This is a genomic window from Niallia sp. CD-39, from assembly GCF_059874745.1.
The window spans coordinates 728,611-1,189,983 of the sequence record NZ_JCBCPS010000001.1 but is presented as its reverse complement, the minus strand read 5'-3'; the positions used below and the strand labels follow the sequence as shown (position 1 = coordinate 1,189,983).

Sequence of the window (461,373 nt, the reverse complement as noted above, 5' to 3'; positions counted from 1 at the left end):
GACGAACACAAGGAAGTTCTTTTATTTGCCGCACCAGAAGAACATGTCCTCTTATATTCCGATGTATTCACAAAGGCAAAATTAATTCCAAAAGTTGCAGATATCTCACCACTCGCAGCGTATCGTTTATATGATCAACTCGATATGCGTCATAAAGATGACCGCTTAATGATTGTTCAATTTGATTTACGGTCAGTTAGCTTGTCTATTTTTGAACAACAAATGCCATTATTCATGCATCATTTACAAATCGATCAAGAAAAGGATTCGCTGCTGCAGAGGTTAAGCGATTATAGACAAACTGATTCATCTTTTGAAGAAATGCAAAACCAATATGAGGATATTTATAAAGAAATTAGCCGCTTGATGGATTTTTATAAATACTCGCTTCACTCAGGGGAAAAGCAAATAAACAAAATAGTGATTACGGGTGACCATCCAATGCTTCGAACGATTGCGCGTGAAATGACGAATCGGCTTGACGTAACGATCCAACTATTAAGCTTGCAATCTGAGGAATTATCACGGAAACAAAAAGACAAGTTGCCGAGCACACATTATGTAGCATTAGGTCTTGCATTAAAAGAGGTGAGATAATGCTCGTAGATATCAATCTTTTACCAGAAAAAGAACAAAAAGATTATCGCAAGGTGCTGATCCTTGTAGTAGTCCTGTTGCTATCTTGCGCTCTTATCTTTCTCTACTATTTGTCTCAAAAGGATCTTTTAGAACAGGAAGCTAATTTATATTTAGAGCTGGATCAAGTACGTGAGGAAATCGCTGTTTTACAAAAGGCACAGGCTCCGATAGAAGATGAAGATGAAGGAATCCAATTGCAGAAGACAATTGAATGGATGGAACAATATCCGATTCAAACAAGTTTGCTATTAAAGGAATTAACAGCGCAATTGCCTGAGCGAGGCTATGTTAAAACGTTGAATTATCATGACAATGGATACCTATCACTATCGATACAATTTGATACGAGTCGTGAAGCAGCCTATTATTTAAATCGAATACAGAACAAAAATTTTGTTAAAACAGTGTATATTCAATCCGTAAATACGTCCATTTCGACAAATGAAGAGGAATTAGAAGGATATCAACAAATGCCACGTTATGTCGCGGATTATACAATAGAGTTTAATCGTGAGTACCTACAGCAATTCATACGTGCTAGAGGAGGAGAGGAATAATGGGAATTAGAAACAGGCAATTCATTCTAAGCTTTCTCCTTATTCTACTAATCTTTTCCCTCGGTATGGGCTTGTATTACTTTTCATATCTGCCTAAAGTAAATGCAAATCAGCAGTTGGAAGCCGATTTGCAGACTGAGAAACAAGTATTAGAATTATTGCAACAGGTCGAAGAAGTTGAAGAACCGGTAAACGTAAGCCTGATTACGAGTTATTCTCTTCAGAAACAGCTACCAGTACAACCGTTAGCAGATCAACTCATACTACAAATTGAAAAAGCTGAGCAATTAGCGAATAGCTTTGTCCGATCGATGAGCTTTTCCCAAGGTGAATTGGGCAACTTTCATGAAGGTGGACAATTAGAAGATGAGCCAGATGCTGAATCGTCCTTCGATGTACCTGTTGAGAAAGTTTCAATTGCATTACAGGTTGAATCTCCTACCTATTTTGAATTTGAAATCTTTTTAAAAACAATTGAAGAGCTAGAAAGGATTATTGTCATCGATCAGATTCAATTTAATGGACTAGAAGAACAAACGGCCATTGATGAAGAACGAAAATCACTTTCATATACATTAAATATTTCTGCTTTTTATATGCCACAATTAGAGGAATTACAAGAAGATATACCAAAAATTGAAGTGCCTGATCCAGCAGGAAAGAGGCAGCCTTTAGCTGAATTTCCTAATTTAATTAAAGAATAGAAATAAAGGAACGGATCGTAGAGTAAAAAACATCATATATTCTGAAAGAATTTGACGAAATCCTTACGGAGCAAGACGACAAAAGTCTTGTTCTTTTTTTTGTCTTCTATGATAGGATGTGAAGAACGTAAAGCAATGGGCGAAAGGAGGACAAGTATGAAGAACGATGATCAGAACAAAACCATTACGATAAAAATCAATGGAGAGAACAAGGCGTTCCAAGAAAATGTTGGTGAAGAAACACCCCATATGCAAGTGAAGGAAGAAACAGCTGCAAGTAAAGAAGTCAATGAAGAGGACCCTTTTCCTTGGATTCTACCTGAAGAAAAGCCTGCACCCTCCCCAAAGGAATTTAAAATAAAGTCAGATCACAACGAAAACAAGAAAAAGGGATTCAAATTTTTAAATCCGAAAAATAAGAAAGCAACTTTTAGCGGTAAGACGCCTAGCTTTCTAATTCCGATTGTAGTGGCAATCATAGTGGGGACAAGCTTTGGTGTATTTATCTTATCTCAATATATTTTAAAAGATGTTGGGACGATACCAGCATCCGCTGGCCAAGGGGCTGCTCAAGGTGGGGGACAACCAATTGTAGGTGACGGAGAAATGGAGCTTCTGCCTGTTTCGCTATTTGTTGTACAGGGTGGTGTTTTCTCAACTGCGGAAAATGCAAAAGCTGCCAAAGTAGCTGCTGAAGCAAAAGGAAGCAGTGGAATTGTGATGAGTACTGACGATAAGTATGCGTTGTATTTGGCATCAGCACCCTCAGCAGATCAGGCGAAGCAAGTGAGTGAGACATTAAAGTCAAGTGGATTTGAGGTTCATGTAAAGGAAGTCACTTTTTCAGGAGGAAACCTGAATGAACTGACAAAGGATGAACTTGCTTTTTTAGAGGCGGTACCGAATATTATTACTTCTCTATCTAACACCCAAGTCTCTATGGAAAGTGGCCAGACTGGGGATATAGAGCAATCTAAGGCGATTGCGGCACTCGTGAGTGATGAAAAGTCAATTCAACACGAGAAGGTTACAAAGCTACAGGCAGAAGTTGTAGCTGCCCTTCTAATGATTGAACAGGCAAATGATGAACCTACTAAAGAACAAGCTAAACAAGTACAAACACATCTTTTTGCCTTTCTAGAAATATACCAGTCCTAAAAAGACACTATTTCTCGGGAAATGTTGAAATTTGCATAAAAATAAAAGAAACCTTTTTTTAGTGGAGCACGTCTTGTTTAGAGGCGTGCTTTTTATAATAGCTACTAGATTTATTCTTAGTGCATGTCGAATTATTGAAAACAGGTTAAATCAATTTGTTTAAAATTGTTTGTATGTATTTAACATGATACGATAAGGGTGTATCTCTCATTTTGATAAAAGGATCGGTGATTTCATTGCAAACCCTCATATTAGCCTCTTCTTCCCCACGAAGAAAAGAACTTCTTGAAAATCTTCAAATTCCATTAACGGTCATGAGTAGTGATGTTGATGAAAGCTTTGATGAGCAATGGCAACCTCAAGAAATCGTCATGAATCTTGCTTTGCGAAAAGCAAGGGTGGTTGCAAAAGAACAAGCGCAATCCTATGTTCTAGGTGCCGATACAGTCGTTGTATTAGCAGGAAAGGTTTTAGGAAAGCCACGTGATGAGAATGAAGCTTATGAAATGCTAAAAAGTTTATCAGGAAAGAAGCACCAAGTTTATTCTGGAGTTGGGATTGTTTCTCCAACAAAAGAAACTTCGTTTCATGTGCAAACAGATGTAGAGTTTTGGGAGCTGACAGATGAAGAAATCAAATCATACATCAAAACAGGAGAGCCATTTGACAAAGCCGGAGCATATGGTATCCAAGGATTTGGTGGTGTGTTGGTTAAAGAAATTAAGGGAGACTATTTTAATGTAGTAGGCCTTCCGGTTTCAAGGACAATACGAGAATTAAAAAAACTGGAATTTACTCTTCCTTTTCAGCAATAAGGTATACATCGCTTCATAGTTGGCTCCTCTTAAAAGAGGAGGAATAGCGAGTGGAACCAATTTTGATTAAAGATTTTCCTATAGGCGATCGTCCCAGAGAGCGCTTTATTCAAAGTGGGCCGGAAAGCTTATCAAATCAAGAGTTAGTCGCCATCCTGCTACGAACGGGAACAAAGGATGAATCTGTCGTCCAATTATCTAATCGATTATTAATGCAATTCGATGGGTTAAGGATGTTAAGGGATGCTACTCTTACCGAAATGACTGAACTCAAGGGAATCGGTGAAGCAAAGGCCATCCAGCTTTTAGCCGCGATTGAAATAGGAAGACGAGTAGCAAATCTACAGTACGACGACAAGTATGTCATTCGTTCTCCACAGGATGGGGCAAATTACTTAATGAATGATATGCGGTTTTTAACACAAGAGCATTTTGTATGCTTATATTTAAACACGAAGAATCAAATATTAAGTAAACAAACTGTTTTTATTGGGAGTTTAAATGCTTCGATCGTTCACCCACGTGAAGTTTTTAAAGATGCATTGCGCCGATCTGCTGCGTCGATCATCTGCGCACATAATCATCCTTCAGGTGATCCCTCTCCTAGTAAAGAGGATATTGAAGTGACAAAAAGGCTTTCAGAATGCGGTAGAATTATTGGAATAGAGCTACTAGATCATCTTATTATCGGGGAGAATAAATTTGTCAGTCTAAAGGAAAAAGGGTATTTATAACACTATGTTTTTCCAGAACGTTGCGTTATAATATTATTTATGATTTTTAGGCAGGACATATTTTTATCCTGTATAATTGAGTAGAATGAATCAAAAATAGAATGTTAATGAAATCTGGTAGGTTTTATCAGAAAGGGAGATACAGAAATATGTTTGGACTTGGTACGAAAGACCTTGGAATAGATTTAGGAACAGCAAATACACTGGTGTATGTTAAAGGAAAAGGCATTGTTGTACGTGAACCATCAGTTGTTGCCTTACAAACGGATACGAAAAGCATTGTAGCGGTTGGGAATGATGCGAAAAACATGATTGGCCGTACTCCAGGAAATATTGTAGCGACTCGCCCAATGAAAGATGGAGTTATTGCTGATTATGAAACAACGGCTGTTATGATGAAATACTATATTAAACAAGCGAACAAATCAAAAGGATGGTTCGGTGGTAAGCCATATGTAATGGTTTGTGTACCATCCGGTATTACTGCTGTTGAAGAGCGTGCAGTCATTGATGCTACAAGACAAGCAGGAGCAAGAGACGCATATACAATCGAAGAGCCTTTTGCAGCGGCAATTGGAGCAAATCTACCTGTCTGGGAGCCGACTGGAAGTATGGTTGTAGATATCGGTGGTGGAACAACTGAAGTTGCAATCATTTCCCTTGGTGGAATTGTAACAAGTCAATCAATTCGTATTGCCGGTGACGAGATGGATGATGCGATCATCAATTATATTCGGAAAACATACAACTTGATGATTGGAGATCGTACAGCTGAAACGATTAAAGTAGAAATAGGGTCTGCTGGGGAACCAGAAGGTGTGGACAACCTTGAAATCCGCGGTAGAGACTTACTTACTGGTCTTCCTAAGACAATTGAAATTACAGCGGAAGAGATTTCTAAAGCGTTGAATGATACAGTTTACTCAATTGTAGATGCAGTAAAAGTTACGCTTGAAAAAACTCCTCCAGAGCTTGCTGCTGATATTATGGATCGTGGAATTGTGTTAACAGGTGGCGGTGCTCTGCTAAGAAACTTAGATAAAGTCATTAGCAAAGAAACAAAAATGCCTGTACTCATAGCAGAAAATCCACTTGATTGTGTGGCGATTGGAACAGGAAAGGCATTGGATCACATCGATCTATTCAAAACAAAAGCGAAAGAATCTAGATAATCAAGTATATGTTGCAATGGGGTGCTAATATAAGGCTCCTCATTGAAACATGTCAGGATTGTCATCTATACGAATATTAAAAATCGAGGTGTTCAAAATGCCACAGTTTTTTTTGAATAAACGCCTGATTATTTTGCTCGTTGGTATCATTATTCTAGTGGCATTAATTGGTTTTTCTTTACAGGAACGTGGAAAGGTCTCTTGGCCTGAACAATTCCTCAAAGATGTTACTGGTTGGGTGCAAAATGCAGTATCGGGTCCGACATATTATATTTCGGGGTTCATTGAAAATATTCAAGACTTGCAAAATACATACACAGAAAACCAAGAGTTAAAGGCTCGCCTAGATGATTTGGCACGGCTTGAAGCGGAAGTGCAAATGCTTAAAAAAGATAATCATGAATTAAGAGATGTCTTAGATAAGGAACCAGCTCTTAGTTCGTATAATCCAGTCCAAGCAACTGTAATTGGAAGAAATCCAGACCGTTATCATGAATTATTAATTATTAATAAAGGTGAACGTGATGGAATCCAACAAGATATGGCTGTTATTACAGCTAACGGATTGATCGGAAAAGTAAAGAATGCTCAAACCTTTACTTCTACAGTACAATTGTTATCTTCCATGGATCCAACGAACCGTATTTCCGCGATTATTCAGGCAACAGGTGAGGATGACCAACCGGAAGAAATCTTTGGTTTAATCGAAGGTTTTGACAAAGAACGAAATTGGTTGAAGATGACAAAAATCCCCCATGACTCAACTGTTGAAGAAGGACAAAATGTTGTCACATCTGGATTAGGCGGAGTTTTCCCTGGGGGGTTGCCAATAGGTAAAATTGTAGAGGTCACCCCTGCTGAGCACGGATTAACTCAAACAGCTTTTATCGAACCTGGGGCAAACTTGTATGATATTAAACATGTGATGGTAGCAAAAATTTCAAGTATGCCTAAAGAAGTACAAGAAGAATTGCAAAAACTTTTAAACGATGAGGAGGAAGAATGATGAGAAAGTATCTTCTTCCCCTTCTCTTTTTGTTTATTTTTGTTACAGAAAGTATTTTTGTTCAGCTGCTACCTGGCAGCACATATGAAAATGAGTGGATCTTAGTTCCGCGCTTTCTTGTGATTGCAATTCTTTTTTTAACAGTTTATACATCACCGAAAGTGGGTATTTTATATGCTGTTATCTTTGGTTTGTTGTTTGATATCGTATACACAGAAGTAATAGGGGTTTATTTGTTCTTGTTTCCACTTTTAGCGGTCATAATGAACAGAATGATGCGTGTGCTTCAAACAAATATCGTGATGGTGAGCTTAGCTTCTCTAGTAAGCATTGCAATTCTTGAGCTTGGAGCTTACCAAATAAATTTACTTATCAATCGTACGGAGTTAGTGTTTGTCGATTTTTTAACTTTACGTTTAGCCCCTACACTTATTTTAAATACCGTTTTTGTCATATTGGCATCGTATTTTATGAAAAAGCAATTTGAAAAATACGGGCATGATCTGACTGAATAAGTAATTATGAGAATTGACTCATGATTTCTTGTTTGTTTTAAAGGAAAATTAAATAGGTTTGTCGAATTAGTTTTCTTTAGGCGGATTGTTAAAGTAACTGCTTTCATTGAGAATGGAACGATTCTTTGTTTGATAGTTGCGATTATACTCTATTTTTTAACCTGCAATCGAGATTTTATTTCTTTTCATTTAAAAGTAGAATGTTTATACGATATAAATGACAGATGAAAAAGGTAGAAATAGAGTTTTCCCGAGGTGAACAACTTGTGATGAAAAAGATACAAAACGTGATGATAAAAGGGACAAAAGACGGCATAACCCTTCATTTAGATGATCAATGTACATTCGATGAACTAAAGAAAGAATTAGATACAAAGCTTGCAGATAACAGCAATACACGTGACGATAAACTATTATCCGTGCGTGTTCAAGTTGGAAATCGTTATTTAAGTGAAGAGCAACAACAAGAAATAAAAGCAGTAATCATGAAAAAGAAGAATTTAGTTGTTGATTCAATCCATTCGAATGTAATGACGATTGAGGAAGCAAAAGATTTAGGGAAGGGAAAAGAATTCACTTCGGTCGCGAAAATTGTTCGATCTGGTCAAGTGTTAGAAGTTCCTGGAGATTTACTATTAATAGGAGATGTCAATCCCGGTGGAACTGTAAAAGCTGGCGGGAATATATACATACTAGGAGCATTAAAAGGAATCGCTCATGCAGGATGTTATGGAGATCAAGAGGCGATTGTTGCTGCATCTGTAATGAAGCCAACTCAGCTTAGAATTGATCAATGCATTAATCGAGCACCAGATGCGTATCCAGAAGATGAAAAACGTGACATGGAATGCGCGTATATAGATGAAAATAGTCAAATTATAATCGATAGATTACAAGTTTTAATGTATTTAAGACCAAATTTAGCGAAGCTGCAAGGGGGATTCTAGTGTGGGAGAAGCAATTGTGATTACCTCTGGAAAAGGTGGAGTAGGAAAGACGACAACGTCTGCCAATATCGGAACAGCGTTAGCCTTGCAAGGGAAAAAAGTCTGTCTAGTCGATACGGATATTGGATTGCGTAACCTTGATGTAGTAATGGGGTTAGAAAACCGAATCATTTATGATTTAGTAGATGTTGTAGAAGAAAGATGTAGAGTTCATCAAGCACTTGTAAAGGACAAGCGTTTTGATGATTTGCTTTACCTTCTTCCTGCTGCACAAACGAGTGATAAAAATGCAGTTTCACCTGAACAAATGAAAAAACTCGTTGATGAGTTAAAACAAGATTATGATTATATCATTATCGATTGTCCGGCAGGTATCGAACAAGGATACCGCAATGCTGTTGCAGGTGCAGATCAAGCAGTTGTTGTTACAACACCTGAAGTATCTGCTGTACGTGATGCAGACCGCATTATCGGTCTGTTAGAAAAGGAAGAGCATATCGAACGACCAAGACTTGTCATAAACCGGATTCGCAGTCATATGATGAAAAACGGTGACATGCTTGATGTAGACGAAATCACAACGCATTTATCAATTGATTTACTTGGTATTGTTGCTGATGACGACGAAGTAATCAAAGCATCAAATCATGGTGAACCAATTGCTTTAAATCCAAATAGCAAAGCATCAGTTGCTTACCGAAATATTGCGAGAAGAATTTTGGGAGAATCGATTCCTTTACAACCTCTAGAAGATGAACAAAGAGGAATGCTCTCAAAACTGAAACGCTTTATTGGAATGAAATAGATTACAAAAAGGGTGCATCATTTATAAAAATGGCACCCTTTTTTGTTTGTTGACAAATTCTTATTTACTTCGGCTTCTGTCTATTCTAATCTATAGCCAGTAAGTATTAGTCTTTATAAGCTTGAACGACCTCCCACTGAATATCTTGTGTCTCAGAAATAGTGAACTCTAGCAAAATATGCCCGACATAATGACCATCACTAAAATTAGCAAGGGCAAGGTTCTCTGAAATAATTGAAATTCCACCTACGCTAAATATTGGTGTCCCTCCTAATATTCCTTCATACGGTATGAGCTCGTTTTTTGAAGCAAGGTTTTCTTTTAAATCTTGCAGTGTAACTGTAAATCCTTTTTCCTCAATCTCATTTATTACGCGTTCCTCAATTCCGATTAGGTCCGAATTTCTCAAGCTAAGCTCACCGATCGTTTCTCTTAACTGCTCGTTTTCCTCTACGCTTCTCTCAAATCTAGCTTCATTCAGCATTAGCTTTGTTTCTAAAATTTCAATCTCTTTTGAGATAGACACATTGCTTGTCTGTGCCTCGTTTGCTGTAGAGATTTCCCCTTTCAATTGTTCATTTTCGATCGTTAGTTGTTTTACCTCCTGATTGGATGCAAGAAAGAAGATGCCTCCAATTATACAAACGAAAAGAATTGTGAACGAATGAACAAGCATACGAAATTTATTTTCTCCGTAAGGCTTCTTGATTTTTTTCTCATTTAAACGATGGGCTTTTAATACTTCTTGTCTAGATTGATGGGTAAAAATTGGTCTTTGACCAATTTTTTGATCAATTGCATGTTTAATTTTATTTTTCATATAAATCACCATCTTCTAAAGTGTATAAATGGCTAATCTTTTTTCTTGCTCTCACAAGTCTTGTTTTAACAGTATGAATAGAACAATCAAGAAGGTGTGAGATTTCTTCAGTCGATAATTCTTTATAATAATATAAGATCAGCACTTCCCTATACTTGATAGGTAATTGAAGGATGACATCAGCAAGCTGTGAAGCAGATTCTTTTCTTATTAATTCTTCATCTGTTCCAGTTGTTTGAAGGTTTCTCCCCTTAAAAGTGTTTGTAATTACAGCGTGCTTGTAACTCCAGCTTCGAAAATAATCGTAACAGCGATTGATTGTTAAACGATAAAGATAAGTTTTATAACTAGATTCGAATCGATAATTCTCTCTTTTTTCAAATGCTTTTAAAAATACGTCTTGGACAATATCTTCAGATAAAGAATAATCTCTTACGTATGTATAAGCTAATCTAGCCAAGTCTTCCCCATATTCAAGCATTGCTCGTTCAATCTCATCGGTGTTTAAAGTGTTTATTTGGACATTCATACATGTAATTGCCTCCTTTTTTAAATGGACGGAACATTCATACTTTATGTTTCAAATGTAATTGTTGTTTGCATTTATAATCGCTAGTCATACTTCCCTTGGACAGCTCATAAACTTGTACAAATATATGTGGATGATTGGTGGGAGTTAGGATGAGTAATCGTGCAGATGAAATTCGGCGTCGCATGAAGAAGAAAAAGAGAGAGATGCAAAGACAAAGTAAATCGAACGGAAAATCGTGGGCACATACCGAGGACGAGGAGCGTTATGGATTTCCTAGTCTTCCTAAATATGAGGAACATCGTTCTAGTGAAGGCTTTCATCCTTTATTTCGTAAAAATGTCTTTCTGTTTAAAGTTTTGGCTGCTATTTGTTTGTTTCTAGTGGTTGGTATTTTATTTCGTAATGATGCTCAAGGTTTAAGTGGAGTAAAGGAGTTTGTTCAATCAACAATGGAGAAAGACTTTCAATTTGCTCAAGTCGCGATGTGGTACGAAGACACTTTTGGGAAGCCGCTTGCTTTATTGCCAGAGCAATTAAAAAAGGAGGAGGCGCCATTAGAAGTTGTATTTGCGCTCCCAGCAACTGCGAAGATCCTTGAGGAGTTTGACGAATCTGGTAAGAGGATCATGATAGAGACTGCAAAGGATGAAAATGTTGTAGCAATGAGCGATGGCTATGTGAAGTTTGCTGGATATCGTGAAGGATTTGGTGAAACCGTGATTATATTGCATGAGGACAATTCAGAATCATGGTATGGCAATTTAGAAGGGTTCGAAGTGAAATATTCTCAGCATATCGAAAAAGGAGTCAAAATTGGTATGGCACAACAGACAGCTGATGAAATGAATCGAGCATTTTATTTTGCAATTAAGCAAGGGGATGCCTTTGTTGACCCACTTAAGGTGATAGGGGTTGATTAAATTCGCGCAAATGCTCCAGCTTGTTCGTATCCATCCAATCTTGTGGTGTGTGATTGGATTGTCAATTTTAGCAGGTCAATTCATTGAATTATGTATCATTTTATTGATTCTTTTTGTTCATGAAATGGGTCATGCCCTTGCTGCACATCATTTTAAATGGCGCATCAAAAAGATAAACTTCCTTCCGTTTGGAGGGGTCGTTGAAATGGACGAGCATGGAAATCGATCGTTAAAGGAGGAGCTCATTGTCATACTTTCAGGACCGTTACAGCATGTGTGGATGATGGCTACTGCTTTTTTCTTTTTTCAACAATCGTGGATGGATCCGTATTTATATGGTCTGTTTATGAAATACAATCTAATGGTTCTTTTGTTCAATCTTCTTCCTATATGGCCATTAGACGGCGGGAAATTGATGTATTTGCTGCTATCAACTCGTTATACGTTCATTGCTGCACATCGAAAAATGATTATTTTATCAATGGGAAGTACGATGGTCTTTACTGTTTACTTCATCATAATTAGTCCATTGAGTTTGAATTTATGGATGATTATTGCGTTTATTCTTTTTTCACTTTATTATGAATGGAAGCAAAGCAGTTATGTCTTTATGCGTTTCCTTCTTGAAAGATATTATGGACAAAAAAGCGGAGTGGCTCGCTTGAAGCCTATTCATGCCTCTGATGAGACATTGCTCGTGGATGTGCTTAAGCAGTTTCAACGAGGCTATAAACATCCAATCATTGTCGAAGGCAAGGAAAAAAGGACGTTGGACGAAAATGAACTTCTTCATGCGTACTTTTCAGAAAAATATATAACTGCACGGTTGAAGGATTTACAATACATTTATTAAAGTGAAGAAGTGGGGCTTATACGTTTTGAAATCTATAGTAGTGAATGTTCAATCAAGGGAAAAGCGCTATGCTGTGTTGAATGAAAAGGAAGTAATCAAATTATATATTGGTCATAATGAGCGGAAGAGCCTTGTGGGAAATGTTTATATGGGGGTTGTCGAAAAAGTGCTCCCAGGTATGAATGCAGCATTTGTTGATTTTGGGGAAGAAAAAAGGGCGTTCATCTCAAAGGAAAAGCTTGTTTCTTATGTGCAGAATAAAGATCCACATAAGAAAGAGCATTTGATTTCTCAATATATTCATCAAGGGGAGAGAATCCTCATTCAAGTTGAAAAGGATGCGACGGGAACAAAGGGACCTCGAGTTACGGGAATTATCGAGGTATCCGGTCAGCACCTTGTTTATATGCCATATGGGAAATACATAGCTGTTTCAAAAAAAGTAACAGATTTAAGTATTCAAGAGCGTCTTCGTACAATCACTGATAGAGTAAAGACAGCTGAAGAAGGCATCATCGTGCGCACATCAGCAGCTAACCAATCTGAAAAGACACTACTAATCGAACTAGAAGACCTACGAATGCAATATACACAAGCTGAATTAATAGGAAAAAAGATAAAAAAAGGGCTTGTGTACAGTGTGGATTCGTTTACGAAAGAACTTTTAAAAGAAATCGATTCTCATAAAGATGCAGTTGTAATAATAGATGATGCTTCTCTTAAAAAGAAGTTAGAGACCGATTTGGAAAGAACGTTTTATTTACATACGGATCAAGAAGCGATTTTTTCTAAGTATGGTGTGGACGCTACTATAGAGCGTGCGCTAAAAAAAATTGTTTGGTTGGATCAAGGGAGCTTTCTCATTATCGAAGAAGGGGAAGCGATGAACGTTATAGATGTGAACTCTGGAAAGTTCAAAGGGAAAAGCAATAGAGAAGAGACTGTTCTTCATGTAAATGAGCTCGCTGCTAAAGAAGCAGCTAAACAGATTAAACTAAGAGATTTAGCTGGCATCATCATCATTGATTTTATTGATATGAAAACTTCACATGAGCGAAAACAAATACTTTCAATTATTGAGGAAGAGTTTAAAGCGGATGACCGATTTACGAGGATTATTGGTTTTACTGAGCTTAACCTCTTGCAAATCGTGCGTAAAAAAATACGAAATTCCCTTTTAGAAACCGTTTCAATGAAATGTCCAACCTGTGATGGTAAGGGGCATGTCTTAAGTGCAGAGACAATGGCTTATCGCCTAGAAAGAGCTCTTTGGGAATATCGCCATTCTGAATATTCATCTGTTGTTGTTGCTATGACAAAAGATGTAAAGGAAGCCTTTTGCGGACGAGACGATGAGCATTTCCACAGAATTTGTGAGCAATCAAATTTGGAGATAATTATTGAAGAAACACACCATTCCCATCCAATATATGAAATTAAACGAATGACTTTGTAAGATTTAATTGACAGTTATTGTCGCAGTATGATAACATTTTGATGTTATGTTTGTAGCGCACCATGCTACAACCGCACATAACAGGTATTAAGTGGTTAGTGAATACATAACCCACCTGCAAATGGCGAGTCTTAGTCTAAGAGGAGGTGCATGTCATGTACGCAATTATTGAAACTGGTGGTAAGCAAGTACGTGTAGAAGAAGGTCAAGCAATCTACATCGAAAAGCTTAACGGAGAAGCAGGCGAAACAATTACTTTTGAAAAAGTTCTATTCGTTGGTGGAGACAGTGTAAAAGTAGGTAGCCCAGTTGTTGAGGGTGCTACTGTAACGGCTAAAGTTGAAAAGCAAGGTCGTGCGAAAAAAATCACTGTATTCAAGTACAAAGCGAAGAAAAACTATCGTAAAAAGCAAGGTCATCGTCAACCATACACTAAAGTTGTGATTGAAAAGATCAACGCTTAAGGAAATGATATAGATGATCGGTGTTACGATTTATCGTAATGATGTCGGAAATATTCAATCTTTTGCCATAAGTGGTCATGCTTTTTTTGCAGAACGCGGCAAGGATATAGTCTGTGCAGGTGTCTCAGCTGTATCTGTTGGAACGATTAATGCGATTCATGAATTAACAGGGATTACTCCGAACATTCAACAGGACGAGGATGGTTTTCTCAAATGCGAGTTGCCAAAATCAATAAATGATGAATTGTTAAAAAAAATTCAAGTTTTGCTTGAAGGAATGGTTGTTTCCTTGAAGACGATTGAAGAGCAATATGGTCAAAATATAAAGATTACCTTCAAAAACTAGGAGGTGGAATACATGTTATTAAAATTGGATCTTCAATTATTCGCATCTAAAAAGGGAGTAGGTTCAACAAAGAACGGACGTGACTCTATTTCTAAGCGCCTTGGCGCTAAGCGTGCGGATGGTCAATTCGTAACTGGAGGCTCAATTCTTTACCGTCAGCGTGGAACTAAGATTTATCCTGGTACAAACGTAGGCAAAGGTGGAGATGACACGCTATACGCGAAAGTCGATGGTGTTGTTAAATTTGAGCGTCTTGGACGTGACCGTAAACAAGTAAGTGTTTACCCACAAGCTCAAGAAGCATAAAATGAATCGAAACTCTAACCGAATATGGTTAGAGTTTTCGTTTTTTTTACAAGTTAAAAAACAAGCGTATTGTTTGAATACAACAATTTAGTTGTGAACTGATGAGATTTGAGGCGTTATCAACAAAATTACAGAATAACCCACAACTCATTCACGATATCAACAGCTATTGGGAATAAATCAACAATTATAAGGCGATATCAACAACTTTACGATATAAATCAACAACTCTAAGGCGATATCAACAACTTTACGATATAAATCAACAACTCCAAGGTGATATCAATAACTTTTTATTGAATCCAAGAAATTTATAGAAATTCACTCGCGTCTTTCCCCTTTTTTGTTATACTTACACCATGTAGAGAGCAGCGACTATATAGATGAAGGTGTATACAATGGATAAAGAGTGGAATATGATAGAAATACTGCGTCATGTGAGACATGACTGGTTAAACAAGTTACAATTAATTAAAGGGAATATTGCATTAGACAAGGTAGATCGAGCGAAAGAAATAATTGATGAAATCATCGTAGAATCACAGCTAGAAGCGAAATTGTCGAATTTAAAGCTTCCAATGTTCGCAGGCCTTCTCCTTAGTTATAATTGGGGAAGCCATCGCTTTCAATTAGATTATGATGTGTTGGATATAGATGAAGGTGTTTCTTTACACGGGATTGATGATCTGGCTTTAACAAACTGGACAGGCTCTTTTTTTTCTTGTTTAGATGCAGCTGTAAGACCTTTTAGTGAAAATCATCTTTCCGTTTCAATTGAACCATCTGATTGTGATGGTCGTTTCTTTTTCGATTTTAGCGGAATAATAGAAAAAAAAGAACAACTGCAAGCATTTTTAAATGAAGAGGTAAAGGAAGGAACTGTAGAGTTACAACAATTCTCAGAAACTGAATTCCTCCTTGTTCTTCAAATGCAACAAAAGTAAAGGGGAACCCTTTGTTTTATTGCGGTTAGGAGGTAGTTTCATGTTTGTCGATCAAGTGAAAGTTTATGTTAAAGGTGGAGATGGAGGCAACGGGATGGTTGCTTTCCGTCGTGAAAAATATGTGCCAAAAGGTGGACCTGCTGGAGGCGATGGTGGCCAAGGAGCAGATGTTATTTTTCAAGTTGAAGAAGGTTTAAGAACGCTAATGGATTTCCGATTTAAGCGTCATTTCAAAGCTGACCGTGGAGAGCATGGAATGTCTAAAAACCAACACGGGCGTGGAGCGAAGGATATGATCGTTAAGGTTCCACCTGGTACGGTTGTGACAGATGCTGAAACAAAAGAAGTCATTGCGGATTTAATAGAGCATGGACAGCGTGCTGTTATTGCGAAAGGCGGACGTGGTGGACGTGGAAATTCACGCTTTGCTACACCTGCAAACCCAGCGCCGGAGCTTTCAGAACATGGTGAACCTGGTCAAGAAAGAGACGTCGTTTTAGAATTAAAATTATTGGCGGATGTTGGCCTTGTTGGCTTTCCAAGTGTAGGAAAATCAACACTGCTTTCAGTTGTATCTGCAGCGAAGCCAAAGATTGCCGAATATCATTTTACAACGATTGTTCCTAATTTAGGAATGGTTGCTACAGATGATCAAAGAAGCTTTGTCATGGCTGATTTACCTGGACTTATCGAGGGAGCACATGAAGGTGTCGGGCTTGGACATCAATTTTTACGTCATATAGAACGAACAAGAGTTATCGTTCACGTAATTGATATGGCTGCGATGGAAGGTCGAGATCCATACGAAGATTATTTGACCATAAATAAAGAACTAAAAGAATATAACTTACGTTTGACGGAGCGGCCTCAAATTATTGTAGCCAATAAAATGGATATGCCTGATGCAGAAGAGAACCTTAAAAAGTTTAAAGAGCAACTAGAGGATGAATCTCCTGTATTCCCTATTTCTGCGTTTACGCAAGCTGGTTTAAGGGAGCTGTTATTTGCCGTTGCAGATAAACTCGAAGAAACACCAGAATTTCCACTCGATGAAGAGAAGGATGAAGATGCAGGTGTTCATCGTGTTCTTTATAAGCATGAAGCAACTGAGAAAGAGTTTACAATTACTCGTGACTCAGCAGGCATCTTTATTGTTGAGGGTGCTGCGATTGAGAAGCTATTTAAGATGACAGACTTTTCAAGAGATGAATCGGTTAGACGATTTGCTCGTCAGTTAAGAGGTATGGGCGTAGATGACGCTCTTCGTGAAAAAGGAGCGACAGACGGAGATATTGTTAAATTAATGGAATATGAATTTGAATTTATCGAATAAGCCATGTAGAGGGTGGCGAGGTGAAGAAATGAAACAAGAAAAGTTAGATAAAAAGTTTTATTTGGTTCGAGAAGATGTTTTACCTGAGGCGATGAAAAAAACATTAGAAGCTAAAGAAATGATTGAACGTGGGAAGGCTGTTTCCGTTTGGGATGCGGTGCAGAAAGTAGATATAAGCCGAAGTGCTTTTTATAAATATCGTGACTCAGTCTTTCCATTTCATACAGTAGTTAAAGAAAGAATCATCACCTTGTTTTTTCACCTGGAAGACCGTTCAGGTACGCTATCACACTTATTAAATGTAGTAGCTACTTCTGGATGCAATGTATTAACGATTCACCAGACAATTCCTCTTTTAGGGAGAGCCAATGTAACGCTTTCTTTAAATATAGCAGATATGGGAATAGAAATTGATGAGCTTTTGTCTCAGTTAAGAAGGCTTGAATTTGTTGATAAAGTTGAGGTATTAAGCTCCGGTGCATAATGGGCATTAGGAGCTTTATCTCTTCTCTTTTTAAAGAGAGGAGAAGAGATAAAGTCCTCCAGGAATCAGGATTTCTTGCGGTCTTCGTCTTATTGTTATCGCCGATAGGCGGGTGCCTTGCACTTTTCTTAGTTTTTATTATCTAAAAATTAAAATTAATAGAAAATGATTAGGGAGTTGGCATGATGAGGATTGGTTTTCTAGGACCAAAAGCAACATTTACAGATATAGCAGTTAGAGGCTTGTTTCCAAATGTCCAAGCAAATCCGATGCAAACAATTCCTGATTGTTTTGATGCATTGGAAAATGAAGAGATAGATATTGCTGTTGTCCCGCTAGAAAATGCACTTGAAGGATCAGTTAACATCACACTCGATTATTTAATCCATGAAGCTAGTTTTCCGATTATTGGAGAAGTGACTTCCCCTATTAGGCAACATTTAATGGTACACCCAACGAATATAGATGAAAAGCAAACAATTAACCAAGTGTATAGTCATTCGCATGCTATTGCGCAGTGTCATAAGTTCCTTCATGCAAATCTTAAAGGGATTTCGACGGTCAATACAACGTCAACTGCAGCTGCTGCTCAATATGTGAAAGAACATCCATCGTTGAAGATTGCAGCGATTGCCAATGAACTAGCAGCTAAAGAATATGGGCTAAAAATAATCTATCCTGATATTCATGATTTTGATTACAATCATACACGGTTTATTATTATTTCTAAAAAAATGAAAGAAGTTCGTATCCCTCATAAACAAAAGATAGGGGACAAAACGACGGTAATGGTGACATTGCCACTTGACCGTTCAGGGGCGCTACATCAGGTGTTGTCAGCCTTTGCGTGGAGAAATATGAACTTATCAAAAATAGAATCGCGCCCAACTAAGACGGGCTTAGGCAATTACTTTTTTATTATCGATATTGATATGAAGCAGGATGAGGTTCTTATGCCAGGTGTAGTAGCTGAGTTAGAGGCACTTGGTTGTACCGTAAAGATTCTAGGAAGCTACCCGCATTTTCAACTAGAAAAACAATCTCAAATATCTTTATAAAGCAATCTTTTATTAAACCAAGAGCGTTCACTTCTCTTGGTTTTTTTCTATTCTAAAAATAGAATGTATCGCGTTAAATCATAATTCATTAAAAAAAAGCATAAGTTTTTTTGAAGATGATTAGCAATTTGCCCACACTTTCATACACTATATGGACTATCGCGATACGGGCGTATATCCTATTATGTCAAAATGGAGGATGCCCCGTAAGTATGCCTTGAATATTCAGCAGCTATCAGCAGAACAAATGGAGTGTTGTGTTGATCGTAGTTATAACATCTCATAGGAGGGAAATCAGAGTGAAAATCCATATCGTACAAAAAGGGGATACCTTATGGAAGATTGCGAAAAAGTACGGCGCGAATTTTGAACAGCTGAAAAAGTTGAACACTCAGCTAAGCAATCCTGACATGATTATGCCCGGAATGAAAATTAAAATTCCAGATGGTGGCGGTTCAGTTAAGAAGGAAGCACCGATTGGCAAAAACGAAACAAAAATCAATATGGGTTCTAAAAAAGAAATGCAAAAAGAGCAGCCTATCATGCAGGCTCCTAAGGAACAACCTAAAGCGGAAGCACCAATGCAACAAGCGCCGAAGCAACAATATGTACCAAAGATGCCGAAAATGCCAAATATCGATATCAACAATTACTATATGATGAATGTTGGTGCACAAAAGCCTGCAAAACCGATTCAGCAAGCAAAGCCTGTAAAGCCAATAGAGCAATTCAAACCTGTAAAACCAATAGAGGAATTTAAACCTGTAAAGCCAATAGAGCAATTCAAACCTGTAAAACCAATAGAGCAAATAAAACCAATAGAGCACATGAAACCGACTCCTAAGCAAGTGCCAAAGAAAGTGGACGAAGCTCAGAAGCCTGCTAAACCAATTCAACAGGCTAAGCCAGTTCCCCAATTGCCACCGAAGCCAACTAATTTATTTCCGCAGGCTAAACCGTTGCCAAAGGAAGAACAAATTGAAGGTAATGTTCAATCACTACAAGGAGGTTTTGAAGAGCCTATGAATATGTATCAGCCGAATTATTTTTACCCACAAGTACAGGGACAGCACCAACACCAGCATCAATTACCGCATCAAGGACAATATCCAATGTATGGATTAGCGGGTGTCGAAAGTCCGAGTTATGAGGAATCGTCGTCGCACCACCAATGGCCACATCAAGTACAATCAGAAGCACAAACACCAGCTCCAGTAATGGGTGCATATGATCAGCAATTGCCACTGCAACCTACTCAAGTCGCACCAGCGTTTCACCAACCGTATCCGTGTCCGCCACAGTATTTACAACCAATTTCACCTGTGATGCCTGGACCTGGTCCGATTCCTTGCTATCCACAACAAGCTATGCCCTACCAACAAGTTCAAGGTGCCCAATTCCCTGGTCAGCATCAGATGCCATATTATCCAAGTCAAACGCAGGCACCGTTAATGCCATCGGAAGGGCAATATCCAATCCAACCTAGTCAAATGCAAGCGCCATTAATGCCGTCAGAAGGGCAGTATCCGTTTTATCCATCACAAACACAAGCGCCATTAATGCCAAGTGAGAGTCAAATGCCTTTATCTCCTCAAGTACAAGGAGTCGATGATTGTGGTTGTGGTGGTCAACCGTACCCTCAATTTGGAGGTCAACACCAGTTCAACCCTGGTCATTTTGGAGGAGCTCCATTCTATCCAAATCCTTATGGCCAACCATTTCATCAACAACAGCAATTTGGTGGTCAACCATTTGACTTCCCTAGACAGAATGATGAGAGCAGTGACTATTAAAAAAATTAACGGAGGAGGCGATGATAAACATATTCGTCTCCTTTCCTTTTTAGCGGAGCATATAGGAGAGGGCGAGGTTTCCGTTTATCAAGTTGGTAAAAACGTCTCCAAAATTCAAACGAAAAAGAACAAATACATGATGAAGAGGTTTGCAACTGTAAATGATGCGTTAGTCCAAAAAGACGTAACGGATGACTTTAGAGCTCATGACTTTTATAATACGTATGTATTTTTGGATAGAGAAACACCTGTCTTTCAGATGGATAAGAGCTCCTTTTGTATTTTGGAATATATAGACCATGGTTATCCTGAATTTAGTTATGAAGACGCTAGTGATCGAGATCAGGGGGCAGAATTATTAGCGAACTTTCACCGAACTGGGGAAAAGCTAGTACAGCAATATACTAAACGATTACCGGCATTTGATCTATATAAGAAATGGAATGAACGATTAATACGATTTCGGAATAATAGTAGCCTTATCCGCCTTTTTGTTGATCAAAAAATGATTCATTATTATGAGCAAATTGGTCAATGGGTTTTACTGGAACTAATAAGTAGTTTAGACAAATTAAATGGTGAGCCCATGGTAATCTTACACGGTGATGTTGCACATCATAATTTTTTACGTTCTAAAAATGGACAATTGTATTTAATTGATTTTGACTTAATTAGCTATGGTTCAAGTGCGTATGATTATTTGCAATACGCCAATCGAATACTACCGATGTTAGATTGGAAGCTTGAAGCCTTATTGCAAATAGATTCTTTTGCAAAATATAAACAGAATGATGCTTTTTTGCTTGCTCTATGTTACCCAACAGATCTTTATCGGGAATGGAATCGATTAATTCAGTATCGATTATTTTCAAGTCCAGAAAAAATGAGGCAGATGTTAAAAGCAACGGTAGATCAATTTGAACAAAGAAAGAATTTTGTACATTCGATTCAGAAGCTACTTTTATAAAAAGGAATTATGTGCTTGTATGAAGATAGCCTGATCTAGTCAAGCTAATCTTGAGTGTATACTCAACTAATTGACAGATTCAGGAGGATTAAAATGAAGGGTAAAATGTATGGCATCGTTTTATTTAGCTCAATGTCCTTACTTGTCGCTTGTAGTAGTCAAGATCCTCAATCTTCGCAATCAAGGGATGACGCCCCCCAATCCATTGGATATTATTCAAATGAACATCATGAACGCAATGTAAATAAAAAAATGATGAACAGTGGCGACAATGATGGGGTACTAATCGAAATTGCGGATCACTCTCTAGGGAATGAAACGAGAGAAGATGATTCGGGTTTTAGTCGAAATGATAAAAATTATAACCACCATTTAGGATTAGACGATGGTAGGAAGACAAGGCCTGCTTATTATAGAGCTTATCAAGGCAAGCGTGTTGAGGAAATCCAAAAGCTAGCTAATGAAGTCGATGGTGTTCGAGACGCGAGTGTTGTTATTAAAGGAAACGATGTTGCAATCGCAGTTTTATTAGATGAAGAGGCGAATGAGGAAGCTTTAGAAAAGAAGCTAATTCAACGAGTAAAGCCATATACTGATGGTGGTCAAGTAAAAGTATTATTCAATGATGGAGATTATTATCGATTGAGAGTGATTGATAATACCCTCAGATCAGACGGAGCAAGAAATCAAATAGATTTAGATTTAGAAAACTTATTTAGCAACGAATAATGTATGAAGGGAGCTGCTTAGTGAAGCTCTCTTTTTCTTTGTTAAATAAAGGATATTGTTTACATATTGGGTCAAACTAAATATGGAAGTTTATAATGCCCACCATATAAGAGGTGATCCTGATGAGATCAAAAGTCAATAAGTATATGTTGTTTACAGTTCTAGCTTTTTTGCTTCCTTTCCAACAAATCGATGTCAGCAGTCAGCAATTACAATCGATTCAGCCTGAGAGAATCAAGGTAATTTTGGAGCGGGAATATGTAGATGGTGAAGTCAGTCAAGAGACGCATGTGGAAACCATTATCTCAGTAGAAGATTTTTGGGCAAAGTATGAGGAGTGGCAACTTATTGATATGAGGGAGCACCTAGTTACTTTCCGGAAGCGAGTTGATGATATCTCTCCATTGTTAAAGGCAAATGGTTACTTTGGTGTGTCAGATGAGGGAGTGTTGACGATCTATAATGGTAAACCAGAGCAGTCGCAAATCATTCAATCTTTTTTTCAAATCGATCTTGGCAAATTGGAAAGCAGGAAATGTGAGCAATTGAAAAAAGGAATTCCAATCATGACGAAGGACAGGTATGTTGAAGTTTTAGAAGCCTTTAAACCATACTTGTTAAATGAATAATTATAAGGTCGAGACCAGAGTGTATTCTCTGGTTCTTTTTTTGGTTGCAATCATACGGAACGTTACAAGTGAAACTGGCTGTACCTAGAATCAGTTAACTAAAAAAGAATAAACGTAGCCTTGTTGAAAAATGTATTTTTAATGAATTATGAATTTTTTTATTATTAAAAGTTTATTATTGTAGGTTTTCTAAGTTGTCATGTTACATAGTTTTTGTTAACATATAATTATGTTACATTAGATTCAAGGAGGAAATCCGGTGGAGTATGTCGACCCGATTAAGAACGTAGAAAGTATTAATGCGATTAAGAAGGAATTGAGGCAACAGTCTCAACGAGATCTACTGTTATTTGTGTTCGGTATTAATACAGGTATTAGGGTAAGCGACTTACTGTTTATAAAAGTTGGTGACGTTTGGAAAGAAGGAACGATTAGAGAGTTCTTGTATTTAAAGGATGAAAAAAGTGATGAAGTACAGAAGATTTATATTAATAAATCTGTGCGAATAGAAATAAAAAATTTCTTAGATCAATTCAATTGCAGTGAGCAAGATTACTTGTTTAAGTCGAAAAAGAATGATCAACCCATCACAAGACAACAAGCATATAGGATCATCAATACAGCTGCTAAAAAAGTTGGCATCACTGGGAAGATAGGAACACATACGTTGAGGAAAACATTTGGCTACCACGCCTATAGAAAAGGAATAGCCATTTCGCTTATACGATCGATTTATCATCACCATTCTTCTGCTGAAACTTTGAGGTACATTGGTATAAATAAGCACGAAGCGAAGGAGATTAAGGTGGATGTAAACTTATAGAAGGTAACGATTGAACGAGAAAGAAAAAACCCCTTGCTAATTTAGCAAAGGGTGAGCAAATCGAATTAAGTTCAGTCCTCGTCGTCCTCAAGTGTTGTATCCATTTCAACATTTTTTAACTCGGTCACATAATCTTCAATACAAGTAACTTGCAAAGTTTTATGGTCCTTCATGAATTTGAAGACTCCATTGTTAAAATCGGTACCAACATCCTTGAAGAAAATCCCCTCATATGCAACATCTTTTGTATGAGTGAATGTGACGCGATACTTAGTACCTTCTTGTACAAGATATGCGCGAACACCTTTTTCATAAAGGCCATCTTCGTCTTTAAGGAAACGTGATACAGAGATGATATGAAGGTCAACAAAAGGAATTTCTTTTAAAAGAGAATTGATTATTGAACCTTTAGCAATCTGTTCCCAGCGACTTTGTGCTGTTTGCCCTAAAATGATTTGCGTAATATGCTTATCTCTTGCTACATCGGCAATTACTTTAGAAACTGGTCGCTTTTCATTATCTTTTAAAATGAAAGCATCGGCACTATGCATCTCTGCAAGCTCTTGCCATCTTGAAATATAATGCGACTTTTCAGCGTCCATTTCATCGAAAGGCTTTTGATCGATCGTTAAAATGTAAAGTGGGCAATCAAGCATACTTGCGATTTTACACCCACGCTGAATCAGTCTTTCACCATTAGGGCCGTAATATACACAGACTAGGATACTCTCATCCATGCGCCCTTTTACTTTTTTCATTACAAACTCACCTCGAAATAGATGTGAAGTATTTTTCATAAATACCAATTGACTATGTATGACTATAGCTCATGCACACAAAAAAAGTCAATGCTATTTATCGAAAATCTCAAAAGTCATAATTTGTGAAACATGGTTTATTTCTTCCATGATGTTTTTTTCTTGCCACTTTTGTAATGCGATGAACAAAGAAAACACAAACTATTACATAGTTTACAAAACATCTTTTTTATTCTTATTAAGGAGGGAACTGGTTTGTCCTTCGTATATTTTATGATTCTACTGCCATTTTTATCGGCTATATTTGTGCCTTTGCTGTACAAGGCTTTCAACAAGAAAATTCATACAGGCTGGTTTGTCTTTTTTGTGCCTTTATTCATTTTCATCTATTTATTAAGGTATTTACCATCGATTGCGAATAATGAAGTCTTTTCTCATACGATATCATGGATTCCGACATACGGAATTAACTTTACTACCCATGTAGATGGGTTAGGACTAATATTTGGTTTATTAATCTCTGGAATCGGTGCGCTCGTTGTTCTTTATTCAATTTTCTATTTATCAAAAGAGAGAGAGGCTTTGCATAATTTCTATGTTTATCTCTTGCTCTTTATGGGGGCAATGCTAGGACTTGTATTTTCTGATAATGTTCTAGTCCTTTATGTGTTCTGGGAATTAACGAGTATTTCTTCCTTCTTATTAATTGCCTATTGGTATCAACGTCAAAGATCGCGTTATGGTGCGCAAAAATCAATGCTTATTACAATCTTCGGTGGGCTAGCAATGCTCTCTGGGCTTATTATGCTGTCGATGATGACAGATACGCTAAGCATTCGTGAAATGATCTCACAAGTGGATGTTATATCGAGTCATAGTTTGTTCCTACCAGCGATGATTCTTCTATTATTAGGAGCATTTACAAAGTCTGCACAATTTCCATTTAGCATTTGGCTGCCTGATGCGATGGAAGCACCAACCCCAATTAGTGCATATTTGCACTCTGCAACAATGGTGAAGGCTGGGATATATTTAGTTGCTCGTTTCACACCAATATTTGCAGGATCAATGGAGTGGTTCTGGATTGTATCAAGTGTTGGTTTAATCACATTGCTCTACGGCTCAATCAATGCTGTTCGTCAACCTGACTTAAAAGCGCTTTTAGCTTATTCAACAATCAGCCAGCTAGGTCTTATTATGAGTTTACTTGGACTAGGGTCTGCAGCATTTTATTACGGCTTTGGTAGTGAAGAGAATATTTATGTTGTCGCTTTGTTAGCAGCGCTCTTCCATTTAGTCAACCATTCAACATTTAAAGGGAGCTTGTTTATGGTTGTCGGAATTATTGACCATGAAACAGGTACTCGTGATATACGTCGATTAGGTGGTCTGCTTCATTTAATGCCTATTTCCTTTACAATCGCCTTAATTGGAAGCTTTGCAATGGCGGGATTACCTCCTTTTAATGGTTTCTTGAGTAAAGAAATGTTCTTTAAGGCAGTTGTAGTCGCGTCTGAAATGGATTTCTTTAATATGCATTCTGTTGGAATCCTATTCCCTGTTATTGCCTGGGTGGCAAGTGTGTTTACATTCATATATAGTATGATACTTGTCTTCAAGACGTTCAAAGGAAAATACAAGCCTGAAAAGCTAGAAAAAGAGGCACATGAACCTGGAATTGGGATGTTAATCCCACCAATTATTCTTGCTTCATTAGTGGTCGTCATATTCTTCTTCCCAAATGTATTATCAAAGTACTTGCTAAACCCAGCTTTAGTTGCGATTTTACCTGCTGGTGTTGAAGTGGAACGAAGTGAAATTACAGCTTGGCATGGGATCAATACTGAACTATTAATGACAATAGGGGTCGTTGCATTAGGTACTTTCATGTATATTGGATTGAAAAAATGGATTGGAATTTACCGACTCTATCCACAAAATATGACACTAAACAGCTTATACAATAAGGCATTAGAATCAGTCGATTCTACTTCTAGGTCGATCACAGATAAATATATGACCGGATCTATTCGAGATTATTTAGTGTACATCTTTGGCTTTATTGCAATTGCTTTAGGTGGATCATTGATTGTATTTGGCGGATTTGTATTCAATCTGGAAAACGATGCTCCTGTAAGCATATACGAAGCTGGTTTAGTCATCGGAATGATTTTCTTAGCGATAACGATTTTGTTTGCTAAGTCTCGCCTGACAGCAATTATTGCATTAGGTGGTCTTGGTTATATGGTAGCGATGTTCTTTGTTATCTTCCGAGCGCCAGACTTAGCTCTTACACAGCTGGTGATTGAAACAGTAACAACAGCTTTATTCTTACTCTGTTTTTACCACCTACCGAAATTTAAAAAAGAACATACACGTGTTCCTTTTAAAGTGACTAACGCGATTATTTCTGCCGCTGTTGGGATTGTCGTTACAATTATTGCACTTTCAGCGAATGGAACTAGACTGTTTGAACCAATTTCAAGCTATTTCGAACGATCGTATGAATTGGCAGGAGCGAATAATATTGTAAATGCCATTTTAGTCGATTTTAGAGGAATTGACACAATGCTTGAAGTGTTTGTATTAACGATGGTTTGTATTGGAGTATACATTTTAATCAAATTGACAGCAAAAGGAGGAGATCAGAATGAGAGAACCAAATGATGTCATACTGCGTGGTGTGACGAAGGTTGCTGTTGTTATCATTCTAACCTTTGCCATCAATCTCTTCTTTTCAGGTCACCATAATCCTGGTGGGGGGTTCATCGGGGGATTAACATTTGCAGCAGGTTTAACACTTCTCTTCCTTTCATATGACATTGAAACGGTACGAGACAATATCTCAATAGATTTTAAAAACCTCGCTGCGTTAGGGGTAATCATCGCTACCTTATCAGGCTTAGGAGCTGTTTTGTTTGATGCACCATTTTTAACACAAACATTTGATTATTTTGATTTACCAATCTTCGGTAAAACTGAACTTGCTACAGCAGTTATTTTTGATGTAGGGGTTGCATTTGCCGTGATCGGAACTGCTGTTACAGTAATTATGACGATAAGTGAGGATCGCTAAATGGAAACATTAATGTCGATTCTAGTTGGAATCTTTTTTGCCATTGGAACATATTTAATTCTTTCAAAAAGTTTATTACGAATTATTCTAGGAACATCGATACTAGGACATGGTGTCCACTTGCTTCTTCTTACAATGGGAGGCTTAAAATCAGGTGGCCCTCCGTTGTTAGGACTGGATGGACTATCCTATACAGATGCATTGCCACAAGCGTTGATATTAACAGCTATTGTTATTAACTTTGCTACAACAGCACTCTTCTTAGTGTTGAGTTATCGTGCATACAAGGTACTGGGCACCGACAATACGGATCAAATGAGAGGTAATGAGGATGAATAACTTAATTATTTTTCCAGTGATTATTCCGTTATTAATTGGAATGATGATGGTACTATTTAAAAACAAGATCCGGATTCAAAGGTTTCTCAGTATCGCTGCATTAGTCGCTTCAGGAGCTATTTCTGTCTTATTGGCTTATCAGGTGAAAGAAAATGGTATTCAGACTTTGCAGTTAGGTGGTTGGGAAGCCCCATTCGGGGTCAGTATGGTTGTTGATATGTTCTCGGCAATCTTGTTAATTACTACGACAATTGTGGCATTATGCTGTGTTATTTATGCCTTTAAAACAATTGGTGAAGATCGAGAAAAACATTATTTTTATCCTTTCTTCCTTTTCCTTATTACGGGAGTGTATGGATCATTTGTAACAGGAGATATTTTCAACTTATTTGTTTGCTTTGAAGTTATGCTCATCGCTTCTTATGTGTTGATTTCTCATGGGGGCACAAGAGTGCAATTACGTGAATCACTTAAATATGTATTGATCAATATTTTGTCATCATTCTTGTTCTTAGTTGCAGTTGCTTATTTATATGCGGTAGTAGGAACTTTAAATATGGCGCAGCTTTCTGTCAGAGTTGCAGAGGTTGGGCAAGATGGAATCATTACAACGATTGCGATTCTTTTCTTAATTGTATTTAGCCTTAAAGCTGGGTTGCTCTTATTCTTCTGGTTACCAGGTTCGTATAGTGCACCACCTACAGCAATTGCAGCTGTATTTGCTGGACTATTAACAAAAGTAGGAATGTATGCGATTTTTAGAGTGTTTACATTGATCTTCTATCATGAACCACAAGTAACTCACTTGTTAATTGGTATATTAGGTGCAGCGACGATGATTTTAGGTGCAATTGGTGCAGCTTCTTATTTAGATGTTAAAAGAATCCTCACCTATAATGTGATCATTGGTGTTGGGTTTATTATGGCAGGCTTGGCTTCCTATTCTGTTGTTGGGATAACTGGGTCAGTTTATTATTTAATTCATGACATGGTTCTGAAGGCTTTAGTTTTCCTCATTGGAGGGACGATTATCATGCTTACTGGCACAAGCAGGCTTAAAGATATGAGTGGCTTGATAAAAACTCATCCATATTTAGGGTGGATGTTTTTCATCGCTGCGTTAGCATTGGCAGGTATTCCTCCGTTAAGTGGATTTTTAGGCAAGGTGTTTATCACTCAAGGTACATTTGAGACGGGTTATTATTGGTTAGGTGCAATTGGATTGTTTACGAGCTTGTTTGTTCTTTATTCCTTAATGAAAATCTTTATGAATGTTTTCTGGGGAGAAACAATCTTAAGTGAAGAGATGGAAAAAGGAACGACAAGAGGTGTGATGCTCCCAATTACAATCTTAACAGCCTTAGCTATTATGCTTGGATTAGGAGCGGAAGGCATTAGCTTATATGTGAATTTAGCTGTTGAAAGCCTAATGAACCCGAACCTCTATATTGAAGCTGTCTTTAATGGAGTCATTATCCCATAGCCTGAGAAATTTGTTTGAAAGGAGTGAGGACGTATGCCAATGCAAGTATTGATTAATCTCTTCATAGCCGTACTATGGATGTTCATGCAAAATCAATGGAACGCACTTACGTTTATATATGGTTATATTGTCGGAATTGTTGTTCTGTTGTTTTTACGAAAATATTTAAAGGGACAATTTTATCTATTTACATTTGGAGCAATTGTTAAGCTATTCTTTGTTTTCATTTGGGAGTTGATGACGTCTGCGATTCTCGTTATACGTCAAGTCATTAAGCCGAAGATTGATATTACTCCTGGGATTTTCAAGCTTGAAACAGACCTGGAAGGAGAACTAGAGATTACATTGCTGGCACTCTTACTTTCCTTAACCCCAGGGTCAGTTGTTCTAGAAGTTTCACAAGACAATAAAGTATTTTACATGCACGCATTAGATATCCCAGAATCGAGTAATTCAGTAACAAAATCTAAAAAGAAATTTGAAGCAGCAATAAAGAAGGTGACACGTCATGGTTAAAGGAATTCTATTTGTCAGCTTGGTGTTTCTCGTCCTTTCCATTTTGTTTTGTACGTACCGCTTAATTAAGGGACCATCGATTCCTGATCGAGTACAGGCATTGGATTCGATTGGGATTAATTTGATCGGTGGTGTCGCGATCGTATCCGTTCTATTAAGGACAACTGCTTTTTTTGAAGTGATTCTATTAATTGGAATCTTATCTTTCATTGGAACGATCGCATTCTCAAGGTATTTAGAAAGGGGTGTAGTCATTGAGTCTAAGCGAACTAATTGAGCTCGTATCTGTTTTATTTATTTTAGTTGGGACGTTTATTTGTTTTTTAAGTTCACTAGGACTTGTGAGATTGCCAGATGTCTACACTCGATCACATGCTGCTTCAAAAAGCTCAACGCTCGGTATAATGTCAATCTTGATCGGAACCTTGTTGTATTTCATTGTTATGGAATCGTACTTTAGTATCAAATTGCTTTTAGGGATCTTTTTCGTCTTTCTGACTGCACCTGTATCTGCACATTTAATTACTAGATCGGCTTATCGTTCAGATGTTAAGCTTGCAGAACAGAGCATACAAGATGATGTGAAGGAATATTTACACAGTCAAGAGAAGAAGAGAGAGTCCTAAGGCAGACACTAATTAATTTCGGTTTATATATAAAAAATTTTGAGGATAACCTGACCATCTAACAATCAAATTTGCTTAGATGGTTAGTGTATTTTTACATCGTTTTCTCTTATTTAGTATGGTACAATGGGTTACAGCAAATTAGGGGAGCGAATGGAAGTGTACGATTATATAAAAGGGCAAATTACATATCTATGTCCAGAATATGTTGTTATTGATCATCATGGGATTGGTTATCAAATTTTTGCACCGAACCCATTTATTTTTTCACTAGAAGAAAATAAAGAAACCCTTGTGTTTACGTATCATTATGTGAGAGAAGATGCAATTGCTTTATATGGCTTCCAAACAAGGGAAGAAAAGATACTTTTCACAAAATTATTAAATGTTACTGGCATCGGACCTAAGGGTGCATTAGCTATTCTTGCAACAGGTCAGCCAGAACAAGTTGTTCAGGCAATTGAAAATGAGGATGAGGCATTCCTCGTGAAATTCCCTGGTGTTGGAAAGAAAACAGCAAGGCAGATTATTCTAGACCTTAAAGGGAAATTGCAAAATGTCGTACCTGATTACTTTCCGAATCTTTTTGCACCAGCACAAGAAGTGGAACAAATTCACTCAAGTGATCAAGAGTTTGAAGAGGCAGTTCTTGCATTGCTTGCACTTGGATATTCAGAACGAGAAATTAAGAAGATTACCCCTGGATTGAAGTCAGAGCAGTTATCGACTGATCAATACATTAAAAAAGCTTTGCAGAAGCTTTTAAAATAGAGAAGGTGATGCGTGATGGATGAAAGAATCATTTCTAGTGAAGCAGACCATTCTGAAGCGGGCTTTGAATATAGTCTTCGTCCACAAACGTTGCAACAATATATTGGTCAAGATCAAGTAAAGGGCAATCTAAAAATCTTTATCGAAGCCGCAAAGCTCCGTGAGGAAACACTCGATCACGTTCTTTTGTATGGACCACCAGGGTTAGGGAAAACAACATTAGCCACGATTATTGCTAATGAAATGAATGTAAACATAAGAACAACTGCTGGACCAGCTATTGAGAGAGCAGGAGATTTAGCTGCTATTTTAACGGCTTTGGAACCGGGTGACTTACTATTCATCGATGAGATTCACCGCTTACCAAGAACAATTGAAGAAGTGTTGTATCCAGCAATGGAAGATTTCTGTCTTGATATTGTCATTGGTAAAGGGCCGAGTGCGCGCTCAGTACGTCTAGATTTACCGCCGTTTACACTTGTTGGGGCGACTACAAGGGCAGGAGCACTAACCGCACCTTTAAGAGATAGGTTTGGAGTAGTATCCCGTTTGGAATACTATAACGAGAAGCAACTTAAAGAGATTGTGATTCGTACAGCAGATGTTTTACAAACACCGATCGATGATCAAGCGGCAATAGAAGTAGCAAAGCGTTCTCGTGGTACGCCTAGAATAGCAAACCGCCTATTACGCAGAGTAAGAGATTATGCTCAGGTTAAAGGAAATGGAACGATTGACCAGAACATTGCATATGAAGCGTTGGAGCGTCTGCAAGTAGATCGGTTAGGGTTAGATCATGTTGATCATAAGTTGTTAAAGGGCATGATTGAAAAGTTTCGTGGTGGTCCAGTTGGAATTGATACTGTTGCAGCTACGATTGGTGAGGAAGCGAATACAATTGAGGATGTTTATGAGCCTTATTTATTGCAAATAGGCTTATTGCAGCGTACACCAAGAGGAAGAATTGTAACGGCTTCTGCTTATAAACATTTTCAAATGGAGGTGCCTGCTCATTGGCAAAATGGCTAATGATCATCGGTGCAATTATTTTTGGAATTGGGTTATTAGCTCATTTCCTCCCAATTGGAAGGTTACCTGGAGATCTGGTGATTAGAAAAGGCAATACAACCTTTTATTTTCCAATTGTAACATCAATCATTGTGAGTATCTTTTTGTCGGTCATATTTTATTTTATTGGCCGAATGCGTTAACGAGATAGAATAGAAGTCGGTGACAATATGAGAGTAGATTTATTTGATTTTGAATTACCTGAAGAACTTATTGCACAAACGCCATTGTTAGATAGGACAAGCAGTCGGCTGATGCATCTTAATCGTAGGACAGGTGTGGTAGAGCATAACACATTTTCACATATCGTCGATTATTTACAAGCAGGAGACGTTCTTGTATTAAATGATACTAAGGTGCTACCTGCACGTTTATTCGGTCAAAAGGAAGAGACAGGTGCGAAAATCGAGGTGCTTCTTTTAAAGCAAGAGGAAGAAGATGCTTGGGAAACGTTGATTAAGCCTGCTAAGCGAGTAAAGGAAGGAACCGTGATTGAGTTTGGTGACGGCCTATTACGAGCAGAATGTATATCCACTACAGATCAAGGTGGTCGTAAGCTAAAATTCACCTATGAAGGAATTTTTTACGAGGTGCTTGACCAACTTGGTGAAATGCCGCTCCCTCCATATATTAAAGAACAATTAGATGACCGAGATCGCTATCAAACTGTTTATGCAAAAGAAAGTGGAAGTGCTGCAGCACCGACAGCTGGTTTGCATTTTACGGATGAATTGTTAGAGAGAATTAGAGCAAAGGGTGTTAAAATTACCTTTATTACGCTTCATGTTGGTTTAGGTACTTTTAGACCTGTAAGCGTTGATGATATTATGGAGCATGACATGCATGCTGAGTATTATACAATGTCACAGGAAACAGCAAACGTATTAAATGATACCAAAAAAAACGGTGGCAGAATTATTAGTGTAGGAACAACATCTACACGTACATTAGAAACCATTACTGCCAAGTATGATGGACTATTTAAGGAATCAAGTGGCTGGACATCTATTTTTATTTTTCCAGGGTTCCAATTTAAAGCAATTGATGGGATGATTACAAATTTCCACTTACCTAAGTCAACTCTTATCATGTTAATTAGTGCATTGGCAGGTAGGGAGCATGTATTAAATGCATATCGTTTAGCTGTGGAGGAGCGATATCGATTTTTTAGCTTCGGGGACGCAATGCTAATTCTGTAACACTCATTGGAAGGAGTTCAAACATTGACTGCAATACGTTATGAATTAATTAAAACATGTAAGCAAACAGGTGCAAGACTAGGTCGTGTGCACACACCACATGGCTCATTTGAAACGCCTGTTTTTATGCCGGTTGGCACGCTTGCTACTGTCAAAACAATGTCACCTGAAGATCTTAAGGAGATGGGTGCAGGTATCATTTTAAGCAATACGTATCACTTATGGCTTCGTCCAGGACATGAAATCGTGGAACAAGCAGGAGGACTTCATAAATTTATGAATTGGGACCGTGCAATTTTAACTGATTCCGGCGGTTTCCAAGTTTTCAGTTTGAGTGAATTTCGTAAAATTGAAGAAGAAGGAGTTCATTTCCGAAATCACCTGAATGGCGATAAGCTATTTCTATCTCCAGAAAAAGCGATGCAAATTCAAAACTCTTTAGGGTCAGATATCATGATGGCATTTGATGAATGTCCACCATATCCAGCTTCTTTTGAGTATATGAAGAAGTCTGTTGAGCGTACATCACGTTGGGCAGAGCGCTGTTTAACTGCTCATAAACGTCCAGAGGATCAAGGATTATTCGGAATTGTCCAAGGTGGCGAATATGAGGAGCTAAGAACACAGAGTGCGAAGGACTTAGTTTCATTAGATTTTCCTGGGTATGCAATTGGTGGACTCTCAGTTGGAGAACCGAAAGATGTAATGAACCGAGTTTTAGATTTTACTACACCATTGCTTCCAACGAATAAGCCAAGATACTTAATGGGTGTAGGGTCACCAGATTCCTTGATCGATGGTGCGATTCGAGGAGTCGATATGTTTGATTGTGTTCTGCCAACTCGTATTGCAAGAAACGGCACTTTAATGACTAGTGAAGGAAGACTCGTTGTTAAAAATGCAAAATATGCGAAGGATTTTGGTCCATTAGACGAGAATTGTGATTGCTATACTTGTCGTAATTATTCACGCGCCTATATTCGTCACCTGATTCGTTGTGAGGAAACGTTTGGTATTAGACTTACAACTTATCATAACCTATATTTTCTGTTAAAATTAATGGAGCAGGTCAGACAAGCAATTAGAGAAGACCGGCTAGGTGATTTTAGGGAAGAATTCTTTGAAAAATATGGATTCAATAAACCTGATGCGAAGAACTTTTAATGCTTGATTTTAATACTTGAAAGGAGGGGAAATGAGAATGGAAATGTTAGGTACATTAGCACCGTTAATCCTTATGTTTGTTTTGTTTTACTTCTTGTTAATTCGTCCGCAACAAAAGCGACAAAAAGCAGTACAGCAAATGCAAAATGACTTACGTAAGGGAGATAAAGTCATCACAATCGGTGGTCTACATGGTTTTGTAGATGCGATTGATGAAGATAAAATTGTCATCAAATGTGGTGACGGAAGTCGTCTTACATATGACCGTGCAGCAATTCGTGAAGTAACTGAATCAGCAGCTGGTGATATTAACTAATCAAAGAAAGAGCGAGTCAATTTAATTGATTCGCTCTTTTCCTATTTAAAAGAATGGGGATTTCTTTAGAAAACGCTTGGTTTATTAGCTCTACGGTCGAACTAAGAACTGAATAGAAGACTAGGGCCATTATGCGACAAACGAGATCAAAAGCGACGACGTATGCAAGCTTTTGTCAATAACAGTCTAGAATATATATCTACTGTTCGATAAATTGATGATGCGTGATTTTCTAGTCTGGATATTTGTCTGATCGATTGCGATCCTACAGACTGTTTCTATTCGAATCCCACAACATATAGTCTTTTTGTGGTCATCATCTTATAATTGGCGAGTTATTCTTATTTAGATGCTCTTGTATTACTCATATTAACTCCTAGAATTCCACCCATCATACATATCAATATATAGCAAATTGTATAAACGATTTGTTCTAAATCAAACAAGCGGTCAAATCCTAGAAATTGAAAGAGGAAGATGATCACTGCATAAATTAGCCCAGTGAGTCCTCCTAATAACCATCCTCTTTCCTTTCCTTTTCCACCTGCAATAAATCCACCGATAAAAATGGCAATAAATGAAATGGCTGTTATGACGTAATGAAGTGAAGCCTCTTGAACTGACGTGAAGCGAAGCAATAATGAGATAATGAGACTGCTAATAATGGCGATCGCAAAGATCGTAATATTCCCATGCAAAACTGCCCTACCAAATTGCTTTGATTCTTCGATTTGGACCAACTCCCTTCTTCAATTAAAACAGTACATAGACGACAGGTTCGTACATGCCTTCCTAGTACATGCATATTCGTTAAACATTAAATTTAGAATCGTTTATTTTCAAGAAAAAGCTCATATCTTTCTTCTGGATAGTTGAGACTAAGGGGAGTGTGCATTGAAGGAGAGAGCTTACAATGGAAGAATATATAACGGTTGTGTTTAGGACTTTAATATTGTATGGTATTATTTCAGTTATTTATCGCATCATGGGTAAAAGAGAGATTGGTGAGCTAGGTGTGTTAGATATTGTTGTCTCAATTATGATCGCGGAGTTGGCTGTAGTAGCGATTGAAAAACCGGATGAGCATATCTTTAAAAATGTTCTACCTATGATTGTTTTAATGGTGGCACAAATCTTCTTTGCTTATATATCATTGAAGAGTAAAAAGTTTAGAGATTTTGTTGATGGTGTACCATCAATTATTATAAACAAAGGAAAAATTGATGAAAATGCGATGAGAAAACAACGATACAATTTTGATGATTTACTTTTGCAGTTACGAGAAAAGGATGTTGCTAAAATATCTGATGTTGATTTTGCAATTTTAGAATCGTCAGGAAATCTTTCTGTATTTTTAAAAGACGATGCAAAAGGTGAATTTACGATCCCATTAATTGTCGATGGAAAGCTACAGAAGGATGGTCTAGAAGAGATTCAAAAATCAGAACTATGGTTAAAGAAAGAATTAAAAAAAATTGGCCATTCAAGTTATGAACATATTTCATTTTGTTCTTATGAAAGTGGCCAATTTTATATAGATCTAAAAGATTTAACTTAAAAGACAAGCTTTGAAAGTGGTTTTCCTATCCAAGGAATATGGATGACATCTTCTTTTTTGATTAAACGAAGAATGAACATTAGAGCAATATAAGTGAGAGAGATCGCAATGATTGTTAGTAGAACTGCTAGTGTTTGTCCTAAATCTTGTAATAGAAATGGATAGAGCATATGACCAAGATAACCTGAAATACCAATTGCTATAAAGGTTTTTACATAATCACGTATATAGATCGTTAACGCGATTTTTTTCATTAAGGTAGCTAAATGGAGCACGGTAACGAGGACGAAGCCTGTTAGGATTCCTAGAGCAACTCCATTGATTCCAAATGAGGCCTGGCTCGCTAATAAAAAGATGACTACGGTTTTTACAATGGCACCAATTAAACTATTGATCATCGCTGCTCTTGCTAAGTCAAGTCCCTGTAATGCGGCTTGAAGTGGACCCTGGAAATAGTAAAGTAAGAAAAAGGGGGCCATTAGCTTTACAAAGCCACTTCCTGTTTTTGAACCATAAATGACCTCCATCAAAGGTTCTGCTAATACAAATAAAATAATGACGGATAAACCGCCTGTTAAAAAGACGACCTTCAACGCCTGCTGTAAACGATACTCAATTAATTTCATGTTTTTTAATGAATGGGCTTCACTTATTGCAGGTACAAGTGACGTTGACAATGCAAGTGTAATAAATGATGGGAGCATAAGTAGCGGCATTGCAAATCCTGTTAATGCCCCGTAACTTTGCGTTGCAACGACTGTTGTTACACCAGCGATTGCAAGACTATGTGCAACGACGATCGGCTCAAAAAACCAAGCAACAGAACCAATCATTCGACTCCCTGTTGTAGGTACCGCTACATTCATTAATTCTTTGAAGGTTGACTTTCCTGTATGAATGTATTGAAAAAATTGTTTTCGAAGGCGGAAATGTTTCTTCAATTTAAAGGCAGTTAATAAGTAAATAAGGGAAATAATTTCTCCTGCGACAGCTGCAAGCATCGCGCCAGCTGCTGCATATTCAATTCCATAAGGTAAAAATGCCTTTGTCATTGTGGCGATTAAAGTGATTCGTACAACTTGTTCAAGTAGCTGAGAGAGAGCGGCTGGCTTCATGTTTTGCTTACCTTGGAAGTATCCACGTAAAACGGAGGATACAGCGATAACAGGAACAACTGGTGCGATCGCAAGCAACGGTAAATACGTTCTTTGATCAGTAAATAATGTTTCTGAAAGCACAGGCGCTAATAGTAAAAGGGCTGGTGTGAAAATAGCGGATAACGCTAATGTTGTTGTCAGAGACACAACAAGGATCTTTTTTGTTTTTCTTGTGTCCCCTCGAGCCTCTGCCTCTGCAACACTTTTAGAGATTGCCACTGGCAATCCGAATTGAGTGATCGTCACAACAAGTATAAATGTAGGAAATGCCATCATATAAAGGCCAACGCCCTCGGCCCCAATTGATTTAGCAATAAAGATGCGATTGATAAACCCAAGGACTCTCGTTACTAGTCCGGCTGCTAGTAGTATCAAAGTTCCCTTAATAAATTTCGACATTTCATTCCCTACCTTCTCAAAAAACATGGAATCATATACAATTAATCTATATGCATGAAAGTGGACAAAGCATGACAAGCATCTAGTAATTTTTGTATAGATTTGGATTTGATTGAATTGGAGATGGAGGCTAAATAGATGGACAATGAACATCGCTATGATCTTTACCGCCCTCAAGTGATACCAGCGCTGCAAAGCAAGCTAGAAGAGTTTTCTTTTTATGGCTATGATAACGTGACAGAAGATGCATTGTGGGATTACTTAACAAAGAAAAAGTGGAAGAAGCCAGCAGATGAGATTAGGCTTTACCGTATTGTTGAAGAAATTATGGAAGTGAAGGTTGGCGATTTTATTAACTATACAACGGTTGAAGCATTTAAAAGTACAGAATTTTCAATGGATGATGATCTAAAAGATTTATTCAAGTGAACTAAACACAGCAAGAATACAAATAGAACAAATTGACACGTCTTTCAATCTGTTTCATAATGGTAATATTGGTATTTAGGGTAAAGAAAGCATAGGGAATTTGTCATTCTTTTGATGAATTCACACGCTTTCTCTTTTTAAGGAGGAACTATACATAATGGTAAAACGTAGTAGAATCGTTTCATTCTTCCTCATCCTTGTGTTATTTGGGAGTTTAATGGGGTTTACGTCGAACGGAATCTTAAAGGATGTTAAGCTCGGTCTTGACTTGCAAGGAGGATTCGAGGTTCTTTACGAAGTTGAAACAAGAGATGGCTCAGCTGTCACACAAGATGTATTGAACAGTACTGTCCAGTCACTAGACCGTCGGATTAACGTCCTTGGAGTTAGTGAACCAAACATTCAAATCGAAGGCGACAACCGCGTTCGTGTTCAATTAGCGGGTGTCACAGACCAAAACCAAGCCCGTGAAATGCTCTCAACAGAAGCGCACTTAACGTTTAGGGACGTTAATGACGTTGTGAAGCTTGATGGTAGTGATCTACAAGAAGGCGGTGCCTCTCAATCCTTTGATGATATGGGAAGACCGAATGTTGTGGTTAAACTTAAAGATGCAAATCAATTTGGACAAGTAACACGAGAGATTTTAGCAATGGCACCAAGAGATAATATCCTAGCAATGTGGTTGGATTTTGAAGAAGGAGACTCTTTCCAAGAAGCACGTTTAACGGATAATCCAAGGTTAATTTCATCACCGAGTGTTGACGAGGTTATTAATAGTACTGACGTTACAATTAGAGGTAGTTTCACAGTGCAAGAAGCACAAACACTTGCTGATCTTTTAAACGCTGGTTCTTTGCCAGTTGAATTAGAAGAAGTATATTCAACCTCTGTTGGTGCACAGTTCGGTGAAACAGCGCTTGATAAAACAATTATTGGTGGTATTATTGGGGTTATTGCAATTTTTGTATTTATGATTGCATATTACCGTTTCCCTGGTTTCATTGCTGCTGTTACATTAACGATTTATCTATTTATAACGCTTGTTGTATTTAACTGGATGAATGCAGTTTTAACTCTTCCAGGGATTGCCGCATTAATTCTTGGGGTAGGGATGGCGGTTGATGCAAACATCATCGCTTTCGAAAGAATTCGTGAGGAAATTAAAGTAGGCCGTTCGTTAAAATCGGCATTCCAAGTGGGATCGAAAAACTCACTGTCTACGATTATTGATGCGAACTTAACGACTTTATTAGCTGCGGGTGTGTTATTTATTTACGGGACAAGCTCTGTAAAAGGGTTTGCTACTACGCTAATTTTAAGTATTCTCGTCAGCTTTATCACTTCGGTGTATGGTACAAGATTATTGCTTGGCCTATGGGTAAATAGCAATACATTGAACAAGCGTTTAGGCTGGTTCGGTGTGAAAAAACATGAGATTCACAACATCGCAGATAATGTGGACACAATTGATTTGCCTACGAAGTTTGATAAAATCGACTTCGTAAAACATCGCAAAAAATTCTTTACGTTGTCTGGAACATTAATTGCTCTCGGAATTGTTGTCCTCGGCTTCTTTGGGTTAAATTTGAGCATTGATTTCTCACAAGGAACTCGTATCGAACAAATTTCTGAAAACACAATATCTGTTGAGGAATATCAAGCAAACTTAGCAGAAATGGGCATTGAAACAAGTGACATCGTACTTTCAGGTACAAATAGTGAAATCGGTGTTGCTCGTACGAAAGATGTTCTAACAATGGATGAAATCGCTGAATTAAAAAATCACTTTGCCGAGATGTATGGGGCTGAACCAAATATTAGTACAGTGTCACCAGCTGTAGGGAAAGAGATTGCGAGAAATGCTTTAATTGCATTGGCAATCGCATCGATTGGAATCATTATTTATGTGTCGATTCGCTTTGAAATGCGAATGGCATTTGCTGCGATTGTTTCATTGTTGCATGATGCATTCTTTATCATCGTTATTTTTAGTTTGACAAGACTAGAAGCTGATTTAACCTTTATCGCAGCTGTTCTTACGATTATTGGTTACTCGATCAACGACACGATTGTAACGTTTGACCGTATTCGTGAGAATATGAATAGAAAGAGAAAAATCAAAGAGTTCTCTGAACTTGTTGAAATTGCAAACAAGAGTTTACGCCAAACACTTGGCCGTTCTTTGAATACAATTATTACCGTGTTGCTTGCTGTACTTGCATTGCTTATCTTTGGAAGTGAAGCAATCCGCAACTTTAATATTGCCCTATTAATCGGATTGATTGCTGGTACGTACTCTTCCATCTTCTTGGCTGCACAGCTATGGTTAGTTTGGAAAGGTCAAGAGCTTAAGAAAAAAGGCGTCTTAATCACGTATAAAGAGAAAAAGAAAACAACGGATGAACCACAAGTATAAAGAGAAAGAGCTGATGCGAAAGCATCAGCTCTTTTTGTGCTATATAATAGAGTATTATATATGGTATTTTATTCACTATACAAGATTTAGGGAGATTCTACTTTTTTCATTTTTTTACAATAAACACAATAAAAACAGGAATAACATAATGAATGATTAAATTGGTGTAGTATAATTGGAAAATGTCTCGATTTTGAATTAATAACAATCGTTGGCATCATTGTAGTGTTAGTATTTATTGGAGTTATTTGAGATAAAGGAGGAAGTGAATTAAAGGAAATAATTTACTGTTGCTGTGTGGAAATGGCTGTTATGATCATTTCACTAAGTGCTACGTTGAAGGAAACAATAGTTGATCCTAATACTCCTTCTACCAATACTTTATTAGTTAATCATTATGATGCCGAAATAGAAGAGTATTTAAATTCTAAATAAAAAATTTAAAAGAACTGGAAATGTTTGTGTACAAATGAATTTATAGTGATGTTGCATTACCACATTTAGGGCTTCAATAGGTAAGGGTGGAGCATTGCGTCTCCACCCTTACCTATTGTCAAATCATCTTATTCTTAGGCTTCCTTCTTTTTAGGAGTTGCTCGCTTTTTTCGAGTTGTTCTTTTTTTTGTAGGCTTTGTTCGGTCAATTGAAGCTTGAAGTGCAGCCATTAGGTCCGTTACATTAGAATCAGGTGCTGGCTTAACACTCTCCGTTACATATTCATTGCCGTTTTGTTTTGCATCGATTAACTCCATTAAAGCAGTCCGATAATCATCTGTATATTTTGTTGGATCAAATGTCGTTGTTAATTGGTCAATTAATAGTTTCGCCGTGTCCAATTCTTTCTTTGTAAGTTTTTCTTCATTAGGGACATTTGGAACATTTTCTGTGCTTCTTACTTCATCAGGATAGTGAATCGTTTCAATCACAAGCGTATTGTTATAAATACGGACAACGGCAAGCTGTTCTTTCGAACGGATCATAATCTTTGCGAGTCCAACCTTTTTCGAGTCTACAAGCGCTTCTCTTAACAGCGCATACGCCTTCGTTCCACCATCCCCAGGAGATAAATAATAAGAACGGTCAAAATAAATCGGATCAATTTCCTCTATTTTTACAAAATCAATTATTTCGACAGATTTGCTCGTCGTTTCCTTCTTCAGCTTTTCTAACTCCTCTTCTTCTATCAGTACAAACTTCCCTTTTGTGTATTCATAGCCTTTGACAATATCCTTTTGTTCAATCTCAACCTCGCAAACGGGACAAACCTTTTCATATTTTATTGGCGAATGACATTTTTTGTGTAAACTTCTTAACTTTACATCTTTATCTTCTGTCGCCGAATGTAGTTTTATCGGAATATTGACTAACCCGAAACTAATGTTTCCTTTCCAAATAGTATGCATGCTTCTTCCCTCCGTATTTTACTATTTGTACTTATCGTTTTCATAAACTTGATTCATTACGCTATTGAAATGTTGCCAATTGCAAATACTTAAAGCTAAGGAGTTGAAGATCGTGAAACCGATGCTACTTAGTCTTGCGTTTGAAGTTCCACAAGGTAAAGAATGGCACTACGAAGTGAAGTACGATGGTTACCGGGCAATCCTCGATTGGGATAAAGAAATCCGTCTTCTTAGCCGTAATGGTAAAGACTTACTCCCACAATTTCCAGAGATCAAATCGTTTATTGATCAGAATAAGGAAAGATTACAGCGTTATATACCTTTTCAAGTTGATTGTGAACTTGTACAGCTTCTTCATCCTTATGCCGCAGACTATGAGGGCATTCAAAGAAGAGGTAAATTGCGTTCAGAAAAACGAATTCTTGTAGAAGCGGAGCGCTTTCCATGTCGACTGCTCGTTTTTGATGTATGTGTATTAAAAGGAGAAGACCAAACGAAAAAGACATATAAAAAAAGAAAGTCAATATTAAAACAGGTCATAGAGAGCTGTGGTTTTATAACCACACCTAATCCATATTCAGACTGTTTGCTGCAATTGATTCCGTTTTATAGTGATGCAGAATCATTAATGGAAAGAGTGAAGCTGGAGAATGGTGAAGGGATTGTCGCAAAAAGAGTAAGTAGCTTGTATGAGGAAGGAAAGCGTACGACTAAGTGGCTGAAAATAAAAAATTGGAAAGTAGCGACATGCTTCATTACAGCTTATTACAAAGAGAATGGGTATTTTACATGCTCTGTTTATGAAGGAGAAAACATCAAGCAGATCGGACAATTTTTAGCTGGAATCACGAAGGAACAAAAAGAGAATTTACTTCAAATTATGAGGGGAAATAAGGTAGACGAAAACCAACAATTCATTAAGATTGCACCAGCAATTTGTGCGAATATATATTATTTAAATGTGCTTAAAGGACAAATGAGGGAAACACAATTTTCTCAGTTTCGCTTTGATTTAAAGCCTCAAGACTGTTCGTATGAGAAATTTGTTCATAATAGTAGAAGTTTTCCTGGAGATCTTCAGATTACAAGCCCGGATAAACCAATCTGGTCAGTGAAACCAATTGATAAAATGGCTTATATTCATTATTTGCAGGATATAGCCCCTAAAATGTTGCCGTTTCTAAAAGATCGTCTTTTAACCGTGATTCGTTATCCACACGGCTTGTTAGGAGAATCCTTTTTTCAAAAGAACTGCCCAGAGTACGCTCCTCGTTTTATAGAAACGCACCAGAATGACGGGATTGACTATATTCTTTGTAATGACTTGAAAGCACTCCTCTGGCTAGGCAATCAGATAGCGCTTGAATTTCATATTCCGTATCAAACGTACAATCAACATCATCCGAGTGAAATTGTCTTTGATCTTGATCCACCTTCGAAAGATTACTTTTCCTATGCCATAAAAGCGGCCCGATCCATTAAAGTCATACTTGATGAGTTACAGCTAATTTCATTTGTGAAAACATCTGGAAGCAAAGGGCTACAAATACATATCCCCTTAAACAGCGACCGGTTTACATACGATGATACTCGACTGTTCACTGCTTTTATCGCAAACTATATTGTGTCTGTCTCTCCAAGCTTATTCACTTTGGAAAGGCTGAAGAAAAACCGTGGCAATCGGTTATATATCGATTATTTGCAGCATGGGGAAGGAAAAACTATAATCGCGCCTTATTCACCTAGGGGGAATAACGAGGGCAATGTCGCAACCCCTTTATTCTGGGATGAAATTACAGAAACATTATCAATTGATGATTTCAATATCTGTAATGTGAAAAAGAAAATTGAGGAACGTGGTGATCCTTTTCAAGATTATTTTAAAATTAATCAAGAAGACGAATTTATAAAAGTGATCACATTCTTGAAAGATTCTAGTAAGACATAAATGAGATGCATTCTATTGAAAGGAAAGCACAGATTTTATATACTAGATGGGTTGAGGGGTGAATGTATGATCCATTCAAAATCACGTTGGATTGTTCAAGAACAAGACCAAGAGAAAGCAAATTTAATAGCAACAGAATTAGCGATTACACCAATCGTTGCTTCATTGTTAGTTAAACGCGGAATGGATACCGTTGAGTCAGCACGGTATTTTTTATATGAAGAAGAACAATCGTTTCATGACCCATTTTTAATGAATGGAATGGAGCGGGCGGTTGAAAGAATTAAAGAAGCAATCGCACAACAGGAACCAATCATGATCTTTGGTGATTATGATGCAGATGGAGTAACAAGCACTACTATTATGATGCGGACCTTGCAAGATTTAGGTGCAGATGTGCAATTTTATATCCCGAATCGATTCACAGAAGGCTATGGACCGAATGTAGGGGCGTTTGAATATGCGATGGATATAGGAATCCGGTTATTGATTACCGTTGATACAGGTATTTCTGCCGTTAATGAGGCTAAGGTAGCTGCTGAATTAGGATTAGATTTGATCATTACCGATCATCACGAGCCCGGACCAGAATTGCCAGAAGCACTTGCGATTATTCATCCAAAGCTTGAAGGAAGCACTTACCCTTTTCGTGAGTTGGCAGGAGTTGGGGTTGCATTTAAACTAGCACATGCGTTATATGGCAAGGTACCTGAACATTTATTAGAATTTGCTGCGATTGGTACTATTGCAGATCTAGTCTCTTTAACAGGAGAAAACCGATTAATTGCCAAAAAAGGGATTCAAGCACTGCAAAGAACAAGAAATGTCGGTTTAAAAACACTGCTTAACCTATCTGGGACAGATCCAGCTAAAATTAATGAAGAGACAATCGGTTTCTTCATCGGGCCAAGAATAAATGCGGTTGGGCGATTAGCTAGTGCTGATCCAGCTGTCGACTTATTGCTAATCGAGGATGTAGACGAGGCAGCAATGATTGCAGAGGAAATCGAACAAATGAATAAAGAACGCCAATCCATTGTTAGCATGATTACAAAAGAAGCGATGGACATGATTGAATCACAGTATCCTACGGATGAATACCCAGTCATTGTCATTGGTAAAGAAGGATGGAATGCCGGTGTCATTGGAATCGTTGCTTCTAAACTTGTGGAGAAGTACTACCGCCCTGCAATTGTACTTAGCTTCGATCCTGAAAAAGGCGTTGCAAAGGGGTCAGCACGAAGCATCGCAGGCTTTGATCTTTTTGAAAATTTATCCACTTGTCGAGATATTCTTCCTCATTTTGGTGGACATCCTATGGCTGCGGGAATGACCTTGTCATTGAATGATGTGGACGAACTTCGAGGTAGGATGATCGAATTAATACAAAGCCAGTTAACTGAAGAGGATTTTACTCCTATTACCTTTATTGATGAGCAGATACTATTAGAGGATATCCGTTTATCGACGATTGAGGAACTTCAATTACTAGCACCATATGGAATGGACAATCCAAAGCCAAAAGTATTAATCAAGGATGTTCAGTTGGCGCAGTTTAAAAAAATTGGGGCAAACAAAGACCATTTAAAACTATTATTAGACAATAAGGGTGTGCAGCTTGACGGGGTCGGGTTTTCAATCGGCCATTTAGCAGATGAAATTGCACCAAATTCAGAGGTTTCGGTGATTGGGGAATTATCGATCAATGAATGGAATAATATTCGTAAACCGCAAATTTTTGTCCAAGATTTATCAATTAAATCATGGCAACTGTATGATGTGCGTGGATTAAAGAGCTTTGATAAATTGAAAAGCTCTGTCCCAAAGGAAAAAGGTTTATGGGTTTTCTTCCAAGAAAAGCATATAGAACGGTTTGAGCTCGAAGTCGAGCAGGTAACCTTGATTCAAACTGAACAAGATGCAATGGATTTGGATATTGACGGACAAAATGTCATATTGGTTGATTTGCCTCCTACAAAACAAGTATTTGCAGCTCTTTTCAATGAAAAATCTCCAGAACGGGTATATGCACATTTCTATCATGAGGGAGATGCGTTCTTCAGTACGATGCCTACAAGAGAACACTTTAAATGGTACTATGCCTTTTTAGCGAAGAAGAGCCCGTTTAATGTTAGCGAGCTAGGAGACAAATTAGCAAAATACAAAGGTTGGAGCAAAGATTCAATTGATTTTATGTCGACAGTGTTTTTTGAGTTAGATTTTGTTACAATAGAGAGTGGAGTTATTTTTATAAATAAATCTGCAAACAAACGTGATTTGACAGATTCACAAACATATAGGAATAGACAACGATTATATGAGCTTGAGAATGACTTAATCTATTCACCATATCACCATTTGAAAAAGCAAATGGATGAATGGTTTGTGAACACTGAGAAGTCCGAGGAGGCAATTGGATAAATGGATTTAAAGAAATTTATAACAATCGTTGAGGATTGGCCGAAACCAGGCATTAAATTCAAGGATATTACTACATTAATGGATAATGGCGATGCATATAAATATGCAACGGATCAAATTGTTTCTTACGCTCGTGAGAAGAAGATTGACTTAGTTGTTGGCCCAGAAGCACGCGGTTTCATTATCGGCTGTCCTGTCGCTTATTCTTTAGGAGTTGGTTTTGCACCGGTTCGTAAAGAAGGGAAGCTACCGAGAGAGACTGTTAAAGTTGATTACGGTTTAGAGTATGGGAAAGATGTACTAACCATTCATAAAGATGCAATTAAACCTGGTCAACGCGTTTTGATTACAGATGATTTACTTGCAACAGGTGGTACGATTGAAGCGACAATCAAATTAGTAGAAGAACTTGGTGGAGTTGTTGCAGGAATTGCCTTCTTAATTGAGTTAACATACTTAGATGGTCGTGAAAAGCTTGAAAAATATGATGTATTAACATTAATGAAATATTAATCAATAAACAGTAGTAGAGTCCTTAACTAGCACTCTGAGAATGTAGACAAAGTCGATTTTGACTTTGTCTACATGTTTTTAGGGAGATTTTAGAGACAGGGAAAACCCTTAGAGCTTTTTAGATAACGCTTGTCAGAGACTAGTTTTTTAAAGGAATTTTTGTGCCAAACAAGGACGTATCTGAGCGTTTATCAATAATGTAAGTGCTGAATAGCACTTTTTTTGTGGATTCTGAAGGATCTACATGTCCATATGAGTGGTGGCTATGTTACTTATTTTTTAGAATCTATACTAGTCTTTCGATTTCTAATCGCTATAAGATATACATTTTTTACAAAAATAGATAAGATATAGTAGTGAAATCGATTAGTTTCGACAACTTTCGAGTTTTTTTCCATAAAAATAACAGGCTTTCTCTTTACAAGCACGCATTTTTTTTCGATAATAGTAACAATTACAATAAAATAATCGATACTATATTTCATAGTTCGTTGCAAGGATAGATAAATTGTTTTGTTAAACGGAAAAGTTAATGGGAATGAAATTTTTTGGGATAAGGTGATTCCATGGCGCACGATCAAGTCCTGACAGCTGAGCAAGTAATTGAGCGAATCAGGCAGTATTTAAATGAGGATCAGTCACAATTTGTCAAAGAGGCATATGAATATGCAAAACATGCTCACAGTGAACAATATCGCAAATCAGGTGAGCCATATATTATCCATCCAATTCAAGTTGCTGGCATCCTAGCTGATTTGGAGATGGATCCGTCAACTGTCGCAGCAGGCTTTTTACATGATGTTGTTGAGGATACGGAAGTGACATTAGCGGATATTAAGGAAAGTTTTAACGAAGAAGTGGCCATGCTTGTAGATGGTGTAACTAAACTTGGGAAGATTAAATACAAGTCACAAGAAGAGCAACAAGCAGAAAACCACCGCAAGATGTTTGTCGCAATGGCACAAGACATTCGTGTAATTCTTATTAAGCTTGCAGATCGTCTTCATAATATGAGGACTTTAAAGCATTTACCTGCTGAGAAGCAACGAAGAATTTCTAATGAAACATTAGAAATATTTGCACCGCTTGCTCATCGATTAGGGATTTCAAAAATTAAATGGGAGCTTGAAGATACAGCACTAAGGTATCTGAACCCACAACAGTATTATCGCATTGTTAACTTGATGAAGAAGAAGCGTGCTGAACGAGAGCAGTATTTAGATGAAGTGATAAATGTCATGAGCGATCGTTTAACAGATGTGAATATCAAAGCTGAAATTTCTGGTCGACCGAAACATATTTATAGCATTTATCGGAAGATGGCACTCCAAAACAAACAGTTCAATGAAATATATGATCTATTGGCTGTTCGTATTGTTGTAAACAATATAAAAGATTGTTATGCGGTTTTAGGGATTATCCATACTCATTGGAAGCCGATGCCAGGTCGCTTCAAAGACTATATCGCAATGCCGAAACAAAATATGTATCAATCCCTGCATACTACCGTTATTGGGCCAAAAGGTGATCCATTAGAGGTACAGATTCGAACAATCGAAATGCATCGAATTGCTGAATTTGGGGTTGCTGCACATTGGGCGTATAAAGAAGGAAAGCAAGTGAACGAATCGGCTTCTTTTGATGAGAAGCTTCATTGGTTTAGAGAAATACTAGAATTCCAAGATGCAACTGTGAATGCTGAAGAATTCATGGAGTCTCTAAAAATGGACTTGTTCTCAGATATGGTGTTTGTCTTTACACCAAAAGGCGATGTGATTGAGCTGCCTGCTGGTTCAGTTCCCATTGACTTTGCATATCGGATTCACTCAGAAATCGGGAATAAGACGATTGGCGCGAAAGTTAATGGAAAAATGGTCACTTTAGATTATAAGTTAAATACAGGAGATATCATTGAAATATTAACCTCCAAGCATTCATATGGGCCAAGCAAAGATTGGATTAAACTAGCACAATCAAATCAAGCTAAAAATAAGATTCGCCAGTTCTTTAAGAAACAACGAAAAGACGAGAATTTCGAAAAAGGAAAAGAATTGGTTGAAAAAGAAATCCGTCAAATGGAATTTGATTTGAAGGAAATCTTAACACATGAAAATGTAAGGCGAGTTAGTGACAAGTTTAACTTTGCTAGTGAAGAAGATATGTATGCGGCTGTTGGTTACAATGGCATTACTGCACTTCAAGTTGCGAATCGCTTAACAGAGAAATGGCGGAAGAAACGTGACTTAGAACAGAATAAGGACATTGCAGATGCAGTCTCTGAATTAAAATCTTTTACGCCATCCAGAAAACGTGAGTCAGGTGTAAGAGTTTCAGGAATTGATAATTTGCTTATCCGCTTATCAAGATGCTGCAATCCGGTTCCAGGTGATGAAATTGTCGGTTTTATCACAAAGGGAAGAGGAGTCTCTGTTCATAGAGCGGATTGTACGAATATAGGTACAGAGGATGCCAAAGCAAGGTTGATCCAAGTAGAGTGGGAAACAGACCTTAATGATCGCAAGGAATATAATGTTGAAATTGAAATCACTGGCTATGATCGCAGAGGATTATTAAATGAAGTGCTTCAGGCAGTGAATGAAACAAAAACAAATATCTCTACTGTAACAGGACGCTCAGATCGTAACAAGGCTGCAACGATTCATATGTCGATCGCAATTCATAATGTGAGTCATCTCCAGAAGGTTGTTGAACGGATTAAGCAAATTCCAGAGATTTATGCTGTAAGAAGGATTATGAATTAGCATTAGGAGAGAATTGCACAATGAAGATTGTTTTACAAAGAAGTAAGGAAGCCTCTGTCACTGTTGAAGGGGAAGTATCAGGTTCAATCTCGAAAGGCTATGTATTATTAGTCGGTGTTACTCATGACGATGATGAGGCTGATGCAAAATATTTAGCAGAAAAGATAGCGAATCTCCGAATTTTTGAAGATGAAGCAGGAAAAATGAACTTGTCTATTAAAGACATTGGTGGAGAAATTTTATCTGTTTCTCAATTCACATTGTATGGAGATACTCGAAAAGGACGTAGACCGAACTTTACAAAAGCAGCTAAGCCAGATGAAGCAAATGAATTGTACTTACGCTTCAACGAGTTATTGCGAAGTGAAGGCTTAAAAGTTGAAACGGGTATTTTTGGTGCAATGATGAATGTAGAGCTTCAAAATGACGGACCAGTGACTTTTATATTAGATAGCAAGGATCGATCGTAACGTAAAAAGGTCTCGGATTATTCCGAGACCTTTCCGACTGTTGACAAACGCTCGCACACGTCGTTGTTTGTCTCTTTCATCCCCTCATGAACAACCGTATGTTCTATTCCGGTCTTCACTTAGACCGCACTCCGAGTCTGACAAGCGTTCACGAGACAATCTGAGGGTTTCTCTTATATTTTTAAAGTTTAACGTATGTACAAAGTAGGAAATCTACTTTGTCTACAAATGTAAAAGATCTCGGATAATACCGAGATCTTTTACATTTCATTTAGTTGGAGAAATAGCGGATGATGCCTTGGTACAGACCTTCAGCAGCTGTTTCTTGGTACTGTCTGGACGAAACAACCATTTCTTCAGCAGGGTTGCTTAAATACCCTAATTCAACCAATACAGCTTTACGGTTGTTTTCTCTTAAGACGAAGTAATCACCAAAGCGGTGTCCACGATTTTTAAGCCCTGTATGCAATGCGGTTACTTGATGAATTTGCTTTGCTAGCTGTTCTTGATAGGAATGATAATAGTAGGTTGTCATTCCTCTTACAGAACGGTCATCAATGCTATCATAGTGAATGCTAATAAATGCATCTGCGTTATGTGTATGTGACGCTCGAATGCGTGCATCAAGTGATGTATAAACATCGGTAGAGCGTGTTTTAATGACGTTTGCCCCAGCAGCCTCTAGCTTAGCAGCAAGTATATTTACAGTTTGCATATTCAATGTCTTTTCAAGAGTTCCACGTGCACCAGTTGTACCACTATCCCGTCCGCCATGCCCGGGATCTAATACGATCGTCTTATTCTTAATTGAGGATACGCTTGAATGCCTCTCTACTTGGGATTGAGATTGGTTGTTGACAACAATCCAACCTGCAACATAACCAAGCTCACCATTGCTTAACTCAACTTGATACCAATCATTTGAAAGACCTTTTACCTTAAACTCTTCTCCCTTAGTAGCTCGAGAAATGATGCTCGAATATGTCGTTGGTTCTTTTCGTATATTGGTTTCATCATAAAGGATAGTAACCGAATGACCTTCAATTCCTTTAGTCGTAGGTGTTGTTTCACTTTGCTCGTTTATAGATGACGTTTGTAAATACCAGCCTGCTACCCAACCAGTGTTTTTCTTATCATATTGGATTTTTACCCAGTCGTTTTGCTCTTCAATGACAGTAAATACTTCCCCTTGTTTGACGGAACCAATCTGTTTGCCATGAAGGGACCCTTCATTACGTACAACAAGGGATGTAGCTGTTACTTTTACTGTATGACCTGATGGATTTGCTGGTTGAACATCAACATTTGATGAAGATGAATCTGGTGCTTGTCCACTAATAGCAATGAAATCCTGATGAATCCAGCCAGTTTCACCGTTATAAGACACCCTTACCCAGTCACCATCTTCGGAAGAAATATTGAATGTTTCCCCTTTATGTACACTTCCTAGCACACGATATTCTGTTCCTGGACCACTACGAACCCGCAACCCATCTGTAGAAACAGTAGCGGTACGCCCGATTTGTGAACTTTGCTCTGGTGATGAGGAGGTTCCTTCAGTTACTAGCCAATCAGCAATCCAGCCTTTATCACCGCTTCTAAGCTGAACTTGAATCCATTCATTTTCTCGCTTCAGCAAGTTGAATTGTTCTCCTCTTGTCGCTTTTCCAAGGAGTGGATAACTTAGTCCTGGGCCGGTGCGAATATTTACCACATCAGTAGCTACCTTTATCTTTTGTCCTGATGCTTCGATACTTGTTGTAGGCAGCAATAGACTAACAAACAGAAGCAAGCAAATGGTTGAAATCAATGATCTTCTAACATTCACTAAACAAATTCCTCCTTTTTTAACAAAATGCATAAAAAAAAGATACTCTATTTCTTTCTATTTGCAAAGAGAATTATCCTTTCTTTTATATCGTCATTAAAGTGTTTTTGTAAATAAAAATTCTGATGGTTGGCAATAATAGGAGGAAAGACTTGCTAATGAGAGGGATGGCAACATGAGGTTTAATGAAAAAGGAATGACTATTCAATCGGGAGACAATAAACTATTAGGTGTAGATTTTCATGATTTTATTCAGTCAGAACAAAATGCTACGCTCGTTGAATTAGCTACTGAATTTGGCTTATCATTAAAAGATGTGCAAACATTGAAGAAAAAATTAAACCGTTCTTAAGAGAAGTTCTTGACAATTAAGAAAACGCTCCTTATTATTATATAAATAAAATGACTAACAATTAATAAAAACCAATGATGAAGAAGAGTAATTAAAAGACATATGGCAAGAGAGGGAGCGCCTTAGGCTGAAAGCGTTTCTCCATAATGATTTAATGAAAGAACACTTCGTAGGCTTCTCTCTGAAAAAGTGTGCTTTAGTAGGAGTTGAACGTAGAACAGGCGTTAACTGTCAAAGTGGAAAACTTTTTGTTTTCAACTAGGGTGGCACCACGGGAACTTATACTCTCGTCCCTTGTATGTATTCATGCAAGGGACGGGAGTTTTTTGCGTGTAAAAGACGTTATACATTTATTTACATATAGTTTCAAATAAAGAGGAGGGCATCTCAATGTCAATTCAAATCCCAAGAGGAACACAAGATTTATTGCCAGGAAAAATTGAAGCTTGGCAATTAATTGAAGAGAAGGCACGAGAAATTTGTGCAAAGTTTCAGTATAAAGAGATTCGGACACCAATTTTTGAACACACTGATTTATTTTTACGAAGTGTTGGTGACACAACAGATATCGTTCAAAAAGAGATGTATACATTTACCGATCGAGGCGATCGAAGTTTAACATTAAGGCCTGAAGGAACTGCATCCATTGTTCGTTCATATGTCGAAAATAAAATGTTTGGCTTAGCAAATCAGCCAGTAAAGCTTTATTATATGGGACCGATGTTTCGGTATGAAAGACCTCAGGCAGGTCGTTTTCGTCAATTTGTTCAATTTGGCGTTGAGGCGATCGGTAGCAATGATCCAGCAATCGATGCAGAAGTGATTGCTCTAGCGATGACTCTCTACAAAGAACTAGGCTTGAAAAAGCTAAAACTTGTCGTTAATAGCTTAGGAGATAAGGAAAGCAGGGTCGCACACCGAGAAGCATTAATACAGCATTTCTCACCGAGAATCAATGAGTTTTGTAGTGATTGCCAATCAAGATTAGAGAAAAACCCAATGCGTATTCTTGATTGTAAAAAAGACCATGATCATGAGTTAATGGCAACAGCACCAGCGATTACAGAATATTTAAATGAAGATTCAAAAAAATATTTTGAAAAGCTACAGGCATATTTAACAGGCTTAGAAATTGACTATGTTGTAGATCCAAATCTTGTTCGTGGATTGGATTATTATACACATACTGCCTTTGAAATCATGAGTGAAGCAGATGGATTTGGTTCCATTACGACACTTTGTGGTGGTGGCCGATACAATGGGCTATCAGAAGAAATTGGTGGACCAGAAAGCCCGGGAGTTGGTTTTGCACTAAGTATCGAACGGTTTATCGCAGCATTAGAGGCAGAAAAGGTCGAGCTACCAAGCCAAGATAGTGTCGATTGCTACATCGTTGCATTAGGGGAAGAAGCAAAAGATTACTCTGTTACTTTATTGCATAAATTGCGAAACGCTGGAATTTCTGCTGATCGGGACTATATGGATCGAAAAGTAAAGGCCCAGTTTAAAGCGGCAGATCGGGTTAAGGCAAGCTATGTCGCTGTCCTTGGAGAGAATGAACTGAAAGAAAACAAAGTCCAGGTCAAAGTTATGGAATCTGGTGAACAAATAGAGGTTGGATTAGATCATTTCGTTGAAAAAATAGTTGAGCTGGCTAGTAAATAGGAGGAGACAACATGTTTGGTAGAACGTTTTATTGTGGAGAAGTAACAGAATCAGCGATTGGACAAAAAATTGTATTAAAAGGTTGGGTGCAAAAGCGCAGAGATTTAGGTGGATTAATTTTCATTGATTTGCGTGACCGTACTGGGATTGTCCAAGTTGTATTCAATCCAGAAACATCAAATGATGCATTAGAAATTGCAGAAAAAATCCGTAATGAGTACGTTTTGGATATTGAAGGAACAGTGATTGCACGTTCAGATACAACGATTAACGACAATTTAAAGACTGGCCGTATTGAAGTGCAGGCTGAAAGTGTAACAATTATTAACGAAGCAAAAACCCCACCGTTTGTCATTGATAATAAAACAGACGTCTCTGAGGATGTTCGTTTAAAATACCGTTACTTAGATGTTCGACGTCCAGTAATGTATGAAACATTTAAAATGCGCCATGACATTACGAAAACAATGAGAAGTTTCCTAGATGATGAAGGGTTCCTTGAATTAGAAACACCAATTCTAACAAAGAGTACTCCTGAAGGAGCTCGTGACTATTTAGTGCCTAGCCGCGTGCATCCAGGCGAGTTCTATGCATTGCCACAATCTCCACAAATCTTTAAGCAATTAATGATGGTTGGTGGATTCGAACGATATTATCAAATTGCTCGTTGTTTCCGTGACGAAGATCTACGTGCAGACCGTCAGCCTGAATTTACTCAAGTCGATATGGAAATGAGCTTTATGAGTAAAGAGGATATTATCGCTTTAATGGAAAACATGATGAAAAAAGTGATGAAGAATGTTAAAGATATTGAATTAGAAACACCATTTCCACAAATGACGTACGATGATGCAATGTCTCGCTATGGTTCAGATAAGCCTGATACACGTTTTGCGATGGATTTAGTCGACCTTTCAGAGATTCTACAAGGTTCTGGTTTCAAAGTGTTTAGCGGAGCGATTTCATCAGGTGGTCAAGTAAAGGCAATCAATGTTAAAGAGGCTGCCGCAAAATATTCACGTAAGGATATTGATGCCTTAACAGAATTTGTTGCTCCTTATGGTGCCAAAGGTCTTGCTTGGCTAAAAGTAGAAGAAGAGGGCTTGAAGGGCCCTATCGCAAAATTTGTTTCTGAAGAAGAACAAAAAGCGATATCTGTGGCAGTAGAAGCTGAAGTTGGAGATTTATTACTATTCGTAGCTGATAAGAAATCGGTTGTAGCCGATGCGTTAGGTGCCCTTCGATTAAAGCTTGGGAAAGAATTAGATTTAATCGACCAAAGCAAGTTTAACTTCTTATGGGTAACGGATTGGCCATTATTAGAGTATGATGAGGCGGAAGGTCGATACTTTGCAGCGCACCATCCATTCACGATGCCTGCACGAGATGACCTAGAGAAGTTTGAAAAGAACCCAGCTGATGTTCGTGCGGAAGCGTATGACCTCGTGTTAAATGGTTATGAACTGGGTGGAGGCTCATTGCGTATATTCGAAAGAGACATTCAAGAAAAAATGTTCTCTGTATTAGGATTTACAAAAGAGGAAGCAAATGAACAGTTTGGATTCTTGTTAGAGGCATTTGAATACGGTACGCCGCCACATGGAGGAATTGCGTTAGGCCTCGACCGCTTAGTCATGCTGTTAGCAGGAAAGACCAACTTGCGCGATACAATTGTGTTCCCTAAAACAGCAAGTGCGAGCTGTGTGCTAACAAATGCTCCAGGTGAGGTAAGTGAAAAGCAGCTTGATGAATTGCATCTGGCCCTAAAATTGGAAAAAAGTGAATAATGTCCTAGTTTCCTCTCCTTGAAGGAGGGGAATACATTATGGTAAGATAAGAGTAATAAAAAGATAAAGTCCTGATGTGTTCGTTGTATTTCCTACATTTTGACCGAACATATTACCTTCGGGAGTCCGGGTTTTTCTGTAGCGTAAATGCCTCAATTTTGAGGACTTACATAAGCGGAGGACAGGGCACCCACCTGCTGTAGTGCGGGTTCAAAGTGAAGGCACATTAGGCGACGGCACGATTGGGACTTTATCTTACATACCATTGAAGTTATTAGCCATTCTAAATAGAGGAATGGTTTTTTATTTTGCACAAAAAAATATTCATCATTCCTATCGAACTACTTGTATTAATATGATATAGTCATTATCGTGAATCAATTAAATGAAAAATTATTGAGTTGGAGTGAAATAAAGTTGCTACATCAATTTTCTAGAAATGAGTTAGCCATCGGTCAAGAGGGTTTAGAAAAAATGAAAAACACGACAGTTGCTGTACTAGGAATTGGAGGAGTAGGGACATTTGCTTGTGAAGCATTAGCTCGTTCAGGCGTTGGTCGTCTAATTCTAGTCGACAAGGACGATGTCGATATTACAAATGTAAACCGTCAAATCATCGCTCTGCTTTCCACTGTCGGTCAGCCAAAAGCTGATTTAATGAAAGAAAGAATTAAAGACATTAACCCAGAGTGTGAAGTAATCGCAATAAAAATGTTCTATACAGAAGAAACGTATGAGCAATTCTTTGAGCATGGTATCGACTTTGTTGTTGATGCGTCAGATACGATCTCGTACAAGCTTCACTTAATGAAGGAATGCTTAAAAAGAAACATTCCAATAATCTCAAGCATGGGTGCAGCAAATAAAATGGATCCTACAAGATTCCAAATTGCTGATATTTCAAAAACTCATACAGATCCAATTGCAAAGGTCATCCGTACTCGTTTAAGAAAAGAAGGCATACGTAAAGGAATACCTGTTGTGTTCTCTGATGAAAGTCCAATCGTTATTCGTGAGGATGTTCGTAAAGTAGTTGGAAAAGACGGTGCGAAAATTCGTAAAGCTAAAATGCCACCTTCCTCAAACGCATTTGTACCGTCCGTTGCAGGATTGATCATGGCGAGCTATGTTGTACGTGAGCTATTAGCTGACATAAAAATTTACCGAGTAAATGATGAAAATTAATCGATTAGCCGGGGCTTTGATGAGCTTCGGTTTTTTGTTTGTTAAGAAAAATTTGGTGGTTCGCAATTAAAATGAATTCTTTGCTCGATAAAATTTAGATTCCGCAAATAAATCGCAGTTTTTGCTAGAAAAAATAAATACATTAATATCAAGTTTCTGAAAATTCAACTGCTATTTAGAATAAAATGGTTGCATTGTTTTTTGTATTAGTGTACTATTCAACTAGTACACTAATACAAAGGAGGGGCACTATGTTTACGGGATTGCTAATAAAGGAATGGAAGCTCGTACGGGGTTGGAGCATTTTAAGCATTTTAGGAGTCATCGTGTTTTTATCTACAAGTCTAATTTACTCTTCTTATATAGGTGAAAATACAATCCCAGCAATGGTTTCTCTTATGGCTGTATTTGCTCATTTATTTTATCTACCGGCTTTCTTATATTATTCACTTTCTAAAGAAGTTGTAGGGAAGGGATGGCTCCATAACCCGAATAGTGGGTTTATGTTGCTGATCACAAAGCTACTACTTGGTATTATTTTGTTCGTCATTTCTTTAGCAATTACAAGTGGGTTTTCAGTTTGGGCGTTAGGTAATGTTGTTCCACATGAAGGTGAACTGATGATGCCAATTTCTATACTAGGTTGGCTTTTGCTGTTCCTAATTTCCATATCAGTGTTTTTTAGCATTTGGTTTCTATTCTACTGGCTACTTAACTTAATTATGAAATCATTGAATGTTCCATTTATCTTGAGGATGATCTCTTTGTTCGTCTTCACATATGTGTTATTGACGATTGAAAAGTTTATTACTAGTTTGGCTTTTTTTGAATCGTTCAAGCAACTAGGGAGTGTTTCAATTCCTTCCTTTTACTCATTTGAATTGGAAAGTGGAGGGGGAAGCTTTTCGATGCAGATGATGGATGGATCTTCGACGATTTCTTTAACAATCATTCTTGTGTATGTTCTGTGTGCCGTGGTTGTGTTCGGATTGTCCGCTTGGTTATTAGAAAGAAAGGTTGAGTTGTAAAATGGGAGAGTTTCAGGCTTCTAAACCAATTTATATGCAAATTGTCGATAAAATTAAACGTCAACTCATTCGCGGTGAATTGGCACCGGGAGAAAAATTGCCGTCTGTAAGAGACATGGCGATCCAGTCTGGAGTCAATCCAAACACGATTCAACGCACTTATGGTGAGCTTGAAAGTCAAGAGATCGTAGAAACGAAGAGAGGCCAAGGGACATTTGTTAGGGAGGATACTGAGATGGTGGAATTGTTAAAGAAAGAGCTGCAAATCGAAATTGTTAAAAGCTTTGTTGATCAAATGAATGAGTTAGGTTTATCAAAGGGAGAAATCATTAAACGCGTGGAGGATTTTCTTAAGAAGGAGGGACCAATTCAATGATTGAGCTTACAGAGGTAACGAAAAAATACGGCTTCAAAAAAGCAGTACAAAACGTGAGTCTGTCTTTGGAAAAGGGGAAAATCTATGGATTAGTCGGTCCAAATGGAAGTGGAAAATCGACAACCTTAAAATTAATGGCTGGTCTTGCATACCCAACGAACGGAATAGTAACCTTTCAAGGAAATAAAGTGACTCGAAGAGTAGCGAAAGACGTTACGTACTTAACCGATCAAGATATGTTCTATCCTAACTTTACATTGAAGTCCTTAATTTCTTTTTATAGCAGCCAATTTTCAGACTTTGATGAGCAGGTTGCAAAAGAACTCCTCTCCTTTTTGCAACTTGATGATCAGATGAAAATGAAACAATACTCTAAAGGGAATCGCGCAAGAGCAAAGCTGCTTTTATCATTAGCAAGACGTGTGCCAGTCGTTTTATTGGATGAACCGTTTTCAGGGCTAGATCCAATGGTACGAGAAAGTATTGTTAAAGGGCTATTATCTTATATTGACTTAGAGGAACAAACCATTGTGATTGCAACTCATGAAATATTTGAAATAGAAGGGTTACTTGATGAAGTGATTGCGATGAAGAATGGAGAAGTTACAGAAAGAGTGAACGTGGAACAGATAAGAGAAGAAAACGGGCAATCTGTTCTTTCATGGATGAAAAAATTGTATGAATAGAAGGTGATGTAAGTGAAAAATCTTATTGAAATACAAAATGTCTCAAAGGTCATTAAGAAGAAAAAGATCATTGATTCCCTATCATTTAATGTGAATGGTGGAGAAGTGTTTGGTTTTTTAGGGCCGAATGGCGCTGGTAAAACGACGACGATTCGAATGATGGTTGGTCTAATTGGGATGACTTCAGGTGATATCAAAATTGCTGGAAAAAGCATTAAAACAGACTTTGAAGATGCAATTCGCCATGTCGGTGCAATTGTCGAAAATCCAGAAATGTATAAATTTATGACAGGGTATCAAAACCTCCTTCATTATGCACGAATGAGTGGCGGGATTTCTAAGGGAAAAATCATGGAAACGGTCCGCTTTGTTGGATTGGAAAAGCGTATCCATGACAAAGTACGTACTTACTCTTTAGGAATGCGCCAACGTCTTGGCCTAGCACAATGCTTATTGCATGACCCCAAGGTGCTTATCTTAGATGAGCCAACTAATGGACTAGATCCAGCTGGAATTCGAGAGATTCGCGATCATGTTCGTAAGCTTGCTCAGGAAAAAGGAATGGCCGTTGTTGTATCGAGCCATCTATTATCAGAGATGGAAATGATGTGTGACCGGATAGCAATTATTCAAAACGGACAATTAACAGATGTTCAACCCATTCATGAGATGATGCTGGACAATGAGCTGGCCTTTGAAATTGAAGTTGATGATGTGAAGAAAGCAAGCAATGTATATGAAGAGCAATTTCCTAATAGTGAGTGCTCGATTGTTGATGGAAAACTTATATTCACCGGAACGAGGGAAAACATAGCCGTTGTTGTCGAGAAACTAGTCTTGAATGGCATTAAAATTTATAGAGTTGCTTCTACTTCTAAGTCACTTGAAGATCGGTTCTTAGAAATGACGAATGAGAAAGGAGGCATTAATTAATGGGGCTTATTCAAAATGAATGGATGAAGATTTTCAAACGTAAATCAACCTATGTGATGATTGGCATCATTGTTTTCTTTCTTCTTGTGATGGGTGGATTTTTAAAATATCAGGACAGTAAAGGTGCTGTACCAGATAACCAAAACTGGGAGCGAGGTATTCAGCTGCAAGTAAAGGATAACCAAGAATCTTTAAATGAGTTTGGAGAAACACTTCCACCAGAGGTTGTTCAATCTTACGAACGGACTATTGCAATAGGTGAATACCGTTTAGAAAATGATCTGCCAGTGACAGGCGGCTATCATATGTGGGATTTCGTTATGGATAGTAGCTTTCTCATTAGTTTCATCGCATTATTTACGATTATCATCGCTGGTGGAATTGTTGCAAGTGAATTCAGTTGGGGAACAATAAAGTTCTTATTGGTACGACCGCTTTCTCGGACGAAAATCTTGTTATCTAAGTATGTCACCGTCCTATTATTTGGAAGCGGGATGCTGCTCGTCACCTTCTTCTTTGCTATGTTGATAGGGTTTGTATTATTTGGGACAACAGACTTTCCAAATCCATATTTAAGCTATCAAAATGGTGAGGTGGTTGAGAAGACAATGTTTGCGCATACCATTTCTTATTATTTCTTAAATTCGATTGACCTACTGATGGTCGCAACGATGGCATTTATGATCTCAGCTGTGTTTAGAAACTCATCCTTAGCAATCGGTTTGTCCATATTCCTACTTTTTGTAGGAGGGCAAGTTACCTCCATTCTTGCAATGATGGGGTACGACTGGGCAAAATACATCCTGTTCGCTAACACAAACTTAATGCAATACATCGACGGAGCTCCATTGGTTCAAGGAATGACACTCGGCTTCTCGGTCATCGTGATCCTAGTGTATTTCATTCTATTCCATGCCCTCGCATTTACCGTCTTTAACAAGCGAGATGTGTCTGCGTAGGAGGAATGAGTTTGCTTGATATAATTAGGTCTTGCTAGATAAAACCGGAGTTATGCTAGATAAATTTATTTTTTTGCTAGATAAAACCGGAGTTCTACTAGATAAATTTATTTTTTTGCTAGATAAAACCGGATTTGTGGTAGATAAACTTATTTTTGCTAGATAAACTTATTTTTACTAGATAAAATCGGAGTTATGCTAGATAAACTTATTTTTACTAGATAAAATCGGAGATATGCTAGATAAATTTGTATTTTTGCTAGATAAAATTAGATTTGTGCAAGATAAATTCGTTTTGCAAGATAAACTCGTTTTTCTACTAGAAAAGATTAGATTTTTGCTAGATAAAATTAGATTTGTGCAAGATAAATTCGTTTTGCAAGATAAACTCGTTTTTCTACTAGAAAAGATTAGATTTTTGCTAGATAAAATTAGATTTGTGCAAGATAAATTCGTTTTGCAAGATAAACTCGTTTTTCTACTAGAAAAGATTAGATTTCTGCTAGATAAACCCGGGTTTGTGCTAGATAAACTTATCTCGATCGATAATATCAGATTTGTGTTAGATAAAATCAGAACCCAGCAAATATATAGACCCAATCAAAAAAGAAAAAGTGCTCATTTCTTCACTCGAGCACTTTTTCTTTTTATCCTTTTTGAATTTTTGAGTAGACATTCGATAATGCTTGTTCAAATTTCCCAGTTTGTTTTGGTTCATAGTATTTTTTGTTTTTAATTGTGTTTGGCAAGTACTGCTGTTTAACCCAACCTGAATCATAATCATGAGGATATTTGTATTCAATGCCACGGCCGAGTTCTTTTGCCCCTTGATAATGTGCATCTTTTAAGTGATCCGGCACTTCTCCGCTTTTTCCTGCTCGAATGTCAGAAAGCGCGAAATCAATTGCCATAATCGCTGAGTTGGATTTTGGTGATAAGCAGAGCTCTATGACTGCATTTGCTAAAGGAATACGTGCTTCTGGAAAGCCGATCTTTTCGGCTGTTTCAATTGCTGCTAATGTTCTTGCACCAGCTTGAGGAGAGGCAAGCCCAATGTCTTCATAGGCAATGACGAGTAAGCGTCTGCTTATGCTAGGCAAGTCACCTGCTTCGACTAAACGCCCTAAGTAGTGGAGTGCTGCATTTACATCGCTTCCACGAATTGATTTTTGAAAAGCAGAGATCACATCGTAATGGGCATCGCCGTCTTTATCGTGAGAAAAGCTTTTCATCTGCATGCATTCCTCTGCAACGACAACATCAATCACAATTTTGCCATCTTTGTTTTCTTCAGTGGATTTGGCAGCGAGCTCTAATGCGTTTAACGCACTGCGCACATCGCCGTTAGATGCAGACGCAAAGTGGTTTAGTGCCTCCTCTGTAACTTCAATTGGAAATTCACCTAGCCCACGTTTTTCATCATTTAATGCGCGTAAAAGAGCTTCTTTCATATGTTCCTTAGTAAGCGGCTTTAACTCGAAGATTTGACATCTGCTTCGAATTGCAGGGTTTATTGCATGATACGGGTTACTCGTTGTTGCACCGATCAATGTGATCATGCCATTTTCTAAATAAGGAAGAAGAAAATCCTGTTTTCCTTTGTCCAAACGATGGACTTCATCTAAAAGAAGGATAACCTTTCCACTCATTTTTGCTTCTTGCGCTACAATTTCCATATCCTTTTTATTGTTTGTCACTGCATTTAATGAGCGAAATGCATATTTAGTGCTTCCTGCAATGGCACTTGCAATGGATGTTTTTCCGATCCCAGGTGGACCATATAAGATCATCGAGGAAAGCTGACTAGCTTGTACCATTCTTCGAATGATTTTTCCTTCACCAACAAGATGCTCCTGCCCAATTATTTCTTCTATTGTCGTTGGCCTCATTTTAAAAGCTAACGGTTTAATTGACACTGGTCAACACTCCAAACATGTAAACAAGTTTTGTGCTATTAACATATCATAATTTTCGTTTAGCGTCATAATTCTGAGCATACCAATCGGATTCCCCTATATGAATCCATTCACTACCTATGCTATAATGATAAGGTTTAGATAATCATATAGATGAAAATTTTTCAGTTCTGCTAAGGGGATAGTAGGAGATGAGGGGTAAAAGAAGAGGTCAGATTGGACCAAGATTTTCTGTCTATTTGACAGGGTTATTGGTGATGAGTTTAGGAATTGTTTTTCTCATTTTAGCGGATTTAGGAGCAACACCGTGGGATGTACTCCATGTTGGGTTGTATTATCAGCTTGGATTGACAATTGGAAGCTGGTCAATTTTAGTCGGTGTCGTTGTTTTACTTGTGGCGGCATTGATATCAAAGGAATGGCCCAAGGCTGGAGCATACATGAATATGGTCTTAATTGGATTATTCATTGACATGTATATGTCGCTTCCATTTATGGAAACTCCTGATACATTGATTGGCCAAATGATCATGTTCATTTTAGGTGTTCTTTTAAACTGTTATGGAATGGGACTATATATATCTGCTCAGCTGGGAGCAGGTCCAAGGGATAGTTTAATGATTGCTCTGACATCAAGAACAGGTTGGAAAGTTGGAAGAGTAAGGGGTTGCATGGAAGTTCTCGTGTTGATTGTTGGTTGGCAATTAGGTGGTCCGGTATTCTGGGGAACGATTTTCTTAAGTTTAGCAACTGGACCAATTGTAGGGAAGGCTTTGCCGCAATGCCAAGCATTAACGGATTATTTCCTTATGAAATTAGCAGATAAGAAAAGAGTAGAAGAAAATAGAGGTGTCAGTTCATGAAAATTTCTACGAAAGGCCGTTATGGACTTACAATAATGATCGAATTAGCGAAGAAGCATGGAGAAGGTCCAACATCGCTAAAATCAATTGCACAAACAAATGATTTATCAGAGCATTATTTGGAGCAGCTAATTGCTCCACTTCGTAATGCCGGCTTAGTTCGAAGCATTCGGGGTGCATATGGTGGCTATGTATTAGGAGATGAGCCTGGTAACATAACGGCAGGCGATATTATCCGTGTTTTAGAAGGTCCGATTAGTCCAGTAGAAGGATTAGAGGATGAGGAGCCCGCAAAAAGGGAATTATGGATGAGAATCCGTGATGCGGTGAAGGATGTACTTGATCAAACGACGATTGAAGATTTAGCGAACCATTCAGAGGATGATCATTCAGAAGGATATATGTTCTATATATAAATAGATAAGAAAGAAAACTATCTCGTCATGAAATGATGAAGTGTGCTGCTCTAAGAACTTAGTCAGTATCTTGCTCGAGAATTTAGAGACTAGAACCGTAGTCGTGTTAGGGACGTAGCTACATATTCTGGTGCACCCCGACCGTTCAGGCATACAAAGACGCACAGAAATTTTGAAGTTAATCGTCTTATGCATAGAAGCTATAGGTTACTAGTCACACGAACAATGTCACAGGGTGTGGCGTTGTTGGTGGTGAGCGATAGATCGGCGCCTTGAGCTTATCTTAAAGAAGGTGATTTTATGGAAAGAATTTATGCAGATCATGCAGCAACAACACCGATGCATCCGAAGGTCATTGCATCAATGATGGAAGTAATGGAACAGCAATTTGGCAACCCGTCGAGCATCCACTCATTTGGTAGAAATTCACGTTTACTTGTAGATGAAGCACGAGCTGAATTAGCAAGAAGCATTGGTGCGAAGCCAAATGAGCTTATTTTTACTAGTGGGGGAACAGAGGCAGACAATCATGCGATTTTTGGTGTAGCTGAAGCTTATAAACACAAGGGGAAGCATATTATTACAACAATGATTGAGCATCATGCTGTTCTTCATGCATGTGAAAAACTTGAAAAAGACGGTTTTGACGTAACGTATTTGCCAGTAGATGTAAACGGCAAAGTAAACGAATCTGATGTAAAGCAGGCATTACGAGAGGATACAATTCTCGTTACAATTATGTACGCTAATAACGAAATTGGTACAGTCCAAAATATAGAGGAAATTGCGGCTGTAGTAAAAGAGCATGGAGCTCTTTTTCATACAGATGCTGTCCAAGCATACGGACTAACAGAAATAGATGTTAAGAAGAATGGTATAGATCTATTGTCAGTAACGGCACATAAATTAAATGGGCCAAAAGGGATTGGATTTCTCTATGCAAATGAGCGAGTTCAACTATCTTCTCGTTTGTTCGGCGGTGAGCAAGAACGTAAACGACGAGCGGGAACAGAAAATGTCCCTGCTATTGTTGGGTTTCAAACGGCTGTACAAATTGCTCAAAAAGAGAGAATTGATCGGACAAGTAAGTATGAACAAATGAGACAAACGTTGATGGATGGTTTACGAAAAAAACAGGTAGAATTTACGCAGAACGGATTAGTTGATGAAACACTTCCTCATGTATTAAACTTAAGCTTTCCTGGTACGAATGTTGAAGCGATGCTTGTGAATTTGGACTTGGCTGGGATTAGTGTGTCAAGTGGCTCAGCTTGTACAGCAGGTTCAATTGAGCCATCTCATGTGTTGGTTGCGATGTTTGGGAAGCAGGATGAGCGAATCGTAAATTCAATTCGTTTTAGTTTTGGAATAAATAATACAGTGGATCAAATGGAGCAAATTGCAGAAGAAGTCGCCTCCATTGTTCAGCGATTACGTAATAAATAGTATGATTGGTGGTGAAGTAGATGAAGAAGGAGCCGAAAGATACTCGAGTTGTTGTTGGGATGTCAGGTGGGGTGGACTCATCGGTCGCAGCACTTCTCCTTAAGCAACAAGGCTTTGATGTCATCGGAATTTTTATGAAAAATTGGGATGATACAGACGAATTTGGCGTATGTACAGCAACCGAAGATTATAATGATGTCATTCGTGTTTGTAACCAAATTGGAATCCCTTATTATGCAGTAAACTTCGAAAAACAATATTGGGACAAAGTGTTCTCTTATTTCCTCGAAGAGTACAAAGCAGGGAGAACTCCGAATCCAGATGTAATGTGTAATAAAGAGATTAAATTTAAGGCGTTTTTAGAGCACGCTGTTAACTTAGGGGCAGATTACTTAGCGACAGGTCATTATGCACAAGTTGACTTCCGAGACGGAGAATACAAAATGCTTCGTGGAATTGACGAAAATAAGGACCAAACGTACTTCTTAAATCAACTCACGCAAGAGCAGTTGTCTAAAGTGATGTTCCCATTAGGTAGCATTGATAAGCCGAAAGTGCGCGAAATTGCAAAGGAGGCAGGTCTTGCTACAGCTTCTAAAAAAGACAGCACTGGCATCTGTTTTATTGGTGAAAGAAACTTTAAAGAGTTTTTAAGCCAATACTTGCCTGCACAGCCTGGCAATATGGAAACCTTCGATGGGAAAGTCGTCGGAAAGCATGATGGTTTAATGTATTATACTATCGGACAACGACATGGTCTTGGCATCGGTGGAGCAGGAGAACCATGGTTTGCAATCGGCAAAGATTTAAAAAGAAATGTTCTGTATGTCGGACAAGGTTTTCATCATGAGAAGCTTTATTCCGATTCATTAACAGCAGTCAATATGAGTTGGGTGTCGGATAAACCTGTACCTAAAAACTTTACGTGCACAGCGAAATTCCGTTATCGTCAAGCTGATCAAGAAGTGACCGTTGTACAGGCTGAAGACGGAACAGTAAATGTCATATTTAAAGAACCAGTTCGTGCGATTACGCCTGGACAAGCAGTTGTCTTCTACAAAGGAGATGAATGTCTAGGTGGAGGCACAATTGATGGTGTATATAAAAACGAACAACAATTAACCTATGTAGGTTAACAAGAAAAAGGTCTAAAATGGATGCATTTTAGACCTTTTTGATCTTGAAAGAGATTATGTTGAAAACTCTATAGTGATTTGGTAAAGTAATTTCTCATAATCCATAGCTTCATTTAAGTAAGATTGAGTAATTCTTCGATTAAGTGTAAAGCACGACTCCCGCAGGAATTAACTTTCCTCCGTCTAGATTCACCGTCTACACCTAGAGAATATAAGTTAAATCCCTACAGAAAACTGGATTTCCTATCGTCTTCGATTTAAGCTCATCAAGGGTTTAATAATTCTCTACTGAATTTAATGTGTTGGCTTCAGAAAGTGCTCGCTAATATGAAACCCGAAGATGACTTTCTAATCTAGTTTGCTTTACTCCGGTCGTACGGAAAAGCTATTATTTGTCGGCGTTAAGGATTCTTTGGAGAATAATTTCGCTAATTCGTCTCCGTTTTCAATCTCGACGAATGTGAAGGACTCTGGTGAAGCTAAATTTGTTTTCAAAAGCCTCATCTTTGTGCCATCGCGATCAAATGAGTTGCCCCATGTTGTATCATTAACAAGCAAATAAATTTGATCATTTGCAAAACGGGCAGAGAAAAAAAGTTCATCTTGTACGTCTACATCAAATGACTGAACGAATTCAGTATGATGTGTTTCAATATTTGTTTTCATTAATTCAGCACGTTCATTAAACCAATACATCTCATTTCCATCAAGCGCTTCCTGACTTGTGTAATATGAATAAACACTGAGTTCATCTCCATAATGATCTGTAGGTACAGCGATTCTATCCACTTCAAATGTGCCGTCATGAATATTCCATTTCATTAAATTCGTTTGAAAAGCATCACCAATTGCTTCAGCTTCCCCTACGACATGAACTGTATCTTCTTTTAGCACAACTTGTTGTGAAACATCAATTGGCTCTACATCAGAATCAGGGAGTGGATAAGAAGAAAGTACATTAGGGGTTAAGCCTGCTGCTTCAAACTTTACCAAACTCAAATGACCACCTTTATTAATTCCATTTGGCAAATCGAAGCTTGAACTCACACCATATAGATCTGTACCTGCTGTAAAGAAATAACTGTATACACCTTCGACGATGGTCTCGGTACGCTTATCTTTATGTTGATACGTAACGCGTGTATCATAGCCTTCATCACTAAAACCTATATCAAACCAAGACCATACGCCACCATCACTATCGACAGAGGATCCATATTGTGCTGTACCTTCTAATATATCAGTTGTTTTTTCTGCTTTGTGAACAGTACCATCATTGTCAATATAGTATTCGTATTTATAATCAGATAAGTATAAGCCGTCCTTTGTCCAATTGACATTAGCTCTCTCTAGATTATAAGTCTTGTATGCATTCCAGTTTCCATCATCATCGAATAAGAGAAGTACATTCCTACCATGATCCAAGTCTGCTTCATTCCATAATCCAGCAGAGAAAATCATTGCATAAGATTTTTCAGTCAGATCAATTGTATCAACTTCGAACAAATTAGGAGTTGATGTGTTTTTAGTGTTCATACAACCTGACAAAGATAATGTAATAAGGATAAGGATATAGAGTATCAACAATTTTGGTTGTAGCACTGAAAGCAATCTTTCACTTTGTTGCATAGGTGACTGTTCTAGATGAGTCTCTAATATTGGAAGGATAAACTCCTGGACCACCATTGCTATCTAAATCAATGCCTGATGTTCTTTCATATGCATTCCAAACTAACCCAGAACAGTTTAATTTCGATATTGTTGTTTTATTGCTAATAAAATTTGTATCATACGGTTTATTACGTAAACTATTGTAGGAATAATTAGCGGCTTTATCTCGGTTTGATTGAGTTGTGGATACATATTGAATCTGTATTCCATTTTTTAATCCAATCTTATTGTTTGCGCTTTCAGATTTACTTTTCTGTCCAACTCCAGGTGCGTGAACAACAGTGTTTTTCGTATAATAAATCGCACTATGGCCATGATTTATTGCTGTCCAAGCTTTTGAATACATGACATCCCCCTTATTTCGAGAAGGACCAGGTGCTTGGTTAGGTGAGCTACTATTATTAATTGTATTCTTGCTTTCTTTTTGTTCAGCCTGTTGAATTAACGCTTCATCATAAAAAAGGTCAAGTGCTTCACTTTCGGAAATTTCTTCGGCTACAGCGTATTCTTTAATGGTTGCATAAATTTCATCTTCATTTAATTCAGGGTTTACGCTTTCAATGGTTCGAAACTTTTCTTGGCTTTTAAAATCCACATGATCACTTGCAAGTGTAGTGCTTGGTAAAATTCCACCTGCTAAAAACAGAACTGCAAATAAGCATGAAGCACCTTTTTTAACCATCTTGTTTTTTCCCACCAACATCTTTCCCTTCATAATATAATGTTTTTTGATTAGCTTTTTAATTACCTTTAATTGGAATTAAAAAGCTAAAATAATTATATGAATGTATCCTTTATTTGTAAATACAAAAATAGTAAATTTACATCTTTCGTTCCTTTTTCCTATAATGATATTCGTTTAGTATCATTCTTTTAGGAGGTGATACATTTTTGATACATGTTAAAAGTCATATTTTTAAAACATTTCATTTCACCTTTATAAATGAAGTGTAGGAGGGAAATACGGTTCAATTTATGATATACTTTGTTCGTATTCATGTTCGAACATGCTGTTAAAGGCTGATATAGACTGGAGTGGAATGGTTTTGACGAAAGATTTAAATCAAGTTGGAATTGATTATATGCAAGAAGGAAAATGGGAAGAGGCTGCAAAGGCATTTATGCAGGTGATAGAAGAAAATCCTAATGATGCTGTCGCTTATATTAATTTCGGTAATGTATTGTCAGCAGTCGGAGAGAATGAAAAAGCATTAGAGTTTTATAAAAAGGCAATTGAAAAGGATGAGGATGCTGGAGCTGCTTATTATAGTGCTGGTAATCTTTACTTTGAAAATGAGCAATATGATGAAGCAAAAAATATGTTTGAAACAGCAATGAGAAAAGGGCTTGAAACAAGTGATAATTTTTTCATGCTTGGATTATCTTTAATGACACTCGAGCAAGGAAAGTTAGCAATGCCTTATTTTCAACGAAGTGTTGAATTAAATCCAGAGGATGTGGAGGCGCTTTTTCAATACGGACTGTGTCTTGCTCAAGCTGAATTGATAGATGAGGCAATTCTACAGTTAGAAAAATGCGTGAAATTAGATGAAATTCATGCGGATGCTTATTACAACCTAGGGGTTGCATATGCATTTAAGGAAGATATTGAGCAAGCTAAACACTATTTCGATGAAGCTTTAAGGGTACAGCCTGATCATATGCTAGCAGGCTATGGAAAAAAAATGCTCGAGAAAAGTGAGTAAGAGGGACTGCTTTGTTCGAAAGGAGGGATTTTCAATATGAATCAACAAGGTTCTCTTGATTTGTTTCAGGATGGTGAGAAGACGTTTGTTAAGGGAAGAGTAATTGTGACAATCTTTCATAATGAACAAAATCTTTATACAGTTTTGCGCATTCGTGTTGATGAAACGAATCTTTCTTATGAGGACAAAGAGGCGGTTGTAACGGGATATTTTCCGAAGCTTCATGACCAAGAATCGTATAAGTTTTTTGGGCAGTTCAAGGAACACCCAAAATTTGGTATGCAATTGATTGCAACTCATTATCAGAAAGAAATCCCAAGTTCAAAGCAGGGCGTAGTTAATTACTTGTCGAGTGATTTGTTTAAGGGTATTGGGAAGAAAACAGCAGAGTCAATCGTTGAGACGCTTGGTGAAAATGCCATTTCTAAAATCATGAACGAACCTTCACTACTCAATCAAATTCCGAAATTTTCTTCAGAAAAAGCGAAAGCTCTTTATGATACCCTCATAGAGCATCAAGGACTAGAACAAGCAATGGTCGCATTGAATCAATTCGGTTTTGGTCCTCAACTGTCGATGAAAATCTATCAAGCCTATAAAGAACAAACGATGGAAGTGATTCAATCGAATCCATATAAGCTTGTTGAAGATGTCGAAGGAATTGGTTTTGGGCGAGCGGATGAATTAGGATATCAACTCGGAATACTTGGGGCTCATCCCGACCGGATTCGAGCGGCATGCTTGTACAAGCTTGAAACTTCAAGCTTACAATCTGGCCATGTGTACTTAAAGACAGAGTTGCTATTGCAAGAGGTACAATCTCTACTTGAGGATCAAAAGCAGGAAGAAATTCCATTTGATGATATTTCTAAAGAGATCATCAAGCTCGGGGAAGAAGGGAAGATAATGGTCGAAGAAGACCGTATTTACCTGCCCTCTCTATTTTACTCTGAGCGGGGAATTGCAAGTAATGTAAAGCGGATTCTTGACCAAAGGCAGTTCGATGAACAGTTCCCTGAATCAGAATTTCTACTTGCGCTTGGTGAATTAGAAGAAAGAATTCAAGTGCAGTACGCGCCATCCCAGAAGGAAGCAATTCAAAAGGCATTAATGAATCCTATGTTGATTTTAACTGGTGGGCCAGGAACTGGGAAAACAACTGTCATTAAAGGAATTGTCGAGCTATACGGTGAACTTCACGGCTGTTCATTGGATCCAAAAGATTACAAAAAGGATGAACCTTTCCCATTTTTATTAGCAGCACCTACTGGAAGAGCAGCGAAAAGAATGTCTGAATCTACTGGAATGCCAGCTGTTACAATTCATCGACTGCTAGGTTGGAATGGAACAGACGGCTTTGATCGCAACGAGGATCAGCCTTTAGAGGGGAAAATCTTAATTGTTGATGAAACATCAATGGTCGATATATGGCTTGCTAATCAATTATTTAAGGCGATTCCAAATGATATGCAAGTCATCTTTGTTGGAGATGAGGACCAGCTTCCATCAGTAGGCCCTGGCCAAGTTTTAAAGGACTTGCTAGAAGCTAACACGATTCCTACAGTAAAGTTAATTGATATATATCGCCAAGCCGAAGGGTCGTCAATTATTGAACTCGCTCATAGCATTAAGAAAGGGCGTTTGCCAGACTTATTTACAGCTCAACAAGCAGATCGTTCTTTTATCCGCTGTTCGAGCAGTCAAATTGGTGAAGTTATCAAAAAAGTTGTTGCGAATGCGAAAGGAAAAGGCTATACAGCAAAGGACATTCAAGTGCTTGCTCCGATGTATCGCGGACCAGCTGGGATTGATCAATTAAATGTTATCATTCAAGATATTTTCAATCCCAATGACGGCTCTAGAAAAGAAATTCAATTCGGAGAAGTATTTTATCGCATTGGGGATAAAATTTTACAGCTTGTAAATCAACCAGAAAGCAATGTTTTTAATGGCGATATTGGTGAAATTGTATCAATATTCTATGCGAAAGAAAACACAGAAAAGCAAGATATGATTGTCGCTTCCTTTGACGGGATTGAAAATACATATACGAGGCAGGAATTAAACCAGATCACGCATGCCTATTGCTGCTCAATTCACAAATCACAAGGAAGCGAATTTCCAATTGTGGTTTTACCAGTTGTAAAAAGCTACTACCGTATGCTAAGAAGAAATATCCTTTATACTGCAATTACAAGAAGCAAGCAGTTTTTAATATTATGCGGTGAAGAAGACGCTTTTCGAATGGGCATCGAACGAACCGATGAACTGCTTAGACAAACGATGCTAACAGAGAAAATCATCGACTCAGTCGGTGAAACTCCACTTATACTATCTGAAGAAAATGAAGGGTCTTATGAAGTAATGCTAATGAACACAGATCCTATGATTGGTATGGAGAATGTAACGCCATATGATTTTATGACGAATTAAACTTGTGCTAATGCGCAAGTTTTTTTGTATGCAAAAATCAATCACAGTAATACGGTGATACACCTTTGCTGAGGCTTTACAAGCCAATGTTTTAATGTGGACTCTTCAGGAAAAACATGAGCAGGGTACCTTGCATGAGCTGTGAGGAGACTGAAGCCAATCTCGGGGAAAGTGTCGAGTAAAGATTATTTATCTTAAGGAAAGAAATTGGCAGCCGATTATTGAATGGATTTTTTGCTTGTGCAGAAACTAAGTATGTTCGGGAAGGTGGGGTAACTTTGCGGACATTTTCACTCTTGAAAGGACTTCCTGTTATTCAACTTCTTACAGCTCAAAAGCTAGGTGTTGTGACAGATTTATGTTTATCAGAGCAAGGTATGGTCAAAGGGGTGCTCGTCAAGCGAGGATCATTGATTAAGAAAACATACCTGCTAAATCTTGAATCCGTTTCTTCATTTGGCTGGGACGGCATTATGGTGGAAGATGAACACAGCTTTATTCCTTATCAAGTCAAAGGAGCTCTTTCTCTTGTCTCACACCATGATCACTTATTAGGAAAAATGATCATGACTGAAGAAGGCGAGCGATTGGGAATTCTAGAGGACGTATATTTTTCCGAGGAAGTGGGCACAATCATAGGGTATGAACTGACAGATGGTTTCTTTGCGGACATGTTGGAAGGAAAAAGAGTCATTAAAACGACTTGTCCACCAACGATAGGAAAGGATGCCATCATTGTAAATGTAAAATCGTGAGGTGTCCTTACTATGTTAAAATGCCCGAACTGTCAGAGCAAAGATATCGGAAAAATTGGCATTAATCAATATTATTGCTGGAACTGCTTTATAGAATTATCACTTAATAAAGGGGTTATTAATACCCATCAAGTAGAAGAGGATGGTTCTTTAAGTTCTCTAGATGACTTATTCGCTGAAGAAGAGCGCCGCTATTTGTCATAACGCAGGAGAGGTGAGTTTAATGAATAAAATGCTAACATCTGCTGTCTTAATTGGTGCGGGAGTCGCAGCTTATAGCGTTGCACAAAACCGAAATATGATTAATGCCCGTAAAATGAAAAAGCTACAAAAGAAGATGACGAGGGCATTCATGTAATAAGTAAATGAGGCTGGTCTAATGACCAGCCTCTTAAAAATTACACCTTTAAAATGGGGGAGACAAATGTGAATCAACGCCTTAAATGGTTATATCGAATTGGATTCCTTCTGCTCTTATTTGCTGTAATTTATATTTTTTATAAACTAGAGCCGATTTGGATGCCAATCTTAAACGTGCTCTTAACCGTACTTATTCCATTTTTAATTGCTGCATTCATTACGTATTTGCTCCACCCTGTAGTGGAGAAATTACATGATGCAGGATTACATAGAGGTTTATCAATTTTATTGATTTACTTGCTGTTTTTTGGAGGGGTATTCCTAGCTTTTTACAAAGGGCTTCCTGCTATAATAAAACAACTGAAAGATTTAGTCACACATGCTCCTCTATTCATGGAACAGTACAAAGGGGTCATTGCTACGATTGAACAGAGAACGAATTCGCTTCCATTTGCATTTCAGGAGAGAATTGATACGTCCATCCACGCTATTGAAATGAGAATAGAAGATTATATTGGAAAAATTGGAAACGGAATTATGAAATTAGCAAATTCTATGTTTGTACTGCTTCTAATTCCATTTATTTCTTTTTACTTATTAAAAGATTATTCAATTATGAAAAAAGCGGTATGGTACGTCACACCTAGACGATTCAGAAAAAATGGATTGTTATTTTTAAGAGATGTCGATCGTTCACTTGGCAGCTACATTCGCGGCCAACTCCTTGTATGTGTTGTCATTGGAAGCATTTCAGCACTATTGTTTTGGATGATTGGTTTGAACTATCCGCTCTTGTTAGGGTTAATTATTGGGATAACAAATATTATCCCTTATTTTGGCCCCATTTTTGGTGCGGTTCCAGCTGTAATCATTGCAGCAACGGTCTCAGTGAAAATGGTCATCATGGTCGTTGTCATCATATTAATCCTTCAGTTTTTAGAAGGAAATATATTAGCACCATTAATTGTTGGTCATAGTTTACATATGCATCCACTAGTCATTATGCTATCACTTTTAGCTGGGGGCGAAATTGCTGGTATCCTTGGAATGATTCTTTCTGTACCTATTGTTGCCGTAATAAAAGTGAGCTTATTGCATGCTAGAAAGCATTTTTCTCCGAAAATAAAAGAAACATAAGTGAACCGAATATTGACAAAGCTTTATTTATATCGCTATAATGCCACTATAAACGAAATAAAATGATAAAATGGTGAAGGAAAAAAGTATGTTATAGACCATCAAATAGAGAGGGGATTTCTTGGCTGAAAAAATCCCTAGATGAAGAATAACAGAAAGCTATTCCGGAGTGCAGCTAATCCCTGCCGTCTATCCACGTTACGGAGTCTTGAGATGTGAGGAAGAATGTTTTTCTCATAATCAGGGTGGTACCACGAGAGCAACCTCTTGTCCCTGCGTTTTTGGGGCGAGAGGTTTTTTGTTGTTTTAAAGTGCTAAGCTAATCAACTATTCATTTAGGAGGAAGATTGATGAAACATTTAACAGGTGCAGAAATTCGCCAACTTTTTTTAGATTTTTTCCAGGAGAAAGGACATGCAGTGGAGCCAAGTGCATCCTTAGTTCCTCATGAGGACCCGTCATTGCTATGGATTAATAGTGGAGTTGCGACTTTAAAAAAATACTTTGATGGTCGTGTTGTTCCTGTAAATCCGCGAATCACGAATGCGCAAAAATCAATTCGTACGAATGATATTGAGAACGTAGGAAAAACTGCTCGTCATCATACATTCTTTGAAATGCTTGGAAATTTCTCTATCGGGGATTACTTTAAAGTAGAAGCGATTGAGTTTGCATGGGAATTCTTAACGAGTGAGAAGTGGATTGGGTTTGATCCAGAAAAATTATCCGTTACGATCCACCCAGAAGATGATGAGGCATTCACGATTTGGAGAGAAAAAATTGGTGTACCTGAAGACAGAATCATTCGCTTAGAAGGAAACTTCTGGGATATCGGTGAAGGTCCAAGTGGTCCAAACACGGAAATTTTCTATGATCGTGGAACAGAGTATGGAAATGATCCACAAGATCCGGAGCTATATCCAGGTGGAGAAAATGATCGTTATTTAGAAGTGTGGAACTTAGTATTCTCGGAGTTTAATCATAATCCAGATGGAACATATACGCCACTTCCGAAGAAAAACATTGATACTGGTATGGGATTAGAGCGGATGGCATCTGTTGTACAAAATGTCCCAACAAACTTTGACACCGATCTATTCATGCCAATCATCCGAGCTACAGAAGAAATCTCAGGGGTAAAATACGGCGTTAGCACTGAAACAGATGTATCGTTTAAAGTGATTGCAGATCATATCCGAACAGTTGCTTTTGCTGTAGGAGATGGGGCATTGCCATCAAATGAAGGAAGAGGCTATGTATTACGACGCTTGTTACGAAGAGCGGTTCGTTATGCGAAACAAATAAACATTGATCGACCATTTATGTATGAATTAGTACCTGTTGTCGGAGAAGTTATGGTTGATTTCTACCCACAAGTAAAAGAGGCTACTGAATTTATTGAAAAAGTAATTAGAAACGAAGAAGTTCGTTTCCATGAAACATTAAACGAAGGGTTAGCAATCCTTTCATCTGTGATCAAAAAAGAAAAGGCAAGCGGCAATACCGTAGTTAAGGGAGAAGATGTATTCCGACTTTATGACACTTACGGATTCCCTATCGAATTAACAGAAGAGTATGCGGAAGAAGAAGGAATGACCGTTGACCATGATGGCTTCAATAAAGAAATGGAACAGCAAAGAGATCGCGCACGTAAAGCGAGACAAGATGTTGACTCGATGCAAGTTCAAGATGGGGAGCTTGGCGAATATAAAGGTGACAGCAAATTTATTGGCTACGATGAACTTATTCATGAAACGAAGGTTTCAGCAATCGTTTTTGAAGGAAAATTAGTAGAGGAAGCTAAAGCGGGTCAGGAGATTCAATTTATTCTTGATGAAACACCGTTTTACGCTGAGAGCGGTGGGCAAATTGCAGACAAGGGACTGCTTGAGTCTACAGGATTATCTGTTGATATATTAGATGTTCAAAAAGCTCCAAATGGACAAAACCTTCACCGTGGAACTATTGTGGAAGGTACACTTAAAGTTGGTGAAACTGTAACAGCGGTTGTTCAAGCAGATAATCGTGCAAAAATCATTAAAAACCATTCAGCAACTCATCTTTTACATCAAGCTTTAAAAGACGTACTAGGAAAGCATGTAAACCAAGCAGGTTCATTGGTTCAAGCAGATCGTTTACGATTCGATTTTTCACACTTCGGTCAAATTACAGCAGAGGAAATTGAGAAGATCGAAACGATTGTGAACGAAAAGATTTGGAATGGAATTCAACTTCAAATCGACTATAAAAACATCGATGAAGCAAAGGCAATGGGAGCGATGGCGTTATTTGGTGAAAAATATGGCAAAGTTGTTCGTGTTGTTCAAATTGGTGACTATAGCTTAGAGCTTTGTGGTGGATGCCATGTAGACAATACAGCTTCTATTGGTTTATTCAAGATTCAATCTGAAGGTGGAATTGGTGCTGGTACTCGCCGTATAGAGGCGGTTACTGGTGAGGGTGCTTATCAATTAATGGCTTCGCAAATTGCCATTTTAACAGAAGCTGCAAGCAAGTTAAAAACAAATGAGAAAGATGTTCCGGGCCGAGTTGAGGCATTGTTAGGTGAATTAAAGCAATTACAGCGTGAAAATGAATCTCTTTCTACAAAGCTTGGCAATATTGAAGCAGGTAGCCTTGTAGATAAGGCGAAAGATATTGATGGTATAACAGTCCTTTCAGTAAAGGTTCAAGCTCAAGACATGAATAATCTGCGAAATATGGCAGATGATCTTAAGCAAAAACTAGGATCTGGAGTCATTGTATTAGGGTCTGCGAATGAAGGGAAGGTTAATATTATTGCTGCGGTTACTGAGGATCTTATTCCAAAAGGTTTACACGCAGGAAAGCTTGTAAAAGAAGTAGCAACTCGCTGTGGCGGAGGCGGAGGCGGTCGTCCTGATATGGCCCAAGCTGGTGGTAAAGATGCAAGTAAGCTAGAAGGTGCTCTACAATTTGTCGAGGAATGGGTTAAATCAATTTGATATCATAACAAAGTAGTGTAAAATGAAGGTAACTATTTTGGCGTATTTCTGAATGGGTGTTTGCTCATGATGGCAAACACCTTTTTCAAAAGTTAAGAAAATACATCGATGATAGAAGATTAGTTTTTCTTAACAAATGTCTTACGTATATGATTAGAGAGGCGAGGTGTATAAAATTTGAGTTCATTTGATAAGACAATGAGGTTCAATTTTCCTGAAGAACCAATTGAACAAGATGTAAATGAAGTTCTTAACCAAGTGTACGATGCGCTTCAGGAAAAAGGGTATAACCCGATTAATCAAATTGTAGGTTACTTACTATCTGGAGATCCAGCGTATATACCACGTCATAAAGATGCTAGAAACATTATACGTCGGTTAGAGCGAGATGAAATTATCGAGGAATTAGTTAAATCGTATTTAAAAAACAAGCGCGAGGGATAAAATGCGAATAATGGGACTTGATGTCGGCTCAAAAACGGTCGGTGTCGCAATAAGTGATGCGCTTGGATGGACTGCTCAAGGATTGGAAACAATCAAAATAAACGAAGATCAAAAACAGTTCGGATTCAAACGAATTGGTGATATTATTTCTGAACATGAAGTCAGTAAAATTATTGTCGGAATGCCAAAAAACATGAATGGTACAATTGGACCTAGGGGCGAAGCGAGTCAATTTTATGCAGATCAGCTTGCAAAAAGGTTTCAACTACCTGTACAATTGTGGGACGAGCGCTTAACGACAATGGCAGCTGAACGTGTTTTGCTTGAAGCAGATGTAAGTCGAAAAAAGCGTAAGAAAGTCATTGATAAGATGGCTGCAAGCATGATTTTACAAGGCTACTTAGATAGCCAGAATAAATGAGGTGAAAAAAATGGATCACGGTGATAACAATATTACAGTAGTTGATGAGGAAGGCAACGAGCAACTTTGCGAAGTCCTTTTTACGTTTGATTCAGAGCAATTTGGAAAGTCTTATGTACTTTACTATCCAATCGGTGCAGATGAAGATGATGATGAAGAAATTGAAATTCATGCATCTGCATTTACTCCAAGTGATGATAATACGGATGGTGAGCTTCAACCAATCGAATCAGATGAAGAATGGGATTTAATTGAAGAAATGCTTAACACATTCTTAGCTGAACAAGACGAAGAATAAAAATGTAAAAAAGCTGCGGGCTAACTGTTCCGCAGTTTTTTTATTGTGGCAAATTCCACATGTTTAGATATATTGCGACATGCTGGGGGATTTATAGTATAATAATGCGAGTGAATACATATAAAGGGCGCTTTAGCAAGATCCGATCATGAAATGGATGCTAAAGAGAATAATACAAGTGACACAAGAACACCTTGCCCAATAGGGATAGGAGGGAAAATTCCAAATGACAGACAATAATCAGAACCAAACAGATAAAAAAGAAATTATGAGAAAAAAACTATTAGATAGGCAAAGCGAAGCGAAAGTTGTACGTAAAATCGTCTTTATTTCTGCAATTATTTTATTCTTATTAATTGGTGGAGTTGGTCTAGGTGGCTACCTATACGTTAGTTCTGCCTTAAAGCCAGCGGATCCTGACAATACGGAAGAAAAAGATGTAGAAATCCCAATTGGTTCTTCTGTTACACGAATTGGTAATGTCTTGGAGGAGAACGGCATTATTAAAGATGCACGTATTTTTAGATATTACACGAAATTTAAGAATGAGTCAGGATTTATGGCAGGAACATATAGCCTGTCACCATCAATGACCTTACCGGAAATCATTACAGAAATTAAAACAGGGGCAATTATGGAAGAGGTTGTGTTCCAAATGACCATTCCAGAAGGAAGAAAGCTCGAAGAAATTGCTGGAATTATCTCTGGGAAAATTGATGTGCCTGCAGAGGAAATTTTTGAACAATTAAACGATGAACAATTTATCCAATCGATGATGGACCGTTACCCAGATGTTTTAACAGATGAGATTTTAGCTGAGGACATTATGTTTCCATTAGAAGGATATTTATTCCCAGCGACATATCCATATTATAAAGAAGATCCTACATTAGAAGAAATCATTGTCCCAATGCTAAATAAGACAAGAGAAGTGCTGCAAGCATACGTTGCCGAAATGGATATTCAAGAGTATACGCCGCACACATTGTTAACGTTCGCATCATTAGTTGAAGAAGAAGCAACGGCACAGACAGATCGAGATATGATTGCAAGTGTATTCTACAATCGTTTAGAGATTGGGATGCCACTACAAACAGATCCAACTGTACTGTATGCCCATGGAGAGCATAAAGACCGCGTATTGTATGTTGACTTGGAAATAGAATCCCCATATAACACGTATAAAGTAAATGGGTTAACGCCAGGTCCGATTGCAAATGCAGGAACATCATCCATTGAGGCAGTCTTATTCCCTGAAGAGTCTGGATACTTATATTTCCTCGCTACTCCAAGTGGAGAAGTCCTATTCTCAGAAACATTTGATGAGCACGTAAACCTTAAAAATAAACATATTACAAATAACTAAAATTCACTTAAAGGAAAGCCTTGAAATCGACATGGCTTTCCTTATTGTTTCGTGTTAAAATAGTTCAGGTATGTATAATGACGATCATAGCGTCACTCATAAGTTGGTTTCCAAGGAATGATTAATTTGGAATGACTGACACGTGAGCGCTATTTTTTCATGTTCAAATTGGAAGATAACCGAGGTGATTGCAGTTTGCATAATGAAAAACTGCTCCAGTATATAGAAAAATTAATAGAAGAACGAAATCCGTTATTTGTAGAAATGGAAGCATTCGCTAGAGAACATGGAGTGCCCATTATGGAGATTATAGGAATTGAAACATTACTACAGCTGCTTCGCCTAAAACAACCGAAGAGAATCCTTGAAGTTGGTGCTGCGATAGGCTATTCTGCATTAAGAATGGCAGATGCATTGCCAGAAACTGATATTGTGACTGTTGAACGTGATCAAGAACGATACGATCAAGCAATTGGTTTTATTAATAGAGCAAGTAAGAGCGACCAAGTGAAGGTTTTATTCGGTGATGCTTTGGAATTAGAAGAAGATGTTTCTGCAAATGGACCGTATGATGTTATTTTCATCGATGCGGCGAAAGGGCAATATAAACGCTTTTTTGAACTATTTGAGCCAATGTTAACAGGAAATGGATCAATCATTACAGACAATGTCCTTTTTAAAGGACTTGTGTATGAAGAAGAGATTGAAAGCAAGCGTATACGAAATTTAGTAAAGAAGATCCATACTTATAATGAGTGGCTAACGGCAAATGAGGATTATCATACCGTTATTTTACCTGTAGGTGATGGAATCGCGATAAGTCAAAAGAGGTGAATGAAATGCAAAAACCAGAATTATTAGTTACCCCAAGTTCGGTTTCACATCTAAAAGAACTAGCTGAAGCTGGCGCGGATGCCTTTGTCATCGGAGAAGAACAATTTGCACTAAGACTACCTGCAAGCTTCTCAATAGAAGATGTTGAGGAGGCTGTAAAAATTGCACATGCTTCTGGGAAAAAAGTATATGTGTCAATGAATGCTATTTTTCATAATGACAGGATACCTGCTATATATGATTACTTAAATCAATTAAAAGATTTAGCTATTGATGCAGTCATTTTTGGTGATCCAGCTGTTCTTATGGCTCAGAAAGAAGTTGCACCAGAACTTCCTCTACATTGGAATACAGAGACAACCGCGACAAACTGGTATACTTGCAATTATTGGGGCAGAAAAGGTGCAAAGCGTGCCGTACTAGCCCGTGAACTTAGCTTAGATGCCATTTTAGAAATGAAGGAACATGCAGAAGTAGAGATTGAAGTGCAAATCCATGGCATGACGGCAATGTTCCAATCCAAAAGATCATTGCTTGGCCATTATTTTGAATATCAAGGCAAAGATTTAAAAATAGAAAATAATGGTCAGCAAGAAAAGATGTTTCTACATGATCATGAGAGAAGCAATAAATACCCGATTTTTGAAGATAAAAATGGGACACATATTATGAGCCCGAATGATATGTGTATGATCGATGAGCTGCCAGAATTGCTTGAAGCAAATATTGATTCTTTGAAAATTGATGGCATTTTACAAACAGAAGAGTACACGACAACAGTAACAGCATTGTATCGAAAAGCGATCGACCTTTGTATCGAAGACCCAGATGCGTATGAAGATGTAAAAGATGAATACTTAATGGAAATCGAAAAAATCCAACCAAAAAACCGTCCACTTGACACAGGATTCTTCTTTAAAGAAACGGTTTATTAATAGAGGTAAGTCTAAATAGGAGGGAATATGATGACAGTAGTAGCGGATCGCATTTCAAAAATCATCAATGGCAAACGTGTCATTGTCAAGAAGCCTGAGCTACTGGCACCTGCTGGGAACTTGGAAAAGCTAAAAATTGCTGTTCACTATGGCGCAGATGCGGTCTTTATTGGAGGACAGGAATATGGACTGCGTTCAAATGCGGGGAACTTTACCTTTGAAGAAATGAAAGAAGGGGTCGAGTTTGCTAAAAAGTATGACGCAAAAATTTATGTAACAACGAATATCTTTGCACATAATGAAAACATAGACGGATTAGAAGACTATATGATTGGTCTTAAGGAAGCAGGAATAGCAGGTATTATTGTAGCAGATCCATTAATTATTGAGACATGCAGACGGATTGCACCTGAGATTGAAGTGCATTTAAGTACACAGCAATCATTGTCAAATTGGAAAGCCGTCGAGTTTTGGAAGGAAGAAGGGCTAGAGCGTGTAGTATTAGCCCGTGAGACAAGCGCTGAAGAAATTAAAGAAATGAAAGAAAAGGTTGATATTGAGATTGAAACGTTTATTCATGGTGCAATGTGTATAGCGTACTCAGGGCGTTGTACGTTAAGTAACCATATGACAGCACGTGATTCAAACCGTGGTGGATGCTGCCAATCATGTCGATGGGATTATGACTTGTATCAATTAAAAGATGACGAGGAAATCTCATTATTCGATAAAGAAGACTCGCCGTTTGCAATGAGTCCTAAGGATTTAAAGCTAGTGGAATCGATACCTCGTATGATTGAACTAGGAATCGATAGCTTAAAAATTGAGGGGCGTATGAAATCGATTCATTATGTTGCAACAGTTGTAAGTGTGTATCGTAAAGTGATTGATGCGTATTGTGCAGATCCAGAAAATTTCACAATTGATCCTGAATGGTTAAAAGAACTTGATAAATGTGCGAATCGTGAAACGGCAACGGCATTTTTTGAAGGTGTCCCTGGGCATAAGGAGCAAATGTTTGGTCAACATAGCAAAAAGACAAACTTTGACTTCGTAGGACTCGTTTTAGATTATAACGAAGAAACAAAGATGGTAACTTTGCAACAACGGAACCATTTTAAGCCTGGCCAGGAAGTTGAATTCTTTGGGCCAGAAATTGAAAACTTTACACATGTGATCGATAGAATATGGGATCAAGATGGGAATCTGTTAGATGCAGCAAGACATCCACTGCAAATTGTTCAATTTAAAATGGACAAGCAGGTTTATCCTCATAACATGATGCGAAAGGAGCTTTAATTCAATGAAGCGCAAACCTGTTGTTATTGGGGTAGCTGGTGGGTCCGGTTCAGGAAAAACGAGCGTAACTAAGGCAATCTATGAACATTTTAAAGGCCACTCAATCTTAATGCTTGAACAAGACTTTTATTATAAAGATCAAGCACATCTTCCTTTCGAGGAACGATTAAAAACGAACTATGACCATCCTTTAGCATTCGACAATGATCTTCTAATTGATCATATTCAATCGTTGTTAAACTATAAATCGATTGAAAAACCAGTGTATGATTATGCTATTCATACACGTTCAAGCGAGGTTATCCATGTAGAACCAAAAGAAGTAATCATTTTAGAAGGCATCCTTGTATTAGAAGACGAACGTCTTCGAAATTTGATGGATATTAAACTATTTGTTGATACAGATGCAGATATACGTATTATTCGTAGGCTTTCTAGGGATATTAGAGAACGTGGACGTTCAATGGAATCAGTCATTGATCAATACTTAAGTGTTGTTAGACCTATGCACAATCAATTCATTGAGCCAACGAAACGTTATGCTGATGTCATTATTCCTGAAGGTGGACAAAACCATGTTGCAATTGATTTAATGGTAACAAAAGTCCAAACAATTCTTGAACTAAAGTCTTTTTTGTGACACAATAGCATAGAAAATAATGTATGTGGAATACATGTAGAGTATTGACAGGTAGTAAAATTACATTATAATGATATGAAACAAATGCGCGCCCTCAAATAAAAGAGGCGCGCTCATCTGCATTGTATGTAATGAAAGCAAGAATACATATATGGACGTATTGCATTAGCAATATGAAAATGGTTAAGGAGTGAATGTTTTGGCGACAGAGAAAGTCTTTCCAATGACACTAGCAGGTAAGGAAAAATTAGAGCAGGAATTAGAGTACTTAAAATCAGTAAAAAGAAAAGAAGTTGTAGAGAGAATTAAGATAGCCCGTAGCTTCGGGGATTTATCAGAAAACTCAGAGTATGATTCTGCAAAAGAAGAGCAAGCGTTTGTAGAAGGTCGTGTCACGACACTTGAAAATATGATTCGCAATGCAAAAATCATTGAAGAAGAAGATTTACAAGGCAATGATGTATCATTAGGACGCTCTGTTACATTTGTTGAATTACCAGATGGTGATGAGGAAACATATACAATTGTAGGAAGCGCAGAGGCTGATCCATTTGAAGGAAAAATCTCGAATGATTCTCCTATCGCAAAAAGCTTAATCGGAAAAACTGTTGGCGATGAAGTGGTTGTTCAAACTCCAGGTGGAGAAATGAGCGTAAAGATCGTTTCAATTAACTAATTCCAGCTTTTAAGGAGGCGCGCTGATTAATTACTAAAGGGAGCGTTTTTCTCACAATATATTTGGAATTATGATGTATTACCTTATAAATTACTGAAACCTCGTCAACACTTTTGACGAGGTGTTTTTTATGTGGAAAAAAAGAGCAATCATCATTGTATCGACTTTTATAATAATTTTTATCGTATTGATAGGAAGATTGATCCAAATTCAACTACTCGAAACAGAGCATTTTTCTAACCGTCAAATTAATCTACTTGAGGCAAGTGTAAAACAACGTTCACAGGAAATGGTCTTAGACACAGGAAGGGGGAATTTTCTTGATCGATCAGGTGAGCCAATTGCTTATCGGTATGTACCCGTTCTTGTGCTCTTCCCTTTCCTAGCAAAGATGGATTGGCCAGTACAGGAGGTTGCCACAATTCTTGGTGTTCAAGAGAAAGCCTTGTTTGAAGCGTTAAATGAAGCTAAGACACCATTTGCTTTTGGAAAAGACGAGCCGTACGCATTAACAGAAACTCAAATAGAGAAAATAAATGCCTTAAAAATACCAGGTGTTTTTGCAGTAGAAAAGAAATATCACCTTGAAAATGTCCCTGCAGAGCATTTGATTGGCATAACGGGTATGAATGGAGAGCTATTAATGAGTCGGTATCCAGATAAGGACATATCTGAAAGCACAATGCTCGGCTTATCAGGGCTAGAAATGAGCTTTGATGAATTCTTATTACCAGAAGGTAATTCGAAGCTCATCTATCATGTTGATGGAACAGGAGGGCCACTTTTTGGCATTGATGTTAAATACTTAGAGCCAGCAAACCCCTTTTATCCTATTTATGTGAAGACTACACTGGATCATGAGATCCAACAGATGGCAGAGGAGCTCATCAACAAACATCACATCAAAAAAGGAGGAATCGTACTTCTAGATATCGAAACTAATTCGGTTCTTGCTATGGTGTCGAGACCATCAATCAACAAGGATGCTCCGTTTACTGATCCCGATAGTAGCGTGAATAATGAAATGGTAAAGCAACAAATTGTTGGATCCGTTTTTAAAACAGTCGTAGCTGCTGCAGCTATTGATCACAACTTAACAACAAACGATGCAATTTATAATTGTAGTGAAACAATCCATGGAGATGTGGATGAGAACTATGATCACGGAATGTTAAACTTCAAAGATAGCTTCGCAGTAAGCTGCAATCAAGCGTTTAGTACGCTTGCAAAGGAATTACAAAAAATTGATCCGACGATTCTTGAGCAATATGCTAGCATGCTAGCACTGACTGATTTAGCTGGATGGCAAGGGAATGTTTATCATCTTGAAGGATTTAAGCAATTTGAGGGAGAAGAAAAGGGACGCGTGTTTACAAGTGATGAAGCGCGGATAGATCCTAATTTTGCAGCGCTTACAGGCATAGGGCAACATGAAGTAAGGGTTACTCCGTTAGCTATTGCAAATATGATGGCAACGATTGCCCGTGGCGGAAAAAAAGAAATGGTTAGAGTCTCTTCAGAGATCGAATATAAAAATCATACGACCTTGCTTCAATTTGGAAAAAAGCCGTTAAAAGGGGAAGGAATGAGTCCTTATACGGCGATGAATTTACAGAAGCTTTTACGAGAAGTTGTAACGAATCAAAAGGGGACGGGGCGTTGGTTTGACGAACTTCCCTATGAGGTGGCTGGGAAATCTGGGACAGCCCAAACAGGAATCACTGTTCAAGATCAAGAATTACATAATAAATGGTTTGCGGGCTATTTCCCATATAAGAACCCGAAATATGCACTTGTTGTTGTTAATCTTGGCGTGGAGGCAAGTGAAGGGGGGATCAACCCCTTGTTCGCAGACTTTGTTACAGCTTTATATAATTATGACAATAGAACTGAAACATCTGACATGGATGAGACACAATAGATATTAAGCTTTAAATTGCTTTTCCTTCATGTTCTTTTAAAAACATGATAGAATGTTCTCAGTTATTGTTCGTTGCCTAAGGAGGAGAACAAGTTTGGATAAGCAAGATTCATTTAATGGCCCATCTCGATATGGGAAAAGAGTAAAGCGTAAGAAAACAAATATCATCTTAAATAGTCTAATTGCGATCGTGCTCGTATTAATCATGATTGTTGTATATGTGATTTTCTTCGGTGGAAGTAATAATAATGCTGTTATGGAGGAAGAGCCTAATACGTCAGATGAACAAGAAGAAATAGCTGATGAAGGCGAAGAAAGCGCAACTAACCCTGGAACCGATATTGAAACAGAACCGGAAGACTCTGGACAAAATGAAGAGGAAACAACATCTCCTGATACAATGAGTCGAGAAGACATTGCTTCATCGGAAGTGGTGGTAGAAGGCGGTGAAAATGGCAATGTGATTCGTACGATTACCAATCAAAACTGGGAGCCGATAGGTACAATTCAAACGGATGGACCTTCTGCTGATTATCAACAAGGGAATGTTGATTGGCAAGAGCTAGAAAAAGCATTGCGTTATGCAACTGGTATTTCGTCGTCTGACATGACGATTTGGTTTTTAGGGAATAATGGGGAAAAAAGAGCCGTAGGCAAGGTGTCGAATAAAAGCAAAACGGAGAATTACCATGTTTACTTGAAATGGGTAAACGATGAAGGATGGGTACCTGAAAAAGTCGAAGAAGTGCAAGATGTTAACGCTAGTTAAATGTTGAGCTGATCTATTTCAGCTCAACATTTTTTGAAAAAAGTAATCATATTTCGTTATTCGTTTTATTGCTCTATGATCATTTATTCTTCAGTTTAAAATGAACGACGGCTGTAAAATACGGTCTTCCTTGTTCGTTGATGATGCACTGGTGGGCAACATGATGAACATGGAGAAGCAACGCTTTATTTTCTTCAATCTTTTCATTCACCTTTTGTTCGAGTGATTGAATATTATACGCCTCAAAGAATTCAATTTTATCTTCGAATAATTCTAATTGTAACTTCATGTCAAACCAACCTTTTTCATCTTATTATAATATGGGAAAATAGAATAAGGAAGGCTTATACGAACAGTAGGCTTTAAAGATTGAAAGAATGAGAAACCTATGGTAAATTGAGAACAAGATTTGTTTTAATTCATACTATACTCATAGGAATTATGAGACATGAACTTAATACGGAGAGTGAACATAATGGGGAAAGAATTTATTGAGTTGTTTGAAGAGTGGGCAGATACGTACGATGAGACTGTAACAGGTCATGATCTTGAATATAAAGATGTATTTTTACATTATGAGCAATTATTAGATCAAGTAGCTAGTCGTGCTACTGGAAATGTTTTAGAATTTGGTCCAGGAACAGGAAACTTAACAATAAAATTACTAGAGAAGGGTCATCAAGTGACTGGTGTTGAGCCTTCAACTTCAATGCGGAATAAAGCGAATGAAAAATTACAAGGAAAAGCGATAATCATTGACGGAGATTTTCTCCAGTTTGACGATGTAGGAAAAATCGATACGATAGTTAGTACGTACGCATTTCACCATTTAACGGATGAAGAGAAAGAAAAAGCAATTGGCGTCTATGGAAACCTCCTTGCATCAAGTGGTAAAATAGTATTCGCGGATACAATGTATGAATCTAAAGAGGCTTATGACCTAGCGATTCAAGACGCAAAAGCAAAAGAATTTCATAATCTTGCAGAAGATCTACAAAGAGAATATTATACGACGATTCCTGTACTAAGAGAAATGATGGAAGCACATCATTTTACAGTAACGTTTCAGCAAGTAAATGATTTTGTATGGATTATGGAAGGGGTAAAAAAATAGAGAAGAGGTTTTAAGAATGAAAGTAGCAATCATCGGAGCAATGGAAGAAGAAGTGACGATCTTACGAGATAAAATTACAGATGCTAAACAAACGACTATCGCAAACAGTGAATTTACGACAGGTATAATGGACGGAGTAGAGGTAGTTCTACTACGTTCGGGAATCGGAAAAGTAAATGCTGCAATGACGACATCCATTCTTTTGGATCGTTTTAAACCGGATTATGTCATTAATACAGGGAGTGCTGGAGGGATGAATCCTGAATTAAATGTTGGGGATGTTGTCATTTCAAGTGAAGTTCGTCATCATGATGTTGATGTAACGATTTTCGGCTATGAATACGGTCAAGTGCCACAACTTCCTCCAGCATTTATTGCAAATGAAAAACTGATTCAGGTAGCTGAAAAGAGTGCGCGAGAAATTGAAGGTACAAACATTGTTCATGGCCTGATTGTAACGGGTGATTCATTTATGAATGATGCCGATCGTGTGGATTTTATCCGTGGAAAATTCAATGAGTTACAATGTGTGGAAATGGAAGCTGCCGCTATTGCGCAAGTATGTCACCAATATGAAACACCATTTGTCGTGATTCGATCGTTATCAGATATTGCTGGAAAAGAATCGAATATCTCATTCGATCAATTTTTAGAAACCGCTGCGATTCATTCAGCACAACTTGTTATGAAAATTGTTTCATCATTGAAAGTAAGCTAAAAGGTGGAGAAGTTTTTGCGTATTTATAGAAATGTACATGAGCTAATTGGTCATACGCCAGTTGTCGAATTATCGACCTTTTCTCTGCCAAAAGGAGTTCGACTTTTAGCCAAACTTGAATATATGAACCCCGGTGGAAGTGTAAAAGATCGACTAGGGCAAGAGTTAATTCAAGCCGCAATTGCTTCAGGGCAATTGAAACCTGGTGGAACAGTAATTGAACCTACAGCAGGCAACACTGGGATTGGCCTTGCATTAGCTGCGTTAAAATATAATGTCAATGTTGTTGTGTGTATGCCAGAAAAATTCAGTATTGAGAAGCAAGAAATTATGAAGGCCCTTGGTGCGAAAATCGTCCACACCCCAACTAGTGAAGGCATGATTGGTGCAATTGCAAAAGCAAAATCGCTGCTTAATGAAATTCCAAACTCTTACTGCCCGCAGCAATTTGGCAATCCCTCCAATCCAGAGACGTACTACAAAACATTAGGCCCAGAACTATGGGAGCAACTTGAAGGGAATATCGATGTTTTTGTTTCAGGTGCAGGTACAGGTGGTACTTTCATGGGGACAGCACGTTTCTTAAAAGAGCAAAAGGAATCGGTCAAGACAGTCATTGTTGAACCAGAAGGATCGATCTTGAATGGTGGAGAACCTGGACCTCATAAAACAGAAGGCATTGGAATGGAATTCTTGCCTGATTACATGGACAGTACTTATTTTGATAGCATTCATACGATTGATGATGTGGATGCATTTACTCGTGTACAACAATTGGCGAAACAGGAAGGCTTGCTCGTTGGTAGCTCATCGGGAGCGGCATTACATGCAGCGCTTAAAGAGGCGGAAATAGCGGAAGACGGAATGAATATCGTTGTCGTATTTCCTGATGGAAGCGAGCGTTATTTAAGTAAAAAAATCTTTGAAGGAGGGATTTAATTGCGTAGAAAAACTAAATTGATTCATGGTGGAATTTTTGGAGATGAAAGCACAGGTGCAGTGTCTACTCCGATTTATCAAGTAAGCACATATAAGCAAGACGGTGTTGGCAACTTTAAAGGGTTTGAATATTCTCGTACGGGTAACCCAACACGTCATGCCCTCGAAGTTTTGATCGCAGATTTAGAGGGAGGAAAGGCAGGCTTTGCCTTTGGCTCTGGAATGGCTGCTATTACAGCCGTTATGATGCTCTTAGATAGTGGGGATCATGTCGTTTTAACGGACGATGTGTACGGTGGTACATATCGAGTCATGTCAAAAGTATTAAATCGATTTGGAATTGAATCGACATTTGTGGATACGAGTGATATAAGCAAGATTGAAGAAAATATCCAGCCTAACACGAAAGCAATCTTTATTGAAACACCGACGAATCCATTGTTAAAGATAACGGATGTAGCAGGTGTAGCGACCATTGCAAAGAAGCATAAGCTCTTAACTGTAGTCGATAATACATTCTCAACTCCATATTGGCAAAATCCAATCGAGCTTGGTGCTGATATAGTGCTTCATAGTGCAACAAAATACCTTGGGGGACATAGCGACGTTGTTGCAGGGCTAGTTGTTGTAAACTCTACAGAACTTGCCGAACAACTCCACTTTGTTCAAAACTCTACAGGGGGCGTACTAGGACCGCAGGATTCATGGTTATTAATGCGTGGAATTAAGACACTTGGAGTTCGTATGGAGGAAACGGAAAGTAATACGAAAGCGATTGTTGAATTTTTACAATCTCATCCAGCAATTGAAAAGATCTATTATCCAGGATTGGAAACACACCCAAATCATGCACTTGCGAAAAAGCAAGCTGGGGGATTTGGCGGAATGGTTTCCTTTGATGTAGGAAGTCAAGCCAAAGCAGATGAGCTGCTAAGTAAAGTGAAGTATTTTACATTGGCAGAAAGTTTAGGAGCGGTTGAAAGCTTAATCTCAGTTCCAGCACGTATGACACATGCTTCCATTCCAGCTGAAAGACGTGCAGAATTAGGGATTACAGATGGCCTGGTTCGAATCTCAGTAGGATTAGAAGATGCAGAAGACTTAATAGACGATTTAAAATTCGCGTTAGGACAATAATGTAATCAACAGCCTGTAGGGCAATGTGCTCTACAGGCTTTCCTTTGTAATAATAATAAAGGAACTAGAATATAAAAGAGCATTATTAAAATTAGATCGATTGAAATTAGAAGAGTTTCATACTTATTTTGTGAGAAAAATTATTTATTTAGTCCTTAATACCTACTTTAAAAGTACTTATGTATATTAATTAAATATAGATAATTTAGAATTATATAAATTTATACTTGTTTTATCGATCTAATTTATTATATACTCTTTTTAAAGATTATTAATTCATTACTCTATTAAGAAATTAGATCGATTCAATTCATGTGTAAGGAGGATAACAAGTCCATTTATTTTTCTTATTTAATTGTAAGCGCTGTCTACAAATATCACTCGTCATTTATGGTATATCATAATTGTATTCTACTTTTTGAGAACTATTTTGAAGTACTGAAATGTAAGCGTTATCTTTTTAGGTTATTGAAACAATTAAAATAAGGGGTGTATGTAATGAAAAAGGTATTATTTGCAGTATTGTGTTTATTATTTTTAAGTGCCTGTAGTGGAGATACAGCAAGCAACGACAGTGGAAGTATAGAAGGAGAAAGCCAAGGCTCAGAAAAAGTGATGAAATTAGCAGTTGTAACAGCTGATGATCGTTCATTGACGAAAGGCTTAGTGAAATTTGGTGAGCTAGTTGAAGAGAAAACAAATGGTTCAATTAAAGCTGAAGTTTATCCTAATGGTCAATTAGGTGGTGATCGTGAGGTTTTTGAATCCTTACAATTTGATTCTATTCAGGGAACAACAATGTCGACGGGCCCGATCGCACAGTTTGTGCCGTCATTTAATATATTTGACCTTCCTTTTTTATTTCCAACCTCAGATATTGCCTATGAAATTTTAGATGGTGATTTTGGAACGAAGATATTAGATGAGTTGGAAAGCCAAAATGTAATAGGGTTAAATTATTGGGAAAATGGATTTAGGCATTTAACGAATGATGTAAGAGAAGTAAGAACACCTGAAGATGTAGCTGGATTAAAAATTCGTACTTTAGAAAATGATTTACACATGAGCATATGGTCAACACTAGGTGGAAACCCAACTCCAATGGCATTTACTGAGCTTTTCTCAGGGTTACAACAAGGGGTAGTTGATGCTCAGGAAAATCCTGTTGGAAATGTGACAGGGAATAAATTTTATGAAGTACAACAATACTTAACGAAGACGGGACATGTATACAACTCGAGCCCATTTTTACTTAGTAAAGCATTTTGGGATGGACTATCTGATGAAGAAAAACAAGCAGTAAGAGAAGCAGCAGATGAAGCAAAAGACTATCAACGACAATTAAATCAACAAGAAGACGAAGATGGTTATAAAATTTTAACAGATCACGGCATGATAGTTACGGAATTAACGGATGCAGAGAATGCAGCCTTCTTTGAAAAGGTCGGTACTGTATATGATAAATTTTCAGAAAGTTTGGGCAAAGAGTTAGTTGATGAGTTATTAAGTGAGATTGATAAATTACGTTAAAAGTAAGGGAGATTTTCTCCCTTACTATATCTCTACATAGTTATTGAAAGAATGTAAGGATAAGAGTTTTAGTAATTTCTTAACGAAAGTAATAGAGGTGGTGAAGGTTTTGGGAGGTTTAAAGTGGCTAGATGAACATTTTGAAGAAGTATTAATCGCTTTTTTTTCAGCCATCATGGTTGTGGTTACCTCGACTCAAGTGTTTATGAGGTATGTCATGGATAGTTCATTGTCATGGTCTGAAGAGTTAGCAAGATATTGCTTTATTTGGTTAATCTTTTTAGGGATTAGCTATGCTGTAAAAAAGCAAAGACATATGAGAGTAGAGGTTATTTTCTTAGCGCTAAAGGAAAAGGGACAAGTGATCGTTGGAATTATTGGAAATCTTCTATTCTTAGCTTTTTCCTTATTTGCAGTTATATATGGTTTTGAAATTACAATGAAGCTTTTAACATGGGGACAGCAAACACCTGCACTTAATATTCCAATAGGATTTGTATATTTAGCTGGTCCGGTCGGGATGGGACTGACTTCTATTCGACTCAGTCAACAAATCTTTATGCAATGCAAAAAACTAGGAGGAGGAAAGGGTGCTACTCAATAATAAAAATTAATTTTAGTTAGTTAAGAGGAGATGTGGATATGTAATGACTTCATTCGTGTTATTTGGTAGTTTAGCATTGTTTTTATTCCTTAGTGTACCAATTGGAATCTCAATTGGACTAGCTACATTAATAACAATTATATATACAGGTTCAGTACCATTAGAGTTTTTAGCACAAGGCCTGATTACTTCTGTAGACTCTTTCCCTCTATTGGCGGTCCCTTTCTTTATCCTTGCTGGTGAGATTATGGGAAAGGGCGGACTTTCTGATCGTCTTTTCAAAGTGGCGAATACGATAGTCGGGGATCGAACAGGTGGGATCGCGATGGCTGCGATTATTACCTGCATGTTCTTTGCGGCAATTTCAGGGTCTGGTCCTGCAACAGTAGCAGCTGTCGGGGGGATTATGATTCCTGCGATGGTGAAGGTTGGATACGATAAAAAATTTGCGACAGCAGTTGTCTGTGCTGCTGGGTCCATAGGAGTAATCATTCCACCAAGTATTCCTATGGTTATGTATGGGGTAGTTGGAAGTCAATCAATTGGAAAGTTATTTATCTCCGGGATAATTCCAGGGATATTGGTAGGTATCGCCCTAATGATTTGGGCGTACATTTATTCTAAAAAGCAAGGCTATAAAGGACTTGGAAAAAGCACATTTCGTGAATTTTTGAAAGCGGCATGGGATGCAAAATGGGCATTATTAGTTCCGATTATTATTCTCGGTGGTATTTATGGAGGGGCGTTTACGCCAACTGAAGCAGCCGCAATTGCAGTAGTCTATGGATTAGTGGCAGGGTTATTTTTATACCGCGAGTTGAAAATAAAAGATCTTCCTAGATTACTAATTGATTCAGGGATCACGACGGCAACGATTATGTTAATAGTCGGAACGGCAACGGCTTTTGGAAGAGTTTTAACTGTAGAACAAATTCCGAGACAAATAACGGAAGGGCTACTATCGATTTCTGATAATAAAATCGTTATCTTGCTTTTAATTACAGTACTATTACTAATAGTTGGTTGCTTTATGGATACAGTGGCTGCAATCATTATTTTAACTCCATTGCTATTGCCAATTGCAATTGGTATTGAAGTCGATCCAATTCATTTTGGCTTAATTATGGTTGTCAACTTAGCAATTGGGTTCATTACCCCACCACTAGGTGTGAACTTATTCGTCGGCTCTGGAATTTCGGGGTTATCTGTCGGAGCAATTGCTAAAGCAACTATACCATTTTTTATTGCAATGATAATAACGTTATTATTCCTTACCTTTATACCGCAGCTTTCATTATTCCTGGTCGATTTGATGGGCGGTTGACATAACATGCAATCACTACATATAATTGGGATTATATAAGAATTTGTAGATGAATTTTAGAAAGTTTAGTACATATAATCCAATTATTGTTAGCTGGTGATAGACAAATGATACATCAAAAAAAACGTGTTACCTTACAGGATGTTGCAGACCATGCTGGAGTTTCACGGGCAACAGCTTCATTGATTGTCAGAGGAAGCCCGAAAATTGCTGAGAAAACGAGAAATAAGGTCCTTCATTCTATGAAGGAGCTAGGCTATGTTTATGATCGAATTGCTGCAAATATGCGATCTCAGTCATCTTCCACTGTGGGGCTCATTATAACAGACATAGCCAACCCTTTTTATGCGGAGTTTTTAAGAGGTGTCCATCAAACCTTAGAGGATTCAGGTTATACAGTTTTCTTAGGCACCACTTATGACTCGGATCATAAACAGCAGGAGTTAATCTCTAGGATGCTAGAGCATCGAGTAGGTGGTATTATTCTATGCCCTGTTTCAAAAACAAGTGTTGAGAGTATTCAGCGAATCAAAAATATTGATATACCACTTGTTTTAGCGGTTAGGGAGCTTGAGGGGATTACATCTGATTATGCTGGAGTAGACTATGCAGTTGGAGCACAGATGGCTGTGAACCATTTAATTCAGCGTGGTCATCGTAGAATTGCGTTTCTTGGTGGAACTGCTGAATCTTCAGCTTGGAAGGAAAGGTGTAATGGGTATAAAAATGCCTTAAAGCATTCAGGTATAGCAAGTGATAACAATCTAATTGTAGAAAGTCCAGTAACTAGAGATGGGGGCATGGAAGCTTTACGAAAAGTATTGTTTCAAGAAGACCGTCCGACTGCTGCGTTTTGTTTTAATGATCTTGTTGCTAATGGTGTTTTGCTAGGATTAAATAGTGCAAGTATTGAGCCTGGAAGGGAGTTTGCTGTTGTCGGTTTTGATAATAACAATGAAGCACCTCTTTATAATCCTCCATTAACGACAATTTCATCTCATGCCCGCTTAATAGGATCTCAAGCAGCAAGTCTATTAAATCAAAGAATTGTCAATTATGACCGAACAAATCAACGAATCATATTACAGCCAGAACTAGTTGTTCGAAGTTCATCATAAACAACGTAAAGGATCGTGGACATCACGATCTTTTTTTTACTTTTTAAGAATTTATAAGTTTATAAGCATTAAAGCTTGTCAGATAAAAAATAAAAAGAAAAAAACGCTAGATAAAAACAGATTTTCGGGAATATGACAGGTTTTTCGCAAGATAAAGTCTAGAAATTGCAAATAAGCAGATTTAAGATGTCGAAATAGTCTGCCCCCATAAAAAAAGCTGAAAACTTTCCATTTATTCACATAAAAGGTTTGTTATCTGGTTGAATAAGTGGAATTTTTCCATCTAAAGATCGGCTGCTCTACGAAATGATCAATGAGTATTGGTAGACCTTCCTAAAACGAACTTGGTTCGTTACTCCTTGTCCAACGAGAAAACCGTGTCAGGTGAAGCCAGCAGTGGCGACATCGACGATGCTGCTCACTTCATGCTCGTGGAAACTTACTCCAAAAGGGATAATCAAAGATGTTCTTAATAAATCACCAAGCTTAAAGTATAGGAAATGAAGATACAAATGATCATTAAAGATGCAGCAAATAGTAGATTCCACTTACTGATCTTCATCGGGTTAATCCCTAATTGTTCTGCTAATATTGATACAGACAAGTTAAATGGGCTATACATGACAGAAGCTAAGCTACATGTAATCATGACGGCCGATAAAGTAATGGGTGTGCTAGTAGGTAAAATTGGATCTAATAGTGCGCCTAGTAAAGTCAAAGAAACAAGAGGATGGAATCCACTGAATGAAGCAATTAAGAAATATAGACCAATTAATAAATAGAAGGATAACGTTTGGTCAGAAAAGTGTAAGAACCATTGTTGTAAGAATAAAAGAAGGTTAGCCTCCATGATCATTTCGACAAAAAAACCGGCACATAAAAATAAAAAGAAAAAATTTGCAAGTCCTTTCGTTTTCTCGAACCATTGTGGCATAGCTATACTTAAATATCGCTTATGTCTTCCTTTGTATAATGCCCATACAAATGAAAATGGAAATGCTACAATGACAAAAGATAGGAGGAAACCAATATTAACTAAATGTTGTAACAGCGAAATGGATAAGACTAGTAGTAAAAGTAGAATAAACATCTCAGTAATTTTCTTGTAGATGTTGATTAATGAGATGTATTCTTCATGCTTTATATCCAATTTATTAGTAGCATATCTATATTTTGATAGAACCAAATCTAATGAAGTGAATAATAAAACGATTAAAAAAATGATTGGAAACAATGTGAAGTAATTTGAATTCGTTAATGCTAATGATGTAATGACCATGATTTCTAGTGGATTCCACATTAGACAAAGTGTGTAAGCCCTTAGCAGATTATGTGAAAAAAACCGATTAGTTAACTCTATTGGTATTTGCTTAAACATACCCATCATCGTGTTTTTCATAATCGGAATTGTTGCGATGTTTAAGAACAATCCTAGAATATGAGTAACAAAAAAACTCTTTCTATACAATTGATTGATATTGTTTACCCGATATTGTAATAGGGACCTTAATTGAATATCATACTTCCCTATTCGAATAAGAGAATGAATAAAAGGGAGTACGACGAAAAATGAGAGAATGCCTAGCATTGAATCAAAATAGATAAAGAGATCAAAAAAGGCTAAGTTCTCATTAATCACGTTAAAAATAAATAAAGCGAAACCTGTTGTTAAAAAGATGATTCCAGAATAAAGGTATAATCCTTTTGCATGAAAGAGCGATAGAAGAATTGCACATAGAGCAAGAATTCCAATTAAATAAGAAATGAATGAGAAAGGTATAAAATTTGAAACTAAAAACAAGGCAATTAAAGCGAAATATATATAAAAACGAACCATGAAGTAACTCCTCCTATTAAAAAGGTGATAAACCCCGCTTGAAAAGCTTGATCCATTCACCTTAAAACCTTTAGAAATGTATATGTGTGAAAAAACGCAAACTTTAGAACGATCCACCTTTATAATACTAACTCTTCGAGTAATCGTCTATAAATTAAGAAAAATCAGTAAAGTAATTGCAAATTTCTAAACATTCATGTATGCTAATGATAGCGCTTACTTTACTTATGAATGATTAGTTGGCTTTATTTTTTTATTTAAAATTAGATCGATATAATTTTTCTGAAGGGTGATTTATGAGAATAATAATCTATCATACGATTTGGTTCGTAAAATGATCTTAATGATATGGCATGAACCAAATCTTTTTGAAGGGGTGTTTTAATGGAAAATTTATTGCATTTGCCTGCAAAAGCGGAAATTTGTGAAGTTGCTCCTAGGGATGGTTTTCAAGCAATCTATGATAAATGGATCCCGACTGAAGATAAAATCGCTTATATTAAAGCGATTATAAAAACGGGTGTGAAGAGCATAGAGTTAACATCCTTTGTTCATCCGCAAGCAATCCCTCAATTAAAAGATGCTGCAGAGGTTGTAAAAGGATGCAAAGATATTGATGGGGTAAAGTTTAGAGCATTGGTCCCGAATGTAAGAGGAGCTGAGAGAGCGATTGATGCTGGAATAAGAAAGTTCAAATTAATGTTATCAGCTACAGATTCTCACAGTTTATCTAATGCGAATTGCACAACAAAGGAAGCACAAGGCGGATTTCAAGCGATTATTGAACTAGCTCAACAAGAAAAGGTGGAAGTTGGAGGCTCGATTTCAGTTGCGTTCGGCTGTCCATTTGAAGGAAAAGTTCCTTATGCTAGGCTTTCTGAGATTATATTGAGATATCGTGAGATGGGGATTAATGAAATCTCACTTGCAGACTCAACAGGTAGTGCCAATCCGCTTCAAACGTATACATTAATTGGGAAATTAAAAAGAGATTTTCCATCTATTCTTTTTACTTTACACCTTCACAATACTCGTGGGCTTGCAATTGCGAATGCAATCGCGGCTTTGCAACAGGGAGTCATTCATTTTGATAGCTCGATTGGTGGATTAGGTGGATGTCCTTATTTACCAGGTGCTACAGGGAATGTTGCAACAGAGGATTTGGTGCATGCTTTTCACGAGGTCGGCGTTAATACTGGAATTGACTTAGAAAGCCTAATCACTACCTCCAGAGAAATGATGAATTCGCTTGACGAAAAAGGTGGCAGCTACTTACTTAAAGCTGGTACGGCAAAAAAATTACATGCAAAAGTTTCTAGTCAGAAAAAAATAGAAAGCACTTGATCAAGATTGAGTTCTTTCATATATACTGAGGAGGTTAGGCGATGCAAAGAGAATTTTCTATTGCTCATTTAACGGCACTTGATTGTAGCCCACCGGAATTTATCTATATCGCAGATAAAGCGGGCTATGATTATGTTGGTCTAAGGCCTATATATATGGGACTTCCAGGTGAACCAAATTACGATCTAGCAAAGAATAAACCCATGATGAAAGAAACAAAACATGCACTTCGAGACACAGGGATTAAACTCTTGGATATTGAATTAGCAAAAATCTTTGCTGGTATGAATCCTAAGAGTTACTTGCCTGCATTTGAAGTAGCTGCTGAGCTAGGTGGTAAACATGTTTTAAGTAGCATATGGGTCGATGACCGTAATTATGCCATTGAAATGTTTGCAGAAATATGTGATTTAGCAAAACCATATGAACTAACCGTTGAGCTTGAGTTTGTGCCAATAGCAAGTGTAAAGGATCTATCATCGACAATGGAGATTCTGAACGCTGCCAATAGAAGCAATTCAGGGCTGATGATTGATACACATCACTTTCATCGATCAGGTGACCGCATAGAAGATTTGCAGAAAATACCAAATGAGTACTTTCGGTATTTTCACTTATGTGATGCACCAGCAGAACACCCTTTAACTGAAGAAGAAATGATACGGACGTTAAGGGAGGAAAGGCTGTATGTTGGTGAAGGCGGAATCAATATAGATGCAATCATTAATAGCATTCCAACAGAAATCCCCTGTTCATTAGAAATCCCAAATTTAAAGAGAGTAAAAGAATTAGGATATGAACAGTTTGCAAGAAAATGTTTAGAAACTGCCAAAGAGTATCTAGAGTACAATGATAGTAGTAAGTACAACACAAAATTAGATCGATACAATTAAAATTCAATAGAATAAGAGCAAAATCAAAATAAAGCATAGCTTAATGATAGAATTTGCATGAATAATGATGGTATAAATGAGATCGTTCTAACTTAGACTATGGGGTGTTTTATCATGTTAGGGTTATATTTGAATAAACCAGGAGAACTAGAGCTGAAACAATTGCGCTTAGAATCCCCATTAAAAGCTGATGAGGTTAGAGTTAAGCTTATATTTGGTGGAATATGTGGTTCAGACGTTGGAGTGTATAAAGGGAAAATCGCTCACGCAAAATATCCAATTTGTCCTGGTCACGAATTGGTAGGCAGAGTGACAGGAGTTGGTGAGCATGTTTCTCTTAAGATTGGTTCAAAAGTTGTAATTACGCCAAATACTTTTTGTGGAGATTGTGAAAATTGTTTAGAAGGGAATCGAAACATCTGCCTTTACAAAGAATCTTTAGGTGTAAATGTTGATGGAATTTTTGCAGAAGAAATTCAGATTTCTTCGAAGTATGTATTGAGAGTTCCAGAAGAGTTGCCAGATGAAAAAGCGGTATTAATTGAACCGTTGGCTGTCATAACTCATGCGTTTGAAAAGGCTGTAATTACAAAGGATACAAATGTTGCAATCATTGGATGTGGAACCGAAGGGATGCTGGCGATCTCGCTTGCTACCTTCTTAGGGGCAAAAGTTACCGCAATTGATATTAATCAGTCGAAGTTAGAAAAAGTAAAGGGGACTTTTGGTTCCACAATCATGCTCCCTAGTGAAGTAGAGGATAAAAAATTTGATGTGGTTGTCGAAGCTGCAGGAGTCAAGCAGGCTGTGGAACAATCGGTACGAATTGTAAAACAAGGTGGATCAGTGATCTTAATTGGATTAACTCCTGAAGCAACTTTACCTATTGTTCAAATTGTAAGGAATGAGATCACAATACAAGGTTCAATTATTTATAATTTTCCAGAAGATTTCTCGAAATGCTTAGAATATTTAATGGATGAAAGCTTTAATGTCACATCTATTATCTCAAAGGTTTTTCCATTAAATGATTATGAAACTGCATATGTTTATGCAACTTCGGGTCAATATGGCAAAATACTTATCGATTTTAAGGGGGAATAAAGGGTGAAAAAGTTAATTTCAAATCAACTGGTACAATATCTTGAAGAAAGAGGAGTAGAGCATATTTTTGGTTTATGTGGTCACACCAATATTGCTGTACTCTCTGAACTTGAAAAAAGTTCAATTCGATTTATTAATGTTAGGCATGAACAGATTGCAGCTCACATCGCCGATGGGTATGCAAGAGTAAAAAAGAAGACATCAGTCGTTTTGAGTCATCTAGGACCTGGATTAACAAATGCAGCAACAGGTGTTGCAAACGCAGCTTTAGACTCGATTCCAATGGTAGTAATTGCTGGTGATGTCCCGACTCATTACTATGGGAAGCACCCACATCAAGAGGTAAATTTACATGGTGATGCGACTCAGTATGAAATTTTCCGTCCATTTGTTAAAAGAGCGTGGCGTGTAGATAGCGCACATTTATTTCCAGAAATTCTTGAAAAAGCATTTAATCTAGCTGAAAGCGGTAATCCTGGCCCTGTATTGGTTTCAGTACCGATGGATATTTTCTCTATGGAGATTGATACATCATTTTTTGATAAGCAAAGGCGCAACGCAAAAACGCTTCATAAACCAACAATCGATCGTGAGACAGCTAAAAAGATCATTTTAGAACTAGCAGATGCTAAAAGACCGCTATTTTATGTTGGCGGTGGGATTATGCTAGCTAATGCTGCAGACGAATTAAGAGAGTTGGTAGATATACTAAATATGCCAGTTGCCTATTCATTAATGGGCAAAGGAGCTGTATCAGATGTTCACCCTCTAACTTTAGGTATGACTGGTTTTTGGGGTACAAAGTTTATCAATGATCAAACGAGAGAAGCGGATTATATTTTGGGACTCGGTACACGCTTTGCGGAAGCAGACAGTAGTTCATGGGAACCAGAATATACGTTTAATTATGAAGACACGAAATTGATTCAAGTCGATATTGACCCAAATGAAATCGGAAGAAATTTTCCTGTAGAAATTGGAGTCGTAGCTGATCTAAAACAAGCTTTGAAAACTTTAAATACTGTTGCAAATGAACTTTTTCCAAATGGTGTGAAGCGGGAAAAGATCGAGACATTGAAGGATGAGATTAAGAAAAACAGAATTCAGTTTAAAGAAGCAAACCGTAAGTTTGTAGAAGATAATTGCTTCCCGATGATGCCACAACGAATCGTTGAAGAGGTACGAGAAGTATTACCTAAGGATGCTATTATCACGACAGATGTTGGCTGGAATAAAAATGGAGTTGGGCAACAGTTCCCAATCTATGAAGCGGGTACAATACTAACTCCTGGCGGCTATGCAACGATGGGCTTTGGTGCACCTGCAGCACTAGGGGCAAAGATTGCTGAGCCAGAGAAGGTTGTAGTGTCCTTAGTTGGAGATGGCGGATTTGGACAAAACCCGTCGGTGCTTGCTACTGCAGCAGAAGAAAATATTCCAGTTGTATGGGTGATTATGAATAACTTTGCTTTTGGGACGATTGCCGGATTGCAAAAAGCGCATTTTGGAACTACTTTTGGAACACTGTTTCATAAAGAGGGTGAACCTTATTCTCCGGATTATGCACAAATTGCAAAAGCATATGGGATAGAAGGAGTGAAAATTAACAGCGCTGAAGAATTTAAACCAGCATTAGAAAAAGCAATCAATAGCAATAAACCTGTGGTTATTGATGTAGCGATGTTAAATAATCCAGTTCCAACGGATGGTCATTGGAATATAATGGATATTTATTCACCGGGTAAAAAAGTCACTCATGTAACGGCTTAAGGCTATGAACCCAAAAGAGATCTATTTGAAGTGAAGAGATGGATTCGATCCAATAAAAAAAGAACTGGAACGAGGAGGATTCACATTGTCTACAAAACCCATTAGCAAAGAGAAGGAACTGACTGAAGAGCAACAACAGGAACTAGATTTGGCATTTGAACGAGCAAGAAAAGCAATGGTAGAAATCGAGAATTATAGTCAAGAGCAATTAGATCGCTTATGTCAGGCGGTTGCATGGGCAGTTGCGAACAAGGAAACGTTCACCAAATTAGTGAACATGGGAATTGAAGAGAGTGGCTTAGGAGATTATGTTAGCCGAATGGGGAAAAGAATAAAAATTAGAGGAATTTTAAGAGATGCCCTTCGCCAAAAAAGTGTAGGAGCTATTGAGGAGATTCCAGAGAAAGGTATTGTCAAATACGCAAAGCCTGTTGGGATTATCGGGTCAATTGTTCCGACAACGAATCCTGATTTAACACCAGCTGGAACGGCTATTTATGCAATTAAAGCAAGGGATGCAGTTATTTTTTCACCTCATCCACGCTCCAAAAACACAAGTTTTGAAACAGTACGTTTAATGCGAGAAGCACTAGAAAAAGCAGGGGCACCTGCCGATCTCCTGCAATGTTTAACTAAAGTGAATATTCCAATGACGAAAGCGCTAATGGCAAGGGCAGATATGGTGCTTGCAACTGGTGGGAAAGATATGGTCAAGAGTGCATACAGTTCTGGTACTCCCGCGTATGGAGTGGGTGCTGGTAATTCAACGATGATTATTGATGAGACAGCAGACGTAAAAGAAGCCGCAATGAATACAATGTTAAGTAAAACATCGGATTATGGATCTGGCTGTTCAGCGGATGGAAACTTAATTATTAGTGACAAGGTTTATGATGAAACGGTAGAAGAACTAGTGAACATAGGTGGATACTTGGCAAATGAAGAAGAAAAGTTAAAATTAAAGGCCGTTATGTGGGATGAGGAGGGGCACCGCTTGCCGACTACAGTCGCAATAGCACCACAAATACTCGCTCAGCAGGCTGGGTTTACAATTCAGGAAGATCGAAAGTTTATTATTGTCATAGGCGATGGGATCGGAAAAGAACATTTCTTCTCTGGAGAGAAATTGACGACATTACTAGCAGTCTACAAATATGAAGGTGAATTTGAGAATGCTCTTGATATGATGAAACAAATTTATGAAGTTGGTGGAAAAGGCCACTCTTGCGGGATTTACTCACACAATGATGACCATATCCATAGATTAGGGTTAGCCGCTCCCGTTAGTAGAATTATGGTTCGTCAACCACAATCAAAAGCAAATGCAGGATCATTTACGAACGGAATGCCGATGACATCAAGCCTCGGCTGTGGAACATGGGGTGGAAACATTATTTCAGAGAATGTGAATCTTAAGCATTATATGAATTACACGTGGGTGTCTAAACCGATTCCAGAAGATAAACCATCAGATGAAGAGTTGTTTGGTGAGTTTTTCGAAGCTGCATTAGAAATGTAGATTGCAAGATTTCATTTATAGAGCATTAGATAAGTACAAGAATTGAAGCTTATTATATTACTATGAAGCTTTTTGTCTAATTTTCAAAAAGTTATGTTTACAAATAAGTTTTCATTGTTTATATTGGGTCATTTTGCTCTATAGGCTAGATTTTGCCTATTTTCAAATAAATGCAATAAAAGTGTTTACAACTGTATTGATTTTGGTTATACTTACCAATGTAATAAGAATCTAAACGAAAAGGAGGTCGAAAAACATGATCAAGAGCATTTCAATTACTTTTAAAAATGAATATTTTTACAAAACGAATTCGACCGACTTTGGAATGGGTTTCTTTACTTAATTGCACCTATTAAATCCATGCCGTAGGGAGAATCGTGCCCTGCGGCATTTTTGTGTCCAATTTTACCGCAGCGGGTTTTCCCTGCGGTTTTTTGTTTGAGAGAATTCTTAAACTATTGGATATCATTATTGGTGCATGAAGGCTCTTAATTAGATTAGCTGTTAGGCGCGATTTCGAAAGGAAAAATAACGGCTGAAATTCCTGGAGGAAGTGTTTTATTCCAATGGAGTTGAAGCGTTGCCTGTAAAAAGTGTCCGCCAGCAAGGATAATCTAAAATGAACATTAGTCGTATTTTTTTAAAGGGAGGTGAGATTATGACACTCAATATTTTATTTTTAACGATTACGATTCAAAAGCGTACACGTACAAGTGAAGAATGGCATCGTGAAGAAATCGTAACCAAACTGATGGAGGAAAACAAGAATCGTCAGTTTACAATGTATAAAATGTTTTAATTGTAAAAAATTCGTTGATGAAAGGTGGAGTTAACATGTTGATTATTGTGCAAAGAAGAAGGTTTATCTTCTGGGTGGAGAAAGATTCTACCTAACAAGTACAGACGTTAGGAGTGAAGTTATGTTTTTACATCATCTTCTACTGTATGATATTTGTCATAAAGTTTGGAAAATGATTAACAAAATGTTCATAAATCACAAAAGAGGATAAGGGTGAAACATGGTACATTTAAAGCAACAATAGATGATTAAGGAGTGTATGCCATGTTCTCCATCGTAATCGGATTAGTCATTTGTGGAACAATTGGATTGATCATTGGTTCTGAAGTAACAACAGTAGAAAATTAGAAGCAAAGAGCAAACAAGTTGGGAATCATTTCCTTAATGTTTGCTCTTTTTTTATAGTTAAGAATATTCTAGAACTCACTCCAAATATAATTCATAGTACTCTGGTTTCTTTTTGTAGTGAAGAACGTTTTCTAATCAAAGTTCTACAGAAGTCACAATTTCTTAAGGTTTGTATGAGAGTCTTGCCAACATTGCTAACCGATCTGGTAATATAGGATTGTCGGTAAGGCAATTTTGCTTTTTATAGAAAAATGATTGATCATAATAGATAATTATAAGTGGAGAGGGAGGTAATAATCTATGACTTTTCAATTGAACGAGGCTATCGAAATTTTGGAGCGTACTCCTAAAACAGTAGAATCATTATTGATGGGATTGTCCTCTGGATGGCTATTGAGCAATGAAGGAGAAGGAACATGGAACTCGGTAGAAGTAGTTCAGCATATGATTGAAGCAGAAAGAACGAACTGGATGCCGAGACTAGAGTTCATTTTAGCTGAAGGTGAAGAAAAACCATTTCCCGCTTTTGACCGATTTGCCCATTTACAGAAAGGCAATACAGAAATGAATGATGAGATTAACTTATTTAAAGAGTTGCGGACTCAAAATTTACGGAAGCTCATACAATTGCTTGATGTGGATGAAAAGCTTGAATATAAGGGATACCATCCTGCGTTTGGTACAGTGAAAGTAAAAGAACTTGTATCTACATGGGCAGTTCATGATTTAACTCACCTTTCTCAGATTGTTCGCGTTTTGTCTGAGAGATACCGGCACAATGTCGGACCGTGGGCTGAGTATTTAAGCGTGCTCAAGAAATCGAATGATACTTGAGTATTGAAAGATACTTAAGTAAAGCTTATTTTGCTTAAAGAAGCAGGAATACGTAGAATAACAGAGAATAAGTACTGGTAGTTGCTTTGTACAGAGGAGGCATACCATTGTCAACTGAGAAAGAAGCATGGATTATTGACGACATTCTCCAAATGATTATGAATCAGCAACTTTTACCTGGAGAAAAGCTTCCTTCGGAAAACAAGTTAGCGGATCATTATAATGTTCCACGCATGACTGTCCGGAAAGCACTGACTCAACTTGAGCGAAGGGGTTTTATATATGCTGAAAAAGGAAAAGGTCGTTATCTAAAGGAGACAACGACTCCCATAAAGCTACACTTAACTGGAAAGGAAAGCTTTACAGATAAGATGAGGGAAGCAGGACATCTTTTATATACTCAGAATATAATATGTGAACAAATTCCTTTTCAAAAAAATATATATGAGGCATTGCAAGCACATAGAAGTGAATCGATCTACCAAATAGCAAGGGTTCGACACTTAAATGGGGAGCCGATCGCGATTCACCGTTCGTTTGTCAGGGAGCAAACCTTCCCTAATATAAAATCCGACGGTCCGAATATTGAATCAATGTTTGCATATTACCGAAAACATTTTTATGAAGATTTTACGAGTAGTACAGCGTTGCTAAGTGTTACATTCCCTACCATGGATGAACAAGAAATGTTTGCAATTGACACGAATATTCCACTTTTAATGGTTGAAAGCAATTGCATTGATACAAATACTGAGAAGGTTTTAGAATATACGAAAATTTTATATCGAAGTGATAAGTTTAAATATGATTTAACGGTTAACTAACCTCTACCCTTTCATAAACGGGTAGAGGTTTTTTTGTTGTTTAGATTTTGTAAAAAGGAAGTAAATGGATTTACACAATGTTAGTAAACCCTTAACATTCATTGACTTGGCGCCAAGTTATGATGAAAGAGCAAAGGGGAGTGAAGAGGATGAATAGGCGAAGAAGGACGAGAATTCTTATCGATGGAGATCAAAAACTTGCCAAGAGGTTAGCGGAAGAGATCATGGCAAAGTATGAATGGAAAGAATTCATTTCTCCACGATACGGGCTAACAATGATCAAAATGAGAGAAACTGCTCAAAACTCGCTTTTTTACATTGGAGAAGTACTTATAACTGAAGCAAAAGTAATCATCAATGGTCATATCGGGATCGGAATCGTAGCAGGTATGGAAGATGAGCTTTCTCTACACCTAGCGATCATTGATGCATCATTCGGATCAAATCTTCCTGAAACACTAGTATGGTTGCCCTTACTTGAAGATTCCGAAAGGGAGCTTAACACTAGGAAGATTCAACAACAAGCAATGAACTTACATACAAAAGTTGATTTTGAAACGATGGATGTCAATTGAAAAGGAGTTGTCAAAATGAAGATTGATTATGTACATGATACCCAACAGGTTTTTAGGCAGATATTGTCCTCTATGTCTAGGCCAGGCACAATTATTGATTTAGATGTTCAATCCAAAGGGATTGGTCATTCTCCATTATCAGAATCAATGTGGATAACGCTAATCACTTTGCTTGATTCTGAAGTAACCTTCCATGTGTTAGGGTCTGATCATTTAAATAGATCGAAACAAATTACAGCTTATACTCTGGCTCAGCCAGCTTCAATCGAAGAAGCAGACTTTATTATTGCATTGCATCAAAGTGAGATGACTGACCTTATCGATAGAGTTAAACGGTGCAAAAAAGGAACATTGCTCGATCCACAGGCATCTGCGACTCTGCTAATTGAAGTAGAGCAATTAACAACAGGTAAAGAAATCCGTCTAACAGGTCCAGGAATCGAATCGGAAGTTAATATTATAACAAATATTCCAATTGAATTATGGGAAGCACGTCAAGAACGAATAGATGAATATCCACTCGGGATTGACCTTATTCTTACAGATTCTCATGGAAAGCTTACAGCAATTCCTCGTACAACGGCAATCACAGCACTGGGGGGTAGACAATGGGTTATGTAGCTGTAAAAGGAGGCACAAAAGCAATAGAAGCTTCCATTGAGAAGCTTCAATATGAAAGGTTGAAGCACCTAGAAATAATTGAGGTAAATACAATATTAGCAACAATGCGCCCATTAATTGATCAAGTCATGTCTGAAAGCAGTTTGTATGCTCCATTTTTAGCAGCGTTAGCTGTTAAGCAAGCTGGAGGAAATATGGAGGAGGCTGTGTTTCTTCTTAGAGCCCATCGTTCTACACTACCTAGGCTTTACTATAGTGAGGTCGTTGAGACGAGCGAGATGTTCGTTGAAAGGAGAATTTCAGCAAGCTTCAAAGATATACCTGGTGGGCAATTGCTTGGTATGACAACAGATTATACACATAGACTTTTAGATTTTCATTTACTTACAGAATCACTATCCAAGAATCTGGAATGGTTGCAAAAATATGAAAGCCATTTTTCCTCCTTAAAAAGTAAGGAGCAGCTTGAGCATTACCCAAAAGTGGTGGATTATTTGCGGCAAGAAGGGTTATTTCCTACCTACAACAGAAATAATGAAGAGCCGTTTGATTTGACAAAGCGCAGCATTGTTTTCCCTGCACCAAGAAGTGCGCGATTGCAAACACTGACTAGGGGACAAACGGGTGCGGTTATTTCACTAGGATATGCATCTCTTAGAGGGTATGGTCAAGTGCATCCAACTGTTGGTGAGCTACGAGTTGGAAACATTCCAATCCACTTACCCCATCCGACTGAAAAACTTTCAAGCAATGAGGAAGATTACTACATCGGTGAAGTGAAAATGACTGAAGTTGAGTCGTTTGTTCCAATTCATAAGAACGATGAGACTGGTGAACAGACACTTCAATTTGAAGTTGGATATGGCATTTGTTATGGACAAAATGAAACAAAAGCAATCGCAATGAGCATTCTCGATCAGTGTTTAGAGCACCCTGAAGTTGACTTCCCTACACATGATGAAGAGTTTGTATTATTGCATGTCGATTCAGTTGAATCAAATGGATTTATATCTCACTTGAAACTGCCGCATTATGTAACATTTCAATCGAAGCTTGATCGTGCTCGAAAGGTGAAAGGAGAGGGAGACCGTGAAGTTTGAACATCATTTTGCATTTTTTGATGAAGGATCAAAAAAAGAAATCAGACGTGCGATATTGAAGGCTATTGCTATCCCTGGGTATCAAGTTCCCTTTGCATCAAGGGAGATGCCAATAGGACGTGGTTGGGGGACAGGTGGATTACAAATAACGTTATCCTTGATTGGAAAAGAAGACACATTGAAAGTAATTGATCAAGGTGCCGATGAATCTGTCAATGCGGTTAGTATAAAAAAGCTTGTACAGATGACAACGGGTGTTGAACTAACAGACCGAGTGGAAGAGGCTACAATTATCCAATCTCGACATCGTATTCCAGAAGTACCACTTTCAAAAGATCAAATTCTAGTCCTTCAAGTTCCAACACCAGAGCCGTTGCGTGCTGTAGAGGCTCGGGAAGCAAAGACGAAACTCTTACATGCAGAGGAGGAGTATAGTGGTGCATGGCTCCTGTTATTTGAACAAATCATGAAATATGGGATGACAGCAACCGGTGCTGACCATCCTGTATATGTAAACGAACGCTATGTAATGGCTCCTAGCCCAATCCCGCGTTTTGATAATCCGAAAATGAATCACTCAGAAGCTTTAATCTTGCTAGGAGCTGGTAGAGAGAAAAAGATTTATGCGGTTCCTCCTTATACGACTGTTCAATCTTTAGCATTTGATGACTATCCGTTTTCAGTTGAATCATTTGAAAATAAACAATGTCGACTTTGTGGGGCTAATAATGTTTTTCTAGATGAATTATTAGATGATCAAACAGCAGAGACGGTTTATCAATGCAATGATACGAGCAATTGTTTAGATAGACTAAACCATCCAGAAGGAGTGGAGGTGAAGAAAAGCTATGCATGAACTTCCGTTATTATCTGCACGTAACCTACATAAGCAATACGGCACTGGCTGTGTAAGCTGCAGTGATGCATCGAGCAGGTATCTTGAAAAAAATTACTGTCCTAAGTGTAAAACAGTATATGCAATACAGGATGTATCCTTTGATTTATATGCTGGTGAAATAGTAGGGATCGTAGGAGAGAGTGGCAGTGGGAAATCGACCTTAATGCAGGCGCTATACTATGACACAGATGTGACAGCAGGAGAGGTATATTTGGATACTGACCGTTGGAAGGGGATCAATATCATGGATATTTCCTCACAGCAGAAACGAGCAATTCGTAACCATCAATATGGAATGGTGTACCAAAATCCAGTTCGAGGATTAAAGATGGATTTAGCATCAATCAGCAATATTGCAGAAAAAGCAATTGCTGCAGGTGAACGTCATGTTGGCAAAATAGTAGGAACAGGGTCAGATTTACTAGAGCATGTAAAAATCCCTCTTGATCGCATGAAGGATGCTCCCCGTAACTTTTCTGGTGGAATGCAACAGCGTGTGCAAATAGCAAAGGCATTAGCGAATAATCCACCGATTCTTTTTTTAGACGAGATCACCACAGGACTTGATTTATCTGTGCAGGCAAACGTGCTTGATCTAATTAAACAGATTCAAAGGGAGCTAGGTATTAGCATGCTTGTTGTATCCCATGATTTAGCTGTTATCAAAATGTTATGTGATCGCTCAGTCGTTATGTTAAATGGATCGATCATTGAAGAAGGGTTAACGGATCAATTATTTGAAGATCCTCAGCACGAATACACACAACAGCTTGTTTACTCATTGTTATAAGGAGGCGGTAATATGTTTATTATTCACAATGGAAAAGTTGTTACAGAAACAGAAATTTTACCTGCATCAGCAGTAGTTGTTGAAGAAGATAGAATTAATAGGATCATAGATGAAGAAGAAATATTTTTATATCCCCAGGCAGAGTTAATTGATGCGAATGGCGGTTATATTGCTCCAGGATTTATAGACATTCACTCAGATTTTATTGAGGGAATTGTATCACCAAGACCAACTGCACTTATTGATGTTGATGTTAGTTTAAGAGAAGCAGAAAAAATGTTAATAGGCAATGGAATTACGACAATATTTCATTCTCTATCCTTCTATCGTGAAGATGTATTTAGCCATAAACCAATGAGAATTCCTGAGAACGTTCAAAAAATAGTGGACGCGATTTATAAAATTCATAACAAGCCCCACTTAATTCGTCACCGACTTCATGCTCGGTTTGAAATCGATAATCTTAATGAAATTAACCGCTTGCTGAATAATATTGCGGATGGCAAGGTGCACCTATTATCCTTTATGGATCATACTCCTGGTCAGGGACAATATCGCAGCTTAGAAGTCTATCGAGACACATTGCGTGGATATCGTGATGTATCAAATGAAGAGCTAGACTCAATCATTTCTGATCGCCAAAATAGCATCGTCATGTCAGAAAAGCAAATGAAGGAAATTGCAGATTTTGCAAGAGAACGAGGAATTGCAGTTGCCTCCCATGATGATGATCATCTACAAAAACTTGACTTTGTTAAGGCGATTGGAACAAGTATTAGTGAGTTTCCAATCACACTTGACGTAGCAAAAGCCGCAAGAGATAAAGGGCTAAAAACGATTGTCGGTGCTCCAAACATCATTCTTGGAGGCTCTCATTCTGGGAATCTTTCGGCAATCGAGGCAATTACGAATGATTGTGCAGATATAATTTGCAGTGATTATTATCCTTCTGCTTTATTACATGCAGTGTTTACATTACATGAGAAACATGGACAAGATTTAGTAAAAACGTTCAAAATGGTCACACTTCACCCGGCACAAGCAGTTAATATGGATCGGGATATTGGTTCGATTATGTCTGGGAAAAAAGCGGACATCATTGTCATTGAAAGGCTTGAAGATGGTTATCCAATGATTACGAAGACAATGGTAAATGGAAAATTAATGACTCAAACGAACTATCGAACAAATGTATTTGCAGAGGAAGTGAGATAGAAGGTGAAGGTTCTAACAATTGAAAATTTCGGGAAATCATTTGCTATCTCCTATTTAGGGAAAAAAATAGATGCAATCAGCAAGCTATCATTTTCTGTTGAAGAAGGAGAATTTGTTGGAATCATTGGGAAGAGTGGCAGCGGAAAATCCACCATTTTAAAAAGCATTTATCGTACATATTTACCAGATCGCGGCAGCATGATCTATCATTCTGAGAAGTTCGGATTGATTGATTTAATGAAAGCAACCGAACGCGAGATGATCTATTTGCGAAAGCATGAAATGGGGTATGTGTCTCAATTTTTACACGTTGTACCACGAACGACTTGCCTACAACTTGTTGTTCAATCTTTGCTAGAAATGGGCAAGGATGAAGTGGAAGCAAATGAGGAAGCTGTGAAGGTGCTGCAACATTTTGAGCTTGATCGTACACTATGGGATGCCTATCCAAACACGTTTTCTGGGGGAGAAAAGCTGCGGCTCAACATTGCGATGGCTGCTGTGAAGAAGCCAAGGTTGCTTCTATTAGATGAACCGACCGCAAGCCTTGATGATTCTTCAAAAATTAAAGTGAGAGAAATGATCGAAAAGCTTAAAAGCGATGGGACAACCTTGATCGGTATCTTTCATGACTTAGAGTTTATGGAAGGGCTTTGCGACAAAGTGTATGACATGCAAGAAAGGAAAATTGAAAAGAGGTGAATCCCTTAAATGAGGGCTGATTTGCACGTCCATAGTCATTATTCCGATGGATCTGATTCCATTCAAGCTTTAATGAGGCAAGCAAAAGAAAAAGATGTGACTCATATTAGCATTGTTGACCATGATACTGTCAGTGGTCAACATGAAGCAATAAAGTGTGGGAAGGAATATGGAATAGTAGTCATACCTGGAATTGAAATCTCCGCATTTGATTTTAAGAGGAATCGAAAAGTCCATATTCTAGGCTATCATTACAGACTAGAAGCACCCAATATTAAAAAGCTTTGCAATGATCTTCTAGATAGGCGGCATCGTCATTCTTTAGGTCAGCTTGAAGAGATTGCAAGAGTTGGCTACAAGATTAATAGAGACGCAGTTTTACAAACAGCCTCACGAAGTGGGGTTGTGTATAAGCAACATATAATGGCTCATTTAACCGAGGCACACTATATGTCACCACTTTATCACAATCTCTATAAATCTCTATTTAAAGGAATGGGACCAGCTTCAGGAGATATTGTCTATGTAGACGCTTTCGAAGCTGTGAAGGCGATCAATGCTGATGGTGGAATAGCGGTTGTGGCACATCCAGGTCAGCTAGATTCCTATGAAATGATTCCGGAGTTAATTGAAGTTGGATTAAGAGGGATTGAGCGTAATCATCCTGATCATACCGATGAAGATCATTATAAAATTGAATATTTGTGTGAGAAATATGAGCTATTCATGACCGGTGGATCTGATTATCATGGCAAGTATGGAAGAAGCAATGGGATAGGTGAAGTGTTAAGTCCTAATCAAAGTGTAAATGTGATTTATTAGTTTTGTTAAGAGATGGTAAATTTTACTAGGTTAAGTGCCTGTTTATGGTTTAATGAAGATGAAATGAAAAGGAGGTGCTCTCTGTTAAAGTAGTGATTCTGCATTTTAGTTGTTCAAGTAGTGGAAGTTTCAATGAATAAATAAAAAGGAGCTAACGAACGATGAAAACAAAGTGGTTAATCCTAGCTTTACTAGTTTGTATAACGATATTGGCAGGATGTTCAGGCAGTAGTGCTGGTGGAGCAGGAAAAGGAGATGACATCATTGATATTGTCTGGTATCCGAATGAATCAGGCTCTGATATGAAATCATCGCGTGATGAGATTGGAAATGTAATCTCGGAGACGTTAGGAAAAGAAGTAAAACACCATTTAACTACAGATTATGCAATTGCAATTGAGACGCTTGTTAATGAAAATGCAGAACTTGCTTTTATGGGAGCACAAGGCTATATTGAGGCAAAAAATCGAAATGAAGCATTGCAACCTATTGTTGTCCCATCTGGAGTATCAGGAAGTTTAGATGATGCTGTTTACTATAGTTGGATCGCAGTGGAATTGGATAATGAAAACGAGTATAAGGAGAACGGAGAGTTTTCATTAAATACAGTTGAAAATAAGACAATGTCATTCGTTTCTAACAGTTCCACTTCAGGTTTTAAAGTACCTTCATCTGACTTAATCAACCATTTTAGCAAACAAGAAAAATATGCTGATTTGGAAGAAGTTGATTTAATGGAAGGCGGTTCGTTATTCACTCAAGTCTTATTTGGGAATTCACACCAAGGCTCAGCTGTTAATCTATTATCTGGTCGTGCTGATGTTGCTGCATTCTGTGACACTTGTGTAGAAAACTATGTTGAATTAGTAGAAGGTGAAGAGAATCGTCCAGGTTCTATTTATCAAGTGAAAAACGATGCTGCAGAGCCATTTAATACAGTAACAGGTAAAAAATTCATTCTTATAAGTGTAACACCGGTTTTGAATGCTCCTTTCGTAGCGAATCCTGAACTTCTAGGAGAAGAAGCGTTTAATAAATTACAAGAAGCTTTAACTTCAGATGATGTTGCTAATAATGAAGGCATATTTGTGCCGAAGGATAGCGGCAATCCTGGATTATTCTTTAAAAGTGGAGAAGAAAGGTTTGTACCTGCCGAAGATGATTGGTTCAACCCAATTCGTGAACTTTCAAAATAAGGTCTATACAAAAAATGAAAAGGTGTGTTGAATTATGACGTTGCTAGAGGTGAAGGAAGTAAGTAAAGCGTATCAAGAAAATGTAAGTGTACTGAAACATGTTACGTTTACGGCGAATGAAGGAGAGTTTATTTCTGTCATTGGTCCTTCTGGTGCGGGCAAATCTACATTGCTACGTTGTATAAACCGCCTTGTTGAAGTAAGTGATGGAGAGGTCATCTTTGATGGCCAATCTGTCACTCATTTAAAAAGAAAAGAATTGCGTAAAGTGAGAACGAATATCGGGATGGTTTTTCAGCATTATAATCTTGTGCCAAGATTAACGGTTATTGAAAATGTCTTGCATGGAAGATTGGGTTATAAATCAACGATAGCTGGAGTGCTTGGGCGCTTTTCCGAAGAAGAGAAAGAGCACGCGTTTGAGTTATTAAAAAAGCTTGGGATAGAAGATCATGCCTATAAGAGGTGCGATCAGCTATCAGGAGGTCAGCAGCAGCGTGTAGGAATTTGTCGTGCACTTATACAGAAGCCTAAATTGATTTTATGTGACGAGCCAATTGCGTCACTCGATCCAAACGCTTCAAAAATAATCATGGACTATTTGAAATCAATTACGAGTGAAATGGGCATTACATGTATTGTTAATTTGCATCAAGTGGACGTCGCTAAAGAATATTCTAGTAGAATCATCGGTTTAAATAATGGAGAAATGGTTTTTGATGGACCTTCACTTCTCTTGGATCGACATATGATTGAAGGGATATACGGAATGGAAACAAGAGAGCTAATAACGGTGTAAGGGGCATATAAGACTATGAATGAAAGCAATCATAAAAAACGAAAATGGCAAACTGCTATTCTCTTCTTTGTTATCATCGCTGTTACTTATTTTTCTGCCGCAATAACCAATTTTCGTCTCAGTGATAGTATTGCCACGATCCCTGCAGCTTTTCAATGGATATTCGCAAATCTATTGATCACAAGTGAAACACTACAGAAGTTGCCAGGAATTCTAGAGAAACTATTGGAAACAATCTTAATGTCGATCGCAGCAACAACGATTGCAGCAGCAGTTTCATTGTTTTTAGCATGTATGGGATCAAAAACTACGAGTATCAATGGATACTTCAGTTCTCTTGCTAGACTTATCGCATCTATCTCTCGTAATATCCCAGTAGTTGCTTGGGCGCTTATCCTATTAATCTCTTTCGGACAAAACTCTATTACAGGCTTTTTGGCTTTATTTGTAGGGACTGTCGGTTTTTTAACCCGTTCTTTTATTGAATCTATTGATGAAGCAGACCAAGGTGCATGTGAAGCATTAAAGGCTTCAGGAGCTACATACTTTCAGGTTTTTGGGAAAGCGGTTATTCCGCAATCTTTGCCACAACTAATCAGTTGGGTGCTATTCATGATTGAGACAAATATAAGAAGTGCGACACTCGTCGGTATACTGACTGGAACGGGGATTGGTTATGCATTCGACATGTATTACAAGATGCTAGATTATGAAGTGGTCACGCTTATTACATTGACGATCGTAATCGCTGTAATTGCAATTGAATTGGCATCCAATCATATCCGGAAGGTGATTCTGTAATGGAAGCTGTCTACATAAAACGTAATCGTACAGGGAAAATCAGTATAAAAGAAGGCAACAAAGTAAATACAATTATGAACAGTACAATTATTACCCTTTCAATTTTAACGGTTTCTGCGTTCTTCTTCTTTGACTACAGCGGCTTAAAAATAGGAAGTGCGCTGATCGATGCTTTGTATAACTTAAAAGCAATGTTCTTTGAACCACAGCTTAATCATTTTTCGTTGGGCGAGGCTTTTTATCAAGTGGGATTAACATTAGGGCTTGCTGTATTAGCGACTTTACTTGGTGGTGTGATTGCCTTTTTCTTAGCACTCATGTCTGCTGTTAATCTTTCAAAGCCATGGGTTTCAAAAATAATACGAATAGTCGTAGCGTTTATAAGAGCGGTTCCGACGGTTTTATGGGTACTAATTTTCGCCATTGCAGCTGGTTTGGGTAGTGAGGCAGCCATTCTGGGGATGCTTTTTCATTCGATTGCTTATCTAGTGAAAGCTTTCTCTGAAGCGATTGAAGAAGTGGATAAAGGCATATTAGAAGCATTGCGAGCTACAGGTGCAGGGTGGTGGCATATTGTTGTTCATTCAGTTCTTCCAAGCACGTTCACATACATATTATCGTGGACATTCTTGCGGTTTGAAATTAATTTCTCCGTAGCAGTGGCAATGGGAGCAGCAGCAGGTGCAGGTGGAATTGGTTTTGAGCTATTTATGGCATCAGGATTTTACTTTGATTTAAGAGAAGTTGGCTTTATCACATATATGATTTTAGTGACGGCGATTATTCTAGAGTTCGCATCGACACAGCTCAAAAAACGTTATTTCCCCACTACAGGGCAAGGATAATGAGTGACGGACAAGGTGACCTTGTCCGTCTTTTGTATGTCGGTACACATTTCGCAGTGAACCTATGTGAAAGTTTATTTTCCAACAGGATAAAACTGCTTTGTTTCTGTTTCAGCATCGAATTTTCGAAGGAGATCAGCGCCTTGAATCTCCATTAACAGCAAATCAACGGTTAGCACGAGGTTCTCTCCTTTTACTAAATGTCCTCCAAATACTCTCCCGGTTTTATCACACATTGTACCGTGCATATGGGTTTCATACCCTTCATCTGATTGACAGACGATCCCTGTTCCATTTAAAAACTCGATAGGTCCATCAACTTGAACCAATTCACTATAGCCCGCACCGATTTTTGCTTCTGGCTTTGGAAGCAAATAAAAGTACCCTGCTTTTTGGAAGCTCCCAAAGCAGTTGAGAATTGAGGCATACTGGATTTTTTGCTCTTTACAAATTTTCTCAATTTCTGTTTGGAGATCAGCTCCAGCTTTTATTCTTGCTGCAATGACTCTCCCACTCTTTGCTTCTGCGAATTGGGCATGTATGCTATTTATCATCTTTTTCCTCCGTTCCATGTTTTCAACAGTATACAACACTCTTAATATTTTTATAATATTTAATTTGTTGATTATATTGACAATAACCCTTTAATGCTGTAAATTATGAATCAATTACAAAAAATTAAATAACCGCATCTCTTATCAAGAGTAGCTGAGGGACTGGCCCGATGAAGCTCGGCAACCGTTCATGTTTAATGAATAGGTGCTAAATCCTGCAAAACATGCATGTTTTGGAAGATAAGAGAGGAATGACATATGTGGAATTGTATGGAAACCTCTCTTATTTATAAGAGAGGTTTTTTATTTAAAAAACAGGGGGAACTGACATGAAGAAGAAAGTATTAGGGGCAATTTTTTCATTAGGATTATTAGTTGGCTGTGGAAGTGATGATGCAAGTGGCGGTCAATTGAACGAGGAAAAGTTAATTATCGGTGTGACGGCTGGACCACATGAGCAAATTGTAGAAAAAGTAAAGGAAGTAGCAGCTAAAGACGGATTAGAGATTGAGCTAAAAGTCTTTTCTGATTATGTTTTGCCAAATACAGCCCTTTCTGAAAGGGAATTAGACGTTAATAGTTATCAGCATAAACCGTTTTTAGATCAATTCAATGAGGACCATAGTACAGACCTAGTTCCAGTAGGGAAAACGATTTTAAACCCAATGGGTGTGTATTCAGATACCTACACTGATATTAATGATCTTCCAGATGGCGCGAAATTCGGGATTCCAAACGATCCAACAAATGGCTCACGAGCACTATTCATTTTAGAAGAAGCAGGTTTGATTAAACTGAAGGAAGACAAGAAAGAAACAGCTTCCATTTATGATTTAGAAGAAAACGTAAAAAATCTAGAATTTATTGAACTAGACGCTGCGCAAATCCCGAAGCAATTATCTGAGTTAGACGCAGCTGCCATTAATACAAACTTTGCTTTATCTGCAGGGATGAATCCGAAAGAGGATTCGATTCTACTTGAATCAAGTAATTCACCATATGTAAACTTCTTAGTCGTACGTGCTGAAAATGAAAATGATCCAGTTCTCGAAAAACTAAGAAAAGCTTACCAATCTGAAGAAGTGAAGGCATTCATTGAAGAAGAGTTTGGTGGCTCAGTCATTCCAAGCTGGGATGAATAACAACAACTAACCATATGGAGAAATCCATATGGTTCACCTTTTTATGAGGAGTGGAAACATGATTGTTTTAGAAAATGTGTCGAAACGGTTTGTAACAAAAAAAGGAACAGTGGAAGCTGTAAAAGCGGTTAATCTAAACGTAAGTAAGGGAGAAATTCACGGTGTAATCGGGTATAGTGGTGCCGGAAAAAGTACACTTATCCGATGTGTGAATTTACTTGAAGAACCGTCTGAAGGCTCCGTTAAGATTAACGGTGAGGACTTAACGAAATTATCTTCGGATAAACTTCGTGAACGAAGAAAGAAAATCGGGATGATCTTTCAAGGGTTTAATCTTTTAAAAACGGCAACTGTTTATGATAATATCGCGATTCCGTTAAAACTAACAGGCGTTTCAAAGCAAGAAGTTCAAACCCGTGTGGAGAAGTACTTAGATATCGTTGGTCTAACTGATAAAAAAACTGCGTACCCAGCACAGTTATCAGGTGGTCAAAAACAAAGAGTAGCGATCGCAAGAGCACTGTCACAAGAGCCTGAAATCCTGCTTAGTGATGAGGCAACTAGCGCCCTTGATCCAGAAACGACGGAGTCCATCCTTGATTTGCTCTTGAAAATTAACAAGGAATTAGGCATTACGATTTTATTAATTACCCATGAAATGAACGTCATACAAAAAATATGTGACCATGTATACGTAATGGAGGATGGCTCCATTATAGAACAAGGAACAACGATTGAACTGTTCTCAACGCCAAAAGAGGAAACAACGAAAAAGTTTTTAAATACGATTTCACAACGAAAATTAACGCCTTCTGTTATCTCACAATTAAATCTTTCTGGGAAAGTCTCAAGGTTAACCTTCCTTGGTCATTCAACAGGGAAGCCATTGCTTGCGCAAATTGCTCAAAAGTTCACCGTTGAACCCAATATTTTAACGGCAAATATCATTGAGTTAAAAAACGGAATAGTAGGGAATTTGACGGTCCATATTGTTGGGAATTCACATGAAGTTGAAAGCACCTTTCAATTTTTAAAAGAGCAAGGTGTCATCGTAGAGGAATTGGAGGGATAATACATGGAATGGATTATAGAGTTTTTAGATGGAAAATGGCCAATTATTGCAAAAGCCATTGTTGAAACGTTTCAAATGTTGGGAGTTGCTCTCTTCTTCTCAATCCTTATTGGGATTCCGCTAGGTGTATTAATTGTTTTAACTAGACCAAATCAGGCGTTTGCGAATAAATTCGTGTATCAATTATTGAATATATTAATCAACATCATTCGTTCTATTCCATTTATTATCTTATTATTTTTTATGCTTCCTTTCACAAAGTTTATTATAGGAACGACGATTGGCGTAAAAGGTGTAATCGTTCCATTAGTCGTTTATACAGCTCCATATTTAGCTAGATTAATAGAGTCCGCACTATTAGAGGTAGATAGAGGAGTTGTTGAAGCATATAAAGCCATGGGCATAAAAACGAGCCAAATTATATGGAATGTACTGCTTCGTGAAGCAAGACCTTCGATGATTCTTGGATTAACGATTGCAACGATTGGCTTAATTGGAGCAACAGCTATGGCAGGTCTTGTCGGTGCAGGAGGATTAGGTGATCTTGCCTATCGCTACGGCCATCTGCGTTATGAAGAGGACATCATGTATGTCACAGTATTCATCTTAATTGTCATCGTTCAAAGCATACAATCTATCGGAAATCGCTTAGCAGCGTACTTGAAAAAAGATTAGAAGGAGAATGGATATGTCACTTCTAAAATTAACGAAGGAAGGTAGAGTCGCAACACTCATTATCGACCGCCCAGAAAAGAAAAATGCTTTTAATTTGAGCATGTTTCAAAAGCTTTCGAACCTATTAACTGAGTTAGAGAAAGATGAAGAAGTAAAGGTCGTCATTGTTCGTGGTGTTGACAAAAATGCCTTTAGCTCTGGTGCCGATATCAGTGAGTTTTTAGAAAATCGCCATTCAGCAGAAAAGGCCAAGGTTTACAATGATACAGCTTTACACGCTGTCAATAAATTACACACATTTCCAAAACCTACAATCGCTCACATTGAAGGGCTAGCAATCGGTGGTGGACTTGAGCTCGCACTTGCTTGCGATTTTCGCTTTGCAACACCAAATAGTTTAGTAGGGATTACCGCTGCGAAGCTTGGGATCATTTACAATCTATCAAGTACAAAGAGACTATTGGATGTTGTAGGTCCTTCAAATACGAAGGAGATGCTTTATACAGGGAAGGTGATGAAGTCGACAGAAGGCAAGGAGATCGGACTAATTGATTTTCTTGTTGAAGCCGAGCTTATTGAAGCAGAAGTAACAGCGTTTGCACAGCAATTAGCATCTAGATCACTTGTCGCACTAGCTGGTACTAAAGAGGTTATTCATGCGGTAGTAGACGGAGCAACTGCGGAAGATGAACATATAGAGCAGCTCATCTTACAATCATTTGCCTCTGATGATTACGAAGAGGGCATACAAGCATTTTTACAAAAAAGATCGCCACAGTTTAAATAGGAAGAGGGTTACAGCATGAGTACGATTGTGAAAAGTGAGGATGAATTAATTAAGCATATCGCTTCAACGGATGATTTTCCGATATCGCATGAAGAGGTAGAGCAATTGGCAGCAAGTAAAATGACGAAAGAGGGCTATGGATATATTCGTTCAGGTGCTGGTGCTGAAGAGACATTAAAGAGAAATGTTACTGATTTTGGTCAATACAGAATTACCCCTCGTTTTTTAAGAGATGTATCAAAGCTTGATACGAGTATTAGGCTGTTTGGTAAAACATATCCTTTCCCATTTTTGCTTGCACCAGTTGGCATGCTGAAGCTTGCACATGAAGAGGCAGATCATGCTGTTGTAAAAGCTGCTAGTAAACATGGTGTTCCATATATCCAAAGTACGGTATCTAGCTATTGTATCGAAGAGGTAAATGCCTCTGCGCCAAGTTTGCCTAAATGGTTCCAACTTTACTGGTCAAACAATGAAGAAGTGTCGTTCAATATGGTGAAAAGAGCTGAGAATGAAGGCTATGATGCCATCGTCCTGACAATTGATACCGTGATGCTTGGTTGGCGCGAAGAGGATTTACGAAATCGTTTTTCACCACTAAGACAGGGAGTTGGAAAAGCGAATTATGAAACGGATCCAGTGTTTTTACAGTCGCTTGCAGTTCAAAGTGAAGAATCAATCATCCAAGGAATTTTAGCTAATATCCATCACCCTTCCCTAGATTGGAACAAAGTAAAAAGCTTAAAAGAACGGACGAAGTTGCCAATTTTATTAAAAGGAATTTTACACTCTGAAGACGCACTGCTCGCAATCGAAAATGGAGTTGATGGCATTATTGTATCGAATCATGGTGGGAGACAGCTGGACGGTGTCATTTCGGCAATCGATGCGTTGCCAGGTATTGCAGCAGCAGTGTCGAACCAAATTCCTGTTCTCTTTGATAGTGGCATACGTAGAGGCTCAGATGTTGTTAAAGCATTAGCTCTAGGTGCAGACGCAGTTCTAATAGGAAGACCGTATGTTTACGGGCTAGCTGCTGGAGGGCAGATAGGTGTTGAGAAAGTATTAGAGCGATTTATCCAAGAAACGAAAGTATCTCTTGCACTTACTGGATTGAAAAATTGTGAAGAGGCAAAGAATTTACAACTTGTAAGTAGAAGAGAAGTGTGAGGTGAAACCAATTGTCTCAGGCATTAACTGGTATGAGAGTCATTGATTTATCGCAAATATTAGCTGGTCCTTATTGTACGATGGTGCTTGGAGATATGGGTGCAGATGTAATTAAGGTTGAGAAGGCACCAAATGGGGATGACACACGAAGAATGGGCCCATATATTGATGAGGAAAGCTATATGTATATGATGGTAAACAGGAATAAGCGTGGGGTTTGCTTAAATCTTAAAGAGGAAGAGGACTTGCATAAACTGTATGAGCTTGTTAGAACTGCTGATGTTTTTGTAGAAAACTTCCGTCCTGGTGTAACGGGCAAATTGAGAATTGATTATGAGGCATTAAAGGCAATCAATCCAAAGATTATCTACTGCTCCATTTCGGGCTATGGACAAACGGGTCCTTATCGAAACAAAGGCGGCTTTGATATTATGGCGCAAGGGCTATCCGGAATAATGGATATGACAGGTGAGAAAAATGGAAAGCCTGTCAAGGTTGGCATTGCGATTCATGATATTGCTGCAGCTCAAACAGCGATTCAATCCATCTTGATGGCCTATATACATCAATTAAAGTCTGGAAAAGGTCAGTACATCGATATCGCCCTTGTTGATTCTGGACTTGCATGGACTGTCTGGGAAGCAGCAGCTTATTTTGGTAAAGGCGAGATACCAGCTAGAAACGGAACGGCACATCGAGTTTCTGCACCATATCAAGGGTTCAAAACAAAGGATGGCTATATTCTCATAGGAGCAGCAAACCAGAAGCTTTGGGAAATCTTCTGCCACCATGTCATCCATCAACCAGAATGGATTGAAGATCCTCGCTACGCAACGAATACATTGCGGAATGAACATATTGATGAACTAGAGAGAGAATTAGAAGAAGTTCTTAAAAAGAAAAATTCAAACGAGTGGTTAGAGCTTCTAGAAGTGCATGGCATACCATCTGGCCCAATTCTTAATTATGAACAGGCCATACATGATCCACATATACAATCTAGAGAAATGATTCTGTCATATGAACACCCGACAGCTGGTGAAATTCAAACATTAGGCTTTCCAGCTAAAATGTCAGCAACACCGGGAAAGCTAACAAGACCAGCACCGCGATTAGGAGAGCATAATGAGGAAGTATTTAATGAAACCATTAGATGGAGTAAATGAGAATGAAGACAAGGTCTAGAGTCGACTTTGTCTTCATATTTTTTAGAGGATTTTTTAATAATAAGGATACACCATCAGACTGTCTCGAAATCACATGTTAACAATCTGTAGCAACCATTTATAAAGTGGTTGCTTATTTTTTTGAGATAAAGGAACGAATTTATTCGTATTTTCGTCTTTATTAAGTAGGAGTACACATGAATAAATAGATCGGAGAAACTCTATTTCTCTTTTAACTCTTCATAGGATAATGGTAGAAAGGTTTGTTGGGGTTTTATAAAATTGTATAGTTATAAAACTGGAATATCAATCATTTGGAGGCGAGGAAATGTATTGGGAAACTCTCCCTGTTTGGTTTTGGGTTATCTACTACTTATTTTTACTAACAACAGTAGGTACTTCAATATTTTGTGTTTTAAAAATGAAGGATAAGGAACTGTCCATCTTAGCAATTGTATTCAGTGTAACAATTCCAATCGTTTCCCTGGTCAATAGTATTGGAAGAGCAGAAGGAATGAATGAAATTGAACATTTAGTAAGTCAATTGCAACATGGGGCTATTTGGTCTATCTTTACGATAATCGGTTATTTATTTTTACTAGTATGGTGGATCTTAATCATGATCAAAAGCAAGAGGATAACCCTCAAAAAATGATAACCAATGACTTTGCGGAGCTATTTTGTTATGCAAAGAAGGTGGAAAAATAAAAAAATGCTTGGGTTTCCAAGCATTGAGTTCGTTAAGAGCGGCCATTTCTATTTGGGAAGAACCAAAGGAATAAGACGATGCTAGCGGTTGCTAGTAGTAGTAATAGTGACTTCCATGAGAATCCTTCAAAGATAAACTCGGCAATGATCGTAAGTGATACGATGATAAGCACGAGTGCAAGGATGATTTTCTGTGCTGCCAATTGATTTCCCTCTTTCATTATGATCTTTCCTTATAGTAGCGAAAAAAGGAGACAATTGTCCAATCATCCTATTCACTATTTTTCTTTTTTTCCTTCTCTGCGCGGTAAAATTCATGAAACATTTTCATCAAAGCTCTTTTTTCAATTCGAGATACATAACTTCTAGAGATGCCAAGTTCCTTGGCAATTTCACGCTGTGTTTTTTCCTTTTTAAGGTCGAGACCAAATCGACCGACAATGACTTCTTTTTCTCTTTCGTCTAATACATCAATATATTCACGAACTTTTTCAAGCTCCATATTGAGTTGGATCGTATTGATGACATCTTCGGATTCCGATTTTAGGACATCGATTAAGGAAATTTCATTGCCCTCTTTATCTTGACCGATTGGATCATGAAGAGAAACATCTTTCTTCGTTTTCTTCAATGCACGTAGATGCATGAGAATTTCGTTTTCTATACAACGAGCTGCGTATGTGGCAAGCTTCGTCCCTTTTCCCTCAGAATAACTTTCAATTGCTTTAATTAAACCAATTGTGCCAATTGAGATCAAATCCTCGGCATCTTCTCCCGTGTTTTCGAACTTTTTAACGATATGCGCGACCAACCGGAGGTTGTGCTCAATGAGCATATTACGGGCATGTGGATCCCCTTGTGCCATGAGTCGTAAGTACTTTTTTTCATCAGCTGCTGAAAGTGGTTGTGGAAAGGCGTTGTTCTTTACATATGAAACAAGGAAGACAATTTCTTTTATCATATACCCAATTGCTGTCATAATTCCCGTCATTTTGCCACCTCATTTCTTTTACTTATCCTTATAACTCATACGTATGAAAGTGATGGGCGCAATTTGTCTGTCCACCTCGATATTTTCGAAACAACCGATGAATGAAGAAGAATGAATAGATTGACAATGAAAATCATTTTCAATTATAATGAGACTAGTGAATAGTTCTAGGAGGAGTTTTCTAATGTTTATACAAACGAAACGAATTGTTGTAACAGAAGGTAATTCTGATAAGATAGTCAGCCGATTCGGTGGAGAAGGAATTATTGAAAAACAACCAGGATTTATTGATTGTTCGGTAATGGTAAAGAAAGTTCGTCGTGGAGATGAAGAAGTTTTGGTTATGATTCGTTGGGAATCTGAGCAAGACTGGAAGAACTGGGAAAAGAGCGAAGCTCATATTGCTGGGCATCGTGCAAGTAGAGGAGTTCCAAAGCCTGAATACTTCGTTAGTTCTGAAGGTGGGCTATATGATATGAAAGCAGTAAAGCAAGCTGTGGTTGAAGCCAAATAATTCAAAAAGGCCGTTGAGTATGTACGATTACTCAACGGCCTTTTAGATTATCGGTCTGGTCGACCTTTATCTAGAATGAACGACCAATTCTCCCCATCATCCTTAGATTCATAAAGATCTCGCATATACGTTGTAAAAGCAAGTTGTTCTTCGTTTTGATAGTTAACAGTTACGTAGGTAATTGGGTTATCATAATTCAAGTAAGGAATTGACAGTTCATCTGACTCGAGTGTTTCTAAATTTATTCTTTTTAGAAAAACTTGATCGTTTTCGACTGAAGAGTAAATGATCTCTTCACTATTAAAAGCAAGTGCTGTAACCATAACCTCGTCGGTAATTAACTTTACTGTATCACCAAAATCCTCGGAGTAGTAAATGCCATCTTTTGTCGCCATCGCCATTTTTTCAGGCTCATATGGATGTGTTGCAATCATGCCAAACGAGTTCGTTTCAAAGCCATTTAATGAAAGTTCTTCGTGATCACCGTTAGCGTTGATACGATAAATACCCGGTGTTTGCTGTTCTAATTGCTCCATTAGAATGTAGTAAACTTGATTTGTATCATATCCAGCTGCAAAGAAGCGATAAAAGCTTTGCTCAGCGATTTTTGAATCAGAAAATGACTTCCCAAAGTCTTCGCTTTTTATAACTCCTAACGAATTTTGCTCATCCTTTAAGCCGCTAACTAAAAATCCATCGGTTAAAGCCTGAATACTAACAAAATCATAACGGTTTTTGTTTTGCTTTAACCATCCATCGTTAAAAACAAGAAGTCCGTCGTCAGTTGCTAAATACAGCCTGTCATCATTTCCAGGATATGCGATACCTTGTAATTGTGCAATATCTTCTGTAGCTGCCTCAAATTCATAAGGTGCGTTTGATTCTACTTCTTTTGCTGTTTCTTCACTTTTAACATCGTCGGTCGAAGCATTTGAATTTGGTTCATCATTTTGACAGCCTGTTAATAGTAGAAAGAATACAATAGATGCTATGACTAGTTTCGTTCGTTTCATTTGATTTCACTCCGGTATGTAGGTTTACATTCATTGTTAATAGTAGCATAATTTATATTTGGATTGAAAGAAATCACATTTCACAAAAAGTGTAAGGTGATGTAACGGGTTGGAGTGTATTGATAGAACTTTCGGAAAAATTCTATTATAATGAAAGTAATGTGTGTAAAGGAGGAAGAATCATGACAGTAAAAACATATTCAGAAGTTTGGGATCTCGACGTCTTTTTTGAAGGGGGAAGTGATTCACAAGCTTTTAAAAGCCATTTGCAACAAGTGGAAGAGAAGATCTTAGCATTTCAATCAGAGATACATAATTGGGAAGTAAATAATTCAAATACAGACATTGAGAAGCTTATATCTTTACTGGATGGTTTTCAAGCAGCAGCATTGAAAATACGTCAAGCTGGTGCGTTTGTTTCTTGCCTAGAAGCACAAAACATGGACGATAAGCTTGCAAATGTTCATCGTGCAACGGTTACAAAATTAAGTGCAGCCTTTCAAAATGCTTTAACTTCAATGGATGTAAAATTGAGTGATATGAATGATTCAGCTTGGGAAGAGTTATTAACAAATGAAGCATTAAAGCCTGTTTCGTTTATTTTAAACGAACGCCGTGATGGAGCGAAGGAAAAGCTTTCAGAAGCAGAGGAAAGCTTAATCAATGCTCTTGGTATTGATGGTTACCATGGTTGGAGCCAAATGTATGATGTTATTGTGAGTACGGTTAAAGTACCTCATACTGAAAATGGGGAAGAACAGCTTCTTTCTGTAGGCCAAGCAGCTAATAAGTTTTCTGATCCAGATCGTGCAGTGCGAAAGTCGATTTTTGAGAACTGGGAAAATGCTTGGGAGGAAAAGGGCGATTATTTAGCGAAAACATTGAATCATCTAGCTGGCTTCCGCTTAAACGTATATAAACAGCGTGGGTGGGACGACCATTTAAAAGAGCCATTGGCGATCAATCGCATGGAAAAAGAAACATTGGATACGATGTGGAAGGTAATTGCGGATAACAAAAAACCATTCGTTGATTTCCTAAACCGCAAAGCAGAGTTATTAGGAATAGAAAAATTAAGCTGGTTTGACTTGGATGCGCCGCTTGGTGCTGCACAATCAAAGATGAACTATCAAGAGGGTGCAGACTTTATCCTTACTCATTTTGCAGAGTTTGGTGAAGAAATGACTAATTTCTCCAAAATGGCATTTGAGGAAAAATGGATTGAAGCTGAGGATCGCCCAGGGAAACGTCCGGGTGGTTTCCATACGTACTTCCCTGAAAGTCAACAGTCACGTATTTTTATGACTTATTCAGGTTCACCTTCAAATGTATCGACATTAGCGCATGAGCTTGGTCACGGCTTCCATACATATGCGATGAAAGAGGAACATTTCCTAAATCGTAGCTATGCGATGAACGTGGCTGAAACTGCTTCTACCTTTGCAGAGATGATCGTTTCTGATGCATCCGTGAAGCATGCGAAATCAGAAGATGAAAAACTTGCATTACTTGAAGATAAAGTGCAGCGTTCAGTTGCTCTATTAATGAATATTCATGCTAGATTCTTATTTGAGAATCGTTTCTATGAAGAAAGAAAACAAGGTATGGTCAGTACTAGGCGCTTGAATGAGCTGATGGAAGAAGCACAAAAAGAAGCCTATGGGGATGCACTAGAACAATACCATCCAAGTTTTTGGTCTTCAAAACTGCATTTTTATATTACAGGCGTTCCATTCTATAACTTCCCTTATACGTTTGGTTACCTTTTCTCACTTGGCATTTATGCACAAGCGATTGAAGAAGGCGCAGGATATGAAAAGAAATACATTGAGCTGTTAAAAGATTCAGCTTCTATGAAAGTAGAAGACTTGGCGAAAAAGCATTTGAATGTAGACTTAACTCAACCTGAATTCTGGGAGAAGGCAGTGAATCTTTGCATTGCTGATGTAGAAGAATTTATGGCGTTAACAGAAGCTAAGTAAAGGAAAAGTTCGGATCATTCTCGATCCGAACTTTTTTATATTTTATACTAGCTATGGATAACTTTTATATTGGAAATAGAATGCTTCTATAAAAGTGTAGGGATGACACATGGCGCTTTTCTAATTGCCCATAGTAAATAGAATGCTGCTAATGATATAATAGCACCCATGGAAATGAATTTATTCAATAGCCGACTATTTCTATTAGGAAGGTGTACATAGTGAAACAGTTTATTTATCGATTTTTAATTGAGCTGACAAATGGAAGAGTGACTTCAACTTTAATAAAAAAGTTTGCACAATCTACATCTAGTAAAAGAATTGTTCGATCTTTTTCCAAGACGTATAAAATAAACGAATCAGAGATGGAAAAAGAAATGGGGCAATACACAAGCTTACATGATTTCTTTACAAGAAAATTAAAGTCTGATGCTCGCATCATTGATCAAAGTGAAGATGCCATCGTTAGTCCTGTCGATGCAGTCATTGAAGACATTGGTGAAATTCGCTCAGATCGAATCATCGAGGTAAAAGGGAAAACGTATTCAATCGAAGAGATGCTAGGAAGTAAGGAGAAGGCTGATCAGTATTCAGGGGGCACCTATATGATTTTTTACTTAAGTCCTACTCACTACCATCGCATTCATAGCCCATTTAGTGGCAAGGTCTTGAGCCAGTGGGTGCTTGGCAATAAATCATATCCGGTGAATCGACCTGGATTAAAGTATGGCAAGGACACATTAGCAAAAAATTATCGTTCAATTACAGAATTGCAATATGATCAGAATCACTCAATGGCGATTGTGAAGGTTGGAGCGATGTTTGTTAATAGTATTGAATTGATCCATTCGAATGAAAATTTGAAAAAGGGAGAAGAAATGGCCTACTTTTCTTTTGGGTCAACAGTTGTTCTCTTATTTCAAAAAAATTCAATTCAGGTTGACTCAGACATACGAGTGCCACATCATATAAAAATGGGAGAAAAAGTCGCTGCAAAACAGGTGACAGTTTAATCAAAAAAGTAAAAGTGTAGATAGCCTTCAGGTTATCTACACAATTAAATACATTTAAGATGTGAATTTGATTTGATTGGATAAGGATCGTCGATGAATCTCTTTTTCTATTAGTCGAATAAATTCAGGAGAAAGTCGTAACTCTTTTGCTTTATAGTAAGATTCTATTAGTAATTCATCTGATAGACCTCGCAAAATAACCCCACCTCCTAAAATGGCTGTTCAGTTCGTTCACTAGATTTGTTATAAATAGTAAAAAAGTTCCTACTACTACTCTAGCAGAATAAATGAATCAGAACAATCGTTCTCTTATCCACAGGAGTGAGTGGATAACCTGTGGTTATTTTGTTTATAATTGGGTAAATGGTAGTCGTTGTACGGTGGATAATGTGTATAAAGTTATCCACAGAAAAGGGACTGTTGGGAATTGTCGAAAAGTTTTTCGGGATTTGCATTGCTTCATTTCTGTATCAAATACTTTCCTTTCTAGGCAGTTGAATCCAACGACTTGAAAAGGTAGTATAGATAGTGGTATTGCTAGAGTTTTTATGGCAGCAATGAACTAGGAAGAGTCTCTAAATAGGAGAAAAACATTGACCTGTGAATGCTCCTATGCCATATTAGTTCAGAATAAGAATGAAACGAAGCAATAAATGAAATTGTTTTTTATATAATAGAAGATGAATTATGTAAAAAAATTGAGGTGTTTATATTTTGTTGAAGCAGTTTTTACCAGATCAACATGTTAAAAATGTGTTTGAAATTACAGCGGAAAATTTACATGCTAAAGGAATCAAAGCAATTATTACAGATTTGGATAATACGTTAGTAGAATGGGACCGTCCAAATGCTACACCACAATTGATTCAGTGGTTAGAGGATATGAAGCATAGTAATATTAAGATTACGATTGTTTCAAATAATAATGAAAACCGTGTGAAAGCTTTTTCTGAGCCGTTAAACATTCCTTTTATCTTTATGGCAAGAAAACCGCTTGGCAGAGCTTTTAGACAGGCTGTTCAATTGATGGATGTCAAAAAAGAGGAAACGGTTGTAATTGGCGATCAATTGCTTACAGATGTGCTTGGAGGAAATCGTAGTGGATTCCATACGATTTTAGTCGTTCCAGTTGCACAGACCGATGGCTTTTTTACGCGTATTAATCGTAAAATTGAGCGAAGAATTTTAAATTGGTTTAGAAAAAAGGGCATGATTCAATGGGAGGATCAATGATTTGAGTGAGCAATATATTTGTATTGGTTGTGGAGTGAAGATTCAAACGGAAGACAAAAATGAGCTAGGGTATGCCCCAGCATCGGCGCTAGAAAAAGAGGAAATTATTTGCCAGCGATGCTTTCGTTTAAAACATTATAATGAAATTCAAGATGTAAGTCTCACAGATGATGATTTCTTGAAAATTTTAAATGGTATTTCGAATCGAGATGCATTGATTGTGAAAATTGTCGATATATTCGACTTTAATGGAAGCTGGCTGCCGGGTTTGCATCGTTTTACAGGAGGAAATCCAATCTTACTAATTGGGAATAAGGTGGACTTATTACCTAAATCCGTTAAGCATAATAAAGTAATCAATTGGATGAAACACGAAGCGAAGGAATTAGGCTTAAAGCCTCAAGATGTTTTTCTTGTAAGTGCAAGCAAAGGAAACAACATTTCAGAAGTTGCACATGCAATTGACCAATATCGTAATGGCAAAGATGTATACGTTGTTGGTTGCACAAATGTAGGCAAGTCAACATTTATCAATCGCATACTAAAGGAAGTTACGGGAGAAGGTGACGTAATTACAACGTCTCACTTCCCAGGAACAACTTTAGATACAATTGAAATTCCGCTTAGTGATGGAAAAGCGTTGATTGATACTCCTGGTATTATTAATCACCATCAAATGGCGCATTATGTTGACAAACGAGACTTGAAAATCATTACACCTAAAAGAGAAATTAAGCCGAAGGTATTCCAATTAAACAATGGGCAAACGCTCTACTTTGGTGGCCTAGCACGTTTTGATTTTTTGGCTGGTGATCGAAACTCATTTGTTTGTCACTTTTCGAATGAACTTATGATTCACCGTACAAAAACAGAGAATGCGGTTGATCTTTATGAAAAACATGCAGGAGAAATGCTAACACCACCTCGTCCAGAGCAGATGGAAAACTTCCCAGAACTCGTCCGTCACGAGTTTACAATTAAAGAACCAAAGACAGATATCGTTTTTTCTGGACTTGGTTGGATTACAGTAAATGAACCAGGAGTTAGGGTAGCGGCGTATGTACCAAAAGGTGTTCATGCAATCGTAAGAAAATCTTTGATTTAACATGATCGGGGGAGAATTATGCAATCATTATATGCAGTAATCGGTCAGCCTATTGCTCATTCCATGTCACCAATGATGCATAATGAGTTGTTTACGAAGTATAAGATCTCTGCTCACTATCATCCCTTATTAGTTGCGCCCGACAATTTAGAAGCTGCGGTTAAAGGGTTAAAAGCAATTGGAATATCTGGCTTTAATGTGACAATTCCACATAAAGAGACGATTCTCCCTTTCCTAGATGAGATTGACCCTTTAGCAAGAGCCATTGGAGCAGTAAATACTGTTCATTTACAGAATGGGAAACTAATTGGGTACAATACCGATGGAGTAGGTTTTGTACAAGGGTTATCAGAAATTGATGAAAGAATAACTGATAAAAAAACATTGATCATAGGAGCTGGTGGTGCAGCGCGCGGCATATACTTTGCACTTGCAAAAGCAAGGGTTGCTCATATTGATCTATGTAACCGAACTGTAGAGAAGGCCCAAGCTCTTATGAGTGAATGTCCCTTTGAAGTAGCTGGGGAATCTTTATCATTGACTGAAGCAGAGAATCACTTAGCGACTTATGACTTGATTATCAATACAACTTCAGTAGGAATGGTACGTAAAGACGAGTCACCGTTAACCATCAAGAGATTAAAAAATGGCGTACTCGTATCGGATATTATATATAACCCATTGGAAACAATGTTCTTAAAGGAAGCACGTGCACATGGTGCACGTGTCCAAAACGGAGTAGATATGTTTGTTCACCAAGGAATTGTAGCTTTTCATATATGGACAGGCATCTTACCACAAGCGGATGAGGTTAGACCGCTTATTTTGAACCAACTAGGAGGAGCAACATGCTAACAGGAAAACAAAAACGCTTTTTAAGAGCGAAGGCACATCATTTAAACCCAATTTTCCAAGTAGGAAAAGGTGGGGTTAATGAAAATATGATCAATCAAATTAAAGAGGCGCTTGAAGCAAGAGAGTTAATGAAAATCACAGTGCTGCAAAACTGTGAAGAAGATAAAGAAGTAGTTGCAAAGCAACTTGCAAAAGGTGCGAGAGCAGAAATCGTTCAATTAATCGGGAATATTATTGTTTTATATAAAGAGTCAAAGGAAAACAAACAAATTAGCTTGCCTAGATAATCAGATTGGGGGGGCAAACACTGAAAAAGATTGGATTATTTGGAGGGACGTTTGATCCCCCGCATATGGGACATCTTATTACGGCGAATGAAGTACTGCATAAATGTGAATTAGATGAAGTTTGGTTTTTACCAAACCAAGTGCCACCACATAAAATAAAGAAGTCGACAACAACAAATGAGAATCGCTTGCGAATGCTTCAGTTAGCAACGGAGGATCATGATTTTTTTCGTATAGAGACAATCGAATTTGATCGTGAAGGGCCTTCGTACACCTATGATACGATCGTGCAATTGCTAGAAAAGTATAAAGATGATCATTTTTATTTTATCATTGGGGCAGATCAAGTTGAAAGTTTAGCTTCATGGTATGAAATTGACCGTTTAGTAGAACTAATTCAATTCATTGGTGTGAAGAGACCTGGTTATAAGAGAGAATCTACCTATCCTGTACGTTATTGCAATGTTCTTGAAATCGACCTGTCCTCAAGTCTGATTAGAGAGAGAGTAAAGAATGATCAATCGATTCGTTATTTAGTAACGGATCAAGTTTATCATTATATAAAGGGGAACAGGCTCTATGGACCGTAAGGAAGCATTGGAGATCGTGCAGCCTAATCTAACAGAAATAAGATATACGCATACAATCGGGGTTATGGAAACAGCAATTAAGCTAGCAGGCAAGTATGGGGCGGATGAAAAAAAAGCTGAAACAGCAGCGATCTTTCATGACATTGCAAAATTTTGGCGGGATGAAAAGTTGAAACAAATCATCATAGAGCAGAACATGCCTAGCAATTTATTAAATTTTGATAAAGAGCTTTGGCATGCCCCGGTTGGTGCTTACTATGTAGAACATGTGATAGGCATACAAGATCAAGAGATAATTACTGCGATAAAATCTCACACTTCAGGTAGAGCAAATATGACATTATTGGAGAAAGTGATTTATGTTGCAGATTATATTGAACCGAATCGAAGCTTTCCAGGAGTAGATGAGGTAAGAGAATTAGCAAATGAGGATTTAGATCAAGCTTTACTGAAAGCAATGAAAAATACCATTGCTTTTCTATTATCGAAGAATCAATCTATCTATCCAGATACTTTTCACGCGTATAATGATATTACGACCAGGAGGTTACAAGTGAATGATAGAAAATAAAACGTTAAAAGCAGTAATTAAAGCAGCTGATGACAAAAGAGCAGAAGATATTGTCGTATTAGATATGAAAGGAATTTCGTTAATAACGGATTATTTGCTTGTTTGTCACGGGAATTCTGATAAACAAATTCAAGCTATTGCTCGGGAAATAAAAGACCAGGCTAATGAATTAGGAATCGACATTAAGAGAATGGAAGGCTACGATGAAGCACGTTGGGTTCTCGTTGATTTAGGAGATGTCATTGCTCATATTTTCCATAGAGAAGATCGTGCTTATTATAAGCTAGAGCGTTTATGGGGAGATGCTCCCCAAGTTGATATTCAAGGCGAGTTAGAGGGATGAGCTACAGTTCGTTCGCTTATTTGTATGATGAATTAATGAAAGAGGCCCCATATGAACAGTGGGTCTCTTTTCTAAAGCAGCGTTTACAGAAATATCAGGTAGACGGCAAAGAAATTCTTGATATCGCATGTGGGACGGGTGAGCTATCAATCCGTTTGCTTAATGAAGGTTATGTAGTAACAGGAGTCGATCTTTCCGAGGATATGCTTGCTGTTGCCTATGAAAAGGCGATAGAAGAGGGACATCAACTGCCATTGTTTCAGCAGAATATGGCACACCTAGAAAGCATAGGCTCTTTTGATGCGGCTGTTATTTTTTGTGATTCCTTAAACTATTTAAAGACTGAGGATGAAGTGAAACAAACATTTCAATCTGTTTTTGAGCAACTGAAGCAGGATGGTTTGTTTCTTTTTGATGTTCACTCCATTCATAAAATGCTCCATGGGTTCGTAAACCAGACGTTTGCATTGAATGATATGGAAATTAGTTACATATGGAATAGCTTTCAAGGCGAGCACCCAAACAGTGTAGAACACGAATTGACCTTTTTTGTACAGGATGCTGATACCGGAATGTACGAAAGATATGATGAATTACATGAACAAAGGACTTATTCAATTGCAACCTACGAGAAGTGGCTTCAAGAAGCTGGATTTGACGTGCTTGAAATTTGTGGAGAATTCTCTGATCGTAAACTAGATGATGATGATGAACGAATCTTTTTCGTTTGTCGGAAGTTATAGCACAATGAGATCAATTAATAAAAGCTGGAAAAGAGAGTAGAAATTCCTCTTTTTCCAGCTTTTTCTTTTTTGACTTGAAAATTGTCTATTATGTGAAATGATGAAAGGGTAAAAGGAGTTTAGAGCCTAGGATCGAATTATTTTATTAACGAGAATTGTTTTTCAATCTCCTCAATATCCTCTGCAAATTTTCTATGCGTCGCACGAAACACGTTCTCAAACACAGCTCCTAATTGTTCTTCTAAAACAAGAATCCCTTCTCCCGTAACTCCACCCTTTACACACACCTTCTCTTGTAAGGTAGGCAATGTGTAAAATTCTTTCTTTAATAAATCACCCATTCCGATCAACATTTGCTGTGCTAAAATCGTTGCTGTTTCTTGATCGATCTCTGTTTCCTTTACTGCAGCTTGAATAAATTGCTGAGTTAAATAACTGAAAAATGCAGGACCACAGCTGACGATGTCAGATGCAACTCGAGTAATGTTTTCATTTATTAAGACAGGCAGAGATATTTTTGAGAATAGTCGATTTAAGTATTTTTGCCAAGCGGTCGAACAATTCCTTCCGTAGGTGATTAACGAAACACCTGATTGAGCTCTATTTGTAATACTTGGGATTACCCTTGCAACAGAGCAATTTACAACCGATTCGATTTGTTCGGTCATCACTGGGCTTGTAATTGACACTACGCAATGATCTTGGGTTAATATTGGTTGGATATTCCTTAAGACTCCCAAGACATCCTTCGGTTTTACGCATATAAAAAGAAGGTTGGCTTCTTTAGCTACATGCAATGCATTCTCACACACGTGGACCTGCGGGTAATCGTTTTTTACTGCCAATGCTTTTTCACTAGTACGATTGGTTAGATAAAACGTAGAAGGGGGTTCTGCCTTGCTACTTATGATGGCTTCAATGAGAATTCTTCCCATATTTCCTGTCCCAATCATTCCTATCTTCATGCTCATCCCTCCTCTTCTTGCGAGCATTTTCCTAGAAATATATGTTGTATACACTAAATATATTCCAGCCCTAGATGAAGCTAATAACTGGTTGTCAAGGAGGCGCTATAATGATTGAATGGCTAAAAATCAATAAGCTTTATGTAAGTTTTGGAGCTGTGATTGTTCTATTAGGATCAGGTTATTTTGTTTATGAAAACAATAGAGCGAAGGAAGAGTGGGAACAGTTACTACCAACGACAGTGGAGAGCGAGGTAGAGGAGAGTGAGCCAGAGGGGGAGGTTCTGATGGTAGATATTAAAGGAGCAATCAAAACCCCTGGTGTATATGAAATGGTAACAGGTGATCGGGTAATTGATGTAATTAAAAGGGCTGGTGGATTGTTAGCAGATGCTGATGACCGCCAAGTGAACTTATCAATGAAGTTGACAGATGAGTTGGTTATTATTGTTCCGTTTAATGGGGAAGTAGAGAGTGACGGCTATACAGGATTTGAAACGGAGGGTCAAGATGACGGCAAAATTAATCTAAATACAGCAAGCGATACAGAATTGCAAGCTTTACCAGGGATTGGTCCGCAAAAAGCAGCTACGATTATTCAATTTAGAGAACAAAATGGCCCGTTTAAGGATCCTGCAGAATTGAAAAAAATATCGGGAATCGGTGATAAAACATTTGAGAAACTTGAAGCGATGATCAAGGTTAAGTAGTGATTCGATAGAGATTTCCATTTGACCGACCTGTTCGTCCACCGTAAACTAGTAATGATGGACAGGTTAGTAAGGGAGAGAATAGAACGATGAATCGAATATCTTGGGATCAATATTTTATGGCACAATCAAAGCTTCTTGCATTAAGAAGTACGTGTACTCGTCTAGCAGTTGGTGCAACGATCGTTAGAGACAAACGCATCATTGCAGGTGGATATAACGGTTCGATTGCAGGTGGTGATCATTGTATTGATGAGGGGTGCTATGTAGTCGATAATCATTGTATTAGAACAATTCATGCTGAAATGAATGCAATCTTACAATGTGCCAAATTCGGCGTTCCTACAACTAATGCAGAAATTTACGTTACTCATTTTCCATGTTTGCAATGTTGTAAAGCGATTATCCAAGCTGGGATTAAAACCGTATATTACGCGGAGGATTATAAGAATCATGCATATGGAATTGAATTGTTTGAAAAGGCAGACGTGAAAACGATTAAAGTAGATGTGGATTATCGATATGAGGATATCCATTTTGACGAGAAATCTAAGTTCGTCAACCGTTTAATTGCAAAGTTAGAAGAAAGTCAGCTAGACAGTAAAGACTTAATGAACTATAAAGAAGAAGCTAAAAAATGGTTCTAAAAAGAGGTGAGGTGGCTTTTGTCACCTTTTCTCATCATTTTTTATGCCTTCTAATGAAATGGGGTTGATAAATGTCTACCTTTTGGATTTATGCTGCTATTACGAGCTTGCTCGGGTTGTTGTTTGCTTTTCACCAGTCTATCCTGTATATACTCCTTTTTCTCCTCTTAGTTGGTTTTTCTCACTTTATACGTCATTGTACTCCACGTTTACTCCTTATCCTTCTTTTTGTGTTCATCTTATTTTCAATCAGAGCAGAATTTGCAATGACACAACAAGCGACCAAACTGAATTCAAACGAAATCGAATTTCTAGTGCAGCTTGCTGCAAATAAGAAGATAGATGGAGCTGCTTATTCGGCTTATGTGAGCGTTTTACCACAGCAAGAAAATGTTGTTCTAAGTTATCGTCTAAAGTCCTCTAAAGAAAAGCAATACGCACTTGAACAATTGGCATATGGTTCCTTATGCAAAGTAACAGGGGTGCTTGAAGAGCCTCAAAAGGCAACGAATCCTAACGCATTTGATTATCATGACTATTTAAAGCGTAAAGGGATTTATTGGGTGCTACGTGCTGATCAAATTGATTTCACTTCCTGTGTAAATCAGCGGCAAAGCTTCATCACATGGTTAATGAATATTCGTTATCAAGGGATACAATACATAGAGGAATACTTTCCTGAAAATATGGCCCCATTAACAGCCGCGCTAATATTTGGTGAAAGAGAGCTTCTAGCAGAAGAAACATTAGATGCCTACACAAGACTAGGCGTCATCCATTTGCTTGCGATCTCTGGATTGCACGTAAGCTTGTTAGCTGCAATGGTTTACTATATAGGTATACGCCTCGGAATATCTAGAGAAAGAATGCAAACAGCCATAATGGTTGGCTTGCCATGCTTTGCTATTTTAACAGGGGCTGCACCTTCAGTCATTCGAGCAGTAGCGATGATGTGGATCGTATTATTCGTGAAGAAATGCAATAAAGCAATTCCGAGTGTCCATGTTATTACGATTGTTTTTTTAATTTATAGCTTCATCTCTCCGTATGTCATCTACGAAGTAGGCTTTCAATTATCATTCTTTATTGCATTTTGCTTATTATTATCTGCTCCAGTTCTCTTAAAAAGAGCAGCGAACCCTCTATCTGTACTTGCCAAAACATCAGTTATTTGCCAAATGGCGTCCTTGCCGATTTTATTTAATTACTTTTATGAAGTCTCTCTTTTCTCCGTCATTGCCAATGTAGTTTATGTCCCTCTGTTTTCTACTATATTATTGCCTCTTTTAGTTGCGCTTTTCTTTTTGCATTTAGTCTTAGGTGAGCGTATTCAAATTTATCTAACTTTCCTTGATGTGTTTTTTTCCATTTTGGATAGACTCAGCTTGCTTTTTTCTAGCTTTCCAACAGCAGTACTGACTCTAGGAAAGCCGCCAATATTTATATTAATTTTATACATAGCGATAATTCCATTAGTGCTCACTTATTGGGAGAAGCGTCAAACTGGAAAAGCTCGTATGCTTCTTGTCTTATTTCCAATTATCATTTGTATCGTTCATTACTCAATAATTCAATGGTCTTCTGAAGGAGAGGTAACGATGATAGATGTCGGTCAAGGCGACTCCATTTTTATTCGACTTCCACATGGAAAAGGAAATTACTTGATAGATACAGGTGGGACAATTCAATTTGAGCAAGAGGAATGGCAAATGAGAAAGAATATATTTGATGTTGGTAAGTCAATTGTTTTGCCATTCTTAAAATCAAAAGGAGTATCAACACTAGACAAGCTGATTTTAACACATGGGGATGCAGACCATATGGAGGGAGCTGCGGCAATCATTAATGCCGTAAAAGTGAAAGAAGTTGTGATGCCATATACTGAGAACCCTTCTTTTTTAGAGGAGGAATTGATACACATCGCTAATGAGAAAAGAATTCCAATTAGAATTGTTCAGGCTGGTGATTCCTGGTCAAGGGGAGACTACACGTTTAGTGTGTTATCCCCTGTAGATAGTACCTTGAGCAAACGCAATAATCAATCGATTGTGTTACATAGTCAAATTGGTGGGGTATTTTGGTTATTTACTGGTGACTTAGAAGCGGAAGGAGAGATGAAGTTAGTTGAATCGTACCCAAACCTCAAAGTTGATGTGTTAAAGGTGGGGCATCATGGGAGCAGGACGTCGACAACAGATCAATTGATGGGCACTTATTCACCGAGGATTGCTCTTATACCAGCAGGAAGAAAGAATCGATTCGGTCATCCTCATTTGGAAGTCATTGAACGGTTAGAAGAATACGGTACTCTTATTTATCGAACAGATGTAAATGGGGCAATTACATTTAAATTTAAAGAAGGCCAAGGTACATTTGACGTCATTATACCATAGGATACAGAAAAATAAGAAAAGGACTACATTTTACAGTAGTCCATCGTTAAAAAGCTGTCAGTGGGGTTCTGTTTTAGGAAGATCCCCACTGCATGAGGTTAAGCACCAAAAAACTTAATAACTGTTGCGATGACAAACAATGTAGCAAAGAAACCAAATGATACTACAAATCCGATTCCAGAATCAATGACATCGTTGCGTTTCGTTTGCACGTCTTTTTCAAAATCGTTCACCATTAACCCCTCCTATATCATTTTTAGTATAAGTGATTATAGTAAAAAAATCCATAGTTCCTAAAAAACCTTTCCCTCTCTTTACAGGACTTGTCACAAATAAGAAACGCTTTTCAATTAAATACTAGATGTAAGTGATATACCGCTATGATTGAGAGTATCCTAGGCCTCTTGGAATAGCGTTCTATATAGATGGGGGAACTAGCTACTAGTTAGTTCCCTTTAAAATACTTGTCAAATGATGAAAGCTTCATTACGATTATAGAATAGAATGAACAAAAGATCGGGGAGAGACTATTGGTATTTCAAGCTTGGAAGCAGATTAAGGCGAAGCAATTTGCTCCAATATATTTAGTATATGGAACAGAATCCTATTTAATCAATCAAACGAAGCAGTTGATCGTTCAGCATGCACTAGGAGATGAAGAATTAGATTTTAACTTATCAACATATGACCTTGAGGAAACACCCATTGATGTAGCGATTGAAGATGCAGAAACGCTTCCGTTTCTTGGAGATAAAAGGGTAGTTATTGTGCAAAAACCGAACTTTTTGACAGGAGAAAAGCAAAAAGGGAAGATTGAGCATACGTTATCTAAATTAGAAGCATACATAGGACAACCATCTCCAACAGCAATTGTCGTCCTCATTGGAAATTATGAGAAATTTGATGAACGAAAAAAGCTAACGAAGCTATTAAAACAAAAAGCTCAAGTCATTGAAGCGAAGCCGTTATCAGAAGCAGAACTTAACGCTTGGGTAAAGGATCGTCTCTACTTTAATGGGGTGGAGATGGATAACTTGGCCATTGAAACACTTTTTTCGATTTCTGGGACAAACTTATTCATGCTTGAGAATGAAATCGAAAAACTAAGCTTGTATGCAGGTGAAGCCAGGAAAATAGATGCTAACATGGTGGAAAAGTTAGTTGCGCGCTCATTGGAACAAAATATATTTACATTAGTGGAGAAAATCATTCAAAGAAAAACAGAAGACGCTCTTAGAATTTTTTATGATTTACTCAAACAAAATGAAGAACCACTTAAAATCTTAGCTATTATTACAGGACAATTTCGCCTTGTCTATCAAGTGAAGGAGCTTGGGAGAAAAGGCTATGGACAAAACCAAATCGCTGGTACGTTAAAAGTGCACCCTTTTCGAGTGAAACTCGCACAAGGACAGGCCAATATGTTTAATGATTCCGAACTCCAATCTATCATGTCGATGCTTGCACAAATTGATTATGATATGAAGACAGGAGGAATGGATAAAGTCATTGCAATAGAGTTGTTCCTGTTAAAATTAAATCATATGGCAGAGCAATCATAAAGGCTTGGAGTGTTCAAACTCTAAAGGCGACCCATATGAAAAAAAGCCAACCATGTCAGAAGACAAAAGGGTTGGCTTTTTTGCGCAGTAGCGCAATTTTATTAAACTTAAGCGTTAGCAGAGTTTAATTTTTTCATTAAACGAGATTTTTTACGAGCAGCAGCGTTTTTATGGATAAGACCTTTTGCAGCAGCTTTATCTAATTTGCTTGCAGCAGCAGCAAATAGTTCTGTAGCATTCGCATCGTTTTCAACAGCAGCAGCTTCAAATTTCTTAACAGCAGTACGCATATTAGACTTAACTTGAGCGTTTTGTGCGTTACGCGCATTGCTAGTTTTTACACGCTTAATAGCAGATTTAATGTTTGGCATTCCATTCACCTCCTAAAAAAGCATCAAACACGGGTATTCGTTATAACGACTTCTCCCGCGAAGTCCCTTACATTAACTCGAAATAAAACTTCGGTAACATTATTTAAGAACAAGTGATATTTTATCAAATGAACCCGTAGATTGCAATACTCTCCTGTTATTTTGCTTTTATTTACAAGTGAAAGAATGAATGTTTCTTGTATGGAATGGAAAGGATAGGAAAAAGATTTGCTAAAAATGAATGAAAAGGGGAGTTTGCATGAAAGAACAACTTGATTTAAGTGCGTACAGTGTTCGTACCGATTTAGCCATTGAGGCGAGAGAAATGCTGACTCAGAAGAAAACAGGCATTCAATCTGAACAAAATCAATCACAGATTGAAGGAGTCATTATTAAGGAGAAAGAAGAGAAAGGCGTAAAAGTAACCTATGTTGATGTCACTGAACAAGGTGCAGCAGTGCTAGGTAAAAAGAAGGGGAAATATCTAACAATTGAAGCACAGGGGATTAGGCAGCATGATACACCTTTACAAGAACGTGTCATCGATGTTTTTGCAACGGAATTCTCACATTTTCTCGAGCAGCAAAATATACCTAAAACAGCATCATGCCTTATCGTTGGGCTAGGAAACTGGAATGTTACACCGGATGCCCTTGGTCCTGAGGTTTGTGAAAATGTATTAGTAACACGTCACTTGTATGAGCTGCAACCAGAAAGTGTTGAGGACGGCTATCGCCCAGTAAGTGCAATTGCTCCTGGTGTAATGGGGCTTACAGGTATTGAAACGAGTGATATCATCTTTGGAATTGTGGAGCACACGAAGCCTGATTTTGTGTTAGCAATTGATGCTCTAGCAGCAAGATCGATTGAAAGAGTAAACTCGACGATCCAAATCTCAGATACTGGCATTCACCCTGGGTCTGGAGTTGGCAATAAAAGAAAAGAAATTAGCAAGGAAACACTAGGTATTCCTGTTATTGCGATCGGTGTTCCTACAGTTGTAGATGCCGTATCTATCACTAGTGATACGATCGATTTTATTTTGAAGCATTTTGGCAAAGAGTTAAAAAGTGGCAATCAACCATCACGTTCGCTAACACCAGCAGGTATGACTTTTGGAGAGAAAAGAAAATTAACCGAGGAGGATTTGCCTGAAGAAGAAGAAAGAAAAACTTTTATGGGCATTGTCGGTGCACTTCCAGAAGAAGAGAAGAGAAAGCTAATCTATGAAGTTTTGTCTCCTATTGGTCATAATCTAATGGTTACACCAAAAGAAGTTGATGTGTTTATCGAAGATATGGCAAATGTCATAGCAAGTGGATTAAATGCCGCCTTGCATGAAAAAATCGATGATAAAGAATCTGGTTATTATACTAGATAGAAATAAATTCGGTTCTATCTTCTCTAGTAAATTCATATGAATTAGTAGACTGACTAGAGAGGTGGAAGGAATGAAAATATCAAAAGAAATGAAATCTACTCGAATAATTTACACCGTTCATTGGAAGAGCTTACGTACTTGGATATTGGTCATTCTAGCTTCTGTTATCTTTGCATTTAGCTTAAGTGGAGCGATTACTATCTTTCAATCGCATCAACATTTACCAAAATCCTCTGCCCAAGAGGTGACATCTCGTTTATCAGGAGAATTTCTATATCGATTGTTCGGTTTAGAAAATCATCTATTTATAAGTGAAATGGTATCGCCTACGACGATGCCAAAGGTAACAGATGCTTTACTAAATTTTGCGTCAAATATTTATTTGCATGATCCCAGAAGTTTGTTAGGAAGAGAGCTTCCAGCCTTTTCAATTTTTGATGGAGAAATTCTTGTTGCAGGAGAAAATGCAAGCTATACAAATTTACCGATTGAATCAACTCCACCTTCCTCTTTTTTAGCCTCTGGAGAAGAGCATCCCTTAGTCGTATCACAGGAAGAGGAAAACGATGAGAAAGAGATTCCGCAGCAACTCGATCATAGTAGCAACTCTGCTGTATATATTTATTTTACTCATAACACGGAGTCCTTTCTTCCTTACCTAGAAGGTGTTGAAGATCCAAACCTCGCTTATCATTCAGAAGTGAATGTGACGAAGATTGGTGACCATCTACAAGAGCAACTACATACAAGAGGAATTGGCACGATTGTAGATAAAACAGATGTACAAGCGAAATTACGTGCACAAGGGCTACCCTACAGTCAGTCGTATGAAGAATCTAGAAAAGTAGTGGAAGCAGCCGTTCAAGAAAAGGAGCACCTTACTTACCTAATCGATATTCATCGAGATGCAAGGAGGAAAGATGCTACGACAAAAACGATTCATGGCAAGCAATATGCAGAACTTTCCTTCGTCGTTGGCAAAAAGCATCCTAACTATGAAAAAAATTATCAATTGGCGAAGCAATTGCATGATCTTCTCGAAGAAAAATACAAAGGGTTAAGCTGGGGGATCCATACAAAGGATGGCAATGGGACAGATGGTAAATACAATCAAGACTTGTCTGAAAATGCTCTATTAGTTGAATTTGGCGGTGTCGATAATACGTTTGAAGAGTTATATCTATCAGCAGAAGCGTTTGCAGAGGTCTTTAGTGAACTTTATTGGCAAGATGCAGAAGAGGTTCATCAACCTGTTAATGATGAAAAGGGGAAAGAATAATGAAGAAGGTGTGGCGTTCAATGAGAATGTTTCTATTAAAAGTACTTTTCCTTGCTTCTTTAATGTTCCTATCCGTTTTATTAGGTATGCAGCAGGCGAATGATGGAATCAATAAAATGCGCGGTTATGATGACCCTAACTTCAAAGGAGCGCTAACGCTTCAAGAGAGTGAGTCAGGTGAATTGCAAGCATCTGTTTTAGGAAATGATGTAACAAGTCATGATCTTGAACAAAAAAAGGAAAAGCTAGAGAGCATGGAAACGTATAATTTCTTCTCTTCCTTAGGACAGGGGTTAGCAAATGCAATCCAATCCTTGTGTGAAAAAGCATTTCATTTTGTACAAGAAAAAATAGGATAAACCAGTTCTGTAGGAGGCCATCCACATAGGCATCCTACAGAATTTTTTTCTTACCTGTCTTTTTGATGAATTACTATATTTGTTTTTAAATTAGTCTTTAACCATCGATTTGAGCATATTGAGGTGACTAGGATCAGAAAACTTCGCAGCTGTTTGCGACGAGGAGGCGATTTTAGTATCCAGTTTCAGCGCTAGTCAATCGAGATCATAAACCAAAGCCCTTTAGAAATAATCAGGATTTCTTACGAACTTCGTTTATGCTTGTCGTAGCTATTTTGGGGCACACTACTACTTTTCTTAAGTGATTCCCGCAAAAAGAGTCCGCCAAAAACGATAATTGTAGATTTCTTACTTTTTCTTCGGTATTCCTAATCGCTTACTCATGAAACAATCATCGTATATGGACATGACGATCTTTACATTGAATCTTATCGGTCGTACTGCTATAATCGAATCTAGTATGTGTGAATTTAAGACAATTTTTAACTCCCATAAATCTTATACGATTAAAGATGAATGTTGGAATCCGTTAGCGCATGAAAAAATGCGCTTTTAATAGGAGTGGAAGATACGTAATGAATAGAGAAGAAAGACTTGATCGTCAATCAAAGATAAGAAACTTTTCCATCATCGCCCATATCGATCATGGAAAATCTACACTTGCTGACCGAATTTTAGAAAAGACCAATGCTTTAACATCAAGAGAAATGAAAAATCAATTGTTAGATTCCATGGATTTAGAAAGAGAACGTGGGATTACAATTAAATTAAACTCTGTCCAATTAAAGTACAAAGCAAAAGACGGGGAAATCTATACATTCCATTTAATTGATACACCTGGACATGTCGATTTTACATACGAGGTTTCAAGAAGCTTAGCTGCGTGTGAAGGAGCGATCCTTGTTGTTGATGCAGCACAAGGAATTGAGGCGCAAACGTTAGCGAATGTATATTTGGCATTAGATAACGACTTGGAAATATTACCAGTTATCAATAAAATTGACTTACCTAGTGCAGATCCAGAGCGTGTCCGAAATGAGGTAGAAGAAGTAATTGGTCTAGACGCATCGGAGGCAGTACTCGCTTCAGCTAAAGCTGGGATCGGAATCGAAGATATACTAGAACAAGTTGTTGAGAAGGTTCCTGCACCAACAGGTGATCCTGAAGCGCCATTAAAAGCGTTAATATTTGACTCGTTATATGATGCATATCGCGGTGTTGTTGCTTATATTCGTGTCGTTGATGGAACGGTTAAAGTAGGCGACAAAATCAAAATGATGGCGACGGGAAAAGAATTTGAAGTCACAGAGGTAGGTGTATTTACACCGAAGTCAACGCCTTTAGATGAACTAACGGTTGGAGATGTTGGCTTCTTAACAGCTGCGATTAAGAATGTCGGAGACACACGTGTTGGTGATACGATAACAAACGCGAAAAATGGCGCAACTGAGCCGCTACCTGGATATCGCAAACTTAATCCAATGGTGTATTGCGGCTTATATCCGATTGATAGTGCGAAGTTTAATGATTTACGTGAAGCGCTAGAGAAGCTTGAGCTGAACGACTCTGCTCTCCAATTTGAGCCAGAAACATCACAAGCTTTAGGATTTGGATTCCGTTGTGGCTTCTTGGGACTGCTTCATATGGAAATCATCCAAGAGCGTATTGAACGTGAATTTAAGATTGATCTTATCACTACTGCACCAAGCGTAATTTATGACGTTATTTTGACAGATGGCACAGAGCTAAAAGTCGATAATCCATCAAACTTGCCTGAGGCTCAGAAGATTGAACGTGTAGAAGAGCCTTATGTTAAAGCAACGATGATGGCACCTAACGACTTTGTTGGTGCAATTATGGAGCTTTGCCAAGAAAAGCGTGGAAACTTTATCGATATGCAATACCTTGATGAGACAAGGGTTAGCATTGTGTATGAGATTCCATTATCAGAAATCGTATATGATTTCTTCGACCAATTAAAGTCGAATACGAAAGGATATGCATCCTTTGATTATGAATTAATTGGTTATAAACCGTCTAATCTTGTAAAGATGGATATTTTACTAAATGCTGAAAAAGTCGATGCGCTAAGCTTCATTGTTCACCGTGATTTTGCATATGAGAGAGGTAAAATCATTGTTGAGAAGTTGAAGGAATTGATTCCACGACAACAATTTGAAGTGCCTATACAAGCTGCAATTGGACAAAAAATTGTTGCTCGTTCTACAATTAAAGCGATCCGTAAAAACGTATTAGCGAAATGTTACGGTGGAGATATTTCTCGTAAGCGTAAGCTACTTGAAAAGCAAAAAGAAGGTAAAAAGCGAATGAAACAAGTAGGTTCAGTTGAAGTGCCGCAAGAAGCCTTCATGGCGGTCTTGAAGATGGACGACCAAACACCGAAGAAGTAATTCAGTATTTAAAGAGCGTAGGTTAGTGATGCTGAAAGTTTTAGCATACCTAACCTACGCTTTGTTTTACTCGTATCCGTCGTTATCTCCGAACTCTCATAAACAATGTGTTATTCGGTTTTTATTTGAACGTACAATTAGTATGACAAGTGTGGGATCGTTAAATATCCGTAAAATACGTGTAGAAAATGTCATAAATTGAATTTGTCTACATGCTCGAATAATCGTAGATTATCATTATAAGAAGAAAGAGGTGGGGACAGATGATAACAGCAGCATATATTCATATCCCATTTTGTACACATATATGTCATTATTGTGACTTTAATAAAGTGTTTTTAAAAGGGCAACCAGTAGACGAATATTTGGAAGCGTTGGAGAAAGAAATGCAGACATATGTTACGAACAGACCAGACGTGCCATTCGAAACGATTTTTGTCGGTGGGGGAACACCAACAGCATTAAATGAAAAGCAATTAGAAAAGCTTTGTAATAGTATCCGCAATTTTTTACCAATGGATGGGAGAACGGAATATACATTTGAAGCGAATCCGGGTGATTTAAATGAAGAAAAACTGAAGGTATTGAAAGATGCAGGTGTAAACCGCATTAGTCTTGGTGTTCAGACATTCCAAGATCATCTCTTGAAGAAAATTGGAAGAACTCATAAGAAAGAAGATGTTTTTCAGTCGATTCATAATGCAAAAAAAATTGGGTTTGATAACATAAGCATTGATCTAATCTATAGCCTCCCTACACAAACACTTGAAGAGTTTCAGGAAGATTTAAGAATCGCCTTTTCTCTCGATGTTCAACATTATTCAGCATATTCGCTAATCATTGAACCAAAGACAGTGTTTTATAATTTGATGAGGAAAGGAAAGCTTTCTTCGCCTGGGGAGGATGTTGAAGCGGCAATGTATGAAATGTTAATGGATGAGATGGAAAAGCATGGTTATCATCAATACGAAATTAGCAACTTTGCAAACCATGGATGTGAGAGTAAACATAATTTAACGTATTGGAACAATGATGCCTATTATGGATTTGGAGCTGGAGCGCACGGGTATATAGATGATGTCCGCTATTCGAACTATGGACCGTTAAAGAAATATATCGAACCAATTGAGTTGGGGAACCTTCCAATTATGGAAGAAAACAAGCTAACGTTGAAAGAAAAAATGGAAGAAGAAATGTTTTTAGGATTAAGAAAAGTGTCTGGTGTTTCGGTAATTGATTTTCAGAAACGATTTGAAGTAAATCCTACGGATGTTTTTAAAACAGTCATTAGAGATTTTATTTCATCCGAGCTAATCGAAAACGAAAATTCACATATCCGTCTTACGAAAAAGGGACGGATGCTGGGTAATGAAGTTTTCCAAGCATTTTTACTATAGAAGTGAATCTTATTGAATGGATAGAACGTATTTTATATAGCACTCTTTAGTCATAATCGAATTTCTTTTATTTGATAAAGTCAAATGATTGACACGTATGAAGACATTTGATAATTTATTAAGTAGAATTAGCACTCATCAATTAAGAGTGCTAACAGGGGTGATAACTGTGTTAACTGATCGACAATTATTAATATTTCAAGTGATTGTTGATGATTTCATACAATCAGCACAGCCAGTTGGTTCAAGGAGCCTTACAAAGAAGGAATCAATTACATTTAGCTCTGCTACGATTCGAAATGAAATGGCAGACTTAGAAGAGCTAGGTTTTATTGAAAAGACACATACCTCTTCCGGAAGAATTCCTTCTGAAAAAGGGTATCGTTATTATGTTGATCATTTATTGTCGCCCCATCGCTTGGGTAAAAGTGATGCATTGAGAATGAAGTCGATTTTTGCTGAACGAATTTATGAAATGGAAAAAATCGTCCAAAAATCAGCAAGCATACTTTCTGAGCTTACGAATTACACATCCATTGTTCTTGGTCCAGCCGTGAGGGAAAATAAATTAAAGCGAATTCAGATCATCCCACTGAATGATCAAACCGCTATTGCGATCATCGTTACGGATACAGGCCATGTTGAAAACAGGATGTTTCAACTGCCAGACTCCATTGACCCATCTGAAATAGAAAAGTTGGTAAACATCTTAAACGATCGCTTATCAGGTGCACCGATGGATCAATTAAACGATAAGATCTTTAAAGAGATTGCTGTTCTCTTAAGGCAGCATATAAAACGTTATGACATTATGTTAAATTCGATTGCAGATACATTTAAACTTCCATCTCATGAGAAGCTATTCTTTAGTGGGAAAACAAATATCTTAAGTCAGCCTGAGTTTCACGATATAAACAAAGTACGTGAATTGATGTATATGATTGAGCAGGAAGATGACTTCTATGAGTTGATAAAATCACATCAAGCAGGGATTGATGTAAAGATTGGCAAAGAGAACAAAAATATTCTCATGGAGAATTGCAGCCTCATTACTGCCAATTATTCGATTGGGAATGAACAACTTGGAACGATTGCGATTCTCGGACCAACAAGGATGGAGTATTCTAGAGTCATTAGCTTGCTTCAATTCATGAGCAAGGACTTATCACTTGTGTTATCAAGTTTGTATCAAAACAAGTAGTGGTGGAAATATTGGTAAAATGAATTGAACGTTCACACTTTAAGGGAGGTGAAAGAGTTGGCAAGCGAGAAAGACGTTTTACAAGAAGAAGTAAAAGAAGAACAAGTTGTTGAAAACACTGATGAAACGACATCTCAAAAAGGAGATGAAGCGATTCTAGAAACAGAGGCGCAAGAATCAGCGGAACCGAATGATAACGCATTGCAAGAAGCTGAAGCGAAAATTGAAGAGCTTCAAGCGAAAGTGGAAGAGCAAGAAAGCCGTTATCTTCGATTACATGCAGATTTTGATAATGTTCGTAGAAGAGCGAATCTTGAGAAGGAATCATCGGAAAAATATAGATCTCAAAGCATCATAACCGACCTGTTGCCAGCCATTGATAATTTCGAAAGAGCATTGCAAATGGAAGCAACGGAAGACCAAGCAAAATCATTGTTACAAGGCATGGAAATGGTTTATCGTTCACTAATTGAAGCGTTGAAAAAAGAAGGCGCAGAACAGATCGAGGCAGTGGGACAAGAGTTTGACCCACATTTCCATCAAGCGGTGATGCAGGTTGAAGATGAGAACTTTGGTTCAAATATCGTCGTTGAAGAGTTACAAAAAGGCTACAAACTGAAAGATCGTGTCATTCGACCAGCAATGGTAAAAGTGAACATGTAAGATACATATATATTAGGAGGTAATGGTCTTGAGCAAAATTATTGGAATCGACTTAGGAACAACAAACTCATGTGTTGCCGTATTAGAAGGTGGAGAAGCGAAAGTAATCCCTAACCCAGAGGGCAATCGTACAACACCATCAGTTGTTGCGTTTAAAAACGGAGAAAGACAAGTTGGGGAAGTAGCAAAACGCCAATCAATTACAAATCCAAACACGATTATGTCTGTGAAACGTTTTATGGGTACAGATCATAAGGTTGAAGCAGAAGGCAAAGAATATTCGCCACAAGAAATGTCTGCGATTATCCTTCAATACTTAAAAGGATATGCTGAAGAGTATTTAGGAGAAAAAGTAGAAAAAGCGGTTATTACAGTTCCTGCCTACTTCAACGATGCAGAGCGTCAAGCGACAAAGGATGCTGGAAAGATTGCTGGTCTTGAAGTTGAACGTATCATTAACGAACCGACAGCTGCAGCGTTAGCATATGGTATGGACAAAGTAGATGAAGACCAAACGATTCTCGTTTACGATTTAGGTGGCGGTACGTTTGACGTTTCGATTCTTGAACTAGGAGACGGTGTTTTCGAAGTAAAAGCAACTGCTGGTGACAATCGTCTTGGTGGAGATGACTTTGACCAAGTAATCATCGATTATTTAGTAGAGCAGTTCAAGAAAGAAAATGGCATCGATCTTTCTAAAGATAAGATGGCACTTCAACGTTTGAAAGATGCAGCTGAAAAAGCGAAGAAAGACTTATCAGGCGTTACGTCTACTCAAATCTCTTTACCGTTTATTACAGCTGGAGAAGCAGGTCCACTTCACTTAGAACTTTCTTTATCAAGAGCGAAGTTTGATGAATTATCTTCTGATCTTGTTGAAAGAACAATGGCGCCTACTCGTCAAGCATTAAAGGATGCAGGTTTATCAGCTTCAGAGCTTGATAAAGTTATCTTAGTTGGTGGTTCAACTCGTATTCCTGCAGTTCAAGAAGCAATTAAGAAAGAAACAGGAAAAGAACCACATAAAGGCGTTAATCCAGATGAAGTTGTAGCAATGGGTGCAGCTATCCAAGGTGGAGTAATCACTGGTGACGTTAAAGATGTTGTCTTACTTGATGTTACACCACTTTCACTTGGAATCGAAACAATGGGTGCCGTATTCACAAAGTTAATTGACCGAAATACGACAATTCCAACGTCTAAATCACAAGTGTTTTCAACTGCTGCCGATAACCAGTCAGCTGTAGATATTCATGTCCTTCAAGGGGAAAGACCAATGGCTGCGGACAATAAAACATTAGGTCGCTTCCAACTTGGAGATATTCCACCAGCACCTCGTGGAGTACCACAAATTGAAGTATCATTTGATATCGATAAAAACGGTATTGTAAATGTACGAGCGAAAGACTTAGGTACAAACAAAGAGCAAGCAATCACAATTAAATCTTCTACAGGTTTATCAGATGAAGAAATCGATCGCATGGTAAAAGAAGCGGAAGAAAACGCTGATGCAGATAAAAAGCGTAAGGAAGAAGTTGAATTACGCAATGAAGCGGATCAATTAGTATTCACAACTGAAAAAACACTGAAGGATTTAGAAGGAAAAGTGGACGAAGCTGAAGTTGCGAAAGCAAACGAAGCAAAAGATGCATTAAAAGCAGCGATCGAAAGCAATGACCTTGAAGAAATCGCTGCGAAAAAAGATGCTCTTAATACAATCGTTCAAGAATTAACGATGAAGATGTATGAAGCGGCACAACAAGCGCAGCAAGCTCAAGGAGCTGAAGGTGCGGAAAATCCTAAAACAGAAGACGATGGAGTAGTAGACGCAGAGTTTGAAGAAGTAAAGGAAGATAAGAAGTAATTTCTTTAAATAGTATCCATCAAAAGTTACTGTCTAAAAGTCAAAGTCAGGTCTTTCTTGGCTTTGGCTTTTGTTTTTGATAAAATAAAGGTTATGTGAAAAGAATCGGGGAGTGGTAATCATGAGTAAAAGGGATTACTATGAGGTGCTTGGTGTTTCTAAAGGAGCCTCTAAAGACGAGATAAAAAAAGCATATCGTAAGCTTTCAAAGAAATATCATCCAGACATCAATAAAGAAGCTGGAGCAGATGAAAAGTTTAAAGAAGTAAAAGAAGCATATGAAGTTTTAAGTGATGATCAGAAAAAAGCGCATTATGATCAATTTGGACACACTGATCCGAATCAAGGCTTTGGTGGCGGAGCTGGTGGATTCGAAGGCTTCGGTGGCTTTGAAGACATTTTCAATACGTTCTTTGGTGGCGGTGGAAGACGTCAAGATCCAAATGCTCCTAGACAGGGTGCAGATTTACAATACACAATGACGATTTCCTTCGAAGACGCAGCATTCGGGAAAGACACGACGATTGAAATACCGCGTGAAGAAACATGCGACACATGTAATGGATCAGGTGCAAAACCAGGTACGAAAGTAGATACGTGTAAGCATTGTCATGGAGCTGGTCAATTAAATGTAGAGCAAAACACACCGTTTGGTAAAATCGTAAACCGCCGAGTTTGTCATTATTGCAACGGAACTGGAAAAGAGTTTCAGCAAAAATGTTCAACATGTTCTGGTGAAGGAAAAGTAAAAAAACGTCGCAAAATCAACGTGAAAATTCCTGCTGGTATTGATGATGGCCAACAATTACGTGTGTCAGGTCAAGGGGAGCCAGGGAAAAATGGTGGCCCTGCCGGTGATCTATACGTTGTCTTTCATGTGCGTCAACATGAATTCTTTGAACGAGATGGTGACGATATATATTGTGAAATGCCGATCACATTCGTCCAGGCAGCACTTGGGGATGAGGTTGAAGTACCAACTTTATCAGGCAAAGTGAAGCTAAAAGTGCCTGCTGGAACACAAACAGGAACGAAATTCCGTTTAAAAGGAAAAGGAATCCCTAATGTCCGTGGGTACGGTCAAGGCGATCAGCATGTTATTGTGAAAATTGTAACACCAACAAAATTAACTGAAAAACAAAAGGAACTTCTTACAGATTTTGCAGAAGTAAGTGGTCAAGTTCCTCAAGGCGAGCAAGAGGAAAGTTTCTTTGCAAAAGTAAAACGTGCTTTTAAAGGTGAATAGAGGATATAGGAGTTGGTAGAAATGAAATGGTCAGAACTGAGTATTCATACGACAAATGAAGCCATCGAAGCGATTTCGAATATTTTACATGAAGCAGGTGCAAGCGGGGTTGTCATCGAGGACCCATTGGAGCTTGTAAAAGAGCGAAGGGATCAATTTGGCGAGATCTACCAACTTAACCCTCTAGATTACCCTGAAGAAGGCGTTATTGTTAAGGCGTACCTTCCTGTTAACAGTTTTCTTGGTGAAACAGTTGATGGCATTAAGGAATCGATCTTAAACTTAATTCAATTTAATATCGATATTGGGAAAAATACTGTTAGCATTAGCGAAGTAAATGAAGAAGAATGGGCGACAGCTTGGAAAAAATACTATCATCCTGTTAAAATATCCGAGCGCTTTACAATTGTCCCTACATGGGAAGAATATTCACCAGTAAGCAGTGATGAGTTAATTATTGAATTAGATCCAGGAATGGCATTTGGAACGGGTACTCATCCAACGACGGTTATGTGTATTCAAGCTCTAGAGCGATCGGTAAAAGCGGATGATTATGTAGTAGATGTCGGAACAGGTTCTGGTGTATTGAGTATTGCTGCTGCACAATTGGGGGCAAAAGCTGTTCATGCTCTCGACTTAGATGAAGTTGCTGTACAATCTGCAAGAATAAATGTGAAATTAAACAAAGTTCAAGATTGTGTCAATGTGTCACAAGGGAACTTATTAGATGGTGTAGACAAAGAAACAGCGGATGTTGTCGTAGCAAATATATTAGCTGAAGTAATTATTCGCTTCGCAAAAGAAGCAGCTACAGTCGTCAAGCCAAACGGTCTTTTTATTACTTCTGGTATTATTTTACAAAAGAAAGAAGAAGTAAGGGATGCATTAAAGGACGCTGGGTTTGAAATTGTTGAAACAATTCAAATGGAAGATTGGGTTGCTTTTATTGCGAAGAAACATGAGTAGGAATAGAGTGGCGTAACTGCCTCTCTTTCTTCATGTTAAAAATCTCTTTAAAATGAGTGGTGTAGGATGCAAAGATATTTTGTAGAGAATAATGGCGAACGCCCCCAGGACGTTCAGTTAATAGGTGAAGATTATCATCATATTGTAAAGGTCATGCGAATGAAGTCTGGTGATGAAGTGATCCTCGCCTTTGATGATCGGTCGAGCGGTCAGTTTAAAATAGAAGATATTACTAGTGAGGCAGTTATTTTAAAAGTAGTAAAATGGTTAGATGAAAACACAGAGCTTCCTATAAATGTGACCATTGTGAGCGGATTGCCTAAAGGGGATAAGCTTGAGTATGTTTTGCAAAAAGGGACTGAACTAGGTGCGCATCAATTTGTCCCTTTTACTTCAATTCGTTCGATTGTGAAATGGGATCAAAAGAAGTCTGATAAAAAACTGGAACGCTGGAATAAAATCTGTAAAGAGGCTGCGGAACAATCACATAGAGTTCATGTTCCAACAGTCCATAAACCGTTTTCGTTAAAAGAAATCATCGAATTAAGCAAGTCATTTGATGCAATGCTTATCGCTTATGAAGAAACGGCTCGTGAAGGCGTATCAAGTGTGCTTACTTCTACATTACGTGGATTAAAGAGTGGGCAATCTTTGCTCGTTGTATTTGGCCCTGAGGGTGGGCTGGATCAAACAGAAGTAGTAAAATTAAAGGAACATGGCTTTATACCATGTGGTCTTGGACCTAGAATCCTTAGAACGGAAACAGCACCGCTATACTTACTCTCAGCTGTTTCTTACCATTATGAATTATTGGAGTGATTACAATGCCACAAGTTGCATTTCATACATTAGGTTGTAAGGTTAACCACTATGAAACAGAAGCGATTTGGCAACTGTTTAAAGAAAAGGGTTATGATCGGGTAGACTTCGAAGCAACATCGGATGTTTATGTCATCAATACGTGTACGGTTACGAATACAGGTGACAAAAAAAGTCGGCAAGTTATTCGACGAGCGATTCGAAAAAACCCTGATGCAGTCATCTGCGTAACAGGTTGCTATGCACAAACATCGCCTGCTGAAATTATGGACATTCCTGGGGTTGATATAGTTGTTGGGACACAGGATCGTGTGAAGATGCTTGATTATATTGAGCAATACAAGGTTGAACGCACACCGATTAATGGTGTAGGCAACATTATGAAAAATCGTGTTTATGAGGAATTAGACGTTCCGGCATTTACTGACCGCACGCGTGCGTCTTTAAAAATTCAAGAAGGCTGCAATAATTTTTGTACTTTTTGTATCATCCCGTGGGCACGCGGGTTAATGCGATCTCGAGATCCAGAGGAGGTTGTGCGTCAAGCACAGCAGCTAGTTGACGCAGGGTATAAGGAAATCGTCTTAACTGGAATTCATACAGGTGGCTATGGGGAAGACATGAAAGATTATAATCTAGCAATGCTGTTAAAAGACTTAGAAGAGAAGGTTCCTGGAATTAAGCGATTGAGAATTTCTTCAATTGAAGCCAGCCAGATTACCGATGAAGTCATTGAAGTGATTAAGCATTCGAACATCATTGTTAGACATTTGCATATACCAATCCAATCAGGCTCTGATACTGTTTTAAAAAGAATGAGACGTAAATACAATATGGCCTTTTTTGCGGAAAGAATTACTCGTCTTAAGGAAATCTTACCAGGCTTAGCAATTACCTCAGATGTCATTGTTGGGTTCCCTGGTGAAACAGATGAAGAGTTCATGGAAACGTATAATTTTATAAAAGAACATCAATTCTCTGAACTTCATGTTTTCCCATATTCAAAGAGAACAGGTACACCTGCAGCAAGAATGGACAACCAAGTCGAAGAAGATGTGAAGAATGATCGAGTACACCGTTTAATCTCACTTTCAGATCAGCTTGCAAAAGAATACGCAAGCCAATTTGAGGATGAGGTATTAGAGATCATTCCAGAGGAACGTTTTAAAGATACAGAAGCAGAGAACCTCTACGTTGGTTATACAGATAATTACTTGAAAGTTGTCATTCCAGCTTCAGAAGAAATGGTTGGGAAGATTGTACGAGTAAAAATTACTAAAGCCGGCTATCCATATAATAAAGGTCAATTTGTAAGAGTTTTAGAAGAAACGAAACAAGCAATCTAACGATAAAAAAGCATTCGGAAGCATAATTCCGAATGCTTTTCTTACAAAGTGAAAGTTAGTACAGATTTATTTATTATAATTCACTATGGTAAAAGTCTTTAAACACAAACATAGCCATTCCGATATATGCTAAAAGATTTGTGTCTCCTCTATAGGAAAAGGGAAGAAGGATTGAATTCAACACATACACCTCATTTAATTTTTAATATGTGATTATACAGCCGATCGCATCGATAACCACTCATCTAGAAGCTTATGAACCTTTTTATTAAAAGCGAGAGTTGCATGTCCTCCAGGTAAAGACTCGAATGTTTTATCATGGCTTGAAACAAGGTCAATAACTGGATAAACTTGTTCTTTTGGCACTAGTTTGTCCATTTCAGTCCCTATTGCAAGCACATTTGCATGAATATTACGTAATGAAACTGACTGTCCATCTACTGTTAGGGTGCCATTCATTAATTTGTTTTCAATACCAAATGTATCAATCATTTCATTTAGTGCTCCTGATGTGAAAGGAATATGAGATTTAGTCCATAGATTCATTCGTTTCCACCTTTCTACATACCTTTGGTCATCAGCCTTTTTAAATAAGCTCAAGTAAGGAGATAGGTAAATAGGGGATACGAGCATACGAATACCTATATGAATGAATTCTGCAGGTAGGATTCCCCATGCGTCTAGTAAATCTTTAAAAGTGGAGCTATCCGTTTTTAATTGCTTGACCCACTCTTCAAAACTTGGGAAATGATTAAAATCAATAGGTGAAACTGCTAAAATTAGGTTTCTGATTGGCTCATTTGCAATTGCAGCATAAATAGCTGCAAAAGTTCCTCCCATACAAAAGCCCATGACCGTTATCTCACTGGCATTGCTATGAAGCAATGTTCTACGAACCCCTCTTGTAATGTACTTTGAAATATAATCCGTCATTTTAATGTCACGGTCTTCATAGCTAGGAATTCCAAAGTCCAGTAGGTAAACCTCATATCCTTTTTCTACCAGATATCCAATTAAGCTTTCTCCAGGAGCTAAGTCTAATATAAATGGGCGGTTAATGAGTGAGTAAATCATAAAAATAGGTGTTTTATACTTTTTTACTTTTGGTTGAAAATAAAGTAGCTCTACCTTGTGTAATTTCCATATAACCGTATGTGGAGTCGCTTGAAGTGGAGGATTAGAATCCTGTACAGCAGCTAAAAAATTTGCAAGTCTGTTTGGATTTATATGAAAGCTTTTTGTTGAAGCCATTACGCCTTCACTCCCTATCCTTTAGTAGCACCTTTAATTCGCTCGATTTGACGACCAAGCAAGATGATTTGTTCCGAAATATTATCTAATTTTTCCTCAGTTTGCATCATCTGTCTCGTATTGTTTGTTATATCTTTTTTAGTAGGTAAGTTTAGGGGAATCGATAGAATTTCAGAAGAGTTTTGTAACGTTTCCATCGTTTTAGTAGTAACATTTGCAATTTGTAACGATTGTTGCACAACTGCCTGCTGATTCAATAGCTGCTGAATCCTTTCATTCATTGTCTGCTCCCAAATGAAGCCTGCTTTTGCAATTTTATCAATAAATTTTTCAGTTGGGTTGCCCATGATGTTTTCTCCTTTTTTTTATTTTCTTTCAGTGCCCTTTTAATAATGGAAACTTTATAATGAAGCTGTAAGACCACCATCAATTGTAATGACTTGCCCAGTTACATAGTCTGATGCGCCGGATGCTAAGAAAATAGCAATACCTTTAAGATCTTGATCTGACCCGAAACGATGTGCAGGGATCTTACTTAATATATAAGGTGACACCTTCTCTAATGCTTTCGTAATTTTTGTTGGGAATAATCCAGGTGCAATCGCGTTTACTTGAATACTGTATTCTGCAAGCTTAACTGCAAGATCCTTTGTAAACGTTATAACTGCTCCTTTGCTTGTACTATATGGAACGGCATCAATAAATGCTTTAGGTGCTCCGTACATACCTGTTACGGAAGTAATATTGATGATTTTCCCACCGCCACTTTTCTTCATTTCTTCCACAGCAGCTTGGGTAAATAAAAACATTCCCTTCAAGTTAACATTCATGACCTTGTCCCAGTTTTCCTCAGAAATTGTTGCGAAATCCTCTAACCATGACTTTCCACTATTGTTGATTAATATGTCTATTGATCCAAATTCAGCTACAGTATCAGAAATAACTTGTTGGATTTCACTTTTCTTTGTTATGTCACATTGTCTAGCGATTGCATGAGCACCGATTGCTTCCAATTCCTTTTGAACAGCAATGCACGCATCTAAATTTCTTGAACAAACGACAATGTTTGCTCCCGCTTCGCCGAGTGCAAGCGCCATTTGCCTACCTAAACCACGCCCTCCGCCAGTAATGATGGCAGTTTTTCCTGTCAAATTAAATAGCTCTATCAAGTATTTAAACCTCCTTGCTTTTATCAATTTAGCTTCTATTTATTATAGACAAGAACCACTTTATTGGTGATAAAAATAATCAATCAGCCTTTAATGAAATAATCTAAGCAAACTGTGGGCATAAAAAGTATAGATTCTGCTCGATAAAAACAAAATTCAATGGTATGATGAAAGAGGTACGTACAACTTATTTTGGAAGGGGCATTTTTAACAATGAATGTTGCAAAAATGATTGATCATACATTATTAAAGCCTGAGTCAACAAAAGAACAAGTCGTTCAAATTTGTAAAGAAGCGAGTGAATATGGTTTTGCTTCTGTGTGTGTGAATCCTACTTGGGTGAGTCTTGTAGCAGAACAATTAAAAGGAACGGATGTTGATGTTTGTACTGTTATTGGATTCCCATTAGGTGCAAATACTCCTGAGGTAAAAGCCTTTGAAGTGAAAAATGCAATTGAAAATGGCGCAACTGAAGTAGATATGGTCATAAATATCGGTGCATTAAAAAGCGGCAATTTAACATTAGTAGAAGAAGATATACGTGCTGTAGTAGAAGCAGCTAAAGGGAAAGCCTTAACAAAGGTCATTATTGAAACAGCATTATTAACAGATGAAGAAAAAGTCATTGCTTGTGAATTATCAGTTAAAGCTGGTGCTGATTATGTTAAGACATCTACAGGATTTGCTAGCAGCGGTGCAACTGTCGAGGACATCGCATTAATGAGAAAAACTGTCGGCCCTGACTTAGGTGTTAAAGCATCAGGTGGAGTGCGAAGTGCTGAAGACGCAGATGCAATGATTAAAGCTGGAGCAACAAGGATTGGTGCAAGCTCTGGAGCAGCAATAGTTCAAGGGTTAACAAGTGATAGTGATTATTAAAAACAGGAAAAGTGGACTTAAGTCCACTTTTTTTATTTCGAAACCTCTATTACCGTCGATGAATCGTTTCAATGAAAGCAGCAAATGGTTTTGCAAATGGAAGCATGACTAACGATGTAGCAATGTTGAAAATGACACTTAAATGCGCAAGCTGTACGTCTGGTGTTGATGCAATTAATTGACCGAAATGCTCCAGAGCATGTATGAGTGGATAAAACAAAGCCACTCCTATAAAATTGACCCAAATATGTGCATAAGCTGATAATTTAGCCTCTCTCCCTGCCCCGACTGAGGCTAAATAGGCATCTGCACATGTGCCAATATTAGCACCGAGCATAATAGCTATCCCTGTATCTAAGTTCATTAATCCTCCAGTTAAAAACCCCATTATCATGCCTGTGGTGGCTGTGCTAGATTGGATGATAGCTGTTAAAACAATTCCTGCTAGAACAGCATAAAAGTGACTATTGTCTAGCTGCAAAAGTAGATCGAGCACCCATTGATTGCTTTTTAATGAAATAGCCAAAAACTCAAATCCACTCATTGCTGAAAACACTAATGAAATTCCTACTAAAGTAAAACCAGCGCTTCTCGTTTTCTTATATTTCCATACAGAAAGTAGGCAGCCAACGATTGCAATTGGAAGAATAAACGATTCAATATTAAAAGTAATAAGTTCTGTAGTAAAGGTTGTCCCAATATTTGTTCCTAAGATAATTCCGATAGATTGTGGAAATGTAAGCAAGCGAGTTGAAACTAATCCGATAGTAATGATCATAACAGCAGAGCTACTTTGTAGTAGAGCCGTTACTATGATCCCAATTAAAACACCTTTCCATGCGCTATCCGTAAAGGTAGCCAACCATTTGTTTAAATTTCCATCAGAAAGCTGGAAAAGTCCAGCGCGTAGTAATGTCATTCCAAAAATAAAAATGGCAATAAAGCCGATGAATAGCAAGATTTGGACCACTAGATCAACCCCTCTAAAATGAATATATTAATGACATGGAGGGGACATGCTTAAAATGAATGATTTTGAAAAGTTTTATAACTCGTTTTTCCTTTTCATTAGGGCTAATTTCAGTTGACCTGATTACCCACATATATTATAATTGCAAGGTACATGGTATAAATCATGTTGTTGATGTAAGTGTGTTGTGCTCGGAGGGAGGGAAAGAGAATGTCTAAAACCGTCGTTCGTAAAAACGAATCGCTTGAAGATGCTCTTCGTCGCTTCAAACGTTCAGTTTCAAAAACTGGTACTTTGCAAGAGGCTAGAAAGCGCGAATTCTACGAAAAACCTAGCATTAAGCGTAAGAAAAAGTCTGAAGCTGCTAGAAAACGCAAGTTTTAAGAGAGGGTGAATGAAATGAGTCTTCTCGAGCGTTTAAATGATGATATGAAACAAGCGATGAGGAACAAAGAAAAAGATAAGTTAACTGTTATTCGAATGATTAAAGCTTCACTTCAAAATGAAGCAATTAAAGCTGGTCAAGAGCTTAATTCGGATCAGGAACTTACGGTTCTTTCTCGTGAAGTAAAACAACGCAAGGATTCCCTCCATGAATTTGAAAAAGCAGGTCGTGAAGATCTTGTCGAAAAAATTCGTACTGAATTAATGTACGTAGAAATATATATGCCAAAGCAGCTAACTGAAGACGAAGTGGCAGTGATTGTTCAACAAGCGATTGCTGATACTGGTGCGACTTCAAAAGCTGATATGGGGAAAGTGATGGCTGCAGTAATGCCGAAGTTAAAAGGGAAAGCTGACGGCTCACTTATTAATAAACTTGTACAACAACACCTTTCATAAGAAACGTACGAAAAGGCCGCTAGCTTCTGCATAGCGGTCTTTTAATTGTTTTCTCATTAGCAGTCAAAAACCAGGTGCAACCCTTTCTTCATTTGTTTTCTTTATGATATGATAAATTTATACGGTTTTATTGAAACCTTTTTATGTTTTATTCGTACATAGTGTTAAGTCTTTGTATTTTATTGAAAGGAGGGGGTTGTTTATGAAGCTTAGAAAGTATGTAATCATCTTTTCTTTTCTCTTTGCTTTCATTCTTGCATTACTACCTGCAAGTAGTACAGCTAATAATGAAATCGTATACATTGTTCCAATAGAAGAGACGGTAGAAAAAGGGTTGTACGCGTTTTTAGAACGATCGGTGAATATTGCCGAGAAAGAAGCGGCTAGCGCGATTATTTTTGAAATGCATACACCTGGTGGAGCGGTAAATGCTGCTGTTGATATTGCGAAACTTATTTCAAATTCCACGGTTCGAACTGTGACCTTTGTGAATAAAGACGCGATTTCAGCTGGGTCGTACATTGCTCTTTACACGGATGAAATTTACATGGCTCCTGGTGCAACTATGGGAGCTTCAGCCATCATTGATGGAGAAGGAAATGCAGCCGATCAAAAATCACAATCTTATTGGTTAAGACATATGAAAAGCGCGGCTGAGCATGCAGGACGTGAGCCTATTTATGCAGAGGCAATGGCAGATGATTCCATTGTAATCCCGGAATTAGGCTTAAGTGAAGGTCAATTGTTAACATTAAATTCAACCGAAGCTTTAGAAGTTGGATATTCAGAAGGGACTGTAAACTCAATAGACGAATTGCTAAGTACAATTGGTTTGGAAAATGCTGAAGTTCGTCATATTGAAGAAAGCTTTGCAGAAAAGGTTGCCCGCTTTATCACACATCCTGTTGTAATTCCAATTCTTCTTTCGATTGGAAGTATCGGATTAGTGCTAGAGCTATACTCTCCAGGCTTTGGAATTCCTGGATTTATGGCAATTTCATCACTATTATTGTTCTTTTATGGACATTTAGTTGCTGGATTTGCAGGCTATGAAGTACTCATCTTGTTCTTGCTTGGTATAGGATTAATTGTGGCGGAGTTTTTCCTCCCCGGAGGGATTGCTGGTATTCTCGGAATCGTTGCAGTTATTGCGAGTTTATTCTTAGCAGGAGATAGTGTATTTGGAATTGCCGTTTCATTATTAATAGCTTTTAGTATTGCGATTTTAGCATCTATCTTAATGGCAAAGGTGTTTGGTAAAAGGATGAAATTCTTTAGAAAAATTATCTTATCTGATTCTACAACGACAGAAAAAGGCTATATTTCGAATAAAAGTCGTACTGAATTAATCGGATTAGAGGGTGTTACGTTGACGGCACTACGTCCTTCCGGTACGATTGAGATTGACAATGAAAGAATTGATGCCGTAAGTGAAGGTAGATTTATTCTTGCAAATGCGAAAGTAAAGGTTATCAAGGCTGAAGGCTCTCGCGTTGTTGTCCGTGAAGTATCAAATTAACATAAATAAATTATCAGGAGGCAATTGAATGTTTGAATTAGGATTAATTGGACCAGGTGGAATTTTTACAGTCGTACTAGTCATCTTGGCGATTATATTATTATCCGTTCTCTTTACATTTGTTCCAGTAATGCTCTGGATCTCTGCTTTAGCAGCAGGTGTAAAGGTAAGCATCTTCACATTAATTGGAATGAGATTACGTCGAGTAATCCCAAGCAGAGTGATTAACCCGTTAATTAAAGCGCATAAAGCGGGGTTAGAAGTTACAACAAATCAACTAGAGAGTCACTACTTAGCTGGTGGTAATGTTGACCGTGTTGTAAATGCATTAATTGCTGCACATCGTGCGAATATGGAATTAAGCTTTGAGCGGAGTGCTGCGATTGACTTAGCAGGACGTGACGTATTAGAAGCTGTTCAAATGAGTGTAAACCCAAAAGTAATTGAAACACCGTTTATTTCAGGTGTGGCAATCAACGGGATTGAAGTAAAAGCAAAAGCAAAAATCACTGTACGTGCCAACATTGACCGTTTAGTCGGGGGTGCTGGTGAAGAAACAATTATCGCCCGTGTTGGTGAAGGGATTGTATCGACAATCGGTTCTGCTACAAGACATACAGAGGTACTTGAAAACCCTGATATGATTTCACAAACGGTTCTTTCTAAAGGCTTAGATGCTGGAACTGCGTTTGAGATTCTATCGATTGATATCGCGGATGTTGATATCGGTAAAAACATTGGTGCTGAGCTTCAAACAGAACAAGCAGAAGCAGATAAAAATATCGCTCAAGCGAAAGCAGAAGAGCGTCGTGCAATGGCCGTTGCTCATGAGCAAGAAATGAAAGCGCGTGTTGAAGAAATGCGTGCGAAAGTTGTGGAAGCAGAATCACAAGTTCCGCTTGCAATGGCAGATGCATTAAAAAATGGAAATATCGGTGTGATGGATTACATGAACATTCAGAACATTACTGCTGATACAGACATGAGAGATTCAATCGGAAAGATTTCTGAAGATCAAAACGATCACAAGAAAAATGATTAATCTTACTAGCTTGTCGAGAAGGGAGGATTGATCCCTTGGAATTCTTATTTGAAAATCCAATTCTCTTGATCTTACTGATTGGTTTCCTCTCATCAATCTTTGGTGGAAAAGGAAAGAAGGAACAGCAAAAACAGCAGCAGCGGCAACAGCAACAGCAACAGCCAACTACTACGCATGCTGATGTTGAAGACTCTTATGGAGAGTATCCTCAAAAATCTTCGTCATCATATGAAGAAGCATTTGAACAGTATACTCGTTCAGAAGCGAAGGAAGAGTACAAAACTCAAGCTGAACCTATCGTGAATAATGCTCAGGAGCGGCTAGAGGAGCTGCGTAGGAAAAAGCTAGAGGCGCAAAAAAGGCTACAATCTATGCGCTCTAATACTAGAGACCACGAAATGAGTCTTCAAGCTTCTACTCCGATTAAGACGAATGATTTAACAAGAGTAGGTAAACAAAACCTCGTGGATGCGGTTGTTTGGTCTGAAATTCTTGGACCTCCGCGCTCGATGAAACCACATCGTTCTAGGTTAAAAGGAAATATTCATCGTCGAACGTATTAATGAACGATATTTACTTTCTTTACGGATAAAATATGTGCTAGAACCTCTTTTCATTTCATACATATGAGATGAAAGGGGGTTCTTTTTTATGGCAAAAAAATTGGGCCATTCCATTCGGAATTGGATGACGAAAAATATGGAACTTCCTCAAGATGTTGTGATGGACTTGCCACGAGTGACAATGATCGGTCATATTCATATTTATATCGAAAATCATCGCGGATTAATTGCTTTTTCAGACAAAGAAGTAAGGCTGCATTTAAAACAAGGGCAATTATTGATTAGAGGAAAGGCATTTGTCATTAAAACAATTCTTCCAGAGGAAATCATGTTGGAAGGAAAAATTGATGAAGTTGCATACATACATGATTCTTAATTTTTTTCATTTCAGAGGTGGTGGAGGTTGGTATGAAAAATAAATGGGTTGATTTTATAAAAGGAATTGTTGCTGTACGCGTCAATGGAACAGGCATTGAAAGACTAATCAATGCCTTAACGAATAATGGAATACATGTATGGAATGTCAAGAGCCATGGTACAAAGGCAATTACTTTTTATATGAGGCTGCCTGACGTATCAAAAATGCGTATTCTCGTAAGAAATTCTGGATGCAAAGTTGAATTTGTAAGAAGAAAAGGAATTCCTTTTTTACTCATACGGATGTTTAAAAACAGTGGTTTTATCGTTGGACTTGCACTGTTTTTATTGTCCATTGTCATTTTGTCCAATATGGTGTGGGGCATTGAAATCAAAGGAGCAGAGCCAGCAACAGAATATAAAATTGAAAAGGCTTTGAATGAAATGGGTGTGAAGAAAGGAAAACTGCAATTCTTTCTTGGCAATGTGGAACAAATCCAGCAGCAACTCTCCAATGAGATTGAAGAAATTACATGGGTTGGTGTTGAGTTGAAAGGGACAACCTACCATTTACAAGTAGTAGAAAAAAATCAGCCAGAGAAAGTCGCCGAAGACGTTCCTCGACATTTAGTCGCAAAGAAAAAAGCGATGATTACAAATATGTATGTTGAGGAAGGGAAAGCATTAGTTGGTATCAACGACTACGTACGTCCTGGCCAAGTCATTGTTTCAGGTGTATTGGGAACCGAAGACAAGCCTAAAATTGTTTCAGCTAAAGGAGAGGTCTGGGGAGAGACATGGTATAAATCAACAGTAACTGTGAGGTTAAAGGATTCGTTTCATGTTTTATCAGGAAATGAAAAGAGTAAACATTTTCTAAAGATAGGTAAGTTCACCATCCCCCTTTGGGGATTTGGTAAGGTCGACTATAAAGAGCATGTAATAGAAGAGGATGAAGGGAAAGCTAAGCTCTTAAATTGGACAATCCCAATCTCTTATCTAAAAAGAACTTATCGTGAAAAAGAAGTTGTTGAAAGAGAACAAACAGTGGAAGAAGCAATCGACTCAGCATTAGAAGATGCAAGAGCAGACTTGAAGTCTGCATACTTAGATGATGACGCAGAAATTAAAGGGGAAAATATTTTGCACCAATCCGTGGAGAATGGTAAAGTTACACTAACGGTACACTTCCAAATTATTGAGAATATTGCAGAAGAACAACCTATTATCCAAGGAGATTGAGAATGACAGAAGAATTAAGAACACTGAATGTTGAGCTTGAAAACACGAATGAAGCTGTTGCCTTGCTTGGCAATGGCGATCGCCATATTAAACTGATAGAAGAAACACTTTCTGTATCAATTGTGACAAGGGGACAAACAGTATTAGTCTCTGGTGAGCCAGATCATGTAAAACTCGTTGGTGACGTGGTACATGCACTCGTACAAATCATCAGAAAAGGGATTAATATTAGTGAACGAGATGTAATCTATGCGATGGAGATGGCAAGAAAGGGAACGCTCTCTCATTTTATAGACTTATACGAAATGGAAATAGCGAAAGATGTAAAGGGTAAAGCCATAAATGTGAAAACATTAGGGCAAAGACAATACATCTATGCGATGAAAAGAAATGACCTTGTATTTGGAATTGGGCCTGCGGGTACAGGAAAAACATTTCTTGCAGTTGTAATGGCTGTTACTGCTTTAAAGGCCGGGCAAGTAAAACGAATCATTTTAACAAGACCTGCAGTTGAAGCTGGAGAGAGTTTAGGATTCCTTCCTGGTGATTTAAAAGAGAAGGTAGATCCTTATTTAAGACCGTTATATGACTCATTAAACACGATATTAGGCGCTGAACATACTCAGAGACTAATTGAAAGAGGAACGATTGAAATTGCCCCACTAGCTTATATGAGGGGGCGTACATTAGATGATGCTTATGTCATTTTGGATGAAGCACAAAATACAACAACTGCCCAAATGAAAATGTTTTTAACACGATTAGGGTTTGGATCCAAAATGATCATCACTGGAGATCGAACTCAAGTGGATTTACCTAAAGGAAATCGATCAGGCTTAATTGCCGCTGAATCCATATTAAGCTCAGTTTCAGGCTTATCGTTTGTATATTTAGAACAAGCGGATGTTGTACGTCACCCACTTGTAGGCAAAATTATCTCAGCTTATGAAGCGAAAGACGAATAGAGGTTGAAAAGTGCTTTCTGTTTAGAATTAAACAGAAAGTTTTTTTCTATTATAGAAAATTTTAGATAATGGAATAATTTGCTATAAAATGGTGAAATAGGGTAATCTAGTAGTAGAAAAGATGTCATCAATTTTACATAATATAATGAAAGTTTGTGAAAAAGCTGTTATCATTTTACATAATTAAAGCAATCAGTTTGAGTGCGCAACAAGTAAGGAGGAAGTTCGTTGGAAAGGCTACAGAAAAACTTAGCTAAAGTCCGAAATTTATTAAATATAAATTTTTTCAAAGTATTATTATTTCTTCTACTTGGGTTTGTGATGTTTGCGCTAATGTTTACAAATGTAAAACAGGAAAAATTAAACATAAGCCAATTTACTGTTGCTGAGCAAACGATTCGGTCACCTATTACAATTGAGGATAAAGAAAACACGGAACGCAAAAAGCGCGAGGCAGAAAATGAAGTAAAGGACGTTTATGTTGTCAAAAAAGAAATTGCACAAAACCGAGTGGATCTCATTACATCGATTTTTGATGCTGCAATTGATGCTAAACGTGAATTAAACGAAGAGTGGGAAGAAAATAAAAAAGCTTTAGAAGGAATGTCTGATGGTGAAGAAAAGCCGACAATACCTGCTCCCACAAGTGAAGAGAAGCTTGCCCGTTTAAAACAAAACTTAACGGATGATGTATTAAAGGATGTACCTGAGAGTACGCTAATTGCTTTAGTACAAGCAAATGATAATGATTTAAGTTTCGCTAAAGATCAAACTGTTACAGTTATACATAGTGTAATGAGTTCAAGCATACCTGCTGATGAAGTTGAGAATGCAAAGAAGCGTTTAGAGGAAGAATTAAAATACCATAGCATGAATCAAAATTTAAAGGCAGCATCGATTGGACTAGGTCGCTATGCGGTTTATCAAAATGAATTTTATGATCCGCAGGCAACACAAGAACGACGACAACAAGCGATTGATCAAGTCGAGCCTGTGAAAATTTTGCAAGGGCAAATTATTGTAGAACAAAATCAATTTATCACTAGGGAATTGTATCGACAGCTCGGATTGGTCGGGCTATTGGATAATGATCAATCACGCTGGACGGATATCGTTCCGTTTATCGGGCTAGTCTTATTGATTATCCTTTCTCTATGTATGATTTATTCATATTTCCGTGATTTATCAACAAATAAAGTGACGAAACAAAACTATTTGCTCATCTTTAGCATCGTCTTTCTACTTTCGTTGCTGCTAATGAAGGGAATTAGTCTATTTCATGAAATGGATTATTCGCAAGTGGTTTACTTGTTCCCAGCAGCTGTAGGGGCAATGTTAATTAAGATTTTAATTGAGGAAAAACTTGCGATCTTTTTTACGATCGTTATGTCTTTATTATCGTCACTCATCTTTAATGACGCTGTAACAGGGATGTTTAATATAACAGCTCCTATCTATGTATTAATTAGTGGACTAGCAAGTATTTTGATTTTAAGCAAACAAAATCACCGCTCAAAAATTTTGCAAGCTGGTATGTTCGTTTCAATAGTCAATTTGTTCGTGATTTTTACCCTGCTTTTCTTACAAAACGGTCAATACAACATGGTTGAAACGATCTTTTATTGTGTTGCAGCCTTTGTATCTGGGATAACGTCTGCAGTTCTTACGATTGGGTTGCTTCCATTTTTCGAGAGTGGATTTGGCATACTATCTCCAATGAAGTTAATTGAACTATCGAATCCGAATCATCCGTTGCTTCGTAAAATCTTAACGGAAGCACCGGGAACCTATCATCATAGCGTAATGGTAGCAAACCTTTCTGACTCAGCATGTGAAGCGATTGGAGCTAATGGATTATTGGCTCGAGTGGGCTGTTATTATCATGATATTGGGAAAACGAAACGTCCGCAGTTTTTTATTGAAAACCAAATAAATATAGAAAATCCGCATGATCGCTTGCCTCCGCAAACTAGTAAAAATATTATTATTGCTCATGCAAGTGATGGTGCTGAGCTACTAAGGAAGCACAAAATGCCTAAAGAAATCGTTGACATAGCGGAACAGCATCATGGGACATCAATGCTTAAGTTTTTTTATCATAAAGCAGTTCAAAATGGGCTGGAAGTAAATGAGGAAGATTACCGCTACCCGGGACCAAAGCCCCAAACAAAAGAATCAGCAATTATTGGAATTGCTGATAGTGTGGAGGCGGCTGTGCGATCAATGACTCAACCGACGCCAGAACAAATTGAAGATCTTATTCGAAAAATTATTGCCGATAGACTTCAGGATGGACAGCTAATCGAATGTGATTTAACATTAAAAGAATTGGAGATTGTAGCTCAGTCCTTCAGTGAAACATTAAATGGCATTTTTCACTCTAGGATTGAATATCCTGAAATGAATAATCAGAAGGTGAAACAAGCATGAGTGTAAATATTGATTTTTTAGATGAAACAGGTGAAATGCAAGAAGAACTAATTCAACAGTTAGAAACTTTGCTTCACTTCGTTGCAGAAAGAGAAGGAATACCTTCTGACACAGAAGTTTCTATTACATTTGTTACAAATGATCAGATTCAACAAATAAACAAAGAGTATCGTGATAAAGATCGCCCAACAGATGTCATCTCGTTTGCAATGGAAGAAGAAGGTGAAGGTGAAATTGTGCCAATAGCAGAAGGCATGCCAAGAGTATTAGGAGATATTATCATTTCATTGCAAAAAGCACGAGAACAGGCTGAAGACTACGGTCACTCTTTTGAAAGAGAAATTGGTTTTTTGCTTATTCATGGTTTTCTACATTTATTAGGATATGACCATGAAACACAGGAAGAGGAAAAAGTGATGTTTTCAAAGCAAAAGGAACATTTAGATGCGTTCGGCTTACAAAGGTAAACGCAGTGCGCTGCTGCTATCGTTTAAGCACGCATTCATTGGGATTTTAGAAGCAACTAGAGAAGAAAGAAACATGAAAATCCATCTTGCTGTTACAGTTTTCATTGTAATTGCAAGCATGCTCCTGAACCTATCTTTAATCGAATGGATTTTTGTCATAATTGCCATCGGTGGTATGTTAGCGCTAGAGTTAGTGAACTCTGCAATTGAAAGGGTTGTCGATTTAACTACATCCGAAATCCACCCATTAGCTCGACAGGCGAAAGACATGGCAGCTGGAGCGGTATTTGTGTATGCTGTTACTGTTGCGATTATTGGATGTTTAGTGTTCATTCCAAAGATTATTGAATGGTTGAATTAACTGAAATCTAACAGAAAAAAGGATTAAGGATAATACTCAATCCGAGGTTGTAGACAAAGTCGGTTTCTGACTTTGTCTACATTTCTTTAAGAGGGATTTTTAATTATAAGAGAAACCCCCAGACTGTCCTGGAAACGCTTGTCAGCCTATTCATGCAGTCAAGTGAAGACTGGAATAGAACACACGGCTTATGAGGGGACCTTTGATGTCAAACAACAACATATGCATGCGTTTGTCGGGCAGTCTGAAGGATTGAGGAGAATACCTCAATCCTTTTTTATCGTCAGTTAAATTGAATGATCACTAATTATTTCTTATTTTATTTGAAACCGTTGCTATTATAGGATAAAATGACAAAACAAAGTTGAACATTCTGGGTTATTGACTGAAAATTCTAATATTTATATTACAATTTGACAACAACCCATGAAATTTACATGTAAATGATGTAAAATATAAGAAGGCAAATGCCTTTGTTGAAAGGAAGCGTTTGTTTTGAAAACAGAACAATTAATTCAAGAAGCAAAAGTAGCAAGAGAAAGAGCCTATGTTCCCTATTCTAAATTTAAAGTTGGAGCAGCGATTTTAACAAAAGACGGGCAAGTGATCCACGGATGTAATATTGAGAATGCAGCTTACAGTATGTGTAACTGTGCTGAAAGAACTGCGTTATTCAAAGCCTACGCAGATGGGATCACTGAGTTTGAAATGATGGCTGTAGTAGCAGATACTGCGCGACCATGCTCACCATGTGGTGCTTGCCGCCAAGTCATTAGTGAACTATGTCCAAAAGATATGAAAGTCATCTTAACAAATTTAAAAGGGGATATCCTGGAACAAACAGTTGAACAACTATTGCCAGGTGCATTTACACCGGAGGATTTAAATGAATAAAGAACAAGCATATAAATCTGGGTTTATCTCTATTATCGGCAGACCGAATGTAGGAAAGTCTACATTTTTAAACCGAGTAATCGGCCAAAAGATTGCGATTATGAGTGATAAGCCACAAACAACAAGAAATAAAGTTCAAGGTGTGTATACGATCGATGATGCACAAATGATATTTATTGATACGCCTGGTATCCATAAACCAAAGCATAAGCTTGGTGACTTTATGATGAAGGTTGCCCAAAACACGCTTAAAGAAGTAGATATCATCTTATTTATGGTTAATGCTGAAGAAGGATTCGGCAAAGGTGAGGAATTCATTATAGAGAAATTCCAAAACATTAATACGCCTATTTTTTTAGTTGTGAATAAGATTGACCAGATGCACCCAGATAAACTATTACCATTAATTGAATCTTACAAAGAGAAATATGCATTTAAAGAAATTATTCCAATCTCAGCTTTAGAAGGAAACAATGTAGACCAATTAATACAGCAAATAAAAGAATATATTCCAGAAGGGCCACAATATTATCCTGCAGATCAAGTAACAGATCATCCAGAAAGATTTATCGTTTCAGAGTTTATTCGAGAAAAAGCACTGCATTTAACTCGCGAGGAGATTCCACATTCATTAGCAGTTGTCATTGATAAAATGAGACGTGAAGAAGAGAAAGACATTATTCATGTGATGGCAACAATTATCGTTGAAAGAGACTCACAAAAAGGAATCGTGATTGGAAAACAAGGGAAGATGCTGAAAGAAATCGGGAAGAGAGCAAGGTTAGATATTGAAAATCTTCTTGGAACGAAAGTCTTTTTAGAGCTTTGGGTGAAAGTTCAAAAAGATTGGCGTAATAAAATGACACATATTCGTGACTTGGGATTTAGGGAAGATGAATATTAAGTAGTAAAACAATCTCCCTAATTAACGTATTATCGCTTTTCAATTTTATGCATGAATTAGATTAACAATATTTACGACTTATTATTTTTTGGAGACGGGCTATGATAATGTTATGAAAGAAATCAATTGCTAGGATAAACTGAAAGGTGGGTATCAATATGATTGAGTTTACCTGGAAGGTCTTTAAACAAACGGGTAATATTGACACATATCTTCTCTTGAAAGAATTGCAAAATGATAATCAAGATATACCCTTAAATCAAGATGAAGAACTAGCAGAAGTTGATTTTCCCATCTCATAGGAAGCCTCTATTTAGGGATGGTGGCTAAAAGTGCTGGATAAATGTGAAGGCATTGTCATTCGAACATCTAGTTATGGTGAAACCAATAAAATTGTAACGATCTATACACGTGAATGGGGAAAGGTTGGTGTTATGGCAAGAGGAGCGAAGAAGCCTAATAGTCGCTTCTCGGCTATAACTCAACCTTTTACATATGGGCATTTTTTAATACAACGTGGCAGTGGGCTAGGCTCACTGCAACAAGGTGAAATCATTCATTCATTACGATCTATTAAAGCAGATATTATGCTAACGGCATATGCAAGTTATATAGTGGAATTAGCTGATAAAAGCACAGATGAAAAAAAGCCGAACCCCTATTATTTTGAACTGCTTCATCAAGTGCTTCAATACATTGATGAAGGATATGACCCAGTAATCATGATGCATATTTTTGAAATGAAAACATTAAATTTACTTGGGTTAAATCCTGTGCTGGATCAATGTGTTTCATGTGGGCATACGGATGGACATTTTTCATTTTCGGTAAGAGAAGGTGGTTTTCTCTGTCATCGTTGTGTGCATCAAGACCCGTATCATATAAAGATTTCACCAAACACCGTTAAAATTTTGCGTATATTTTATTACTTTGACATTAATCGTTTAGGAACGATCTCAGTTAAAGAGACAACGAAAGCTGAGTTGAAAAAAGTAATCTCTACGTACTATGAAGAACATACTGGCTTACATTTGAAAGCAAAACGATTTCTCGATCAAATGGAGAATTTTAATCAGCTTCCATAAAGATTTGACTTTTTAACTCGTTTCCGCTATGATTTCAATAATTAAATAGCTGTGTTGAAGAAGAGGAGTACTTTATTTACCTTTTAATAGCGAACCTGGGGCGGTGGAAGCCAGGTAAAAGGCATGAAGGAAGGGCGCTTTCTGAGCAGAAACGTGAAAGAGGCTGTATGACTGTATACAGCAATTAGGGTGGAACCGCGGGTTACTCTCGTCCCTATGTCTTAACAAAGGCATAGGGACGAGAGTTTTTTGTTTCACTTCGTTTCAAAGTAAACATAGCAAATGGGTTTATTAAACCGGAGGTGTACAATGAATATTCAAAACATGATTTTAACATTACAAAAACATTGGTCCGATCAAGGGTGTATATTAATGCAAGCCTATGATGTGGAAAAAGGTGCAGGAACAATGAGTCCTTATACATTCTTACGTGCCATTGGACCAGAGCCTTGGAACGTAGCTTATGTTGAGCCATCAAGAAGACCGGCCGACGGACGTTATGGAGAGAACCCTAACCGACTTTATCAACATCATCAATTTCAAGTAATCATGAAACCAAGTCCTGACAATATTCAGGAGCTTTACTTAGAGTCATTAAAAGCACTAGGAATCAATCCGCTTGAACATGACATCCGCTTTGTAGAGGATAACTGGGAAAATCCTTCACTAGGCTGTGCGGGACTTGGTTGGGAAGTATGGTTAGATGGAATGGAAATTACTCAATTTACGTATTTTCAACAGGTTGGTGGCTTAGAATGTAAGCCTGTTTCAGTTGAAATTACTTATGGTATTGAACGCCTAGCTTCATACATTCAAGAGAAAGAAAATGTTTTTGATTTAGAGTGGACAGAAGGGTTTACGGTTCGGGATATTTTCATGCAACCTGAGTATGAGCATTCAAAATATACATTTGAAACTTCTGATCAAGAAATGTTATTCCAATTATTTGGAATTTATGAGAAAGAAGCGCATCGTCAAATGGAAGCGGGCCTTGTCCATCCCGCATACGACTACGTATTGAAGTGCTCACATGTTTTTAATTTATTAGATGCAAAAGGAGCTATTTCTGTAACAGAAAGAACTGGCTATATTGGTAGATGTAGAAATCTAGCACGAAAAGTTGCGAAAACATTCTACGAAGAAAGAGAAAAGTTAGGATTTCCGATCTTAAATATGAAGGAGGAATCAGAATAATGGCGACAAAAGATCTCCTTTTAGAAATTGGTTTAGAAGAATTACCAGCACGATTTGTGACAGACTCGATGAATCAATTAACGGATAAAGTAAAAGCTTGGTTACAGGAAAAGAATATTGCCTTTGGTGAAGTAAGTTCCTTTTCAACACCAAGAAGACTTGCAGTTTATGTGAAAGATGTAGAAGAGGCGCAGGCGGATCTCCATGATGAAGCAAAAGGTCCAGCGAAGAAAATCGCACTTGATGATAATGGTGAGTGGTCTAAAGCGGCACAGGGTTTTTGTAGAGGCCAAGGGGTATCTGTTGACGATATTTATTTTAAAGAAATCAATGGTATTGAATATGTTCATGTGAAGAAGTTTGTTAAAGGACAACAAACAATTTCCCAACTACCCGATCTTCAAGAAATCATCACATCACTGCATTTCCCTAAAAATATGCGTTGGGCTTCAAATGACTTGCGCTTTATTCGCCCAATTAAGTGGATCATTGCCATGTTTGGTGAGGAAATCATTCCAATTACGATTACAAATGTATCATCAAGAAATTGGACGATGGGTCATCGTTTCTTAGGAGGAAGAACGGAAATACAAGCACCTGCAGCTTATGAAAAAGCACTATTAGCAGGGCATGTTATTGCTGATCCAATCGAACGAAAAGCAGCGATTGTTACTCAAATAGAGCGCATCGCAGATGAAAATGATTGGGATATTCCAATTGATGAGGATTTATTAGAAGAAGTTACGCAATTAGTAGAGTATCCAACCGCTTTATTTGGTCGGTTTGAAGAGGAATTTTTGAGCATTCCTGAGCAAGTATTAATTACTTCAATGAAAGAGCACCAACGCTACTTCCCTGTAAAATCAAAAGACGGACAACTGCTTTCATATTTTGTAACAGTTCGAAACGGAAATCATCAACACCTTGAGAAGGTAGCTAAAGGTAATGAAAAAGTCTTGCGGGCAAGGCTTTCAGATGCAGCGTTCTTCTACCGTGAAGACCAAAAGACACCAATCGAAGCGTCGTTGAAGAAACTTGATTCGATTGTTTACCATGAAGAAATTGGAACGTTAGCTGAGAAAGTAAGTCGAGTAAGGCAAAGTGCTAATGAGCTTGCAAGAGAACTTGATTTCTCAAAAGCAGAGCAGGAGTTTATCGATCGCGCCGCGGAGATTAGCAAATTCGATCTTGTTACACATATGGTCTATGAATTCCCAGAATTGCAAGGTTTGATGGGAGAAAAATATGCACTTCAAAAAGGAGAAGCAAAGGATGTTGCGATAGCAATTAACGAGCATTACAAGCCTCGTAACGCCGAAGATACAACTGCGACAACAAAAATAGGTGCGGCGCTTTCAATTGCGGAGAAAATGGACACGATTGCTGCTTGCTTTGCGATTGGATTGATTCCTTCAGGTTCACAAGATCCTTATGCACTTAGAAGACAGGCGACAGGTATTGCACAAACATTACTTGATCACGGTTGGACGCTTTCTATTGAAAAACTTATCCAATCGTCATTAACAAAGCTAGAAGAAGGAAATGTTTTAAAAAGGGCATTTGCAGAAACTGAGCAAGAATTACAGACCTTTTTTAAACAAAGAATGAAATTTATATTACAAGAGAAAAACATTCGCTATGACATCATTGATGCAGTTCTTGCAAGTCCGTTCACATCAATTCCATCACTTGTCAGGAAAGCAAAAGTGTTAGATGGTAAAAAGAATGATGATGGTTTTAAAGAAAATATGGAAGCATTAAGTAGGGTACTAAATATTGCATCTAAAGCGGAAGATGAATTGCTTGTAGAAACATCTCTTTTTGAAAATGAATATGAACAACAATTATTTGAGGCATTTGAGGAAGTACAAAAAGGTATTGAAAATTCAAATGACGAATATGAGATGTACAGCCAGTTAATTTCGTTAAAAGATAGTATTGATCAATATTTCGACAATACGATGGTTATGGCTGAAGACGATAAAGTGAAAGCAAATCGCTTAAGGCAAATGGCCTCAATTGCAAAAGTAATTAAAAGCTTTGCTAATGTGAAGGAAATTCTAGTGAAGTAATTCATTGAATCCATGCAGCCAGAAGACTGTAAAGTAAAACCCCTTCTGGCTCTAATAAAAATGAGGGATTCTATTGGAGAAGGATTTATCCTGTGGGGATTTGACCATTCTATGAATAATGAATCAATGCTATGTCGATGTAAAGGTTAAAGTATATACTATTCAATAATGGTATGTCATAATTATCATATGGAAATGTAGCGGCAATGGATTACTAGCTAGAGATAAGAAATGAAGATACTTCACACGATTGTGAGTAAGGTGGTGAGGACGATCGAACTGAATAAACGGCAAGAAAAAATATTAGAAATAGTAAAAGAAAATGGTCCGATAACAGGTGAAAATATTGCCGAACAACTGAATTTAACAAGAGCGACACTAAGACCAGACCTAGCTATATTAACAATGGCAGGGTACTTAGATGCAAGGCCCCGAGTAGGTTATTTTTATAGCGGGAAAACAGGAGCGCAATTGTTAACGGAAAATATGAAAAAGCTGTATGTAAAAGACTATCAATCCATTCCTGTTGTAGTCAAAGAGAATGCCTCTGTTTATGACGCGATTGTAACGATGTTTTTAGAAGATGTAGGAACCTTATTTGTAGTGGATTCAAATTCAGTCCTAGTTGGAGTGCTTTCTCGAAAAGATTTACTACGTGCTAGTCTAGGAAAGCAAGAGTTGAGCGCTATCCCTGTTAATATTATTATGACGAGAATGCCCAATATTACAATGTGTAAAAAAGAGGATTTACTGATTGATGTTGCTCACAAGTTAATTGATAAGCAGATTGACGCTATTCCGATTGTTAAAGAAACTGATCACGGTTTCGAAGTAACTGGACGAATTACGAAAACGAACTTAACAAAAGCTTTTGTAGCACTTGCAGAAGATCATTAAAATATATGTATGTTAGAAGGGAATGATCTTATAAAATGGGAAAAATGCCGGTAATATATGTTGTCTCTGATTCTGTGGGAGAAACAGCTGAATTAGTAACGAAAGCTGCAACAAGTCAATTTAACGGTGGAGAGATCATCATTAAGCGATTCCCATATGTAGAGGAAAAGGTACATATCGATGAAGTCATATCGCTTGCTAAATTTGATCAAGGAATGATAGCTTATACATTGGTGAGGCCAGAAATTCGACAGTATATGAATGAATTAGCAGCAAAAGAAGGCATTTATGTGTACGACATCATAGGACCACTTGTGGATCAAATTCAAGCCATCGGTGGCAAAGAACCGTTGAATGAACCTGGACTAGTAAGAAGGCTCGATGATGACTATTTCAAAAAAGTTGAAGCGATTGAGTTTGCGGTGAAATATGATGACGGTCGAGATCCAAGAGGAATCTTAAAAGCGGATATCGTTCTGGTCGGAGTGTCTCGTACTTCAAAAACTCCACTCTCTCAATATTTAGCACATAAACGATTGAAGGTAGCTAACGTACCGCTTGTCCCAGAGGTTGACCCACCTGAAGAGCTATTCTTAGTGAATCAACAGAAATGCTTTGGTTTAAAAATCAGTCCTGAGAAACTGAATAATATTCGAAGAGAACGTCTGATTTCACTAGGCTTAAATGATAATGCAAGTTATGCAAACATCGAAAGAATTAAGCAAGAAATCGAATATTTCGATCGAATCGTTGGAAAAATGGACTGCAAAATTATCGATGTAACGAATAAAGCAGTTGAAGAAACGGCGAACTTAATTCTGAATGAATATAGAAGAAGCTTTCCACAGAGCTAGCACATGAAATTTGGTGCTAGCTTTGCATTTGATGCTGTAAATGTTCTGGATTTCTATAACAAAAAAGGATGGAAAAATAGCATATCTTATACTATAATAAAAAATTGTGAGAAAAAATCTTTCTGAATAGGTTTAGAGTGGAGTTTGAACGAATAAACTATTTATTGTTAGAAGTCAAGCGAAGCTCAAAAAAAAAATTCGACATATCGATCCTCGTGAAACTTATATGGGAAAGAAGGAATAAACGGAGTGATGTAGAATTATTAGAACATTAGACAAACCCGTTGTGTTTGTAGATGCAGATTCTTGTCCAGTGGAAGAAGAAATTGTCGAAATCACAAAGGAATTTGCAGTACATGTAATCTTTATTGCTTCTTATGCACATATGAGAAATGATTCTAGCGGTGAATGGGTTTATGTAGATGCGACGAAGGAAGCTGTCGATCTCTACATAATGAACCACACGAAGAAAAGTGATGTTGTGGTTACTCAAGATATAGGGCTAGCTTCTACCTTACTTGCGAAAAGTGTGATTGCCATCTCACCAAGAGGTCTACTCTATCATGAAGATATGATTGATACAGCCCTTGAATTTCGTTATCTTTCTGCGAAAGCACGAAGAAAAGGAGTATATGGAAAGGGCCCAAAACGCTTCACACAGCAGGATCGAGAACAATTTATACAAAACTTCACAAAAATTTTGTCGAAATTTGAAGGGTTTTAAACATCTTTATAGAATATCTCTAAAAGGAATAAATGGAGTTGTTCTTTATGGCAGAGCGAATACCTGAAGAAAAAATTGAAGAAATTAGACGGGCAGTTGATATTGTTGACGTAGTTGGCGATTATGTTCAACTAACCAAAAAAGGAAGAAATCATTTTGGTTTATGTCCTTTTCATGGTGAAAATACACCATCATTCTCTGTTTCAGAAGAGAAACAAATTTATTATTGCTTTGGCTGTCACGCTGGAGGGAATGCATTCTCCTTCCTAATGGAGTTAGAAGGGTATTCTTTTCAAGAAGCAGTAGTTAAACTAGCGAACAAGGCAAATGTGCAGATAGATGTTGATGAGTCATCTGTTAAGGGAGAGCGTAAACGTTCTCCAGATATACAGTTGATGCTAGATGCACATGAACTATTAACTAAATTCTACCACCATCTTCTCGTAAATACAAAGGAAGGCGAAGGAGCTTTACAGTATTTACTTGATAGAGGATTCACAATGGAATCCATTCAAAAGTTTCAAATAGGCTATGCGCTTCCATCTTGGGATTTCGTATATAAGTATTTGACGAAGCGTAAATACGAGGAAGCACTTTTAGAAAAAGCTGGCCTGATCATTAAAAGTGAGAAAGACGGTCGATATTTTGATCGCTTCCGCAACCGAATTATTTTTCCAATTTTTGACCGTAATGGGTACACTGTTGCTTTTTCAGGAAGAACAATGGGCGATGATGAGCCAAAATATTTAAATAGTCCTGAAACTGCAATTTTTTATAAAAGTAAGATCTTATACAATTTTCATATGGCTAGACCACATATAAAGAAACATCAACGTGTCGTATTGTTTGAAGGCTTTGCTGATGTTATTTCAGCGACAAAGGCAGGGGTTGAAAACAGCATTGGTACGATGGGTACTTCTTTAACTGATGAGCATATTGCGATGCTTAAAAAGCAAGTTCAACATGTAACGATTTGTAACGACTCTGATAATGCTGGAATTGAGGCAACTTTTAAATCTGCTCAAATGTTACAAAAATCTGGCTTCCAAATACGGGTTGCAATGATGCCACAAGGACTTGACCCTGATGATTATATTCGTCAGTTTGGCGAAAAAAAGTTTAAGCTTGAAGTCATAGAGGCGAGTATTACGTTAATGGCTTTTAAGTTTTTCTATTATAAAAGAGGGAAAAACTTAAAAGATGAAGGAGATCGTCTTCAATATATAGAAGATGTGTTGAAGGAAATAGCAGCACTCGATCAAGCCGTTGAAAAGGATTTATATTTACGCCAATTAGCAGAAGAGTTTAATCTATCGTTAGAAGCATTGAAAGAGCAATCGATGCAAATTCATCATGGTGGAAGGCAAAATCCTCGTCAAGAGCAGACAAAACCAAAAATAAAAGCGATTCAAACAATCAAGAAGCGACATGCCTACCAGATTGCTGAACGCCACTTGCTTGCACATAGTGTGAAGGATGCAGATCTTGCATTTAAGATTGCGACAAGCCTATCAGGGCATTCGTTTAATATGGATGAACACCAGGCAATTTTTACCTACCTACTAGGCTTTTATGAAAGTGGTCATCCTCCTGATGTCAGCTCATTTGTACAATTTGTACAGGATGAAAAACTTCGTGGGATTATAGCTGACATATCAATGATTGAAATAAATGATGAAGCAACAGAAAAGGAATTGTCTGATTATATAAAACAGGTGTTGAATTATCAAAAAATGCTCATCATAAAAGAAAAAAAGGTAGAAGCAAAAGAAGCTGAACGTCAACAAAATTTTGAAAAAGCAGCACAGATTGCGATGGAAATCATCCATTTAGAAAAGGCTTTAAAGATGGAACAATGATTGTGTTTAAAGGAAGAGCATCCATTGTGGAAGGACTTATACTTTTTATAGTGAACATGAATTAATGAAATAAAATTTGGTTCGTCGGTGATTTTTGGAAGGAGGGGGACAAATGGCTGAAAAATCGGCCCGTTCAAAAGAGGTTGATTCAGAATTGACCCTGGAACAAGTAAAGGAACAATTATTAGAGGTAGGTAAGAAAACAGGTATCCTCGCCTATGACGATATTGCAGAAAGATTGGCTAGCTTTGAATTAGATTCCCATCAAATGGATGAGTATTATGAGTTTTTAGGGGATCAAGGGATTGAATTAGTTGGTGACAACGATGAAGAGGATCCAAATATTCAGCAGCTTACAAAGAATGAAGAAGAGTTTGACCTAAATGATTTAAGTGTGCCACCTGGCGTAAAAATCAATGACCCTGTCAGAATGTATTTGAAAGAAATTGGTCGAGTTGATTTGTTAACAGCAGAGGAAGAGATTTCTCTAGCGAACCGTATTGAAGCTGGAGATGAAGAAGCAAAAAGACGTCTTGCAGAAGCTAACTTACGATTAGTTGTTAGTATTGCAAAGCGCTACGTTGGTCGCGGTATGCTATTCCTTGATCTAATTCAAGAAGGGAATATGGGATTGATAAAAGCGGTAGAGAAGTTCGATTACCGTAAAGGCTTTAAGTTTAGTACGTATGCTACTTGGTGGATCCGCCAGGCAATTACACGTGCTATAGCTGACCAAGCACGTACAATTCGTATCCCTGTTCATATGGTTGAAACGATTAATAAATTAATTCGTGTTCAAAGACAGCTATTGCAAGATTTAGGTCGTGAACCATCACCAGAAGAAATCGCTGAGGATATGGATTTAACCCCAGATAAAGTAAGAGAAATCCTAAAGATTGCTCAAGAACCAGTATCCTTAGAAACACCAATTGGTGAAGAGGATGATTCACATTTAGGTGACTTTATTGAAGATCAGGACGCAACATCTCCATCAGAGCATGCTGCATATGAGCTATTAAAAGAGCAACTTGAAGATGTATTAGATACTCTTACAGATCGTGAAGAGAATGTTTTAAGATTACGCTTTGGCTTAGATGATGGGCGTACACGAACACTTGAAGAAGTTGGAAAAGTATTCGGTGTAACGAGAGAGCGTATTCGTCAAATTGAAGCAAAAGCGTTAAGAAAGCTACGCCATCCAAGTAGAAGCAAGCGATTAAAGGACTTTTTAGAATAAAAGGTACTTTATTCCTACAAATGAATGAGAATAGTCATTGTCAGAAAATAGTTTACTTCTTAAAATGGAAGTGAACTATTTTCTTTTTAATTCAAATTGGATGTGTAAAAATGGATGCTCAAAGGCGCGAAATTGTCATTAAGGAAATTGAACATTGGAAGAGAAGTAAGCTATTACCTGAACAATACTGTAATTATTTATTAGCTCTCTATACAGAAGGAGAGCCGCAAACAGTAAAGCAGACAAAGTCGAGGAAGTCGATGCTCTATTTGCTACCATTTCTGTTTGTATTGCCATTATGTGTTTATATTGTTTATTTTACTGAATTGTCAATCATTTTGCAAATGGTCATCTTTTCTGTTCTTTTGATTGGCGGGATTTTATTTGCTTTTTATTTTATTAGAAAAGGATTAGTTGTCCATATACCGATCATTATTATGGCATTGACTTTGTTATTTATCTCTACGGAAGTCGTCACTTATTTTCTCCAAGGAAATACAGCCGCACTTTATATACTGTTGTCCTTACATATTATTATTTGGTTCATTGTCGGCATAAAGTTCCGTCTTCATTATTTATCAATTTCTGGAGCACTCGGTGGGATTGTTTTATTAATTTCTATTTTCATATAACTTACAACTATTTAAAATTTTTTAAATGTTGAGAAAAATATCCCCTTCTGTATATAATGATAAATGTAAGCGGATACAATCGAGGAGACTTAAGGGGGATATGTATGAATTTTGATTTAACTTCTGAGCAAGAAATGTTGTATAAAACGATTCGTGAATTTGCAGAAGAGGAAGTCGCACCAGGTGCATTAGAAAGAGATCGTACAAAACAGTTTCCTATTGACTTAATGAAAAAAATGTCTGAGTTAGGATTAATGGGATTACCATTCCCTGAAAAATATGGTGGAGCTGGAGCGGATACAGTGAGCTTTGCCATTGTAACAGAGCTATTAAGTAAAGCCTGTGCTTCAACTGGGATCACATATTCTGCACATATATCATTAGGAGGAGCTCCGTTAAATCTATTTGGAACGGAGGAGCAAAAAGATAAATATTTAACTCCAATATGTACAGGAGAGAGCCTAGGTGCATTTGGGTTAACAGAACCAAATGCGGGTTCAGATGCAGGAGGAACGTTGACGACTGCGCGAGAAGAAAATGGAGAGTACATCATTAATGGGAACAAATGCTTTATCACAAATGCAACGTATGCTAAGCATTTAGCGCTAACCGCTGTGACAGGTGAAAAGGATGGAAAGAAGCAAATTAGTGCAATAATAGTGCCTACTGATGCTGAAGGATTTACAATTCTTGATCAATACGAAAAAATGGGTTTGCATGCGTCGAATACAACAGAGCTCGTACTAAATGATGTACGCGTTCCGACTGAGCACTTGCTCGGCAAAGAGGGAGAGGGCTTTAAACAGTTCCTGATGACGCTAGATGGCGGAAGAATTGGTATTGGTGCAATGTCAGTAGGAATTGCTCAAGCGGCCTATGAGAAGGCATTACAGTACGCGAAAGAGAGAAAGCAATTTGGCCGGTCGATTTCTCATTTTCAAGCGATCCAGTTTAAATTAGCAGATATGGCGATGAAGATTGAGCTAGCGAGAAATATGGTTTACAAGGCAGCATGGCTAAAGGATCAAGGTAGGCCATTTGCTAAAGAAGCATCGATGTGCAAGCTCTATGCTTCAGAAATCAGCATGGAAGTAGCAGATCAAGCGGTGCAAATTCATGGTGGTTATGGCTATATGAAAGACTATCATGTTGAGAGATATATGAGAGATGCAAAATTAACTGAGATCGGCGAAGGGACATCGGAAGTTCAAAGAATGGTTATTGCCAGACTGATTGGTTGTTAAATATTGTGAATAATTTTACTCTAAATTGAAAACTCTATCCTTATTGGTAGAGTTTTTTGTCAAATTTATGAACATGTAGCGACAAGTTTCACTTTAGGGCTTTTCCTTCTATGGATTTTAAAGTAAAATAGGTGTTGTTTATGTTTTCTTAATTTTATTGTAGCGTTCATACATAAGGGGGGGTAACAATGAACCGTAATCCAATTATGCCTTTCGTTTTAATTATGGTAATTGGTGTAGGAGCAATGTTCTTACTATCATTTAAAGGTCTCGGAGACTTTGAGAAATTAACGAAAGAAGATAACGGAGACACAACTGAAGAGGTTGCTCAAGCTAGTCCGGACGAATTATATCAGCAAAACTGTATGAGCTGTCATGGAAATGAGCTTCAAGGTGGAATGGGACCAGAGTTAGTAGGCATTGGTGATAAATACAGCGCAGATGAGATCGCTGACATTATTAAAAATGGTCAAGGTAGCATGCCAGCAATCGCTGCAGTAGCAGGCAAGGAAGCTGATATAGCTGAATGGTTAATCGGCTTAGAATAATGTATACATAAAACCCTTTGTTGATTTTTCGACAGAGGGTTTTCTTCATATCAAACGCTATTAGTTTAGATTATTGTCCAATAGTTGATAACACTTGTTCTTTTAAGCTATCATCATAAATGAACAATATTTAAAGGAATAAAAAGAAGTGGTGAAAACATGAACGCTGAAAAATTATCTAAAAGATTAACGACTGTTACAAAATACATCCCTCAGGGGAGTGTAATTGCAGATATTGGCTCGGATCACGCATATTTACCTTGTTATGCTATAAAAAAAGGCATTGCTAAAAGAGCAATTGCAGGAGAAGTAGTTGAGGGACCTTATCAGTCTGCTAAAAAACAGGTTCAACAAGAAGGCTTAACAGAATTAATTACTGTTCGAAAAGGGAATGGATTAGAAGCAGTGGAAGTTGGAGAGGTAGACTGCATTACGATTGCAGGAATGGGTGGAGCATTAATTCGTTCCATACTTGAAGCAGGAGCAGCAAAGCTTGTGAACGTTTCAAGATTAATCTTACAACCGAATATTAGTGCCGTTTCTATAAGAGAGTGGATTGAGCAAAATCATTGGCATTTAGTTGCTGAGGAGATTTTAGAAGAAGACGGAAAAATCTATGAGGTACTTGTAGCGGAGAGAACAGATTCAGAACATGAAGCTGCTCCAATGTCAAAAGAAGAATTATTGCTTGGGCCTTTCTTAATGAAAGAAAAGACTGATGCCTTCAAATTGAAATGGGAAAATGAGAAGAACAACTGGCAAAGAATTTTAACGAATTTGGAACTTGCAGCAAACTCTGAAGAGAATGAAGCAAAGAGGACTGAGCTCAAAGAAAAAATTAACTTTGTTGAGGAGGTTTTACGATGAAAACTCCAAATGGACATGAACTCATTCAACTGTTTGAACAATTTTCTCCAAAGCAATATGCAATGGAGGGGGACAAAATTGGTTTGCAGATTGGTCGATTAAATAGAAAAATGACGAATGTAATGGTTGCATTAGATGTAACTGAGGAAGTCATTGATGAGGCCATTGAGAAAAATGTTGAATTAATCATTGCTCATCATCCCCTTATTTTTAGACCAATTAAGAAAATAGCAACAGATACGAAATACGGAAGAATGATAGAGAAAATTATCAAGCATGAAATCGTCATTTATGCTGCACATACGAACTTAGATGTAGCAAATGGTGGGGTTAATGATTTATTGGCTTGCGCCCTACAACTTGAAGATACAGAAGTATTAGTTCCTACATATACAACCGGATTAAAAAAACTAGTTGTTTATGTACCTGTAAACGATGCGAATGCTGTGAAAACTGCATTAGGGGATGCTGGTGCCGGTCATATTGGAGAATATAGTCATTGCATGTTTTCTACTGAAGGTAATGGTCAGTTTTTACCGACAGATCAAGCCAATCCGTATATAGGAGAGAGTGGTAGCCTAGAAACGGTTGTGGAGGAGAGAATCGAAACAATCTTCCCAGATCATCTCGAAAAGAAAGTGCTACAAGCGATGTTTAAGTCTCACCCATACGAGGAGGTCGCTTATGACCTTTATCGGTTAGAAAACAAAGGGGAAGAGCTAGGGCTAGGGCGAATTGGCAAGTTGAAGGAAGAGATGACTTTAAGGGAGTTTTCAGAGCATGTGAAGCAATCACTGGACGTTCAAGGTGTACGCATGGTTGGAGATGAAAATGCACGCATTCAGAAAGTGGCAGTGCTAGGTGGAGACGGAAACAAGTATTACTCTCATGCAATTCGCAAGGGTGCAGATGTCTACGTAACTGGTGATCTATATTATCATGTAGCACACGACGCGATGATGGAAGGGTTGAATATTGTGGACCCTGGTCATAATGTAGAGAAAGTAATGAAGCAGGGCGTCGTGAATGAGCTGCAAAAGCTATGTAAGGATAAAGGATACGAAGTAAACATATTTCCTTCAGTTCTTCATACAGATCCGTTTATATTTGTATAAAAAAGGAAGTCGGTTTTCCGACTTCCTTTCATACTGCCCGACAAATGCTTGCATAAGTCGTTGTTTGTCTCACTCGTCCCTTCATGAACCGTCTGTTCTATTCGGGTCTTCGATTGCACGCCTAGTCTGACAAGCGTTATAAAGACAGTCTGATGGTTTATCTTATTTTAAAAATCCCTTTGAAAAACATGTAGACAAGGCGACTTTTAGACTTTGTCACATTCTCCTTTTTTATACTTTAGCTTTTTTAACTTTTGGTAAGATTTTGCTTAATGGTACTTTCTTTTCTGCAAGCCAAGTTGTGTCATCGGCTGGATCATATTGCTCGATAAAGGTGATAACTTCCTTTGTGATTGGTGTTGGTGTAGATGCACCAGCGGTTACTGCTACTAGTTTCGCATCACGAATCCAGTCAAGGTTCAACTCAGATAAGTCTCCAATTCTATATGCTTTTGTTCCGGCGATTTCCTCAGATACTTGGGCAAGGCGGTTGGAGTTATTACTTTTCGGATCTCCAACAACGATTAAAACATCGGCCTCCCCAGCTTGTTCAGCAACTGCTTCTTGTCGAACTTGAGTTGCCATACATATTTCCTTATGAAACTCTGCATGCGGAAACTTTTCTTTTATCGTATCCATGACATCAAGAACATCCCATTGGCTCATCGTTGTTTGATTTGTAACAAGGATTTTGTCCGCTTCAAGAGATAAATTTGTAATGTCGCTTTCTCTTTCAACTAGATGAACAATGTCAGGCGCTACTCCAAGTGCTCCTTCAGGTTCTGGATGCCCTTTTTTACCAATGTAAATAATTTGATATCCTTCTTCTTTTTTCTCACGAATTAAATCATGTGTGCGCGTAACGTCAGGACATGTGGCATCAAGAGTAACAAGTCCTTTGTCTTTCGCTTTCTTACGAATCTCAGGTGATACACCGTGCGCGGTAAAAATAACCGTTCCATTGTCTACTTTATCTAGTATTTCGTTTCGGTCTTTCCCATCTAATGTAATGATCCCTTCTTCTTCGAACGCATCGGTTACATGTTTATTATGAACAATCATTCCTAGTATATAGATTGGTCGTGGCAAAGTTTTATCTAAAGCAGCATTTCTGGCAATAACCATCGCATCAACAACCCCATAGCAATAACCGCGGGGAGATATTTTTAAGACTTTCATCGGAATTCCTCCTAAACAAAAACATTCTCTTCTCTGTTTTCCCATTTCATTCTCGTACTCTTATCCATTATATAAGACATGAGGCAATAACTCAAAGAAGGATACCTTATTGAACAGAAAAAAGACTATAAATAACTTATTTATAGTCCCAGAGTGTTGACAAACTTTTCTAATACATCGGTATTTGTCTCAGTCGTTCCTTCATGAACCTTGTGTTCTATTCAGTTTTTCACTTTACTACATGATTAGTCTGATAAGTGTTTTCAAGATATACTGAGGGTTTTCTCGTTTATTAAGTTTCTCATGAAAAAATGTAGACAAAGTCGAATTCTGTTTTTGCCTACATTCTCTTACTATAAACCGTTTAATTACAATGATTGGTTAAATAAATAATTTCGGTTTTGGAGGTTCAGATGCGTTTGACTTCTTTGCACTTTGAATAACTGTTTGTTTCTTATCTTCCTGTACGGGTAGTTTACTAGAGGAGCTAGAGTTTTTTTTACCCTTTGGTTCTGCACTTGTATCTTCTGTTTTTGCGTCTGGCATATCTTTCAACCCTCTATAAAGTTTCCACATGGCTGGGATGTTTTTCACCATTGGCCCATATTGAGAAACCATCGGCCCTAATTGTCCAGCTGTATTTAAAAACTTTTGTGTATTTGCTAAAAATCCATTTAAGGCTCCCGGATTAGTAATTGCCTTTAAAATCCCACCACCACTAGAAATCCCTGGTGTTATGGCTCGGCTGTCAGCAGCATTTGCTATTGGTGCAGCTTGTGCAGCAGCTTGCATGGCTGAATTTCTCTTCCCACCACCTAATAGCTTTGAAAGCAATCCACCTTTGCGACCGTTCCCCATCGGAGATCCGCCCATGCCGGGTTGCATATTTCTGGGCCTTCCTTGCGGCCCATTAAATTGGTGAGGCATATTGTAGTGCATCCTACCTCCTTGCATTGACGGATGGTAATTTGGCATCATGGGTGGTTGCCTATATCCACGTGGTGGCATTCCACCACGGAATGGTGCTCTAGGGCTTGGCATCATGTTTTATTCCCTCCTTTATTATCGCTTTTAGCCCCTTTAGTTCTAATACATAGGCTCTGTTACTAACACGATATGCGAGAAAGTTGGAAACGGTTATGATTTATCCATTAAAAAAGGACTTTCAGTGGCAGGACTGGTTATTTCTGAAAATGTTTATTATAATAACATGATGAACATTTCATGTTAAAGTGAAAATAGGCAAGGAATTGCAAAATGAGGAGAATCCATAATGGAAAAGAATAAATTTGAAAGATTTCAACTAAAACCATTTTTAATAGATGCACTTAATGAACAGGGATTTTACGAGCCAACGGATATTCAGGAACGCTTATTGCCAGCATTATTGAAAGGAGAGTCTGCGATCGGACAATCACAGACGGGTACTGGGAAAACATTAGCATATATTCTGCCAATCTTAGAAACAGTAAATCCGTCTGTAAATGAATTACAAGCGATTATTACTGCTCCTACAAGGGAGCTAGCGAACCAAATCTACCAAGAAATCTTAAAACTAACCAAATTCTTATCTGACGAAATTCGTACTCGATGTTACGTAGGTGGAACGGATAAGCAAAGAACAATTGAAAAGCTAAAAACTCAGCCTCATATTGTCGTTGGAACACCAGGTAGAATTGCGGATTTAGTTAATGAGCATGCCCTTCATGTTCACACTGCGACTCAATTAATTGTAGATGAAGCAGATTTAATGCTGGATATGGGCTTTATTGAAGATGTTGATCAAATTGCAGGAAGAATGCCAGAAAAGTTACAAATGCTGGTCTTTTCAGCTACCATTCCTGAGAAATTAAAGCCGTTTTTAAAGAAATATATGGAAAACCCGAAGTTTGTTCACGTAGAACCAAAGCAAGTAACAGCAGCGAAGATTGATCATCAATTGTTGCCGTTACGACATCGTAATCGTGCAAAAATGGTATACGATGTATTGAAAACGTTAAACCCTTATTTAGCAATTGTGTTCACGAATACGAAGAAAATGGCTGATGAAGTAGCAAATAGTCTGACAAACCAAGGATTAAAAGTTGGAAGAATTCATGGTGACTTGAATCCTCGTGAGCGTAAAAAAATGATGAAGCAAATTAATGATTTGCAATTTCAATACATTGTTGCTACAGATTTAGCAGCTCGAGGGATCGATATTCAAGGAATTAGTCATGTAATTAATTATGAGCTGCCATCAGATCTTGATTTTTATGTGCATCGTGTTGGAAGAACTGCACGTGCAGGAACTTCAGGGACAGCGATTACTTTATATGAGCAATCCGATGAGGATGCATTAAATCGTTTAGAAAAGATGGGAATCGAATTTACGCATGTGGATTTCCACAAAGGCGAATGGACGAGCCTAGAGGATCGCAACAAGCGTAAAAATCGTCAACGTCAGACAGATGATGTGGATAAAAAAGCGCAATCACTTATTAAAAAGCCGAAAAAGGTAAAGCCAGGCTATAAACGTAAGATGAAGTGGGAAATGGACAAAGTGAAAAAGCGTGAGCGTCGTTTAAAGAGAAAATAAGTTTAAAAAGGGGAGAAGAGTATGTTGAAGATTGGATCACATGTATCAATGAGTGGGAAGAAAATGTTGCTAGCAGCAAGTGAAGAAGCCGTCTCTTACGGTTCTAATACATTCATGATTTATACAGGAGCCCCGCAAAATACTCGTAGAAAGAAAATAGAAGAACTAAACATCGAAGCAGGCTTGCAACATATGAGGGAAAATGGCATAGAAGATATTGTTGTACATGCACCATATATTATCAATATTGGGAATACAACAAATCCAGCAACCTTTGAGTTAGGTGTGAATTTTTTACGATCAGAAATTGATCGTACAAAAGAAATTGGTGCAAAACAAATCGTCTTACATCCAGGGGCTCATGTTGGAGCAGGTGCAGAAGAAGGAATAAAGAAAATCATTGAAGGGCTTAATGAAGTATTAACGAGCGATGAGTCGGTACAGATTGCCTTAGAAACAATGGCAGGTAAAGGCTCGGAATGTGGCAGAAGCTTTGATGAACTTGCGAAGATTATTGATGGAGTTACACATAACCAGCACATATCGGTATGCTTTGATACTTGTCATACGAATGATGCAGGCTACAATATTGTGGATGATTTTGACGGAGTTCTTAATGAATTCGATCAAATCATTGGGATCGATCGTTTAAAAGTTCTTCATGTTAATGATAGTAAAAATGAAAGAGGAATGAGAAAAGACCGCCATGAAAATATCGGATTCGGTCATATCGGATTCCAAGCAATAAATTACATTGTTCATCACCCACAGTTAACAGCTATTCCTAAAATACTTGAAACACCGTATGTTGGGGAAGACAAGAAAAATAAAAAAGCACCATATAAGCATGAAATTGCGATGTTAAAAGCAAAGCAATTCAATGAAAATTTACTAGAAGAGATTATGAACGGCTAGGTGTTTGAACGGTAAAAGCTTAGAATGACTATGTTCATTCTAAGCTTTTATAATGAATAGACAGGAGTAGATCGCCTATTCCTAAAAAATACCCGCATCAAGAGGGAGATGCGAGTACTACTTATATGAGCCAGGAAAAAAGTGGTGACAAAAGACTTTCATAAGTATTATTTCGTAAACATTAGAAACAATTTGTTCACTTGCTTGGCTGTGTCTGCACCAGCGATCAAAGCGATTTCTTTAATTACTCTTGTGCGGTCCTGATCATCAAAAATATTGATATCCTTCCCATTTAGATAGTGTGCAATCTTTTCAGCTTGAGTACGCGTAATTGAAACTTGAAATTGGTTAGCATATTTAAGTAGTTCGCCAACTGTGATGTTGCTAATTTTGTGATTAATAATGTTTTCAAAGATTTTCATGCATTTATCACTCCCTAAAGTAAAGTATGAAGAATTTGGGCGAAGGGTGACATTTAAATATAAAGATGATATTGAGTTTCTTTACAATTAAAAATGAATCTTGTATACTCATTAAGTAAATCGTAATGATTCTTAATTTGAAATAGGTGATAGTATGGAGAATACAAATCCTCCGATAATAAAAATAAAGGGTTTATCCTACCGTTACGATCAACAAAACGTACTAGAAAACATCAATGTATCCATCGATAAAGGTTCTTTTCTAGGAATTGTTGGTCCAAATGGCTCTGGGAAATCAACGTTAATAAAATTGATTCTTGGGCTTTTGAAAATCCAAACAGGACAAATAGAATTATTTGGTGTGGATGCTACAAAGTTTAAGGATTGGCATAAAATTGGGTTTGTTTCACAAAAGGCAAATTCTTTTAATACAGGATTCCCTGCAACAGTTTTAGAGGTGGTTTCAAGCGGATTGACAAGCAAGCTAGGGTTATTTCGTTTTATGAAGTCGCAAGATGAAAAAAAGGTTATTGAGGCGATTCATGCAGTTGATCTCCTCCCATTCAAAGATCGTAATATAGGTGAGTTATCAGGTGGACAGCAACAGCGAGTATTTATTGCAAGAGCGCTCGTTAGTGATCCTGAGGTACTCATTCTAGATGAGCCAACTGTAGGAGTAGATGCAAGAAACGTGGAGTCTTTTTATCAAATGTTAGAAAATCTTAATAAAGAATTAAAGATTACCCTTCTGCTTGTTACACATGATATTGGAACAATCACTGATAAAGTAACACATGTCGCATGCATGAATAAAAATCTTCACTTTCATGGTGTTACAAGTGAGTTTGAACAACTTAATGAGCAAGACATGTCTAAATTTTATGGACATGATGTGCATATGCTTACGCATAATCACAATCATGATCATAAGGAGGTTATGAAATGATCTCTGGCCTCATGCAATATGAATTTCTACAAAACGCATTCTTGACTGGAATTATCATTGGAATTATTGCACCTTTGTTAGGTGTTTTTATTGTGGTTCGTCGTTTAGCATTGATTGCTGACGCCCTTAGCCATGTGACATTGGCTGGTATTGCTGCGAGTTTACTGTTAGAGAAGAAATTTCTTGGCGGAGTCCCATTAAATCCAATGTATTTAGGGATGGGCTTTTCAGTAGCAGGTGCTGTCTTTATCGAAAAGTTACGAGGTGTTTATAAACATTATCAAGAATTAGCAATCCCAATTATCCTATCTGGAGGAATTGGGTTAAGCGCCATTTTTATTTCAATTGCGGATGGATTCAATACAGATTTATTTAGTTATTTATTCGGGAGTGTGAGTGCTGTTAGCCGCACTGATTTATGGCTGATTTTAATCATTAGCATCATTGTTGTTTCAATGGTGATAATTCTTTATAAAGAGTTGTTCTTGCTGTCGTTTGATGAAGAACATGCTAAAGCATCAGGTTTAGCTGTGAAGACGCTCCATTTTATCTTTATTGTGATGGTTGCATTAGTGATCGCAGCATCAATGAGGATTGTTGGTATCTTGCTTGTATCTTCACTAATGACGATTCCAGTAGCAGCAAGTATACGAATTGCTAAAGGGTTCAAACAGACAATCTTTTATGCAATTCTTTTTGGAGAAATCTCAGTCGTTGGTGGTCTAGTCATTTCTTATTACTTAAACTGGGCACCTGGTGGAACAATTGTAATGATAACTGTGGCAATTTTACTACTAACAATTGCAATTAAGAAGATATCGGTACGAAAGCCAGCAAAAGTTTGATATAATATGGTTGAACAAACGAGGTGAATGGTATGAATGTACAAGATGCGTTAGTACTCTTAAAAGATCAAGGATATAAACATACAGATAAGAGAGAAGAGATGCTTTCTTTATTTGCAGATAGCGACAAATATTTAACGGCTAGAGATGTATTAGAAAAAATGCGAGATCATTATCCAGGTTTAAGTTTTGATACAATTTATCGCAATCTTTCATTGTTTGTGGATTTAAACATCTTTGAGATGACTGAGTTATCAGGTGAAAAGCATTTTCGGTTTACTTGCTCACACCAGCATCATCACCATCATTTTATTTGTCTTGATTGTGGGAAGACAAAAGAAATTGATACATGTCCAATGAACGGCTTGTCAGAGCGTTTAAACGGATATGATATTTCTGGACATAAATTTGAAATTTACGGTAAATGCCCTGAGTGTTGCGCATAAGCAAATAAAAAAGTCTGGTGGTAAGAGAGAATCTATACCACCAGACTTTTTTATATTTCAGCATATTGACAAATGATCGCATGCATCATTGTCTACATTTTCAGTAATGCTTTTTCTTATTGTGTTTTCAGCCAATTTTCTACCCAGTCATAGGCTTCTTTCCAATTCTTAACCCTGATTACTCCACTTGGGATTGGTTCTCTATTATAAGGAGTATCGAATAGTATGACTGGAATATTACATTGTTCATGAATCATGACTGCATTGTCATGCTTGTCTTCGAAAAAAATATCGACGTTATATTTTTTTGCAGCTTGAATTTTATTATGAGTGCCGATTAGTTCAATATGATGGTAAGCTAGTTGTTGGTTTGTAAACCAATCTGTTGTAACCTGCAATAGCGAATCGTTCCTTGCACTTATAAAGTACAATTCATGGGATTTATACCATTCTGTTAATACTGCTTTTGCGCCATCAGTGATTGGTGAATTGGAATAAATCGTAGGTTCTGTGTCTTTAAACCACTGGCCAAATTCCTTTTCAGTTACATCCACTAGTGGCATCAAGTCATATTGCTTAATATCGTCTAATGTTAAATTCAACTTAAATGCATCGTTTAAGTACGGTATCATTGATGTCGGACATGTAACCGTACCATCAATATCAATACCAAATCGTTTCTTCATTTGTTTTCACCTTCATATTCTTGTATCTTTAGTAATAACCTATAACAATATCTTAACAAATATTTGGCTTCCTCGAAAGCAATCGTATACTGACAACAAAGTAAAACATTAACATCTTTATTTTATCTTCTTTCGCAAACAATAAAAATGCTCCACTTTTACAGCAATAATTGAAGAGGAAGCGAGGGATTTAGATGGAAGATCGCGAGCGATATGATGAAGATTATGATCTTCGTCATAGTGAACAAATTGGTGAGAAAAACGATTTTGGTGCCCGGGATTATACTGAAGAAACCTCAGCTGAATTTGTTGCACCTATATCATACGGAGAGGGCCGTGGGGTTGATCGAGACAATGATCGACCAGCAGAAGGTAGAGGAATGGGAATTACCGGACTGGTATTATCCATCCTTTCACTTTTTGTCTTTCCTGTTATTTTAGGTGTAGCTGGGATTGTACTTGGATTTATTGCAATGCGTAGGGGAGCCGTTGGATTAGGGAGCTGGGCAATTGGGATTGGTGCAGCATCATTAATCATTGGAATATTCGTCCTGCCGTTCTTTTAACTAATTTGACGACAAAAAAGCCTGAGTGTTTTACTCAGGCTTTTTTCTTACACATTTTCAGTTTCTTGTAGTTCTGCTTCTTTTTTAGCTAAATATTCTTCATATATTTTATCGATTTCGATCTTTAACTCATCTACCATTGTTTCTTCAGGAACCTTACGAACGATTTTTCCTTTACGGAATAATAAGCCTTCACCACGAGCACCAGCAATTCCTATATCAGCTTCACGTGCTTCACCTGGTCCATTTACAGCACAACCAAGAACAGCAACTTTAATAGGAGCTTTGATCTTCTGAATGTATTCCTCAACTTCGTTAGCAATGCTGATGAGGTCAATTTCAATACGTCCACAAGTAGGACATGAAATGAGAGTTGCAGCATTTGAAGATAATCCAAAGACTTTCAGTAATTCTCTTGCTACCTTCACTTCTTCAACAGGGTCTGCGCTAAGAGAGATTCTTAAAGTATTCCCGATTCCTTTATTAAGGATTGCACCAAGTCCAGCTGCACTTTTTACTGTACCAGCAAATAATGTACCTGACTCTGTAATCCCTAAGTGAAGTGGGTAATCGAAAGCTTTAGATGCTTTTTCATATGCTTCAATCGCTAAATTCACATCAGATGCTTTCATGGAAACGATAATATCATGAAAGTCTAAATCCTCTAAAATTTTTATATGATGCAATGCGCTCTCAACCATTCCATCCGCAGTTGGGTATCCATATTTTTCAAGGATTCTTTTCTCAAGGGATCCAGCATTTACTCCGATACGGATTGGAATTCCTTTTTCTTTAGCAGCTTTAACAACTGCCTCGACTTTTTCACGTCTTCCGATATTACCAGGGTTAATTCTGATTTTATCTGCTCCACCTTCGATAGCAATTAAAGCAAGCTTGTAATCAAAATGAATATCTACTACTAGTGGAATATTGATTTGTTTTTTTATATCCGCAATTGCTCTAGCAGCTCTTTCATCTGGACAAGCTACACGTACAACTTGACAGCCGGCCTCTTCTAAACGTTTAATTTCAGCTACTGTTGCCTCAACATCGTGAGTTTTTGTTGTTGTCATGCTTTGAATAAATAACTCATTACTTCCACCAATTGTTAACGGCCCGACTTTTACAGGACGGGTTTTTGTGCGATGTATGATTTCACTCAATGGAGATTCGCTCCTTTATAATAAATCTTTTCTTTATATATGAACTAATGATTTAAACACATCCTATTGTATCAATGAACGGTATGAATTGACAAGAAAGAAGTCATTACTTAATGATAGTCCGGAAAACGATACATTTGTCCGATTTGTATTTTTACGGGTTCTTGTCCGTTGTTTAACACTTTGAAATCATAGATCACTCTATCTAGACTAACTGGTACTGCTTGATTTGAGTGTTTCTCTAGAATGGTTAATACGGTATCCCCATGTTCTACTGTGGCCTCAAAAAAAGGAATGCTTGATTGTTGAGCTGTACTATTTGCCTCAATCACAGCTTCATTCTCTATTCCTTTTAGTGTCCCATTATTAATATCGTGAAAAATTGCATAACCCGAAAGAAGGATTAATACGAATACAAATAACCTTTTCATTCTAGCACCTCTCATACATCTATTGATTACAATATATGTATGACCTTAATGATGATTTTAGAACGACTAATATTTAATAAATTTCACTTTTTTATAGTAATAGGCATTGCTATAGACGTAAGGGTTTGACTATTGATCAACAGTTATTTATAAAAATGACTTATATGAAAAAGCCTCCAAATCAAAACTTTGATTTGGAGGCTTTTTATTTAGCGTATCAGCTCTTCTTTAGGTTGATCAGGAATTTCTTTGATTGCCAGCAGAAGTACAATTGCACTGACTGCCCAGTTAATGAGACCGCCATTTGGTACAGTCGTTTGCAACGCATCCATAATCGTGAAGAAAATAGTTGACAATGTGATACTGTAGGCTGACATTCTCCATGCATGTCGATATTCTAACGGCTTTTGTAAAATGTTTTTAATCAATACACCGATTAATGCGATGATTGAAATTTCAATAAAACGTATTGCTGATGCAAAAAGGAATACGATAATGCTCATGATTGGTAGGACAATCATTAATGCTGTATTAGCTGTACTCATTAAATCGGCAATACTTTCATTCGTTAATGTGACATTACCTAGCATTGAATAAGGGTAAGATTGTTGTTGCCCGCCATTAGAAAATATGAGTTCGTTTTCCAAAAAGGCAACACTATTATTGTATTGAGTAAGCATTTCCTTTGTAAGACTTCCAGTTGAATCGAAGAAGACCACCAATGCGTCCTTATTAATCGTAATCGGCTCATTATATTCAGACCGCAATTGGCCTCCTTCGATTGTAAAATCTGGGAATTCCTCATGAACCGTTTCCTCAATGATCTCGAATCCATCGAGCAAGGTTGCGTTCAGCATATATATGGAAGGAATAACTGAAATCGCACTTATTAAAAATACATATAGAATCGTTTTACCTATTCCTTGAAAACGAAAGGATGAGATATCCTTCGGCGAATAGATGCTTTTGATAAGTTGTTTAAAAAGATTCATTCATACACACACCTTTTATGTAATTAACTCTAATCTCATTCTATCTTGGTTGCATTATTTGAACAAGTAATTAAGGGGCTGAATGAATATTCAGTTTTTTGTAATCAAACTGTAATATAAAAGCTAGAATGTTAAGGGATTGTAAATTCACTTCGTTTTTTATTTACAATTCACTCTAACATCCTTAATAATTGTATGGGCATGTTGATTTATGTCGAGAAATGTATAGGGGTTGAATCTATTGGAAGATATTAATATACAGCAAACGATATTCAATTTTATCGGTGGGCTAGGAATCTTTCTCTTTGGTATTAAATCAATGGGAGAAGGTTTACAAAAGGCAGCAGGGGACAGTTTAAGAGATTTATTAGATCGCTTTACAACGAATCCATTACTCGGCGTTTTATCGGGGATTGTTGTCACTTTACTCATACAAAGTAGCTCTGCAACAACTGTAATTACTGTAGGGTTAGTAAGTGCAGGCTTTATGACATTAAGGCAAGCAATTGGCGTAATTATGGGTGCGAATATTGGGACAACTGGAACTGCCTTTATAATCGGTATTGATGTAGGTGGCTATTCTTTGCCTATGATTGCACTTGGGGTATTTTTAATATTCTTCTTTAAAAATAAGAAGGTGAATAATGTTGGCCAAGTTATAATGGGATTTGGCGCGTTGTTCTACGGTTTGGAATTAATGGGTGATGGAATGAAACCTTTAAGCACTTTACAAGCGTTCCATGATCTAACTGTTTCAATGAGTTCTTATCCACTTCTAGGGGTAATTGTTGGTACGACATTAACTATGATTGTTCAAAGCTCAACAGCTGCTATTGGAATACTACAAGGATTGTATTCCGAAGGATTAATCAATCTAGATGCAGCCTTACCAGTATTGTTTGGAGACAATATTGGAACTACGATCACGGCTGTCTTTGCCGCATTTGGAGCATCAGTTGCAGCAAAAAGAGCAGCTGCTGTACATGTAACATTTAATTTGATCGGTGCTGTAATCTTTTTAATTATTTTAGATCCATTTACGAGGTTGATGGCTTATATAGAGACAAGTACTGGTATTAATGGTGCATTAACCATTGCAACAGCTCACGGATTTTATAATGTAACAAACACATTAATTCAATTACCATTCATAGCCGTACTTGCTTGGATTGTTACGAAAATTATCCCGGGTGAAGATACTGTAATTGAGTATAAAGCAAAGCATTTGGACCCTGTTTTTATTCAGCAATCTCCTTCAATTGCTTTAGGGCAAGCAAAAGAAGAAGTATTAAGAATGGGACAGTTCTCAATTAAAGGTTTAGAGGAAACATTTGAATATTTAAAGACAGGTAATAAGAAACACGCAGAGAGTACATTCCAAATTGAAGATGCAATTAATAATTTGGATCGAAAAATAACTGAATACTTAGTGACACTCTCTACAAGTCCATTGTCTGAACATGAATCAGAAGAGCATACATCTTTAATGGATACCGTTCGTGATATTGAGCGAATTGGAGACCATTTTGAAAATATAATTGAATTAATTGATTTCCAAAAAGCTAACAAGGTAAGTATTACAGACTCTGCTCAGGGTGATCTGGAAGAAATGTTTAGCTTAACGATTGCAACTGTTCAAGAGGCCCTACAAGCACTTGACCATAATGATAAAAAGCTAGCGATTGATGTTGTAACGAAAGAGGAACAAATCGATCAAATGGAAAGAAAGCTTCGTAAGCAACATATTATTCGTTTAAATGAAGGCTTATGTAATGCTCAAGCAGGCATCGTTTATGTTGATATAGTCAGCAACTTAGAACGAGTAGGTGACCATGCTGTAAATATCGCTGAAGCAGTAATTGGCGAGCACAAATAAAATAAAAGAGAGCTGTTCAAAATGTCATAATTGCCATTTTGGACTGCTTCCTTTTTTATTTATATAACATATATACTCAGACTAACCTTGTTGTTTTTATTCTAGCCTTCACGCAAGTGTTTTCTAGATAGCTTGAGTTTGTATTAACTTTTTTGTCTTTATAATAACCAGATAAGGTAGATTATTGCTGTTCTTGCTTTTTGTTTCCTTCACTTAATTCACTCCGCAAATTTCAATTGGGCAGTTCTGGCAGTCTACCTCTTCTTTTAAAAAGTTGATATTATGGAGGGTGAATTTTTGTTGATCATACGAAATTATGTCTTTTTCTCGCAATTCCTTCAACATTCTTTGGATTACTTCTCTCGTACCATAGGTTAAATTTGCGAGCTCTTGGTGAGTGAGGACTAAGTCAATTAAGACGCCTTTTTCCGTGCGTACGCCATAGCTATTCGCTAATCGTATTAACATTGAATAAAGGCCACCTTTTTTTCCATTAATGATTAAGTCTTGGCATTTCATCTGTGCTTTTAAATAGCGACTACTTAACCATGATGTCATATTTGATAATAAAGTTTGATCATTTAAAATAAATTCCTCGAATTGCTCTCTTTTAATAAGAAGAAGCTCACACTCAGTCATCGTTTTTGCAAAGAAATGATAGCGGGGGTCTTCCTTGAAAACTTGATACTCCAAAATAATTTCTTCATCTTTTAGTATTTTTAGGATGAATTCTTTTCCTTTAATATGATGTCTACCTAACTCGATATTTCCAGATAACAATAAGTAAATATGATCTACTGGATCCTTTTCTTGAAAAATCATCGTATTTGCTTTTACTTTTTGAATTCGATCCTTTGCCATAAATTGTTGAACGAGTAAGCTATATAGGGAAACATTAAAATGAGTCATTGGTGGCACATCCTTTTTCTTCTTTATACTTTGATTAAAATAAAGTCCGATTGACGTGTCAACGCTTGCCAACGGTTAACATCACATCACCTTGTAGCAATTAGTTGAATAATGCTTGATATGATAAGGTTTATTGCAATTTTGACAAATTCCCGAAAATGAAGGTAAACCAAACAGTGTGTAAAAAAATGCCTCAAGTGATCGAATATTTAATCACTCATTTTGTGCATAATGGAAAGCTGATTGTCAGAGACTACCCTTGAGTAATGAAGGGGAGTTAAATTTATGAGTGCAGTGACTAAGATTATAGGCGATGTAGAATTAACGAAGGATCTTATTTTATTACTTGTTATCGGAGGATTGTATTCATTAAGTATCGCTTTATCAAATACATTCGTTAATATCTTCTTATGGAAGCAGTCAGGTGAGTTTATAGATATTGGCTTGTATAATCTGGCAATTGTTATTTTACAACCATTAACTTTTATCGTAGCTGGACGCTGGGCGAAAAAAATTGACCGAGTCATTGTTCTTCGTTTTGGTGTCATTTTTTTAGGTTTGTTTTATTTAGCAGTCCTTTTATCAAGTGATCAAGCCTCAAAATATTTATTATTGCTTGGTTCATTATTAGGGATCGGATATGGGTTTTATTGGCTTGCATTCAATGTCCTCACGTTTGAAATAACCGAGCCGGAAAACCGAGATTTTTTCAACGGGTTTCTTGGAATTCTAACATCTGTCGGTGGAGTATTTGGACCAATTGCAGCAGGCTATATCATTTCAAGGCTTGAAGCATTCACAGGGTATACGGTTATCTTTGGAGCATCCTTGATTCTTTTTGTCGTCGCAGTCGTCTTGAGTTTTTTTATTAAAAGAAGGCCAGCAGAAGGAAAGTATCACCTTGTACGACTGATAGAAGAGAGAAAGAAAAATAATAATTGGAAATTAATTTTACAAGCACATGCATTTCAAGGGATTAGAGAAGGTACTTTTGCATTTATCATATCAGTGTTTGTTTTTATATCAACTGGAAGTGAATTAGCATTAGGTACTTTTGGGCTTGTCCACTCAGGGATCTCATTTCTCACCTATTATTTTGTTTCAAGGCTATTGAAGAAAAACCAGCGTAAGAAAGCCGTGTTAATTGGTGGCATTATGCTGTACTTAAGCATCTTTATTATCATCTTTGATTTGTCTTATACCAACTTGCTTTTATATGCAGCTGTGATTGCGATTGCTTATCCATTATTATTAGTTCCGTATAATTCCATGACTTATGATGTTATTGGGACTGGCTGGAAGGCAGCAGAGATGAGGATTGAGTACATAGTTGTGAAGGAACTATATTTAAATCTTGGAAGAGTAATTTCGATTGGATCCTTTATATTGACTGTTACTTTTTTTAATCATCAACAAGGGATTTCGATTTTGCTGCTAATACTAGGAACGGGACATTCGCTTATTTATTTCTTTATAAAAAATGTAAATACATCGTTAGCATAGAAACCATCGTGTTTTTAGTAATAGAGGATTTATTTTCCACGCTTCGATATTGGTTATGAATAGAATTTTTCTTCTATTTCTTTTACAATAAAAGAAATATGAAATTTTTTAATGCAGGAAGTGTGGTATTTTAATTTGACTACGAAGAAAAAGAAGAAAAATCATGTATCTATTCGACTGAATGTATTGTTTTTTGCAGTGTTCATTTTGTTTTCTGTTTTAATTCTGCGTCTTGGCTTTGTTCAAATCGTAAAAGGTGAAGATTATCGAAAAGAAGTTGAAAGAACAGAAGACGTAACCATCAATAACCCAGTTCCACGGGGAAAAATTTTTGATCGAAATGGGCAAGTTGTTGTAAATAATACCCCGCAGAATGCAATTACATATACAAACAGTGGTGTTCGTCAGAGTGAAATGCTAGAAGTTGCTGAACGATTGGCTACATTAATTGATAAAGATACATCCAAAGTGCAAGTTCGAGATATGAAGGATTATTGGATCATCCGTAACCCTGAGCGTGCAGAGCAATTAGTAACGGATGCGGAAGAGGAACAATTAAAAGAGGAAAATGAAGGGTCAGCCTTTGATCGCGCTGTTTATCAGTTGCAATTAGATCGCATCTCTGAAGAAATGCTTGAGCAGGAGTTAACGGATCAAGATATGGAAATTATCGCGATTTTCCGTGACTTTACAAGTGGGTACGCTCATACACCTCAAATTATAAAAAACAAGGAAGTTACAGATGCGGAGTTTGCCATCGTCAGTGAGAACCTACAATTACTTCCTGGTGTAGATACAACAACGGATTGGGAGCGCCAATATATGTTTGGCAATACATTGAAATCCGTATTAGGTCGTGTAACAAGTTCGGATGAAGGTGTTCCTTCTGAACAGCTTGATTATTATCTTGCTAGAGATTATAGCAGAAATGATCGAGTAGGACGAAGTTATATTGAAATGCAGTATGAAGATGTTCTTTATGGACAGAAGGCAAAAGTGAAAAATGTAACTGACAAAGCTGGAAACATTTTAGATACAGTCGTCATCTCAGAGGGACAAAGAGGAAAAGATCTTTTCCTAAGCGTCGATATGGATCTACAATTGGAAGTTGAGAAAATTGTAGAAGAAGAACTTTGGGCAGCTAAAGGATCACCAGGAACAAATTTATTAGATCGTGCCTATGTTGTATTAATGGATCCGTATACGGGTGAGATTTTATCCATGTCTGGAAAAAGATTAGTTAGAGATTCAGAAACAGGTACATTAGAGATGTATGATGATGCTTTAGGCAATATTACAACGACATATAATGTCGGTTCTGCTATAAAAGGAGCAACAGTCCTAGCAGGTTATAATGATGGGGTAATTAACCCAGGAACGGTCTTTGTTGATCGCCCATGGTTAATTGCAAACACGCCACCGAAAAGGTCTTGGCGGAATTTTGGAAGCTTGAACGATTTAACAGCATTAAAGGTTTCTTCGAATGTGTATATGTTTGAAATTGCGACAAGGATTGCGCAGGGGCAATATCGCCAAAATCAACCACTACCTATTAATATAGAAGGCTTTGATAAAATGCGTAATTACTTTGCTCAGTTTGGATTAGGTGTACGTACAGGTATAGACTTGCCTAATGAACAAGCTGGCTTTAAAGGACAAAGCACATTGCCCGGTCATCTACTCGATCTATCGATCGGGCAATATGATACGTACTCAAATATGCAACTTGCTCAATATGTCTCAACGATTGCAAATGGTGGATACCGAATGGAACCTCATATTGTAAAAGAAATTCGTGAGCCACTATTAGATGAAGAGGAAATTGGTCCGGTTATTCAAGAGATTTCACCGAAAGTATTAAATCGTCTTGATGCTGAAGAAGGGTGGATCAAGCGGGTACAAAACGGGTTTGAAAAGGTAATGCTAGAACAAGGTGGGACTGCATATGCATACTTTGGCAACAAAGAATATACATCTGCAGGTAAAACTGGAACTGCAGAAGCGTTTTATGATGGTCCTGAAAGAAGCAATTATGATGCGCCACCGGAAGTAATGAACTTGAGCCTTGTTGGCTATGCGCCTTCTGAAAACCCTCAAGTTGCAATGGCTGTACTTGTGCCTTGGGCTTTCCAAGGGAATTACGATCATAAAGCCAACTTGAAAATCGGAAACCGCGTACTAGATGCATATTTTGATCTAATCAAAACACGTCAACAAGCACAGCAGATTGATTCTACTGGAACAAATGAAGAAAATGAAGAAATCATTGATCAGGGACATGAAGAAGTAGAAGAACAAGAGTAATTAAAACCTGAAAGGGTGTCAAGAGACACTCCTTCAGGTTTTTTTTGTAGAAAAAAAATCAACTCTCTGAACAAAATGCATTTAATGGCTCATGTACATTGAATTGATTTGGTCATTAGTATTCTACACCTCTTAACGAAGGACAAGTATTACTGACCAATCCGAAATAAAAGACCGTCTTTAAGAGAAGCACCACAGGACCTTAATGAATATGAATGAGCCTCTTCAATTTGTCCAGTGTAAGCGTCTATCCGTTCTAGGTCATAAAACAACACCCTCCCGAAACCATTTCTCGCGACATTCGATTTATGCTTGTCGCGTGGCTAATTAAGGCGCATGTCCTTTTCTTTTGCCCTAACTGTTGAAGTATTCACCTGAAGGTTGACTAGATTAGTTCCATTTTAAGAGACTGCGAACAAATTAATAGTAGAAGTTTGCATTTTTTTAAATTTACTTACAATTTACATTTCTTCATCTTGTCTTTACATCTTCTTTATACGTGCTTTACAGTAGGCCATTATTCTTATAAGTGTAAGACAAACACTTATCACCAAATAGGGGGAAGAATGAATGAATCGCTTAAAAAAGATAATGGGGTCATTTTTATTTGTAATGATGGTACTAGTATTGGCAGCATGTAATACCTCTGAAGGCAATAGTGAAGAAACCAATGATGGAAATGAACCAGAAGGCAACCAAACTGAAGAAGCCCTACAAGGTCAAGTAAACATTGATGGATCATCTACAGTTTACCCAATTATGGAAGCAGTTGTTGAAGAGTTTGGCTTAACACATCCTGAAGTGAGAGTTTCACTAGCGGCATCAGGAACAGGTGGAGGATTTAAAGCGTTTATTGCTAAGACAACAGATATTAGCAACGCATCTCGTGTCATTAAAGATGAAGAAAAAACAGAGCTTGGTAATGCAGGCGTTGATTTTACAGAATTTAAACTTGCGAATGATGGAATTTCCATTGTTGTAAATAAAGAAAATGACTGGGTAGATTCATTAACACTTGAAGAATTAAAGCAAATGTGGGTTGAAGATGGAGAAAGCAGAAAATGGTCTGACATTCGTCCTGAATGGCCAGAAGAAGAAATTAAATTCTATTCTCCAGGAACAGACTCTGGTACGTATGACTACTTTAATGAAATTATTTTAGAAGATACTCCAATTGTAGAAAGTGCAACATTATCAGAAGATGATAACATTCTTGTTCAAGGTGTAGCAGGAGATAAAAACGCAATCGGATTTTTCGGATTCTCTTACTATGTTGAAAACCAAGATCGCTTGAAAGTTGTTGCTATTGATTCAGGAAACGGTCCAGTTGAACCAACACATGATACAGTTGAAAGCAATGAATATGCACCACTTTCAAGGCCACTATTCATCTATGTAAGCCATGAATCATTAAAGAAACCAGAAGTATATGAATTTGTGAAGTTCACATTAGATAATGCAGATGTACTATCAGAAGAAGTTGGCTATGTGAAATTAACAGATGAAGAGTATAAAGAAGGATTAACAGCTCTAGAAGCATTGAAATAAAAACTAGAGAGATAGGATCAAAAGATGAGAGGGAAACTTCTCATCTTGTCCTTTTTAACGCAAAAAAGGGGGGATTTACATTGAAACAACAGTCATTGCAATATGATGTGCAACAAATAATTGCAAAACAAAAAGAGAAAAAAAGGCTTTCACATTTCATAGAAAAAGGTATCCCAATCCTCTTGTTGATGACAGCTATTGCATCTGTTTTAACAACATTTGGTATTGTTGTTACATTGTTATCAGAAACGTTCACATTTTTTACTAGAGTTTCTATTAGCGAATTTCTTACCGCAGAAAAATGGTATCCATTTTCTGAATCACAAGGATCTTTCGGAATTATGCCATTAATCTCAGGTACGTTAAAAGTAGCGATGATCGCTGCATTTGTAGCTGTTCCGATTGGTGTATCCTCTGCAATATATTTAAGTGAATATGCACCAGATCGGGTTCGCAGAATTGTTAAGCCAATATTGGAAGTATTAGCTGGGATTCCAACAATCGTGTATGGATTCTTTGCTCTAACATTTGTAACACCCATTTTAAGAGAACTCATTCCTTCATTAGAAATTTTTAATGCATTAAGTCCTGGAGTAGTTGTTGGAATTATGATTACACCGATGATTACATCATTATCAGATGATGCGATGTCTTCTGTTCCACAAGCTGTTCGAGAAGGTGCCTACGGACTAGGTGCAACAAAATTTGAAGTTTCACTAAAGGTCGTTTTACCAGCAGCGATTTCAGGAGTCATAGCCTCGATTGTATTAGCAATCTCAAGGGCAATTGGAGAAACGATGATTGTAGCGGTTGCAGGTGGCTCAACGCCAAACCTAAGCTGGGACATTACTTCATCTATTCAAACGATGACAGCGTATATCGTTCAAGTTTCTCAAGGTGATGCTGGATATGGAACGACGATTTATTACAGCATTTATGCAGTTGGCTTTACCTTATTTATCTTCACATTCGTGATGAACATCTTAGCTCATATGATTTCTCGCCGTTTCAAGGAGGAATACTAACATGAAATATGTGAATGAAGAGAAAAGGGATCGAGCTCGAAAGCTACGTTTAGTGAAAAATGGGATAATGAAATGGTTGTTTGCAAGTGCGACCGTTTTCGGCTTGCTTGTCTTAGGGATTTTACTATATAGAGTATTATCACAAGGATTACCATTTTTAAATTTTGAGTTTTTGCAAAATCTTCCTTCAAGAAACCCGGCACAAGCAGGTGTTAAGACTGCATTTATTGGTACAATTTGGCTAATGTGTGTCGTTGCACCAATTACTTTATTTTTAGGTGTTGGCACAGCGCTTTACTTAGAAGAATATGCAAAGAAAAACAAGCTAACATCGTTTATCCAGCTTAATATTTCTAATCTAGCAGGAGTGCCTTCTATTGTATTCGGCCTATTGGGATTAACGGTCTTCGTTCGAGCACTTTCTTTAGGAACTAGTGTTATAGCAGCTGGACTTACTATGAGCTTGCTTGTGCTGCCAATCATCATTGTTTCGGCACAAGAAGCGATTAAATCGGTGTCAAATGAGCTAAGAGAAGCATCTTTTGGAATGGGAGCAACAAAGTGGCAGACAATCTACCGAGTGGTTTTGCCTGCAGCAATCCCTGGTGTGCTAACAGGTGCAATCTTAGCATTGTCAAGGGCTATAGGTGAGACAGCTCCACTTGTTGTTCTTGGACTACCGCTTTTCCTGGCATTTTTACCGAAAACTGTATTTGATATGTTTACAGTTTTACCTATGCAAATTTACAATTGGACGAGTCGCCCGCAGGAGGATTTTCATGCCGTGGCAGCAGCTGGAATTATTGTATTACTAACATTGCTCATCTTAATGAATTCGATTGCTGTCTGGATTCGAAATAAGTTTCAAAAGCGTTATTAATAAATGGCGGAGGGTGAATATACATGCAAATTCTTAAAGAACGACAAATAATAGAAGAAACTAAAATAAAGGAAGCAAAACCAAATGTCTTCGAAACAAATGGGTTAAATTTATGGTATGGAGATCACCATGCACTAAAGGATATCCATTTAAGTATCGCTGAGAATGAAGTAACAGCAATAATTGGACCTTCAGGTTGTGGAAAATCAACTTATATTAAAACATTAAATCGCATGATTGAAAGAATTCCAATTGTTCGCACGCAGGGAACGATCTCATATAGAGGAAGAGATATCTTTAATACAAGTTTTGCTGTTGAGGAATTAAGAACGAAGGTAGGAATGGTGTTTCAAAAGCCGAATCCTTTTCCTAAATCGGTGTTTGAAAATGTTGCTTATGGTCCAAAAATTCATGGCATTAAAGATAAAAAACTTATTAAAGAAATTGTAGAATCAAGTTTAAAGAAAGCGGCATTGTGGGAAGAGGTAAAGGATCGCTTGAGTGAAAATGCTTACGGCTTATCAGGCGGTCAGCAACAAAGACTTTGTTTAGCCCGTACATTAGCGATTGAACCCGATGTCATTTTAATGGATGAACCAACCTCTGCGCTCGATCCTATTTCTACTTTAAAAATAGAGGAGTTATTGCAAGGGTTGAAGAATGATTACAGTATCATTATTGTTACGCATAATATGCAACAAGCAGCAAGGATTTCCGATAAAACGGCATTTTTCTTAAATGGAGAGGTCGTAGAATTTGGAGAAACAAATACTCTGTTCTCTAAGCCTTCTGACCAAAGAACAGAAGATTATATTACTGGGCGTTTCGGATAAAGAAAGAGATTTATCAGACGGAGGGGATTCATGTTGTCTATTAGAGAAAAATTCGATTTTGAATTAAATGAACTCCAGGATATGATTTTAGAGCTTGCAGATTTTTCAAAGCAAGCGTTAAATCAGTCCATTGAAGCGCTAGAAACTCAAAATATGGAGAAGGCGCTTTCGATTATCGAGGGAGATACGAAGGCAGATTTATTGGATGAGGAAATTAATGATTTTGCGATTCTACTAATTGCAAAACAGCAACCTGTTGCTATTGATTTAAGAAGAATTATTGTAGCGATAAAAATTGCAACAGACATTGAAAGAATTGCAGATTTTGCTGTTAATATTGGCAAATCAACTATTCGTATTGGCTCTGAACCACTTGTAAAACCAATCGAGCACATAAAGAAGATGCATGAAATTACAATTCAAATGCTGTCATTATCCATTGAAGCTTTCCAAGAAGAGGATCTTAGGAAAGTAAAGGATGTAGTAGAGATGGATGATCTTGTTGATGATTTGTATGGTCAAACAATTGTTGAGCTCCTACAAATAAGTGCAAAGCAGCCGGATAAAATATCGCAAATTACCCAGCTCTCATTCATTTGCAGATACTTAGAACGAGCAGCAGATCATGTAACAAATATAGCAGAGCATATCTTCTATTTAGTGAAGGGTAAGCAATTTAACTTGAATAAATAAGAAAAGCGCTAAGCTCGTTTCTATTGGCTTATATGTGAATTTAAGCCTGTGAGCCAGACCTTAAGAAAAAACGAATATAAAAGCAAATATAAAAGCAGTGGATTTCGCATCTGAAATCACACTGCTTTTTCACATTTTTTTAGAGCGAAAATATACTAACGGAGCAGAATAGTTCAAGATCAGTCTTTTTGTAACGAAATTAACAATAACATCGTCTACACATTAAATGAGTAACTTAGAAGTTCTAATTTTAAAATTGGAGGGGCTACAATGAAATTTGCTTTATTGTTAGTAGTCTTATTTACCCTGAGTTCCTGTGACAAGGATACTACTAATGAGTACGCAAAGAATACAACTGTGGTCTCAGGAGATATTACCATAGATAGTGCTATAAACACAGAATTTACGACAAGCACTGAACGGAATATTTTACAAAATCATCCTGAATATTTAGCTAAAAATGAAGGTGAAGTTTCTGAGCTAGATTTTCAAATGGCTTATGAAATGTGTGTGAGAGTGCTTAATGACTATTACAAAGCCGTCTGGAACGGATTGGAAATTGAATTGGATACATTTGTAAACAACGATAATCTTAAACAGTATACGAAAAAGAAAATTCAATCCGAACATAATGTAAAAGGCAAATTTAATGATAATGTCCAAAATATTGAGATTGGGGTTTGGGAAGTGGAGTATACTGAGGGTGTGGATGGAGGTTTTCTCTATTTAAAGTTACCTGTGGAAATTATTAAAGATGTAGGTGGTTTTGGTGAAGTCACTGAATTTCTTGTACGTAATATAAACAGCAAGTTAGTCATTGCCGATTGGTATACTGGTGGGAAAGATAGTTACGATTTCTTGGTGCGTGATGAAAATCCAACAATTGACAAACCTAATATTTGGAATGATAGTGAATGGGTAAAGAAGTTGAATAATAAACAGGAAGAATTTTCAGGCTCAACTCGATAATTAGTTATTTACAACTAACATGGCAATCAAAGTTTGTTATAACCTACAAAATTAAAGAAAAAAGCAGAGCTAATTCATATGTGATTAGCTCTGCTTTTATAGCTGTTTTTATCTCTGCGGGTACCTCAAAAGAGAATGACTTATTAAAATTCGGCTTCCCTTTTTAGCTTTTTGTAATTAATTTGGCAATTTCACGATAGCTCATATCCGACTTTAAACGAAAGCTTCCTTTTTGTAGCTTTGTGCTATAGCCATGTTCATCCAGGTAAATTGAAAATTCATTTCCGTCAATGATGATTTCATTCTCCTCTAAATGAGAGCCAACATGAGCAGGTGTCATGCCATCACCAATTTCTAATGTGAATTCGATTATTGGTTCTTCTGCAGGTTGTTCTTCGCTAATTGGTTCTGTCTCTTCTGTAAGTTCTTTAAACTCTTCGTTTGACAGGATAACATTATTTTCTGCTTCTAAAAGGTTAATAGCTTCTTCCAGTGAGGGGGTTGCTTTAATCTCTGAGTCTGAATCGAAGCTTAAATAGGCAATGCCAATCATAGTAGTTGAGAATAGAACTCCATATGCAAAGGAGCGAGTGCTTCTTTTATTCATGTAAATCGCCTCGAAACTTCATTTCTGTTACAATCGCTTGTACCTTCATTGTATCTAATGAAGACTGTTTAGCAATCTGTTCTGTTGTAAGTCCTTGCTTATATAGAAGGATAACTTGGTTTTTTATGATTTCATGAACATCTTTTGGTTCGTTTTTTTCTGATTGGCTTTTTGATTGCTGTGTTACTTTTGGGGGAAGTTGAATGTCTTCAAGCAATAATTCCTCTTCTAAAAGCTTTAGCTTTTTTTTGACTGAATACATGTCCTGAATATGTTGCATATTCATTTGATCTAATTCTGATTTTAAATGCTTATAAGGATCTTTTTGAAAGATCGATAATACGAATACAAGCACTCCAAAGACAAGCAGTGCTATTAATACAAGTTCCATTTCATACACCTCTTCACAATAAAAGACAACCTCATTTTATCATAAATCTTTCGACATGAACCGCAAAGGTTTCAAATTTTGTGATTATCTGTCATGTTGGCATCATTATAGAGGAGGGAAGGATTGTCGAATTGCGATTTTTTTATTTGAATTAAGAAAAAAAATAACTTTTTTCTCAGGTCCCAATTAGTCTCATCAATAACCGACAAAAACTGTTTATTGTGTGTTCTGATAGTTGGTGCTACGATTAATTCATAAGAATTTTCTGATAATGAGACAAGGAAGTTGGACAAGCATTCTGTCGTTCAATTTGAACATTTTGATAGACTAGCTAGTTGAGAAGAACAAGAGGGAGGCTTCATGATGAAAGTGGAACATGCTATTCAATCATTTGATTATGTATCTGGAAAATCTTCAATCAAAAAGTTAACATTACAGGCATGTGTATTGGTGGACGATCAATTGTATTGGCTAGATGATGGACTTGAAAAGGCCTTTCATGAAATCGGTTTATCTTTAAGGTTTGTAGAAGGACCGATTCATTCAAAAGTGAAGTACTATCGCATATATATAATCAATCATATGCCCGTAAAAAGATCGGTTCGATTATTTATTATGTATTATAATGATTTTTCTATAGCGGAGAATTTAACCTTTATCTCTCCAACTGAAAATATGATTTATCACATCACAGGCGAAATGATTCATATGGTGAACGGAACTTTTCTCGGTCAGAAATATTCTGAAGCATCAGTCATTCCATTATGGAATATGAAATCAGAGTCACTGTGGTTAACTGAGGGGAGATTAAAATATCAACCAATGAGGAAAGGAAATGCAATCAGTGTATATGCGCATGACATTGATTTCCCGGGAAAAGGAATGAAAGAAGGAGATACTTGGATTGTTAAAGGAGATAACAAATGCGAAGTGGAAAAACTTAATCGTCTCCTTTTAAAAAACACACTAGCATTTCCAATTAAAAAGTGATATTATAGAAAAGTCGTATGAGCGAACTAGCATTTCATAGTTTGGAGGGAAATTACATGCGTGTAAATATTACGTTAGCTTGCACAGAATGTGGAGATCGTAACTATATTTCTAAAAAAAATAAAAGAAACAATCCAGATCGCCTTGAGCTTAAGAAATATTGCCCAAGAGACAAGCGTTCTACTGCACACCGTGAAACAAAATAAACAGTAGGTATTCTTACCTGCTGTTTTTTTGTTGTCTAGGAAAGTATTACTTCCTTTGGTTAACTTCTAATGTGATGAAAGAGGAAATGGTGAAGGATATGAATGAATATAAAAAAAATCTTCGACAGCAGCTTCAAGTTCGATTGCATAATAAAGATCGTAACGAATATGAACTTCAATCACAGGCAATCGCAGATCAGCTTTTTCAAACGGATGCATGGAATCAAGCCAGTACAATCGGTATGACTGTATCAAATTTTCCAGAAGTAGATACATATCGATTAATGAGAGCTGCATGGAATGCAGGGAAGAGTGTTGTCGTCCCAAAATGCATTCATCGGACTCGACAGATGATCTTTCGTGAAATAGCATCCACAGATGACTTACAAAAGGGATACGTGGGGATTATGGAGCCAATTGAACATAACACGACGGAGTGCTCTCCTGATAAAATTGAACTTCTGCTCGTCCCAGGTCTTGCTTATACTAGGAAGGGTTATCGCTTAGGTTTTGGCGGAGGCTATTATGACCGTTATTTACAAACATACAGTGGGAAAACCATTTCGTTAGCATTTGAGGAACAGGTGATGACGAGCGTGCCGATTGAATCATTTGATCGACCAGTTCAATCAATTATTACACCGATAGGAATGATTAGTTGTCAATATGAGTGAGCTAATGCTGCTTTTATTTGTATTTCTTATTTCTATTTTTGCTTTTCGATATAAATTACTTACTAAGTCTGGTGCGATCGCAGCATTTTTTGTTGGAGTTGTCATTAGCGTAGGATTTGGCTTTAAAGGATTAATCATATTAGGAATGTTTTTTGGTACTTCTAGCTTCCTTTCTGTTTTTAGAAAACGGCAGAAGCAAGAAGCAAATCTTAAACAAGAAAAGGGTTCTAGGAGGGACTGGGCGCAAGTTTTTGCTAATGGAGGCGTTGCTAGTATTGCGAGTTTATTGTATCTTCTAACAGCCCAAGAGATGTTTCTTATCGGCTTTGCCATTTCTTTTGCAAGTGCGAATTCAGATACTTGGTCTTCTGAAGTTGGCTCATTAAGCAAGAAGAATCCGATTTCGATGATTGGTTTTAAGCAAGTGGAAAGAGGAACCTCTGGTGCAATCAGTGCAATTGGAACATTTGCAGGCATTATTGCATCATTCTTAATCGCGATTACAGCATTCATACTATGGGAGTTGACAATTGGACAGCTCGTACTGATCACTCTCTTAGGATTGATTGGCAATTTTATAGATACACTGCTAGGTGCATTTGTGCAAGCAAAATATAAATGTAGAGAGTGTAAGAGTGTTGTTGAAAAGCTAATTCATTGTCATCACCCAACAACGTTAATTAGTGGGATTCGCTCGTTCAATAATGAAGTAGTGAATTTTTTATCCTGCTTCATCGCAACTGCACTAGGTGTCTTATACTTTGTTCTCTTCTCTTTTTTTTAGTGGATAATTGTAGAATGATATTCACAAACTATAGAAAAGGAGGAGAATTATTCGTGCAAAAACTAATCTCTTTATTTCTCATTGGTATGGGAGGATATTTGATCTATCAAAACCGATATAAATTTATGAATTCCTTTTTGGGAAATCCATATCTTCGTCGCTTCGTAGTTGGAACAATGATGGATCTTCCGTCCTTCAGATCACGTATGATGAAATCAATTTTTATGCCGTAATGATTAGAACACAAAATGTGCCGCAGGATAGTGTCCTGTGGTTTTTTATTTTAATGAAGCCAACTAGGTCTTTCTATTTGTTTACGTTTTATTTATAAAGGAAATAAGAATAGAGTGGGTATTTCTTTACAAACTAGGCTCGCATTGCCTATAGTAATAGCAGGATTAGTTATAGATGAGAGTGAAGTGGTAAGTTTTGAGGATTCAAAAAGAGTACTTGTTTTGGAAGTTAGCCCTGTACTTTATTACACAAGAGAACTATAGAGTTGTACAATTGATGAAAGATGATCATGAATTATGGTTAGAAAAAATGGAGAACAAACGATACCAAGTCATTCGAATTCTAGCCTCTGACTTGGACTGGAGCAATTTAATTCAACGAGATATCGAAAAAACAGCAATGAATGGTGAACGAATACGCAAAAGACTGCGAAAAAGAAGAATGAGCATACTCAACCTTTATGTGAGTACATACCCTCCTGTAGATGATTACGAATTTCGTTTGGAAAAGCCTTTTGTTCACGAAGGAAATAAGACAGACGTGCGTTCAATCCTTCTCGATACACAACATGTTAATGATGCAATCCTTTCACTTAATACCCAATATAATGGAGAACAGCCCTTTGTTTTTGAACAAGAGGAACAAGTTTATGATATCGATTTGCTGAAGCACTCTGTTATTCAAACCGCTAAAAATAGAACGAAACAAGAACAAGCTGTGTTTTCATACAGTAAACCTTTATTTACATACTTGTTTCTGATTACGCAAGTACTGATGTTTTTATTTTTAGAATACAAGGGTGGCAGTACGAATACGGCAGTTCTATTAGAATATGGTGCGAAGTTCAATCCGCTTATTTTAGAAGGAGAATGGTGGAGATTTATAACGCCGATTTTCTTGCATATTGGGGTTTTACATTTATTAATGAATACACTGGCATTGTTTTACTTAGGTACAGCAGTTGAGAGAATATATGGTCGAGCAAGATTTCTATTTATTTACCTGTTCGCAGGCTTCTTTGGCTCCTTACTTAGCTTCATCTTTAGTGCGAGTTTATCAGCAGGAGCTAGTGGTGCAATTTTTGGTTGTTTCGGTGCGTTGCTCTATTTTGGATTGATCCACCGTAATCTTTTCTTCCGAACAATCGGGTTGAATATACTATTTGTACTTGGTATCAATTTAGTGTTAGGGTTCACAATTCCTGGAATAGATAATGCAGGTCATATAGGCGGATTAATCGGTGGGTTCCTATCAACAGCAATTGTTCACTTCCCAAAGCAGAAGAGTCGCTATACACAGCTAGTTTTTGCAGCAATATCCGCCATATTGGTGACTGGGCTACTATACTATGGATATTCAAATCCAGAGGGTAGATATGATGAACAAACAGCGATTCTTATGTCTCAAGAATATATTGACAAGGAAGAGTTTGATAGTGCTGAAAAATTATTAACACGATTTGTCGATATACATGGTGAATCAGCTAATACATTGTTTTTAATCAGTTATGCTCAAATTAAGTTAGAGAAATATGATTATGCTCTTGAGAACTTAGAAGCAGCTGTAAGGATTAACCCGTCGATGCATGAAGCTCATTATAACCTCGCACTTCTTTATATTGAGGAAGGAAACTTTGACGACGCAAAAGAAAGCGCAGAGGCAGCTTTAAAAATCGATCCGAACCGTCAAGAGTATATTGAGTTAATAGAACAGTTTCATCGCTGGCAAGGATCTTAATCTTAATTCTTCGACAAATAAGGATTGCTAGAACCGGCTTTACTGAAAGGTGTTCGGGATTTTAGTTAGCGCATATAGTTTTTTATTGAAAAATTATATTTTCTCTTATCGTGAAGAAAAACATACTCCTCAAGTATGTTTTTTTTTGCTGTTGTCAAAGCTGATTCTATACTAGGAAATGAATGGAATATGTAGAGGTGAATCATGGAACATAATCGTAAAGTTCCCGTCTCCACCGACATTAAACGGAATGTCGATTACTTGCATAGAGAATTGGGAATTGAAAAAAGCTTTGACATCATTGAGCATCCGGTAGTATATGCAGAAAGAAAAATGACTTTCTACTTTGTAGATGGGTTTGCCAAGGATGACATTTTACATCGCTTGATGAAGAAGTTATCTGAGTTGTCGGCCGAACAGCTTGAAGGAGATACGCTAAATAAACTCGTAAAAACATATATACCTTATATAGAAATTGAGATTAGTGACGACTTGAATAATGTTGTCAACAAAGTATTGGCTGGTCCAGCTGCACTCGTTGTAGATGGTATCGACCATGTGATTATCATCGATGCACGTGAATACCCAATTAGAGGACCCGAAGAGCCTGATATTGAAAGAGTCGTGCGGGGATCTCGAGATGGCTTTGTCGAAACGCTAGTTTTTAATGCTGCCTTGACGAGGAGGCGTGTCCGTGACCGAACGTTAAGAATGGAGTATCTACAAGTAGGAAGACGTTCTCAAACGGATGTTGTCGTTACATATATTGAAGATATTGCAGATCCAAAGATTGTGAAAGAAGTAAAAGATTCAATTGCAAAAATAGATACAGACGGGCTACCTATGGCAGAGAAAACAATTGAAGAATTTATTTCGGGGCGACATTGGAATCCTTATCCACTTGTCCGATATACAGAGAGGCCAGATACTGCTGCTACGCATCTTTATGAGGGGCATGTATGCGTTATTGTTGACGGATCACCAAGTGTCATCATAACGCCGACAACATTTTGGCATCATTTGCAACATGCAGAAGAATATCGTAATAAACCCGTTGTAGGGGCATATTTAAGAGCAGTTCGTTTTTTTGCGGTATGGTGTTCCTTGTTTCTGCTGCCACTATGGTATTTGTTTGCGATCCAACCAGAATTATTACCAGAAGGTATAGCATTTATAGGCCCTAATGAAACAGGTGAAATTCCATTGTTTCTTCAATTTCTCATTATTGAAGTCGGTCTTGATATGTTAAGAATGGCCGCCATTCATACGCCGTCCTCACTAGGTGCTGCACTAGGATTAGTCGCAGCATTAATGATTGGTGATGTGGCTGTAGGTGTGGGACTATTCATTGATGAGGTCGTTCTTTATTTAGCTATTGCTGCGATTGGAACATTTGCAACACCTAGCTACGAAATGAGCTTAGCAAACCGGTTGGCAAGAATTTTTTTACTTATTGTCACTAGTATTTTTGGAATATATGGTTTTGTTGTTGGAGTCACGTTGCTATTTATCCTTCTTTCAAGAATGAATTCATTCGGTGTTCCTTACTTTTGGCCATTTGTTCCATTCAATTTCCGTGCTTTTCGTGACGTTCTTTTACGATCGCCTATTCCACTTAAGAGCAGTCGACCAAAAGCGCTTCACCCAAAAGACCCTGACCGCTAATAAGAGACTCGCTATGTCTTAAAAGGATATAGGGAGTTTTTTTGTACATTGTTACTTGTAGCGAAATCTTTTATACTTTAAGTACAATACGAAAAAAGGTGTAAACATGAAGACGATTTTTGAAGTACAGCAACTGTTAAAGACATACGGTACATATATTTATACTGGGAATCGATTAGGTGACCTTCAGCTAATGGAAATGGAAATCCGTGATTTATATGAGGCGCAATTCATTTCCGTCGAGCAGTTTAAGGAAGCCATTCTAGTGCTCAGGCATGAACAACAGCGGATTACAAAAAACTAAATAAGGAGTAGAAGAGTATGGAAAAGGTGCTGGTTGGAATTGATTTAGGAGGAACATCGATAAAAATGGCTCTCTTTCAATTAGGTGGTATACTCATTGATAAATGGGAGATTCCTACAAATAATCGTGAGTTGGGAAAGTACATCCTAGAAGATCTTGCACAATCATTACACAATAAAAGAAAAGAACACTCCATACTCGAGCATGATATCCTTTCAATTGGAATGGGTGCTCCTGGACCTGTTGATGTGAAAACAGGTACAATCCTTCATTGTGTGAATATTGGCTGGGAAGACCAATATCCACTACAAAAGAATCTACAAGAGAAACTTCAACTACCCGTAATCGTCGACAACGATGCGAACTGTGCGGCCTTAGGGGAAATGTGGAAAGGTGCTGGTGAAGGAGCAAAAGACTTAATTTGTTTAACACTCGGCACGGGAGTTGGTGGTGGAGTCATCATCAATAACCAAATCGTTCACGGAGCGAGCTTTTCAGCTGGGGAGATTGGGCATATTACCGCGATTCCTAGTGGAGGAATTCTTTGCAACTGTGGGAAGACAGGCTGTTTAGAAACAATTGCGTCTGCCACAGGCATTGTAAGGTTAGCAAAAGATAAAATGACATCTTACAATCGATCATTATTGAATGAAAAACAAGCGTTTTCGTCAATAGATGTATTTGAAGCAGCTAGACAAAAAGATGAACTGGCTCTAACTGTTGTAGATGATGTAAGCCGGTATTTAGGGTTAGCTCTAGCAAACCTTGCTGGTGTGTTAAACCCTGATAAAGTGATCATTGGCGGTGGCGTATCAAAAGCGGGATCTTTGTTGTTAACGCCCGTCACAACATATTTTAAGCAGTATGCTTTTTCTGGAGTACGTCATGCGACATTGCTAGAGTTTGCCCGCCTTGGAAATGATGCAGGAGTGTACGGAGCTGCATGGTTAGCTAAAACGCTGAATGAGCGTGAACAGTCATACTTGTAAGTCATTTTTATGCATTCCTAAACATAGGATAGTGATGATGGAGAGGAGTGACAAAGGTGAAAATCCGAGTTCAACCGGGGGATACATTATGGAAGTACAGTCAATTGTTTATGATACCTATGAATTTAATGATTGATTCAAATCCAAATGTCGATCCACAAGCCATGCAAATCGGGCAAGAAATTTTCATCCCTGGTTTTACAGAAAGTACTTACACGATTAAAGAAGGGGATACATTATACAAGTTAGGACAATCAAGGCATACATCTGTTGAACTAATAAAACAAATAAATCCTACTATTCAAGAACATAATTTAGTAATTGGCTCCGAAATTTATTTGCCTCAAAGAATCATAGCTCCGTTGTATAATCGGAAAATTGAGTATGATTATGCGATGCTTCAAGAAGATATTAAAATGTTAAAAGCTGTCTATCCCTTTATAACGACAGAAAAAATAGGAGAAAGCGCCCTTGGAAAATCAATTGATGCGATTCGCATAGGGAAAGGTCCGAAAAAGGTCCAAATTAATGCATCGTTTCACGCGAATGAGTGGATCACAACACCAATATTAATGGCGTTGTTAAATAGTTATCTTCTTTCCTTAACGAATGTACGCCCGATTAGAGGGATTTTTACGATGCCGCTATATAATACAGTCGAGTTAGTGATTGTTCCAATGGTCAATCCTGATGGAGTGGATTTGGTTCATTATGGGCCTCCTGAAGCTCTTGCCGAACAGCTGATTACCTTGAATCGTGGTAGTGAGGATTTCAGTGGCTGGAAGGCGAATATTAATGGAGTAGACTTGAATAACCAATTTCCCGCTAAATGGGAAGTGGAAAGCGAACGAATGGAGCAAGAACCTGGTCCAAGGGACTTTCCAGGATATGCACCATTAACGGAGCCTGAGGCGATTGCAATTGCCAACTTCGCAGAAGAGGAAAACTTTGACCGTTTGCTTGCTTTTCATACACAAGGAGCAGAGTTTTATTGGGGGTTTGAAGGGTTAGAGCCAGAGGAATCTGCCGAGTTAGCAGCTGAATTTGAACGGGTAAGTGGTTATCGATCGGTCCAAAACATTGACAGCTACGCAGGATATAAGGATTGGTTTATTCAAGAGTTTCGAAATCCTGGTTTTACGATCGAATTAGGCAGAGGAGTTAATCCACTACCATTGTCTCAATTTGAAGAGATTTACGAAGAAGTACTTGGAATCTTTTTAGCTTCCATGTATGTGTAAAAAAACATATGGAAAAATTTTTAAGAAAAAGCCGTTTACGGCTTTTTTTACTGCAATAATTATAATATGATTGAAATAATTGAAACAAAAGGAACGTATTTACGTACTAATAGTTAGATAGGAGGATGAAAATATGAAGTATAGTTCTTTTAAAATGAATATTTCAGGAATCTTTATTGCTGTCTGTCTTCTTTTCATCCTTTCGTCATGTAACAAAGCAGGTCAACAAGTTCCGGAACAAGAGACACATCAGCCTGATCCAACTCCGGATGTTAGCGAACAGCCGCTGCACCCGATTACATTAGCGGGTAGTCAAGTTGCAACTGCGTATGGCTGGCTAGATGAAGAATCGATTCTGTATGCATCAACCACAAGTGAAGGAACAGTCTTATATGAATATGATGTGCATACAGGAGAAGAGCGTTTATTATTCGAAACAGATGCGGATGTAGCAGGAGTTCTGATTCATTCGAGCTTACAATATATTGCGATTCATACTGCACGATCAACATACGAGGCAGAAGTGGTCATTATTGATATCGATGGAAATCATTTATATACTACGAATTACATTAGCAATGACCTTTCTCTTGCTTGGAAGCATGGAGAGGAATTAGGTCTAGCAGTATCTGTGTTTGCTGAAGATTGGACGTATGAAACGTTTATTATTGATGTGATGGGAGAACAGGAAGTTGCTGTTGAGATAGAAGATCCGTTTTCCATATGGTTAGATTCAGAAGAGTATGTTTATCTAGATTGGGATCAAGAACATCCGCAATTAGTTGCACCACTGATTCAGTCTTCTATTGATATCGAAGCTAGTCGGCAGGAAATAGCCGAAAGCGTTTATCGCTTGTACACGTCTGAGGATTATATATTAACGATTTCCGTTTCAGATGTGGATTCAAGTGAAGCAGTCTATACGTTTTATAATCATGCATTAAAAGAGATAGCTCGTTTTTCACTTCCACATTTAACGACTTTTTCGGATTGGCTTGTTCCTAACCATGATTTTCTTAATCAAGAAACATTCATGACCTTTGCACCAAAACATAGCGGTGGATTTGAAACATATGGTAGCGGCTTTCAGTTACTAAAATATAATCTTCTAACAGAAGAGTTTGATGTGTTATTTGATGAGATCGATCAAGAACCGATTCAATGTTCCTCGAATGGTGAGTACTGCTTATATGGATTCTATTTAGAAAAAATGATCGATATAAAAGAAAAGACAATTGAATCGTTCTTCAAAGGGCAAAATTCTTGAATATTGATAATGATTGCTTTACAAATAATAAGGGAAATCAATTTTTGATAAGAGAGGTTTTTTAAAGATGGCAATTGTAGATGTTACAATTATTCCAATTGGAACGGAAACACCAAGTGTAAGTTCCTATGTAGCTGAGGTGCAAAAAGTTTTACAAAAACATAAAGAGCAAGGGACGATTGACTTTCAATTAACGCCGATGAGCACACTTATTGAAGGGGAGTTGTCGATCCTCTTAAAGGTAGTAGAAGAGATGCATGAGGTTCCGTTTGCAAACGGACTATCCCGTGTTGCAACAAATATTCGAATTGATGATCGCAGAGATGTAAAAAGGTCAATGAATGATAAAGTTGCTAAAGTCCAATCATTGATTGGAGAATAACATGATCGTTTTTTATAACCAATAAACGATCTATTAAAAAAGATTGACCTTAGTTGGTCAATCTTTTTTAGTGATTAATGTCCTGCAGGGTATCCACCAGTTATAAGTGTTGCGATTGCGAATCCACCAAATACAAGGACTGAAGGAACAGCTAGAGCAAGACCTAGTAAGTTCTTGTTTTTAAAAGCACTAATTGTACCGAAAACGGCTAAAATTGCAGTTAAAGCAAAAATAATGACTAATCCCATCTTTATAAACCCCCCTTAAATATCAATTAACATAGAGAGTGCTGACCCTCATTTTATGTAAGAAGATTTTAACATTCGTTATTATTTTATAGCTTTTTCCCCTTTTTGTCGAGGTTTAATCTTGAGACTTATTTGACGATTTCATTAACTTTATTTTCTCCAATAAACGTGAACTCATTCATACTTATCGAGTTGATTTACCAATTATAAAACCATCGTGTACAATAAAGGATAAGATAAGCTAGAGGAGGTAATGTGATGAAGTGGAGAAGAATACCGTTAGGTCCGTTGCAAACAAATTGTTACATCATTCATAATGAAGCGAAAGAGTGCTTGATTTTTGATCCAGGTGAAGAGCCGCAAAAAATCATTCAGTATGTGAGTGACAAAGGTTTAAAACCAATAGCAATATTATTAACACATGCTCATTTTGATCATATCGGTGCGTTAGAAGCGATCCGTGAACACTATCAAATTCCAGTGCATATTCATGAAAAAGAGGCTGCATGGTTATTTGATCCAGCGTTAAATGGTTCACAGTTTTTCCAAATGGGTGAGCTCATTCGTGCAAAACCTGCTGACCATTTTATTGCGAAGGAAGGGAAAATGGAGATTGGTTCTTTTGAATTTGAAGTCAGAGAAACTCCTGGCCATTCGCCTGGAAGTGTATCCTTTTACTTTGACATGTTAAGTATTGTTGTGTCTGGAGATGCTTTGTTTAATGGAAGCATTGGAAGAACGGATTTACCTGGCGGAGATCATCGTCAATTAGTGAATAACATTCGACAAAAGCTATTAACATTGCCAAGTGATACGATTGTATTATCAGGACATGGTCCTGAAACGATCGTTTCTGACGAGGCAGAATCAAATCCATTCTTGACATGAAAATTCATTGCAAAAATAAGACAGGTTCTCTATTTAGAGAACCTGTCTAGGGATATTTTATCTTTTAATGGGAGGGATATATATAAGCTACTATTAACACAATATAACAAAGTTTCCACTATGTCAATGATGAAAACCTATGGATGAGGAGTTTTTATGATCGATTTTTTAAAGGAATATATACATAAACAACCGAATCAAATGATAACATTTGACGACTTCATGGATCAGGTGTTGTATCATCCAGAACGTGGCTATTATATGAATAGCAATGTAAAGATCGGTAAACAGGGTGATTTCTACACGACAAGCAATGTTTCTGACTTATATGGCGAGATGATTGCGAAGTGGTACTATCATTACCATCAAGAAAACGGGCTTCCTCCTGCAATCTGTGAAATCGGTGGTGGTAATGGCCGGTTTGCGCGGGCATTCCTCAAAAAATGGGAAACGCTCACTGAAGAGAGCATGCGGTATTATATGGTCGATAAAAGTCGTTTCCATCTTGAGTTGCAAAAAGAAGATTCATATTTGGATATGAGAGTCATCCCGATCCATTCAATAGAAGAAATAAAACCATTTCAAGGTTTAGTGTTCTCAAATGAATTATTTGATGCTTTTCCTGTCCATATCATTCAGAACAAAAATGGTGAGTTATATGAGCAAATGGTGAGCTTTGATGAGGCATTGAATAGGCTTTATGAATCCTCTGTACCTTTATCTAATATGCGCATTAAAAATTATCTCGATCAGTACGCAGTTTCTTTAAGCGATGGACAACGGTTTGAAGTTCCTTTACGAATGTTGAATTATATTGAAGAGATATCTTGTTCTTTGGATAGAGGGCTTGTTCTAACCGTTGACTATGGGTATACGAATGATGAATGGACTGAAGCCGCAAGAAAAGACGGAAGCTTAAGAGGCTATTATCAGCATCGAATGGTGACGGACGTTTTTTCTCACGTTGGGGAAATGGATTTAACGACTCACATTCAATTCGACCCTTTTATCAAAAAAGGGAATGAAGTTGGTTTGTGCTTTCTACATAAATGGCGGTTAGATGAATTTTTTATTGAAGCTGGGATCTTAGAAGAACTTTCCCCTCATGCATCAACAGATCCATTCTCTCAAGCGTTTAAGCGAAACAGAGCAATACGGAGTCTCATCATGCCAGATGGAATGGCGGCTTCTTTCCATGCTGTTTTACAAGAAAAGAATTAATGAGATGGAAAAAAGCGATACACATCTGTGTACCGCTTTTTTATGTAAGCTATAAGTCCTTGGTTGCTCTTAGTGACCACCCATGCCAGGAACCATATTAAAGGTTGTCCAGTAGGTGAATCCGACGAAGAACACTGTTAAATATGCGCCAAAAACATAAATATACATACGTTCAGAAAGCTTAAGGTAGCTTAAAAGCAGGAAGAAGCCTGTTTGAACGAAGAAGATTAAAGACGTTGTGTACATATCGCCAACATAGAACATAACAGCGAAAATACCAGTCCAAAATCCCAATACTCGGAACATGCGATCCATATATATCCCTCCTTATACGCATACAAGTCCATCACTACAATATTATAAGGTAAGACTTGGTTAAAAGTAAATAAGATGTTGTTAGTTTGTCAAAGCAGTCTGATAAGAGCAAAAATCACAACCATTTAACATGTTCGATTTTTCAATTAAAAGTACTTCTGGGAATAGTGTATGGAACATCCCTTGTAAAAATTCATAATGCATATGACAAACTGAATTTGGGTGTTTGGCCGCTACTTCTTTAAAAGGGCAGTTGTATATTTGGAAATACACCTTTGTTTCTTCTTCACTCACTTCAAATTCAGGATTGAACCCTGAAATCAATGCAGCGTTCTTAATAATATTTAATTTGTCTTCGAAGCGAAGGGAAGCATCATTCAAAAGGTTTCTGCGTTGTAATTCTTGTTCAATGAGTCTTTCTCCAAATCGTTTTCCCGTATTTCTTAACGCTTCTTTTCCAGCTTCACCCATTGCTAACATTGACTCTAGCGCAATTGTAGAAAGCAGCTGATAATCTCTGTACGGGAAGTTTAATTGAATGACTTCATCAGATAAGCGATAGAGTCTGCTAGGTCTACCACCCTTCCCTGTTTTCTTCGTTTCAGAAATGATCATATTCACATCTTCTAGCTTAGACAAATGCAGCCTGGCTACATTCGGATGTATCTCAAAATGATCGGCGATTTCTTGTACGGTCACGTCTAAATGTTTATTTGAAATATACTGGTATATATAATAACGTGTTGGATCAGATAAGACATTGGTAATCCGTAATGTTTGCTCCACCTAACCTCACCTCATTTTCATATTTATTCCATTATAATATAGTGGAAACAAGTAAACACTGTTTTCACCATATGTTTAGAAAATGTTCACAATATCAAAAAGAATTATGAATTATTATTGAAGGGAAGAAGGAGTTGGTTTTAATGTTGTCGAAAAGGTAAGAAACGTCTCGAAAGGTGGTGTAAGTGTGTTCCACATTGAAGAGCTTGCGCAGCAAATTCTCCGCGACGCAGTCCTTCATCAAGCATCTGATGTTCATATAATGCCTCGCAAGCGCGATACCCTCATTCAATTTAGAATTGCTAATAGGTTAATCCCAAGAAAAACGCTCCCAAAACAAGAGTGCGATCGTCTCATCTCTCATTTTAAGTTTTCTGCTTCCATGGATATCGGTGATAAAAGACGGCCACAGAACGGGGCATCGACACAAATCATTGATGGTAAGACTGTTGGTTTACGCTTTTCCACGCTTCCTTCTATTTATAATGAAAGCTTAGTCATTCGTATCCTCCCCCAGCAAGAACAAATTCCATTTGAACGCATTTCCTTATTCCCAGCTGTTACTCACAAAATGTTGACGTTATTAAAGCATGCGCATGGATTAATCCTTTTAACCGGGCCGACAGGGAGTGGGAAGACGACAACGTTGTACTCACTTCTCCATGAAACTTCCCATTTATTACAGAGAAACATCATTACCTTAGAAGACCCAATCGAAAAGATGAATGATTTTGTCACGCAAGTCCAAGTCAATGAAAGAGCAGGAGTGACGTATGCTACTGGCTTAGAAGCAATTTTAAGACATGACCCAGACATTATCATGGTTGGAGAAATCCGCGATTCAGAAACTGCGAAAATCGCCGTTCGAGCAGCCTTAAGTGGTCATCTCGTATTAAGCACGATGCATACACGAGATGCAGAGGGAGCGGTGTATCGATTAATGGAGTTTGGTGTGAACTGGATTGAAATCCAGCAAACATTAGTGGCGGTAACGGCGCAGCGATTAGTGGAGCTAGTTTGTCCATATTGTGAAAGGAGCTGTTCACCTGGTTGTTATCGTACTGGAAGGTGGAAGCGTGCAAGTGTGTTTGAATTTTTATCAGGGCGAGCTTTGCAGTCAGTATTGAGAAAAGCGAATGGGCAATATGAGGAAGTTGTTTATTATAGGCTCGGTTCAATCATCCGAAAGGGGATTGCTCTAGGATATATTAAGCCTTCTGAGTATGTTCGTTGGGTGAATGATGATGAAAAGGCATAAGTGGAAATTGGAGGATCAAAGTCTTCTTTTAAAACGGACAGGTGAGTTGTTAGAAAGAGGCTATCCTCTTGATGAAGCAATTGAGTCAACATCATTATTATTGAGAAAGGAGTTGCATACGGATCTTCAGTTTAGTTTAGCTGAACTGAGGAAAGGAACACCGTTGTATGATATCCTTGATTACTTAAATTTTCATCCTCAATTAGTTGGCTACGTTTTTTTTGCTGAGCAGCATGGCAGTTTAGCAAGGGCATTTTTGGATAGCAGTGAGATGATGTTAAAAAGGGTTGAGAATCGAAACAAGTTAAGAAAACTCATATACTATCCTTTAACGTTAATGAGCATCACAATCATCTTGTTACAATTTGTAGATCGATTTTTATTGCCCCAATTTTTGTCGTTATTTCAATCAATGGGGATTGAAGATCAATTTTTCTCTGTACTTTTGCTCGTAATCGGCAATGTATTTCCACTTGTTACGGGACTACTCCTTCTAACGATCATTCTTCTTCTTTTGTACTATCACTTTTCCTTTAAACAGAAACCAGAAGTGAATCAGAAGACATTGTTAGCTCACATCCCTATTATAGGCGTCTATATTAAGCTGTATTATGCTCAAACGTTTGCAATCCAGCTTCATTATTTATTAGCTGGAGGCGTGTCAATTGCTCAGTCGCTTCAATTGTTTAAGCTAAATGAAACACAAAGGTTATTTCAAGAGTTAGGGGATGAAATGACTTTGAGGCTGAATAGGGGTGAGTCATTGTATGAACTTTTCCTTCATTATCCGTTTTTTAACGAAGACTTCGCAATAATCATCTTTCATGGGCAAAAGAACGGAAAACTGTCAGAGGAGCTATATTTTTATAGCAAGAATTGCCTTGAAAGAATTGAACAGAACATTAATCGTTCTTTAAAAATTCTTCAGCCAGTTATTTTTACGATCATCGGTGGATTCATCGTATCTTTGTATTTAGCGATTCTTATCCCAATGTTTACATTATTGGAGGGGCTATAATGTGGAAAAATAATGCTGGTTTTACGTTAATAGAAATGATGATCGTGTTACTTGTCATCTCAGTGTTGCTAATCATTACAATCCCAAATGTCACAAAACATAATTCGGATATTAACTCCAAGGGGTGCGAGGCGTATGTGAAAATGGTTGAGGCTCAAATCCAAGCTTTTGAAATTGCGAAAAAGAAAAAGCCACAATCGATCAATGAGCTCGCGAGTGAAGGGTATCTAAACGGTAATAGTTTAATTGGAAATTCTGTAACATGCCAAGATGGGACAGAAATTTCAATAGAAAATGGCGAGGTAAAGCAGAGTGGTACGTAGGAGTGAGAAAGGATTTACCTTGCTTGAAATGCTTATCGTGCTGGCGGTCTTTTTAACAATCTCTTTTGCATCTTTTTTCTTCCTTACTCCACAATCTGCACAATTAGAATCAAGGCAATTTCTTCACTCATTTCAATCAGATCTTCTACTCTCTCAACAATCTGCACTTTCTAAAGGACAGACAGTCTATTTTTCCATCGTTCCATTACAAAAGAGGTATTATGCACGCACATCAGCTACAGAATATTTATTTGTACGCGAAATACCTGATCACGTTTCTTTTTCTGCAGGAACGCTTAGTCTTTCTTTTTCATTTCGTCCAAATGGAAATATCAATCAATTCGGTCGCTTTTTCTTGCAGATCGATGATCAATTGTATCGATTCACATTTTTAATTGGGAGAGGAAGGTTTTATGTCACTAAGGGATGAAAAAGGTTTCTTCTTACTTGATGTTTTATTATCTCTTTTTGCACTCCTAGTGATATGTACGATGTTTTTACCAGTCATTGCGCAAATGAATGCTTCAAATAAGACAATAGAGTCCCATTATAAAGCAAAGCAAATTCTTTATGAACACTTACTTCACAATGAGGAGGGATTGTTAGAAGGAACGTATCATCGAGAAGATACAGTAGTGGAAGTGTTGAGAATTGATGCTAGTCGATGGGAGGTTTGTGTGTTCATTGAAAACGCTGAGGTCATTTGTGATTGGTCCTACTAATGGTTTCACTTTGCTAGAAGCGTTATTTTCTTTCTCTATTTTTTTAGTTGTGATGATGTTTGTTCCCCTTGCAGCAACCTATCTAAATCTTTATGAATACGAGGATGCAAGCTTGCAACAAATGGAGTGGATCGTTTTTGTTAATCAGCTGAAAAAAGAAGTGAGGATGTCGGATCAAGTGTATGTACTAAACAATCGTTTATTGCTGCAATCTGACGGTCAAAGCATTAGCTATGAAAAATATGATTCGGTACTTCGGAGGAGGGTAAACCAACAGGGGCATGAAGTGGTTTTGCAAAATGTCGCTAATAGCTCATTCACACAAACAGGTGACTATGTTGAATTACTAGTAACCGATCGTTTTACACAAAAGTATGAAGCGAAGCTGTTTCTGTTTTTAAGGTCGAGTACAGAAGGTGCGACTGAGGATGAATCGAATGAGGAATGAAACTGGTGCTACTTTCCCTCTCGTGCTTTCGTTGTTCTTATTGTTCTTTCTGTTCGTTTCCTCAATGATTACGTTCTTTCAGGCAAAGAACCTTATATATCATGAAGGAGAGGCGCTGATGCAGCAGGAGTATTATTTTTATCAAGGGTTGAAATATGTTGAGAAAGAGCTTGTTTCTACAGGCTCATGTAGTGTGGGAGGGGAGCTTTCTTTTCTCCACGGTGTTCTCATTTACGCATCGACGCCATTTTTAGAGGAGTTTGTTCAAATTCATTTTATGTTAACTATGGATCAGTCGAATCCAATTGAAGCGTATGTTTATTATGATTGCGTGAATCAAGAGGTATTTAAATGGGTGGAGAAGAATTGAATGCTTCTTGAATAAATTGGGCAATACTGTGTAAAAAGGGCAAAGGAAGATTGTAATGAAGTCAAATGATTATGTGAAGTTTGTTACGGAAACGTTCGTTAAGTATATGGAGCAGCCGAAGGACGAGCGAAAACAAAAACGAATGACGAAAAAGGAACAAAAAGCACCGTTTTTGTTTAGATGGTTCGGTGTTGTTCCTTATATGATCTATTATGGGATGAAACGCAATAAGAAGAGCTGATGCGATTGTATCAGCTCTCTTTTTTATGAAATGGCCTCATCAGTCAAATAAAACAGCCCCCCGTTTACGATCGAGATATGGATATGGGGATCGTATTGTTCTTTTAACGCTTTTTTCTCATTTTCATATGTTTCTTGCCCATCCTCGTTTTCTTCATAGAATGTGTCCAATAAGGCTAAATCTTCATTCCATCTTTTAATCGCTTCATTTGCCCAAGTGTGGTCCTCTTGTTGGATTTCATTTCTTAGATGATTTTCAACTCGTAATATCCCACTCTTTGGTTTAATAATCGGTGATAGTGTAAACGAATAGTCTGGAATTTTTGGTGTTAACTTTGTTTTCTTCAATTGCTCATGAAAATCATGCACGAGGGAGCCGTTAATTAATTGCAGTCCAAACGATGCGAAGCGATCTTTCTTTCGATCGCATTGATAGGAAATCTTAAGGTTCAGTCCTAACCATGGACGCAACGGTGTTTGTTGCTGAGTACCTTGATGGTCTTCAAAAAGCCGAATATAGCCAGCTAAAACTTTTGTCGACTGAAAAATCTGATGCAATCTTGGTGAACCAAAGTGAATGAACTCACCTTTTAGATTCTCAGGTGCGAGCTGTTGGTCGGTAATGAGCGTTAATTCCATTGGATTAGGAACGCCGCCTGTTTTTTCAAGGTAGTGCCAATAGAACGGACGATTCATCAATTCCTTATCCAATTCAATCGTTAGCTGAACTCTCAAATAGCCTGAGCCTTCCTCGGTTATGGTGCATTCATTTCCGATAAAATACCGCTTAAGAAACTGATGAATCTCCTGCTGCTGCACTTTCCTCATCCTCCCGTAATTGTTCTGCGAACTGTATCATTGAAGCCAGATTGTCCATCTTTACTTTCATTTCCCCTTTTGTAGAGGAACGCCCAAAAATATCAAGAAGATGGTCTTCAAGGCTGCCAAATTCTAATTTTGTTAAAATATCATCGAGTTCTCCGACTACTTTTTCAAACAACGCAATCTTTTCATATAGTAGCGTGAGCACATGCTCTTCTACAGTATCTTTGATCGCAAAATTATAAATATGAACATCTTCCTCCTGACCGAGGCGATGAACACGGCCAATTCTTTGCTCTAATCTCATTGGGTTCCATGGGAGATCATAGTTGATCATATGGTGACAAAACTGAAGATTGATTCCTTCTCCGCCAGCTTCTGTTGCAATGAGCACTTGTGCATTCTTTTGAAACAGCTCCCGCATCCAATCTTTCTTCCCTCGTTTAAACCCGCCACGGAATGGGACGGATGTGATGCCATGCTGCTTTAAGAACCATTGTAAATACATTTGTGTTGCGCGGTATTCAGTGAAAATAATCACTTTATCATTGATTTCTTGAATCAGGGATAACGCTTTTTCTGCTTTTGAATTGCGAGCCACTTTTTCTACTTTGCTCATAAGTTCATTAATCGTTTGAACATAAGCAGTAGATGGATTCTCTTGTTTTTGAAGCATGTTCTTTAATGTCGTATATACAGCTTCACGGCTGCTGCATGCTTCACGTTGTAACGTAATAACAGAGAATAGATTGCTTCCTGCCCATTGGTCATGACGTAGATTCGTAATGGAATCATATAAATCTCTTTCCTCATGTGAGATCTCGATCGGAATTGTTTGCACATGACGTTCAGTCCATTCAATGCCAGTATCCTGTCTTCTGTTTCGGATCATTACCTTATTTACAAGCTCTTTTAAATGCTCATGATCATCAAGTGTGCGTGCATTTTTTTTGTACTTCTCATAAAATTGACTCGCATTTCCTAAATGTCCGGGCTTTAATAACGAGACAAGGTTGAATATTTCGCTCACTCGATTTTGAATCGGTGTGGCTGTTAGCAATAGGCAAAACTTCTTTTTCAACCCCTGAACAAACTCATAGTTTCTCGTCTGATTATTCTTTAGTTTATGAGCTTCATCAATAATAATTAAATCATAATCTAAGCTGTTAATAATCTCTCGATGCGGATTGCGCTTGGCTGTATCAATGGATGACACAACAACATCGTATTGCTCCCATACATAACTCTTTCTTTGGGCGATAGCAGGGATGAAGAACTTCGTATTTAATTCGAATGCCCATTGGGAAACAAGAGAAGCTGGCACGAGAATAAGCGCTTTTTTGACTAAACCACGAATCATGTACTCTTTTAAAATCAAACCCGCCTCAATGGTTTTACCGAGTCCGACTTCATCTGCTAGAATGGCCTTGCCATTCATATTTTCGACGACTTGCTTTGAAACCTCCAATTGGTGAGGAAGTGGAGTTAAATGTGTTAAATGTTTTGGTGCTTGTAGCCCTTCGAATTCAGGAACTACAGTATGATTCTCTACTTCGATTGCGAGCTGGTAAAGATCATAATTTGCCCATGGTCCGTCACTCTCAATCTTTTTATGAAATTCATCTTCCCATTCATGGTCAAAATTTATTTGAATACTCATGAGGCTCACTCCTTCTAACTCTCCAGATTTCTACTAAGCATGTAAAACAGACAGAAATCGAATAATATGATAAAACGATATAAAATCGTTCGTGTTTTAGTCTAAGATTAGAAAGAAAAGCAATTATTTTTACGTTATTGAGAGAAAATATATTGCTCATTCATAGGTTTAGATGGTAGGATGTTAGTAACCTTAAAGTTTTCAAAATTGTCACATTGGGACTTTTAAGAAAACCTTTACTTTCATGATTAGTACAAGGGGTTACAAGCTCCTTACACTTTTCTTAGTATGAACAAACTTCGATTTTTTTATAATGCGAATGACAGCAAGAGGAGAGACTGCTTTAATAGTGGCGCCGAAGGAGCAAACAAGCGATTGTGAATCTCTCAGGCAAAAGAACTCTTGTTTGACGCATCTCTGGAGAGAGTCCTTTAATGGGCGACCAAAGGGGTAAGCTGATTGGATAATCAGATAAACTCTCAGGTGAAAGGACAGAGATCTTCTCGTAAATGAGGGGATTCTCTGTCCTTTTTTACTGTTCATTTTATAGAAAAAAAGGTCAAAGAACATGAATCTCTCAAGAAGTTATAAAAAGCTCAAAGTGAAATAAACGATAGGGAGGACAAGTAAATGTCACAGTTAAATCGTACTCCATTGTTTGATGTGTATGGACAATACGGGGCGAAAACGATTGATTTTGGAGGATGGGATCTACCTGTTCAATTCTCCAGCATTAAAGAAGAGCATGAGGCCGTTCGTTCTAAAGCGGGACTTTCTGATGTATCCCATATGGGTGAAATTACAGTTAAAGGTCCAGATAGCCTCGCGTACTTACAAAAAATGCTTACGAATGATTTATCAAAGCTAAAGACAAATGGTGCCATCTATACAGCGATGTGCTATGAGAATGGCGGTACTGTTGATGATTTACTTGTTTACAAACTGGATGAAGACGATTATTTACTTGTTGTAAATGCGGCAAATATCGAGAAAGACTTCGATTGGATGAAAAAGCACGTAACTGAAGATGTCGTCGTAGAAAATGTTTCAGAAGATTATGCACAATTGGCATTGCAAGGGCCATTAGCAGAAAAAACTTTGCAAAAGTTAGCATCAGGAGCAGACTTGAGCGCAATTGGCTTCTTTAAGTTCCAAACTGAAGTTCTTCTAAGTGGAAAGAAGGCACTTGTGTCACGAACAGGATACACAGGAGAAGATGGATTTGAAATTTATTGCTCTCCATCAGAAGCGAAGGATCTTTGGAAAGACATTCTCGAAGCTGGCAAAGAAGATGGAGTTCTTCCATGTGGTCTTGGAGCGCGTGATACGCTTCGATTTGAAGCGAATTTAGCTCTTTATGGTCAAGAATTATCACCAGACATTTCCCCATTAGAAGCGGGCATTGGCTTTGCTGTTAAAGTGAACAAGGAAGTTGACTTTATTGGAAAGGCTCCATTAAAGGAACAAAAAGAAAATGGTGTACCGCGTAAGCTTGTAGGAATTGAAATGATTGATCGTGGCATTCCACGCCATGGCTACAGCGTTCTTGTAAACGGCGAAGTTGTTGGAGAAGTGACAACTGGTACACAATCTCCAACTCTGAAGAAAAACATAGGGCTTGTTCTTATTCAAGCTGAGTTAGCACAGTTAGGCAATGAAGTGGAAGTCGAAATTCGTAAAAAGCATCTAAAAGCGAAAATCGTACCAACACCTTTTTATAAAAGAGCAAAAAAATAAGCAGGGGGTATTCGTTGTGAAACATCGCTATTTACCGATGACAGAATCTGATCAACAAGCCATGTTAAAAGAAATTGGCGTTCGTTCAGTTGAAGAACTTTTTAGTGATATTCCTGAAAGTGTACGTTTTAAAGGAGAGTACAATATTAAGCCAGCAAAAACAGAGACAGCGTTAATAAAAGAATTAACGAAAATGTCGATGAAGAATGCTGACCTTAAATCAAACACATCATTTTTAGGTGCAGGAGTCTATGATCATTACGCTCCGATTATTGTTGATCATGTATTAAGCCGTTCTGAGTTTTATACTGCGTATACACCTTATCAACCTGAGATCTCACAAGGTGAGTTGCAAGCCATTTTTGAATTTCAAACAATGATTTGTGAATTGACAGGTATGGATGTAGCAAACTCTTCTATGTATGATGGAGGAACTGCGTTAGCAGAAGCAGCAATGCTGAGCGTAGGGCACACTCGTCGCAAGAAAGTGTTGATTTCAAGTACAGTACACCCTGAGTCAAAGGAAGTATTAAAGACGTATGCTAAGGGGCAATACGTTGAGGTCGTTGAAGTTCCGCATAAAGATGGAGTAACCGATTTAGATGCGCTAAAAGAAATGATGTCTGATGATATTGCGGCAGTCGTTGTTCAGTATCCAAACTTCTTCGGCCGAATTGAGCCGTTAAAGGAGTTAGAGGAAATCATTCATAACCACAAGGCGATGTATGTAGTATCAAGTAATCCACTTGCACTTGGCGCGTTAACTCCACCAGGTAAATTCGGTGCAGATATCGTTGCAGGAGATGCTCAAGTATTTGGTATTCCTACTTCATTCGGTGGCCCGCACTGTGGTTATTTTGCCGTTACGAGCAAGTTAATGCGTAAAGTACCTGGTCGTCTTGTAGGGCAAACGATTGATGAAGAAGGCCGTCGTGGTTTTGTATTAACTCTTCAAGCGCGTGAGCAGCATATACGCCGTGATAAAGCGACATCTAATATTTGTTCAAACCAAGCATTAAATGCACTGGCTGCATCAGTAGCAATGACTGCTCTTGGCAAACAAGGCGTGAAGCAAATGGCATTAGCGAATATGCAAAAGGCGCATTATGCGAAGAAGAAGTTCGTTGAGAAAGGCTTTGAAATTGTATTTGAAGGTCCTTCATTTAATGAATTTATTGTTAAAGTTAATACATCGGTAAAAACAGTAAATGCTGCATTGATCAAGAATGAGATTATTGGTGGGTTTGATTTAGGTCGTGAATTCCCTGAGTTAGAAAACCATATGTTGGTTGCTGTAACTGAATTACGAACAAAAGAAGAAATTGATACTTTAGTAGAAGAAATGGGGGATTATCGTGCATAAAGAAGATCAGCCACTCATTTTTGAATTAACGAAGCTAGGTAGAATTGGATTTAGCTTACCTGAGCTTGATACTCCAGAATTTGATTTAACGGAAATTCTTCCAGAGGGATATATGCGTGAAGAAGAGCCGAATCTTCCAGAGGTTTCTGAACTTGATATTATGCGCCACTACACAGCATTATCAAAAAGAAATCACGGCGTTGATTCTGGTTTCTATCCACTAGGTTCTTGTACGATGAAGTACAATCCAAAGATGAACGAAACAGCAGCACGCTTAAATGGCTTTGCTCATGTTCACCCATTGCAGGATGAAAGCACAGTTCAAGGTGCATTAGAACTTATGTATGATCTACAGGAGCATTTAGTTGAAATCACTGGTATGGATGAAGTGACGCTTCAGCCTGCTGCAGGAGCACATGGTGAATGGACAGGATTGATGATGATCCGCGCATTCCATGAAGCAAATGGTGATACGAATCGAACGAAGGTTATTGTTCCTGACTCGGCTCATGGTACAAACCCGGCATCCGCTACTGTGGCAGGATTTGAAACAGTTACAGTGAAGTCAAATGAAAATGGACTTGTTGACTTAGAAGATTTAAAACGAGTAGTTGGATCTGATACAGCTGCACTCATGCTGACAAATCCGAATACACTCGGCTTGTTTGAAGCACATATTCTTGAAATGGCTGAAATTGTCCATAGTGCTGGTGGGAAGTTATATTATGATGGAGCTAACTTAAATGCTGTTCTTTCAAAAGCACGTCCTGGAGACATGGGATTTGATGTTGTTCACCTTAACCTTCATAAAACATTTACCGGCCCTCACGGCGGTGGCGGACCTGGTTCAGGACCAGTTGGAGTTAAGGCTGATCTAATCCCGTTTCTACCGAAGCCAGTTCTTGTGAAGCGTGATGGACAGTATACATTTGATTACGATCGTCCACAAGCGATTGGCCGTGTGAAGCCTTATTATGGAAACTTCGGCATCAATGTTCGTGCATATACGTATATTCGTACAATGGGCCCAGATGGATTAAAAGCGGTAACAGAATATGCTGTGTTAAATGCTAACTATATGATGAGAAGGTTAGCGACAGCTTACGATCTACCATTTGACCAGCATTGCAAACATGAATTTGTATTAAGTGGAAAACGTCAGAAGAAGCTAGGTGTACGTACATTAGATATCGCTAAGCGCCTGCTAGACTTCGGCTACCATCCACCGACAATTTACTTCCCATTAAATGTGGAAGAATGCATCATGATTGAGCCAACAGAAACAGAATCAAAAGAAACGTTAGATAGCTTTATTGAAGCGATGCTACAAATTGCAAAAGAGGCAGAGGAAAACCCTGAAATCGTTCAGGAGGCTCCGCATACTACCGTTGTAGGGCGTTTAGATGAGACGCTTGCAGCAAGAAAGCCTGTATTGCGCTATATAAAACAATAGATGATCGAACAAAAGCTGTAGGGAGAAATATCCCTACAGCTTTTGTTGTTTTTCATAAAGCTTCCTTATACATAAATATAGACAAAGCCGGCTTCGACTTTGTCTATATTTTCAATGTATTTATTTCTTTGTTTTAATTTTTCCTGACCATTTTTTAAAGCCACCATCTAATTGGTATAATTCATTATAGCCTTTACGTTTTAGCATTTGAGCTGCACGGCCACTTCTCATTGCGCTTTGGCAGTATAAGTACACAGGCTTGTCAGGACGGAGCTCAATAAGTCTTGATTTTAATTGTGAAAGTGGAATATTTCTTGCTCCAAGTATATGGCCACCCTCAAATTCTTTTGGTTCACGAACATCGATTAATTGTGCTTTACGATAACCTTCACGAAATTCTTCTTCTGTTAACGTTTTCACAATTCTTTTTTGCATTAATTTAGTAACCGCAGAGTATACGATGACCGCACCAAGAATAATTAGTAGGAAATATAGTACATCCAACAAAGCTCCTTACCCCTTTCGAACATTTCATCAACATGTAATATTATATAAGTGTTTACTAGTAAGAGTAAAGAAAAACAGATGAATTTCTATCAAATATGTGATGAGTGATCAAAAAGGAGCCGATAAAGAAAGTAGTTAATTATTGGCGGTGGATTTTTTATAAAAAAAGAAGTAAGATGATGAACTTAGGGTGTTCAATTAATTAAATTGGGGTAAACAAATTACTAGAGTTTTTCGAGAAAATGGTCAAGGTTCGAAATAGGTTAAAATTCACCAATTCATTTCATTTGTTCACCATTTTCGTCAGATTTCTCGTTTTTCTAACGTATTTTATGTTTGACAAATTTATTATTATTTGACCTAAAATCAATATATAGTATGATTAAAAACTTTCGTCATACTATATATTGATTTTTATATGTGAATTATGATAACTTAAGATTATTCATAAAAACATCATATTGAGATTACATAATTTGTTTCAACTTGTAAGATGAGGAGAAATGAATTTAATTTAAAGGGGTTGGCACAATGTCTGTAGCACTTGGACAAACTTTGAAGGTTAATGTTGAAAGATTGAATCAAGACATCCGCTTGTTTCCACAAGTACATCCAATTACAGCGGAGATGAAAACAACACATAAAGGTGTATCACGATTAGTAATGCTCGATCGTTATACATTTAAAGACACAGAAAAAATCACTTTAACTGAAGGTGATTTTGTTGTGTTAACGGTAAAAGAAGATCCGAAATTCCCTGCTAGAGGGCTAGGATACATTAAGGAAATTGATTGGGAAAACAAAGAGGCGAAGGTACTAGTAGAAGAAGACTATCGCGGTGTTCTTGAAGATCCTGAAGAAGTGAGCACAGGTATCGTAAAAAAATCACTCGATGTGATCGAAAAGCCGCTTGAAATTTATTATGAGCAAATTGCCATGCGTAATGCGACGGGGCTTGCTTCTGTTGAAAAAACGGAAGAAAAAAGAAAAGAATGGTTTGAAAAGTTCTATCAGGAGCTTGCGGACTTAAACTTTATACCTGCGGGACGAGTTCTTTATGGTGCAGGTGCAGAGACAGATGTGACGTATTTTAACTGTTACGTGATGCCTTTTGTACAGGATTCTCGTGAAGGAATTTCTGAGCATCGTAAACAAGTGATGGAAATTATGAGCCGTGGTGGCGGTGTTGGAACGAATGGCTCGACACTACGTCCGCGAAACACATTGGCTCGTGGAGTGAATGGGAAATCTTCCGGATCAGTGTCTTGGCTTGATGATATTGCTAAGTTGACGCATCTTGTTGAGCAAGGTGGATCTCGTCGTGGGGCGCAAATGATCATGTTAACGGACTGGCATCCTGATATTATTGAATTTATTATTTCTAAAATGCAAAATCCGCGTATCCTAAGGTTTTTACTTGAAAACACAGAGGATGAAACGATTAAGCGTTATGCAAAAGAAAAGCTTAAATTTACTCCTTTTACGATGCAAGAGATTGATATGTATCAAGGGATTATGAACTATAAGACCATTCCAGGATTAGGTGGTTTTAGCGAGAGCATCATTAAGGATGCTGAGCAAAAAATTGCAACAGGCGGAACTTACTCTGTTCATAATTCTGAGTTCTTAACTGGTGCAAACATTTCTGTCTGCTTAACGAAAGAGTTCATGGAAGCTGTTGAAAATGATGCAGAATATGAGCTGCGCTTCCCTGATGTCGAGAGCTACGATGAAGCAGACATGAAATACTATAATGAAGAGTGGCATAAAGTTGGAGATGTGCGTGAGTGGGAACGTATGGGCAAAAAGGTACGCACATACCGTAAAATCAAAGCGAAAGAATTATGGAACTTAATCAATATTTGTGCAACATATTCAGCAGAGCCTGGAATTTTCTTTATTGATAATGCCAATGACATGACAAATGCAAGCAGCTATGGACAAAAAGTAGTGGCGACAAACCCTTGTGGTGAGCAACCATTAGCTCCATATAGCGTATGTAATCTTGCTGCTGTAAACTTAGCTGAAATGGCAGATAAAGAAAACAAAACCGTTAATTTTGAGAAGTTGAAAAAGACAGTCGAAGTCGGTGTGCGTATGCAAGATAACGTTATTGACGCGACACCTTACTTCTTAGAGGATAATAAAAAGCAAGCGCTTGGTGAGCGCCGAGTTGGTCTAGGGGTTATGGGCTTGCATGATCTTCTGATCTACTGTGAAACAGAGTACGGTTCTGAAGAAGGAAATCGTCTAGTTGATGAAGTGTTTGAAACGATTGCGACAACAGCTTATCGCGCATCTGTTGAGTTAGCGAAGGAAAAGGGAAGCTTCCCATTCTTAACTTCAGATGATCAAAGTGAAACAAATCGTCTTCGTAAAGCATTTACGGAAACTGGATTTATGGCAAAAATGCCTGAGGACATCAAGCAATCAATTGCCCTTCATGGCATTCGTAATTCTCATTTATTAACGGTTGCACCAACTGGTTCTACAGGAACGATGGTTGGGGTATCAACGGGGTTAGAGCCATACTTCTCCTTCTCTTACTTTAGAAGTGGAAGACTTGGAAAATTCATAGAAGTGAAGGCAGATATTGTTCAAGAATATTTAGACCGTCACCCAGGAGCAGATCCAGAACAACTGCCAAGCTGGTTCGTATCAGCGATGGAATTATCTCCTGAAGCTCATGCAGATGTTCAGTGTATCATCCAGCGCTGGATTGACAGCTCGATTAGTAAAACAGTAAACGCACCAAAAGGCTATACAGTTGAGCAAGTCGAAAAAGTATATGAAAGATTATACAAAGGCGGTGCTAAAGGTGGCACGGTATATGTTGATGGTTCCCGTGATTCACAAGTGCTTACACTAAAAGCAGAAGAAAATACATTTGATGACGTTGAAGAAGCTCCTAAGGAAAAAGTAAAACAACATGTTGTCCTAGTTGATACAATTAGTGACCTTCGTTCAACGGACGTAACAATCGGTTCTGAGGTTGGCAATACTTGTCCGGTTTGCCGTCAAGGTAAGGTAAAAGAAATTGGTGGATGTAACACATGTACAAACTGTAATGCACAGTTAAAGTGTGGGTTATAATTTTATATTAGAATGTGATTTAAATATAAGTTTCATAAAAAACAACCTTTTCGGTATTATAGCTGCCGTAAAAGGTTGTTTTTTTAATAGGAAGAGTTTGAATTTATCTTTGAACGCTATCTGGTCGTAGGAACGAACTGTTTGAATTTTTTCCTCTAAAAAGGAATGAAATAAGTTAAGTGTGTTAAGATGTAATTACCTAAAAATTATAAAAACTGATTTATAGGAATTTGAGTTTAGGGGGAGATTAGTATGGCAAATAGAAAAAATGTTATTGTGAAAATTGATAAGGGGATAACGTCTAACTAAAAGGTTATATAGCGTTCCCCACATTTGAAAGGGGAAAATTGTTTGAATCAAACATTACTAATCATTGATGCACAACAAGAATTAATAGATGGAAATCAAGAAGGTAAACAGATTATTAACAAAGAGCAACTTATCCAAAATATCAATATAGTAATAGAAAAAGCACGAGAGTCTGACGTTCCAGTTATGTTTGTGAGAGATCTTGATGTTTCAGATGGCGCGGGAAATGGATTTCAAATACACAATAAAATCAAAGTACCGACTGGAGCAAATATCTTTGATAAATCTGCAACGAATTGCTTTTATGAAACAGGACTTTTAGAGCATTTAAAATCACAACAAATCGAACACATCGTTATTATGGGCTGTGAAACACAGCATTGTATAGATAGTGCAGTCAGAACAGCAACGATTAGTGGCTTTGATGTTACATTAGTTGGTGATGGTCATTCAAATTTAGGCACTAATGATTTAAGTGCAGAACAAATCATAAAGCATCACAACAATACACTTCATGGTCATTATAATGTTGATCACTTTTCTATTGTTAGAAATTCAGAGGAAGATCTATTTATTCCAACTCACGATTCTTATAGGTAATATCATCCTAAAAACGGTACAAAGATTGTGCCGTTTTTAGACTTTTTATTAACTTGATAAGCTTATAGCTATGGAGCTTATTCCTTGGCAATAAGCTTTTTTCTTTTTTGTACTATTTTCAAGATTTTCTGCTTACACATGTATAAGATGGCATAGAGAGCAAGGAGTGGCTTGCAGGTGTATATCGATGGTGTGTTTTCGGGTGGAGGAATTAAAGGATTTGCTTTAATTGGTGCATATGAAGAATTACAAAACAGAGGATTTCAATTTAAGCGTTTAGCTGGCACAAGTGCTGGTTCAATTATTGCAGCATTGATCACCGCAAATTATACGAGCAAGGAAATGATTGATATGTTAGCAGAACTTGATCTTAAGGCATTTTTAGATGAAAGGTATCGGTTTATCCCATTTGCAATGACGAAGTGGGTGTTCTTGTTCTGGAGATTAGGTTTGTATAAAGGCGATGAATTGGAAAAGTGGATACGGGAAGCACTAGAGAAGAAGGGTGTACGTACTTTTGGGGATTTACCTCCGCAAAGTTTACGCGTCGTCGTGTCTGATCTTACAAACGGACGCTTAGTTGTGTTGCCAGATGATCTACCTCAATATGGATTGAACCCGATGAGTTTCTCTGTAGCTAAAGCAGTAAGAATGAGCTGTAGCATTCCGTACTTTTTTGAACCAGTCAAATTACAAGCGAACAAAAATACTTCCATTATGGTTGATGGAGGTGTATTAAGCAATTTTCCAATGTGGTTATTCGATAAAGAAAACGTAAAGAAAGTGCGACCGGTTATTGGTATTACATTGAGTACGAAATCGAATGAACGGGAGCCAGCGAAGATAAAAAATGCTATACAGTTGTATAGCGCATTATTTGAGACAATGAAAGATGCTCATGATGCACGATATATTTCTAGAAAGCATGCCCAAAACATTATTTTTGTCCCAACCGATGGCATACTAGCAACTGAATTTCAGTTAAATGATGAAAGAAAGAATCAATTGATCGAAGTAGGAAGAGAATCGGCAAAAAGTTTCTTTTCTAGGTGGAGTTATTAAAAATAGGGAGTAGTCTTCGACAAAAATGCCACAAAATGTGGCATTTTTGTCGACAACCGATTGTACATTCCTTCAAAAGAAATCAAAACTTACTTTCATGTTGTTTGAAAAACTCAAAGTATGTGCGGACGTTTTCCAATTCAGTCCACCTTGTTACGGTAGCAGGATTTTCATCAAGATTATAAATCTTTGCCTCTCTCATTGATAGCAGGAAGGGAGAATGTGTTGAGATGATGAACTGACAGCCAAAAAAACGAGCAGACTCTTCAATGAAATTTACTAGTTCTATCTGCCGTTTTGGAGAAAGGCTGTTTTCGGGCTCATCCAAAATATAAAGTCCATTATCACCAATTTTTTCGGTGAAATATTGAAATGCACTTTCCCCATTTGAATACTCTCTCACATTATCCATCAATTCACTTCTCACAAACCGGGACTGCGTTTTCTTTCTAGCTGTGTTCACTCTTTTTAATTGCTCATAATCTTCCATAGATCTCATTTGGAATTGAGAATATTTCACATCCAAATATTCCTCAAAAAGCTTTTCTCGTTTTTGGTCAATGCCCTCGTTTAGATTACGAATATTTAACATATAGTCAAATACATCGTCACTCGTAATAATCCTACTGTGCTCTGGAATGTCTGTTTTAAGCTGCATTTCACACATGTTCACATAGTCAGGGTAGAAATTAGATTTATTAAAGATAGAATCCCTAATGATTCCTGCTTTTTCAGCTACTACATTTAGTGCAGTAGATTTCCCTGAACCATTTCCGCCATATAAAATGGTCACTGGCTCAAATTCAATCCTATTTAAGCCCTTCCTTGATAAAATTTTGAATGGATAGTATGAGTCATAGCATGTTCTTTTGATTTCGATCAAAAAGTCGAATTCCATATCCTCATCTGGAAACAAAAAGGAATCTATAAAAACCATATTTCCCCCACCTTTAAAAAGTTGCATCTAGTTTATTCCTTTATAACAAAGGAATGTTAAACTTTGCAAGAGATCTAGAAAACGATGAGCACGAGCCTTTCATTGTACAATCATACAAAAAAGACCATTCCCTCGACTTGATAGTGAGAAAAATGGTCTTTTTCATTGATAAAAGTGTAAAGCTCTCGCATCAGAAGGAAGCTCGATTTCTTTTTTTGTTCTTTTTTCCTTCGATAACTGTTAGTTGCGCAGTTGATTTCGTTTTCGGCTTTTTAATTGATGTAAGACTTGCTTGGTTTGTTTTCTTTATTTGCGCAGTTGAGCCTTGCTGGAAACGTTTTTTTGATCTTTTCGCAGCTTTTAAATACGCACGCTGATCTGTGTTGGAAGATTTGCCAGAACCGCCGAGTCTTGTTATTAATAAATAAATTACCCCAACAAATGCCCCAATCATAAGTATATATTTTATGAAACTAAGTGGCTCAGAAACAACGTAGTAGAGTAAGCTTACAAGTCCGATCGCAATCACACCAAGAACGCTATATTTTACGATTTGATTCTTCATTCAAAGCCACCTCCTTTTTAAATGAATAAATCTTTTTATCTCAATCTATTTTTTCCAGAACAACATAAGATATTCATTATTAGGAAAATAATTTCGTTTTTATTATTTCTACAAAATAAGAAAAAAACCTCCACTTATAAATCGTCATTGAGATTTGATGCATGAATAGGTATAAATTTTCTCATCCTAATTTTATCTGATAAATGGGAAGGGGTCAAAATATGGGACAAGAACAACTTGAGCAAAACGACAAAGATAAACCGATGTCATTTATAATGCTAACAGCAATTACGGGCTTTTTTGGAGGTGTATTTTGGAGTGGGCTCGGCTACTTAGCACATTTGTTTTCATTCACGACCATTAGTCCTGGAATTATTCTTGATCGTTGGACAATGGGGGACTGGAAGGACGGCTGGTTAGGAGTGGTTGTATCCATTCTTCTAATTGGTGCAATTTCTGTAGGTGTGGCATTTGCATATTACTTTACTTTAAGAAGATTTCCTTCAATTTGGATTGGTGCCCTATTTGGAGCCATTCTCTATGGCGCTGTCTTTTTGGTGTTAAACCCTTTGTTTCCAACAATCCCACCTTTACTTGAGATGGAATTGAATACGTTGATAACAAATGCATGTTTATATATTTTGTACGGTGTATTTATAGGGTTTTCGATTTCGTTTGAGCAAAGTGAAATTAATAAGAGAAAAGAAAAAGAGAAGGCTGCACGTATTTAGGAACACGAATATGTGTAAATGAAGGATTCTGTGATAGAATAGCCTTATATCATATCAAGATGATAATGGAAGTTTATTGGTGAAGGAGAGAATGAACATGGGGAAAATTGATAAGTTAAGAGCTGGCTTTAAAGAAGCTGGTATTGATGGTTTATTAATTACAAGTGCATACAACAGAAGATATATGGCGAACTTTACTGGGTCTGCAGGGGTTGTGCTCATTAGTGAGGACAGAGCGTTATTTATTACTGACTTCCGCTATACAGAACAAGCAGCAAAGCAGTGTGTAGGATATGAGATTGTTCAGCATACTGGTTCGATTCCAAACGAAGTAGCTACACAAGTGAAGAATTTAGGCATTAAGAAGTTAGGTTTTGAACAGGATCACCTTGCTTATGCTGCATTCTTATCCTATCAACAAGCAGTTGATGCTGAGCTAGTTCCTGTTTCTGGCTTAGTTGAAAAATTACGCTTGATTAAGGATGCCCAAGAGATTAAGATATTAAAGGAAGCAGCGAAGATTGCTGATGATGCGTTTTCGCATATATTGACATTCATTCAAGCTGGTAAAACAGAGCTTGAAGTTGCGAATGAAATGGAATTTTTCATGAGAAAGCAAGGTGCTACGTCTTCATCCTTTGATATGATCGTTGCATCTGGTTATCGTTCAGCTTATCCACACGGTGTTGCAAGTGATAAAGTCATTGAAAAAGGAGATTTCCTAACACTAGACTTTGGTGCATATTACAACGGTTATGTTTCAGATATGACGAGAACAGTTGCTGTAGGAGAACCAGATCAAAAGTTAAAAGACATTTATGATGTGGTGCTTGGAGCGCAACTAAGAGGAATGAATGGAATTAAACCAGGATTAACTGGAAGAGAAGCAGATGCACTAACAAGAGACTACATAACAGAGAATGGTTACGGCGAATACTTTGGCCATTCTACTGGTCACGGCATTGGGTTGGAAGTTCATGAAGGCCCTGGCTTATCAAGTAAATCTGAGGTTGTTCTACAACCAGGAATGGTAGTAACTGTGGAGCCTGGAATTTATATTCCGGGGTTAGGTGGAGTTCGCATCGAAGATGATACGATCATTACAGAGGATGGAAATGAAACGTTGACATTCTCATCGAAAGAGTTGATTATTCTTTAATTTTGGGAGGATTACTGTATGATTTCAGTAAACGATTTTCGCACAGGTTTAACAATTGAAGTAGATAACGGGATTTGGCGTGTAATGGATTTCCAACATGTCAAGCCTGGAAAAGGAGCGGCTTTCGTACGTTCTAAACTTCGTAATTTACGTACAGGTGCGATTCAAGAAAAAACGTTCCGTGCTGGAGAGAAAGTTGGAAAAGCACAAATCGATAACCGTAGAATGCAATACTTGTATGCAAATGCTGATCAACATGTATTCATGGATAACGAATCGTATGAGCAAATTGAATTACCAGCAACGGCTATTGAATATGAATTAAAATTCCTAAAAGAAAACATGGAAGTGCAAATCATGCTTTACCATGGTGAAACAATTGGAATTGAATTGCCTAACACAGTAGAGTTAAAAGTAGTTGAAACAGAGCCAGGAATTAAAGGTGATACAGCTTCTGGTGGAACAAAACCAGCGATTTTAGAAACTGGCCTATCCGTTCAGGTACCATTCTTTATCAACGAAGGCGATGTATTAATCGTAAATACAACAGACAGCTCTTACGTATCACGTGCGTAATAGAAAAGTGTAAACGCATTGAACAGCCCAGACAAGCATAAGCCAAAGACCGAAAGAAATCCTGATTTCAGGAGGGCTTTGGCTTATGACCTCGAGGGGCTATGCGTTGAAACTAGACATATAGAGTAGTGTAAACGCATTGATCAGCAAAAAATCCTCTTCTTTCCGTTATGGAAAGAAGAGGATTTTTTATTAACAGAAGAATAGTATAGTGGTTTGATGTTCTAACCTTACTTTGTATAATAGAAGTCCGCATGCACATTTGCTTTAATTGTTTGACTGCCTGGTTCAATTGGCATTTGATCTGCCTTTGAGAAGGCGAGTGTTTGCATTGGAAATACTGGTTGACGATCATTTGCTAACTCTGAAATGTGAATGGGCGTTTTCACGAGTTGCACGTTTAAGCTAGTGGCAATGGTTCTCGCTTTTTTTATGCTATCCTCTACAGCTAAGTTAAGCGCATGTTGATAATGCTCGCTTGGATTTGAAACGGTGAATGAAATATTTTCTACTCGATTAGCCCCATTTTCAAGAGCTGTGTCCACGACTAATCCGGTTTGGTGCACATCAGAAATGGTAACTGTAAGCAAATAATCGATTGAATAACCTCGGAAAACTTGCTTGCCGTCAATATAATCATATTGTGGAGAAATTTGAAATCTAGTTGTTTGGATATGTTCATCGGGAATTCCTAGTTTCTTTAGTGATTGAACTATATTTGCAATGATTTGACTCGTTTGTGCTTGAAGTTCTTGTAAGCTCTTTCCTTGATTCGTATAACCGATTGTAATCATTGCTTGATCAGGTTGGACAGATACCTCACCATTGCCGTATACAGAGATCTTAGGAGTTTTAAGCTGGGCGTCTCCTCCGGTTTTTCTATAGGTAGGTTGAAAATACATTGCACATCTCCTCCTAATTTCATCATTGTTTTTACTCATTTAAACGTAAATCTGCTAATTTGGCAATGATTTTAGGGATGTCGGTATTATCGAGGAATCCATGAAATGACTCAGCTCCATTGCCTTCAGCAAACAATGCGATAGGATTGCTTGTATGACCACCAGTTGAGCTGTTGCTCCTAATTTCCTTTGATTCAATACCAACTTCATATTGTTCAGCGATAAAACTTCCGATTTCCCAATCAATTTTAAACTCTGTATACACATTTGCTTTTGCATCATTTAGACGTTTTGTAAGCGTGGCAATTTTGTGTTTATCTACGTTCATATTAGCGTATGTACGTAAAGTCCGTCCAATGCTATCAACTGTGTAGGCTTTCTCTCCAGAATCTTCTTTTAATTTTTCTGCCATATAATGCGTGGATTGGCTTACCTGTTTTAATGATTCAAGCTTGATTGGCTCGGTTGCGGAAATGCCCATCGTTTCATGATCTGCAGCAACGAGAATTAGGGTATTACTGTTTTCCTTGCTCCATGATCTAGCATAGTGAACGGCCTCATCTAAATCAATTACTTCCTTCCAAAGGCTTGTCATATCTCCAGCATGAGAGGCATGGTCAATCCGTGCGCCCTCTACTAATAGAAAAAAGCCCTCTTCATTATCTAAAAGTTCAATTGCCTTAGCGGTCATTTCCTTTAATGAAGGTTGTGAAGAGCCTTTCTTTAAGTCTAATCTAAACTCAAAATGTTTATCAGCAAACAAACCGAGCGTTTTCTTTCCTTTTACAGACTCCATTTCCTTTTTTGTTTGTACAAATTCATAGCCCAATGATGCTGCATATTTAATGAGTGCTGGTGGATAGAACCGTTTTCCTCCCCCAAGAATGACATCAATTTTATTGTTAATCTGCTGTTTTGCGATTTGTTGCTGATCGTCCCAACGATTGTTTACACTTGCCGAAAATGCGGCAGGAGTTGCATCTGTGATTGCGTTTGTTGAAATAATGCCCGTCTTTTTACCAGTGCGCTTAAAGGCATCTAATACACTATCAACCTCTTGGCCATTTGGAAGAACCCCAATCATGCCATTATTCGTTTTAAACCCAGTCGCTATTGCTGTACCTGCAGCTGCTGAATCCGTCACAATTTGATTCGCAGAATATGTATGAACAAGTGCTGTGTGTGGCATCGATTCAATCGTAAGTCGTCCTTCCTTTCCATACTCCATTATCCGTGCAATTTCCATTTGACCTAGGCCCATCCCATCGCCAACAAATAAAATAACATTTCTTACTTTTGCAGCAATAGTCTCATTAGGGGCGCCACTTACAATTGTCATAAGCAAACATAAAAAGAGTAGCTTTTTCAAATTTATCCCTCCTACTCTTACTATTTGTTCTTAAATTAAAAAGTATTACTTTTAATAGAATATGACAGCAAGTGTAAACGAATTATCTTTTGCGGTCATGAATGAAGTAGAACAGGCATACATTTTATTGAATGATGTGCTAGTCCACAATTTTGTTGTTTTGAAGGGAAAGGAGGAGGAATCGTTCTTGCACTCAATTTTTGCTTTATTGCCAAAAAAAATAGTCGATCAAATCGAACAAATCCCATCAAGCCGAATAGATGGTTTAGAAGAAATTAGAATTCGGATTCATCGACCGATGGAATTTATTGTGAAGGGAAATTCCTTCTTTTTGCACTCATATAAGATAACCTCTGAAGACACGATTCAACTAATAAATAAGTTAAGCAACCATTCAATTTATACACTCGATGAAGAATTGAGAAGAGGATATATTACGGTTGAGGGTGGGCACCGAGTCGGTCTAGCTGGAAAAGTCGTCCTTGAAAATGGACGAGTTAAGGCAATACGCGATCTTTCTTCATTTAATATTCGAATTGCTCGTGAACAAATTGGAATAGCTGAGCACATTCTTCCATCAATCTTTGAGGACAACTGGCTTCACACGATGATTATTGGACCACCACAGTCGGGGAAAACGACACTATTAAGAGATTTAGCTCGAGTCATTTCTAGTGGCGATGATCAGGGAAAGTTCCGTGCGAAAAAAGTAGGCATCGTTGATGAGCGATCAGAAATTGCTGGCAGTGTAAAAGGTGTTCCACAAATGACATTTGGTAATCGAATTGATGTGCTAGACGCATGTCCGAAGGCTGAGGGAATGATGATGATGATTCGTTCAATGAGTCCGGATGTTCTCATCGTTGACGAAATTGGATCAAGCGATGATGCGTTAGCAATCCGTGAGGCTGTTAATGCCGGAATTAAGCTAATGATGACAACGCATGGAAATTCCTTAGAGGAAGTGAAACGCCGCCCTATTTTACATGACATCCTTAATGAAGGGGTTTTTCAGCGATATATAGAGATTGGTAGAAAAAGTGGCCCTGGTTTCATTCGCGCCATTCGAAATGAGAGCGGTCACCTTTTACAAAAAAAGGAGTTGTACTTGAATCGATGATGCAAATAATTGGGGCGATCATCATTTTAACAGCAAGTACGTGGGCAGGATTTGAAATCTCAAAATCCTTGAATTTACGACCGAGACAGCTTAAACAATTAAAAGCTTCTTTACAGTCACTAGAGGCAGAGATTATGTATGGTCACACGCCATTGCATGAAGCGGCTAGAAGGCTTGCGGCTCAATTAGACGGACCAATATCAGAGATGTTTGCTCACTTTGCCTCCTTGCTAACGACGACAGAAACGACAGCCAAAGCTGCGTGGGAAGAAAGCTTGAATAAAGTTTGGAAGAAAACCGCGTTGAAGCAAGGTGAATATGAGGTAATGAAGCAATTTGGTGAAACACTTGGCAGGCATGATCGGCATTCACAACAAAAACAAATCTTCCTTGCAATGACGCATTTAGAAAGGGAAGTAGAGGATGCGAATGATAAGCAAGTAAAGTATGAAAGGATGGTTAAAAGCCTCGGCTTTCTTTCTGGGCTACTCATCATCATCTTATTGATTTAAGCAATCCCAATGCAATTGAAATGGAGAGATACATTAGGAGGAGAAGAGTATGGGCCTAGAAGTCGATATTATTTTTAAAATTGCCGGAGTTGGAATTGTCGTTGCCTTTTTACACACAATCTTAGATCAAGTTGGGAAAAAAGAATATGCACAATGGGTAACTTTATTTGGCTTTATCTACATCTTGTTCATGGTTGCATCAGTTGTAGATAACTTATTTCAAAAGATTAAATCTGTTTTCCTATTCCACTAGAGGGAGGGGATGACTTATCGAAATTCTACAAGTTATTGGGATTAGCTTAGTCGCAACCTTTGTTGTTTTAATCGTAAAGGAGCAAAAGCCGAATTTTGCCTTCTTTATCATCGTATTTGTTGGCTGCACAATTTTTCTTTCATTAATCGATCAAATTCAAGCAATTATCACAATGATCGAAAAAATAGCGGTAAACGCAAATGTAAATATGGTTTATCTCGAAACGATATTAAAGATTATCGGAATTGCCTATATTGCTGAGTTTGCTTCACAAATTACGAAGGATGCTGGACAAGGAGCGCTTGCTTCTAAAATTGAACTCGCTGGAAAAATCCTTATTCTTGCTATGGCCATTCCAATCCTGACCGTTCTAATAGAGACCATTATGCAGATGATCCCTTCATAAGAAATAGAGAGCGTTTATGAAAATGATCCTGTTATGTAAATGAGGTGTAAACATGAAGCTAAAAACTGTACTAGGGCTAATGGCAATATTCTATATTCTCTCGTTTTTTTACGCTCCAATTGGACAGGCATCTGCAGAAACAATTACAACGGAAGAGGGGACAAATACTCTTACAGAAGAATTTTTAGACAAGCAATTACGCTCCTTAAACATAGATGAGCTAAAAGAATTCTGGGAAGAGATTAGTACAGAATACGGTGGTTTTCTTCCTGAAAGCCAGAAAGGAAGTTTATACGACTTTATCAGTGGCGAGAAGGAATTTTCGTTCCAAGATTGGGCTGGTGGCATTACGAAGTTTATCTTTCATGAATTTTTAGTAAATGGAAAGCTACTAGGAACCTTGCTATTACTTGCAGTATTTAGCATGTTTTTGCAATCTCTTCAAAATGCCTTTGAACAGAGCACAATCAGCAAGGTCGCTTATTCGATAGTGTTCATGGTGCTCGTGATCTTAGCTTTGAATAGCTTTAACGTCGTCATTCAATATACGCTTAGCACGATCGAAACGATGATCTCGTTCATCATGGCATTAATCCCTGTATTGCTTGCACTCATTGTAACCTCGGGCGGGGTTGTTTCAGCAGCATTCTTCCATCCAGTAATTTTATTTTTAATGAATACGAGCGGAATTCTTATTCAATTCATCGTTCTGCCTATGCTCTTTTTGTCGACATTATTAAGCATGGTTAGCACGATGTCAGAACAATATAAAGTCACCCAATTGGCCAATATGCTGCGTAATTGGAGCATTGGTTTATTGGGTGTGTTTATGGCCGTTTTCCTTGGGGTGATCTCAGTACAAGGGGCATCTACTGCGATAACAGATGGGGTGACGCTCCGCACAGCTAAATTTATAACCGGTAATTTTATCCCTGTTGTCGGACGAATGTTTACAGATGCTACTGATACGGTCATTAGTGCATCTGTTTTATTAAAAAACACAGTAGGAATTGCAGGTGTCGTTATTTTAATTATCGTTGCAGCTTTTCCTGCATTAAAGATATTGATGGTTTCATTCATTTATAAGTTTGCAAGTGCGATTCTACAACCTTTAGGAGGCGGACCAATTATAAAATGTTTGGACATAATTGGTCAAAACATCCTGTTTGTTTTTGCAGCGTTAGCGATTGTTTCGTTTATGTTCTTTCTCAGTTTGACAGTCATCATTGCTGCCGGAAATTTAACGTTAATGGTTCGTTAGAGAGGAGGTTACGAGGGAATGGAATTTTTAAAAGAATGGATTACTAGCATCATTATTTTTATTTTACTAGCGACTGTTATTGATATGCTTCTTCCTAATTCTAAGCTTCAAAAGTATTCGAAAATGGTGATTGGCCTTTTATTAATTGCGATTATTTTAACCCCACTATTAAAATTTATCACTTCAGACTTTGAACAAGCGTTTAAAAATATGCCAACTTACGAAGCGGTAGATGAAAAAAATATAGAAAATCAAATAGAATTGCAAAAAAAAGAAATACAAGCTTCAACTGATGCATATATTGAAGAAACAATGATTGTCCACCTGAAAGAAGGTGTGCAGGAGGAGTTGATGAATCAATACGATTTACAGATTGCGGACATAAGAATTGAATTAGGTGAACTAGATGAGAACCAACTTCCGACTTTGAAGCATGTGATGGTGCAATTAACGAATGCAAAGGAGGATGTGGTTGAAGTCGTAAAACCGGTTCGAATTATGGATAATCGGGATTCTACTTCCACTCCATCACAAGAAAAGGACATTGAAGAAATCACTGCGCTGCTTTCAAAAAGTTGGGAAGTAGATGTACAAGTAATCGATGTAATGGTTGAAGGGAGGTTCGCAAGGTCGAATGGGTGAAAAAGAGAAAGAATCATGGTTGAAAGGGCTTCTTCCTGGGGGCTCAGATGATCCGAAGAAGAAAAAATTCAATTACTTTATCATCGTCGTTTTAGCTGGTGTGGCGTTTATGCTTGTTAATGGATTGTTTTCTAATGAAAAGTCACCTTCGCAGAGTACTATTCAAAGCAATGATGAGGGCTCAACAGTGAATTCTGATGTGGAAACCTTTGGACAGAAGCAGCAAGGAAATGGTGCTATATCAGATTATGAAAGAGAGTATGAAGCTCAAATAAAAGAAGCGCTTGATATGATCACTGGTGTTAGCGATGTGAAGGTAGTTGTAAATATAGACGCAACGGAGAAGCAAGTGCTCGAAAAAAATACAACAACGCAAGTACAAACAACAGAAGAGGCAGATCGAGAAGGTGGTCAGCGTAAGGTAACAGATACATCCACAGAAGAACAACTCGTTATTTTACGTAATGGAAACAATGAGGCTCCGATCGTAACCGAAGTGAAAAAACCGACAGTCCGTGGGGTATTAGTCGTTGCAAAAGGTGCAGAAAATGTACAAGTAAAAAAAATGATTAGGGAAGCAGTGACGAAGGCGTTGGATATTCCAGTCCATCGTGTCGCTGTATTACCAAAGCAATCATAAGGAGGAATCTTATCATGTTATTAAAAAAACAAACAGTCTGGTTATTAACAATGCTTAGCTTAGTTGTCGTACTCACAATTTACTATATTACGTCTGATCCAAACAGCGCTAACAATCTTGCAGGATTAGATGCTGATACAGAAGAACAAGCAGCAGATAATGATGAAAAAGAGCAAACGAAAGATGAAGACGGAAATGAAGTATCAACTACTCCATTAGGTGACGATCGTTTTGCAGAACTTCGTTTCCAAATGGAAGATGAGCGTAGCAAGTTAAGAGAGCAATTAAATGAAACGCTTGGTTCAACAAATCTAAGTGCAGAGGAAATCAACGCTGCCAAAGAAGATCTTGAGACATTAGATGATTATGACAACAAAGAACAAATGCTAGAGTTGTTACTTGTATCTATGAACTATGAAGATGCACTCGTACGAGCAACAAACGGTTCTGTGTTAATTACAGTAAAATCAAATGACGCTACTCCAAAAGCAGCAAACGAAATCATACGTGAAGTCCATAAGGAATTCGGCATGGTTGAAGGGTTAGTAGTGGAATTCCAACCGGAATAACAATGGTAAGCAATTAAGGAAAAAGCAACAGATATTCGTTGCTTTGAGATTGTAGACAAAGTCGATTTCCGACTTTGTCTATATTTTTTTCGTAGTACTTTTTGATAATAAGAGAAACCCTCCTCGATCTCTTTTGTTCGCTTGAATTGTATATTTTTGTTAGACATGCTCTGATTATGATCGAATATGGATGTACTCTTCGAGTACATCGGTCTTATTAGGCTGTTCTCCAAGTCCATGTGGCGAACTTTTTCAAGTTCATCGATGCAAAAGTAAGCATCTCCTGCATAGACAATTTTTTAAGTCCCTTAAAATATGATAGAAAATCTGTTCAAATATAGCTGAATCATGGTAACGTCGCTCACAGTTTTTACCGAAGGTAGAAAAATGAGGAACTTCTGAATAGAATCAAAACCCTAAAAACCAACGATAAGCAAAATTAGTTTCAATTTCTTTTATTGTTTGACGCATGGATCGGATACCAAACATATATTGAATAAACGTCATTTTAAATAAAACAACGGGATCGATACTTGGTCTCCCAACATTAGAATAGAGGTGTTCCACTGAAGGATAAATGAAAGTAAAATCAATCGCAGCGTCCAATTTCCGAACTAAATGATCCTTGGGAACAAGTTCTTCTATACTTAAAGCTTCTAATTGTTCACTGTCATTATTTTGATTTTTAGTCATCAAGTTTCTTCACCTCAAAATTAAGTATAAATTAGATGAATTAGAGCGAAGGGCGATGACTCCTGCGGGAAAGCGTCGCAGGTGAGACTGAAGCGTCGCGATAGCGACGATGCGGCTCACGCCATGCCCGCGGAAAGCATTCGCCTTAAGCGATAATCAACATCTTTCCTTCAATTTTAAACAAAGAAAGACCGTAGGCATACTAAATTTAATAGGTCTACAGTCTGAAGCAACAGATAGTCTGTTGCTTTTTTGTATGAGTAACGATCGAGTTTTTTCATGATTTCTCTTACAAGTTTGATCATACAATATGTTTGTAAAGCTATACGATTTTAGTAATTATCTAGCTCTAGGCTATCTGTGTTTCGCTCATTATTCTCATCAAATCATGTATGATTTTACAGGATTTTGCCTATTGATGTAGAAGAAATATAAATGGTAGAAATTCTAAGGTTGAACTATTATTAGCTTATATCGTATGATTATAGTAGCTAGTCATAATTTTGTTTGCTATTGAATGAGATCCATATCGTAAGTATGATTCTATTCTTTATTTGCGAAAAGAAATCTCAACTCAATTCATTAAATGAAACAGGGGTGCAAGAAATGTTAAAAGTTCAAGAAATTAGAGAGTTAATCAAACTTGTAGATCAATCAACTATTGATGAATTTACTTATGAACACGATGGTTCAAAAATAAAAATGAAGAAGAAAACAAATGAGACGGTTGTTGTAAAGGCCGAATCACCACAGGCTGCAGCACCAGTTGCTCAAGCTCCTGTCCAACCAGCTCAACCTGTCGCACAGGAAGTAGAAGTGAAAAAAGAAGCCGCTGTTGAGACTGTAAAAGAATCAGTGGACACAAGCCAATTCCATAAAGTTGTTTCACCAATGGTTGGAACTTTTTATCAATCTTCGTCGCCAGATGCTGACGCATATGTAAAAGTAGGTTCAAATGTAAAGAAAGATTCTGTTGTATGTATCGTAGAAGCAATGAAATTATTTAATGAGATTGAAGCTGAAGTAACAGGTGAAATTGTCGAAATCTTGGTTGAAGATGGACAGCTTGTTGAGTATGGCCAACCATTATTTTTAGTAAAGCCTGAATAGGAGTCGAGCATATGATTAAAAAGTTATTGATAGCAAATAGAGGCGAAATTGCTGTGCGTATTATTCGTGCTTGTCATGAAATGGGCATTGAATCTGTCGCAGTCTATTCAGAAGCAGATAAAGAGGCACTGCACGTACAGCTTGCAGATGAAGCTTATTGTATTGGGCCAACATCCTCCAAGGATAGCTATTTGAATTTTACAAACATCATCAGTGTTGCGAAGTTAACAGGATGTGACGCCATTCACCCTGGATATGGATTTTTAGCAGAGAATGCAGATTTTGCTGAGCTATGCAGAGAGTGTAACATTATCTTTGTTGGTCCATCTCCAGAAGCAATTTCGAAGATGGGGACAAAAGATATTGCTAGAGAAACAATGAAGCAAGCTGGTGTCCCAATTGTACCAGGGTCTAATGGAATTATTAATGAGATTAATGAAGCGATTGAATTAGTGAAAAAAATTGAATATCCAGTCATCATTAAAGCAACTGCTGGTGGCGGAGGCAAAGGGATTCGTGTTGCCCGCAATGAGGAAGAACTCATTAAAGGCATTTCGATTACTCAACAAGAAGCATTAACTGCCTTTGGTAACCCTGGTGTGTATATTGAGAAATATATTGAAGACTTTAGACATGTCGAAATTCAAATTTTAGCAGATTCACATGGAAACACTGTTCATCTAGGTGAGAGGGATTGTTCGATCCAACGCCGATTACAAAAGCTGTTAGAAGAAACACCTTCACCAGCACTTGATGGAGAAACCCGTGAAGAGATGGGAAATGCGGCTGTTAAGGCGGCGGAAGCTGTTCAATATACTGGAGCGGGCACGATTGAATTTATCTATGATTATCACAACCGATCATTTTACTTCATGGAAATGAATACGAGAATCCAAGTAGAACATCCAGTGACAGAAATGGTTACAGGTGTAGACTTAATAAAAGAGCAAATTAAGGTTGCTTCTGGTGAGGCATTAGTGTTTAAGCAAGAGGATATTAAATATAATGGCTGGTCGATTGAATGCAGAATCAATGCAGAGAACCCAGAAAAGAACTTTATGCCGTCTGCAGGTAGGATTGAGATGTATTTGCCTCCCGGTGGATTAGGTGTTAGAGTAGATTCAGCAGCATATCCCGGATATGTGATCCCTCCTTATTACGATTCAATGATTGCAAAAGTCATTACCTACGGTGATACTAGAGAAGAGGCCATCGCGCGTATGAAGCGAGCTTTAGATGAATTTGTCATTGAAGGTGTCCATACAACAATTCCGTTTCACCTTAAACTACTTAATCATGAAGCATTTGTTGATGGTCAGTTTAATACGAAGTTTTTAGAGCTTCACAATGTAATGGGGAGCTAAGAATAATCGGAGGTGTATGATAGTGAGTGAAAATCATATTTTAGAAATGAATCATGATCAAGCTGGTCTTGGAAAAGTTGAAATTGCACCAGAAGTTATTGAAGTAATCGCAGGTATTGCGGCGTCTGAAGTTGAAGGTGTAGCCCAAATGCGTGGAAACTTTGCATCTGGAGTAGTTGAAAAGCTAGGAAAGAAAAACCACGGAAAAGGGGTAAAGGTTGAACTTTCTGAAGAAGGCATTAAAGTGGATATATACTGCTTAATGAAATTCGGAATTTCAATCCCACATGTCGCCCAAAAAATCCAAGATAATATTCGCCAAGCGCTTTTAAATATGACAGCTCTAGAAGCATCAGAAGTAAATATTCACGTTGTCGGCGTATTATTTGAAAATCAAAAGGCACAAGAGCCTGAATACGAAGAAGAAATGTAAGTTAAGCAAACAAGAACGAGAATGTAGACAAAGTCAATTTTTGACTTTGTCTACAAGTTTTTTAGCGGAATTTGTTTTCTTTGAAAGCTGTAGTGCTTCCACTAGAAAGTGTCCTCTTATAGCGATAATCGCAGGTGGTGTTTTCTAATGCTACTTATAAGCTGATCATCACTTACAAAGAGAAAGTTTTTTTGAAATTTGTTTATTTAAACTTAAATTCGTGAAATATAACAGAAAGAAAAACAATTATTTTTTAGAAATATGATGGGATACAGTGCGAATGACGAGAACTTGTGCTATTATCTTCTTATGTATTCTGACCGAGTATAGCTCCCCTTTAGGGAATGAATAGATTAAAGGAGTTTATGTTTAAAATGAAAAGAAGGACAGCAAGGGAAAAGGCGTTACAAGCACTGTTCCATATGGATGTAAATGAAAATGACATCGATGAAGTGATCACACATGTGTTAGAGGGTAAGAAGAGTGATGCTTATTTAACGACATTGGTTCACGGTGTAAAACAAAAACAAAAAGAGATCGACCAAGAGATATCCAAGTATTTGGAGAAATGGACGATCGATCGACTAGCAATTGTAGATCGAAACTTGCTTCGCTTAGCAGTATATGAACTTCATCACCAAGCGGAAGAAGTACCTGCGAATGTCGTAATCGATGAAGCTATTGAAATTGCAAAAGAATTTGCAGATGAAAAATCAAGTAAGTTCATTAACGGTGTTTTATCGAAAGTAAAAGACGAGATCACAACTGAATAATTCATTTAACTGCCCTATAGAATTCGAGTTCCAAATGATCGTACAAGTTTATGCGTGACGGGAACAAGAACAAAATTTATAATAGAAGGGCAGTTTTTATTTTTAGTACGATATAATTTAAACCATGGCATAAGTCGATGATTGTGTATTTTGCTAATAGATCGATTAAGAGTATAAGGATGATAAGCTATACGCCTGAAGGGATTATTGAAGATTAGCTCAAACCATACATACAAAGTGAATTGGTAAAGAAGGAGAATTCGATGGACAATCATTCTCGTTATTTAACAGTAACAGCACTCACCAAATATATTAAGAAAAAGTTTGATGTTGATCCGCATTTGCAAAACCTTTCAGTAAAAGGGGAAATCTCAAACTTTAAAAAGCATTCAAGCGGTCATATGTATTTTACACTGAAAGATGAGCGGTCAAGAATATTGGCTGTTTTCTTCTCGAAACAGAACCGTTCGATGAAATTCACTCCTGAAAATGGGATGAAGGTTCTTTTGCGTGGAGAAATATCTGTTTATGAACAAAGTGGGCAATATCAGATCTATGTAAAAGAAATGGAGCCAGATGGAGTTGGTGCTCTTTACTTGGCCTACGAGCAACTAAAGGAAAGATTGGAAACTAGTGGATTCTTTTCGCAAGTCCATAAAAAAAGAATTCCGAAATACCCAAAATCAGTGGGTGTGATTACGTCACCTACAGGTGCAGCAGTTCGAGATGTGATTACAACGATCAAAAGAAGGTATCCAATCGCACATATTCGAGTATATCCAGCACTTGTTCAAGGAGAACAAGCGGCTCCTGCAATTGTACATGCCATTCAACAAGCAAATTTGCGGAAAGATGTTGATGTGTTAATTGTAGGCCGTGGGGGAGGCTCGATTGAAGAACTATGGGCATTTAATGAAGAAATTGTTGCTAAGGCGATTTTTGAGAGTGAACTTCCGCTTATCTCAGCTGTTGGACATGAAACGGACTTTACCATTGCAGACTTTGTAGCAGACTTACGGGCACCAACCCCTACAGCTGCAGCGGAAATGGCTGTCCCTCATGTGGATGATTTAGCCGAAAGGATCCTGCAGTATCAAACGAGATTGACTCGTGCGACCAAAGAAGAAGTCAGCTCATCCTCACAAAGACTAGCTCGAATCGATAAATCATATGCATTTAGGTTTCCTCAAAAGCTCTATGAGCAGAAGCTTGAGCAAGTGGATCGAAATACTGAACAATTGCGTAAATTGTCCCAACGAATCTTTATATTGAAGAAAGAGCAGTGGAAAACAACAAAACACCGCTTACTGCGTAATCACCCTGGACAAATGCAAAAGCAAGCAGTGGATGCTTACACAAAGCAGATGAAAGCATTGAACCGTTCAATTGAAAGCATTCTCTCAGCAAAACAGAAGGAATTTGTCTATAAATTGTCTACTCTTGAAGCATTGAGTCCATTAAAAATTATGGAGAGAGGCTATAGTTTAGTCTATAAAGAAGAGGGAAAACTCATTAAGTCTGTAAAAGATGTGAAAGAACAGGAAACTATTCAGATAAAATTTAATGATGGGATGGCTGATTGCCAAGTGAAGAGTGTGAAGGAGGAATTGTGATGTCGAACGAACAAAAACTTTCTTTTGAAGAAGCAATGTTGAAATTAGAGAAAATCGTTGAAAAGCTTGAAGAAGGGGATGTCCCTTTGGAAGAAGCGATTGATATTTATAAAAAGGGTATGGAACTATCAAAGATTTGTCATACTAAATTGAAAAATGTGGAAGAGCAATTAACGGAGATAGTAACGGAAAGTGGAGAAACCAAGCCCTTCACGTTAGGTGAGGAGGAGCAAGGTTGATGAATACAGTACTTAATGATTTTATGACAGAATACAAAAAAATACTTGAAGAGGATATGCGAGCACAAGTAGTGAAATTAAACGCTCCAAGTGCACTAAAAGAATCGATGCTTTATTCCTTAGAAGCAGGGGGCAAACGAATTCGACCTTTATTATTATTTGCAACTTTACATGCCTTTGAGAAGGAAGGGAAGCTAGGGTTGTCGACGGCTAGTGCGATTGAGATGATTCATACATATTCCTTGATTCATGATGATCTTCCAAGCATGGATGACGATGACCTCCGCCGTGGCAAACCGACAAATCATAAAGTGTTTGGAGAGGCTCATGCGATTTTAGCTGGGGATGCACTGTTAACATATAGCTTTCAATCAATTGCCAATTGTACAATGCTAAACGATCATGTCAAAGTGAAATTGATTCAAGAGGTTTCCAAAGCGGCTGGTGCTGAAGGAATGGTTGGTGGACAAGTTGCTGATATGGAAGGGGAAGATCAATCCTTGTCCCTAAATGAACTAGAATATATTCACCGTCATAAGACGGGGAAGCTCCTCGTTTGTAGTGTTCTCTCAGGGGCGTTCATTGCAGAGGCAACGGATGAACAAATTCAACTTTTAAACACATTTGCTGAACATATAGGCCTTGCGTTTCAAATCCGCGATGATATTTTAGATTTAGAAGGAACAGAAGAGGAAATTGGGAAACCTGTAGGTAGTGACGAATCTAATCTAAAAAGTACTTACCCATCTCTTTTAACAATGGAAGGTGCCAAGGATGCCTTATCGGAACATGTTACAGCTGCTAAGAAAGCGCTTGAACAGACAGGACTCCGTACATATTTGTTAGAAGAAATTACAGATTTAATCGCATTAAGAACGAGCTGATCCAATCAACTCAGTATTTTAACTGTAACCATTGTCAAAAACAGTCTTTTCTTGTGGAAAATGAAATGCCTGTTATAATATAGACAATGATTATCATATTAAGAACGATAAAGAGATGAAAGGAAGTGTCAGTCTATGGATCTGTTATCGATCAAAGACCCGACTTTCTTAAAAGAAATGTCTAACAAGCAATTAGAGGCATTAAGTGAAGATGTTCGAAAGTTTCTAATTGAAAAATTATCACATACAGGTGGTCATATTGGACCAAATCTTGGAGTGGTTGAGTTAACAATTGCTTTGCATAAATGCTTCGATAGTCCAAACGATAAAATCTTATGGGATGTTGGCCATCAATCATACGTCCACAAAATTTTAACAGGGCGTGCGAATCAATTCGATACATTAAGACAATATAAAGGATTATGTGGCTTTCCTAAAATGATTGAAAGTGAGCATGACGTTTGGGAAACGGGACATAGTTCAACTTCATTGTCAGCTGCAATGGGCATGGCGATTGCACGTGACTTGAAAAAGGAAAATTCACATGTGATTCCAGTAATTGGTGATGGAGCTTTAACTGGTGGAATGGCATTAGAAGCCCTGAACCACATTGGGGATGAAAAGAAGAATATTATTGTTATTTTAAATGACAATGAAATGTCAATTGCGCCAAATGTTGGTGCTCTTCATCATGTATTAGGAAGACTTCGTTCAGCAGGTAAATATCATTGGGTAAAAGATGAACTTGAGATGCTGCTGAAAAAAATTCCTGCTGTAGGTGGTAAATTAGCTACGACGGCAGAACGATTAAAAGATAGCTTGAAGTATTTATTCGTCTCAGGTATGTTTTTTGAGGAGTTAGGCTTTACTTATTTTGGACCAATTGATGGTCATAATTACGAAGAATTATTCGAAAACCTTGCCTATGCGAAGAAAACAGATGGCCCGGTGTTATTGCACGTAATTACCAAAAAAGGGAAAGGTTATGATCCTGCTGAAACCGATACAAGAGGTACTTGGCATGGAACAGGACCTTACAAAATGGAAACAGGCGATTTTGTTAAGCCAGTCAACCCTCCACCAGCATGGAGCAGCCTAGTGAGTGAAACGGTTCGAAAACTTGCAAGAAATGATGAGCGAATTGTAGCAATTACTCCAGCAATGCCGGTTGGCTCAAAGCTTGAAGGATTTGCTAAAGAGTTCCCAGATCGTATGTTTGATGTAGGGATTGCGGAGCAACATGCTGCAACAGTTGCAGCAGGCTTAGCAACCCAAAACATGAAGCCGTTCTTAGCGATCTATTCAACGTTTTTACAACGTGCATACGATCAAGTTGTTCATGATATTTGCAGGCAAAAATTAAATGTCTTTATCGGCATTGATCGTGCTGGATTGGTAGGGGCTGATGGTGAAACACATCAAGGTGTCTATGATATCGCCTTCTTACGTCACTTGCCTAACATCGTCATCATGATGCCTAAGGATGAAAATGAAGGACAACATTTAGTTCATACAGCTTTAGAATACAATGACGGTCCAATTGCGCTTCGTTTTCCAAGAGGAAATGGCTACGGTGTTCCTATGGATGAAAAGCTTCATTCCATTCCAATTGGTACTTGGGAAGTACTTAGAGAAGGAAATGATGCAGCAATTCTTACGTTTGGCACGACAATTCCTATGGCAATGGAAGCTGCAGCAATGCTAGAAAAGCAAGGGTTTTCAATTAAAGTTGTAAACGCTAGGTTTATTAAACCGATGGATGAAAAAATGCTTCATTCGATTTTAGGTATGAATATGCCGATTCTAACGATCGAGGAGGCAGTCCTTCAAGGTGGATTCGGTAGCTATGTGCTAGAATTTGCACATGAACACGGCTATCATCATGCGGAGATTGATCGAATGGGTATACCAGATGAGTTTATTGAGCATGGAAGTGTGAATGAGCTCCTTCGTGAGATTGGATTGACAACGGAAGAAGCGGTTAAACGGATTGGCTTAATCGTAGGCAAAAAACAAAAAAGGGCATAATCTTATGAAACAAAAAAAGGAAAGACTCGATGTTTTGTTAGTTGATAGAGGACTAATAGAAACACGAGAAAAAGCAAAAAGAGCCATCATGGCTGGAATTGTGTATACGAATGAAGAACGTTTAGATAAGCCTGGTGAAAAGGTTGCAGTTGACATTCCACTTCAAGTGAAAGGGAATGTTATGCCTTATGTTAGCAGAGGCGGATATAAGCTTGAAAAAGCGTTGAAGGAATTTAAGGTTACTGTACAAGATAAAATCATGATTGATATCGGCTCTTCAACAGGTGGCTTTACTGATTGTGCGCTACAAAACGGGGCAAAACACTCGTATGCTTTAGATGTAGGCTACAATCAATTAGCTTGGAAGTTGAGACAAGATGAACGCGTCACTGTTATGGAAAGAACAAATTTTCGATATGTGACGCCAGCCGATTTAGAGAATGGAATGCCAGAGTTTGCTTCCATTGATGTTTCCTTTATTTCATTAAAATTGATTTTACCTGTATTAAAAACATTGCTTGTCCCAAACAGCGATGTCATTGCTCTTGTAAAACCCCAATTCGAGGCTGGACGCGAACAAGTCGGTAAAAAAGGGATCGTACGTGACAAAAAGGTACATGAACAAGTACTTGAAAAAATTACGATGTTCTCGTTAGAACAAGGGTATGATGTAAAGGAGTTATCCTACTCTCCAATAACAGGTGGAGATGGGAATATCGAATTTCTTTTACACTTGCACTGGCATGGGGAGACAGATGAAGTGGGGAAAAATGAACTTTTACAACCAATCAATCACATTGTGGCTCAAGCACATGAACAATTGAAAGCAAAAAATGAAGAAAAGGAATAAGCTGGTGCTTATTCCTTTTCTTTTGATTCAAGAACGTCTTGTCCATTTTTGATTAGAATCAATTTATGTCTAAAGAAGGGCTTCTTTAAAATTCGTTTGACATAATTGGGAAGAAATATGTACAATCCTGTTGTTTTCGGCTAACATATAAATGAAAAACATGCTTGCTTTTAGATGAATAGGGAAAAGGTAAAAGAATAAATTGAACATTTCCCCATATTGAGGTGACGAATTTGAATAAAGGGCAAAGACATATTAAAATACGCGAAATCATTACAATGAATGAAATAGAAACTCAGGACGACTTAGTTGATGAGTTGAAAAATGCTGGATTTAATGTAACGCAGGCAACTGTATCAAGAGATATTAAAGAGCTACATCTAGTTAAAGTGCCATTACAAGATGGTCGTTACAAGTACAGCTTGCCTGCAGATCAAAGGTTTAATCCATTGCAAAAATTAAAGAGAAGTTTAATGGATGCATTCGTTCGCATTGACCAAGCAGGAAATTTATTGGTGATGAAGACATTGCCTGGGAATGCCATGGCCATCGGTTCCTTGATCGACCACTTAGAATGGGACGAGATTTTAGGCACAATCTGTGGGGATGATACTTGTTTGCTTATATGTAAAACACCTGACGACGCAACAGAAGTTTCAAACAGATTTTTAGACATGCTGTAAAGAGGGGTGAGCAACTTGTTAATTGAATTGAGCATTAAAAACTTTGCGATTATTGAAGACTTAGCCATTTCTTTTGACAAGGGCTTAACAGTTCTAACAGGTGAAACGGGAGCTGGGAAATCAATTATTATTGATGCGATTCACCAAATAGCGGGCGGAAGAGGCTCCGTTGATTTTGTTAGACATGGTGAGGCGAAATCAGAGATAGAAGGGTTATTTTTACTGGAAAGCAATGCCCATCCATGTGTTTTAAAAGCTCAAGAATTTGGAATCGAAATTGAAGACGATATGATCGTCTTAAGAAGAGATATTTATAGATCAGGAAAAAGTGTATGTCGAGTGAACGGAAAGCTTGTGACAATTTCTGTTTTAAGGGAGATTGGCCAAACGTTGGTTGATATTCATGGACAGCATGAGCACCAAGAGTTAATGGATGAAACTCGACACCTATCACTTCTAGACCAGTTTTCGGGTGGGAAATTATCAAAAGCGCTTACTGAGTATGAAGAGCTTTTTCGGATGTATGATCAAACGAGAAAAAAGCTAAAAAACTTAAGTGAAAATGAGCAACAGATGGCACATCGCCTTGATCTAATACAATTTCAGTACGATGAGATTGAAAAAGCGAATTTACAACTTAAAGAAGATGAAAAGCTTCTTGAAGAAAAGCAGAGCTTAGCTAACTTTGAGCGCATTTTTGATTCACTAAAAACAGGCTATTATGCACTAGAAGGTGAACGTAAAGGGATTGAATGGCTTGGTTTAGCGATGAATCATATTGAAGAAGCCGCAACATTGGATTCAAAATACAAGCCTGTTTCCGAGTCGCTCACTTCTAGTTACTATCAATTAGAAGACGCCATGAGAACGATACGTAACGAGTTGGATTTCTTGGAGTACGACCCTCAGCGGTTGAATGAAATCGAAAATCGCCTGAATGAAATTCATTTTTTAAAAAGGAAATATGGGAACAGTGTTTCTGATATTCTAGAATATGCTGCAAAGATTGAAGAAGAAATTGAAACCTTGCAGAATAAAGAAACGCATATTGATCATTTGCAAAAGCAATTAACGCAAATTGAAAAAGATCTAAACGTTGAAGCAGAAGAATTAACGGTAATCAGAAAGAAAGCTGCAGATAAACTGACTAAAATGATACATCAAGAATTAAATGAGTTATATATGGCTAAAACCGTTTTTTCAGTCCATTTTACAAAGTCGGATGATTTTATGAAGAATGGAATTGATGAGGTGGAGTTTTATATTGCAACAAATCCTGGTGAGCCATTAAAGCCATTATTAAAAATTGCCTCAGGAGGAGAATTATCAAGAATTATGCTTGCGTTGAAAAGCATCTTTTCAAAACATCAAGGTGTTACCTCAATTATTTTTGATGAAGTCGATACAGGTGTCAGTGGTAGAGTTGCTCAAGCCATCGCAGAGAAGATACATAAGGTAGCAGTTGGATCACAGGTATTGTGCATATCCCATTTGCCTCAAGTAGCAGCTATGGCTGATATTCATTTGTACATAGAAAAAAACACGACAAAAGGACGTACGAAGACGTTTGTTTCATCACTGTCAGAGGATGAAAAAATAAAAGAGATCGGAAGAATGATTTCTGGGGTAGAAATTACCGATTTAACGAAACAACATGCTAAAGAACTATTAGCTCTTGCTTCAAAGTTAAAATAGACATGAAAAGCTATCCAAAGAAGGATAGCTTTTTATGTGGATGAAGGTTATAAATGCGGCGAATGCAGGCAAGATTAAAGATGTAGCCATTTCATAAAAGCAGGTGGACTTGAAGCGAGGAGAGTGAAAAAAATTGAAGAGTGAGTTTGTACGAAAATGTATTGGTGGAATTCTCCTTGTTTCGATGATTTCAATCTTATTTTATAAACCTTTTCAAACATATATTCAAATACCGCATAGTGTGACGGTTTTTGAAGGTGAGCATGTAATGTTGCCTAAAGCAGAACAAGTGACTGCACAAGTATCAACAGAATCAGGCAGTGTGCTCGTAAAAGACGAATCAGAGGCAGTATCCTTATTGGCAAAGGATTTTGGGAAAAGTGAAGTTTTATTGGAGATTGCAGGGTTTCCAGTAAAGAAAGTGGATGTAAATGTGTTGAAGGATTTTCGTGTGATCCCCGGAGGACAATCGATTGGAGTAAAGCTAAACTCAGTAGGTGTGCTTGTGGTTGGGCATCACCAAATTCCCACTAGAGCAGGAAAATCATCACCAGGTGAAAAATCAGGAATTAAAGTCGGCGATATGATTATTGAAATCAACGGGAAAAGAATAGAAAAAATGGCGGATGTAGCCCCGTTTGTCCAAGAATCAGGAAAAACGAATCGTCCTTTGCAAATTGTCGTTAATCGTGAAGGCGAAAAAATTAATACGCAATTATCACCAGTAAAAGAAGATGGGGAAGAAGTATATAAGCTAGGGCTTTATATTCGCGATTCTGCAGCTGGGATTGGAACAATGACATTTTACCATCCAGGAACAAAAAAATATGGGGCATTAGGGCATGTCATATCCGATATGGATACCAAAAAACCAATCTTAGTCGATGACGGTCAAATTGTTCGTTCAACGGTCACATCGATTGAGAAAGGAAGCAATGGCAACCCAGGTGAAAAATTAGCAAGGTTTTCTGAAGATAAAAAGGTAATTGGAACGATCGTTCGAAATAGTCCCTTCGGTATATTTGGGGAATTAAATCAAAAAATTGACAACGGAATAATGGATTTACCTCTTCCTATTGCATTGTCTCATCAAGTAAAAGAAGGACCCGCGCAAATTTTAACTGTCGTTGAAAATGATGAGGTTGAATTATTTGATATTGAAATTGTAAGCACCATTCCACAAAAGTTTCCCGCAACAAAGGGAATGGTCATAAAAGTAGTAGATAAAAAATTATTAGAAAAAACAGGCGGTATTGTACAAGGGATGAGTGGAAGTCCAATCATACAAAACAATAAAGTTATCGGTGCAGTCACACATGTCTTTGTAAATGATCCGACTTCAGGGTATGGCGTTCACATTGAATGGATGTTAAATGAAGCTGGAATTAATATATATGATAACGGTGTGGATAAAGCCTCATAAAATTGTAATGAAAAAGCGAATTCAAAAGTAATTTTACTTTTGAAATGAGCTTTTTCTTTTTTTTGAACTGTCCATCTGAAACAAACCTTTAGGATATCTGAGTAAAATGTTACTCTGACTCATAAAAGCGACAGTTGATAATCCCGAAATATGTTCTTCCGCGAAGTCATAAATGAAAGCACTGAAGTTGGAGCGTGCTTACTAAAAAGTATTAGTATAAAAGGAAGTTGATTCTTAATAAAAGTAAATAACACGAAGAAAATTCGACAATTGCAATGATTGTAGCAGTTACTGGCGAATAAGGTCGAAAAATTGAGAAAATAAAAGATAAATAACGTTTTTATAGGATTTTTAAAGAAAATAAATATTTTGAAAGGAATTTTAGTTGCATTGTCGAATTTGTCCTTTAGAATAGATAATAGAAACCATTAGAGACCAAGAATGGATTTGAGGAGGAAATGTTAGTGAAGAAAATTAGGGTATGTGTGGTTGATGACAATCGCGAACTTGTATCATTATTAGAAGAATATTTATCTTCTCAAGAAGATATGGAAGTAGTCGGTCTAGCGCATAATGGACAGGACTGTCTCGATATATTAGAGGAAGTGGAGACAGATGTTCTTGTGCTCGATATAATCATGCCTCATTTAGATGGACTTGCGGTGCTCGAAAAATTAAAGTCAATGAATATTAAGCACCCGAACGTCATCATGTTAACTGCATTTGGTCAAGAAGATGTGACAAAAAAAGCCGTAGATTTAGGGGCATCATACTTTATTTTAAAACCCTTCGACATGGACAATTTAGCAAGTCATATTCGTCAAGTAAGCGACAAATCCTCCGTAATGGTCCGAAAGCCTGCAGTGAATACATATCGTTCTCAGCAGCAGTCAGAATCGAAACCAAAGAACTTGGATGCTAGTATCACGACTATTATTCATGAGATTGGTGTGCCTGCGCATATTAAAGGTTATTTGTATTTAAGAGAGGCAATCTCAATGGTTTATAACGATATCGAATTGTTAGGATCTATTACAAAGGTCCTTTATCCAGACATTGCAAAAAAATACAATACGACAGCGAGCCGAGTAGAACGTGCAATTCGTCATGCGATTGAAGTAGCATGGAGCCGGGGGAATATTGAGTCTATTTCGTCGTTATTCGGATATACGGTAAGCATGACAAAAGCAAAGCCTACAAATTCTGAGTTTATCGCTATGGTTGCAGATAAGCTACGCTTAGAGCATAAAGCTTCTTGAAAGGGTTAGGATCAAATAAAAAACAGCCATACTCGAAAACAATTCGGGTGTGGCTGTTTTTTGGAGGTTTTACATAGTAATTCTTAGCCCTCTTTTTCAGTGCTTTCGCTTCGTTCTTGTGAAAAGCGCTTTTGCACTTTTTTATTTTTGCGATCACGATGTAGGACGAAGCCGGCAACGAATCCAACTCCGAGGATTAACATTAAGAATCCTCCAATAAACTGAAGCCAAAGTGCGGGAAAAGGTGGCTGCAAAATACCAAATAGCATGTCCCTCATAAGTTTAATCCCGTACATACCAATTGCGCCGGGGATAATTAAAATTAATAATGCAATAAGTCGAATCATATCATCACTTCACTTTTTCTTCTGTATCCTCAAATAGGATCTTCAAATTTTTTATACACCCTCATTATACACAATTTTTCATAAAGTGACGAAACTCGATTATTTGTCAATCGCCACTGTAATTGGTTAAAATAGAGTATGAAAATAATTGCGCGGTTTTTAGAAAATTTGCAATTTATTTCACTTTTAGGGGGAATACGATGCAAACGGTCATGATTGTAGGAGCGGGAAAAGGCGGCACGGCCATATTAAAATTACTCAGAGAAACAGCAGTATTAAATGTCGTAGCTGTCATAGATCGTAATTTAAATGCTCAAGGTGTTCGATTAGCGAGAAAAGATGGAATTCAAGTCGGAGATGATTGGAAGTCTTTTCTGACCAATCAAATAGACATCATTATAGAGGCAACGGGTGAAGAGCATGTCTTAAATGAGCTTAGAGAAAATAGAGGACGGAATACGGTCATTATTCCACATATGGTTGCCTTTCTTATTGCACAATTGCTAGAAGAAAAGGCAGGATTAATTGAAACATTAAAAAATCAGACCGACAAATTTAATCTCATTTTCAACTCAACTGATGATGGCATGATTGTAATTAATCAGTTGGAGGAAATCATTTTATACAATCGAAGTGCTGCGGTGATGACAGGCACACTTCAAACAGATGCCATGGGAAAAAAAGTGACAGAAGTAATTAAAGGAAGTCGCTTGCCGCATGTGCTGCATACACGCCGTATGGAAGTGAATCAAGAATTCGAATTAAGCAATGGACAGAAAATCATCACAACGAGAATCCCGATCATTGGAGTGGATGGCACACTTATTGGTGCGGTTGCTGTTTTTAAAGATATCACGGAGGTTGTAAGCCTAGCAGAAGAGATTACAGACCTTAAAGAAATAAAAACGATGCTGCAAGCAATCATTCACTCGAGTGATGAAGCGATTTCAGTTGTTGATGAGAAAGGGAACGGGATTCTAATCAATCCAGCTTATTCCCGTATTACCGGACTATCAGAGGATGAGGTAATTGGGAAGCCGGCAACAGCTGATATATCTGAAGGTGAAAGTGTTCACATGAAAGTATTGAATACGAGAAGAGCCATTCGTGGAGTAACGATGCTTGTAGGGCCGAATAAAAAAGAAGTTGTTGTCAATGTAGCGCCAGTTATTGTAGATGGTAAATTAAAAGGAAGTGTCGGGGTTTTACATGATGTCTCAGAAATTCAAAGCTTAAACCGGGAGCTAACACGCGCTAGACAAATTATTCGAACCCTCGAGGCTAAATATTCATTTCAAGATATTATCGGAAATTCAGAAGAAATGACATTAGCAATAGAGCAGGCTAAACTAGGAGCGAAAACGCCAGCAACTGTGTTATTGCGTGGAGAATCTGGAACTGGTAAAGAGCTGTTTGCTCATGCGATCCATAATGCTAGTGATCGCAAATTTAATAAATTTGTTCGGGTGAACTGTGCAGCATTATCTGAGTCTTTGTTAGAAAGTGAGCTTTTCGGTTACGAAGAGGGGGCATTCTCTGGAGCGAAACGCGGTGGAAAAAGGGGATTATTCGAAGAAGCTGACAAAGGAAGTATTTTTCTTGATGAAATAGGAGAGTTATCTGCAGGAACTCAGGCAAAACTACTAAGGGTGCTTCAGGAAGGTGAAATCACTCGTGTTGGTGGGACAAAACCCATTCAAATTAGCGTACGTGTAATCGCTGCAACAAATGTGAATTTGGAGAAAGCCATCGCCGGTGGTTCTTTCCGAGAAGACTTATATTACAGGTTAAATCGAATGCCGATCCATATTCCACCACTAAGGAAGCGGAAAGAAGACATTCCATTATTAGCAAATAGATTAGTACAAAAAATGAATCAGGATTATGGAAGAAATGTTGAAAGCCTATCACATTTTGCGTTAGAGAAGCTATCTCAATATGAGTGGCCAGGAAATGTGCGTGAATTGGATAACATTATTGGCCGAGCAATTATTTTTATGAACTACCACGAGACAATAATTGATGCGCATCATTTGCCATCTTTAATGAATAAACAATCCTCACAGACAGAAATTTCGCCAAGTGCCATCATAAATCCTAATGCAACATTATCTGAGATGATGGATGGATATGAAGCGAATCTAATTAAAAATGCCTTAACGAAAGCTAATGGCAATAAAACATTAGCTGCAAGAAATCTCGGTTTATCTGTCCGCAACTTATATTACAAAATGGATAAGTACAACCTTGCAAATAATAGCGTGCAATAATTTGCATAGTGCGCAATAATTTTCGTGCTGTAATCTGATGAATAAAGCGTTTTCAATGGATTTTAAAGTTGGCACGCAACTTGCATTATATAAAAGTGATAAATGCATCCTCTGTTCTACGACTTAGAAACAGACATAGTGCTTTATGGAAAAGGGGTTGAGACATATGACATTGGATTCGCTTATTAAAAAAGCAACCCAATTAGGCGAAAAAACAGTAGCGGTTGCAGCTGCTGAAGATCATGAAGTCATTGATGCAATTTCTGCAGCAATTGAACAGGATCTCGCTAAATTCCTATTATTCGGGGATGAAGGGAAGATTACACAATTACTCGGTGAAAAGAGTGAAAATCTTCTTTCGAGCGACCGAATCACGGTTACTCATGCCAATTCAGGTGCCCATGCGGCAGAACTAGCTGTTAAAGCTGTTAAAAATAAAGAAGCAGATGTTCTTATGAAAGGGAACGTCCCAACAGCCGTTATTTTAAAAGCTGTATTGAACAAAGAATACGGCTTAAGAACAGGAAGTGTGTTATCACACATAGCAGTATTCGAAGTGCCTGGTTATGATCGATTTACAATCGTAACAGATGCGGCAATGAACATTGCTCCTGATCTATCTCAAAAAGCGAAAATCGCTCAAAACGCTGTTGGCATTGCTCAAAGCATTGGTGTGGATACACCACTTGTTGCTCCAATTGCAGCTGTTGAAACAGTTAACCCGGCTATGCAAGCTACCTTAGATGCAGCGGCGTTAACAATGATGAACAAGCGTGGTCAGATTAAAGGATGCATCGTTGATGGTCCTCTTGCTCTTGATAACGCAGTTTCTCAAATCGCTGCTGAGCATAAGGGCATCAAGAGCGATGTAGCAGGAAGAGCTGATATTTTATTAGTACCGACGATTGAAGTTGGAAACACTCTTTACAAATCACTAATCTACTTCGCAAATGCGAAGGTTGGAGCAGTGATTGCAGGAGCAAAAGCACCAATCGTTCTTACTTCTCGTGCTGACTCAGCTGAAAGTAAACTATATTCATTAGCATTAGCAATTTGTTCTGCATCAAACTAATCAAATACACCCTTTGGGAGGAATAGTAAAATGGAATTAGAAATCTTCAAATACCTTGAGAAATATGATTATGAGCAAGTAGTACTTTGCCAAGATAAAGAGTCTGGATTAAAAGCAATCATCGCGATTCACGATACAACTTTAGGGCCAGCATTAGGTGGAACACGTATGTGGACTTACGCTTCTGAAGAAGCAGCAATCGAAGATGCTCTTCGTTTAGCAAAAGGAATGACATACAAAAACGCAGCTGCTGGATTAAACCTTGGTGGCGGTAAAACAGTTATCATCGGCGATCCTAAAACAGACAAGAACGAAGAGCTATTCCGTGCATTCGGTCGTTATGTGCAAGGATTAAATGGTCGTTATATTACTGCTGAAGATGTAGGTACTACAGTAGCTGATATGGACTTAATTCATGAAGAAACTGATTATGTAACTGGGATCTCTCCAGCATTCGGTTCTTCAGGTAACCCATCTCCTGTAACTGCTTATGGTTGCTATGTAGGTATGAAGGCAGCTGCAAAAGAAGCGTTCGGAACGGATTCTTTAGAAGGTAAAGTTGTAGCTGTACAAGGTGTTGGTAACGTAGCGTACCACTTATGTAAACACCTTCACGAAGAAGGCGCGAAATTAATCGTAACTGATATCAATAAAGAAGCAGTACAACGTGCAGTAAATGATTTCGGTGCAACTGCTGTTGAACCAGACGAAATCTATGGCGTTGAGTGTGATATTTATGCTCCATGTGCTCTTGGTGCGACAATCAACGATGAAACAATTCCACAATTAAAAGCTAAAGTAATCGCTGGTTCTGCTAACAACCAATTAAAAGAAGAGCGCCACGGCGATATTATCCACGAAATGGGTATCGTTTACGCACCAGATTACGTAATCAATGCTGGTGGAGTAATCAACGTTGCAGACGAATTATACGGTTACAATGCTGAGCGTGCAATGAAGAAAGTTGAAGGATTATACGATACAATTGCAAAAGTTATGGAAATTTCTAAGCGTGACGGAATTCCAACATACAAAGCTGCTGACCGTATGGCTGAAGAAAGAATTGCTAGAATGGCAAAATCTCGCAGCACTTTCTTACAAAATGGACACCACATCTTAAGCCGTAAAAAATAATTTACTTCTATATATAAATGCAAAAGCGCTGAAAATTTCAGCGCCTTTGCCGTTCATATGAGATGTTTTTCATTAAATTAACCATATTCACTTTTATCAGATAACTTATGTTTTAATGGGAGGTTTCACTCGTGCAAGATACAACAAATCGAATTCTTGTCATCAACCCAGGTTCAACATCTACGAAAATCGGCGTATTCGATAACGATGTTTCTGTATTTGAAAAAACGTTAAGGCATGATACAGATGTCATTGAATCTTTTGGAAATATTATTGATCAGTATGAATTTAGAAAGAACGCAATTCTAGAAACTTTAGATAGCGAAGGCTTCAACATCTCTAAATTAACAGCAGTATGTGGCCGTGGTGGTTTATTAAAGCCAATCGAAGGTGGCACATATTCAGTTAATGAAGAAATGTTATCTGACTTACGTGAAGGCTTTGCTGGCCAACATGCTTCAAACCTTGGCGGAATTTTAGCATACGAAATTGCAAGTGGATTAAACATCCCTTCATTCATCGTCGACCCAGTTGTTGTTGATGAATTAGATGAAATTGCACGAATTTCCGGGTTCGCAGCGATCGATCGTGTCAGTATTTTCCATGCCTTAAACCAAAAAGCTGTTGCGAGAAGAGTTGCGAAAGAGCTTGGTAAACCATACAACGAATTAAACTTAATCGTTACCCATATGGGTGGGGGAGTTTCTGTAGGAGCTCATCAACAAGGTCGTGTAATCGATGTAAACAACGCACTTCATGGTGAAGGACCATTTAGCCCAGAGCGTGCTGGTACAGTACCTGCTGGTGGATTAATCGACCTTTGCTTCTCTGGTGATTACTACCGTGATGAAATCATGAAAATGCTAGTTGGACAAGGTGGACTTGTTGGATACCTAGGGACAAACGATGCAATTAAAGTTGAGCAAATGGTTAAAGACGGCGATAAAAAAGCGGAGTTAGTATACTCTGCAATGGCTTACCAAATTGCGAAAGAAGTCGGATCTGCTAGTGCCGTTCTACAAGGTAAAGTTGATGCAATCATCATTACTGGTGGACTTGCATACGGAAAAGATTTCGTAGCAGATATCAGTAAGCGTGTGAATTGGATCGCTGATATTATTGTTCAACCAGGTGAGGACGAGCTTCAAGCGTTGGCTGAAGGTGCATTACGTGTTCTTGAAAAAGAAGAAGATGCAAAAGTTTACCCTGGACCATTGAAAAAAGAAGCAACAGTTTAAGAAATAAAGGAGGAATCATCATGGCACAAGAGTATGATTTGGTCATTCTTGGTGGAGGAACTGGCGGATATGTAGCAGCAATTCGTGCTTCTCAGCTAGGATTAAAAACAGCTATTGTTGAAAAAGGAAAACTTGGTGGAACTTGTCTTCATAAAGGTTGTATCCCAAGTAAAGCTTTATTAAGAAGTGCTGAAGTTTATTCTCAAACAAAAAACAGCGAAGAGTTCGGAGTATTAACGAGCGATGTTTCTGTGAACTTTGCAAAAGTTCAAGAAAGAAAAGGCAAAATCGTTGATCAACTTCATAAAGGTGTTCAACACTTAATGAAACAAGGAAAGATCGACGTATTTGAAGGAATTGGACGTATTTTAGGACCTTCAATCTTCTCACCAACTGCTGGAACAATTTCGGTTGAATTAGCAAGTGGAGAAGAAAACGAAATGTTAGTTCCTAAAAACGTAATCGTTGCAACTGGTTCAAGACCAAGAACATTGCCTGGTTTAGAAATCGGTGGAAACGTGATGACTTCTGATGAAGCTCTTTCTATGGAAGAGATTCCAAAGTCAATCGTAATTGTTGGTGGCGGAGTAATCGGTATTGAGTGGGCTTCTATGCTAGCTGATTTCGGTGCTGAAGTAACGGTTGTTGAGTACGCAGATCGTATCATTCCGACTGAAGACAAAGAAATTTCTAAGGAAATGCAGCGTCTATTGAAAAAACGTAAAATCAACATTGTTACAAATGCAAAAGTATTGCCTGAAACTTTAAAGCAAGATGCAAACAGCGTTACAATCTCTGCTGAAGTGAAAGGCGAGCAAAAAGAATTCACTGCTGAAAAGTTACTTGTGTCTGTAGGACGTCAAGCGAACACTGAAGGCATTGGCTTAGAAAACACTGATATTCAATTGGAAAAAGGCAACATCGTTGTAAACGAAGATTTCCAAACGAAAGAATCTCATATCTATGCTATTGGTGATGTAATTGGTGGATTACAATTAGCGCATGTTGCTTCACATGAAGGTATTCATGCTGTAGAGCATATCGCTAATGAAAAGCCAGCGCCAATTGATTACAACTTAATCTCTAAGTGTATCTATTCTTCACCTGAAGCAGCAAGCGTTGGTTTAACAGAAGACCAAGCGAAAGAACAAGGCCATAAAGTAAAAATCGGCAAGTTCTCATTCCGTGCAATCGGTAAAGCATTAGTATTCGGTGAGTCTGACGGTTTTGTTAAAATCGTTGCTGATGAAGAAACAAATGACATTCTTGGCGTTCATATGATTGGACCACATGTTACAGATATGATTTCTGAAGCTGGACTTGCAAAAGTATTAGACGCAACTCCTTGGGAAGTTGCTCATACAATCCATCCTCACCCAACATTGTCTGAGGCAATCGGTGAAGCTGCATTAGCAGTTGATGGAAAAGCAATCCACGGGTAAAAAGAAAGTGTAAGCACCTTGCACAGCCCCGCGCCAACAGTAACGCCACATCGTGTGGCACTGTTGGCATGATCCACAGAGCTTAAAAGCATAAGCATTGATCGATAGAGGTCCGGAACTCCTTCGAATCAAATGCTATGTCGTTAGAGTAGGTTGGTGCGGTAAGAACTAGACTAAGGTAGTAAAGTGCATGTGCCCTTAATGATCACATTAAGGCGAACTGCCCTTATTATTGTAATTGGTTGTAATGCAATAAGACATATATTTAGGAGGTTATGAAATGGGTAAAACTAAAAACCGTCATAAATCTTTAGGTTTAAGTGATGAACAAGTATTAGAAATGTACGAAACAATGCTTCTTGCTCGCCGTGTTGATGAGCGTATGTGGTTATTGAATCGTGCAGGTAAAATTCCATTCGTTATTTCTTGTCAAGGACAGGAAGCTGCACAAGTAGGTGCTGCATTTGCATTAGATCGTGAAAAAGACTATGCACTTCCATACTATCGTGATATGGGTGTAGTTCTTGCTTTCGGTATGACACCTAAGGATTTAATGCTTTCAGCATTCGCTAAAGCTGAAGATCCAAACTCTGGTGGACGCCAAATGCCTGGACATTTTGGTCAGAAGAAAAACCGCATCGTAACAGGTTCTTCCCCAGTTACAACTCAAGTACCACATGCAGTTGGTATTGCGTTAGCTGGAAAAATGGAAGGAAAAGACCTTTGTACGTTTGTAACATTTGGTGAAGGTTCTTCTAACCAAGGAGATTTCCATGAAGGTGCCAACTTCGCAGGTGTTCATGACCTACCAGTTATTTTCATGTGTGAAAACAATAAATATGCAATTTCTGTACCAATCGAAAAGCAATTAGCTTGTGAGAAAGTATCAGATCGTGCAATTGGATACGGTATGCCTGGTGTAACTGTTGATGGAAACGATCCATTAGAAGTTTACAAAGTGGTAAAAGAAGCAGCTGACCGTGGCCGTCGTGGTGAAGGGCCATCATTAATTGAAACAGTATCTTACCGTTTAACACCTCACTCTTCAGATGATGATGATCGTAGCTACCGTGATCGTGAAGAGGTTGCTGCAGCGAAAGAGAAAGATTCTATTATTACATTTGCTGCTTACTTAAAAGATCTTGGAATTATGACAGATGAGTCAGAAAAAGAAATGAACGATCGTATTATGAAAATCGTAAACGAAGCAACTGATTACGCTGAAAAAGCACCTTATGCACCAGCAGAAGATGCACTTAAGCACGTATACGCAGAATAAGTTGGGGGGAAATAGATCATGGCAGTAATGTCTTATATTGACGCGATTACATTAGCAATGCGTGAAGAAATGGAAAGAGACCCTAAAGTATTTATACTTGGGGAAGACGTTGGCCGTAAAGGTGGCGTATTTAAAGCAACAAATGGATTATATGATAAATTCGGAGAAGACCGTGTACTTGATACACCTCTAGCTGAATCAGCAATCGCTGGTGTTGGTATTGGTGCAGCTATGTATGGAATGCGCCCAATCGCTGAAATGCAATTTGCTGACTTCATCATGCCAGCAGTTAACCAAATCATTTCTGAAGCGGCAAGAATTCGTTACCGTTCAAACAATGACTGGACAGCTCCAATGGTATTCCGCGCGCCTTACGGTGGTGGAGTTCACGGTGCGCTATATCATTCACAATCGGTAGAAGCGATTTTCGCTAATCAACCTGGTTTAAAAATTGTTATGCCATCAACTCCGTATGATGCAAAAGGATTATTGAAAGCTGCGATTCGTGATGACGATCCAGTTATGTTCTTCGAGCACAAACGTGCATACCGCCTAATCAAAGGTGAGGTTCCTGAGGATGATTATGTATTGCCAATCGGCAAAGCTGACGTTAAACGTGAAGGTGAAGACATTACAGTTATCACTTACGGTCTATGTGTACACTTTGCACTTCAAGCTGCAGAAAAGCTTGCAAAAGATGGTATCTCAGCACATGTATTAGACTTAAGAACAGTTTACCCTCTTGATAAAGAAGCAATCATTGAAGCTGCTTCTAAAACAGGTAAAGTTCTATTGTTAACTGAAGATAATAAAGAAGGAAGCATTATGGGTGAGGTTGGTTCAATTATTGCTGAAAACTGCCTATTCGATCTTGATGCTCCAATTATGCGTCTTGCAGGTCCAGATGTACCAGCAATGCCATATGCACCAACAATGGAGAAATACTTCATGGTGAATCCAGATAAAGTAGAAAAAGCAATGAGAGAGCTTGCTGAATTCTAAGATTTCATTTAAACGTATATAGGGGGAATTGATCCCCCTCCTAAATCTAGCAGTGAAAGTACTAAGGAGGTAAATGCATTGGCTATCGAAAAAATTACAATGCCTCAATTAGGTGAGAGTGTTACAGAAGGTACAATTACAAAATGGTTAGTTTCTGTAGGAGATAAAGTAAACAAATACGATCCTTTAGCAGAAGTTATGACTGATAAAGTAAACGCTGAGGTTCCTTCATCTTTTGATGGAGTAATTAAAGAGTTAATCGCTGAGGAAGATGGAACTTACGAAGTAGGCGAAGTCATCCTAACTATTGAAACAGAAGGTGGGTCTTCTGATGCTGCTGAAGCACCAGCAAAAACGGAAGAGCCTAAAGTTGAAGAAAGCACACAAGCAGCAACAACTGCACCAGCTTCAGCTCCAAATGCTGACGCACCACGTGGACGCTTCTCTCCAGCAGTATTAAAGCTTTCTCAAGAGCACGGTATCGACCTTAATCAAGTAACTGGTTCAGGTGCAGGCGGAAGAATCACTCGTAAAGACATTCAACAAATCATCGAGTCTGGAAACATTCCAACTGCTGCAGCTGCTCCTAAAGAAGAAGCACCAAAAGTAGCAGAAGCTCCTAAGGCTGCTGCTCCAAAAGCTGAGGCTTCTAAACCAGCTAAAGCTGCTGCTACAAACGTTCCTGTAGTACCAGGAGATGAAGAAATCCCTGTATCTGGAGTGCGTAAAGCGATCGCTGCAAACATGCTTAAGAGTAAGCACGAAGCTCCACATGCTTGGACAATGATGGAAGTTGACGTAACAAACCTTGTTGAGTACCGTAACTCAATCAAAGGTGAGTTCAAGAAAAAAGAAGGTTTCAACCTTACTTTCTTCGCTTTCTTCGTAAAAGCTGTTGCTCAAGCGCTTAAAGAGTACCCAGAAATCAACTCTATGTGGGCTGGCGATAAAATCGTACGTAAGAAAGACATCAACTTAAACATCGCTGTAGCGACTCAAGATGCTCTTTACACTCCAGTTATTCGCAATGCTGACGAAAAAACAATCAAAGGCATCGCTCGTGAAATTGGTGAACTAGCTGGAAAAGTACGTGCTGGTAAACTAACTGGCGCTGAAATGTCTGGTGGTACATTCACTGTAAACAACACTGGTTCATTCGGTTCAGTTCAATCAATGGGAATCATCAATCACCCACAAGCTGCGATTCTTCAAGTTGAATCAATCGTGAAGCGCCCAGTTGTTATGGACAACGGCATGATTGCTGTACGTGATATGGTTAACCTATGTATGTCTCTTGACCACCGCGTATTAGACGGTCTTGTATGTGGCCAATTCCTACAACGTGTGAAAGAAATCTTAGAAAACACTTCTAAGGAAAACACATCTGTCTATTAATGGATAAAAAGGGAGACGTCTCTTTATCCTTATAAAACAGCCCAAGGCGAATTTCGTCGGGCTGTTTTTTTATATGTAAATTAATTCTTCGATAAAAAGGTTGATCAGCAGAGTGCCTGTGATTCCTACTAACTACTTCATTGACTTGCTCTTCAAATTATAAGTCAAAGACAGGCTAGCTACAGTTCTTAATCTTATGGTGTGGAAGCATTACCTGATTGAAGCGCTCGGCTAAAGTGATAATCGAATGTTATCTTTTCATTTTGTATAACTAAGATTGCCCTCGTATGATTGCTTGTTTATTCCATGTGTACTAAAATAAATTATATTATTAGAATATTTTTTGTTTTTTACTTCAAGCAACAATTCATTTTTACGTTTGAAGGGGGGAGAGCTGTCAAGGAGAGCTTGGCAGACAATATGGATATAAATAAGATGATGCATGTACAGTTTGAAAATGCAACAGAACAGCAATGGGAAGAGAAAGCAGTTTCATCTATAAAAGGAAAGCCACTTCACTCAATTGCTAAAAAAACAATTGAAGGCATACAATTGAAAACGCTTTACTTGAAAGGTGACAACTGGGATGGACTAAGCCAGTTTCCAGGTGCGGCTGACTTTCGTCGCGGAAATGGAATGAAGGGCTGGGAGGTTGCTCAAACAATTAAAGGAGAAAGTGTTGATGAGCTGAGTCAGCAACTTTCAACCGCGTTGGAACGTGGGCAAACAACGATTTCCTTTGATACAGATGGTATGACAGCTGAAGAGATCATGGCTGTGTTAAAAAAGCAAGGGGGAAGACAGACATTTGCACTTGAAGTAAATTCACCTTTTCGTGAGCTTGTGCAGTTGTTAAATAACGAGTCTTCTAAAAATAAGGCAACTGGGTATATTGCGTATAATCCATTAGTGAATCATAAGAGTGAATGGACTAATTGCATAAAAGAAGCGATTCAGGTCTCGTCAAATATAAAAACAGTCATGATCGATGCGTCTCCTTTTCATAGAGCTGGAGCGAGTGCTTCGCAAGAAATTGCCATAGCACTTGCATTAGGAGTGGAATACATAGAAAAGTTGAAGCAGCAGAATTGTTCACTTGATGATATATTTCAAACATTTATTTTTAAATTTGAGATAGGAGCTGCTTTTTTCACTGAGGTTGCAAAGCTACGTGCAGCGAGGATGCTTTGGAGCAAAATTGCTGAAGCATATGATGTGCTCCCACAAAATAGAGGCATGACCATTACCGCGGCTACATCTCATTTTACGAAAACGAAGTATGATCCATATGTAAATATGCTGCGTTCTGGGAATGAAGCATTCGCGGCAGTAGTAGGCGGTGTGGAGTATCTACATGTTCGCCCATTTGATGCGATTACTGGGAAAACGACACCTTCATCTGAGCGAATCGCTCGCAATGTACAATTGCTTTTAAAACATGAATCAAATCTTTCACATGTATATGATCCTGGTGGTGGCTCTTATTATATTGAAGCTCTAACAGAAGAAATTGCGAATAGCGCATGGGAGTATTTCTTGAAGGTGGAAGAGCATGGTGGGTATGAGGCGTCGCTTGCAAAAGGGTTGATCCAAAATGAAATAGAAGAAGTCTTACAGGCAAGACTAGAGCAGACATATATGAGAAAGAAAAGCATCATTGGAACAAATATGTATGCTAACCCTCAAGATAAGCCGTTGCAGCTAAATGAGCAGACGCAAACGATGATCAGTATTCCTAATCTGAAACAAGAACGATTATCTGTCCCATATGAACAATTACGAGAAAAAGCCGAAAACTTGCGTCAATCCGGTAAAAATTCGACGTTAGGATTACTTTGCTTAGGTGATTTAAAAACACATAAAGCAAGGGCAGATTTTATTGCGAGCTTCTATTCTCCAGCAGGTGTCGACATTGAACGCAGTAAACCGATCCATTCAACAGCTGATGTGACTAATTATTTGAATGAGACAAAAGCTAAATGGATCGTCGTATGCGGATCTGATGAAGAGTATGATAAGAATGGTTCAACTTATTTATCAATTGTAAAAGAGGCTGCAAATGTAAAAGCAGTCTACGTTGCTGGTAAGAATAGTGAAGCTTTCGCACCTGTTGAAATCGATAAATTCATTCATATTGGAAGCAATTGTTATCGTGAATGCAAGCTACTTTTAGAAGAAATGGAGGTGAATGAGGGATGAGTAAACCAGATTTTCACTCAATCAAAATGAATAAGAATAACCAAGATCGACAATCTGTCCATGAGCAAGTAAAACTTGATCTTGACGAGTTATTATTTGAAACAAACGAAGAAATTAAAATTAAGTCATTATATACAAAAGACGATATCGCCTCTGCTACACATATGGATTCTTATCCCGGAATTGCTCCATTTACAAGAGGTCCTTATCCAACAATGTACGTAAATCGACCGTGGACTGTACGGCAATATGCAGGCTTTTCGACTGCTGAGGAAAGCAATGCCTTCTATCGCAGAAACCTTGCAATGGGACAGAAAGGATTATCTGTCGCTTTTGACTTAGCGACACATCGTGGCTATGACTCAGATCACCCTCGTGTTGTAGGAGATGTAGGTAAAGCGGGAGTTGCAATCGATTCAATTAAGGATATGAAAATACTTTTTGATGGCATACCGCTTGATCAGATGTCTGTCTCAATGACGATGAACGGTGCAGTTCTACCGATTATGGCTTTTTACATCGTGACTGCCGAGGAACAAGGCGTTAGTCAAGAAAAGCTCTCAGGAACGATTCAAAACGATATCTTAAAAGAATATATGGTTCGGAATACGTACATTTATCCTCCAGAAATGTCGATGAAAATCATCGCAGATATTTTTGAATACACGTCTACGTATATGCCAAAGTTCAATAGCATTAGCATTTCTGGCTATCATATGCAGGAGGCTGGAGCACCTGCTGATTTAGAGCTTGCATATACGCTAGCTGATGGATTGGAATATGTACGCACTGGAATCAAAGCGGGAATTGACATTGATGTGTTCGCACCAAGGTTGTCGTTCTTCTGGGCAATTGGCATGAATTACTTTATGGAAGTTGCTAAGATGCGTGCAGCACGATTCATTTGGGCAAAAATGATGAAAACCTTCGATCCTAAAAATGACAAGGCGATGGCATTAAGGACACATTCACAAACTTCGGGATGGAGCTTAACAGAGCAAGATCCATTTAATAATGTTACTAGAACATTAATTGAGGCGCATGCGGCGGCGATGGGACATACGCAGTCATTGCATACGAATGCATTGGATGAAGCAATTGCGTTGCCAACGGATTTCTCTGCAAGAATTGCCCGCAATACACAGCTTTACTTACAAGAGGAAACGGGCATTACGGATGTTATTGATCCGTGGGGCGGTTCTTACTACGTAGAAGCATTAACAAATGAATTAATTGAAAAGGCTTGGGTTCATATAGAGGAAATTGAAAGTCTTGGAGGCATGGCAAAAGCGATTGAGACGGGCCTTCCGAAAATGAAAATCGAAGAGGCAGCAGCCAAACGTCAAGCGAAAATTGATTCTGGTGAGGAAATCATTATCGGTGTGAACAAATACCGTTTAGAACAAGAAGAGCCAATCGAAATTTTAGATATCGACAACACAGCCGTTCGATTGAAGCAAATCGAAAGATTAGAGCAATTAAAGGCAAGTCGTGATGAGAAAGAAGTACAAGTAGCACTAGCCGCAATCACTAAAGCCTGTGAAACGGGAGAAGGCAATCTTCTTGATCTCGCAGTAAAAGCAGCTCGAGCTCGGGCGACACTGGGTGAAATATCTGATGCAATTGAGGTAGTGGCAAGAAGGCATAAAGCAATGATCCGATCTATAAGTGGTGTGTATAGCTCTGCTTATTCAAATGAGGAAGCAATTGCTGAAGTGAAAGAAATGACAGATGAATTTCTTGGAAATGAAGGAAGACGCCCAAGGATCCTCATTGCAAAAATGGGACAAGATGGACATGACCGTGGAGCAAAAGTGATTTCGACTGCATTTAGTGATTTAGGGTTTGATGTTGATATTGGCCCACTTTTCCAAACTCCTGAAGAAACAGCCTTGCAAGCTGTCGAAAATGACGTCCATGTCGTTGGTTTTAGTTCGCTAGCTGCTGGACATAAAACTTTGCTCCCTCAGCTAGTTGAAGAGCTCAAAAAACTAGGACGTGAAGATATTCTTGTCGTCATAGGCGGAGTTATTCCAGCTCAAGATTACGATTTCTTATTGAATAATGGGGCTGCTGCCATCTTTGGTCCAGGGACAGTTATTCCAGTGGCCGCACAAAAGGTAATTAGAAAAATTTACGATAGATTAGGCTATGAGGAAGTGTCGGCGGAATGAGAGATAAATCTATACGGCAGAGTGGAGAGGACCCTAAGCCTATAGGATATAAAAAAACGAAATTTCGCCGAAAGCAGCAACAAGAGCTCGATCTCGTTCAATTAGAAAGAGGGCTCGTAAATGGAGATCGAGCAGCGCTTGCCAGAACCATTACCTTAATTGAGAGCAATGCAGAACATCATTTTCACCAAGCACAAAGCTTGCTGCATGAGATTCTCCCTAAAACGGGTAATGCCATTCGAATCGGAATTACAGGTGTGCCTGGTGCAGGTAAAAGCACATTTATAGAATCGTTCGGGATGCAGCTCTGCGATCTTGGCTTGAAAGTAGCTGTGCTTGCTGTTGATCCTAGCTCAAGTGTTAGTGGGGGAAGCATTTTAGGAGATAAAACAAGAATGGAGCAGCTTTCTCGTCATCCGCTTGCTTTTATTCGTCCATCCCCATCCTCAGGAAAATTAGGGGGAGTACATCGAAAAACACGGGAAACAATGTTATTATGCGAGGCATTTGGCTGTGATGTGATCATCGTTGAAACTGTAGGTGTCGGTCAAAGCGAGGTCATTGTTCGTGAAATGGTGGATTTTTTCATGCTACTTGTTTTAACAGGTGCAGGAGATGAGCTTCAAGGAATGAAAAAAGGCATTATGGAGCTTGCGGACGCAATTGTGGTGAATAAAGCGGACGGAGAAAATAGAGCGCAAGCAGTAAAAACAAAATCAGAGTACGAACGTATTCTGCATTTCTTACAACCTGCGACAAAAGGGTGGCAAACGAAAGCCTATACATGCTCAGCCCTTTACCATGAAGGAATTAGTGAAATCTGGGCAGTTATTCAACAATTTAAACAAGCGACATCTTCTTCAGGCGTATTAGAAGAGAGAAGGAGAATTCAGACGAAGGATTGGTTACAATCGATGATTGTTGATCACCTTCAATATCGATTCTTTCAAAATAGTGCAGTTAAGGAAGCATTGCCAACTGTTCAAAACAATGTGACCTCAGGGAATCAGACAGTTTCTGCAGCTGTTGATCAATTATTCACTATTTACGAAAAGAAAGACTAAGCAAACGCTCTAGGGATTGAGAGCTCTTGCTTAGTGATTAGGGAATAGTTATAGGGAATCTAGGTGTCTGCTATACTATCCCCAAAAAAATGATGAGCAAAACCTATTTTTAAGCACTCTTGATTGTAATAATAGGTTTTCTCTTGTTATGATAGTAGTATCAATCATTTAAAGAGCGAAAGGAGCCGAGGCATCAATGAATATGGATTTTAATCTATTTATGAATGATGTGGTTCAACAAGCAAGAAAAGAGATAACTTATGCTGGTTATTCAGAATTAAAAACGAGTGAAGATGTAGAAGAAGCTTTATCAAAAAAAGGTACAACATTAGTGATGGTGAATTCAGTGTGTGGCTGTGCAGGCGGGATTGCAAGACCAGCTGCGATGCATTCTGTGCATTATGATAAACGGCCAGATCATCTTGTAACTGTATTTGCAGGACAAGATAAGGAAGCAACAGCAACTGCTCGTTCTTACTTTACTGATTATCCACCATCATCACCTTCGTTTGCTTTGTTAAAGGACGGAAAAATCATTACAATGGTTGAACGTCATGAAATTGAAGGGCATGAGCCGATGGAAGTCGTTCAAAAGTTGCAAGCAGCTTTTGAACAACATTGTGAAGAATATTAATAAAAGCATAAAGCTGGTTTAAGAAATGCTCTTAAGCCGGTTTTTTTTCACAAATAAATAAATTGAATATTTAATTTATTTTGTATAGAATAATATTTGTAAAATAATATTGCATCTGAATAAATATGTGTTAAAATACATTTATATGAATAATTATTAATTGTATCGAATCGAAAATACAATTAGATTACTATGATAATATAGAAATAGACAGGAGGATATACGAATGAAGAAATTATTTTCATTCTTGTTTGTTGCATTTGCAGTGCTTTTTTTAGCAGCATGTGGAACAAGCGATAACGGTTCAGAAGGAAACACAGGGTCAGATGCTGGAGAAGCAGAAAAAAAAGTTCTAAAAATGGGAACGTCAGCTGATTATCCACCATTCGAATATATAGACACAGCAGTAAGTGAAGAAATCATTGGATTAGATGTGGATATTGCAAAAGCAATTACTGAAAAGCTAGGCTATGAATTTGAGATTGAGGATATGGAGTTTGCTGGATTGATACAAGCGTTAAATACAGGACAAGTTGATTTTGTACTTTCAGCGATGTCAGCTACGGATGAACGTCGTGAAAATGTTGACTTCAGTGAAATCTACTATACTTCTAAACATGTAATTGTTTCTAATGCAGATAGTGGATTTGAAACAATTGAAGATCTAAATGGCAAAACAATTGGTGCACAACTAGGATCGATTCAAAAAGACAAGGCAGACGAATTAGCTGAAGAGATTGATTTGACAGTTGATACGAGAAACCGAATTCCTGAATTGCTTCAAGAAATTAAATCTGGTCGTTTAGATGCTGCAATCATTGAAGACACAGTGGCAGCGGGTCACTTAGAAAACAACCCTGATTTAGCAGGATTTACGATTGAAGACGCTGATGGAGGCTATGCGATTGCATTCCCGAAAGAAAGTGAATTAACAGAAGAGTTTAATAAAGCTCTTCAAGAAATGATTGAAAACGGTGAACTAGAAGAGATTATTAAGAAATGGTTTGCAGGTGAATAAATCATTCATTTAATTTTAAGAAAATACGTTCAGAAGAACCTTCTTCTGAACGTATTTTCACATAAGAGAACATAGTCCATTAGTCTATGAGAGGATTTGTTTTACATGAATTTTGACTTTACAGCAATCATGCCTTCCTTGCCATTTATATTAAAGGGAATAACAGTCACGCTCCAAATAGTCAGTTTGGCTGCGATTTTTGGTTTTATTCTCGGTGTCATTTTATCGTTATTCAAGATTAGCTCAGTAAAGCCATTAGGTTGGCTAGCAGATGCTTATACTTCTATTTTCCGGGGAACACCGTTGGTTTTACAGCTGATGATTATCTATTTCGGTTCACCACAATTATTAGGCTATCAGATTGAACCTGTTATGGCTGCGATTCTTACATTCGGATTAAACTCGGCAGCATACATTTCAGAGATTATTCGTGCAGGAATTCTTGCGGTTGATAAAGGGCAGAGTGAAGCATCGATGGCATTAGGTGTACCATACCGTCCGATGATGTTAAACATTATTTTGCCTCAGGCGATGAAAAACATTTTGCCAGCATTAATGAATGAATTTATTACATTAACGAAGGAGTCTGCGATTGTTACAACGATCGGGGTTATGGACATCATGCGCCGTGCCTACATCGTCGGGGCAGATAAATACAGCTTCTTAGAGCCATTAATACTAGCCGGAATCATTTACTACCTCATGGTCATTACGTTGACCTTCCTTGGTAAATATGTTGAGAAGAGGATGAGACGAAGTGATTAAAATTGAAAACTTACACAAGAATTTCGGCAAGCTTGAAGTATTAAAAGGCATCACGACTTCGATAAAGGATGGAGAAGTCGTTGCAATCATCGGTCCGTCGGGATCAGGAAAGTCGACTTTTTTACGATGCATTAACTTATTGGAAAAACCGACATCCGGTCATATTTGGATTGGAGAGCAAGAAGTAACGAACAAGAAAACAGATATTATGAAAGTTCGTGAGAATGTTGGGATGGTTTTTCAACATTTTCACCTATTTCCTCATAAAACGGTACTAGAGAATTTAACATATGCGCCAATGAAGGTGAAAAGAATTTCGAAGCAGGATGCTGAAAAAGAAGGCATTGCACTTTTAGAAAGAGTAGGACTATTAGAAAAGGCTGCAGTGTATCCGAATCGCCTATCAGGTGGACAAAAGCAACGTGTGGCAATTGCTAGAGCACTGGCGATGAAACCTGATGTTATGCTTTTCGATGAACCAACATCAGCACTTGACCCAGAAATGGTTAAGGAAGTACTCGATGTAATGAAATCACTAGCACATACCGGAATGACAATGGCAATCGTAACCCATGAAATGGGCTTTGCTAAGGAAGTAGCAGACCGCGTATTGTTTTTAGACGGAGGCCAACTTGTAGAGGACGCCCCACCAGTTGAATTCTTCGAAAACCCAAAATCAGATCGTGCAAAAGACTTTTTAGCGAAGATCTTATAATGAAAAAGGTTTTTCTATAAAAATATAGAATAGCCTGAGTATGTAGACAAAGTCGATTTTGACTTTGTCTACATGTTTTTAAGGGCTACTTACGAACCTTAAGAGCTCAAAGGAGGATTGGTTTTTAGACTTTGAACTTGACGCTATAATGGAGCATTGATTTAGGAATTCCTTTAATATCAAGAACCCCTTCATATATGAGGTTGCGAATACGGTATTCAAGATAAAAAGGATCTGCATCTCTATGATCTTCAAGTATTTCCCCAAGTAAAGTACCTACTGCAATATAGCTATTCTGTTCTTTTTGAGAAAGAAGTTTTTTTAAACTGTATAAAATGGATCCATCATAGTAAGTGTTCTCGACTTCTTTGATTGTATCTTCCTCCCAAATCCGTAATAAACAATCTGATTGATTGAGAATGACCCATTCTTTTAAAAGTTCTTCTTTCTCCCAAGTTGATAAAGGGCAGGCATATTGAATGATTTTATTTATTTTATCAGGTTCAATATGTCCAGTATGTATAATTGTCTCGTTAAATAGTTGTTGAGAAAGCTTTGTTGTATGAACTAAATAAATCTCGTTGGTTTTGTACTTTAATAAGTAGATAAAGTATCGCAATGCCATTTGCTCGATTATATTATCTCCATACCAAATATAGATAGGCTTTTCATCTTTCATATCTTCAATAAAATGAATGGCGCTTTGATGCTTTATGTCATAATCTATAGGCTCCATACCTAAATTTATATTGTCAAAGAGCCATTCTCTTCGTTGTTTTTGCCCCTCTGTACTGTGTAGTTTCAAAATTGGTCCAACAGATAAAAAGTCTGGAAAACAAATGACTGATTTTGGAAAGGGCAGTCCGATTTTGACTGTACCAGCAGTTGATTCCGTACTAACAAGATGAATCGGACCGCCTAATTGATAATCATTGCTTAGTTGATGCTTTCAGACATACTTATTAATTTGATTGACTACATAAGCAAGCGTACTCTCATTAAATACATAACTAAATCCATTCATAGGTTCGCGATTATGATGATCAAAGGAATCAAAATCTTCATCCATTTCTAGTTCATATGATTCGAAGTCTATCTCTCGTTCAGTTATGTAGTGTGGACGGTCGAATCTAGTGATTAGAACTTGTTTAGGCTCTAACAAAAAATAAAGATATGGATCATTCTCTTTAATTTGAATGGGGATCACTCCTTTTTTATATATTAAAAGGTAAAATTGATGCAATCTACACATACATTTCTTCTTGAATTGGGTATAATGTTTGTGACTCTTTAATAGAAATGTATTCATAATAAAGTGAAGATGGGTTGTATTTCTCTTTACACCTTTGTTGATAACTATATAATAATACTATCATATTGACATCAATGACTGGTTCGTATATTAGGATCAGTGATACATAGAGGGGTTTGTAAATGAAGTTTAAAATTGGGTATCGAACGATAAAAACTGCCATTGGTGCAACGATTGCGATCATGCTTGCACAGATGCTTGGGTTAGAGTACTATGTGTCAGCGGGGATTTTGACGGTGCTATGTATACAAGTAACGAAGAAGCGATCATTAACAGCTTCTTGGGCGAGGTTTGCTGCATGTGTGCTCGGGATGTTCTTTGCAGCAGGTATGTTTGAAGTTTTTGCTTACCATCCGTTTATTATTGGGCTAGTGCTCCTATTATTTATTCCGATAGCTGTTGCTTTAAAGATCAATGATGGAATCGTGACAAGTACAGTTATTATTCTTCATGTTTACTCTGCGGGTGAAGTGACTATTGCATTGTTTTTAAATGAAATAGGACTGATCATCATCGGAATTGGCGTTGCTCTTATTGCAAATTTATACATGCCAAGTGTAGATCAGAAGATGGAAGAATATCAGGTTAAGATTGAAGAGAACTTTAAGATCATTTTACATGAGATGGTCAAGTATTTGCGTACAAATGAAGGAGATTGGGATGGAAGCGAATTAACTGAAACATATGAATTGATTCAAGAAGCCAAATCTTTAGCTTTAAAGGATACAGAAAACCGCATTTCACAGCAGGATACTGCATATTATCACTATTTTCGCATGAGAGAAAAGCAATTTGAGATTATGGAGCGTGTCCTTCCTAGTATTATTTCCATTTCCTTAACATTAGAACAAGGCGAGATGATCGCCGATTTTGTAGAAGAATTAGCAGAGAATGTTCATCCGGGTAATACGGCGAAACGATTCTTGCAAAAGCTTTTAGAGATGAAGGAACAATTTCAAAATATGGAGTTGCCTAAAACAAGAGAAGAATTTGAGTACCGCGCAGCTCTTCTTCACTTTACACAAGAAATGGAGCAATACCTGATTATAAAAAGTAGTTTTAAAGGAATGAAATAATAAGAAACCTTGGAAAAAGTGACAGATGCGAAAAACAATCAGACAAGCTATGGCTATGATAAAAACGGTAATTTACTCTCAATCACAAATGCAGCAGGTGAAAAAACAGATTACCAATACAATGGCCAAAATTTAATTGAAAAAGAAACAAATGCATTAGGAAAAGCTACAACATTTAAATACGATACAAACGGGAACATAACGGAAGTCGCAAAACCGAATGGAGACAAAATTGAGTACAAACAAGATGAGGAAAATGCAAGCAGTACAGTTCTTGCCAATGGCAAAGTAAAGTGGAAATATGAAAATGATGGAGATGACCAGATTATTTATGATGAATCAGGTTCACCGAAAGCCATTTCCTATTACGATAACGGATTGGTTAAATCCATCGCGCCTGACAGCAGAGCAAGATTGATTTCCTACACATATAAAGGGGAAGAGCCTATTTCCGGCATTTAACGGATGGAATCAGATTGCGTTTGATAGCACTGATGCCTATCAAACGACAGCGATCAGGTTGAATGGAGAAAATCTCGCATCCTTAGATTATAATAAATCAGGGCTTCCTGTCTCAGTTGTCTTTAAAAATAATAATAAACTAGTGAAGGAATACGAGCATGGAAGGCTGAAAAGTGAAACATTAAGCCTCATAGCCAATGAAACATTTCGTACCTTCCAATATGATTATGATGCGAATCACTCGATCACATCGATTACATCAGATAATGGTGTTACAGATTACGAGTATGATGAGCTGAACCAACTTGTTAAGGAAACATTGCCAGATGGAACGGAAATCACGTATGCTTACGATAAAGTCGGCAATAGAATAACAAAACAAACGAAAAAAGGCGGTCAAACGACTGAGGTTACATCGAAGTACAACGCTGCTAACCAATTGATTCAAGTAGGTTCACAGCACTACACATACGATGCGAACGGAAATCTTACTTCGGATGGAGAGCGCACATTTAAATACAATGAATTTGATCAGCTAGTTGAAATCAAAAATAAGAGTGGTCAAGTCATTGCTAGCTATAATTATGACGAAGCTGGCAGAAGAATCTTCAGTAGCGACAGTAAGGGGCGAACTTTTTATTATTACGATGGTGATAGCAACCATGTCCTTTATGAAGAAAATAGTAGACTAGAAGTAGAAAAGGCATACACGTACGATGACAAGGGCATTCCATTGACGGTGACATACAAAGGGTCAATTACTACTACTTGACGAACTACCTCGGTGATGTGTTGGCGATGACCGATGGAAGCGGTCAGGTTGTTGCTTCTTACATGTACGATGCATGGGGGAATATTTTATCGCAGAGTGGGGAAATGGCGGAAGTTAACCCATACCGTTATGCAGGCTACCGCTATGATGAAGATACGAAGCTGTATTATTTGATGGCGAGGTATTATAATCCAGGCAATGGCGTTTTTATGGCACGGGATCCTGTCAGAGGAGACTTGACAAATCCGGTTACTTTGAATGGTTATAATTATGGGAATAATAATCCGGTGATGAATGTGGATCCGGATGGTCTATGGAGTATTAGAAAAGATATTTTAGCAAATGCAATCGATTTAATAATTATGTCTATACCCTATTTAGCTCAAATCAATAAGTTTATTAAAGCTTTTGGAAAATCTCAAAAAGCGTATAGAATGCTTAATGGTGCAAAAATAAAGCCTCAAGTAGAAATAGTAACTAAACAATATTTCACACGTTTGGGATTAAAGGTAAGAATTTCTGCTACACTTTTTCATTGGTAAATTCCGCATTTTTTATGTTAGGGGATTTTTCAATAGGTAAAGGGGTGGCATACGGCTTAGGTAGAATTTTTAAAGTAGAAAAGAGATTAGCAAAAAAATTCATATATTGGGGTCCTAAAGTGCGAGTTGAATATATAGCAATTTAATAGGCTAGGTATAAAGAATAAGTTCCATAGAGAATTAAATTTGTAACAAATTTGATTTAAACTTCTCTAAGTGTATATTATCAATTCGTAAAAGGGAGGTAATTAAAATAATTCCAGTTATATTTACCATTATTGCTATGTTATTTTTTATTCTCGGTCCGTATTCACAACGTAAACTCCTAATCAAAGATCAAGAGTTTGCAATCAATCATTTAATTAAGATGGGGGAAGAATATCGAATTAAAATAGAGACAATTGACGATGGAGCATACGGTATTGTCAGAAGGGTTAAGTTTTATAAAGGTGATAATGAACTAGACCCTGAAATCTCACAATACAAAGAATTTAAACTTTCTTATTATTTTCAAGGCAAGAAAGGGTTCTATATATATGATAAAATATGGAACAAATTATACTTTTCGGAAAATCTAAATGAATTCTCGGCATTTCAAAAGAAAAGATTCCACAAATATTTTATGTGAATCTTGAGGTGAATCGATGCCTGTCCGAGCGACCAATCCTAGGAGGTCCACAGGGACAGGTACCTTTACTCGTAAGAATTAAACCGGTGAGTCATTCAAAGCATCTTGAATGATTCACCGGTTTTTTAGTATGAGAAATGATGTTTTTTAGAAAAACATTGTCAGTCCCATTAATAATGTAGAAATTAACATGATGAAGATCATCGTATAGACAATCACTTTTTGTGCTTTCTTAGACATTTTAAAACCCCCTGTACAAAATCTCTTAATTATTATTTTACTAAGAAAATGAACATAGAACAATAAAAAGGATATTCGACATTTTTAGAGAATAGTAATAAGGTTAAGATTATTTTAATTTTTGAATAAACGGGGGACGGCAGATGATGAAGAAAGTCGATCATATTGGAATTGCGGTAAGGTCCATTGAGGAATCATTGCCCTTTTATACAGATGTCTTGAAGCTAGAGCTGCTTGGAATTGAAGTGGTGGAAAGTGAGCATATAAAAGTTGCTTTTATAAAAGCTGGGGAGACAAAGCTAGAATTACTTGAAGCAACGAATAATGAAAGCGCTGTATCGAAATTCATAGACAAAAAAGGCGAAGGGTTACATCATGTAGCGTTTCAAGTAAATTCGATTGAAGAAAGAATTCAAGAAATAAAAGATAAAGGAATCAAAATGATCAATGAAACACCTAAACGAGGAGCGGGAGGAGCAGATGTTGCGTTTATGCATCCCAAATCGACAGGAAGTGTTTTATTTGAACTATGTGAGAAGAAGGAGATGGAGAAATAAACATGGCAGACATCTATGAGAAGATCAATGATTTGTATGACCGAAGAAGAGAAGTCGAACTTGGAGGCGGAGACGAACGAATTGTTAAACAGCATGAAAAAGGAAAATTAACGGCAAGAGAAAGAATTGCATTGCTTGTAGACCAGGGGACATTTGTTGAGTTAAATCCATTTATTGAGCATCGAAGCACTGATTTTGGTTTGGATAAACAAAGTGGACCGGGTGATGGTGTTGTAACAGGGTATGCAAAGGTGAATGGTAAGCCAATCTTTTTATTTTCTCAAGATTTCACTGTATTCGGTGGGGCATTAGGGGAAATGCATGCGAAGAAGATTGCCAATGTCATGGATCTAGCTGCTGAGAATGGCGCGCCAATTATTGGATTAAACGATTCAGGAGGAGCGCGTATCCAAGAAGGGGTTGTCTCCCTAGATGGTTATGGACATATTTTTTATCGGAATTCGATTTATTCAGGAGTGATTCCACAAATCTCCGTCATCATGGGCCCATGTGCGGGAGGAGCCGTTTATTCACCAGCGATTACAGATTTCGTTTTCATGGTGGAAAAGACAAGTCAAATGTTCATTACAGGTCCAAAAGTCATTGAAACAGTAACGGGTGAAAAAATTTCTTCGGAGGATCTTGGTGGTGCGGATGTCCATAATTTAATTAGTGGGAACGCACATTTTAAAGGAGAATCAGAAGAAGAAGTCATTAAGCAAGTGCGACAACTCCTAAGCTACTTACCTCAAAATAACGAGGAAAAACCGTCTATACTATCGAGGGATGAGGAAGAGAATTATCGTCCGAATTTAACCGATGTGATTCCTTTTGATGCAATTCGACCATACGATGTTCGTAAAGTAGTAGAACAAGTAGTGGATGAAGACTCTTTCATGGAAGTTCAAAAGGATTTTGCGAAAAATATTGTCATTGGGCTCGCACGTGTTAAAGGGGAGGTTGTTGGGTTAATATGCAACCAACCAAAGGTGATGGCAGGCGGACTTGATATTAATTCTTCAGATAAGGCAGCGCGTTTTATCCGATTTTGTGATTCATTCAATATTCCGCTCATTACATTTGAGGATGTAACAGGATTCTTCCCTGGAGTAAAGCAGGAGCATGGGGGCATCATTCGCCATGGAGCGAAGATTCTTTACGCATATTCTGAGGCAACCGTTCCGAAGCTAACAGTCATTTTGCGTAAAGCATTCGGTGGTGCTTATGTTGCCCTAAATAGTAAATCAATTGGAGCAGATCTCGTTTACGCGTGGCCAAATGCGGAGGTGGCGGTAATGGGACCACAAGGGGCAGCGAATATTATTTTTGCGAAAGAAATTCAGAATAGCGCTAATCCTGAAGAAACAAGGGCACAAAAAATTGAAGAGTATCGCGAGAAATTTGCCAATCCATATGTGGCCGCAAGTCGGGGAATGGTCGATGATGTCATTGATCCAAGAGAAACGAGAATTAAAATCATTCAAGCGCTTGAAATGCTTCGTAATAAGAAAGAATCAAGACCGAAGAAGAAGCATGGCAACATCCCGCTATAAACAAGTTTGAAGTAAACGACTAGCAGGAGTATACTAAAAGGCAAAGGTTGTCGCGATATTGGTGGCAACCATCTACATAGTTGATAGAGTTGGAGGATGGAAGAATGTTAAATGAAGAAAGATTATTACAGGAGTTTCTAGAGCTTGTACAAATTGATTCTGAAACAAAGTTTGAAGCAGAAATTGCAAAAGTACTAAAACAAAAGTTTACAGACCTTGGCGTTGAAGTATATGAGGATGATACGATGGCACAAACTGGTCATGGAGCAGGGAACTTAATCTGCACATTGCCAGCGACAAAAGACGGCGTCGATCCAATTTATTTCACATCCCATATGGATACTGTTGTACCTGGGAATGGAATTAAGCCATCGATTAAAGATGGATATGTTGTCACAGATGGGACGACGATTTTAGGGGCAGACGACAAGGCTGGACTGGCTGCTATGCTTGAAGTCGTTCGTGTACTTAAAGAAGAAAACCTCCCACATGGTACGATTCAATTCATCATCACAGTTGGAGAAGAATCTGGCCTTGTTGGAGCAAAGGTATTAGAGCCAGAGCGTATTGTGGCGAAATACGGCTATGCACTAGATAGTGATGGCCTAGTTGGTAATATCATTGTTGCCGCACCTACACAAGCAAAGGTGAAAGCTGTGATCCATGGAAAAACAGCTCACGCTGGAGTGGCTCCTGAAAAAGGTGTATCTGCAATTACAATTGCTGCAAAAGCTGTAGCAAAAATGCCTCTAGGACGTATTGATGAGGAAACAACAGCGAATATCGGCCGTTTTGAAGGTGGGAAGCAAACGAATATCGTTTGTGACCGCGTCGATGTTTTAGCTGAAGCACGCTCACTCGTTGGCGAAAAAATGGAAGCACAAGTGGCGAAAATGAAAGAAGCATTTGAAAGTGCGGCTGCTGAAATGGGTGGAGCTGCAGATGTCGAAATCGAAGTCATGTATCCTGGATTTAAATACGCTGCAGGAGATCATGTTGTTGAAGTCGCACGTCGCGCAGCAGCAAAAATCGGACGTACATCCCAACTACACCAAAGCGGTGGCGGCAGTGATGCCAATGTCATTGCTGGCTTCGGTATCCCGACAGTTAACCTATCCGTTGGATATGAAGAAATCCATACGACAAATGAAAGAATGCCAATTGCTGAACTTAACAAACTAGCAGAATTGGTCCTTGCGATTATTGATGAAGTAACGGAGTAATTAATTATTGAGCAGTTTTAGGGAGAACAGAAAGTAAGAGAACCTACTTCTTTCTGTTCTCTTTTTGTTTTACCGTTTAATTCAAATTAATTTAAAATGATCAGCTCGTTTGCAGTTCCTTGAAAAGTGTCTCCTCTTATAGGTGTTATTTTTAAAATCATTGTAAATTTTCAAATGAAGCTTTTCTGTTATTTTCATATTTAATATTTGTTTTTTGAGTGATTTTTACAGCATAGGAATAACCATAATCATCCCCGAATGTGCTATCCTGCTCCCTTTTTTCCCATTCTGAAATATCGATCATAACTTCATTCTCTGTTTTATTCACAGCGTATACAAATCCAATCATAAATTCATCAGTAAATGGTTTGTAATTTTCCAATGAAGGCTTTCTTTTTTGTACACTGATAAACTCACTATTGCTATTAATATGGAGGCTAATCCGATTAACATGGTAATAATCATTAATCTTTTCTTATCTTTCTTTCTCATTTATCTTCCTCCACTAATTATTGAAATGCATTATTAAGTGAGAGATCTATTGTTCATAACTAAAGGAGAGATTGGGAGATTGGTTTGATGCAAGGAAATTTAATAGCCTGTTAAGCCAATGACGACCAAAAGATTTAAAACTAGAATAATTGTTTACATTATATTATAGTTCTATCATCTTATGCTATATTGGTACTATATCTGTTTTCGTAAAGGGGAGAGTGGCTGTATGAGTAATAATCAAAAGGTTATTGTGTTTAAAATGAGGAACGAGGAGTATGCGATTTCGATTGACCATATTTTATCAATTGAGAAAGTCGAAAGTGTGACGCCAATTCCGCATCTTCCTGTGTACGTGAAGGGGATTTCAAAAGTACGGAGTGAATTGATTCCCGTTATCGACTTTGGTGTGATTTTACATAATGAACCATTAGTAAATGATGAGAAAGTGCGATTGATCGTTGTGCAAACAAGTGTATTATCGTTCGGGATTCTTGTTGCAGAGGCAAAGGAAATCCTCGATCTCCAAGGTGAAGATATTAAGCAGATTGGCTTGGTTGCCTACAGCAAAACACAATATTTTTCCGGTGTGGCGAATCTGGAAGGACGCTTGATTACAATCATTGATGCAACAACACTTGTCGGGTCACTAGACGGAATTAAAGAAATTGTTGCCTATATGGAGGAGGAGAAGCAATCGCAATAAGTTGCTTCTTTTGCTATGATAAATGGGAGAGAATTTAAAGGAAGTGTCGAAAAGTGAGTGAGTCGAAGCAAAGAAAAGGTAGAGTGATTCTTCACGTCGATATGAATAGTTTTTACGCATCTGTTGAGATGGCATATGATCCTTCCTTAAAAGGAAAGCCGCTTGCAATTGCAGGAAACCCAGAGGAGCGTCGTGGAATCATCGTAACGTGTAGCTATGAAGCGCGAAAGTATGGTGTGAAAACAACAATGCCTCTTTGGGAAGCAAAAAAATTATGTCCTAGGTTGATTATTAAAAAACCTAATTTTGAACGGTATCGAGCAGCCTCACTTGGGATGTTTTCCATTTTAGAGCAATATGCTACCCTTGTTGAGCCTGTTTCGATTGATGAAGGCTATGTCGATATTACGGATTCCACTATGCATGGAACGCCTATCGAACTTGCCCATATTATCCAAAAACGGATTATGGAACAGCTCGATTTACCATGTAGCATCGGCGTTGCTCCGAATAAATTTCTTGCGAAAATGGCCTCGGATATGAAAAAGCCAATGGGAATCACTATACTGCGTAAACGTGAGGTTCCGAATATCCTTTGGCCGCTTCCTGTTGAAGAAATGCATGGAGTTGGGAAGAAAACAGGTGAGAAGTTAAGATCGCTTGGAATTGATACAATTGGGAAGCTCGCTCAAGCTGATGAATACACGTTAAAGACTGCATTAGGAATCAATGGACCAAGATTAAGAAATCGAGCAAACGGAATCGACGATCGCCCAGTTGATCCTGAAGCAGCATCAGAATTTAAAAGCATTGGCAACTCGACAACTTTGCCACGTGATGTGTCACATCAACATGAATTATTGAAGGTGCTAGAAGGGTTGGCGCAAAAGGTTTCAACACGCCTCAAAAGAAAAAAAGTCCTCGCATCCACATTGAGCATCATGATCCGGTTTAAGGATCGCAAGACGATCACAAGAACGAGCAAGCTTAAATATCCAGTGCAGTCGGAAGAAGAAATTTATACTGGTGCAAAGCAGCTCTTTTTAAAACATTGGAACGGAAATGCAGTTAGATTGCTAGGTGTTACCGGTCTAGACTTAATCGAGCCAAACCAAGCGGTAAAGCAGTTGGATTTATTTCACTATGAGGAAGATGCAAAGAAAGAACCGCTAATGAAAACGCTCGAAGGATTAAAAGCTAAATTTGGAACAGACATTATTCAGCATGCGAACTCTTTAGCTGAAGTGAAAAAAGAACAAGAGAAGGTTGGAACTGAAACTAGCTTTAATAAAGATTTTCTCCAAATGCATAAGCGAAAAAAAGATGAAGAAGAAGGCTGATACAGGGATGAACCCTGTATTATTTTTTTCGTCCAATTTGTAGTATGATGGAGAGAATAGATTTTAAGAAAGGAGGATTTTGCAAATGGATGTTTTATTTCTTGGAACAGGTGCTGGCATGCCCGCTAAAGCGCGAAACGTCACCTCGATTGCTTTGAAGCTACTTGAAGAGCGAGGGGCTGTTTGGTTATTTGATTGCGGCGAAGCGACTCAGCATCAAATCTTACATACGAGCTTAAAGCCGCGACGGGTGGAAAAAATCTTTATTACCCATTTGCATGGTGATCATATATATGGCTTGCCGGGTTTTTTATCAAGTCGTTCTTTTCAAGGTGGCGAATCAGAATTAATCGTTTATGGTCCAAAAGGTATAAAAGCTTTTGTTGAAACGACGCTATCTATTAGTAAAACGTACTTAAAGTATCCTTTACATATAGTGGAGATAGAAGCGGGAACCGTTTTTGAAGACGATACGTTTATTGTCGAAGCAAAGGAGCTATCTCACGGTATTCAATCGTTTGGGTTTCGGATTATAGAGAAGAATAGACCTGGAACATTGCTTGTCGAAAAATTAGCTGAGATGGGTGTTGCACCAGGTCCGCATTTTAAACGATTGAAGGACGGAGAAACAGTTGAAGTGGACGGTCAAATTTTAAATCCCCTTGATTTCCTTGGTCCAGATCAACAGGGTAGAATTGTAACAATTCTTGGAGATACACGCACATGTCAAGCGGCTGTCGAGCTTGCTCGTGATGCGGATTTACTCATTCATGAAGCGACTTTCTCAGAAGAAGAAGGCACTTTAGCTTACGACTATTTTCATTCAACTACAATCGACGCAGCTACAACCGCGAAAGAAGCTAGTGTCACTAAGCTTTGCTTAACACATATTAGTTCTAGATACGATCATCGAACTATCGTACCGTTTACTGAAGAAGCGACCAATATTTTTCCTGAAACAATGGTTGCGAACGATTTTATGGAAATCCATATCCCGATGAAGAAGGAGCAATCATTATGAAAACGATTTACCTTGTTCGTCATGCGAAAGCAGAGGGGCAACCTTTCGAATCGAAATTAACAACTGAAGGTGAACAACAAGCCAAACAGCTTGTTACGTTCTTTGAAGGAAAGCAAATCGATACAATTATCTCTAGCCCATACATTCGTACCATTGCGACAATAAAACCATTGGCAGAACATCGCGGTCTTGCCATAAAGCAAGATGATCGGCTAAAAGAACGAGTCTTAAGTGAAACATTGTATAAGGATTGGAAGGAAAAATTAAAGCAAACTTTCGAAGACTTCGAACTAGCATATGATGGCGGAGAACCGATGACTTCAGGAGTGGAACGTGCAAAATCGATCATCGAAGAGGTTATCTCAAGCGTTCATGAGCACATTGTTTTAGTCAGTCACGGCAACTTGACGACATTATTGCTACGTTACTTTGATGAAACGTACGGCTATGAGCACTTGCTAGCTCTATCTAATCCAGATGTATATGAAATCACAATTTGCGATCACTCAACAAGTCCGGTAATCAAAAGAATTTGGTCGTAACCTACGAACATCGAATGTTCTGGAGGTATGAAAGTGAGCTCTGGAGCTATGATCGTGGTTTGCAAGATAAATTCGTAGGTTTGCTAGATAAATCTGGATTTGTGCTAGATAAATCTGAATTTCTGCTAGATAAATTCGAGTTTGTGCTAGATAAATCTGAATTTCTGCTAGATAAATTCGAGTTTGTGCTAGATATAAGTGAAATTTTGCTAGATAAACTACAAATTTTGCTAGATAACATCGGGAGTTCCGAGTGAACCCTGCAGGTTTGGGGCTAAAATTATGAGTTCGCTAGATAAATTCGGAGTTTTGCTAGATAAATCTGATTTTCTGCTAGATAAATTCGGAATTTTGCTAGATAACATAGGGAGTTCTAAATGATCCCTGTAGCTTTCGTGCTAAAACATGAACTTGCTAGATAAAACCGGCTTTCTGCTAGATAAATCTGGATTTGTGCTAGATAAATCCGACTTTCTGCTAGATAAAACTAAAATCCAACAAGCTAAACCCATGTACCATGACAAATCATCAACTAAATGAACAAAGATTTAATTCTGTTTGAATATTTGCATGAATTTTTCATTTGCCATTGACGCAAGCAGAAATTAGTAATATAATCACATTTATACTTTTATACATCACATGTTTAAAGCCTTGAAGAGATTCTAGTAAATCTTATTTCCCTGTTTTTTAGAGAGTCGTAGGCAGCTGAGAATACGACAACAAAGATAAGACGAAATTCAATCTTGGAGCTTCCTTTATGTACAAGCATAAAGGCGGGAAAACCGTTATCAAAGAGTGGAAAGTCATTTGCTTTCAAAAAGGGTGGTACCGCGTAAACCGTTGTGTTTGCGTCCCTTCTTGAAATGCGAATGGCTTTTTTGGTTAGAATACTCTTTATATGTAGCTCATTCAAGTGATTTTAGCAACGAGGAGGCGCATTTAATGCAACAAAATGAGCAGTGGTCATCAAAACTAGGATTTATATTAGCAGCTGCTGGTTCTGCGATCGGTTTGGGAGCCATTTGGAAATTACCGTATGTAACAGGCATGAGTGGTGGAGGAGCATTTATTCTTTTCTTTTTCTTGTTTTCAATCCTAATTGGTTTGCCTCTGTTATTAGCTGAGTTCGTCATCGGGAAAAGCACAGGTAAAGAGGCAATCAGTGCTTATCAAACACATGCACCAAAGTCAAAATGGCATTGGATTGGTTACTTAGGAATGATAAGCAGTTTCATTCTTTTATCCTTTTATAGCGTCATTGGTGGATGGATTATACAATATATTTACTATGCTATCACTGGTTCTATCAACCACCCTGATGGATATGTCGCAATGTTTAACAAAGCAGTTTCTAGTCCAGCACCTGCACTATTAGGGCAAGCTGCGTTTCTTGTCTTAACGATCATCGTAGTAGCAAAAGGGGTTCAACAAGGCATTGAGAAAATGAACAAATATTTAATGCCTGCATTATTTATTGTTTTTATCATTTTAATTATTCGTTCATTAACCTTAGATAATGCAATAGAAGGTGTAATATTCTTTCTTAAACCAAATTTCTCAAGTATCACATCCGAAAGCATCTTATTTGCAATGGGACAATCTTTCTTTGCACTGAGTGTCGGAATTTCTGTAATGGTTACGTATAGTTCATATTTATCCAAAAAGGAAAGCATCGTTCAGCCAGCAATCACTGTAGTTGCAATGAACCTGTTTATTTCAGTATTAGCTGGTCTTGCGATCTTCCCTGCGGTTTTCTCATTAGGATTTGAGCCTGCCGAAGGACCTGGTTTACTATTTATCGTATTGCCGTCTGTGTTTGACCAGATTGTATTTGGACAAGTATTCTTATTTTTGTTTTTAGCTCTGTTCTTTTTTGCTACATTAACTTCAGCCTTTTCTATGCTAGAAATTATAGTGGCTGCAGTAAAGCCAAGGGTAAAGCTATCGAGGGTAAAGGCAACCTGGTCTATAGGAATTGCGATTTTTATTGTTGGTATTCCTTCAGCCCTTTCTGCTAGCGTTTTTTCCGATATTACAATATTCGGAAAGTCGATCTTTGATAGTGCTGATTATTTAGTCAGCAACATTTTATTACCGATCGGTGCACTGCTTATTTCAATTTTTGTATCATGGAAAATGAAAAAAGACATACTGCAACAAGAAATCATCCAAAATTCGCAGAAGCTTCACCTGTTCTTTACAGTTTGGTTCTTCTTAGTCCGCTATATTGTTCCATTAGTCATCATATTGGTTTTCTTAAATGTGAGTGGGATTTTATAGTCGTACTGAAGGGACTTATACCTGTATAATGAAAAGAAAAGATCTTTTCGGTTAAGGGTGGGGTCTATGCTAAGAAAGAAGAAAAAAATGCTCGTATATAGTTGTTTAATTGTATTCATTCTGATCCTTGTAGCTGGTTTTGCTGCAGGAAATTATTTTTATCAACTTGCTTTGAATCCAGAAACGGATAAATCAGCGGTTTTAGGAGCCCCTCATAATGCCATTGAGGTGTTTGCAGATGAAGAGGCAGAAAAAGTAGAAAGAGAAGAATGGTTTGATGAAGCACAGCAAATTCAGAAAACGTCTTCTTTTGATGGCCTTGAGCTAAATGCATACCGATTTATGCATGAAGAGGAAAACAATCGATGGGCGATCGTTTTCCACGGTTATAGTGGCAATGCACCGTCCATGAATAAATACGCCAAAGAATTCTACGATCGTGGCTATCATGTGCTTGTACCTGATGCAAGAGGTCATGGCGAGAGCGAAGGAAATTACATCGGCATGGGTTGGCATGATCGATTAGATGTGGTTCAGTGGGTAGAGACGGTTGTTGCAGAAAATCCATATGCAGAAATTGTGCTATATGGTATATCGATGGGTGGAGCTACAGTAATGATGGCTTCAGGGGAAGAACTTCCACCAAACGTAAAAGCAATTGTGAACGATTGTGGATATTCCTCTGTGTGGGATGAGTTTTCATATCAGTTAAAAGAGACATTTGGCTTGCCTACATTTCCAATTATGCACTTTTCGTCAGCCGTCACAAAGCTTCGCGCTGGCTATACATTAGGAGAAGCAGACACAGTTGCACAAGTTGCAAAATCAAGAACACCTATGCTCTTTATCCATGGCGATGAGGATACGTTTGTTCCGTCGTTTATGGTAGAAGAAGTATATGAAGCAGCAAATGTACCAAAAGATAAATTAATTGTTGAAGGTGCAGGTCATGGTGGTGCTGAAGAAGTAGCAGGAGATTTGTATTGGGAGACGATTGATGGTTTCTTAACAAAATACGTAAACTAAAAGGATCGCATTTTGCGATCCTTTTAGTTCGTTTTAAAGTGATATGTATGAATTAGTAGGGCAATTATTGCTTTGGTATCGTCATTATCGACGTTCATTCTTTGCACGTTTTTAACAACATGTGCACGGTTTAATTCTCCGACTTTCTCTCCATTCTTTAGAACCGCAATGTTCTGTCTAATCGACCTAGCCTCAGTCCGATAAGTATCATCTTCAAACTCAAAGCTGATAGCTTCTTTTAGCTTCGTTATATTTTTTCCTGAAATTTCAGTTTGTCCTTCTCCTATTTTCTGCCCATTTTTATAAATGTCCCATTTTTCTTGGTTGAAGTTCCTTTTTCGTACCCAGCGGACGTCATATTCACCTTCTTCTAATTTAATCTTTGTCGAAAGGTAAAAGCTATTGCTAACCAGATCAGCAATAATATACTGCCAACGACTCTGAAAATACCTAAAGATGGATCCTTTTTTTATCTTCCCTTTAAAAAGTGGTTTTTCTTGGAGGAATGTATTCTGCATAGAAAAAAATGTCCACTCAACATCTTCAGTAGGAAAATAATCTTTTTCTTTGATTGATAGTTTTTTAGAGATCATCCAAATAATCACTGATCCAATTGGCAGAAGAAAAGTCGATGCAAAAACAAGTGGATCAAATGCATCATAAACAAGATATCTTGCATATAGAGTAAGGAGCAAGAGAACAAATAATAGGTTGAGTCTAATCATGTTTTTTCACCTCCATTCTTTTACGAAAGCGTTAAAGAAAAGTTTCAAAGAAAAAACTAGCTAGGAGCTTTCCCTAGCTAGTCAAGAATGTTAAATCCAGCCTCGCTCATATTGTTTCGGAGGAGAAATTTCAGTCTGTAACTGTTTTGCCACAGTTCTTGGCCAGTATGGATCGCGCAATAGTTCACGTGCGATAAATATCAGGTCTGCGCGCTCATTCTGTAGAATTTCCTCTGCTTGGATGCCTGTTGTAATTAGCCCAACAGCACCAGTCGGAAGCTCTGCACCATGTTTAATTGTTTCAGAAAGCTTAACTTGATAGCCAGGGTACACATTGATTCTTGCCGGGACAACCGCACCTGAACTAACATCGATGAGATCAACGCCCTGCTCTTTCATCCATTTGCTCATTGGAACATAATCCTCAACAGTAAGTCCTGACTCGTCATAATCTGTTGCTGATACACGCACCAATAATGGTCCATTCCAAACTTCTTTTACTGCATCAATTGTTTCACGAAGAATACGATATCGGTTTTCTAGCGTCCCTCCGTATTCATCGGTGCGCTTATTTGTTAGTGGAGAAAGGAATTGGTTAATTAAATAGCCATGTGCTGCATGGAGTTCAATGACGTCGAATCCTGCTTTTTTTGCACGGTCAGCACCTTGTTGAAAGGCAGAAATTGTTTCAGTGATTTCCGCTATCGTCATTTCCTTAGGCTGTTTCATTTTCTCGTTGAAAGCTAGTGCGGAGGGAGCGATTATCTCACCATCAACAATCGCTTTCCGGCCGGCATGGGCAAGCTGGATCGCTGTTTTAGCGCCTTGTTCTTTGATTAAATCTGTCAATTCTTTTAATCCTGTCACATGATCGTCATCCCAAATTCCTAAGTCTTGCATTGAAATTCGTCCTTGAGGTGTGACGGCTGTTGCTTCAATCATAATAAGACCAACCCCACCAACGGCACGACTTGTGTAATGCGTGCGGTGCCAGTTTTCTACTTTTCCATCTTGATTATGAGATGAATACATGCACATCGGAGCCATCACAATTCGGTTTTTTAACGTTACATCCTTAATAGTAAATGGTGAAAAAAGCTTCGTTGTCATTAAAACTCCTCCTTAAAGTTGCTTTACTGTAGTTCAGTATAACAAGTTGTGAGAGAAAGTAAAAAATATCCGCTCAAAAAACTTTGGAGGGTGCGACATTTAGTTCGGAATATTCAGTATAATGAAGGTAGAATGTATTTTACCTGTTCTAGGGGGAACCTGTTTTGAAGAAGCTAGCATTCATCTTTTTAACTATTGTGTTCTTTTCACTGTATTTGTTGTTGGCAAGATACTTTTTCAATACATTTTTACCGTGGAACATATATACAGATATCTTATCTATTTTCATTGTCATTTTCGTCATTGTTCCAGCTGCAATTATCTCGGCAAATAAAATGCTTGAGGCTATTAGAACTTCTAAAATGTGAAAAATCTTCTGTGTGTAGTTTATAACGCTACAGCCTTATTACTATGGACTTTTATAAGATATAGCAACAAATACGACTTTTTCTAATACAAATGAATGCATTAATGGATTAAAGTATAGAACATCTTTATAAGCTGTTCTGTCAGGCTGTTAACAAAAGCAAGCATACGTCGTTGTTTGCTCGTTCGTTCGTTCCCTCATGAACCGAGTGTTCTATTCGGGTCTTCACTTAACTGCACGCCTAGTTCTCAAGACAGTCTGTGAGTTACTCATGTTATTAATAAGTCTTTTTATAAAATATGTAGACAAAGTCAGAAGTCGACTTTGTCTACAATCTAACAGAACATCTTTATAAGGTGTTCTGTTTTTTATTAAATGGGTATCAGTTTTACAATGTTCGTTCGTTTTTAAAAATAATGTTTGATTTCATTTTGAATTGTGTATATATTGTATATAGAGTATATATACAATATTAATTAAAAAGAGGCCATGTACATGCAAATTATCATTTCAAATCAGTCTAAGATGCCAATTTATGAGCAGATTAGTGAACAAATCAAGCATTTGATCTTAACTGGTGCTTTAAAAGAAGGAGAAGCACTTCCATCGATGCGCCAGCTTGCACAGAGCTTACAGATCAGTGTCATCACGACGAAACGAGCTTATGAAGAGTTAGAAAGAACCGGGTTCATTTACTCAATTGTTGGAAAAGGTTCGTTCGTATCAGAACAAAATCAAGAGATTTTAAGAGAGAAGAAGTTGAAGGTTGTTGAAGAGAAGTTAATGGAGGCAATCAGAAACAGTAGAGAGTTAGGGATATCATTAGCGGAGCTAAAGGATATGCTTACAATCTTATACAAGGAGGAGTAATGAAGATGGAGTCAGTTATTCAATTAGATAGCGTCAGTAAGACTTTAAAGAGCTTTCAGGTTGAAAATATATCATTGGATATTAAGAAAGGGTTTGTCACCGGGTTTATTGGCATGAATGGTGCTGGGAAAACAACAACATTAAAAATGATCTTAAACATGATAAAGCCTGATTCAGGAACGATTAAGCTGTTCGGATTGGATTACAGCAAGCATGAGAAGGAGATCAAGGAGAGGATGGCTGTTGTCTTTGATGAGAATGTCTTTTATGAGCACTTGACTTTACTGGAAATGAAGAAAATCATTGCACCAGCATATCGGCAGTGGGATGAACAGTCATTCAAGCGGTACATTGATTTGTTTGAACTGCCATTAAAGAAGCCGACAAAAACCTTTTCAAAAGGGATGAAAATGAAAGCTTCGCTTGCATTTGCTTTATCTCATCAAGCAGAATTATTGATCATGGATGAGCCTACATCTGGGCTGGATCCAGTCTTTCGCCGGGAGCTCCTCGATCTTTTACGTGAAACGATGCAGGATGAGAACAAAACGATTTTATTCTCTACTCATATTACAACCGATTTAGATCGAATTGCAGATTATATTTCTTTTATTCATAATGGCAAGCATATGTTTTCGAAAGAGTTTTATGAAATTCAGGAGGAATATGCCGTCGTTAAAGGCTCTAATAATCTATTAGACCGTGATACAGAGAAATCTTTTCTTGCTGTAAAAAAAGACACAACGGGATTTGAAGCCCTAACAAACCAGATTGATGATGTATCTGAATTGTTTGGAAAGGAAGTATTGATTGAAAAAGCAAGTTTAGAAGATATTATGTTTTTTACAAAGAGGGGAAAAGCGCATGCTTAATTTGTTGAAAAAAGATTTATATCTACAGAGAAAGCAATTACTCGTTTATGGGATTATTTTGGGAGCTTATATTGTTGCGGGGTTACACCCTTATTTCGTCGTCATTGTTCTAAGCTCAATTTTTATGTACAATACGTTTTATTTAGATGAGAAAGATAATATTCACTTGCTATTGAACTCACTTCCATATACAAGGAAGGAGATTGTCAGTGCGAAATATATAACGGTTGCTGCATTTCCAATGATCATCATTGCCATTTGTTATATCGGTCAACAGTTTTTTGAAAATACACAAATGCAATTAACTTTGTCTACTAGTATATTAGGCTATTTGATTGCGTTGCTTTTATTCGCATCTACAATGCCGTTTTTCTATCGATTCACAGCCCAACAGCTAGGTACTACATTAGCAATCGTTATTGTCGGATTAGTTGCTGCAATGGAGCTCTTGCCAAATACAGTGATTGGTCCAGTATTTGAAAAAGCTTCTACGATGACGTCTTATTTGATCGATCATTTGTTTATCATTGCACTTCCAATTACAATCGTTATTTTTGGCATTTCTTATATTCTAGCTGTGCAAATTTATCAGAGAAGGATGCTGTAAAATTAAAAGGAGAGAAAGAGATGTCAGAATCGAAAAGAAAAGGAAGTGTAGTGCTACCTATACCAATTCTTCTACTTATCTTATCACAAGCTGTTTTTATCTTTTTAGAAACAATTGATTGGATTCCAAAAATGAGAGAAATGGATGGAAATCTGTTTGATAAGATTGCAGAAACAATTAACATTACAGAATGGTTCAACTTTTATGAAACACTAGAGTTTAATATATTTACTATATTCTTTGCATCTGTGGTAATTTTGCAAGGAGTAGTTAATATTTTTACATTCCTGTTTAGAAGGATGAGATAGATTAAACTGAATCCTTGTTTCTAGGAAGAAATGTAGAGATCCTTTCAAAAATCCAGAGTTATTGATCAGTTTTTTCAGTTGTTCATCATATTTCAGAATCACCCTGTTTATGGAACCTGTGGGTGCTTCTCGTAATTCCACCACGCTATTGTCTTTTCATTTACGAATGAAGAGAGATTACGATCAGATCAAAGGTAATAAGAATACAAGAGGTATTGATTATAGGTTTAAAATAAAAAAGCAGCATGGTAAGCAATCAGCTACTGGAGCCTGGGATGTTTTTTCTTATTGACCTATATACCCTGATACTTATTGGCATTCATTTGCTGTAGATACTTCTTATGTTTAGAGACGCTAAAAGACAAAGGGTGGATGTAAAGTGAAACATAAAAAGAAAATTCTATTTCTATCAATTTTAGTTATAGGGATGACTATTGTTTACTATTTTCTTAGCGTTTATCATTCGATTCCAAGTATGAATATCGATAACATTGAAAGTGCTGTTGTTGTTAATTTAGATCGTTCGAATAATAATGAAAAAGTATTACAATCTAATCAAGCTAAGGAATTAGCTCAAAGAATAAGTGATTCAATTCCTAAAACTCCAAATACGACATATTGGGATGATTTTAATAAGGTTGATAATGATTCTCCTAATTATCATGTCACTTTTTTCAATGAGAATAGTGAAGAAATATATGTATATAAATTAAGAACTCAATACCCTAAATATGCGAGATTGATTGAAGGATATTCTTTTCCATGGCAAGTTAAAGATCATCCATTAACTGATTTTGATTTTGAGTCAATCTTAAACTAACTATAAATGAGAGCTTGGTAAGAAAAACCGTTACAAGAAACAGCATATGTAACGGTTTTTCAGTTCTGCAGGATGTTTCTTAATCAGAAACATCCTGTTTATTGAACCATTGGGATGCTTCTCGTAACTCTATTTCCACTACGCTTTTATCTTGTCTTTTACGAATGGAGAGGGAGTTGCTTTCAACCTCTTTATCTCCAATGACAAGGATATAGGGTATTTTTTGTTTTTCTGCTTCGCGAATTTTGAACCCAATTCTTTCATGGCGTTGGTCTAATTCAACACGCACCCCGTTTTGCAGCAATTGTTCTTTCACTTCATTTGTATACTGAATATGAGCCTCAGCGATTGGGAGCAGCTTTACTTGAACCGGTGAAAGACAATACGGAAATTCTCCTGCATAATGTTCAATGAGAATCGCAATAAATCGCTCCAATGAACCGAAAATCGCACGATGGATGAGAATCGGCCTTTGATGTTGATTGTTCTCATCAATGAAGGAGCAATCAAATTTTTGTGGCATTTGAAAATCAAGTTGAATTGTGCCGCATTGCCAACTTCTACCTAAAGCATCAAGTATATGAAAATCAATTTTTGGTCCATAAAATGCTCCATCACCATGGTTCAGGCTAAACGGCAGTTTGTTATTTTCGAGCACGCTCTTCAACGATTCTTCCGCTTGATCCCATTGGCTCTCTTCACCCATATATTCGTCAGGTCTAGTTGATAATTCGATTTTATACTGAAATCCAAAACGTGAATACAGCTCATCGATAAGGTGAAGGATGCTTTGGATTTCTGCTTCAATTTGATCCATTCGAGCAAAGATATGAGCATCATCTTGAGTGAAGGATCTCACCCTCAACAATCCATTTAATGAACCTGACAGTTCGTGGCGATGAACCAAGCCTAATTCTGCATATCGAATCGGCAATTCTCGATAGCTTCTTCTTTTATTTTTGTACAAGAGGATGGCTCCTGGGCAATTCATCGGTTTAATCGCATACTGATGTTGATCAACCTCTGTAAAATACATATTGTCCTTATAATGATCCCAATGTCCAGATTGTTCCCATAAATGCTGTTTCATCATAATCGGTGTTTTGATTTCTTGGTACCCCGCTTTTAGATGCATCCTTTTCCATAAACTTTCGAGCTCATTTCTCAGAACCATTCCATTCGGCAAGAAAAAGGGCATGCCTGGTGCCTCTTCCAATGATGTGAAGAGCTCCAATTCCTGTGCTAGTTTTCTGTGGTTTCTTTTTTCAATTTCTTGTTGATGAATCATTTCAATTCCTCCTAATCATTTATAATAAAAAAGACCGCACACATCCCAAAGAAAGGGACGAGTGCGGTCGTGGTTCCACCCTAATGCCATAAAGCTAAAAAAAATGCTTCATGCTTAAGAAAAGATAACGGATTACCCGATGGTCGATACTAAGAAACTCGGTTCCCAACCATAGCTTACAGGTGGTAAATCATTCGATTTCACACAAGGCTTGCAGCCGATGACCTTGTTCTCTGTGGTAGAAATGGAGAATGAAATATGTCCTGATCATTGCTTTTGTGATATAAAAAAGACCACACGCATCCCAAAGAAAGGGACGAGTGCGGTCGTGGTTCCACCCTAATGCCATAAAGCTAAAAAAATGCTTCATGCTTAAGAAAAGATAACGGATTACCCGATGGTTGATACTAAGAAACTCGGTTCCCAACCATAGCTTACAGGTGGTAAATCATTCGATTTCATACAAGGCTTGCAGCCGATGACCTTGCTCTCTGTGAAAGAAATGGAGAATGAGACATGTCCTGATCATTGCTTTTTTTGAATTGTTCATAATATTACGGGTGTTTTACAAGAAAGTCAAGGGACAATTATACAAAATTTCCAACAAAAGCTTCAAAGCCTAACTAAAAAGGAACCGAGTTTGCATTATTTATTTCATAAGAGCTACTTCTTTATTATAAACCTACATTTACCAATTACCTTCAAACTAGGAAGAGTACAATTTATTTCGTGTCACTAATAGTAGCAACGAATAGTAAAATGAAAATAATCATTGAATATCACGAAAATAGGAGTAATATATAAGATAAAATAGGAGTTTCGTTGGGGAATGATGATGAATAGGGGTAGAAAAATGAAGGATCTCACTTCTGCTGCTTTTGTTTTTTTTGCTCAGTTAATATTTTTTCTGTTAATGTGGATCGTTTTAATTTTGTTTTTCTCAATGAGAATGGTACAAGGAAAAGCAATAGTTTCATCTTTTTTTGTTATTATACTAGCCTTTTTATTCGCATTTAATCGAAAAGATGAGGAGATGTTTGAGAAGTTTTTGGATTAGTATGATTATAAAATTCATAATATTATGACAAATTAAATGTAATTCAAACCTTTTTGAGCCACCGACCTGGTGGCTTTTTATTTTTGTCTTTACATAAGAATATATCGTATAATAAGATATAAAAAACAGGAGGAGAATCATGATGACTATACATAACAAGGTTATTCAAATCAATCAGCATTGGACAGATCTTTACCATTTACTGCATTACGTTCATCAAGAAAATATTTCTCACCAAGCAATCAGGTTATTGCAGCATATTGAGAAAAATGAAGGAATGACGATTGGGAACTTAGCTTCACACATGGAAATTTCTCATAATACGGCATCTGAACATATAAAGAGGTTAATAAATAAAGGGTATGTAACAAAAGAAAGAAGCAAGGATGATGAAAGAAAAGTATTCGTCCTTCTGACCAAAGAAGGCAGTGAAGTTTTGCAAAGGCATACACAATTAGATCAGGACAAGCTTAAAAGGGTGTTAGAAAACTTAAGTGAGCCAGAAGTAGAGATGATTGAAAAAGCAATTTCCCTTCTTAAAGAGGAGACGAGAAAATGTTTTTCGTAACGAAAATACTTGTCTCAGCCGTCATAATCGGCAAACGTTACGGAAATAGCAAGATTGTTTCCGAAGTATGGAGGAATCGTTGCTGCCTTACCATTAGTTAGCTTACTTAGCTTGTTTTGGCTCTATTTTCAAGGAGAACAGGCGGGAACATTAAGTAAGTTTGCATTAGGTGTTTTATGGGGATTTCCTGCAACTGCTATGCTCTTACTTGTCGTCGCCCTTTCATTGAAGGCGTCATTGTCGTTATTACTCTCAATTGGCCTTGGTATCGGTGCATGGTTGATTTTCCTACTTGCTCAGGACTTGTTAGTTAAGAAGATCATTCCTTATTTTTAAATGAATGTATGGATAGATAGGATACAAGACTGCAAGCTTATTTGTGCTAAATGGCTTTGGAGTTGATGTCGTTTATTTGTATGTATGTCTCTTCCAAATGCAAATTCATTTATTGAAATTGATTCTCACTTTCAACTATAATAAAAATGGATAGACGAGCAAGGGAAGGAATGAGTCATATGGAAAGAAACATTGAGATAATTGACGAATTAATTAAAGGCAGACGTTCGATAAAGAAATTTAAGGATCAGGATCTTTCTGTTGATGAAGTAGTCTCGATTCTTGAGGTTGCGAAATGGGCACCAAACTTCAACTTAACGGAGCCATGGAGATTTATTTTATTTGCAGGTGAGGGCAAGGACCGATTTGTAGATGCCTTTAAAAAGTCGCAAATGGCGGCGGACGGAAGCTATTCAGATAAGGTTGAAAGAAAGGCAGCTCATTTTAGCCAAATTCCTGTTCATTTAGTCGTTGTTATGTCAGAGCATCCATGGAAAAAGACGTGGGATGAGGATTTCGCGGCAGTTAGTGCGTTGATTCAAAACTTCCAGCTAGCGGCATGGGCAAGAGGGATCGGGATGATCTGGCGGACAAATGAGTGGATTTATAACCCTATTTTTCGTGAAGAAATTGGTGTAGAACCAGGTGAAAGAATCGTTGGTACATTAATGATGGGGTACGTCGATCAAGAAATGATTCCGAAGCCTAAAGCACGTACGAGTGTAGAGGAAAAACTTACGGTTTATACTAGTTAACTTAAAAAAACAGCAACGGTGAGGTTGCTGTTTTTTTATCTGGCCCTAATAGACATAATTCGTATAGCAAACGACCTATTAGTCGAACGATTCCTCTTTAATTAGCTCTCCATTATGATCGTAATATTGATAATTGTTGAATTTGTAACCATCGTTATTTATCTGAGGCAAGTCAATCCAAGTAACAGTTGCTTGATATGGAGTGAAATTTACTTCAAATGTTTTCTCATTTATATCCACCTGTATTTTACTAATATTACTTTCATAATTAGCGACGAACATCATCTTTGAAACTTCAAGAGGTAAGAACATTTGGAATGAACGATTATGCTGCGAACCAATCGCATTCCAAGAAAAATCACCCCTTTTATTTTTGGTGAACACGATATAAGAAGGGTCATTATTGGATAGGAAGCCTACAATTCTAACATCTTCAAAATCGTTTATTTCGAGGACTTCAATTTCTTTATTCTTGTAGTCATTAATAGAATGAATGACCTTTATGATGGAAACCTCATCATTTCCATACAACTCTTTTGACTGATATAAATAATAGCAAATTCCTATAAACAGGATGAGCCCGGCTGTTATGATTCCAACCTTTTTCTTCTCCACAGTATTTCACCCCTTAACTCATCGATCTGCTTCTTTATCAACTTTCTATTCATGGCAATCCATAACACCTTCCCTATCCTTTTGGGTAATCGAGCTATAATCAACCTTCAAAACGATTTAAATTCTCTAAATATTAAGAAACAATAAAGATTCCATAGGTTGATAGAATGGGGCGCTACAATGATTGTATTGAATGAAAGAGGGAGGTATTCGTATGCTCTGAGAGGTTACTCGGTTCTTTTTTCCGACAATAGGGTGTAGTTGTACTAGCTGTCATCCTTTTGTTATTGAGCAGTGGCTACTCCTTCTATGCGATTATCGCCGAAAATATATTTACCTTGCATGCAGCGGGCTGTGCCGATTCCTACTATCATTAGAATTCGATCTAGGAGGTGCTAAAAATGGTTGAGTGGGTAGAAAGCAATCAAGAAGTGCTTATTTTTATTTATTACCTTGTCGTCTTGCTTGTAAATATCGATTTTTCACGTGGTTATAAACAGATGAAGCAAGGGTTACAAGAAGTCGAAGCAGATGACATCATGATCCGTACGGAAAGCTTTTCAATCGTTGCTCTTTCACTTGGGTTTTCATTTTTGAAGAGTTGGCTAATATATTTGATAGCGTATCATCTTTTTGTGTATCACTTTATTCTTTTCCTACTAGGTATTTTGGTGATTGTCGATGCTTATCATGCCCTATTTAACACTAACCCTGTGAAACTTCGTAAATCAAATATTGGACTATTCAGAAGTGTGATTGATATAGCCTTTGTACTGATTTTTACCATTTTTTATTTTACTACATTTATACTGTGATTTTCAATATTTGGAAGTTTTATGGTATTGAATTTTTTTTGGGAAGAATGTATAATGACGATACATTTTAAAAGGAGGGTTATTAAAAATGACTGCATCAATGAGACTACGCCAGCAAACTTTGAACAATTAGTAATTTCATATGTTCAAAGGCTCTGTTTGTTATGACAGAGTAAACGGGAGTAGTCTGCATATTTTTAATAACTTTTACGGAATTTACGTGAAGAAGGCAGAAGTCCATCTGTCTTTTTTGTTGTGAAGCAATGATGCTGTTGGCTCCACGTTTACTTTTGACCACAGACGGATTCGTTTGTGGTTTTTTCTATGTTAATAAACAGTTCAGGTTATAATAAATACAAGAATTTTGGAGGAATGAAACATGGATACACGTAAATTAAAACAATTATCAAAGAAAAATGGAATAGTAATAGTAGAAGAGTCAATTAAAATCAACGAGTCTGGTGTTGATTTTAGAGTAGCACATGCAAAGGATGAGAACGGTGAAAGATGGATTTTGCGAGTGCCTCGTAGACCAGAATCAATGCGTTCTGCACATAAAGAGAAGCTGGCATTAGATTTGATTAGACAGCAAGCTAGTTTTCAAGTACCCCATTGGTCGGTTTTCTCAGATGAACTGATTGCTTATAAACAACTTGCTGGTGTACCTGTAGCAACGATTGATATCGAAAAGCAAGCGTATGTATGGACTTTTGATGAAACGAATGTCCCGGATTCATACTATGAGTCATTAGGGAAGGCACTTGCAAACATTCACTCTCTTCCTCAAGGGAGCTATGAGAAGATTGGCATTGATGTGATCGGGGCGACTGAGCTAAGAGAGAATATGAAGCTGCGCATGCAGAGTGTAAAGATGAACTACGAAGTGAATCCAAGGCGATGGGAGCGTTGGCAAGCATGGCTAGCTAACGATGCTCTTTGGCCAACTCATGTAGGAGTGAAGCACGGTGATATGCATCCTGGTCATATATTGATTAATGATAACCAGCAAGTAACAGGCTTTATTGATTGGACCGAGGTTGGGATTGGAGACGTGTCTGTTGATTTCATGTCCCATTTATTAATCTTTGGCAATGATGGATTAAAAAAGATCCTAAACGCTTATGACAACGCTGGTGGAAGAACATGGTCTCGAATGGAAGACCATATTGCCGAGCTTCTGACGACAAGTGGCATTACGGTTGCGGAGTTTGCCGAAATCTCAGGTTTACAAGATATGCATGAAGCTGCAAAGTATATGCTTTCAAGTGAAGAATAAAGGAGCAGAAATAGCCGTTAAGATTTTTTAACGGCTATTTCCTTTATAAAAGGGATAAACTTTTTATTCCGACCAAAAGAGCCATTGTCCATATAAAAAGAGCCGAAGACTTATGAATAAATGTTAAGATTCTCCCTGTTTTATCGATTTGTTTCATTACTCTACCAGTAAGAGCTAGAACGATAAATGCCATCCAAGAAACAAGGGCACAAGCGAAACCAAATGCAGCGACTTCCTTAGCATCCGTGTATTGAATTGCACTCGTACCAATGACTCCGACTGTATCTAGAATAGCATGGGGATTTAATAAGGAGACCGATAAGGCAAACATAATTTGCTTTTTTGCAGGCTGAGCCTGTTTGTCTTTCCCTACATCATCTACTTTCGTATTCCAAATGGACCACCCTATAATCATAAGAAAAACAAAACCTATCATATACAAAAATAACTGCAATTGTGGCATTGTTATGATCATCATTGAAAGCCCTAGAATCGAGATTACAATCAATAGCGTATCGCAAAGGGCAGCGGCAATAACCGCAGGTAATGCCTGCTTTAGTTTGTGATGCACCGCACCTTGGTTAAAGAGAAAGATATTCTGTGGCCCTAACGGGAGAATGAGTGCACTAGATAAAAGAAATCCATGTAGAAAAGCGGCTGCCATTCTTTTTCCCTCCTAATGTTGATTGATAAATCATATCGAATCTTGTATGTTTAATGAACAACCAATTGGTTGATTTAGAAACCAACCAATTTGAAAGGAGTTAGATGATGTGGAAGCCAGATCGTTCTTCATCTAGTTCTCTTTTTCATCAAATAAGGAATTGGATCGTCGAACAAATAGAGCAAGGTCATTGGCCAGTCGGGACGAAGCTACCTACACAAAGAAAGCTAGCTGAACAATTAGATGTTAATCGCAGCACCGTTATTCAAGTGCTGGATGAACTGAAGGCTGAAGGAATTCTTTTATCTAAGACTGGTAGTGGGGTCTATGTACAGTCACGTGGTTGGGAGCACTTAATGTCACAGTCATTCCCAGTTTGGAGAGAAAGGATGAAACAAAGTCACTTTCGTTCGAATATTCAAACGATCCAGCTTATCAATGAATATGAAAGAGACGAGTCAATCATCCGTCTCGGAACTGGAGAGATCTCCCCTGATCTCATTCCGTCAGAGCAACTGGTAGGTTTGATGAAGTCTGTTTCAATCACTAATCGCGACTTCGGCTATTCAGAACCGAAGGGGAGTTTACAATTGCGAGAAACATTGTCACTCTATGTGAAGAAACGGGGGATTGTCACAACACCTGAAAATATCATGATTGTGTCTGGCGGATTACAGGCTTTGCAATTAATTTCAATCGGTTTATTAGGTGCAGGGTCAAGTGTAATGTATCAAACGCCTTCTTACATAAACTCAATTCCATCATTGCCTTCATCAGGCTTTCAATTCATGGAGAATCTAGATGGTGGAAGAATGAAGCAAACGATGTACTACACAGTTCCAACACTAACCAACCCAACTGGTGAAATTCTTTCAGTAAAGGAGCGAAAACAGCTGCTACAAAAATGCTCATTCGCTCAAATACCGATTATTGAAGACGATGTTTATCATGAGCTCACTTTTCGAGAAGCACCCCCAGCGATTAAATCATTTGATCGCGATGGACAAGTGCTGTATATAGGAAGCGTGTCAAAAGTATTAAGTCCGGGTCTACGAATTGGTTGGATAATTGGACCAGAGACTGTGATTAACCACTTATCTGACTTAAAGATGCAATTAGACTATGGGAGCAGTACGGTTTCCCAACAAGTAGTAGCCGAATGGCTGAATACAACTCGTTATGATGAACATATCGAACAATTAAAGCGCAAATTAAAAGCAAGGGCTGACTTTACTGAAGGGATCTTAAGGGAATCGTTATCTGATTTAGCAGAATGGGAAACACCAAAAGGTGGTTTTTACATTTGGTTAAAATTAAATAAGCCAGTTGCAACAAAAGCATTATTTCAAAAGATGATAAAGAATGGAGTCTTAATTAATCCTGGTTACCTGTATCAATCAAATAGTTATTCTCATATCCGAATCTCATACTCGTATTGTGAACTAAATGAGATTGAAAAAGGAATAAAATGTTTAGCTGAAGAGATCAGGAAGCTGTTTTAGAAGGAGTGGAAGATATGAAAAGCATAACCAAAATTTGGTGTGGAGTTATTAGCATCCTTATATTAGTTGGCTGTGTAACTAAGTCAAATGATGTAGAAAACGTCAACACTAGTGAGAAGGATGCAAGCGTGCAGGAGAATACCACAGAGACAACTATAGAAGACAAGCAGCCGCCAATTGAGGAACCGTCTATAGAGTCTACGAGTAAAGAAGTGTCAGCATTATCAGTCTATACATCTAAGGAAATTGAGTATGCGAGGGTTTGGCTACAGCTTGGGCCAAATCAAGAAATTGATGAATTAAATGTGCAGCATCTGTCGGCAGGCACACCCCTTAATCCAAATGATGACGATAGTTTGAGCTATCCTGAAGACGTAATTCAGATCCAAGGCAGTCGTATCGTTGATGGTAGCGTTACTTATAGTGGCAACGGAGATGGCACGATCAATGTGTATGATGTTCCTTTGCGCTGGTATGGAGGTTTTTCTCGTCCCGATGACATCGATGAAAGGGAAGTTTTAAAAGATATGGAGAAAATAATTCAAAATACAAAGCTAGTAGAAGTTGAAGTAGGAGAGGATGAATCAATTGTAAGGTTGATAGAACTCTTAAATGTAATAGAATAGGTACGTACTTGAATTCAGCATGAACACTTATTTATATAAAGGAAGCATGTTAGGAGATTGATGAATGAATACTGTGGAACTTGAACGGATGTATTCTTCCATACACCATTTACAGAATGGAACGAAAAAGCAGGTAGAAGTGTATCATCAAATAATTTCGCTTGGGGTTATGGAGGATTTAAAGGCATACACTCCAATTCTTTGCGGTACGATTCCTATACAAATTGAAATTGATTGTTCAGATCTAGATGTGATTTTAGAGGTGCATGATTTTGATCGCTTTGAAGAGAAAGTGAAGGAACTTTATGGTGACAAGGATGATTTTAGATTAAAGAGGAAGACCATCAGGAATGTTCCTGTAGTGAAAACGAACTTTATATATAGTGACTTTGAATATGAGCTATTTGGCAGTCCGATTCCTGTTAAACAACAAAATGCGTATTTACATATGATCATTGAAGCCTTTATCCTCGCATCTCATCCAACCATGAGAGCAGAGATTATAGAGTTAAAAAAACTAGGTTACAAAACAGAGCCAGCATTTTGCAAAGTGCTTGGTTTAAATGGAGATGATCCATACCAACTGCTTTTGGAATACGGAAGAGAGAAGGGGATTATCCAATAAGAACTGAAGATGAATGATTCTATTTTGATATAGGCAGCATGTGGAATAGAATTGGATGAAGTAAATGTGTTAAAAAGAAAGTAAACTTATTATGCCAATAGTGAAAAAGGAGTAAATTACGATGGTGGCAAATGAAAAAGACATTCTTTTACAGGACAGCGAGAAATATTTTAAATCCTTACTTGAAATTATAGAATCAGTACCTAGTAGGAAAAGGGGGAATTCTATCGAAACGCAAGATAGAGATAAGAATTTTCGTGATGTATTCATGCATCTGTATGAATGGCATGTGATGCTTGAAAGGTGGTATAGGGAAGGAATGGATGGAGATAGTCCATTTATGCCAGCGCCAGGATATAAATGGAGTACTATTAAGCTGCTAAATATGCAAATTTGGGAAAACTATCAAGACGTAACATTAAATCAAGCTATAAAAAAATTGAAGTTAAGTCATGTAAGAGTAAAGGGGCTAATTGAATTACATACCTCTGAAGAAATCATGACAAAAAAATATTATAAGTGGACAAAAACTAGTAATTTATATAGCTATTTTGCAGCAAACACTTCCAATCACTACATTTGGGCTATAAAGAAATGTGAAGTTATTGCAAAGTCTATCTAAAAGAAGAAAAGCACAAGTTTGAAATAATGCACTATATTACTCCATTAAATCAGTTTTAATAAAACAAATCTATCTGGTGGAAACTGTTGATTTTAGGTTAGAAGTTACAAATGTTTAGATACAATGGAGTAGCCAAGTAAAGTTTCCACCAAAATGGCAAAATACAATCACTATTGGGTTTGCCCTTTTTTACACAATAGCAAAAGAATTTAAAAGACTATTCGCTTTTTGATAATATATAATTTAAGCTATTGTTCCAATTTTTTTGGAGCATTTTACCTGCCTCAGAAAATTCCTGCTTTTTTATCCCTTCAATGATGATAGTATGTTCAGATATAGATTTTTGCTTCGGAATAACATCGTGGAAATAGAATGATTCAACTCTTAGAATTTTATCCTTCAATTTTTCTAATACATTCTCTAGCTCTTTATTCTTCGACATCCGTACAATAAGGGAGTGGAATTCAATATCATACTTAAGGCTCTCTTTGGGATTTTCTTTTTCAATAGCCTTTTTAAATTTATTATTCGTTTTTTCAAGCTCCACTAAAATCGTTGTATCGAGGTTTATTAAAGCTTGTTGGAGTGCAAGTGTCTCAAGTGCTATAACAATGCTATATATCTCTTTAACCTCTGTATAGTTTATTGGAGCTACAATGGTGTAACTATTGGGCTTACTAACAATAAATCCTTCATCCTCTAGCCTTAGCATCGCCTCTCTTACCGGTGTTCTACTTATCCCTAACTGTTCGGACAAATCCTTATCTTTAATTCTTAATTCAGGCTCTAAATCTCCATATATAATTGCGTTTTTAATGATTTCATATGCATTATTGCGCATGGATACTCTGCTAATCCCTGTACTGTTTAAAGTCATCTCTCGTCTCCTTATAAAAAAGTATTTACTTTATTATTAGCGATATGTAATATGTAATATATCAATTACCGGATGGAGATTCAAGTTTTAAAGGAGGACGCTTATGAAGCGAAGGACGATTAACTTGTTACTTATCATAACAATTATTTGTATATCTTTGTCTGCAATATTTGTAAAGCTATCTGAAGCACCATCAACAATTATGGTGATGTATCGGATGTATTTAGGCTGCTTATTATTATCACCTTTTTTACTTAAATACCGAAATACATTTAAGCAGATAAAGAGAAAAGAATGGAGTTCTATCTTGTTCGCAGGAGTGTTTTTATCTGCGCACTTTGGGCTTTGGTTCGAATCATTAAATCATACGTCTGTTGCCAGCTCAACTCTAATTCTTGCTTTGCAGCCTGCAATAGCATTAATTGGAGGTTTAGTATTTTTTAAAGAAAAAATACAAATAAGAACACTGATTGCTTTAGGAGTTGCATTTATTGGAGTTGCAATTGTTGGCGGAGGAAATCTAGGTTTGGGGAGAGATGTGTTATTTGGAAACATCTTATCCTTATTATCCGTTTTTTCTGTAGTATTTTACTTACTAATTGGTCAAAGAAATGTTAAGTCAATTAATCATTGGGTCTATAGTTTCTTAGTATTCTTTGTTGCAGGAACAACGATGGTTATTTTTAATATCCTTGGTGGTATACCTCTTACAGGGTATTCATCTAATGACTGGATGATCTTTATCTTACTTGCAATTTTTCCAACCGGGGCACACATAATATACAATCTATTGTTAAACTATGTTAATACGACGACAGTATCTATGAGTACATTGGGAGAGCCCGTTGGTGCTTCTCTATTAGCAATTATTCTATTAAATGAAATGCTCACGTATGTAGAAATGGTTGGAGGATTTTTGATTATTATAGGAATCTACCTCTTTTTAAAAATACAGAGTAGTACAAATAAGGAACTCTCAAAAACTAGCTAGATCGAATTTACGTCAACTGAAGTCAAGATAAGTACAATTAGAATGAAATTGGAATATCCGTTTTGGGTATTTCTTTTTAATTATCTATTATTTGCCATGGCCGATGATTTTATCCAGTGTTTTGCATTATAATGGTATTCTAGGTTAGAAATCCATCTCGGTATCCCAGAATAGATTATTACATACAAATATGGTTTAAGTTAAAGGGGAATTTTATGAGATTAATAGATAGAATATTGTTTCTTTTTCCGCTTGCATTCCTTTTGTTTCATAGTTCATCTCCTTCTGCTGAAGTATGGGAAGGAACAACTCCTTCCGGCATCCCTTTGGAAAATATGGAGACATTTGTTGATGAGTACATGGAGGATTATATCGGAAAAACCGTTGCTGGTGCGGGAGTTGTTATTTTAAAAAATGATGAAGTGGTCTTATCAAAAGGTTACGGATTGGCTGATATTGAAAACAACAAGAGTGTAGATCCGAATGCAACTATGATGGAATGGGGATCTGTTAGCAAAGTTGTAACATGGGTCGCGGTTATGCAAATGGTTGAACAAGGAAAAATCGACTTAAACGAAGATGTTCGATCATACTTACCTCAGAATTTTTTCACGAAGCTGAAATTTTCTCAACCTATATCTATGTACAATCTTATGCACCACAATGCTGGATTTGAAGAGAACTTATTTGATCTTGGTTTTTCAGAGCCAAATCAGATTGTCTCAATAGAAGAGGGCTTACGCATCTCAGAGCCTCAGCAAGTGTACCAGCCTGGAGAAGTAGTTGCCTATTCTAATTATTCGACTGCTCTTGCGGGATTCATTGTTGAACAACTGAGTGGACAATCATTCGACCAATATGTAGAGCAACATATTTTTCAACCTTTAAATATGAATACGGCAGGTTATAACATTGTTGATGATGTTCAAATGGCGAAAGGGTATGTAAATACTGGACCAGAACAGTTTCTAGAATATTTGCCTTTTTACATGTCTTTGTACCCTGCAGGGGCTTTAAGTGGTTCTGCAATGGATCTCGGTAAGCTTGCATTAGCATTTACGTCTGAATCAAACTCGTCGCTCCTATTTGATCAACCTGAAACGCTTCATACATTTTTGTCCACCAGCTACAGTACACCAGAAGGAATGTCGGGCAATGCCCATGGTCTATGGGAATATAAGGGGAAGTATCGCGGTGTGACTCACTCAGGTAATACAGATTCTTTTTCAACGAATTTTCATTTAGTTCCAGAGGATGATTTCGCGGTTGTCATTACGACAAATCAAGCATCTGAACTCGAACTAACTTTTGGCCTCACTGAAGCATTAGTTAATGAACCTAATAGAGAAAGGCAACCTGTTAAACTTTCAAATATTGAACAAATAGAAGGTACATACATTTCAGCACGTCGAACGCATGAGAGCTTTATGAATGTATATTATTATTTAATCCCATTAAATGTGAAGGCATTAAATGATGAAAAAATAGAGGTAAGTTTAGCAGGAATGAATGCTGTATATGCTCAGACATCCCCTAATTTATTTGAGCTTGTTGAAGGAAATAATCTATTTTTAACGATGAAGGAGCTTTATTTCCAGGTTGAAGAGGGGGAAGTTACTCGTATTATGGCGTCTATGAGTGATTACTTGCCGCAGCCTTCCGGTAAAAGTACACCTTTTCTATTACTCTATGCAGCATTATTTGCCGTTTGTTTACTGTACTTTTTAATGGCACCGATTATCCTTCTATTTACTTGGATTCGAAATAGAAAACAAAAACGATCAGCAGTTTCGAAATGGTTTGCAGTTTTAAACCTTTCTGGGTTTGCCATTTTACTCAATATCATCATCCTAGTTGTAAGAATGCTTAGTTACTATAGCCGTCCTTATACAGATGTATTGATTCATCTCATCGCAAATTACCTATTTACAGCGACAATTCTATTGTCTATTATTATGCTCTTTGTTCATTGGAGAAGAAACCAGCTTTCGAATCGACAAAAGGTTATGTATTCACTCACTTCTATTCTTGCTAGTGTTTTAGTGATGCTGTTATATATTTGGTCGTTTTATCAATAAGTCAGGACATCGTTAAATCTAATTATTTAATAATGGAGGGAAAACGAATGAGCTTACTAGATAAATACGACACATTTATTTTTGATTTTGATGGGACAATTGCGGATACATTACCCATCTGTTTTGAAAGTTTTAGAAGAGTTTTTGCAAAGCATAACGGTCTGCATTTATCAGATCATGAAATTGAAGCATGGTTTGGACCAAGTGAGGTCGGAATAATCAAAAACAATATAAAACAAGTAGAGGAATTAAACAGTGCCATCGAACTTTATTATCTACTATACGAGAGAGAACATGAGAACTTTGTAAAGGAAAATCCGTCTATTTCGAAATTATTAGATGCTTTGATTGCCAACAATAAAAATATTGCGATCGTTACTGGAAAGGGAAGGCGTTCCTATGAGATCTCTATCAATAAATTAGGGATGCAGAAGTATTTTTCGCAAAGTATAACTGGCGATGATGTCTTTCACCCAAAGCCACATCAAGAAGGCATCCAAAAAATATTAAGCTACTACAATACGCCGATATCTAGGGCTGTTTATTTGGGCGATACAAATGCTGACATTGAAGCTGCAAGAAATGCAAACATATCAAGTGTTGGGGTAAAATGGTTCATTGATAACAAGTTTCATACTAATCCCGACTATCTTTCGATGCACCCGTCTGACCTATTGGAGATAAGTGCTAATGAACTGTCAAGGGATGAAAAATAATGAGGCAAATACAGTGTAAAGGAGTTCAACTGAGATCGTTGTTAATCTCGACTGAACTCCTTATACATTTGCACCCGTACTGATAACAGATAAAAATTGTATCTAATTATCAGCTTAATCGAGTTTCAAGCTATATTATTTTCTATTCTTTTTCATTTCTTTTTGTATTTTTCGCAGTGCCTTTTTTGAACCACGCTCTAGATCATGCTGCATTTTTCGAGTTTTGAAATCGATAAACAATGTTTCAATGTCATACCCATCTGGATATAATTCCTTCGCGGATATATCGAGCGAAATTCTCTTAACATTTACTTCAATGAAATCCCCTTCGTAGAAAACAACAACGTTGTAGAAATTATCCATCTCTTTATATACAATCCCAAAGTCATCATGATCGAATAACCTCACACGATCACCGACTTGATATTCATATTTGTCCAGAGTAGTCTCCTTTAAAACCTTTGGTTTCCGTAATTTACTCTTGTTCATACGTTCCAATTGGTAGCCTTTATCCTCCATATATTGCTTCGCTCTTTGTAAAACACTCTCTTTAATGTTCATTTTTTTAGAAATCCATAGCGCGTTACTTTCCCCTGATCTTCCTATGACTAAGCGATATAAAGGCTCCAACGTATCATGATTAAATTGCATGGCTGCATTCATGAAATCACTGTGCATTTCTGAATAACGTTTAATTTCACCATAATGGGTTGTGGCTACTGTTATACAGCCCATATGGTAAAATTCCTCTAAGATCGAAATGGCAAGAGCAGACCCTTCATTCGGTTCTGTTCCACTTCCGATTTCATCAAAAAGTAAAAGGGTATGATTATTTGATGCCCTCATAATCTCTGAGAGATTCTTCATATGAGATGAAAATGTACTTAGGGCATTTTCTATACTTTGATTGTCTCCGATGTCTACGAAGATATTTTCGAATATAGAGATTTCTGTTTCCTTACTTGCGGTAATATGAAACCCTGACATCGCCGCTAATGTTAATAATCCGATTGTTTTTAAAACAATGGTTTTCCCACCAGCATTAGGCCCTGTAATAATTAAACTGCGATAATCTTTTCCGATTTCAAAATTAAGGGGAACAACATCGCCAGTTAAAAGCGGATGTTTACAATCAACTAATTTTACATATCCATATTCATTTAACTTCGGTTCTACACCGTCCGTTTGTTTACTAAACTTTGCTTTGGCAAACACCATATCGTATTGGCTGATTAGGTCCAGATTTATCTTAATATCATAAATATTTTCTAAAATAACTCCTGTTAAAGAAGCTAATATTTGGTATTCTTCCATCGCTTCTTCAGCTTTTAGGCTTGCAAGCTCTGCCCCTAACTTAGTAACGGTAGTTGGTTCTATAAATACTGTTGAACCTTTAGAAGAAACTTCAATTATTGTGCCTGGAACTTGATTCTTGTAAGAAGCCTTAATAGGAACCGTAAAACGATCATCTTTTTTACTGATAAAGAATTCTTGAATATACTTCTTATTTGCACTGCTATTTATAAATTTATTTAATCGATCATTTATTTTTTCTTCCGTTCCTTCAATGCTTTTTCGAACTCTCTTCAATTCTTTACTTGCAGCTGAAACGACATTGTTTCCTTTAATCGAAAAATTAATCTCTTCTTCTATATGTTTAAAGTCAGTCATTGAATTGGCATAAGAGGCGAGTGTTGGTGCAAAAAATTCTTTTTCCATCATAAACCTTTTCATTTTTCTACATCCTCTTAAAAAGTCTGAGATACTTACCAAATCACTCGGATCAAGAATGATGCCTTTTTCAAGATTTTTAATGATGTTGTCAATATTCGTTATTCCCGAAAAAGGAACATGGCCCTCTGCATCTAAAATTGTACGTGCTTCTGTCGTTTCATTCAGTCGTGTTTTTACGACTTTAAGATTTGTACTTGGTTTTAATTTTTCTAGTAATTGCTTCCCTAATCCGCTTACACAATAAGATTTTACGATTTCTTTTAATTCATTGTATTGTAGCTTATCGTAAGTTACTTTATTCATTTTTAACGCTCCTCATTCTGAACTTTTTAATTCATAATGAAGATACCTACTCATTAGATTTCAATGGCACTGCAAGTATAAAATATTAAAGTATTTTATTTAAAAATAAACACAAAAAAGCCGCGGGGATACCGCAGCTTTTTACATTCAAAAGGTCTGTGTAATAGGAATAAGAAAATAAGCTATAAAAATTCTGCTATTTTCTTGCCATTACGCGCTTTATAAATGTACTGTAGGTATCTTCATAGGTTTTGGAATAAAACCATAACAAAATACAGGGGTATTTTAAAAATAACTCCCACTGTTATCGTATTCATTCCATTAAATTTCTCCTATTTAGAACCTACCGCACTCACCAAAAGCACCTCTCAAGAATTTATCGTTGTCTTCATTGAAATCTAATTTAGTGATTGTATCATACTATGCCATCATAAAAATGTAAAGTTGAAATTATTTCTTTTGTAAAATACATGCTGCTAGACAGTGAATCTTTATTTTTTTGAAAGTCATGTTTGAGATGAAATTTACACGAACGAACATTCATATATGTTAACTAAAACATCTACCATAGTAGTTAAAAGGTTTAATCTGATTTTTCTAATTAATAAGTGTTGTTATATAATGAATTTGACATTATTAATAGGAGAATTCTTAATGAAAATTCGAATTGAAGAATGAGAGTGGGATTTCATGAAGGTGTTTGAAGCAAAGGAAGCATATAAGAAGATAGGCGCTAACATCGTTATTAAAGATATTACGGTTAGTATTTCACAAGGAGAAAGAATAGCGATTACAGGCAAAAACGGATCAGGAAAAAGTAGTTTATTGAAGCTGATCGGTGGTTTCTATATAGAGAGTAAAGGGGAAGTGAAGCGAGCCCCAATTACGATTGGCTATGTACCGGAACATTTCCCAGATCATATTCGATTTACAGTATATGATTATTTAAAGACAGTAGGTGAAATTTCTGCAAAAAAGGATGAGAGGGTTCTAAAGAGAATTAAGCATTATACAGAATTATTTGGCATTACAGATTTCTTACATACACATTTGAAAAATTGTTCAAAAGGGACAAAGCAGAAAGTAGGATTGATCCAGGCGTTTCTTATGGAACCCGATTTGTTATTATTAGACGAGCCATTTACAGGATTAGATAAACAGGCAAAATCTATCGTTTTAAATAAGCTAAATGCTCTTCAAAAAGAAAGTACGATTGTTTTTACTGCACATGAGCAATCTTTAATTGATGGATTATCAGATCGAGTTGTGACTGTAGAAAATGGCAGCATTATCTCTGATTCAGCACTATTCAAAAAGGAAATATTCAGGAGGATAAAAGCGAAAATTCCAAAACAAGAAATTATAACAGAAATACCGTTTATACAATATGAATTTGTAGAAGAGCATTCAGTAGAAATAATTGTGCCAGCAAAGCAGTCTGATGAAATTTTGGTGATGCTGCTTAAACAAGGATGCTCCATTTATGAAGTATCAGAGAAGGGGTAGAGTTTTGTTTGCTTTTGTTCGATATCAACTCATTAATTTTATTCAATCATTAAAGTTTATTCCTCCTGTTGTTGTATTTTTAATATGGGTATTTATTTTATACGCATACAAAGGGGTACCAATCCTAAGTAGTTATGCAGTCTCTTCGATTGCTATGTACTTGATCATAACATGGATTGCCATGATTCTTTTTACATTGGAAGAAGAGAGTGAAAAACATATTTTATTTTCTCATCTTGGAGGAAAATTAAGTTACTTCTTCGGTAAATGGTTAACAATTTTTGTTATCAGTATTCCTTTACTTTTATTTGCTATTTTTCTACCTATTCTAGGAGGTCATTTTATAGGGAATATGTCTATTAAGCTATATTTTCTTACATTTTACAGTCACTTCGTATTTATGTTTCTTGGGATACTCGTAGGAACCCTCGCTTCTGCCACTAAGGTTGCAACAAAGAAGTACACGTGGCTTTCTGCTGTCTTGATCATATTACTTTCAATTGCTTCAAAATCAATCATAGACATAACCATCATATCCAAATGGTTACTATGGATTTTCCCACCTGTCTTTAGAGTGCTTGACCATATGGGGAAAGATGACGCATCCCTACTACATACAACGTTCTTGTTTGATAGTGTATTTGTAGTTATCTATTTAATGATTGGAACAATCATTTTAGCGCGTCTTTTTTTGAAAAAAGAGAGTTAGAAAATTGCTGATTTATTATTAATTAGAATAAGAATATACGTCAGTTACACTTTTAATTATTCGAACATTCAATTAAAATAGATATATTACATATGAAAGGCGTGGTTTAAATGAAATTCTCACAAACATTGAAAGTTGTAAATAGAGGGGTTAGCGAGTAGTTCATTTTCGAATGAATGCTCGAATATTATTGGTTGGAGGAGCGTTCATGTTAAATAATGTAGGTTTTAATTTATGGGCAAATGATTACGATCAAACGGTTCAGGTTGCCGAAGAAAATGGACAGTATCCATTTGCAGGCTATAGGGATGTTTTGAATGCTATTTTTAATGAAGTAATGAAGCTGAAGAGTTCTCGAGTGCTTGATATTGGTCTTGGGACTGGCACTTTAACGAGCAGGCTATATGAGAACGGACATTTCATTGCTGGGGTTGATTTCTCTTCAAGTATGTTGACCATTGCTGGGGAAAAAATGCCTAATGCGAGGCTACTAGAATATGATATTTCAAACGGCCTGCCACCAGAATTAGCACATGAAAAGTATGACTTTATCATTAGCACATATGCACTGCACCATCTGTTAGATATAGAAAAGGTGGATTTTCTAAAAGAGTTGCTGCAATTATTGAACGATGGAGGGAAAATTCTAATCGGTGATGTTGCATTCCCAACAAGAGAAGAACATGATCAATGTCACAAAGCATACAAAGACTCTTGGGACGGAGATGAATTTTATTTTGTCTATGATGAAATAAATGCGGCATTACAAGGAATTTGTCAATGTGAGTTTGTCTCAATGTCCCATTGCGGTGGAGTGCTTGTGATAACGAGGTAATTGCTTAAAGAGCGGGTATGGATACTCGCTCTTTTTTTGCGTTTAAATTATTTAGATATATCAAAAACCACAATGAAATATTTTGAAATCTTTTAGAGTACATTCGAAGGTCGTATAGTTTTGTAAAACTTTTTTTTACTTAATGTGGGATGAAAGGGAATTTACTTTATAACCTACCATAATCCCGTTTGTAGAATGTCTGACTTCTAACGCTTTAAATAGCTTCTACTTTTCTACTAGAATAAGGCTTTAAGATATATAGAATACTCCCCATTAGTAACCCGATACATATTTTTTAAACTGTCTATCAACGAAGGAGCCTATTATAAACTTGGGTATGCTCTAATTATAGTTTAATAAACTGACTGGAAAATTATAAAAACATTGAGTTTATCCTTATTTATAATTATAATATTAATGAATTTTAATTTCTAATAAATGGAAATCACATGATACAGTTAGTGCATATTCACACGATTATTCTAATGGCAAGAAAGAAATTAAAACTGTAGATCCGCATTATGCAATACTTATTATGGAACACATTGGACTTTAGGATCTAAAACTGCAAATGGAGTTTTTAGTGTATATGAAGCTGATGCAGCTGGTAGTAATTTAGCGATGGCATACTAAATAGTGTGGAGTTCTGAAAACTAGAGGATCCCCTCTAGTTTTCTAAAATATATAAAATAGGGGTAACTACTATGTTAAAACTTTATTATAAAAAGTTTTTTTTGTCGGCTTTAACCTTATTTTTATTGGTAGGATGTTTTAAAGAAACGAATATTGAAGACGATGCTCATGAGGATATAAGTAAACAAGTTATGATAGATATCCCATTTTCCAATTACAACCACCCAGTAGTTAGGGATAATTATATTTATTTAAACAGAGGTAGTAATGATTTAAATCAGGAATCGGTTAATCAATTAACAAAATACAATATAAATACTAAAGAATATGAAACATTATATGAATCTCAATATGAAAGTGCATCTATGCAACAAACTAATATTAATAAAGATTGGTTAGTATGGGTTGATTCCTCTTTAGACGGAATAAATTCAAAAATTATTGCAATGAACTTAGAAACTAAGGAAACTAGTGAGTTAGCTGAATCTAACCCAGAATATTTAACTACTTTTGTACCTGTTTTATATAAAGACTATGTTGCTTGGGTTCAATTAATGAATGAAGAAAAAATAGAAGTGAAATTGTATGATTTGAGAACAAATACAATAGAGACAATTGAGCAATTGAATAGTTATGGACTTTTTAATATTTTTATCTCTATGAATGACGATAAATTGGTTTGGACAGATTCATATGACAGTAAGGGACTTTATTTTGTCTATGACATAGGCACTAAAGATATACAAAAATATAATGCAAACTTCTCGTTCCCTTCCTATCCCGTTTATGATGAGGGGAAAATATATTCTTTGAATTTTAATTCATTAGAAGAATGGTCCAACCAAAGTTTCGGATACTACAATATTGAAAATGAAGAATATCAAGAAATTAGTACTGGTTCATTATATGTGAATTATTTTGATGTTCGAGATAATCTAATCGCTATGATTGATGATCAACAAGAATTAAAATTACTCTCTTTTGGTGAAGAAAATCTAAAAGAAAAGGAACACTTGTTAGAAGAAAACCCTGATTTCCTTAATTTTGATAACGAGGGCAATCTATTATTAATGTATAGTGAGGGTACGGAACATAGAATAGGAATAATCTTCAATCAACATTAATTACATCATTCTACTTGAGTTTAGTTAACTCTCTTAGATAAAAATAAGAGAGGGGGTGTAGAACCAAGAATATTTGAGTTTTTAATCAGTGTGCAAAGGGTTTTGATATGTCACTATAAATCTTCCGATACCAATGATTATCAAGGGGATTTTGTGTACTGCATACTTAGTTTTTTTCATGGTTTTGGTTTTATCCTTTTTAAGGCAAATGCTGTTACGATTATTTGTATTGATCTATACTCAGTTTATTTATACGGGTTTTAAGTTTTCATTCTTTTCAAGGGTATTTGATGAATAACGTACTTTTATTTTAATGATGGAACAACGAAAAGGAATCCACACTATGCTCTGGATTCCTTTTCTGCTTCTATTCGACTGTACGTATGATTTCGTCTAGTTCATCCCAATGACGGATTCTTGGGAGTGCTAGGTCTTTGTTATAAGTTTGGTGTCTTAAATAGACTTTGACCGGTTCGTTTATGAGTGTGTCGACGACGGCTGGTTTGTCATCGAAATAGTAATCGAGCTGCAATTCTTTGATGATATGAATCTTCTCATTGTCTTTCATACCGTAGTAGAAATTTTCATCTTTGACTGGAAAGCCAAGGCTTTTAAACCATTGCACCGTTTGTTCTCGGTATCCTGTTGGCCTAGCTGTAATATAAAAGATGTCATGTCCGTCTTTTTCTAGCTTCTGCAATGTTTCAACGGCCTTTTCAAATGGAGGGCAGTCGGTAAAATAGATCTCCTCTAACGAATCATTCCACATTTTTTTGCCTTCTTCATCTGTCATTCCAAAAGGTTCATGGATTTCAACTCTATTTATTTGTTCAAATGCTTCTAGTGGCACAGCTTTGTTTAGCTTTTTATTGTATAGGTGAAACGCGTGCCTTCTTAAGTCGATTAGTGTGTCGTCGATGTCAAAACCTAGTCTCATTTGTTCTCTCCTTGAGCGTATTGCGGATAGCCTACAATCTTAAAATCTTTTCCAATTGGTGTGATTGACATCTCTTCTATTTCAATCGCATTCTTCATTAAATCGACTCCAGTGCCTCCGAGGAAGGAGGGGGATGAATGACCACCAACAAGCTTTGGAGCCATATAGATGACAACCTTATCAATCAACTTGTCTTCAAGAAAAGCACCGCTTACACCAGAGCCTCCTTCAATGAGAAGGGAGGAAACTTGTTTTTCACCCAATATAGCTACGACATCAACTGGATTTACTTTTTCCTCACCAGTCGTGTGGAAGATGGAAATGCCTAAGTCTTCGAGTGCCTTTTTCTTCTGCTCGTCATAATTATTACTAGTAAAAATCCACGTTTCAGCTTTTTGATCACGAACAACCTTTGCATTCAATGGTATTTTTAACGTCGAATCCATTACTACTCGAATTGGATCTCTGCCATTTGGGATGCGAGCTGTCAGCTCAGGATCATCTTGTAACACAGTATTGCCGCCAACTAAAATCGCCATGTTTTCACTGCGAAGATGGTGAACATCGTGACGGGCTTCTTCTGACGTTATCCATTTACTATCTGAAAGGTGAGTCGCGATTTTTCCATCTAATGTGATGCCTGCTTTTAACGTTACAAATGGAAGCTTCTTCACAATAAATTTATTGAACACTTCATTCATTCTTCTTGCTTCTTCCTCGCGAATGCCTATTTCGACTTCAATGCCGGCATCTTTGAGAATTTTAACGCCGTTTCCTGCTACAATTGGGTTCGGATCAAGTGTTGCGATGACGACTTTCTGAATACCTGCTTCTACAATTGCTACAGCACAAGGGCCAGTTCTTCCATGATGAGAGCACGGCTCCAATGTTACATAAATGGTCGCACCTTTTGCCATTTCTCCTGCCATTCGAATTGCGTGAATTTCGGCATGTGGCTCTCCGGCTTTTAAGTGCGTACCAATGCCAACAATGCGATTGTCATTTACGATCACTGAGCCTACGAGTGGATTTGGATCGGTTTGACCTTTCATCGCCTTGGCATTGTTTAAAGCTAGCTCCATATAAAATTCATGGCTACTCATTGCAGCAAACGCCTTCTTCCTCTAGGTGACCTGATTTATCAATTTTTGTTCTTAAATATTTCTCATTGAATTCTGATACATCGCCCCATAGAGGTCTTCGTTCTGAGACAGTAAGCCCAGCGTCGATCAATGCCTCTAGCTTCTTCGGATTATTCGTCATCAGTGTGACTGGTTTTGTGCGAAGCGCTTTTAACACATGAATCGCATCCGTATAATCTCTTGAGTCGTCAACAAAGCCAAGCGCTTGATTCGCTTCAACGGTGTCGTAGTTGTTTTCTTGTAATATATAAGCCATTGCTTTGCTGAATAAGCCGATGCCTCGGCCTTCGTGGTTGGCTAAATAAAACAATGCACCTGTTCCAAAGTCACGAATCATCTTCATTGATTCCTTCAGTTGGTATCCACAGTCGCAACGCTTGCTTCCAAATATATCTCCAGTGTGACAGATGGAGTGGAAGCGGATTACAGCTTCCTCAGAGAAGTCAAAATCACCGTATGTGAGCACACTTGACTGCTGTAATTCAGCTAAGTTTGAAGACGATAGCTTATTGATGATAACTTCAAAATCCTCCGTTACTTCGTCATGGTTTAACCAAGAATACCAATTAAAGAGAACCGTTTCTCCATATAAATTAACTGGTAGTCGAATTGGACCAACTAAATAGATCGCACCTTTACCAGTTTTAATTAGTTGTATTTTATCTTCTAAAAGGGATAGAACCTTTGAGTCTAATGTTACATTTTCCATGATAAACACTCCTACAATTTAGTAACGAAAACAACCCCAGTCTCAAGAATAGGACAATGGGGTTCAATAAATAACATATCATTTTTATTGTCCAATGGCACTATTTTTAAAATCACTTACTTACTTTATGTAAGTGAGTCTATTATAGATTCTCTCGTAAGTCAAGAATCTTCTTTACCAAAGGGATTTTGCAAAGACTTCATAATAGGGGTATTGAGGCTCAAAAATCTAGTTCTGAGCCATAGATTAATTGATTATTTACTTGCATGGAGTGTAAAGCTTTCACCTAATCGCTTCGATTGTGCAGTTGCTTCCTTAATACAGTCAATGAAAGCCTTTTGCACGTCGTGTGATTCGAGTACATTTATGCCAGCCTCAGTCGTGCCACCCGGACTTGTGACTTCCTTACGTAATTGCGCAGGTTCTTTTGGTGATTGATCTAACATTTCAGCTGCACCTAATAGTGTTTGGATAATAAGCTTTTTGGCAACATCTTTTTCTAGGCCGTTTTCAATCGCGCTTGTCTCCATCGCTTCTGCTAAATAATAAATATAGGCAGGACCACTACCTGATAGGCCGGTGACAGCATCTAACTGCTTTTCCTTTACAAGTGCTGTGTACCCAATTGTTTCAAAAATTTGCTTAACACACTGTAGTTGTTTTTCATTGACATAGTCATTCACAGCCATCGCACTCGCTGAGCGACCAATCGTTGCAGATGTATTTGGCATCGCGCGGACGATGGATAGTTTTTTCCCTGCAATCTGTTCAATGCTTTCCATGGATACACCTGCTAATACAGAGATAATCAGCATGTCACTTTGCAAATAATCCTTGATTGCCTCAATGGCACTGCTTGCATCTTTTGGTTTCATTGCCAAAATGACGATATCCGTATGTTGAAAGACTTCTTGTAAATCGTAGCTGATTCTGACATCATATGCAGAATGAATGGCTTGTAACTTTTCTTGATTGCATTTGTTTGTTACGACGACATTTTTACCTTCTATAAGTCCTTTTTTAATCATTCCTGCTAACAAAGCTTCAGCCATGGAGCCCGCACCAATCATTGCTATCTTGTTCATTTGTTTGCTCCTCTCACTTATTTTTCCAAAAGAATAAGCCCAATTCATCCTATAGAAAGGACGAAAGGGCTTTACTTTCGTGGTACCACCTTTGTTCGCTTTTTATGAACATTCATAAAAAGCCTTCATTGCTCCACTAACGCTGGATCAGCGGTTTAGGTTTCCCAAAACAGTTCATAAGGAGGTTCGACAGAAAAGGGGGTGATGAAGCCTTTCAGCCTACTCGAGCTTCACTCTCTTGCACCATTTTCTATGTACTTGACTTAATCATCACTTTTACGTGTAAAAGGAATTTTTCTAATGATTATGCTCCATAAAGGGCCAGTCTGTCAATAGACTATTCTAACAATTATAAATATTTATTCTTTTGTTATGTGAAAATAATGACATTTTTATGAAAGAACGATAAAATGTGTTTTATATAAATCCTTTTTAATGAGTGCTCATCATGTTTGTTATATAAAAATAATGCAAAGGGGCTGGTGAGATTGGCAGAGTGGAAAGATGGAATTGCGAAAATCTCGCTTCCGACACCATTTCCTGTTGGAGATGTGAACGTATATGTTGTAGATGGTGAAAAGTTGACGCTTGTAGATGTTGGTCCAAAAACAGATGAAGCGTGGGCTGTATTACAAAAGGAGCTTGCTACACTAAAGCTGAAGCCTGAAGATGTTCAGCAAATTGTTTTGACACATGATCACGCAGATCATGCAGGGCTTCTTGATTTATTTAGTGAGGATGTACCGATAATTGGTCATAAACTTAACAATCGCTGGTTAAAGCGTTCTGACCTATTCATTAACGAATTGGAAGCTTTTTTTATGAAAATGTTTCAAGAGTTTGCCGTACCAGAACAGTATTTGCCGATGGTAAAAAGAATAAAGAAGTCTCTTCGTTATTCCAGTGACCGAGCGCTCGATTTTAGGGTTGCTGAAGGAGAGGACATAGCGAATCTGTCAGGCTGGAAGGTATATGAAACACCTGGCCATGCTCAGAGCCATATTGGTTTATTTCGTGAAGAAGATGGGGTGTTTATCGGTGGGGATCATTTACTCGCCCATATTTCACCGAATCCGTTGCTTGAGCCGCCATTGCCTGGGATGGATGAGCGCCCTAAGCCTTTATTACAATACAATACTTCCCTTGAAAAAATAAAGACTTTGCCAATTGAGCGATTTTATTCTGGGCATGGAGAAGATATAACAACAGTGAATAACTTAATTGAAAAGCGCCGCAAGCGTCAGCATGATCGTGCGATGCTTGTGAAGGAATGGCTAGACTCTGAAGCGTTGTCGGTTTTTGAAGTGTGTCGTAGGCTTTTTCCAAGGGTATATGAAAAAGAACTATCGCTTACATTATCAGAAACCGTCGCCCAGATTGATTACTTACAGGACTTAGGTGTTATCCAATCAGAGGAACATAATGGGGCGATTGTGTATCGAGCGAATTAATTAAAGTTTGAGGTGAAACGTGTGAATGCCAATATTTCACAGAAAAATGTAGTCATTACAGGTGCTACAGGAGGGCTAGGAGAAAGACTTGCTCACCATTGTGCTCGTTCTGGTGCAACCTTGTATTTACTAGCTAGAAATAAAGAACGACTGTGGGACATCAAATCTCAGTTGGAAAAAGCCTTTCATGTACAAGTTTACACGTACACAATCGATGTGACACATACCGATGAGTTGGAACTAACAATGAAAGAGATTGAAGAGCAATCTGGAGGAATTGACGTACTTGTAAATAATGCAGGCTATGGCTTGTTTCGATACGCACATGAAGATGAAATAGCAGACGTGAAAAATATGTTTGCAGTCAATGTATTCGGGTTGATGGCAGCGACGAATGCAATTCTTCCAACGATGATGAAAAGACGAAGTGGACATATAATTAATATTGCTTCACAAGCGGGGAAGCTAGCAACACCAAAATCTAGTACTTATGCAGCGACAAAGCATGCAGTTCTTGGCTATACGAACAGCCTGCGTTTGGAAGTTGAAAAATATGGGATATATGTGACAGCTGTTAATCCCGGGCCAATCGATACGAACTTCTTTGCGACAGCAGATGAAAGCGGATCATATGTCAACAGCGTCAAGAAATACATGCTTTCACCAGATAACGTTGCCAGAAAAGTGACAGCTAACATGCTACGCCGGAAGAGAGAAATCAACCTCCCAGGCTGGATGCATGCCGGCAGTGTGCTCCATTCACTTTTCCCAGCTCTTGTTGAAAGACTTGGAAAGGGCGCTTTTGAAAAGAAATAAAGAGAGGATGAAGCGAAGGGCTTCATCCTCTTTTTATTTGGGTACATATGCAATTTTACTCGCGTGAAATTGCCCGTTTTGTTTTTTATAAGTAATCCCCACTTCACCAATGAAGGCACCTGGTGATACTTGTGCGCTCACCCTTGCGCTCAACTGTTGATTTACGATATCATATTTGATTATATTTCCAAAGAACACATGATCAAATATGTTCTGAGGTGCAATTTCAAATCGTGTGATATCGAGGGCATGTGCCTTATTAGATACTTTGATGATGGCTTTTTCATTTGTTAGTCTTGTTTGTACATGCTTTTGTATAATCGTAAGGGGTTGTTCCACGAAAACTTCTCCGAAACGTCCGCTGAAGAAACGTTCGTTGCTTTGATCAAAAACATGAATCGTTTCCAATGAGAGACCTGTCCCATATCCTTCATTCAAAATGATGATCACTTCTTCTTCTAAATCATGATCAATGTTTTCATAGACGATTTTAGGAGCATACGCATTCGTATTTTCAACGCTTTTCCAGAGGGACCTTGGATACCTTACCCCGTTTATTTCCACTATAAAATTTATAAATTGATCTTCTGCTTGTTCGGCGTATAAAAATATGTTTTTACTTTCCATTTTCGCAACGACTTTATTGCTGAAGTAATCGGTACTAGCTGCTTTTGGTAATGCAACTGATAGAAAAGCAAGAATGAGAAAGAGGTGTTTTTTCAAGTGGGTTCTCCCAATATTTTATATTAGCTTCCTCTTACTTTATCCTTTTTGCTTTTACTCTAATCTTTTTTATTGAAATAGATAGCATTAGTGCCCCATTTAAGATGAATAGAATGACAATGACCACCGTAAAGAAGGCGAGATCGGGTGCAAATACTTTGATTGAATGCCATGGTGATTGAACACCATAGGTTAACATTGGAATAAGAAATATTCCTAGCAAAAAAAAGAGTATGCTATAAACAATCGGCATCTTTATCAAATTTCTTTTAAAGCAGAGTACTGCCCCAAATAGGAAAAGCAGGACAATGACACAGATAAACACAATCTGTATGAGATAAGATGGCTTAGGTATATGATTAACTTCTTCCCCGTTTAATAGAGCGATGATCCCTTGTTTTAAGTGAATCAGTGCATCTTCTTCTAAGATATGATTCTTATTTGTAAGAATGGCTCCAGCCCACCCGGACTTTGGGAGATAAAAGATTTCTGAACGTGAGTCAGGAGTTGAACCTGAATGCCAAATTATCTCATCAGAAGTATTGGGCTTAGAGATACGAATACCGAGTCCGTAGTATCGATCATTACCGGTTTGGACAAGGGGAGAAATGTATTGTTGTTTAAGTTCATGGTTGATTAAGGTTTGTTCCGAGCTATCTAGAAATGAAAGGAATTGCAACAGATCCAGTGTACTTGCTGTGATGTAGCCATAAGGTGCCCCGCTATTATCATAGGAAACAGTTGTTTTTCTTGGAAAACCAATCCATGACTGATACCCTGCCTGATAGCCATTTTGAATAGCCATTTGAAGATTAGCTGCTGCGCTCCTCATTCCTAACGAACTAAATACATGCTGTTTTATGTAGTCAGCGTATGTTTGATTCGTCATTTCTTCAATGACTGCACCGAGAATTAGAAAGTTTGCATTGCTATACTGGTGCCTTTCACCTGGTATCGATGTCAGTCTGACGTCAGATAACGCCTCTACTTGGCTCTTGATTCCTTCATCAGTTGTTAATCCTTTGTCTGATAAGGACAAACCTGTGTATGTACTGAGTCCACTCGTTTGTGTTAACAAATGCTCGATTGTAATGATCTTCGCTGCTTCTTTGTCTTCAAGTGAAAACCATGGTAAATACGTTCTGACTGGTTCATCGAGTTGTAGAAAGCCCTTGTCAACTAATGTCAAAATTGCTAGCCCTGTTAGTGGCTTACTAATTGAGCCTATCGTAAAGGGTGTATTTACTGTTATTTTCTCTTCTGCTTCACCTGTAATTCCCGCTGTTTTTGAGTAAAAAAGTTCATTTTCCCGTGTGATAGCAATCGAGGCTCCCGGAATTTTATGCGCCTGAAGGAACTGATCAATGTAGGAGTCCAATTGCTGATGGTGGTGATCCTCAATTGTAGCTTTTCCTTGATGACTAAATATGAAAAACCCTACACAGAGGATTAAACCAGTTAAGGTGATGTGTTTAGCTAGTGTTTTCATTGCTTTTTTTTTCTCCTTCCCTTTTTAGGTAAATTAAACCATAAAGAAGGGGAGTGCCCATCGACCCCCAGTCTTCATTTTTCATAAGGCTTAAGATGTAGGCCTTTATTCGAGAAATTGAGAACTTACGGAGTGCTGCACCAATAATGTAGTAAGGATTCGAAAAAAATTTCCATTGAAAACGAACGTATATTCGCTTATGATTTGAATAAGATATAAAAGAACGTTTGTTCGTTATTTGGTAAGGGGGGTTCAGACAGTGGACTATAGCCTTTTGCCGAAAGGGCAATATTTGTGTGTCGATATGAAGAGTTTTTATGCAAGTTGTACAGCAGTAATGGAGGGGCTGGATCCCTTAAATTGTTACTTAGTTATAGCAGGAAATTTAGAGCAAAAAGGAAGTATTGTTCTTGCTGCTTCTCCTAAAATGAAGCAGGAGTTTGGTATTAAAACAGGTTCAAGATTGTTCGAAGTACCTAATCATCCAAAGGTGTTGATTCGTGAGCCAAGGATGGCTACTTATTTACGCATTTCAATGGAGATTACGCGTGTTTTTCATCGATATGTTCCGATGGAATGCATTCACACATACAGCGTGGATGAGAGCTTCCTAAGGGTGGATGGTGTAACAAAGCTTTGGGGAGATGCCAGCACAATCGCATGTAAAATCAAGGATGATATTGAGAGGGAGTTTCAGCTTCCCTGTGCAATCGGCATTGGCCCGAATATGTTGCTCGCAAAGCTATGCCTTGATCTAGAAGCAAAGCATAAAGGGGTGGCGATGTGGACATATGAGGATGTACGAGAGAAGTTGTGGCCTGTCTCTCCATTACGAGAAATGTGGGGAATTGGTCGTCAAGTAGAAAAGACGCTGAATAGCATGGGCATTTTCTCTGTCGGTCAGCTCGCCCAAACAGACTTACAACGATTAGAAAAAAAGTTTGGGGTCATGGGGAATCAACTGTATCACCACGCATGGGGTGTTGATTTATCAGACATAGGTGCACCAATCATGGAAGGGCAGATTAGCTATGGAAAAAGCCAAATTTTATTGCGTGATTATACGAAAGAGACAGAAATTAAGCATGTCATTTTAGAAATGTGTGAAGAAGTGGCACGCCGAGCACGGACAGCTCATCGGTCGGCACGAACAGTTAGCTTTGGACTTAGTTATAGCAAGGATGAGCTTGGAGGAGGGTTTTATCGCTCAAAGACAAGGGAGTCTCCGACAAATCGTACGATGGACATTTACGAAACATGCCTAGAGTTGTTTGAGTGTTTTTACGAAGGAAAAACAGTACGGCAAGTATCTATTTCATTAAGTAATATTGTGGATGATCGAGAAATGCAGCTGAGCTTGTTTGACCAAGATGGCTGGAAAAAGAGGGAGATTGGCTATACAGTTGATCGCATCCGTAGTCGCTTTGGTTCAGATGCGCTTCTAAGAGCCGTATCGTATACTGCTGCCGGAACAGCTCGTCAGCGCGCGAAGCTTGTTGGCGGACACAAAATGTAAGGAGTTAGAGAGATGATCCGAGATCGAGGGAAAATCAAATGGACAGCAATGATGCTTCCAGAGCATGTGAAGCTTTTGCGCGAATGGGCAGAAGAAGACAATTATGAAAAAGAAAAGACGCTGGACGAACAGGAAATTGAAAGAATGAATGAGTTGCTCTTGGAAGCGATGGAATATCATTTCCGTGTTGGTATCACACACTTCCGCCAGCATAAGTATGAATTAACAATAGGTCATATCCATTATTGGGATGAAATGCAGCAATGTCTTCACATTATTGACCAGTTTGAAGAAGTCCATCGTATTCATATAAACAAAATCGTTGATGTTCAGCATACGGATTAAAAAAGCAGGAGAATAGGTTTGATGCATCGAATATAGGTGCAGGAAGAAAGGAGGAGAGAGTTCATGAATAAAAGACAAGAAGTGTTGTTTCAGCAACTTGAAACTTATCGAAGTGAAGTGTTACAAGCTGTAGGTGGGTTAACAGACGAAGAAAAAAACATCATTCCAGCTGGCTTTCGCAATAACATTCGTTGGAACTTAGGTCATTTATACACAGATCAATATCTTTGGATTCAAGCGGTTACGAAAGAAAAGACACCACTAGCGGAAAGTTTTTCACAATGGTTCGGCTATGGAACGACTCCGGAAAATTTTACAAAAGAAACACCAACAGCTACGGAGCTTGAAGCATTATTACGCCATCAGCCAGCTGTCATTAAAGAAATGTATGGAGAGCGATTAGAGGATGAGTTTGCACCGACTGAAATGGGCATGCATACAATTGAGCAAGTGCTGATCCGTACTATTTTTCATGAGGGGATGCATTTACAAACACTCTTAATGCAAATTCAAGCATTGAAACAGCGGGTTACGAACTAAAAAAGATTGTTGTTTTTCAACAATCTTTTTTTGTATAACAAAAGAACTTGGAAAGTGAACTAACCGTCCATATTGGACGGCCATTATTTATACACCGGCACGTGGTGCAGATTGAAATACGCCTTTATGGGAACCATCACAAAAAGGTTTGCGCTCGCTTAATCCACAGCGACAAAGAGAAAAAGTCGATTTTGTCTCAAACACATTTCCCTCTGCATCAATTAACTCAACATCACCAGTAATTCGTAATGAACCATTATCGTTCACCTTTATTTGAACTTTACTCACCTTATAGCCCCCTTTTACAAGATCATCCAATTTTAAAGGAAAATATCTCATTAAGCAAGAGTGAAAAAATGACGCATGGCGAGTGCACATCTCTTGCTATGCCGAGTAATTTCCATTCGTTGTCCACTTTTTTAAAAACGAATCGAAGATACTGCCAATCGTATTCTTTAAATTTTCCAACACCTTCACTGAAATAACCTTATAAAAGTCCAAAAAATTTCGCAATATCAAAAAGAAGTGCGATAATGGACGTAAACATCGATAGAAAAGGGATGGCTATGAATATAATAATCACAGAGAAAGCGTTGGAAAAGTTAACAACAAAAATCGCAGGCAGAGAGGGATTCTTAAAGCTCAAGTATGATACGGATGGTTGTGGCTGTGTTGTCAGTGGAGTAACGGCATTATGGCTCGTATCAGCGCTTGATGAAGACGATGTTGCGATCGAAACAGATGTAGGTGAAATTTACGTAGAGCGTTCGAAGCAGGTTTTCTTAGCAGAAGAATTAATCATTGACTTCTCAGAAAAGGCAAACTGCTATCAACTAAAAACGAAGTTTGAGTACTTGAATCCAAGAATGAGCTTTTTCGACTATACAGATAAAAAATAGGTACATCTAAGAGATTGTTGACATCATGAGTGGGTCACAATCTTTTTTTATACATCACAATTTTTTGTTTTGTAGATTTAGCACTAATTTTTCGACTAGAGCGTAAGGAGGCGACTCCGACGGGAGAAGCAACAGCTGAAAAATCACGCAGGAAGTTGTTTTCTACCAAGGAGTTGAAGCGTTGCCCGCGGAAAGTGTCTGTATAAAGTGGACAATCGTAGCTTGTTTTTTATGCACGAACCCAATGACAAATGTAACTATTTGCGTTTTGCGATTCTTGTCATACTGATAGTAACAATTACGAAAGGGTGATACTAGATGATTGCTTCACTAAATGGAATTGTAAAACGGTATGATGCGAAGCTTGTGTTGGATTATATTGATTTGGACATAAATGAAGGAGAAATCATCGGGCTACTTGGACCGAATGGAGCGGGTAAGACAACGTTGATTAAATGCCTGACAGGGATGGAAACGATTAATCAAGGTACAATTGTACTCTTTGGGGACGTGAAAAAGCCATTTCAAAACAGCAATAAGGAAAAAGTGGGTTTAGTCACGCAAGAAATATCGATCTTTCCGGAATTAACAGCAAGGGAAAATGTGAACTTTTTTGCGGGGATTTATGGCTTGAAGGGAGAAGTTAAGAAAAGCCGTGTTGCAGAAGCTTTAGAGTTTGTCGGGCTAACAGAGCATGCAAAGGAGAAGGCGAGTAAGTTCTCTGGAGGAATGCAAAGGCGGTTGAATATTGCTTGTTCCATTGTTCATCATCCGAAGCTATTAATCATGGATGAACCGACAGTAGGGATTGATCCACAATCGAGAAACCATATTTTGCAGGCTGTAAAGGAATTGAAAAGAAAAGGAACGACGATTCTGTATACAACGCATTATATGGAAGAGGTTGAAGCGATCGCATCGGAGGTCGTGATCCTAGATAAAGGACAAATCATCACAAAAGGAACGGTTCAAGAGCTGATTCAAAATATTCAGCATGAGGAGAAAATAAAAGTAGAAGTAAGTCATCCAGAAGCAGTAGCATTGGAGAATATTCAAGCACTGCCTGATGTAAAACAAGTAGTCAAGGATGGAAACCATATTTTAGTTGTTTCATCAGCTGGTTCTGGACATCTTGATCGCATCTTAACGATTATCAAGGAAGACTCTGGAGTTGTCGGCATTCATGTAGAGAAGCCGAACTTAGAAGATGTGTTCTTAACGCTGACTGGTCGGAAATTAAGGGATGGGGGCGAGGCATAATGCGAGTCCTACGAACGATTCCGTACACAGTACTTCGAATGAGCAGAGACTATATCACACTGCTATTGCTCTTAGTTGTCCCCATTGTACTCATCACGATTTTCTATTTCGTCTTAGGGGATATGAAAAATCAACATGGTGATCCAGCATTTTATGATACAGCACTGTTAATGACACTCGTGTTTCAACTGTTCGGTGGCTCAATCGTGATTGCCTATATTCAAAACGACTTATTTACCGCAAGACGTCAACGCTTTATGATTGCACCGATTAACCGTCCATTATATGCCTTTTCAATCTCCTTGTGTGGAACGTTATTCTCCATTTTTCTTGGTTTTTTATTAGTTCTTTTTACAGGATTGGGGTTAGGTGTACAATGGGGAAATTGGTTTTGGGTTATGTTCATGATTGGCTTATTGGCGGTCTTGTCGAGCATTGTAAGTTTGATTTTCACTTTTTCTGTAAAAAGTTTTAAAGTAGCGGAGCGATTAAGTGAAGTGTATGGTATTGGTTTTATTGTATTAGCAGGCTTGTTTTTTCCAATGCCTGACCATGCTATCATCACGTTTACTAATGAATACATTAATCCGCTCCTACTAGCAGCGAATGCTATTAGTTATGCACAAGCCGATCAATTTTCAGAGGCACTTCCTTATATGTCTCGATTGATAATCGGAATTGTAGGCACTTTTATCATCATGTATGTCCTCGGCAGGAGGAAGATTTAAATGACGATTTTTTATTATGCTTTAAAGAGGAGCACAGCTAATAAAACAAGTCTGTTCATTTTATTTCTCTTCCCAGTCGCAGCGATCTTCCTGCCATCGGGAGAATATTGGCCACATCTTCCATACGGATATCAATACTTTGGAATTTTTATATTGTTTATTAGCTTGAAGCTTACGGGATTAATTTTAGAAGACCGAACAAGAGGAATTGCCAAAAGGCTATCGATTGCTCCAATTAGCCACTTGAACTATTTAGCTCAAAACCTGCTTGCATACTTGTTCATATTGGTCATACAATGCCTTATTTTAGTGTATGGTGGAGTATTAGCGGGGAAAGAGCTTTATCATCCCTTTTGGTTGCTCGTGTTATTCGTTACATTCAGTATGGCATCGATCGCTTTTGCCCTAATGTGGATCTCATTCTTCCGCAATAAAGAAATGTCCATGTTAATTTTTATGTCCATTATAAGTGTCATCGCTTTAATCGGTGGCGTATTGATGCCAATTGAATTATTACCAGAGTTTTTGCAAAAAGTGGCGTTGATTTTTCCGACCTATTGGTTAGCTTGGGGAATTGATTGGGTGGTTTTTGGTGGAGAAATAAAGGAATTTCTACTAGTGAATGGAATGCTTATATTGTATATGTTTTTATTTCTAGTCACTGGAAGCGTGAAAAAATTGCAGTAATAAATGGGGAGGGATGTGCATGAGAGGGGGGCAACGACCGTATAGATATGTAACATTTTGGCGGATGGCGCAGTTGTTGATTCTTGCACACCTCTGGTTCATAAGTGCTGCTGGAATTGAGGCTTTTGTTTTTATCCTACTATTGCTCATTATGATGAGCATGCGTTTCCGGTTTTCAATGTCAAAATGGAGCTTTCTAATTGACGTATTCATCTGTTTAATGTTCATCCCATTTATTCCTTTTGCTCTTTACGGCTTAGCAATTCCAATTTTTGAAGCATCATTAAAGGGGAAATGGTGGATATTCTTCCCTTTGATTTTACTGATTATGATTGATAGTGTGTATGACATCACCTTGATTTGGTATAGCATTCTCACAGTAATAGTAGGCAGCTTTGCTTATTCTTCAATGAATGAGCGCGAGCAACTAGAAACAGAAGCTGACAAAGAGAGAAAGGCAAAGTATGAGCTTGAACAGATCAAAATGGAGCTATTGGCAGCGTATTATGAAGTAGAGAAAGCAGCTGAAATGAAGGAGAGAAATCGGATTTCAAGAGAGCTGCACGATCATTTAGGGCATGATCTAACAGGGGCGCTACTTGCAATTCAAGCGTATGAACAGACGGAAGGTGAAGATGAGGCAAATAGCTTACTCGAGCAAGTGAAAGTTAGACTTACGAGAAGTACGGCAAGATTAAGGAATACTGTTCATAATCTTACACCAGTCACCTTTATAGGCATTGAAAGGCTACAAAGGGTTGTAGCAGATGCAAAGCCATTACATGTAGAATTTCAATACGCTGGCAATATCGATTATGTGTCCTCTCAAGCGTGGACGATGCTGGAGGCTTGTTTAAAAGAAGCACTAACAAATGTAAGCAAGCACAGCAATGCAGCGAAAACGGAAGTCGAACTAGATATTACAGAAACACTGGTGAGATTGAAAATCCATGATAATGGGACCGCAATGCAAAAATCAGCGAGTGGCAGTGGGATAAGAAGTCTACAATTAAGGGCAAGAGCGTTAAAAGGAAGCTTAACGATCGATCGCCAAAAAGGTTATTTGCTTGTCTGTGTCTTGCCTCTGGAGAGGAGGGGGAAGTAGCGATGGATATTTTAATCGTGGATGACGATCGCTTGATCTGTCAGAGTTTACAATTGCTTCTCAATAAAGAGGAAGATTTAACGGTTGTCGGTGTGGTGGAGAATGGGCAAGAAGCGATCGCTTTTTGTAAAAACGCTCAGCCAGACCTTATTCTAATGGATATTAGAATGCCAGTTTTGAATGGGATTGAAAGTACAAAGATTATTAAAAAAAGCTGGCCGCATATTAAAATTATGATGCTGACGACCTTTCAAGACGAAGTCAATATTCGACTTGCTTTAAAGGCAGGAGCAGGAGGCTACATTATTAAGTCTAGTGCGATTGAGCATATGGCGAAGCAAATTCGTGCGATCAATTCGGATACGATGGTTCTCACGCAGGAGGTACTTGATAAGCTTGTGCATAACGAGCAGGAGGGCTTCGAGCTGTTAACGGAACGGGAGAAGGACGTAATGGAGCTCGTTGTCGAAGGGTTATCGAACAAAGAAATTGCAACTCAGCTCTACTTAAGCGAAGGCACGGTTCGCAATATACTCTCCATCGTTCTTGATAAATTAGAATTGCGCGATCGCACACAACTGGCTATTTACTATTGGCAACGGAAAAAATAACTTTTCGAAAAAAGGAAATGTAAATGAGGAAAGAGAATAGAGAATAGTACCATATGAAAGAAGGAGGCTAAGAAGAAGATGATTAATAAAGTTGGGCAAATTATGGTGTACGTTCACAACCAAGAACAAGCTGTTCAATTTTGGACAGAAAAAGTAGGGTTTGTAGTAGTAGCTGAAGAGTCAACGGATCATGGCATGAGATGGATTGAAATCGCACCAAACAAAGGGGCAGAAACAACGATTATCTTACATGATAAAGAATTCGTTGCGAAAATGTCACCAGAGCTCAATCTTGGCACACCTTCACTTATGTTTCATACGGACGATCTAGAGTCTTTTTATCAGCGACTCGTTAAACATGGGGCGACAGTTGGCGAAATCATCCATATGCCTTCGGGAAGAGTGTTCAATTTCGCCGATGATGAGGAGAACTACTTTGCAGTAATGGAAACGAAGTAAAAAGATCAAAAGCATTTCTCAGGTCATAAGAGGAGTGCTTTTTTATATAGGAGGCAAAAACATTGGAGCGAATGGTAGAGGTAAAGGAAGGACTACTTTGGACAGAAAAAAGAGGAATTGGGGTGCCGGTGCTTTTAATAAGTGGAGCTTTTTTATCCCAGATCCCCATCACCTTCCTATTTTACAGTTCAGATGATGTAATTGTTCCATCACATCATCAACGTTATTACATTGATGCTATTCCGAGTATAAAGATACGTATTTTAAATAATCATGATCATTTTTTCAAAAATAAAGTACCCGAGTTGATAAAAGATATAAAGGAATATGGAAAATAATGAGTGGGATTAAATACATCCACAAGAATATTGGTGTATAATTACACTAAAAGAAAAGCAGGAGGATGTATGAATTTAGTAGAAATAATTCTTGCTATTTTGATAGTCACTACAGCATTTTTAGGAAATGAAAAGTATAAAAAAATGGTGTTCTTCTCTATTATTGCACAGTGGGTTTCGATCTTCTTTTTATTTGTCATGTACGGCTGGCGTTGGCCGATGGTTCCATTATTTTTGTTTACAATATACTTTAGTATAAAGATATTTTCTATTGAGACAAAACAACGTCTACTCCGTCATCATTTGATTTTAGCCAGTTGTTTAGTAGTTGCCCTTTTATTACCAGGGTACTTATTTCCTTGGCATACAATTTCAACACCTACCGGTGAATTTGCAGTTGGAACGCAATCGTTTGAAGTAGTCGATTCAAAACGAAATGAAAAATGGTCTCAAGATGAATCTGTACGAAGAATCATGGTGCAATTATGGTATCCAGCATCAGAAACAGAATCGGTGAAAAAAGCAAATTATCACGATCATCCTACTCAGTTTATGAGTGGATTTGCTGAAGGAAATGGTATACCAGGCTTTCTGCTTCAATCTTTTGTAAAGCAACAAGTTCCAGCTTATCATCAAGCAAATTTATTACAAGCGAATGAACCCTATCCTGTTGTTTTCTTCTCACATGGATTCGGTAGTAATAGGAGTCAAAGTCATTTTCAACTATTAGAATTAGCTAGTCGTGGTTATATTGTTGTTGGGATTGACCATACATACTACTCACCAGGAACCGTATTTCCTGATGGCACAGAGCCTGGTTTAGCCAAAATCGAATTTACAGAGAGTGCCGATGTAATGAATGAGTATCTTTTTGAATGGAGTGCGGATGCACAAAGCGTAATGGATTGGATTGAAAAAGTGAACAATGGAGAAGTGTTAGATAACAATTGGATTGAGCAATTAGAAAATCAAATTGACTTAAGTCGAGTAGGCTACATCGGTCATTCATTCGGTGGAGCAACAGCAAGTCACACACTTGCTGTAGATGATCGATTTCACGCTGGAATGAACATGGATGGATTTCCATATGGAAATGCCCATGAATTTGGTGTTTCACAACCTTTCCTTACTCTTACTAGTGACGAAGAAGTTCTTAAGGAATATCTAGACGATGAAGAATACTTGGAAGAATATTTTCAGAAGGTAATTGCTATCAGTGGAGAAGATAAAGTGCTTTCGATTGAAGGAGCGCTGCATTTAGATTTTAGTGATTTTCCGTTGCTATCACCAATCACATCGTGGATTGGCATGACTGGCAAAGGGTCAGTGAGAGAGCGTCATCAGCAGATCAATGAAATTACTTTAGAGTTCCTAGAAGATGTACTTAAATAATGTATATGAACAAGGCTCTATTAGATTATAGTCTTATAGAGCTTTTTATTAATTGTAATTAGAAATAATAAAAAGGATTCTAATACAATTACCATTTGGGTAAGTTTGCTGGCGATTCTATGGGAACATAATGGGTGATATTTAAGTTTGTAAAAATTCTCCTTGGATGTTGATAGGAAATTATGGTATGAATAAAGTAGAAAAATTTACCTGGGGGAAAAGGAAATGATTATTAGGAAGTTTAAAGAAGAAGACACATCAAATATACTAGGCCTTTCACAAAGGTTCAATTCGATCAATTATATGAGCTATAGGGATCAAAGCTTAATGAAAAAAAAGCAAGATGAACTAGCTGAAAAAGCAGTCTATAACAATAAGGAAAATATATATGTAGCAGAGGATAATGGGATTTTTTTAGGATACATCGAACTGATTATTCAAGAAGAATATTTTACTGGTAGAAAACAAGGATATGTCTCGGCAGTAGCTGTTTCTCAAAATGGTGAAGGTAGGGGAGTAGGAAAAGCGTTAATGAAAAAAGCAGAGGAATGGGCATTTGATCAAGGATTATCAGAAATTGTATTAGATGTATTCCAAAACAATGAAAGAGCTGTTGGTTTGTATGAACATCTAGGGTATCAAAAAGAAATAGTTAAGATGGTAAAACAATTATAATTTATATCTGTGACAACTGCTAAAAATGAAACAAATATATTGTTGTAAGCAATTGTATCTGTGAGGATTATAGAAATATAAGAATCAGAGAAAGGTATTTTGGAAAAATATTTACATGATTTTTCAAAATTCACAACTATTATTGATAGTGGAGAAGATGGTTCTTTTGGAGCCCAAACAAAAGTAGCCAACCTTTGCAAATTCGGTTTGCTACTTTTTTTCTTCGTTTTTAAACACATAATCATGTAGAAATTCATCGATCACTTGTTCATAGTCTTCTTTGTTTTCATTATAGGATTGTGCATGTACCCCGTTTGTTGCGAGGAACATCTTTTTAGGGCCAGGTTTTTTATGAAATAAATCTTCTGTCATAGAAGGTAAAATAAAATCATCTTTTTCACTATGGATGAATAGAATCGGTTTTGCAATGTTTTCAATGACAGAGATGGGGGAAACGTCATTCATTGAATACTTTTGCCGAATTCGTAAAAAGAGATCAGCCACAGGTAAAAAGAGTGCAGGTGGTAGCTTCATTTCTGATTTTAATCGATACGCTAATTGATCCTTGAAATTCGAAAATGGACAATCAGCAATGTAAAAGTCAGCCTCATCTTCAAGCATGCCTGCATATAGAATCATCGTCGCAGCACCCATTGATTCACCATGAATCCCCAAGATAATATCTTCACCTTTTTCTGCTTTTAACCAATCAACGACAGCTTTTAAATCAAATTTCTCATAATGACCATAACTGGTCGTTTTCCCGCCAGATTCACCATGGCGCCGATGGTCGTAGATCACACAATTAAAGCCTCTTTCAAGAAAAATATTCATGTATTTTATTGAATTCATTTTATTTTCTGTAACGCCATGAGCGATGATAACAAATTTATTTGTAGGGTTTGGGGTGACTACAATCGCTTTAAGCTGATAGTCAAAAGGAGAAGAAATGAGTACTTCGTTTTTCGGAAGATTTGTATATTTAAGCCAATCTAACCGTCCGGCTTCTTTTTCACGCGCTAATATGAAATCATCTTGCTTTTTCTTCATAAACATAATTCGATTTGTAAAATAAACGCCTAAGCTCGTTAACGTAACAATCAAAGTTAGTAATACACGAATTAGCTTGCGCAAAAGCGGTCTCTCCCTTTTGTTGATTCATAGGTCTACTCCTAATATTACCATTTGGATAAGTTTTTGGGCAATTTGTTTAGATTTTGTTTTAGAGCGGAAAAAAATTCACGTTATTCAGTTACAGGAAGTGGAATTATGTTAAAGTTATACGCATAAACAAAGGATTGCAACTGCTAGTTGCGAACATTCAAGCCCCACTTTGTAGAGTGCAACCAGGTTTAAACTTAAGATAAAAATAATCATGAGAGGGGGATTGAAGTGATGATAGGAGAAAAGATACTTCAACTTAGAAAATCCAATAGGCTGTCACAGGAGAAATTAGCAGAGGAGCTGTCAGTTTCTAGACAGTCAATTTCGAAATGGGAACTCGGTGAATCAACTCCTGAAACCGATAAAATTATTCAACTAAGTAGAATTTTTAACGTTTCTACTGATTATCTTTTACTCGATGAATTAGACAACAAAGATCGTTCTGCAATAGAAAGTGATTCTGCTGTATTAGAGCCGAAGCAGAATATCAAAAATTTAGTTATTGCGGTAACCGGTATAAGTGTTATCGGTTTACTCATGTCAATCGTAGCACAGCTTACTTGGCAAACTGTGTTAACCGTAAGTATCGGATTAATTGTACAGGTGATTGGTGTGATTGTTTTTGAAACAATGAGTAGCCATCCTAAAACTGATGAAACACTAAACAATGTTCGTAGACATTTTTATGCACTAAATGCATGGCTAATATTGCCTTTCCCTGTCTTTTATTTCTCTACTTTTATGTTAAGTTATTATCCTAGAGCCCGAGCGGTGGAAATGGACTATCTTTTAACAGGTTTAGTGTATGTAACTCTTTCGGGGGGCATTACCTATGCCTTGAAAAGAAGGCATAGGTAGAGCATTAAGTGGTTTTCCTTTAAAAACAAAATATAGAGAATGATAGATTAAAAGAAGAGGGGAATACTATGGCAAAGTATGAAAAGACGATTGTTGGTGACTTTCGAGATGTTGTTAATCGGTTGAATCACGATATTAGCAATAGTGGCATCAGCATGAACTTGGTTGATGAAAGCAATTACACACTTGGAGAGACGAAGATAGCTGTTCGTGTCTATGATAAATATTATATGAGAAATGGGAACAGAGCCAGCTTAAGCCTTACACTAGTCGAATCAAACGGTAAGATCTTTATTTCAGCAATTGGTGCTGGTGGAGGGAGTGGAGTTTTCTTCAATTTTAGCCTCGGGGCCGAAAGTGACATGGTAGCGATCGTACAACGAAGTATTGAGGGGATGGGCAAACAAGATTAATTCTTGGAAAGGTATGGGGGAGCCAATGGTAAGAGAAATGAAAAAGTCGGAATTTTATAAATGCAAAGGGTTATTGCATGAACTAAGTCAATTAGAAGCTAGAGCTGTAATTGAAGGAGTAAATCCTGGCCGCATTTTTGTAGATAACATTCATTCTCCTACTTCCGGTCTTATCTGGTTAGGCAATAACGATGGCTTTATCTTTATTGGCAATGAAAGAAACGAAGTGTTCAATAGTGAATTAAATACTTTCATTGATACATGTATTATCCCGGAAGCTAGAAACCTCGGATTAACTTGGTTTGAAGGTCTTGGTAATCATAGTAAGTGGAATGAGACAATAAAAAAAGTGTTTGAAAACCGTAATTTAGGAAGTTGGAACCAGCGGGTGTATATGTTGCAAAAAGAGGCTAATAAGAACACCATACACCCTGCTATTGAAGAGGGTTATCATGTTGTTGAAATGAGTGAAGCACTACGTGATGATTCGATTGAAAATATTGAATTTTTACGTGCTAAGATCTTAGAGTTTTGGTCTTCATACGAGCAATTCTTAAATAGAGGAATTGGTTATTGCGTGGTTTATAGAAATAAAATCGTAAGCAGCTGTTTATCCGGTTTTGTCGTTGAGGATGTACATTGTATTGACATTCAAACGTTGGAAGAACATCAGGGAAAAAAGTTAGCACAGAAACTAGCATTAACTTTTGTAGAGCATTGTTTGGAAAATAACCTTGTCCCTTACTGGGATTGTATGGAGTCTAACAAGCCTTCAATTGCGGTAGCAGAGAAGATAGGATTTAATGTGTCCTTTGAATACAAAGGGTATGAGTTTAAATTGCAATAATAAAAATCTATCTTTTTGTATGTGACAACAATATCTATAATCGAGTGATCTTGAAAAGGGAGGTTTTTATATGGATAATGTTCAACAATTTTGGAATGATTTTTGTGAAGTTGCTCAAATAAAAGCTATGTCTTATAAAGGGGCTTTTCAGTTTGGTGTAGAAGCGGATTGGCTGTCTGCCCTAGTTCTTGAAGGAAAGAAAACAGCGACAACCTCTGGGTATGTATTTTATGAATTGGAAAATGAACCAATACCAAAAGTCGACGAATATTTTATCGTATTAAATGGACATGACGAACCTGTTGCAGTCATTCAAATTGTTTCTGTTGAAGTTCTTCAAATGAATGAAGTTACAGAAGAATTTGCATTAGCAGAGGGTGAGGGAGATTATACATTTTGGTGGGATGCTCATGAAAAGTTCTTTACTGAAATGCTGAAGGAATATGAACGGGAGTTCTCTCCAGATATGCTAGTAGTATGCGAAAGATTTAAAAAAGTATATCCAAAATAATAGGCGAAACCACCATTCTGAACTTGAAAGTGGAGGGCATGAGAGCCTATTCACGTTGCATGAAGAGTATACTATAGAAAGAGGGATACTATTATTCGATGGAATGATCCTAGTTGATTGATATGGTTGATACATACATGCGAAAAAAGGTGGTGATGGCTGTATTAACAGCCACCATCGCCACCTCCGCCAGAATCTCCACCACCATCAGTAGAGGAATCACTTTTGGAACTACTAGTTGAATCATTAAATACAAGAGGAGGACTTGTGTCGTCCTTTTTGTCGTTTTTATTAGGATGAACTGGTTTAGTGGCAAACAATGATTTGAGCCAATTGAACATATGGTTTCACTCCTTTTTAATTGAATATAGCATGGTAAGAGACAAGATAGGTTTAATTTTTGATAGCAAAAATTGTTCATTCATCCATGCAATCGATAGTAAGCACTTGTGATCGGTCGGGAGACATGTGGTTTGACGATTTCGATTGCTGATAGAAGTTTGTCTAGCTTGATGTTTGTTTTGATGCCCATTCGTTCTAACATGTAGACGACGTCTTCTGTCGCGACATTTCCTGTAGCCCCTGGAGCAAATGGGCAGCCGCCTAATCCACCTGTTGATGAATCAAAACGGTTGACACCGGCTTGCAAGCAAGCGACGACATTGGCTAATGCCATACCTCTCGTGTCATGAAAGTGTGCAGTGATTAATGTATTTGGAAAGCGCTCAACAAGTGCTGCAAAGAGCGGGTTCACTTCACTTGGAACAGCCATGCCAATTGTATCGGCAACACTTAATTCGTCCGCACCTGCATTTACAAACTGCTCACATAATTGAATCGTATCGTCCTTGGCAATTGCACCTTCATAAGGGCAATGAAAGGCTGTAGAAATGCATGCACGCACAAAATATCCTTTTTCCTTAAGTTCGTGAATGAGTGGAGTGAGTTCGTCCATACTTTCTTGAGTTGTTTTATTGATGTTTTTCTTATTGAAAGAGTTGCTGACACCAACGAAGACGGCTACAGCTTTTCCGTTTGTAGAATATAATCTTTCAATGCCTTTTTTGTTTGGAGCTAAGATTAGATCATGTGATGATGGTTCTAAAGAGGCTTCAACGATCTCTTGGGCATCGCTCATTTGGGGTACCCATTTAGGTGAGACGAATGAAGTAATCTCCATTTCTTTTATGCCTGCATTGCGCAGTTCTAAAATGAAATGTTGTTTTACAGAAGTTGGAACGAAAGCCTTTTCATTTTGTAGGCCGTCTCTTGGACCAACCTCAATAATCGTTGCTTTTGTAGGAAGGTTGAACGTCATGATAAATCTCCCCTTTTTAGGTTATATTAGTTATTTTAGAATCTGTTGAGCTTAAATTGCAAGAATAATAGGAAAACTACTGGTAGAATACGAAATTTTTAGACAAAATAACAGGAATTTCGCATTTCGTGAAGAAATATATATACGATAGAGAGCTAGAAAGGATGAGAATTAATGAATCAAAAAGAAGTTGTGATTGTTAGTGCTGTCCGAACAGCAATTGGAAATTTTAACGGTAGTTTAAAAAATGTATCGGCTCCAGAACTTGGTGCTGTTGTCTTAAAAGCAGCTTTGGAAAAAGCAGATATCAAACCAAATCAAGTAGATGAGGTTATTCTAGGAAATGTACTTCAAGCTGGGCTCGGACAAAACCCAGCAAGACAAGCAGCAATTAAAGCAGGCATTCCTGAAAGCGTTTCCTCACTAACGATTAATAAAGTATGTGGATCAGGTTTAAAGGCAGTTCATCTTGCGACACAAGCAATTTTAGCGGGAGATGCTGATATTATTGTTGCTGGTGGGATGGAGAATATGAGCCAAGCTCCCTACATTCTAAAAAATGCAAGAGAAGGCTTTAGAATGGGTGATCAAAAAGTTTATGATTCCTTAACAGATGATGGATTAACATGCGCGTTTAATCGTTATCATATGGGTGTGACAGCAGAAAACCTTTGTGATAAGTACGAGATTACAAGAGAAGAACAGGATGAGTTTGCTGCAAGCAGTCAACAGAAGGCGGTAGCAGCTGTGGAATCAGGGCGCTTTCAAGATGAAATCGTACCAGTAACTATCCCTCAAAGAAAAGGAGATCCGGTCGTTTTTGATCAGGATGAGTATCCGAAGAAGGGGTCAACTGCAGAGAAACTAGCTGGGCTACGTGCAGCATTTAAGAAAGAAGGAAGTGTAACAGCTGGCAATGCGTCTGGAATTAATGACGGAGCAGCGGCACTTGTATTAATGAGCAAAGAAAAGGCTGAGGAACTTGGTGTTAAGCCTTTAGCTGTGATTAAAGGAAACGGAACAGCGGGTGTAGATCCGAGTATTATGGGGATCGGACCGGTACCAGCTGTGAAAAAGGCGCTTGCAAAATCAGGAGTATCATTAGAAGAAATCGAACTAATTGAAGCAAATGAAGCATTCGCAGCTCAATCGTTAGCAGTCGATCGTGAATTAACATTCAATAAAGACATTTTAAATGTAAACGGTGGAGCAATTGCATTAGGCCATCCAATTGGTGCAAGTGGAGCGCGTATTTTAGTCACATTGCTTCATGAAATGCAAAAGCGCAAGGCTAAGAAAGGTTTAGCTACCCTTTGTATCGGTGGCGGTCAAGGAGTTGCAACGGTTGTAGAGCTTATTGATTAAAAGAGATATCCTTCAAAAGGTGGTTCCTATTAAATAGGAATCATCTTTTTGATGGAAAATCTGTTTGCGATGTACAATAAGATTGATTGAAGGTGATAGGATGGAAAAGGAATACGTTGGTTTATGTTCAGCATGTAGTGTTGAGATTTACTGTGGAAGTGGCTTTCTGAATGGAATGATTGGAAAGGATCAAAAAATTTTATGTTTTTCCTGCCATGAAAAAATAGTCGATTCTGCTCCTGAGAAAGAAAAATAAGTAACAAATGTTTCATAAGAGATGATACTTTAAATGTGCCTCGTTTATTAAATTAAATCCTATAAATCACCCCAGCTCATAACATTATTTTACTATTTATATCTGATTTAGCTATATAAGTAGATCTCTTTTTAATTACCCTGTTTGATATAAGAGGGAACAGAAGAGTAGGAAAGTAAAGGGGGCATTAGCGCTGTTATCTTTCATTTTTTTGAGGAAGTGATTATAATAAAGGCATACAAGGCAACGAGGGGAATTAATATGAATAAAAATAGAAACAAGCAACCACAGAAGAAAAAAGACGACGGTCCTTTAACATTAGGTGACTTATTAAATGACGAAGTTCTAAAGAAGATGCAAGGGCAGAAGCAACAGTTGAAAGAGGCAGAAGCAAAACGTATAGAAGAGGAAGAAGAGCGCAAGCGTCAAGAGCGAAAGATACGTGAGAAAAACAAAAGTTTTGAAGAGCTATTAAATGAAAGTGACTTAGACTGGAATAAATATAAATAGATAGAAAAAAATCATCACACCATGACATGCGGGTTGTGATGATTTTTATTTTTTGAGATAACATCGTCTACATTTTCAATGAACAATTGTGAATAGCTTTTTCTTATTTCTTCTATCTATGAGCATCGTAAACATCTATACGAGTAAGTTGTTGGATCGTTTCAATTTCTTCTTCAGTTAATGGTGCCATTCTTACAGCAGTTGCATTTTCCTGTAGTTGCTTGACAGAGCTGGCTCCTGCAATGACAGATGCCGTTACGTTTTGACTTAAAAGATAGCCGAATGCCATTTCGGTTAATATTCGGTCTGGAATTGCTTGTTGAATTGCATCGAGTGTGATTTTTAATTCTTCTGGATCGTAGTTTAGATAGCCAAATTCCGAACCTTTTTCTTCAAATCGTCCACTTAAGATTCCTTTTGCAAGTGGTCCTCGTGGAAATAGACTAATGCTATGGTCTTCAAGAAGAGGAAAAACCTCTTCTGGGCGGCGGTCTAAAAGGCTGTATTGCATCATATTTGAAACAATCGCCGACTTATTTACATACTCTTTTATGACGTTTGGACGAATGGAAGATACCCCGTAATGTCTAATGATGCCTTCCTGCTTAAGCTCTTCAAATGCTTCAATCGTTTCATCTATATTGTCTTCGAACATTCCACCATGCAATTGGTACAAATCGATATAATCAGTTTGTAAGCGGTGAATGCTGTTCTTTACCGCTTCTTTTATGTAGGCTTTGGAAGGATCCCACTCCCAGCCATCTTTCGAAGGATTAGGACGGTTACCAACCTTTGTGGCAATGACCACTCGATCTCTTACAGACTTTAACGCTTGCCCAACCGTTGCTTCATTCTCTCCGAAATTATATAAATCAGCAGTATCAAAGTAATTGATGCCTTCATCTAAAGCTGCAGCAATGATGTCATTTGCTTCCTTCGAATGTGGAATCAACGACATACAGCCTAATCCAAGCTCAGAAACAAAAAGATCGGTTGAACCAATCTGTCTTTTTTTCATCCTACTTCACCTTCCATTACTCTATTTTGTTTATCTTACCGAATGGAAGGATCAAAAGGAAGAAATCTGCTTTATTTCTTCGAAACCTCAATCGATGTAATCCATTCTTGTACATAGTGATAATGCTTTTGATATTCTTTTAGCTTTTGTCTGATTTCCCATGCCTTACCTGATAAAATGATTCCCTTATCATGCAAATAGATTTTCACCTCTTTAAGCTCCTTTACATTAATATGTTAAAATGTATGATTAATAGGACAAAATAGAACTGGAGTGAATGAGTTCATGAAAAAACTAGAAGAAAAAACGACCCGTACAGAAGTTATTTACGAAGGTCGCGTTATTAACTTGCAAATTGAAGACGTTGAGTTACCAAATGGAAAGCAAGCAAAGAGAGAAATCGTTAAACACCCAGGTGCAGTAGCAGTATTGGCAATAACGAACGAAAATAAAATCATCTTGGTGGAACAATATCGTAAAGCTTTGGAACGTACGATTGTAGAAATCCCAGCAGGGAAGCTTGAAAAGGGTGAATTACCTGAAGAATGTGCCAAAAGAGAGCTAGAAGAAGAAACAGGTTATCAATGTGAGGAATTAGAGCTTTTAATTTCATTTTATACGTCACCAGGTTTTGCAGATGAAATCATCCATATATATGTAGCGAAAGGGTTATCGAAAAAAGCAAATCCATTATCGCTTGATGAAGATGAGTTCGTAGAATTAATGGAAGTATCATTAGAAGAAGCAATTGAACTTGTGAAAGCAAGAAGAGTGTATGATGCAAAAACGGCATATGCAATTCAATACTTACAGCTAATGGAGGCAATTAAAAACAAGTGATGAACCATTATTATGTGGATTTACATATACATATTGGTCGAACGTTTTCAGGAAAACCTGTGAAAATTACTGGCGCAAAAACACTTACCTTCTCAAATATCATCCGTCATGCGCGTCATGAAAAAGGGCTGAATATGGTAGGGATAATTGATTGCCATTCTCCTGAAGTTATTGAGGAAATGAAAGGACTTGTTGCATCAGGGGAAATGGAAGAATTACAAGATGGTGGATTAAGCTACGGTGAGATGGTTGTGATTCCAGGTTCAGAACTAGAGGTGTATGATGAGCACTGTCACGGGCCAATTCATGTCTTATGCTATTTCAAAGGAATTAAGGAAATAGAGACATTCTCCAATTGGTTACAGAATCATCTTAAAAACATCCAGCTAAGCTCACAAAGAATCTATATCAGTGGTAGAGAGCTACAGAAAAAGGTAGCTTCTTTACATGGGCTTTTTATCCCAGCGCATGTGTTTACACCATTCAAGAGCATGTATGGAAAAGGAGTTAAACAGTCGTTAACGGAGGTATTTAATCCGGAGAGAATCGATGCGATTGAACTTGGTTTAAGTTCAAATACGGCGATGGCTGATAACATTACTGAGCTACATCCGTATACATTTGTATCAAACTCAGACGCACATTCACTTGATAAGATTGCAAGAGAATATCAGATGATCGCAATGGGAGCACCTACTTTTAAAGAACTGAAAATGGCGCTACATGAACAGGATGGTCGTAAGGTGGTTGTGAATTTTGGACTTGATCCCTTGCTTGGTAAATACCATCAAACTAGTTGCAAGACATGCTTTGCTCAAAAGGAACTTGAAACATTACAGTGCCCTCATTGCGGGAGTACAACCTTTATTAAAGGTGTAGCTGAACGAATATCTGAATTAAAAACATCCGATACAAGCAGACTGAATCGTCCACCTTATGTTCACCAGATTCCACTGCAATTCATTCCGGGGGTAGGAAAGAGAACAAAGGAGAAGCTCCTTGATCATTTCGGAACTGAAATGGCGATTCTTCATGAAGTCTCTGAAGAGCATTTAAAGGAAGTTGTGCCAGGTAAGCTTGCTAAAACTATTATTCAAGCAAGGGAAGGTAACTTGAGCGTACATGTTGGTGGCGGTGGGAAGTATGGCAGGATTAAAAAAGAAACATAAAGGAGGGCACCCAAAGAAGTATAGGGTGCCCAAGCTTATTCCTTCACCTTTGCAAACACACAAGTATCACGAAGATTTTCCCCAGTTGAATCTAAGCTATCTTTTCGTAGAATGCCCTCAAGCGTAAACCCAAGCTTTTCAGGAATCCTTCGACTATTTGTATTATAAGGATCACAGCGAATCTCAACACGGTTTGCTTTTAACTCTTCAAATGTAAATTTCATCAGCGCTTCAACAGCTTCTATCATATATCCTTTTTTTGCATGCCTAGAATCAATCCAATAACCAATTTCGAATTTTCGTACCTTCCAATTAAGACGGTGCAGACCTGTTCCCCCTATAAAACAATCATCTTCTTTACGGAAAATCTGAAGCCTGATGTCCTCACGCTTAATGAAATTGGCGTATGCCTCACGAATGTTTGCCTCTGTACTTTCTAGTTTTTGTTCTCCAACAGCAAATGGCAGCCATTGCATTAACTCATTTTGTGAAGCAATGATTGCTTCATAGGTAGCTTTGCCGTCCCCAGGCATACACGGACGAATATAAAGCCTCTCTGTTTCAATTCTCTCTGGAAATTCAACAAGTAGTTCTGACATATTCTCTCCCCCTAAATTGTTCTTGATTATAGGGGATACGCTGTGAAAATTCAATCTTTTTTTAAAATTAAAAAACATTATCTGTTTCTAAAGCTGACAATTACTCATAATACAGTTCATTCTAGATTAGAACGAAGGTGGTGACTGCTGTGGGAAAAGCATAGCAGGTGAGACTTAAGCAGATAGAAGCGACGATGAGGCTATTTTGTGCTAGTTTCAGCGGCTTGCCACTTTAGGTCATAAACGAAACCTCTTCAGAAATCAGGGTTTCTTACGGTATTCGTTTATGCTTGTGGTAGTTAAGCAAGCGCTTATGCTTTTTTTCCAAGTGTGCAGAAAACGTCCGAATGAAGTGATAGCCGAGAATGAACACGGGCTGTAGACAAACGCTAGTATATATCGTTGTTTGTCTAGTTAGTCCTCCCTGAACCATGAGTTCTATTCGGGTCTTCACGAATGCCGGTTGTCTAGTATGACAAGTATTTTTTGACGACATTCTGAGTGTCTCTCATATTAGTAAAAAGGTTTAACGATACATATGTAGACAAATATTGGATAATCAAAAATGATCATAGCTCTATTAAAAATCTATTAAATTCTCGTCATAGTTTTAATAGAAATGCATACAATTTACTAACATTGAATTTTCAGGAGGAAAAGTATGAAGAAAAAAATGTACCAGAACGTCGTAGCCCTTCATTTTCGTGAACATTCCTCAATCTATTTATTTATTATTGTCTTATTCATAATGGGTGTTATATTTGGTGCAATTGTTGTTAATAGCCTAGGTACGACACAGAAAGATGACTTGTTTCAATACTTAACTCAATTCTTCGGTCAGATGGCGAATGATGAAGTTGCCTCGAGTAAAGAGCTGTTGAAACAGAGCTTCTTTCATAACGCGAAATACATTGGGTTTATCTGGATATTAGGGATTTCTATCATTGGGTTACCAGTCATATTAATTCTATTGTTTTTAAAAGGGATGGTCGTAGGGTTTACGGTCGGCTTCCTCGTTAATCAAATGGGTCTAGGAGGGCTTATACTCTCTTTTGTATCGATTTTGCCGCAAAATTTATTGATTGTGCCAATCTTTATCGCGATGGCAGCAATGTCTGTTTCTTTTTCAATCGTAATGATTAAAAGACAGTTTATGAAGAAAATGAATCAACCAATTATGCAGCTATTAGGAAGGTATACGATTATCTTTTCAGGAGCAGTTGCATTATTATTTGTAGCTGCATGGATAGAAGCGTATATTTCACCACCGCTAATGAAGTCAATGATTAATGCTTTTATGTAAGTTGTAGCAGTGAGGGTAACCTTGCTGCTCTTTTGTTTTAACACATGCTAAAACCTCTTTGTGGTGGTTTTTAGAAGGAAAACATAGGATTCTGACATTAATGTTGGGCAACAAACAAAGCTTTTCTAATGAAAAATTTGCAAGAGTAGTGTAGATTTAAATTACAATCTACGCTTTGTAGAAATGCTCGTAAGGAAGTGGTTGTATGCAAATAAAAACAGACCGGTTACTGATCAAAACTTTCGAAAAACAACATTTGAATGATGTCTATGAAATTTATAATAATGATGATACATGCAAATACCTTCTACACGAAAAATGGACTCACGACAATAGAGAAAGTGAGTTCGATAAGAAATTAAAGAAAAATGTATTAACAAAGGAAAAAGCATTGAGCTTAGCTGTCATAGTGGATTCTACAGTAGTTGGTGATCTATCTGTTTGGTACACTGGAATGAAAGATACGGTTGAGATTGGTTACACCTTTTCAAAATCAGTGTCTGGAAAAGGGTATGCAACAGAGGCTGTTAATGCCCTAATAAATTATTTATTTGACGTTGAAAATGTACATCGAATACAAGCGAATTTGGACGCAAGAAATAAAGCATCACAAAAACTATGTAGTAGAGTTGGGATGAGAAAAGAGGCACACTTTAAACAAGATTTTTGGAATAAAAATGAGTGGACCGATAGTATCGTATTCGGAATGTTAAAATCTGATTTAAATAAACTAGGATAAATTCAAATATTTACTGGGGTTCGAAAGAAAGGTCATAATTAATGAGGGAATCAAGGTTTAGTAAATAGGCATAACCGTTTTTAATTAATTTTTTAAATTAACGAAAAAGTAGATTCTTTCATGTGCACTTTAAATTAAAACTATAATAGATTATAATAAACTCCACTTTAAAATGATTCTTATGTAGTAATTGTTTGATCTTCCAGTTTATAATAATTTTATTTTGCTTATAAAAGGTAATCTGTTATAATGATAATGTTAGTGGCAAGGGAGGGAACACTCAAATGGAAAGCAGAGTAGAGCGAATTAAAAAGCAGTTGCATTCATCAAGTTATAAATTAACACCTCAACGTGAAGCGACAGTTAGAGTACTGTTGGAGCATGAAGAGGATCATTTAAGTGCAGAAGATGTCTACCTCCTTGTTAAAGAAAAGTCACCTGAGATCGGTTTAGCAACTGTCTATCGAACACTTGAATTGTTAACGGAATTAAAAATTGTTGATAAAATCAATTTTGGTGATGGCGTTTCTAGATATGATTTACGTCAAGAAGGTGCGACCCATTTCCATCATCACTTAGTATGTATAGAATGCGGTGCGGTTGACGAAATTCAAGAGGACTTGTTAGAAGATGTAGAAGAAGTCGTTGAGAGACGATGGAATTTTAAAATTAAAGATCATCGCTTAACGTTTCATGGAATTTGCTACCGCTGTCAAGAAAAAGAATCTAAAACTGAAGAAGAAGTGAATGTATAAGCCTTTTCTAAATCGGAAAAGGTTTTTCTGTTTAATAGAGAAAGGCGCTTGTATCAAAAAGGGTATATTCACTTGCAGAAGAAGACTCTTGGCTGCATAATAAGCGTCCGTTCTAAGCTTTTCTCAAAAACTATGGTATAAACCTTGTCCAAAATGGCATATCTTGTTAGTAGAGACAAGGAGGATGAATATGCATACATGGTTGAAATTGTGTTTTCAAACAATAAAAGTATTTGTGCTCTTTACTGGATGCACAATCCTTTTTTATTATGGTATCATGTGGTTGAACGAAGAATATCAGGATTACCATCGCTATGATGAACCTCAAGGTGCAGCTGTGAAGGTATCTGCTCAATACAATCGTGAAGATTCTACATGGTTAGAGAGGTTAATTCTGTTTTATTTAAATGGGGAGTAATGCTCGTATGGAAGACCATCTACAGGACTTTGTCCATTATTTAGTTATTGAAAAAGGATTAGCGAAAAACACGATTGAATCCTATAAACGCGATTTAAAAAGTTATTTACATTACGTTGAAAAAGTAGAAAATATCATTCATATTAATGCAATTGGGCGACCTCATATCATTCAGTTTCTAAGCCACTTGAAGAAGAATGGAAAGTCATCGAAAACACTTGCAAGACATATTGCATCGATTCGTGCTTTCCACCAGTTCCTTCTTCGGGAGAAGGTATGTGAGCAAGACCCTACTATACATATTGAAACACCTCAAGCACAGCGTACCTTGCCAAAAGTGCTAAGCATGCAAGAAGTTGAGGTGCTCTTAGGTACGCCTGATGTGGCTAATCACTTCGGTTTGCGAGACCAAGCAATGCTTGAATTGCTCTATGCGACTGGGATTCGTGTGAGTGAATTAATCAATTTGCAACTTGATGATGTTCACTTAACAATGGGGTTCGTCCGTACTGTTGGAAAAGGGAATAAAGAAAGAATCATTCCGATTGGTCGGACAGCAATGGCGGCAATTGAAGTGTATTTACGAGATGGGAGAACAAAGTTTATATCTAAGAAACATCGCGATGACTCATTGTTTTTAAATCATCATGGAAAAGGGCTTTCAAGACAAGGGTTTTGGAAGATCTTAAAAGGGTTAACAAAAAAATGTGGTATTGAAAAAGATTTAACACCACACACATTACGCCATTCATTTGCTACACATCTTTTAGAAAATGGTGCTGATTTAAGAGCGGTACAGGAGATGCTTGGTCATGCGGACATTTCTACAACACAAATTTATACCCATGTTACAAAAACGAGGTTAAAGGATGTATATAGTCAGTTTCACCCGCGTGCATAATGGTTCGAAAGAAAAACCGAGAAAAATCTGTTTTTTTAATAGATTTTCTTGGTTTTTTTTCTATATATCATGTACAATATTAGTTGTCAGACTTCTGACGAATAAACAAGAGAAACAATCATAAAATTTAGGGTAAAATAGTTGAGTAATGATGAAATGTAAGGGGATTCATGCTGTAAGAGCCTTCATAATATCTTTTTAATATATATCGATTTAATAGGAGGATGAAGTGATGACAAATCATACATATAAACGAGTGTTCTTAATTGTACTAGATTCAGTAGGAATAGGAGAAGCTCCAGATGCTAAGCAGTTTGGTGACCAAGGTGCTGATACACTTGGGCATATTGCAAAAGCAATGAATGGGCTGAAGATGCCTAATATGGGCAAGCTTGGATTAAGCAATATTCGCGAGATCGAAGGAATTGAAAAGGCGGATCAACCGCTTGCTTATTATACAAAAATGCAAGAAGCATCAAATGGAAAAGATACGATGACAGGACATTGGGAGATCATGGGGTTGAATATTGTAACGCCATTTCGTGTGTTCCCAGATGGTTTTCCACCTGAATTAATCTCTGAATTAGAAGCTAGAACAGGGCGTAAAGTTATCGGTAATAAGCCTGCGAGTGGAACTGGAATCCTTGATGAGCTCGCAGAAGAGCATATGAAAACAGGTGCACTGATCGTTTACACTTCAGCTGATTCTGTGCTACAGATTGCGGCCCATGAAGAGATTATACCGATTGAAGAGCAATATCGTATTTGTGAAATTGCTCGTGAATTAACTCTTGATGAGCGCTACATGGTTGGACGTATCATTGCCCGACCATTCATCGGAGAGGAAGGCGCGTATGTAAGAACGGCTAATCGTCATGATTACGCACTTAAGCCATTTGATCGTACAGTTATGAATGAACTTAAGGATGCAGGGCTTGATGTGATTGCATTAGGGAAGATTTCAGACATTTATGATGGGGAAGGTATCACAACATCTGTGCGCACTGTCTCAAATATGGATGGAATGGATAAGTTATTGGAGTCGTTTAAGCAAGATTTTACAGGTTTAAGCTTTTTGAACTTAGTTGATTTTGATGCATTATTCGGCCATCGCCGCGATCCAATTGGATATGGAAAAGCACTGGAAGAGTATGACGAACGTTTACCAGAAGTGATTGCATCTATGCAAGAAGATGATCTTTTAATTATTACAGCAGACCATGGGAATGACCCTGTTCACCCAGGAACAGATCACACACGTGAATATGTACCACTGCTTGTCTACAACAAGAAACTGAATGAAGGCAGTGAATTGCCAGTGCGTGAAACATTTGCAGATATTGGGGCAACTATCGCAGAGAACTTTAATGTTAAAGCTCCAAAGTACGGAAAAAGCTTTTTGAAAGAATTAAAACGTTCATAAAGGAGAGATGAAAATGGATCACCAGTCAATAAAGCAAGCGGCTCATTATATTAAGCAGAAAGCAAATAAAGTACCAACTATCGGGCTCATATTAGGATCAGGTCTTGGTGTGCTGGCGGATGAAATTGAAGCAAGTGTAAAGATTCCGTATGAAGAAATCCCTAGCTTCCCGGTTTCAACAGTTGAAGGCCATGCTGGTCAGCTTGTTATTGGGGATATCGCTGGCGTAGCAGTCATAGCGATGCAAGGGCGTTTTCATTACTATGAAGGCTATACAATGCAACAAGTAACATTTCCTGTGCGAGTTATGAAAGAACTTGGGGTTGAGAGCTTAATTGTGACTAATGCCGCTGGAGGGATTAATGAGTCATTTTCACCAGGTGATTTAATGCTCATTACGGATCATATTAACCAAACAGGTACAAATCCATTAATCGGACCAAATGACCGTGAGTTAGGGGTAAGGTTCCCAGATATGTCGACTGCGTATGATCCAAACTTACTTGCAATTGCAAGAAAAGTAGGAGCAGAACTCAACTTGAAACTTCAAGAGGGTGTTTATGTAGGAAATACTGGTCCTACTTACGAAACGCCAGCAGAAGTAAAAATGCTTCGTATCCTTGGTGGGGATGCAGTCGGAATGTCGACTGTGCCGGAGGTCATTGTAGCGAGACATGCGGGGTTAAATGTATTAGGAATCTCCTGTATTTCGAATATGGCAGCTGGAATTTTGCCGCAAGGGCTGAATCATGAAGAGGTAATTGAAACGACTGAAAAAGTAAAGCAATCGTTCTTAAGCTATGTGAAGCAATTAATTCAGGCAATTCAATAGAAAGTGGGGAATTACACATGAGAATGGTAGATATCATTGAAAAGAAACGAAACAAGGAAGAGTTAACATCAGAGGAAATTCAGTTTTTTATCAAAGGATATACAGAAGGATCGATTCCTGATTACCAAGTCAGTGCATTCCTAATGGCTGTCTACTTTCAAGGAATGACGCAGCTAGAGCGAGCAGAGTTAACAATGGCTATGGTTCAGTCAGGTGACCATATCGATTTAAGCAAGATTAACGGTATTAAAGTAGATAAGCACTCAACAGGAGGAGTGGGCGATACAACAACATTAGTCTTAGGGCCACTTGTTGCCGCAGTTGGCGTTCCTGTTGCAAAAATGTCTGGAAGAGGGTTAGGTCATACAGGCGGAACGATTGATAAATTAGAAGCGTTTGAAGGTTTTCATGTAGAAATTGAAAATGACGAATTTATTAAATTAGTCAATGAAAATAAAGTAGCTGTTATTGGACAAAGTGGGAATTTAACACCAGCTGATAAAAAGTTATACGCATTGAGAGATGTTACCGCAACTGTTGACAGCATTCCATTAATTGCAAGCTCCATCATGAGTAAGAAAATCGCTGCTGGTGCAGATGCAATCGTTTTAGATGTTAAGACAGGTGCAGGAGCATTTATGAAATCACTAGAAGATTCACGAGCTCTAGCTGAAGCGATGGTTGATATTGGAAACAATGTCGGACGTAAAACAATGGCGGTTATTTCTGATATGAGTCAGCCGTTAGGGTTTGCTATTGGAAATGCGTTAGAGGTAAAAGAAGCAATTGATACATTAAAAGGTGAAGGTCCAGAAGACTTAACAGAGCTGTGCTTAACGTTAGGAGCTCATATGGTTGTTCTTGCTGAAAAAGCGAGCAATGTTGAGGATGCAAGAGCTATGCTAAAAACGGCAATTGAAGACGGCAGTGCTCTTGAAACGTTTAAAGTGTTTGTGCAGTCTCAAGGTGGCAACCCAGATGTGATTGATCATCCGGAAAAGCTCCCACAAGCAGCATATAAAATTCCACTAGAAGCAAAAGAAGATGGATATGTGGAAAGCATGACAGCTGACGAAATCGGTACAGCTGCAATGCTACTCGGTGCAGGCCGTGCGACGAAGGAATCTGAGATTGATTTAGCAGTTGGTCTCGTCCTTCACAAGAAAATCGGTGACACTGTCAAAAAAGGAGAACCACTCTTAACGATTTATAGCAACCAAGAAAATGTAGATGAAGTAAAGGAACTTTTATACGAGAATATCTTCCTTTCTTCGAACAAAGTTGCAGCACCAACACTAGTTCATGAGGAAATTACAAAGAAATAAAGCAGGAAAATTGAACTGCCCCGTAAATGTTAGACACGACTACAAACATTTACGGGGTATTTTTTATTTATAAGGTTATTGTTTAGAATCAGTGGATTATCTCCCTAAATAAGTCATCGGGAGTGTTTCTTCTTCCACTTTTCCGTCCATCTTATGTACAAAATAGGCATTTGCTTCTTCTTTAGAGCAAACGATGCGCAATAATTGTTCGTTAACAAAATGAAGCGCAGCACTATCATCTACTGCAAAGCCCTCCTTCATTTCCCCGCTTAATAGTAAGCGGTGAAACGACGGCCTCCGTTCACCCTCTCCATCATAATGAGGGCAGCAACTTCCCTTGATAAGGCTTAAGCCATTTAATTTATACAGTGGTGCATTCAGCGGGTCAGTTACTCCTTCTTCAAACCAACAAATTGCACCAGCGCTTAACCCAGTAAGAATAATTCCACGATTGTATGCCTTTTGCAAAATAGAGTCGAGCCCCCACTCCTTCCACAAAACAAGCATATTCCTTGTATTGCCACCACCAACATATAGAATATCTTGAGAAAAAATAAATTCTTCTAATTCGTCAAAATTTGGTTGGAATAAGGATAAATGACTTGCTTCACAAGAGTGATTTTTAAAACCATTGTAAAATCTCTCAATATAGTTTTCTGCGTCTCCACTTGCAGTTGGTATAAAGCATACTTTCGGTTTCTTTTTTGTGGATTGTTCTAGTATGTACTTGTCTAATAGTGGATTTTCTGGTTCCATTGAAAATCCTCCGCCACCCATTGCGATAATTTGCCTCATAAAAGCACCTCCTCGATGTTTTTTTACCCATTCGACAAAATCCAATCTATTTCCTTTTTGAAAGCAATAAATTAAACGTATAAATTCCCTTGTAATGGAAAGGATGGAATCTATATGAATCTGAACGACTCAAGTTGTGATGATTTCTATACACGGAAGTCTTGTAGGAGGGGTTTTAAATATGAAAAAAATAAGTTTATCTTTACTCGTTTTTCTACTTGCACTTGGTTCCTTTCTGCCGCAAGGTTTAGCAAGAGAGTCTGAGACAAATGAACTCGCGGATAATGTTCGATCAGCAATTCTTATTGAACGTGATACAGGAGAGGTTCTCTACGATAATAACAGCGATGAGCAACTGCCGCCTGCAAGTATGACAAAAGTGATGACGATGCTACTCATTATGGAAGCGATTGAGCAAGGAAAGCTGAAAATGGATGACACCATTCGCACAAGTGAATATGCAGCGTCCATGGGAGGTTCACAAATTTTCCTTGAACCAGGTGAGGAAATGACCACCTTACAAATGTTGCAAGGAATTGCGATTGGATCAGGAAATGATGCATCTGTAGCGATGGCAGAACATATCGCAGGTTCTGAGGAAGCATTCGTCGAGCAAATGAATGCAAAAGCAAAAGAATTAGGATTGAAGAATACTATGTTTAAAAACCCAACTGGCTTGTCTGAAGAAGGGCATGTTAGTTCAGCAAAAGATATGGCGATCATGGCAAAAGAATTATTAAAATATGAAGACATTACAAAGTTCACCGGAACATATGAAGCATATTTACGTGAAAATACAGATAAGAAATTTTGGCTCGTTAATACAAATAAATTGGTTCGCTTCTATCCAGGCGTAGATGGATTAAAAACAGGGTTTACACATGAAGCGAAATATTGTTTAACAGCAACAGCAGAAAAGAATGGTATGCGTGTGATTGCGGTCGTCTTTGGAGCGCCAACCTCTAAAGAACGAAATGCACAAGTAACGAAGATGCTCGATTTTGCATTTAGTCAATACGCGACACATCCAGTTTATAAGAAAGATCATGTGTTAGGGAAAGTGGATGTGAGCAAAGGTGAAGCGAAAAAGGTAGATGTTGTCACAAGCGAATCAATTTCATTACTTACGAAAAAAGGCGAAAAAATCGATGATGTGAAGCAAAAGATAACGCTAAATAAAGACATTAAGGCTCCTATAACAAAAGGAGATCGAGTGGGAACAATTACGTTTGAAAAAGATGGAGAACGAATTGTTGAAAGCCAACTTGTAGCCAAGAAGGATATCCACCAAGCAAGCTGGTGGCAATTGTTTAAGCGTTCTATGGGCATGTTTACGAAGGCTAGCTAAAAATATCACTGATTTTTTTAGCGAATTTTCACTAGTTTTGTCTTGATGAAGGATTTGGTTTTCATCATATCGAAATTGTCTCCTTATAAAAGCTACTATGCTGAATAATAAGGAGGCTATGAGTGTGAGTCTGAAGATCGAATTAGAAGTGAAACATGACGTGCTGTGCATTCGACTATTTGGTGAATTGGATCACCATACTGCCGATGAGCTTCGTACTCAAGCGTCAACAGTCATTGAAACTGAGGATATTCGCCACATCATTCTAAATTTAGAGCAGTTGTCCTTTATGGATAGCTCTGGTTTGGGGGTCATTTTAGGGCGATATAAACAAATAAAGCAAGTGCATGGAGAAATGGTCGTATGCGCGATTTCTCCAGCGGTGCATCGATTATTCGATATGTCTGGAATGTTTAAAATTATTCGTCAAGAGCCTTCAGAAGAAAATGCATTGCATCGATTGGGGGTTGCGTAGCATGAAAAACGAAATGAAGATTCAATTTAGTGCCCTAAGTCAGAATGAATCATTTGCTCGTGTAACTGTTGCTGCGTTTATTGCCCAATTAGACCCAACGATGGATGAATTAACTGAGATCAAAACGGTTGTATCAGAAGCTGTGACGAATTCCATTATTCACGGCTATGAGAATGATTCAAGTGGGAAAATCCATATTGAAGTTTCAATAGAGGAAGGCTTGATCGATTTGCTCATCAAGGATGAAGGTTTCGGTATGGAAGATATCAATGAGGCGAGGCAGCCATTGTTTACTACAAAGCCAGAATTAGAACGCTCAGGAATGGGCTTCACCATTATGGAAAACTTTATGGACGAAATTGAAGTGAAATCACAACCAGGTAAAGGCACAGAAATCCGTCTGAAAAAGCATTTATCAAATAGTAAAATGCTATGTAATTAAGGGAGTTCTGCTTATGGATGTGGAGGTTAAATCTGATAATACGAAAGCATATTTAAAGGATCATGAAGTCAAGGAGCTAATCCAAAAAAGCCAAAAGGGAGACCAGGCTTCAAGAGATTTAATTGTACAGAAAAATATGCGTCTCGTTTGGTCAGTCGTACAACGTTTTTTGAATCGAGGATACGAGCCGGATGATTTGTTTCAAATTGGTTGTATCGGGCTGTTAAAGTCTGTTGATAAATTCGATTTATCCTATGATGTAAAATTCTCCACATATGCTGTTCCAATGATCATTGGAGAAATTCAACGATTCATTCGTGATGACGGAACAGTTAAAGTGAGTCGATCATTAAAAGAGCTTGGCAATAAAATTCGCAAAGCCAAAGATGAATTGTCAAAAAATCTTGGTAAAAACCCAACCGTTGCAGAGCTTGCAGAGCATTTGGATATTCCAGTTGAGGACGTCATCCTTGCACAAGATGCAGGAAGAATTCCAACATCTATTCATGAAACCGTGTATGAAAACGATGGAGATCCAATTACTTTACTCGATCAGATCGATGATGGCAACGAAGGTAAGTGGTTTGACAAAATTGCCTTAAAAGAAGCCATCAACGATCTAGATGAACGAGAACGACTCATTGTCTATCTGAGGTATTACAAAGACCAAACACAATCTGAAGTAGCAGAGAGACTAGGAATTTCACAGGTCCAAGTTTCTCGGCTTGAAAAGAAAATATTAAAAGAAATGAAAGCTCGTATGGAACTTTAGTTCATACGAGTTTTTTTATTAGTAATAGTAGATGTATGTTCAATTTCTAAAGGTTGGAGTTGTTAAAAAGATAGAAGTTGTTGAAATCGATTGCGAGTTGTTGAAATAAAGCAAAAAGTTGTTGAAATCGATTGCGGGTTGTTGAAATAAAGCAAAAAGTTGTTGAAATCGATTGCGGGTTGTTGAAATAAAGCAAAAAGTTGTTGATATTAATTGAGTGTTGTTGAAATAAAGCAAAAAGTTGTTGAAATCGATTGCGGGTTGTTGAAATAAAGCAAAAAGTTGTTGATATTAATTGAGTGTTGTTGAAATAAAGCAAAAAGTTGTTGAAATCGATTGCGGGTTGTTGAAATAAAGCAAAAAGTTGTTGATATTAATTGAGTGTTGTTGAAATAAAGCTGAAAGTTATTGATATCGATTTTCGAGTTGTTGAAATAAAGCTGAAAGTTATTGATTTCGATTGCGGGGTGTTGAAATCCAACTAAAAGTTATTGATATGAATACAAAAGTTGTTGGAATCACCTTAGAGTTATCGGAAAGCAATTGAAGTTGTCGGAATCGCCTTAGAGTTATCGGAAAGTAAGGAAAAGTTGTCGGAATCACCTCAGAGTTATCGGAAAGTAAGGAAAAGTTGTCGGAATCACCTCAAAGTTATCGGAAAGTAATTAAAAGTTGTCGGAAACGCCTCGGAGTTATCGGAAAGTAAGGAAAACCTGTCAGGAACGCCTCATAGTTGTCGGAAAGTAAAGAAGAGCTGTAGGAAACGTCTCATCGTTGTCAGAAACGTCTCAAAGTTATCGGAAGGCAACAAGATGCTCTCGCAATCGCATCAAAGTTGCCTTTATCACCTCATAACCCCCAAAAACGCCCTCAGGAAACACCCTATTATTTGTCATGATATCCACAATCATACAACGCAATGTTCGGTCATGGAAATAGATGAAATTATTGGTTTTCATGAAGTAAATATCTTCAACTAATACTAAATCATAAAGGAAAAGATGAAGTAGGAAGTGGCAAAAATGGGACACACAATATATTTGCGTTTAAGGCATCGCTTACAAGTGCAACAGCATTCTGTCGTTTATTTAAAAGATGTTGCACAGTTGATCACCGATGATACCATTTATGAGCAACTTGCTTCCTTGGTCATGTATGAAGTAACAGAAGCAGATGAGCATATGATTGTCATGGATGTCATGCAGGTTATAACCAAAATCACCTCAAAATGGAGAGATAGTGATGTACAAGTAATCGGCCCAGCTCAAATTCTTATTGAAGTTGTTGTTCAGAAGAAGAAGATGTCATATCCACTGTTTATACTTGTCTGGCTGCTGCTCTTTTTTGGAGCAGCTTTAACCATTATGAACTTTCATGAGGATGTGAGTATGAAAGACGTTCATCAAAAGATTTATCAGGTTGTGACAGGTGAAAAGGTTGATAAACCACTGATTTTTCAAATCCCATATTCAATAGGCTTGGGTGCTGGGATGATACTGTTTTTTAACCATTTATTTAAAAAGCGAATCAATGATGAACCGAGCCCGCTTGAGGTAGAAATGTTTAATTATCAATTAGATTTAGATCATTACGTAGCGATAAAAGAAAATAAAGAAAGCATGAAAAACATTGATGACCATTAAAATTGTGATTCTCATATTTATTGGATTAGCAAGTGGTGTAGCAATAGGAGGCGGCTTTGTCGCTTTCTTAACTGTACTAGGAATCATTCCACGGTTAATGCAATTAACTAAATCAATGAAAATGATTCACTTCTATGAATGGGCTGTTGTGCTAGGCGTAGTAACAGGTGCAGCAATAGCATTATGGGACCCGAAATTCACTTTTACAAATCTAATTTTACTGCCCATTGGATTATTAGATGGCGTGTTCGTTGGAATGGTTGCTGCGGCATTAACAGAAGTATTAAATGTCTTTCCGATCTTAGCTAAGCGGATTGGTATTGAAGAGAAGATTGTGATACTCATAATGGCTTTTGTTTTTGGGAAAATGTTAGGAAGCTTGTATCAATGGATTTACTTTGTCGACCTATAAAGATGTGAAAGGACATGAGAATATGAATACCCGCCGAAAGATCATTATCGTGACGGATGGTGATGAATATGCTAAGAAAGCGGTTGAATATGCGGCAAAAAAAGTAGGGGGCCGCTGTATTTCTCAGTCGTATGGCAACCCCTCTCACATATCTGGTCCACAGCTAATAAAATTAATAGAAAAAGCAAAGAATGATCCAGTCCTGGTCATGTTTGACGATAGCGGATATGTGGGAGAGGGAGCGGGAGAAAAGGCGCTAAAGTATATTGCTACCCATCCTAATGTTCAAGTTTTAGGAGCGATTGCTGTAGCTTCAAAAACTAGACATGAAGAATGGACAAGAGTGCATGTAAGCATTGATCGTTTCGGAGAATTAACACATTTTGGTGTTGATAAAAGTGGTATCGCAGAATTAGAAGAAGGAAGAATAACGGGAGATACTGTTTATTGTTTAGATGAATTACAGATTCCAATTTTGATTGGAATTGGGGATATAGGAAAAATGGGAAAATTGGATGATGTTGAACATGGCTGTCCAATTACTTTAAAAGCGGTAGAGCTTATACTTGAAAGGAGCGAATATCGTTGACAAAACAAAAAAATGAACAGAAAAAACCGATTCCTACTTCACCAAAAGCAATTGACGAATATTTGAAAAAGCATGTTGGATTGGGAACAAGCTTTGATCTAGGCGTCCGTAGACTAAAAATATTAAAAAAGGATGTCTATATATATTATATTAACGGGTTAACGGATACGGCATTTATCATTGAGCTGATCGAAGAGCTTGTTGGAATCAATGACCATGAGAGATATACGAACAATATGTTTGAGCTCGTTGAAAACCGTCTAGTACATCAATCTGTAGAAAATATAAGCACATTAGATGAGCTTGTCGATCAAGTCCTCTCTGGTTTAATCGTTGTTGTAGTTGAAGGAGCTAGTACTGGACTTGTCGTAGATGTTAGAAGCTATCCCGGAAGAACTCCACAAGAGCCAGATACAGAGCGTGTTGTACGTGGATCACGTGATGGATATGTTGAAAACATCATCATTAACACCGCTCTAACAAGAAGAAGAATAAGAGACGAACGCCTGCGTTTTGAAATTATGCAAATAGGAGAGCGGTCAAAAACAGATGTCTCGATCGGATATATCGAGGGAATCGCAGATCCAGACTTAATTGAAATTATAAAGAAGGAGTTAGAATCGATTAAAATTGACGGGATCACAATGGCCGATAAGTCAGTGGAAGAATTTCTTCTTAAGCAAGGGTATAATCCGTTTCCATTGGTACGCTATACAGAAAGAGCAGATGTTGCGGCAACACATCTATTAGAGGGACATATCATTATTATTGTTGATACATCACCAAGTGTAATGATTACACCAACTACGTATTTTCATCACTTGCAGCATGCTGAAGAGTATCGTCAATCACCTGCTGTTGGTACCTTTGTAAGATGGGTGCGATTTTTAGGGGTAATTGCATCAGTTTTCCTCGTGCCATTATGGTTTTTATTTGTGTTAGATCCATCGTTGTTACCAGAAAGAATTGCGTTTGTTGGTCCGAATGAAGAGACGAATATTCCTGTACTCCTTCAATTAATTTTAGCCGATCTTGGAATCGAATTTTTAAGAATATCCTCAATCCATACACCAACACCATTGTCTACAGCGATGGGGCTAATAGCAGCTGTGTTAATTGGACAAATTGCCATTGATGTTGGATTTTTTGTACCAGAAGTCATTTTGTATATTTCGGTTGCAGCTATTGGAACATTTGCAACACCGAGCTACGAATTAAGCATAGCAAATAAACTAATGCGCTTAGTTTTATTAGTAATTGTATCAATCTTTAAAGTGCCTGGATTTATGATTGGAATGCTCGTATACATTCTTGCATTATCGAACTTAAAGCCGTTTACAGTCCCATACCTATGGCCGTTTATCCCGTTTCATCCTGGTGCATTCCTTCATATTCTAATAAGAAGATCTGTACCTGGTTCGAAAATACGTCCAAGTATTATCCATACAAGAAATCGTTATCGTCAACCAGTTAAGTAGGATTAATAAAAGTGCTCATTGCCCCTTATTTCGAATTATGATACATTATTTTAAACTGTAACAGATTAAAGGATTCGGATAATTAGGTTGGGGGTTCATATATGTATTTTCACGGGACAGCAAAGGTAAATGAAATTGGGCATTTAGAAATAGGTGGAGTTGATACAATTGATCTAGTAAAAGAGTATGGAACACCACTATATGTATACGATGTTGCGCTCATTCGTGAGCGAGCTAGAGGGTTTAAGCAAACATTTGAAAAGTTTGGAATTCATGCACAGGTCGCTTATGCAAGTAAGGCTTTTTCTTGCATTGGAATGATTGAGTTGATTGAAGAGGAAGGTTTATCACTTGACGTTGTTTCAGGTGGAGAATTATTTACAGCTTTAGCTGCAGACTTCCCAGTTGACCGGATCCATTTCCATGGAAATAATAAAAGCAGAGAAGAGCTAGCCATGGCATTGAAATGTCAAATTGGTTGCATTGTTGTAGATAATTTCCTTGAATTAGAAATGCTACAAGAGCTATGTGAAGAAATGAATGTAAATACGTCCATATTATTACGGGTAACTCCTGGAATTGAAGCACATACCCATGACTATATTTTAACTGGACAAGAAGACTCGAAGTTCGGCTTTGATTTGCAAAATGGTCAAGCAAAAGCTGCTCTAGAACAAGCAATATCTTATGAGCATTTAAATGTACTAGGGATTCATTGTCACATAGGCTCACAAATATTTGAAACAACAGGCTTTATTGTTGCTGCGCAAAAAATATATGAGAAACTAAAAGAATGGAAAGAAGAGCTAGGCTTTGAAAGTAGTGTACTAAATTTAGGTGGAGGATTTGGTATCCGTTATACTGATGAAGATACACCGATAAAACCATCTGAATATGTAGAACAAATAATTGAAGAAGTAATGAAACAATCGAATCAATACAATATGCAAATCCCTGAAATATGGATTGAACCAGGACGTTCATTAGTAGGGGATGCTGGAACGACTCTTTACAAAACAGGTTCTCGAAAAGAGGTTCCGAATGTTCGAAATTACTTATCAATTGATGGTGGGATGAGTGATAATATCCGCCCAGCACTGTATCAAGCTAAATACGAAGCAGTATATGCGAACCTTCCTTTAGCAACAGTGGATGAGACAGTTTCAATTGCAGGTAAATGCTGTGAAACCGGAGATATGTTAATTTGGGACTTACCATTGCCGAAGGTGGATGGAGAAAATTATTTAGCGGTTTTTTGTACAGGTGCCTACGGCTATGCTATGGCTAATAACTATAACCGCTTACCACGCCCAGCCGTTGTGTTTGTTGAGGATGGAGAATCTACGCTTGTTATTAAAAGAGAAACATATGAAGACCTAATAAAACTCGATCAGCATTATTTTGAGCGAGTAAAAAGATAAGTACAGGTTTTAAGCTGAATTCAAATCTAATTTGTATTCAGCTTTTGTCATGATATAGATTTAAACTACCTTCGACTGTGGTGGGAAAATGGAAACCTTCTCTATGACAAGAAATGGGCCAAAGAACTCAATGGCGCAAAAATTAAATATAGTGTACAATGAAAAATAAGTTAAAACATAATAGAGGTTGATATGAGAAGAAGAAATTGGTTATTGTTTTTCATCATACTAGCAGTTAGTATAGGTTGGGGACTTGTGTATTGGTATTTTGTTTTTCCAAACAGTTAATCACTGGTCATTCGAATTCATAGTAGTGGTTGATGAATTAATCGCAGCATTTAAACACATCATGAGAAAAATTGGCATCTAAGTCTTATAGGGGTTAAACATTTTGTCCACACCCCTTGAACCATTCGAAGAAAGATACATATAATAGTCCAACAGGTTTAAATAATGTTCAATCGGAAAAAATAGTAATGTATAATGCTAAAATGACTGAATAAATAGGGATTATTTATTCCATTTTAATGAGGGATTTAATATGTTAATTCGTTACAAGAAGAGCTTTGAAAAAATTGCAATGGGTTTATTGTCTTTTATGCCTAATGAAAAAGACTTAAAACATTTACAGCAGACAATGAAAGAGTATGAGTCGAACCCTGCTCTCCAGTTATTTTTGTGGAAAGAAGAGGAAGACATCATTGGGTTGGTAGGTGTGGAGTTGGTGGAAGATGACGTGATCATCCAACATGTTTCCGTCAATCCATCGCATCGTAATACAGGAATCGGCAAGAACATGATACGTACGCTAAATGAAATTTACGAAAGTAAACATTTAACGGCATCAGAACTTACTGAGGCATTCTTTCATAAATGTGAAATGAATGAACTAACAGCAACAAAAGCTAGTGAGTAACATAAAAAAACATGTAGACAAAGCTTGCTTCAGCTTTGTTTACATGTTTTTTCTTTACTTATCGTTTTGTCTTCGATCCAATGCGGCTAACCTTTCTTGTATAACGGGTGAACGATCACGCCTAGAGTGTCGATGAATGATATCCAGCTGAGAAAGATTACTCGGTGCGCACCAAATAAAATTCTTATTTTCACAAAGCTTTTTTGATTCTTCTAAAAGTACATCATTTGTAATTGGAAGATTGTAGCTTTTGTACATAGAATTCCCTTTAAGGAGAACATCAAGTCTTTCTTTACTATCAAGTAGAAGCTGTCTTGCATCTAATCCTAATTGATTGATATGAGATTGTTCTTTTTCTTGTATTCTAATTGATTTAGAAAGTGTTCGAATCGCACCTGCAATATTGTTTCTTCGTTCATGGTAAAAAGATACAGCGAGTTGGATCAATCCAACCCAAGTCGATTCTTTGTTCGCAGGATCAACTTCCTTCCAATGTTCCTCAAGTAATTCATGGCATTCGAAGTAATCTCTATCTCCATGGAAGTGAACTAAGTATTCAATATAGGGTTTAGGATAAATAATTGAACCCCCCTTTCGTCTTAGATATGCTTACATTAAATAGTATCATAAACAGTCTTGATTTAGGAAAATGATGATGTTTTCGTTGTAAACGAAAAAAATGATGCCCAAATGCGAAAGGTAAAATGAATCCTAGTAATTGGGATGAATTAATTGTTGGATAACAAAAAACTTTAATTTATACTAGAGGATAGCTAGAATACTATACTATTTGTGAATAGGTGTTTAAAAGATGAAAGAGTATCAAGTGAAAATTGATGCATTTGAAGGACCACTCGATTTATTATTGCATTTAATTCATACACTCGAAATTGATATATATGATATTCCTGTTTCAGAGATTACTGAACAATATCTGTTGTATATACATACGATGAAGGAGCTTCAATTGGATGTTGCAAGTGAATACTTGGTGATGGCTGCAACTCTATTAGCCATTAAAAGCAAGATGTTATTGCCAAAGCATGAAGATGAGCTAGAGGAAGAGGATGGGTTTGATTATGAAGAAGATCCTCGGGATGAATTAGTAGAGCGGTTAATTGAGTATAAAAAGTATAAAGAAGCTGCCGAAGATTTAAAAGAGAGAGAAGAAGAAAGAAGCTTATTTTATTCGAAACCTCCAGCTGATCTATCGGAATATACAAAAGTAGCCTCTTCAGATAAGCTTGATTTAAACGTAACAATTTATGATATGCTAGGTGCATTTCAAAAGTTAATGAGGCGAAAAAAACTGCAGAAGCCGTTATCAACAAAAATAACCAGGCAGGAAATTCCAATCGAACAACGGATGACAGAAGTGTTGGAATTCGTTCGTGGACAAAAGCGAAAAGTGAGCTTTAATGATTTGTTTCCTCATTACGATAGAGAGCATATCGTTGTGACGTTTTTATCCGTATTAGAGTTAATGAAAAGACAAGAGTTAATCGTCCTTCAGGATCGCAATTTCTCGGAAATTTTTGTTGAAGCAACTGGAGGGGAAATTAATGGAGTTAGTTAATTGGAAAGGCATCGTGGAGAGTTTATTATTTGCTGCTGGGGATGAGGGACTATCCTTAAAGCAAATCTCCCAAGTTCTAGAAGTAGACACAGTAAAGGCAAGAGAAATAATGGAACAATTAAAGTCTTCTTACATGAATGATGAAAACAGAGGTATTATGCTTGTTGAATTAGCGAATTCCTTTCAACTAGTAACTAAGAAGGAACATGCGATCTATTTGAAGCGCTTAGTTGAATCACCAACGACAACTTCTTTGTCTCAGGCTGCTTTAGAAACATTGGCAATCATTGCGTATAAACAGCCGATTACGAGAACGGAAATAGAAGAGATTCGTGGGGTTAAAACAGAACGCCCCTTGCACACATTAAATTCCAAAGTGCTCATTAAAGAGGTTGGCAGGGCAGAGGGGACTGGTCGTCCCATACTTTATGGGACAACGAAAGAATTCTTGGAATACTTTGGCTTAAAAGATTTGAATGAGCTTCCCTCCCTTTCTGAAGATCAGGATGAAGAATTTATCCAAGAAGAGGCCGATCTATTCTTTGAAAAGTTTAAAGAAACTTTGAACACATGAGTTTAATATCAACATTTTAGAGGTATTTATGGTATGATTGTATCAGAAAGTTATATGTATTCGAATAATTAATATTAACGATATACAATGAATAAGTTTATACAAGCACAGCATGATGATCTCACCTAGAAGCTTTAACCAGTTGATATTTCCTTTATATGGAGGGGTATTTTTGATTATTAAAGCATGTAGTGGATTTGAATGCCAAAAAGCAAAACCAAATACTTCTGAAGATTTTTTTAATAAGAGTGAGGTTGTGTATTCTGAAAATGGAACCGAAAAAACGTTTCAGGTCTTATACCTTAGATATTTTGAAGAGTCAATTCATGAATTTACACCTTTCCCAGACGATCTGATCTTTTCGATCGATGGAAACGACATTTCCTTCAAAGAGATTGTTGCACTAACATTTTTATTGAAAAATCCAGGTTTTCAACATCAAAAACGCGTATACATCCATTCGAAAAAGGAGTTCGCTTCTTACTTCCGATTAATGGATTTACAAAAGCTTGAAGAAGTTTTTAAAACTTTATCGCAAAAAAATGATTATCATCTAAGCAAGCCATTAGATTTTGTCATAAATTAGAATGAGACCGATCATACCGAATGAGATGGTTGGATTGTTAAAATAACTCGGGGGTGCACTTTTTATATGGGTAATTCGATTGTTGTATCACAATTGGAAGATGTGAAGGATTTTTTAGGAAACAGCGTAGAAGTTTTCGAAAATTTCCTAAATGATACGACTTTAAAAGGATTAATGGAAGAGAAAAGTGGAAACGAGATGTATTACAAAGGGTTACTTTCTAATATACGGAAACTCGTAGTTTTTTGCGAGGAAGGCTTAGAAACTTGTAAGATCATTACACATTCTGAGCCGTTTCAGAAAAGTGCTGCAGAAAAAACATTGTACCGTATTTATCATCAATGCATCGAGGAGTTTTTCTCACCGAAAACGGACGTATGGTATGAAAATAGCCGTTCGGCATATACGGGAAAAAATTCAATTCGATTCCATGAAGACGTACCTGAAAGTATTGTGATTTTATTCCGCTCTCTTGAAGCAGATTTTCAAAAAATCCGTGAAGAACTTGAATATTATGAAACAGATTATCGAACGAAGATGATTCAATCAAAATAAAGAAATCACATGAAGACATTAAGGGACTCCCTTGGTGTCTTTTTTGCAGAATACGAATTGTATAGAAGTCTCTAAGACGATTTAAAGCTGAAGTGTTTTCTTGAAAATCTATGCTGTTTTTACGTTCTAGTTTGATGCTCTTTTCTTTTTCTTGTTTATAAATTTCCATGATATAGACAACCGGTTGTTACATATGTATGAAATGATGGAATTTATACAAAGGAGAATGGTCATGGCAGAAGAACGGGAATATTTAAGAAATATCAAACAGTGGCGTCATCAACTATTCGAATTTCTAGATAGTGAGCAGGTTGAGAGAAATCATGATTTACGAATGAAGCTGCAAACCTTTTCGGAGCAACTAGACGATGTAAACAATAGTGATCAAATTGAAATGGCTTTGATCCAAGAGCAAGCAGAAGCACTTCAAGATGAAATGGAACATTATTTTATGCATCGGCAGCAATTAGGGACAATTTTTTCCGTACAGGAACCGGTCATTAAAGCGGGCAAACATGTCCTCCCCCCTTTACCGTATGATTACTCTGCATTAGAACCGTATATTAGCACACGTATCATGCAGCTTCATCACGATAAACATCATCAGTCGTATGTAGACGGTTTGAATAAGGCAGAGAAAAAGCTTGAGGAAGCACGGAAGAAACAAGACTTTGATCTTGTGAAGCATTGGTCGAGAGAGTTAGCGTTTAATGGATCTGGTCATTATTTGCACACGATTTTCTGGAATAATATGAAGCCTAATGGTGGAGGGAAGCCGTCAGGCGGGCTGCTTCATGAAATAGAAAAATATTTTGGCAGCTTCGATGCCTTTAAAAAACACTTTTCTGAAGCGGCGAAGAAAGTTGAAGGTGGGGGATGGGCAATCCTAGTTTGGGCACCTAGACCACGTCATCTCGAAATCCTCCAAGTTGAAAAGCATATGGATTTTACACAATTAGATACAATCCCATTACTCGTATTGGATGTGTGGGAGCATGCCTACTACTTACAATACGAAAATGAAAAAGACAAATATGTTGATCAGTGGTGGAATATTGTTAATTGGAAAGATGTTGAGAACCGTTTTGCAAAAGCATATGAATTAAAATGGCAACCATATTAATCTTTAGGATGAACCTTCCTCTTTTCTAGTGGAAGGTTGAGATTGTAGACAAAGTCGATTTCCGACTTTGTCTACATTTTTTTCGTAGTACTTTTTTATAATAAGAGAAACCCTCAGAATGTCTTGAAAACGCTTGTCAGACTATGCGTGCGGTCGAATGAAGACCCGAATAGAACACACGGTTCATGAGGGGACTTTGATGCCAAACAACGACGTATGCGAGCGTTTGTCGACAGTCTGAACCTTCCTCTTTTCAAGTGGAAGGTTTTTTAGTTGTTCCTCACCTCATTGTCATATATGGACACGCCTTGCATAAACTTGTACAAACGAAAGTCAGAGACGGGGTAGTGGCAATGAAGCGAAAAAGATGGATACAGGTCATTTTAGTTGGTTTATTCTTATCATTCATCATTGAACCAATAAAAGCTAATGCGGTATCAGTTAGTGCTTCGAGTGCAATTTTAATGGAGCAAAGTACCGGACGTGTTCTGTTTGAAAAGAATGCGCATGAAAAGCGGAGAATTGCGAGCATTACGAAAATCATGACTGCTGTTTTAGCAGTTGAATCGAAGCAAATGGATGAGGTGGTGACTGTAAGTGCGAATGCAATTAGAGCTGAAGGATCATCTGTTTATTTAGTTTCAGGTGAAAAAATCAAATTAGAAGACCTTGTGTATGGGCTTATGCTACGTTCTGGAAACGATGCAGCTGTGGCAATTGCAGAGCATGTTGGTGGCAGCATAGAGGGCTTTGTTTATTTAATGAACCAAAAGGCAGAGGAAATCGGAATGAGAAATACTCATTTTGAGAATCCGCATGGATTGGATGATCATGAAGACCACTATTCGACTGCGTTTGATATGGCGACACTTACACGTTATGCCATGCAATATGAACAGTATCGAGAGATTGCAGGAACAAAGGTACATAAGGCTCCTCATCCTGAAGAAGCTTGGGACAGAGAATGGACGAATAAAAACCGCCTTCTTACTCAACTGTACAAATACACAACCGGTGGCAAAACAGGCTATACAAAAAGAGCTAAACGAACGTTAGTAACGACCGCTTCAAAAAATGAACTTGACTTGATTGCAGTAACATTAAATTTACCGAGCTCAAGTGACTGGGATGATCATATTCGATTGTATGAATCGGGATTTGCAGAATATCAACAAGTAGAGGTTTTAGGTGAGGGGAAGCTCAAGGGAATTGATGATGATTTTTATAAGAATAAGTTATTTTTCGAACATGAATATATCTATCCAGTGAAGGAAGAAGAAAAAAAAGACTTCGAGATTAAGTATACTTTAATAAAGCCGAAGTCTGAATGGAATGAAGAGCGTAAAGTTCCTGACATTGTTGGAAAAGCAACGGTATATTTCCAGGATGAAGCAGTTAAAACGATGCCAATATATTATGCTCATGAGCAGGTTGAACAGAAAAAGGGGTTTTATGAACTCTTTCGTGGACTGTTTACAAAAATTGCAGGTGTGAAGGCAGATGGTTAATTTAATCTGGGTTGCTTTAACAATCATCGGGATCGTATTTGCCATGTTTAATGGAACGATGCCGGAAGTAAATGAAGCTGTTTTTAATGGAGCAAAAGAGGCAGTAACACTGTGCATCGGATTGATCAGTGTGCTTGTGTTTTGGCTCGGGATGATGAAGATTGCAGAGCATGCCGGTTTGTTAAACGCTTTATCTGCCTTATTTCGACCGATTGTAAAACGAATCTTTCCAGAAGTACCGAGTGATCATCCAGCAATGGGATATATTTTATCAAATATGATGGCAAATTTATTTGGATTAGGTAATGCAGCAACACCGCTTGGGATTAAAGCGATGGAACAGTTAAAAGAATTAAATGGGGGATCGAACGAGGCGAGTCGTTCCATGGTTACATTTTTAGCAGTTAACACCGCAAGTATTACACTAATTCCTACAACGGTCATAGCCATTCGGATGAACTATGAGGCAGTTTCACCTACTGATATTGTTGTACCTACATTGATTACAACGATATTGTCCGCGATTGCTGCGCTCCTTATTGACCGCTACTTTTATTATCGAAGAATGCGGAAAGGGTGAAGCTATTGGAATTTATATCGCTTATTTCACTTTGGTTCATCCCACTCTTAATTGGGTTTATTCTTTTATATGGAACCTTCAAGAGGGTACCTACCTATGAAAGCTTCGTAGAAGGTGGGAAAGACGGAATAAAGATTGCAATCTCAATTATTCCGTTTCTAGTAGGGATGCTTGTTGCAATTTCCATTTTTCGTGCATCTGGTGCATTGGATTTTATCATGGGTTTGATTCGGCCTGCGCTTGAGGCAATCGGTATTCCAGCTGAGATTGTACCATTAAGTATAATCCGACCGATATCTGGAACAGCAGCTTTAGGTATGACGACAGATTTAATTGCTTCACATGGCCCAGACTCTTTTATCGGAAGGTTAGCATCTGTTCTTCAAGGAAGTACAGACACAACATTTTATGTCCTAACCGTTTATTTTGGAGCGGTTGGAATCAAGAAAATGGGTGATGCCTTAAAAGTTGGTCTATTAGCCGACCTAGTTGGAATCATCTTAGCAATCATGGTCGTTACTCTTATATTTGGTGCATGATCTATCAAATGGCTTTTATTTCACATTAATTGTTTAGGTGAAGAACTTTCACCTATTCTTTTATAATAACTATTTGATACTACACAATTTATTGCTAGTGTGTACATGAGGGTTTTAGCAAATAGGGTTGAGGAGGTTTCCTCAATCTTTTTTGATTTGTAGCTGTTTTTCTCCTCTATCCATGCGTCATTTTCAATTGTCTCCTTTGAAAACAAGTCAATCTATGGCATAATGCATTAGGAAAGATATTTTAAGAAAGAAATGCATTAATTGAGGTGACATGATGGAAAGATTACAAAAGGTAATTGCACATGCAGGGATTGCATCGAGACGTAAAGCAGAAGAGCTTATCGAAAAAGGGCATGTGAAAGTGAATGGGAAAACAGTCACTGAACTTGGGACGAAGGTTTCTTCATCTGATAAAATAGAAGTGGACGGCATTCCTTTAGAAAGGGAAGAACCGGTTTATTTCATGCTGTATAAACCACGTGGAGTGATTTCAGCTTCCGCAGATGATAAAGGAAGAAAAGTTGTAACAGACTTCTTTGAAGAAGTGAAACAACGTATTTATCCAATTGGTCGATTGGACTATGACACTTCAGGCGTTATTTTGTTAACAAATGATGGTGAATTTGCAAACCTTATGATGCATCCACGAAATGAAATTGAAAAAGTATATGTTGCTAAGGTTAAAGGAATTCCTTCAAGGGAAAATATTCAGAAACTCCAAAGAGGGGTCATGTTAGAAGACGGAAAGACTGCTCCAGCAAAAATAAAATTAATTTCTATTGATAAAAAGAAGCAGACGGCAATTATCGAGCTGATCATTCATGAAGGACGCAATCGTCAAGTTCGTCGTATGTTTGATGCAATCGGACATACTGTATTGAAACTAAAGCGTGAGCGTTATGCGTTTTTGCAGCTTAATGGCTTGAGTTCAGGGGATGGAAGAGAATTAACAGCACATGAGGTAAAGCAATTAAGAACATTGGCTATGAAGAAAAAGTAACATTGATCTGGCGCTTCATGCGCCATACTCTAAATAGGAAGAAAATTCATAGAAGTGTCACAGTTACTTCACATAGTTAACAATGTCTATATGCTAAAAAATGATATAATTAGTACCATATTAGAATGAAGAATAATGATAATTACATAAGAATTAATTCAATTATTCAAAATTGTAATCGATTACTCATTCGGTGAAAAACTCGATGGAGGGACTTAAGGTGAAGAAAAAGAGACTAATTACTCGTACAGTCATACTCCTTCTCTTAGCGCTTGCTGTTGGATATACGTTATATGCAAATTTTATGCAAGATAAAGAGGAAAAAGTCACAATTGGGAAAGAGGCTCCTGATTTTGTATTGACGGATCTTAATGGGGAGACACATCGACTATCTGATTACCGTGGACAAGGTGTTTTAGTCAACTTTTGGGCAACCTGGTGTAAGCCTTGTGAAAAAGAAATGCCCTATATGAACAATATGTACAATGAATATAAGGATCAAGGGATTCAAATATTGGCGATTAATGTCGGTGAATCGGATCTAGCCGTTCGAAATTTTACTGGCAGAATGGATCTTGATTTTCCAATTTTAAATGACAAAACGGGTAATCAGGTTCAAGGAGCTTATCGTGTCACATACTTGCCAGATACAATCGTAATTGACCCTGATGGAATCGTATTAAAAAGTCATACTGGAGAATTAACTGAGGATATGATTAGAGATTATATGGAAATGATTAAGCCATAAGCAATGGGGAGTTTTTATTATGAAAGAAGTAATTTGCGAATGCGGACATAAAAATCCACACGGTACCGTACTCTGTGAATCTTGCGGCAAGGTATTAATCGAAAAAGAGAATGAACAAAAACTTGTTGACATGCGGTATGAAGGGAGCGCACGACGCTCACAAACATATAACAAATCGTTCATCGATAAGATATGGAACTTCTTTTCTTCCGTAAAGGTTGGCGTTTGGATCATCGTTATTACGTTGGTTGCTGCGGCGTTAGGGACGATTTTCCCACAAGAAATGTACATACCACCGACAGTTGCAGCATCACAGTATTATCACGACCAATACGGCTGGTTAGGAAAGCTATATTATGATTTAGGCTTTCATAATCTTTATAGCTCTTGGTGGTTCTTATTATTAGTAGCGGCAATGGGAATCTCGATTATTATTGCAAGCCTTGACCGTGGCATACCTTTGTATCGTTCGTTGAAAAATCAACGTGTCGTCCGTCATGAAGGCTTCATGAAGCGTCAACGTATTTTTAGTAAGACAGATGCAAAAGACATCGATGAGAGTTTTGCTGGAATTAAAGAAAAGATGAAAGCAAAAAAATATAAACTCCGTGAAGAAAATGGTGCAATATTTGCTGAAAAGGGACGCTTCTCTCGTTGGGGTCCTTACGTTAATCATACTGGCCTTATACTTTTTTTAATTGGATGTATGCTTCGCTTTGTACCTGGAATGTATATTGATGAGGTGTTATGGCTGAGAGAAGGCGAAACAAAAGTAATTCCTGGAACAGAAGGGGAGTACTTCTTAGAAAATCACCGTTTCACACTCGAAGTGTATGACCAAGATAACAGTCGTGAAGAGTTTTCAAATGCTTTGGAAAATGCGGGAATGGTTGCGAAGAATTTCCAAACAGATGCTACGCTATATAAGCGTGTAGGTGAAACGATACCAGGTGAAGAACCTGAGCTAGAGAAAGTGATGGATGATGAAATACGTGTAAACCATCCATTAGAATTTGAATCATTTAAACTGTATCAAACAAGTTATAAAATGAATGAGTTTAGTCATATGAGCTTTGCAATGAAGAATAAGTTGACCGATGATGAAATTGGTAGAATAACGGTTGATTTAAATGAACCAGAGAATACGTATGACTTAGGAAACGGCTATAAAGTTCAAATTATTACATACTTCCCAGACTTCGAATTTGATTCAAATTCTCAGCCTGTAACCGTTTCTAGAATTCCAAATAACCCAGCTTTTGCATTTCGCATGTTTTCTCCAGAGCATCCAGAGGGAGAAGTTAGCTTCGTTGCAATTCAACAAACAATTGAGCCATACGGAGACAATGATTATCGTTTAGCGTTTACGGGCATTGATACAAAAAATGTAACAGCACTAACAGTTCGTAAAGATTTAACGCTCGGAGTGTTGATTGTTGGGGGAATTATCTTTATGATCGGTGTTGCACAAGGTTCATACTGGAATCATCGCCGTATATGGATTCGGAAGGTTGATGACGAAATTTGGGTTTCCGGTCATTCGAATAAAAACATCGTTACTTTGAAACGTGAAATCAATGAAATTACTAAAGATAGTGGTCTCAATGAAGCAATTGATCAAAGCGAAATTGAGAAGAAGGACTAGGAGGAACGACAGTGGCTAGTATCAGTCAACAATTACTTTACATTGCCTTTATCCTATACCTTTTTGCGACCGTATTTTTTGCAGGGTCCATTAAGGATAAAAAGGGAAGAGAAAAGGATCATGAAAAAGGAACTCCGAATAAGTGGGCGAAGATTGCTGTTGCCATAACGATTGCTGGATTCCTATCGCAACTAGGTTATTTTATTACTCGTTGGATTGCTGCTGGACATGCACCGGTTAGTAATTTATTCGAATTTACAACATTCTTTGGTATGGCGTTAGTCGGTGCGTTTATAATCCTGTACTTTATGTATAAAACACCAGTACTTGGACTTTTCTCAGTACCGATTGCTATGCTATTAATTGGGTATGCAGCGATGTTCCCGCGTGATATTTCACCGCTTGTCCCATCGTTGCAAAGTCATTGGTTGATGATCCATGTTATTACAGCTGCAGTAGGACAAGCGATTTTAGCAATTAGCTTTGTTGCTGGTTTAATCTACTTAATTAAAGCAATCGACCACACGAAAAAAAGCAAGCAAGCTTTTTGGTTAGAAGCTGTAATGTTTGGTGTAGTCTGTACGTTAGGGTTTATCATCATTACATCTACTTTTTCAGGAATGGGATACAAAGCAGACTTTAACTGGGTCGATCATAATGGAGTAGCTACAACTTCAAATTATGAATTACCACCACTGATTGGGCCTTTTGAGGGAGAGGCACTTACAGACGCGGCGATGACTCCTTGGATTGAGGCACCTGCCATTATCGATGCAAAGAAGTTAAATACAGTTATTTGGTCTCTGTTCTCAGGGGCGATTCTTTATCTATTGTTTAGGCTTATTTTAAGAAAAAGAATCTCACATAGCCTTCAGCCATTAACGAAAAAAGTAAATCTTGAATTAGTGGATGAAATTGGCTATCGTTCCGTATTAATTGGATTCCCTGTGTTTACATTAGGAGCGTTAATCTTTGCGATGATATGGGCTCAAATTGCCTGGTCACGTTTTTGGGGTTGGGATCCAAAAGAAGTTTGGGCGCTTATCACTTTCCTTTTCTATGCTGCATACTTACACCTACGCCTATCGAAAGGCTGGCAAGGTGAAAAGTCAGCATGGTTAGGAGTAGTTGGTTTTATAATCATCATGTTCAATTTAATCGTCGTAAACCTTGTAATTGCAGGCTTGCATTCTTATGCTGCAGGCTTGTAAGTAAATTGTTTATTACAGAAGCCTTCACTTAGGTGAAGGCTTCTCAACTAATATGGGATATTTTATTAATGAGAGGGTGCGAAAACATGGAAAACGATGTGAAGATTTTAATTGTAGACGATGAAGATCGTATTAGAAGGCTATTAAAAATGTACTTAGAAAGAGAAGAGTATACGATTGAAGAAGCGGAAAATGGAAACGAAGCAGTTGAAAAAGCACTGAACAATGAATATGATGTGATTTTACTTGATTTAATGATGCCTGAGAAGGATGGAATTGAAGCCTGTCGTGAAATTCGCGAGAAAAAAGCAACACCAATTATTATGCTAACAGCTAAGGGTGAGGAAGTTAACCGTGTTCAAGGTTTTGAAGTAGGGACAGATGATTACATTGTCAAACCTTTTAGTCCACGTGAAGTGGTGCTGCGAGTAAAGGCGTTATTACGTCGTTCTTCAAAGACAAACTATATTCAAGCAGATACAACGACGAAGGACGTCATTGTGTTTCCACATTTAACAATCGACAATGATGCACATCGAGTATTAGCGGACGGCAAAGAAGTTAACTTAACTCCAAAAGAATACGAGTTGCTTTATTTCTTAGCCAAATCACCAGATAAGGTGTTTGATCGTGAACAGCTTTTAAAAGAGGTTTGGCACTACGAGTTCTTTGGTGATTTACGAACAGTAGATACACACGTTAAACGCCTTCGTGAAAAAATGAATAAAGTCTCCGAGCAAGCAGCAAAGATGATCGTTACAGTGTGGGGAGTAGGCTACAAGTTCGAAGTAATAAATGAATGATGCTATTTAGAAGTGTTGTAGGTAAACTTTGGATCACATACATTGTTTTAGTTTCCTTTGTATTGTTCATTTTAACTGTGATGCTTTTAGAGTTTTTTGAGAACTATCATATAAATGAAACTGAAAAAGGGTTATATACAACTGCCAATAAAATCTCAAAGATTCTTGATGAACATGATACTGAGATTGGGTTAGACATCTCTTGGGAGTTAACCGATGAGGTAACAAAGGTAGTCGTTATTTATAGTGAAGAGGAATACTACTATTCTCCAAACCATGACCAAGGGGAACAGCTGCCAATTTCTTATTTTCGTGAAGACCCAGAATTAAATGATGTATTTATTAATGACCGTGAAGTAAAGAAGGTTTCCACCTATGAATTTGAGGAATCAATTAGAGATGAACTAGAGCGGATGTTAATAGTTGGAGTACCGCTTCCAGCAGAAGAACATGCGGATGGAGCAATGTTTGTCTATCAGTCATTAGAAGTAATGGAAGAGACAACGAGTTCGACGACAAAATTCATCTTACTTGCTGCAGGAGTTGCCATCGTACTTACAACCATTTTTGCTTTCTTTTTATCAACAAGGATTACAGCACCACTGCGCACTATGAGAGAAGCTGTATTAGAAGTGGCAAAAGGCAAGTTTGATACAAAGGTTCCGTTTTTATCCAATGATGAAATTGGTGAGCTGGCGAATTCTTTTAATCAAATGAGCCGTCAGTTAAATTACAATTTAAATGCACTTAATCAAGAAAAAGAGCAGGTTTCAAATATTTTAAGCAGTATGGCAGATGGGGTAATCACGTTTAATCGTGATGGAACCATTTTAATAACAAACCCACCAGCTGAACACTTTTTGCATAGCTGGTTTTATGAAAAAGACAAAGATAAGAAAAATTCGGAAGCTGTGCCCTCAAAGGTTATGGAACTGTTTCAACTTGCTGTGAGCACAGAGAAAGAACAAATTGGGGAAATTTCTATTCAGGGACGTACATGGGTAATGATTATTAGCCCGCTTTATACTGAAAAATATGTACGCGGAGCAGTTGCAGTAATCCGTGATATGACAGAAGAAAGACAGCTTGATAAGCTAAGAAAAGATTTCATTGCAAATGTTTCGCATGAATTAAGAACTCCAATTTCTCTTCTGCAAGGATACAGTGAAGCGATAGTTGATGATATTGCTTCGACTGAAGAAGAGAAAAAAGAGATGGCAAAAGTCATCTATGATGAATCATTGCGAATGGGTCGTCTCGTCAATGAGTTATTAGATATTGCGAGGATGGAAGCTGGCCATATTCAAGTCACTAAAGAGCATGTGGAAATCGCTCCATTTATTGAACGAGTGATTCGTAAGTTTCAGGGCATTGCAAAGGAAAAAGACATTGAGATGACTGCAGAATTGCAAGGAAGTGGCTATACGTTCTTTATTGATCCAGATCGAATGGAACAAGTGCTTACAAATTTAATTGATAACGCTCTTCGCCACACACCTGAAAAGGGAAAAGTGACAGTTAGAGAACAAACCGATGATCGTGGGCTATTTATTGAAGTCGTTGATTCCGGATCAGGAATTCCTGAGGAGGATTTACCATTTATCTTTGAACGTTTTTATAAAGCAGACAAAGCGAGAACCCGTGGTCGTTCAGGTACTGGACTCGGCTTAGCTATTGCAAAAAATATTGTAGTCGCACATAAAGGTCATATTCAAGTTCAAAGCAAAAAAAATTATGGAACTACATTTACAATCTTTATCCCATACGAGGTGCAATAGCAGACGCGAATATTGGGAGAATCGATCATATTTTGCCGAGTAATCTTGATTCACAAGGAACATACAAAATCATTCAGTGCAAGATAAATACTACATATCGAAAAAAGGAAGGTTATTCTATATAACTCCTTCCTTTTTTTTTCGTTTAATACTATAGTTAAGGTGTAACTTTTTAAACGGATATTTCGACTAATGAATTGAACGGGGAGGGAAATGAATGGACTCCGTTTTTGATGAACTATATAACAATTATCATCATGACGTATATCAATTTTTATTTTATATGGTACGCAATAAAGAACTAGCAGAAGACTTGGTTCAAGAGGTATATATACGAGTACTGAAATCCTATCAAAAGTTTGAAGGGAAAAGCAGTGAAAAAACATGGTTATTCTCAATCGCAAGGAATGTTGCTATTGATTCATATCGAAAGCAAAAAGGTTGGAAGCAAAGGATGCTGGAAACGTTCGATTGGTCTACGAATCAAGTAAAGGATGTAAACCCAGTGCCTGAGGAAGTAGCAATGCAAAGGGAAGAAATCCAGAGAATTTATCAAGCCCTAGAATATTGTACTGTGGATCAACGTGCGGTTATTATTATGCGCTATATTCAAGAGCAATCGATTGCTGAAACAGCACAAGTGCTGAATTGGACAGAGAGCAAAGTGAAAACAACACAACACCGAGCTTTGAAGGTATTAAAGAAATATATGGAAGAATTAGCAGAGAAGGAGGTCATACAGAGTGGACAAGGAAAAGTGGAGTGATGAGCAGCTAGAGCAATATTTAAAAAGCCTCCCGAAAGTTAAGGATCACCGTGACAAACAAGAGGTTTATCAGCAAGTCCAGCTTAGGATGCAAAAGCAACGAAAAAATAGATGGATGTTTCCTGCAGCAGCAGTGGCAGCTGCATTATTGCTTGTATGGGTGTTATTCCCTGGTTTAACTAGCAATGAATCATACAACTTCTTGAGTTTTGACTCTAGTACCTCGGATGATCTGTCTGGAGAAAGTGATATTGCCTCAATGAACCAAGAGGCGAATGATTCTGCGATTGACGAGTCAGAACCTGAAAGAACGAGAGAAGAAGCTGCTATTAATACAGATAAAAAAGTTGAGCAACAAAAAGCTGTTGTATTTCAAAATAAAGAGCGTCTTGCAATTTACCCAGATGATGTAGGTAATGGGCAAATTTTCACCTATTCCTTAACGGATACGAACGCCCAAAACATTGTTCCTGTCAGCATTGTTGTCGAGCAACAAGCAGGGAAATCTGCATTTGATCACTACATGGAAAACATCGCAAGCCTGCCAGAAGAGCAATGGGGCTTAAGAGAGGCATATCCTAAAGACTGGACATTAAATTATGATGTTGATACGAATGAAATCAGCGTTGATGTTCCGGCAGGTCACCAATATACGATTGCAGCAGCAGCAGTGACAAGTTTCTATAGCGCTGTTAAAGGGATGGCTCAATCTCTAGGGGTTAGCTCAGTCAAACTGTTCACAGATGGTGAAGAAGGTATTTATGATGGATATAATGATCAACCAAAAACTGTGATGGCAGGAGAAGACCTTATTGATCGCAATCGTGCGTATTACTTCTTCTATCCAAATGGAAAAGAAGAGAAGCCATTTCTCGTTCCGTATGTTTTTGATAAATTAAATTCTATTAAAGAGGCATTTACGGCAATGAAAAAAGAAGTTCCAACACATGAGTTGCTTCCTTCAATACCTGAAGAATTAGAAGTAGATACTGAGGAAGCAGAAGGACGCCTCATTGTAAGGCTTTCAAATGATCAGTTATTAGCTGATTATGAGGAGGCACAATATACTTTAGAAGCGATCTTAATGACAGCTAAGGACTTTGATTATGAAACTGTTAAAATTGAAAGCAAGTCGTTTTCGCAAATAGGATCATTTAATTTGGAAAATGAATTACCAGTTCCAATTGCGGCAAATAGGCGTGCTTTAATACAATAACATTCAAGCCGATGAGCAAATAGCTCATCGGTTTTTTGCATATTAATTGAATAGACCTGAAATAATAATCTATGTGTTTTTTTATGTTCTAAAGATGTACATGCTGTCATAGGGATGAGAAAAGGGCAATGAAATAAATGGTCACGATTTTGATTACGATTACATGTTATGAAATCGTTGTTTAAGAAATGCATGTAACTAATTATTGGCCGTTTTTAGGAGGAAAGGATATTGAAAGATTATATAAAAAGATTTTGCATTGCAGGAATCATGGCTGTGTTTGTTAGCTTATTGTTCTTAGGCGGCAAATCAACCGATGCTGCTTCTGTAGATTTTCACGAGGCAACTAAACATTGGATATGGCCAGCCGAAGGCGAGATTACTGATACATATGGGACAAGAGGGGGAAAACATAAAGGGATCGATATCGCAGGAGCACTTCATTCTCCTGTCTATTCAGTTGATTCAGGAGTCATTTCCAAATCATATTATTCTTCCTCATATGGACATACGGTCTTCATTACACATGATAATGGAACTGAAACCGTGTACGCCCATCTCAGTAAACGTTTTGTAGCAGAAGGGGAAGTGGTAGCACAGGGTGAACAAATTGGTGCTATGGGCAGCACAGGGGATTCTTCGGGGGTACACTTGCATTTTGAAGTACATGAAACAGAGTGGACGTTTGATAAGCTAAATGCATTCGATCCATTGTATGCATTAGGAACTGTGACAGTTGGTTCGTATGTGTTTGCTTTAGATACTAGTAGAGAAGACCATACAATCGTTCGGGTGGCATCGAAAGTGAAAGAATTCAATCATCCAGGAGAGATGGAACTGGAGTACGAAGCAGAAGATAAAAGTGAAATAGAAGAGATTGTGATTCATAGGGTTGAACATGGTGAGACGTTGACACAAATTGCCCAGCAATTTGAAACGACAATTGATAAAGTGATGATCGATAATAAGCTGCAAAGTGATCGCATCTTTCCGAATCAAGAATTAAAGATTATAGTTGATCAAAGCCATACGTATTACTTTGTTCAAAGTGGAGATACATTAGGGCAGATTGCAAAAGCCCATAACCTGACAGTAGATTCAATTAAAGAGCTTAATCAATTACAAAGTGATTTAATTATGCCATATGACCGTTTGATTATTCATAAAAATGAATGAATTGTGTTGCCAGCCCTTCTAATACAAGAGTATAATGAGGAACAACTTAGGAGGGATGGACGTGCTGACAGATTATCATAACCATTTAGAAACAGGTACATTAACGCTAGATTACTTAAAAAAATTCACCGATGAGGCCAAGAGGAAGAATATTGAACACTTAGGTATCTCTGAACACGCCTATCATTTTGAACAAACGAAGGACATTCTACAGAACAAATGGGTGAATGATCGCAGGTATTATGATATGGATGATTATGTTCAGTTGTTTCATGAAGCTTGGAATCAAAATATCGCTGTGAAAATGTCGATTGAAATGGATTATACCCCTGGAAAGCATAAAGAGATGGAACGCTTTATCCGTTCTTATGACTTTGATTATGTTATTGGCTCCATTCATTGGATTGGAGACTTTGGCATTGATTTAGCAGAATATAAAGCAGAGTGGGAGCGCCGTGATTTATATGAAGTTTATCGCGCCTATTTCGATCAAGTCGTGACGCTTGCGCAATCAAATTTATTTGACATTATTGGTCATATAGATTTAGTGAAAATTTTTAAATATATTCCTGACGACGAATCATTTTTATTAGAGCAATATGATCGAGCAACCGATGCATTAATGAATTCAAAAACATGTGTCGAAATTAGTTCAGCTGGATTGAGGAAACCGATTGGAGAGCTTTATCCTGATAAGAGGCTTTTACAAATGTGTTCTGATAAGAAGATCCCCATTGTCCTGTCTTCTGATGCTCATTTTCCTGAGCATGTTGGAGCGGACTTTGACAAGTCACTCTCTCTGGCAAAAGAGGTTGGTTATAAGAACGTCATGACATTTTCGAAAGGAGAAAGAAAGGAATATCCTCTTGGATAAGTTCGTAATTAAATAGGAGCCTCCTATTTTTTAGAGGCTCCAAATCATTATAATTGTATAGGATTTAAAGAAACAATGTCTTCGAGTTTTGAAAGGACGTTTAGTGCTTCGTCCGTGAGCGATTTATCAAATGTGAGGATCATTATTGCTTCTCCACCAGCTTGTTTTCTTCCAACTTGCATCGTTGCAATGTTTATGCCTAAATCTCCAAGGATTTTACCTACACGTCCAATAACCCCAGGACGATCCATATGTTGGATATAGAGGAGATTGCCTTCAGGTAAGAAATCAATATTAAAGCCATTCAATAGTACGACTCTAGGTCCATAGTGGTCAATGAAAGTTCCACGTATTGTAAACTCATGGTTCTCTGCTTTGGCAACAACTGAAATACAGTTTGCATATCCGAAGCTATCAGTTGATATTTTTTCACCGACAGTGATTCCTCTTTCTTTTGCAGTTAAAATTGCGTTTACTTCATTGACGTATACATCTATTCTGTTTTTAAAGAAGCCTGACAAAAAAGCTTTTGTTAAGTATGAAGTTTCTAATTCAGAAACCGTACCTGAATATGTGATGGAAAGCTCATGAATCCCTTCCTTCATGTTTTGAGAAATGATTGATCCAATCTGTTTAGAAAGCTGATGGAACGGTTGGATTTTATCATAGATGTCTTTTGACATCGCTGGAAGGTTGATTGAATTGGTGACAGGGAATCCGTCAAAAAACAGCTTAACTTCTTTTGCTACTTGAGTTGCAACGTTTAATTGAGCTTCTTTAGTAGATGCACCGAGATGTGGTGTGAAAATTACATTTTCATATTTAAATAATGGATGTTCTCCTGGTGGTTCAGTAACAAATACATCTAGTGCAGCCCCAGCTACGTGACCACTAGCGATAAATTCTTCAAGTGCTTCCTCATCGATAATGCCACCACGGGCGCAATTCAGTAAGTACACACCTTTTTTTGTTAATTTTAATGTTTCACGATTCAGGAGCCCTTTTGTTTCAGGTGTTAAAGGTGTGTGTACAGTAATGATATCAGCCGTTGCTAATAGCTCTTCTAGACTAACAACCTCTACTCCTAACTTTTTTGCATGCTCTTTTGTTAAGAAGGGATCGTAAACGACAACATTCATTTGAAATGCTCGTGCCCTTTTAGAAATTTCAGTACCAATTCGCCCCATGCCAGCGATTCCTAGTGTTTTACCATTTAATTCTGTTCCTTGGAATGAGCTTCTTTTCCATTCGTTGTTTTTAATACTTGCATAAGCTTGTGGAATGTTTCGCATCAATGCAGCCATCATTGCAAAAGTATGCTCAGCTGTAGAGATTGTATTTCCATCTGGAGCATTCACGACAATAATCCCACGTTTTGTTGCTTCGCTCACATCGATATTATCGACACCAACTCCTGCCCGTGCAATAATCTTTAAGTTCGGCATTTGCTCTAGCAAGTCTTCAGTTACCTTTGTTGCGCTTCTGACAAGTAAAGCATCGATTTTATCTAAAGCAACGGATTCATCTGTTGTTTTCTTTTGAATTAATTCAATATTCACTCTGCCGATTAAAGGCTGCAAACCGATTTCACTGATGGCGTCTGCTACTAAAACCTGATACATTTATATGCCCCACTTTCAAAAACAGTAATTTTCTGATTATTTTACAAGACGAATAATTATCTGTCAATGAACCATATTGTTTGTATTTACCATGCAAACGCTTTAATTGATTAAAATCGACATTTTCGTGAACGCCGTAGTTTATGAAGTTGGTGAAAAGTAAGAAGCCTTGGCAATTTGATTGTTTTCCAGTATAATAAATACTGTAAATTAAATATGGTCTATCTTCGGGGCAGGGTGAAATTCCCGACCGGCGGTGATAAATTGATTATTAATTTTAAGCCCGCGAGCCTGAGAGTTGAATGGCAACCAGAAATGGAGCTGTTGAACGATTGATTGGGCAGGATTTGGTGTAATTCCAAAGCCGACAGTACAGTCTGGATGGGAGAAGATGGAGGTTCTGCAACGTTTAAAAATGCATCTTTTAAACGTTTATTGAGCATGCCTCATTTATTCTCCCTCAAGTGGTTCACTTGAGGGTTTATTTATGACTTGCTTGTTTTGCTGAACCTTTCTTCTATAGGAGAGATAGCCTAAAAAGGAGAGAGGAAAAATTGAAGAAAATGAATGTCAAAATTTTTGTATCGATTGGGATGCTAAGTAGTATTGCGTATGTACTTATGCTGCTGAAGTTTCCAATTCCACCATTTCCACCGTTTCTAACGATTGATTTTAGTGATGTTCCGGCATTAATTGCTGCATTACTATTTGGACCAGTCGCAGGTATTTTGGTTGAATTATTTAAGAATATGTTGGATTACTTTACAACATCTAGTGCAACAGGTGTACCTGTTGGGCATATTTCAAACTTTATGGCGGGTGTTTCGTTTGTACTGCCAACATACTTCGTCTATCAAAAGTTGAAATCTAAGAAGGCAATGCCGCTTGCATTGATTTCAGGAACAGTTGTAATGGCAGTCATTATGAGTGTACTTAATTACTTTATCTTTCTGCCAGCTTATTCATTTTTCTTAAATGCGCCAATTATGACAGGAACAGAAATGAGAGCGCAAATCGTAACTGCTATCTTGCCTTTTAACATCGTAAAAGGAATAATTATTACTTTTGTGTTTTTGATGATCTATACAAAAATGAAAAAATGGATCGATAAACACAGTACAAATAAAAAATTTGCTTAAGCATAAATATAAAAAACCCTTCTTCATTTTGAAGAAGGGTTTTAAATTATGTTCTATTCAAATTTTAGAGCGTCACCATCAAAAGACTCATCTGCAACCTTAATTGAGTCTGTTGGGCAACCTTCAAATGCATCCATCATATCATCGAGTAGTACATCTGGAATTTCAACGATCCCCTGATTATCATCTAATGTAACGAAAGCAATGCCTTCATCATCATAATCATAAATGTCTGGTGCAGCAGCACCGCAAGCTCCACAAGCGATACAAGTATCCTTGTCAACAATCGTATACTTTGCCATATAAAAACCTCCCAAAAAGATAAAAAATTGTATTTTTCTATTTCACAATGATGTAAAATCTTGTCCCTCATTCTTATTGTAAAACGAAAATGGGTTACTTTTCAATAGAAAATGTGTTGAGAATGCTTATCATATAAGGGTTTTGCACTTATTGCAAGCTAATTGACTTCAAATCTCCATCTTAACCCAACACATGCTACAATAAGAATGAACAAACCAAGTGTAAATTAGGTGATCCAATGAACGTTTCATATTTAAGCATGATCATATTAGTATGCCTGCAAAAAATAAATGGTCAAAGAACAATATATTCCATTTTCCATCTTTTGAATGGAAAGAAATCTGCACAAACGATTCAAGATGCTCACCTTTATCAAGTCGGGCGTTTTTTTCAGCTATGCCCAACACTCTCAAGACAACAATTTAATAGACATATAAAAGAACTGGTGGATTCTGGTTATCTTTCTAAAGACGAAAATGAAAAGCACGCACAAATAACAGAATCAGGAACAAACGCTCTGCACTATTTTTTATTGGAAAAGCCATTGCCTCCCTTTTTAGATGGGATGAAGTACGAAAAGCTTGCGCCGCTCTATTGGGAGCGACTCTCATTAATTGTTCAAGTACTGTCAAATATGATCAATGGTTCTCACCAATATATACCCATTCAGAGGAAAAAGGAAACACAAAGCTGGTTAAAGCAGTTCCTGCAAGTTCAACGAATGAGCAAGTCAGAGTTATCGACTAACTTACATGATGAGATTAGTAAATGCCTTCAAGAAGAGGGCATCAATCCTTCGATCTTAGTCATAAGACTAACTGGTGCTAAACAAATCGGGTTAACAGAGCAGCAAGCGGCTATCTATTTTAATATGTGTGAGGACGAATATAGGGTTCACTATTATAACGTGCTACATTATATGCTTGAAAAGATAAATGTTGATGGTTCTACATACCCTTTGATGCGTCAAATGATTGAAGAACAACATACTGCACTAACTCAGTCGAGTGAAACGTCCTACGTCCTTTTGAAAAAAGGCTACACACTCGATGAGATTGCCCAAATTCGTTCATTAAAGACAAACACAGTAGAAGATCATATCGTAGAAATAGCTATGCATATCCCGGAGTTTGATTTAACTCCTTATATTGAATTAGAAGAATTAATGAGCATTCAGCATGTGATAGGGTTGTATGGTCTCATGCCTCTAAAGAAATTAAAAGAACATTTTCCTAGCAAGTCGTATTTTCAATTACGAATAGCAATGACAAGGGTGTATACAAATGATCAATCTTGAACAAGAGTTGTATAAGCGATTTCAGTATAAGCAGTTTAGAAAAGGTCAGAAGGAAACAATTGAATCGGTTATGTCACGAGTTGACACATTGGCGATGCTGCCGACTGGAACTGGGAAGTCACTTTGCTATCAGCTACCTTCCTACTTATTAGAAGGTCAAACAGTAATTGTTTCTCCATTGTTATCTTTAATGCAGGATCAAGTTGAACAGCTCATGATGAGAGGGGAAAAAAGAGTGATTGCGTTAAATTCTTTTCTTTCACCATCAGAAAGAAAACGAGCATTTCGCACATTGCACTTTTATAAATTTATCTTTGTATCTCCTGAGATGTTAAAGCAAAGATTTGTACTAGAGCAGTTAAAAAGAAGGAAAATCTCCCTTTTTGTCATCGATGAGGCTCATTGTATTTCGCAGTGGGGATTTGATTTTCGCCCTGATTATTTAAAGCTTGGTGAGATTCGTTCTGAATTATCAAATCCACTTACTTTAGCATTAACAGCGACTGCTACAGAAGAAGTAAAGAAAGATATTATTCTCTCCCTTCAGTTAGAAAAAGTAGAAGTGATTTCTTATTCGGTGAACAGAGAAAATATTGCGCTTAAGGTTGAAACTTCAAAGGATTTTCAAGGAAAACTTGATAAGCTTCTTCAGTATAGTAAAACGCTTGAAGGTCCTGGTATTATCTATTTTTCAAGCAAGCGAACTGCTGATCACGTCTCAGCCTATTTACGTGAGCACAGTGAGAACAGAGTAATGGCTTACCATGGTGATATAGGTTCAGAAGCGCGTGTGTTGATTCAACAACAGTTTATCTCAGGTCAATTGGATTTGATTTGTGCGACTAGCGCATTTGGAATGGGTGTGAATAAAGAGAATGTTCGCTACATTGTCCATTTTCATATGCCTTTACAAATAGAATCCTATCTTCAGGAGATTGGCCGAGCTGGGCGAGATCAGCAACCGAGCATTGCGATTCTCTTGTACGCAAATGGTGATGAACAACTCGGGTTGCAACTGATAGAAAGTGAGTTGCCAAAGGAACTGCAGATAAAGTCATTTTATGAAGAGCTTCGCCAGAACAATAACGAAGAGATATTTGAGCTTCTCCAGAAGGATGAGCACGCAAATAATTATTTTTCAGAGGTGCAGTGGAGAGTCGTGACAGAATTTCTGCTGTTAGCGTTGAAAAATGGAATGGAGCTTTCGACTGCCTTTAAAGAATTGTTAGCATTCATTAATGAAAGAAAACAGATCAAAACGAATCGATTATTTGAGATGTTGACTTGGGTTCATTCGGAACAATGTCGAAGAAAAGAGATCTTGCATTATTTCGGAGAAAGCTCTATACCGCAAAGGCAATGCTGTGACAAATGTGGAATAGATATGGATGTGTTTTCGACTGGCGATAAAGAAAGAGAACCTATCGTTCCATTCGATTGGAAAATCTATTTAAATGAATTACTGCTGAAGGATTGAGAGGGCTACGTTGTGAAGGACCAATATGGAAAGTTAGTAGGTCAATTATCTAACCGAGAGCTTTTGTTTCATTTGTTTTTAACACAAGGAATTCTTTTCCTATGTGTGATCATTATAGGATTCTTTTTATTTGACGATATAAACAGTATACTCTCCATTATTGAATGGAATGTACAGGAGATTCTTCTGATTGGTGGAGGGTTTGGACTTGCTGTCGTTTTACTGGATGTTTTCTTTATGAAGGTACTTCCAGAGAGATATTATGATGACGGAGGACTCAACAAACGAATTTTTGGCCAGCAGTCAGTACCAATGATTGCACTCATTTCATTTGTTGTCGCTTTTTGTGAAGAACTTCTATTTAGAGGAGTGATTCAAACTCATTTTGGGTTATTTATTGCAAGTGGAATTTTTGCATTGATTCATTATCGATATTTGTTTAATTGGTTTTTATTCATAAATGTGGTAGCACTTAGCTTTTTAATTGGTTATATTTATAGTAGGACTGGTAATCTACTCGTAACTATTTTTATGCATTTTGTTATAGATTTTTTACTTGGTATTGTTTACATGTTTAAGTACAAGAAATAAAGGATAGGAAGGGATGTTTCATGCCTAAAGAGGAACCTTACAAAAATAAAACAGATAGACTTCGTCAAAGCATCTCTCAGCCAGAAAAAGAAGCGTTAAACCAAAATGCGCCTTCTACTGAAAGTCGGATGTCTCGCCATCGAAAACCAAATAAGAAGAAAAAAGTTCAGTATCCAATTATTCGGGTGTTGGCTATGGCATTTGTGATTTTACCAATATTACTTATCGTTGTTACAAAGTATTCGGACATATTTGGAACAAATAGTGGGTCTGGGCAAGTCAATGGTTTTGAAGAGCTTGGTTTAGCAGATAAACCGAAAGGTACAATTATTGAAACTACTGAAAACGATAAGGAAGAAGATCGAAATAAGGATCAAGAGAAAGAAGATAAAGTAGAGGAAGAAAAGCTGGAAGATCCACCGCTACCTCCTGTAATAGAAGAAGAGCCTAAAAAAGAGGAGCAAGAAGCTCCAGTAGTAGTAGACGCTCCGAAAAAAGAAACAACTCACCAAGTGAAACAAGGTGAAACGATCTTTCGTATCGCGATGAATTATTATCAATCACCTGATGGTATTGAAATCATTAAAGCTGCAAATGGCTTATCAGGCAATGACATCATGGTAGGACAAGTATTGAAAATTCCACTTCATTAATAAATCGAGCTTCATATAATCTCCTTGTCATACATATATTTGTATAGGCAAGGAGGGATAAGCATGGAAGCATTTATTCAATCACTTGATACACGTACAGACAAAGCAACAAAACAAATGCTACAAAAAGTAGTTGAACGTAAGAGAAAGTTTGATAAATTTGAAAAGCTGCATTTACTTGTTGTTTGGGCTACTCTGTTTATTTTGTTTGTATTTTTATATTATGTATACGTGAGAATTGTACAACCTTATTCGGACTCGTTTTACGACATGTTTTCTTTTTTTATAAGTCAATCATTCCATGTTTACATGCTTATGTTTGTAATAGGGCTTTATGGTTTGATGAATCTACTTAAACAAAAGAAAGATAAGGCGGAAAAAGAGTTTCAAGCATTGCGCTGTGAAATAATTGATAAAAGCAAAGATTTATGGAAAAAAGAAGATGAGTGGAAAAATCGGCATTTAGTTTTTGAGATGATGAAGAAGCAATTTGATATTAACCTTTATCATGAGAATAAATGAGAAGAAATTCTCAAGTAGGCGTAGATTAAGCTAAACATAAGCTTTTAGTCTACGCTCGTTTTATTGAAGACAGATGAGTTTATTTTAGACATAGAATGTTACGATCAGTGGAGGCAATATGATATATATCATTGGGTGTATTCTCTTATTCATAATAGTGTTAACAATATATATGTACAGACTAGCATTTGAAAACCATGTTCTTCACCAAACGATTGAATTGGAAGAGTTTCCACAATCCTTCGGTGAGGTAAAGGTCTTTTTTATTTCTGATATTCACCGCCGTCTTATCCACCCTGTCATTTTAGATGAAGTGAAGAGTGCAAAGCCTGAACTGATCATTATTGGTGGGGATTTAACCGAGAAGGGTGTTCCATTTAAGCGGATTGAAGAAAATTTAAAGCAATTAAGAGAAATGGCTCCTGTTTATTTTGTTTGGGGTAATAATGACTATGAAGTTGATTATCGCAAACTGGATACAATGTTATTGCAGCAAAATATTCACGTGCTTGATAATTCATCAACAGCGTTTGAGTCAACTGAAGGAGATACGTTAAAGTTGATCGGGATTAATGACATTAGCTTAGCAAAGCACCGAATGGACTTAGCGTTGGAGAATACAGAAGACGCCGACTTTCGCATCTTAATTAGTCATAATCCAGATGCAACGAAGTTATTTTCAAAAAATGATCGTATTGGCTTAGTTTTAAGTGGCCATACCCATGGTGGTCAGATTCATATCTTCGGTTTTAGTCCATATAAAAAGGGTGGCATTGAAAAGCTCGAACACACAACGCTCTTCATTAGCAATGGCTATGGTACTTCTACAATTCCATTTAGATTAGGTGCAAAAAGTGAGACGCATTTATTAACCTTAAAAAAGGCATAATGACAACATGCTCTTCACGATCTTTAATGGACATATCACCATGTTAAGTCTTTGTCATACACTAACGGTAAGAGTGGTTCATGGCAGGGGGCTTCATTCAAATGTGGTTAGAGAGATTAAACTTCAATAAAATTAAGATATTGTTGACAATGGATGATTTAGAAGATCGTGGCTTAACAAAAGAAGATATTTGGAAAGATTCGGTAAAATGGCATATGCTTTTTCATGAAATGTTGGAAGAAGCGAGTGAAACATTAGGAGTGGAGTTTGAAGGCACTGTTGCTGTAGAAATTTATTCCATTCAAAGTCAAGAAATGGTGATGATTGTTTCGCTAGATGACCAAATGGATGAAGAAACTTCTTTAGACGATCATTTTCAAGATTGGCAAGGAATCTTTGAAAGAAAGAGAACATCGATGTTTTACGTTTTTTCTGACCTTGAGGATGTCATTCAATTGGCTTCATGTTTATCGAGATATGGTGTTACGGATGGAGAGCTTTATAGCTATCGTCAGTCGTACTACGTTTTCTTTGAAGAAGTGTCTGTCTTACAAGAAACTCGTATGCTTGCAATACTAGGAGAATATGGAGAGCCTAGTATAGAAAGTATATATAGGATTAAAGAATATGGCAAAGTCATTTTCCCTAAAAAGGCAATGGATTATTTGTGTCGAGTATTTAAATAAATAGAACTGATCCGATAGGAGTAGAAAGGAGCAAATTATTTCCTACTTTTCCTATCGGTTCAAAAAACGCATAACTGTTTAAATTATTTGAAAAATTAAAATAAATTTGTTGATAAATCAATAATGATAGCGTTTTCAGATAAAAACAAAAAAATGCGAAAAAAAACTATTTTTCATCTTGAATTAATTAGGCAAAGGTGTATACTATGTCATGAAAGAGGACAACTATTGAAGGATTGATCTAGGAGGTTTACATATGGTAGCCGATAATGGTACTGAGCATAAAAAGAACGAGGACAAACTTGATGTCTTGAAATCAACACAAACTGTCATTCATAAAGCATTGGAGAAGCTTGGCTATCCAGAAGAAGTCTTTGAGTTGTTAAAAGAGCCGTTAAGAATGATGACGGTAAAAATTCCAATTAGAATGGATGATGGGACGGTTAAAGTATTTACTGGCTACCGGGCTCAGCATAATGACGCAGTAGGTCCAACAAAAGGCGGAATTCGTTTTCACCCTAACGTGACCGAGAAAGAAGTTAAGGCCTTATCGATTTGGATGAGCTTAAAATGTGGAATTGTTGATTTACCTTACGGTGGAGGAAAGGGTGGAATCGTTTGTGACCCACGTGATATGTCTTTCCGTGAATTAGAGAGATTAAGTCGTGGATATGTTCGTGCAATCAGTCAAATTGTAGGTCCAACAAAAGATATTCCTGCTCCAGACGTATTTACAAACTCACAAATAATGGCTTGGATGATGGATGAATATAGCAGAATTGATGAAATCAACTCTCCAGGATTTATTACTGGTAAACCTCTCGTATTAGGTGGATCGCATGGTAGAGAATCAGCCACAGCAAAGGGTGTAACGATCTGTATTCGTGAAGCAGCTAAGAAAAAAGGAATTGAAATTGAAGGTGCTCGAGTCGTTGTTCAAGGTTTTGGAAACGCAGGGAGCTTTCTAGCGAAATTCATGCATGATGCAGGAGCGAAAGTTGTAGGTATCTCAGATGCTTATGGTGGGTTATATGATCCAAATGGTTTGGACATTGATTACTTATTAGACCGTCGTGACAGCTTTGGCACTGTGACAAAGTTGTTTAATGATACGATTTCAAATAAAGAGTTATTAGAATTAGATTGTGATATTTTAGTTCCAGCAGCGATTGAAAACCAAATCACTGAGGAAAATGCACACAACATCCGTGCAAGCATCGTGGTTGAAGCAGCAAATGGCCCAACTACACTTGAAGCAACTGATATCTTAACGGATCGCGGAATTTTATTGGTGCCTGATGTTTTAGCTTCCGCAGGTGGAGTAACGGTTTCATATTTTGAATGGGTTCAGAATAACCAAGGTTACTACTGGACTGAAGAAGAAGTAGAAGAGAAGCTAGAAAAAATCTTATGTAAATCATTCGAGAATATATATGATACAGCCCAAACGAGAAGAGTCAACATGCGTTTAGCAGCCTATATGGTCGGTGTTCGTAAAATGGCTGAAGCTTCAAGATTTAGAGGCTGGATATAATAATTAATGACAACAAAACATGTAGATAAAGTCAGGGATTGACTTTGTCTACATGTTTTTCTTATACAGGATCAAGTTCCAATGGTTTAAGGTCGTATACTCCTTTTTCTCTTTCGTTCAATTCTAACGCTCAATCCGATATAATAAGGATGAAGGAAATTTTCAGCTAAAAGTTGTTGATACATAGAGGTGAGGGCTCCATGACAAAGTATGATGTCATTATAGTTGGTGGTGGACCTTGTGGTCTTGCTGCTGCCATTGATTTGCAGGAAAAAAAGAAGAAAGTGTTAGTAATCGAAAAAGGAAATATCGTCAACGCAATTTATCATTATCCGACACACCAGACTTTTTTTAGCTCGAGTGAAAAACTAGAGATTGGCGATGTTCCTTTTATTACGCAAGAACATAAGCCTTCGAGAAATCAAGCGTTAACGTATTATCGAGAAGTTGTAAGACGCAAAAACATTCAGGTGCATGCATTTGAAAAAGTCGAGGAGATAATCAAAAAAGAAAAGAATGAGTTTGATGTTGTAACAGATTGCGCAAAATATAAAGCAGCTTATGTTGTGATTGCAACTGGTTATTATGATCAACCAAATATGCTTAATATAGCTGGTGAAGATTTACCAAAAGTATTTCACTACTTTAAAGAAGCCCACCCGTATTTTCAAAAAAATGTAGTGGTCATTGGTGGGAAGAATTCGAGTGTAGATGCAGCGATTGAATTGGTAAAGGCGGGAGCTAATGTGACGGTTATTTATCGAGGTTCACACTATTCACCGAGCGTGAAGCCTTGGATTTTACCGGAGTTTGATGCGCTTATCAGACAGGAGAAAATAAAGATGGAGTTTAATGCTTCCGTTATTCAAATTACCGATAAGTACCTGCAATATGAAAAAGAAGGAGAACAAATAGAGATTGATAATGATTTTGTGTTTGCGATGATTGGTTATCATCCAGATCATGAATTTTTAAAGAGTATAGGTGTAGATATTGATTTAGAAACCGGAAGGCCGATTTATGATAGCGAAACAATGGAGACGAATGTGCCAGGTGTGTTTATTTCAGGTGTGATTGCTGCTGGAAATAATGCGAATGAAATTTTTATTGAGAATGGGCGTTTTCACGGTGGATTAATCGCAGCAGCAATTGATCGTAAATGAGTTATAAATACATGAAGGAAGGGTTGGGCGTTTTGAATAAAAAAGTGTCATTGATTACTACAGGAGGCACGATTGCTAGCAAAGAAGTATCAAAGGGCTTATTGGCTTCAGGTGCTTTAACAGGTGAGGAACTGGCGAAGCTGTGCCAATTACCAGAAGATATCGAAATTAAGATAGTTGACATTATGCAAAAGCCAAGTATGCATATTGATTTTTCACAGATGAATCTCATACGAGAGGCAATTATAAAAGAACTTGAGGACAATTCGGTTGATGGAATTGTCGTTACGCACGGTACTGATTCATTAGAAGAAACTGCATACTTTCTTGACTTAACAATTGACGATGAGCGACCAATTGTTGTAACGGGTTCGCAACGGTCCCCACAGGAAGTCGGAACCGATGTTTATTCAAATCTAAGGAATTCCGTCTATGTTGCGGTGAATGAAATGATTCGAGATATTGGGGTTGTTGTAGTATTTAATGAGCGTATTTATTCAGCTAAATATGTGAAGAAAGTACATGCATCAAACCTACAAGGTTTTGAGTCATTTGGATATGGATACTTAGGGATCATTGATAATGATTTAGTTAGTGTTTATCAAATGCCAGTTAAGAAAGATACTTATCACATTTCTCAAGACATCCCAAGAGTTGATATTATTAAGTGTTATGCAGGTGCAGATGGAATTGCAATTGAAGCTTATGTTGAAAATGGAGCGAAGGGGATCGTTTTAGAGGGTGTCGGCAGAGGACAAGTTTCTCCTTACATGGTAGAAGCGATTGAAAGAGGTTTGAAAAAGGGGATTACTTTTGTGGTAGCAACAAGTGCTGAGGAAGGAAAAGTCTATCCTGCATATAGTTATTTAGGCAGTGCACATGATCTTCAAGAGCGTGGCGTATTATTAGGAGAAGATTATGATAGTAAAAAAGCACGGATTAAATTAGCCGTATTGCTTGCCTCTGTAGGAGAAGTAACACAAGATAATTTCAAATTTTAATTCATCAAATCGACCCAATTCTATTGGGTTCTTTTTTATAGGCAATGAATAACGTTTAGGCCAAAAAAACCAAATTCTTTCATTTTAAATAAAATGATTCCATGGTACGATGGAGTAAAGATCTAGAAAAGAGGGGCGTATATGCTTGGAATATTGTCAGCTGGCATTGCGCCTGGTTTGGCATTGTTAATGTATTTTTACTTGAAAGATGAATATGAAGCAGAGCCGTTTGTTCAAGTTTTCAAAACGTTTATATTTGGTGCATTACTCGTATTTCCAATTATGTTTATTCAACATGCACTCGAGACTGAGAATGTATGGCAGTCTAGCTTCTTTTCTTCATTCTTTGCAGCTAGCTTTTTAGAAGAGTTTTTTAAATGGTTTGTGTTGTTTTATACTGTTTATCAGCATGCCACTTTAGATGAACCATATGATGGTATTGTATATGGTGTCGCTGTTTCTTTGGGTTTTGCTACTGTTGAAAATATATTGTATTTATTTTCTCTTGGTATTGACCATGCGATCGGTCGAGCGCTTTTTCCTGTTTCCAGTCACGCATTATTCGGTGTTATAATGGGGTTTTATCTTGGAAAGGCTAAATTTGCCAGTGAAGAGATGCAAAACAAATGGATCATCTATTCATTTGGAATCCCATTCTTATTACATGGTTTATACAACCTCATATTAAGTTCATTAACGGATTGGACGTATTATATGATTCCGTTTATGCTATTTCTATGGTGGTTAGGGCTTAAAAAGGTAAAACGAGCAAGAGTATTGACCACTTTATACCACAGAACTGGCTCAATTGAAATGGATAAGACAAATAGCTTATAAAAGTCGCTAATCGCGGCTTTTTTCTATTGTTCTCCTAAAAAATCTAGATAATCAAATCCAACAGGGAAAAACTGAAGCAAAATTACACGTATAAAAAAAGCCTTCAAACAAAAAATAGGAGAAATGTTATTAAGTTTTCGTTGGAGGTAATCATCCATGTATAAAAAAGCAATCGCTTTTAAAGTATTTATTGTATGTGCACTTTGCGTTGTAATCATACCGATGATGAATAATCAAAACGCTAAAGTAAATGCCTTTTCAGAACAGGTTATTCAGCATGGTGCAACCGGTACAGATGTCATTGAATTGCAGGCAAGATTGCAATACTTAGGGTTTTACAATGGTAATATTGATGGAGTCTTTGGTTGGGGAACATACTGGGCACTACGAAATTTTCAATATGAATTTGGACTAGAGATTGATGGATTAGCAGGACAAAAGACTAAAGAAAAATTAGTAGCATCGTCTAACTATGACAAAGAATTTGTTAATGAACAAATACGAAAAGGGAATAAATTCACTCATTATGGTGGAATGGATTTAAACAAACAGAAGAAACTTTCTGGAAACACAAATCAAGGTGGAGGTCAAACCTCTGCACCAACGCCAGCTCCAGAACAATCAGGAGATAGGCCAACAGCTGCTAATATTCCTAGTGGGTTTTCTGAAAATGATATTCAGCTCATGTCAAACGCTGTTTATGGAGAGGCACGAGGTGAACCATATATTGGGCAAGTGGCAGTAGCAGCCGTAATATTAAATCGGGTAGAAAGCGCGAGCTTCCCTGATACGGTATCAGGTGTAATTTTTGAGCCTCGTGCATTTACAGCGGTTGCAGATGGTCAAATTTGGCTAGCGCCTAATGAAAAAGCAAGAGAGGCCGTTCTTGATGCAATAAACGGTTGGGATCCATCTGGAGAAGCATTGTATTATTTCAACCCAGACACTGCAACGAGTGGTTGGATCTGGACAAGACCACAAATCAAGAAGATTGGAAAACATATTTTTTGTAAATAGAATGGGGTGAATGAAATGATTCGTACGATTATTATTGGGGCATTAGTACTTGGTATCGCTGGGACTGCATATTGGGGATACCAAGAGCATCAAGAGAAGAACGCGATTCTTATTAATGCAGAAAACAATTATCAACGAGCTTTTCACGATTTAACATATCAAATTGACATTTTGCACGATAAAATCGGCTCAACTTTAGCGATGAATTCCCGAGAATCATTATCTCCTGCTTTAATTGATGTATGGAGAATAACGTCAGAAGCGCATACTGATGTAGGGCAACTGCCACTTAGCTTGATGCCTTTTAATAAAACGGAAGAGTTTTTAGCGAATATAGGTGACTTTAGCTATAGAACTGCTGTGAGGGATCTAGGTGAGGAACCTCTTTCTGAAGAAGAGTACAAGACTTTAAAAGAATTGTATGCTCAATCATTAGATGTGCAAAATGATTTAAGAAAAGTTCAACATATGGTTTTGGAAAACAACCTTCGTTGGATGGATGTTGAAATGGCATTAGCGACAGGAAATGAGAATGGTGATAATACGATCATTGATGGGTTTCAAACCGTTGAGCGAACAGTAGATAGCTATAGTGATGTAGACTTTGGAACTACATTTGTGAACATGAAGAAAAAAGATGAGAATTATCAGTTCTTGTCAGGGAAAGAGATAACAGAGGAAGAAGCAGTGAAAATTGCTAAAACTTATACGGGCTTAAAAGGCGATATTGATGTAGATGTTGATGAAAATGGTGATGGATCAGATTTTGGCTTTTACAGTGTGACATTGGTTGATAGAAAGAATGGTCAAGATGTAAGTATGGATGTGACAAAAAAAGGCGGGTATCCAATCTGGTTATTAGCTTCTCGTGATGTTTCTACTAGTAAAATTAGTTTAAATGAAGCGAGCGAAAAAGCAAAAGCATTTCTCCGTCAGAATGGCTTTGAAGATCTAAATTTGTTTGAAAGTTTACAGTATGATCATACTGGTGTATTTACTTATGTATCTGATATAGACGGAGTGAGGATTTATCCGGATGCAATTAAATTAAAGATTGCTCTTGATAATGGAACGCTTCTTGGATTTTCAGCAGAAGACTATCTTAAATCACATCATACAAGAGAGATTCCGACGGTGAACTTATCAGAAGAGGAAGCTAGCGGAAAAATCAACCCGAATGTAAAAATTATGGAGCATCATCTTGCTGTAATTCTAAATGACTTAAACGAAGAGATTCTATGTCATGAGTTTTTAGGAACATTGGGAAATGATACGTACCGAATCTTTATAAATGCAGACAATGGACGAGAGGAAAAAGTAGAAAAGCTACAAAATGCCGAAAAAGTATTTGAAGAAGTTGTCTAATCTGTTCACATTTGTACAGATTGAGTTTGCCAAGGGTATCATCTTTGGATTTATTTGTTAGAAACATAAGAATATTTTCTTAATCATCTATACGTTTTATGGGTATTATGACATAATTAATGTCATGAATATCCTATGGGTGGTGGGTTATGTGATTAAGATTGGAAACTTGTTAACGCTAGAAACGATTGGTGGAAACGAACAAGATACGTTTGTTTGTAAAGCGGTCGATTTCCAAGATGGTTTTGTCTATATAGATTATCCGCGAAATGAAAGAACAAATAAAACCGTATTCTTATTAAATGGGACACAATTGAAATGTTCATTTGTGAATGATGAAGGAGAAGCGTTTTTATTTCATACAGAGGTTGTTGGGAAAGCGAAAACAACTATACCTAAGATTTTACTGTTCTACCCTGGAAATGAGCAGGTCATGAAAATCCAAAGAAGGCAATATGTTAGGGTTGAAACTCCGGTGGATGTAGCTGTTACGATTCCAGAATTAAGGAACCAATCAATCATAACAATCACTGAGGATATAAGTGCGGGCGGTGCGACGATCTATCTAGATGCAGCTATACAAATGAAAGAAGAAATGAGTTTAAAGTTATTGTTTGTTCTCCCGTACTATCAAGGAGAGATTCAATATCTCAAACTCCAAGGAAAAGTTGTTAGGGTATTTGATGCAGAAAAAAAGAAGCAAAAAATATCATTGCAATTTGTGGATGTTTCGGCACTCGAAAGGCAAAAGGTTATGAGGTTTTGTTTTGATCGACAATTATCATATAAAAAACGAGGGATTGAAGGATAGTGAAAGTAGACAAAGTCATTTTTTGGCTTTGTCTTTATTTTTAAGCCGTGTTTTTAGAGTATATGCTTGTCAGACTTGGATTTACGGTCGAGTGAATGCACAAATGGATCATGAGGAAACGAATAAAACAGACAAATACCGACGTATGGGAGTGTTTAACGACACACTGAGATGGTTTGAGTTTCAAACGTTTTGTTCATAATGATAAAAAAAGCTAGGAGGGGCTATTATGAAAACAGTTGAACGATGGATTGTGAAATTGATCTTTATCCAATGTTTTTTCCTCATATGTACACATTTAATCATACATCAATGGAACATCATTCCTCAAATAAAACAATTAGCTGAATATGAAGGGGTCAGTGACCAAAATCATACGCAGATTATTGAGACGTTTAACCAAAGATAAGCTTAATCATTTGATTAGGCTTCAGACTGTTGACAAACGCTCGCATACGTTGTTGTTTGGCATCAAAGTCCCCTCATGAACCGTGTGTTCTATTCGGGTCTTCATTCGACCGCACGCCTAGTCTGACAAGCGTTTTCAAGTCATTCTGAGGATTTCTCTTATTATCAAAAAGTACTACGAAAAAAATGTAGACAAAGTCGGAAATTGACTTTGTCTACAATCTCAAGCTTAATCATTTGATTAGGCTTTTTATATTTTTAATCCCTTCAAAATTGGAGTAGACAGTGCATTCACAATGTCTACTATCCTGAATTCTATGGTAAAATAAAAAAGCAATAAATTGTAATGGCTTTAGGAGGCACTATGAAGAAAATATCAATCGCAATAGATGGACCTGCTGCTGCAGGAAAAAGCACAGTGGCAAAAGTTGTAGCAGAGAAACTATCTTATATTTACATTGATACAGGAGCTATGTATCGAGCAATCACGTATAAAGCAATACAACATCACATAAATCTAGAGGATGAAAAGGCACTTTCGACGCTGTTATTACAAACGGATATTACATTAATACCAAGTGACTCTGGGCAATTGGTCATATTGGATGGAAAAGATGTAACAAACGAAATTCGCCAAGCTGATGTGACAAATTCAGTATCAATCGTTGCAAAGCATAAGCTAGTAAGAGAAGAAATGGTTTCAAGGCAGCAAGGCTTTGCCGTAAGCGGTGGAGTTGTTATGGACGGCCGAGATATTGGTACACATGTCCTTCCTCATTCAGAGGTAAAAATATTTTTACTAGCTTCTGTGGAAGAGCGAGCAGATAGAAGGCATGCGGAAAATATCCGTAAAGGATTCCCATCGGATTTAGCACAACTGAGAAGGGAAATTGCTCAAAGAGATAAGCTCGATTCCGAAAGAGAAGTGGCTCCGTTAAAAAAAGCGGACGATGCAATAGAAATAGACACAACGTCTTTGTCGATTGGAGAAGTCGTTGGAAGAATTATGAATCTGGTTTCTGAAAGGGTAGGAGATTAGTGAGTTTTTATGCTTTTATAAGGTCAATTGTTTATGGCGTATTTAAACCAATGTATCGTTTTGAAGTAATAGGTGAGGAGAACGTACCAAAAACTGGAGGTATTCTCCTATGTTGTAACCATATTAGTAACTTAGACCCGCCGATGCTAGGGGTTGCTGCTCCGCGGGAAATCCACTTTATGGCAAAGGAAGAATTGTTCAAAGCTCCTCTAATAGGAAAACTCATACCGAAATTAAATGCCTTTCCAGTTAAACGGGGAATGAGTGACCGTGAGGCATTAAGGAATGGATTGAAAACCTTAAAAGAAGGACATGTTTTAGGACTATTTCCTGAAGGAACAAGAAGCAAGAATGGAGAATTAGGAAGTGGACTAGCTGGAGCAGGTTTTTTTGGTCTCCGTACGACAGCTGATATTGTACCATGTGCAATAATTGGTGAATATAAGCCTTTTAAAAAGATGAAGATTGTCTTTGGAAAACCAATTCCTTTTGATTCTTTACGTGAACAAAGAATTTCGGCAGAAGAAGCAACAGCCGTGATTATGGATGGTATTCGAGAGTTAATTGAATCAAATCGATAAGGTTTCTTACTTGACAAATAGTCTCATTTGTAAGAAGTTAATAAAAAGACTATTTTTTAAAAAATGAAATGAACTCTAAATAGTTCGATAATTGAGAATGAATAATTTGCACTTGATCAAATGATACAAGGCCATCCATTAAAGCTAAAAGCCATTGATTTAGAGGTTTTTAGCTTCTTGTAAATTAGAAGTGGGTGAACGATTAAGATGCCATTGGATTAAGGAGGATTACATATGTCTGAAGAAATGAACCAAGTTGAGGTCAAAGTTTTTGAAGTAGGCGAAAAAGTATCTGGACAAGTAACAAAAGTTGAAGAAAAGCAGGTCATTGTGGATCTTGTAGACAGCAAACTGGATGGTATTATTCCAATTAGTGAGCTATCTAGTCTTCACATTGAGAAAGCTGAAGATGTCGTTGCAGAAGGTGATGAACTACAGCTGGAAGTATTAAAGGTTGAGGAAGATGCACTGATCTTATCGAAACGTAAGGTAGACGCAGAAAAATCGTGGGTAACATTAAACGAAAAGTTCCAATCTGGTGAGATTTTTGAGGCGGAAGTAAAAGATGTTGTAAAAGGCGGTTTAGTCGTTGATCTTGGTGTGAGAGGATTCGTCCCTGCATCGTTAGTAGAAGACCATTTTGTAGAAGATTTTACGGATTACAAAGGTAAGACCATGACTTTTAAAATTGTTGAGCTGGATAAAGATTTGAACCGTTTAATCCTCTCTCATCGTGCTGTATTAGAAGTAGAAAAAGAAAAGCAAAAAACAGACGTACTTGACTCGTTACAACAAGGTGAAGTGCTAGAAGGTACAGTTCAGAGACTAACAGATTTTGGAGCATTCGTTGATATTGGTGGAATTGATGGATTAGTTCATATTTCACAATTATCCTATGACCATATCGAGAAGGCTTCTGATGTTGTTGAAGAAGGCCAAAAAGTACAGGTTAAAGTATTAAGTGTAGATCGTGATAATGAAAGAATTTCTCTATCAATTAAAGAAACATTGCCAGGACCTTGGGCACAAATTACAGAAAAAGCTTCGAAGGGGTCAGTTCTTGAAGGAACAGTAAAACGCCTTGTTTCCTATGGTGCATTTGTAGAAGTATTTCCTGGAGTAGAAGGGCTTGTTCATATATCGCAAATTGCACATAAGCATATTGGTACACCTCATGAAGTATTAAAAGAGGGCCAACAAATTGAAGTAAAAGTACTTGAAGTAAATGAAAACGAACAACGACTTTCTTTAAGTATTAAGGAATTATTGGAAAAAGAAGAATTGGATATCACTGATTATGAGTTACCTGAGGAGTCAAAGGGCTTCCAGTTAGGTGAAATGATTGGTGATAAATTGAAGAATTTAAATAAATAATGGTGATATAAGATGTCTAGATCAGAACGTAAATGGGATCATATACAACATGCATTATCGACTGGACAATCACTAGCAACGGGTTTTGATGACATCGCATTTATACATCAAAGCTTGCCTGACACAAATGTTGATCAGATAAGCTTGCATACAAAAATAGGCGAACTTTCGTTTAGTTCGCCTATTTTTATCAATGCGATGACTGGTGGTGGTGGTCAGCGAACAATAGAGATTAATCGTCATTTAAGTCAAGTAGCTAAGGAAACAGATCTTGCTTTAGCTGTCGGGTCTCAAATGGCGGCATTGAAGGATTCTAATGAACGCAAATCCTATGAGGTTGTTCGGAAGGAAAATCCGAATGGGATTATTATTGCTAACTTAGGAAGTGAAGCGAGTCCCGAGCAGGCAAAAATGGCAGTTGAGATGATAGAGGCAAATGCATTGCAAATTCATTTAAACGTCGTACAAGAATTAACTATGCCCGAAGGCGATCGGCATTTCTCGGATGCTCTAAAACGTATTGAACATATTAGGCAGCATGTTGAGGTTCCAGTGATTGTAAAAGAAGTTGGATTTGGGATGAGCATGGAAACGATTGAAAAGTTAGAATCAATAGGTGTTTCAATTATTGATATTGGTGGCTATGGAGGTACAAACTTTTCTAAAATAGAGAATGAGCGTCGTAAGAGATTGCTTACCTTCTTTGACGATTGGGGCATCCCAACTGCAGTTTCGATTTTAGAAGCGAAGCATCGTGCCAAATACGCACATATCATCGCATCAGGAGGAATCCAATCAAGCCTTCACATTGCAAAAGCGGTTGCCCTTGGTGCTGATGCAGCCGGAATGGCAGGACAATTTTTGAAAGTCTTAATCAATGATGGTGTTGAAGCTCTAGTTGAAGAAGTTCAAGTAACAAAAGAAGAACTAGTGTTAATGATGACTGCACTAGGAGCTACTACAATTGAACAACTTCAAAACGTACCACTCCTTATCGATGGAAAAGTTCATCATTGGCTAACAGAACGAGGATTATCAACAACTACATACAGTCAAAGATCGATTTAATGAATAGGGGTACTCTGAACGGGTACCTCTATTTTCTATTGGAGGGGAATTGATGCATTTTTTGTGAATGAAAAAGTGATATTTAACGATAGAGTAGCAGCTGTTATGGTTAAGGAACAACATGTGTTACTACATAAGCAAGGAGCTGATTTATTTCTCTGGTGGAAGAGTTCAGATATTGGAAGAATCAGAAGATGCGATAAAGAGGGGATGTTAGAAGAATAAAATATAATTGTAGAAGTAGAAAAGCTTTCTATGCATAAATGATTTTTTTTGAATACAAAAGTCAGAAATTTCGAAAAATGGATTGTCTTATTCTTGTTCATCTCCTATGATAGATGGAGATTGGGAGTTTTTATGGAAATGAAGGGAAAGACCTCATTTATGAATGGTTTCACCTAGATGAATTCACGAAAAGCAACTTAATGCCTAGCTTTTATACTTATGGGCTCAGGAGTATACCCGATGCCATTCAGAGAGTTGTTACTGTTGAAAAAAATGGAGGGTGAGGAAATGTCAATTGAAACAAAAGGTACAAATGAAGCTGAATTCACATTGGTTCATGATCAATTCATTCGAGAATGGGATAAAGCAATGATTGATGGAGATGTCCGATCATTGGAGAATCTGACAGATAATTATTATGTTGCTTTCTTTTATGAAGCAGAACAAAAGCCAATGTTGTTTACACGTGATGAAGCGTTAAGTGGGATGAAACAATCTGTAGAACAACTACTTGGAGCGGAAAAAAAGTTTGAAAATAGAGTCATTCGAATGAAAAATGAGAATGAAGCAGTTGTCTTTTATGAACTCGTTATTGAAAAGGATAAAAATGAAATGGCAATACTTTTCACAATAGAAAACTGGATAAAAATCAACGGAAAGTGGTTCGTTGCGAATGAAATACAGCAGCAAGTTGTTTGAGAGTGATCGATTTACTAGAGAAAGAATTCGAGGTATTTGCGAATGTGCACAGTAGTGAATCATGAACTAGTCCATAAACTTGAAAATGCAGAAATGAGTGCTTTATCCTCTAGGTTACTTGCTATAAAAGCACTACATGGAAATCCAATGGAAGTGGAACTGCACTTATTTGGTAAGGCAATTGCTTACTCAGTAAAAAAGATCCCTGGTCCCTCTTTTAATGTAACAAAAGGATTAACAGATAAGAATCTCTGTGATCTAGAATTGATTGTTGATTTTTATCGAGGAAAGAAATTACCGTTTCTAATGGAAGTCACACCATCTCATTCGTCACTTCCATTATTAGAGAAGTTAAATCAATTAAACTTTCAGCAAATAGGTTTCCATACTTCTCTTTTTCTATCATTACGAAACGTAAAGCCAATAGAAATGAATACAAGCCCGATTATAATTCGTCCATTACAGGAAAATGAATTTGATGTTTATGCCTTTATCTATACAAAGTCGTTTAATATGCCGGATTTTGTTAGGGCAGGTGTGATGCAAAATAATCAAGTATTATTCGGGGAATCGAATTGGCACTTTTATCTAGCCATAGTTGAGGATGTGCCAGTTGGAATAGCTGCCATGCATATGGATGATGGCATTGCTACACTAGCTGCCGCGGCAACTCTTCCAGATTATAGAAATAGAGGTTTGCATACGGCCCTTATTAATATGCGGATAAATGCTGCAATTGATTATGGATGTGAATTAGTAGTAGGCCAGGCTAAGTTTGGTTCGACAAGTCAAAATAATATGGAGAGAGCAGGACTGAAAATTGCCTATACAAAAGCAATATGGAGGGAAATTAGTAAAACATAGTTATTATTGAAAATGACAATGCCCATTCTTATGCTTTGTTTCAAGTTAATGCAGGTGAAGGTGTATATTTTTTAGACTTTGCTTTAAACGATGACTTAACATTCACTGAAGCAGAAGTATTGGTAACTGAATTTTTAAGTCAACTTTCAGAGTATAAGCAGTAAAAACCGGGTCAAAAAAGATCCGGTTTTTACTGTTTATTGTTATTAAGATTACGTCCTTCTTCTGGGCTTTGCAATGATGTAGCACCGTTATGATCGATCGATTGATCTCGGTCAGATTCTACTTTATGGCTTCTTTTTAGCTTTTTTTCTTGTCGGTCTTTTCCCATTTGTATCACCTCCACTTATAGGATGAGTTCCTTGTAAGAAACCTATACGATTTCGAATAAATTACATATTGTTTACCCATAATGGAAATAGTAGGAGGTGTGCGTGTGGATGGACTTATTTTTTATTGGTTTGCGTGGTTGATGTGGATTGTTGTTACTTTTTTGCTAAAGAAAAGTCATCCATATCGAACGCTTTTTAGTGGAATTATTTTAACAGTGATTATTTTATCTTCCTACTCCATCGGAATAGGTTATGAGCAGTCTATTAATAGTTCAGCATTCATTTTGTTGTTCTTTGTAACTGGGATCGCTATACGAGAAAAAGCTGTATCAGTTTTATCGTTATTCTCAACTTTCATTATTATGCTTGCTTATGTATCGTTTTTGTTATATGAAATTTTTGATCCGGTATGGGTTATTTTTTCGAGAGATTATATGTTAGCAGGTATGTTAATGACCATCATATTAATCTTACTTAAAAATGTAACGCAACGATTCACAACAGTCGTTATAGGTACATTGTACGGGGAAATTATCTCGTTACTCATCGTCAGACAGTATGGATTTCCATTCCAGATCGGTTCATTCAATTATTTAGATGTCCTTGCGTTGACCTGCATAGGACTACTTGGATGGATTACGATTGAACGTGCAGCATTCTTTTTCTCACAACATGCTCACCAATACGACAAAGAAAAGGGGAAACTGCTTTGAACGAATATACGTTACCAATTATCTTTGGAATTATAGTCGGTACCTTTACTCGTATGTATATGTTGAGAACAGATTATCGACAGTATCCAACATATTTACATGGAAGGATAATACATATCGCTTTAGGTTTCATTGCATCTGCACTTGGAACAGTGGCAGTGCCTTCCATAATGGAACAAGACTTTACAGCAGTCACATTTCTAACAATAGCAGCATCGCAATTTAGGGAAGTAAGAAATATGGAAAGAAACACGTTATCAGAACTCGATAGCTTTGAGCTTGTTCCAAGAGGCAAGACATACATAGAAGGAATTGCAATTGCGTTTGAAAGTCGCAATTACTTAGTCATCTTTACGTCACTAATATCTACTTTGACCTATTTAATCTTTAATCTATGGGCAGCCATAGCGGTAGGTTTACTCTCAATTCTTTTTTCAATTTGGTTAATGTCAGGTGGACGCTTAAAAGACATCGTTGACATTGAATATGTTGAACCTAGATTTGATGGAGCAGGGCTATTTGTAGATAATATTTACATTATGAATATCGGACTCCCTGAACGGCAAGACGAAGTACTACGATATGGAATGGGGTTTATTTTAAAACCTAAAAACTTTAATTCAAGATCAACCATCGCAAATCTAGGGCAGCGACAGGCGATTTTACATGATGTGTCCACAGCTTTAGGAGTTTACCGTGACTCTGGAACACCGGCTCTTGTTCCATTAGCAAAACGGGACCTTGACGACGGGAGAATTGGTGTGTTTGTGTTGCCACAAGAAAAGGATATCGATAAGGCTCTTAGAGTAATTGGTGCAGTGCCTACATTGGAAAATGCAATTCGAATGCCTTCAGAGAGACATATTGGGAAGGAGAATAAGCAGTCATGAATATTGCATTAGAAAAAAATATTCTAGCGGTTATCACAACGAACCCAAGTAAAATTCCTGGGGGTGCAACAGTATTTCATTGTGAAAATGTGAAAGAAATGGAGCATATTGCAACAAATCTTGAAGCAATCTTAGATGGGATTGCACATATGTTAACGGAAGAAATCTACATCATTGTTAGACATTAACGATGTTCTATTTGCACGTCTTACATGTCTCTGATAAGATAAATAAGCTAGGCCCTTCTGTCGTTGGAAGGGTTTATTTAAATGATTAGTGAAGAAAATGACCATTTGTTTGTTTAATAGGGTAAACAATTGATAATAGATCATGAATTTACATATTGAAAATATGGAATAAATTGAAAGGGTGATGTCAAATGACAAAACCAGTTGTAGCGATTGTTGGACGACCTAACGTAGGGAAATCAACGATATTTAACAGAATTGTAGGAGAAAGAATTTCAATTGTTGAAGATATACCAGGAGTAACACGAGACCGTATTTATAGTTCGGCAGAGTGGTTAACACATGACTTTAATATTATTGATACAGGTGGAATTGATTTAGGAGACGAACCGTTCTTAGAACAAATTCGTCAACAAGCAGAAATTGCGATTGATGAAGCAGATGTAATTGTTTTCTTAACGAATGGTCGTGAAGGAGTAACAGCTGCAGATGAAGAGGTTGCAAAGATTCTATACAAAGCTAAGAAGCCAGTCGTTCTTGGAGTCAATAAAATAGACAACCCTGAAATGCGTGAACAAATTTATGATTTCTATGCACTTGGCTTCGGGGAACCGTTTCCGATCTCTGGATCACACGGACTTGGCTTAGGTGATTTGCTGGATGAGGCGGCTAAGCATTTTCCAACCCTTGAAGACCAAGATTATGCTGATGATGTCATTAAGTTCTCTTTGATTGGTCGACCAAATGTAGGGAAATCTTCGCTTGTAAATGCAATTTTAGGGGAGGATCGCGTTATTGTTAGCAATGTTGCTGGTACGACAAGAGATGCGATTGACTCACAGTTAACTTATAATGATCAAGATTATGTCATCATTGATACGGCGGGAATGAGGAAAAAAGGAAAAGTATATGAAACAACTGAGAAATACAGCGTATTACGTGCGTTAAGAGCAATTGAACGCTCAGACGTTGTTCTTGTCGTCATCGATGGAGAAGAAGGAATCATTGAACAAGATAAGAAAATTGCAGGATATGCTCATGAAGCTGGACGTGCAGTTGTAATCGTTGTGAATAAGTGGGACGCAGTAGAAAAAGACGAAAAGACAATGAAGTTGTTTGAAGAAAACATTCGCGGTCATTTCCAGTTTCTAGACTATGCACCAATCGTCTTCTTATCAGCGAAAACGAAAAAGCGCGTTCATACGCTTATTCCTGTAATCGACACAGCCAGTGAAAACCATGCACTTCGTGTTGAAACAAGCGTGCTAAATGATGTCGTAATGGATGCTGTTGCGATGAATCCAACACCAACAGATAAAGGCAGAAGACTACGTATTTACTACACAACACAAGTTGCGGTGAAGCCGCCAACATTCGTTGTATTTGTAAATGAGCCAGAGCTTCTCCATTTCTCTTATGAGCGATTTTTAGAGAATCGTATTCGTGATGCTTTTGGATTTGAAGGTACACCAATTAAGATTTTTGCGAGAGAGAGAAAATAATCTAACGAAAAGCGGTGATGTTCATGAATCAAGGTAAAGAAAGCGTCGCAGTCATCGGAGCTGGAAGCTGGGGAACAGCATTGGCAATGGTACTAGCGGATAATGAGCATGATGTACGACTTTGGAGTCATAAAAAACAACAAGCAGACGAAATCAATGAAACACATAAGAACGAAAAATACTTGCCTGGTGTTCAGTTGCCAACGAATATTATTGGCCATTCTTCTTTGATTGAAGCCCTTGATGGAACAAAGCGAATCATTTTAGCTGTACCAACTAAAGCAATTCGGGAAGTCCTTCAACAAATTAGCTCTATACAAAAAGAAGCACTAACGATTGTCCATGTGAGCAAAGGAATCGAACCAAACACTTTGCTGCGCATTTCTGAAATGATCGAAGAGGAAGTGCCATCGGAAAAATTAACGAGTGTTGTTGTACTATCTGGGCCTAGCCACGCGGAGGAAGTAAGTTTAAGACAGCCTACAACAGTAACTGTATCCTCGGAAAATATGAAGGAAGCCGAAAAAGTACAAGACTTATTTATCAATTCCTATTTCCGGGTGTATACAAACCCTGATATTATTGGTGTAGAGTTAGGCGGTGCTTTGAAGAATATCATTGCTTTGGCAGCTGGAATTACTGACGGCTTAGGCTATGGAGACAATGCAAAAGCTGCATTAATTACAAGAGGATTAGCTGAGATTGCAAGGTTAGGTGTGAAGATGGGTGCTAGTCCACTTACATTTTCTGGTCTTACAGGAATCGGCGATTTAATTGTAACGTGCACAAGTGTACATTCACGAAACTGGCGTGCTGGGAATATGCTTGGAAAAGGGAAACAGCTTAACGAAGTGCTGGACAGTATGGGAATGGTTGTTGAAGGAGTTCGAACTACAAAGGCAGCACATCAGCTTGCTGAGAAATTCGAAGTCAAAATGCCGATCACAATGGCTCTATACGATGTGTTATTCAATGAAGTCCCTGCCAAAGACGCTGTCGATCGCTTAATGTCCCGAATGAAAACTCATGAAATGGAAGATCTAATGAATGTCTTAGAAGGTACAGATCTTCAATAAAGGGACTTTTAGATATGAATAGCGTAGGGTGCAGCTAATCGGCGAGCCAACAAATGGCTACTTCGTGTTGCATTGCTGACATGAACCTCGTCATGACTATCCCAACAAAGGCAGGAAGAAATTCTGTATCTTGCAGACTTTGGATAGATGACTAGGGCCGATCGTTCCATGAGCTAGATCATTGAATGAGTTCGTAAAAAATTATAGAAAAGTACACTTCGCCATTTCATGACGAAATTTTAGAGCTTCTTATCTTTAAATATAGGCATATGAGGATGCCTTTACCGTTCAACTTGCATACAATGCAACGAAGCAAACTAGTAAGATGATCTGGGTGACGGATATTTAGTCATTAGCCAAGGAAAAGAACGCCCCTTCCTTTCCTTGGCATCTTTATATGCTTTAGAAACTTCTGACCTATTAAACTCAATTAAATGTAAATTCCCTTGCATAAGTCGGAATCTTTTTTGTTTGTCCAAGATTTTGTGTTATAATACTTTTCGGATAAAAGGGAGTGGATAGAATGACACCATCATTAATGAAGATGTGGATTTCATTATCATCAATGGGATTCATGTTTATATCATTATTTATGATTTATTTAAGTAGATTCAAAATTAAGAATGGAACGCTTAAATTTATCACAGCATTAATCGCTTACATTTTTATGATTGTTAGTGGAATTATTATCTTCTTAGTTGTATTTAGTGGTCCTACACCAGAATAATTGCTGTAGCCATAACGATCATCCATTCAGCGCTTGAAAGGTTTGATGAAAATGAAGAAAACGAAGGTACATATAGTAGTAGCTGTACTCATTATGCTTATTTTAAGTGGGTGCATGTATCCAGGTGAAATGAGAACAGAAAGACAAATTTCTTACGAAACACATATTAACACCGTTCAAGAAGCAGTAGAAGAATACAAAGAGCGTAACGGTGGCTTGTTGCCTATTCTTACTAGGGATCAAGAGACACATATCTATCAGAAATACCCAATTGATTTTAAAAAACTTGTACCACAATACATTCCAGAGATTCCTGCAAATGCATACGATGCTGGCGGAGTGTTCCATTATGTATTGATTGATGTAGAAGAAAACCCCACTGTAAAAATATTTGATTTGCGCATTGCTGAACAAATTAGAGACATTAAGTTTCGAATGATGGCAAATAAGTATCCTACATATGGGGAACATTTGACAGGTCCGATTTTTACCATCAACTTTGAAAAACTCGGTTATAGTGAAGATCCAATGGCTCTTAGTCCGTATTCTGGGAGAGAGCTTCCATTCTTGATTACCGGGGATGGAGAAATTTATGTGGATTATCGAAGCGATCTCTTCGAAGTGATTGAGGAGAAGGATCACTCATTTGTTTATGGAGATGACATTCGAACTATCTTAACCGACGATACGATGTTTGTGCCGGCATACTCACTTCCGTATACAATCAATGAAGAGGGTACAGAACCGATCTTTTATTTAGAAGATGAATCATAGAATATAGATTTCATTGAATTTAATAGTCATAACCCTTCTTTTGCAAAATATATTGTAGAAGAAGGGTTTTTTATCGTCTTGGAATTTACTTAGATTAGAGTGTAAGGTGGGCCCCCAATGGGAAAAACGTTCGCCTGAAGGGATAATCTAAGATTATCTTTTGTTCCGTGATGAACACTTGGGTAGTGAACAATTCAATAATGGAGGGTGGAAAATATTCAAAAAAGTTGTCATATCAAGATAGGACAACATCATAAACATATACTGTCCACATATAAATCAAAAAAGGATAATATTTCCCACTAACTCAAGATTCGGGAGGGGATCACTTGGAAAAGGTAGATATTTTTAAAGATATTGCCGAAAGAACTGGCGGTGATATCTACTTTGGAGTAGTAGGCGCAGTTCGTACTGGCAAATCAACATTTATTAAAAGGTTCATGGAATTAGTTGTTTTACCAAATATGGATAATGAGGCAGATCGAGCACGTACACAGGATGAGCTCCCTCAAAGCGCAGCTGGGAAAACGATTATGACGACTGAGCCAAAATTTGTTCCAAATCAAGCAGCAAACGTACACGTAGCAGAAGGGCTTGATGTAAACATACGACTAGTAGACTGTGTTGGCTACACAGTTCCTGGAGCAAAAGGGTACGAAGATGAAAATGGACCGAGAATGATCAATACTCCTTGGTATGAAGAGCCAATCCCGTTTCATGAAGCTGCAGAGATCGGTACAAGGAAGGTTATTCAAGAGCATTCCACGATCGGGGTCGTAGTGACAACAGATGGAACGATTGGAGAAATTCCAAGAGCGAACTATCTTGAAGCTGAAGAAAGAGTGATTGAAGAGCTTAAAGAGGTTGGAAAGCCGTTCATTATGATTATTAACAGTGTACAACCACATCATCCTAACACGGATTCATTACGAAATGAATTAAGTGAAAAGTATGACATTCCTGTCCTCGCAATGAGTGTTGAAGGAATGCGAGAAGCAGACGTATTAAATGTGATGAGAGAGGCTTTATATGAGTTCCCTGTACTTGAAGTGAATGTTAACCTACCAAGCTGGGTGATGGTGCTTCATGAAGACCATTGGTTAAGAGGAAGCTATCAAGAAGCGGTAAAAGAAACAGTAAAAGATATTAAGAGATTAAGAGATGTGGACCGGGTTGTGCATCAATTTAGTGATTTTGAGTTTATCGATCGAGCAGGATTGGCTGGCATTGAACTTGGGCAAGGGGTAGCAGAAATCGACCTTTATGCTCCAGATGAACTATATGATGATGTATTAAAAGAAATTGTCGGGGTTGAGATTAGAGGGAAGGATCATCTGTTAGAGCTCATGCAAGAATTTGCTCATGCAAAAACAGAGTACGATCAGATTTCTGATTCTTTACGAATGGTGAAGCAAACTGGATACGGAATTGCCGCACCATCCCTTGCTGATATGAGTTTAGATGAACCAGAAATTACAAGGCATGGATCGAGATTTGGGGTACGGCTAAGAGCAGTAGCACCGTCCATTCATATGATCAAAGTGGATGTAGAATCTGAGTTCTCTCCAATTATCGGCACAGAGAAGCAAAGTGAGGAATTGGTTCGTTACTTAATGCAAGATTTTGAGGATGATCCACTATCGATTTGGAATTCAGATATTTTTGGAAGAAGCTTAAGTTCCATCGTACGCGAGGGTATCCAAGCCAAATTATCGTTAATGCCGGAAAATGCACGGTATAAATTGAAAGAAACGTTAGAGAGGATTATTAATGAGGGCTCAGGTGGATTAATCGCAATCATTTTATAGAAAAACTAAAAAAGAAGCTAAAGTTCAAAAAAACTTTAGCTTCTTTTTATTGTATAAAGAATTAATCTTTTATTCCGCTGTAAATTTCAGCTATGGATAGGATGCAAAACACGCTATCTATTACAGATTTACGTTGGAAAAAGGCCATTCATATTACAATATTGTTGCAAATAAGAAAAGATTCCCATTAAATAATGAAATATTCTTGATATGCATAATTGATTATGATAATCTTTTAACAGAATTAACGTTGTTGCCTTACAAACGTTGAGTTTATAGGATTTCGAAATATATTTTCGTTGAATTATAAATTATTTTGTTATATGATAAGGCAAGCCTAACAAAAATTAGGTGCAACGTATAGAATTCAATAAATTTGTTTACAAATGAATGTAAGAAAGTGAATTTATTTGGCTATATGATTTTTGGGAGGAGGTGAAAGTAATGAACAAAACAGAACTAATTAACGCTGTTGCTGAAGCTAGCGAACTTTCTAAAAAGGACGCAACTAAAGCAGTTGATGCAGTTTTCGATTCAATCTTAGACGCATTGAAAAATGGTGATAAAGTACAGTTAATCGGTTTCGGAAACTTTGAAGTTCGTGAGCGTGCTGCACGTAAAGGTCGCAACCCACAAACTGGTGAAGAAATCGAAATCGCTGCAAGCAAAGTTCCTGCTTTCAAACCAGGAAAAGCGCTTAAAGATGCAGTTAAATAAGTACATATTTGTGCGATCAGCATGAATGCTTAAACAAAACCGCGATGTAAGTCGCGGTTTTGTTTTTTACACTTCATAAACTTCCCCGAATAGTTATACATATGTATCCATCAAAAACTTCTTAAATAGAAAACCATTGCTTTGCTACTAATGAATTGTTTATGCTAATATGGAATAACAGTAGCTTACTGCCATAGGAGGAAAAGATTATGTCAGAAGTAAATCGTGCCCAAATAGAAGAGGCGGTTCGGTTAATTCTTGAAGCGATCGGAGAAGACCCGAATCGAGAAGGTATAATAGATACACCAAAACGAGTGGCCAAAATGTATGAAGAAGTTTTTATGGGAATAAACCAAGATCCAAAGGAATATTTTGATACCGTTTTCGGTGAAGATCATGAGGAATTAGTTCTAGTAAAAGACATTCCGTTCTACTCAATGTGCGAGCATCATCTCGTTCCGTTTTTTGGACATGCGCATGTTGCTTATATACCGAGAAATGGAAAAGTAACAGGGTTAAGCAAGCTAGCAAGGGCAGTTGAAGCTGTTGCAAAAAGACCACAGTTGCAAGAACGTATTACTTCTACTGTAGCAGAAGCCATTATGGATAAGCTAGAGCCACATGGTGTAATGGTGATAGTGGAAGCTGAGCATATGTGTATGACTATGCGAGGAGTAAAGAAGCCAGGATCTAAAACAGTAACATCAGCAGTTCGTGGAATCTTTCAAAAGGATGAACGCGCACGTGCAGAAGTGTTATCGTTAATCAAGTAATGATCATAAGGGATCAGGTATATGATGCCTCATCCCTTATTCGTGGAAATGAAGTTGGAAGGAGTAAATCATGGAGAAGACTGATTATATTGTCATAAAAGCATTAGAGGATGGTGTGAATGTAATTGGGTTAACGAGAGGGTCAGATACGAAATTCCATCATTCTGAAAAGCTAGATGTGGGAGAGGTTATGATTGCTCAATTCACAGAACATACATCAGCAATTAAAATTCGAGGCAACGCTGAAATAAAAACGTCCTACGGTGAGGTAATAAGCGATGTCAAAAAATAGTCAAAATATCGCTTGTTTTTCTAAGTTATCCTAAGTGTTTTCCTATATATTACCCTAACAACCACCCTGTTTTTATGATATAATTGCAATGCATTCTGGAACAATAGTCCATGGAATGTTGAAGCGTTGATCATATAGGGACTTTTTTTATGTCTAGAAAACATAGACTATTTACGAAAGTGGAATACTATCGAAATATATATTGAGAAAATAAGGGTGATGGCATGCATGAAATGATCATAAAACGAACAGAGATAATAGAAATTGTGAAAAAACAAACACATCATTCTTACTTACTCAATCATATTGAATCCCCATATGTGGATGAAGATAAACTCATGCTGCTTATTTCTTTGTTCCAGTCGTTAAAATTACCAGATAAAAGAATTACTGAATATGCGACAACAGCAATGCTTGTGCAAATTGCACTTGATACACATGAAAAAATTGGTGTCTATGATTTGCCAAAAGAAAAACAGACGAGTAGGCAATTAACGATTTTAGCAGGCACATTCTATAGTGGCCTTTATTATAAAATTTTATCAAAGCTTGAAGATATAGATATGATTCGTACGTTAGCTGAAGGAATTAAGGAAGTAAACGAGTATAAAATCACACTATATAAAAACAAATTTCTTCGCGAAGAGGATGTTTGGAAATCGATTCGGGGCATTGAATCTTCCTTGTTCACCAAAATATTTCATCATTTTCACCAAAAAGAGTCAATGAATTTTGTGGAAACGCTTTTAACATACAAAAGGCTACTGAAAGAGAAAACACAATTTGAACAAGGCGAAGATTCTATTTTGTTTAAAGCGATTGACACGATTCCAATTGAAAATCTTGATAAACCGCAATTATCGACATTTCAACTTGTTGAAGAATGGATTGAAAAGCTATCAGCAAGTCTAATGATTTCAATAGATGATCAGCCGTTTATGAATAAGGCTCTTAAACAAAGTGTGCAAGACATCATACAGAAAAACAATTCTAAAGCAAATATATACGTGGAAGAAGGGTAAACAGATGCAGCAATCGAAAGAAGAACGCGTACACCATGTATTCGAAAGCATTCATGAAAACTACGATAAAATGAATTCAGTCATCAGCTTTCAACAACATACTAAATGGCGCAATGACACGATGAAGCTAATGAATGTACAAAAAGGTACAAAGGCACTCGATTTATGCTGTGGTACTGCTGACTGGTCTATTGCATTAGGGAAGGAAGTTGGGGTCTCTGGAGAAGTAGTTGGACTTGATTTTAGCGAAAATATGTTAAAAGTTGGCCGAGAAAAGGTTTCGGAATTAGGGATGAAAAACATTGAACTTATTCATGGCAATGCAATGGAATTACCATTTGCTGATGATTCATTTGATTATGTGACAATTGGGTTTGGTCTAAGAAATGTACCAGACTATATGCAAGTGCTTAAAGAAATGAAACGTGTCGTGAAACCAGGAGGAAAGGTTGTTTGTTTAGAAACATCACAGCCTACAACATTTGGCATCCGTCATGGCTATTATTTATATTTTGGATACATTATGCCTCTACTAGGAAAGGTTTTTGCAAAAAGTTTTAAAGAATATGCGTGGCTTCATGAATCAGCAAAAGGTTTTCCAGGAATGAAAGAACTAGCAGAGATGTTTAAGGAAGCTGGGTTTACCTCAGTCGAATATAAGCCATACACATTTGGTGTAGCAGCAGTTCATATTGCAAAGAAAGATTCATAATAATGGCTCTGAAAGCTTCGATTACATGATGTCGAAGCGGAAAAAGGATCTATAAGCTGGGTGGAATTAGCGTATGAAATTAAAAATGATGTACTCATTTTTGAATTCTGATTTACAAGTAATTGAATCAACATTAGAAAAAACAATTCAGGCAAATTCGCCATTGTTACATCAAGCCTCACTCCACTTATTACAGGCTGGCGGGAAGCGTTTAAGGCCTGTTTTTGTTTTGCTATCTGGAAAGTTTGGAGATTACGATGTGAACAAGATGAAGGATGTTGCAGTAGCCTTAGAATTGATTCACATGGCCTCTCTTGTTCATGATGATGTCATTGATGACGCGGAACTTAGAAGAGGACAACAGACGATCAAGGCGAAATGGGACAATCGGATAGCTATGTATACAGGGGACTATATCTTTGCTCGTGCATTGGAGCTTATGGCGAATATTAAACAAGCTGAAGCTCATCAAATCTTATCTAATACTTTAGTTGAACTTTGTCTTGGTGAGATTGAGCAAATTAAAGATAAGTACAATTTTGACCAAAGCTACCGAACGTATTTTAGAAGAATAAAGCGGAAGACGGCTATCCTAATTGCAGTCAGTTGCCAATTGGGTGCAATTGCTGCGAACGTAGATGAGACAACACATAAAAGATTATACAGAATTGGCTATTATATTGGTATGTCTTATCAAATCATTGATGATGTTCTTGATTTTAATAGCACGGAGCAGCAACTTGGCAAGCCAGCAGGAGATGATTTGCTCCAAGGGAATATCACATTGCCTGTCTTAATAGCGATGGAGAATGCAGCCATCAAAAAAGAGATTATTACTGTAACTGAGTATACAACTAGAGAAAGAATGAATGAAATCATCTTACTTATTAAATCTTCTGGAGCAATTGAACGATCATTGCAAATTAGTGATCGATACTTAAAGAAGGCCTTAACCGAAATTGATCTACTTCCACAGAATCGCTCAAAGAAAGCGCTTAAAGACATTGCACGAATGATAGGGAAACGGAAATTCTAATTGAGTTCGCTCATGTTTTCCTCTCAGTTGAAAAATTGTCAAAACAATGATAATATTTTCATTGGTTGTGTAAATCGCAATTATTATACATATTACTAGGAGTGGAATGTATGGAAAGAACATTTTTAATGGTAAAGCCTGATGGTGTACAACGTAATTTAATCGGGGAAATCGTTGCCCGTTTCGAAAAGAAAGGATTCCAACTAGTTGGTGGAAAGCTTATGAGCATTCCTGCTGAATTAGCTGAAGAGCATTATGGTGAGCATAAAGAGCGCCCATTCTTTGGTGAGTTAGTTGAATTCATTACTTCTGGTCCTGTATTTGCAATGGTATGGGAAGGTGAAAATGTAATTGCTACAGCTCGTCAAATGATGGGTAGCACGAATCCAAAAGACGCAGCTCCTGGTACAATTCGTGGAGATTTCGGAATCACAGTTGGAAAGAACGTGATTCATGGATCTGATTCTCCAACAAGTGCTGAACGTGAAATCGGTTTATTCTTCAACAAAGAAGAATTAGTAGACTACACAAAATTAATGAATGAGTGGATTAACTAAGAGATTAGATATCCTCATTTGTAGACAAAGTCATAGCGACTTTGTCTACATTCTTTTTACTACCGTTCTATTTGAATATACAATTGTTATGAGGTGTCTTAGATGTCCCAAGATTATCAAGAGTTTGTAAAAAACATACAGAAGAAAACTGGAATCGATTTAAGTCTGTATAAAGAAGCGCAGATGAAGAGAAGGCTACAGTCACTATATGAAAAAAAGGGCTTTACATCATTCCAAGGATTTTTTATTGCTTTAAATAATGATCGCGAGCTTCTATATGATTTTCTCGATCGAATGACGATAAATGTTTCAGAATTTTATCGGAATAAGAAAAGGTGGGACGTCTTGCAAGATCAGATCATCCCAAAGCTACTAAAGGAAAATCGCAAGTTAAAGGTTTGGAGTGCAGCATGCTCCACAGGAGAAGAACCATACACAATTGCGATGATTCTGTCCCAATTCATGCCTCTTTCTCAAATTCAAATATTAGCAACAGACTTGGATGAAAAAGTGATTGAACGCGCAAAGCAAGGTGTTTATCATGAAAAATCACTCAATGAATTGCCTGTTAGTATGAAAGAGAAACATTTTGAAAAAGATGGCCCCCTTTATAAAATTTCCCGTGAAGTAATACAGACTGTTCAATTTAAAAAACATAACTTACTGGCTGACCCTTTTGGGGGTCCATATGATTTAATCGTTTGTCGCAATGTATTAATCTATTTTACAGAAGAAGCGAAAGATGGGCTTTATCAAAAGTTTAGCTCTGCACTTCGTGATGGTGGATACTTCTTTGTCGGTAGCACAGAACAGATTTTTAATCCTGCAAAGTATAACTTGCAAACTGATGAAACCTTCTTTTATCAAAAGAGGGCTGAATCAATCATCAGTTCAACAAAATAATAACGAATTAATTAAGCTTCCATTGACGGGAGGCTTTTCTTTTTGCTGTACTTGTATTCTAGTCGAAAACAATTGACAAAAGGTACTGTGAGATTTATAGTATAGAAATACAAACTTTTACTTTAGTGCTAAAAAGCGTCTAAGTGTGAAAGTTAATAATCATGTTTGATACGCCAGAGTAATTTACGTGATTATCGTTACTTTTCATCTGTATTGCCTCATGATAAAATAACTAAAATTAAAGAAACGATGATAATTTACGAAATTGTGAAAAAACAACTACTTTTCATTAAAGGCATATGGTATATTGGTACATAATTCTTTAGTGGGTTGAAGGGAGAAAGAAATCTTGAGATATTTAACTGCAGGGGAATCACATGGTCCAAAATTAACGACAATTATTGAAGGTTTACCAGCCGGAATGCCATTGGTAGAGGCTGATATAAATAATGAGCTAGCTCGACGACAAAAGGGTTATGGCCGCGGGCGTAGAATGCAAATTGAAAAAGATCAAGTGGAAATTACAAGCGGCATTCGCCATGGAGAAACACTTGGCTCACCTGTTGCTCTAGTCGTGGAAAACAATGATTGGAAACATTGGACGAAGATCATGGGTGCAGAACCACTTGACCAAGATGCTGATGAAGTGAAGAGGAAGATTACTCGACCTAGACCAGGTCATGCTGATTTAAATGGAGGCATAAAGTATGGTCATCGGGACTTACGTAATGTGCTAGAGCGTTCATCAGCTAGGGAGACTACTGTTCGCGTAGCAGCAGGAGCTGTAGCGAAGAAATTGTTAAGTCTTGTGGGAGTGAAGGTTGCTTCACATGTTCGGGAAATTGGCGGCGTGATTGCAAATAGTAAAGAAGACATAACGATAGAAGAGATCCAAAGAAGATCAGAAGAATCTGAAGTTCGTTGCTTAGATGAAGAGGCTGCCCAACAAATGATGAAGGCGATTGATGAAGCGAAGCAAAATGGAGATTCAATTGGTGGTGTCGTTGAAGTTGTAGTAGAAGGCATGCCAGTTGGAGTAGGAAGTTACGTTCATTATGACCGTAAGCTTGATGCGAAAATTGCAGGAGCTGTTATGAGCATTAATGCATTTAAAGGGGTCGAATTTGGAATTGGTTTCGAGGCAGCTAGAAAGCCAGGCAGTCAAGTACATGATGAAATAGGTTGGGATGAAGAAAACGGCTATTACCGGTTGACTAATCGTCTAGGTGGTTTTGAAGGTGGAATGACAACGGGCATGCCGATTGTCGTAAAAGGCGTAATGAAGCCTATTCCGACGTTATACAAGCCGTTGCATAGTGTAGATATTGAAACGAAGGAGCGATTTGCTGCTAGCATTGAAAGATCGGATAGCTGTGCAGTACCAGCAGCAGCAGTCGTTGCGGAAAATGTCGTGGCATGGGAGCTTGCAAACGCACTATTAGAGCAATTCTATAGTGACCGTTTAGATATGTTCGTGAAAAATATTGAAGAACAGCGCAAATCTGCGAGGGAGTTTTAATGGAAACGATTCAAGTAAGAACGAAAGAAAAAACGTATCCCGTCATAATCGGTAGTGGGGTTATAGAAAGATTGAATTCATTTATAGTAGATAAGCTTCCACAAACAAAAAAAGTATTAATTATTACTGATCAAAATGTTTCCACACTTTATTTAGAAGAAGTAATTGAAAAGTTATCTAACTTTGATGTAAAACATTATGTCATCCCAAGTGGCGAAGGTGCGAAATCGTTTCATATTTACCATCAATGTATTTCCTATTGCCTGCAAGAGAAGTTAAATCGTCAATCTTGTATTCTTGCATTAGGTGGAGGGGTCGTTGGTGATTTGGCCGGTTTTGTAGCGGCAACCTTTATGAGAGGAATTTCGTTTATTCAAATTCCGACAACAATACTAGCCCACGATAGTGCTGTTGGAGGGAAGGTCGGAATTAATCATGAACTAGGTAAAAACTTAATTGGTGCCTTTCATCAACCAGAAGCTGTGTTCTACGATACGAATTTTTTGAATAGTTTATCGCTTAAAGAAAAACGATCTGGGTTTGCTGAACTTATAAAGGAAATGCTATTAAAGGATGAGGATGCTTTTTTACAATTGCAGCAGCAATATCAAAATTTAGATGCTGATTTAGATTTTACTGAAATCTTAAGAGATGGAATTAATGTTAAACGTGAGATTGTTGAACAGGATGAAAAAGAATTAGGCATTCGTGCATATTTAAATCTCGGGCATACATTAGGTCATGCGATCGAAGCAGAATATAAATGGGCGCATGGTGAAGCTGTTTTAGTTGGTTTGTTATTTGCCCTACAGCTCAGCCGAAAATATGCCGAGCTGCCATTAGATATAGAGTCGGTTAATGAATGGCTAGTACGTTTAGGATATAAAACGAATCTTCCAGAGCATGCGGATGCGGATGCTTTACTAAATCGCATGAAGCAAGATAAAAAAGCAACGAGTGATCATATTGCATTTATCCTCTTAAAAAAAATTGGGAAGCCATTCATTTACGAATTTAAAGAACATTATTTGCGAGCTGAATTGGTCCAATTTATTCAAGACAAAGGAGGCGGTCGAGAATGATTAGGGGAATGAGAGGGGCTATTACGGTACCTAAAAATAACGAAGATGACATTTTACAAGCTACTGAAAGACTATTAAGTTCAATGATTGAGTCAAACGAAATTGAGGCTGATCATGTAGCATCTGTCATTATTTCAGTAACCAATGATTTAGATGCATGCTTTCCTGCACGAGCACTTCGAAAGTTTGATGGTTGGAAATATGTTCCGGTAATGTGTACAAGAGAAATCCCTGTACCAGAAGCACTTCCGCTTTGTATACGAATCATGATGCATGTAAACACAAGCATACCTCAAGCAGAAGTGAACCATATATATTTAGAAGAAGCAATTCGTTTACGTCCAGATTTAATAGAAAAGTAGATTCATGAAAACGATGGGGAAAGAAGGAACGATCAATGAAATGGAAAAAGCAATTATTAAGTCTAACACCATATCAGCCAGGTAAGTCGATCGAAGAAGTGAAGCGTGAACTAGGGTTGCATGAAATCGTAAAGCTTGCTTCTAATGAAAACCCGTTTGGATGCTCACATAGAGCGGCAGAAGCAATGAGACAGCCAGTCACTTTTTTTCCGCTTTATCCCGATGGTTATGCGACACAATTGCGTAATACTATTTCTTCGAAGTTGAAAGTAGAGCCTTCCGAATTGATTTTTGGTAATGGTTCAGATGAAATCATTCAATTGATTGCTAGAGCTTTATTGCATGAAAAGGCAAATACAGTCATGGCGACCCCAACCTTCCCCCAGTATAAACATAACGCGATTATCGAAAAAGCAGAAATTCGTGAAATTCCATTAGTTGACGGTGCGCATGATTTGGAAGAAATGGCAAATGCCATTGACGAGAACACATCTGTTGTATGGATTTGTAGTCCGAACAATCCTACAGGTGTTCATATACCTGAAACGGAGCTTGTTCGCTTTATTGAAAGGACGCCGGAAGATGTATTAATCGTGCTTGATGAAGCGTACTGTGAATATACAACAGCTAGTGATTATCACGACTCTTTGCAGTTAGTAGCAAATTATAAAAATGTTATTGCGTTAAGAACGTTTTCAAAAATCTATGGATTAGCTAGCTTGCGCATTGGTTATGGAATTGGGCACGCGGATGTGATGAAAGTATTGGAAACAGTACGTGAACCATTCAATGTTAATAAATTTGCGTTAGCTGTTGCTAATGAAGCCATAATTGATGAGGTTTTCATTGAACAATGCAAGAAAGAAAATGAAAAAGGCTTGCAGCAATTCTATCAATTCTGTGATTCAGTAGGCTTAGAGTATTATCCATCACAAGGAAACTTTATCTTAATCGATTTTAAAATGGATGGTAATGAAGTTTTTCAATTTCTACTGACGAAAGGCTATATTGTCCGCTCTGGTGCAGCGCTCGGATTTCCAACTTCCGTACGCATAACAATTGGTTCTCATGAGCAGAACAAAGGTGTCATCTCTGCAATGAAGGAATTAACCGATGCAAAAAAAGCATCAATCACGAAATAAAGCCAAAATTGTTTCAGAAGAAGCCTTCTGAAACAATTTTTTTAAAACGTCCGTCTGAAACGATAATCAGCGATTATCAAAAAAATGCACGTTTTTTAGCTAGAAAAAGGGGTTGTTAGTCATTCAAGCAAATGTATTCATTATAGGGTTAGGGTTAATTGGCGGTTCGATTGCTCTTGCGATAAAATCATCATATAAGGATTCTGAAATTATCGGTTATGATGTGAATGAAAAGCAAGCCAATCTTGCTAAAATGCTATCTGTCATTGATGATGTAACAGACACGATTGAAGTTGCTGCCGTTAATGCTGACCTAATCATCTTAGCAACACCTGTACAAGAAACCGAAAAACTTCTAACAAAGTTAGCGCAATGGCCTTTAAAAGAAAATGTAGTCATTACAGACGTAGGAAGTACAAAGCAACAAATCGTTAAAGCTGCTGCGCAGTTAAAAGAGCGCGGAATTGCATTTATCGGTGGTCATCCAATGGCAGGATCTCATAAAAGTGGTGTAGCCTCTGCTAAACCTTTCCTCTTTGAAAACGCGTTTTATTTGCTTACACCAGAGGATCATATTTCTGAGGCAAAGATCGACTGGTTAGAGAAAATGTTGATGCCAACAAAGGCGAGATTTATAAGAGTTACACCAAAAGAGCATGATTATTTAACTGGTGTAGTCAGTCATTTTCCACATATTGTTGCGACTTCACTTGTTCATGAAGCAGAAAAAAGAAGTGAAGCAGCTGCATTGATCCCTAGACTTGCAGCTGGTGGCTTTAGGGATATAACGAGAATTGCATCAAGTAGCCCTACGATGTGGCGAGACATCCTCATGCATAATAAAGCAGTGCTGTTAGAGCTAATGAACGGTTGGATCGATGAAATGAATCGAGTTAATCGAATGCTTCAGGAAGAGGATGGAGAAGAAATTTTTACTTACTTTAATGATGCAAAGGTCTTTCGGGATGAACTGCCTCAAAAGCAACGAGGTGCCATTCATTCATTTTATGATTTGTTTATTGATGTCCCTGATTATCCAGGAGTCATTTCAGAAATAACAGGTTATTTAGCTACTGAGAATATTAGCATTACGAATATACAAATTCGAGAAATACGCGAAGAAATTCATGGAGTTTTAGTAGTTAGTTTTCAATCAGAAGGTGATCGTGAACGCGCTATCTCGTGTATAGAGGGTAAGACAGCGTATGAGCTTTCCATCGGACCATAGACTGTTAAAAGGAGGCAAGGTGAATGATTGGAGCAGCTAAATTGAAAAAAGGCTTGCAAGGTGAAATTGCGATCCCAGGAGATAAATCGATTTCTCATCGGTCAATTATGTTCGGAGCGATTGCAAACGGTCGAACAACCGTTAAGAACTTTTTATTAGGAGAAGATTGTTTAAGTACGATTGCTTGTTTTAAAGCGTTAGGTGTATTAATTGAAAGATCAGATGATGAGATTGTGATTGAAGGAAACGGACTTAGTGGTTTACAGGAGCCAACAGACATATTAAATGTTGGGAACTCTGGAACAACAATTCGCCTTTTACTAGGCATTTTAGCGGGAAGACCATTCCATAGTGTATTAATCGGGGATGATTCGATTGCAAAACGACCGATGTCTAGAGTTACAAATCCGCTTGAGCAATTTGGTGCAAAAATACAGGGTCGAGCAAATAAAGAATTTACACCTCTTTCCATCCTGGGAGGAGAGTTGTCGGCGATTAAGTATGAAATGCCAGTAGAAAGTGCACAAGTGAAATCCTCGATCCTATTTGCTGGGTTACAGGCAGACGGCAAGACAACTGTTATTGAGAAAGTTAAGACGAGAGATCATACAGAACGAATGATTCGCGCCTTTGGAGGAACGGTGGAGGAGAAAGGCTTGGAAGTATCTATTGAAGGTGGACAATTCCTACAAGCAACGGATGTGTTTGTGCCTGGTGATATTTCGTCTGCTGCATTTTTTCTTGTTGCCGCAAGCATCGTTCCGAATAGCCGTGTGACACTAAAAAATGTTGGATTGAATCCGACGAGAACTGGAATCATTGATGTTCTCCAACAAATGGGTGCAGACATTCGTATTGAAATGAAGGAAGAAAAGGGATTTGAACCAGTAGGGGATATTCAGATTCAAACATCTACATTAAAAGGAATCGAGATTGGTGGGGAGTTGATTCCCCGTCTAATTGATGAGATTCCAATAATTGCTCTTCTTGCAACGAGAGCAGAAGGTAAAACGGTTATTAAAAACGCTGAAGAATTAAAGGTGAAGGAAACAAACCGCATAGATACAGTTGTCGGTGAGTTGAAGAGGCTAGGTGCTAATATTGAAGCGACTCCTGACGGAATGGTGATTCATGGCCCATCCTCTCTTCATGGAGGGACAGTATCAAGTCATGGTGACCATCGAATTGGGATGATGCTCGCAATTGCCGACCTTCTAATAGATGAAAAAGTGCATTTAGAACGAAAAGAAGCGATTGCTGTTTCTTATCCATCTTTCTTTGAACATATTAATCGTTTGTTAACGGAATAAAGATTATCCAAGTAGAACAAGTGAGGTACTGGCATTTGTTCTACTTTTTATTGTCATATTTTTTACTTCTTTACATAGCTTGTCTTAAGCATGTTAAGGAGTGATCGAATGCCCTATATAATTGAAAATGCAACGATTCTAAAAAAAGACCAAGCAATAAGAACATCGTTACTAATGGATGAAGGGAAGGTTTCAGCCATCCAACCTCAGTTTAAAAGGTATCGATATATGAGAATGAATGCAGATGAGTATATAATGACACCTACCTTTGTTGTATATGAAGAATTAGATGCGTCCCAATCAAGTGATGAAAGGAAAAAGAAGTATCGTAAGTGGATGAATAATGGTTGTACCGTCTTTTTCACCTCATTCACGCTAAACTATGAAAGTGAGTTAGAATCTGCATTTAGAAGATTTAAAGGTTCATTAATCGGAAGCCCTATTGATTATGTAATCGGGGTATCTATTTCACCTCAGTTATTGACTACCTCTTTTATTACTCGCTGTAAGCGCCAGAAGGTGCCCGCAATCTTTCTTGAACTGAAGTCACCGAATCAGCTAACTAGTCTTCCTTGGGGTTGGCTAAGAGAGGCGATGTTTCCATACAATATGCCACTTATCCCAAAGTTTGGAGTTAAAGATCATAAAGAGCTAAAAGCGATTCAGAACGGCTGGAATGAAGTGCTGAGGGCCGAGAAAATTCCATCGATTGAAAAGCCTCTTCAAGGGGGAGAGAATTTGCCGCTAAAAACGATGGCGAAAATCGGAATCTACCCATTAAAAGGAAATATCCATATTGGGAATGAAACTTCCTATAATTTGTATAAGAAAAAGAGGGATTTCGGTTATAATGCAGAAATGATGGAAAAGGTGTATAAAGATAGTCCGCTAATCACCGTACATAAAGGAACGGTGATTAGAGCAGGAGAAAGCCTCTTTTATCGACCTGGTTATGGGGAGCATGTTACAATCAAAACCCCAGGGTATTTTAAATTTGAAGAATATGATTGAATGAAAGGATCGACCAATGGATAGAATCGCATTGATTGTGCAATATTTAGAGCAAGGTAAGCAAAATGAAGCATTACGTTTATATAAAGAAGTGTTAGAAAAAGGAACGAATGAAGAAAGATTTATGCTAACAGAGGAATTGCTGCAACTTGGCTTTTTAGAAGAAGCGAAGCTGCTATTAGAAAGGCTCCTACAGTCATATCCAGATGAAGGGGAATTGTTGGTGATGCTCGCAGAAATCACCATCGACCTTGGAGATGAGGAGCAGGCACTTCTCCTGCTTGAGCAAATCGCTGTGACAGACCACAGTTATCCTCAAGCTTTACTGTTAATGGCGGATCTGTATCAAATGCAAGGGCTCTATGAGGTGTCTGAGAAAAAGCTATTGTCTGCGAAAGATATCCTTCCAGACGAGGTATTAATTGATTTCGCATTAGGAGAGCTGTTCGCTGAAGAAGGGAAGTTTCTTGAAGCAGTTAGAATGTATGAAAAGGTGCTGCTAAAAGAAGAGAAGATTGCTGAGATGAATGTCCATGAGCGCCTTGCAGAAGTGTTAAGCGCTGGAGGTGCATTTGAAGATGCCCTTCCTCACTTTGAAAAGGCGCTAGAAGATAAGCTGGAAATTAATACGCTCTTCCGTTATGCCTTCACTGCTTTACAAGCAGGGTTTTATCGTACGGCAATTGAAAAGTTCAATGAATTAAAGGAACTTGATAAAGAATACCATAGCCTATATATCCATTTAGCAAAAGCATATGAGCATGAGGAAGAAATAGAAAACAGCCTGCATGCGGTCAAAGAAGGAATCACATATGATGAATTTAATAAAGAGCTGTTTCTCTACGCGGGCAAGCTTTCATTAAAAATAGGAAATGAAGAAGAGGCTGTAAAATACTTACGTGAGGCTCTTGCCATTGATCCTGAATACATTGAAGCAGCATTGATTCTAAATAAAGTTTTTATTCGTAATGAATATTTTGATGATGTGTTAGAGATTACAAATATGATGGATCAACAAGAAATGGATGAGCCCCAATTCTTATGGGACGCAGCAATTGCATATCGACAGAATGAAGATTTTTCACAGGCATTAAACAAATATCAACGTGCATATACTTATTTTAATCAAGAAGAGGATTTTTTATCAGATTATGGATATTTTCTAATTGAAGAAGGAAAACGGGATGACGCTGAAGAAATCTTTAAGCAACTCATTAGAATGGACTCAACGAATGAGGAGTATCGAGATATTCTTTTACGTCTCTCAGATGTAGAATAACTAATAAAGAAAATGGCTGTTAACAGAGGAGGGAAAATGGATATGGCAACCCCTGTATCTGTCAATGAAAAAAAAGACTTTATTCGTTGGTTTCTCAATCATTATCAGCTTAAGCGACGGGAATGTGTGTGGATATTAAATTACTTAATGAGTCATGACGGACTTATGGAAAAAGTTCACTTCGTAGAGCAAGCGCAATATTGCCCACGAGGGCTCGTTATGTCTACTCATTGTGTCGAAGAAGCTCCATTCCGTTTTTACAAAGGAAATGTCATGACGACAGATGCAGAGAAATCCTTTCATGACATTCGACTTAACCGTGATGAAGAAATCTATATTCAATTGAACTTCCATGCATCTAATAAAGCTCATCAATTTGCAGCAGTTCTTGAGGAAAATCCATACATGCCAAGAAAACTGCATATTACTGAAAAAGATCGTCTCATGGCTGAAAAATTCCTATCTGAAAGTCTTATGAAATTTCAAAAGGAAAAGCTCAGAAGACAAATTGACGAAGCGTTAGATCGCAATGATAAAGAAACGTTTTTAAAATTATCCAAACAACTTTCTCATTTAACTTAAAAAATCCAGCACCTTGTCCAACTAGGGCAAGGTTTATTTTTTGTCCAAAATAGAAGGAGCTCTCTCTTATTCAGGCTGTTACCAATCGATCGGATACGCAGTTTCAAGCACAGTAATCATCCTCAATATTCTGTTTTATCAGGTTCTTTTCTAAGTTAATAAGCTTAGTCTGACTACCGTTTTTATAGAAAGTTTGAAGATTTTTATAAAATTATATTTTTAAGAAAAATATATTGTCGAGAGTAGAAGTGGAATTGTCTTTATCATCGTTCTTTCTTGTTATTTCATCTTAACCTTTCGTAAGAAAAGATGATATGATAATGTTACATGATTACATTATTGGAGTTGAACAAGATGAAGTGGATCACACAGGATATGGATATGTTTGTGAAAGAGAGACAATATATAGATACAGTTGTTTTGCCGCTGTACCCGGTTTCCTTTCAAGATGATATTAAGCAATCAGTAGCTATGACTGAGTTCATGACATTATTATCAGGACAGCTTGAGAGACAGTTTAAAGGTAGATTAATGTTGTTACCAGGGTATACATATTTGACGTCAATGACTGAAGACCAAAAAATTAATGCGATTAAACTATGGGAAGAAGAATTAAAGAATGAAGGTTTTACCCATGTTTTCTATTTAACTTCTGACAGCTCGTGGAAAGAAATAGAGGACAAGCTTACAGGCGAGTTGCTATGGATGCCATCAATTCCTATGAATAATATGGACGAGCAATACAAAATGTCCATTTTAGAAGATCAAGTGAAACAACTTTTGAATTTATTTGTAAGAAGGTGGCAAAATAATGACAAGTAGGAGAGATAAGTCACATTGTTGACACCTTTCTGAACAATGATTATATTGACCTTCCATAAAGATTGATATATCATTGTTATGTCCTAGTATTATATTGTGTTGAACTATGTCCGTTTGTTGGACTCGACTTCATAATAGGGGGGGGAAAAGAATGAGCAAAAATCGTGTTTCAAGACGTCAATTCCTTAATTACACGTTAACAGGGGTTGGTGGATTTATGGCTGCTGGTATGTTAATGCCAATGGTTCGTTTTGCAATCGACCCAGTTTTACAAACAAAGGGTGAAAGCGATTTAATACCAACTAATCAAAGAATTGATGACATCACAACTGAACCGACTCGAGTAGATTTTTCGTTTGAACAAGTGGATGCATGGTATACATCTGAACAAACAGGAACAGCTTGGGTATATCGTGATGAAAATGGAGAAATTGTAGCTTTATCACCAGTATGTAAGCACTTAGGTTGTGTGGTAAACTGGGATTCCGATCCGAATAATCCACAGCATTTCTTCTGTGCTTGTCATGGTGGGCTTTACACGAAAGATGGTACAAATGTACCTGGTACACCACCATTCGGACCACTTGATGTGTATCCATTTGAAGAGGTCGATGGTTATCTTTATTTAGGAAAAGCAGTTCCGCAAGGGGGGGCGTAATCGTTGTTAAACAAGATTTATGATTGGGTTGATGAACGTTTAGATATTACGCCACTTTGGCGCGATATTGCAGATCACGAAGTACCTGAGCACGTAAACCCGGCGCATCACTTCTCGGCGTTTGTTTACTGTTTCGGTGGATTAACGTTCTTCGTTACTGTTATTCAAATACTTTCTGGAATGTTCTTAACGATGTACTATGTTCCAGATATCAAAAATGCATGGGAATCTGTGTATTACTTACAAAACCATGTTGCATTTGGACAAATTGTCCGTGGAATGCATCACTGGGGTGCAAGTTTAGTTATTGTCATGATGTTCTTACATACGCTTCGTGTATTCTTCCAAGGCGCATATAAGAAGCCAAGAGAATTAAACTGGATTGTTGGGGTTTTAATTTTCTTCGTAATGCTTGCATTAGGTTTAACTGGTTACTTATTGCCATGGGATATGAAAGCATTATTTGCAACAAAAGTTACACTACAAATTGTAGAGTCGACGCCGCTATTAGGTGATTTCCTGAAAACGTTAATCGCTGGTGATCCTGACATTGTTGGTGCACAAACGATTACGAGATTCTTCGCGATTCACGTATTCTTCTTACCAGCAGCACTATTCGGATTAATGGCCGCTCACTTTATTATGATTCGTAAACAAGGTATTTCCGGACCGTTGTAAAATACAATCTAGAACAAAGGAGGGGAAATAGCCCAATGCATAGAGGAAAAGGGATGAAATTCGTCGGGGATTCACGTGTCCCTGCTGCACGAAAACCGAATATTCCAAAGGATTACTCTGAATATCCTGGGAAAACGGAAGCGTTCTGGCCAAACTACTTATTAAAAGAATGGATGGTTGGAGCAGTATTCTTAGTCGGTTTCTTATGCTTAACAGTAGCGCATCAGCCGCCGCTTGAGAAGATCGCTGATCCGAGTGATACAGCTTATATCGCCTTACCAGACTGGTATTTCTTATTCTTATATCAATTGCTGAAATATCAATTCGCTTCAGGTCCATTTAATGCAGTCGGAGCGTTTATTATACCTGGACTAGCTTTCGGAGCGTTGTTACTTGCACCGTTCTTAGATCGTGGACCAGAACGTCGTCCATCAAAGCGACCATTTGCAACTGGATTTATGATCCTTGCCCTAGCTGGTATTACATACCTAACTTGGGAATCTGTTGCTTACCACGATTGGGAAGCTGCTAAGAAACAAGGTCAGATCGTTGCAGATGTTGAAATTGACCCAGAAGCTGAAGGATATCAAATTCTTGAGGCTAACAACTGCTTGTCCTGTCATGGTGGAGATCTACAAGGTGTTGGAGCACCTGCACTGATTGGGGTAGAATACTCTGTTGATGAAATTAAAGACATTGCAGTAAACGGTATCGGTGGAATGCCAGGTGACCTCTTCAAAGGAACAGATGAAGAACTTCAGGTTTTAGCTGAATACATTGAAAGCTTAAACGAATAAACTTTTAAACTGGCACCTAATTGGGTGCCAGTTTTTTTGAATATTCAATAGTAAAATATAAAGATCATCACAGGAGATTTTAATATTTTTCCATTAGTGGTATGCTTTGTTTGTAAGAGTTTTTTAAATAAGTAGGTGGATGGGTATGGTTTCTTCTAAGGATGTTGCGAAGCATGCAGGTGTCTCTCAAACAACGGTTTCAAGGGTTTTGAATGCACCTCAGTCGGTTAAACAAAAGACGATTGATAAGGTGATGAAATCAATTGATGAGTTGAACTATGTTCCTAATCATATAGCGCGTTCTTTGGTACAAAGAAGGACAGGAATGATTACATTAATTTCCGGACCGTTGCATAATCCGTTTTTTGTAGATACGACGACAGCGATTGTGAATTATGTCAATGCAAAAGGCTATAAGGTTAATGTATACTTCAGCAACGATGAGAATATGGATGACATTTATAATGCTGTTTTAGAATCTCGCTCGGACGGGATTATTTTATCATCAATCTTTTATGAGGATTCTTTTTATTATAAGCTAGAAAAATTAAATATTCCTTTCGTTACATTTAACCGAAAACATAAAGAATTAAAGAATTTTGTAGAAATTGATAATGAACAGGCTGGATATGCTGCAACAAAGCATATGATTGATTTAGGTCATAAGCACATTTGTTGGGTTGGTGGCCCCGATTATATGAGTACATTTAGCGGAAGGCTTAAAGGATTTAATGTAGCGATTACAGCAAATGAGATGCATCATTCAGCACAGATTTTTATAACAGATACGAAACGTGAGAGCATTGAAGGTGTTTTTAAAGAAATTATACGATTACACGAGAAGCCAACAGCGATTGTTTGTGCAACAGATGCGATTGCCATTGAATTAATGGACTTATTCATTCAATCTGGATATTCAATCCCTAAAGACATAAGTATTGCTGGCATTGATAACGTTGAGCTAAGTAAGCATAAGCTGATTAACTTAACAACAGTAGGCGCTGAGGATGAGGTCAATTTAGGCTTTATTGCAATCGAAAAATTATTTGCAGAAATTTCTGGAGAAAGCGCTTGCAACAATCATATCTCTTCTGTTAAACTATTTTCAAGAAATACAACGCGTGAAAACAAGCCTGTGAACTAGGGTTGTTTTTCATTTACTCAGAAATGGTTACGTATTCATTTCAGTATATTCAAAAATGAATACGTAACCATATTATTAATGATTGGAGGTGAGTTGCATGAAAGGATTGTTTATAAATGGACAGTGGCAACAAACATTAAGCTCAAGAAAATTGTATTCTCCGTATAACGGAGAGGAAATTGGCGAAATTTCCATAGCTTCGACAGAACAAGTGAACAACGCTATTCAACATGCAACAGAAGCAACAGAGAAGATGAAGGCATTGTCTTCGTTAGAAAGAGCTAAAATTTTGGAGGATCTATCACATTTGTTCTCAAAGAACAGAGATCAAGCAGCAAGAATCATCTCATTAGAATCTGCAAAGCCCATTAAATACGCTTATGCAGAAATCGACCGTACGATTGAAACGTATAAGTTTGCGGCAGAGGAAGCTAAACGGTTAACAGGTGAAATGATCCCGATGGATGCTTCTGAGTTTGGCAAAGGTCGATTTGCATACACGATAAGAGAGCCGTTAGGTGTAGTTGCTGCAATCACGCCATTCAATTTCCCGCAAAACTTAGTGGCACACAAAGTAGGACCTGCGATTGCAGCTGGTAACACAATTGTTTTAAAACCAGCTACACAAACATCCTTATCTGCCGTTTTCTTAGCTCAATTAATTGAAGAAACGAACCTTCCGAACGGTGCATTTAATCTAGTAACGGGCGAGGCGAAAATGATAGGAGATGCATTTTTAACTAGCCCAGGTGTAAGCATGATTACCTTTACTGGCAGCCCTGAGGTAGGAATCTCTTTAAGAAATCAGGCGGGATTAAAGAAAACAACTTTAGAATTAGGGTCAAACTCAGGGGTAATTGTTGATTCAAGTGTTCTTGTAGATGATGTGATTGATCGCATTGTTATGGGGGCATTTTCTAATCAAGGTCAAGTCTGTATTTCATTACAAAGGATTTATGTGATGGATAATCTCATCGAAGAATTCACTAAAAAGCTTAAACATGCTACAGAGAACTTGAAGCTAGGTGATCCTTTATCAATGGATACAGACGTATCCGTGATGATTTCAGCGAAAGAATCGAAACGTGTGAAGGAATGGGTTGATGAAGCTGTAAACAATGGAGCGAAAGTTATTACAGGCGGAGATATGCAAGGCAATCTATTAATGCCGACTGTATTACAGCATGTTGGAAGCAAAGAGAAGGTGCTTTGTGAAGAAGTATTTGGACCTGTAGTGAATGTGAATTCAATTGCTTCAATTAAAGAAGGAATTGAAGCAATTAACTCTTCTGACTATGGCTTGCAAGCGGGGGTTTTTACAAACGATATTGCAACGGCATTTACTGTAGCTAAGGAAATTCACGTTGGTGGAGTCGTCATTAATGATATCCCCACTTACCGTGTCGACCATATGCCATATGGAGGAGTAAAGAATAGCGGCACTGGCCGTGAAGGCATCAAGTATGCATTGGATGAAATGACAGAATTAAAACTGGTTATCTGGAATAATAATTGAATTCAATTCTATGAGTCTATTAAAAGGAGAGGAATGTTCACATGAATATTATTCAAAAACACCCTAAATTGTATGTGATGGATAACGGAAGAATGAGGATGGATAAAAACTTTATGATTGCGATGCATAATCCAGCAACAATAGATTCACCTAATCGACCAAATGAATTTGTAGAGTTTCCAGTGTATACGGTGCTCATTGATCACCCAGAAGGAAAGATTCTGTTTGACACGGCATGTAACCCTGATTCTATGGGACCGCAAGGAAGATGGAGCGAAGCGACGCAAAAAGCGTTTCCAATCACGATGTCGGAAGAATGTTATTTGCATCATCGTTTAGAACAATTAAATGTCAGGCCAGAAGATATAAAGTTTGTTGTTGCCTCACATTTACATTTAGACCATGCTGGTTGTTTAGAATTATTTACGAATGCAACGATTATTGTGCAAGAAGCTGAGTTTAATGGAACGATGCAGCAATATGCGCAAAATGTCAAAGAAGGGGCTTACGTCTGGGCAGACATTGACATGTGGATTAAAAACAATCTTAAATGGCGTTTTATTAAACGTGGTGAAGATCATGTGAAGCTAGCAAAAGGCATAGAAGTTTTGAATTTTGGAAGCGGACATGCATGGGGAATGCTTGGTTTACATGTTGATATGCCAGAGACAGGTGGAATCATCTTGGCATCTGATGCTATTTATACAGCCGACAGTTTTGGACCTCCAGTAAAACCACCTGGAATTATCTATGATTCGCTTGGTTATAATTCAACGGTTGAGCGTATTCGAAGACTAGCAAATGAAACAAACTCTCAAGTTTGGTTTGGCCATGATCCAGATCAGTTTAAAGGGTTTAGGAAATCGACAGAAGGTTATTACGAATAAAGGAGAGTTTCATAAATGGAGAAAATCACATTTGTGCCAATTAGTTATACAGGATGGGGAGCTCTTACAAGTCTCAGCCCAGAAGTCGACCGTTATAACCCAAAGAAGATTTTATTAGTAGCGGATCCTTTCTTGAAAGAGAATGGTGTTGTCACCGATATTTGTAATAGGATAAGCGCTGAAAACCGTGAAGTAATAACATATACAGAAGTGCTACCAGAACCCCCATTAGAAATTGGCGAGAAACTCGTTGCTTTTACGAAGGAAAATCAATTTGATTTGGTGATCGGTTTAGGCGGCGGGAGCGCATTGGATCTAGCAAAGCTTGCAGCTCTCATTGCTACACAAGAAGGAACGGTGGAAGATTACCTTAATCTAACCGGGACAAAACAAATCGAGCAAAGAGGGTTACCTAAAATTTTGATTCCGACAACATCAGGTACAGGCTCAGAGGTCACGAACATTTCTGTTTTATCTCTGACTACGACAAAAGATGTGATTGCACATGATTTTATGTTAGCAGATGTTGCAATTGTCGACCCTGAGTTAACCGTCACACTTCCACCAAAGATTACTGCTGCAACTGGAATCGATGCGCTTACACATGCAATTGAAGCGTACATATCCAAAAATGCAAATGAAGTGACGGATGGACTCGCAATTAAAGCGATTCAATTAATTAGTCAATCCATTCGAACGGCAGTAATGGATGGTGATAATAAGGAAGCAAGGACAAAAATGAGCTATGGAAGTTATTTGGCAGGGTTAGCATTTTTTAATGCAGGTGTAGCTGGCGTACATGCTTTAGCGTATCCGTTAGGTGGACAGTTCCATATTGCTCATGGTGATTCAAACGCTGTTCTCCTGCCGTATGTAATGGGATATATTCGTCAAAGCTGCGAGAAAAAGATGAAAGACATCTTAGACGCAATGGGGCACTCAAGCTCGTATTTATCACAAAAGGAAGCTTCTTATAAATGTGTTAATATGTTAAAAGAATTAGTTGAGGATGTAGGAATTCCATCTACATTAAGCGGGTTTTCAATTAATAAAACAGCCTTACAGAGTCTAACTGATGATGCTCAAAAGCAGAAACGATTATTAGCTCGAAGTCCAATGGAACTAACAGGGAAAGATATATTTGCAATATACAATGCAGCCTTATATGGAAAGATAACTGAACCATCTATATAGTTGAATAAGCGCTATTGGTCATCCGCCAGTAGCGCTGTTTTAATTCATAATAATGGGGGGTGTCGGTTGATCCGCATCTTGTTTAAGTGAGATATGGAGCTTCTTATTTTTGTTTATTCCCGCATAAAATATGTTATTAATATCCATGATTTCATGCCTTTTTAACTCCTGCATTAGCCATTGCATCGAAATATCCTCCCTATTTAGCACTTGTTCGTGAATTGTACCATCTACAATAATCGGTATTTGCCACCCATGGTCAGGCAATGGTGCTGGTACATCTTCAACTTTAATCGGTTCTTTTGCACGAATTGGCTTGACGGACATCATTCCATTCGCTTCAATGATGGCAATGTCAACGTCTTTTACATCAAATAGATCCTTTTCTCTAAGCATTTGGAGAATATTATCAATCGAATACTTAATTGATTTCATGTTATGTACGAGAAATTTTCCTTTGTAAATGACAACAGTAGGTTCAAAAGTAATTAATTTTCCAAATTTCCTACTTTTAATAGATACATTAGATATAATATACTGAAGCAGGAAAATAACGACAATGGATATAATGATGTAAAAGTGATTTACATCCGGTTCGGCAATGTCAGCTCCCACCAGGGCTCCAAGTGTAATGACGATAATAAAGTCAAACACTGGTAATTGTCCAACTGAACGTTTTCCCATCATTAATGTGACAAACAATAAAAATGGAATGATGGATAAGATTCTTCCGATTATTAATAAAATATCATGAACTGTATCCAAATTAGTCACATCCTAAAAGCTTTTCTCTTAGAATGTACTAATTTAAATTTTTCAAGCAGAGGTGTGTTTTTTATGGGGATTTTTATGTTTGTTTTTTTCATCGCCTTAATTGGATCATTATGGCAATTAAGTTTTATTCGAGTTTTAGAGAAAATCAAATACCAGAGATTAGATAAAGATTCAGTTTTTGTTTGTTGTTTATTGGCTTTTATCTTCCTAACACTCGTTGCTTATGGAGTTGTTGCTTTAGTATGATTCATCCAATTCTAGCAGCACACTTTATTTTTGCTAAATCCGATTAAATACATAGATGTTTCTTGATTGCCCGCCGCTTTCACGATACGTTTCAATCACTTCAATCATACCGATCTTTTGAGCCTTGACAAGCATACGCTTAAAGGTAGAGCGTGAAATGACATTTACTTCATGGTTTTTATACGTGTAGAGGATCATATTGTCAATTTTTTCGATTGAGACCCCAGGAATATGTTTTGCATACTCAATGAGACGCTCAAACCCAATGTGTTCTCCTTTTGAAAAGTGCTTTCTAGCGATTGGGAGCCATCGATCGAGATGCTGCTGAAACTCTTCGCCGTTTTTAAATTGAGAGTAATGAATGTATTCATTCATTCTTTTACACCGCGCTTTCACAACTGTTTCACCTATAGTATCTTTTTTTGAAGTTAAGCTCATACAAAGAAATTATATGGTGTTACTTTGTTAGTAGGAGGCGAGCGCTGTTCGCTCGTTTTTTTCTATGGTAAAATAATGAAAGTTTAACTCTACCAAGAAATGAGGAAAAACAGTGAATTGGATCTATCCATTGTTAGGAAATAGAAAAGTATTGCTTTTATTGTTTGTCATTAATTTTTTTGGAACTGTCTATGGATTCATATGGTACGAAGATCAATTAGCCAACACTCCGTCAATTTTTCTTCCATTTGTGCCAGATAGCCCAACAGCAAGTATGTTCTTCGTGTTTGTCCTTGTTGCTTTTCTTTTAGGAAAGAACTGGCCATTAGTAGAGGCATTAGCAATTGTCACATTAGTAAAGTATGGAATTTGGGCTGTTATAATGAATTTACTTACGTGGAATGTAACTGGAGAGCTAGGATGGGATGGGTGGATGCTCATCTTCTCCCACGGTGCGATGGCTGTACAAGGAGTACTGTATGCACCATTTTATCGGATGAAGTTATGGCATCTTGTCGTTGCGGCAGTGTGGACATTACATAATGACGTAATTGATTATGTGTTTTTTATGATGCCAAGATACAGTATGTTAAATGATTATATCCCACAAATTGGCTATTTTACTTTTTGGTTAAGTATTTTTAGTATTGCAGTTGCCTATTATTTTGCGGTTCGAGAAGATCGTTTTACATTATCAATAACGAAACGAACATAATAGAAAATCAACTATTTTGGTCTAACCTTGTCCCCTTCTTCATACATTTTTATTAGTAATTTGAAGGAGGACAAGCAATGAAACGTTTGCTTTTATTATTTCTTATCTGTCTATTATGCCTACCAGTAACGGGATTTACCTATAAAGAAGATGCCATTGTGACTATGAACCGTCTATCAGATGATGTATTGCAGATGGCGAAGCTTGATCGTTATGAAGAAGTGAAGCAGTTATTAGATTATTTTGCCTCACAATTGGATGGGTACCATCGTGATAACGAAACGTTTTCTACAGATGAGTTACGTATCTTAATGACTTCTCATCAAGAAGCGATGCAGGCATCTGTAGATCCGAATTTATCGAGCCAAGAAAAGGTAAATCGAATTACAAAGTTTCGCTTTGTCGTTGATGTCCTTTCTAAGCCCTATTCTCCGTTGTGGACGATGATGGAAGAGCCAATTATGGCAGTATACTATGAGATGAAGGATGCAGCCTTTGAAGGCGATCGCGACTCTTTCAATGCAACCTTCAATGATTTTTTAGCAAAATATGATATGATTTATCCGAGTATTCGATTAGCAACCCAACCTGAAACAATCCATACTTTAGACACTCGGATTGACTTTATAGACCGTTACCGTAATCAAGTTGTAACGGAACAAAAAAGTCGAGATGAATTAGTAGCATTGGAGTCAGATTTAACGAATATGTTTCAAAATTTAACAGAGGATGAAACAGATCCTTCTATATGGTGGGTAATAATTTCGACTGGGAGCATCATCATTCTTACATTATCCTATGTTGGTTGGAGAAAATATATTGGAGACGATCTGAAAAGAAAACGAAAAGATCCTAATTCATAATTCGAAAAATAGAACTTCGGGGGTTAGAAATGGCATTAACCTTGGTTTATTTTGGAATCATTATCCTAATTCCAATATGGGCACAAATGAAAGTGAAAAGCGCATATGGAAAATACTCCAAAGTTTCTTCTTCATCACAAATGACAGGTGCAGAAGTAGCAAGACGAATTTTAGATGCAAATGGCTTATATAATGTTACGGTTGAAGAAACACGAGGAGTTTTAACAGATCATTATGATCCAAGAACAAAGAAAATTCGCCTATCTTCAGGGAATTATCACGGACATTCAGTTGCTGCTGCAGCCGTCGCTGCACATGAAGTAGGGCATGCAATTCAAGACAAGGAGGCATATTCGTTCTTACGATTACGTCACGCTTTAGTACCGGTAGCGAATATAGGCTCGAATTTATCTTAGGTATTAATATTAGTAGGGATATTTGCTTCGTTAAGTGGACTTGTCCTTTTTGGAATTGTATTTATGGCAGCAGCTGTCCTGTTTCAGCTTGTTACTCTGCCGGTAGAATTTAATGCGTCGAATCGTGCGATGGATCAAGTCGTTTCATTAGGTGTTATTCGCAATGATGAAGAAAAAGAAACGAAAAAAGTATTAAATGCAGCTGCTTTGACGTATGTAGCCGCTGCAGCCGTTGCTGTATTAGAACTAGTTCGTTTTATACTGATCTTCATGGGCAGAAATAAAAACGATTAATTGAAAAAGGGCATCAGAACATATACTGATGCCTCAGACTGTTGACAAACGCATGCATACGTCGTTGTTTGGCATCAAAGTCCCCTCATGAACCAAATGTTCTATTCGGGTCTTCACTTGACTGCACGCCGAGTCTGACAAGCGTTTTCAAGACAGTCTGTGAGTTTCATCTATTGTTAATAAGTCCTCTAAAAAAATGTAGACAAAGTCAGAAATCGACTTTGTCTACAATCTCGGGCATCAGTATTTATACTGATGCCTTTGTGTTTTGAAATTTCTCTTCAAGTTGGAGAATTCTTTGTTGAAAATACTTCTCAAAAAACGGATGACGGTGGATACCTTGTTCATCTGTAACAAATGTGAAGGTAGAGTCTGGATGCTGCAGCTTAGTTGCTAACAGCTCTTGTGCTTCCATTGTACATGGAACCATGTTTTGCAAAATATTTGGATACTCTAGTCCCTCTTGTTCACCAATGTACCAAAAGATATGCTTTTCATCATGAATATTCGCCTGTTTTTCCAAAAATGATAGGAAATTTGGATACCAAAGAGATGGAGAAATCAAGAAATAATAATCAAATAAATTTCTTTTGGTTAACATTGCATATAGTGACACTAAGCCACCGAAAGAGGCACCTGCAATTCCTAATTTCTTAGCCTCAATTGACAGATTGAACTTCTCTTGTAAAAACGGGAGAAGTTCTTCAGTTACTAGTTTTAAATATGTATCTGCTTCACCTTCATATATGTATTCGTCGACATTAGCAAGCCATGGTGTATACTCTTTGTTGCGATCTACTGGTTCGACTCCTACAAATGCAATATGTTCAAGAGGCTGTTGTTCGAAATAGTCAAATAAATAAGAGCCATCTTGAACGATAATGGTTAATTGCGGCGATTTATTTTTAGGTAACAAAACCGTTAACTGTCGTTGATTCCATAGAAGTTTTTGCATAGGATCACTACTTTCATCTATTTTCTTAACTATACTATGAAACCTTTCGATAAAAAAGGAGAGAAAATGAAGATTAATAGAAATACTCCCTCTTATTGAAAGACTGAGTGATAGACTTCTCCAATAAAACCCTCTAATTGATGTTTGCCAAGTTCAGAGTTTGTCATAATGACCAACCCTTCAGCCACCTCTGGGTGTATAACTAGCATACATTGATAGCCAATGCCCCAACCAAGTGATGTTACTTCTATTTTATCTGTTGCTTCATGATTTATAAAGATTCCAAGCCCAGTCCATGGCTTGAATTGTGGTGTAATCATTTCTTTTATGAGCTTACTTGTGATACCAATTTTACTCTTCCCTTTTAGTGCGTTAATCATTTCCAAAGCAATTTGTGCTAAGTCACCGGCAGTTGTCCATAGACCGGCAGCGGCGGGGTAAGGGTAGACAGAATATCTCTCATCAATGAGCTTCCCGTTTTTATCGTGACCAGATGCTAATATAAACTTTGTGTTTAAGGAATATGTGCTATGTTGCATTTGTAATGGCTGAAAAATAACTTCCTCCATCACTTTATGAAAAGGTCTTTCGATGACAGCTTCGATTATGAGTTGGATGATACAAAAATTAGCGTCAGCATAATGAAACTCTGTTTCAGGAGCATACTTAACCCTTATTTCTTCTGAACAATACGTTGTTTGTCCTTTTAGAACTTCAAGAATGGTTGGGATGACACAAGTTGGAGTCGAAGCTTGGAAGCTATATGGTGGATCAAGAATTCCTGAATGGTGACTTAATAAATGTCTTAATGTAATTATTTCGAGCGCATGACTTCCTGCATATCGGACTTTCCAAGAAGTGAGATAGTTATTTACATCTTCATCTAAGCTTAAAACGTTTCGCTCAATGAGTGCTAAAACAAGCATTGAAGTTGCAAATTTACTAATGGAGCAAGCATTGAATAATGTTTGCGGACTAATTAATTGATTGGTCTTAGTTTCAATAAAACCATGGGTAGTTGTATCAAAAAGTTTCTCGTCCTTAATGTAAGCAATGCTTGCACCAATGACATTATGTTTAAGCATTTTCTTTTCAACATCATGTGTGAGCACTAACATGATGGGTCTATTATCACTTTAGAGTGAGACAGGGATAAGGACATTACATATTGTTCACCGATAGGACCGGTCCTTCTTTCTCCAGTATCAATAAAGCCAGTTCTTTCATATAGTCTTTGGGCTGAAATGTTTTTATGATTTACAACCAATATGACTTCATCAAATGTGGGAAATTCAGTTTTTACGAAGAAAGGAAGCAAAGTCATAGCTTGTTTCGCAAATCCTTTTCCTTGTTCGTTGTAATCGATAGATAATGCCGTTAAGAGAAGTGCCCTTTGATTACTTGTATATTCTTTTACTCGATCAGACGTATGAAGGATAAAAAATCCGATTGGAAGCTTATTTTTTAAAATCACAACTTGATGAAGACCTTCAATGTCCTGAAGTTTATCTTTTGGTAGGGCTGTAAACTGCTTTTGATCTTCTAGTAGTTGTATGGATTGTAGTTTTTGATGGTGTTCTTCTTTAAGGAAACTCAATGTAATCTTCGAATCTTGCGACATTTCCTAGTACCCCCAATGTTAAGATAAATGAATTATAAAGTAAGAACGTATGTTTGTAAAGTTGTGATTGATTAACTTCGTAAAATGATCAATAAATTAAATCATGAGAAGAATGCTTCCTATAGAGAGATGCACTTGCACTTTTCTCGATGAAAAAAGTTTGTAAAAGCTTTTTGATTTAGCTAACATGAAAGAAGAAACAATGATAAAATGATGAAAGTTTTAGAGGATGTGATGGTATGGATAAGAAATCAATGGTTGACATGCAAAAAGAAGTCGATCAGTATATAGGACAATTTAAAGAAGGCTATTTTAGCCCGCTTGCTATGCTTGCTAGACTCACAGAAGAACTCGGAGAGCTTTCGAGAGAAGTGAATCATTACTATGGCGAGAAGCCTAAGAAAACAAGTGAAGACGAGAAAGAAATAGAAGAAGAACTTGGAGATTTATTGTTTGTGCTCATTTGTATGGCGAATTCATTAAATATCGATTTAGAAGAGGCACATAACCGAGTAATGCATAAATTCAGCACGAGAGATAAGGATCGTTGGACGAGAATCGAAGAATAGGAGTGTAAATACATATGGTAACAATCGCAATTGCAGGGGCTAGAGGCAGAATGGGTACAGAGGCTGTCCACTTAGTTAATCGGACTAAGGGATATGAACTCGTTGCAGTCTTAGATCATAAAAACGATGGTGGCACATTAAGTGATTTTTCAGGTTTTGAAAAGATTGGGGAGAACATTCCTGTTTATACTGATATTGATAATTTATTTTCACAACAACAAGTTGATGTCTTAATCGACTTAACGACACCAGAAGTAGGCATGCTACATACAAAAACAGCACTACAATTTGGAGTAAGGCCAGTTGTTGGTACGACAGGATTTACACAAAGTGATTTAGCTGAATTGAAGTCTCTTTGT

At 37.6% G+C, this 461,373-nt stretch carries 485 protein-coding genes, 1 other RNA gene, 2 pseudogenes, 3 riboswitches and 6 other annotated features (1 of these 497 only partly in view); of the genes and pseudogenes, 409 read left to right on the top strand and 79 right to left on the bottom strand.

Annotated elements, in window-relative coordinates:
* The 11 genes from pilM to minD form a co-directional block, all read left to right on the top strand.
* Window positions 1–597, top strand: the 3' portion of a protein-coding gene (gene pilM / locus AC6F34_RS06095; RefSeq protein ID WP_500769974.1) for a type IV pilus biogenesis protein PilM. Its footprint begins 393 nt before the window's first position; 597 of the gene's 990 nt are visible here — the last part of the coding sequence; its start codon lies off the left edge, out of view; it ends in the stop codon at window positions 595–597.
* On the top strand, window positions 597–1,196 hold the full coding sequence (locus AC6F34_RS06090; protein ID WP_500769972.1) for a hypothetical protein: 600 nt from the start codon (window positions 597–599) through the stop codon (window positions 1,194–1,196). Before pilM ends, AC6F34_RS06090 begins: the two co-directional genes overlap by 1 nt.
* The gene (locus tag AC6F34_RS06085; RefSeq protein ID WP_500769970.1) at window positions 1,196–1,900 is read left to right on the top strand and encodes a hypothetical protein; all 705 of its coding nucleotides are present in this window, start codon (window positions 1,196–1,198) and stop codon (window positions 1,898–1,900) included. The genes AC6F34_RS06090 and AC6F34_RS06085 overlap by 1 nt, the downstream gene beginning before the upstream one ends.
* 156 nt (window positions 1,901–2,056) lie before the next feature.
* Complete coding sequence (locus tag AC6F34_RS06080) at window positions 2,057–3,058, top strand: hypothetical protein (protein ID WP_500769968.1); 1,002 nt, start codon at window positions 2,057–2,059, stop codon at window positions 3,056–3,058.
* A 236-nt stretch (window positions 3,059–3,294) separates the two neighbouring features.
* Complete coding sequence (locus AC6F34_RS06075; protein ID WP_500770171.1) at window positions 3,295–3,873, top strand: Maf family protein; 579 nt, start codon at window positions 3,295–3,297, stop codon at window positions 3,871–3,873.
* Between the two features lie 50 nt (window positions 3,874–3,923).
* Window positions 3,924–4,607, top strand: coding sequence for a RadC family protein (gene radC, locus AC6F34_RS06070; protein WP_500769966.1), 684 nt, complete (start codon window positions 3,924–3,926; stop codon window positions 4,605–4,607).
* 149 nt (window positions 4,608–4,756) lie between these two features.
* Window positions 4,757–5,779, top strand: coding sequence for a rod shape-determining protein (locus tag AC6F34_RS06065; RefSeq protein WP_500769964.1), 1,023 nt, complete (start codon window positions 4,757–4,759; stop codon window positions 5,777–5,779).
* A gap of 97 nt (window positions 5,780–5,876) precedes the next feature.
* A complete protein-coding gene (gene mreC, locus AC6F34_RS06060; RefSeq protein WP_500769962.1) occupies window positions 5,877–6,785 on the top strand; it encodes a rod shape-determining protein MreC in 909 nt (302 codons plus the stop codon).
* Entirely contained in the window at window positions 6,785–7,300 is a 516-nt protein-coding gene (gene mreD, locus AC6F34_RS06055; protein WP_500769960.1) for a rod shape-determining protein MreD, read from the top strand. Before mreC ends, mreD begins: the two co-directional genes overlap by 1 nt.
* Window positions 7,301–7,569: 269 nt before the next feature.
* Window positions 7,570–8,247, top strand: coding sequence for a septum site-determining protein MinC (minC, locus tag AC6F34_RS06050; protein ID WP_500769958.1), 678 nt, complete (start codon window positions 7,570–7,572; stop codon window positions 8,245–8,247).
* Between the two features lies 1 nt (window position 8,248).
* On the top strand, window positions 8,249–9,052 hold the full coding sequence (minD, locus tag AC6F34_RS06045) for a septum site-determining protein MinD (protein ID WP_500769956.1): 804 nt from the start codon (window positions 8,249–8,251) through the stop codon (window positions 9,050–9,052).
* A gap of 106 nt (window positions 9,053–9,158) precedes the next feature.
* Here minD and AC6F34_RS06040 read toward each other — a convergent pair whose 3' ends face one another.
* The gene (locus AC6F34_RS06040) at window positions 9,159–9,872 is read right to left on the bottom strand and encodes a hypothetical protein (protein WP_500769954.1); all 714 of its coding nucleotides are present in this window, start codon (window positions 9,870–9,872) and stop codon (window positions 9,159–9,161) included.
* Window positions 9,862–10,401 (bottom strand): sigma-70 family RNA polymerase sigma factor, encoded by a 540-nt coding sequence (locus AC6F34_RS06035; RefSeq protein WP_500769952.1) that lies wholly within the window; start codon window positions 10,399–10,401, stop codon window positions 9,862–9,864. The genes AC6F34_RS06040 and AC6F34_RS06035 overlap by 11 nt, the downstream gene beginning before the upstream one ends.
* Window positions 10,402–10,553: 152 nt before the next feature.
* Here AC6F34_RS06035 and AC6F34_RS06030 point away from each other — a divergent pair, with 152 nt between their 5' ends.
* From AC6F34_RS06030 to AC6F34_RS05960, 15 genes are all read left to right on the top strand, one after another.
* Window positions 10,554–11,324, top strand: coding sequence for a peptidoglycan DD-metalloendopeptidase family protein (locus AC6F34_RS06030; protein WP_500769950.1), 771 nt, complete (start codon window positions 10,554–10,556; stop codon window positions 11,322–11,324).
* The gene (locus AC6F34_RS06025; RefSeq protein WP_500769948.1) at window positions 11,317–12,177 is read left to right on the top strand and encodes a M50 family metallopeptidase; all 861 of its coding nucleotides are present in this window, start codon (window positions 11,317–11,319) and stop codon (window positions 12,175–12,177) included. The genes AC6F34_RS06030 and AC6F34_RS06025 overlap by 8 nt, the downstream gene beginning before the upstream one ends.
* A 25-nt stretch (window positions 12,178–12,202) precedes the next feature.
* On the top strand, window positions 12,203–13,633 hold the full coding sequence (locus AC6F34_RS06020) for an Rne/Rng family ribonuclease (protein WP_500769946.1): 1,431 nt from the start codon (window positions 12,203–12,205) through the stop codon (window positions 13,631–13,633).
* 59 nt (window positions 13,634–13,692) lie between these two features.
* Window positions 13,693–13,775: a sequence feature (ribosomal protein L21 leader region), on the top strand.
* 13 nt (window positions 13,776–13,788) lie between these two features.
* A complete protein-coding gene (rplU, locus tag AC6F34_RS06015; RefSeq protein WP_500769944.1) occupies window positions 13,789–14,097 on the top strand; it encodes a 50S ribosomal protein L21 in 309 nt (102 codons plus the stop codon).
* A 13-nt stretch (window positions 14,098–14,110) separates the two neighbouring features.
* A complete protein-coding gene (locus AC6F34_RS06010; protein ID WP_500769942.1) occupies window positions 14,111–14,443 on the top strand; it encodes a ribosomal-processing cysteine protease Prp in 333 nt (110 codons plus the stop codon).
* Window positions 14,444–14,455: 12 nt separating this feature from the next.
* Window positions 14,456–14,749: a 50S ribosomal protein L27 gene (gene rpmA, locus AC6F34_RS06005; protein WP_500769940.1), complete on the top strand. Its 294-nt coding sequence runs from the start codon at window positions 14,456–14,458 to the stop codon at window positions 14,747–14,749.
* A gap of 398 nt (window positions 14,750–15,147) precedes the next feature.
* Entirely contained in the window at window positions 15,148–15,693 is a 546-nt protein-coding gene (locus AC6F34_RS06000; RefSeq protein ID WP_500769938.1) for a Spo0B C-terminal domain-containing protein, read from the top strand.
* A gap of 40 nt (window positions 15,694–15,733) precedes the next feature.
* Window positions 15,734–17,026, top strand: a complete 1,293-nt coding sequence (obgE, locus tag AC6F34_RS05995; protein WP_500769936.1) for a GTPase ObgE — start codon at window positions 15,734–15,736, stop codon at window positions 17,024–17,026.
* Between the two features lie 28 nt (window positions 17,027–17,054).
* A complete protein-coding gene (thrR, locus tag AC6F34_RS05990; protein WP_500769934.1) occupies window positions 17,055–17,510 on the top strand; it encodes a transcriptional regulator ThrR in 456 nt (151 codons plus the stop codon).
* A gap of 185 nt (window positions 17,511–17,695) precedes the next feature.
* A complete protein-coding gene (gene pheA, locus AC6F34_RS05985; protein ID WP_500769931.1) occupies window positions 17,696–18,568 on the top strand; it encodes a prephenate dehydratase in 873 nt (290 codons plus the stop codon).
* A gap of 299 nt (window positions 18,569–18,867) precedes the next feature.
* Window positions 18,868–20,361 (top strand): SafA/ExsA family spore coat assembly protein, encoded by a 1,494-nt coding sequence (safA, locus tag AC6F34_RS05980; protein WP_500769929.1) that lies wholly within the window; start codon window positions 18,868–18,870, stop codon window positions 20,359–20,361.
* A complete protein-coding gene (locus AC6F34_RS05975) occupies window positions 20,351–21,328 on the top strand; it encodes a phosphotransferase (RefSeq protein ID WP_500769927.1) in 978 nt (325 codons plus the stop codon). The genes safA and AC6F34_RS05975 overlap by 11 nt, the downstream gene beginning before the upstream one ends.
* 93 nt (window positions 21,329–21,421) lie before the next feature.
* On the top strand, window positions 21,422–22,057 hold the full coding sequence (locus AC6F34_RS05970; RefSeq protein WP_500769925.1) for a YhcN/YlaJ family sporulation lipoprotein: 636 nt from the start codon (window positions 21,422–21,424) through the stop codon (window positions 22,055–22,057).
* 122 nt (window positions 22,058–22,179) lie between these two features.
* The gene (locus AC6F34_RS05965) at window positions 22,180–22,686 is read left to right on the top strand and encodes a BofC C-terminal domain-containing protein (protein ID WP_500769923.1); all 507 of its coding nucleotides are present in this window, start codon (window positions 22,180–22,182) and stop codon (window positions 22,684–22,686) included.
* A gap of 259 nt (window positions 22,687–22,945) precedes the next feature.
* Entirely contained in the window at window positions 22,946–23,509 is a 564-nt protein-coding gene (locus tag AC6F34_RS05960) for a tyrosine-type recombinase/integrase (RefSeq protein ID WP_500769921.1), read from the top strand.
* Window positions 23,510–23,580: 71 nt separating this feature from the next.
* Here the strand turns inward: AC6F34_RS05960 and AC6F34_RS05955 are convergent, their stop codons facing one another.
* Window positions 23,581–24,267, bottom strand: a complete 687-nt coding sequence (locus tag AC6F34_RS05955) for a universal stress protein (RefSeq protein ID WP_500769919.1) — start codon at window positions 24,265–24,267, stop codon at window positions 23,581–23,583.
* 255 nt (window positions 24,268–24,522) lie between these two features.
* Between AC6F34_RS05955 and AC6F34_RS05950 the strand changes: the two genes are divergently transcribed.
* The 13 genes from AC6F34_RS05950 (at window position 24,523) to yajC (ending at window position 34,825) form a co-directional block, all read left to right on the top strand.
* The gene (locus AC6F34_RS05950) at window positions 24,523–26,934 is read left to right on the top strand and encodes a Na+/H+ antiporter subunit A (RefSeq protein WP_500769917.1); all 2,412 of its coding nucleotides are present in this window, start codon (window positions 24,523–24,525) and stop codon (window positions 26,932–26,934) included.
* Window positions 26,918–27,343, top strand: coding sequence for a Na(+)/H(+) antiporter subunit B (locus tag AC6F34_RS05945; protein WP_500769915.1), 426 nt, complete (start codon window positions 26,918–26,920; stop codon window positions 27,341–27,343). Before AC6F34_RS05950 ends, AC6F34_RS05945 begins: the two co-directional genes overlap by 17 nt.
* The gene (locus tag AC6F34_RS05940; RefSeq protein WP_500769913.1) at window positions 27,344–27,682 is read left to right on the top strand and encodes a Na(+)/H(+) antiporter subunit C; all 339 of its coding nucleotides are present in this window, start codon (window positions 27,344–27,346) and stop codon (window positions 27,680–27,682) included.
* On the top strand, window positions 27,675–29,165 hold the full coding sequence (locus AC6F34_RS05935) for a Na+/H+ antiporter subunit D (protein WP_500769911.1): 1,491 nt from the start codon (window positions 27,675–27,677) through the stop codon (window positions 29,163–29,165). The genes AC6F34_RS05940 and AC6F34_RS05935 overlap by 8 nt, the downstream gene beginning before the upstream one ends.
* A 33-nt stretch (window positions 29,166–29,198) precedes the next feature.
* On the top strand, window positions 29,199–29,681 hold the full coding sequence (locus tag AC6F34_RS05930; protein ID WP_500769909.1) for a Na+/H+ antiporter subunit E: 483 nt from the start codon (window positions 29,199–29,201) through the stop codon (window positions 29,679–29,681).
* Window positions 29,674–29,958, top strand: a complete 285-nt coding sequence (locus AC6F34_RS05925; RefSeq protein WP_500769907.1) for a Na(+)/H(+) antiporter subunit F1 — start codon at window positions 29,674–29,676, stop codon at window positions 29,956–29,958. Before AC6F34_RS05930 ends, AC6F34_RS05925 begins: the two co-directional genes overlap by 8 nt.
* Window positions 29,936–30,307 carry a monovalent cation/H(+) antiporter subunit G gene (gene mnhG / locus AC6F34_RS05920; protein WP_500769905.1) on the top strand — a complete coding sequence of 124 codons (372 nt, stop codon included), beginning with the start codon at window positions 29,936–29,938 and terminating at the stop codon, window positions 30,305–30,307. Before AC6F34_RS05925 ends, mnhG begins: the two co-directional genes overlap by 23 nt.
* Before the next feature lie 159 nt (window positions 30,308–30,466).
* Window positions 30,467–31,078, top strand: a complete 612-nt coding sequence (gene ruvA / locus AC6F34_RS05915; RefSeq protein ID WP_500770169.1) for a Holliday junction branch migration protein RuvA — start codon at window positions 30,467–30,469, stop codon at window positions 31,076–31,078.
* Between the two features lie 15 nt (window positions 31,079–31,093).
* Complete coding sequence (ruvB, locus tag AC6F34_RS05910) at window positions 31,094–32,107, top strand: Holliday junction branch migration DNA helicase RuvB (protein WP_500769903.1); 1,014 nt, start codon at window positions 31,094–31,096, stop codon at window positions 32,105–32,107.
* On the top strand, window positions 32,107–32,289 hold the full coding sequence (locus tag AC6F34_RS05905) for a DUF2905 domain-containing protein (protein WP_500770167.1): 183 nt from the start codon (window positions 32,107–32,109) through the stop codon (window positions 32,287–32,289). The genes ruvB and AC6F34_RS05905 overlap by 1 nt, the downstream gene beginning before the upstream one ends.
* 27 nt (window positions 32,290–32,316) lie before the next feature.
* On the top strand, window positions 32,317–33,345 hold the full coding sequence (queA, locus tag AC6F34_RS05900) for a tRNA preQ1(34) S-adenosylmethionine ribosyltransferase-isomerase QueA (RefSeq protein ID WP_500769901.1): 1,029 nt from the start codon (window positions 32,317–32,319) through the stop codon (window positions 33,343–33,345).
* A 24-nt stretch (window positions 33,346–33,369) separates the two neighbouring features.
* Window positions 33,370–34,509 carry a tRNA guanosine(34) transglycosylase Tgt gene (gene tgt, locus AC6F34_RS05895; RefSeq protein WP_500769899.1) on the top strand — a complete coding sequence of 380 codons (1,140 nt, stop codon included), beginning with the start codon at window positions 33,370–33,372 and terminating at the stop codon, window positions 34,507–34,509.
* A gap of 37 nt (window positions 34,510–34,546) precedes the next feature.
* Entirely contained in the window at window positions 34,547–34,825 is a 279-nt protein-coding gene (gene yajC / locus AC6F34_RS05890) for a preprotein translocase subunit YajC (RefSeq protein ID WP_500770165.1), read from the top strand.
* Between the two features lie 341 nt (window positions 34,826–35,166).
* Here the strand turns inward: yajC and AC6F34_RS05885 are convergent, their stop codons facing one another.
* Window positions 35,167–35,556, bottom strand: coding sequence for a TIGR04086 family membrane protein (locus AC6F34_RS05885; protein ID WP_500770163.1), 390 nt, complete (start codon window positions 35,554–35,556; stop codon window positions 35,167–35,169).
* Between the two features lie 182 nt (window positions 35,557–35,738).
* On the opposite strand from AC6F34_RS05885, the gene AC6F34_RS05880 reads away from it, so the two are divergent.
* A complete protein-coding gene (locus AC6F34_RS05880; RefSeq protein ID WP_500769897.1) occupies window positions 35,739–36,383 on the top strand; it encodes a DUF421 domain-containing protein in 645 nt (214 codons plus the stop codon).
* On the opposite strand, the gene spoVB is transcribed toward AC6F34_RS05880, so the two are convergent.
* The gene (spoVB, locus tag AC6F34_RS05875; RefSeq protein ID WP_500769895.1) at window positions 36,380–37,939 is read right to left on the bottom strand and encodes a stage V sporulation protein B; all 1,560 of its coding nucleotides are present in this window, start codon (window positions 37,937–37,939) and stop codon (window positions 36,380–36,382) included. The two genes, AC6F34_RS05880 and spoVB, sit on opposite strands and share 4 nt — an antisense overlap.
* A gap of 138 nt (window positions 37,940–38,077) precedes the next feature.
* Between spoVB and AC6F34_RS05870 the strand changes: the two genes are divergently transcribed.
* Both AC6F34_RS05870 and secDF read left to right on the top strand, forming a co-directional pair.
* Entirely contained in the window at window positions 38,078–38,368 is a 291-nt protein-coding gene (locus AC6F34_RS05870) for a post-transcriptional regulator (protein ID WP_500769893.1), read from the top strand.
* A gap of 157 nt (window positions 38,369–38,525) precedes the next feature.
* Window positions 38,526–40,787 carry a protein translocase subunit SecDF gene (gene secDF / locus AC6F34_RS05865; protein WP_500769891.1) on the top strand — a complete coding sequence of 754 codons (2,262 nt, stop codon included), beginning with the start codon at window positions 38,526–38,528 and terminating at the stop codon, window positions 40,785–40,787.
* 569 nt (window positions 40,788–41,356) lie between these two features.
* On the opposite strand, the gene ku is transcribed toward secDF, so the two are convergent.
* On the bottom strand, window positions 41,357–42,190 hold the full coding sequence (gene ku, locus AC6F34_RS05860; protein ID WP_500769889.1) for a non-homologous end joining protein Ku: 834 nt from the start codon (window positions 42,188–42,190) through the stop codon (window positions 41,357–41,359).
* Window positions 42,191–42,311: 121 nt separating this feature from the next.
* Here ku and AC6F34_RS05855 point away from each other — a divergent pair, with 121 nt between their 5' ends.
* The 5 genes from AC6F34_RS05855 to dtd all read left to right on the top strand — a co-directional run bounded on the left by AC6F34_RS05855 (window position 42,312) and on the right by dtd (window position 50,304).
* On the top strand, window positions 42,312–44,138 hold the full coding sequence (locus AC6F34_RS05855) for a DNA ligase D (RefSeq protein WP_500770161.1): 1,827 nt from the start codon (window positions 42,312–42,314) through the stop codon (window positions 44,136–44,138).
* A 66-nt stretch (window positions 44,139–44,204) separates the two neighbouring features.
* A complete protein-coding gene (gene recJ, locus AC6F34_RS05850; protein WP_500769887.1) occupies window positions 44,205–46,559 on the top strand; it encodes a single-stranded-DNA-specific exonuclease RecJ in 2,355 nt (784 codons plus the stop codon).
* Window positions 46,560–47,072, top strand: coding sequence for an adenine phosphoribosyltransferase (locus AC6F34_RS05845; protein WP_500769885.1), 513 nt, complete (start codon window positions 46,560–46,562; stop codon window positions 47,070–47,072).
* Window positions 47,073–47,638: 566 nt separating this feature from the next.
* The gene (locus AC6F34_RS05840; RefSeq protein WP_500769883.1) at window positions 47,639–49,834 is read left to right on the top strand and encodes a RelA/SpoT family protein; all 2,196 of its coding nucleotides are present in this window, start codon (window positions 47,639–47,641) and stop codon (window positions 49,832–49,834) included.
* 20 nt (window positions 49,835–49,854) lie between these two features.
* Window positions 49,855–50,304: a D-aminoacyl-tRNA deacylase gene (dtd, locus tag AC6F34_RS05835; RefSeq protein ID WP_500769881.1), complete on the top strand. Its 450-nt coding sequence runs from the start codon at window positions 49,855–49,857 to the stop codon at window positions 50,302–50,304.
* Between the two features lie 271 nt (window positions 50,305–50,575).
* On the opposite strand, the gene AC6F34_RS05830 is transcribed toward dtd, so the two are convergent.
* A complete protein-coding gene (locus AC6F34_RS05830) occupies window positions 50,576–52,132 on the bottom strand; it encodes an N-acetylmuramoyl-L-alanine amidase family protein (protein ID WP_500769879.1) in 1,557 nt (518 codons plus the stop codon).
* Between the two features lie 175 nt (window positions 52,133–52,307).
* Here AC6F34_RS05830 and AC6F34_RS05825 point away from each other — a divergent pair, with 175 nt between their 5' ends.
* The 10 genes from AC6F34_RS05825 (at window position 52,308) to AC6F34_RS05780 (ending at window position 61,103) form a co-directional block, all read left to right on the top strand.
* Window positions 52,308–52,484, top strand: a complete 177-nt coding sequence (locus tag AC6F34_RS05825; protein ID WP_500769877.1) for a hypothetical protein — start codon at window positions 52,308–52,310, stop codon at window positions 52,482–52,484.
* 65 nt (window positions 52,485–52,549) lie between these two features.
* Window positions 52,550–52,782: a binding site (T-box leader), on the top strand.
* Window positions 52,783–52,874: 92 nt separating this feature from the next.
* Window positions 52,875–54,149, top strand: coding sequence for a histidine--tRNA ligase (gene hisS / locus AC6F34_RS05820; RefSeq protein ID WP_500769875.1), 1,275 nt, complete (start codon window positions 52,875–52,877; stop codon window positions 54,147–54,149).
* A gap of 11 nt (window positions 54,150–54,160) precedes the next feature.
* Complete coding sequence (gene aspS, locus AC6F34_RS05815) at window positions 54,161–55,936, top strand: aspartate--tRNA ligase (RefSeq protein ID WP_500769873.1); 1,776 nt, start codon at window positions 54,161–54,163, stop codon at window positions 55,934–55,936.
* Window positions 55,937–56,001: 65 nt separating this feature from the next.
* A non-coding RNA gene (gene ssrS, locus AC6F34_RS05810) (6S RNA) lies at window positions 56,002–56,189 on the top strand.
* A 164-nt stretch (window positions 56,190–56,353) separates the two neighbouring features.
* Window positions 56,354–57,121 (top strand): tRNA threonylcarbamoyladenosine dehydratase, encoded by a 768-nt coding sequence (locus tag AC6F34_RS05805; protein WP_500769871.1) that lies wholly within the window; start codon window positions 56,354–56,356, stop codon window positions 57,119–57,121.
* Between the two features lie 251 nt (window positions 57,122–57,372).
* Window positions 57,373–58,149 carry a hypothetical protein gene (locus AC6F34_RS05800; RefSeq protein WP_500769869.1) on the top strand — a complete coding sequence of 259 codons (777 nt, stop codon included), beginning with the start codon at window positions 57,373–57,375 and terminating at the stop codon, window positions 58,147–58,149.
* Window position 58,150: 1 nt separating this feature from the next.
* The gene (locus AC6F34_RS05795; protein ID WP_500769867.1) at window positions 58,151–58,525 is read left to right on the top strand and encodes a GntR family transcriptional regulator; all 375 of its coding nucleotides are present in this window, start codon (window positions 58,151–58,153) and stop codon (window positions 58,523–58,525) included.
* Entirely contained in the window at window positions 58,522–59,211 is a 690-nt protein-coding gene (locus AC6F34_RS05790) for an ABC transporter ATP-binding protein (RefSeq protein WP_500769865.1), read from the top strand. Before AC6F34_RS05795 ends, AC6F34_RS05790 begins: the two co-directional genes overlap by 4 nt.
* A gap of 12 nt (window positions 59,212–59,223) precedes the next feature.
* Complete coding sequence (locus AC6F34_RS05785; protein WP_500769863.1) at window positions 59,224–60,144, top strand: ABC transporter ATP-binding protein; 921 nt, start codon at window positions 59,224–59,226, stop codon at window positions 60,142–60,144.
* Window positions 60,144–61,103 carry an ABC transporter permease gene (locus tag AC6F34_RS05780; RefSeq protein WP_500769860.1) on the top strand — a complete coding sequence of 320 codons (960 nt, stop codon included), beginning with the start codon at window positions 60,144–60,146 and terminating at the stop codon, window positions 61,101–61,103. Before AC6F34_RS05785 ends, AC6F34_RS05780 begins: the two co-directional genes overlap by 1 nt.
* A gap of 647 nt (window positions 61,104–61,750) precedes the next feature.
* Here the strand turns inward: AC6F34_RS05780 and AC6F34_RS05775 are convergent.
* A complete protein-coding gene (locus AC6F34_RS05775; RefSeq protein WP_500769858.1) occupies window positions 61,751–63,019 on the bottom strand; it encodes a replication-associated recombination protein A in 1,269 nt (422 codons plus the stop codon).
* A gap of 191 nt (window positions 63,020–63,210) precedes the next feature.
* Between AC6F34_RS05775 and AC6F34_RS05770 the strand changes: the two genes are divergently transcribed.
* The 4 genes from AC6F34_RS05770 (at window position 63,211) to mnmA (ending at window position 66,880) form a co-directional block, all read left to right on the top strand.
* On the top strand, window positions 63,211–63,882 hold the full coding sequence (locus AC6F34_RS05770) for a YczE/YyaS/YitT family protein (RefSeq protein ID WP_500769856.1): 672 nt from the start codon (window positions 63,211–63,213) through the stop codon (window positions 63,880–63,882).
* Complete coding sequence (gene cymR, locus AC6F34_RS05765; RefSeq protein WP_500769854.1) at window positions 63,879–64,298, top strand: cysteine metabolism transcriptional regulator CymR; 420 nt, start codon at window positions 63,879–63,881, stop codon at window positions 64,296–64,298. Before AC6F34_RS05770 ends, cymR begins: the two co-directional genes overlap by 4 nt.
* A gap of 300 nt (window positions 64,299–64,598) precedes the next feature.
* A complete protein-coding gene (locus AC6F34_RS05760) occupies window positions 64,599–65,744 on the top strand; it encodes a cysteine desulfurase family protein (protein ID WP_500769852.1) in 1,146 nt (381 codons plus the stop codon).
* 20 nt (window positions 65,745–65,764) lie between these two features.
* Window positions 65,765–66,880 carry a tRNA 2-thiouridine(34) synthase MnmA gene (gene mnmA, locus AC6F34_RS05755; protein WP_500769850.1) on the top strand — a complete coding sequence of 372 codons (1,116 nt, stop codon included), beginning with the start codon at window positions 65,765–65,767 and terminating at the stop codon, window positions 66,878–66,880.
* Between the two features lie 363 nt (window positions 66,881–67,243).
* Here the strand turns inward: mnmA and AC6F34_RS05750 are convergent, their stop codons facing one another.
* The gene (locus AC6F34_RS05750; RefSeq protein WP_500769848.1) at window positions 67,244–68,416 is read right to left on the bottom strand and encodes a YycP family beta-propeller protein; all 1,173 of its coding nucleotides are present in this window, start codon (window positions 68,414–68,416) and stop codon (window positions 67,244–67,246) included.
* 79 nt (window positions 68,417–68,495) lie between these two features.
* On the bottom strand, window positions 68,496–69,233 hold the full coding sequence (locus tag AC6F34_RS05745; protein WP_500769846.1) for a YiiX/YebB-like N1pC/P60 family cysteine hydrolase: 738 nt from the start codon (window positions 69,231–69,233) through the stop codon (window positions 68,496–68,498).
* A 364-nt stretch (window positions 69,234–69,597) separates the two neighbouring features.
* On the opposite strand from AC6F34_RS05745, the gene AC6F34_RS05740 reads away from it, so the two are divergent.
* The 18 genes from AC6F34_RS05740 (at window position 69,598) to AC6F34_RS05655 (ending at window position 87,529) form a co-directional block, all read left to right on the top strand.
* Entirely contained in the window at window positions 69,598–70,257 is a 660-nt protein-coding gene (locus AC6F34_RS05740; RefSeq protein WP_500769844.1) for a tetratricopeptide repeat protein, read from the top strand.
* Between the two features lie 36 nt (window positions 70,258–70,293).
* A complete protein-coding gene (recD2, locus tag AC6F34_RS05735) occupies window positions 70,294–72,690 on the top strand; it encodes an SF1B family DNA helicase RecD2 (protein WP_500769841.1) in 2,397 nt (798 codons plus the stop codon).
* A 278-nt stretch (window positions 72,691–72,968) separates the two neighbouring features.
* Window positions 72,969–73,445, top strand: coding sequence for a PRC-barrel domain-containing protein (locus tag AC6F34_RS05730; RefSeq protein WP_500769839.1), 477 nt, complete (start codon window positions 72,969–72,971; stop codon window positions 73,443–73,445).
* A 12-nt stretch (window positions 73,446–73,457) separates the two neighbouring features.
* Window positions 73,458–73,649: a YrzR-like zinc ribbon domain gene (locus tag AC6F34_RS05725; RefSeq protein ID WP_500769837.1), complete on the top strand. Its 192-nt coding sequence runs from the start codon at window positions 73,458–73,460 to the stop codon at window positions 73,647–73,649.
* 19 nt (window positions 73,650–73,668) lie between these two features.
* Complete coding sequence (locus AC6F34_RS05720) at window positions 73,669–73,803, top strand: YrzQ family protein (protein ID WP_500769835.1); 135 nt, start codon at window positions 73,669–73,671, stop codon at window positions 73,801–73,803.
* A gap of 68 nt (window positions 73,804–73,871) precedes the next feature.
* Window positions 73,872–74,942: an AI-2E family transporter gene (locus AC6F34_RS05715; RefSeq protein ID WP_500769833.1), complete on the top strand. Its 1,071-nt coding sequence runs from the start codon at window positions 73,872–73,874 to the stop codon at window positions 74,940–74,942.
* Between the two features lie 64 nt (window positions 74,943–75,006).
* Window positions 75,007–75,220 (top strand) — a binding site (T-box leader).
* 72 nt (window positions 75,221–75,292) lie between these two features.
* Window positions 75,293–77,926 carry an alanine--tRNA ligase gene (gene alaS / locus AC6F34_RS05710; protein ID WP_500769831.1) on the top strand — a complete coding sequence of 878 codons (2,634 nt, stop codon included), beginning with the start codon at window positions 75,293–75,295 and terminating at the stop codon, window positions 77,924–77,926.
* Between the two features lie 177 nt (window positions 77,927–78,103).
* Complete coding sequence (locus tag AC6F34_RS05705) at window positions 78,104–78,370, top strand: IreB family regulatory phosphoprotein (protein WP_500769829.1); 267 nt, start codon at window positions 78,104–78,106, stop codon at window positions 78,368–78,370.
* 1 nt (window position 78,371) lies between these two features.
* Window positions 78,372–78,791 carry a Holliday junction resolvase RuvX gene (ruvX, locus tag AC6F34_RS05700; protein ID WP_500769827.1) on the top strand — a complete coding sequence of 140 codons (420 nt, stop codon included), beginning with the start codon at window positions 78,372–78,374 and terminating at the stop codon, window positions 78,789–78,791.
* A gap of 10 nt (window positions 78,792–78,801) precedes the next feature.
* Window positions 78,802–79,089, top strand: a complete 288-nt coding sequence (locus AC6F34_RS05695) for a DUF1292 domain-containing protein (RefSeq protein WP_500769825.1) — start codon at window positions 78,802–78,804, stop codon at window positions 79,087–79,089.
* A gap of 226 nt (window positions 79,090–79,315) precedes the next feature.
* Window positions 79,316–80,455, top strand: coding sequence for an endolytic transglycosylase MltG (mltG, locus tag AC6F34_RS05690; protein WP_500769823.1), 1,140 nt, complete (start codon window positions 79,316–79,318; stop codon window positions 80,453–80,455).
* A gap of 195 nt (window positions 80,456–80,650) precedes the next feature.
* Entirely contained in the window at window positions 80,651–81,289 is a 639-nt protein-coding gene (locus AC6F34_RS05685; protein ID WP_500769821.1) for an O-methyltransferase, read from the top strand.
* A gap of 5 nt (window positions 81,290–81,294) precedes the next feature.
* Window positions 81,295–82,224: a peptidase U32 family protein gene (locus tag AC6F34_RS05680; protein WP_500769819.1), complete on the top strand. Its 930-nt coding sequence runs from the start codon at window positions 81,295–81,297 to the stop codon at window positions 82,222–82,224.
* Window positions 82,225–82,254: 30 nt separating this feature from the next.
* Window positions 82,255–83,523, top strand: coding sequence for a peptidase U32 family protein (locus AC6F34_RS05675; RefSeq protein WP_500769817.1), 1,269 nt, complete (start codon window positions 82,255–82,257; stop codon window positions 83,521–83,523).
* Between the two features lie 4 nt (window positions 83,524–83,527).
* Complete coding sequence (udk, locus tag AC6F34_RS05670; RefSeq protein WP_500769815.1) at window positions 83,528–84,163, top strand: uridine kinase; 636 nt, start codon at window positions 83,528–83,530, stop codon at window positions 84,161–84,163.
* Window positions 84,164–84,362: 199 nt separating this feature from the next.
* On the top strand, window positions 84,363–84,839 hold the full coding sequence (greA, locus tag AC6F34_RS05665) for a transcription elongation factor GreA (RefSeq protein ID WP_500769813.1): 477 nt from the start codon (window positions 84,363–84,365) through the stop codon (window positions 84,837–84,839).
* 130 nt (window positions 84,840–84,969) lie between these two features.
* On the top strand, window positions 84,970–86,760 hold the full coding sequence (locus AC6F34_RS05660; RefSeq protein ID WP_500769811.1) for a peptidoglycan D,D-transpeptidase FtsI family protein: 1,791 nt from the start codon (window positions 84,970–84,972) through the stop codon (window positions 86,758–86,760).
* Window positions 86,761–86,854: 94 nt separating this feature from the next.
* The gene (locus tag AC6F34_RS05655) at window positions 86,855–87,529 is read left to right on the top strand and encodes a YrrS family protein (protein WP_500769809.1); all 675 of its coding nucleotides are present in this window, start codon (window positions 86,855–86,857) and stop codon (window positions 87,527–87,529) included.
* Between the two features lie 79 nt (window positions 87,530–87,608).
* Here AC6F34_RS05655 and AC6F34_RS05650 read toward each other — a convergent pair whose 3' ends face one another.
* Window positions 87,609–87,818 carry a DUF2536 family protein gene (locus AC6F34_RS05650; protein ID WP_500769806.1) on the bottom strand — a complete coding sequence of 70 codons (210 nt, stop codon included), beginning with the start codon at window positions 87,816–87,818 and terminating at the stop codon, window positions 87,609–87,611.
* A 186-nt stretch (window positions 87,819–88,004) separates the two neighbouring features.
* Between AC6F34_RS05650 and AC6F34_RS05645 the strand changes: the two genes are divergently transcribed.
* From AC6F34_RS05645 to AC6F34_RS05610, 8 genes are all read left to right on the top strand, one after another.
* Window positions 88,005–88,643, top strand: a complete 639-nt coding sequence (locus AC6F34_RS05645) for a class I SAM-dependent methyltransferase (protein ID WP_500769804.1) — start codon at window positions 88,005–88,007, stop codon at window positions 88,641–88,643.
* Between the two features lie 16 nt (window positions 88,644–88,659).
* The gene (mtnN, locus tag AC6F34_RS05640; protein ID WP_500769802.1) at window positions 88,660–89,361 is read left to right on the top strand and encodes a 5'-methylthioadenosine/S-adenosylhomocysteine nucleosidase; all 702 of its coding nucleotides are present in this window, start codon (window positions 88,660–88,662) and stop codon (window positions 89,359–89,361) included.
* A 15-nt stretch (window positions 89,362–89,376) separates the two neighbouring features.
* The gene (locus tag AC6F34_RS05635) at window positions 89,377–90,300 is read left to right on the top strand and encodes a PLP-dependent cysteine synthase family protein (protein ID WP_500769800.1); all 924 of its coding nucleotides are present in this window, start codon (window positions 89,377–89,379) and stop codon (window positions 90,298–90,300) included.
* Window positions 90,301–91,437, top strand: coding sequence for a bifunctional cystathionine gamma-lyase/homocysteine desulfhydrase (locus AC6F34_RS05630; RefSeq protein WP_500769798.1), 1,137 nt, complete (start codon window positions 90,301–90,303; stop codon window positions 91,435–91,437).
* Window positions 91,438–91,935: 498 nt separating this feature from the next.
* Window positions 91,936–92,967 carry a TRAP transporter substrate-binding protein gene (locus AC6F34_RS05625; RefSeq protein WP_500769796.1) on the top strand — a complete coding sequence of 344 codons (1,032 nt, stop codon included), beginning with the start codon at window positions 91,936–91,938 and terminating at the stop codon, window positions 92,965–92,967.
* Window positions 92,968–93,076: 109 nt separating this feature from the next.
* Entirely contained in the window at window positions 93,077–93,571 is a 495-nt protein-coding gene (locus AC6F34_RS05620; RefSeq protein WP_500769794.1) for a TRAP transporter small permease, read from the top strand.
* Between the two features lie 43 nt (window positions 93,572–93,614).
* Window positions 93,615–94,895, top strand: a complete 1,281-nt coding sequence (locus AC6F34_RS05615) for a TRAP transporter large permease (protein ID WP_500769792.1) — start codon at window positions 93,615–93,617, stop codon at window positions 94,893–94,895.
* A gap of 107 nt (window positions 94,896–95,002) precedes the next feature.
* Window positions 95,003–96,013, top strand: a complete 1,011-nt coding sequence (locus AC6F34_RS05610; RefSeq protein WP_500769790.1) for a LacI family DNA-binding transcriptional regulator — start codon at window positions 95,003–95,005, stop codon at window positions 96,011–96,013.
* Between the two features lie 469 nt (window positions 96,014–96,482).
* Here the strand turns inward: AC6F34_RS05610 and AC6F34_RS05605 are convergent, their stop codons facing one another.
* Window positions 96,483–97,850: a hypothetical protein gene (locus tag AC6F34_RS05605; protein ID WP_500769788.1), complete on the bottom strand. Its 1,368-nt coding sequence runs from the start codon at window positions 97,848–97,850 to the stop codon at window positions 96,483–96,485.
* 384 nt (window positions 97,851–98,234) lie between these two features.
* On the opposite strand from AC6F34_RS05605, the gene AC6F34_RS05600 reads away from it, so the two are divergent.
* The 20 genes from AC6F34_RS05600 to AC6F34_RS05505 all read left to right on the top strand — a co-directional run bounded on the left by AC6F34_RS05600 (window position 98,235) and on the right by AC6F34_RS05505 (window position 117,649).
* Window positions 98,235–99,194, top strand: a complete 960-nt coding sequence (locus AC6F34_RS05600) for a hydroxymethylglutaryl-CoA lyase (protein ID WP_500769786.1) — start codon at window positions 98,235–98,237, stop codon at window positions 99,192–99,194.
* A gap of 41 nt (window positions 99,195–99,235) precedes the next feature.
* Entirely contained in the window at window positions 99,236–100,087 is an 852-nt protein-coding gene (locus AC6F34_RS05595) for a sugar phosphate isomerase/epimerase family protein (protein WP_500769784.1), read from the top strand.
* 114 nt (window positions 100,088–100,201) lie between these two features.
* A complete protein-coding gene (locus AC6F34_RS05590; protein WP_500769782.1) occupies window positions 100,202–101,191 on the top strand; it encodes a zinc-dependent alcohol dehydrogenase in 990 nt (329 codons plus the stop codon).
* Window positions 101,192–101,194: 3 nt separating this feature from the next.
* Window positions 101,195–102,961: a thiamine pyrophosphate-binding protein gene (locus AC6F34_RS05585; protein ID WP_500769780.1), complete on the top strand. Its 1,767-nt coding sequence runs from the start codon at window positions 101,195–101,197 to the stop codon at window positions 102,959–102,961.
* A gap of 85 nt (window positions 102,962–103,046) precedes the next feature.
* Window positions 103,047–104,480 (top strand): aldehyde dehydrogenase family protein, encoded by a 1,434-nt coding sequence (locus AC6F34_RS05580; protein ID WP_500769778.1) that lies wholly within the window; start codon window positions 103,047–103,049, stop codon window positions 104,478–104,480.
* Window positions 104,481–105,138: 658 nt separating this feature from the next.
* Window positions 105,139–105,279 (top strand): YrzI family small protein, encoded by a 141-nt coding sequence (locus AC6F34_RS05575; RefSeq protein WP_500769776.1) that lies wholly within the window; start codon window positions 105,139–105,141, stop codon window positions 105,277–105,279.
* Between the two features lie 648 nt (window positions 105,280–105,927).
* Window positions 105,928–106,461 (top strand): DinB family protein, encoded by a 534-nt coding sequence (locus AC6F34_RS05570; RefSeq protein WP_500769774.1) that lies wholly within the window; start codon window positions 105,928–105,930, stop codon window positions 106,459–106,461.
* Between the two features lie 107 nt (window positions 106,462–106,568).
* A complete protein-coding gene (locus AC6F34_RS05565) occupies window positions 106,569–107,285 on the top strand; it encodes a GntR family transcriptional regulator (RefSeq protein WP_500769772.1) in 717 nt (238 codons plus the stop codon).
* A gap of 149 nt (window positions 107,286–107,434) precedes the next feature.
* Window positions 107,435–107,860, top strand: a complete 426-nt coding sequence (phnG, locus tag AC6F34_RS05560) for a phosphonate C-P lyase system protein PhnG (RefSeq protein ID WP_500769770.1) — start codon at window positions 107,435–107,437, stop codon at window positions 107,858–107,860.
* Window positions 107,861–107,875: 15 nt separating this feature from the next.
* On the top strand, window positions 107,876–108,481 hold the full coding sequence (gene phnH, locus AC6F34_RS05555) for a phosphonate C-P lyase system protein PhnH (protein ID WP_500769768.1): 606 nt from the start codon (window positions 107,876–107,878) through the stop codon (window positions 108,479–108,481).
* Complete coding sequence (locus AC6F34_RS05550) at window positions 108,469–109,581, top strand: carbon-phosphorus lyase complex subunit PhnI (RefSeq protein ID WP_500769766.1); 1,113 nt, start codon at window positions 108,469–108,471, stop codon at window positions 109,579–109,581. Before phnH ends, AC6F34_RS05550 begins: the two co-directional genes overlap by 13 nt.
* Entirely contained in the window at window positions 109,571–110,437 is an 867-nt protein-coding gene (locus tag AC6F34_RS05545; protein WP_500769764.1) for an alpha-D-ribose 1-methylphosphonate 5-phosphate C-P-lyase PhnJ, read from the top strand. Before AC6F34_RS05550 ends, AC6F34_RS05545 begins: the two co-directional genes overlap by 11 nt.
* Window positions 110,430–111,269 carry an ATP-binding cassette domain-containing protein gene (locus tag AC6F34_RS05540; RefSeq protein ID WP_500769762.1) on the top strand — a complete coding sequence of 280 codons (840 nt, stop codon included), beginning with the start codon at window positions 110,430–110,432 and terminating at the stop codon, window positions 111,267–111,269. Before AC6F34_RS05545 ends, AC6F34_RS05540 begins: the two co-directional genes overlap by 8 nt.
* Window positions 111,270–111,281: 12 nt before the next feature.
* A complete protein-coding gene (gene phnM / locus AC6F34_RS05535) occupies window positions 111,282–112,484 on the top strand; it encodes a phosphonate metabolism protein PhnM (protein WP_500769760.1) in 1,203 nt (400 codons plus the stop codon).
* Window positions 112,485–112,487: 3 nt separating this feature from the next.
* The gene (locus AC6F34_RS05530) at window positions 112,488–113,186 is read left to right on the top strand and encodes a phosphonate C-P lyase system protein PhnL (RefSeq protein ID WP_500769758.1); all 699 of its coding nucleotides are present in this window, start codon (window positions 112,488–112,490) and stop codon (window positions 113,184–113,186) included.
* Window positions 113,187–113,195: 9 nt separating this feature from the next.
* The gene (locus tag AC6F34_RS05525; protein WP_500769756.1) at window positions 113,196–114,008 is read left to right on the top strand and encodes a PHP domain-containing protein; all 813 of its coding nucleotides are present in this window, start codon (window positions 113,196–113,198) and stop codon (window positions 114,006–114,008) included.
* 161 nt (window positions 114,009–114,169) lie between these two features.
* The gene (locus AC6F34_RS05520) at window positions 114,170–115,204 is read left to right on the top strand and encodes a PhnD/SsuA/transferrin family substrate-binding protein (RefSeq protein ID WP_500769754.1); all 1,035 of its coding nucleotides are present in this window, start codon (window positions 114,170–114,172) and stop codon (window positions 115,202–115,204) included.
* 34 nt (window positions 115,205–115,238) lie between these two features.
* A complete protein-coding gene (phnC, locus tag AC6F34_RS05515) occupies window positions 115,239–116,003 on the top strand; it encodes a phosphonate ABC transporter ATP-binding protein (RefSeq protein ID WP_500769752.1) in 765 nt (254 codons plus the stop codon).
* A 15-nt stretch (window positions 116,004–116,018) separates the two neighbouring features.
* A complete protein-coding gene (phnE, locus tag AC6F34_RS05510; RefSeq protein WP_500769750.1) occupies window positions 116,019–116,804 on the top strand; it encodes a phosphonate ABC transporter, permease protein PhnE in 786 nt (261 codons plus the stop codon).
* Window positions 116,804–117,649, top strand: a complete 846-nt coding sequence (locus AC6F34_RS05505; RefSeq protein ID WP_500769748.1) for an ABC transporter permease subunit — start codon at window positions 116,804–116,806, stop codon at window positions 117,647–117,649. Before phnE ends, AC6F34_RS05505 begins: the two co-directional genes overlap by 1 nt.
* A 74-nt stretch (window positions 117,650–117,723) precedes the next feature.
* Here AC6F34_RS05505 and AC6F34_RS05500 read toward each other — a convergent pair whose 3' ends face one another.
* The gene (locus AC6F34_RS05500) at window positions 117,724–118,203 is read right to left on the bottom strand and encodes a PPC domain-containing DNA-binding protein (protein WP_500769746.1); all 480 of its coding nucleotides are present in this window, start codon (window positions 118,201–118,203) and stop codon (window positions 117,724–117,726) included.
* Window positions 118,204–118,341: 138 nt separating this feature from the next.
* A riboswitch (SAM riboswitch) is annotated at window positions 118,342–118,450 on the top strand.
* Window positions 118,451–118,532: 82 nt separating this feature from the next.
* Here AC6F34_RS05500 and AC6F34_RS05495 point away from each other — a divergent pair.
* From AC6F34_RS05495 to AC6F34_RS05465, 7 genes are all read left to right on the top strand, one after another.
* A complete protein-coding gene (locus AC6F34_RS05495; RefSeq protein WP_500769744.1) occupies window positions 118,533–119,345 on the top strand; it encodes a MetQ/NlpA family ABC transporter substrate-binding protein in 813 nt (270 codons plus the stop codon).
* A 58-nt stretch (window positions 119,346–119,403) separates the two neighbouring features.
* Window positions 119,404–120,417 (top strand): methionine ABC transporter ATP-binding protein, encoded by a 1,014-nt coding sequence (locus AC6F34_RS05490; protein WP_500769742.1) that lies wholly within the window; start codon window positions 119,404–119,406, stop codon window positions 120,415–120,417.
* Window positions 120,418–120,420: 3 nt separating this feature from the next.
* On the top strand, window positions 120,421–121,092 hold the full coding sequence (locus tag AC6F34_RS05485) for a methionine ABC transporter permease (RefSeq protein ID WP_500769740.1): 672 nt from the start codon (window positions 120,421–120,423) through the stop codon (window positions 121,090–121,092).
* Window positions 121,093–121,105: 13 nt separating this feature from the next.
* Window positions 121,106–121,879, top strand: coding sequence for an enoyl-CoA hydratase/isomerase family protein (locus tag AC6F34_RS05480; RefSeq protein ID WP_500769737.1), 774 nt, complete (start codon window positions 121,106–121,108; stop codon window positions 121,877–121,879).
* Between the two features lie 15 nt (window positions 121,880–121,894).
* Window positions 121,895–123,049: an alpha-hydroxy-acid oxidizing protein gene (locus AC6F34_RS05475; RefSeq protein ID WP_500769735.1), complete on the top strand. Its 1,155-nt coding sequence runs from the start codon at window positions 121,895–121,897 to the stop codon at window positions 123,047–123,049.
* A gap of 11 nt (window positions 123,050–123,060) precedes the next feature.
* Entirely contained in the window at window positions 123,061–124,215 is a 1,155-nt protein-coding gene (locus tag AC6F34_RS05470) for a CaiB/BaiF CoA transferase family protein (protein WP_500769733.1), read from the top strand.
* A gap of 328 nt (window positions 124,216–124,543) precedes the next feature.
* Window positions 124,544–124,870, top strand: coding sequence for a hypothetical protein (locus tag AC6F34_RS05465; RefSeq protein ID WP_500769731.1), 327 nt, complete (start codon window positions 124,544–124,546; stop codon window positions 124,868–124,870).
* Between the two features lie 85 nt (window positions 124,871–124,955).
* On the opposite strand, the gene AC6F34_RS05460 is transcribed toward AC6F34_RS05465, so the two are convergent.
* Together AC6F34_RS05460 and sigK are read right to left on the bottom strand one after the other, a co-directional pair.
* A complete protein-coding gene (locus AC6F34_RS05460; protein WP_500769729.1) occupies window positions 124,956–125,144 on the bottom strand; it encodes a hypothetical protein in 189 nt (62 codons plus the stop codon).
* A 50-nt stretch (window positions 125,145–125,194) separates the two neighbouring features.
* A complete protein-coding gene (sigK, locus tag AC6F34_RS05455; protein WP_500769727.1) occupies window positions 125,195–125,914 on the bottom strand; it encodes an RNA polymerase sporulation sigma factor SigK in 720 nt (239 codons plus the stop codon).
* Window positions 125,915–126,098: 184 nt separating this feature from the next.
* On the opposite strand from sigK, the gene AC6F34_RS05450 reads away from it, so the two are divergent.
* Window positions 126,099–126,428, top strand: a complete 330-nt coding sequence (locus AC6F34_RS05450; RefSeq protein WP_500769725.1) for an antibiotic biosynthesis monooxygenase — start codon at window positions 126,099–126,101, stop codon at window positions 126,426–126,428.
* 47 nt (window positions 126,429–126,475) lie between these two features.
* Here AC6F34_RS05450 and AC6F34_RS05445 read toward each other — a convergent pair whose 3' ends face one another.
* Window positions 126,476–127,441: a F510_1955 family glycosylhydrolase gene (locus AC6F34_RS05445; RefSeq protein WP_500769723.1), complete on the bottom strand. Its 966-nt coding sequence runs from the start codon at window positions 127,439–127,441 to the stop codon at window positions 126,476–126,478.
* Between the two features lie 182 nt (window positions 127,442–127,623).
* Between AC6F34_RS05445 and AC6F34_RS05440 the strand changes: the two genes are divergently transcribed.
* Together AC6F34_RS05440 and AC6F34_RS05435 are read left to right on the top strand one after the other, a co-directional pair.
* Window positions 127,624–129,423 (top strand): M3 family oligoendopeptidase, encoded by a 1,800-nt coding sequence (locus AC6F34_RS05440; protein WP_500769721.1) that lies wholly within the window; start codon window positions 127,624–127,626, stop codon window positions 129,421–129,423.
* Between the two features lie 221 nt (window positions 129,424–129,644).
* Entirely contained in the window at window positions 129,645–130,436 is a 792-nt protein-coding gene (locus AC6F34_RS05435) for a phosphatidylserine decarboxylase (protein ID WP_500769719.1), read from the top strand.
* A 54-nt stretch (window positions 130,437–130,490) separates the two neighbouring features.
* On the opposite strand, the gene AC6F34_RS05430 is transcribed toward AC6F34_RS05435, so the two are convergent.
* Window positions 130,491–130,631 carry a sporulation histidine kinase inhibitor Sda gene (locus AC6F34_RS05430; RefSeq protein WP_500769717.1) on the bottom strand — a complete coding sequence of 47 codons (141 nt, stop codon included), beginning with the start codon at window positions 130,629–130,631 and terminating at the stop codon, window positions 130,491–130,493.
* 519 nt (window positions 130,632–131,150) lie between these two features.
* Between AC6F34_RS05430 and AC6F34_RS05425 the strand changes: the two genes are divergently transcribed.
* The 8 genes from AC6F34_RS05425 to AC6F34_RS05390 are packed head-to-tail and all read left to right on the top strand — an operon-like array spanning window position 131,151 to window position 136,163.
* Window positions 131,151–131,669, top strand: a complete 519-nt coding sequence (locus AC6F34_RS05425) for a YqeG family HAD IIIA-type phosphatase (RefSeq protein WP_500769715.1) — start codon at window positions 131,151–131,153, stop codon at window positions 131,667–131,669.
* A 1-nt stretch (window position 131,670) separates the two neighbouring features.
* Window positions 131,671–132,774, top strand: coding sequence for a ribosome biogenesis GTPase YqeH (yqeH, locus tag AC6F34_RS05420; protein WP_500769713.1), 1,104 nt, complete (start codon window positions 131,671–131,673; stop codon window positions 132,772–132,774).
* A gap of 18 nt (window positions 132,775–132,792) precedes the next feature.
* Entirely contained in the window at window positions 132,793–133,629 is an 837-nt protein-coding gene (aroE, locus tag AC6F34_RS05415) for a shikimate dehydrogenase (protein WP_500769711.1), read from the top strand.
* Entirely contained in the window at window positions 133,623–133,916 is a 294-nt protein-coding gene (yhbY, locus tag AC6F34_RS05410; protein WP_500769709.1) for a ribosome assembly RNA-binding protein YhbY, read from the top strand. Before aroE ends, yhbY begins: the two co-directional genes overlap by 7 nt.
* Window positions 133,917–133,936: 20 nt before the next feature.
* Window positions 133,937–134,506 carry a nicotinate-nucleotide adenylyltransferase gene (locus AC6F34_RS05405; protein WP_500770159.1) on the top strand — a complete coding sequence of 190 codons (570 nt, stop codon included), beginning with the start codon at window positions 133,937–133,939 and terminating at the stop codon, window positions 134,504–134,506.
* Window positions 134,496–135,077, top strand: coding sequence for a bis(5'-nucleosyl)-tetraphosphatase (symmetrical) YqeK (gene yqeK / locus AC6F34_RS05400; protein ID WP_500769707.1), 582 nt, complete (start codon window positions 134,496–134,498; stop codon window positions 135,075–135,077). Before AC6F34_RS05405 ends, yqeK begins: the two co-directional genes overlap by 11 nt.
* Window positions 135,064–135,420: a ribosome silencing factor gene (gene rsfS, locus AC6F34_RS05395; protein ID WP_500769704.1), complete on the top strand. Its 357-nt coding sequence runs from the start codon at window positions 135,064–135,066 to the stop codon at window positions 135,418–135,420. The genes yqeK and rsfS overlap by 14 nt, the downstream gene beginning before the upstream one ends.
* Complete coding sequence (locus tag AC6F34_RS05390) at window positions 135,417–136,163, top strand: class I SAM-dependent DNA methyltransferase (protein ID WP_500769702.1); 747 nt, start codon at window positions 135,417–135,419, stop codon at window positions 136,161–136,163. The genes rsfS and AC6F34_RS05390 overlap by 4 nt, the downstream gene beginning before the upstream one ends.
* A gap of 137 nt (window positions 136,164–136,300) precedes the next feature.
* Here the strand turns inward: AC6F34_RS05390 and comER are convergent, their stop codons facing one another.
* Window positions 136,301–137,128, bottom strand: a complete 828-nt coding sequence (comER, locus tag AC6F34_RS05385) for a late competence protein ComER (protein WP_500769700.1) — start codon at window positions 137,126–137,128, stop codon at window positions 136,301–136,303.
* A 110-nt stretch (window positions 137,129–137,238) separates the two neighbouring features.
* On the opposite strand from comER, the gene AC6F34_RS05380 reads away from it, so the two are divergent.
* From AC6F34_RS05380 to AC6F34_RS05370, 3 genes are all read left to right on the top strand, one after another.
* Window positions 137,239–137,838: a helix-hairpin-helix domain-containing protein gene (locus AC6F34_RS05380; RefSeq protein ID WP_500769698.1), complete on the top strand. Its 600-nt coding sequence runs from the start codon at window positions 137,239–137,241 to the stop codon at window positions 137,836–137,838.
* An 89-nt stretch (window positions 137,839–137,927) separates the two neighbouring features.
* Window positions 137,928–138,485, top strand: coding sequence for a ComE operon protein 2 (locus AC6F34_RS05375; protein ID WP_500769696.1), 558 nt, complete (start codon window positions 137,928–137,930; stop codon window positions 138,483–138,485).
* 71 nt (window positions 138,486–138,556) lie between these two features.
* Complete coding sequence (locus tag AC6F34_RS05370) at window positions 138,557–140,878, top strand: DNA internalization-related competence protein ComEC/Rec2 (protein WP_500769694.1); 2,322 nt, start codon at window positions 138,557–138,559, stop codon at window positions 140,876–140,878.
* A 98-nt stretch (window positions 140,879–140,976) separates the two neighbouring features.
* On the opposite strand, the gene AC6F34_RS05365 is transcribed toward AC6F34_RS05370, so the two are convergent.
* Window positions 140,977–141,111, bottom strand: a complete 135-nt coding sequence (locus tag AC6F34_RS05365) for a YqzM family protein (protein WP_500769692.1) — start codon at window positions 141,109–141,111, stop codon at window positions 140,977–140,979.
* Window positions 141,112–141,408: 297 nt separating this feature from the next.
* On the opposite strand from AC6F34_RS05365, the gene holA reads away from it, so the two are divergent.
* Window positions 141,409–142,440, top strand: a complete 1,032-nt coding sequence (gene holA / locus AC6F34_RS05360) for a DNA polymerase III subunit delta (RefSeq protein ID WP_500769690.1) — start codon at window positions 141,409–141,411, stop codon at window positions 142,438–142,440.
* Window positions 142,441–142,547: 107 nt separating this feature from the next.
* Here the strand turns inward: holA and rpsT are convergent, their stop codons facing one another.
* On the bottom strand, window positions 142,548–142,811 hold the full coding sequence (gene rpsT / locus AC6F34_RS05355) for a 30S ribosomal protein S20 (protein WP_500769688.1): 264 nt from the start codon (window positions 142,809–142,811) through the stop codon (window positions 142,548–142,550).
* Between the two features lie 259 nt (window positions 142,812–143,070).
* Here rpsT and gpr point away from each other — a divergent pair, with 259 nt between their 5' ends.
* From gpr to mtaB, 12 genes are all read left to right on the top strand, one after another.
* Window positions 143,071–144,192, top strand: a complete 1,122-nt coding sequence (gene gpr / locus AC6F34_RS05350; RefSeq protein WP_500769686.1) for a GPR endopeptidase — start codon at window positions 143,071–143,073, stop codon at window positions 144,190–144,192.
* Between the two features lie 70 nt (window positions 144,193–144,262).
* Entirely contained in the window at window positions 144,263–145,471 is a 1,209-nt protein-coding gene (spoIIP, locus tag AC6F34_RS05345) for a stage II sporulation protein P (protein ID WP_500769684.1), read from the top strand.
* Entirely contained in the window at window positions 145,471–145,830 is a 360-nt protein-coding gene (locus AC6F34_RS05340; protein WP_500769682.1) for a YqxA family protein, read from the top strand. Before spoIIP ends, AC6F34_RS05340 begins: the two co-directional genes overlap by 1 nt.
* Before the next feature lie 575 nt (window positions 145,831–146,405).
* Window positions 146,406–148,241 carry a translation elongation factor 4 gene (gene lepA, locus AC6F34_RS05335; protein WP_500769680.1) on the top strand — a complete coding sequence of 612 codons (1,836 nt, stop codon included), beginning with the start codon at window positions 146,406–146,408 and terminating at the stop codon, window positions 148,239–148,241.
* 263 nt (window positions 148,242–148,504) lie between these two features.
* Entirely contained in the window at window positions 148,505–149,638 is a 1,134-nt protein-coding gene (gene hemW, locus AC6F34_RS05330) for a radical SAM family heme chaperone HemW (protein WP_500769678.1), read from the top strand.
* Between the two features lie 169 nt (window positions 149,639–149,807).
* Entirely contained in the window at window positions 149,808–150,839 is a 1,032-nt protein-coding gene (hrcA, locus tag AC6F34_RS05325; protein ID WP_500770157.1) for a heat-inducible transcriptional repressor HrcA, read from the top strand.
* Window positions 150,840–150,896: 57 nt separating this feature from the next.
* The gene (gene grpE / locus AC6F34_RS05320; RefSeq protein ID WP_500769677.1) at window positions 150,897–151,502 is read left to right on the top strand and encodes a nucleotide exchange factor GrpE; all 606 of its coding nucleotides are present in this window, start codon (window positions 150,897–150,899) and stop codon (window positions 151,500–151,502) included.
* A gap of 28 nt (window positions 151,503–151,530) precedes the next feature.
* A complete protein-coding gene (dnaK, locus tag AC6F34_RS05315) occupies window positions 151,531–153,366 on the top strand; it encodes a molecular chaperone DnaK (protein ID WP_500769675.1) in 1,836 nt (611 codons plus the stop codon).
* Window positions 153,367–153,487: 121 nt separating this feature from the next.
* A complete protein-coding gene (dnaJ, locus tag AC6F34_RS05310) occupies window positions 153,488–154,612 on the top strand; it encodes a molecular chaperone DnaJ (protein ID WP_500769673.1) in 1,125 nt (374 codons plus the stop codon).
* A 21-nt stretch (window positions 154,613–154,633) separates the two neighbouring features.
* A complete protein-coding gene (gene prmA / locus AC6F34_RS05305; protein WP_500769671.1) occupies window positions 154,634–155,578 on the top strand; it encodes a 50S ribosomal protein L11 methyltransferase in 945 nt (314 codons plus the stop codon).
* 66 nt (window positions 155,579–155,644) lie between these two features.
* Window positions 155,645–156,397, top strand: a complete 753-nt coding sequence (locus AC6F34_RS05300; protein ID WP_500769669.1) for a 16S rRNA (uracil(1498)-N(3))-methyltransferase — start codon at window positions 155,645–155,647, stop codon at window positions 156,395–156,397.
* A gap of 5 nt (window positions 156,398–156,402) precedes the next feature.
* Window positions 156,403–157,743 (top strand): tRNA (N(6)-L-threonylcarbamoyladenosine(37)-C(2))-methylthiotransferase MtaB, encoded by a 1,341-nt coding sequence (gene mtaB, locus AC6F34_RS05295; RefSeq protein WP_500769667.1) that lies wholly within the window; start codon window positions 156,403–156,405, stop codon window positions 157,741–157,743.
* Between the two features lie 213 nt (window positions 157,744–157,956).
* Here mtaB and AC6F34_RS05290 read toward each other — a convergent pair whose 3' ends face one another.
* The 3 genes from AC6F34_RS05290 to AC6F34_RS05280 are packed head-to-tail and all read right to left on the bottom strand — an operon-like array spanning window position 157,957 to window position 160,163.
* A complete protein-coding gene (locus tag AC6F34_RS05290; RefSeq protein ID WP_500769665.1) occupies window positions 157,957–158,994 on the bottom strand; it encodes an alpha/beta fold hydrolase in 1,038 nt (345 codons plus the stop codon).
* A gap of 14 nt (window positions 158,995–159,008) precedes the next feature.
* The gene (locus tag AC6F34_RS05285) at window positions 159,009–159,341 is read right to left on the bottom strand and encodes a hypothetical protein (protein ID WP_500769663.1); all 333 of its coding nucleotides are present in this window, start codon (window positions 159,339–159,341) and stop codon (window positions 159,009–159,011) included.
* Window positions 159,342–159,395: 54 nt separating this feature from the next.
* Window positions 159,396–160,163 (bottom strand): glucose 1-dehydrogenase, encoded by a 768-nt coding sequence (locus tag AC6F34_RS05280; RefSeq protein WP_500769661.1) that lies wholly within the window; start codon window positions 160,161–160,163, stop codon window positions 159,396–159,398.
* A gap of 213 nt (window positions 160,164–160,376) precedes the next feature.
* Between AC6F34_RS05280 and deoC the strand changes: the two genes are divergently transcribed.
* A complete protein-coding gene (deoC, locus tag AC6F34_RS05275) occupies window positions 160,377–161,042 on the top strand; it encodes a deoxyribose-phosphate aldolase (RefSeq protein ID WP_500769659.1) in 666 nt (221 codons plus the stop codon).
* A 49-nt stretch (window positions 161,043–161,091) separates the two neighbouring features.
* Here deoC and AC6F34_RS05270 read toward each other — a convergent pair whose 3' ends face one another.
* Window positions 161,092–162,012: a Na/Pi symporter gene (locus tag AC6F34_RS05270; RefSeq protein ID WP_500769657.1), complete on the bottom strand. Its 921-nt coding sequence runs from the start codon at window positions 162,010–162,012 to the stop codon at window positions 161,092–161,094.
* Between the two features lie 210 nt (window positions 162,013–162,222).
* On the opposite strand from AC6F34_RS05270, the gene rpsU reads away from it, so the two are divergent.
* The 27 genes from rpsU (at window position 162,223) to AC6F34_RS05135 (ending at window position 187,927) form a co-directional block, all read left to right on the top strand.
* A complete protein-coding gene (gene rpsU / locus AC6F34_RS05265) occupies window positions 162,223–162,396 on the top strand; it encodes a 30S ribosomal protein S21 (protein ID WP_066201342.1) in 174 nt (57 codons plus the stop codon).
* A 15-nt stretch (window positions 162,397–162,411) separates the two neighbouring features.
* Complete coding sequence (locus AC6F34_RS05260; protein ID WP_500769654.1) at window positions 162,412–162,855, top strand: GatB/YqeY domain-containing protein; 444 nt, start codon at window positions 162,412–162,414, stop codon at window positions 162,853–162,855.
* Between the two features lie 202 nt (window positions 162,856–163,057).
* Complete coding sequence (locus AC6F34_RS05255) at window positions 163,058–164,374, top strand: NfeD family protein (protein WP_500769652.1); 1,317 nt, start codon at window positions 163,058–163,060, stop codon at window positions 164,372–164,374.
* Between the two features lie 28 nt (window positions 164,375–164,402).
* Window positions 164,403–165,416, top strand: coding sequence for a flotillin-like protein FloA (floA, locus tag AC6F34_RS05250; RefSeq protein WP_500769650.1), 1,014 nt, complete (start codon window positions 164,403–164,405; stop codon window positions 165,414–165,416).
* Between the two features lie 35 nt (window positions 165,417–165,451).
* Complete coding sequence (locus tag AC6F34_RS05245) at window positions 165,452–165,979, top strand: YqfB family membrane protein (RefSeq protein ID WP_500769648.1); 528 nt, start codon at window positions 165,452–165,454, stop codon at window positions 165,977–165,979.
* Between the two features lie 88 nt (window positions 165,980–166,067).
* Window positions 166,068–166,355: a sporulation protein YqfC gene (gene yqfC, locus AC6F34_RS05240; RefSeq protein ID WP_500769646.1), complete on the top strand. Its 288-nt coding sequence runs from the start codon at window positions 166,068–166,070 to the stop codon at window positions 166,353–166,355.
* A gap of 32 nt (window positions 166,356–166,387) precedes the next feature.
* Window positions 166,388–167,578, top strand: a complete 1,191-nt coding sequence (yqfD, locus tag AC6F34_RS05235; RefSeq protein ID WP_500769644.1) for a sporulation protein YqfD — start codon at window positions 166,388–166,390, stop codon at window positions 167,576–167,578.
* Between the two features lie 2 nt (window positions 167,579–167,580).
* Window positions 167,581–168,543: a PhoH family protein gene (locus tag AC6F34_RS05230; RefSeq protein ID WP_500769642.1), complete on the top strand. Its 963-nt coding sequence runs from the start codon at window positions 167,581–167,583 to the stop codon at window positions 168,541–168,543.
* 228 nt (window positions 168,544–168,771) lie between these two features.
* Complete coding sequence (locus AC6F34_RS05225) at window positions 168,772–170,973, top strand: HD family phosphohydrolase (protein WP_500769640.1); 2,202 nt, start codon at window positions 168,772–168,774, stop codon at window positions 170,971–170,973.
* Window positions 170,970–171,440, top strand: a complete 471-nt coding sequence (gene ybeY / locus AC6F34_RS05220; protein ID WP_500769638.1) for an rRNA maturation RNase YbeY — start codon at window positions 170,970–170,972, stop codon at window positions 171,438–171,440. The genes AC6F34_RS05225 and ybeY overlap by 4 nt, the downstream gene beginning before the upstream one ends.
* Window positions 171,418–171,801, top strand: coding sequence for a diacylglycerol kinase family protein (locus AC6F34_RS05215; protein ID WP_500769636.1), 384 nt, complete (start codon window positions 171,418–171,420; stop codon window positions 171,799–171,801). Before ybeY ends, AC6F34_RS05215 begins: the two co-directional genes overlap by 23 nt.
* Before the next feature lie 495 nt (window positions 171,802–172,296).
* Window positions 172,297–172,695: a cytidine deaminase gene (locus AC6F34_RS05210; RefSeq protein WP_500769634.1), complete on the top strand. Its 399-nt coding sequence runs from the start codon at window positions 172,297–172,299 to the stop codon at window positions 172,693–172,695.
* Window positions 172,688–173,599, top strand: coding sequence for a GTPase Era (gene era / locus AC6F34_RS05205; RefSeq protein WP_500769632.1), 912 nt, complete (start codon window positions 172,688–172,690; stop codon window positions 173,597–173,599). The genes AC6F34_RS05210 and era overlap by 8 nt, the downstream gene beginning before the upstream one ends.
* Window positions 173,600–173,757: 158 nt before the next feature.
* Window positions 173,758–173,901 (top strand): YqzL family protein, encoded by a 144-nt coding sequence (locus AC6F34_RS05200; RefSeq protein ID WP_500769630.1) that lies wholly within the window; start codon window positions 173,758–173,760, stop codon window positions 173,899–173,901.
* Between the two features lie 30 nt (window positions 173,902–173,931).
* On the top strand, window positions 173,932–174,684 hold the full coding sequence (gene recO, locus AC6F34_RS05195) for a DNA repair protein RecO (RefSeq protein WP_500769628.1): 753 nt from the start codon (window positions 173,932–173,934) through the stop codon (window positions 174,682–174,684).
* A 45-nt stretch (window positions 174,685–174,729) separates the two neighbouring features.
* Window positions 174,730–174,903: a binding site (T-box leader), on the top strand.
* A 90-nt stretch (window positions 174,904–174,993) separates the two neighbouring features.
* Window positions 174,994–175,878 carry a glycine--tRNA ligase subunit alpha gene (glyQ, locus tag AC6F34_RS05190; RefSeq protein WP_500769626.1) on the top strand — a complete coding sequence of 295 codons (885 nt, stop codon included), beginning with the start codon at window positions 174,994–174,996 and terminating at the stop codon, window positions 175,876–175,878.
* A complete protein-coding gene (gene glyS / locus AC6F34_RS05185) occupies window positions 175,878–177,950 on the top strand; it encodes a glycine--tRNA ligase subunit beta (RefSeq protein WP_500769624.1) in 2,073 nt (690 codons plus the stop codon). Before glyQ ends, glyS begins: the two co-directional genes overlap by 1 nt.
* Window positions 177,951–178,181: 231 nt before the next feature.
* Window positions 178,182–178,847 carry a transcriptional regulator CcpN gene (gene ccpN / locus AC6F34_RS05180; protein WP_500769622.1) on the top strand — a complete coding sequence of 222 codons (666 nt, stop codon included), beginning with the start codon at window positions 178,182–178,184 and terminating at the stop codon, window positions 178,845–178,847.
* A gap of 35 nt (window positions 178,848–178,882) precedes the next feature.
* Entirely contained in the window at window positions 178,883–179,701 is an 819-nt protein-coding gene (locus AC6F34_RS05175) for a pyruvate, water dikinase regulatory protein (protein WP_500769620.1), read from the top strand.
* Window positions 179,702–179,963: 262 nt separating this feature from the next.
* Entirely contained in the window at window positions 179,964–180,425 is a 462-nt protein-coding gene (locus tag AC6F34_RS05170) for a YaiI/YqxD family protein (protein WP_500770155.1), read from the top strand.
* 47 nt (window positions 180,426–180,472) lie between these two features.
* Window positions 180,473–182,284, top strand: a complete 1,812-nt coding sequence (gene dnaG, locus AC6F34_RS05165; RefSeq protein WP_500769618.1) for a DNA primase — start codon at window positions 180,473–180,475, stop codon at window positions 182,282–182,284.
* A 112-nt stretch (window positions 182,285–182,396) separates the two neighbouring features.
* Window positions 182,397–183,521 carry an RNA polymerase sigma factor RpoD gene (rpoD, locus tag AC6F34_RS05160; protein WP_500769616.1) on the top strand — a complete coding sequence of 375 codons (1,125 nt, stop codon included), beginning with the start codon at window positions 182,397–182,399 and terminating at the stop codon, window positions 183,519–183,521.
* 110 nt (window positions 183,522–183,631) lie between these two features.
* On the top strand, window positions 183,632–184,153 hold the full coding sequence (locus AC6F34_RS05155) for a hypothetical protein (RefSeq protein ID WP_500769614.1): 522 nt from the start codon (window positions 183,632–183,634) through the stop codon (window positions 184,151–184,153).
* 104 nt (window positions 184,154–184,257) lie between these two features.
* Entirely contained in the window at window positions 184,258–185,397 is a 1,140-nt protein-coding gene (locus tag AC6F34_RS05150) for an acyl-CoA dehydrogenase family protein (protein ID WP_500769612.1), read from the top strand.
* A 188-nt stretch (window positions 185,398–185,585) separates the two neighbouring features.
* Window positions 185,586–185,945 carry a cytochrome c550 gene (cccA, locus tag AC6F34_RS05145; RefSeq protein ID WP_500769609.1) on the top strand — a complete coding sequence of 120 codons (360 nt, stop codon included), beginning with the start codon at window positions 185,586–185,588 and terminating at the stop codon, window positions 185,943–185,945.
* A gap of 159 nt (window positions 185,946–186,104) precedes the next feature.
* Entirely contained in the window at window positions 186,105–186,812 is a 708-nt protein-coding gene (locus tag AC6F34_RS05140) for a tRNA (adenine(22)-N(1))-methyltransferase (protein WP_500769607.1), read from the top strand.
* Window positions 186,809–187,927: a Nif3-like dinuclear metal center hexameric protein gene (locus AC6F34_RS05135; protein ID WP_500769605.1), complete on the top strand. Its 1,119-nt coding sequence runs from the start codon at window positions 186,809–186,811 to the stop codon at window positions 187,925–187,927. Before AC6F34_RS05140 ends, AC6F34_RS05135 begins: the two co-directional genes overlap by 4 nt.
* A gap of 231 nt (window positions 187,928–188,158) precedes the next feature.
* Here the strand turns inward: AC6F34_RS05135 and AC6F34_RS05130 are convergent, their stop codons facing one another.
* Both AC6F34_RS05130 and vrrA read right to left on the bottom strand, forming a co-directional pair.
* Complete coding sequence (locus AC6F34_RS05130) at window positions 188,159–189,106, bottom strand: 4-hydroxy-3-methylbut-2-enyl diphosphate reductase (protein ID WP_500769603.1); 948 nt, start codon at window positions 189,104–189,106, stop codon at window positions 188,159–188,161.
* A 381-nt stretch (window positions 189,107–189,487) separates the two neighbouring features.
* Window positions 189,488–190,150 carry a VrrA/YqfQ family protein gene (gene vrrA / locus AC6F34_RS05125; protein WP_500769601.1) on the bottom strand — a complete coding sequence of 221 codons (663 nt, stop codon included), beginning with the start codon at window positions 190,148–190,150 and terminating at the stop codon, window positions 189,488–189,490.
* A gap of 229 nt (window positions 190,151–190,379) precedes the next feature.
* On the opposite strand from vrrA, the gene AC6F34_RS05120 reads away from it, so the two are divergent.
* Together AC6F34_RS05120 and AC6F34_RS05115 are read left to right on the top strand one after the other, a co-directional pair.
* Complete coding sequence (locus tag AC6F34_RS05120; RefSeq protein ID WP_500769599.1) at window positions 190,380–191,684, top strand: DEAD/DEAH box helicase; 1,305 nt, start codon at window positions 190,380–190,382, stop codon at window positions 191,682–191,684.
* 21 nt (window positions 191,685–191,705) lie between these two features.
* Window positions 191,706–192,599, top strand: a complete 894-nt coding sequence (locus AC6F34_RS05115) for a deoxyribonuclease IV (RefSeq protein ID WP_500769597.1) — start codon at window positions 191,706–191,708, stop codon at window positions 192,597–192,599.
* A 167-nt stretch (window positions 192,600–192,766) separates the two neighbouring features.
* Here AC6F34_RS05115 and AC6F34_RS05110 read toward each other — a convergent pair whose 3' ends face one another.
* On the bottom strand, window positions 192,767–193,021 hold the full coding sequence (locus AC6F34_RS05110) for a DUF2624 domain-containing protein (protein ID WP_500769596.1): 255 nt from the start codon (window positions 193,019–193,021) through the stop codon (window positions 192,767–192,769).
* Between the two features lie 154 nt (window positions 193,022–193,175).
* On the opposite strand from AC6F34_RS05110, the gene AC6F34_RS05105 reads away from it, so the two are divergent.
* Genes AC6F34_RS05105 through zur form a run of 3 tightly spaced genes read left to right on the top strand, consistent with a single transcriptional unit; the run spans window position 193,176 to window position 195,258 of the window.
* Window positions 193,176–193,967, top strand: coding sequence for a metal ABC transporter ATP-binding protein (locus AC6F34_RS05105; protein ID WP_500769594.1), 792 nt, complete (start codon window positions 193,176–193,178; stop codon window positions 193,965–193,967).
* Window positions 193,964–194,812: a metal ABC transporter permease gene (locus tag AC6F34_RS05100; protein ID WP_500769591.1), complete on the top strand. Its 849-nt coding sequence runs from the start codon at window positions 193,964–193,966 to the stop codon at window positions 194,810–194,812. The genes AC6F34_RS05105 and AC6F34_RS05100 overlap by 4 nt, the downstream gene beginning before the upstream one ends.
* 32 nt (window positions 194,813–194,844) lie before the next feature.
* Window positions 194,845–195,258 carry a zinc uptake transcriptional repressor Zur gene (zur, locus tag AC6F34_RS05095; protein ID WP_500769589.1) on the top strand — a complete coding sequence of 138 codons (414 nt, stop codon included), beginning with the start codon at window positions 194,845–194,847 and terminating at the stop codon, window positions 195,256–195,258.
* 116 nt (window positions 195,259–195,374) lie between these two features.
* Here the strand turns inward: zur and AC6F34_RS05090 are convergent, their stop codons facing one another.
* Window positions 195,375–195,944 (bottom strand): 5' nucleotidase, NT5C type, encoded by a 570-nt coding sequence (locus tag AC6F34_RS05090; protein ID WP_500769587.1) that lies wholly within the window; start codon window positions 195,942–195,944, stop codon window positions 195,375–195,377.
* 194 nt (window positions 195,945–196,138) lie between these two features.
* Here AC6F34_RS05090 and AC6F34_RS05085 point away from each other — a divergent pair, with 194 nt between their 5' ends.
* Window positions 196,139–196,510, top strand: coding sequence for a hypothetical protein (locus AC6F34_RS05085; protein WP_500769585.1), 372 nt, complete (start codon window positions 196,139–196,141; stop codon window positions 196,508–196,510).
* A gap of 47 nt (window positions 196,511–196,557) precedes the next feature.
* Here the strand turns inward: AC6F34_RS05085 and ispG are convergent, their stop codons facing one another.
* The 3 genes from ispG to AC6F34_RS05070 form a co-directional block, all read right to left on the bottom strand.
* The gene (ispG, locus tag AC6F34_RS05080) at window positions 196,558–197,664 is read right to left on the bottom strand and encodes a flavodoxin-dependent (E)-4-hydroxy-3-methylbut-2-enyl-diphosphate synthase (protein ID WP_500770153.1); all 1,107 of its coding nucleotides are present in this window, start codon (window positions 197,662–197,664) and stop codon (window positions 196,558–196,560) included.
* 119 nt (window positions 197,665–197,783) lie between these two features.
* A complete protein-coding gene (yqfZ, locus tag AC6F34_RS05075; protein WP_500769583.1) occupies window positions 197,784–198,104 on the bottom strand; it encodes a protein YqfZ in 321 nt (106 codons plus the stop codon).
* A 209-nt stretch (window positions 198,105–198,313) separates the two neighbouring features.
* Complete coding sequence (locus tag AC6F34_RS05070; protein ID WP_500769581.1) at window positions 198,314–199,096, bottom strand: DUF1189 domain-containing protein; 783 nt, start codon at window positions 199,094–199,096, stop codon at window positions 198,314–198,316.
* A gap of 241 nt (window positions 199,097–199,337) precedes the next feature.
* Here AC6F34_RS05070 and AC6F34_RS05065 point away from each other — a divergent pair, with 241 nt between their 5' ends.
* Complete coding sequence (locus AC6F34_RS05065; RefSeq protein WP_500769579.1) at window positions 199,338–200,972, top strand: Na/Pi cotransporter family protein; 1,635 nt, start codon at window positions 199,338–199,340, stop codon at window positions 200,970–200,972.
* A 213-nt stretch (window positions 200,973–201,185) separates the two neighbouring features.
* Here AC6F34_RS05065 and AC6F34_RS05060 read toward each other — a convergent pair whose 3' ends face one another.
* Window positions 201,186–201,881: a Crp/Fnr family transcriptional regulator gene (locus tag AC6F34_RS05060; protein ID WP_500769577.1), complete on the bottom strand. Its 696-nt coding sequence runs from the start codon at window positions 201,879–201,881 to the stop codon at window positions 201,186–201,188.
* A 285-nt stretch (window positions 201,882–202,166) separates the two neighbouring features.
* On the opposite strand from AC6F34_RS05060, the gene AC6F34_RS05055 reads away from it, so the two are divergent.
* The 8 genes from AC6F34_RS05055 (at window position 202,167) to AC6F34_RS05020 (ending at window position 211,636) form a co-directional block, all read left to right on the top strand.
* Window positions 202,167–203,384 (top strand): MFS transporter, encoded by a 1,218-nt coding sequence (locus AC6F34_RS05055; RefSeq protein ID WP_500769575.1) that lies wholly within the window; start codon window positions 202,167–202,169, stop codon window positions 203,382–203,384.
* Window positions 203,385–203,519: 135 nt separating this feature from the next.
* On the top strand, window positions 203,520–205,688 hold the full coding sequence (locus AC6F34_RS05050) for a peptidoglycan D,D-transpeptidase FtsI family protein (RefSeq protein WP_500769573.1): 2,169 nt from the start codon (window positions 203,520–203,522) through the stop codon (window positions 205,686–205,688).
* Window positions 205,689–206,258: 570 nt separating this feature from the next.
* A complete protein-coding gene (locus tag AC6F34_RS05045) occupies window positions 206,259–207,236 on the top strand; it encodes a PstS family phosphate ABC transporter substrate-binding protein (RefSeq protein ID WP_500769571.1) in 978 nt (325 codons plus the stop codon).
* Between the two features lie 80 nt (window positions 207,237–207,316).
* Window positions 207,317–208,261: a phosphate ABC transporter permease subunit PstC gene (pstC, locus tag AC6F34_RS05040; RefSeq protein WP_500769569.1), complete on the top strand. Its 945-nt coding sequence runs from the start codon at window positions 207,317–207,319 to the stop codon at window positions 208,259–208,261.
* 1 nt (window position 208,262) lies between these two features.
* On the top strand, window positions 208,263–209,141 hold the full coding sequence (gene pstA, locus AC6F34_RS05035; RefSeq protein WP_500769567.1) for a phosphate ABC transporter permease PstA: 879 nt from the start codon (window positions 208,263–208,265) through the stop codon (window positions 209,139–209,141).
* Window positions 209,142–209,164: 23 nt separating this feature from the next.
* Complete coding sequence (gene pstB / locus AC6F34_RS05030; RefSeq protein WP_500769565.1) at window positions 209,165–209,974, top strand: phosphate ABC transporter ATP-binding protein PstB; 810 nt, start codon at window positions 209,165–209,167, stop codon at window positions 209,972–209,974.
* A 33-nt stretch (window positions 209,975–210,007) separates the two neighbouring features.
* Window positions 210,008–210,667, top strand: a complete 660-nt coding sequence (phoU, locus tag AC6F34_RS05025) for a phosphate signaling complex protein PhoU (protein ID WP_500769563.1) — start codon at window positions 210,008–210,010, stop codon at window positions 210,665–210,667.
* 270 nt (window positions 210,668–210,937) lie between these two features.
* Window positions 210,938–211,636: a hypothetical protein gene (locus AC6F34_RS05020; RefSeq protein WP_500769561.1), complete on the top strand. Its 699-nt coding sequence runs from the start codon at window positions 210,938–210,940 to the stop codon at window positions 211,634–211,636.
* A 163-nt stretch (window positions 211,637–211,799) separates the two neighbouring features.
* Here AC6F34_RS05020 and AC6F34_RS05015 read toward each other — a convergent pair whose 3' ends face one another.
* Window positions 211,800–212,243 carry a hypothetical protein gene (locus AC6F34_RS05015; RefSeq protein WP_500769559.1) on the bottom strand — a complete coding sequence of 148 codons (444 nt, stop codon included), beginning with the start codon at window positions 212,241–212,243 and terminating at the stop codon, window positions 211,800–211,802.
* Window positions 212,236–212,634 (bottom strand): hypothetical protein, encoded by a 399-nt coding sequence (locus tag AC6F34_RS05010; RefSeq protein WP_500769557.1) that lies wholly within the window; start codon window positions 212,632–212,634, stop codon window positions 212,236–212,238. The genes AC6F34_RS05015 and AC6F34_RS05010 overlap by 8 nt, the downstream gene beginning before the upstream one ends.
* Before the next feature lie 363 nt (window positions 212,635–212,997).
* On the opposite strand from AC6F34_RS05010, the gene AC6F34_RS05005 reads away from it, so the two are divergent.
* The 12 genes from AC6F34_RS05005 (at window position 212,998) to AC6F34_RS04950 (ending at window position 223,107) form a co-directional block, all read left to right on the top strand.
* Window positions 212,998–213,624 carry a hypothetical protein gene (locus tag AC6F34_RS05005; protein WP_500769555.1) on the top strand — a complete coding sequence of 209 codons (627 nt, stop codon included), beginning with the start codon at window positions 212,998–213,000 and terminating at the stop codon, window positions 213,622–213,624.
* Window positions 213,625–213,680: 56 nt separating this feature from the next.
* Window positions 213,681–213,830 (top strand): 50S ribosomal protein L33, encoded by a 150-nt coding sequence (rpmG, locus tag AC6F34_RS05000; RefSeq protein ID WP_053434400.1) that lies wholly within the window; start codon window positions 213,681–213,683, stop codon window positions 213,828–213,830.
* 98 nt (window positions 213,831–213,928) lie between these two features.
* Window positions 213,929–214,504: a 5-formyltetrahydrofolate cyclo-ligase gene (locus AC6F34_RS04995; protein WP_500769552.1), complete on the top strand. Its 576-nt coding sequence runs from the start codon at window positions 213,929–213,931 to the stop codon at window positions 214,502–214,504.
* Window positions 214,505–214,508: 4 nt separating this feature from the next.
* Complete coding sequence (locus tag AC6F34_RS04990) at window positions 214,509–215,288, top strand: DUF92 domain-containing protein (protein WP_500769550.1); 780 nt, start codon at window positions 214,509–214,511, stop codon at window positions 215,286–215,288.
* A gap of 53 nt (window positions 215,289–215,341) precedes the next feature.
* Window positions 215,342–215,521: a protein YqgO gene (gene yqgO, locus AC6F34_RS04985; protein ID WP_500769548.1), complete on the top strand. Its 180-nt coding sequence runs from the start codon at window positions 215,342–215,344 to the stop codon at window positions 215,519–215,521.
* Window positions 215,522–215,717: 196 nt separating this feature from the next.
* Window positions 215,718–217,259: a rhomboid family intramembrane serine protease gene (locus tag AC6F34_RS04980; protein WP_500769546.1), complete on the top strand. Its 1,542-nt coding sequence runs from the start codon at window positions 215,718–215,720 to the stop codon at window positions 217,257–217,259.
* Between the two features lie 204 nt (window positions 217,260–217,463).
* Window positions 217,464–218,924: a spore germination protein gene (locus AC6F34_RS04975; protein WP_500769544.1), complete on the top strand. Its 1,461-nt coding sequence runs from the start codon at window positions 217,464–217,466 to the stop codon at window positions 218,922–218,924.
* 106 nt (window positions 218,925–219,030) lie between these two features.
* Window positions 219,031–219,228, top strand: a complete 198-nt coding sequence (locus AC6F34_RS04970) for a YqgQ family protein (RefSeq protein WP_500769542.1) — start codon at window positions 219,031–219,033, stop codon at window positions 219,226–219,228.
* A 17-nt stretch (window positions 219,229–219,245) separates the two neighbouring features.
* Window positions 219,246–220,217, top strand: a complete 972-nt coding sequence (locus AC6F34_RS04965; protein ID WP_500769540.1) for an ROK family glucokinase — start codon at window positions 219,246–219,248, stop codon at window positions 220,215–220,217.
* 56 nt (window positions 220,218–220,273) lie between these two features.
* Entirely contained in the window at window positions 220,274–221,458 is a 1,185-nt protein-coding gene (locus tag AC6F34_RS04960) for a M14 family metallopeptidase (RefSeq protein ID WP_500769538.1), read from the top strand.
* Window positions 221,459–221,591: 133 nt separating this feature from the next.
* Window positions 221,592–222,725 carry a YqgU-like beta propeller domain-containing protein gene (locus AC6F34_RS04955; RefSeq protein WP_500769537.1) on the top strand — a complete coding sequence of 378 codons (1,134 nt, stop codon included), beginning with the start codon at window positions 221,592–221,594 and terminating at the stop codon, window positions 222,723–222,725.
* Window positions 222,726–222,792: 67 nt separating this feature from the next.
* The gene (locus AC6F34_RS04950; protein ID WP_500769535.1) at window positions 222,793–223,107 is read left to right on the top strand and encodes an MTH1187 family thiamine-binding protein; all 315 of its coding nucleotides are present in this window, start codon (window positions 222,793–222,795) and stop codon (window positions 223,105–223,107) included.
* A 74-nt stretch (window positions 223,108–223,181) separates the two neighbouring features.
* Here the strand turns inward: AC6F34_RS04950 and AC6F34_RS04945 are convergent, their stop codons facing one another.
* Window positions 223,182–223,355 (bottom strand): DUF2759 domain-containing protein, encoded by a 174-nt coding sequence (locus tag AC6F34_RS04945; protein ID WP_500769533.1) that lies wholly within the window; start codon window positions 223,353–223,355, stop codon window positions 223,182–223,184.
* A gap of 258 nt (window positions 223,356–223,613) precedes the next feature.
* On the opposite strand from AC6F34_RS04945, the gene AC6F34_RS04940 reads away from it, so the two are divergent.
* Together AC6F34_RS04940 and AC6F34_RS04935 are read left to right on the top strand one after the other, a co-directional pair.
* Window positions 223,614–224,243, top strand: a complete 630-nt coding sequence (locus AC6F34_RS04940) for an MBL fold metallo-hydrolase (RefSeq protein ID WP_500769531.1) — start codon at window positions 223,614–223,616, stop codon at window positions 224,241–224,243.
* 156 nt (window positions 224,244–224,399) lie between these two features.
* Complete coding sequence (locus tag AC6F34_RS04935; protein WP_500769529.1) at window positions 224,400–225,464, top strand: class I SAM-dependent methyltransferase; 1,065 nt, start codon at window positions 224,400–224,402, stop codon at window positions 225,462–225,464.
* Window positions 225,465–225,533: 69 nt separating this feature from the next.
* On the opposite strand, the gene AC6F34_RS04930 is transcribed toward AC6F34_RS04935, so the two are convergent.
* The gene (locus AC6F34_RS04930; RefSeq protein ID WP_500769527.1) at window positions 225,534–225,779 is read right to left on the bottom strand and encodes a DUF2626 domain-containing protein; all 246 of its coding nucleotides are present in this window, start codon (window positions 225,777–225,779) and stop codon (window positions 225,534–225,536) included.
* An 81-nt stretch (window positions 225,780–225,860) separates the two neighbouring features.
* Window positions 225,861–226,565, bottom strand: coding sequence for a helix-turn-helix transcriptional regulator (locus tag AC6F34_RS04925; protein ID WP_500769525.1), 705 nt, complete (start codon window positions 226,563–226,565; stop codon window positions 225,861–225,863).
* A 187-nt stretch (window positions 226,566–226,752) separates the two neighbouring features.
* Here AC6F34_RS04925 and comGA point away from each other — a divergent pair, with 187 nt between their 5' ends.
* From comGA to AC6F34_RS04885, 8 genes are read left to right on the top strand one after another with little or no spacing between them, the layout of a single operon-like run.
* A complete protein-coding gene (gene comGA / locus AC6F34_RS04920) occupies window positions 226,753–227,823 on the top strand; it encodes a competence type IV pilus ATPase ComGA (RefSeq protein ID WP_500769523.1) in 1,071 nt (356 codons plus the stop codon).
* Window positions 227,810–228,841, top strand: coding sequence for a competence type IV pilus assembly protein ComGB (gene comGB / locus AC6F34_RS04915; protein ID WP_500769521.1), 1,032 nt, complete (start codon window positions 227,810–227,812; stop codon window positions 228,839–228,841). The genes comGA and comGB overlap by 14 nt, the downstream gene beginning before the upstream one ends.
* On the top strand, window positions 228,841–229,164 hold the full coding sequence (gene comGC / locus AC6F34_RS04910; protein WP_500769519.1) for a competence type IV pilus major pilin ComGC: 324 nt from the start codon (window positions 228,841–228,843) through the stop codon (window positions 229,162–229,164). Before comGB ends, comGC begins: the two co-directional genes overlap by 1 nt.
* Window positions 229,154–229,594: a competence type IV pilus minor pilin ComGD gene (comGD, locus tag AC6F34_RS04905; protein ID WP_500769517.1), complete on the top strand. Its 441-nt coding sequence runs from the start codon at window positions 229,154–229,156 to the stop codon at window positions 229,592–229,594. Before comGC ends, comGD begins: the two co-directional genes overlap by 11 nt.
* Window positions 229,578–229,886: a hypothetical protein gene (locus tag AC6F34_RS04900; protein WP_500769515.1), complete on the top strand. Its 309-nt coding sequence runs from the start codon at window positions 229,578–229,580 to the stop codon at window positions 229,884–229,886. Before comGD ends, AC6F34_RS04900 begins: the two co-directional genes overlap by 17 nt.
* The gene (gene comGF, locus AC6F34_RS04895; RefSeq protein WP_500769513.1) at window positions 229,849–230,334 is read left to right on the top strand and encodes a competence type IV pilus minor pilin ComGF; all 486 of its coding nucleotides are present in this window, start codon (window positions 229,849–229,851) and stop codon (window positions 230,332–230,334) included. Before AC6F34_RS04900 ends, comGF begins: the two co-directional genes overlap by 38 nt.
* Window positions 230,315–230,704: a competence type IV pilus minor pilin ComGG gene (comGG, locus tag AC6F34_RS04890; protein WP_500769511.1), complete on the top strand. Its 390-nt coding sequence runs from the start codon at window positions 230,315–230,317 to the stop codon at window positions 230,702–230,704. Before comGF ends, comGG begins: the two co-directional genes overlap by 20 nt.
* Before the next feature lie 55 nt (window positions 230,705–230,759).
* Window positions 230,760–230,945 carry a YqzE family protein gene (locus tag AC6F34_RS04885; RefSeq protein ID WP_500769509.1) on the top strand — a complete coding sequence of 62 codons (186 nt, stop codon included), beginning with the start codon at window positions 230,760–230,762 and terminating at the stop codon, window positions 230,943–230,945.
* A gap of 23 nt (window positions 230,946–230,968) precedes the next feature.
* Here the strand turns inward: AC6F34_RS04885 and AC6F34_RS04880 are convergent, their stop codons facing one another.
* Together AC6F34_RS04880 and AC6F34_RS04875 are read right to left on the bottom strand one after the other, a co-directional pair.
* Window positions 230,969–231,763, bottom strand: coding sequence for a YqhG family protein (locus AC6F34_RS04880; protein WP_500769507.1), 795 nt, complete (start codon window positions 231,761–231,763; stop codon window positions 230,969–230,971).
* Window positions 231,732–233,426 carry a DEAD/DEAH box helicase gene (locus AC6F34_RS04875; RefSeq protein ID WP_500769505.1) on the bottom strand — a complete coding sequence of 565 codons (1,695 nt, stop codon included), beginning with the start codon at window positions 233,424–233,426 and terminating at the stop codon, window positions 231,732–231,734. The genes AC6F34_RS04880 and AC6F34_RS04875 overlap by 32 nt, the downstream gene beginning before the upstream one ends.
* 319 nt (window positions 233,427–233,745) lie before the next feature.
* Window positions 233,746–233,838, top strand: a riboswitch (glycine riboswitch).
* 218 nt (window positions 233,839–234,056) lie between these two features.
* On the opposite strand from AC6F34_RS04875, the gene gcvT reads away from it, so the two are divergent.
* Genes gcvT through gcvPB form a run of 3 tightly spaced genes read left to right on the top strand, consistent with a single transcriptional unit; the run spans window position 234,057 to window position 237,979 of the window.
* Window positions 234,057–235,163 carry a glycine cleavage system aminomethyltransferase GcvT gene (gene gcvT / locus AC6F34_RS04870; protein WP_500769503.1) on the top strand — a complete coding sequence of 369 codons (1,107 nt, stop codon included), beginning with the start codon at window positions 234,057–234,059 and terminating at the stop codon, window positions 235,161–235,163.
* A 16-nt stretch (window positions 235,164–235,179) separates the two neighbouring features.
* Window positions 235,180–236,526 carry an aminomethyl-transferring glycine dehydrogenase subunit GcvPA gene (gene gcvPA / locus AC6F34_RS04865; protein ID WP_500769501.1) on the top strand — a complete coding sequence of 449 codons (1,347 nt, stop codon included), beginning with the start codon at window positions 235,180–235,182 and terminating at the stop codon, window positions 236,524–236,526.
* Window positions 236,519–237,979: an aminomethyl-transferring glycine dehydrogenase subunit GcvPB gene (gene gcvPB, locus AC6F34_RS04860; RefSeq protein WP_500769499.1), complete on the top strand. Its 1,461-nt coding sequence runs from the start codon at window positions 236,519–236,521 to the stop codon at window positions 237,977–237,979. The genes gcvPA and gcvPB overlap by 8 nt, the downstream gene beginning before the upstream one ends.
* Before the next feature lie 120 nt (window positions 237,980–238,099).
* Here the strand turns inward: gcvPB and AC6F34_RS04855 are convergent, their stop codons facing one another.
* The gene (locus AC6F34_RS04855) at window positions 238,100–238,483 is read right to left on the bottom strand and encodes a rhodanese-like domain-containing protein (protein WP_500769497.1); all 384 of its coding nucleotides are present in this window, start codon (window positions 238,481–238,483) and stop codon (window positions 238,100–238,102) included.
* A 534-nt stretch (window positions 238,484–239,017) separates the two neighbouring features.
* On the opposite strand from AC6F34_RS04855, the gene AC6F34_RS04850 reads away from it, so the two are divergent.
* From AC6F34_RS04850 to AC6F34_RS04840, 3 genes are all read left to right on the top strand, one after another.
* Complete coding sequence (locus tag AC6F34_RS04850; RefSeq protein ID WP_500769495.1) at window positions 239,018–241,579, top strand: vitamin B12-dependent ribonucleotide reductase; 2,562 nt, start codon at window positions 239,018–239,020, stop codon at window positions 241,577–241,579.
* Window positions 241,580–241,930: 351 nt separating this feature from the next.
* Entirely contained in the window at window positions 241,931–242,488 is a 558-nt protein-coding gene (locus AC6F34_RS04845) for a cysteine hydrolase family protein (RefSeq protein WP_500769493.1), read from the top strand.
* A gap of 177 nt (window positions 242,489–242,665) precedes the next feature.
* On the top strand, window positions 242,666–243,550 hold the full coding sequence (locus AC6F34_RS04840; protein ID WP_500769491.1) for a patatin-like phospholipase family protein: 885 nt from the start codon (window positions 242,666–242,668) through the stop codon (window positions 243,548–243,550).
* 82 nt (window positions 243,551–243,632) lie between these two features.
* Here the strand turns inward: AC6F34_RS04840 and AC6F34_RS04835 are convergent, their stop codons facing one another.
* Entirely contained in the window at window positions 243,633–244,487 is an 855-nt protein-coding gene (locus AC6F34_RS04835) for an AAA family ATPase (RefSeq protein WP_500769489.1), read from the bottom strand.
* 190 nt (window positions 244,488–244,677) lie between these two features.
* On the bottom strand, window positions 244,678–245,052 hold the full coding sequence (locus AC6F34_RS04830; RefSeq protein WP_500769487.1) for an SA1362 family protein: 375 nt from the start codon (window positions 245,050–245,052) through the stop codon (window positions 244,678–244,680).
* Between the two features lie 221 nt (window positions 245,053–245,273).
* On the opposite strand from AC6F34_RS04830, the gene AC6F34_RS04825 reads away from it, so the two are divergent.
* From AC6F34_RS04825 to efp, 3 genes are all read left to right on the top strand, one after another.
* Window positions 245,274–245,783: a YqhR family membrane protein gene (locus tag AC6F34_RS04825; protein ID WP_500769485.1), complete on the top strand. Its 510-nt coding sequence runs from the start codon at window positions 245,274–245,276 to the stop codon at window positions 245,781–245,783.
* A gap of 97 nt (window positions 245,784–245,880) precedes the next feature.
* Complete coding sequence (locus tag AC6F34_RS04820) at window positions 245,881–246,942, top strand: M24 family metallopeptidase (RefSeq protein WP_500769483.1); 1,062 nt, start codon at window positions 245,881–245,883, stop codon at window positions 246,940–246,942.
* A gap of 18 nt (window positions 246,943–246,960) precedes the next feature.
* Window positions 246,961–247,518, top strand: coding sequence for an elongation factor P (efp, locus tag AC6F34_RS04815; RefSeq protein ID WP_500769481.1), 558 nt, complete (start codon window positions 246,961–246,963; stop codon window positions 247,516–247,518).
* A gap of 230 nt (window positions 247,519–247,748) precedes the next feature.
* On the opposite strand, the gene AC6F34_RS04810 is transcribed toward efp, so the two are convergent.
* Both AC6F34_RS04810 and AC6F34_RS04805 read right to left on the bottom strand, forming a co-directional pair.
* Window positions 247,749–248,420 (bottom strand): SIMPL domain-containing protein, encoded by a 672-nt coding sequence (locus AC6F34_RS04810; protein WP_500769479.1) that lies wholly within the window; start codon window positions 248,418–248,420, stop codon window positions 247,749–247,751.
* A 31-nt stretch (window positions 248,421–248,451) separates the two neighbouring features.
* Window positions 248,452–249,789, bottom strand: coding sequence for an alkaline phosphatase (locus AC6F34_RS04805; RefSeq protein ID WP_500769477.1), 1,338 nt, complete (start codon window positions 249,787–249,789; stop codon window positions 248,452–248,454).
* Window positions 249,790–249,976: 187 nt separating this feature from the next.
* Between AC6F34_RS04805 and spoIIIAA the strand changes: the two genes are divergently transcribed.
* From spoIIIAA to AC6F34_RS04765, 8 genes are read left to right on the top strand one after another with little or no spacing between them, the layout of a single operon-like run.
* Complete coding sequence (gene spoIIIAA, locus AC6F34_RS04800; protein WP_500769475.1) at window positions 249,977–250,909, top strand: stage III sporulation protein AA; 933 nt, start codon at window positions 249,977–249,979, stop codon at window positions 250,907–250,909.
* Window positions 250,906–251,421: a stage III sporulation protein SpoIIIAB gene (gene spoIIIAB, locus AC6F34_RS04795; protein ID WP_500769473.1), complete on the top strand. Its 516-nt coding sequence runs from the start codon at window positions 250,906–250,908 to the stop codon at window positions 251,419–251,421. The genes spoIIIAA and spoIIIAB overlap by 4 nt, the downstream gene beginning before the upstream one ends.
* A gap of 49 nt (window positions 251,422–251,470) precedes the next feature.
* Complete coding sequence (gene spoIIIAC, locus AC6F34_RS04790) at window positions 251,471–251,674, top strand: stage III sporulation protein AC (protein WP_500769471.1); 204 nt, start codon at window positions 251,471–251,473, stop codon at window positions 251,672–251,674.
* A 16-nt stretch (window positions 251,675–251,690) separates the two neighbouring features.
* Window positions 251,691–252,080: a stage III sporulation protein AD gene (spoIIIAD, locus tag AC6F34_RS04785; protein ID WP_500770151.1), complete on the top strand. Its 390-nt coding sequence runs from the start codon at window positions 251,691–251,693 to the stop codon at window positions 252,078–252,080.
* A gap of 52 nt (window positions 252,081–252,132) precedes the next feature.
* Window positions 252,133–253,341, top strand: a complete 1,209-nt coding sequence (gene spoIIIAE / locus AC6F34_RS04780; protein WP_500769469.1) for a stage III sporulation protein AE — start codon at window positions 252,133–252,135, stop codon at window positions 253,339–253,341.
* A gap of 18 nt (window positions 253,342–253,359) precedes the next feature.
* Window positions 253,360–253,983 (top strand): stage III sporulation protein AF, encoded by a 624-nt coding sequence (gene spoIIIAF, locus AC6F34_RS04775; RefSeq protein WP_500769467.1) that lies wholly within the window; start codon window positions 253,360–253,362, stop codon window positions 253,981–253,983.
* Window positions 253,976–254,623: a stage III sporulation protein AG gene (gene spoIIIAG, locus AC6F34_RS04770; protein WP_500769465.1), complete on the top strand. Its 648-nt coding sequence runs from the start codon at window positions 253,976–253,978 to the stop codon at window positions 254,621–254,623. Before spoIIIAF ends, spoIIIAG begins: the two co-directional genes overlap by 8 nt.
* A 14-nt stretch (window positions 254,624–254,637) precedes the next feature.
* On the top strand, window positions 254,638–255,192 hold the full coding sequence (locus tag AC6F34_RS04765) for a SpoIIIAH-like family protein (protein WP_500769464.1): 555 nt from the start codon (window positions 254,638–254,640) through the stop codon (window positions 255,190–255,192).
* Between the two features lie 303 nt (window positions 255,193–255,495).
* Here AC6F34_RS04765 and AC6F34_RS04760 read toward each other — a convergent pair.
* A pseudogene (locus tag AC6F34_RS04760) lies at window positions 255,496–255,888 on the bottom strand (transposase); the annotation flags it as partial.
* Between the two features lie 603 nt (window positions 255,889–256,491).
* Here AC6F34_RS04760 and accB point away from each other — a divergent pair.
* The 13 genes from accB to spo0A all read left to right on the top strand — a co-directional run bounded on the left by accB (window position 256,492) and on the right by spo0A (window position 270,239).
* Window positions 256,492–256,995 (top strand): acetyl-CoA carboxylase biotin carboxyl carrier protein, encoded by a 504-nt coding sequence (gene accB, locus AC6F34_RS04755; RefSeq protein WP_500769462.1) that lies wholly within the window; start codon window positions 256,492–256,494, stop codon window positions 256,993–256,995.
* 11 nt (window positions 256,996–257,006) lie between these two features.
* Entirely contained in the window at window positions 257,007–258,359 is a 1,353-nt protein-coding gene (gene accC / locus AC6F34_RS04750) for an acetyl-CoA carboxylase biotin carboxylase subunit (RefSeq protein WP_500769460.1), read from the top strand.
* Between the two features lie 22 nt (window positions 258,360–258,381).
* The gene (locus tag AC6F34_RS04745) at window positions 258,382–258,792 is read left to right on the top strand and encodes an Asp23/Gls24 family envelope stress response protein (RefSeq protein ID WP_500769458.1); all 411 of its coding nucleotides are present in this window, start codon (window positions 258,382–258,384) and stop codon (window positions 258,790–258,792) included.
* A 374-nt stretch (window positions 258,793–259,166) separates the two neighbouring features.
* Complete coding sequence (nusB, locus tag AC6F34_RS04740; protein WP_500769456.1) at window positions 259,167–259,565, top strand: transcription antitermination factor NusB; 399 nt, start codon at window positions 259,167–259,169, stop codon at window positions 259,563–259,565.
* Between the two features lie 263 nt (window positions 259,566–259,828).
* Window positions 259,829–261,178: an exodeoxyribonuclease VII large subunit gene (gene xseA / locus AC6F34_RS04735; protein ID WP_500769454.1), complete on the top strand. Its 1,350-nt coding sequence runs from the start codon at window positions 259,829–259,831 to the stop codon at window positions 261,176–261,178.
* Window positions 261,178–261,417, top strand: a complete 240-nt coding sequence (locus AC6F34_RS04730) for an exodeoxyribonuclease VII small subunit (protein WP_500769452.1) — start codon at window positions 261,178–261,180, stop codon at window positions 261,415–261,417. Before xseA ends, AC6F34_RS04730 begins: the two co-directional genes overlap by 1 nt.
* Window positions 261,417–262,301 (top strand): polyprenyl synthetase family protein, encoded by an 885-nt coding sequence (locus tag AC6F34_RS04725; RefSeq protein ID WP_500769450.1) that lies wholly within the window; start codon window positions 261,417–261,419, stop codon window positions 262,299–262,301. The genes AC6F34_RS04730 and AC6F34_RS04725 overlap by 1 nt, the downstream gene beginning before the upstream one ends.
* Window positions 262,302–262,436: 135 nt before the next feature.
* On the top strand, window positions 262,437–264,329 hold the full coding sequence (gene dxs / locus AC6F34_RS04720) for a 1-deoxy-D-xylulose-5-phosphate synthase (protein ID WP_500769448.1): 1,893 nt from the start codon (window positions 262,437–262,439) through the stop codon (window positions 264,327–264,329).
* A 4-nt stretch (window positions 264,330–264,333) separates the two neighbouring features.
* Window positions 264,334–265,179, top strand: a complete 846-nt coding sequence (locus tag AC6F34_RS04715) for a TlyA family RNA methyltransferase (RefSeq protein WP_500769446.1) — start codon at window positions 264,334–264,336, stop codon at window positions 265,177–265,179.
* 233 nt (window positions 265,180–265,412) lie between these two features.
* Entirely contained in the window at window positions 265,413–265,862 is a 450-nt protein-coding gene (ahrC, locus tag AC6F34_RS04710; RefSeq protein WP_500769443.1) for a transcriptional regulator AhrC/ArgR, read from the top strand.
* A 15-nt stretch (window positions 265,863–265,877) separates the two neighbouring features.
* Window positions 265,878–267,557, top strand: a complete 1,680-nt coding sequence (recN, locus tag AC6F34_RS04705) for a DNA repair protein RecN (RefSeq protein WP_500769441.1) — start codon at window positions 265,878–265,880, stop codon at window positions 267,555–267,557.
* Between the two features lie 133 nt (window positions 267,558–267,690).
* Window positions 267,691–268,980 carry a SpoIVB peptidase gene (gene spoIVB / locus AC6F34_RS04700; protein ID WP_500769439.1) on the top strand — a complete coding sequence of 430 codons (1,290 nt, stop codon included), beginning with the start codon at window positions 267,691–267,693 and terminating at the stop codon, window positions 268,978–268,980.
* 464 nt (window positions 268,981–269,444) lie between these two features.
* Window positions 269,445–270,239, top strand: coding sequence for a sporulation transcription factor Spo0A (gene spo0A / locus AC6F34_RS04695; RefSeq protein ID WP_500769437.1), 795 nt, complete (start codon window positions 269,445–269,447; stop codon window positions 270,237–270,239).
* A gap of 83 nt (window positions 270,240–270,322) precedes the next feature.
* Here the strand turns inward: spo0A and AC6F34_RS04690 are convergent, their stop codons facing one another.
* Window positions 270,323–270,586 carry a DUF2627 domain-containing protein gene (locus AC6F34_RS04690; RefSeq protein ID WP_500769435.1) on the bottom strand — a complete coding sequence of 88 codons (264 nt, stop codon included), beginning with the start codon at window positions 270,584–270,586 and terminating at the stop codon, window positions 270,323–270,325.
* Window positions 270,587–270,786: 200 nt separating this feature from the next.
* On the opposite strand from AC6F34_RS04690, the gene AC6F34_RS04685 reads away from it, so the two are divergent.
* The 15 genes from AC6F34_RS04685 to AC6F34_RS04615 all read left to right on the top strand — a co-directional run bounded on the left by AC6F34_RS04685 (window position 270,787) and on the right by AC6F34_RS04615 (window position 289,987).
* Window positions 270,787–272,856: a sigma 54-interacting transcriptional regulator gene (locus tag AC6F34_RS04685; protein WP_500769433.1), complete on the top strand. Its 2,070-nt coding sequence runs from the start codon at window positions 270,787–270,789 to the stop codon at window positions 272,854–272,856.
* A gap of 166 nt (window positions 272,857–273,022) precedes the next feature.
* The gene (gene yqiS, locus AC6F34_RS04680) at window positions 273,023–273,928 is read left to right on the top strand and encodes a phosphate butyryltransferase (protein ID WP_500769431.1); all 906 of its coding nucleotides are present in this window, start codon (window positions 273,023–273,025) and stop codon (window positions 273,926–273,928) included.
* 30 nt (window positions 273,929–273,958) lie between these two features.
* A complete protein-coding gene (bcd, locus tag AC6F34_RS04675) occupies window positions 273,959–275,062 on the top strand; it encodes a branched-chain amino acid dehydrogenase (protein WP_500769429.1) in 1,104 nt (367 codons plus the stop codon).
* Between the two features lie 131 nt (window positions 275,063–275,193).
* On the top strand, window positions 275,194–276,300 hold the full coding sequence (buk, locus tag AC6F34_RS04670; protein ID WP_500769427.1) for a butyrate kinase: 1,107 nt from the start codon (window positions 275,194–275,196) through the stop codon (window positions 276,298–276,300).
* A 20-nt stretch (window positions 276,301–276,320) separates the two neighbouring features.
* Window positions 276,321–277,742 carry a dihydrolipoyl dehydrogenase gene (gene lpdA, locus AC6F34_RS04665; RefSeq protein WP_500769425.1) on the top strand — a complete coding sequence of 474 codons (1,422 nt, stop codon included), beginning with the start codon at window positions 276,321–276,323 and terminating at the stop codon, window positions 277,740–277,742.
* 280 nt (window positions 277,743–278,022) lie between these two features.
* Window positions 278,023–279,021, top strand: a complete 999-nt coding sequence (locus tag AC6F34_RS04660) for a thiamine pyrophosphate-dependent dehydrogenase E1 component subunit alpha (RefSeq protein ID WP_500769423.1) — start codon at window positions 278,023–278,025, stop codon at window positions 279,019–279,021.
* A gap of 18 nt (window positions 279,022–279,039) precedes the next feature.
* Window positions 279,040–280,023, top strand: coding sequence for an alpha-ketoacid dehydrogenase subunit beta (locus AC6F34_RS04655; protein ID WP_500769421.1), 984 nt, complete (start codon window positions 279,040–279,042; stop codon window positions 280,021–280,023).
* 78 nt (window positions 280,024–280,101) lie between these two features.
* Window positions 280,102–281,418: a dihydrolipoamide acetyltransferase family protein gene (locus AC6F34_RS04650; protein ID WP_500769419.1), complete on the top strand. Its 1,317-nt coding sequence runs from the start codon at window positions 280,102–280,104 to the stop codon at window positions 281,416–281,418.
* A 420-nt stretch (window positions 281,419–281,838) separates the two neighbouring features.
* On the top strand, window positions 281,839–283,617 hold the full coding sequence (locus AC6F34_RS04645; protein WP_500769417.1) for a methylmalonyl-CoA mutase family protein: 1,779 nt from the start codon (window positions 281,839–281,841) through the stop codon (window positions 283,615–283,617).
* A complete protein-coding gene (gene scpA, locus AC6F34_RS04640) occupies window positions 283,614–285,791 on the top strand; it encodes a methylmalonyl-CoA mutase (RefSeq protein WP_500769415.1) in 2,178 nt (725 codons plus the stop codon). Before AC6F34_RS04645 ends, scpA begins: the two co-directional genes overlap by 4 nt.
* A complete protein-coding gene (meaB, locus tag AC6F34_RS04635) occupies window positions 285,788–286,855 on the top strand; it encodes a methylmalonyl Co-A mutase-associated GTPase MeaB (RefSeq protein ID WP_500769413.1) in 1,068 nt (355 codons plus the stop codon). The genes scpA and meaB overlap by 4 nt, the downstream gene beginning before the upstream one ends.
* Window positions 286,856–287,051: 196 nt before the next feature.
* The gene (locus tag AC6F34_RS04630) at window positions 287,052–287,489 is read left to right on the top strand and encodes a BrxA/BrxB family bacilliredoxin (protein ID WP_500769411.1); all 438 of its coding nucleotides are present in this window, start codon (window positions 287,052–287,054) and stop codon (window positions 287,487–287,489) included.
* A 226-nt stretch (window positions 287,490–287,715) separates the two neighbouring features.
* On the top strand, window positions 287,716–288,507 hold the full coding sequence (locus AC6F34_RS04625; RefSeq protein ID WP_500769409.1) for a transporter substrate-binding domain-containing protein: 792 nt from the start codon (window positions 287,716–287,718) through the stop codon (window positions 288,505–288,507).
* A gap of 105 nt (window positions 288,508–288,612) precedes the next feature.
* Complete coding sequence (locus AC6F34_RS04620) at window positions 288,613–289,272, top strand: amino acid ABC transporter permease (RefSeq protein WP_500769407.1); 660 nt, start codon at window positions 288,613–288,615, stop codon at window positions 289,270–289,272.
* Window positions 289,265–289,987, top strand: a complete 723-nt coding sequence (locus tag AC6F34_RS04615; protein WP_500769405.1) for an amino acid ABC transporter ATP-binding protein — start codon at window positions 289,265–289,267, stop codon at window positions 289,985–289,987. The genes AC6F34_RS04620 and AC6F34_RS04615 overlap by 8 nt, the downstream gene beginning before the upstream one ends.
* 124 nt (window positions 289,988–290,111) lie before the next feature.
* On the opposite strand, the gene AC6F34_RS04610 is transcribed toward AC6F34_RS04615, so the two are convergent.
* The gene (locus AC6F34_RS04610) at window positions 290,112–290,897 is read right to left on the bottom strand and encodes a DUF1835 domain-containing protein (RefSeq protein ID WP_500770149.1); all 786 of its coding nucleotides are present in this window, start codon (window positions 290,895–290,897) and stop codon (window positions 290,112–290,114) included.
* A 524-nt stretch (window positions 290,898–291,421) separates the two neighbouring features.
* On the opposite strand from AC6F34_RS04610, the gene AC6F34_RS04605 reads away from it, so the two are divergent.
* Genes AC6F34_RS04605 through AC6F34_RS04590 form a run of 4 tightly spaced genes read left to right on the top strand, consistent with a single transcriptional unit; the run spans window position 291,422 to window position 294,151 of the window.
* Window positions 291,422–292,375 carry an aromatic acid exporter family protein gene (locus tag AC6F34_RS04605; RefSeq protein ID WP_500769403.1) on the top strand — a complete coding sequence of 318 codons (954 nt, stop codon included), beginning with the start codon at window positions 291,422–291,424 and terminating at the stop codon, window positions 292,373–292,375.
* 18 nt (window positions 292,376–292,393) lie between these two features.
* Window positions 292,394–292,837 (top strand): hypothetical protein, encoded by a 444-nt coding sequence (locus tag AC6F34_RS04600; protein ID WP_500769401.1) that lies wholly within the window; start codon window positions 292,394–292,396, stop codon window positions 292,835–292,837.
* Window positions 292,806–293,609: an RHS repeat domain-containing protein gene (locus AC6F34_RS04595; RefSeq protein WP_500770147.1), complete on the top strand. Its 804-nt coding sequence runs from the start codon at window positions 292,806–292,808 to the stop codon at window positions 293,607–293,609. The genes AC6F34_RS04600 and AC6F34_RS04595 overlap by 32 nt, the downstream gene beginning before the upstream one ends.
* Entirely contained in the window at window positions 293,606–294,151 is a 546-nt protein-coding gene (locus AC6F34_RS04590; RefSeq protein ID WP_500769400.1) for an RHS repeat domain-containing protein, read from the top strand. The genes AC6F34_RS04595 and AC6F34_RS04590 overlap by 4 nt, the downstream gene beginning before the upstream one ends.
* Window positions 294,152–294,926: 775 nt before the next feature.
* Here the strand turns inward: AC6F34_RS04590 and prli42 are convergent.
* Entirely contained in the window at window positions 294,927–295,019 is a 93-nt protein-coding gene (gene prli42 / locus AC6F34_RS04585) for a stressosome-associated protein Prli42 (RefSeq protein ID WP_500769398.1), read from the bottom strand.
* A gap of 143 nt (window positions 295,020–295,162) precedes the next feature.
* On the opposite strand from prli42, the gene mce reads away from it, so the two are divergent.
* From mce to AC6F34_RS04570, 3 genes are all read left to right on the top strand, one after another.
* A complete protein-coding gene (gene mce, locus AC6F34_RS04580) occupies window positions 295,163–295,576 on the top strand; it encodes a methylmalonyl-CoA epimerase (RefSeq protein WP_500769396.1) in 414 nt (137 codons plus the stop codon).
* Window positions 295,577–295,578: 2 nt separating this feature from the next.
* Window positions 295,579–297,129, top strand: coding sequence for an acyl-CoA carboxylase subunit beta (locus tag AC6F34_RS04575; protein ID WP_500769394.1), 1,551 nt, complete (start codon window positions 295,579–295,581; stop codon window positions 297,127–297,129).
* A 104-nt stretch (window positions 297,130–297,233) separates the two neighbouring features.
* Window positions 297,234–298,352, top strand: a complete 1,119-nt coding sequence (locus AC6F34_RS04570) for a tripeptidase T (protein WP_500769392.1) — start codon at window positions 297,234–297,236, stop codon at window positions 298,350–298,352.
* A gap of 157 nt (window positions 298,353–298,509) precedes the next feature.
* Here AC6F34_RS04570 and AC6F34_RS04565 read toward each other — a convergent pair whose 3' ends face one another.
* Window positions 298,510–298,734 (bottom strand): hypothetical protein, encoded by a 225-nt coding sequence (locus AC6F34_RS04565; protein WP_500769390.1) that lies wholly within the window; start codon window positions 298,732–298,734, stop codon window positions 298,510–298,512.
* A gap of 339 nt (window positions 298,735–299,073) precedes the next feature.
* Between AC6F34_RS04565 and AC6F34_RS04560 the strand changes: the two genes are divergently transcribed.
* From AC6F34_RS04560 to AC6F34_RS04535, 6 genes are all read left to right on the top strand, one after another.
* Window positions 299,074–299,550, top strand: coding sequence for a chemotaxis protein CheW (locus tag AC6F34_RS04560; protein WP_500769388.1), 477 nt, complete (start codon window positions 299,074–299,076; stop codon window positions 299,548–299,550).
* A gap of 53 nt (window positions 299,551–299,603) precedes the next feature.
* On the top strand, window positions 299,604–300,890 hold the full coding sequence (locus AC6F34_RS04555; protein ID WP_500769386.1) for a DNA polymerase IV: 1,287 nt from the start codon (window positions 299,604–299,606) through the stop codon (window positions 300,888–300,890).
* Window positions 300,891–300,975: 85 nt separating this feature from the next.
* Window positions 300,976–301,911, top strand: a complete 936-nt coding sequence (rnz, locus tag AC6F34_RS04550) for a ribonuclease Z (protein ID WP_500769384.1) — start codon at window positions 300,976–300,978, stop codon at window positions 301,909–301,911.
* Entirely contained in the window at window positions 301,908–302,453 is a 546-nt protein-coding gene (locus AC6F34_RS04545) for a histidine phosphatase family protein (RefSeq protein ID WP_500769382.1), read from the top strand. The genes rnz and AC6F34_RS04545 overlap by 4 nt, the downstream gene beginning before the upstream one ends.
* A gap of 645 nt (window positions 302,454–303,098) precedes the next feature.
* Window positions 303,099–303,315, top strand: a binding site (T-box leader).
* Between the two features lie 83 nt (window positions 303,316–303,398).
* On the top strand, window positions 303,399–304,736 hold the full coding sequence (locus AC6F34_RS04540) for a sodium-dependent transporter (protein ID WP_500769380.1): 1,338 nt from the start codon (window positions 303,399–303,401) through the stop codon (window positions 304,734–304,736).
* Window positions 304,737–304,802: 66 nt separating this feature from the next.
* The gene (locus tag AC6F34_RS04535) at window positions 304,803–305,762 is read left to right on the top strand and encodes an alpha/beta hydrolase (RefSeq protein WP_500769378.1); all 960 of its coding nucleotides are present in this window, start codon (window positions 304,803–304,805) and stop codon (window positions 305,760–305,762) included.
* Between the two features lie 23 nt (window positions 305,763–305,785).
* Here the strand turns inward: AC6F34_RS04535 and AC6F34_RS04530 are convergent, their stop codons facing one another.
* The gene (locus tag AC6F34_RS04530) at window positions 305,786–306,487 is read right to left on the bottom strand and encodes a hypothetical protein (protein ID WP_500769376.1); all 702 of its coding nucleotides are present in this window, start codon (window positions 306,485–306,487) and stop codon (window positions 305,786–305,788) included.
* A 90-nt stretch (window positions 306,488–306,577) separates the two neighbouring features.
* Window positions 306,578–307,597: an NADPH dehydrogenase NamA gene (gene namA / locus AC6F34_RS04525; protein WP_500769374.1), complete on the bottom strand. Its 1,020-nt coding sequence runs from the start codon at window positions 307,595–307,597 to the stop codon at window positions 306,578–306,580.
* A 164-nt stretch (window positions 307,598–307,761) separates the two neighbouring features.
* On the opposite strand from namA, the gene AC6F34_RS04520 reads away from it, so the two are divergent.
* The 6 genes from AC6F34_RS04520 (at window position 307,762) to AC6F34_RS04495 (ending at window position 311,441) form a co-directional block, all read left to right on the top strand.
* Window positions 307,762–307,965 (top strand): hypothetical protein, encoded by a 204-nt coding sequence (locus AC6F34_RS04520; RefSeq protein WP_500769372.1) that lies wholly within the window; start codon window positions 307,762–307,764, stop codon window positions 307,963–307,965.
* Window positions 307,966–308,459: 494 nt separating this feature from the next.
* On the top strand, window positions 308,460–308,834 hold the full coding sequence (locus AC6F34_RS04515) for a GntR family transcriptional regulator (protein ID WP_500769370.1): 375 nt from the start codon (window positions 308,460–308,462) through the stop codon (window positions 308,832–308,834).
* A 5-nt stretch (window positions 308,835–308,839) separates the two neighbouring features.
* Window positions 308,840–309,706 (top strand): ABC transporter ATP-binding protein, encoded by an 867-nt coding sequence (locus tag AC6F34_RS04510; RefSeq protein ID WP_500770145.1) that lies wholly within the window; start codon window positions 308,840–308,842, stop codon window positions 309,704–309,706.
* The gene (locus AC6F34_RS04505; protein WP_500769368.1) at window positions 309,699–310,313 is read left to right on the top strand and encodes an ABC-2 transporter permease; all 615 of its coding nucleotides are present in this window, start codon (window positions 309,699–309,701) and stop codon (window positions 310,311–310,313) included. The genes AC6F34_RS04510 and AC6F34_RS04505 overlap by 8 nt, the downstream gene beginning before the upstream one ends.
* A 20-nt stretch (window positions 310,314–310,333) precedes the next feature.
* A complete protein-coding gene (locus AC6F34_RS04500) occupies window positions 310,334–310,621 on the top strand; it encodes a YfzA family protein (RefSeq protein WP_500769366.1) in 288 nt (95 codons plus the stop codon).
* A gap of 379 nt (window positions 310,622–311,000) precedes the next feature.
* Window positions 311,001–311,441: a hypothetical protein gene (locus AC6F34_RS04495; RefSeq protein WP_500769364.1), complete on the top strand. Its 441-nt coding sequence runs from the start codon at window positions 311,001–311,003 to the stop codon at window positions 311,439–311,441.
* A gap of 79 nt (window positions 311,442–311,520) precedes the next feature.
* Here AC6F34_RS04495 and thrS read toward each other — a convergent pair whose 3' ends face one another.
* Window positions 311,521–312,729, bottom strand: a complete 1,209-nt coding sequence (thrS, locus tag AC6F34_RS04490) for a threonine--tRNA ligase (RefSeq protein WP_500769362.1) — start codon at window positions 312,727–312,729, stop codon at window positions 311,521–311,523.
* A gap of 309 nt (window positions 312,730–313,038) precedes the next feature.
* Window positions 313,039–313,267 (bottom strand) — a binding site (T-box leader).
* 291 nt (window positions 313,268–313,558) lie between these two features.
* Here thrS and AC6F34_RS04485 point away from each other — a divergent pair.
* The 4 genes from AC6F34_RS04485 (at window position 313,559) to AC6F34_RS04470 (ending at window position 315,445) form a co-directional block, all read left to right on the top strand.
* Window positions 313,559–313,786 carry a hypothetical protein gene (locus AC6F34_RS04485; protein WP_500769360.1) on the top strand — a complete coding sequence of 76 codons (228 nt, stop codon included), beginning with the start codon at window positions 313,559–313,561 and terminating at the stop codon, window positions 313,784–313,786.
* 142 nt (window positions 313,787–313,928) lie between these two features.
* Window positions 313,929–314,354, top strand: a complete 426-nt coding sequence (locus AC6F34_RS04480) for a MarR family winged helix-turn-helix transcriptional regulator (RefSeq protein WP_500769358.1) — start codon at window positions 313,929–313,931, stop codon at window positions 314,352–314,354.
* Between the two features lie 54 nt (window positions 314,355–314,408).
* A complete protein-coding gene (locus AC6F34_RS04475; protein ID WP_500769356.1) occupies window positions 314,409–314,690 on the top strand; it encodes a DUF3147 family protein in 282 nt (93 codons plus the stop codon).
* A 179-nt stretch (window positions 314,691–314,869) separates the two neighbouring features.
* Window positions 314,870–315,445, top strand: coding sequence for a nitroreductase family protein (locus tag AC6F34_RS04470; RefSeq protein WP_500769354.1), 576 nt, complete (start codon window positions 314,870–314,872; stop codon window positions 315,443–315,445).
* A 78-nt stretch (window positions 315,446–315,523) separates the two neighbouring features.
* Here AC6F34_RS04470 and AC6F34_RS04465 read toward each other — a convergent pair whose 3' ends face one another.
* On the bottom strand, window positions 315,524–316,060 hold the full coding sequence (locus AC6F34_RS04465) for a hypothetical protein (RefSeq protein WP_500769352.1): 537 nt from the start codon (window positions 316,058–316,060) through the stop codon (window positions 315,524–315,526).
* A gap of 401 nt (window positions 316,061–316,461) precedes the next feature.
* Between AC6F34_RS04465 and AC6F34_RS04460 the strand changes: the two genes are divergently transcribed.
* A complete protein-coding gene (locus tag AC6F34_RS04460; RefSeq protein ID WP_500769350.1) occupies window positions 316,462–316,875 on the top strand; it encodes a hypothetical protein in 414 nt (137 codons plus the stop codon).
* Between the two features lie 379 nt (window positions 316,876–317,254).
* On the top strand, window positions 317,255–318,151 hold the full coding sequence (locus AC6F34_RS04455; protein WP_500769348.1) for a macrolide 2'-phosphotransferase: 897 nt from the start codon (window positions 317,255–317,257) through the stop codon (window positions 318,149–318,151).
* A gap of 43 nt (window positions 318,152–318,194) precedes the next feature.
* On the opposite strand, the gene AC6F34_RS04450 is transcribed toward AC6F34_RS04455, so the two are convergent.
* Entirely contained in the window at window positions 318,195–318,815 is a 621-nt protein-coding gene (locus tag AC6F34_RS04450) for a LysE/ArgO family amino acid transporter (protein ID WP_500769346.1), read from the bottom strand.
* 107 nt (window positions 318,816–318,922) lie between these two features.
* Here AC6F34_RS04450 and AC6F34_RS04445 point away from each other — a divergent pair, with 107 nt between their 5' ends.
* The 4 genes from AC6F34_RS04445 to AC6F34_RS04430 all read left to right on the top strand — a co-directional run bounded on the left by AC6F34_RS04445 (window position 318,923) and on the right by AC6F34_RS04430 (window position 322,190).
* Window positions 318,923–320,317, top strand: coding sequence for an aminotransferase-like domain-containing protein (locus AC6F34_RS04445; protein WP_500769344.1), 1,395 nt, complete (start codon window positions 318,923–318,925; stop codon window positions 320,315–320,317).
* A 14-nt stretch (window positions 320,318–320,331) separates the two neighbouring features.
* The gene (locus tag AC6F34_RS04440; protein ID WP_500769342.1) at window positions 320,332–320,943 is read left to right on the top strand and encodes a YdeJ family lipoprotein; all 612 of its coding nucleotides are present in this window, start codon (window positions 320,332–320,334) and stop codon (window positions 320,941–320,943) included.
* An 88-nt stretch (window positions 320,944–321,031) separates the two neighbouring features.
* On the top strand, window positions 321,032–321,568 hold the full coding sequence (locus AC6F34_RS04435; RefSeq protein ID WP_500770143.1) for a DUF4269 domain-containing protein: 537 nt from the start codon (window positions 321,032–321,034) through the stop codon (window positions 321,566–321,568).
* A 121-nt stretch (window positions 321,569–321,689) separates the two neighbouring features.
* Entirely contained in the window at window positions 321,690–322,190 is a 501-nt protein-coding gene (locus AC6F34_RS04430; protein WP_500769340.1) for a ClbS/DfsB family four-helix bundle protein, read from the top strand.
* 217 nt (window positions 322,191–322,407) lie between these two features.
* On the opposite strand, the gene AC6F34_RS04425 is transcribed toward AC6F34_RS04430, so the two are convergent.
* Entirely contained in the window at window positions 322,408–323,067 is a 660-nt protein-coding gene (locus AC6F34_RS04425; RefSeq protein WP_500769338.1) for a GntR family transcriptional regulator, read from the bottom strand.
* A 103-nt stretch (window positions 323,068–323,170) separates the two neighbouring features.
* On the opposite strand from AC6F34_RS04425, the gene AC6F34_RS04420 reads away from it, so the two are divergent.
* The 3 genes from AC6F34_RS04420 to AC6F34_RS04410 all read left to right on the top strand — a co-directional run bounded on the left by AC6F34_RS04420 (window position 323,171) and on the right by AC6F34_RS04410 (window position 326,852).
* Window positions 323,171–324,058, top strand: coding sequence for a DMT family transporter (locus AC6F34_RS04420; RefSeq protein ID WP_500769336.1), 888 nt, complete (start codon window positions 323,171–323,173; stop codon window positions 324,056–324,058).
* Between the two features lie 215 nt (window positions 324,059–324,273).
* Complete coding sequence (locus AC6F34_RS04415) at window positions 324,274–326,136, top strand: serine hydrolase domain-containing protein (RefSeq protein ID WP_500769334.1); 1,863 nt, start codon at window positions 324,274–324,276, stop codon at window positions 326,134–326,136.
* Window positions 326,137–326,183: 47 nt separating this feature from the next.
* Entirely contained in the window at window positions 326,184–326,852 is a 669-nt protein-coding gene (locus AC6F34_RS04410; protein WP_500769332.1) for an HAD family hydrolase, read from the top strand.
* A gap of 135 nt (window positions 326,853–326,987) precedes the next feature.
* Here AC6F34_RS04410 and AC6F34_RS04405 read toward each other — a convergent pair whose 3' ends face one another.
* On the bottom strand, window positions 326,988–328,889 hold the full coding sequence (locus tag AC6F34_RS04405) for an endonuclease MutS2 (protein WP_500769330.1): 1,902 nt from the start codon (window positions 328,887–328,889) through the stop codon (window positions 326,988–326,990).
* A gap of 690 nt (window positions 328,890–329,579) precedes the next feature.
* Between AC6F34_RS04405 and AC6F34_RS04400 the strand changes: the two genes are divergently transcribed.
* The 4 genes from AC6F34_RS04400 to AC6F34_RS04385 all read left to right on the top strand — a co-directional run bounded on the left by AC6F34_RS04400 (window position 329,580) and on the right by AC6F34_RS04385 (window position 333,696).
* Complete coding sequence (locus AC6F34_RS04400) at window positions 329,580–330,395, top strand: ATP-binding cassette domain-containing protein (protein WP_500769328.1); 816 nt, start codon at window positions 329,580–329,582, stop codon at window positions 330,393–330,395.
* Window positions 330,373–331,104, top strand: a complete 732-nt coding sequence (locus AC6F34_RS04395; RefSeq protein ID WP_500769326.1) for a hypothetical protein — start codon at window positions 330,373–330,375, stop codon at window positions 331,102–331,104. Before AC6F34_RS04400 ends, AC6F34_RS04395 begins: the two co-directional genes overlap by 23 nt.
* Window positions 331,105–331,312: 208 nt before the next feature.
* Window positions 331,313–331,939, top strand: coding sequence for a class I SAM-dependent methyltransferase (locus AC6F34_RS04390; protein WP_500769324.1), 627 nt, complete (start codon window positions 331,313–331,315; stop codon window positions 331,937–331,939).
* A 704-nt stretch (window positions 331,940–332,643) separates the two neighbouring features.
* A complete protein-coding gene (locus tag AC6F34_RS04385) occupies window positions 332,644–333,696 on the top strand; it encodes a hypothetical protein (protein WP_500769322.1) in 1,053 nt (350 codons plus the stop codon).
* A gap of 367 nt (window positions 333,697–334,063) precedes the next feature.
* Here the strand turns inward: AC6F34_RS04385 and AC6F34_RS04380 are convergent, their stop codons facing one another.
* The 4 genes from AC6F34_RS04380 to proC all read right to left on the bottom strand — a co-directional run bounded on the left by AC6F34_RS04380 (window position 334,064) and on the right by proC (window position 337,569).
* On the bottom strand, window positions 334,064–334,633 hold the full coding sequence (locus AC6F34_RS04380; RefSeq protein ID WP_500769320.1) for a 5' nucleotidase, NT5C type: 570 nt from the start codon (window positions 334,631–334,633) through the stop codon (window positions 334,064–334,066).
* Window positions 334,630–335,736, bottom strand: a complete 1,107-nt coding sequence (gene ribD / locus AC6F34_RS04375; RefSeq protein ID WP_500769318.1) for a bifunctional diaminohydroxyphosphoribosylaminopyrimidine deaminase/5-amino-6-(5-phosphoribosylamino)uracil reductase RibD — start codon at window positions 335,734–335,736, stop codon at window positions 334,630–334,632. Before ribD ends, AC6F34_RS04380 begins: the two co-directional genes overlap by 4 nt.
* Complete coding sequence (locus AC6F34_RS04370) at window positions 335,729–336,484, bottom strand: GTP cyclohydrolase II (protein ID WP_500769316.1); 756 nt, start codon at window positions 336,482–336,484, stop codon at window positions 335,729–335,731. Before AC6F34_RS04370 ends, ribD begins: the two co-directional genes overlap by 8 nt.
* 254 nt (window positions 336,485–336,738) lie before the next feature.
* On the bottom strand, window positions 336,739–337,569 hold the full coding sequence (proC, locus tag AC6F34_RS04365) for a pyrroline-5-carboxylate reductase (RefSeq protein ID WP_500769314.1): 831 nt from the start codon (window positions 337,567–337,569) through the stop codon (window positions 336,739–336,741).
* A 482-nt stretch (window positions 337,570–338,051) separates the two neighbouring features.
* On the opposite strand from proC, the gene AC6F34_RS04360 reads away from it, so the two are divergent.
* Both AC6F34_RS04360 and AC6F34_RS04355 read left to right on the top strand, forming a co-directional pair.
* Window positions 338,052–339,020 carry an MBL fold metallo-hydrolase gene (locus tag AC6F34_RS04360; protein ID WP_500770141.1) on the top strand — a complete coding sequence of 323 codons (969 nt, stop codon included), beginning with the start codon at window positions 338,052–338,054 and terminating at the stop codon, window positions 339,018–339,020.
* A gap of 21 nt (window positions 339,021–339,041) precedes the next feature.
* Window positions 339,042–339,836, top strand: a complete 795-nt coding sequence (locus tag AC6F34_RS04355) for an SDR family NAD(P)-dependent oxidoreductase (protein ID WP_500769312.1) — start codon at window positions 339,042–339,044, stop codon at window positions 339,834–339,836.
* A 33-nt stretch (window positions 339,837–339,869) separates the two neighbouring features.
* Here the strand turns inward: AC6F34_RS04355 and AC6F34_RS04350 are convergent, their stop codons facing one another.
* Window positions 339,870–340,559, bottom strand: coding sequence for a hypothetical protein (locus tag AC6F34_RS04350; protein ID WP_500769310.1), 690 nt, complete (start codon window positions 340,557–340,559; stop codon window positions 339,870–339,872).
* Between the two features lie 34 nt (window positions 340,560–340,593).
* Window positions 340,594–342,048 carry a serine hydrolase gene (locus AC6F34_RS04345; protein WP_500769308.1) on the bottom strand — a complete coding sequence of 485 codons (1,455 nt, stop codon included), beginning with the start codon at window positions 342,046–342,048 and terminating at the stop codon, window positions 340,594–340,596.
* Between the two features lie 304 nt (window positions 342,049–342,352).
* On the opposite strand from AC6F34_RS04345, the gene AC6F34_RS04340 reads away from it, so the two are divergent.
* The 3 genes from AC6F34_RS04340 (at window position 342,353) to AC6F34_RS04330 (ending at window position 344,449) form a co-directional block, all read left to right on the top strand.
* A complete protein-coding gene (locus AC6F34_RS04340) occupies window positions 342,353–343,564 on the top strand; it encodes a Y-family DNA polymerase (RefSeq protein WP_500770139.1) in 1,212 nt (403 codons plus the stop codon).
* Between the two features lie 12 nt (window positions 343,565–343,576).
* A complete protein-coding gene (locus AC6F34_RS04335; protein ID WP_500769306.1) occupies window positions 343,577–343,909 on the top strand; it encodes a YolD-like family protein in 333 nt (110 codons plus the stop codon).
* A 63-nt stretch (window positions 343,910–343,972) separates the two neighbouring features.
* Window positions 343,973–344,449 carry a DinB family protein gene (locus tag AC6F34_RS04330; RefSeq protein ID WP_500769304.1) on the top strand — a complete coding sequence of 159 codons (477 nt, stop codon included), beginning with the start codon at window positions 343,973–343,975 and terminating at the stop codon, window positions 344,447–344,449.
* A gap of 87 nt (window positions 344,450–344,536) precedes the next feature.
* Here AC6F34_RS04330 and AC6F34_RS04325 read toward each other — a convergent pair whose 3' ends face one another.
* Window positions 344,537–344,737: a CDGSH iron-sulfur domain-containing protein gene (locus AC6F34_RS04325; RefSeq protein WP_500769302.1), complete on the bottom strand. Its 201-nt coding sequence runs from the start codon at window positions 344,735–344,737 to the stop codon at window positions 344,537–344,539.
* Between the two features lie 278 nt (window positions 344,738–345,015).
* On the opposite strand from AC6F34_RS04325, the gene AC6F34_RS04320 reads away from it, so the two are divergent.
* The 10 genes from AC6F34_RS04320 (at window position 345,016) to AC6F34_RS04275 (ending at window position 352,603) form a co-directional block, all read left to right on the top strand.
* The gene (locus AC6F34_RS04320; protein ID WP_500770137.1) at window positions 345,016–345,348 is read left to right on the top strand and encodes an iron-sulfur cluster biosynthesis family protein; all 333 of its coding nucleotides are present in this window, start codon (window positions 345,016–345,018) and stop codon (window positions 345,346–345,348) included.
* A 318-nt stretch (window positions 345,349–345,666) separates the two neighbouring features.
* Window positions 345,667–346,608, top strand: coding sequence for an ABC transporter ATP-binding protein (locus AC6F34_RS04315; protein ID WP_500769300.1), 942 nt, complete (start codon window positions 345,667–345,669; stop codon window positions 346,606–346,608).
* Window positions 346,608–347,336 carry an ABC transporter permease gene (locus AC6F34_RS04310; RefSeq protein WP_500769298.1) on the top strand — a complete coding sequence of 243 codons (729 nt, stop codon included), beginning with the start codon at window positions 346,608–346,610 and terminating at the stop codon, window positions 347,334–347,336. Before AC6F34_RS04315 ends, AC6F34_RS04310 begins: the two co-directional genes overlap by 1 nt.
* Window positions 347,337–348,023: an ABC transporter permease gene (locus tag AC6F34_RS04305; RefSeq protein ID WP_500769296.1), complete on the top strand. Its 687-nt coding sequence runs from the start codon at window positions 347,337–347,339 to the stop codon at window positions 348,021–348,023.
* 19 nt (window positions 348,024–348,042) lie between these two features.
* Window positions 348,043–349,128 (top strand): sensor histidine kinase, encoded by a 1,086-nt coding sequence (locus AC6F34_RS04300; protein ID WP_500769295.1) that lies wholly within the window; start codon window positions 348,043–348,045, stop codon window positions 349,126–349,128.
* Window positions 349,129–349,130: 2 nt separating this feature from the next.
* Window positions 349,131–349,739 carry a response regulator transcription factor gene (locus AC6F34_RS04295; RefSeq protein WP_500769293.1) on the top strand — a complete coding sequence of 203 codons (609 nt, stop codon included), beginning with the start codon at window positions 349,131–349,133 and terminating at the stop codon, window positions 349,737–349,739.
* Between the two features lie 78 nt (window positions 349,740–349,817).
* Window positions 349,818–350,198, top strand: a complete 381-nt coding sequence (locus AC6F34_RS04290) for a VOC family protein (RefSeq protein ID WP_500769291.1) — start codon at window positions 349,818–349,820, stop codon at window positions 350,196–350,198.
* 62 nt (window positions 350,199–350,260) lie between these two features.
* Window positions 350,261–350,536 (top strand): alpha/beta fold hydrolase, encoded by a 276-nt coding sequence (locus AC6F34_RS04285; protein ID WP_500769289.1) that lies wholly within the window; start codon window positions 350,261–350,263, stop codon window positions 350,534–350,536.
* 69 nt (window positions 350,537–350,605) lie between these two features.
* A complete protein-coding gene (locus AC6F34_RS04280) occupies window positions 350,606–351,928 on the top strand; it encodes an alpha/beta hydrolase (protein WP_500769287.1) in 1,323 nt (440 codons plus the stop codon).
* A 225-nt stretch (window positions 351,929–352,153) separates the two neighbouring features.
* Entirely contained in the window at window positions 352,154–352,603 is a 450-nt protein-coding gene (locus tag AC6F34_RS04275) for a GNAT family N-acetyltransferase (RefSeq protein ID WP_500769285.1), read from the top strand.
* 210 nt (window positions 352,604–352,813) lie between these two features.
* Here AC6F34_RS04275 and AC6F34_RS04270 read toward each other — a convergent pair whose 3' ends face one another.
* Window positions 352,814–353,737 carry an alpha/beta hydrolase gene (locus AC6F34_RS04270; RefSeq protein ID WP_500769283.1) on the bottom strand — a complete coding sequence of 308 codons (924 nt, stop codon included), beginning with the start codon at window positions 353,735–353,737 and terminating at the stop codon, window positions 352,814–352,816.
* Between the two features lie 261 nt (window positions 353,738–353,998).
* Here AC6F34_RS04270 and AC6F34_RS04265 point away from each other — a divergent pair, with 261 nt between their 5' ends.
* The 4 genes from AC6F34_RS04265 (at window position 353,999) to AC6F34_RS04250 (ending at window position 356,396) form a co-directional block, all read left to right on the top strand.
* Entirely contained in the window at window positions 353,999–354,625 is a 627-nt protein-coding gene (locus AC6F34_RS04265; protein ID WP_500769281.1) for a helix-turn-helix domain-containing protein, read from the top strand.
* A 68-nt stretch (window positions 354,626–354,693) separates the two neighbouring features.
* Window positions 354,694–355,038, top strand: coding sequence for a DUF6054 family protein (locus AC6F34_RS04260; protein ID WP_500769279.1), 345 nt, complete (start codon window positions 354,694–354,696; stop codon window positions 355,036–355,038).
* Between the two features lie 25 nt (window positions 355,039–355,063).
* A complete protein-coding gene (locus AC6F34_RS04255) occupies window positions 355,064–355,885 on the top strand; it encodes a GNAT family N-acetyltransferase (RefSeq protein ID WP_500769277.1) in 822 nt (273 codons plus the stop codon).
* A 70-nt stretch (window positions 355,886–355,955) separates the two neighbouring features.
* Entirely contained in the window at window positions 355,956–356,396 is a 441-nt protein-coding gene (locus tag AC6F34_RS04250; RefSeq protein ID WP_500769275.1) for an ASCH domain-containing protein, read from the top strand.
* Window positions 356,397–356,560: 164 nt separating this feature from the next.
* On the opposite strand, the gene AC6F34_RS04245 is transcribed toward AC6F34_RS04250, so the two are convergent.
* Both AC6F34_RS04245 and AC6F34_RS04240 read right to left on the bottom strand, forming a co-directional pair.
* Window positions 356,561–356,737, bottom strand: coding sequence for a hypothetical protein (locus tag AC6F34_RS04245; protein ID WP_500769273.1), 177 nt, complete (start codon window positions 356,735–356,737; stop codon window positions 356,561–356,563).
* Window positions 356,738–356,817: 80 nt separating this feature from the next.
* Complete coding sequence (locus AC6F34_RS04240; protein ID WP_500769271.1) at window positions 356,818–357,714, bottom strand: hydroxymethylglutaryl-CoA lyase; 897 nt, start codon at window positions 357,712–357,714, stop codon at window positions 356,818–356,820.
* A 174-nt stretch (window positions 357,715–357,888) separates the two neighbouring features.
* On the opposite strand from AC6F34_RS04240, the gene AC6F34_RS04235 reads away from it, so the two are divergent.
* From AC6F34_RS04235 to AC6F34_RS04225, 3 genes are all read left to right on the top strand, one after another.
* Window positions 357,889–359,079 carry an acetyl-CoA C-acetyltransferase gene (locus AC6F34_RS04235; protein WP_500769269.1) on the top strand — a complete coding sequence of 397 codons (1,191 nt, stop codon included), beginning with the start codon at window positions 357,889–357,891 and terminating at the stop codon, window positions 359,077–359,079.
* A gap of 100 nt (window positions 359,080–359,179) precedes the next feature.
* A complete protein-coding gene (locus tag AC6F34_RS04230; RefSeq protein ID WP_500769267.1) occupies window positions 359,180–359,335 on the top strand; it encodes a hypothetical protein in 156 nt (51 codons plus the stop codon).
* A 261-nt stretch (window positions 359,336–359,596) separates the two neighbouring features.
* Window positions 359,597–359,845: a YqkE family protein gene (locus tag AC6F34_RS04225; protein WP_500769265.1), complete on the top strand. Its 249-nt coding sequence runs from the start codon at window positions 359,597–359,599 to the stop codon at window positions 359,843–359,845.
* A gap of 112 nt (window positions 359,846–359,957) precedes the next feature.
* Here the strand turns inward: AC6F34_RS04225 and AC6F34_RS04220 are convergent, their stop codons facing one another.
* Together AC6F34_RS04220 and mciZ are read right to left on the bottom strand one after the other, a co-directional pair.
* Window positions 359,958–360,863 (bottom strand): aldo/keto reductase, encoded by a 906-nt coding sequence (locus tag AC6F34_RS04220; RefSeq protein WP_500769263.1) that lies wholly within the window; start codon window positions 360,861–360,863, stop codon window positions 359,958–359,960.
* Between the two features lie 71 nt (window positions 360,864–360,934).
* Window positions 360,935–361,072, bottom strand: a complete 138-nt coding sequence (gene mciZ / locus AC6F34_RS04215) for a Z-ring formation inhibitor MciZ (RefSeq protein ID WP_500769261.1) — start codon at window positions 361,070–361,072, stop codon at window positions 360,935–360,937.
* A gap of 76 nt (window positions 361,073–361,148) precedes the next feature.
* Between mciZ and AC6F34_RS04210 the strand changes: the two genes are divergently transcribed.
* Together AC6F34_RS04210 and AC6F34_RS04205 are read left to right on the top strand one after the other, a co-directional pair.
* Window positions 361,149–361,703 carry an NUDIX hydrolase gene (locus tag AC6F34_RS04210; protein WP_500769259.1) on the top strand — a complete coding sequence of 185 codons (555 nt, stop codon included), beginning with the start codon at window positions 361,149–361,151 and terminating at the stop codon, window positions 361,701–361,703.
* Window positions 361,703–362,872: an endonuclease Q family protein gene (locus AC6F34_RS04205; protein ID WP_500770135.1), complete on the top strand. Its 1,170-nt coding sequence runs from the start codon at window positions 361,703–361,705 to the stop codon at window positions 362,870–362,872. The genes AC6F34_RS04210 and AC6F34_RS04205 overlap by 1 nt, the downstream gene beginning before the upstream one ends.
* Window positions 362,873–362,907: 35 nt before the next feature.
* Here AC6F34_RS04205 and AC6F34_RS04200 read toward each other — a convergent pair whose 3' ends face one another.
* Window positions 362,908–363,471, bottom strand: a complete 564-nt coding sequence (locus AC6F34_RS04200) for a GNAT family N-acetyltransferase (protein ID WP_500769257.1) — start codon at window positions 363,469–363,471, stop codon at window positions 362,908–362,910.
* Window positions 363,472–364,132: 661 nt separating this feature from the next.
* Here AC6F34_RS04200 and spoIIM point away from each other — a divergent pair.
* The 8 genes from spoIIM (at window position 364,133) to AC6F34_RS04160 (ending at window position 371,167) form a co-directional block, all read left to right on the top strand.
* Window positions 364,133–364,774 carry a stage II sporulation protein M gene (gene spoIIM, locus AC6F34_RS04195; RefSeq protein ID WP_500769255.1) on the top strand — a complete coding sequence of 214 codons (642 nt, stop codon included), beginning with the start codon at window positions 364,133–364,135 and terminating at the stop codon, window positions 364,772–364,774.
* Window positions 364,775–364,979: 205 nt separating this feature from the next.
* Window positions 364,980–365,513, top strand: coding sequence for a GNAT family N-acetyltransferase (locus AC6F34_RS04190; protein WP_500769253.1), 534 nt, complete (start codon window positions 364,980–364,982; stop codon window positions 365,511–365,513).
* Window positions 365,514–365,797: 284 nt separating this feature from the next.
* Window positions 365,798–366,268, top strand: a complete 471-nt coding sequence (fur, locus tag AC6F34_RS04185; RefSeq protein WP_500769251.1) for a ferric iron uptake transcriptional regulator — start codon at window positions 365,798–365,800, stop codon at window positions 366,266–366,268.
* A gap of 190 nt (window positions 366,269–366,458) precedes the next feature.
* Window positions 366,459–366,686 carry a YqzK family protein gene (locus AC6F34_RS04180; RefSeq protein WP_500769249.1) on the top strand — a complete coding sequence of 76 codons (228 nt, stop codon included), beginning with the start codon at window positions 366,459–366,461 and terminating at the stop codon, window positions 366,684–366,686.
* A gap of 7 nt (window positions 366,687–366,693) precedes the next feature.
* Window positions 366,694–367,587, top strand: coding sequence for a site-specific tyrosine recombinase XerD (xerD, locus tag AC6F34_RS04175; protein ID WP_500769247.1), 894 nt, complete (start codon window positions 366,694–366,696; stop codon window positions 367,585–367,587).
* Between the two features lie 232 nt (window positions 367,588–367,819).
* Window positions 367,820–369,010, top strand: coding sequence for a phosphopentomutase (deoB, locus tag AC6F34_RS04170; protein ID WP_500769245.1), 1,191 nt, complete (start codon window positions 367,820–367,822; stop codon window positions 369,008–369,010).
* Window positions 369,011–369,023: 13 nt separating this feature from the next.
* The gene (locus AC6F34_RS04165; protein WP_500769243.1) at window positions 369,024–369,842 is read left to right on the top strand and encodes a purine-nucleoside phosphorylase; all 819 of its coding nucleotides are present in this window, start codon (window positions 369,024–369,026) and stop codon (window positions 369,840–369,842) included.
* A 17-nt stretch (window positions 369,843–369,859) separates the two neighbouring features.
* Window positions 369,860–371,167 (top strand): pyrimidine-nucleoside phosphorylase, encoded by a 1,308-nt coding sequence (locus tag AC6F34_RS04160; protein ID WP_500769241.1) that lies wholly within the window; start codon window positions 369,860–369,862, stop codon window positions 371,165–371,167.
* Between the two features lie 96 nt (window positions 371,168–371,263).
* Here the strand turns inward: AC6F34_RS04160 and AC6F34_RS04155 are convergent, their stop codons facing one another.
* Window positions 371,264–371,962: a Type 1 glutamine amidotransferase-like domain-containing protein gene (locus AC6F34_RS04155; protein ID WP_500769239.1), complete on the bottom strand. Its 699-nt coding sequence runs from the start codon at window positions 371,960–371,962 to the stop codon at window positions 371,264–371,266.
* A 181-nt stretch (window positions 371,963–372,143) separates the two neighbouring features.
* Between AC6F34_RS04155 and AC6F34_RS04150 the strand changes: the two genes are divergently transcribed.
* The 10 genes from AC6F34_RS04150 to AC6F34_RS04105 all read left to right on the top strand — a co-directional run bounded on the left by AC6F34_RS04150 (window position 372,144) and on the right by AC6F34_RS04105 (window position 381,458).
* Complete coding sequence (locus tag AC6F34_RS04150) at window positions 372,144–373,310, top strand: D-alanyl-D-alanine carboxypeptidase family protein (RefSeq protein WP_500769237.1); 1,167 nt, start codon at window positions 372,144–372,146, stop codon at window positions 373,308–373,310.
* Between the two features lie 124 nt (window positions 373,311–373,434).
* Window positions 373,435–373,785 (top strand): anti-sigma F factor antagonist, encoded by a 351-nt coding sequence (gene spoIIAA, locus AC6F34_RS04145; protein ID WP_500769235.1) that lies wholly within the window; start codon window positions 373,435–373,437, stop codon window positions 373,783–373,785.
* A gap of 1 nt (window position 373,786) precedes the next feature.
* Window positions 373,787–374,227 (top strand): anti-sigma F factor, encoded by a 441-nt coding sequence (spoIIAB, locus tag AC6F34_RS04140; protein ID WP_500769233.1) that lies wholly within the window; start codon window positions 373,787–373,789, stop codon window positions 374,225–374,227.
* 13 nt (window positions 374,228–374,240) lie between these two features.
* The gene (gene sigF, locus AC6F34_RS04135; RefSeq protein ID WP_500769231.1) at window positions 374,241–374,999 is read left to right on the top strand and encodes an RNA polymerase sporulation sigma factor SigF; all 759 of its coding nucleotides are present in this window, start codon (window positions 374,241–374,243) and stop codon (window positions 374,997–374,999) included.
* A gap of 1,022 nt (window positions 375,000–376,021) precedes the next feature.
* A complete protein-coding gene (locus tag AC6F34_RS04130) occupies window positions 376,022–376,642 on the top strand; it encodes a stage V sporulation protein AA (protein WP_500769229.1) in 621 nt (206 codons plus the stop codon).
* On the top strand, window positions 376,632–377,054 hold the full coding sequence (locus tag AC6F34_RS04125; RefSeq protein ID WP_500769227.1) for a stage V sporulation protein AB: 423 nt from the start codon (window positions 376,632–376,634) through the stop codon (window positions 377,052–377,054). Before AC6F34_RS04130 ends, AC6F34_RS04125 begins: the two co-directional genes overlap by 11 nt.
* 22 nt (window positions 377,055–377,076) lie before the next feature.
* Entirely contained in the window at window positions 377,077–377,643 is a 567-nt protein-coding gene (gene spoVAEA / locus AC6F34_RS04120) for a stage V sporulation protein SpoVABEA (RefSeq protein ID WP_500769225.1), read from the top strand.
* Window positions 377,640–379,121 (top strand): spore germination protein, encoded by a 1,482-nt coding sequence (locus tag AC6F34_RS04115; protein ID WP_500769223.1) that lies wholly within the window; start codon window positions 377,640–377,642, stop codon window positions 379,119–379,121. Before spoVAEA ends, AC6F34_RS04115 begins: the two co-directional genes overlap by 4 nt.
* A gap of 101 nt (window positions 379,122–379,222) precedes the next feature.
* Window positions 379,223–380,542, top strand: coding sequence for a diaminopimelate decarboxylase (gene lysA, locus AC6F34_RS04110; RefSeq protein WP_500769221.1), 1,320 nt, complete (start codon window positions 379,223–379,225; stop codon window positions 380,540–380,542).
* Window positions 380,543–381,083: 541 nt separating this feature from the next.
* Window positions 381,084–381,458: a GNAT family N-acetyltransferase gene (locus tag AC6F34_RS04105; RefSeq protein WP_500769219.1), complete on the top strand. Its 375-nt coding sequence runs from the start codon at window positions 381,084–381,086 to the stop codon at window positions 381,456–381,458.
* A 54-nt stretch (window positions 381,459–381,512) separates the two neighbouring features.
* Here AC6F34_RS04105 and AC6F34_RS04100 read toward each other — a convergent pair whose 3' ends face one another.
* Entirely contained in the window at window positions 381,513–382,019 is a 507-nt protein-coding gene (locus AC6F34_RS04100; protein ID WP_500770133.1) for a DUF309 domain-containing protein, read from the bottom strand.
* Between the two features lie 250 nt (window positions 382,020–382,269).
* On the opposite strand from AC6F34_RS04100, the gene AC6F34_RS04095 reads away from it, so the two are divergent.
* From AC6F34_RS04095 to AC6F34_RS04010, 18 genes are all read left to right on the top strand, one after another.
* Complete coding sequence (locus AC6F34_RS04095) at window positions 382,270–383,034, top strand: segregation/condensation protein A (RefSeq protein WP_500769217.1); 765 nt, start codon at window positions 382,270–382,272, stop codon at window positions 383,032–383,034.
* Complete coding sequence (gene scpB / locus AC6F34_RS04090) at window positions 383,021–383,608, top strand: SMC-Scp complex subunit ScpB (protein WP_500769215.1); 588 nt, start codon at window positions 383,021–383,023, stop codon at window positions 383,606–383,608. The genes AC6F34_RS04095 and scpB overlap by 14 nt, the downstream gene beginning before the upstream one ends.
* 172 nt (window positions 383,609–383,780) lie before the next feature.
* Complete coding sequence (locus AC6F34_RS04085; RefSeq protein WP_500769213.1) at window positions 383,781–384,194, top strand: hypothetical protein; 414 nt, start codon at window positions 383,781–383,783, stop codon at window positions 384,192–384,194.
* A 66-nt stretch (window positions 384,195–384,260) separates the two neighbouring features.
* The gene (locus AC6F34_RS04080; protein ID WP_500769211.1) at window positions 384,261–384,749 is read left to right on the top strand and encodes a YpuI family protein; all 489 of its coding nucleotides are present in this window, start codon (window positions 384,261–384,263) and stop codon (window positions 384,747–384,749) included.
* Between the two features lie 232 nt (window positions 384,750–384,981).
* Window positions 384,982–385,872, top strand: coding sequence for a superoxide dismutase (locus AC6F34_RS04075; protein WP_500769209.1), 891 nt, complete (start codon window positions 384,982–384,984; stop codon window positions 385,870–385,872).
* A 353-nt stretch (window positions 385,873–386,225) separates the two neighbouring features.
* Complete coding sequence (locus AC6F34_RS04070) at window positions 386,226–387,380, top strand: D-alanyl-D-alanine carboxypeptidase family protein (protein ID WP_500769207.1); 1,155 nt, start codon at window positions 386,226–386,228, stop codon at window positions 387,378–387,380.
* Window positions 387,373–387,960, top strand: a complete 588-nt coding sequence (locus AC6F34_RS04065) for a nucleoside recognition domain-containing protein (RefSeq protein ID WP_500769205.1) — start codon at window positions 387,373–387,375, stop codon at window positions 387,958–387,960. Before AC6F34_RS04070 ends, AC6F34_RS04065 begins: the two co-directional genes overlap by 8 nt.
* A gap of 5 nt (window positions 387,961–387,965) precedes the next feature.
* On the top strand, window positions 387,966–388,499 hold the full coding sequence (locus AC6F34_RS04060; protein WP_500769203.1) for a spore maturation protein: 534 nt from the start codon (window positions 387,966–387,968) through the stop codon (window positions 388,497–388,499).
* 283 nt (window positions 388,500–388,782) lie between these two features.
* Window positions 388,783–389,508 (top strand): 23S rRNA pseudouridine(2605) synthase RluB, encoded by a 726-nt coding sequence (gene rluB / locus AC6F34_RS04055; RefSeq protein WP_500769201.1) that lies wholly within the window; start codon window positions 388,783–388,785, stop codon window positions 389,506–389,508.
* 220 nt (window positions 389,509–389,728) lie between these two features.
* Entirely contained in the window at window positions 389,729–390,256 is a 528-nt protein-coding gene (gene resA / locus AC6F34_RS04050; protein WP_500769199.1) for a thiol-disulfide oxidoreductase ResA, read from the top strand.
* A gap of 19 nt (window positions 390,257–390,275) precedes the next feature.
* The gene (gene resB, locus AC6F34_RS04045; protein ID WP_500769197.1) at window positions 390,276–391,901 is read left to right on the top strand and encodes a cytochrome c biogenesis protein ResB; all 1,626 of its coding nucleotides are present in this window, start codon (window positions 390,276–390,278) and stop codon (window positions 391,899–391,901) included.
* Between the two features lie 11 nt (window positions 391,902–391,912).
* Complete coding sequence (gene ccsB / locus AC6F34_RS04040) at window positions 391,913–393,112, top strand: c-type cytochrome biogenesis protein CcsB (protein ID WP_500769195.1); 1,200 nt, start codon at window positions 391,913–391,915, stop codon at window positions 393,110–393,112.
* An 86-nt stretch (window positions 393,113–393,198) separates the two neighbouring features.
* On the top strand, window positions 393,199–393,915 hold the full coding sequence (locus AC6F34_RS04035; protein ID WP_500769193.1) for a response regulator transcription factor: 717 nt from the start codon (window positions 393,199–393,201) through the stop codon (window positions 393,913–393,915).
* Window positions 393,912–395,693, top strand: coding sequence for an ATP-binding protein (locus tag AC6F34_RS04030; protein WP_500769191.1), 1,782 nt, complete (start codon window positions 393,912–393,914; stop codon window positions 395,691–395,693). The genes AC6F34_RS04035 and AC6F34_RS04030 overlap by 4 nt, the downstream gene beginning before the upstream one ends.
* Before the next feature lie 217 nt (window positions 395,694–395,910).
* Window positions 395,911–396,459 carry an RNA polymerase sigma factor SigX gene (gene sigX / locus AC6F34_RS04025; RefSeq protein WP_500769189.1) on the top strand — a complete coding sequence of 183 codons (549 nt, stop codon included), beginning with the start codon at window positions 395,911–395,913 and terminating at the stop codon, window positions 396,457–396,459.
* Window positions 396,437–397,675 carry an RsiX family anti-sigma factor gene (locus tag AC6F34_RS04020; protein WP_500769187.1) on the top strand — a complete coding sequence of 413 codons (1,239 nt, stop codon included), beginning with the start codon at window positions 396,437–396,439 and terminating at the stop codon, window positions 397,673–397,675. Before sigX ends, AC6F34_RS04020 begins: the two co-directional genes overlap by 23 nt.
* Before the next feature lie 231 nt (window positions 397,676–397,906).
* A complete protein-coding gene (locus tag AC6F34_RS04015; protein ID WP_500769185.1) occupies window positions 397,907–398,851 on the top strand; it encodes a peptidoglycan DD-metalloendopeptidase family protein in 945 nt (314 codons plus the stop codon).
* Between the two features lie 61 nt (window positions 398,852–398,912).
* Window positions 398,913–399,725, top strand: a complete 813-nt coding sequence (locus tag AC6F34_RS04010) for a histidinol-phosphatase (RefSeq protein ID WP_500769183.1) — start codon at window positions 398,913–398,915, stop codon at window positions 399,723–399,725.
* 47 nt (window positions 399,726–399,772) lie between these two features.
* Here the strand turns inward: AC6F34_RS04010 and serA are convergent, their stop codons facing one another.
* Window positions 399,773–401,347, bottom strand: coding sequence for a phosphoglycerate dehydrogenase (gene serA / locus AC6F34_RS04005; RefSeq protein WP_500769181.1), 1,575 nt, complete (start codon window positions 401,345–401,347; stop codon window positions 399,773–399,775).
* Window positions 401,348–401,566: 219 nt separating this feature from the next.
* Window positions 401,567–401,744, top strand: a riboswitch (FMN riboswitch).
* Window positions 401,745–401,901: 157 nt separating this feature from the next.
* On the opposite strand from serA, the gene AC6F34_RS04000 reads away from it, so the two are divergent.
* The gene (locus tag AC6F34_RS04000) at window positions 401,902–402,486 is read left to right on the top strand and encodes an ECF transporter S component (protein ID WP_500769179.1); all 585 of its coding nucleotides are present in this window, start codon (window positions 401,902–401,904) and stop codon (window positions 402,484–402,486) included.
* Window positions 402,487–402,539: 53 nt separating this feature from the next.
* On the opposite strand, the gene AC6F34_RS03995 is transcribed toward AC6F34_RS04000, so the two are convergent.
* Complete coding sequence (locus tag AC6F34_RS03995; RefSeq protein ID WP_500769177.1) at window positions 402,540–402,788, bottom strand: ferredoxin; 249 nt, start codon at window positions 402,786–402,788, stop codon at window positions 402,540–402,542.
* Window positions 402,789–403,027: 239 nt separating this feature from the next.
* Here AC6F34_RS03995 and AC6F34_RS03990 point away from each other — a divergent pair, with 239 nt between their 5' ends.
* From AC6F34_RS03990 to AC6F34_RS03885, 22 genes are all read left to right on the top strand, one after another.
* Window positions 403,028–404,086, top strand: coding sequence for a YpbB family protein (locus AC6F34_RS03990; RefSeq protein ID WP_500769175.1), 1,059 nt, complete (start codon window positions 403,028–403,030; stop codon window positions 404,084–404,086).
* Window positions 404,073–405,563, top strand: a complete 1,491-nt coding sequence (locus tag AC6F34_RS03985; RefSeq protein WP_500769173.1) for a RecQ family ATP-dependent DNA helicase — start codon at window positions 404,073–404,075, stop codon at window positions 405,561–405,563. The genes AC6F34_RS03990 and AC6F34_RS03985 overlap by 14 nt, the downstream gene beginning before the upstream one ends.
* A 12-nt stretch (window positions 405,564–405,575) precedes the next feature.
* Window positions 405,576–406,154, top strand: coding sequence for a CPBP family intramembrane glutamic endopeptidase (locus AC6F34_RS03980; protein WP_500769171.1), 579 nt, complete (start codon window positions 405,576–405,578; stop codon window positions 406,152–406,154).
* A gap of 20 nt (window positions 406,155–406,174) precedes the next feature.
* Window positions 406,175–406,807, top strand: coding sequence for a LysM peptidoglycan-binding domain-containing protein (locus tag AC6F34_RS03975; RefSeq protein WP_500769169.1), 633 nt, complete (start codon window positions 406,175–406,177; stop codon window positions 406,805–406,807).
* Between the two features lie 63 nt (window positions 406,808–406,870).
* The gene (locus AC6F34_RS03970) at window positions 406,871–407,329 is read left to right on the top strand and encodes a YpbF family protein (RefSeq protein ID WP_500769167.1); all 459 of its coding nucleotides are present in this window, start codon (window positions 406,871–406,873) and stop codon (window positions 407,327–407,329) included.
* Window positions 407,330–407,447: 118 nt separating this feature from the next.
* Window positions 407,448–408,218, top strand: a complete 771-nt coding sequence (locus AC6F34_RS03965) for a metallophosphoesterase (protein WP_500769165.1) — start codon at window positions 407,448–407,450, stop codon at window positions 408,216–408,218.
* A gap of 101 nt (window positions 408,219–408,319) precedes the next feature.
* The gene (locus tag AC6F34_RS03960) at window positions 408,320–408,904 is read left to right on the top strand and encodes an adaptor protein MecA (protein WP_500769163.1); all 585 of its coding nucleotides are present in this window, start codon (window positions 408,320–408,322) and stop codon (window positions 408,902–408,904) included.
* A gap of 256 nt (window positions 408,905–409,160) precedes the next feature.
* The gene (locus AC6F34_RS03955; protein WP_500769161.1) at window positions 409,161–410,438 is read left to right on the top strand and encodes a Glu/Leu/Phe/Val family dehydrogenase; all 1,278 of its coding nucleotides are present in this window, start codon (window positions 409,161–409,163) and stop codon (window positions 410,436–410,438) included.
* 200 nt (window positions 410,439–410,638) lie between these two features.
* Entirely contained in the window at window positions 410,639–411,601 is a 963-nt protein-coding gene (locus AC6F34_RS03950; protein WP_500769159.1) for a YpdA family putative bacillithiol disulfide reductase, read from the top strand.
* A 32-nt stretch (window positions 411,602–411,633) separates the two neighbouring features.
* Complete coding sequence (locus tag AC6F34_RS03945; protein WP_500770131.1) at window positions 411,634–412,602, top strand: asparaginase; 969 nt, start codon at window positions 411,634–411,636, stop codon at window positions 412,600–412,602.
* A gap of 141 nt (window positions 412,603–412,743) precedes the next feature.
* Entirely contained in the window at window positions 412,744–413,439 is a 696-nt protein-coding gene (gene prsW / locus AC6F34_RS03940; RefSeq protein WP_500769157.1) for a glutamic-type intramembrane protease PrsW, read from the top strand.
* A 156-nt stretch (window positions 413,440–413,595) separates the two neighbouring features.
* The gene (sleB, locus tag AC6F34_RS03935) at window positions 413,596–414,456 is read left to right on the top strand and encodes a spore cortex-lytic enzyme (protein WP_500769155.1); all 861 of its coding nucleotides are present in this window, start codon (window positions 413,596–413,598) and stop codon (window positions 414,454–414,456) included.
* A 15-nt stretch (window positions 414,457–414,471) separates the two neighbouring features.
* Window positions 414,472–415,821 carry a germination protein YpeB gene (gene ypeB / locus AC6F34_RS03930; RefSeq protein WP_500769153.1) on the top strand — a complete coding sequence of 450 codons (1,350 nt, stop codon included), beginning with the start codon at window positions 414,472–414,474 and terminating at the stop codon, window positions 415,819–415,821.
* Between the two features lie 151 nt (window positions 415,822–415,972).
* Window positions 415,973–416,632: a flagellar brake protein gene (locus AC6F34_RS03925; protein WP_500769151.1), complete on the top strand. Its 660-nt coding sequence runs from the start codon at window positions 415,973–415,975 to the stop codon at window positions 416,630–416,632.
* Between the two features lie 229 nt (window positions 416,633–416,861).
* A complete protein-coding gene (locus tag AC6F34_RS03920; protein ID WP_500769149.1) occupies window positions 416,862–417,041 on the top strand; it encodes a YpfB family protein in 180 nt (59 codons plus the stop codon).
* Window positions 417,042–417,404: 363 nt separating this feature from the next.
* Window positions 417,405–418,079 (top strand): (d)CMP kinase, encoded by a 675-nt coding sequence (gene cmk / locus AC6F34_RS03915; RefSeq protein ID WP_500769147.1) that lies wholly within the window; start codon window positions 417,405–417,407, stop codon window positions 418,077–418,079.
* Window positions 418,079–418,660, top strand: coding sequence for a lysophospholipid acyltransferase family protein (locus AC6F34_RS03910; protein ID WP_500769145.1), 582 nt, complete (start codon window positions 418,079–418,081; stop codon window positions 418,658–418,660). The genes cmk and AC6F34_RS03910 overlap by 1 nt, the downstream gene beginning before the upstream one ends.
* 234 nt (window positions 418,661–418,894) lie before the next feature.
* Window positions 418,895–420,034: a 30S ribosomal protein S1 gene (gene rpsA / locus AC6F34_RS03905; protein WP_500769143.1), complete on the top strand. Its 1,140-nt coding sequence runs from the start codon at window positions 418,895–418,897 to the stop codon at window positions 420,032–420,034.
* A gap of 12 nt (window positions 420,035–420,046) precedes the next feature.
* Window positions 420,047–421,102, top strand: coding sequence for a type 2 isopentenyl-diphosphate Delta-isomerase (fni, locus tag AC6F34_RS03900; protein WP_500769141.1), 1,056 nt, complete (start codon window positions 420,047–420,049; stop codon window positions 421,100–421,102).
* A 75-nt stretch (window positions 421,103–421,177) separates the two neighbouring features.
* Window positions 421,178–421,327 carry a hypothetical protein gene (locus AC6F34_RS03895; protein WP_500769139.1) on the top strand — a complete coding sequence of 50 codons (150 nt, stop codon included), beginning with the start codon at window positions 421,178–421,180 and terminating at the stop codon, window positions 421,325–421,327.
* A 240-nt stretch (window positions 421,328–421,567) separates the two neighbouring features.
* Window positions 421,568–422,026 (top strand): hypothetical protein, encoded by a 459-nt coding sequence (locus tag AC6F34_RS03890; protein WP_500769137.1) that lies wholly within the window; start codon window positions 421,568–421,570, stop codon window positions 422,024–422,026.
* A 42-nt stretch (window positions 422,027–422,068) separates the two neighbouring features.
* Window positions 422,069–422,890, top strand: coding sequence for a GNAT family N-acetyltransferase (locus tag AC6F34_RS03885; protein WP_500769135.1), 822 nt, complete (start codon window positions 422,069–422,071; stop codon window positions 422,888–422,890).
* Window positions 422,891–423,080: 190 nt separating this feature from the next.
* Here AC6F34_RS03885 and AC6F34_RS03880 read toward each other — a convergent pair whose 3' ends face one another.
* Window positions 423,081–423,221 carry a YpzI family protein gene (locus AC6F34_RS03880; RefSeq protein WP_500769133.1) on the bottom strand — a complete coding sequence of 47 codons (141 nt, stop codon included), beginning with the start codon at window positions 423,219–423,221 and terminating at the stop codon, window positions 423,081–423,083.
* A gap of 105 nt (window positions 423,222–423,326) precedes the next feature.
* Here AC6F34_RS03880 and AC6F34_RS03875 point away from each other — a divergent pair, with 105 nt between their 5' ends.
* The 33 genes from AC6F34_RS03875 (at window position 423,327) to AC6F34_RS03715 (ending at window position 454,123) form a co-directional block, all read left to right on the top strand.
* Complete coding sequence (locus tag AC6F34_RS03875) at window positions 423,327–423,935, top strand: YphA family membrane protein (RefSeq protein WP_500769131.1); 609 nt, start codon at window positions 423,327–423,329, stop codon at window positions 423,933–423,935.
* Complete coding sequence (locus AC6F34_RS03870) at window positions 423,932–424,825, top strand: YIEGIA family protein (protein WP_500769129.1); 894 nt, start codon at window positions 423,932–423,934, stop codon at window positions 424,823–424,825. The genes AC6F34_RS03875 and AC6F34_RS03870 overlap by 4 nt, the downstream gene beginning before the upstream one ends.
* A gap of 2 nt (window positions 424,826–424,827) precedes the next feature.
* Window positions 424,828–425,013 (top strand): capping complex subunit for YIEGIA, encoded by a 186-nt coding sequence (locus AC6F34_RS03865; RefSeq protein ID WP_500770129.1) that lies wholly within the window; start codon window positions 424,828–424,830, stop codon window positions 425,011–425,013.
* Window positions 425,014–425,204: 191 nt separating this feature from the next.
* Window positions 425,205–426,515 (top strand): ribosome biogenesis GTPase Der, encoded by a 1,311-nt coding sequence (gene der, locus AC6F34_RS03860; RefSeq protein ID WP_500769127.1) that lies wholly within the window; start codon window positions 425,205–425,207, stop codon window positions 426,513–426,515.
* A 23-nt stretch (window positions 426,516–426,538) separates the two neighbouring features.
* The gene (locus AC6F34_RS03855; protein WP_500769125.1) at window positions 426,539–427,591 is read left to right on the top strand and encodes an NAD(P)H-dependent glycerol-3-phosphate dehydrogenase; all 1,053 of its coding nucleotides are present in this window, start codon (window positions 426,539–426,541) and stop codon (window positions 427,589–427,591) included.
* A 523-nt stretch (window positions 427,592–428,114) separates the two neighbouring features.
* Entirely contained in the window at window positions 428,115–428,318 is a 204-nt protein-coding gene (locus AC6F34_RS03850; RefSeq protein WP_500769123.1) for a DUF2768 domain-containing protein, read from the top strand.
* Between the two features lie 51 nt (window positions 428,319–428,369).
* A complete protein-coding gene (locus AC6F34_RS03845) occupies window positions 428,370–429,092 on the top strand; it encodes a YphF family lipoprotein (RefSeq protein WP_500769121.1) in 723 nt (240 codons plus the stop codon).
* A gap of 329 nt (window positions 429,093–429,421) precedes the next feature.
* Window positions 429,422–430,900 carry a stage IV sporulation protein A gene (gene spoIVA, locus AC6F34_RS03840; protein WP_500769119.1) on the top strand — a complete coding sequence of 493 codons (1,479 nt, stop codon included), beginning with the start codon at window positions 429,422–429,424 and terminating at the stop codon, window positions 430,898–430,900.
* A 444-nt stretch (window positions 430,901–431,344) separates the two neighbouring features.
* On the top strand, window positions 431,345–431,617 hold the full coding sequence (gene hbs / locus AC6F34_RS03835) for a non-specific DNA-binding protein Hbs (RefSeq protein WP_377929761.1): 273 nt from the start codon (window positions 431,345–431,347) through the stop codon (window positions 431,615–431,617).
* Between the two features lie 209 nt (window positions 431,618–431,826).
* Window positions 431,827–432,390, top strand: coding sequence for a GTP cyclohydrolase I FolE (gene folE, locus AC6F34_RS03830; RefSeq protein ID WP_500769117.1), 564 nt, complete (start codon window positions 431,827–431,829; stop codon window positions 432,388–432,390).
* Window positions 432,391–432,460: 70 nt separating this feature from the next.
* Entirely contained in the window at window positions 432,461–432,682 is a 222-nt protein-coding gene (gene mtrB, locus AC6F34_RS03825; protein ID WP_500769115.1) for a trp RNA-binding attenuation protein MtrB, read from the top strand.
* A 224-nt stretch (window positions 432,683–432,906) separates the two neighbouring features.
* A complete protein-coding gene (locus tag AC6F34_RS03820; protein WP_500769113.1) occupies window positions 432,907–433,704 on the top strand; it encodes a heptaprenyl diphosphate synthase component 1 in 798 nt (265 codons plus the stop codon).
* 4 nt (window positions 433,705–433,708) lie between these two features.
* Complete coding sequence (locus AC6F34_RS03815) at window positions 433,709–434,416, top strand: demethylmenaquinone methyltransferase (RefSeq protein WP_500769111.1); 708 nt, start codon at window positions 433,709–433,711, stop codon at window positions 434,414–434,416.
* 73 nt (window positions 434,417–434,489) lie between these two features.
* The gene (gene hepT, locus AC6F34_RS03810; protein ID WP_500769110.1) at window positions 434,490–435,452 is read left to right on the top strand and encodes a heptaprenyl diphosphate synthase component II; all 963 of its coding nucleotides are present in this window, start codon (window positions 434,490–434,492) and stop codon (window positions 435,450–435,452) included.
* Between the two features lie 110 nt (window positions 435,453–435,562).
* A complete protein-coding gene (gene ndk, locus AC6F34_RS03805) occupies window positions 435,563–436,009 on the top strand; it encodes a nucleoside-diphosphate kinase (protein ID WP_500769108.1) in 447 nt (148 codons plus the stop codon).
* A 102-nt stretch (window positions 436,010–436,111) separates the two neighbouring features.
* Window positions 436,112–436,912: a CheR family methyltransferase gene (locus tag AC6F34_RS03800; protein WP_500769106.1), complete on the top strand. Its 801-nt coding sequence runs from the start codon at window positions 436,112–436,114 to the stop codon at window positions 436,910–436,912.
* 349 nt (window positions 436,913–437,261) lie between these two features.
* A complete protein-coding gene (gene aroC, locus AC6F34_RS03795; protein ID WP_500769104.1) occupies window positions 437,262–438,431 on the top strand; it encodes a chorismate synthase in 1,170 nt (389 codons plus the stop codon).
* Window positions 438,431–439,513, top strand: coding sequence for a 3-dehydroquinate synthase (gene aroB, locus AC6F34_RS03790; RefSeq protein WP_500769102.1), 1,083 nt, complete (start codon window positions 438,431–438,433; stop codon window positions 439,511–439,513). The genes aroC and aroB overlap by 1 nt, the downstream gene beginning before the upstream one ends.
* Window positions 439,510–439,875 (top strand): chorismate mutase, encoded by a 366-nt coding sequence (gene aroH / locus AC6F34_RS03785; protein WP_500769100.1) that lies wholly within the window; start codon window positions 439,510–439,512, stop codon window positions 439,873–439,875. Before aroB ends, aroH begins: the two co-directional genes overlap by 4 nt.
* 35 nt (window positions 439,876–439,910) lie before the next feature.
* On the top strand, window positions 439,911–441,017 hold the full coding sequence (hisC, locus tag AC6F34_RS03780) for a histidinol-phosphate transaminase (protein WP_500769098.1): 1,107 nt from the start codon (window positions 439,911–439,913) through the stop codon (window positions 441,015–441,017).
* Between the two features lie 121 nt (window positions 441,018–441,138).
* On the top strand, window positions 441,139–442,245 hold the full coding sequence (locus tag AC6F34_RS03775) for a prephenate dehydrogenase (protein WP_500770127.1): 1,107 nt from the start codon (window positions 441,139–441,141) through the stop codon (window positions 442,243–442,245).
* A 23-nt stretch (window positions 442,246–442,268) separates the two neighbouring features.
* The gene (gene aroA, locus AC6F34_RS03770; RefSeq protein WP_500769096.1) at window positions 442,269–443,555 is read left to right on the top strand and encodes a 3-phosphoshikimate 1-carboxyvinyltransferase; all 1,287 of its coding nucleotides are present in this window, start codon (window positions 442,269–442,271) and stop codon (window positions 443,553–443,555) included.
* A gap of 108 nt (window positions 443,556–443,663) precedes the next feature.
* Complete coding sequence (locus tag AC6F34_RS03765; protein ID WP_500769094.1) at window positions 443,664–444,566, top strand: hypothetical protein; 903 nt, start codon at window positions 443,664–443,666, stop codon at window positions 444,564–444,566.
* A 16-nt stretch (window positions 444,567–444,582) separates the two neighbouring features.
* Complete coding sequence (locus tag AC6F34_RS03760) at window positions 444,583–445,845, top strand: tetratricopeptide repeat protein (RefSeq protein WP_500769092.1); 1,263 nt, start codon at window positions 444,583–444,585, stop codon at window positions 445,843–445,845.
* A gap of 42 nt (window positions 445,846–445,887) precedes the next feature.
* Entirely contained in the window at window positions 445,888–446,427 is a 540-nt protein-coding gene (locus AC6F34_RS03755; protein ID WP_500770125.1) for a ReoY family proteolytic degradation factor, read from the top strand.
* Window positions 446,428–446,781: 354 nt separating this feature from the next.
* Entirely contained in the window at window positions 446,782–447,249 is a 468-nt protein-coding gene (locus AC6F34_RS03750; RefSeq protein WP_500769090.1) for a YpiF family protein, read from the top strand.
* 151 nt (window positions 447,250–447,400) lie between these two features.
* Window positions 447,401–447,907, top strand: coding sequence for a Rieske (2Fe-2S) protein (locus AC6F34_RS03745; RefSeq protein WP_500769088.1), 507 nt, complete (start codon window positions 447,401–447,403; stop codon window positions 447,905–447,907).
* 3 nt (window positions 447,908–447,910) lie between these two features.
* The gene (qcrB, locus tag AC6F34_RS03740; RefSeq protein WP_500769086.1) at window positions 447,911–448,585 is read left to right on the top strand and encodes a menaquinol-cytochrome c reductase cytochrome b subunit; all 675 of its coding nucleotides are present in this window, start codon (window positions 447,911–447,913) and stop codon (window positions 448,583–448,585) included.
* A 35-nt stretch (window positions 448,586–448,620) separates the two neighbouring features.
* The gene (locus tag AC6F34_RS03735) at window positions 448,621–449,382 is read left to right on the top strand and encodes a c-type cytochrome (protein WP_500769084.1); all 762 of its coding nucleotides are present in this window, start codon (window positions 448,621–448,623) and stop codon (window positions 449,380–449,382) included.
* A 145-nt stretch (window positions 449,383–449,527) separates the two neighbouring features.
* Window positions 449,528–450,526, top strand: a complete 999-nt coding sequence (locus AC6F34_RS03730; protein WP_500769082.1) for a LacI family DNA-binding transcriptional regulator — start codon at window positions 449,528–449,530, stop codon at window positions 450,524–450,526.
* 97 nt (window positions 450,527–450,623) lie between these two features.
* Window positions 450,624–452,042 (top strand): aldehyde dehydrogenase family protein, encoded by a 1,419-nt coding sequence (locus AC6F34_RS03725; RefSeq protein ID WP_500769080.1) that lies wholly within the window; start codon window positions 450,624–450,626, stop codon window positions 452,040–452,042.
* 41 nt (window positions 452,043–452,083) lie between these two features.
* On the top strand, window positions 452,084–452,929 hold the full coding sequence (gene ahlS / locus AC6F34_RS03720) for an AhlS family quorum-quenching N-acyl homoserine lactonase (RefSeq protein WP_500769078.1): 846 nt from the start codon (window positions 452,084–452,086) through the stop codon (window positions 452,927–452,929).
* 15 nt (window positions 452,930–452,944) lie between these two features.
* Window positions 452,945–454,123: an iron-containing alcohol dehydrogenase gene (locus AC6F34_RS03715; RefSeq protein ID WP_500769076.1), complete on the top strand. Its 1,179-nt coding sequence runs from the start codon at window positions 452,945–452,947 to the stop codon at window positions 454,121–454,123.
* A 39-nt stretch (window positions 454,124–454,162) separates the two neighbouring features.
* Here AC6F34_RS03715 and AC6F34_RS03710 read toward each other — a convergent pair whose 3' ends face one another.
* On the bottom strand, window positions 454,163–454,888 hold the full coding sequence (locus AC6F34_RS03710; protein WP_500769074.1) for a DUF421 domain-containing protein: 726 nt from the start codon (window positions 454,886–454,888) through the stop codon (window positions 454,163–454,165).
* A gap of 72 nt (window positions 454,889–454,960) precedes the next feature.
* Between AC6F34_RS03710 and AC6F34_RS03705 the strand changes: the two genes are divergently transcribed.
* Entirely contained in the window at window positions 454,961–455,143 is a 183-nt protein-coding gene (locus AC6F34_RS03705; RefSeq protein WP_500769072.1) for a hypothetical protein, read from the top strand.
* Window positions 455,144–455,176: 33 nt separating this feature from the next.
* On the opposite strand, the gene AC6F34_RS03700 is transcribed toward AC6F34_RS03705, so the two are convergent.
* Window positions 455,177–455,518, bottom strand: a complete 342-nt coding sequence (locus AC6F34_RS03700; protein ID WP_500769070.1) for a hypothetical protein — start codon at window positions 455,516–455,518, stop codon at window positions 455,177–455,179.
* 175 nt (window positions 455,519–455,693) lie between these two features.
* On the opposite strand from AC6F34_RS03700, the gene lhaT reads away from it, so the two are divergent.
* The 3 genes and pseudogenes from lhaT (at window position 455,694) to AC6F34_RS03685 (ending at window position 457,869) form a co-directional block, all read left to right on the top strand.
* Window positions 455,694–456,296 carry a lipoprotein heptaprenylglyceryl N-acetyltransferase LhaT gene (lhaT, locus tag AC6F34_RS03695; protein WP_500769068.1) on the top strand — a complete coding sequence of 201 codons (603 nt, stop codon included), beginning with the start codon at window positions 455,694–455,696 and terminating at the stop codon, window positions 456,294–456,296.
* Between the two features lie 77 nt (window positions 456,297–456,373).
* Window positions 456,374–457,159: a sporulation protein YpjB gene (gene ypjB / locus AC6F34_RS03690; protein ID WP_500769066.1), complete on the top strand. Its 786-nt coding sequence runs from the start codon at window positions 456,374–456,376 to the stop codon at window positions 457,157–457,159.
* Between the two features lie 29 nt (window positions 457,160–457,188).
* Window positions 457,189–457,869, top strand: a pseudogene (locus tag AC6F34_RS03685) (zinc metallopeptidase).
* Window positions 457,870–458,116: 247 nt separating this feature from the next.
* On the opposite strand, the gene AC6F34_RS03680 reads toward AC6F34_RS03685, so the two are convergent.
* The 3 genes from AC6F34_RS03680 to AC6F34_RS03670 all read right to left on the bottom strand — a co-directional run bounded on the left by AC6F34_RS03680 (window position 458,117) and on the right by AC6F34_RS03670 (window position 460,445).
* The gene (locus AC6F34_RS03680) at window positions 458,117–458,824 is read right to left on the bottom strand and encodes an alpha/beta hydrolase (RefSeq protein ID WP_500769064.1); all 708 of its coding nucleotides are present in this window, start codon (window positions 458,822–458,824) and stop codon (window positions 458,117–458,119) included.
* Between the two features lie 92 nt (window positions 458,825–458,916).
* Window positions 458,917–459,909 carry a serine hydrolase domain-containing protein gene (locus AC6F34_RS03675; protein ID WP_500769062.1) on the bottom strand — a complete coding sequence of 331 codons (993 nt, stop codon included), beginning with the start codon at window positions 459,907–459,909 and terminating at the stop codon, window positions 458,917–458,919.
* Between the two features lie 26 nt (window positions 459,910–459,935).
* On the bottom strand, window positions 459,936–460,445 hold the full coding sequence (locus AC6F34_RS03670; protein WP_500769060.1) for a GNAT family N-acetyltransferase: 510 nt from the start codon (window positions 460,443–460,445) through the stop codon (window positions 459,936–459,938).
* Window positions 460,446–460,684: 239 nt separating this feature from the next.
* On the opposite strand from AC6F34_RS03670, the gene AC6F34_RS03665 reads away from it, so the two are divergent.
* Window positions 460,685–461,014: a nucleotide pyrophosphohydrolase gene (locus tag AC6F34_RS03665; RefSeq protein ID WP_500769058.1), complete on the top strand. Its 330-nt coding sequence runs from the start codon at window positions 460,685–460,687 to the stop codon at window positions 461,012–461,014.
* A gap of 14 nt (window positions 461,015–461,028) precedes the next feature.
* Window positions 461,029–461,373: Gfo/Idh/MocA family oxidoreductase (locus AC6F34_RS03660; RefSeq protein ID WP_500769056.1), on the top strand; the 345-nt coding region annotated here is incomplete at its 3' end.

Bases quoted from the DNA above. Each gene is read 5' to 3' on its own strand.
- AC6F34_RS06090 (WP_500769972.1), top strand. From the start codon at position 597: ATGCTCGTAGATATCAATCTTTTACCAGAAAAAGAACAAAAAGATTAT.
- AC6F34_RS06085 (WP_500769970.1), top strand. From the start codon at position 1,196: ATGGGAATTAGAAACAGGCAATTCATTCTAAGCTTTCTCCTTATTCTA.
- AC6F34_RS06080 (WP_500769968.1), top strand. From the start codon at position 2,057: ATGAAGAACGATGATCAGAACAAAACCATTACGATAAAAATCAATGGA.
- AC6F34_RS06065 (WP_500769964.1), top strand. From the start codon at position 4,757: ATGTTTGGACTTGGTACGAAAGACCTTGGAATAGATTTAGGAACAGCA.
- mreC (WP_500769962.1), top strand. From the start codon at position 5,877: ATGCCACAGTTTTTTTTGAATAAACGCCTGATTATTTTGCTCGTTGGT.
- mreD (WP_500769960.1), top strand. From the start codon at position 6,785: ATGAGAAAGTATCTTCTTCCCCTTCTCTTTTTGTTTATTTTTGTTACA.
- minC (WP_500769958.1), top strand. From the start codon at position 7,570: ATGAAAAAGATACAAAACGTGATGATAAAAGGGACAAAAGACGGCATA.
- AC6F34_RS06040 (WP_500769954.1), bottom strand. From the start codon at position 9,872: ATGAAAAATAAAATTAAACATGCAATTGATCAAAAAATTGGTCAAAGA.
- AC6F34_RS06035 (WP_500769952.1), bottom strand. From the start codon at position 10,401: ATGAATGTCCAAATAAACACTTTAAACACCGATGAGATTGAACGAGCA.
- AC6F34_RS06030 (WP_500769950.1), top strand. From the start codon at position 10,554: ATGAGTAATCGTGCAGATGAAATTCGGCGTCGCATGAAGAAGAAAAAG.
- rplU (WP_500769944.1), top strand. From the start codon at position 13,789: ATGTACGCAATTATTGAAACTGGTGGTAAGCAAGTACGTGTAGAAGAA.
- AC6F34_RS06010 (WP_500769942.1), top strand. From the start codon at position 14,111: ATGATCGGTGTTACGATTTATCGTAATGATGTCGGAAATATTCAATCT.
- rpmA (WP_500769940.1), top strand. From the start codon at position 14,456: ATGTTATTAAAATTGGATCTTCAATTATTCGCATCTAAAAAGGGAGTA.
- AC6F34_RS06000 (WP_500769938.1), top strand. From the start codon at position 15,148: ATGGATAAAGAGTGGAATATGATAGAAATACTGCGTCATGTGAGACAT.
- obgE (WP_500769936.1), top strand. From the start codon at position 15,734: ATGTTTGTCGATCAAGTGAAAGTTTATGTTAAAGGTGGAGATGGAGGC.
- thrR (WP_500769934.1), top strand. From the start codon at position 17,055: ATGAAACAAGAAAAGTTAGATAAAAAGTTTTATTTGGTTCGAGAAGAT.
- pheA (WP_500769931.1), top strand. From the start codon at position 17,696: ATGAGGATTGGTTTTCTAGGACCAAAAGCAACATTTACAGATATAGCA.
- AC6F34_RS05970 (WP_500769925.1), top strand. From the start codon at position 21,422: ATGAAGGGTAAAATGTATGGCATCGTTTTATTTAGCTCAATGTCCTTA.
- AC6F34_RS05965 (WP_500769923.1), top strand. From the start codon at position 22,180: ATGAGATCAAAAGTCAATAAGTATATGTTGTTTACAGTTCTAGCTTTT.
- AC6F34_RS05955 (WP_500769919.1), bottom strand. From the start codon at position 24,267: ATGAAAAAAGTAAAAGGGCGCATGGATGAGAGTATCCTAGTCTGTGTA.
- AC6F34_RS05945 (WP_500769915.1), top strand. From the start codon at position 26,918: ATGAGAGAACCAAATGATGTCATACTGCGTGGTGTGACGAAGGTTGCT.
- AC6F34_RS05940 (WP_500769913.1), top strand. From the start codon at position 27,344: ATGGAAACATTAATGTCGATTCTAGTTGGAATCTTTTTTGCCATTGGA.
- AC6F34_RS05935 (WP_500769911.1), top strand. From the start codon at position 27,675: ATGAATAACTTAATTATTTTTCCAGTGATTATTCCGTTATTAATTGGA.
- AC6F34_RS05930 (WP_500769909.1), top strand. From the start codon at position 29,199: ATGCCAATGCAAGTATTGATTAATCTCTTCATAGCCGTACTATGGATG.
- AC6F34_RS05925 (WP_500769907.1), top strand. From the start codon at position 29,674: ATGGTTAAAGGAATTCTATTTGTCAGCTTGGTGTTTCTCGTCCTTTCC.
- ruvB (WP_500769903.1), top strand. From the start codon at position 31,094: ATGGATGAAAGAATCATTTCTAGTGAAGCAGACCATTCTGAAGCGGGC.
- AC6F34_RS05905 (WP_500770167.1), top strand. From the start codon at position 32,107: ATGATCATCGGTGCAATTATTTTTGGAATTGGGTTATTAGCTCATTTC.
- queA (WP_500769901.1), top strand. From the start codon at position 32,317: ATGAGAGTAGATTTATTTGATTTTGAATTACCTGAAGAACTTATTGCA.
- yajC (WP_500770165.1), top strand. From the start codon at position 34,547: ATGGAAATGTTAGGTACATTAGCACCGTTAATCCTTATGTTTGTTTTG.
- AC6F34_RS05880 (WP_500769897.1), top strand. From the start codon at position 35,739: ATGGAAGAATATATAACGGTTGTGTTTAGGACTTTAATATTGTATGGT.
- spoVB (WP_500769895.1), bottom strand. From the start codon at position 37,939: ATGTCGAAATTTATTAAGGGAACTTTGATACTACTAGCAGCCGGACTA.
- AC6F34_RS05870 (WP_500769893.1), top strand. From the start codon at position 38,078: ATGGACAATGAACATCGCTATGATCTTTACCGCCCTCAAGTGATACCA.
- secDF (WP_500769891.1), top strand. From the start codon at position 38,526: ATGGTAAAACGTAGTAGAATCGTTTCATTCTTCCTCATCCTTGTGTTA.
- ku (WP_500769889.1), bottom strand. From the start codon at position 42,190: ATGCATACTATTTGGAAAGGAAACATTAGTTTCGGGTTAGTCAATATT.
- AC6F34_RS05855 (WP_500770161.1), top strand. From the start codon at position 42,312: ATGCTACTTAGTCTTGCGTTTGAAGTTCCACAAGGTAAAGAATGGCAC.
- recJ (WP_500769887.1), top strand. From the start codon at position 44,205: ATGATCCATTCAAAATCACGTTGGATTGTTCAAGAACAAGACCAAGAG.
- AC6F34_RS05845 (WP_500769885.1), top strand. From the start codon at position 46,560: ATGGATTTAAAGAAATTTATAACAATCGTTGAGGATTGGCCGAAACCA.
- AC6F34_RS05840 (WP_500769883.1), top strand. From the start codon at position 47,639: ATGGCGCACGATCAAGTCCTGACAGCTGAGCAAGTAATTGAGCGAATC.
- dtd (WP_500769881.1), top strand. From the start codon at position 49,855: ATGAAGATTGTTTTACAAAGAAGTAAGGAAGCCTCTGTCACTGTTGAA.
- AC6F34_RS05825 (WP_500769877.1), top strand. From the start codon at position 52,308: ATGAGGTTTAATGAAAAAGGAATGACTATTCAATCGGGAGACAATAAA.
- hisS (WP_500769875.1), top strand. From the start codon at position 52,875: ATGTCAATTCAAATCCCAAGAGGAACACAAGATTTATTGCCAGGAAAA.
- aspS (WP_500769873.1), top strand. From the start codon at position 54,161: ATGTTTGGTAGAACGTTTTATTGTGGAGAAGTAACAGAATCAGCGATT.
- AC6F34_RS05800 (WP_500769869.1), top strand. From the start codon at position 57,373: ATGTTTACGGGATTGCTAATAAAGGAATGGAAGCTCGTACGGGGTTGG.
- AC6F34_RS05795 (WP_500769867.1), top strand. From the start codon at position 58,151: ATGGGAGAGTTTCAGGCTTCTAAACCAATTTATATGCAAATTGTCGAT.
- AC6F34_RS05790 (WP_500769865.1), top strand. From the start codon at position 58,522: ATGATTGAGCTTACAGAGGTAACGAAAAAATACGGCTTCAAAAAAGCA.
- AC6F34_RS05780 (WP_500769860.1), top strand. From the start codon at position 60,144: ATGGGGCTTATTCAAAATGAATGGATGAAGATTTTCAAACGTAAATCA.
- AC6F34_RS05770 (WP_500769856.1), top strand. From the start codon at position 63,211: ATGAGGGGTAAAAGAAGAGGTCAGATTGGACCAAGATTTTCTGTCTAT.
- cymR (WP_500769854.1), top strand. From the start codon at position 63,879: ATGAAAATTTCTACGAAAGGCCGTTATGGACTTACAATAATGATCGAA.
- AC6F34_RS05760 (WP_500769852.1), top strand. From the start codon at position 64,599: ATGGAAAGAATTTATGCAGATCATGCAGCAACAACACCGATGCATCCG.
- mnmA (WP_500769850.1), top strand. From the start codon at position 65,765: ATGAAGAAGGAGCCGAAAGATACTCGAGTTGTTGTTGGGATGTCAGGT.
- AC6F34_RS05750 (WP_500769848.1), bottom strand. From the start codon at position 68,416: ATGAACACTAAAAACACATCAACTCCTAATTTGTTCGAAGTTGATACA.
- AC6F34_RS05745 (WP_500769846.1), bottom strand. From the start codon at position 69,233: ATGGTTAAAAAAGGTGCTTCATGCTTATTTGCAGTTCTGTTTTTAGCA.
- recD2 (WP_500769841.1), top strand. From the start codon at position 70,294: ATGAATCAACAAGGTTCTCTTGATTTGTTTCAGGATGGTGAGAAGACG.
- AC6F34_RS05725 (WP_500769837.1), top strand. From the start codon at position 73,458: ATGTTAAAATGCCCGAACTGTCAGAGCAAAGATATCGGAAAAATTGGC.
- AC6F34_RS05720 (WP_500769835.1), top strand. From the start codon at position 73,669: ATGAATAAAATGCTAACATCTGCTGTCTTAATTGGTGCGGGAGTCGCA.
- alaS (WP_500769831.1), top strand. From the start codon at position 75,293: ATGAAACATTTAACAGGTGCAGAAATTCGCCAACTTTTTTTAGATTTT.
- ruvX (WP_500769827.1), top strand. From the start codon at position 78,372: ATGCGAATAATGGGACTTGATGTCGGCTCAAAAACGGTCGGTGTCGCA.
- AC6F34_RS05695 (WP_500769825.1), top strand. From the start codon at position 78,802: ATGGATCACGGTGATAACAATATTACAGTAGTTGATGAGGAAGGCAAC.
- mltG (WP_500769823.1), top strand. From the start codon at position 79,316: ATGACAGACAATAATCAGAACCAAACAGATAAAAAAGAAATTATGAGA.
- AC6F34_RS05680 (WP_500769819.1), top strand. From the start codon at position 81,295: ATGCAAAAACCAGAATTATTAGTTACCCCAAGTTCGGTTTCACATCTA.
- AC6F34_RS05675 (WP_500769817.1), top strand. From the start codon at position 82,255: ATGACAGTAGTAGCGGATCGCATTTCAAAAATCATCAATGGCAAACGT.
- udk (WP_500769815.1), top strand. From the start codon at position 83,528: ATGAAGCGCAAACCTGTTGTTATTGGGGTAGCTGGTGGGTCCGGTTCA.
- AC6F34_RS05660 (WP_500769811.1), top strand. From the start codon at position 84,970: ATGTGGAAAAAAAGAGCAATCATCATTGTATCGACTTTTATAATAATT.
- AC6F34_RS05650 (WP_500769806.1), bottom strand. From the start codon at position 87,818: ATGAAGTTACAATTAGAATTATTCGAAGATAAAATTGAATTCTTTGAG.
- AC6F34_RS05645 (WP_500769804.1), top strand. From the start codon at position 88,005: ATGGGGAAAGAATTTATTGAGTTGTTTGAAGAGTGGGCAGATACGTAC.
- mtnN (WP_500769802.1), top strand. From the start codon at position 88,660: ATGAAAGTAGCAATCATCGGAGCAATGGAAGAAGAAGTGACGATCTTA.
- AC6F34_RS05625 (WP_500769796.1), top strand. From the start codon at position 91,936: ATGAAAAAGGTATTATTTGCAGTATTGTGTTTATTATTTTTAAGTGCC.
- AC6F34_RS05615 (WP_500769792.1), top strand. From the start codon at position 93,615: ATGACTTCATTCGTGTTATTTGGTAGTTTAGCATTGTTTTTATTCCTT.
- AC6F34_RS05610 (WP_500769790.1), top strand. From the start codon at position 95,003: ATGATACATCAAAAAAAACGTGTTACCTTACAGGATGTTGCAGACCAT.
- AC6F34_RS05605 (WP_500769788.1), bottom strand. From the start codon at position 97,850: ATGGTTCGTTTTTATATATATTTCGCTTTAATTGCCTTGTTTTTAGTT.
- AC6F34_RS05600 (WP_500769786.1), top strand. From the start codon at position 98,235: ATGGAAAATTTATTGCATTTGCCTGCAAAAGCGGAAATTTGTGAAGTT.
- AC6F34_RS05595 (WP_500769784.1), top strand. From the start codon at position 99,236: ATGCAAAGAGAATTTTCTATTGCTCATTTAACGGCACTTGATTGTAGC.
- AC6F34_RS05590 (WP_500769782.1), top strand. From the start codon at position 100,202: ATGTTAGGGTTATATTTGAATAAACCAGGAGAACTAGAGCTGAAACAA.
- AC6F34_RS05575 (WP_500769776.1), top strand. From the start codon at position 105,139: ATGACACTCAATATTTTATTTTTAACGATTACGATTCAAAAGCGTACA.
- AC6F34_RS05570 (WP_500769774.1), top strand. From the start codon at position 105,928: ATGACTTTTCAATTGAACGAGGCTATCGAAATTTTGGAGCGTACTCCT.
- phnG (WP_500769770.1), top strand. From the start codon at position 107,435: ATGAATAGGCGAAGAAGGACGAGAATTCTTATCGATGGAGATCAAAAA.
- phnH (WP_500769768.1), top strand. From the start codon at position 107,876: ATGAAGATTGATTATGTACATGATACCCAACAGGTTTTTAGGCAGATA.
- AC6F34_RS05550 (WP_500769766.1), top strand. From the start codon at position 108,469: ATGGGTTATGTAGCTGTAAAAGGAGGCACAAAAGCAATAGAAGCTTCC.
- AC6F34_RS05540 (WP_500769762.1), top strand. From the start codon at position 110,430: ATGCATGAACTTCCGTTATTATCTGCACGTAACCTACATAAGCAATAC.
- phnM (WP_500769760.1), top strand. From the start codon at position 111,282: ATGTTTATTATTCACAATGGAAAAGTTGTTACAGAAACAGAAATTTTA.
- AC6F34_RS05525 (WP_500769756.1), top strand. From the start codon at position 113,196: ATGAGGGCTGATTTGCACGTCCATAGTCATTATTCCGATGGATCTGAT.
- AC6F34_RS05520 (WP_500769754.1), top strand. From the start codon at position 114,170: ATGAAAACAAAGTGGTTAATCCTAGCTTTACTAGTTTGTATAACGATA.
- phnC (WP_500769752.1), top strand. From the start codon at position 115,239: ATGACGTTGCTAGAGGTGAAGGAAGTAAGTAAAGCGTATCAAGAAAAT.
- phnE (WP_500769750.1), top strand. From the start codon at position 116,019: ATGAATGAAAGCAATCATAAAAAACGAAAATGGCAAACTGCTATTCTC.
- AC6F34_RS05505 (WP_500769748.1), top strand. From the start codon at position 116,804: ATGGAAGCTGTCTACATAAAACGTAATCGTACAGGGAAAATCAGTATA.
- AC6F34_RS05500 (WP_500769746.1), bottom strand. From the start codon at position 118,203: ATGATAAATAGCATACATGCCCAATTCGCAGAAGCAAAGAGTGGGAGA.
- AC6F34_RS05495 (WP_500769744.1), top strand. From the start codon at position 118,533: ATGAAGAAGAAAGTATTAGGGGCAATTTTTTCATTAGGATTATTAGTT.
- AC6F34_RS05490 (WP_500769742.1), top strand. From the start codon at position 119,404: ATGATTGTTTTAGAAAATGTGTCGAAACGGTTTGTAACAAAAAAAGGA.
- AC6F34_RS05485 (WP_500769740.1), top strand. From the start codon at position 120,421: ATGGAATGGATTATAGAGTTTTTAGATGGAAAATGGCCAATTATTGCA.
- AC6F34_RS05480 (WP_500769737.1), top strand. From the start codon at position 121,106: ATGTCACTTCTAAAATTAACGAAGGAAGGTAGAGTCGCAACACTCATT.
- AC6F34_RS05475 (WP_500769735.1), top strand. From the start codon at position 121,895: ATGAGTACGATTGTGAAAAGTGAGGATGAATTAATTAAGCATATCGCT.
- AC6F34_RS05465 (WP_500769731.1), top strand. From the start codon at position 124,544: ATGTATTGGGAAACTCTCCCTGTTTGGTTTTGGGTTATCTACTACTTA.
- AC6F34_RS05460 (WP_500769729.1), bottom strand. From the start codon at position 125,144: ATGAAAGAGGGAAATCAATTGGCAGCACAGAAAATCATCCTTGCACTC.
- sigK (WP_500769727.1), bottom strand. From the start codon at position 125,914: ATGACGGGAATTATGACAGCAATTGGGTATATGATAAAAGAAATTGTC.
- AC6F34_RS05450 (WP_500769725.1), top strand. From the start codon at position 126,099: ATGTTTATACAAACGAAACGAATTGTTGTAACAGAAGGTAATTCTGAT.
- AC6F34_RS05445 (WP_500769723.1), bottom strand. From the start codon at position 127,441: ATGAAACGAACGAAACTAGTCATAGCATCTATTGTATTCTTTCTACTA.
- AC6F34_RS05440 (WP_500769721.1), top strand. From the start codon at position 127,624: ATGACAGTAAAAACATATTCAGAAGTTTGGGATCTCGACGTCTTTTTT.
- aroE (WP_500769711.1), top strand. From the start codon at position 132,793: ATGCAATCATTATATGCAGTAATCGGTCAGCCTATTGCTCATTCCATG.
- yhbY (WP_500769709.1), top strand. From the start codon at position 133,623: ATGCTAACAGGAAAACAAAAACGCTTTTTAAGAGCGAAGGCACATCAT.
- yqeK (WP_500769707.1), top strand. From the start codon at position 134,496: ATGGACCGTAAGGAAGCATTGGAGATCGTGCAGCCTAATCTAACAGAA.
- rsfS (WP_500769704.1), top strand. From the start codon at position 135,064: ATGATAGAAAATAAAACGTTAAAAGCAGTAATTAAAGCAGCTGATGAC.
- AC6F34_RS05390 (WP_500769702.1), top strand. From the start codon at position 135,417: ATGAGCTACAGTTCGTTCGCTTATTTGTATGATGAATTAATGAAAGAG.
- comER (WP_500769700.1), bottom strand. From the start codon at position 137,128: ATGAAGATAGGAATGATTGGGACAGGAAATATGGGAAGAATTCTCATT.
- AC6F34_RS05380 (WP_500769698.1), top strand. From the start codon at position 137,239: ATGATTGAATGGCTAAAAATCAATAAGCTTTATGTAAGTTTTGGAGCT.
- AC6F34_RS05375 (WP_500769696.1), top strand. From the start codon at position 137,928: ATGAATCGAATATCTTGGGATCAATATTTTATGGCACAATCAAAGCTT.
- AC6F34_RS05370 (WP_500769694.1), top strand. From the start codon at position 138,557: ATGTCTACCTTTTGGATTTATGCTGCTATTACGAGCTTGCTCGGGTTG.
- rpsT (WP_500769688.1), bottom strand. From the start codon at position 142,811: ATGCCAAACATTAAATCTGCTATTAAGCGTGTAAAAACTAGCAATGCG.
- gpr (WP_500769686.1), top strand. From the start codon at position 143,071: ATGAAAGAACAACTTGATTTAAGTGCGTACAGTGTTCGTACCGATTTA.
- spoIIP (WP_500769684.1), top strand. From the start codon at position 144,263: ATGAAAATATCAAAAGAAATGAAATCTACTCGAATAATTTACACCGTT.
- AC6F34_RS05340 (WP_500769682.1), top strand. From the start codon at position 145,471: ATGAAGAAGGTGTGGCGTTCAATGAGAATGTTTCTATTAAAAGTACTT.
- lepA (WP_500769680.1), top strand. From the start codon at position 146,406: ATGAATAGAGAAGAAAGACTTGATCGTCAATCAAAGATAAGAAACTTT.
- hemW (WP_500769678.1), top strand. From the start codon at position 148,505: ATGATAACAGCAGCATATATTCATATCCCATTTTGTACACATATATGT.
- dnaJ (WP_500769673.1), top strand. From the start codon at position 153,488: ATGAGTAAAAGGGATTACTATGAGGTGCTTGGTGTTTCTAAAGGAGCC.
- prmA (WP_500769671.1), top strand. From the start codon at position 154,634: ATGAAATGGTCAGAACTGAGTATTCATACGACAAATGAAGCCATCGAA.
- AC6F34_RS05300 (WP_500769669.1), top strand. From the start codon at position 155,645: ATGCAAAGATATTTTGTAGAGAATAATGGCGAACGCCCCCAGGACGTT.
- mtaB (WP_500769667.1), top strand. From the start codon at position 156,403: ATGCCACAAGTTGCATTTCATACATTAGGTTGTAAGGTTAACCACTAT.
- AC6F34_RS05290 (WP_500769665.1), bottom strand. From the start codon at position 158,994: ATGGCTTCAACAAAAAGCTTTCATATAAATCCAAACAGACTTGCAAAT.
- AC6F34_RS05285 (WP_500769663.1), bottom strand. From the start codon at position 159,341: ATGGGCAACCCAACTGAAAAATTTATTGATAAAATTGCAAAAGCAGGC.
- deoC (WP_500769659.1), top strand. From the start codon at position 160,377: ATGAATGTTGCAAAAATGATTGATCATACATTATTAAAGCCTGAGTCA.
- rpsU (WP_066201342.1), top strand. From the start codon at position 162,223: ATGTCTAAAACCGTCGTTCGTAAAAACGAATCGCTTGAAGATGCTCTT.
- AC6F34_RS05260 (WP_500769654.1), top strand. From the start codon at position 162,412: ATGAGTCTTCTCGAGCGTTTAAATGATGATATGAAACAAGCGATGAGG.
- AC6F34_RS05255 (WP_500769652.1), top strand. From the start codon at position 163,058: ATGAAGCTTAGAAAGTATGTAATCATCTTTTCTTTTCTCTTTGCTTTC.
- floA (WP_500769650.1), top strand. From the start codon at position 164,403: ATGTTTGAATTAGGATTAATTGGACCAGGTGGAATTTTTACAGTCGTA.
- yqfC (WP_500769646.1), top strand. From the start codon at position 166,068: ATGGCAAAAAAATTGGGCCATTCCATTCGGAATTGGATGACGAAAAAT.
- yqfD (WP_500769644.1), top strand. From the start codon at position 166,388: ATGAAAAATAAATGGGTTGATTTTATAAAAGGAATTGTTGCTGTACGC.
- AC6F34_RS05230 (WP_500769642.1), top strand. From the start codon at position 167,581: ATGACAGAAGAATTAAGAACACTGAATGTTGAGCTTGAAAACACGAAT.
- ybeY (WP_500769638.1), top strand. From the start codon at position 170,970: ATGAGTGTAAATATTGATTTTTTAGATGAAACAGGTGAAATGCAAGAA.
- AC6F34_RS05215 (WP_500769636.1), top strand. From the start codon at position 171,418: ATGCGTTCGGCTTACAAAGGTAAACGCAGTGCGCTGCTGCTATCGTTT.
- era (WP_500769632.1), top strand. From the start codon at position 172,688: ATGAATAAAGAACAAGCATATAAATCTGGGTTTATCTCTATTATCGGC.
- AC6F34_RS05200 (WP_500769630.1), top strand. From the start codon at position 173,758: ATGATTGAGTTTACCTGGAAGGTCTTTAAACAAACGGGTAATATTGAC.
- glyQ (WP_500769626.1), top strand. From the start codon at position 174,994: ATGAATATTCAAAACATGATTTTAACATTACAAAAACATTGGTCCGAT.
- glyS (WP_500769624.1), top strand. From the start codon at position 175,878: ATGGCGACAAAAGATCTCCTTTTAGAAATTGGTTTAGAAGAATTACCA.
- ccpN (WP_500769622.1), top strand. From the start codon at position 178,182: ATGAAGATACTTCACACGATTGTGAGTAAGGTGGTGAGGACGATCGAA.
- AC6F34_RS05175 (WP_500769620.1), top strand. From the start codon at position 178,883: ATGGGAAAAATGCCGGTAATATATGTTGTCTCTGATTCTGTGGGAGAA.
- dnaG (WP_500769618.1), top strand. From the start codon at position 180,473: ATGGCAGAGCGAATACCTGAAGAAAAAATTGAAGAAATTAGACGGGCA.
- rpoD (WP_500769616.1), top strand. From the start codon at position 182,397: ATGGCTGAAAAATCGGCCCGTTCAAAAGAGGTTGATTCAGAATTGACC.
- AC6F34_RS05155 (WP_500769614.1), top strand. From the start codon at position 183,632: ATGGATGCTCAAAGGCGCGAAATTGTCATTAAGGAAATTGAACATTGG.
- AC6F34_RS05150 (WP_500769612.1), top strand. From the start codon at position 184,258: ATGAATTTTGATTTAACTTCTGAGCAAGAAATGTTGTATAAAACGATT.
- cccA (WP_500769609.1), top strand. From the start codon at position 185,586: ATGAACCGTAATCCAATTATGCCTTTCGTTTTAATTATGGTAATTGGT.
- AC6F34_RS05140 (WP_500769607.1), top strand. From the start codon at position 186,105: ATGAACGCTGAAAAATTATCTAAAAGATTAACGACTGTTACAAAATAC.
- AC6F34_RS05135 (WP_500769605.1), top strand. From the start codon at position 186,809: ATGAAAACTCCAAATGGACATGAACTCATTCAACTGTTTGAACAATTT.
- AC6F34_RS05130 (WP_500769603.1), bottom strand. From the start codon at position 189,106: ATGAAAGTCTTAAAAATATCTCCCCGCGGTTATTGCTATGGGGTTGTT.
- vrrA (WP_500769601.1), bottom strand. From the start codon at position 190,150: ATGATGCCAAGCCCTAGAGCACCATTCCGTGGTGGAATGCCACCACGT.
- AC6F34_RS05120 (WP_500769599.1), top strand. From the start codon at position 190,380: ATGGAAAAGAATAAATTTGAAAGATTTCAACTAAAACCATTTTTAATA.
- AC6F34_RS05115 (WP_500769597.1), top strand. From the start codon at position 191,706: ATGTTGAAGATTGGATCACATGTATCAATGAGTGGGAAGAAAATGTTG.
- AC6F34_RS05110 (WP_500769596.1), bottom strand. From the start codon at position 193,021: ATGAAAATCTTTGAAAACATTATTAATCACAAAATTAGCAACATCACA.
- AC6F34_RS05105 (WP_500769594.1), top strand. From the start codon at position 193,176: ATGGAGAATACAAATCCTCCGATAATAAAAATAAAGGGTTTATCCTAC.
- AC6F34_RS05100 (WP_500769591.1), top strand. From the start codon at position 193,964: ATGATCTCTGGCCTCATGCAATATGAATTTCTACAAAACGCATTCTTG.
- zur (WP_500769589.1), top strand. From the start codon at position 194,845: ATGAATGTACAAGATGCGTTAGTACTCTTAAAAGATCAAGGATATAAA.
- AC6F34_RS05090 (WP_500769587.1), bottom strand. From the start codon at position 195,944: ATGAAGAAACGATTTGGTATTGATATTGATGGTACGGTTACATGTCCG.
- AC6F34_RS05085 (WP_500769585.1), top strand. From the start codon at position 196,139: ATGGAAGATCGCGAGCGATATGATGAAGATTATGATCTTCGTCATAGT.
- yqfZ (WP_500769583.1), bottom strand. From the start codon at position 198,104: ATGAAAAGGTTATTTGTATTCGTATTAATCCTTCTTTCGGGTTATGCA.
- AC6F34_RS05070 (WP_500769581.1), bottom strand. From the start codon at position 199,096: ATGAATCTTTTTAAACAACTTATCAAAAGCATCTATTCGCCGAAGGAT.
- AC6F34_RS05060 (WP_500769577.1), bottom strand. From the start codon at position 201,881: ATGACTCATTTTAATGTTTCCCTATATAGCTTACTCGTTCAACAATTT.
- AC6F34_RS05055 (WP_500769575.1), top strand. From the start codon at position 202,167: ATGAGTGCAGTGACTAAGATTATAGGCGATGTAGAATTAACGAAGGAT.
- AC6F34_RS05045 (WP_500769571.1), top strand. From the start codon at position 206,259: ATGAATCGCTTAAAAAAGATAATGGGGTCATTTTTATTTGTAATGATG.
- pstA (WP_500769567.1), top strand. From the start codon at position 208,263: ATGAAATATGTGAATGAAGAGAAAAGGGATCGAGCTCGAAAGCTACGT.
- pstB (WP_500769565.1), top strand. From the start codon at position 209,165: ATGCAAATTCTTAAAGAACGACAAATAATAGAAGAAACTAAAATAAAG.
- AC6F34_RS05020 (WP_500769561.1), top strand. From the start codon at position 210,938: ATGAAATTTGCTTTATTGTTAGTAGTCTTATTTACCCTGAGTTCCTGT.
- AC6F34_RS05015 (WP_500769559.1), bottom strand. From the start codon at position 212,243: ATGAATAAAAGAAGCACTCGCTCCTTTGCATATGGAGTTCTATTCTCA.
- AC6F34_RS05010 (WP_500769557.1), bottom strand. From the start codon at position 212,634: ATGGAACTTGTATTAATAGCACTGCTTGTCTTTGGAGTGCTTGTATTC.
- AC6F34_RS05005 (WP_500769555.1), top strand. From the start codon at position 212,998: ATGAAAGTGGAACATGCTATTCAATCATTTGATTATGTATCTGGAAAA.
- rpmG (WP_053434400.1), top strand. From the start codon at position 213,681: ATGCGTGTAAATATTACGTTAGCTTGCACAGAATGTGGAGATCGTAAC.
- AC6F34_RS04995 (WP_500769552.1), top strand. From the start codon at position 213,929: ATGAATGAATATAAAAAAAATCTTCGACAGCAGCTTCAAGTTCGATTG.
- AC6F34_RS04990 (WP_500769550.1), top strand. From the start codon at position 214,509: ATGCTGCTTTTATTTGTATTTCTTATTTCTATTTTTGCTTTTCGATAT.
- AC6F34_RS04975 (WP_500769544.1), top strand. From the start codon at position 217,464: ATGGAACATAATCGTAAAGTTCCCGTCTCCACCGACATTAAACGGAAT.
- AC6F34_RS04970 (WP_500769542.1), top strand. From the start codon at position 219,031: ATGAAGACGATTTTTGAAGTACAGCAACTGTTAAAGACATACGGTACA.
- AC6F34_RS04965 (WP_500769540.1), top strand. From the start codon at position 219,246: ATGGAAAAGGTGCTGGTTGGAATTGATTTAGGAGGAACATCGATAAAA.
- AC6F34_RS04955 (WP_500769537.1), top strand. From the start codon at position 221,592: ATGAAGTATAGTTCTTTTAAAATGAATATTTCAGGAATCTTTATTGCT.
- AC6F34_RS04950 (WP_500769535.1), top strand. From the start codon at position 222,793: ATGGCAATTGTAGATGTTACAATTATTCCAATTGGAACGGAAACACCA.
- AC6F34_RS04945 (WP_500769533.1), bottom strand. From the start codon at position 223,355: ATGGGATTAGTCATTATTTTTGCTTTAACTGCAATTTTAGCCGTTTTC.
- AC6F34_RS04940 (WP_500769531.1), top strand. From the start codon at position 223,614: ATGAAGTGGAGAAGAATACCGTTAGGTCCGTTGCAAACAAATTGTTAC.
- AC6F34_RS04935 (WP_500769529.1), top strand. From the start codon at position 224,400: ATGATCGATTTTTTAAAGGAATATATACATAAACAACCGAATCAAATG.
- AC6F34_RS04930 (WP_500769527.1), bottom strand. From the start codon at position 225,779: ATGGATCGCATGTTCCGAGTATTGGGATTTTGGACTGGTATTTTCGCT.
- comGB (WP_500769521.1), top strand. From the start codon at position 227,810: ATGAAAAGGCATAAGTGGAAATTGGAGGATCAAAGTCTTCTTTTAAAA.
- comGC (WP_500769519.1), top strand. From the start codon at position 228,841: ATGTGGAAAAATAATGCTGGTTTTACGTTAATAGAAATGATGATCGTG.
- AC6F34_RS04900 (WP_500769515.1), top strand. From the start codon at position 229,578: ATGTCACTAAGGGATGAAAAAGGTTTCTTCTTACTTGATGTTTTATTA.
- comGG (WP_500769511.1), top strand. From the start codon at position 230,315: ATGAATCGAATGAGGAATGAAACTGGTGCTACTTTCCCTCTCGTGCTT.
- AC6F34_RS04885 (WP_500769509.1), top strand. From the start codon at position 230,760: ATGAAGTCAAATGATTATGTGAAGTTTGTTACGGAAACGTTCGTTAAG.
- AC6F34_RS04875 (WP_500769505.1), bottom strand. From the start codon at position 233,426: ATGAGTATTCAAATAAATTTTGACCATGAATGGGAAGATGAATTTCAT.
- gcvT (WP_500769503.1), top strand. From the start codon at position 234,057: ATGTCACAGTTAAATCGTACTCCATTGTTTGATGTGTATGGACAATAC.
- AC6F34_RS04850 (WP_500769495.1), top strand. From the start codon at position 239,018: ATGTCTGTAGCACTTGGACAAACTTTGAAGGTTAATGTTGAAAGATTG.
- AC6F34_RS04835 (WP_500769489.1), bottom strand. From the start codon at position 244,487: ATGGTTTTTATAGATTCCTTTTTGTTTCCAGATGAGGATATGGAATTC.
- AC6F34_RS04830 (WP_500769487.1), bottom strand. From the start codon at position 245,052: ATGAAGAATCAAATCGTAAAATATAGCGTTCTTGGTGTGATTGCGATC.
- AC6F34_RS04825 (WP_500769485.1), top strand. From the start codon at position 245,274: ATGGGACAAGAACAACTTGAGCAAAACGACAAAGATAAACCGATGTCA.
- AC6F34_RS04820 (WP_500769483.1), top strand. From the start codon at position 245,881: ATGGGGAAAATTGATAAGTTAAGAGCTGGCTTTAAAGAAGCTGGTATT.
- efp (WP_500769481.1), top strand. From the start codon at position 246,961: ATGATTTCAGTAAACGATTTTCGCACAGGTTTAACAATTGAAGTAGAT.
- AC6F34_RS04810 (WP_500769479.1), bottom strand. From the start codon at position 248,420: ATGTATTTTCAACCTACCTATAGAAAAACCGGAGGAGACGCCCAGCTT.
- spoIIIAB (WP_500769473.1), top strand. From the start codon at position 250,906: ATGATGCAAATAATTGGGGCGATCATCATTTTAACAGCAAGTACGTGG.
- spoIIIAC (WP_500769471.1), top strand. From the start codon at position 251,471: ATGGGCCTAGAAGTCGATATTATTTTTAAAATTGCCGGAGTTGGAATT.
- spoIIIAE (WP_500769469.1), top strand. From the start codon at position 252,133: ATGAAGCTAAAAACTGTACTAGGGCTAATGGCAATATTCTATATTCTC.
- spoIIIAF (WP_500769467.1), top strand. From the start codon at position 253,360: ATGGAATTTTTAAAAGAATGGATTACTAGCATCATTATTTTTATTTTA.
- spoIIIAG (WP_500769465.1), top strand. From the start codon at position 253,976: ATGGGTGAAAAAGAGAAAGAATCATGGTTGAAAGGGCTTCTTCCTGGG.
- AC6F34_RS04765 (WP_500769464.1), top strand. From the start codon at position 254,638: ATGTTATTAAAAAAACAAACAGTCTGGTTATTAACAATGCTTAGCTTA.
- accB (WP_500769462.1), top strand. From the start codon at position 256,492: ATGTTAAAAGTTCAAGAAATTAGAGAGTTAATCAAACTTGTAGATCAA.
- accC (WP_500769460.1), top strand. From the start codon at position 257,007: ATGATTAAAAAGTTATTGATAGCAAATAGAGGCGAAATTGCTGTGCGT.
- nusB (WP_500769456.1), top strand. From the start codon at position 259,167: ATGAAAAGAAGGACAGCAAGGGAAAAGGCGTTACAAGCACTGTTCCAT.
- xseA (WP_500769454.1), top strand. From the start codon at position 259,829: ATGGACAATCATTCTCGTTATTTAACAGTAACAGCACTCACCAAATAT.
- AC6F34_RS04730 (WP_500769452.1), top strand. From the start codon at position 261,178: ATGTCGAACGAACAAAAACTTTCTTTTGAAGAAGCAATGTTGAAATTA.
- AC6F34_RS04725 (WP_500769450.1), top strand. From the start codon at position 261,417: ATGAATACAGTACTTAATGATTTTATGACAGAATACAAAAAAATACTT.
- dxs (WP_500769448.1), top strand. From the start codon at position 262,437: ATGGATCTGTTATCGATCAAAGACCCGACTTTCTTAAAAGAAATGTCT.
- AC6F34_RS04715 (WP_500769446.1), top strand. From the start codon at position 264,334: ATGAAACAAAAAAAGGAAAGACTCGATGTTTTGTTAGTTGATAGAGGA.
- AC6F34_RS04690 (WP_500769435.1), bottom strand. From the start codon at position 270,586: ATGATTCGACTTATTGCATTATTAATTTTAATTATCCCCGGCGCAATT.
- AC6F34_RS04685 (WP_500769433.1), top strand. From the start codon at position 270,787: ATGCAAACGGTCATGATTGTAGGAGCGGGAAAAGGCGGCACGGCCATA.
- yqiS (WP_500769431.1), top strand. From the start codon at position 273,023: ATGACATTGGATTCGCTTATTAAAAAAGCAACCCAATTAGGCGAAAAA.
- bcd (WP_500769429.1), top strand. From the start codon at position 273,959: ATGGAATTAGAAATCTTCAAATACCTTGAGAAATATGATTATGAGCAA.
- lpdA (WP_500769425.1), top strand. From the start codon at position 276,321: ATGGCACAAGAGTATGATTTGGTCATTCTTGGTGGAGGAACTGGCGGA.
- AC6F34_RS04660 (WP_500769423.1), top strand. From the start codon at position 278,023: ATGGGTAAAACTAAAAACCGTCATAAATCTTTAGGTTTAAGTGATGAA.
- AC6F34_RS04655 (WP_500769421.1), top strand. From the start codon at position 279,040: ATGGCAGTAATGTCTTATATTGACGCGATTACATTAGCAATGCGTGAA.
- AC6F34_RS04645 (WP_500769417.1), top strand. From the start codon at position 281,839: ATGGATATAAATAAGATGATGCATGTACAGTTTGAAAATGCAACAGAA.
- scpA (WP_500769415.1), top strand. From the start codon at position 283,614: ATGAGTAAACCAGATTTTCACTCAATCAAAATGAATAAGAATAACCAA.
- meaB (WP_500769413.1), top strand. From the start codon at position 285,788: ATGAGAGATAAATCTATACGGCAGAGTGGAGAGGACCCTAAGCCTATA.
- AC6F34_RS04630 (WP_500769411.1), top strand. From the start codon at position 287,052: ATGAATATGGATTTTAATCTATTTATGAATGATGTGGTTCAACAAGCA.
- AC6F34_RS04625 (WP_500769409.1), top strand. From the start codon at position 287,716: ATGAAGAAATTATTTTCATTCTTGTTTGTTGCATTTGCAGTGCTTTTT.
- AC6F34_RS04620 (WP_500769407.1), top strand. From the start codon at position 288,613: ATGAATTTTGACTTTACAGCAATCATGCCTTCCTTGCCATTTATATTA.
- AC6F34_RS04605 (WP_500769403.1), top strand. From the start codon at position 291,422: ATGAAGTTTAAAATTGGGTATCGAACGATAAAAACTGCCATTGGTGCA.
- prli42 (WP_500769398.1), bottom strand. From the start codon at position 295,019: ATGTCTAAGAAAGCACAAAAAGTGATTGTCTATACGATGATCTTCATC.
- mce (WP_500769396.1), top strand. From the start codon at position 295,163: ATGATGAAGAAAGTCGATCATATTGGAATTGCGGTAAGGTCCATTGAG.
- AC6F34_RS04575 (WP_500769394.1), top strand. From the start codon at position 295,579: ATGGCAGACATCTATGAGAAGATCAATGATTTGTATGACCGAAGAAGA.
- AC6F34_RS04570 (WP_500769392.1), top strand. From the start codon at position 297,234: ATGTTAAATGAAGAAAGATTATTACAGGAGTTTCTAGAGCTTGTACAA.
- AC6F34_RS04560 (WP_500769388.1), top strand. From the start codon at position 299,074: ATGAGTAATAATCAAAAGGTTATTGTGTTTAAAATGAGGAACGAGGAG.
- rnz (WP_500769384.1), top strand. From the start codon at position 300,976: ATGGATGTTTTATTTCTTGGAACAGGTGCTGGCATGCCCGCTAAAGCG.
- AC6F34_RS04545 (WP_500769382.1), top strand. From the start codon at position 301,908: ATGAAAACGATTTACCTTGTTCGTCATGCGAAAGCAGAGGGGCAACCT.
- AC6F34_RS04540 (WP_500769380.1), top strand. From the start codon at position 303,399: ATGCAACAAAATGAGCAGTGGTCATCAAAACTAGGATTTATATTAGCA.
- AC6F34_RS04535 (WP_500769378.1), top strand. From the start codon at position 304,803: ATGCTAAGAAAGAAGAAAAAAATGCTCGTATATAGTTGTTTAATTGTA.
- AC6F34_RS04530 (WP_500769376.1), bottom strand. From the start codon at position 306,487: ATGATTAGACTCAACCTATTATTTGTTCTCTTGCTCCTTACTCTATAT.
- namA (WP_500769374.1), bottom strand. From the start codon at position 307,597: ATGACAACGAAGCTTTTTTCACCATTTACTATTAAGGATGTAACGTTA.
- AC6F34_RS04515 (WP_500769370.1), top strand. From the start codon at position 308,460: ATGCAAATTATCATTTCAAATCAGTCTAAGATGCCAATTTATGAGCAG.
- AC6F34_RS04510 (WP_500770145.1), top strand. From the start codon at position 308,840: ATGGAGTCAGTTATTCAATTAGATAGCGTCAGTAAGACTTTAAAGAGC.
- AC6F34_RS04505 (WP_500769368.1), top strand. From the start codon at position 309,699: ATGCTTAATTTGTTGAAAAAAGATTTATATCTACAGAGAAAGCAATTA.
- AC6F34_RS04500 (WP_500769366.1), top strand. From the start codon at position 310,334: ATGTCAGAATCGAAAAGAAAAGGAAGTGTAGTGCTACCTATACCAATT.
- thrS (WP_500769362.1), bottom strand. From the start codon at position 312,729: ATGATTCATCAACAAGAAATTGAAAAAAGAAACCACAGAAAACTAGCA.
- AC6F34_RS04485 (WP_500769360.1), top strand. From the start codon at position 313,559: ATGATGATGAATAGGGGTAGAAAAATGAAGGATCTCACTTCTGCTGCT.
- AC6F34_RS04480 (WP_500769358.1), top strand. From the start codon at position 313,929: ATGACTATACATAACAAGGTTATTCAAATCAATCAGCATTGGACAGAT.
- AC6F34_RS04470 (WP_500769354.1), top strand. From the start codon at position 314,870: ATGGAAAGAAACATTGAGATAATTGACGAATTAATTAAAGGCAGACGT.
- AC6F34_RS04460 (WP_500769350.1), top strand. From the start codon at position 316,462: ATGGTTGAGTGGGTAGAAAGCAATCAAGAAGTGCTTATTTTTATTTAT.
- AC6F34_RS04455 (WP_500769348.1), top strand. From the start codon at position 317,255: ATGGATACACGTAAATTAAAACAATTATCAAAGAAAAATGGAATAGTA.
- AC6F34_RS04450 (WP_500769346.1), bottom strand. From the start codon at position 318,815: ATGGCAGCCGCTTTTCTACATGGATTTCTTTTATCTAGTGCACTCATT.
- AC6F34_RS04445 (WP_500769344.1), top strand. From the start codon at position 318,923: ATGTGGAAGCCAGATCGTTCTTCATCTAGTTCTCTTTTTCATCAAATA.
- AC6F34_RS04440 (WP_500769342.1), top strand. From the start codon at position 320,332: ATGAAAAGCATAACCAAAATTTGGTGTGGAGTTATTAGCATCCTTATA.
- AC6F34_RS04435 (WP_500770143.1), top strand. From the start codon at position 321,032: ATGTATTCTTCCATACACCATTTACAGAATGGAACGAAAAAGCAGGTA.
- AC6F34_RS04430 (WP_500769340.1), top strand. From the start codon at position 321,690: ATGGTGGCAAATGAAAAAGACATTCTTTTACAGGACAGCGAGAAATAT.
- AC6F34_RS04425 (WP_500769338.1), bottom strand. From the start codon at position 323,067: ATGACTTTAAACAGTACAGGGATTAGCAGAGTATCCATGCGCAATAAT.
- AC6F34_RS04420 (WP_500769336.1), top strand. From the start codon at position 323,171: ATGAAGCGAAGGACGATTAACTTGTTACTTATCATAACAATTATTTGT.
- AC6F34_RS04415 (WP_500769334.1), top strand. From the start codon at position 324,274: ATGAGATTAATAGATAGAATATTGTTTCTTTTTCCGCTTGCATTCCTT.
- AC6F34_RS04410 (WP_500769332.1), top strand. From the start codon at position 326,184: ATGAGCTTACTAGATAAATACGACACATTTATTTTTGATTTTGATGGG.
- AC6F34_RS04405 (WP_500769330.1), bottom strand. From the start codon at position 328,889: ATGAATAAAGTAACTTACGATAAGCTACAATACAATGAATTAAAAGAA.
- AC6F34_RS04400 (WP_500769328.1), top strand. From the start codon at position 329,580: ATGAAGGTGTTTGAAGCAAAGGAAGCATATAAGAAGATAGGCGCTAAC.
- AC6F34_RS04395 (WP_500769326.1), top strand. From the start codon at position 330,373: ATGAAGTATCAGAGAAGGGGTAGAGTTTTGTTTGCTTTTGTTCGATAT.
- AC6F34_RS04390 (WP_500769324.1), top strand. From the start codon at position 331,313: ATGTTAAATAATGTAGGTTTTAATTTATGGGCAAATGATTACGATCAA.
- AC6F34_RS04385 (WP_500769322.1), top strand. From the start codon at position 332,644: ATGTTAAAACTTTATTATAAAAAGTTTTTTTTGTCGGCTTTAACCTTA.
- AC6F34_RS04380 (WP_500769320.1), bottom strand. From the start codon at position 334,633: ATGAGACTAGGTTTTGACATCGACGACACACTAATCGACTTAAGAAGG.
- ribD (WP_500769318.1), bottom strand. From the start codon at position 335,736: ATGAGTAGCCATGAATTTTATATGGAGCTAGCTTTAAACAATGCCAAG.
- AC6F34_RS04370 (WP_500769316.1), bottom strand. From the start codon at position 336,484: ATGGAAAATGTAACATTAGACTCAAAGGTTCTATCCCTTTTAGAAGAT.
- proC (WP_500769314.1), bottom strand. From the start codon at position 337,569: ATGAACAAGATAGCAATGATTGGTGCGGGCTCCATGGCTGAAGCTTTG.
- AC6F34_RS04345 (WP_500769308.1), bottom strand. From the start codon at position 342,048: ATGAAAACACTAGCTAAACACATCACCTTAACTGGTTTAATCCTCTGT.
- AC6F34_RS04340 (WP_500770139.1), top strand. From the start codon at position 342,353: ATGAAGAGTTTTTATGCAAGTTGTACAGCAGTAATGGAGGGGCTGGAT.
- AC6F34_RS04335 (WP_500769306.1), top strand. From the start codon at position 343,577: ATGATCCGAGATCGAGGGAAAATCAAATGGACAGCAATGATGCTTCCA.
- AC6F34_RS04330 (WP_500769304.1), top strand. From the start codon at position 343,973: ATGAATAAAAGACAAGAAGTGTTGTTTCAGCAACTTGAAACTTATCGA.
- AC6F34_RS04320 (WP_500770137.1), top strand. From the start codon at position 345,016: ATGAATATAATAATCACAGAGAAAGCGTTGGAAAAGTTAACAACAAAA.
- AC6F34_RS04315 (WP_500769300.1), top strand. From the start codon at position 345,667: ATGATTGCTTCACTAAATGGAATTGTAAAACGGTATGATGCGAAGCTT.
- AC6F34_RS04310 (WP_500769298.1), top strand. From the start codon at position 346,608: ATGCGAGTCCTACGAACGATTCCGTACACAGTACTTCGAATGAGCAGA.
- AC6F34_RS04305 (WP_500769296.1), top strand. From the start codon at position 347,337: ATGACGATTTTTTATTATGCTTTAAAGAGGAGCACAGCTAATAAAACA.
- AC6F34_RS04300 (WP_500769295.1), top strand. From the start codon at position 348,043: ATGAGAGGGGGGCAACGACCGTATAGATATGTAACATTTTGGCGGATG.
- AC6F34_RS04295 (WP_500769293.1), top strand. From the start codon at position 349,131: ATGGATATTTTAATCGTGGATGACGATCGCTTGATCTGTCAGAGTTTA.
- AC6F34_RS04290 (WP_500769291.1), top strand. From the start codon at position 349,818: ATGATTAATAAAGTTGGGCAAATTATGGTGTACGTTCACAACCAAGAA.
- AC6F34_RS04280 (WP_500769287.1), top strand. From the start codon at position 350,606: ATGAATTTAGTAGAAATAATTCTTGCTATTTTGATAGTCACTACAGCA.
- AC6F34_RS04275 (WP_500769285.1), top strand. From the start codon at position 352,154: ATGATTATTAGGAAGTTTAAAGAAGAAGACACATCAAATATACTAGGC.
- AC6F34_RS04265 (WP_500769281.1), top strand. From the start codon at position 353,999: ATGATAGGAGAAAAGATACTTCAACTTAGAAAATCCAATAGGCTGTCA.
- AC6F34_RS04260 (WP_500769279.1), top strand. From the start codon at position 354,694: ATGGCAAAGTATGAAAAGACGATTGTTGGTGACTTTCGAGATGTTGTT.
- AC6F34_RS04255 (WP_500769277.1), top strand. From the start codon at position 355,064: ATGGTAAGAGAAATGAAAAAGTCGGAATTTTATAAATGCAAAGGGTTA.
- AC6F34_RS04250 (WP_500769275.1), top strand. From the start codon at position 355,956: ATGGATAATGTTCAACAATTTTGGAATGATTTTTGTGAAGTTGCTCAA.
- AC6F34_RS04245 (WP_500769273.1), bottom strand. From the start codon at position 356,737: ATGTTCAATTGGCTCAAATCATTGTTTGCCACTAAACCAGTTCATCCT.
- AC6F34_RS04240 (WP_500769271.1), bottom strand. From the start codon at position 357,714: ATGACGTTCAACCTTCCTACAAAAGCAACGATTATTGAGGTTGGTCCA.
- AC6F34_RS04235 (WP_500769269.1), top strand. From the start codon at position 357,889: ATGAATCAAAAAGAAGTTGTGATTGTTAGTGCTGTCCGAACAGCAATT.
- AC6F34_RS04230 (WP_500769267.1), top strand. From the start codon at position 359,180: ATGGAAAAGGAATACGTTGGTTTATGTTCAGCATGTAGTGTTGAGATT.
- AC6F34_RS04225 (WP_500769265.1), top strand. From the start codon at position 359,597: ATGAATAAAAATAGAAACAAGCAACCACAGAAGAAAAAAGACGACGGT.
- AC6F34_RS04220 (WP_500769263.1), bottom strand. From the start codon at position 360,863: ATGAAAAAAAGACAGATTGGTTCAACCGATCTTTTTGTTTCTGAGCTT.
- AC6F34_RS04210 (WP_500769259.1), top strand. From the start codon at position 361,149: ATGAAAAAACTAGAAGAAAAAACGACCCGTACAGAAGTTATTTACGAA.
- AC6F34_RS04205 (WP_500770135.1), top strand. From the start codon at position 361,703: ATGAACCATTATTATGTGGATTTACATATACATATTGGTCGAACGTTT.
- AC6F34_RS04200 (WP_500769257.1), bottom strand. From the start codon at position 363,471: ATGTCAGAACTACTTGTTGAATTTCCAGAGAGAATTGAAACAGAGAGG.
- spoIIM (WP_500769255.1), top strand. From the start codon at position 364,133: ATGAAGAAAAAAATGTACCAGAACGTCGTAGCCCTTCATTTTCGTGAA.
- AC6F34_RS04190 (WP_500769253.1), top strand. From the start codon at position 364,980: ATGCAAATAAAAACAGACCGGTTACTGATCAAAACTTTCGAAAAACAA.
- fur (WP_500769251.1), top strand. From the start codon at position 365,798: ATGGAAAGCAGAGTAGAGCGAATTAAAAAGCAGTTGCATTCATCAAGT.
- AC6F34_RS04180 (WP_500769249.1), top strand. From the start codon at position 366,459: ATGCATACATGGTTGAAATTGTGTTTTCAAACAATAAAAGTATTTGTG.
- xerD (WP_500769247.1), top strand. From the start codon at position 366,694: ATGGAAGACCATCTACAGGACTTTGTCCATTATTTAGTTATTGAAAAA.
- deoB (WP_500769245.1), top strand. From the start codon at position 367,820: ATGACAAATCATACATATAAACGAGTGTTCTTAATTGTACTAGATTCA.
- AC6F34_RS04165 (WP_500769243.1), top strand. From the start codon at position 369,024: ATGGATCACCAGTCAATAAAGCAAGCGGCTCATTATATTAAGCAGAAA.
- AC6F34_RS04160 (WP_500769241.1), top strand. From the start codon at position 369,860: ATGAGAATGGTAGATATCATTGAAAAGAAACGAAACAAGGAAGAGTTA.
- AC6F34_RS04155 (WP_500769239.1), bottom strand. From the start codon at position 371,962: ATGAGGCAAATTATCGCAATGGGTGGCGGAGGATTTTCAATGGAACCA.
- AC6F34_RS04150 (WP_500769237.1), top strand. From the start codon at position 372,144: ATGAAAAAAATAAGTTTATCTTTACTCGTTTTTCTACTTGCACTTGGT.
- spoIIAB (WP_500769233.1), top strand. From the start codon at position 373,787: ATGAAAAACGAAATGAAGATTCAATTTAGTGCCCTAAGTCAGAATGAA.
- sigF (WP_500769231.1), top strand. From the start codon at position 374,241: ATGGATGTGGAGGTTAAATCTGATAATACGAAAGCATATTTAAAGGAT.
- AC6F34_RS04130 (WP_500769229.1), top strand. From the start codon at position 376,022: ATGGGACACACAATATATTTGCGTTTAAGGCATCGCTTACAAGTGCAA.
- AC6F34_RS04125 (WP_500769227.1), top strand. From the start codon at position 376,632: ATGACCATTAAAATTGTGATTCTCATATTTATTGGATTAGCAAGTGGT.
- spoVAEA (WP_500769225.1), top strand. From the start codon at position 377,077: ATGAATACCCGCCGAAAGATCATTATCGTGACGGATGGTGATGAATAT.
- lysA (WP_500769221.1), top strand. From the start codon at position 379,223: ATGTATTTTCACGGGACAGCAAAGGTAAATGAAATTGGGCATTTAGAA.
- AC6F34_RS04105 (WP_500769219.1), top strand. From the start codon at position 381,084: ATGTTAATTCGTTACAAGAAGAGCTTTGAAAAAATTGCAATGGGTTTA.
- AC6F34_RS04095 (WP_500769217.1), top strand. From the start codon at position 382,270: ATGAAAGAGTATCAAGTGAAAATTGATGCATTTGAAGGACCACTCGAT.
- scpB (WP_500769215.1), top strand. From the start codon at position 383,021: ATGGAGTTAGTTAATTGGAAAGGCATCGTGGAGAGTTTATTATTTGCT.
- AC6F34_RS04080 (WP_500769211.1), top strand. From the start codon at position 384,261: ATGGGTAATTCGATTGTTGTATCACAATTGGAAGATGTGAAGGATTTT.
- AC6F34_RS04075 (WP_500769209.1), top strand. From the start codon at position 384,982: ATGGCAGAAGAACGGGAATATTTAAGAAATATCAAACAGTGGCGTCAT.
- AC6F34_RS04070 (WP_500769207.1), top strand. From the start codon at position 386,226: ATGAAGCGAAAAAGATGGATACAGGTCATTTTAGTTGGTTTATTCTTA.
- AC6F34_RS04065 (WP_500769205.1), top strand. From the start codon at position 387,373: ATGGTTAATTTAATCTGGGTTGCTTTAACAATCATCGGGATCGTATTT.
- rluB (WP_500769201.1), top strand. From the start codon at position 388,783: ATGGAAAGATTACAAAAGGTAATTGCACATGCAGGGATTGCATCGAGA.
- resB (WP_500769197.1), top strand. From the start codon at position 390,276: ATGAAAGAAGTAATTTGCGAATGCGGACATAAAAATCCACACGGTACC.
- AC6F34_RS04035 (WP_500769193.1), top strand. From the start codon at position 393,199: ATGGAAAACGATGTGAAGATTTTAATTGTAGACGATGAAGATCGTATT.
- AC6F34_RS04030 (WP_500769191.1), top strand. From the start codon at position 393,912: ATGATGCTATTTAGAAGTGTTGTAGGTAAACTTTGGATCACATACATT.
- sigX (WP_500769189.1), top strand. From the start codon at position 395,911: ATGGACTCCGTTTTTGATGAACTATATAACAATTATCATCATGACGTA.
- serA (WP_500769181.1), bottom strand. From the start codon at position 401,347: ATGTATCAGGTTTTAGTAGCAGACGCCATCAGTGAAATCGGTTTGCAG.
- AC6F34_RS03995 (WP_500769177.1), bottom strand. From the start codon at position 402,788: ATGGCAAAGTATACGATTGTTGACAAGGATACTTGTATCGCTTGTGGA.
- AC6F34_RS03990 (WP_500769175.1), top strand. From the start codon at position 403,028: ATGAACGTTTCATATTTAAGCATGATCATATTAGTATGCCTGCAAAAA.
- AC6F34_RS03985 (WP_500769173.1), top strand. From the start codon at position 404,073: ATGATCAATCTTGAACAAGAGTTGTATAAGCGATTTCAGTATAAGCAG.
- AC6F34_RS03975 (WP_500769169.1), top strand. From the start codon at position 406,175: ATGCCTAAAGAGGAACCTTACAAAAATAAAACAGATAGACTTCGTCAA.
- AC6F34_RS03970 (WP_500769167.1), top strand. From the start codon at position 406,871: ATGGAAGCATTTATTCAATCACTTGATACACGTACAGACAAAGCAACA.
- AC6F34_RS03965 (WP_500769165.1), top strand. From the start codon at position 407,448: ATGATATATATCATTGGGTGTATTCTCTTATTCATAATAGTGTTAACA.
- AC6F34_RS03960 (WP_500769163.1), top strand. From the start codon at position 408,320: ATGTGGTTAGAGAGATTAAACTTCAATAAAATTAAGATATTGTTGACA.
- AC6F34_RS03955 (WP_500769161.1), top strand. From the start codon at position 409,161: ATGGTAGCCGATAATGGTACTGAGCATAAAAAGAACGAGGACAAACTT.
- AC6F34_RS03950 (WP_500769159.1), top strand. From the start codon at position 410,639: ATGACAAAGTATGATGTCATTATAGTTGGTGGTGGACCTTGTGGTCTT.
- prsW (WP_500769157.1), top strand. From the start codon at position 412,744: ATGCTTGGAATATTGTCAGCTGGCATTGCGCCTGGTTTGGCATTGTTA.
- sleB (WP_500769155.1), top strand. From the start codon at position 413,596: ATGTATAAAAAAGCAATCGCTTTTAAAGTATTTATTGTATGTGCACTT.
- ypeB (WP_500769153.1), top strand. From the start codon at position 414,472: ATGATTCGTACGATTATTATTGGGGCATTAGTACTTGGTATCGCTGGG.
- AC6F34_RS03920 (WP_500769149.1), top strand. From the start codon at position 416,862: ATGAAAACAGTTGAACGATGGATTGTGAAATTGATCTTTATCCAATGT.
- cmk (WP_500769147.1), top strand. From the start codon at position 417,405: ATGAAGAAAATATCAATCGCAATAGATGGACCTGCTGCTGCAGGAAAA.
- rpsA (WP_500769143.1), top strand. From the start codon at position 418,895: ATGTCTGAAGAAATGAACCAAGTTGAGGTCAAAGTTTTTGAAGTAGGC.
- fni (WP_500769141.1), top strand. From the start codon at position 420,047: ATGTCTAGATCAGAACGTAAATGGGATCATATACAACATGCATTATCG.
- AC6F34_RS03890 (WP_500769137.1), top strand. From the start codon at position 421,568: ATGCCATTCAGAGAGTTGTTACTGTTGAAAAAAATGGAGGGTGAGGAA.
- AC6F34_RS03885 (WP_500769135.1), top strand. From the start codon at position 422,069: ATGTGCACAGTAGTGAATCATGAACTAGTCCATAAACTTGAAAATGCA.
- AC6F34_RS03880 (WP_500769133.1), bottom strand. From the start codon at position 423,221: ATGGGAAAAGACCGACAAGAAAAAAAGCTAAAAAGAAGCCATAAAGTA.
- der (WP_500769127.1), top strand. From the start codon at position 425,205: ATGACAAAACCAGTTGTAGCGATTGTTGGACGACCTAACGTAGGGAAA.
- AC6F34_RS03855 (WP_500769125.1), top strand. From the start codon at position 426,539: ATGAATCAAGGTAAAGAAAGCGTCGCAGTCATCGGAGCTGGAAGCTGG.
- AC6F34_RS03850 (WP_500769123.1), top strand. From the start codon at position 428,115: ATGACACCATCATTAATGAAGATGTGGATTTCATTATCATCAATGGGA.
- AC6F34_RS03845 (WP_500769121.1), top strand. From the start codon at position 428,370: ATGAAGAAAACGAAGGTACATATAGTAGTAGCTGTACTCATTATGCTT.
- hbs (WP_377929761.1), top strand. From the start codon at position 431,345: ATGAACAAAACAGAACTAATTAACGCTGTTGCTGAAGCTAGCGAACTT.
- folE (WP_500769117.1), top strand. From the start codon at position 431,827: ATGTCAGAAGTAAATCGTGCCCAAATAGAAGAGGCGGTTCGGTTAATT.
- mtrB (WP_500769115.1), top strand. From the start codon at position 432,461: ATGGAGAAGACTGATTATATTGTCATAAAAGCATTAGAGGATGGTGTG.
- AC6F34_RS03820 (WP_500769113.1), top strand. From the start codon at position 432,907: ATGCATGAAATGATCATAAAACGAACAGAGATAATAGAAATTGTGAAA.
- AC6F34_RS03815 (WP_500769111.1), top strand. From the start codon at position 433,709: ATGCAGCAATCGAAAGAAGAACGCGTACACCATGTATTCGAAAGCATT.
- hepT (WP_500769110.1), top strand. From the start codon at position 434,490: ATGAAATTAAAAATGATGTACTCATTTTTGAATTCTGATTTACAAGTA.
- ndk (WP_500769108.1), top strand. From the start codon at position 435,563: ATGGAAAGAACATTTTTAATGGTAAAGCCTGATGGTGTACAACGTAAT.
- AC6F34_RS03800 (WP_500769106.1), top strand. From the start codon at position 436,112: ATGTCCCAAGATTATCAAGAGTTTGTAAAAAACATACAGAAGAAAACT.
- aroB (WP_500769102.1), top strand. From the start codon at position 438,431: ATGGAAACGATTCAAGTAAGAACGAAAGAAAAAACGTATCCCGTCATA.
- aroH (WP_500769100.1), top strand. From the start codon at position 439,510: ATGATTAGGGGAATGAGAGGGGCTATTACGGTACCTAAAAATAACGAA.
- hisC (WP_500769098.1), top strand. From the start codon at position 439,911: ATGAAATGGAAAAAGCAATTATTAAGTCTAACACCATATCAGCCAGGT.
- aroA (WP_500769096.1), top strand. From the start codon at position 442,269: ATGATTGGAGCAGCTAAATTGAAAAAAGGCTTGCAAGGTGAAATTGCG.
- AC6F34_RS03765 (WP_500769094.1), top strand. From the start codon at position 443,664: ATGCCCTATATAATTGAAAATGCAACGATTCTAAAAAAAGACCAAGCA.
- AC6F34_RS03760 (WP_500769092.1), top strand. From the start codon at position 444,583: ATGGATAGAATCGCATTGATTGTGCAATATTTAGAGCAAGGTAAGCAA.
- AC6F34_RS03755 (WP_500770125.1), top strand. From the start codon at position 445,888: ATGGCAACCCCTGTATCTGTCAATGAAAAAAAAGACTTTATTCGTTGG.
- AC6F34_RS03750 (WP_500769090.1), top strand. From the start codon at position 446,782: ATGAAGTGGATCACACAGGATATGGATATGTTTGTGAAAGAGAGACAA.
- AC6F34_RS03745 (WP_500769088.1), top strand. From the start codon at position 447,401: ATGAGCAAAAATCGTGTTTCAAGACGTCAATTCCTTAATTACACGTTA.
- AC6F34_RS03735 (WP_500769084.1), top strand. From the start codon at position 448,621: ATGCATAGAGGAAAAGGGATGAAATTCGTCGGGGATTCACGTGTCCCT.
- AC6F34_RS03730 (WP_500769082.1), top strand. From the start codon at position 449,528: ATGGTTTCTTCTAAGGATGTTGCGAAGCATGCAGGTGTCTCTCAAACA.
- AC6F34_RS03725 (WP_500769080.1), top strand. From the start codon at position 450,624: ATGAAAGGATTGTTTATAAATGGACAGTGGCAACAAACATTAAGCTCA.
- ahlS (WP_500769078.1), top strand. From the start codon at position 452,084: ATGAATATTATTCAAAAACACCCTAAATTGTATGTGATGGATAACGGA.
- AC6F34_RS03715 (WP_500769076.1), top strand. From the start codon at position 452,945: ATGGAGAAAATCACATTTGTGCCAATTAGTTATACAGGATGGGGAGCT.
- AC6F34_RS03705 (WP_500769072.1), top strand. From the start codon at position 454,961: ATGGGGATTTTTATGTTTGTTTTTTTCATCGCCTTAATTGGATCATTA.
- AC6F34_RS03700 (WP_500769070.1), bottom strand. From the start codon at position 455,518: ATGAATGAATACATTCATTACTCTCAATTTAAAAACGGCGAAGAGTTT.
- ypjB (WP_500769066.1), top strand. From the start codon at position 456,374: ATGAAACGTTTGCTTTTATTATTTCTTATCTGTCTATTATGCCTACCA.
- AC6F34_RS03680 (WP_500769064.1), bottom strand. From the start codon at position 458,824: ATGCAAAAACTTCTATGGAATCAACGACAGTTAACGGTTTTGTTACCT.
- AC6F34_RS03675 (WP_500769062.1), bottom strand. From the start codon at position 459,909: ATGCTTAAACATAATGTCATTGGTGCAAGCATTGCTTACATTAAGGAC.
- AC6F34_RS03670 (WP_500769060.1), bottom strand. From the start codon at position 460,445: ATGTCGCAAGATTCGAAGATTACATTGAGTTTCCTTAAAGAAGAACAC.
- AC6F34_RS03665 (WP_500769058.1), top strand. From the start codon at position 460,685: ATGGATAAGAAATCAATGGTTGACATGCAAAAAGAAGTCGATCAGTAT.